This window comes from Vibrio sp. NH-7, assembly GCF_053643215.1.
On record NZ_CM132187.1, the window covers coordinates 230,569 to 691,941 of the forward strand.

The 461,373-nt window shown below is 46.4% G+C and carries 422 protein-coding genes, 17 tRNA genes, 9 rRNA genes, 1 pseudogene and 1 other annotated feature (2 of these 450 cut by a window edge); of the genes and pseudogenes, 264 read left to right on the forward strand and 185 right to left on the reverse strand.

From position 1 onward, the window contains the following. A protein-coding gene (locus ACUALS_RS01155) for a DUF294 nucleotidyltransferase-like domain-containing protein (protein ID WP_454448696.1) crosses the window boundary here: on the reverse strand, nucleotides 1-1,037 show its 5' portion. It extends 790 nt beyond the left edge of the window; the window shows 1,037 of its 1,827 coding nt (coding positions 1-1,037); the start codon lies at nucleotides 1,035-1,037; the stop codon falls past the left edge of the window. 212 nt (nucleotides 1,038-1,249) lie between these two features. Here ACUALS_RS01155 and ACUALS_RS01160 point away from each other — a divergent pair, with 212 nt between their 5' ends. After that, entirely contained in the window at nucleotides 1,250-2,428 is a 1,179-nt protein-coding gene (locus tag ACUALS_RS01160; protein WP_454448697.1) for a 3-phenylpropionate MFS transporter, read from the forward strand. Nucleotides 2,429-2,539: 111 nt separating this feature from the next. Then, nucleotides 2,540-5,968, forward strand: coding sequence for a hybrid sensor histidine kinase/response regulator (locus ACUALS_RS01165; protein WP_454448698.1), 3,429 nt, complete (start codon nucleotides 2,540-2,542; stop codon nucleotides 5,966-5,968). A gap of 83 nt (nucleotides 5,969-6,051) precedes the next feature. On the opposite strand, the gene ACUALS_RS01170 is transcribed toward ACUALS_RS01165, so the two are convergent. The 16 genes from ACUALS_RS01170 to aspA all read right to left on the reverse strand — a co-directional run bounded on the left by ACUALS_RS01170 (nucleotide 6,052) and on the right by aspA (nucleotide 24,781). Next, nucleotides 6,052-6,705 carry an inorganic diphosphatase gene (locus ACUALS_RS01170; RefSeq protein ID WP_005471144.1) on the reverse strand — a complete coding sequence of 218 codons (654 nt, stop codon included), beginning with the start codon at nucleotides 6,703-6,705 and terminating at the stop codon, nucleotides 6,052-6,054. Nucleotides 6,706-6,781: 76 nt separating this feature from the next. Further along, nucleotides 6,782-7,264 (reverse strand): hypothetical protein, encoded by a 483-nt coding sequence (locus ACUALS_RS01175; protein ID WP_038192714.1) that lies wholly within the window; start codon nucleotides 7,262-7,264, stop codon nucleotides 6,782-6,784. A gap of 95 nt (nucleotides 7,265-7,359) precedes the next feature. Beyond that, nucleotides 7,360-9,087 (reverse strand): sodium:solute symporter family protein, encoded by a 1,728-nt coding sequence (locus ACUALS_RS01180; RefSeq protein ID WP_038139211.1) that lies wholly within the window; start codon nucleotides 9,085-9,087, stop codon nucleotides 7,360-7,362. A 12-nt stretch (nucleotides 9,088-9,099) separates the two neighbouring features. Further along, nucleotides 9,100-9,363, reverse strand: coding sequence for a DUF4212 domain-containing protein (locus ACUALS_RS01185; protein ID WP_005470918.1), 264 nt, complete (start codon nucleotides 9,361-9,363; stop codon nucleotides 9,100-9,102). A 217-nt stretch (nucleotides 9,364-9,580) separates the two neighbouring features. Then, the gene (locus tag ACUALS_RS01190; RefSeq protein WP_039473089.1) at nucleotides 9,581-10,210 is read right to left on the reverse strand and encodes a MarC family protein; all 630 of its coding nucleotides are present in this window, start codon (nucleotides 10,208-10,210) and stop codon (nucleotides 9,581-9,583) included. 104 nt (nucleotides 10,211-10,314) lie between these two features. Next, nucleotides 10,315-10,950, reverse strand: coding sequence for a response regulator transcription factor (locus tag ACUALS_RS01195; RefSeq protein WP_005471143.1), 636 nt, complete (start codon nucleotides 10,948-10,950; stop codon nucleotides 10,315-10,317). Between the two features lie 284 nt (nucleotides 10,951-11,234). After that, complete coding sequence (locus ACUALS_RS01200; protein ID WP_454448699.1) at nucleotides 11,235-13,031, reverse strand: protein-disulfide reductase DsbD; 1,797 nt, start codon at nucleotides 13,029-13,031, stop codon at nucleotides 11,235-11,237. 131 nt (nucleotides 13,032-13,162) lie between these two features. Next, the gene (locus tag ACUALS_RS01205; protein WP_005471135.1) at nucleotides 13,163-13,651 is read right to left on the reverse strand and encodes an arginine repressor; all 489 of its coding nucleotides are present in this window, start codon (nucleotides 13,649-13,651) and stop codon (nucleotides 13,163-13,165) included. 292 nt (nucleotides 13,652-13,943) lie between these two features. Continuing rightward, nucleotides 13,944-14,408: an aspartate carbamoyltransferase regulatory subunit gene (pyrI, locus tag ACUALS_RS01210; protein WP_038139221.1), complete on the reverse strand. Its 465-nt coding sequence runs from the start codon at nucleotides 14,406-14,408 to the stop codon at nucleotides 13,944-13,946. Between the two features lie 17 nt (nucleotides 14,409-14,425). Continuing rightward, nucleotides 14,426-15,355 carry an aspartate carbamoyltransferase gene (gene pyrB / locus ACUALS_RS01215; protein WP_005470974.1) on the reverse strand — a complete coding sequence of 310 codons (930 nt, stop codon included), beginning with the start codon at nucleotides 15,353-15,355 and terminating at the stop codon, nucleotides 14,426-14,428. 413 nt (nucleotides 15,356-15,768) lie between these two features. After that, a complete protein-coding gene (locus tag ACUALS_RS01220; RefSeq protein WP_454448700.1) occupies nucleotides 15,769-16,779 on the reverse strand; it encodes an ornithine carbamoyltransferase in 1,011 nt (336 codons plus the stop codon). 182 nt (nucleotides 16,780-16,961) lie between these two features. Then, nucleotides 16,962-17,873 carry a carbamate kinase gene (arcC, locus tag ACUALS_RS01225; RefSeq protein WP_005471046.1) on the reverse strand — a complete coding sequence of 304 codons (912 nt, stop codon included), beginning with the start codon at nucleotides 17,871-17,873 and terminating at the stop codon, nucleotides 16,962-16,964. A 57-nt stretch (nucleotides 17,874-17,930) separates the two neighbouring features. Then, complete coding sequence (arcA, locus tag ACUALS_RS01230; RefSeq protein ID WP_005470929.1) at nucleotides 17,931-19,154, reverse strand: arginine deiminase; 1,224 nt, start codon at nucleotides 19,152-19,154, stop codon at nucleotides 17,931-17,933. A 783-nt stretch (nucleotides 19,155-19,937) separates the two neighbouring features. After that, on the reverse strand, nucleotides 19,938-21,386 hold the full coding sequence (locus ACUALS_RS01235) for a YfcC family protein (RefSeq protein ID WP_038139230.1): 1,449 nt from the start codon (nucleotides 21,384-21,386) through the stop codon (nucleotides 19,938-19,940). Between the two features lie 478 nt (nucleotides 21,387-21,864). After that, nucleotides 21,865-23,172, reverse strand: a complete 1,308-nt coding sequence (locus ACUALS_RS01240; RefSeq protein WP_005471049.1) for an anaerobic C4-dicarboxylate transporter — start codon at nucleotides 23,170-23,172, stop codon at nucleotides 21,865-21,867. Nucleotides 23,173-23,329: 157 nt separating this feature from the next. Next, a complete protein-coding gene (gene aspA, locus ACUALS_RS01245; protein ID WP_005470944.1) occupies nucleotides 23,330-24,781 on the reverse strand; it encodes an aspartate ammonia-lyase in 1,452 nt (483 codons plus the stop codon). Between the two features lie 318 nt (nucleotides 24,782-25,099). Between aspA and ACUALS_RS01250 the strand changes: the two genes are divergently transcribed. The 5 genes from ACUALS_RS01250 (at nucleotide 25,100) to ACUALS_RS01270 (ending at nucleotide 34,519) form a co-directional block, all read left to right on the forward strand. Continuing rightward, on the forward strand, nucleotides 25,100-25,621 hold the full coding sequence (locus ACUALS_RS01250; RefSeq protein WP_454448701.1) for an FxsA family protein: 522 nt from the start codon (nucleotides 25,100-25,102) through the stop codon (nucleotides 25,619-25,621). 483 nt (nucleotides 25,622-26,104) lie between these two features. Next, nucleotides 26,105-27,190 (forward strand): hypothetical protein, encoded by a 1,086-nt coding sequence (locus tag ACUALS_RS01255; protein WP_038192734.1) that lies wholly within the window; start codon nucleotides 26,105-26,107, stop codon nucleotides 27,188-27,190. Nucleotides 27,191-27,210: 20 nt separating this feature from the next. Then, nucleotides 27,211-30,513: an ExeM/NucH family extracellular endonuclease gene (locus tag ACUALS_RS01260; RefSeq protein ID WP_454448702.1), complete on the forward strand. Its 3,303-nt coding sequence runs from the start codon at nucleotides 27,211-27,213 to the stop codon at nucleotides 30,511-30,513. Between the two features lie 116 nt (nucleotides 30,514-30,629). Further along, nucleotides 30,630-33,572: an ExeM/NucH family extracellular endonuclease gene (locus ACUALS_RS01265; RefSeq protein WP_454448703.1), complete on the forward strand. Its 2,943-nt coding sequence runs from the start codon at nucleotides 30,630-30,632 to the stop codon at nucleotides 33,570-33,572. A gap of 50 nt (nucleotides 33,573-33,622) precedes the next feature. Next, the gene (locus ACUALS_RS01270) at nucleotides 33,623-34,519 is read left to right on the forward strand and encodes an endonuclease I family protein (RefSeq protein WP_005471166.1); all 897 of its coding nucleotides are present in this window, start codon (nucleotides 33,623-33,625) and stop codon (nucleotides 34,517-34,519) included. 50 nt (nucleotides 34,520-34,569) lie between these two features. Here ACUALS_RS01270 and ACUALS_RS01275 read toward each other — a convergent pair whose 3' ends face one another. Continuing rightward, a complete protein-coding gene (locus ACUALS_RS01275) occupies nucleotides 34,570-34,935 on the reverse strand; it encodes a hypothetical protein (RefSeq protein WP_005470904.1) in 366 nt (121 codons plus the stop codon). 222 nt (nucleotides 34,936-35,157) lie between these two features. Here ACUALS_RS01275 and ACUALS_RS01280 point away from each other — a divergent pair, with 222 nt between their 5' ends. The 5 genes from ACUALS_RS01280 (at nucleotide 35,158) to ACUALS_RS01300 (ending at nucleotide 40,920) form a co-directional block, all read left to right on the forward strand. Further along, a complete protein-coding gene (locus ACUALS_RS01280) occupies nucleotides 35,158-35,736 on the forward strand; it encodes an aminodeoxychorismate/anthranilate synthase component II (protein ID WP_038192767.1) in 579 nt (192 codons plus the stop codon). 369 nt (nucleotides 35,737-36,105) lie between these two features. After that, entirely contained in the window at nucleotides 36,106-37,320 is a 1,215-nt protein-coding gene (locus ACUALS_RS01285; protein ID WP_454448704.1) for an aspartate aminotransferase family protein, read from the forward strand. Nucleotides 37,321-37,430: 110 nt separating this feature from the next. Further along, nucleotides 37,431-38,450, forward strand: coding sequence for an arginine N-succinyltransferase (astA, locus tag ACUALS_RS01290; protein ID WP_038192749.1), 1,020 nt, complete (start codon nucleotides 37,431-37,433; stop codon nucleotides 38,448-38,450). 34 nt (nucleotides 38,451-38,484) lie between these two features. Next, nucleotides 38,485-39,942: a succinylglutamate-semialdehyde dehydrogenase gene (gene astD / locus ACUALS_RS01295; RefSeq protein ID WP_454448705.1), complete on the forward strand. Its 1,458-nt coding sequence runs from the start codon at nucleotides 38,485-38,487 to the stop codon at nucleotides 39,940-39,942. Nucleotides 39,943-40,128: 186 nt separating this feature from the next. Then, nucleotides 40,129-40,920 (forward strand): 2-oxoadipate dioxygenase/decarboxylase family protein, encoded by a 792-nt coding sequence (locus ACUALS_RS01300; protein WP_454448706.1) that lies wholly within the window; start codon nucleotides 40,129-40,131, stop codon nucleotides 40,918-40,920. An 88-nt stretch (nucleotides 40,921-41,008) separates the two neighbouring features. Here ACUALS_RS01300 and crp read toward each other — a convergent pair whose 3' ends face one another. From crp to ACUALS_RS01330, 6 genes are all read right to left on the reverse strand, one after another. After that, entirely contained in the window at nucleotides 41,009-41,641 is a 633-nt protein-coding gene (gene crp / locus ACUALS_RS01305) for a cAMP-activated global transcriptional regulator CRP (RefSeq protein ID WP_004410522.1), read from the reverse strand. Nucleotides 41,642-41,882: 241 nt separating this feature from the next. Beyond that, nucleotides 41,883-42,752 (reverse strand): phosphoribulokinase, encoded by an 870-nt coding sequence (locus ACUALS_RS01310; protein ID WP_038139261.1) that lies wholly within the window; start codon nucleotides 42,750-42,752, stop codon nucleotides 41,883-41,885. An 82-nt stretch (nucleotides 42,753-42,834) separates the two neighbouring features. Then, nucleotides 42,835-43,047, reverse strand: coding sequence for a YheU family protein (locus tag ACUALS_RS01315; RefSeq protein WP_005471041.1), 213 nt, complete (start codon nucleotides 43,045-43,047; stop codon nucleotides 42,835-42,837). 38 nt (nucleotides 43,048-43,085) lie between these two features. Next, nucleotides 43,086-44,063 carry a hydrolase gene (locus tag ACUALS_RS01320; RefSeq protein WP_005471153.1) on the reverse strand — a complete coding sequence of 326 codons (978 nt, stop codon included), beginning with the start codon at nucleotides 44,061-44,063 and terminating at the stop codon, nucleotides 43,086-43,088. Nucleotides 44,064-44,072: 9 nt separating this feature from the next. Beyond that, on the reverse strand, nucleotides 44,073-44,552 hold the full coding sequence (locus tag ACUALS_RS01325; protein WP_005471127.1) for a TIGR02444 family protein: 480 nt from the start codon (nucleotides 44,550-44,552) through the stop codon (nucleotides 44,073-44,075). Next, entirely contained in the window at nucleotides 44,549-46,471 is a 1,923-nt protein-coding gene (locus tag ACUALS_RS01330) for an ABC transporter ATP-binding protein (protein WP_005470868.1), read from the reverse strand. The genes ACUALS_RS01325 and ACUALS_RS01330 overlap by 4 nt, the downstream gene beginning before the upstream one ends. Nucleotides 46,472-46,628: 157 nt before the next feature. On the opposite strand from ACUALS_RS01330, the gene kefG reads away from it, so the two are divergent. From kefG to rplQ, 37 genes are all read left to right on the forward strand, one after another. Further along, nucleotides 46,629-47,213 (forward strand): glutathione-regulated potassium-efflux system ancillary protein KefG, encoded by a 585-nt coding sequence (gene kefG, locus ACUALS_RS01335; protein WP_038139271.1) that lies wholly within the window; start codon nucleotides 46,629-46,631, stop codon nucleotides 47,211-47,213. Then, nucleotides 47,203-48,999, forward strand: coding sequence for a glutathione-regulated potassium-efflux system protein KefB (gene kefB, locus ACUALS_RS01340; protein WP_038192812.1), 1,797 nt, complete (start codon nucleotides 47,203-47,205; stop codon nucleotides 48,997-48,999). Before kefG ends, kefB begins: the two co-directional genes overlap by 11 nt. A gap of 17 nt (nucleotides 49,000-49,016) precedes the next feature. Beyond that, nucleotides 49,017-49,211 (forward strand): YheV family putative zinc ribbon protein, encoded by a 195-nt coding sequence (locus ACUALS_RS01345; RefSeq protein WP_038139277.1) that lies wholly within the window; start codon nucleotides 49,017-49,019, stop codon nucleotides 49,209-49,211. Between the two features lie 93 nt (nucleotides 49,212-49,304). Further along, nucleotides 49,305-49,886 (forward strand): peptidylprolyl isomerase, encoded by a 582-nt coding sequence (slyD, locus tag ACUALS_RS01350; protein ID WP_454448707.1) that lies wholly within the window; start codon nucleotides 49,305-49,307, stop codon nucleotides 49,884-49,886. Nucleotides 49,887-49,983: 97 nt separating this feature from the next. Then, complete coding sequence (locus tag ACUALS_RS01355; protein ID WP_454448708.1) at nucleotides 49,984-50,925, forward strand: isoaspartyl peptidase/L-asparaginase family protein; 942 nt, start codon at nucleotides 49,984-49,986, stop codon at nucleotides 50,923-50,925. Nucleotides 50,926-51,096: 171 nt separating this feature from the next. Further along, nucleotides 51,097-52,413, forward strand: a complete 1,317-nt coding sequence (locus ACUALS_RS01360) for an adenylosuccinate synthase (protein WP_038139284.1) — start codon at nucleotides 51,097-51,099, stop codon at nucleotides 52,411-52,413. 251 nt (nucleotides 52,414-52,664) lie between these two features. Beyond that, nucleotides 52,665-53,303 carry a flagellar protein MotX gene (gene motX / locus ACUALS_RS01365; protein ID WP_005470916.1) on the forward strand — a complete coding sequence of 213 codons (639 nt, stop codon included), beginning with the start codon at nucleotides 52,665-52,667 and terminating at the stop codon, nucleotides 53,301-53,303. Nucleotides 53,304-53,549: 246 nt separating this feature from the next. Further along, complete coding sequence (gene rnr / locus ACUALS_RS01370; RefSeq protein ID WP_454448709.1) at nucleotides 53,550-56,009, forward strand: ribonuclease R; 2,460 nt, start codon at nucleotides 53,550-53,552, stop codon at nucleotides 56,007-56,009. A 24-nt stretch (nucleotides 56,010-56,033) separates the two neighbouring features. Next, complete coding sequence (gene rlmB, locus ACUALS_RS01375) at nucleotides 56,034-56,771, forward strand: 23S rRNA (guanosine(2251)-2'-O)-methyltransferase RlmB (RefSeq protein WP_038213041.1); 738 nt, start codon at nucleotides 56,034-56,036, stop codon at nucleotides 56,769-56,771. Nucleotides 56,772-57,201: 430 nt separating this feature from the next. Then, complete coding sequence (gene rpsJ, locus ACUALS_RS01380; RefSeq protein WP_004410492.1) at nucleotides 57,202-57,513, forward strand: 30S ribosomal protein S10; 312 nt, start codon at nucleotides 57,202-57,204, stop codon at nucleotides 57,511-57,513. A gap of 14 nt (nucleotides 57,514-57,527) precedes the next feature. Next, nucleotides 57,528-58,157 (forward strand): 50S ribosomal protein L3, encoded by a 630-nt coding sequence (gene rplC, locus ACUALS_RS01385; protein WP_005470867.1) that lies wholly within the window; start codon nucleotides 57,528-57,530, stop codon nucleotides 58,155-58,157. Nucleotides 58,158-58,174: 17 nt separating this feature from the next. After that, complete coding sequence (gene rplD, locus ACUALS_RS01390) at nucleotides 58,175-58,777, forward strand: 50S ribosomal protein L4 (protein ID WP_005435074.1); 603 nt, start codon at nucleotides 58,175-58,177, stop codon at nucleotides 58,775-58,777. Then, nucleotides 58,774-59,076 carry a 50S ribosomal protein L23 gene (gene rplW / locus ACUALS_RS01395; protein WP_004398471.1) on the forward strand — a complete coding sequence of 101 codons (303 nt, stop codon included), beginning with the start codon at nucleotides 58,774-58,776 and terminating at the stop codon, nucleotides 59,074-59,076. The genes rplD and rplW overlap by 4 nt, the downstream gene beginning before the upstream one ends. A gap of 16 nt (nucleotides 59,077-59,092) precedes the next feature. After that, nucleotides 59,093-59,917 carry a 50S ribosomal protein L2 gene (gene rplB / locus ACUALS_RS01400; RefSeq protein WP_038139298.1) on the forward strand — a complete coding sequence of 275 codons (825 nt, stop codon included), beginning with the start codon at nucleotides 59,093-59,095 and terminating at the stop codon, nucleotides 59,915-59,917. A 21-nt stretch (nucleotides 59,918-59,938) separates the two neighbouring features. After that, the gene (gene rpsS / locus ACUALS_RS01405; protein WP_004745876.1) at nucleotides 59,939-60,217 is read left to right on the forward strand and encodes a 30S ribosomal protein S19; all 279 of its coding nucleotides are present in this window, start codon (nucleotides 59,939-59,941) and stop codon (nucleotides 60,215-60,217) included. Nucleotides 60,218-60,227: 10 nt separating this feature from the next. Beyond that, nucleotides 60,228-60,560, forward strand: coding sequence for a 50S ribosomal protein L22 (gene rplV / locus ACUALS_RS01410; RefSeq protein ID WP_004410462.1), 333 nt, complete (start codon nucleotides 60,228-60,230; stop codon nucleotides 60,558-60,560). Between the two features lie 19 nt (nucleotides 60,561-60,579). Next, nucleotides 60,580-61,278: a 30S ribosomal protein S3 gene (gene rpsC / locus ACUALS_RS01415; RefSeq protein ID WP_005471060.1), complete on the forward strand. Its 699-nt coding sequence runs from the start codon at nucleotides 60,580-60,582 to the stop codon at nucleotides 61,276-61,278. 11 nt (nucleotides 61,279-61,289) lie between these two features. Next, on the forward strand, nucleotides 61,290-61,700 hold the full coding sequence (rplP, locus tag ACUALS_RS01420) for a 50S ribosomal protein L16 (RefSeq protein WP_005379577.1): 411 nt from the start codon (nucleotides 61,290-61,292) through the stop codon (nucleotides 61,698-61,700). Then, nucleotides 61,700-61,891, forward strand: a complete 192-nt coding sequence (rpmC, locus tag ACUALS_RS01425) for a 50S ribosomal protein L29 (protein WP_004410456.1) — start codon at nucleotides 61,700-61,702, stop codon at nucleotides 61,889-61,891. The genes rplP and rpmC overlap by 1 nt, the downstream gene beginning before the upstream one ends. Then, a complete protein-coding gene (gene rpsQ / locus ACUALS_RS01430; protein WP_008072333.1) occupies nucleotides 61,891-62,145 on the forward strand; it encodes a 30S ribosomal protein S17 in 255 nt (84 codons plus the stop codon). Before rpmC ends, rpsQ begins: the two co-directional genes overlap by 1 nt. A 166-nt stretch (nucleotides 62,146-62,311) precedes the next feature. Further along, nucleotides 62,312-62,683: a 50S ribosomal protein L14 gene (rplN, locus tag ACUALS_RS01435; protein ID WP_004410450.1), complete on the forward strand. Its 372-nt coding sequence runs from the start codon at nucleotides 62,312-62,314 to the stop codon at nucleotides 62,681-62,683. 12 nt (nucleotides 62,684-62,695) lie between these two features. Then, entirely contained in the window at nucleotides 62,696-63,013 is a 318-nt protein-coding gene (rplX, locus tag ACUALS_RS01440) for a 50S ribosomal protein L24 (RefSeq protein ID WP_005476984.1), read from the forward strand. 24 nt (nucleotides 63,014-63,037) lie between these two features. After that, entirely contained in the window at nucleotides 63,038-63,577 is a 540-nt protein-coding gene (gene rplE / locus ACUALS_RS01445; RefSeq protein WP_038139307.1) for a 50S ribosomal protein L5, read from the forward strand. Nucleotides 63,578-63,594: 17 nt separating this feature from the next. Continuing rightward, nucleotides 63,595-63,900, forward strand: a complete 306-nt coding sequence (rpsN, locus tag ACUALS_RS01450; RefSeq protein ID WP_004410442.1) for a 30S ribosomal protein S14 — start codon at nucleotides 63,595-63,597, stop codon at nucleotides 63,898-63,900. Between the two features lie 29 nt (nucleotides 63,901-63,929). Continuing rightward, the gene (rpsH, locus tag ACUALS_RS01455) at nucleotides 63,930-64,322 is read left to right on the forward strand and encodes a 30S ribosomal protein S8 (RefSeq protein ID WP_005476983.1); all 393 of its coding nucleotides are present in this window, start codon (nucleotides 63,930-63,932) and stop codon (nucleotides 64,320-64,322) included. A 12-nt stretch (nucleotides 64,323-64,334) separates the two neighbouring features. Next, the gene (gene rplF, locus ACUALS_RS01460) at nucleotides 64,335-64,868 is read left to right on the forward strand and encodes a 50S ribosomal protein L6 (RefSeq protein ID WP_005476994.1); all 534 of its coding nucleotides are present in this window, start codon (nucleotides 64,335-64,337) and stop codon (nucleotides 64,866-64,868) included. 9 nt (nucleotides 64,869-64,877) lie between these two features. Beyond that, nucleotides 64,878-65,231: a 50S ribosomal protein L18 gene (gene rplR / locus ACUALS_RS01465; RefSeq protein WP_004410436.1), complete on the forward strand. Its 354-nt coding sequence runs from the start codon at nucleotides 64,878-64,880 to the stop codon at nucleotides 65,229-65,231. A gap of 14 nt (nucleotides 65,232-65,245) precedes the next feature. Then, nucleotides 65,246-65,749 carry a 30S ribosomal protein S5 gene (gene rpsE, locus ACUALS_RS01470; protein ID WP_004745894.1) on the forward strand — a complete coding sequence of 168 codons (504 nt, stop codon included), beginning with the start codon at nucleotides 65,246-65,248 and terminating at the stop codon, nucleotides 65,747-65,749. A 7-nt stretch (nucleotides 65,750-65,756) separates the two neighbouring features. After that, entirely contained in the window at nucleotides 65,757-65,933 is a 177-nt protein-coding gene (rpmD, locus tag ACUALS_RS01475) for a 50S ribosomal protein L30 (RefSeq protein WP_004410429.1), read from the forward strand. A 5-nt stretch (nucleotides 65,934-65,938) separates the two neighbouring features. Then, nucleotides 65,939-66,373, forward strand: coding sequence for a 50S ribosomal protein L15 (gene rplO, locus ACUALS_RS01480; protein WP_004410426.1), 435 nt, complete (start codon nucleotides 65,939-65,941; stop codon nucleotides 66,371-66,373). A 20-nt stretch (nucleotides 66,374-66,393) separates the two neighbouring features. After that, a complete protein-coding gene (gene secY, locus ACUALS_RS01485; RefSeq protein ID WP_008072356.1) occupies nucleotides 66,394-67,728 on the forward strand; it encodes a preprotein translocase subunit SecY in 1,335 nt (444 codons plus the stop codon). Between the two features lie 38 nt (nucleotides 67,729-67,766). Continuing rightward, a complete protein-coding gene (gene rpmJ / locus ACUALS_RS01490) occupies nucleotides 67,767-67,880 on the forward strand; it encodes a 50S ribosomal protein L36 (RefSeq protein ID WP_000868186.1) in 114 nt (37 codons plus the stop codon). A gap of 148 nt (nucleotides 67,881-68,028) precedes the next feature. Next, nucleotides 68,029-68,385, forward strand: coding sequence for a 30S ribosomal protein S13 (rpsM, locus tag ACUALS_RS01495; RefSeq protein ID WP_005435100.1), 357 nt, complete (start codon nucleotides 68,029-68,031; stop codon nucleotides 68,383-68,385). Between the two features lie 18 nt (nucleotides 68,386-68,403). Further along, nucleotides 68,404-68,793, forward strand: a complete 390-nt coding sequence (gene rpsK / locus ACUALS_RS01500) for a 30S ribosomal protein S11 (protein ID WP_001118870.1) — start codon at nucleotides 68,404-68,406, stop codon at nucleotides 68,791-68,793. A 27-nt stretch (nucleotides 68,794-68,820) separates the two neighbouring features. Further along, nucleotides 68,821-69,441 carry a 30S ribosomal protein S4 gene (rpsD, locus tag ACUALS_RS01505; RefSeq protein ID WP_005477001.1) on the forward strand — a complete coding sequence of 207 codons (621 nt, stop codon included), beginning with the start codon at nucleotides 68,821-68,823 and terminating at the stop codon, nucleotides 69,439-69,441. A gap of 24 nt (nucleotides 69,442-69,465) precedes the next feature. After that, nucleotides 69,466-70,458 (forward strand): DNA-directed RNA polymerase subunit alpha, encoded by a 993-nt coding sequence (locus tag ACUALS_RS01510; protein ID WP_004410407.1) that lies wholly within the window; start codon nucleotides 69,466-69,468, stop codon nucleotides 70,456-70,458. Nucleotides 70,459-70,484: 26 nt separating this feature from the next. Beyond that, entirely contained in the window at nucleotides 70,485-70,865 is a 381-nt protein-coding gene (gene rplQ / locus ACUALS_RS01515) for a 50S ribosomal protein L17 (RefSeq protein ID WP_005383141.1), read from the forward strand. 93 nt (nucleotides 70,866-70,958) lie between these two features. Here the strand turns inward: rplQ and ACUALS_RS01520 are convergent, their stop codons facing one another. Together ACUALS_RS01520 and ACUALS_RS01525 are read right to left on the reverse strand one after the other, a co-directional pair. Next, nucleotides 70,959-71,453, reverse strand: a complete 495-nt coding sequence (locus ACUALS_RS01520) for a DUF2780 domain-containing protein (protein ID WP_454448710.1) — start codon at nucleotides 71,451-71,453, stop codon at nucleotides 70,959-70,961. Nucleotides 71,454-71,567: 114 nt separating this feature from the next. After that, entirely contained in the window at nucleotides 71,568-72,188 is a 621-nt protein-coding gene (locus ACUALS_RS01525; RefSeq protein ID WP_454448711.1) for an FKBP-type peptidyl-prolyl cis-trans isomerase, read from the reverse strand. A 235-nt stretch (nucleotides 72,189-72,423) separates the two neighbouring features. Here ACUALS_RS01525 and ACUALS_RS01530 point away from each other — a divergent pair, with 235 nt between their 5' ends. After that, nucleotides 72,424-72,987, forward strand: coding sequence for a LysM-like peptidoglycan-binding domain-containing protein (locus ACUALS_RS01530; protein WP_038139316.1), 564 nt, complete (start codon nucleotides 72,424-72,426; stop codon nucleotides 72,985-72,987). A gap of 5 nt (nucleotides 72,988-72,992) precedes the next feature. On the opposite strand, the gene ACUALS_RS01535 is transcribed toward ACUALS_RS01530, so the two are convergent. The 4 genes from ACUALS_RS01535 to cpdB all read right to left on the reverse strand — a co-directional run bounded on the left by ACUALS_RS01535 (nucleotide 72,993) and on the right by cpdB (nucleotide 77,015). Next, complete coding sequence (locus tag ACUALS_RS01535; RefSeq protein ID WP_331398571.1) at nucleotides 72,993-73,850, reverse strand: DMT family transporter; 858 nt, start codon at nucleotides 73,848-73,850, stop codon at nucleotides 72,993-72,995. After that, complete coding sequence (locus ACUALS_RS01540) at nucleotides 73,851-74,306, reverse strand: GNAT family N-acetyltransferase (RefSeq protein WP_454448712.1); 456 nt, start codon at nucleotides 74,304-74,306, stop codon at nucleotides 73,851-73,853. It abuts the gene before it with no gap. Nucleotides 74,307-74,378: 72 nt separating this feature from the next. Then, nucleotides 74,379-74,942, reverse strand: a complete 564-nt coding sequence (locus ACUALS_RS01545; protein ID WP_454448713.1) for a Crp/Fnr family transcriptional regulator — start codon at nucleotides 74,940-74,942, stop codon at nucleotides 74,379-74,381. Nucleotides 74,943-75,053: 111 nt separating this feature from the next. Further along, nucleotides 75,054-77,015 (reverse strand): 2',3'-cyclic-nucleotide 2'-phosphodiesterase, encoded by a 1,962-nt coding sequence (gene cpdB, locus ACUALS_RS01550; RefSeq protein ID WP_039484487.1) that lies wholly within the window; start codon nucleotides 77,013-77,015, stop codon nucleotides 75,054-75,056. A 260-nt stretch (nucleotides 77,016-77,275) separates the two neighbouring features. On the opposite strand from cpdB, the gene cobA reads away from it, so the two are divergent. From cobA to cysC, 5 genes are read left to right on the forward strand one after another with little or no spacing between them, the layout of a single operon-like run. Next, nucleotides 77,276-78,139: a uroporphyrinogen-III C-methyltransferase gene (gene cobA, locus ACUALS_RS01555; protein WP_038192779.1), complete on the forward strand. Its 864-nt coding sequence runs from the start codon at nucleotides 77,276-77,278 to the stop codon at nucleotides 78,137-78,139. Nucleotides 78,140-78,192: 53 nt separating this feature from the next. Continuing rightward, complete coding sequence (cysD, locus tag ACUALS_RS01560; RefSeq protein ID WP_005475906.1) at nucleotides 78,193-79,101, forward strand: sulfate adenylyltransferase subunit CysD; 909 nt, start codon at nucleotides 78,193-78,195, stop codon at nucleotides 79,099-79,101. Between the two features lie 22 nt (nucleotides 79,102-79,123). Beyond that, complete coding sequence (gene cysN / locus ACUALS_RS01565) at nucleotides 79,124-80,551, forward strand: sulfate adenylyltransferase subunit CysN (RefSeq protein WP_454448714.1); 1,428 nt, start codon at nucleotides 79,124-79,126, stop codon at nucleotides 80,549-80,551. 24 nt (nucleotides 80,552-80,575) lie between these two features. Continuing rightward, nucleotides 80,576-82,300, forward strand: coding sequence for an SLC13 family permease (locus tag ACUALS_RS01570; protein ID WP_038139330.1), 1,725 nt, complete (start codon nucleotides 80,576-80,578; stop codon nucleotides 82,298-82,300). Nucleotides 82,301-82,312: 12 nt separating this feature from the next. After that, a complete protein-coding gene (gene cysC, locus ACUALS_RS01575) occupies nucleotides 82,313-82,930 on the forward strand; it encodes an adenylyl-sulfate kinase (RefSeq protein WP_038192773.1) in 618 nt (205 codons plus the stop codon). A 49-nt stretch (nucleotides 82,931-82,979) separates the two neighbouring features. Here cysC and ACUALS_RS01580 read toward each other — a convergent pair whose 3' ends face one another. Both ACUALS_RS01580 and zur read right to left on the reverse strand, forming a co-directional pair. Then, nucleotides 82,980-83,441, reverse strand: coding sequence for a chemotaxis protein CheX (locus ACUALS_RS01580; RefSeq protein ID WP_005475940.1), 462 nt, complete (start codon nucleotides 83,439-83,441; stop codon nucleotides 82,980-82,982). 26 nt (nucleotides 83,442-83,467) lie between these two features. Beyond that, nucleotides 83,468-83,917 (reverse strand): zinc uptake transcriptional repressor Zur, encoded by a 450-nt coding sequence (gene zur / locus ACUALS_RS01585; protein ID WP_005475957.1) that lies wholly within the window; start codon nucleotides 83,915-83,917, stop codon nucleotides 83,468-83,470. Nucleotides 83,918-84,114: 197 nt separating this feature from the next. Between zur and ACUALS_RS01590 the strand changes: the two genes are divergently transcribed. The 3 genes from ACUALS_RS01590 to ACUALS_RS01600 all read left to right on the forward strand — a co-directional run bounded on the left by ACUALS_RS01590 (nucleotide 84,115) and on the right by ACUALS_RS01600 (nucleotide 85,394). Beyond that, nucleotides 84,115-84,237 (forward strand): hypothetical protein, encoded by a 123-nt coding sequence (locus ACUALS_RS01590; RefSeq protein ID WP_454448715.1) that lies wholly within the window; start codon nucleotides 84,115-84,117, stop codon nucleotides 84,235-84,237. After that, the gene (locus ACUALS_RS01595; protein ID WP_454448716.1) at nucleotides 84,237-84,365 is read left to right on the forward strand and encodes a hypothetical protein; all 129 of its coding nucleotides are present in this window, start codon (nucleotides 84,237-84,239) and stop codon (nucleotides 84,363-84,365) included. The genes ACUALS_RS01590 and ACUALS_RS01595 overlap by 1 nt, the downstream gene beginning before the upstream one ends. A 372-nt stretch (nucleotides 84,366-84,737) precedes the next feature. Further along, a complete protein-coding gene (locus ACUALS_RS01600; protein ID WP_454448717.1) occupies nucleotides 84,738-85,394 on the forward strand; it encodes a hypothetical protein in 657 nt (218 codons plus the stop codon). Between the two features lie 53 nt (nucleotides 85,395-85,447). Here the strand turns inward: ACUALS_RS01600 and ACUALS_RS01605 are convergent. From ACUALS_RS01605 to ACUALS_RS01615, 3 genes and pseudogenes are all read right to left on the reverse strand, one after another. Then, a pseudogene (locus tag ACUALS_RS01605) lies at nucleotides 85,448-86,521 on the reverse strand (site-specific integrase). Between the two features lie 236 nt (nucleotides 86,522-86,757). Beyond that, on the reverse strand, nucleotides 86,758-87,888 hold the full coding sequence (locus tag ACUALS_RS01610) for an HD domain-containing phosphohydrolase (protein ID WP_454448718.1): 1,131 nt from the start codon (nucleotides 87,886-87,888) through the stop codon (nucleotides 86,758-86,760). A 66-nt stretch (nucleotides 87,889-87,954) separates the two neighbouring features. Further along, nucleotides 87,955-88,560 (reverse strand): S24 family peptidase, encoded by a 606-nt coding sequence (locus ACUALS_RS01615; protein ID WP_454448719.1) that lies wholly within the window; start codon nucleotides 88,558-88,560, stop codon nucleotides 87,955-87,957. A 133-nt stretch (nucleotides 88,561-88,693) separates the two neighbouring features. On the opposite strand from ACUALS_RS01615, the gene ACUALS_RS01620 reads away from it, so the two are divergent. The 21 genes from ACUALS_RS01620 to ACUALS_RS01720 all read left to right on the forward strand — a co-directional run bounded on the left by ACUALS_RS01620 (nucleotide 88,694) and on the right by ACUALS_RS01720 (nucleotide 99,700). Then, nucleotides 88,694-88,948, forward strand: a complete 255-nt coding sequence (locus ACUALS_RS01620; protein WP_038215984.1) for a pyocin activator PrtN family protein — start codon at nucleotides 88,694-88,696, stop codon at nucleotides 88,946-88,948. 12 nt (nucleotides 88,949-88,960) lie between these two features. Continuing rightward, on the forward strand, nucleotides 88,961-89,137 hold the full coding sequence (locus ACUALS_RS01625) for a hypothetical protein (RefSeq protein WP_005475975.1): 177 nt from the start codon (nucleotides 88,961-88,963) through the stop codon (nucleotides 89,135-89,137). Between the two features lie 185 nt (nucleotides 89,138-89,322). Then, complete coding sequence (locus tag ACUALS_RS01630; RefSeq protein ID WP_454448720.1) at nucleotides 89,323-91,224, forward strand: hypothetical protein; 1,902 nt, start codon at nucleotides 89,323-89,325, stop codon at nucleotides 91,222-91,224. A gap of 74 nt (nucleotides 91,225-91,298) precedes the next feature. Then, nucleotides 91,299-91,625 (forward strand): hypothetical protein, encoded by a 327-nt coding sequence (locus ACUALS_RS01635; RefSeq protein WP_038215981.1) that lies wholly within the window; start codon nucleotides 91,299-91,301, stop codon nucleotides 91,623-91,625. Continuing rightward, the gene (locus ACUALS_RS01640; RefSeq protein WP_454448721.1) at nucleotides 91,618-92,130 is read left to right on the forward strand and encodes a hypothetical protein; all 513 of its coding nucleotides are present in this window, start codon (nucleotides 91,618-91,620) and stop codon (nucleotides 92,128-92,130) included. The genes ACUALS_RS01635 and ACUALS_RS01640 overlap by 8 nt, the downstream gene beginning before the upstream one ends. Then, entirely contained in the window at nucleotides 92,114-92,572 is a 459-nt protein-coding gene (locus tag ACUALS_RS01645) for a hypothetical protein (RefSeq protein ID WP_454448722.1), read from the forward strand. Before ACUALS_RS01640 ends, ACUALS_RS01645 begins: the two co-directional genes overlap by 17 nt. After that, nucleotides 92,538-93,305, forward strand: coding sequence for a hypothetical protein (locus ACUALS_RS01650; protein ID WP_454448723.1), 768 nt, complete (start codon nucleotides 92,538-92,540; stop codon nucleotides 93,303-93,305). The genes ACUALS_RS01645 and ACUALS_RS01650 overlap by 35 nt, the downstream gene beginning before the upstream one ends. A 121-nt stretch (nucleotides 93,306-93,426) precedes the next feature. Continuing rightward, on the forward strand, nucleotides 93,427-93,555 hold the full coding sequence (locus tag ACUALS_RS01655) for a hypothetical protein (RefSeq protein WP_005475944.1): 129 nt from the start codon (nucleotides 93,427-93,429) through the stop codon (nucleotides 93,553-93,555). Between the two features lie 11 nt (nucleotides 93,556-93,566). Continuing rightward, nucleotides 93,567-94,394, forward strand: coding sequence for a major capsid protein P2 (locus tag ACUALS_RS01660; RefSeq protein WP_005475981.1), 828 nt, complete (start codon nucleotides 93,567-93,569; stop codon nucleotides 94,392-94,394). Nucleotides 94,395-94,402: 8 nt separating this feature from the next. Next, a complete protein-coding gene (locus ACUALS_RS01665) occupies nucleotides 94,403-94,687 on the forward strand; it encodes a hypothetical protein (protein ID WP_005475961.1) in 285 nt (94 codons plus the stop codon). Next, nucleotides 94,687-94,821, forward strand: coding sequence for a hypothetical protein (locus tag ACUALS_RS01670; RefSeq protein WP_263280378.1), 135 nt, complete (start codon nucleotides 94,687-94,689; stop codon nucleotides 94,819-94,821). Before ACUALS_RS01665 ends, ACUALS_RS01670 begins: the two co-directional genes overlap by 1 nt. Next, nucleotides 94,818-95,024: a hypothetical protein gene (locus tag ACUALS_RS01675; protein WP_005475929.1), complete on the forward strand. Its 207-nt coding sequence runs from the start codon at nucleotides 94,818-94,820 to the stop codon at nucleotides 95,022-95,024. Before ACUALS_RS01670 ends, ACUALS_RS01675 begins: the two co-directional genes overlap by 4 nt. Continuing rightward, a complete protein-coding gene (locus ACUALS_RS01680; RefSeq protein ID WP_038192042.1) occupies nucleotides 95,021-95,392 on the forward strand; it encodes a hypothetical protein in 372 nt (123 codons plus the stop codon). Before ACUALS_RS01675 ends, ACUALS_RS01680 begins: the two co-directional genes overlap by 4 nt. 2 nt (nucleotides 95,393-95,394) lie before the next feature. Then, the gene (locus ACUALS_RS01685; RefSeq protein WP_454448724.1) at nucleotides 95,395-95,829 is read left to right on the forward strand and encodes a chemotaxis protein; all 435 of its coding nucleotides are present in this window, start codon (nucleotides 95,395-95,397) and stop codon (nucleotides 95,827-95,829) included. Beyond that, complete coding sequence (locus tag ACUALS_RS01690; protein WP_038192040.1) at nucleotides 95,826-96,374, forward strand: hypothetical protein; 549 nt, start codon at nucleotides 95,826-95,828, stop codon at nucleotides 96,372-96,374. The genes ACUALS_RS01685 and ACUALS_RS01690 overlap by 4 nt, the downstream gene beginning before the upstream one ends. Then, a complete protein-coding gene (locus tag ACUALS_RS01695; protein ID WP_454448725.1) occupies nucleotides 96,371-97,174 on the forward strand; it encodes a hypothetical protein in 804 nt (267 codons plus the stop codon). Before ACUALS_RS01690 ends, ACUALS_RS01695 begins: the two co-directional genes overlap by 4 nt. Before the next feature lie 20 nt (nucleotides 97,175-97,194). Beyond that, nucleotides 97,195-97,704, forward strand: a complete 510-nt coding sequence (locus ACUALS_RS01700; RefSeq protein ID WP_156143328.1) for a structural protein — start codon at nucleotides 97,195-97,197, stop codon at nucleotides 97,702-97,704. A gap of 91 nt (nucleotides 97,705-97,795) precedes the next feature. Next, a complete protein-coding gene (locus ACUALS_RS01705; protein ID WP_454448726.1) occupies nucleotides 97,796-98,005 on the forward strand; it encodes a hypothetical protein in 210 nt (69 codons plus the stop codon). Then, the gene (locus tag ACUALS_RS01710) at nucleotides 98,005-98,157 is read left to right on the forward strand and encodes a hypothetical protein (protein ID WP_454448727.1); all 153 of its coding nucleotides are present in this window, start codon (nucleotides 98,005-98,007) and stop codon (nucleotides 98,155-98,157) included. The genes ACUALS_RS01705 and ACUALS_RS01710 overlap by 1 nt, the downstream gene beginning before the upstream one ends. 230 nt (nucleotides 98,158-98,387) lie before the next feature. Then, nucleotides 98,388-98,756, forward strand: a complete 369-nt coding sequence (locus tag ACUALS_RS01715; RefSeq protein WP_454448728.1) for a hypothetical protein — start codon at nucleotides 98,388-98,390, stop codon at nucleotides 98,754-98,756. A gap of 140 nt (nucleotides 98,757-98,896) precedes the next feature. After that, nucleotides 98,897-99,700 carry a DUF2971 domain-containing protein gene (locus ACUALS_RS01720; RefSeq protein ID WP_454448729.1) on the forward strand — a complete coding sequence of 268 codons (804 nt, stop codon included), beginning with the start codon at nucleotides 98,897-98,899 and terminating at the stop codon, nucleotides 99,698-99,700. 15 nt (nucleotides 99,701-99,715) lie between these two features. Here the strand turns inward: ACUALS_RS01720 and ACUALS_RS01725 are convergent, their stop codons facing one another. Beyond that, nucleotides 99,716-100,783, reverse strand: a complete 1,068-nt coding sequence (locus tag ACUALS_RS01725; protein WP_454448730.1) for a site-specific integrase — start codon at nucleotides 100,781-100,783, stop codon at nucleotides 99,716-99,718. 110 nt (nucleotides 100,784-100,893) lie between these two features. On the opposite strand from ACUALS_RS01725, the gene dusA reads away from it, so the two are divergent. From dusA to ACUALS_RS01810, 17 genes are all read left to right on the forward strand, one after another. Further along, the gene (gene dusA / locus ACUALS_RS01730; protein WP_454448731.1) at nucleotides 100,894-101,895 is read left to right on the forward strand and encodes a tRNA dihydrouridine(20/20a) synthase DusA; all 1,002 of its coding nucleotides are present in this window, start codon (nucleotides 100,894-100,896) and stop codon (nucleotides 101,893-101,895) included. Between the two features lie 159 nt (nucleotides 101,896-102,054). After that, nucleotides 102,055-102,264, forward strand: coding sequence for an envelope stress response protein PspG (gene pspG, locus ACUALS_RS01735; RefSeq protein WP_038139338.1), 210 nt, complete (start codon nucleotides 102,055-102,057; stop codon nucleotides 102,262-102,264). Between the two features lie 131 nt (nucleotides 102,265-102,395). Continuing rightward, on the forward strand, nucleotides 102,396-103,064 hold the full coding sequence (locus tag ACUALS_RS01740) for a TIGR04219 family outer membrane beta-barrel protein (protein ID WP_038139341.1): 669 nt from the start codon (nucleotides 102,396-102,398) through the stop codon (nucleotides 103,062-103,064). A gap of 146 nt (nucleotides 103,065-103,210) precedes the next feature. Then, nucleotides 103,211-103,441, forward strand: coding sequence for a hypothetical protein (locus tag ACUALS_RS01745; RefSeq protein WP_005475948.1), 231 nt, complete (start codon nucleotides 103,211-103,213; stop codon nucleotides 103,439-103,441). Between the two features lie 127 nt (nucleotides 103,442-103,568). Beyond that, nucleotides 103,569-105,434: an assimilatory sulfite reductase (NADPH) flavoprotein subunit gene (locus tag ACUALS_RS01750; RefSeq protein WP_454448732.1), complete on the forward strand. Its 1,866-nt coding sequence runs from the start codon at nucleotides 103,569-103,571 to the stop codon at nucleotides 105,432-105,434. Beyond that, nucleotides 105,434-107,170 carry an assimilatory sulfite reductase (NADPH) hemoprotein subunit gene (gene cysI / locus ACUALS_RS01755; RefSeq protein WP_454448733.1) on the forward strand — a complete coding sequence of 579 codons (1,737 nt, stop codon included), beginning with the start codon at nucleotides 105,434-105,436 and terminating at the stop codon, nucleotides 107,168-107,170. Before ACUALS_RS01750 ends, cysI begins: the two co-directional genes overlap by 1 nt. Next, nucleotides 107,163-107,942: a phosphoadenylyl-sulfate reductase gene (locus ACUALS_RS01760; protein WP_038139347.1), complete on the forward strand. Its 780-nt coding sequence runs from the start codon at nucleotides 107,163-107,165 to the stop codon at nucleotides 107,940-107,942. Before cysI ends, ACUALS_RS01760 begins: the two co-directional genes overlap by 8 nt. Nucleotides 107,943-108,507: 565 nt before the next feature. Beyond that, nucleotides 108,508-110,059 (forward strand): 16S ribosomal RNA (locus ACUALS_RS01765). A 266-nt stretch (nucleotides 110,060-110,325) separates the two neighbouring features. Then, nucleotides 110,326-113,214, forward strand: a 23S ribosomal RNA gene (locus tag ACUALS_RS01770). A 90-nt stretch (nucleotides 113,215-113,304) separates the two neighbouring features. Next, nucleotides 113,305-113,420: ribosomal RNA gene (gene rrf, locus ACUALS_RS01775) — 5S ribosomal RNA — on the forward strand. A 318-nt stretch (nucleotides 113,421-113,738) separates the two neighbouring features. Then, nucleotides 113,739-115,290: ribosomal RNA gene (locus tag ACUALS_RS01780) — 16S ribosomal RNA — on the forward strand. Between the two features lie 95 nt (nucleotides 115,291-115,385). After that, nucleotides 115,386-115,461: transfer RNA gene (locus ACUALS_RS01785), tRNA-Ala, on the forward strand. 20 nt (nucleotides 115,462-115,481) lie between these two features. Then, a tRNA-Glu gene (locus ACUALS_RS01790) sits at nucleotides 115,482-115,557 on the forward strand. A 253-nt stretch (nucleotides 115,558-115,810) separates the two neighbouring features. Beyond that, nucleotides 115,811-118,699, forward strand: a 23S ribosomal RNA gene (locus ACUALS_RS01795). Between the two features lie 90 nt (nucleotides 118,700-118,789). Next, nucleotides 118,790-118,905: ribosomal RNA gene (gene rrf, locus ACUALS_RS01800) — 5S ribosomal RNA — on the forward strand. The 16S, 23S and 5S rRNA genes sit together here with 3 tRNA genes alongside, the layout of an rRNA operon. Nucleotides 118,906-118,980: 75 nt before the next feature. Then, nucleotides 118,981-119,057, forward strand: a tRNA-Asp gene (locus ACUALS_RS01805). A gap of 299 nt (nucleotides 119,058-119,356) precedes the next feature. Next, nucleotides 119,357-120,202: an FIST signal transduction protein gene (locus ACUALS_RS01810; protein WP_454448734.1), complete on the forward strand. Its 846-nt coding sequence runs from the start codon at nucleotides 119,357-119,359 to the stop codon at nucleotides 120,200-120,202. A gap of 91 nt (nucleotides 120,203-120,293) precedes the next feature. On the opposite strand, the gene ACUALS_RS01815 is transcribed toward ACUALS_RS01810, so the two are convergent. Beyond that, a complete protein-coding gene (locus ACUALS_RS01815) occupies nucleotides 120,294-121,679 on the reverse strand; it encodes a cation:proton antiporter (RefSeq protein ID WP_454448735.1) in 1,386 nt (461 codons plus the stop codon). 92 nt (nucleotides 121,680-121,771) lie between these two features. Here ACUALS_RS01815 and metH point away from each other — a divergent pair, with 92 nt between their 5' ends. Beyond that, complete coding sequence (gene metH / locus ACUALS_RS01820; protein ID WP_454448736.1) at nucleotides 121,772-125,452, forward strand: methionine synthase; 3,681 nt, start codon at nucleotides 121,772-121,774, stop codon at nucleotides 125,450-125,452. A gap of 80 nt (nucleotides 125,453-125,532) precedes the next feature. On the opposite strand, the gene mgtE is transcribed toward metH, so the two are convergent. The 12 genes from mgtE to ACUALS_RS01880 all read right to left on the reverse strand — a co-directional run bounded on the left by mgtE (nucleotide 125,533) and on the right by ACUALS_RS01880 (nucleotide 134,703). After that, a complete protein-coding gene (gene mgtE, locus ACUALS_RS01825; protein ID WP_005476239.1) occupies nucleotides 125,533-126,888 on the reverse strand; it encodes a magnesium transporter in 1,356 nt (451 codons plus the stop codon). A gap of 108 nt (nucleotides 126,889-126,996) precedes the next feature. After that, nucleotides 126,997-127,275 carry an HPr family phosphocarrier protein gene (locus ACUALS_RS01830; protein WP_005476226.1) on the reverse strand — a complete coding sequence of 93 codons (279 nt, stop codon included), beginning with the start codon at nucleotides 127,273-127,275 and terminating at the stop codon, nucleotides 126,997-126,999. A 4-nt stretch (nucleotides 127,276-127,279) separates the two neighbouring features. Continuing rightward, the gene (gene rapZ, locus ACUALS_RS01835; RefSeq protein WP_005476229.1) at nucleotides 127,280-128,143 is read right to left on the reverse strand and encodes an RNase adapter RapZ; all 864 of its coding nucleotides are present in this window, start codon (nucleotides 128,141-128,143) and stop codon (nucleotides 127,280-127,282) included. Further along, nucleotides 128,143-128,589 carry a PTS IIA-like nitrogen regulatory protein PtsN gene (gene ptsN / locus ACUALS_RS01840; RefSeq protein WP_038137895.1) on the reverse strand — a complete coding sequence of 149 codons (447 nt, stop codon included), beginning with the start codon at nucleotides 128,587-128,589 and terminating at the stop codon, nucleotides 128,143-128,145. The genes rapZ and ptsN overlap by 1 nt, the downstream gene beginning before the upstream one ends. 5 nt (nucleotides 128,590-128,594) lie before the next feature. Then, entirely contained in the window at nucleotides 128,595-128,882 is a 288-nt protein-coding gene (hpf, locus tag ACUALS_RS01845; RefSeq protein ID WP_005476246.1) for a ribosome hibernation promoting factor, read from the reverse strand. A 25-nt stretch (nucleotides 128,883-128,907) separates the two neighbouring features. After that, nucleotides 128,908-130,368, reverse strand: coding sequence for an RNA polymerase factor sigma-54 (locus ACUALS_RS01850; protein WP_454448737.1), 1,461 nt, complete (start codon nucleotides 130,366-130,368; stop codon nucleotides 128,908-128,910). A gap of 51 nt (nucleotides 130,369-130,419) precedes the next feature. After that, on the reverse strand, nucleotides 130,420-131,145 hold the full coding sequence (gene lptB, locus ACUALS_RS01855) for an LPS export ABC transporter ATP-binding protein (RefSeq protein ID WP_005476256.1): 726 nt from the start codon (nucleotides 131,143-131,145) through the stop codon (nucleotides 130,420-130,422). A 2-nt stretch (nucleotides 131,146-131,147) separates the two neighbouring features. Beyond that, nucleotides 131,148-131,645: a lipopolysaccharide transport periplasmic protein LptA gene (lptA, locus tag ACUALS_RS01860; RefSeq protein WP_038214373.1), complete on the reverse strand. Its 498-nt coding sequence runs from the start codon at nucleotides 131,643-131,645 to the stop codon at nucleotides 131,148-131,150. Continuing rightward, nucleotides 131,626-132,189 carry an LPS export ABC transporter periplasmic protein LptC gene (gene lptC / locus ACUALS_RS01865; RefSeq protein ID WP_454448738.1) on the reverse strand — a complete coding sequence of 188 codons (564 nt, stop codon included), beginning with the start codon at nucleotides 132,187-132,189 and terminating at the stop codon, nucleotides 131,626-131,628. The genes lptA and lptC overlap by 20 nt, the downstream gene beginning before the upstream one ends. After that, entirely contained in the window at nucleotides 132,186-132,743 is a 558-nt protein-coding gene (gene kdsC / locus ACUALS_RS01870; protein ID WP_454448739.1) for a 3-deoxy-manno-octulosonate-8-phosphatase KdsC, read from the reverse strand. The genes lptC and kdsC overlap by 4 nt, the downstream gene beginning before the upstream one ends. Beyond that, on the reverse strand, nucleotides 132,743-133,708 hold the full coding sequence (locus tag ACUALS_RS01875) for a KpsF/GutQ family sugar-phosphate isomerase (RefSeq protein ID WP_334475579.1): 966 nt from the start codon (nucleotides 133,706-133,708) through the stop codon (nucleotides 132,743-132,745). The genes kdsC and ACUALS_RS01875 overlap by 1 nt, the downstream gene beginning before the upstream one ends. 23 nt (nucleotides 133,709-133,731) lie before the next feature. Then, nucleotides 133,732-134,703 (reverse strand): calcium/sodium antiporter, encoded by a 972-nt coding sequence (locus tag ACUALS_RS01880; protein ID WP_454448740.1) that lies wholly within the window; start codon nucleotides 134,701-134,703, stop codon nucleotides 133,732-133,734. Nucleotides 134,704-134,946: 243 nt separating this feature from the next. Here ACUALS_RS01880 and mlaF point away from each other — a divergent pair, with 243 nt between their 5' ends. The 8 genes from mlaF (at nucleotide 134,947) to ACUALS_RS01920 (ending at nucleotide 140,369) form a co-directional block, all read left to right on the forward strand. Further along, complete coding sequence (gene mlaF / locus ACUALS_RS01885) at nucleotides 134,947-135,744, forward strand: phospholipid ABC transporter ATP-binding protein MlaF (RefSeq protein ID WP_005476244.1); 798 nt, start codon at nucleotides 134,947-134,949, stop codon at nucleotides 135,742-135,744. Continuing rightward, a complete protein-coding gene (gene mlaE / locus ACUALS_RS01890; RefSeq protein WP_454448741.1) occupies nucleotides 135,741-136,532 on the forward strand; it encodes a lipid asymmetry maintenance ABC transporter permease subunit MlaE in 792 nt (263 codons plus the stop codon). Before mlaF ends, mlaE begins: the two co-directional genes overlap by 4 nt. 2 nt (nucleotides 136,533-136,534) lie before the next feature. Then, complete coding sequence (gene mlaD / locus ACUALS_RS01895) at nucleotides 136,535-137,017, forward strand: outer membrane lipid asymmetry maintenance protein MlaD (protein WP_454448742.1); 483 nt, start codon at nucleotides 136,535-136,537, stop codon at nucleotides 137,015-137,017. Nucleotides 137,018-137,027: 10 nt separating this feature from the next. After that, a complete protein-coding gene (mlaC, locus tag ACUALS_RS01900) occupies nucleotides 137,028-137,669 on the forward strand; it encodes a phospholipid-binding protein MlaC (RefSeq protein WP_005476235.1) in 642 nt (213 codons plus the stop codon). Next, nucleotides 137,666-137,974: an STAS domain-containing protein gene (locus ACUALS_RS01905; protein ID WP_454448743.1), complete on the forward strand. Its 309-nt coding sequence runs from the start codon at nucleotides 137,666-137,668 to the stop codon at nucleotides 137,972-137,974. Before mlaC ends, ACUALS_RS01905 begins: the two co-directional genes overlap by 4 nt. A 13-nt stretch (nucleotides 137,975-137,987) precedes the next feature. After that, entirely contained in the window at nucleotides 137,988-138,242 is a 255-nt protein-coding gene (gene ibaG, locus ACUALS_RS01910) for a BolA family iron metabolism protein IbaG (RefSeq protein ID WP_005476231.1), read from the forward strand. Between the two features lie 9 nt (nucleotides 138,243-138,251). Next, the gene (gene murA / locus ACUALS_RS01915) at nucleotides 138,252-139,511 is read left to right on the forward strand and encodes a UDP-N-acetylglucosamine 1-carboxyvinyltransferase (protein WP_039478145.1); all 1,260 of its coding nucleotides are present in this window, start codon (nucleotides 138,252-138,254) and stop codon (nucleotides 139,509-139,511) included. Nucleotides 139,512-139,628: 117 nt separating this feature from the next. Next, on the forward strand, nucleotides 139,629-140,369 hold the full coding sequence (locus tag ACUALS_RS01920) for a 1-acylglycerol-3-phosphate O-acyltransferase (RefSeq protein ID WP_038137868.1): 741 nt from the start codon (nucleotides 139,629-139,631) through the stop codon (nucleotides 140,367-140,369). A gap of 306 nt (nucleotides 140,370-140,675) precedes the next feature. Here ACUALS_RS01920 and ACUALS_RS01925 read toward each other — a convergent pair. The 13 genes from ACUALS_RS01925 to mutY all read right to left on the reverse strand — a co-directional run bounded on the left by ACUALS_RS01925 (nucleotide 140,676) and on the right by mutY (nucleotide 146,415). Next, a tRNA-Asn gene (locus tag ACUALS_RS01925) sits at nucleotides 140,676-140,751 on the reverse strand. A 35-nt stretch (nucleotides 140,752-140,786) separates the two neighbouring features. After that, nucleotides 140,787-140,862 (reverse strand) — tRNA-Thr (locus ACUALS_RS01930). A gap of 10 nt (nucleotides 140,863-140,872) precedes the next feature. Then, nucleotides 140,873-140,948: transfer RNA gene (locus ACUALS_RS01935), tRNA-Asn, on the reverse strand. Nucleotides 140,949-140,969: 21 nt separating this feature from the next. Further along, nucleotides 140,970-141,045: transfer RNA gene (locus tag ACUALS_RS01940), tRNA-Thr, on the reverse strand. A gap of 54 nt (nucleotides 141,046-141,099) precedes the next feature. Continuing rightward, nucleotides 141,100-141,175 (reverse strand) — tRNA-Phe (locus tag ACUALS_RS01945). Between the two features lie 222 nt (nucleotides 141,176-141,397). Next, entirely contained in the window at nucleotides 141,398-143,023 is a 1,626-nt protein-coding gene (locus tag ACUALS_RS01950; RefSeq protein ID WP_454448744.1) for a methyl-accepting chemotaxis protein, read from the reverse strand. A gap of 309 nt (nucleotides 143,024-143,332) precedes the next feature. Continuing rightward, nucleotides 143,333-143,408: transfer RNA gene (locus ACUALS_RS01955), tRNA-Asn, on the reverse strand. Between the two features lie 47 nt (nucleotides 143,409-143,455). After that, nucleotides 143,456-143,531: transfer RNA gene (locus ACUALS_RS01960), tRNA-Phe, on the reverse strand. Nucleotides 143,532-143,538: 7 nt separating this feature from the next. Next, nucleotides 143,539-143,614: transfer RNA gene (locus ACUALS_RS01965), tRNA-Thr, on the reverse strand. A 66-nt stretch (nucleotides 143,615-143,680) separates the two neighbouring features. Further along, a tRNA-Phe gene (locus ACUALS_RS01970) sits at nucleotides 143,681-143,756 on the reverse strand. Between the two features lie 103 nt (nucleotides 143,757-143,859). Then, nucleotides 143,860-144,996 carry a membrane-bound lytic murein transglycosylase MltC gene (gene mltC / locus ACUALS_RS01975; RefSeq protein WP_038137863.1) on the reverse strand — a complete coding sequence of 379 codons (1,137 nt, stop codon included), beginning with the start codon at nucleotides 144,994-144,996 and terminating at the stop codon, nucleotides 143,860-143,862. Between the two features lie 72 nt (nucleotides 144,997-145,068). Next, complete coding sequence (locus ACUALS_RS01980) at nucleotides 145,069-145,341, reverse strand: oxidative damage protection protein (protein ID WP_454448745.1); 273 nt, start codon at nucleotides 145,339-145,341, stop codon at nucleotides 145,069-145,071. An 18-nt stretch (nucleotides 145,342-145,359) separates the two neighbouring features. Next, nucleotides 145,360-146,415: an A/G-specific adenine glycosylase gene (gene mutY / locus ACUALS_RS01985; protein ID WP_454448746.1), complete on the reverse strand. Its 1,056-nt coding sequence runs from the start codon at nucleotides 146,413-146,415 to the stop codon at nucleotides 145,360-145,362. A gap of 198 nt (nucleotides 146,416-146,613) precedes the next feature. Here mutY and trmB point away from each other — a divergent pair, with 198 nt between their 5' ends. Together trmB and glsB are read left to right on the forward strand one after the other, a co-directional pair. Beyond that, entirely contained in the window at nucleotides 146,614-147,333 is a 720-nt protein-coding gene (gene trmB / locus ACUALS_RS01990) for a tRNA (guanosine(46)-N7)-methyltransferase TrmB (protein ID WP_454448747.1), read from the forward strand. A 119-nt stretch (nucleotides 147,334-147,452) separates the two neighbouring features. Then, on the forward strand, nucleotides 147,453-148,373 hold the full coding sequence (gene glsB / locus ACUALS_RS01995) for a glutaminase B (protein WP_454448748.1): 921 nt from the start codon (nucleotides 147,453-147,455) through the stop codon (nucleotides 148,371-148,373). A 62-nt stretch (nucleotides 148,374-148,435) separates the two neighbouring features. Here the strand turns inward: glsB and hemW are convergent, their stop codons facing one another. The 7 genes from hemW to ACUALS_RS02030 form a co-directional block, all read right to left on the reverse strand. Next, entirely contained in the window at nucleotides 148,436-149,611 is a 1,176-nt protein-coding gene (gene hemW, locus ACUALS_RS02000) for a radical SAM family heme chaperone HemW (RefSeq protein ID WP_454448749.1), read from the reverse strand. Nucleotides 149,612-149,616: 5 nt separating this feature from the next. Next, nucleotides 149,617-150,216 carry an XTP/dITP diphosphatase gene (locus ACUALS_RS02005; RefSeq protein ID WP_038137848.1) on the reverse strand — a complete coding sequence of 200 codons (600 nt, stop codon included), beginning with the start codon at nucleotides 150,214-150,216 and terminating at the stop codon, nucleotides 149,617-149,619. Nucleotides 150,217-150,319: 103 nt separating this feature from the next. Next, nucleotides 150,320-150,751: a DUF4426 domain-containing protein gene (locus ACUALS_RS02010; protein ID WP_005475132.1), complete on the reverse strand. Its 432-nt coding sequence runs from the start codon at nucleotides 150,749-150,751 to the stop codon at nucleotides 150,320-150,322. Between the two features lie 31 nt (nucleotides 150,752-150,782). Further along, complete coding sequence (yggU, locus tag ACUALS_RS02015; RefSeq protein ID WP_038214408.1) at nucleotides 150,783-151,073, reverse strand: DUF167 family protein YggU; 291 nt, start codon at nucleotides 151,071-151,073, stop codon at nucleotides 150,783-150,785. After that, entirely contained in the window at nucleotides 151,073-151,630 is a 558-nt protein-coding gene (locus ACUALS_RS02020; protein WP_005475177.1) for a YggT family protein, read from the reverse strand. The genes yggU and ACUALS_RS02020 overlap by 1 nt, the downstream gene beginning before the upstream one ends. Before the next feature lie 37 nt (nucleotides 151,631-151,667). After that, on the reverse strand, nucleotides 151,668-152,486 hold the full coding sequence (gene proC, locus ACUALS_RS02025) for a pyrroline-5-carboxylate reductase (RefSeq protein WP_454448750.1): 819 nt from the start codon (nucleotides 152,484-152,486) through the stop codon (nucleotides 151,668-151,670). Between the two features lie 24 nt (nucleotides 152,487-152,510). Beyond that, nucleotides 152,511-153,224 carry a YggS family pyridoxal phosphate-dependent enzyme gene (locus tag ACUALS_RS02030; RefSeq protein WP_038191417.1) on the reverse strand — a complete coding sequence of 238 codons (714 nt, stop codon included), beginning with the start codon at nucleotides 153,222-153,224 and terminating at the stop codon, nucleotides 152,511-152,513. A gap of 25 nt (nucleotides 153,225-153,249) precedes the next feature. Here ACUALS_RS02030 and ACUALS_RS02035 point away from each other — a divergent pair, with 25 nt between their 5' ends. Together ACUALS_RS02035 and ACUALS_RS02040 are read left to right on the forward strand one after the other, a co-directional pair. Then, entirely contained in the window at nucleotides 153,250-154,290 is a 1,041-nt protein-coding gene (locus ACUALS_RS02035; RefSeq protein WP_005475129.1) for a type IV pilus twitching motility protein PilT, read from the forward strand. Nucleotides 154,291-154,301: 11 nt separating this feature from the next. Beyond that, nucleotides 154,302-155,408, forward strand: a complete 1,107-nt coding sequence (locus ACUALS_RS02040) for a PilT/PilU family type 4a pilus ATPase (RefSeq protein WP_454448751.1) — start codon at nucleotides 154,302-154,304, stop codon at nucleotides 155,406-155,408. Between the two features lie 38 nt (nucleotides 155,409-155,446). Here ACUALS_RS02040 and ACUALS_RS02045 read toward each other — a convergent pair whose 3' ends face one another. Genes ACUALS_RS02045 through ACUALS_RS02055 form a run of 3 tightly spaced genes read right to left on the reverse strand, consistent with a single transcriptional unit; the run spans nucleotide 155,447 to nucleotide 158,358 of the window. Further along, complete coding sequence (locus ACUALS_RS02045; protein WP_454448752.1) at nucleotides 155,447-155,605, reverse strand: FeoB-associated Cys-rich membrane protein; 159 nt, start codon at nucleotides 155,603-155,605, stop codon at nucleotides 155,447-155,449. Nucleotide 155,606: 1 nt separating this feature from the next. Further along, nucleotides 155,607-158,108: a ferrous iron transport protein B gene (gene feoB / locus ACUALS_RS02050; RefSeq protein ID WP_454448753.1), complete on the reverse strand. Its 2,502-nt coding sequence runs from the start codon at nucleotides 158,106-158,108 to the stop codon at nucleotides 155,607-155,609. A 10-nt stretch (nucleotides 158,109-158,118) separates the two neighbouring features. Beyond that, nucleotides 158,119-158,358: a FeoA family protein gene (locus ACUALS_RS02055; protein ID WP_005475125.1), complete on the reverse strand. Its 240-nt coding sequence runs from the start codon at nucleotides 158,356-158,358 to the stop codon at nucleotides 158,119-158,121. 213 nt (nucleotides 158,359-158,571) lie between these two features. Between ACUALS_RS02055 and ACUALS_RS02060 the strand changes: the two genes are divergently transcribed. Beyond that, nucleotides 158,572-158,883, forward strand: coding sequence for a hypothetical protein (locus tag ACUALS_RS02060; protein WP_043887285.1), 312 nt, complete (start codon nucleotides 158,572-158,574; stop codon nucleotides 158,881-158,883). A 23-nt stretch (nucleotides 158,884-158,906) separates the two neighbouring features. Then, a complete protein-coding gene (locus ACUALS_RS02065) occupies nucleotides 158,907-159,692 on the forward strand; it encodes a DUF4198 domain-containing protein (protein WP_005475221.1) in 786 nt (261 codons plus the stop codon). Between the two features lie 70 nt (nucleotides 159,693-159,762). On the opposite strand, the gene ruvX is transcribed toward ACUALS_RS02065, so the two are convergent. The 8 genes from ruvX to metK all read right to left on the reverse strand — a co-directional run bounded on the left by ruvX (nucleotide 159,763) and on the right by metK (nucleotide 166,225). Beyond that, a complete protein-coding gene (ruvX, locus tag ACUALS_RS02070; protein ID WP_038137825.1) occupies nucleotides 159,763-160,188 on the reverse strand; it encodes a Holliday junction resolvase RuvX in 426 nt (141 codons plus the stop codon). Between the two features lie 30 nt (nucleotides 160,189-160,218). Next, nucleotides 160,219-160,782 (reverse strand): YqgE/AlgH family protein, encoded by a 564-nt coding sequence (locus ACUALS_RS02075; RefSeq protein WP_038137822.1) that lies wholly within the window; start codon nucleotides 160,780-160,782, stop codon nucleotides 160,219-160,221. Nucleotides 160,783-160,829: 47 nt separating this feature from the next. After that, nucleotides 160,830-161,777, reverse strand: coding sequence for a glutathione synthase (gene gshB / locus ACUALS_RS02080; RefSeq protein WP_454448754.1), 948 nt, complete (start codon nucleotides 161,775-161,777; stop codon nucleotides 160,830-160,832). A 13-nt stretch (nucleotides 161,778-161,790) separates the two neighbouring features. Further along, nucleotides 161,791-162,522: a 16S rRNA (uracil(1498)-N(3))-methyltransferase gene (gene rsmE, locus ACUALS_RS02085; RefSeq protein WP_038191409.1), complete on the reverse strand. Its 732-nt coding sequence runs from the start codon at nucleotides 162,520-162,522 to the stop codon at nucleotides 161,791-161,793. A gap of 129 nt (nucleotides 162,523-162,651) precedes the next feature. After that, entirely contained in the window at nucleotides 162,652-163,353 is a 702-nt protein-coding gene (gene endA / locus ACUALS_RS02090) for a deoxyribonuclease I (protein ID WP_454448755.1), read from the reverse strand. A 76-nt stretch (nucleotides 163,354-163,429) separates the two neighbouring features. Next, complete coding sequence (locus tag ACUALS_RS02095) at nucleotides 163,430-163,927, reverse strand: SprT family zinc-dependent metalloprotease (RefSeq protein ID WP_454448756.1); 498 nt, start codon at nucleotides 163,925-163,927, stop codon at nucleotides 163,430-163,432. Nucleotides 163,928-163,996: 69 nt separating this feature from the next. Next, entirely contained in the window at nucleotides 163,997-164,794 is a 798-nt protein-coding gene (locus tag ACUALS_RS02100; RefSeq protein ID WP_454448757.1) for a DUF2189 domain-containing protein, read from the reverse strand. A gap of 276 nt (nucleotides 164,795-165,070) precedes the next feature. Then, the gene (gene metK, locus ACUALS_RS02105) at nucleotides 165,071-166,225 is read right to left on the reverse strand and encodes a methionine adenosyltransferase (protein ID WP_005475235.1); all 1,155 of its coding nucleotides are present in this window, start codon (nucleotides 166,223-166,225) and stop codon (nucleotides 165,071-165,073) included. Between the two features lie 317 nt (nucleotides 166,226-166,542). On the opposite strand from metK, the gene tkt reads away from it, so the two are divergent. Next, complete coding sequence (gene tkt / locus ACUALS_RS02110; protein WP_454448758.1) at nucleotides 166,543-168,537, forward strand: transketolase; 1,995 nt, start codon at nucleotides 166,543-166,545, stop codon at nucleotides 168,535-168,537. A gap of 81 nt (nucleotides 168,538-168,618) precedes the next feature. Here the strand turns inward: tkt and ACUALS_RS02115 are convergent, their stop codons facing one another. Beyond that, nucleotides 168,619-168,855 (reverse strand): hypothetical protein, encoded by a 237-nt coding sequence (locus tag ACUALS_RS02115; protein WP_005475244.1) that lies wholly within the window; start codon nucleotides 168,853-168,855, stop codon nucleotides 168,619-168,621. Nucleotides 168,856-169,182: 327 nt separating this feature from the next. Here ACUALS_RS02115 and ACUALS_RS02120 point away from each other — a divergent pair, with 327 nt between their 5' ends. The 5 genes from ACUALS_RS02120 (at nucleotide 169,183) to mscS (ending at nucleotide 175,638) form a co-directional block, all read left to right on the forward strand. Beyond that, complete coding sequence (locus ACUALS_RS02120; RefSeq protein ID WP_038137809.1) at nucleotides 169,183-170,706, forward strand: PTS transporter subunit EIIC; 1,524 nt, start codon at nucleotides 169,183-169,185, stop codon at nucleotides 170,704-170,706. A gap of 169 nt (nucleotides 170,707-170,875) precedes the next feature. Beyond that, complete coding sequence (epd, locus tag ACUALS_RS02125; RefSeq protein ID WP_454448759.1) at nucleotides 170,876-171,901, forward strand: erythrose-4-phosphate dehydrogenase; 1,026 nt, start codon at nucleotides 170,876-170,878, stop codon at nucleotides 171,899-171,901. Nucleotides 171,902-172,052: 151 nt separating this feature from the next. After that, nucleotides 172,053-173,213 (forward strand): phosphoglycerate kinase, encoded by a 1,161-nt coding sequence (locus ACUALS_RS02130; protein WP_005475155.1) that lies wholly within the window; start codon nucleotides 172,053-172,055, stop codon nucleotides 173,211-173,213. 153 nt (nucleotides 173,214-173,366) lie between these two features. Beyond that, nucleotides 173,367-174,443 carry a class II fructose-bisphosphate aldolase gene (gene fbaA, locus ACUALS_RS02135; RefSeq protein ID WP_005475220.1) on the forward strand — a complete coding sequence of 359 codons (1,077 nt, stop codon included), beginning with the start codon at nucleotides 173,367-173,369 and terminating at the stop codon, nucleotides 174,441-174,443. 328 nt (nucleotides 174,444-174,771) lie between these two features. Next, nucleotides 174,772-175,638: a small-conductance mechanosensitive channel MscS gene (gene mscS, locus ACUALS_RS02140; RefSeq protein ID WP_269979517.1), complete on the forward strand. Its 867-nt coding sequence runs from the start codon at nucleotides 174,772-174,774 to the stop codon at nucleotides 175,636-175,638. 57 nt (nucleotides 175,639-175,695) lie between these two features. Here the strand turns inward: mscS and ACUALS_RS02145 are convergent, their stop codons facing one another. Both ACUALS_RS02145 and ACUALS_RS02150 read right to left on the reverse strand, forming a co-directional pair. Then, the gene (locus tag ACUALS_RS02145; RefSeq protein ID WP_454448760.1) at nucleotides 175,696-176,178 is read right to left on the reverse strand and encodes a YbaK/EbsC family protein; all 483 of its coding nucleotides are present in this window, start codon (nucleotides 176,176-176,178) and stop codon (nucleotides 175,696-175,698) included. A 7-nt stretch (nucleotides 176,179-176,185) separates the two neighbouring features. Next, nucleotides 176,186-176,812, reverse strand: coding sequence for a LysE/ArgO family amino acid transporter (locus ACUALS_RS02150; protein WP_454448761.1), 627 nt, complete (start codon nucleotides 176,810-176,812; stop codon nucleotides 176,186-176,188). 142 nt (nucleotides 176,813-176,954) lie between these two features. Between ACUALS_RS02150 and ACUALS_RS02155 the strand changes: the two genes are divergently transcribed. From ACUALS_RS02155 to ACUALS_RS02165, 3 genes are all read left to right on the forward strand, one after another. Next, nucleotides 176,955-177,860: a LysR family transcriptional regulator ArgP gene (locus ACUALS_RS02155; protein ID WP_454448762.1), complete on the forward strand. Its 906-nt coding sequence runs from the start codon at nucleotides 176,955-176,957 to the stop codon at nucleotides 177,858-177,860. Between the two features lie 87 nt (nucleotides 177,861-177,947). Then, nucleotides 177,948-178,643, forward strand: a complete 696-nt coding sequence (locus tag ACUALS_RS02160; protein ID WP_454448763.1) for an oxidative stress defense protein — start codon at nucleotides 177,948-177,950, stop codon at nucleotides 178,641-178,643. 98 nt (nucleotides 178,644-178,741) lie between these two features. Continuing rightward, nucleotides 178,742-180,622 carry a diguanylate cyclase gene (locus ACUALS_RS02165; RefSeq protein ID WP_454448764.1) on the forward strand — a complete coding sequence of 627 codons (1,881 nt, stop codon included), beginning with the start codon at nucleotides 178,742-178,744 and terminating at the stop codon, nucleotides 180,620-180,622. Nucleotides 180,623-180,663: 41 nt separating this feature from the next. Here the strand turns inward: ACUALS_RS02165 and ACUALS_RS02170 are convergent, their stop codons facing one another. Next, complete coding sequence (locus tag ACUALS_RS02170; protein WP_038137932.1) at nucleotides 180,664-181,287, reverse strand: GntR family transcriptional regulator; 624 nt, start codon at nucleotides 181,285-181,287, stop codon at nucleotides 180,664-180,666. 211 nt (nucleotides 181,288-181,498) lie between these two features. Further along, complete coding sequence (gene pykF / locus ACUALS_RS02175) at nucleotides 181,499-182,911, reverse strand: pyruvate kinase PykF (RefSeq protein ID WP_038137789.1); 1,413 nt, start codon at nucleotides 182,909-182,911, stop codon at nucleotides 181,499-181,501. A 432-nt stretch (nucleotides 182,912-183,343) separates the two neighbouring features. Between pykF and ACUALS_RS02180 the strand changes: the two genes are divergently transcribed. Beyond that, entirely contained in the window at nucleotides 183,344-184,105 is a 762-nt protein-coding gene (locus ACUALS_RS02180) for a DeoR/GlpR family DNA-binding transcription regulator (protein ID WP_005475142.1), read from the forward strand. 83 nt (nucleotides 184,106-184,188) lie between these two features. Continuing rightward, nucleotides 184,189-186,021 (forward strand): glutamine--fructose-6-phosphate transaminase (isomerizing), encoded by a 1,833-nt coding sequence (gene glmS / locus ACUALS_RS02185; protein WP_454448765.1) that lies wholly within the window; start codon nucleotides 184,189-184,191, stop codon nucleotides 186,019-186,021. Nucleotides 186,022-186,167: 146 nt separating this feature from the next. Here the strand turns inward: glmS and ACUALS_RS02190 are convergent, their stop codons facing one another. The 6 genes from ACUALS_RS02190 to ispB all read right to left on the reverse strand — a co-directional run bounded on the left by ACUALS_RS02190 (nucleotide 186,168) and on the right by ispB (nucleotide 194,932). Then, nucleotides 186,168-186,698 carry an MltR family transcriptional regulator gene (locus ACUALS_RS02190; RefSeq protein ID WP_005475233.1) on the reverse strand — a complete coding sequence of 177 codons (531 nt, stop codon included), beginning with the start codon at nucleotides 186,696-186,698 and terminating at the stop codon, nucleotides 186,168-186,170. 61 nt (nucleotides 186,699-186,759) lie between these two features. Further along, on the reverse strand, nucleotides 186,760-187,908 hold the full coding sequence (locus ACUALS_RS02195; protein WP_331399878.1) for a mannitol-1-phosphate 5-dehydrogenase: 1,149 nt from the start codon (nucleotides 187,906-187,908) through the stop codon (nucleotides 186,760-186,762). 113 nt (nucleotides 187,909-188,021) lie between these two features. Further along, on the reverse strand, nucleotides 188,022-189,974 hold the full coding sequence (locus ACUALS_RS02200) for a PTS mannitol transporter subunit IICBA (protein ID WP_454448766.1): 1,953 nt from the start codon (nucleotides 189,972-189,974) through the stop codon (nucleotides 188,022-188,024). 502 nt (nucleotides 189,975-190,476) lie between these two features. Further along, entirely contained in the window at nucleotides 190,477-191,556 is a 1,080-nt protein-coding gene (locus ACUALS_RS02205) for a TRAP transporter substrate-binding protein (RefSeq protein ID WP_005475213.1), read from the reverse strand. A gap of 252 nt (nucleotides 191,557-191,808) precedes the next feature. After that, entirely contained in the window at nucleotides 191,809-193,560 is a 1,752-nt protein-coding gene (locus tag ACUALS_RS02210) for a lysophospholipid acyltransferase family protein (RefSeq protein WP_454448767.1), read from the reverse strand. Between the two features lie 400 nt (nucleotides 193,561-193,960). Then, nucleotides 193,961-194,932, reverse strand: coding sequence for an octaprenyl diphosphate synthase (ispB, locus tag ACUALS_RS02215; protein ID WP_038137724.1), 972 nt, complete (start codon nucleotides 194,930-194,932; stop codon nucleotides 193,961-193,963). 272 nt (nucleotides 194,933-195,204) lie between these two features. Here ispB and rplU point away from each other — a divergent pair, with 272 nt between their 5' ends. The 6 genes from rplU to folA all read left to right on the forward strand — a co-directional run bounded on the left by rplU (nucleotide 195,205) and on the right by folA (nucleotide 199,116). Then, nucleotides 195,205-195,516 (forward strand): 50S ribosomal protein L21, encoded by a 312-nt coding sequence (rplU, locus tag ACUALS_RS02220; RefSeq protein WP_008072988.1) that lies wholly within the window; start codon nucleotides 195,205-195,207, stop codon nucleotides 195,514-195,516. 20 nt (nucleotides 195,517-195,536) lie between these two features. Continuing rightward, nucleotides 195,537-195,794, forward strand: a complete 258-nt coding sequence (rpmA, locus tag ACUALS_RS02225; protein ID WP_004409945.1) for a 50S ribosomal protein L27 — start codon at nucleotides 195,537-195,539, stop codon at nucleotides 195,792-195,794. 294 nt (nucleotides 195,795-196,088) lie between these two features. Further along, nucleotides 196,089-197,261, forward strand: coding sequence for an Obg family GTPase CgtA (gene cgtA / locus ACUALS_RS02230; RefSeq protein WP_038191352.1), 1,173 nt, complete (start codon nucleotides 196,089-196,091; stop codon nucleotides 197,259-197,261). A 116-nt stretch (nucleotides 197,262-197,377) separates the two neighbouring features. Beyond that, nucleotides 197,378-198,145, forward strand: coding sequence for a threonine/serine exporter family protein (locus tag ACUALS_RS02235; RefSeq protein WP_039478094.1), 768 nt, complete (start codon nucleotides 197,378-197,380; stop codon nucleotides 198,143-198,145). Beyond that, nucleotides 198,142-198,615: a threonine/serine exporter family protein gene (locus ACUALS_RS02240; RefSeq protein ID WP_039478093.1), complete on the forward strand. Its 474-nt coding sequence runs from the start codon at nucleotides 198,142-198,144 to the stop codon at nucleotides 198,613-198,615. The genes ACUALS_RS02235 and ACUALS_RS02240 overlap by 4 nt, the downstream gene beginning before the upstream one ends. Before the next feature lie 15 nt (nucleotides 198,616-198,630). Further along, nucleotides 198,631-199,116 (forward strand): type 3 dihydrofolate reductase, encoded by a 486-nt coding sequence (gene folA, locus ACUALS_RS02245; RefSeq protein ID WP_454448768.1) that lies wholly within the window; start codon nucleotides 198,631-198,633, stop codon nucleotides 199,114-199,116. A gap of 58 nt (nucleotides 199,117-199,174) precedes the next feature. On the opposite strand, the gene apaH is transcribed toward folA, so the two are convergent. The 6 genes from apaH to lptD all read right to left on the reverse strand — a co-directional run bounded on the left by apaH (nucleotide 199,175) and on the right by lptD (nucleotide 205,912). After that, nucleotides 199,175-199,984 (reverse strand): bis(5'-nucleosyl)-tetraphosphatase (symmetrical) ApaH, encoded by an 810-nt coding sequence (gene apaH, locus ACUALS_RS02250; RefSeq protein WP_454448769.1) that lies wholly within the window; start codon nucleotides 199,982-199,984, stop codon nucleotides 199,175-199,177. An 18-nt stretch (nucleotides 199,985-200,002) separates the two neighbouring features. Continuing rightward, nucleotides 200,003-200,380, reverse strand: a complete 378-nt coding sequence (gene apaG / locus ACUALS_RS02255; RefSeq protein ID WP_005476879.1) for a Co2+/Mg2+ efflux protein ApaG — start codon at nucleotides 200,378-200,380, stop codon at nucleotides 200,003-200,005. A gap of 69 nt (nucleotides 200,381-200,449) precedes the next feature. Continuing rightward, on the reverse strand, nucleotides 200,450-201,256 hold the full coding sequence (gene rsmA / locus ACUALS_RS02260; RefSeq protein WP_005476881.1) for a 16S rRNA (adenine(1518)-N(6)/adenine(1519)-N(6))-dimethyltransferase RsmA: 807 nt from the start codon (nucleotides 201,254-201,256) through the stop codon (nucleotides 200,450-200,452). 12 nt (nucleotides 201,257-201,268) lie between these two features. After that, the gene (pdxA, locus tag ACUALS_RS02265) at nucleotides 201,269-202,261 is read right to left on the reverse strand and encodes a 4-hydroxythreonine-4-phosphate dehydrogenase PdxA (protein WP_005476883.1); all 993 of its coding nucleotides are present in this window, start codon (nucleotides 202,259-202,261) and stop codon (nucleotides 201,269-201,271) included. Beyond that, the gene (gene surA / locus ACUALS_RS02270) at nucleotides 202,251-203,546 is read right to left on the reverse strand and encodes a peptidylprolyl isomerase SurA (RefSeq protein ID WP_454448770.1); all 1,296 of its coding nucleotides are present in this window, start codon (nucleotides 203,544-203,546) and stop codon (nucleotides 202,251-202,253) included. Before surA ends, pdxA begins: the two co-directional genes overlap by 11 nt. A 50-nt stretch (nucleotides 203,547-203,596) precedes the next feature. Continuing rightward, a complete protein-coding gene (lptD, locus tag ACUALS_RS02275; RefSeq protein ID WP_454448771.1) occupies nucleotides 203,597-205,912 on the reverse strand; it encodes an LPS assembly protein LptD in 2,316 nt (771 codons plus the stop codon). Between the two features lie 193 nt (nucleotides 205,913-206,105). Between lptD and djlA the strand changes: the two genes are divergently transcribed. Both djlA and ACUALS_RS02285 read left to right on the forward strand, forming a co-directional pair. Then, on the forward strand, nucleotides 206,106-206,957 hold the full coding sequence (gene djlA / locus ACUALS_RS02280; protein WP_334475118.1) for a co-chaperone DjlA: 852 nt from the start codon (nucleotides 206,106-206,108) through the stop codon (nucleotides 206,955-206,957). A 235-nt stretch (nucleotides 206,958-207,192) separates the two neighbouring features. Next, on the forward strand, nucleotides 207,193-208,332 hold the full coding sequence (locus tag ACUALS_RS02285; RefSeq protein ID WP_454448772.1) for an HD domain-containing phosphohydrolase: 1,140 nt from the start codon (nucleotides 207,193-207,195) through the stop codon (nucleotides 208,330-208,332). A gap of 129 nt (nucleotides 208,333-208,461) precedes the next feature. Here the strand turns inward: ACUALS_RS02285 and ACUALS_RS02290 are convergent, their stop codons facing one another. From ACUALS_RS02290 to rpsU, 6 genes are all read right to left on the reverse strand, one after another. Then, a complete protein-coding gene (locus ACUALS_RS02290; RefSeq protein ID WP_454448773.1) occupies nucleotides 208,462-212,016 on the reverse strand; it encodes an FG-GAP repeat domain-containing protein in 3,555 nt (1,184 codons plus the stop codon). A 291-nt stretch (nucleotides 212,017-212,307) separates the two neighbouring features. Further along, a tRNA-Ile gene (locus ACUALS_RS02295) sits at nucleotides 212,308-212,383 on the reverse strand. Nucleotides 212,384-212,532: 149 nt separating this feature from the next. Next, nucleotides 212,533-214,395, reverse strand: coding sequence for an RNA polymerase sigma factor RpoD (rpoD, locus tag ACUALS_RS02300; protein WP_005476849.1), 1,863 nt, complete (start codon nucleotides 214,393-214,395; stop codon nucleotides 212,533-212,535). A 98-nt stretch (nucleotides 214,396-214,493) separates the two neighbouring features. Next, nucleotides 214,494-216,251 (reverse strand): DNA primase, encoded by a 1,758-nt coding sequence (dnaG, locus tag ACUALS_RS02305; RefSeq protein WP_454448774.1) that lies wholly within the window; start codon nucleotides 216,249-216,251, stop codon nucleotides 214,494-214,496. A 100-nt stretch (nucleotides 216,252-216,351) separates the two neighbouring features. Beyond that, entirely contained in the window at nucleotides 216,352-216,795 is a 444-nt protein-coding gene (locus ACUALS_RS02310; protein ID WP_038137687.1) for a GatB/YqeY domain-containing protein, read from the reverse strand. Nucleotides 216,796-216,821: 26 nt separating this feature from the next. Further along, nucleotides 216,822-217,037, reverse strand: a complete 216-nt coding sequence (gene rpsU, locus ACUALS_RS02315; RefSeq protein ID WP_001145625.1) for a 30S ribosomal protein S21 — start codon at nucleotides 217,035-217,037, stop codon at nucleotides 216,822-216,824. Nucleotides 217,038-217,268: 231 nt separating this feature from the next. On the opposite strand from rpsU, the gene tsaD reads away from it, so the two are divergent. Both tsaD and ACUALS_RS02325 read left to right on the forward strand, forming a co-directional pair. After that, on the forward strand, nucleotides 217,269-218,285 hold the full coding sequence (gene tsaD, locus ACUALS_RS02320) for a tRNA (adenosine(37)-N6)-threonylcarbamoyltransferase complex transferase subunit TsaD (protein ID WP_038137685.1): 1,017 nt from the start codon (nucleotides 217,269-217,271) through the stop codon (nucleotides 218,283-218,285). Nucleotides 218,286-218,417: 132 nt separating this feature from the next. After that, on the forward strand, nucleotides 218,418-219,233 hold the full coding sequence (locus ACUALS_RS02325) for an alpha/beta fold hydrolase (protein ID WP_039479054.1): 816 nt from the start codon (nucleotides 218,418-218,420) through the stop codon (nucleotides 219,231-219,233). Between the two features lie 25 nt (nucleotides 219,234-219,258). Here ACUALS_RS02325 and plsY read toward each other — a convergent pair whose 3' ends face one another. Beyond that, a complete protein-coding gene (gene plsY / locus ACUALS_RS02330) occupies nucleotides 219,259-219,873 on the reverse strand; it encodes a glycerol-3-phosphate 1-O-acyltransferase PlsY (RefSeq protein WP_454448775.1) in 615 nt (204 codons plus the stop codon). 146 nt (nucleotides 219,874-220,019) lie between these two features. Here plsY and folB point away from each other — a divergent pair, with 146 nt between their 5' ends. From folB to rpoS, 11 genes are all read left to right on the forward strand, one after another. Then, on the forward strand, nucleotides 220,020-220,373 hold the full coding sequence (gene folB, locus ACUALS_RS02335; protein WP_454448776.1) for a bifunctional dihydroneopterin aldolase/7,8-dihydroneopterin epimerase: 354 nt from the start codon (nucleotides 220,020-220,022) through the stop codon (nucleotides 220,371-220,373). Further along, nucleotides 220,370-220,864: a 2-amino-4-hydroxy-6-hydroxymethyldihydropteridine diphosphokinase gene (gene folK, locus ACUALS_RS02340; RefSeq protein WP_038191336.1), complete on the forward strand. Its 495-nt coding sequence runs from the start codon at nucleotides 220,370-220,372 to the stop codon at nucleotides 220,862-220,864. Before folB ends, folK (ACUALS_RS02340) begins: the two co-directional genes overlap by 4 nt. 9 nt (nucleotides 220,865-220,873) lie before the next feature. Continuing rightward, nucleotides 220,874-221,677 (forward strand): undecaprenyl-diphosphate phosphatase, encoded by an 804-nt coding sequence (locus ACUALS_RS02345; RefSeq protein ID WP_038137674.1) that lies wholly within the window; start codon nucleotides 220,874-220,876, stop codon nucleotides 221,675-221,677. Between the two features lie 113 nt (nucleotides 221,678-221,790). Next, on the forward strand, nucleotides 221,791-222,069 hold the full coding sequence (gene ftsB, locus ACUALS_RS02350) for a cell division protein FtsB (protein ID WP_038137671.1): 279 nt from the start codon (nucleotides 221,791-221,793) through the stop codon (nucleotides 222,067-222,069). Nucleotides 222,070-222,093: 24 nt separating this feature from the next. Beyond that, nucleotides 222,094-222,777 carry a 2-C-methyl-D-erythritol 4-phosphate cytidylyltransferase gene (gene ispD / locus ACUALS_RS02355; protein WP_454449213.1) on the forward strand — a complete coding sequence of 228 codons (684 nt, stop codon included), beginning with the start codon at nucleotides 222,094-222,096 and terminating at the stop codon, nucleotides 222,775-222,777. A 3-nt stretch (nucleotides 222,778-222,780) separates the two neighbouring features. Next, a complete protein-coding gene (gene ispF, locus ACUALS_RS02360; protein WP_005476471.1) occupies nucleotides 222,781-223,257 on the forward strand; it encodes a 2-C-methyl-D-erythritol 2,4-cyclodiphosphate synthase in 477 nt (158 codons plus the stop codon). 56 nt (nucleotides 223,258-223,313) lie between these two features. Continuing rightward, nucleotides 223,314-224,357 (forward strand): tRNA pseudouridine(13) synthase TruD, encoded by a 1,044-nt coding sequence (gene truD / locus ACUALS_RS02365; RefSeq protein ID WP_454448777.1) that lies wholly within the window; start codon nucleotides 223,314-223,316, stop codon nucleotides 224,355-224,357. Continuing rightward, nucleotides 224,357-225,115: a 5'/3'-nucleotidase SurE gene (gene surE, locus ACUALS_RS02370; protein WP_005476467.1), complete on the forward strand. Its 759-nt coding sequence runs from the start codon at nucleotides 224,357-224,359 to the stop codon at nucleotides 225,113-225,115. Before truD ends, surE begins: the two co-directional genes overlap by 1 nt. Before the next feature lie 2 nt (nucleotides 225,116-225,117). Continuing rightward, nucleotides 225,118-225,744: a protein-L-isoaspartate(D-aspartate) O-methyltransferase gene (locus ACUALS_RS02375; protein WP_038137661.1), complete on the forward strand. Its 627-nt coding sequence runs from the start codon at nucleotides 225,118-225,120 to the stop codon at nucleotides 225,742-225,744. A gap of 2 nt (nucleotides 225,745-225,746) precedes the next feature. Next, nucleotides 225,747-226,652: a murein hydrolase activator NlpD gene (gene nlpD, locus ACUALS_RS02380; protein WP_454448778.1), complete on the forward strand. Its 906-nt coding sequence runs from the start codon at nucleotides 225,747-225,749 to the stop codon at nucleotides 226,650-226,652. Between the two features lie 71 nt (nucleotides 226,653-226,723). Then, nucleotides 226,724-227,719: an RNA polymerase sigma factor RpoS gene (gene rpoS, locus ACUALS_RS02385; RefSeq protein WP_269979253.1), complete on the forward strand. Its 996-nt coding sequence runs from the start codon at nucleotides 226,724-226,726 to the stop codon at nucleotides 227,717-227,719. 80 nt (nucleotides 227,720-227,799) lie between these two features. On the opposite strand, the gene ACUALS_RS02390 is transcribed toward rpoS, so the two are convergent. Then, entirely contained in the window at nucleotides 227,800-229,068 is a 1,269-nt protein-coding gene (locus tag ACUALS_RS02390; RefSeq protein WP_005476496.1) for an HlyC/CorC family transporter, read from the reverse strand. 122 nt (nucleotides 229,069-229,190) lie between these two features. Continuing rightward, entirely contained in the window at nucleotides 229,191-229,985 is a 795-nt protein-coding gene (locus ACUALS_RS02395; protein WP_005476452.1) for a cytochrome C assembly family protein, read from the reverse strand. A 208-nt stretch (nucleotides 229,986-230,193) separates the two neighbouring features. Between ACUALS_RS02395 and ffh the strand changes: the two genes are divergently transcribed. From ffh to rplS, 5 genes are all read left to right on the forward strand, one after another. Then, nucleotides 230,194-231,582: a signal recognition particle protein gene (gene ffh, locus ACUALS_RS02400; RefSeq protein WP_005476509.1), complete on the forward strand. Its 1,389-nt coding sequence runs from the start codon at nucleotides 230,194-230,196 to the stop codon at nucleotides 231,580-231,582. A gap of 207 nt (nucleotides 231,583-231,789) precedes the next feature. After that, a complete protein-coding gene (gene rpsP / locus ACUALS_RS02405; RefSeq protein WP_005438039.1) occupies nucleotides 231,790-232,038 on the forward strand; it encodes a 30S ribosomal protein S16 in 249 nt (82 codons plus the stop codon). 27 nt (nucleotides 232,039-232,065) lie between these two features. Then, nucleotides 232,066-232,614, forward strand: a complete 549-nt coding sequence (gene rimM / locus ACUALS_RS02410) for a ribosome maturation factor RimM (protein WP_005476454.1) — start codon at nucleotides 232,066-232,068, stop codon at nucleotides 232,612-232,614. A 27-nt stretch (nucleotides 232,615-232,641) separates the two neighbouring features. Next, a complete protein-coding gene (gene trmD / locus ACUALS_RS02415) occupies nucleotides 232,642-233,391 on the forward strand; it encodes a tRNA (guanosine(37)-N1)-methyltransferase TrmD (protein WP_038137653.1) in 750 nt (249 codons plus the stop codon). A gap of 49 nt (nucleotides 233,392-233,440) precedes the next feature. Beyond that, the gene (gene rplS, locus ACUALS_RS02420; RefSeq protein ID WP_005476458.1) at nucleotides 233,441-233,794 is read left to right on the forward strand and encodes a 50S ribosomal protein L19; all 354 of its coding nucleotides are present in this window, start codon (nucleotides 233,441-233,443) and stop codon (nucleotides 233,792-233,794) included. 283 nt (nucleotides 233,795-234,077) lie between these two features. On the opposite strand, the gene yacG is transcribed toward rplS, so the two are convergent. The 8 genes from yacG to nadC all read right to left on the reverse strand — a co-directional run bounded on the left by yacG (nucleotide 234,078) and on the right by nadC (nucleotide 241,157). Beyond that, on the reverse strand, nucleotides 234,078-234,272 hold the full coding sequence (yacG, locus tag ACUALS_RS02425; RefSeq protein ID WP_038191328.1) for a DNA gyrase inhibitor YacG: 195 nt from the start codon (nucleotides 234,270-234,272) through the stop codon (nucleotides 234,078-234,080). Between the two features lie 51 nt (nucleotides 234,273-234,323). Beyond that, nucleotides 234,324-235,064, reverse strand: a complete 741-nt coding sequence (gene zapD / locus ACUALS_RS02430) for a cell division protein ZapD (RefSeq protein ID WP_005476491.1) — start codon at nucleotides 235,062-235,064, stop codon at nucleotides 234,324-234,326. A 34-nt stretch (nucleotides 235,065-235,098) separates the two neighbouring features. Further along, complete coding sequence (coaE, locus tag ACUALS_RS02435) at nucleotides 235,099-235,707, reverse strand: dephospho-CoA kinase (RefSeq protein WP_454448779.1); 609 nt, start codon at nucleotides 235,705-235,707, stop codon at nucleotides 235,099-235,101. Nucleotide 235,708: 1 nt separating this feature from the next. Then, a complete protein-coding gene (locus ACUALS_RS02440) occupies nucleotides 235,709-236,578 on the reverse strand; it encodes a prepilin peptidase (RefSeq protein ID WP_454449214.1) in 870 nt (289 codons plus the stop codon). A 59-nt stretch (nucleotides 236,579-236,637) separates the two neighbouring features. Continuing rightward, nucleotides 236,638-237,864 carry a type II secretion system F family protein gene (locus ACUALS_RS02445; RefSeq protein WP_454448780.1) on the reverse strand — a complete coding sequence of 409 codons (1,227 nt, stop codon included), beginning with the start codon at nucleotides 237,862-237,864 and terminating at the stop codon, nucleotides 236,638-236,640. Nucleotides 237,865-237,876: 12 nt separating this feature from the next. Further along, nucleotides 237,877-239,565, reverse strand: a complete 1,689-nt coding sequence (gene pilB, locus ACUALS_RS02450) for a type IV-A pilus assembly ATPase PilB (RefSeq protein ID WP_454449215.1) — start codon at nucleotides 239,563-239,565, stop codon at nucleotides 237,877-237,879. 13 nt (nucleotides 239,566-239,578) lie between these two features. Then, nucleotides 239,579-240,013, reverse strand: a complete 435-nt coding sequence (locus ACUALS_RS02455) for a type IV pilin protein (RefSeq protein ID WP_454448781.1) — start codon at nucleotides 240,011-240,013, stop codon at nucleotides 239,579-239,581. Nucleotides 240,014-240,269: 256 nt separating this feature from the next. Further along, nucleotides 240,270-241,157 carry a carboxylating nicotinate-nucleotide diphosphorylase gene (gene nadC, locus ACUALS_RS02460; RefSeq protein WP_454448782.1) on the reverse strand — a complete coding sequence of 296 codons (888 nt, stop codon included), beginning with the start codon at nucleotides 241,155-241,157 and terminating at the stop codon, nucleotides 240,270-240,272. A gap of 141 nt (nucleotides 241,158-241,298) precedes the next feature. Here nadC and ampD point away from each other — a divergent pair, with 141 nt between their 5' ends. Beyond that, the gene (ampD, locus tag ACUALS_RS02465; RefSeq protein WP_454448783.1) at nucleotides 241,299-241,853 is read left to right on the forward strand and encodes a 1,6-anhydro-N-acetylmuramyl-L-alanine amidase AmpD; all 555 of its coding nucleotides are present in this window, start codon (nucleotides 241,299-241,301) and stop codon (nucleotides 241,851-241,853) included. 53 nt (nucleotides 241,854-241,906) lie between these two features. Here ampD and fldB read toward each other — a convergent pair whose 3' ends face one another. Further along, nucleotides 241,907-242,428, reverse strand: coding sequence for a flavodoxin FldB (fldB, locus tag ACUALS_RS02470; protein WP_039477813.1), 522 nt, complete (start codon nucleotides 242,426-242,428; stop codon nucleotides 241,907-241,909). A 163-nt stretch (nucleotides 242,429-242,591) separates the two neighbouring features. On the opposite strand from fldB, the gene xerD reads away from it, so the two are divergent. The 7 genes from xerD (at nucleotide 242,592) to lpdA (ending at nucleotide 253,552) form a co-directional block, all read left to right on the forward strand. Continuing rightward, on the forward strand, nucleotides 242,592-243,488 hold the full coding sequence (gene xerD, locus ACUALS_RS02475; RefSeq protein WP_454449216.1) for a site-specific tyrosine recombinase XerD: 897 nt from the start codon (nucleotides 242,592-242,594) through the stop codon (nucleotides 243,486-243,488). Between the two features lie 28 nt (nucleotides 243,489-243,516). Continuing rightward, a complete protein-coding gene (locus ACUALS_RS02480) occupies nucleotides 243,517-244,260 on the forward strand; it encodes a thioredoxin fold domain-containing protein (protein ID WP_334475107.1) in 744 nt (247 codons plus the stop codon). A gap of 106 nt (nucleotides 244,261-244,366) precedes the next feature. After that, on the forward strand, nucleotides 244,367-246,103 hold the full coding sequence (recJ, locus tag ACUALS_RS02485) for a single-stranded-DNA-specific exonuclease RecJ (RefSeq protein WP_454448784.1): 1,737 nt from the start codon (nucleotides 244,367-244,369) through the stop codon (nucleotides 246,101-246,103). Between the two features lie 356 nt (nucleotides 246,104-246,459). Next, the gene (gene pdhR / locus ACUALS_RS02490) at nucleotides 246,460-247,227 is read left to right on the forward strand and encodes a pyruvate dehydrogenase complex transcriptional repressor PdhR (protein ID WP_005475680.1); all 768 of its coding nucleotides are present in this window, start codon (nucleotides 246,460-246,462) and stop codon (nucleotides 247,225-247,227) included. Nucleotides 247,228-247,275: 48 nt separating this feature from the next. Continuing rightward, entirely contained in the window at nucleotides 247,276-249,939 is a 2,664-nt protein-coding gene (gene aceE, locus ACUALS_RS02495; protein ID WP_005475660.1) for a pyruvate dehydrogenase (acetyl-transferring), homodimeric type, read from the forward strand. 30 nt (nucleotides 249,940-249,969) lie between these two features. Next, nucleotides 249,970-251,856, forward strand: coding sequence for a pyruvate dehydrogenase complex dihydrolipoyllysine-residue acetyltransferase (gene aceF / locus ACUALS_RS02500; RefSeq protein WP_454448785.1), 1,887 nt, complete (start codon nucleotides 249,970-249,972; stop codon nucleotides 251,854-251,856). A 268-nt stretch (nucleotides 251,857-252,124) separates the two neighbouring features. Then, complete coding sequence (lpdA, locus tag ACUALS_RS02505; RefSeq protein WP_005475672.1) at nucleotides 252,125-253,552, forward strand: dihydrolipoyl dehydrogenase; 1,428 nt, start codon at nucleotides 252,125-252,127, stop codon at nucleotides 253,550-253,552. 115 nt (nucleotides 253,553-253,667) lie between these two features. Here the strand turns inward: lpdA and ACUALS_RS02510 are convergent, their stop codons facing one another. After that, entirely contained in the window at nucleotides 253,668-254,282 is a 615-nt protein-coding gene (locus ACUALS_RS02510) for a LuxR/HapR/OpaR family quorum-sensing transcriptional regulator (RefSeq protein ID WP_005475688.1), read from the reverse strand. Nucleotides 254,283-254,583: 301 nt separating this feature from the next. Here ACUALS_RS02510 and hpt point away from each other — a divergent pair, with 301 nt between their 5' ends. Then, entirely contained in the window at nucleotides 254,584-255,114 is a 531-nt protein-coding gene (hpt, locus tag ACUALS_RS02515) for a hypoxanthine phosphoribosyltransferase (protein WP_038137618.1), read from the forward strand. Nucleotides 255,115-255,184: 70 nt separating this feature from the next. Here the strand turns inward: hpt and can are convergent, their stop codons facing one another. Then, on the reverse strand, nucleotides 255,185-255,853 hold the full coding sequence (gene can, locus ACUALS_RS02520) for a carbonate dehydratase (protein WP_005475685.1): 669 nt from the start codon (nucleotides 255,851-255,853) through the stop codon (nucleotides 255,185-255,187). 357 nt (nucleotides 255,854-256,210) lie between these two features. On the opposite strand from can, the gene ACUALS_RS02525 reads away from it, so the two are divergent. The 3 genes from ACUALS_RS02525 (at nucleotide 256,211) to ACUALS_RS02535 (ending at nucleotide 259,730) form a co-directional block, all read left to right on the forward strand. After that, nucleotides 256,211-257,881 (forward strand): SulP family inorganic anion transporter, encoded by a 1,671-nt coding sequence (locus ACUALS_RS02525; RefSeq protein WP_039625215.1) that lies wholly within the window; start codon nucleotides 256,211-256,213, stop codon nucleotides 257,879-257,881. Nucleotides 257,882-258,040: 159 nt separating this feature from the next. Then, nucleotides 258,041-258,958 (forward strand): ABC transporter ATP-binding protein, encoded by a 918-nt coding sequence (locus tag ACUALS_RS02530; RefSeq protein WP_454448786.1) that lies wholly within the window; start codon nucleotides 258,041-258,043, stop codon nucleotides 258,956-258,958. A 1-nt stretch (nucleotide 258,959) separates the two neighbouring features. Continuing rightward, entirely contained in the window at nucleotides 258,960-259,730 is a 771-nt protein-coding gene (locus ACUALS_RS02535; RefSeq protein WP_005475692.1) for an ABC transporter permease, read from the forward strand. Nucleotides 259,731-259,800: 70 nt separating this feature from the next. Here the strand turns inward: ACUALS_RS02535 and panC are convergent, their stop codons facing one another. The 7 genes from panC to sfsA form a co-directional block, all read right to left on the reverse strand. Further along, nucleotides 259,801-260,703: a pantoate--beta-alanine ligase gene (gene panC / locus ACUALS_RS02540; RefSeq protein ID WP_454448787.1), complete on the reverse strand. Its 903-nt coding sequence runs from the start codon at nucleotides 260,701-260,703 to the stop codon at nucleotides 259,801-259,803. Between the two features lie 11 nt (nucleotides 260,704-260,714). Next, nucleotides 260,715-261,509 (reverse strand): 3-methyl-2-oxobutanoate hydroxymethyltransferase, encoded by a 795-nt coding sequence (gene panB, locus ACUALS_RS02545; RefSeq protein WP_005475655.1) that lies wholly within the window; start codon nucleotides 261,507-261,509, stop codon nucleotides 260,715-260,717. A gap of 22 nt (nucleotides 261,510-261,531) precedes the next feature. Then, nucleotides 261,532-262,017: a 2-amino-4-hydroxy-6-hydroxymethyldihydropteridine diphosphokinase gene (folK, locus tag ACUALS_RS02550; RefSeq protein ID WP_039486427.1), complete on the reverse strand. Its 486-nt coding sequence runs from the start codon at nucleotides 262,015-262,017 to the stop codon at nucleotides 261,532-261,534. Beyond that, nucleotides 262,017-263,381, reverse strand: a complete 1,365-nt coding sequence (pcnB, locus tag ACUALS_RS02555; RefSeq protein ID WP_038214584.1) for a polynucleotide adenylyltransferase PcnB — start codon at nucleotides 263,379-263,381, stop codon at nucleotides 262,017-262,019. Before pcnB ends, folK (ACUALS_RS02550) begins: the two co-directional genes overlap by 1 nt. Before the next feature lie 80 nt (nucleotides 263,382-263,461). Further along, nucleotides 263,462-264,352, reverse strand: coding sequence for a tRNA glutamyl-Q(34) synthetase GluQRS (gene gluQRS, locus ACUALS_RS02560; RefSeq protein WP_454448788.1), 891 nt, complete (start codon nucleotides 264,350-264,352; stop codon nucleotides 263,462-263,464). Nucleotides 264,353-264,414: 62 nt separating this feature from the next. After that, complete coding sequence (gene dksA / locus ACUALS_RS02565; RefSeq protein WP_005475686.1) at nucleotides 264,415-264,861, reverse strand: RNA polymerase-binding protein DksA; 447 nt, start codon at nucleotides 264,859-264,861, stop codon at nucleotides 264,415-264,417. A gap of 137 nt (nucleotides 264,862-264,998) precedes the next feature. Continuing rightward, on the reverse strand, nucleotides 264,999-265,712 hold the full coding sequence (sfsA, locus tag ACUALS_RS02570) for a DNA/RNA nuclease SfsA (protein WP_454448789.1): 714 nt from the start codon (nucleotides 265,710-265,712) through the stop codon (nucleotides 264,999-265,001). A 55-nt stretch (nucleotides 265,713-265,767) separates the two neighbouring features. On the opposite strand from sfsA, the gene hrpB reads away from it, so the two are divergent. The 10 genes from hrpB to ACUALS_RS02620 all read left to right on the forward strand — a co-directional run bounded on the left by hrpB (nucleotide 265,768) and on the right by ACUALS_RS02620 (nucleotide 282,167). Next, nucleotides 265,768-268,227 (forward strand): ATP-dependent helicase HrpB, encoded by a 2,460-nt coding sequence (gene hrpB, locus ACUALS_RS02575; protein WP_454448790.1) that lies wholly within the window; start codon nucleotides 265,768-265,770, stop codon nucleotides 268,225-268,227. 2 nt (nucleotides 268,228-268,229) lie between these two features. Further along, the gene (gene mrcB / locus ACUALS_RS02580; protein ID WP_454448791.1) at nucleotides 268,230-270,596 is read left to right on the forward strand and encodes a penicillin-binding protein 1B; all 2,367 of its coding nucleotides are present in this window, start codon (nucleotides 268,230-268,232) and stop codon (nucleotides 270,594-270,596) included. 79 nt (nucleotides 270,597-270,675) lie between these two features. Beyond that, nucleotides 270,676-272,955, forward strand: coding sequence for a patatin-like phospholipase family protein (locus ACUALS_RS02585; RefSeq protein ID WP_052125128.1), 2,280 nt, complete (start codon nucleotides 270,676-270,678; stop codon nucleotides 272,953-272,955). Nucleotides 272,956-273,253: 298 nt separating this feature from the next. After that, on the forward strand, nucleotides 273,254-275,842 hold the full coding sequence (acnB, locus tag ACUALS_RS02590) for a bifunctional aconitate hydratase 2/2-methylisocitrate dehydratase (RefSeq protein WP_454448792.1): 2,589 nt from the start codon (nucleotides 273,254-273,256) through the stop codon (nucleotides 275,840-275,842). Between the two features lie 151 nt (nucleotides 275,843-275,993). Then, on the forward strand, nucleotides 275,994-276,365 hold the full coding sequence (locus ACUALS_RS02595; RefSeq protein WP_038137600.1) for a YacL family protein: 372 nt from the start codon (nucleotides 275,994-275,996) through the stop codon (nucleotides 276,363-276,365). Nucleotides 276,366-276,553: 188 nt separating this feature from the next. Continuing rightward, the gene (gene glnK, locus ACUALS_RS02600; RefSeq protein ID WP_038137591.1) at nucleotides 276,554-276,892 is read left to right on the forward strand and encodes a P-II family nitrogen regulator; all 339 of its coding nucleotides are present in this window, start codon (nucleotides 276,554-276,556) and stop codon (nucleotides 276,890-276,892) included. Between the two features lie 35 nt (nucleotides 276,893-276,927). After that, nucleotides 276,928-278,157, forward strand: coding sequence for an ammonium transporter (locus tag ACUALS_RS02605; protein WP_038137588.1), 1,230 nt, complete (start codon nucleotides 276,928-276,930; stop codon nucleotides 278,155-278,157). 161 nt (nucleotides 278,158-278,318) lie between these two features. Next, nucleotides 278,319-279,335, forward strand: a complete 1,017-nt coding sequence (locus tag ACUALS_RS02610) for a Fe(3+) ABC transporter substrate-binding protein (protein WP_038137585.1) — start codon at nucleotides 278,319-278,321, stop codon at nucleotides 279,333-279,335. Nucleotides 279,336-279,510: 175 nt separating this feature from the next. Beyond that, nucleotides 279,511-281,136 (forward strand): ABC transporter permease, encoded by a 1,626-nt coding sequence (locus tag ACUALS_RS02615; protein WP_454448793.1) that lies wholly within the window; start codon nucleotides 279,511-279,513, stop codon nucleotides 281,134-281,136. Beyond that, a complete protein-coding gene (locus ACUALS_RS02620) occupies nucleotides 281,136-282,167 on the forward strand; it encodes an ABC transporter ATP-binding protein (RefSeq protein WP_454448794.1) in 1,032 nt (343 codons plus the stop codon). Before ACUALS_RS02615 ends, ACUALS_RS02620 begins: the two co-directional genes overlap by 1 nt. A 74-nt stretch (nucleotides 282,168-282,241) precedes the next feature. On the opposite strand, the gene ACUALS_RS02625 is transcribed toward ACUALS_RS02620, so the two are convergent. The 14 genes from ACUALS_RS02625 to hemL form a co-directional block, all read right to left on the reverse strand. Next, on the reverse strand, nucleotides 282,242-283,654 hold the full coding sequence (locus ACUALS_RS02625) for a phosphoglucomutase/phosphomannomutase family protein (protein ID WP_454448795.1): 1,413 nt from the start codon (nucleotides 283,652-283,654) through the stop codon (nucleotides 282,242-282,244). A 126-nt stretch (nucleotides 283,655-283,780) separates the two neighbouring features. Continuing rightward, nucleotides 283,781-286,189, reverse strand: coding sequence for a GH36-type glycosyl hydrolase domain-containing protein (locus tag ACUALS_RS02630; RefSeq protein WP_334475095.1), 2,409 nt, complete (start codon nucleotides 286,187-286,189; stop codon nucleotides 283,781-283,783). 89 nt (nucleotides 286,190-286,278) lie between these two features. Then, nucleotides 286,279-288,189 carry a beta-N-acetylhexosaminidase gene (locus ACUALS_RS02635; RefSeq protein ID WP_454448796.1) on the reverse strand — a complete coding sequence of 637 codons (1,911 nt, stop codon included), beginning with the start codon at nucleotides 288,187-288,189 and terminating at the stop codon, nucleotides 286,279-286,281. Nucleotides 288,190-288,199: 10 nt separating this feature from the next. Then, on the reverse strand, nucleotides 288,200-289,075 hold the full coding sequence (locus tag ACUALS_RS02640; RefSeq protein WP_334475093.1) for an N-acetylglucosamine kinase: 876 nt from the start codon (nucleotides 289,073-289,075) through the stop codon (nucleotides 288,200-288,202). Beyond that, nucleotides 289,076-290,797 carry a glycoside hydrolase family 9 protein gene (locus ACUALS_RS02645; protein ID WP_454448797.1) on the reverse strand — a complete coding sequence of 574 codons (1,722 nt, stop codon included), beginning with the start codon at nucleotides 290,795-290,797 and terminating at the stop codon, nucleotides 289,076-289,078. A 73-nt stretch (nucleotides 290,798-290,870) separates the two neighbouring features. Then, nucleotides 290,871-291,866, reverse strand: a complete 996-nt coding sequence (locus ACUALS_RS02650) for an ABC transporter ATP-binding protein (RefSeq protein ID WP_005474333.1) — start codon at nucleotides 291,864-291,866, stop codon at nucleotides 290,871-290,873. A gap of 42 nt (nucleotides 291,867-291,908) precedes the next feature. Next, entirely contained in the window at nucleotides 291,909-292,892 is a 984-nt protein-coding gene (locus tag ACUALS_RS02655) for an ABC transporter ATP-binding protein (protein WP_005474318.1), read from the reverse strand. 2 nt (nucleotides 292,893-292,894) lie between these two features. Then, nucleotides 292,895-293,920, reverse strand: a complete 1,026-nt coding sequence (locus ACUALS_RS02660) for an ABC transporter permease (RefSeq protein ID WP_454448798.1) — start codon at nucleotides 293,918-293,920, stop codon at nucleotides 292,895-292,897. Between the two features lie 2 nt (nucleotides 293,921-293,922). Continuing rightward, nucleotides 293,923-294,909 carry an ABC transporter permease gene (locus ACUALS_RS02665; RefSeq protein ID WP_005474325.1) on the reverse strand — a complete coding sequence of 329 codons (987 nt, stop codon included), beginning with the start codon at nucleotides 294,907-294,909 and terminating at the stop codon, nucleotides 293,923-293,925. Nucleotides 294,910-295,081: 172 nt separating this feature from the next. Beyond that, on the reverse strand, nucleotides 295,082-296,764 hold the full coding sequence (locus ACUALS_RS02670; protein WP_331398798.1) for an ABC transporter substrate-binding protein: 1,683 nt from the start codon (nucleotides 296,762-296,764) through the stop codon (nucleotides 295,082-295,084). 654 nt (nucleotides 296,765-297,418) lie between these two features. After that, complete coding sequence (locus ACUALS_RS02675; protein ID WP_454448799.1) at nucleotides 297,419-300,805, reverse strand: response regulator; 3,387 nt, start codon at nucleotides 300,803-300,805, stop codon at nucleotides 297,419-297,421. A gap of 234 nt (nucleotides 300,806-301,039) precedes the next feature. After that, on the reverse strand, nucleotides 301,040-302,062 hold the full coding sequence (gene rsmC / locus ACUALS_RS02680) for a 16S rRNA (guanine(1207)-N(2))-methyltransferase RsmC (RefSeq protein ID WP_454448800.1): 1,023 nt from the start codon (nucleotides 302,060-302,062) through the stop codon (nucleotides 301,040-301,042). Between the two features lie 71 nt (nucleotides 302,063-302,133). After that, nucleotides 302,134-303,225, reverse strand: coding sequence for an AI-2E family transporter (locus ACUALS_RS02685; RefSeq protein ID WP_038137559.1), 1,092 nt, complete (start codon nucleotides 303,223-303,225; stop codon nucleotides 302,134-302,136). Between the two features lie 259 nt (nucleotides 303,226-303,484). Then, complete coding sequence (hemL, locus tag ACUALS_RS02690) at nucleotides 303,485-304,777, reverse strand: glutamate-1-semialdehyde 2,1-aminomutase (RefSeq protein ID WP_005474311.1); 1,293 nt, start codon at nucleotides 304,775-304,777, stop codon at nucleotides 303,485-303,487. Nucleotides 304,778-305,037: 260 nt separating this feature from the next. On the opposite strand from hemL, the gene erpA reads away from it, so the two are divergent. From erpA to ACUALS_RS02705, 3 genes are all read left to right on the forward strand, one after another. Continuing rightward, nucleotides 305,038-305,379: an iron-sulfur cluster insertion protein ErpA gene (erpA, locus tag ACUALS_RS02695; protein ID WP_038137912.1), complete on the forward strand. Its 342-nt coding sequence runs from the start codon at nucleotides 305,038-305,040 to the stop codon at nucleotides 305,377-305,379. Between the two features lie 177 nt (nucleotides 305,380-305,556). Beyond that, complete coding sequence (locus ACUALS_RS02700) at nucleotides 305,557-306,639, forward strand: efflux RND transporter periplasmic adaptor subunit (protein WP_454448801.1); 1,083 nt, start codon at nucleotides 305,557-305,559, stop codon at nucleotides 306,637-306,639. A 13-nt stretch (nucleotides 306,640-306,652) separates the two neighbouring features. Next, the gene (locus ACUALS_RS02705; RefSeq protein ID WP_454448802.1) at nucleotides 306,653-309,769 is read left to right on the forward strand and encodes an efflux RND transporter permease subunit; all 3,117 of its coding nucleotides are present in this window, start codon (nucleotides 306,653-306,655) and stop codon (nucleotides 309,767-309,769) included. A 46-nt stretch (nucleotides 309,770-309,815) separates the two neighbouring features. Here ACUALS_RS02705 and ACUALS_RS02710 read toward each other — a convergent pair whose 3' ends face one another. Continuing rightward, the gene (locus ACUALS_RS02710) at nucleotides 309,816-311,102 is read right to left on the reverse strand and encodes a peptidoglycan DD-metalloendopeptidase family protein (protein WP_038191271.1); all 1,287 of its coding nucleotides are present in this window, start codon (nucleotides 311,100-311,102) and stop codon (nucleotides 309,816-309,818) included. Between the two features lie 130 nt (nucleotides 311,103-311,232). Here ACUALS_RS02710 and tyrS point away from each other — a divergent pair, with 130 nt between their 5' ends. Together tyrS and ACUALS_RS02720 are read left to right on the forward strand one after the other, a co-directional pair. Next, nucleotides 311,233-312,420 carry a tyrosine--tRNA ligase gene (tyrS, locus tag ACUALS_RS02715; protein ID WP_005474244.1) on the forward strand — a complete coding sequence of 396 codons (1,188 nt, stop codon included), beginning with the start codon at nucleotides 311,233-311,235 and terminating at the stop codon, nucleotides 312,418-312,420. Nucleotides 312,421-312,850: 430 nt separating this feature from the next. Next, nucleotides 312,851-313,696 (forward strand): magnesium transporter, encoded by an 846-nt coding sequence (locus ACUALS_RS02720; protein WP_005474315.1) that lies wholly within the window; start codon nucleotides 312,851-312,853, stop codon nucleotides 313,694-313,696. Here the strand turns inward: ACUALS_RS02720 and dacB are convergent. Both dacB and ACUALS_RS02730 read right to left on the reverse strand, forming a co-directional pair. Further along, nucleotides 313,675-315,096, reverse strand: a complete 1,422-nt coding sequence (gene dacB / locus ACUALS_RS02725; RefSeq protein WP_454448803.1) for a serine-type D-Ala-D-Ala carboxypeptidase — start codon at nucleotides 315,094-315,096, stop codon at nucleotides 313,675-313,677. The two genes, ACUALS_RS02720 and dacB, sit on opposite strands and share 22 nt — an antisense overlap. A gap of 102 nt (nucleotides 315,097-315,198) precedes the next feature. Continuing rightward, the gene (locus ACUALS_RS02730) at nucleotides 315,199-316,194 is read right to left on the reverse strand and encodes a porin (RefSeq protein ID WP_454448804.1); all 996 of its coding nucleotides are present in this window, start codon (nucleotides 316,192-316,194) and stop codon (nucleotides 315,199-315,201) included. Nucleotides 316,195-316,731: 537 nt separating this feature from the next. Between ACUALS_RS02730 and greA the strand changes: the two genes are divergently transcribed. Then, entirely contained in the window at nucleotides 316,732-317,205 is a 474-nt protein-coding gene (gene greA, locus ACUALS_RS02735) for a transcription elongation factor GreA (protein WP_005474321.1), read from the forward strand. A gap of 70 nt (nucleotides 317,206-317,275) precedes the next feature. Here greA and yhbY read toward each other — a convergent pair whose 3' ends face one another. Continuing rightward, the gene (gene yhbY / locus ACUALS_RS02740; protein WP_005474258.1) at nucleotides 317,276-317,572 is read right to left on the reverse strand and encodes a ribosome assembly RNA-binding protein YhbY; all 297 of its coding nucleotides are present in this window, start codon (nucleotides 317,570-317,572) and stop codon (nucleotides 317,276-317,278) included. A 138-nt stretch (nucleotides 317,573-317,710) separates the two neighbouring features. On the opposite strand from yhbY, the gene rlmE reads away from it, so the two are divergent. From rlmE to rimI, 6 genes are all read left to right on the forward strand, one after another. After that, on the forward strand, nucleotides 317,711-318,340 hold the full coding sequence (gene rlmE / locus ACUALS_RS02745; RefSeq protein WP_005474337.1) for a 23S rRNA (uridine(2552)-2'-O)-methyltransferase RlmE: 630 nt from the start codon (nucleotides 317,711-317,713) through the stop codon (nucleotides 318,338-318,340). Between the two features lie 108 nt (nucleotides 318,341-318,448). After that, nucleotides 318,449-320,416 carry an ATP-dependent zinc metalloprotease FtsH gene (gene ftsH, locus ACUALS_RS02750; RefSeq protein ID WP_038137539.1) on the forward strand — a complete coding sequence of 656 codons (1,968 nt, stop codon included), beginning with the start codon at nucleotides 318,449-318,451 and terminating at the stop codon, nucleotides 320,414-320,416. Nucleotides 320,417-320,467: 51 nt separating this feature from the next. Then, entirely contained in the window at nucleotides 320,468-321,298 is an 831-nt protein-coding gene (gene folP / locus ACUALS_RS02755; RefSeq protein ID WP_005474256.1) for a dihydropteroate synthase, read from the forward strand. A gap of 30 nt (nucleotides 321,299-321,328) precedes the next feature. Further along, nucleotides 321,329-322,669 (forward strand): phosphoglucosamine mutase, encoded by a 1,341-nt coding sequence (gene glmM, locus ACUALS_RS02760; RefSeq protein ID WP_005474251.1) that lies wholly within the window; start codon nucleotides 321,329-321,331, stop codon nucleotides 322,667-322,669. Nucleotides 322,670-322,809: 140 nt separating this feature from the next. Beyond that, the gene (locus ACUALS_RS02765; protein WP_454448805.1) at nucleotides 322,810-323,208 is read left to right on the forward strand and encodes a DNA polymerase III subunit psi; all 399 of its coding nucleotides are present in this window, start codon (nucleotides 322,810-322,812) and stop codon (nucleotides 323,206-323,208) included. Nucleotides 323,209-323,213: 5 nt separating this feature from the next. Then, nucleotides 323,214-323,660, forward strand: coding sequence for a ribosomal protein S18-alanine N-acetyltransferase (gene rimI, locus ACUALS_RS02770; RefSeq protein WP_454448806.1), 447 nt, complete (start codon nucleotides 323,214-323,216; stop codon nucleotides 323,658-323,660). Nucleotides 323,661-323,666: 6 nt separating this feature from the next. On the opposite strand, the gene ACUALS_RS02775 is transcribed toward rimI, so the two are convergent. Continuing rightward, complete coding sequence (locus ACUALS_RS02775) at nucleotides 323,667-325,718, reverse strand: putative bifunctional diguanylate cyclase/phosphodiesterase (RefSeq protein WP_454448807.1); 2,052 nt, start codon at nucleotides 325,716-325,718, stop codon at nucleotides 323,667-323,669. A gap of 220 nt (nucleotides 325,719-325,938) precedes the next feature. Between ACUALS_RS02775 and prfC the strand changes: the two genes are divergently transcribed. Further along, nucleotides 325,939-327,528, forward strand: coding sequence for a peptide chain release factor 3 (prfC, locus tag ACUALS_RS02780; RefSeq protein WP_005474296.1), 1,590 nt, complete (start codon nucleotides 325,939-325,941; stop codon nucleotides 327,526-327,528). A 307-nt stretch (nucleotides 327,529-327,835) separates the two neighbouring features. Here the strand turns inward: prfC and srmB are convergent, their stop codons facing one another. Together srmB and ACUALS_RS02790 are read right to left on the reverse strand one after the other, a co-directional pair. Further along, on the reverse strand, nucleotides 327,836-329,068 hold the full coding sequence (gene srmB, locus ACUALS_RS02785) for an ATP-dependent RNA helicase SrmB (RefSeq protein WP_038191261.1): 1,233 nt from the start codon (nucleotides 329,066-329,068) through the stop codon (nucleotides 327,836-327,838). A 90-nt stretch (nucleotides 329,069-329,158) separates the two neighbouring features. Next, nucleotides 329,159-329,866: a tRNA1(Val) (adenine(37)-N6)-methyltransferase gene (locus ACUALS_RS02790; RefSeq protein ID WP_454448808.1), complete on the reverse strand. Its 708-nt coding sequence runs from the start codon at nucleotides 329,864-329,866 to the stop codon at nucleotides 329,159-329,161. Nucleotides 329,867-330,182: 316 nt separating this feature from the next. Between ACUALS_RS02790 and brnQ the strand changes: the two genes are divergently transcribed. From brnQ to ACUALS_RS02815, 5 genes are all read left to right on the forward strand, one after another. Next, nucleotides 330,183-331,496 carry a branched-chain amino acid transport system II carrier protein gene (brnQ, locus tag ACUALS_RS02795; RefSeq protein WP_454448809.1) on the forward strand — a complete coding sequence of 438 codons (1,314 nt, stop codon included), beginning with the start codon at nucleotides 330,183-330,185 and terminating at the stop codon, nucleotides 331,494-331,496. A gap of 162 nt (nucleotides 331,497-331,658) precedes the next feature. Then, nucleotides 331,659-332,757 (forward strand): peptide chain release factor 2 gene (gene prfB / locus ACUALS_RS02800; protein WP_126575070.1). Its coding sequence is split into 2 segments (ribosomal slippage): nucleotides 331,659-331,733 and nucleotides 331,735-332,757, totalling 1,098 coding nucleotides; the frame shifts between segments, so codons are not numbered across the junction. Nucleotides 332,758-332,795: 38 nt separating this feature from the next. Then, on the forward strand, nucleotides 332,796-334,313 hold the full coding sequence (gene lysS, locus ACUALS_RS02805; protein WP_454448810.1) for a lysine--tRNA ligase: 1,518 nt from the start codon (nucleotides 332,796-332,798) through the stop codon (nucleotides 334,311-334,313). A 380-nt stretch (nucleotides 334,314-334,693) separates the two neighbouring features. Next, nucleotides 334,694-336,028, forward strand: coding sequence for a cyclic-di-GMP-binding transcriptional regulator VpsR (gene vpsR / locus ACUALS_RS02810; RefSeq protein WP_038137515.1), 1,335 nt, complete (start codon nucleotides 334,694-334,696; stop codon nucleotides 336,026-336,028). 503 nt (nucleotides 336,029-336,531) lie between these two features. Continuing rightward, nucleotides 336,532-336,783: a hypothetical protein gene (locus ACUALS_RS02815; RefSeq protein ID WP_038137511.1), complete on the forward strand. Its 252-nt coding sequence runs from the start codon at nucleotides 336,532-336,534 to the stop codon at nucleotides 336,781-336,783. 65 nt (nucleotides 336,784-336,848) lie between these two features. On the opposite strand, the gene ACUALS_RS02820 is transcribed toward ACUALS_RS02815, so the two are convergent. Further along, complete coding sequence (locus tag ACUALS_RS02820) at nucleotides 336,849-337,883, reverse strand: NADP(H)-dependent aldo-keto reductase (protein ID WP_038214643.1); 1,035 nt, start codon at nucleotides 337,881-337,883, stop codon at nucleotides 336,849-336,851. A 127-nt stretch (nucleotides 337,884-338,010) separates the two neighbouring features. Between ACUALS_RS02820 and ACUALS_RS02825 the strand changes: the two genes are divergently transcribed. Continuing rightward, on the forward strand, nucleotides 338,011-338,322 hold the full coding sequence (locus tag ACUALS_RS02825) for a DUF6482 family protein (protein ID WP_038191253.1): 312 nt from the start codon (nucleotides 338,011-338,013) through the stop codon (nucleotides 338,320-338,322). On the opposite strand, the gene mutH is transcribed toward ACUALS_RS02825, so the two are convergent. After that, nucleotides 338,319-338,984: a DNA mismatch repair endonuclease MutH gene (gene mutH / locus ACUALS_RS02830; RefSeq protein ID WP_454448811.1), complete on the reverse strand. Its 666-nt coding sequence runs from the start codon at nucleotides 338,982-338,984 to the stop codon at nucleotides 338,319-338,321. The genes ACUALS_RS02825 and mutH overlap by 4 nt on opposite strands. A gap of 627 nt (nucleotides 338,985-339,611) precedes the next feature. Between mutH and rppH the strand changes: the two genes are divergently transcribed. The 6 genes from rppH to ACUALS_RS02860 all read left to right on the forward strand — a co-directional run bounded on the left by rppH (nucleotide 339,612) and on the right by ACUALS_RS02860 (nucleotide 345,932). Then, nucleotides 339,612-340,130 (forward strand): RNA pyrophosphohydrolase, encoded by a 519-nt coding sequence (rppH, locus tag ACUALS_RS02835; protein ID WP_005476957.1) that lies wholly within the window; start codon nucleotides 339,612-339,614, stop codon nucleotides 340,128-340,130. A 2-nt stretch (nucleotides 340,131-340,132) separates the two neighbouring features. Further along, nucleotides 340,133-342,379, forward strand: a complete 2,247-nt coding sequence (gene ptsP, locus ACUALS_RS02840; protein WP_038137501.1) for a phosphoenolpyruvate--protein phosphotransferase — start codon at nucleotides 340,133-340,135, stop codon at nucleotides 342,377-342,379. 5 nt (nucleotides 342,380-342,384) lie between these two features. Further along, nucleotides 342,385-343,179, forward strand: a complete 795-nt coding sequence (locus tag ACUALS_RS02845) for a sulfite exporter TauE/SafE family protein (RefSeq protein WP_005476959.1) — start codon at nucleotides 342,385-342,387, stop codon at nucleotides 343,177-343,179. A gap of 53 nt (nucleotides 343,180-343,232) precedes the next feature. Beyond that, entirely contained in the window at nucleotides 343,233-344,054 is an 822-nt protein-coding gene (gene lgt, locus ACUALS_RS02850) for a prolipoprotein diacylglyceryl transferase (RefSeq protein WP_038137498.1), read from the forward strand. 9 nt (nucleotides 344,055-344,063) lie between these two features. After that, nucleotides 344,064-344,915 carry a thymidylate synthase gene (locus ACUALS_RS02855; protein ID WP_454448812.1) on the forward strand — a complete coding sequence of 284 codons (852 nt, stop codon included), beginning with the start codon at nucleotides 344,064-344,066 and terminating at the stop codon, nucleotides 344,913-344,915. A gap of 231 nt (nucleotides 344,916-345,146) precedes the next feature. Then, nucleotides 345,147-345,932 carry an EAL domain-containing protein gene (locus ACUALS_RS02860; protein ID WP_039477887.1) on the forward strand — a complete coding sequence of 262 codons (786 nt, stop codon included), beginning with the start codon at nucleotides 345,147-345,149 and terminating at the stop codon, nucleotides 345,930-345,932. A 102-nt stretch (nucleotides 345,933-346,034) separates the two neighbouring features. On the opposite strand, the gene ACUALS_RS02865 is transcribed toward ACUALS_RS02860, so the two are convergent. After that, nucleotides 346,035-347,180 (reverse strand): Na/Pi symporter, encoded by a 1,146-nt coding sequence (locus tag ACUALS_RS02865; protein WP_038137494.1) that lies wholly within the window; start codon nucleotides 347,178-347,180, stop codon nucleotides 346,035-346,037. A gap of 407 nt (nucleotides 347,181-347,587) precedes the next feature. Here ACUALS_RS02865 and nhaR point away from each other — a divergent pair, with 407 nt between their 5' ends. Continuing rightward, nucleotides 347,588-348,478 (forward strand): transcriptional activator NhaR, encoded by an 891-nt coding sequence (gene nhaR / locus ACUALS_RS02870; RefSeq protein ID WP_038137491.1) that lies wholly within the window; start codon nucleotides 347,588-347,590, stop codon nucleotides 348,476-348,478. A gap of 172 nt (nucleotides 348,479-348,650) precedes the next feature. Then, nucleotides 348,651-348,947: an ArsR/SmtB family transcription factor gene (locus ACUALS_RS02875; protein WP_038137489.1), complete on the forward strand. Its 297-nt coding sequence runs from the start codon at nucleotides 348,651-348,653 to the stop codon at nucleotides 348,945-348,947. Nucleotides 348,948-349,052: 105 nt separating this feature from the next. Here ACUALS_RS02875 and rpsT read toward each other — a convergent pair whose 3' ends face one another. Continuing rightward, complete coding sequence (gene rpsT, locus ACUALS_RS02880) at nucleotides 349,053-349,313, reverse strand: 30S ribosomal protein S20 (RefSeq protein ID WP_008077153.1); 261 nt, start codon at nucleotides 349,311-349,313, stop codon at nucleotides 349,053-349,055. A gap of 259 nt (nucleotides 349,314-349,572) precedes the next feature. Between rpsT and murJ the strand changes: the two genes are divergently transcribed. The 6 genes from murJ to ispH all read left to right on the forward strand — a co-directional run bounded on the left by murJ (nucleotide 349,573) and on the right by ispH (nucleotide 357,311). Then, nucleotides 349,573-351,135, forward strand: a complete 1,563-nt coding sequence (gene murJ, locus ACUALS_RS02885; protein ID WP_454448813.1) for a murein biosynthesis integral membrane protein MurJ — start codon at nucleotides 349,573-349,575, stop codon at nucleotides 351,133-351,135. Nucleotides 351,136-351,205: 70 nt separating this feature from the next. Next, nucleotides 351,206-352,150, forward strand: coding sequence for a bifunctional riboflavin kinase/FAD synthetase (gene ribF / locus ACUALS_RS02890; RefSeq protein ID WP_038137483.1), 945 nt, complete (start codon nucleotides 351,206-351,208; stop codon nucleotides 352,148-352,150). 55 nt (nucleotides 352,151-352,205) lie between these two features. After that, nucleotides 352,206-355,034, forward strand: coding sequence for an isoleucine--tRNA ligase (gene ileS / locus ACUALS_RS02895; RefSeq protein WP_038214657.1), 2,829 nt, complete (start codon nucleotides 352,206-352,208; stop codon nucleotides 355,032-355,034). 220 nt (nucleotides 355,035-355,254) lie between these two features. Further along, complete coding sequence (lspA, locus tag ACUALS_RS02900; RefSeq protein WP_005475893.1) at nucleotides 355,255-355,758, forward strand: signal peptidase II; 504 nt, start codon at nucleotides 355,255-355,257, stop codon at nucleotides 355,756-355,758. A 129-nt stretch (nucleotides 355,759-355,887) separates the two neighbouring features. After that, nucleotides 355,888-356,319, forward strand: coding sequence for an FKBP-type peptidyl-prolyl cis-trans isomerase (fkpB, locus tag ACUALS_RS02905; protein WP_038137478.1), 432 nt, complete (start codon nucleotides 355,888-355,890; stop codon nucleotides 356,317-356,319). Between the two features lie 26 nt (nucleotides 356,320-356,345). Then, on the forward strand, nucleotides 356,346-357,311 hold the full coding sequence (gene ispH, locus ACUALS_RS02910) for a 4-hydroxy-3-methylbut-2-enyl diphosphate reductase (RefSeq protein ID WP_038137477.1): 966 nt from the start codon (nucleotides 356,346-356,348) through the stop codon (nucleotides 357,309-357,311). A 112-nt stretch (nucleotides 357,312-357,423) separates the two neighbouring features. Here the strand turns inward: ispH and ACUALS_RS02915 are convergent, their stop codons facing one another. Beyond that, nucleotides 357,424-358,908: a carbon starvation CstA family protein gene (locus ACUALS_RS02915; RefSeq protein ID WP_005475862.1), complete on the reverse strand. Its 1,485-nt coding sequence runs from the start codon at nucleotides 358,906-358,908 to the stop codon at nucleotides 357,424-357,426. 201 nt (nucleotides 358,909-359,109) lie between these two features. Here ACUALS_RS02915 and ACUALS_RS02920 point away from each other — a divergent pair, with 201 nt between their 5' ends. After that, nucleotides 359,110-359,451 carry a DUF2799 domain-containing protein gene (locus ACUALS_RS02920; RefSeq protein ID WP_454448814.1) on the forward strand — a complete coding sequence of 114 codons (342 nt, stop codon included), beginning with the start codon at nucleotides 359,110-359,112 and terminating at the stop codon, nucleotides 359,449-359,451. A 38-nt stretch (nucleotides 359,452-359,489) separates the two neighbouring features. On the opposite strand, the gene murQ is transcribed toward ACUALS_RS02920, so the two are convergent. Next, nucleotides 359,490-360,419 (reverse strand): N-acetylmuramic acid 6-phosphate etherase, encoded by a 930-nt coding sequence (gene murQ, locus ACUALS_RS02925; protein WP_454448815.1) that lies wholly within the window; start codon nucleotides 360,417-360,419, stop codon nucleotides 359,490-359,492. A gap of 8 nt (nucleotides 360,420-360,427) precedes the next feature. Beyond that, complete coding sequence (locus tag ACUALS_RS02930; protein ID WP_454448816.1) at nucleotides 360,428-361,543, reverse strand: anhydro-N-acetylmuramic acid kinase; 1,116 nt, start codon at nucleotides 361,541-361,543, stop codon at nucleotides 360,428-360,430. Nucleotides 361,544-361,643: 100 nt separating this feature from the next. Between ACUALS_RS02930 and nagZ the strand changes: the two genes are divergently transcribed. Beyond that, nucleotides 361,644-362,630, forward strand: a complete 987-nt coding sequence (gene nagZ, locus ACUALS_RS02935; protein WP_454448817.1) for a beta-N-acetylhexosaminidase — start codon at nucleotides 361,644-361,646, stop codon at nucleotides 362,628-362,630. Nucleotides 362,631-362,676: 46 nt separating this feature from the next. Here the strand turns inward: nagZ and btsR are convergent, their stop codons facing one another. Both btsR and ACUALS_RS02945 read right to left on the reverse strand, forming a co-directional pair. Continuing rightward, entirely contained in the window at nucleotides 362,677-363,396 is a 720-nt protein-coding gene (gene btsR / locus ACUALS_RS02940) for a two-component system response regulator BtsR (RefSeq protein WP_005475860.1), read from the reverse strand. 9 nt (nucleotides 363,397-363,405) lie between these two features. Beyond that, nucleotides 363,406-365,082: a sensor histidine kinase gene (locus ACUALS_RS02945; RefSeq protein WP_005475849.1), complete on the reverse strand. Its 1,677-nt coding sequence runs from the start codon at nucleotides 365,080-365,082 to the stop codon at nucleotides 363,406-363,408. Between the two features lie 236 nt (nucleotides 365,083-365,318). Between ACUALS_RS02945 and ACUALS_RS02950 the strand changes: the two genes are divergently transcribed. Both ACUALS_RS02950 and tyrA read left to right on the forward strand, forming a co-directional pair. Next, nucleotides 365,319-366,389 (forward strand): 3-deoxy-7-phosphoheptulonate synthase, encoded by a 1,071-nt coding sequence (locus tag ACUALS_RS02950; RefSeq protein ID WP_038137906.1) that lies wholly within the window; start codon nucleotides 365,319-365,321, stop codon nucleotides 366,387-366,389. Nucleotides 366,390-366,418: 29 nt separating this feature from the next. After that, on the forward strand, nucleotides 366,419-367,546 hold the full coding sequence (gene tyrA, locus ACUALS_RS02955; RefSeq protein WP_005475847.1) for a bifunctional chorismate mutase/prephenate dehydrogenase: 1,128 nt from the start codon (nucleotides 366,419-366,421) through the stop codon (nucleotides 367,544-367,546). A 46-nt stretch (nucleotides 367,547-367,592) separates the two neighbouring features. On the opposite strand, the gene ACUALS_RS02960 is transcribed toward tyrA, so the two are convergent. From ACUALS_RS02960 to ettA, 3 genes are all read right to left on the reverse strand, one after another. Beyond that, nucleotides 367,593-368,606 carry a peptidoglycan DD-metalloendopeptidase family protein gene (locus ACUALS_RS02960; RefSeq protein WP_454448818.1) on the reverse strand — a complete coding sequence of 338 codons (1,014 nt, stop codon included), beginning with the start codon at nucleotides 368,604-368,606 and terminating at the stop codon, nucleotides 367,593-367,595. 10 nt (nucleotides 368,607-368,616) lie between these two features. After that, complete coding sequence (locus ACUALS_RS02965) at nucleotides 368,617-368,988, reverse strand: PilZ domain-containing protein (RefSeq protein WP_454448819.1); 372 nt, start codon at nucleotides 368,986-368,988, stop codon at nucleotides 368,617-368,619. Nucleotides 368,989-369,171: 183 nt separating this feature from the next. Beyond that, entirely contained in the window at nucleotides 369,172-370,839 is a 1,668-nt protein-coding gene (gene ettA / locus ACUALS_RS02970; RefSeq protein ID WP_005475887.1) for an energy-dependent translational throttle protein EttA, read from the reverse strand. Nucleotides 370,840-371,097: 258 nt separating this feature from the next. On the opposite strand from ettA, the gene sltY reads away from it, so the two are divergent. Then, the gene (gene sltY, locus ACUALS_RS02975) at nucleotides 371,098-373,053 is read left to right on the forward strand and encodes a murein transglycosylase (protein WP_454448820.1); all 1,956 of its coding nucleotides are present in this window, start codon (nucleotides 371,098-371,100) and stop codon (nucleotides 373,051-373,053) included. Between the two features lie 16 nt (nucleotides 373,054-373,069). Next, nucleotides 373,070-373,369, forward strand: a complete 300-nt coding sequence (trpR, locus tag ACUALS_RS02980; protein ID WP_005475899.1) for a trp operon repressor — start codon at nucleotides 373,070-373,072, stop codon at nucleotides 373,367-373,369. A 36-nt stretch (nucleotides 373,370-373,405) separates the two neighbouring features. Here trpR and yjjX read toward each other — a convergent pair whose 3' ends face one another. From yjjX to bamD, 7 genes are all read right to left on the reverse strand, one after another. Next, nucleotides 373,406-373,939 carry an inosine/xanthosine triphosphatase gene (gene yjjX, locus ACUALS_RS02985; protein ID WP_454448821.1) on the reverse strand — a complete coding sequence of 178 codons (534 nt, stop codon included), beginning with the start codon at nucleotides 373,937-373,939 and terminating at the stop codon, nucleotides 373,406-373,408. After that, nucleotides 373,905-376,253 (reverse strand): putative bifunctional diguanylate cyclase/phosphodiesterase, encoded by a 2,349-nt coding sequence (locus ACUALS_RS02990; protein ID WP_038137454.1) that lies wholly within the window; start codon nucleotides 376,251-376,253, stop codon nucleotides 373,905-373,907. The genes yjjX and ACUALS_RS02990 overlap by 35 nt, the downstream gene beginning before the upstream one ends. Beyond that, on the reverse strand, nucleotides 376,237-377,280 hold the full coding sequence (locus ACUALS_RS02995; protein WP_038214684.1) for a polyamine ABC transporter substrate-binding protein: 1,044 nt from the start codon (nucleotides 377,278-377,280) through the stop codon (nucleotides 376,237-376,239). Before ACUALS_RS02995 ends, ACUALS_RS02990 begins: the two co-directional genes overlap by 17 nt. A gap of 161 nt (nucleotides 377,281-377,441) precedes the next feature. Further along, nucleotides 377,442-378,620, reverse strand: coding sequence for a prephenate dehydratase (gene pheA / locus ACUALS_RS03000; protein ID WP_454448822.1), 1,179 nt, complete (start codon nucleotides 378,618-378,620; stop codon nucleotides 377,442-377,444). Nucleotides 378,621-378,635: 15 nt separating this feature from the next. Further along, nucleotides 378,636-378,756, reverse strand: a sequence feature (Phe leader region). Nucleotides 378,757-378,872: 116 nt separating this feature from the next. Next, entirely contained in the window at nucleotides 378,873-379,208 is a 336-nt protein-coding gene (gene hpf, locus ACUALS_RS03005; RefSeq protein WP_005475897.1) for a ribosome hibernation-promoting factor, HPF/YfiA family, read from the reverse strand. Between the two features lie 351 nt (nucleotides 379,209-379,559). After that, nucleotides 379,560-380,990, reverse strand: coding sequence for a transglycosylase SLT domain-containing protein (locus tag ACUALS_RS03010; RefSeq protein WP_454448823.1), 1,431 nt, complete (start codon nucleotides 380,988-380,990; stop codon nucleotides 379,560-379,562). A gap of 115 nt (nucleotides 380,991-381,105) precedes the next feature. Further along, entirely contained in the window at nucleotides 381,106-381,831 is a 726-nt protein-coding gene (gene bamD / locus ACUALS_RS03015; protein WP_038137442.1) for an outer membrane protein assembly factor BamD, read from the reverse strand. 171 nt (nucleotides 381,832-382,002) lie between these two features. Between bamD and rluD the strand changes: the two genes are divergently transcribed. The 10 genes from rluD (at nucleotide 382,003) to ACUALS_RS03065 (ending at nucleotide 392,292) form a co-directional block, all read left to right on the forward strand. Beyond that, nucleotides 382,003-382,983, forward strand: coding sequence for a 23S rRNA pseudouridine(1911/1915/1917) synthase RluD (gene rluD / locus ACUALS_RS03020; protein WP_005477020.1), 981 nt, complete (start codon nucleotides 382,003-382,005; stop codon nucleotides 382,981-382,983). A 2-nt stretch (nucleotides 382,984-382,985) separates the two neighbouring features. Then, complete coding sequence (gene pgeF / locus ACUALS_RS03025) at nucleotides 382,986-383,714, forward strand: peptidoglycan editing factor PgeF (protein WP_454448824.1); 729 nt, start codon at nucleotides 382,986-382,988, stop codon at nucleotides 383,712-383,714. Nucleotides 383,715-383,834: 120 nt separating this feature from the next. Then, the gene (gene clpB / locus ACUALS_RS03030) at nucleotides 383,835-386,408 is read left to right on the forward strand and encodes an ATP-dependent chaperone ClpB (RefSeq protein ID WP_038137436.1); all 2,574 of its coding nucleotides are present in this window, start codon (nucleotides 383,835-383,837) and stop codon (nucleotides 386,406-386,408) included. A 468-nt stretch (nucleotides 386,409-386,876) separates the two neighbouring features. Beyond that, nucleotides 386,877-388,428 (forward strand): 16S ribosomal RNA (locus ACUALS_RS03035). A gap of 64 nt (nucleotides 388,429-388,492) precedes the next feature. After that, a tRNA-Ile gene (locus tag ACUALS_RS03040) sits at nucleotides 388,493-388,569 on the forward strand. Between the two features lie 38 nt (nucleotides 388,570-388,607). Beyond that, nucleotides 388,608-388,683 (forward strand) — tRNA-Ala (locus ACUALS_RS03045). A 251-nt stretch (nucleotides 388,684-388,934) separates the two neighbouring features. After that, nucleotides 388,935-391,823, forward strand: a 23S ribosomal RNA gene (locus tag ACUALS_RS03050). Between the two features lie 90 nt (nucleotides 391,824-391,913). Beyond that, nucleotides 391,914-392,029, forward strand: a 5S ribosomal RNA gene (gene rrf, locus ACUALS_RS03055). 75 nt (nucleotides 392,030-392,104) lie between these two features. Then, a tRNA-Asp gene (locus tag ACUALS_RS03060) sits at nucleotides 392,105-392,181 on the forward strand. A 34-nt stretch (nucleotides 392,182-392,215) separates the two neighbouring features. Beyond that, nucleotides 392,216-392,292, forward strand: a tRNA-Trp gene (locus ACUALS_RS03065). A 188-nt stretch (nucleotides 392,293-392,480) separates the two neighbouring features. Here the strand turns inward: ACUALS_RS03065 and ACUALS_RS03070 are convergent. Together ACUALS_RS03070 and suhB are read right to left on the reverse strand one after the other, a co-directional pair. Beyond that, nucleotides 392,481-393,191 (reverse strand): substrate-binding periplasmic protein, encoded by a 711-nt coding sequence (locus ACUALS_RS03070; RefSeq protein WP_454448825.1) that lies wholly within the window; start codon nucleotides 393,189-393,191, stop codon nucleotides 392,481-392,483. 108 nt (nucleotides 393,192-393,299) lie between these two features. Then, the gene (suhB, locus tag ACUALS_RS03075) at nucleotides 393,300-394,103 is read right to left on the reverse strand and encodes an inositol-1-monophosphatase (RefSeq protein ID WP_038139846.1); all 804 of its coding nucleotides are present in this window, start codon (nucleotides 394,101-394,103) and stop codon (nucleotides 393,300-393,302) included. Nucleotides 394,104-394,280: 177 nt separating this feature from the next. Between suhB and trmJ the strand changes: the two genes are divergently transcribed. The 14 genes from trmJ to ACUALS_RS03145 all read left to right on the forward strand — a co-directional run bounded on the left by trmJ (nucleotide 394,281) and on the right by ACUALS_RS03145 (nucleotide 408,521). Next, entirely contained in the window at nucleotides 394,281-395,006 is a 726-nt protein-coding gene (gene trmJ / locus ACUALS_RS03080) for a tRNA (cytosine(32)/uridine(32)-2'-O)-methyltransferase TrmJ (protein ID WP_454448826.1), read from the forward strand. Nucleotides 395,007-395,125: 119 nt separating this feature from the next. Then, nucleotides 395,126-395,632 carry a Fe-S cluster assembly transcriptional regulator IscR gene (gene iscR, locus ACUALS_RS03085; protein ID WP_454448827.1) on the forward strand — a complete coding sequence of 169 codons (507 nt, stop codon included), beginning with the start codon at nucleotides 395,126-395,128 and terminating at the stop codon, nucleotides 395,630-395,632. A 29-nt stretch (nucleotides 395,633-395,661) separates the two neighbouring features. Next, nucleotides 395,662-396,876 (forward strand): IscS subfamily cysteine desulfurase, encoded by a 1,215-nt coding sequence (locus ACUALS_RS03090; RefSeq protein ID WP_454448828.1) that lies wholly within the window; start codon nucleotides 395,662-395,664, stop codon nucleotides 396,874-396,876. A 48-nt stretch (nucleotides 396,877-396,924) separates the two neighbouring features. After that, complete coding sequence (iscU, locus tag ACUALS_RS03095) at nucleotides 396,925-397,308, forward strand: Fe-S cluster assembly scaffold IscU (protein WP_005476795.1); 384 nt, start codon at nucleotides 396,925-396,927, stop codon at nucleotides 397,306-397,308. 68 nt (nucleotides 397,309-397,376) lie between these two features. After that, nucleotides 397,377-397,700, forward strand: a complete 324-nt coding sequence (gene iscA / locus ACUALS_RS03100) for an iron-sulfur cluster assembly protein IscA (RefSeq protein ID WP_005476800.1) — start codon at nucleotides 397,377-397,379, stop codon at nucleotides 397,698-397,700. Between the two features lie 56 nt (nucleotides 397,701-397,756). Next, nucleotides 397,757-398,272, forward strand: a complete 516-nt coding sequence (hscB, locus tag ACUALS_RS03105; protein WP_038189647.1) for a co-chaperone HscB — start codon at nucleotides 397,757-397,759, stop codon at nucleotides 398,270-398,272. Between the two features lie 19 nt (nucleotides 398,273-398,291). Further along, on the forward strand, nucleotides 398,292-400,145 hold the full coding sequence (gene hscA, locus ACUALS_RS03110; RefSeq protein WP_454448829.1) for a Fe-S protein assembly chaperone HscA: 1,854 nt from the start codon (nucleotides 398,292-398,294) through the stop codon (nucleotides 400,143-400,145). Between the two features lie 11 nt (nucleotides 400,146-400,156). Further along, nucleotides 400,157-400,495 (forward strand): ISC system 2Fe-2S type ferredoxin, encoded by a 339-nt coding sequence (fdx, locus tag ACUALS_RS03115; RefSeq protein ID WP_005476776.1) that lies wholly within the window; start codon nucleotides 400,157-400,159, stop codon nucleotides 400,493-400,495. A gap of 57 nt (nucleotides 400,496-400,552) precedes the next feature. Further along, nucleotides 400,553-400,747 carry a Fe-S cluster assembly protein IscX gene (iscX, locus tag ACUALS_RS03120; RefSeq protein WP_005476792.1) on the forward strand — a complete coding sequence of 65 codons (195 nt, stop codon included), beginning with the start codon at nucleotides 400,553-400,555 and terminating at the stop codon, nucleotides 400,745-400,747. Nucleotides 400,748-400,897: 150 nt separating this feature from the next. Further along, the gene (pepB, locus tag ACUALS_RS03125; protein ID WP_454448830.1) at nucleotides 400,898-402,196 is read left to right on the forward strand and encodes an aminopeptidase PepB; all 1,299 of its coding nucleotides are present in this window, start codon (nucleotides 400,898-400,900) and stop codon (nucleotides 402,194-402,196) included. A 66-nt stretch (nucleotides 402,197-402,262) separates the two neighbouring features. Further along, nucleotides 402,263-402,691, forward strand: coding sequence for a nucleoside-diphosphate kinase (ndk, locus tag ACUALS_RS03130; protein ID WP_005476778.1), 429 nt, complete (start codon nucleotides 402,263-402,265; stop codon nucleotides 402,689-402,691). Nucleotides 402,692-402,880: 189 nt separating this feature from the next. Further along, entirely contained in the window at nucleotides 402,881-404,512 is a 1,632-nt protein-coding gene (locus tag ACUALS_RS03135; protein WP_454448831.1) for a diguanylate cyclase domain-containing protein, read from the forward strand. Nucleotides 404,513-405,177: 665 nt separating this feature from the next. After that, nucleotides 405,178-407,265, forward strand: coding sequence for an elongation factor G (gene fusA / locus ACUALS_RS03140; RefSeq protein WP_038139855.1), 2,088 nt, complete (start codon nucleotides 405,178-405,180; stop codon nucleotides 407,263-407,265). Between the two features lie 221 nt (nucleotides 407,266-407,486). After that, nucleotides 407,487-408,521: an ABC transporter substrate-binding protein gene (locus ACUALS_RS03145; RefSeq protein WP_038189662.1), complete on the forward strand. Its 1,035-nt coding sequence runs from the start codon at nucleotides 407,487-407,489 to the stop codon at nucleotides 408,519-408,521. Between the two features lie 40 nt (nucleotides 408,522-408,561). On the opposite strand, the gene ACUALS_RS03150 is transcribed toward ACUALS_RS03145, so the two are convergent. From ACUALS_RS03150 to ACUALS_RS03160, 3 genes are all read right to left on the reverse strand, one after another. Further along, nucleotides 408,562-409,467, reverse strand: coding sequence for a LysR substrate-binding domain-containing protein (locus ACUALS_RS03150; RefSeq protein ID WP_039476038.1), 906 nt, complete (start codon nucleotides 409,465-409,467; stop codon nucleotides 408,562-408,564). A gap of 94 nt (nucleotides 409,468-409,561) precedes the next feature. Beyond that, nucleotides 409,562-411,247, reverse strand: coding sequence for an AMP-binding protein (locus ACUALS_RS03155; protein ID WP_038215219.1), 1,686 nt, complete (start codon nucleotides 411,245-411,247; stop codon nucleotides 409,562-409,564). A gap of 128 nt (nucleotides 411,248-411,375) precedes the next feature. Further along, nucleotides 411,376-412,113 carry a helix-turn-helix domain-containing protein gene (locus ACUALS_RS03160; protein WP_039482807.1) on the reverse strand — a complete coding sequence of 246 codons (738 nt, stop codon included), beginning with the start codon at nucleotides 412,111-412,113 and terminating at the stop codon, nucleotides 411,376-411,378. Nucleotides 412,114-412,583: 470 nt separating this feature from the next. Here ACUALS_RS03160 and ACUALS_RS03165 point away from each other — a divergent pair, with 470 nt between their 5' ends. The 15 genes from ACUALS_RS03165 to ACUALS_RS03235 all read left to right on the forward strand — a co-directional run bounded on the left by ACUALS_RS03165 (nucleotide 412,584) and on the right by ACUALS_RS03235 (nucleotide 425,238). Next, entirely contained in the window at nucleotides 412,584-412,748 is a 165-nt protein-coding gene (locus tag ACUALS_RS03165; protein ID WP_005471504.1) for a Flp family type IVb pilin, read from the forward strand. A 121-nt stretch (nucleotides 412,749-412,869) separates the two neighbouring features. Then, nucleotides 412,870-413,034: a Flp family type IVb pilin gene (locus ACUALS_RS03170; protein ID WP_179944629.1), complete on the forward strand. Its 165-nt coding sequence runs from the start codon at nucleotides 412,870-412,872 to the stop codon at nucleotides 413,032-413,034. A gap of 22 nt (nucleotides 413,035-413,056) precedes the next feature. After that, nucleotides 413,057-413,563 (forward strand): A24 family peptidase, encoded by a 507-nt coding sequence (locus ACUALS_RS03175; protein WP_454448832.1) that lies wholly within the window; start codon nucleotides 413,057-413,059, stop codon nucleotides 413,561-413,563. Nucleotides 413,564-413,588: 25 nt separating this feature from the next. Beyond that, nucleotides 413,589-414,935, forward strand: coding sequence for an ATP-binding protein (locus tag ACUALS_RS03180; RefSeq protein WP_038139864.1), 1,347 nt, complete (start codon nucleotides 413,589-413,591; stop codon nucleotides 414,933-414,935). Further along, nucleotides 414,932-415,675, forward strand: coding sequence for a Flp pilus assembly protein CpaB (cpaB, locus tag ACUALS_RS03185; RefSeq protein ID WP_038189671.1), 744 nt, complete (start codon nucleotides 414,932-414,934; stop codon nucleotides 415,673-415,675). Before ACUALS_RS03180 ends, cpaB begins: the two co-directional genes overlap by 4 nt. 8 nt (nucleotides 415,676-415,683) lie before the next feature. Beyond that, nucleotides 415,684-417,147 carry a type II and III secretion system protein family protein gene (locus tag ACUALS_RS03190; RefSeq protein ID WP_454448833.1) on the forward strand — a complete coding sequence of 488 codons (1,464 nt, stop codon included), beginning with the start codon at nucleotides 415,684-415,686 and terminating at the stop codon, nucleotides 417,145-417,147. Nucleotides 417,148-417,155: 8 nt separating this feature from the next. After that, nucleotides 417,156-417,422 (forward strand): hypothetical protein, encoded by a 267-nt coding sequence (locus ACUALS_RS03195; protein ID WP_331398722.1) that lies wholly within the window; start codon nucleotides 417,156-417,158, stop codon nucleotides 417,420-417,422. Between the two features lie 16 nt (nucleotides 417,423-417,438). Beyond that, the gene (locus ACUALS_RS03200; RefSeq protein ID WP_454448834.1) at nucleotides 417,439-418,656 is read left to right on the forward strand and encodes a Tad domain-containing protein; all 1,218 of its coding nucleotides are present in this window, start codon (nucleotides 417,439-417,441) and stop codon (nucleotides 418,654-418,656) included. Then, on the forward strand, nucleotides 418,653-419,084 hold the full coding sequence (locus tag ACUALS_RS03205) for a TadE/TadG family type IV pilus assembly protein (RefSeq protein ID WP_039482788.1): 432 nt from the start codon (nucleotides 418,653-418,655) through the stop codon (nucleotides 419,082-419,084). The genes ACUALS_RS03200 and ACUALS_RS03205 overlap by 4 nt, the downstream gene beginning before the upstream one ends. Beyond that, the gene (locus ACUALS_RS03210; RefSeq protein ID WP_038215227.1) at nucleotides 419,081-419,566 is read left to right on the forward strand and encodes a TadE/TadG family type IV pilus assembly protein; all 486 of its coding nucleotides are present in this window, start codon (nucleotides 419,081-419,083) and stop codon (nucleotides 419,564-419,566) included. Before ACUALS_RS03205 ends, ACUALS_RS03210 begins: the two co-directional genes overlap by 4 nt. Before the next feature lie 9 nt (nucleotides 419,567-419,575). Continuing rightward, the gene (locus ACUALS_RS03215; RefSeq protein ID WP_454448835.1) at nucleotides 419,576-420,802 is read left to right on the forward strand and encodes an AAA family ATPase; all 1,227 of its coding nucleotides are present in this window, start codon (nucleotides 419,576-419,578) and stop codon (nucleotides 420,800-420,802) included. A 26-nt stretch (nucleotides 420,803-420,828) separates the two neighbouring features. Next, a complete protein-coding gene (locus ACUALS_RS03220) occupies nucleotides 420,829-422,298 on the forward strand; it encodes a CpaF family protein (protein ID WP_005471544.1) in 1,470 nt (489 codons plus the stop codon). Nucleotides 422,299-422,310: 12 nt separating this feature from the next. Further along, a complete protein-coding gene (locus tag ACUALS_RS03225) occupies nucleotides 422,311-423,279 on the forward strand; it encodes a type II secretion system F family protein (protein ID WP_454448836.1) in 969 nt (322 codons plus the stop codon). A gap of 1 nt (nucleotide 423,280) precedes the next feature. Beyond that, the gene (locus tag ACUALS_RS03230) at nucleotides 423,281-424,225 is read left to right on the forward strand and encodes a type II secretion system F family protein (RefSeq protein WP_005471436.1); all 945 of its coding nucleotides are present in this window, start codon (nucleotides 423,281-423,283) and stop codon (nucleotides 424,223-424,225) included. Between the two features lie 2 nt (nucleotides 424,226-424,227). Continuing rightward, on the forward strand, nucleotides 424,228-425,238 hold the full coding sequence (locus ACUALS_RS03235; RefSeq protein ID WP_454448837.1) for a tetratricopeptide repeat protein: 1,011 nt from the start codon (nucleotides 424,228-424,230) through the stop codon (nucleotides 425,236-425,238). A 42-nt stretch (nucleotides 425,239-425,280) separates the two neighbouring features. On the opposite strand, the gene chrA is transcribed toward ACUALS_RS03235, so the two are convergent. Beyond that, on the reverse strand, nucleotides 425,281-426,426 hold the full coding sequence (chrA, locus tag ACUALS_RS03240; RefSeq protein ID WP_454448838.1) for a chromate efflux transporter: 1,146 nt from the start codon (nucleotides 426,424-426,426) through the stop codon (nucleotides 425,281-425,283). 104 nt (nucleotides 426,427-426,530) lie between these two features. On the opposite strand from chrA, the gene ACUALS_RS03245 reads away from it, so the two are divergent. After that, complete coding sequence (locus ACUALS_RS03245; protein ID WP_039476066.1) at nucleotides 426,531-427,439, forward strand: LysR family transcriptional regulator; 909 nt, start codon at nucleotides 426,531-426,533, stop codon at nucleotides 427,437-427,439. On the opposite strand, the gene ACUALS_RS03250 is transcribed toward ACUALS_RS03245, so the two are convergent. From ACUALS_RS03250 to ACUALS_RS03270, 5 genes are all read right to left on the reverse strand, one after another. After that, nucleotides 427,436-428,518, reverse strand: a complete 1,083-nt coding sequence (locus ACUALS_RS03250; protein WP_454448839.1) for a phosphatase PAP2 family protein — start codon at nucleotides 428,516-428,518, stop codon at nucleotides 427,436-427,438. The two genes, ACUALS_RS03245 and ACUALS_RS03250, sit on opposite strands and share 4 nt — an antisense overlap. Before the next feature lie 345 nt (nucleotides 428,519-428,863). Further along, nucleotides 428,864-430,207 carry an MATE family efflux transporter gene (locus ACUALS_RS03255; RefSeq protein WP_039482764.1) on the reverse strand — a complete coding sequence of 448 codons (1,344 nt, stop codon included), beginning with the start codon at nucleotides 430,205-430,207 and terminating at the stop codon, nucleotides 428,864-428,866. Nucleotides 430,208-430,461: 254 nt separating this feature from the next. Continuing rightward, a complete protein-coding gene (locus ACUALS_RS03260; RefSeq protein ID WP_454448840.1) occupies nucleotides 430,462-431,304 on the reverse strand; it encodes an SGNH/GDSL hydrolase family protein in 843 nt (280 codons plus the stop codon). 68 nt (nucleotides 431,305-431,372) lie between these two features. Further along, a complete protein-coding gene (locus tag ACUALS_RS03265) occupies nucleotides 431,373-431,717 on the reverse strand; it encodes a ribosome recycling factor family protein (RefSeq protein ID WP_454448841.1) in 345 nt (114 codons plus the stop codon). A gap of 3 nt (nucleotides 431,718-431,720) precedes the next feature. Further along, entirely contained in the window at nucleotides 431,721-432,659 is a 939-nt protein-coding gene (locus tag ACUALS_RS03270; protein ID WP_454448842.1) for a LysR substrate-binding domain-containing protein, read from the reverse strand. Nucleotides 432,660-432,852: 193 nt separating this feature from the next. Between ACUALS_RS03270 and ACUALS_RS03275 the strand changes: the two genes are divergently transcribed. Next, entirely contained in the window at nucleotides 432,853-433,734 is an 882-nt protein-coding gene (locus ACUALS_RS03275; RefSeq protein ID WP_454448843.1) for an aldo/keto reductase, read from the forward strand. An 88-nt stretch (nucleotides 433,735-433,822) separates the two neighbouring features. On the opposite strand, the gene ACUALS_RS03280 is transcribed toward ACUALS_RS03275, so the two are convergent. Continuing rightward, on the reverse strand, nucleotides 433,823-434,383 hold the full coding sequence (locus tag ACUALS_RS03280) for a gamma-glutamylcyclotransferase family protein (RefSeq protein WP_454448844.1): 561 nt from the start codon (nucleotides 434,381-434,383) through the stop codon (nucleotides 433,823-433,825). Nucleotides 434,384-434,634: 251 nt separating this feature from the next. On the opposite strand from ACUALS_RS03280, the gene ACUALS_RS03285 reads away from it, so the two are divergent. After that, nucleotides 434,635-435,819: an NnrS family protein gene (locus tag ACUALS_RS03285; RefSeq protein ID WP_454448845.1), complete on the forward strand. Its 1,185-nt coding sequence runs from the start codon at nucleotides 434,635-434,637 to the stop codon at nucleotides 435,817-435,819. 69 nt (nucleotides 435,820-435,888) lie between these two features. On the opposite strand, the gene glpD is transcribed toward ACUALS_RS03285, so the two are convergent. The 5 genes from glpD to ACUALS_RS03310 form a co-directional block, all read right to left on the reverse strand. Further along, a complete protein-coding gene (glpD, locus tag ACUALS_RS03290) occupies nucleotides 435,889-437,442 on the reverse strand; it encodes a glycerol-3-phosphate dehydrogenase (RefSeq protein ID WP_454448846.1) in 1,554 nt (517 codons plus the stop codon). Between the two features lie 186 nt (nucleotides 437,443-437,628). After that, nucleotides 437,629-438,396: a DeoR/GlpR family transcriptional regulator gene (locus ACUALS_RS03295; protein ID WP_038139885.1), complete on the reverse strand. Its 768-nt coding sequence runs from the start codon at nucleotides 438,394-438,396 to the stop codon at nucleotides 437,629-437,631. 164 nt (nucleotides 438,397-438,560) lie between these two features. Beyond that, nucleotides 438,561-440,081: a glycerol kinase GlpK gene (gene glpK / locus ACUALS_RS03300; RefSeq protein WP_005471471.1), complete on the reverse strand. Its 1,521-nt coding sequence runs from the start codon at nucleotides 440,079-440,081 to the stop codon at nucleotides 438,561-438,563. A gap of 56 nt (nucleotides 440,082-440,137) precedes the next feature. After that, a complete protein-coding gene (locus tag ACUALS_RS03305; RefSeq protein ID WP_005471468.1) occupies nucleotides 440,138-440,989 on the reverse strand; it encodes an MIP/aquaporin family protein in 852 nt (283 codons plus the stop codon). A 424-nt stretch (nucleotides 440,990-441,413) separates the two neighbouring features. After that, a complete protein-coding gene (locus ACUALS_RS03310) occupies nucleotides 441,414-441,938 on the reverse strand; it encodes a TetR/AcrR family transcriptional regulator (RefSeq protein ID WP_334473434.1) in 525 nt (174 codons plus the stop codon). Between the two features lie 308 nt (nucleotides 441,939-442,246). On the opposite strand from ACUALS_RS03310, the gene ACUALS_RS03315 reads away from it, so the two are divergent. Together ACUALS_RS03315 and glpT are read left to right on the forward strand one after the other, a co-directional pair. Next, nucleotides 442,247-442,756, forward strand: coding sequence for a DUF2867 domain-containing protein (locus ACUALS_RS03315; RefSeq protein WP_454448847.1), 510 nt, complete (start codon nucleotides 442,247-442,249; stop codon nucleotides 442,754-442,756). 358 nt (nucleotides 442,757-443,114) lie between these two features. Beyond that, nucleotides 443,115-444,479: a glycerol-3-phosphate transporter gene (gene glpT, locus ACUALS_RS03320; RefSeq protein WP_005471482.1), complete on the forward strand. Its 1,365-nt coding sequence runs from the start codon at nucleotides 443,115-443,117 to the stop codon at nucleotides 444,477-444,479. Nucleotides 444,480-444,593: 114 nt separating this feature from the next. Here glpT and dapD read toward each other — a convergent pair whose 3' ends face one another. Beyond that, nucleotides 444,594-445,625, reverse strand: a complete 1,032-nt coding sequence (dapD, locus tag ACUALS_RS03325) for a 2,3,4,5-tetrahydropyridine-2,6-dicarboxylate N-succinyltransferase (RefSeq protein WP_005471438.1) — start codon at nucleotides 445,623-445,625, stop codon at nucleotides 444,594-444,596. Between the two features lie 330 nt (nucleotides 445,626-445,955). Then, nucleotides 445,956-446,564: a peroxiredoxin C gene (locus ACUALS_RS03330; protein ID WP_005471449.1), complete on the reverse strand. Its 609-nt coding sequence runs from the start codon at nucleotides 446,562-446,564 to the stop codon at nucleotides 445,956-445,958. Between the two features lie 199 nt (nucleotides 446,565-446,763). On the opposite strand from ACUALS_RS03330, the gene ACUALS_RS03335 reads away from it, so the two are divergent. The 3 genes from ACUALS_RS03335 (at nucleotide 446,764) to aceA (ending at nucleotide 451,370) form a co-directional block, all read left to right on the forward strand. After that, complete coding sequence (locus ACUALS_RS03335) at nucleotides 446,764-447,669, forward strand: hydrogen peroxide-inducible genes activator (RefSeq protein WP_005471575.1); 906 nt, start codon at nucleotides 446,764-446,766, stop codon at nucleotides 447,667-447,669. A gap of 620 nt (nucleotides 447,670-448,289) precedes the next feature. Next, nucleotides 448,290-449,936, forward strand: coding sequence for a malate synthase A (gene aceB, locus ACUALS_RS03340; RefSeq protein WP_454448848.1), 1,647 nt, complete (start codon nucleotides 448,290-448,292; stop codon nucleotides 449,934-449,936). A gap of 120 nt (nucleotides 449,937-450,056) precedes the next feature. After that, complete coding sequence (gene aceA / locus ACUALS_RS03345; protein ID WP_005471528.1) at nucleotides 450,057-451,370, forward strand: isocitrate lyase; 1,314 nt, start codon at nucleotides 450,057-450,059, stop codon at nucleotides 451,368-451,370. Between the two features lie 132 nt (nucleotides 451,371-451,502). Here the strand turns inward: aceA and ACUALS_RS03350 are convergent, their stop codons facing one another. Beyond that, nucleotides 451,503-453,443, reverse strand: a complete 1,941-nt coding sequence (locus tag ACUALS_RS03350; protein WP_454448849.1) for a HAMP domain-containing methyl-accepting chemotaxis protein — start codon at nucleotides 453,441-453,443, stop codon at nucleotides 451,503-451,505. Nucleotides 453,444-453,759: 316 nt separating this feature from the next. Continuing rightward, the gene (locus tag ACUALS_RS03355; RefSeq protein ID WP_005471529.1) at nucleotides 453,760-454,200 is read right to left on the reverse strand and encodes a CBS domain-containing protein; all 441 of its coding nucleotides are present in this window, start codon (nucleotides 454,198-454,200) and stop codon (nucleotides 453,760-453,762) included. Between the two features lie 308 nt (nucleotides 454,201-454,508). Between ACUALS_RS03355 and queA the strand changes: the two genes are divergently transcribed. The 8 genes from queA to mepA all read left to right on the forward strand — a co-directional run. Further along, nucleotides 454,509-455,561, forward strand: a complete 1,053-nt coding sequence (gene queA, locus ACUALS_RS03360; protein ID WP_038139897.1) for a tRNA preQ1(34) S-adenosylmethionine ribosyltransferase-isomerase QueA — start codon at nucleotides 454,509-454,511, stop codon at nucleotides 455,559-455,561. Between the two features lie 166 nt (nucleotides 455,562-455,727). Then, nucleotides 455,728-456,864: a tRNA guanosine(34) transglycosylase Tgt gene (tgt, locus tag ACUALS_RS03365; protein WP_454448850.1), complete on the forward strand. Its 1,137-nt coding sequence runs from the start codon at nucleotides 455,728-455,730 to the stop codon at nucleotides 456,862-456,864. Nucleotides 456,865-457,039: 175 nt separating this feature from the next. Then, a complete protein-coding gene (gene yajC / locus ACUALS_RS03370; protein WP_004747918.1) occupies nucleotides 457,040-457,369 on the forward strand; it encodes a preprotein translocase subunit YajC in 330 nt (109 codons plus the stop codon). A gap of 20 nt (nucleotides 457,370-457,389) precedes the next feature. After that, on the forward strand, nucleotides 457,390-459,246 hold the full coding sequence (gene secD, locus ACUALS_RS03375) for a protein translocase subunit SecD (protein ID WP_454448851.1): 1,857 nt from the start codon (nucleotides 457,390-457,392) through the stop codon (nucleotides 459,244-459,246). 14 nt (nucleotides 459,247-459,260) lie between these two features. Further along, entirely contained in the window at nucleotides 459,261-460,208 is a 948-nt protein-coding gene (secF, locus tag ACUALS_RS03380; RefSeq protein ID WP_005471464.1) for a protein translocase subunit SecF, read from the forward strand. Nucleotides 460,209-460,273: 65 nt separating this feature from the next. Beyond that, nucleotides 460,274-460,765 (forward strand): hypothetical protein, encoded by a 492-nt coding sequence (locus ACUALS_RS03385; RefSeq protein ID WP_454448852.1) that lies wholly within the window; start codon nucleotides 460,274-460,276, stop codon nucleotides 460,763-460,765. 106 nt (nucleotides 460,766-460,871) lie between these two features. Further along, a complete protein-coding gene (locus tag ACUALS_RS03390) occupies nucleotides 460,872-461,204 on the forward strand; it encodes a DUF1904 domain-containing protein (RefSeq protein WP_005471597.1) in 333 nt (110 codons plus the stop codon). A 48-nt stretch (nucleotides 461,205-461,252) separates the two neighbouring features. Then, on the forward strand, nucleotides 461,253-461,373 hold the start of the coding sequence (gene mepA, locus ACUALS_RS03395) for a penicillin-insensitive murein endopeptidase (protein ID WP_005471495.1). The gene runs 737 nt beyond the window's last position; the window shows 121 of its 858 coding nt (coding positions 1-121); its start codon is at nucleotides 461,253-461,255; the stop codon falls past the right edge of the window.

A 461,373-nucleotide genomic window follows, 5' to 3' on the forward strand; every position in this document is an offset into this window, starting at 1 on the left:
TCGTGAAGGGCAGGAGGAACAATCAGTTCAAAGGCTTTTTCGATGATTTGCTCATTGACCGCAGAGATAAGCTCCATAATAAATCGGGTGCGGATACCGTTGCTTAATAGGCTATCGACCAACTGACGCTGGCGGTTTGAGGCCATCGCCAGCTCTTCTACGCTGGATGAGCGAGCAATACTCAACGTCAGGACATGGGAGTGGGTTGAGAACGCACTTAAGATTTGCGTCATGTCCAACATGCCCACCGCTTCTTTTCCGTCAGCGACCATGACTCGCTTCATGCGATTACGCGTCATTTTGATCATGGCGTTGAAGAGAAAGTCACCGTCGTCGATGTGTACCACAGGGAAAGTGGCAATGCGCCCAACGGGGGTATCTAACGGATGATCATCGAGCATCACCGCATGTAGCATGTTAGTGCGTGTGACGATGCCATAAGGCAGATGGTGTGGGTCATCCAATAAGCGAATGTCGTCGTCATGCAGTCTGACCAATGCGGAGTCCAAACCGTTCTCTTTTAAGGTTTTGGTGACTTCATTCAATGGTTGTTCTGGCTGCAAAATCATTGGTGGATGATAAATGCCACGGTCGACTTTGGTCAGGATAAACTCGGCTAAATTTTGTTGCTGCTGCGCCGCTTCAATCAGCTCTTGCCGTTTGGCGAGGTTGGTATCGAAGTAGGCGGCAAACTGGCCGTTTTCATTATAGAGCTCAAGAAAAACCGACTTAGGTAATAAGTAGACGAGGGTATCTTCAAGGGCGACATAATGATGCTTGGCTTGCCCCTCAAACAAGGCGCGCACATCAAATAAGTCGTCATTCGCGTAGTGAGCGAAGATCTCTTGGCCATCCTCGCTGCGCTCTTCAACCGCCCCCTTGATCAAGATATAGAGATGCTGGCTGTCACTGTTTGCCTTCAAAATGACCTCTTTTTCGCGAAAGTAAGCCACATCTAATGAGGCGCGCAGTGAGGTTTGCTGTTTCTCATCTAAGCGATCAAACGGTGGGGATTGCATGTTAAATTTGTCTGGCATGAGCGACCTACAAGTGTGCAAGAGACCATAGAGTAAGTGTGCCTGATCTGGTTGGATTCGCCAGACGACTTTGGTCGAATTGGGTTAAACGCTGTTTTTCAGGGCTAGCCAGTTGGACAATAAGGGAAAAGGTAATAGGAATAATCTTCCCTTTTAACTGGGGTAACAACGTGGATAATAGGGTTTCTGTTCTTTAGCAATCCGAGGTAACGATGCTGACCCCTACCCCCTACGGCTGGATATCCCAGTATTTTGTTGGTTTTTTCTTTGCGTATGGTGTCTATTTGCCGTTTTGGGCCTTGTGGTTTGAAGAGCAAGGCGTTTCTCCGACCGATATTGGTCTTTTGGTAGGTATTGGTTTCGCGACCCGCTGCGTCGCTAACTTAGTGTTGACGCCGCGACTTCATAAAGTCGAACATTTAATGCCAGCATTACGTTGGCTAAGTTTTGCCTCGTTACTCTTTATTGCATTCCATTTTTTCACTGGTGGCAGCTTCTGGATGATGGCGCTGGCGACGGTGCTATTTAATCTCTGCTGTGGTCCGGTTGTCCCGCTGTCCGATGCGATGGCGAATTACTACTCTCGCTTGAAGATGCTTGATTATGGTCGCACTCGTTTGTGGGGCTCGATTGCGTTTATTGCAGGTTCGACCGTGGTGGGCTTTTTAGTGGCTCAATATGGCAGCGATATGATTCTGTTTACCGCATTGGCGGGGATAGCGGCGGCGCTTATCTTCTCGATGCGTCGCATCAACCCAATGCCAGTAACGGAAGTCGAAGAACACACCGAAAGACCCAAGTTGATGGACTTGCTTCGTGAAGGGCCAGTAATCAAGTTTCTTGTCTTGGTGGCGTTGATTCAAGGAAGTCACGCGGCGTATTACAGTTTCAGTTCCATTTATTGGAAAGAAGCGGGCTACTCGGAAGATATTATCGGCTACTTGTGGAGCCTAGGTGTGGTTTCGGAAGTGGCAATCTTCGCGCTGAGTAAGCGTTTGTTCGCTGGGTGGACACTGCGTGCGTTGTTTGTGGTGGCCGCTATTGGCGTTATTGTGCGCTGGGGCTTAACGGCATCAACGACGATGCTGTTGGCGCTGGTGTTGATCCAGTTGTTGCATGGCGTAACGTTTGCGATTGGCCACATTGCCGCCATCCAATATATCCAAGATTCAGAGCCACGCAAAATGGTGGCGTTGCAGGCGCTGTATAACGCGATTCCTTTGGGCGCCTTTATTGCGTTAATGACGACGCTAAGTGGTTGGGGTTACGAGCGCTGGGGGGCGAATGTCTTCTGGGCGATGGCTGCAATGGGTGTACTGGCGTTGTTTATTCGTGTTGAACCTAAGGTGAAATCGCCACGCAAGGTTATGGAGCCTGAACCACAGAATTAACCCTGTCTGATTGAGTTCAGTGGATATCCTTAGTTAAATGAAAGCTCTCCATGATGGAGGGCTTTTTTATTGATGATAAAAAGAGAATCGACGATTCGATAAGGATATCTGATGCAAGGTTGGTTGGTGATCTTAGTGTCGCTGCTGTATCTAGGGCTATTGTTTCTCATTGCCTGGTACGGTGACAAGCAGACGAAGTGGTTGGCAAAATGGCGACCGTGGATTTATAGCTTGTCGATTGCGGTTTATTGTACTTCTTGGACCTTCTATGGCACGGTCGGGCAAGCGAGTAATAACCCTTGGTCTTTTCTGCCCATTTATATCGCCCCGATTATTGTGTTTACCCTGGGATGGCGAATACTTGCGCGTTTGATCATCACCGCAAAACGCGAACACATTACCTCAATCGCCGACTTTATTGCTGCCCGCTATGGTAAGTCGCAAGGGTTGGCGGTGGTCGTCACCTTAATTGCGGTCGCGGGTATCTTGCCGTACATCGCCCTTCAGCTACGCGGCATTACCATGGGGCTCGAGATCATCGCGCCAGACCTTGCGGACAATGTTTCCGGGCAAGGGTTTGATGTCTCTTGGTTTGTTGTCGCCGCATTAGCCATCTTCACTATGCTGTTTGGTACTCGTCATATTGATAACACCGAGCATCATCGCGGTATGATGATGGCCATCGCATTTGAATCTTTGCTTAAGTTAGTCGCTTTCTTAGTGGTGGGCTGCTTTATTCTCTATCTTGCGCTCAATCGCAGTGACATAGAACTGCTCGACATCGCCTCGCAAACCTATCAATCCCCTAACATCCCAACCTTGGTAATTCACACCTTGCTGACCATGATGGCGATCGTCTGTTTGCCGCGTCAGTTTCATACCATGGTGGTGGAGAATGAACGAGCGCAAGACCTGCATACAGCACGTTGGTTGTTCCCGGCTTATTTGGTGTTGATGGGGCTGTTCGTTCTTCCTATTGCTTGGGTGGGGCAGAGCATGCTTTCTGGCGTCAGTGCCGACACTTATGTGATCAGTTTACCGATGGCTGTGGGGGCTCAAGATATTGCCTTACTCGCCTTCTTGGGCGGGACATCAGCGGCGAGTGGTATGGTGATCGTATCAACCATTGCGCTAGCGATTATGGTGTCGAACGATTTGGTAATGCCTCTGTTACTGCGCAGAATGCGATTGTCGCAGCGCAATCATCGTCATTTCTCAGGCTTGTTGCTGGTGATTCGTCGCGCTTTGATTTTACTCTTGTTGCTCGGCGCGTGGGGCTTTTATCAAGCTTTGGGCAATATTCACTCCTTGTCTGCGATTGGCTTTCTCTCTTTTGCTGCCATTACCCAGTTTGCGCCAGCCATTCTCGGCGGGATGTATTGGCGTCAGGGTAACCGAAAAGGCGCCTACGTTGGGCTTGGATTAGGGTTTACCATCTGGTTGATTACCCTGATGAGCCAAACCGACATGCTAGCCGGGGATGCCAGCAGCAACTTCTTATTGTGGGTCGTGACACCACCCGATCTATTAGAAAATGCCGGAATAAAAAGCTCCGATTGGGGCATTGTGCTCAGTGTGACCATCAACGCGATCAGCTATGTGTTGGTCTCTTTGGTTACTCGCTCAAGTTTGAGTGAGCGACTACAGTCTGCCTCCTTTATCGGTACGCCGCTGCCGGAAAGTGAAAACATGAGTCTCTACCAAAGCCGAGTTACGGTCGGCGAATTGGAGATGCTTGCGTCTCGTTTTGTGGGCAGACAGCGGGTGCGCAATGCCTTCAAGCAATATTGGATGCAGCAGCATGAAACCATGTTGCCGAATCAACAAGCGCCTTCCACCCTCATTCGCCATACAGAGCGAGTGTTGGCAGGCGTATTTGGCGCCTCGTCAGCAAAATTGGTACTTACGTCCGCTTTGCAAGGGCGCAATATGCAGTTGGAAGAGGTCGCAACCATTGTCGATGAAGCCTCTGAGCTGTATGACTTTAGTCGTGGGTTGCTGCAAGGGGCGATTGAACACATTGGCCAAGGCATTGCGGTGGTTGATAAGCAGCTCAGGCTGGTGGCTTGGAACCAGCGTTATTTGGAGCTGTTTACCTTTCCGACGGGATTGATTCAGGTTGGTCGGCCGATTGCGGATGTGATTCGACACAATGCACAACAAGGGCTCTGTGGTCCGGGCGATCCGGAAGAGCATGTGCGCCGCCGCGTGTATCACTTGGAGCAAGGCACGCGTCATACCTCATCACGTATCCGTCCTGACGGGCGAGTGATTGAAGTACAAGGTAATCCGATGCCGGGTGGTGGATTCGTAATGAGCTTTACTGATATCACCGTATTTAGAGATGCAGAGCAGGCTCTCAAAGAAGCCAATGAATCCTTGGAGGAGCGTGTACACAAGCGGACTCAAGAACTGGAAAACCTCAATAAACAGCTTGTTGCTGCAACGCAACGTTCAGAGTTAGAGTCTCAATCGAAGTCTCGCTTTTTGGCTGCGGTGAGTCACGACTTAATGCAGCCGCTCAATGCTGCGCGTTTATTTGCATCGTCTTTGTCGGAAGTGGCGCAAGAAGAAGAGACCAAGAAACTCTCGCAACACATAGAAAGTGCGTTAGGCGCGGCGGAAGATTTGATTGGTGACTTGCTGGATATTTCACGTCTTGAATCTGGGAAGCTAGATGTCAACGTGCATGCCTTTGCGATCAATGATGTGCTGGCTAACCTCAATGCGGAATTTAGTGCGCTCGCTAAGCAGCAGGGGATTGATTTCGAAATGGTTCCGAGCCAGTTGATCGTTCAGTCAGACCCGAAACTGCTGCGTCGCGTGGTGCAAAACTTCTTAACCAATGCATTTCGGTATAATCCAAAGGGTAAGGTGGTGCTTGGCGTACGTCGCGTCGATGGCCAAGCTCGGATTGAGGTTTGGGACAACGGTACGGGCATTGAGGAAGAGAAGCAGCAAGAGATCTTTGAAGAGTTTACGCGCGGTAGCCAAGTGCGATCTGATCAAGGGTTGGGCTTAGGTTTAGCGATATCCAAGGGCATTGCACATGTTCTCGGTCATCAGATTTCAATGCGCTCATGGCCGGGGCAAGGCAGTGTTTTTTCGATTACCTTAAAACGAGGATTGGAGGCGCTCGTCCAACCGCAAGCGCAACCTGCGGCCCCCGTTTCTGACTTAAGTCACTTGAAAGTGCTGTGTGTGGATAATGAAACGGACATCTTGGTCGGGATGGAGAATCTGCTCGCGCGTTGGGGCTGTGACGTACGCACTGCAACAGACATTGTAACGAGCTTGAAATCGATCGAAGACAATTGGCTTCCTGATGTGATTTTGTCGGACTATCGACTCGACAATGGTCGAACAGGCCTTGAGGTATTACAGCAGTGCCGATTGCGTCTGGGAGACAGCTTTGAAGGTGTGATCATCAGTGCTGACCGTACCAACGACATGATGGATGGCATTAAGTCGAATGGGTTTGCCTTTATACCCAAACCAGTGAAACCGTTAAAACTAAGAGCAATATTGAATCGAGTCTAAGGCTGGTTTCGGTTCTAGAATGATAAGTGCCGGTGCAGCAGATCAAAGCGCCCGCCATTGTGTGGGCGCTTTAACGCTTTGGTTTAGCCCTTATAGTTCTTTACGGCTTGGCTCAACACTTCATTCGCTACACCAGCGTCTTCTATCCCCTGCAGAACCATACCGCCGTCTTTGCCCTTGTAGTTGCTAAACCAAGTACCGACAATTTTAGATACACCATTAAACTCGCTATCCAATTGCGAAACCGACGTGATATCGGATAGTGGAGAACCTTCAGTCATGACAGCAAGTAGTTTGTCGTCTTGTTCGCCATCATCCAGCATCTTTAGTACGCCGATTAATCGAACTTCGGCGATAGAGCCTCGTGGTAAAGAGTGACCCAAGACGATGACATCAAGTGGATCTCCATCTCCGCCAAGTTCCTTCGGGAGTGCGGTGCTTGGAATCGCACCGTAGTTTGCTGGGTAGCCAAGGTAATTGACAATACGTGGTTTGCCCTTTTTGAATTCCCAAATCACTTGTGAGGTGTCGTCTTTGTTTATTTCCCACTTCTGGTTTGTACCCGTTGGAATCTCGATAATGGCATTGATCGTACCGCCAGAATTGATTGCCGGAATGGACATGAGATCGACGTTTGAAGTCAGGGTGTAAGTGTCAGTTTGAGTAACGGTGTAGTTATCTGCCGCTAGTACGGGGGAAGATGCAATAAGCAAAAAAGAAAGAAGTCGTTTTTTCATTGAATAGTCCTTTTCATAGAGTGTACGTAAATCTACGTCAGGACTATTTCAATTTTATTAACTCAACGAGAGTTCGTTATTCAGTAAATAAGGTCTCGTATTTCACAAAGGCGGTTTGAGTTTCGCCATAGTAGAGCGTGCCTTCGGCTTGAATCGCGACGCGGAGCCAACTTTCCGCTGAGGCAGGTTTGGGTAACGTAATGTACCAGTTTTGACCTGCTTGATCGGCTGAAACCATATCGATAGGTTGACCTGTTTGATCTTGGCTGTCGACCAATGAGAGTTTGATGCCCTCGAGTGGAAATTGAGACTTCAATGAGAGCTGTAGCTCAGATGGGGTGAGCTTTTCTGAACGAAACTGCACTTTAAATTCACCATTTTCCATTCCGCAAAGACCGCTGGTATATCGGCAGTTGGATTTGGCAATCAACTTATAGCTTTGCCCTTCTTTGGCTGCGTGAGGTTTCTCACTGACCGCCATATCAGCACCGAAATAGGCGATGATCGATAGAATTGGGGCGACTAATAGAGCGACTATAAAGTGCTTATTTTTGAACATCTTGGCTTCCTTGCTACAACAGACTTCGAATACGGTAACGCAAAATTTGGAATAAAAAAGCCCCAATAGGGGCTTTTGTGGTTTAGGTATTGTTATTAGTGGTCAACAGCGTCGCCAGCACCTGCAGGTACACGTACGTGTTCAACCAAGTCTTTCACTTCTTGTGGCGTTTCAGCAGTGACTTTCGACACACCGAATGCAACTATGAAGTTAAATAGAGCACCAATTGCACCGAATGCGTTTGGCTCAATGCCTAGGAACCAGTTGCTACCCCAGCTTTCTAGGTAAGTCCAATCAGCAACGAATAGGATGCCTTTGTGTTGGAATACGTAGAATAGCGTGATACTGATACCTGCAATCATACCTGCGATTGCGCCTTCTTTGTTGATGCCTTTGCTGAAGATACCCATCATTAGTGCCGGGAAGATGGACGATGCAGCAAGACCGAAGGCTAACGCTACCGTACCGGCGGCAAAGCCTGGCGGGTTGAGGCCGAGATAACCAGCCACCGCAATCGCCACCGCCATGGAGATCCGACTGGCGAGCAGCTCTTTCTTCTCAGATATATTCGGATTAATAACACCTTTGATTAAGTCGTGGGATATCGCGGACGAGATAGCCAACAATAAACCTGCTGCCGTTGATAGTGCGGCTGCTAGACCACCGGCTGCCACTAGAGCGATTACCCAGTTTGGTAGCTTCGCAATCTCAGGGTTAGCCAGTACCATGATGTCACGGTCAACTTTTAGCTCATTGGTTGCTGCGCTAGAAGTGTATTGGATGTTACCATCGCCGTTCTTATCTTCGAAACCAAGTAGACCTGTTTTCTCCCAGTTCTTGAACCAGTCTGGACGCTCATCGTAAGCAAGGTGCTGACCTGGCGCTGGATTCACTGTATCCATTAGGTTTAGACGAGCCATTGCAGATACCGCTGGAGCAGTTGTGTATAGGATAGCGATAAAGACTAGAGCCCAACCTGCTGATGTACGTGCGTCGCGTACCTTAGGTACCGTGAAGAAACGGATAATTACGTGTGGTAGACCTGCTGTACCGATCATCAGTGACATGGTGTAAACGAACATGTTCAGCGTGTCGCCACGGACTTGCGTGGTGTATTCACTAAAGCCGAGTTCGGTCACCACTTGGTCGAGCCTATCGAGTAGATAAACATCGGTGCCTTGTATGGTACTACCCAAGCCAAGCTGAGGCAGTGGGTTACCCGTCAGTTGCAGAGAGATAAAGATTGCAGGGATAGTGTAAGCTAAAATGAGTACGCAATATTGAGCAATCTGCGTGTAGGTAATGCCCTTCATGCCGCCCATTACTGCGTACATGAATACGATACACATACCGATCAGAAGACCCGTTGAGTAATCCACTTCTAGGAAACGACCGAATGCAACACCTACACCTTTCATCTGACCGATAACGTACGTGACCGATGCGATGATAAGACACACAACCGCAACGATACGTGCCGCGTTTGAGTAGAAACGCTCACCTACGAACTCTGGTACAGTAAACTTGCCGAACTTACGTAGGTAAGGCGCAAGTAGTAGTGCGAGAAGTACGTAACCGCCTGTCCAACCCATTAGGAATACAGAGCCGCCGTAACCCATAAAGGCAATTAGACCTGCCATTGAGATAAACGATGCTGCAGACATCCAGTCAGCTGCGGTTGCCATGCCGTTAGCGATAGGGTTTACACCACCGCCTGCAACATAGAACTCTTTAGTTGAACCAGCACGTGCCCAAATCGCAATACCGATGTAGAGGATAAAGGTCGCACCAACAACGAGGTAAGTGATAGTTTTCAAATCCATCTGAGTTACTCCTTACTCATCTACGCCGAATTCACGGTCAATTTGGCGCATTTTCCACGCGTAGTAGAAAATAATACCTAGGAAGGTATAGATAGAGCCTTGCTGAGCAAACCAGAAGCCTAGCTTGTAACCACCTAGTTGAAATTGATTAAGTACGTCGACAAATAAGATGCCGCAGCCAAAAGAAACGACAAACCAAACCACCATTAGGTTGATCATCAGTTTTACGTTTTTGTCCCAATAGGCTTTGGCTTTATCCTGACTTTCAAACGCCATTGCCGCCTCCTTACGATTGGTTTTGTTGTTAAGAAAATGTTTCAATATCTACATTAGCAAGGGTGGGGCAAGAACTCTTTTCAACTTTAGTCGGGGCGTATAAAACAAAAAGCGCCTAAAAATTAGGCGCTTAAATAGATCTGGTAAGAAACTGTGATGTTAATGTTGTGTTAAATTAGCCAAAAGTCTAATGTTTGCTGGTCTATTCAGCGGAAATTTACCCACCGAGATAGAAATCTTTAATTCCCATCAGCAGATTATTCACCGCTACCGCCGCCAAAATAAGCCCCATCACCCGACTAATAATCGCAGCACCAACATTGCCAATCCATTTCTGAATATGAGTCGCACCCAGTAGCAAAAGCAACGTAATCAGTAGCACCACAATCATCACGGCTGCGGTCAACCCTTGGTCGATCAGCGAATAGCGATGGTTGTCAGTAAGCATCACGATCGCCATCATTGCACCTGGTGATGCAATCGATGGAATAGCGAGTGGGTAAACCGCTAGATCAGCGAGATCGGAATGGCTGATTTCCTCACTGAGTTTTGTCTCTTGTTCAGGTTTGGACTCACCAAAAATCATGGTCAGTGCAAATAGTAACAGTACCAGCCCTCCCGCTGCTTGGAAGGCGGGTAAAGGGATTTGCATGGCTTCAAGTAAAAGCTGACCCACTACAAGGAAAAACAACAGCACCCCAGTGGCGATGCCCACCGCTTTTAACGCAACAAGTCTGCGCTGCTTAGCGGTTAAGTGATGAGTTTGTGATAGGTAGACAGGGACAGAGCCGACCGGATCAATCACGGCCCACAAAACGACGAATTGAGTGATTAAGACACTTAGCAAGAGATGTACTCCCAGAGTTAGTGAACAGAGGGGTAAATCAGATTGTTGCCTGACTCCGAGAGTTTAGCAAAGTTTACTATTAAAAAGTGTCAGGTTGGCGTCAGTTAAGCTTCAGATTCAAGCTGCTGAAGTAGAATGACAGCTTGAGTTCGGTTTTTTACCCCTAACTTCCTAAATATCGCCGTCATATGGGCTTTTATTGTCGCTTCTGAAACATTTAATTCATACGCAATCTGCTTATTGAGCAGGCCATCAGATAGCATTCCGAGGACTTTGTATTGCTGAGGCGTTAAGGTGGCAATTTTCTGAGCCAAATCGTTGCATGCCGCATTGTTGGTGATCGAACCTTCAGGGAAGAAGGGTTCACCATTGAGTACTTGATTCAGTGCGCTAACGAGCTCACGCATGTCACTTGATTTTGGAATAAAGCCAAACGCGCCATGGCTTTTCACTTGGGTGACGACCGACGGCTCTTCACTGGCAGACACCACGACAATAGGCAGATCTGGGTACTCGGCTCTCAGATGAATTAAGCCAGACATGCCATTCGCGCCAGGCATCTTGAGATCAAGCAGCAGAAGATCAGGCTCCTCTTCACGAGCGAGTACGGCAAGCAGAGCATCTAAGGAATCCGCTTCGAGCAAGTTCGCGCCGCTGACCGCCATGTGAACGGATTGAAACAGCGCATTTCGAAATAGCGGGTGATCGTCAGCGATGATGATGTTGTAGGTCGAATCCATGACGTTAAGCACTTATAACAATTTGGTTAACAGAATTATTGTCACCTTTAGCAATGTGGACAATGTTTATGCACTAAAAGTCTGAACTGTATCGGGTTTTATTAGAAAAATTGCATATAGATGAGCGAATTGCGTTTTGGAACTATAGCCGCGTCAACGTTCGCGGCAGGTTATAAGGCTTTTGGCTTATGGGTAACCTAAAGCTCATCTAGCGATAGTAAGGCTGGAAAGAGATGGTATGAGTCGTCGCGCCTTGAGTCTTCAAGGCGCGATATAAATAGCGCTTATAGGTTATGGGTGACCAAATGCGCTAAGAAAGGTTCGGCTCGCATAAAGCCGGTGACGCGTGCATTGCTGATGGCATTTCCGTTTGCGTCCCAAAAATCGATAGTAGGTAGGCCAAGCACCTTCAGTTCTTTGAGCAGCTCAATATCTTGCGGTGTATTCTTGGTGACATCGGCTTGAAGTAGAACAAAACCTTGCAACTTGCTTTCAACATCTGGCTGGTGGAAAGTGTATTTCTCAAACTCTTTACAGGCGACACACCAATCAGCGTAGAAGTCGAGCATCACCGGTTTGCCCGCTTGTTTGGCGAGCGCGAGTTGCTGATTCAACTCGGCGACATTGTTGATTCGCTGAAACTCAATGGTTGACAGCACTTGCTGCTCGCTGTGATTGCCAAACCAATAATTGAGCGCCGGTTGGGCGGACGCAAACAAGCCCAGAACGGCAATAATACCGACAGTACTCTGCTTCCAGCCGCCAAACTCTAAACTGTTCTTAATATGGTAAAGCCAACCGAATGCCGCGATACCCAGTGCCGACCACAAGCCTGTTGCCCATGCTTCCGGCAAGATGCGCTCAAGCAAGAAGATTGGCGCAGCAAGTAACACGAACCCAAATAGCGTTTTCACGCGATCCATCCAGTTGCCTGCTTTTGGTAGCAGTTTATTACCAAACACGGCAACCAACATAAGTGGAATGCCCATCCCGAGCGCAAGTGCGTAGAGCGCCACACCACCGGTGAGCAAATCGCCGCTTTGAGCTACGTAAAGAAGTGCGCCCGACAGTGGGGCGGTGGTGCAAGGTGAACAAACTAGCCCAGAAATCGCCCCCATAGTAAAGACGCCCCAAGAGCTTCCGCCTTGCTGCTTGTTGCTGAGGTTGTTGAGCCAAGTTTGTGCACTACTTGGCAGCTGAATGGTGTATAAGCCAAACATCGACAGCGCCAGCGCGACAAACAATACGCTCAAGCCAATCAAGACATAAGGGTGCTGCATGGCGGCTTGGAACTGCAAGCCTGCGGAGGCGACCACTAAACCGAGCAAGGTGTAGGTCAGCGCCATCCCTTGCACATAAATAAAGGCTAAGCCAAGTGCGCGTCGGTGGCTAAGCTTGCCGCTACCTAACACGATGCTGGTTAAAATAGGGTACATAGGCAAGACACAAGGCGTAAAAGCCAAACCCACACCAAGGGCAAGAAACAGCAGTGGTGTCCACCAACTGTCGCTAAGTTTGGCTGCTAGACTTGTTTCCTTAGACTGTGGTGCGCTTTCTTTGCTTGGAGTATTGATGGCGTCGGCTTTAGTGTCACTTTGCGCAGGGATGACATTAGACGCCGAGTCAAACTCAAAGCTGGTGACATCAATCACTCGCGTCTCTGGTGGGTAACAAAACCCCGCTTTTGCGCAGCCTTGATATTGGACAATCAAACGCGCCCCAGATTGGTAATCGGCTAGGTTAATTTCAGCAAACAGCGGTGTGGTGTAAATGTTTACATCACCGAAAAACTCATCTTTGTAGGGCTCCCCATCACGCATCTCAACCTGGGCGACATTGACATTCTCTCCCGTGACGGAAATACGATGCTGATACAGGTAGTAGTCGGGTTTTACCTGCCAATCGAGGAAGACACGATTACCTTGTTGGTAGAAATTAAACGGAAAGGCTTCATCGACAGGAACAAACGTATTGCTGTTGTTTGCAAAACTCGGACTGGAGTTGGAATTGCCAAAGAGCGCCAATGCAGGTGCAGAAACGACTGTAAAACAGAGAATAAGCAGTGATAAGGCGAAGCGCATAAATTCGTCACTTGAGTAAAATTTGGTTTATTTTAACTCAATAAGACAGGGAAGGGCGGCAATTAGTTTCATCGATAAGAAAATTACTATCAGTGATGATGTTGGGCTAGGTTTTCGCCTAGCCCGAAATCTTATGCGACGCCAAGTCGAGTGCGAACCACGCGCTCACATGCGTCGATGTTGTCGGTGTCTTTCGGGATCACCAATACCGTGTCGTTACCGCCAACGGTACCTAGGATCTCGGTATGCGGATCAATATCGACTAAGCGGGCCACTAACTGGGCGCTGCCTGGGTGTGTCTTGACCACCACCATGGCTTGGTTGTGGGTAATGAACTCTATTTGCGAAGATATCGAAGATTCGACGCGCACGGGGGCGGTCTCTACCGTAATGCAGTAGACTTTTTTGCCACACGCATTTTGCACTTTAACCACACCCAACTGTGACAACAAGCGTGACACAGTCGATTGGCTGATGCCTTCGAAACCAATGTTAATTAAGGCTTCGCGCAGTTCGTTTTGAGTGGCAAAACTCTGTTGTTGTAGCAAGCGCTTACAAGCCGCTGTCAGGGTTTTATCTTCGGTATAATCGATGTTCATAGGGTTTAGAGTTTCACTCATGGGAACTCCTCAGGTGACGTACGGATAAATCGTCCATGTAAACTTAGGCACTCCATTCTCCCTTCTGTGCCCAACGCTTGAGCGGTCACTCTATCGTGGTGACTTAGTTGAATATGGAGCCAGTTTACCACCAAAGATAGTGCGGCTTTGTGAATGGGATCGCCAAATAAAAAACTAAGTAAAATCTTGATTTTTGGTGATTTGTTCTGAATGGATTGGATATTTATCCTATTGGTTGAATAAATATCCAGCGAATCAAAGGGCTACAGGTGGTAGCCCTTGAAAAGTGAGCTTAACGTGCTTCGGCCATGATTTCGCGTGAGAATACTTTTTCACAGTAGTGACATTTCAGGTGCACGTTTTCCTGTTTTTGTTGAACTTTAAAGCGGCTTTCTACCGGTTCACCATGAGAAATACAGTTGCTGTTCGGGCACACAAACACACTTTCAATGCTCTCTGGTAGCGTTAAGTTCAGCTTGCTTACCACCTTGTACTCTTCGATTTGATTAACCGTCGCTTTTGGTGCGTAGAGTGCCAGTTGACTTGCTTGCTCTTTGGTTAAGTAGGTGTTCTCAATCTTGATCAGATCTTTTGCGCCCAACGCTGAAGATGGCAAGTTAAGACCAATCGTAATGCGCTGATTCGCTTTGTGCATTTTGAACAACTTAAGCACTTTGATACCAACGTGCGCAGGAATATGGTCAATCACAGAGCCGTTGCGGATTGCTTCTACTTGTAGTTGAGTTTCTTTCACCATGATGTCTCTCCTGCTGATTAAATGTTTTCGTTAAGAACTAGGGCAAGTAATGCTTCGCGGGCGTAGACGCCGTTTTCTGCTTGTTCGAAGTAGTAAGCATGCTTGGTTTTATCGACATCGACGGTGATCTCGTCAACACGTGGTAGAGGGTGAAGCACTTTTAGATTGTCGCGCGCGCCTTCAAGAGTGGCGGCAGTTAAGATGAACGCAGACTTCATGTGCGCGTACTCAGATTCATCAAAACGCTCTTTTTGTACGCGAGTCATGTATAACACATCCAGCTCTGGCACCACTTCTTCAATGTTGTTGTGCATGCTGAACTTGATGCCTGCTTCTTCAAGCTCTTCACAGATGTATTCTGGCATGGCCAGTGCGTCTGGTGCGATAAAGAAGAAACGTACATTGTCGAATTTCGCTAGCGCTTGAGTAAGAGAGTGTACGGTGCGGCCGTATTTCAAATCACCGACAAAGGCGACATTGAGGTTGTCTAATGTGCCTTGCGTTTCATGGATAGAGAACAGATCGAGCAGCGTTTGAGTAGGGTGTTGGTTTGCACCGTCACCGCCGTTAACAATCGGCACGCCATTAGAAAACTCAGAAGCAAGACGCGCTGCGCCTTCTTGTGGGTGACGCATCACAAACGCATCCACATACGATGAGATAACTTGAACCGAGTCCGCCAATGTCTCGCCTTTTTTCGCCAGAGACGTATTACCACCGTTGTCAAAGCCGATTACGCTGCCACCCAAACGCTCAACTGCCGTTTCAAACGATAGGCGAGTACGCGTTGAAGGCTCAAAGAAGCAGCTGGCTACTACTTTGTTTTTCAGCAATTCAGGATTGGGTTCTGCCTTTAATCTTGCTGCGGTATCGACGATAAGCTCTAGCTCTTTGCGGCTGAGCTCTGGGATGGAGATGATGTGCTTTTTAAACAATGAATGCGCCATAACAGTGTGTCCTTGTCTCAAATCAAACGTAAATTACAGACAAAAAAAAGCCCCCTAAAATAGGAGGCTTTAAAATAGAATCAATGGAGAAAATGAAACAGACAACGATCCCGATGCTGGGCGCGTTTGGTAACAACAATTTGTTGTCAGTGGCTGTGTCATTTTTGCTACTCCTTAGACAAATTGCGGAGGATTATACGCACAAAAAAACGCCTTGCAAGCGTTTGCGAAAAGTATCCAGAAATTGGATTTTTATGCGAATTTCGCATATTTTCGCTTCGTTTTCTCAGTCATTGTGAGAACTTGCTTGAAGGCGTTTGGGTCGCTATTTTGTTTCAATCTGTGTGAAAAAAAATGCGGACTTTATTCATGGAGTGATAACTCTAATCCTGCCGTCCGCATTTCCCTGCAGATTAGTCGCCTAGAGTAGCAACCATTACAGCTTTGATGGTGTGCATGCGGTTTTCTGCTTCGTCGAATACGATAGAGTGTTTAGACTCAACCACTTCGTCTGTTACTTCCACACCGTCTTTCAGTTGTGGGTATTCCGCCGCAAGCTCTTTACCAACTGTTGTGTCTTCACCGTGGAATGCTGGTAGGCAGTGCATGAATTTCACATGTGGGTTGCCTGTTGCTTTTAGCATGTCCATGTTGACTTGGTAAGGCATCATTAGGTTGATACGCTCAGCCCATGCTTCTTTCGCTTCGCCCATCGATACCCATACGTCAGTGTATAGGTAGTCACAGCCTTGAACGCCTTCTTGAACGTCTTCAGTTAGAGTGATCTTCGCACCTGTTTCTTCTGCGATTTCGCGACATGTTGCTACTAGATCTTCTTCTGGCCAGAATGCTTTTGGTGCGACTAGACGGATGTCCATGCCCATTTTCGCTGCGCCAACCATTAGAGAGTTACCCATGTTGTTGCGCGCATCACCTAGGTAAGCAAACTTCATTTCGTGTAGCTGTTTACCACGGCCGTGTTCCATCATAGTTAGGAAGTCAGCTAGGATTTGAGTTGGGTGGAATTCGTCTGTTAGGCCGTTCCATACTGGCACGCCAGCGTAAGCGCCTAGCTCTTCAACGATTTCTTGACCGAAACCACGGTACTCGATGCCGTCATACATGCGGCCAAGAACGCGTGCTGTATCTTTCATTGACTCTTTGTGACCGATTTGAGAACCCGATGGGCCTAAGTAAGAAACTTGAGCGCCTTGGTCAAATGCTGCAACTTCAAATGCACAACGTGTACGAGTTGATGTTTTCTCGAAGATTAGGGCAATGTTTTTGCCTTTTAGACGAGGTTGCTCATAGCCGTTGTATTTTGCTTTTTTTAATTCCGCAGATAGATCCAAGAAGTGTTGGATTTCACGTGGAGTAAAGTCTAGTAGTTTTAGGAAGTTACGGTTGCGTAGGTTGAAAGCCATGATGTTTTCCTTCTTAGGGTTTTAGCGCTCTCTTATTGCAGGGAAAGAGGTAAGAAAACGCAGAAATTAATAGTGTTTGTTGCTTTAAGTGTTTGCCACAGTGGGGAGCGAGGCATGAGTGTCATGATTCAACGAGGGTCGACCTCTCGATGTCTCGCTCCAGCTATGGGGTAATAATTCGTTTAGCCTTTCGTGATATTGGTGCCTGCGGTGCCTTGAAGGATGCGTAAGCCATCTTCCAAAGAGCCGATACCGACCACTTTTCCGCCTTGCTTGATGAACTCGCACGAGGCTTCGATTTTTGGTCCCATGGAACCTGCATCAAACTCGTATTTCGCTAGTTCAGTTGGCGTTGTGCCGCGCAGTGCGTGCTGTGTTGGTTTACCCCAATCTAGGTAAACAGCATCAGCGTCAGTCAGGATAAGCAGTGCATCTGCATCAAGCTGTTTCGCGAGGAACGCAGCAGACATGTCTTTATCGATTACCGCTTCAACACCCACCAGTTTGCCGTTTTCGCGCTTCACTGGGATGCCGCCGCCGCCAGTACAAATCACCAAGTGGCCTTGTTCAATAAGCGCTGTGATCGCTTCGTGCTCGATGATGCCTGTTGGTTGTGGGCTAGGTACCACGCGGCGGAAGTGCTTGCCGTCTGGCTTGATGGTCCAGTGGTATTTCTCAGCCAGTTCACGTGCTTCGGCTTCTTCGTAAATTGGACCAATTGGCTTCGTTGGGTCCGCAAATGCTGGGTCGTTTGGATCCACGGTCATTTGCGTTAGCATGCAAGTTGCGTTGACGTTCGGCATTTGGTTTTTGAACTCTTGCATTAGCATGTAACCGATCATGCCTTGCGTTTCGCTGCCTAGTACATCAAGTGGGTAAGGGGCGACTTTTTTGTATTCCAAACCTTGCAGTGCCAATAAGCCAACTTGTGGGCCGTTACCATGAACAAGTACCACGTTGTACTCTTGGGCGATTTCAGAAATGGTCTTAACCGCGATTTCGATATTGTGGCGTTGTACTTCTGCTTCTAATGGCTCACCGCGACGAAGTAGAGCGTTACCACCTAGTGCTACAACAACTGTTTGTTTTGTCATGTTGAAAATCTCTCTGCAGGGGGCGAGAGCCAGAACTCTCGCCTTTTAATCACTTACTTAGATGCCGTCACGTTCGATTGGGCAGCTCATGCAGCGAGCGCCGCCGCGACCACGACCTAGCTCATCACCTGGGATAGGTAGAACTGTGATGCCTGCTTTGTCGTATTTTTCGTTGGTGTAAGTGTTGCCTTCGTAGCCAATAACAACGCCTGGTTTCACGGTTAGAACGTTGTTTGCATCGTTCCACTGTTCACGTTCTGCGTGGAAGTTGTCACCACCTGTTGTGATTAGGTTTAGCTTGTCTACGCCCAGTGCTTTCTCGATAGCGGTAACGAAGTAGCCTTCTTCTTTCACGTTGACAGCGCCAGACTCATCGCCAGTTAGGCTCCAACATTTCACATCTTTGCGAACCACTTCTGGGTAAACCGAGAAGGTGTCTTCGTTCATGTGTGTCATTACTGTGTCTAAGTGCATGCAAGAGCGGTGTTTTGGTAGCTCCATTGCGATGATTTGTTTTGCTTGACCATGTTTGAATAGGCTAGATGCCAAGTGCTCAACACCTTGAGCCGTTGTACGCTCAGACATACCGATAAGAACAGTGCCACGACCGATAACAAGAACGTCTCCGCCTTCGATGGTTGAGTTGTCGTAGTTAATGCTCTCTTCATCGCCGAAGTACTTAATGAAGTCTTGGCCAGCGAATGTTGGGTGCCAGCGGTAGATTGCGCGAACATGGTTTGTTTCGCGTTGACGAGCTGGTTTCGCCATTGGGTTGATTGATACGCCGCCGTATACCCAGCAAGACGTATCGCGAGTGAATAGGTGGTTTGGTAGAGGTTCAATAATGAAGTCTGTTGGCGCATGTAGGCCTTGCATCATTGAAGAAGACTTCATTGGCATCTCTGCGTAAGAAAGGCCACCCGTTAGAATTTTTGCTAGCTCTAGGTTTGGAAGATCACCTAGGTAGCAACGAACGTCATTGGCGAATGTTTTACCCAAACGGTAGTCTGATACTTGGCGGTTTAGTAACCATTCTTTCGCTTCTGGCACGGCTAGCGTATCGGCTAGTAGGTCAGTAAGAAGAAGAACTTCAACACCTTGATCGCGTAGAGTTTGAGTAAATACGTCATGTTCTTTACCTGCACGCTCTACTGCCAACACGTCATCAAATAGCAGATCGTGACAGTTAGATGGTGTTAGGTGAGTCAGAGCTCGTCTAGGGCGGTGAACAAGAACGCGACGTAATTGACCGATTTCAGAACCTACGTAAAACTTACTCATGATCGTATCTCTCTTATTTTTAATTAGCTTTTAAATAAAGCTAATATTTAATTTGTAGGGAAAAGAAGCGTGAATTTATTTATTCACTTATTTGTTCTGGAATTAATATTACGCCTCTCTGGGGAGGAATCTTAGAGATCGCTCACAATTCATTTTTTATGCTCAAAGCCCCGTATTTAAAGGGTTTTAACAATATCTATGCACTTGTTATTTCGCTGTGAACACCCTAATCACGCATTATTTGGGGAAGTTTATGCATGAAATATTCACCAAGGTTTGTTGTTAGGTGTAGAAAGGGAAATGTATTCAAAAATAATTGCGTGATAAAAAAGTGAATAGGTTAGAAATATGCACTCAAACTTTCTAGATAAGTGTTTTTTAGGTCGAAATTAATCCTCTGGTAACAAATGTTTTGTTGGTAACTTATACATAGATCACAAAACTCAGTTTGCCAGTTCCTAGAAATATTCTGTTTGAAATGAATAAAACTGTGCCATGAAGATAAAATATCTAATATAAAAACGTTCTGTTATTTACTCTTTTTATTTGTTATCGCTATAACCTTGATGGCAACGCTATTTAGCGTGGCTTAGCTGCCAGATGAAGGGATAACTTTAGGTGATTGATTCGTAAAGGGAGAGGCGTGAAAAACGCTGGATTCGCGTCATTGAAGATGTGTTCGACTTTGCGGGCAACGGTGATTAGGCCAAATAAAAAAGCCGCACAAGGCGGCTTTTGAGTAAGGCTCGCTGTTCTGTGAGCCTGGGCAAGGAAAAGTCAGTGTTAGATGATTGCACCGATACTGAGTACTGCGATGCAGAACAGAGCTAGAATCGCAAGCAGTGGCGCTACCCATTTTACGTAACGGACGTAAGGAACTCGGGCAATCGCAAGGCCACCCATGACCACTGCCGACGTTGGAGTCACTAGGTTCACCAGGCCAGAAGCAGATTGGTACGCCGTTACAACCAGGTCGCGACCTACGCCTGCAAAGTCAGCCAATGGCGCCATAATTGGCATGGTCAATACCGCCAGACCTGAGCTTGAAGGCACTAGGAATGACAACAGTACTTCAAGGAAGAACATTACGTTGATGAACACAACAGACGATAGACCAGTCACCATTTGCTCAGCTGAGAACAGAATCGTGTCAGTGATCATACCGCGGTCCATGACCACTACGATACCACGTGCGATACCAATGATTAGCGCAACACCAAGTAGGTCACGAGCGCCGTCAATAAAGCTGTTGGTAAACTCTTCTTCGCTCATACGAGCAACCAGACCAATGATGATGGTTGATGCTAGGAACATCGCTGAGATCTCAGCCATCCACCAACCTGCAACTGATACACCGTAGATCATGACCGCGAACGAAGCACCAAAGATACTTAGGATAAGCTTGCGAGTTCCGGTGAATTCTAAGCGCTCGCCAGTTTGGTTACCTAGGAAGTGAGCTTTGTTTTCTTCGTATTTATCGTAAACCACAGACGTTGTTGGGTCGTTGCGAACCATACGAGCATAACGCATCACGTAAGCGACACAGATAACCCAACCGATTAGCAGAGCGATAACACGTAGCACGATGCCATCTGTAAATGGAATACCTGCTGCGTTTGCCGCGATAACGGTGGCGAATGGGTTGATTGTAGAACCTAGAGTACCAATACCCGCGCCAAGTAAAACAGTAGCTGCAGCAACTAGAGGGTCAAAGCGCGCCGCCATCATGACTGGAACAAGTAGGGTATAGAAAGGCAATGATTCTTCTGCCATACCATAAACGGTACCGCCGGCCGCAAACAGTGCCATCAAGATAGGTATCATCAACTCTTCACGACCTTTTAAGCGATCGGTCACGCGTTCGATACCAGCATCAATGGCCCCTGTTTTGGTTACAAGTCCAAGGAAGCCACCGATGATCAAAATAAATAGTGAAACGTCAATCGCCGCAGCTTCGTAGCTATTGTGGTCATAGAAACCATCAATCGGTGCAAGAAGTACGTCAATCACGCCTTGAGGGTTACCGTCTACCGGTTGATAGGTGCCAGTAACAGGGACTTCTCGACCTAAGTCTTCATTCATTACGCGATCATATTGACCTGCTGGCACTATCCATGTCAGTAGAGCAACCAGTGCAATCAGTACGAAAAGAATTGTATAGGCGGAAGGGAATTTAAAGTTGGCAAAGAAGCCACCTTTTTTTTCTTCAGTAGGTACAGTTTGGGTTGTCATGGTGATCTCCTTACTTTTATTTATGTGTCCACAAATAAAAGTGAATCAGCGACTATTAGATTTAAAAAATAAATAACTTAGGGAATAAGTTATTGGTAAATTTGTTTTTATTTAATTAGGAACTTATTAGCTCTTGTGGGTTATTTTAAAATGTCATTCACTCTGTAACTTTGGTGATCTTCACAAAAATATTCAGTAAAAAATAGGTGGTGTGATGAGTGGTTTTTTTATGTGGTTAATTGGTTAGAAAGAAGGGATTTCTATGCCGAAGGATTGATGTAAACCCTTTTGTCAGGGGCGGTAAACCAGTAAAAAAAAGATAGGTGGGAATTTTATTCAAAGCGGCGGATTTAAATGCACAAAGAACTTTCGAGAACTTTTTTGATTAATATCAAACTTGATTTGTGACCTAGGTTTTTTTACTAAGGATGAAATAAAAAAAGAGGAGCCGAAGCTCCTCTATCAGACATTGGTGAGTCTAAATAAATAGACTGCCGAACGTAAAGCCTAGTGCAACGGCAGAGGCAATCGTCACTACTCCTGGAATAAAGAACGGGTGGTTAAAGACATAGCTACCAATGCGTGTTGAGCCTGTGTCGTCCATCTCAACCGCGGCAAGCAGCGTTGGGTAAGTTGGCAGTACAAACAGTGCACTCACTGCTGCAAAAGAAGCAACGGCTGTCAGCGGGGCAACACCGATTGCGAGTGCTGCTGGCATGAGCGCGACAGTGGTTGCACCTTGTGAGTAAAGCAGCATGGATGCAAAGAATAGAACCAACGCAAGCATCCAAGGGTAGTCTGCCAATAGCGCGCCAGCGACTTCTTTAATGCCGTCAACGTGCGCATTAACGAACGTTGAGCCTAGCCATGCCACACCGAGAACACACACACAAGCTGTCATACCAGAGCGGAATGTTGCAGCCGATGGAATTTTTGCCGCGTCAATTTTAGTGATCATCACGATTGCTGCTGCAGCCGCCAACATTACCGTCATGATGGCTTCGTTACGTCCTAGTGCAGGGTCAACGATCAGCCCTACAGACTTAGAAATGGCGGCTGCGTAGCAAACAACAAAGCCAATTGCCGCAAGGAAGATGTAGGTGGCTGTCTTCGCCGTAGGCAAGATCTCACGTTTTGTTTCCGTCGATAGCTTGATGAGTCCTTTTTCTAGACGATCTTGATAAATCGGATCATCTTTCAACTCACTGCCCATAAAGTTCGCTACAAACGCACCAATCATACAAGCGACAAAAGTGGTTGGAATACAAACCGCAAGCAGCGTTAGGTAGTCAACACCCATTGGCGCAAGCATCGCCGCAAACGCAACTACCGCTGCAGAGATTGGCGAAGCCGTAATCGCGATTTGTGATGCGACAACCGCGATAGAAAGCGGGCGAGACGGACGTACGCCTTGGCCTTTCGCAACTTCTGCGATCACTGGTAAGGTTGAAAACGCAGTGTGGCCAGTGCCTGCCATTAGCGTCATTAGGAAAGTGACAATCGGCGCGTAAAAGGTGATGCGCTCAGGGTGCTTACGCAAAAAGTTTTCTGCCACTTGTACTAACCAGTCCATACCACCAGCAACCTGCATCGCTGCGATTGCGGTAATCACTGACATGATAATTAAGATGACATCGATCGGAATAAACGCTTGGCTAGTAGGAACACCCAAGACCAGTGATAGGGCTATCACACCCGCACCACCTGCTAAACCAATACCGATACCACCAATTCTTGCTCCCAAATAGATGAAGAGCAGAACGACGATGAGTTCGACTGCTACCATATTGTTACCTCATAAAGTGTATTTTGATTTTAATTATCTAAACACTCTGCTCTGCGGTTGAATGTTTAAATAATGAGGCTCGCAAAAACCATGCAATGAATGGGGTTAACCGTATGCAAGCCTAAAAAAGGCCCCGTTTGGGGCCTTATCGATTCGCTTATTCGTAGCGTTTTGCTTTATAGGTTGGGTGCATAAAGTTTTCGACGGAAAGAATGTCGTCCAACTCTTCTGCGGTGAGTAGTCCACGCTCCAATACCACTTCGCGAACGCTCTTACCTGTTTCCGCACAAATCTTACCGACGATGTCACCTTCGTGGTGGCCAATGTATGGGTTTAGGTAAGTGACGATACCGATAGAGTTATAAACGTAGGCTTCACACACTTCTTTGTTGACTGTGATGCCATCGATACACTTATCACGTAGGTTCACACAAGCGTTTTTCAAGATGGTGATTGATTCAAACATGCTTTGAGCAATCACTGGCTCCATCACGTTAAGTTGAAGCTGGCCGCCTTCTGCTGCGAACGAGATAGTGTTGTCGTTGCCAAGCACTTTGAAACACACTTGGTTAACCACTTCTGGCACTACTGGGTTTACTTTTGCTGGCATGATAGAAGAGCCCGCTTGAAGTTCAGGCAGGTTCAGCTCGTTGAGACCCGCACGAGGACCAGAAGAAAGCAGACGTAGGTCGTTACAGATCTTAGACAGCTTAACCGCTAGACGTTTTAGCGCGCCGTGCGTCATTACGTAAGCGCCACAGTCAGAGGTCGCTTCGATAAGATCTTCAGCAGGCACCACTTCAAGCCCCGTTACTTCCGCTAAGTGTTTCACTGCTGCCGCTTGGTAGCCTTGTGCAGCGTTCAAGCCAGTACCGATTGCGGTTGCACCTAGGTTGATTTCCAGTAGCAGTTTTGAAGTGTAATCCAACGCACGAATCTCTTCGTTTAGGGTTACCGCCCATGCGTGGAACTCTTGACCCACTGTCATCGGTACCGCGTCTTGAAGTTGAGTACGACCCATCTTCAATACGTCTTTAAATTCTTGTGCTTTAAGTTCGAAGGCACCTTTTAGGTACTCAATCGCTTCCATTAGCTGGTGAACACTGTTGTAGACCGCAATACGGAACCCCGTTGGGTATGCACAGTTAGTGGATTGGCTCTTGTTGACGTGGTCATTTGGGTTAATGAACTCGTATTGACCTTTCTCTTTGCCCATCAGCTCAAGAGCAACGTTGGCGATCACTTCGTTGGTGTTCATGTTGACAGAAGTACCCGCACCACCTTGGAATACATCTGAAGGGAACTGATCCATGCACTTGCCTGTTTCAAGAATCAAGTCACACGCTTCAAGAATGTAATTCGCAACGTCTTTTGGGATCACGCCTAGCTCTTTGTTGGCAAGAGCGGCTGCTTTCTTCGTCATTACCATACCGCGTACAAACTCAGGTACGTCAGAAATGGTCATGTTAGAAATGTTGAAGTTCTCGATAGCACGTAGAGTATGAATGCCGTAGTAGGCATCAGCCGGTACGTGACGCTCACCTAGTAGGTCTTCTTCGATACGGGTAGCAGGGGCTGCTGTTTTTGGAGCATCGGTTAGGGTAGCCATCACAGGATCCTTAGATAATTATTCTGATAATAAAGTGAATTACTAGCCAATCTGTAGTTTAAGAATCCATTCGTCAGAGTTTTAGGCTGTTAAATCCGTCCTGACTTATGTGGCACATAATACTGCACCTAGCGCATAAAAATAGTAACTGGATCACCTTTTTCGCTTTTGTTTAGTTAAAGTTTTGCAAGATATGAACAGGGTATGAATAGCCCTTTAGAGGTAGGCGTCTATTGAGGGATTTATCACGCTTTTTTACAGCTTCAATTTGAGCTCACACATCAGAGCACGTACACTGACATCAACAAAGGAGGGCGTGTGTTTCCTATCTTATTATTACTGTTTATCTTCGTACCTATTATTGAAATAGGCCTGTTTATACAAGTTGGTGGTTTCCTAGGTTTATGGCCAACCATCGCTTTGGTGCTGATCACTGCGTTTGTTGGCGCATCGCTAGTACGTAGCCAAGGGTTACAGACCTTAATGTCGGTACAAAACCGCCTTAATCAAGGTGAATTGCCAGCACAACAAATCTTTGAAGGTGTCATGCTTGCCATCGCGGGTGTGCTTTTACTTACACCTGGCTTTATGACAGACGCATTGGGCATGTTGGTGCTTTTGCCTGCCCCACGAGCAGCGATTGCGAAGTACCTGATGAGCAAAATGGTGGTAAAAACGGTCGGTGGTCAGGGCTTCCACGGCAGTTTCAATGGCGACCAGTTTGGTCAAAATCCATTTGAAAATGACCCGTTCAATCGCGACCCGTTCCAATCCCAAAAAGGAGATACCTTTGAAGGGGAATATGAACGTAAAGATGACGATGAGCGCCGTCTAAAGTAATCAATCTATTTGTGCGCAACGTTTGTTAACAGTTGTTAATAGCTTGCGCACTATCACAAATTTCATTCCTACCTCTTTCCTCTCTGCCATCTAAGCAACGCTATGTCATTGAGCAATCGTTCTCGTTAGTCCTTTTTAGCGCATTTAGGTCATATTTCTATGTGGTTAAATGCGATCTTTGCCACAGATTTACGTGCTTTTGAACAGTTTTTTTTATGTCTTACTGTATCTGTTGAAAATTTTAGAGTATTCATACTATTGATAATATAAATGTGATTAATTTCTCATTAGCAATGTATGTTCGTTTTTTGTTTACCTAAAAGGTCGACAATCGTCCTGTTATTAATGACTTTCCGGTCAATCTACACCGTTTTAAACACAACAATCTTTGCTTAGTTAGCCGTTAGTACTGCCTCTAGCGATATTAACTATGCCTGTTGGAAGTGTGCAGTTAACCGGCAACTAAATCGAAGGGAAACTCAAATGCTAAAAAGAAATGCAGTGGCAATAGCGATTTCATCGCTATTTTTAGCAGCAAACGCAAGTGCCGTAACCATCTATGAAAATGACCAAGGTGATTTTGCCAAGTTATATGGTGAAGTTGGGGTCGGTGGACATATTGGTGCCAAATACGAATATGGAGAGTTCTACGAAGATAAGAACTTCATTGACGACTCTTTTGCCACCATGGGCGTTAAAGGCCAGCAAGGAAAAATGCATTACCGCCTAGAGCTCGATTATGAGCGTGAAAACTGGAAATACGGTAGTGGAGACATGGTGCTAGCGATCGACAAACTGTTTATCGGCTATGAACTGTGGAAGTCAGAAAATGTGTCTCACTACATTGAGGCCGGTCTCACAGACACTGCATTTGATGATTACGATAAATGGGGCGACTTCACTTTCGATACGACTGTTGAAACGGGTGAAGCTGGTGACCAGGATACGACGATCAAGTATGAAGGCCGTTTCCTTGGTGTCGTTAAAGTCGGGGCTTCATACAGTTATGGAGGTGAGTCTTCCTCTGGTTCTTCTCTTGGCGATGTCGGTAATGGATACGTAGGTTACTTTGGTGACCGTTTCTCAGTTGTGGTTGGTGTAGAAGGTCGTAGAGGATCGGATAGTGAATCTAAATACGGTGAGCAAAGACTAGTAGGTGCAGGTGCGCGACTAGCTGTTACTGACGAGTTCCACTTGGGCGTCAACTTGTTCCGAGAAGAAGAATACATCGGTACTTGTGCCCAGAAGAAACCAAATGAGTTTGGTGTGCCTGAATGTGTGCTTTACAACGATTATAAACCGCAAAATAACGAGGGTTACCTAGCCTCCGCCAAGTATGTATTAAATCCTCAGTGGGAATTCACTGCGTCATACAACTACGAAGAATATGAGCAATGGGCAATCGACAATGAGGCGAATGGTGCCGAAGAGTCAGATTGGGGCGATGAGCGCGTTTGGACAACGTTGGGCGTGAATTACAAGCCGACGCCTTCAAGTGTGATTGCATTTGAAGTTAACGGCGGTGAAGCTGCGCAACAAGCTTACGCGTACGCACGCGTTTACTTCTAATTGGACCGGAGAACAAGAAAATGAATAAGAAAATGACCCTACTTGCTGGTGCAATTAGTACTGTACTTAGCGGCGTCGCTACTGCTGATATTGGAGACATGAGCAAAGTACTTATTACCGAGTATGTTGAAGGCTCCGCACAGAATAAAGCTGTCGAAATCAGTAACACTGGTGCATCCGCTGTAACCTTTGAAGGTAATGATGGTGATTTAGCGCTGTACTTCAGTCGTTATAAAAATATGGTTCATAACAAGGACAAAATAAATGTTCTTAAAGATGTCACCATTGCACCAGGGAAAAGCATTGTCGTCGTTAATGGTGAAGCTGGTGCTGAGATCTTCCAATACATCGAACGCTTGGGTGGAGAAGGTGCAGCGGTTACAGCCGGCACGTATGACCAAGCTAAGTACAATGCATTAACGTTTAATGGTGACGACGCAGTTTGGCTAGGTACCTCTTCAGCACAAAGTGATGTTCACGATATCTTTGGGATCTACAGTGATTCTGATGCAGCTGATGACCCATGGGCAAACATGACCATGAGACGCAAAGCTGGCACAGGGCCTAAAAATACTTACGATGCGAACGATTGGGAAGCGTTTCCTCAGAACGACTTTGGTGGACTAGGTGACCCAGTTGCGGTCAACAATGACCCAATTGCCCCGCCAGTAAATACCCCGTGTGATGACGCAACGGACGTAGAAGAACAAACCATCGGTGCAGTGCAAGGCGAAGGTAAGTTCTCTCCACTTATTACTGAAGGGTATGAGTCTGACAAGCATTACAAAGTAACGGGTATTGTGTCTGCGGTGACGAGTTATCCTGCGAAGGGTTTTTACCTGTATGACAACGATGGTAATGACCTGACATCAGACGGTATTTTTGTACCGACCGCTCAAGCCACTGATAGCATGATCGGTCAAAAAGTGTGTGTAGTAGCCAAAGTTAAAGAAAATTATGGTTTAACCCAGCTTGTTGCCGCTGATGATAAATGGCAAGTGATTGATGAAACGCCAGTTTCTGTCACGCCTGTTGAACTAAAACGCCATGCTGACGATACAACATTTGAATCTACGCTAGAACGTTACGAAGGTATGCTGGTCAAGACTACTGCCGATATGGGTAAGACAGCTCAAGAGTTGGCTACCATTGACGCGCTTGTTGAGAAGGTGACGGTTGAACGTGACGCTAATGAAGACGAGGCTACATATCTAAAGCGTCTAGATGAGGCAAAAGAAGCACGTCGCGATGAATTAATGGCAGTAAAACATGATATGCGAGTGTCACGTAGCTTTAGCTTCGATTACGATGCTTTCCGCAATAACATGGTTCTTGCATACAAGCGTCCAAACCCTCAGCCAAACCAAGACCATGTTGCAGGATCGATTGATTCTTTAGCTCAAGCGGCTGAAAACGATGACTTCCGTGTAATTCTTGAGTCTGACGGTAAAGCGCCAAATGGTGAGATTCCTTATTACCCAGAATTTAAACAAGATCCGCAGAAAAACTACGTTCGCATTAATGATAGCGTAGTGGGTTTAACGGGTGTTGTTGGTTACTCTTACGGTAACTTCAATATCATCGTGCCTAAAGCCCTAGAGTCTTCGCAGAACATTACGTTTGTCCACAATACAGATCGTACCGATGCACCAACCATCAACGAATCATACGGTGAGCATGGTTTCACCATTAAAGTGGCGACTCAGAACGTACTGAACTACTTCAACTCACCATATGGTGGTGCTGACAACAATTTCGGTGACAACCGCGGAGCAGAGTCCCAGCAAGAGTTTGAGCGTCAACAGGCAAAAATCGTTGAAGCGATTTACGGCTTGGATGCGGACATCTTGGGTGTGATGGAAGTTGAGAACAATGGTTTCGGTGACTTCAGTGCAATCAATGAGCTACTTGCTGCCGTCAATGCCAAATACTACGACGAAGATTACGGCGATCGTAATAGACAGAACTCAATCCACAATCGCTATGTGTTTGTTGGGTTCGATAAGAACGGTGACGCGGTTCTTGATGAGCAAGATACAGTGGGTTCGGATGCGATCACGACAGGTGTTATCTACCGTCCTTCTAAAGTCTCAATTATCACTGGTGAAGTGATTCCGATGCCAGAGCAGCATGCGCCAACGATCGTTGATGGCAACGGTGCGCCTATCTTGGATAAAAAAGGTGAAATTCGCGAAAGTGGCGATAACTATCAACGTCACAGTGTCGTAGCGACCTTTAAAGTGAATCATACGGGTAAGAAACTGTCTGTTGCTGTTAACCACTTTAAGTCTAAAGGTTCAACCTGTTACGAAGACTGGAAAGGCTGGGAAACGTGGAAGAATTTCGATCCTGAGAAGGACGATGTACGCAATGATGATTTCCAAGGTTCGTGTGAAAACTTCCGTGTTGCGGCTGCATACCATTTAGGTTCAGAGTTAGAAGATATTGCGGGTGATAAAGTCGTATTGGGTGATATGAACTCATATGCGAATGAAGACCCGATGCTAGTTCTAACGAGCAACCCGACTGGTAAAGCCATCTATGCATCAGAACATACCTACGTAGGCAAGACGCCATTTGAAAAAAATGGTCAGCGTATTGAAAAGACGTTTGGGTATTTGAACGCGGTCGATCTAAAAACGGAAGAAGGTAAAACTTCATGGAGCTATTCGTTCAATGATGAAGTCGGCTCGTTGGATCACATGCTGATTTCTCCTTCTCTACAAGGTCGTTTGGTAGATGCAACAGATTGGCACATCAATGCACCAGAATCGTCGTTGTATGACTATAACCACAAATACAAGGGTGGCGACACCAATGAACCTAACCCGTTCTATGCTGAAACGCCTTTCCGCTCTTCTGACCATGATTCTGCCATCATCAGCCTAGGCTACAAATATGGCGAAGCGGGTGAAGTGCCAGTTTCTATCACTATGAAGAGTGGTCGAGCAGATATTGCATTCCCAGTATCAGCAGAAGCGAAAGCGGGTGATATTGCGGAAATCTCAATCTCGCCTCGCCCAACCGGTGTCACTCTGCCAAAAGTAACACTTGATGCCGATGGCGCTCAGACGGTGATGTTTGATGTGGCTGGCTTGGAAGCAGGTGATTACACCTTAACGATGCAGCTTAAAGGTGACAGAGATGCGGTTTCGCGCTCAACTTCAACGGTGATTGATTCGAAAACAATGACAGTGTCGATTGAAAAACGTGATTCAAGCAATGTGAAACCCGTCGCTCCAGAGTATGACGGCTCGGGTGGTAGCTTTGGTATTGGCGCGCTATTGACCATGTTTGGATTTGGTTTCTTGCGTCGTCGTTAACGGTTCGACATGGGGGCTAGTGTTTTGCACTAGCCCCCTTTTTATTGCTGAAAAACAGAGTATTCGCTCTATTTGGCATGTTGAGTCATTAATTTTGTTACCAGTGAGTGTTAACAATGAAAAAAAGTATTTTAGCAGTCGCTATTAGTCTGGCTGCTGCTCCTGTGGTACAGGCAAATGTTCTGATTACCGAAGTGGTGGAAAACGGCAATGATAAAGCCGTTGAGATCTATAACAATGGTTCTGTATCCGTCGATTTGTCTCAGTATTCTATCGTTCAATATAACAACCAAACGGGCTCTAACCCGCTAACAACAGAGTTCCCACTTGCAGGAAATTTGGGAGCTGGTGAAGTGTATGTTGTGGCCCATAGTCAGTTAGCGGGAAAACTTCCTGCTGTTGTCGATCAAGTTGAAGCTCTCGCTTTCAACGGGAAAGGCGGCGATGCGGTGGCGCTTGCGAAAAATGGGGTAAATATTGACCTTGTTGGGCATCTCGGTACATCTGCAACAGATGTCTTTGAAGATTCTTCTCTACAGCGTATTAGCCCAAGCATGCCATCCATGTCTTTTGAAGCCAGTGAGTGGAAAAATGCCGGTGATGGAAACTACGAGGGGCTAGGAAGCGTGGATGGTGTGACTCCGCCTACTCCAGACCCAGATCCGACACCTGATCCCGACCCTGAGCCTTCTCCAGCTTCTTTAATTGGTGAACTGCAGGGGAGCTCATGGGCATCTCCTTACACGGATCCTCTGAATGGCAAGTTTGTATCAGATGAAGTGTTTACTGTTGTTGGTGTAATCACCGCGATACAGAGCACGGAGATCGCTCAAGGTGAACGTATCGGTTTCTTTATGCAGGATGAGACGCCTGATAACGACGCGCAAACCTCTGACGGAATCTTTGTCGTTGCAGATGTCACCGGGTTAAAAGTTGGCGATAAAGTCGAAGTCATGGGTCCTGTAGAAGAGTACTTTGGTTGGACACAGATTCCAGCGAATGAAGTCAAGACAATTGGAACGGGGTCAATTACTGCCACTGATTTTACCGAGCTATCCAGTGACAAGGAGTTTGATTTCACCCTCGAGCGCCATGAAGGCATGTTAATCAACACAAACTCGATGTTAGATATGCGAGTTTCTCGAAGCTACAGTTTGGATGAAGAGGCTCAGCGCTACAATATGGTACTCAGTCGAGGCCAAGCAAGCATCCACCCTAACCAGAGTTTTTTCCCGGCATCAGATGATGCGGCTAAAGCTGCAGATTGTAATGAAGACTTCCGAGTCGTTGTGGAATCGTTTGACAAAGACACGAGTGGTGCACCCGCTTGGTACCCAGATTTTGCTAAGAGTGATGCTGACCAAAATGGTTCCACGGATGACTATATTCGCGTAGGAGACCGTGCGAATCAGTTGCAAGGCGTCTTGGGGTACTCGTACTCAGACTATCGTCTTTATGTTACTGAGCCTGCTCACAATGGAACGTTTGTGGCTAATGGGAACAGTCGTCAGGATAAACCTAGTCTCAAGAGTGGGGATATTAAACTGGCGACCTTTAATACGGGTGGCTACTTAAATAGCCCCTTTGGTGGAGAAGCCAACTTAGCCAATGATGGAATGTTGATTGAAACGACCGTTGATACAGCGCAGTTTGAAGTTCAGACATCAAAATTGGTTAGTGCTTTGATCGCCTTAGATGCCGATGTCGTTGGCTTAATGGAAGTTGAGAACAATGGTTTGTCTACCTCTTCAGCTATCGGTCAGTTAGTCAGCGAGCTCAACAAAAACCTAGATGAAGCGAATCATTACCACATTGCCAGTGCGCAAGGGCTTGAGCAGTTCGGTGAACTGACATCGGCCAATTATCTGATTTTTAAAGCCAGCAAAGTAGGGCTTGAGTCCTTAAAAGTGGTTGAAATGCCTAAGCAAGTTTCTTCTGAGAAGCTTGCTGCACAAGCCGCCAGTCTTATTGCAACCTTTAATTTGAAAGATCGCGATGAAACGTTAACTGTAGCAGTAAGTGATTTTGTTGATAGACAACAGAGTTGCCTTGAAAACAGTAGCAATGCTAAACAAGGCCAATGCGCAGAATTACGAGTATCGGCCGCTGATTATCTAGGTCAGCAGTTACAAGACGTATTGGGTGAAAAAGTCATTTTGGGTAGTTTCAATGCTTACCTTAATGAAGACCCAATATCGGTCTTGACCAATCGTGATGACGTTCCTGAAACTCATGAAATCAAAGCCGCGTCTTTTACCTTCATAGACGATGAACCGCTTCATGGCGAAAATGGAAAGGTCATCGATACCTTTTATGGTTATGAAAATGTGTTGGCTATTCTCGATTCGAAGGGCTACAACACCGTCAATCGTGATGGACAAGGGAGTTTCGACTACATTCTAACCTCACCGGGTTTGAAGTCTTTGGTGGTTGATGCGAAGCAGTGGAATATCAACGCTGGTGAAGCAAGTGTATTGGCGTATGATCATAGTTTGGGCCAACAGTACCAAGACGTTTATCGCGCCGCGGTTCATGACCCTGTTGTCATTTCTATTGCTTTTGATGGTAAACCTTTAGAGCCAATCGATCCTATTTATCCTATAGACCCAGACCAACCTATTGTTCCTGGAACGCCCGTAAAACTGCCCTTTGAGCCGATCAATGAGCCTAGAATACCTGCGCCTTCAGTGGGTAAGAGCTTTAAATACTTTGTTGATTTGACCCAAGCAAATGGCACCCATCTAAAAGTGGGTGATGAAGTTTCGGTTTCAATTAGTGACGCCATTTCAACTTATGTAGCGACGTCTTCGAGAGTTGCCAAAGATAGCCTGGACGCATATGAGATTGCACTAGGCTGGACTGAAGTGAGCTTCTCCGAAGGGTTAGAGCTCGGGGAATACAGTGTTAGAACAACAATCGCTGGTGAAGTGATTCAGTCTGATCGTATCAATGTCGTAGAAGCAACAAAAGATGATAGTGAAGATGCTGGTAGTTCTGGGGGCGTTGGACTACTCGCTTTATTTGGTCTGGGATTCTTGCGTCGCAAGTTCAAAGCGTAATTGGTTACCATAATTAGGAGAGGGGGGATTGCTCCCCCCGAATCAAAGTCATGAGAAAAACACTATTCACTTTATTAATGATGAGCACCTTTGGTGCCTCTGCCGCTTATGAACAAGCGCATGATCCTCATGTTGTTGGAGGGATTCCGTCAATCACTTGCCAGACTGACATCGTTGAGCCACCCGTACCGCCAGGAGAGATCCATAACCCTAATGGCTATTACGATAGTGCCATTGGTAAAAGCGGGCCAGAACTGAAAGCGGCGCTCAATGCGATTATATCCACAGGGATTACTCAGTTGCCTTACTCTTCAAGCAGCTTTGACGTTTGGGATGCTCTGGATATTACCGATGAAGATCCGAACAACAGTAGCAACGTGATCTTGATGTACACCGGGCGCTCACAAGAGAAAGGACAAAAATCGGGTCAAGGCAGTTTAGGTCAAGACAACTGGAACCGTGAACACACCTATCCTAAGTCAAATGGAGGCTTTAACGATAAGCGCGCGGCGGCATACACGGACATCCATCATTTAAGACCGACGGATGAAAGCGTTAATGGGGCGCGAGGAAACCTAGAGTTTGATGAAGGGGGCACCGAGTTAACAGAAGCGCCAGGTAACAGAAGAGATGGCGACTCATTTGAACCACGTGATGAGGTAAAAGGTGATGTTGCACGTATGATGTTCTACATGGCAACGCGCTATGAAGGAAAAGACAATAGTGATGCGTCTAACCCTGATTTAGAGCTTGTCTCTTCAGTGACTGACAACGGTACAGCTTTGGGTAATGTTTGTATTTTGCTTGAGTGGAACAAACTGGACGGCGTCGATGATTTTGAATTTGAGAGAAATACCAAGATTCAAAACATTCAAGGTAACCGAAATCCATTTGTCGATAATCCACATTGGGCAGATAGCATCTTTGCTAAAGATTGTGTTCAGTAGCGATCTTTATAGTTAGATTTTAAAAGAGCCAACAAACGTTGGCTCTTTTTTTATAGGTATTGGTCTTCTTCTAGGCATCGCTGTTGGTCAAAGTGATCATAGCGACCTTTAGGGCCTTTAAAGTGAATGTTCACCACCATACCTTTGTCTACGAAGTAGCGCAGGTTATCGCAGGAGACTTCACGACCAATTTTCTTAATTGCTGTCGCATTCCACTGGTATCTCGATGGCAGTGTCTGCACTAAAGAGATAACGCCAGACTCATCGACAGTCAAATCATCAACACCTGCGAGTGCAGTGCGAGCTTCTTCAATGGTTTGTTTATCTGCTGTTGGTGTTGGAACATCTGACGTTGATTGACAACCAACCAGTGCGAGCGAAGCCACTAGGCTTGCGACGATTGCATTAAATTTCATTATATTTCTCTGTAACTATTTGTTGTGTATCTGCTTTTATTAGCAGCTCAATCATATGATAGATTTGCGGTGTGTATCTAATGCTTGTTTGTATTTATTTTAATTATCGTTATCTGGAGCAAGTTTAAGAACATATTGCCCGATCGATTATTACTTGCCTTTCTATCTTCTTATTGCACAATACCGCTCCTAACTTCGAAATACTTAGTGCTTGTTTCTGCCATGCTGTTGATTATCGATAATTACGACTCGTTTACTTACAACCTCTATCAGTACTTCTGTGAGTTGGGGGCTGATGTGCAAGTGGTACGTAATGATGAAATTGATATTGCCGGTATTGAAGCGTTAGCGCCTTCGCACTTGGTTATCTCGCCTGGGCCGTGTACCCCTAATGAGGCGGGTATCTCGTTGCAAGCGATAGAACATTTCGCGGGGCAATTACCCATTCTGGGAGTTTGCTTAGGGCATCAAGCCATCGCGCAAGTTTTTGGTGGTGAAGTGGTGCGCGCTCGGCAAGTGATGCACGGTAAAACCTCGCCTATTCGACACAATGGACGAAGTGTATTTACGGGTTTGAACAATCCACTCACCGTGACCCGATACCACTCGTTGGTGGTGAAAAATGGCACTCTGCCAGACTGTTTTGAGTTAACTGCTTGGACTGAGTTTGAAGATGGTTCTATGGATGAGATTATGGGCTATCAACATAAGACCTTACCGATAGATGCGGTCCAGTTTCATCCAGAATCGATCAAAACGGAGCAGGGACATGAACTGCTCGCCAACTTTCTGAAGCGATAAACCCTGACTGGGATCACCTTTCTTAACATTTCTTTCATAATTCAAGCGGCGAATATTCTGTGAAAAACTATTCGCAGCCTATGTCATTGCTACCTTTCAGCCCTTGCTATGCCTATGCTTAATCAGAGCTTATCTTTGTTATAAGAATATATTGCTTCATAAAACGAGTAGCATCGTGCATAAATACTCACACATGATGGGAATTCGGCTTTTTCAGTGTGGATAAAAAGCATAAATCACTATTGAAAAGGTTAATTGTTTGTAAATACAATGCCGTAATTGCTTAAAAGCAAAACAATATCTTATTTCATTGAATGGAAGTAAGGACACCATATTCGCTATGCATGCGGTATCGAGAGGGAATGTGCAATGACTGTAGAAAATAATGTAGAACGCGGTTTGTTTGATGAGGTAATGGTACCTTGTTATAACCCAATGGAAATGATTCCAGTAAAAGGCGAGGGTGCTCGCGTTTGGGATCAGCAAGGTAAAGAGTACATCGACTTTGCTGGTGGTATCGCCGTGAGCTGTCTAGGTCATTGTCACCCAGCAATGGTGAATGCATTAACAGAGCAAGGCCAAAAGCTGTGGCACCTAAGCAACGTGATGACTAACGAGCCAGCGCTGCGTCTAGCTAAAAAGCTGACCGAAGTGAGCTTTGCAGAAAAAGTGTTCTTTGCTAACTCGGGCGCTGAAGCGAACGAAGCTGCTCTTAAGCTGGCGCGTCGTTACGCTGCTGATAAGTTTGGTCCAGAGAAATCTGAAATCATCGCGTTTACACAAGGTTTCCACGGCCGTACCTTCTTTACGGTCACTGTCGGCGGTCAAGCAGCATACTCTGATGGCTTTGGTCCTAAGCCAGGTGACGTGACGCACCTACCTTACAACGATGTTGAAGCGCTGCGTGAGCATATCTCAGATCGCACGTGTGCCATCATGATGGAACCTCTTCAAGGTGAAGGCGGCATCATCTCTCCAACAGACGAATTTGTTCAAACTGTTCGTGAACTGTGTGACAAACACAATGCACTGCTGATTTTTGATGAAGTTCAAACTGGTAATGGTCGTACTGGTCATTTCTATGCTTACCAAGGCCTGGGCGTGACGCCTGACATTCTAAGTACTGCGAAATCTTTAGGCGGCGGTTTCCCGATTGGCGCAATGCTAACGACTACAGAGCTGTCTAAGCACCTAAAAGTGGGTACTCACGGTTCGACTTACGGCGGTAACCCTCTGGCGTGTGCTGTGGCAGAAGCGGTGGTTGACGTCGTGAGCGATCCAGAGACATTGGCTGGCGTTGCTGAGCGTGAAGCGCTGTTCCGTGATGGCTTGGCTAAGCTGAATGATAAATACCAAGTTTTTGCCGAGGTTCGTGGCAAAGGGTTACTACTCGGTGCTGCACTTAATGATGAGTGGCAGGGCCGTGCTCGCGATGTTTTGGTCGCAGCGGGTAAAGAAGGATTAATGGTACTAGTTGCGGGTGCAAACGTAGTGCGTTTCACGCCGTCACTTGTCATTAGTAAAGAAGAAATCGAAGAAGGATTAGCGCGCCTGGATAAAGCATTAGCGTCGCTAACACAATAATTAAAACATCTAACTGAGCTAAGTCATCATGCTTAGCTCGACTACCGAGACCACCAGTTGTTCTTCAAAATAGCTGGTGGTGTTGGTATGAGCATCAGGAGGGAGTATCGATGCTAGTTGTTCGCCCTATCGCAATGTCGGATTACGACGCACTACACACTTGCGCCGTCGAATCGGGTCACGGATTTACATCTCTACCAGTTAACGAAGAATTGTTAACCAACCGAATTACTCATTCAGAGTACAGTTTTACCAAGCCAGATGTTACAGAGCCCGGTGATGAAGGTTACCTAATGGTCGGTTTTGATAGCGAAACTGGCGAAGTAGCGGGTTGTACCGGAATTGAAGCTTCAATTGGCTGGGATGTCCCATTTTACTCTTACCATATCAGTACGATTGTTCACTCATCAGCAAAGCTGGGCGTTAACAATGTCGTTAAGTTGCTGACATTTGGTAACAACTACACCGGATGTAGTGAGATTTGTACACTGTTCCTAAGACCAACATTCCGTGGTGGTTTGAATGGTCGTCTTATGTCGAAGTGTCGCTTCTTAATGATGGCTGAGCACCCACATCGCTTCTCTAAAACGGTGTTCGCTGAGATGCGTGGTGTGTCTGATGCAGAAGGTAATTCGCCTTTCTGGCAGTGGCTGCAAGAGCATTTCTTCTCGATTGATTTCACCATGGCTGACTACCTAACAGGTATCGGTAAGAAAGGCTTTATTGCCGACCTTATGCCTAAGCTGCCCATCTACATCAACCTGCTAAGCAAAGAAGCACAAGCGGTAATTGGTGAAGTGCACGAGAACACACGCCCAGCGCTGCGCTTACTTGAAAAGGAAGGTTTCACTTGCCGTAACTACGTCGATATTTTCGATGGTGGCCCAACGGTTGAATGTGATGTGCGTAATATTGAATCGGTACGTCACTCGTTCCGAGCCAAAGTGACCATCGCGGAGCATTCAAGCGCGAACGATTACTTAATTTCTAATACGTCTTTTGAAAATTTCCGCGCGACAGCGGCAAAAGCGGCCTATGACCGAGAGACCGAATCCGTGATTCTTTCTCCTGAGGTAGCGGATGCACTCAAAGTAAGCGAAGGCGAATTCGTTCGAATGTTGGCTCAGTAAGCCTGAATGTATAAAGAATTTGAAGGAAGAAGTTATGACACATTGGATTGCAGGTGAATGGGTTGCGGGACAAGGCGAGCCGATGAGCTCACAAAGCCCGTACAACAACGAAGTGATTTGGCAAGGCGACAGTGCAACGCCTGAACAAGTCGAGCAAGCGGTATCGGCGGCACGCAGTGCGTTTGTCGGTTGGAAGAAAATGAGCTTTGCTGAGCGCGAGGCGATTGTTTTAGCCTTTGCCGAAAAAGTGAAAGAGAACAGCGAGCAGATTGCGGAAATCATTGCCAAAGAAACGGGCAAGCCAATCTGGGAAACGCGTACAGAAGCGGCAGCAATGGCCGGTAAAATTGCTATTTCGATTCGTGCATACCATGACCGCACCGGTGAAGCGCAGCGCGAAGCAGCAGGCAACCAGATTGTGCTACGTCATCGCCCACTGGGTGTGATGGCGGTATTTGGTCCGTATAACTTCCCTGGTCATTTGCCAAATGGTCACATCGTGCCAGCCCTTTTGGCCGGTAACACCGTGGTATTCAAACCATCTGAGCAAACGCCACTAACCGGTGAGTTTGCGATGAAACTGTGGGATCAAGTTGGTTTACCAAAGGGCGTGATTAACCTAGTTCAAGGTGCCAAAGAGACGGGAATAGCGCTCGCTGATTCGAAAGGTCTTGATGGCGTGCTATTCACGGGTAGTGCAAACACCGGGCATATTCTGCACAAGCAGTTTGCAGGACAACCGGGCAAGATGCTGGCGCTAGAGATGGGCGGCAATAACCCGATGGTGATTTCTGACAACTACGGCGACCTTGATGCCACGGTTTACACCATCATCCAATCGGCATTCATCAGTGCAGGGCAGCGTTGTACCTGTGCCCGCCGCTTGTATGTGCCTGTAGGTGAGAAAGGTGACCTGCTAGTGAGCAAACTGGTGGAAGCAACCAACAGGATCCGTGTCGACCAGCCATTTGCAGAGCCTGCTCCGTTTATGGGGCCTCAAATTTCAAAAGCTGCCGCTGACTTTATCCTTGCTGCGCAAGCGAATCTGCAAAAGCTTGGCGGTGAGAGTCTAATCGAGGCGAAAGCGGGTGAGGCGGCATTTGTTACACCGGGTATCATTGATGTCACTGCGATTGCAGAACTGCCAGATGAAGAGTACTTCGGCCCGTTGCTGCAAGTCGTTCGCTACCGAGGTTTGGAAAAAGCGGTGGAACTGGCTAACGACACACGCTTTGGTTTATCGGCTGGCCTAGTATCTACCGATGACAGTGAGTGGGAATACTTTGTTGACCATATCCGTGCGGGTATCGTAAACCGCAACCGTCAGCTCACTGGCGCGAGTGGTGATGCACCATTTGGCGGTCCAGGCGCATCGGGTAATTTACGTCCAAGCGCTTACTATGCCGCAGACTATTGTGCTTACCCTATGGCTTCGATGGAAGGCAGCGAAACATTGCTGCCTGCTACGTTAAGCCCAGGGTTAGATCTATAACCATAATAAACCACTAAGGTTTCCCTTATTGCCTTTCTTAGCCGAAAGGCACTTTAAACGTCACAGGTTGAAGGCTACCTAATCAGATTTTCTGGACACATTTTGGTTAGGTGGCCTCTTTTATATCGAAAAACAATACTAATAAAGCTCTCTTTAACGTAAACAACCCCGATACAAGGAGGCGTTATGACGCCAGATGTTTTGTTCCAACCGTTATGGAATGACTATATTCAACGCTTATGTCCCTCTGCTGAAAAAGTGCATCAACTTCTGCAAGAAGACGAAGCATTGATCAACGACCATATTGCTTTGCGCACCTTCAATGTTGAGCCGTTAGGCATTGCGACGCTGGCTCAACCATTCCTTGATGCTGGTTACACCCCTTGTGGTGACTATGTGTTTGAGAGCAAAAAGTTAGTCGCCAAGCATTTTGAACATCCAGACCCAACGCAACCGAAAGTATTCATCAGTGAACTCAAAGTCGATGAGTGTTCAGCCGAGTTGCAGGCCATCGTGGCTAAACTGGTTGAGCAGGTGGACGCCTCTCAATTGCAAAGCCCAGAGTTTTTGTATGGCGGACGTTTGTGGAATCTTAGCTACGCTGATTTCCAGACGTTGGCAAAAGAGAGTGAATACGCTTCTTGGTTAGCTGCCCATGGTTATGGTGCAAACCACTTTACGGTGAGCGTGAATCAGTTAAATGCGTTTGGCGAAGTGGTTGATGTGAACAACCATCTGCGTGATGCAGGCTTTACCATCAATGAGTTTGGTGGTGAGGTGAAAGGCTCCCCAGATGTGTTGCTCGAACAGTCATCTACTATGGCAGACAAAGTCCCCGTGCAATTTACTGAAGGCACAGAGATTATTCCGGGTGGTTTCTATGAGTTTGCCAAGCGTTACCCAATGAGCAACGGCGAGCTTTATCCAGGGTTTGTTGCGGCGTCTGCTGATAAGATTTTTGAAAGCACCAATGGGTAAGTTCGAACAGGGATTACCTAGTTTGTATTGCTCACAAACAAAAAAGCCACCCAATGGGTGGCTTTTAAAATTCAGCAGTTAATCGAGATTAACGAGTACCGTAAACAACGATTGTCTTACCGTGAGCAGAGATTAGGTTCTGCTCTTCTAGCATCTTCAAGATACGACCTACTGTCTCACGAGAACAGCCAACGATTTGACCGATTTCTTGACGAGTGATCTTGATTTGCATGCCGTCCGGGTGAGTCATCGCATCTGGTTGCTTCGCTAGGTTTAGTAGCGTTTGCGCGATACGGCCAGTAACGTCTAAGAACGCAAGGTCGCCCACTTTTTGGCTAGTCACTTGAAGGCGGCTTGCCATTTGCGCTGAAAGGCGCATTAGGATATCTGGGTTTACTTGAATTAGCTGACGGAACTTCTTGAATGAAATTTCTGCTACTTCACAAGGAGATTTAGCACGAACCCATGCGGTACGCTCTTGGTCTTCTTCGAATAGACCAAGTTCACCGATAAAGTCACCTTGGTTTAGGTAAGAAAGGATCATTTCCTTACCTTCTTCGTCTTTAATAAGAACCGCAACTGAACCTTTAACGATGTAGTACAACGTCTCAGCTTTCTCGCCCGCGTGAATTAGCGTGCTTTTTGATGGGTACTTATGAATATGACAGTGTGAAAGGAACCACTCTAATGTTGGGTCGGTTTGAGGTTTACCTAGAACCATAATATCTCACTTCCTCTGCAGGGTACGCTTGCCGCTTTCCATGTTTTAGCTAAGCCTTAAATAGGCTTACTAGGATAAGAGCACTTTACAAATGCTGCAAGCCAACTTGTGTTTCGGTTACAAATAGTATCCTTTTTCGAAAACGATTTCTTGATTTTAATCGGGTCCTACTTGGGTTTTGCTACGCAAAACTGTGCACATGATCACGGTATGAAAAGTAATCGTGTTCTAGCCGTGAGTTCTAGCCAATTTTTCCTGTTTCGATGAGTTGCTGAAGGATAGGACGAACGATCAATTCCATCGCAAAACTCATCTTGCCACCAGGCACGACTAAGGTGTTATGTCGCGACATAAATGAACCATCAATCATTGCCAGTAAGTATGGGAAATCGACGTTCTTAATTCCGCGCAAGCGAATGACCACGAAACTCTCATCCAAGCTCGGGATGCCTTTTGCATTTAAAGGATTGGATGTATCGACGGTCGGCACTCGTTGAAAGTTAATGTGGGTGCGCGAAAACTGTGGGGTGATGTAGTTGAGGTAGTCGTCCATCGAACGAACAATCGAATCCATCACCGCTTCACGAGAGTGACCTCGATCGCGAGTGTCTCGAACAAACTTTTGAATCCACTCTAAGTTCACGATTGGAACCATGCCAATCAAGAAGTCCACATGCTGGGCAACGTTAACATCGCCATCGACGACGCCGCCATGCAACCCTTCGTAGAAAAGAACGTCGGAGTTCTCTGGCAAGTCTTGCCAAGGGGTGAAGGTGCCAGGCATTTGGTTGTATGGTACTGCCTCGTCAAAGGTGTGCAGGTAGCGGCGAACTTGCCCTGTACCTTCATGGCCATATTTACGAAAGAACTCTGCTAGCGCAGGAAAGTCGTTAGCTTGTGGGCCAAAGTAACTAATATGGCGGCCTTGCTCGCGCGCCTTACGGATCTCCACATCCATTTCTGGTCGTGTGAAGCGATGGAAGCTGTCGCCTTCAACCCATGCGGGTTTGACGTTCATCATATTGAACATCTTACGGAAAGCTTCTGAAGTAGTGGTAGTACCGGCGCCAGAAGAACCGGTAACGGCAATAATTGGATGTTTTGCTGACATGACAAACCTTGTCGTTGAATACGTTCCTGTAATCGGAGTTCACTATAGCACGCTTTAGTAAACCGTCATTGTATGCAGTTCTCTAAAATTTGTTTTTGAGTTGAATGTCGACGGTTTCATGTAACTCGGAGAAAACCACGACCGCATCACCTGACTCGAGCTGTTTCTTAATTTGATCAATCTTGCTTTGCAGTGACACCTCTACCGCTCCGTAGTCGGTTCCTTCCCTAAGGACAAACTCACGAATCAAGTTTTCTAATGTCTCTGGTGCAATGTCTTGCCAAGGAACAATCATAAATACCTCTAGATTTTATGTTCGCAGATGAGGCGCTATTATGCCGGATCGGTGAGACTTTCATAGTAGGCGGGCAGGGCTTCTTCCAGCCAAAACCGCGGTTTGATGGCGCTGCCGGTAACAAAGCCGACATGACCGCCTTGATCAAACAGCCGGTAATCGATGTTATCGGGCAGCACATACTTGGGGATCACCGCATCAGTCATAAACGGGTCGTCTTTGGCATGAATGATTTGCGTCGGGACTTTGATCTCTTTCAGGCGGTGGATGCCCGAACAGCGCTGGTAGTAATCTTCGGCATCTTTAAATCCATGCAGCGGCGCGGTGATTAAGTCGTCAAACTCGTACAATCGCGTCACCCGTTTGATGCATTGATAAGTTAGCCCTAACTCGCCCTTGAGTAAGTGGTGCTTCTGCAAGGCGCTCTTTTTCAAAGAGGAGAGTAAGTAGTTTTTGTAGAGCTTAGAAAAGCCTTGTTCAATTCGCTCCGAGCAGGCCGAGAGATCCAATGGCGCGGAGACAATCGTTGCGGCATCGAGTAGTGGGTCTTGATTATACTTAGCCAAGTAGTTCGCCAGCATATTTCCGCCAAGTGAAATCCCAACGGCAACCTTCTTTTGAGAAGGAAATAGACTATTGAGGTACTGCAAAAAGAAACGGGCATCTTCGACTTCACCAGAGTGATAAGCGCGCGCTAACTTGTTCGGCTTACCGCTGCAGCCGCGAAAGTGCATCATGACGGAGAGCCAACCTTGTTTGTTAAACGCATCCATCAAGCCATTGGCGTAAGGGCTGTAGAAGCATCCTTCCAGTCCGTGGAACAGAACGAAAATCGGTTTGCTTTTGGCCGCTGTGGTCTGGTTATCTTCACCCCAAGCGATGTCAAGGAAGTCACCATCGGGGGTATCAAGTGTTTGCCAGATAGGCTCAAACAGCGCTTTTTTTCGAATTAAGCGCGGAGCTAGGGTTTGAAGGTGGGGATTGGAAAGCCCTTTGGCGGCGACAAACTGAGTCATAAACAGTCTCTATAGGTTGGCGATGTTATCAATGGGCTCAGCGAAGGCTGAATAGAGGCGCTCGCCACCAAGTTGACGGCAATACCGAAGCGTAAGTGGCTCGCCGAGATTCTTTTCCAATTGAATACTGTTAATGCAATCAACCAGATCAGACTGCTGCTGTTTTTCGAGTTGCAGTTCGAATTGAAGCGATTCTCGATAGACAGTGTCTGGCACTTGGCTTTTTAGCTTTCGCCTTAACTCGCGGAAATTGAGGAGTAGGGCTTCGGAGCGCCCGAGACACTCCTCAACACGATGCCAATCTTGCTCACCAAAACAGACCTGTTGTTCGTCGAGCCATTTGAGCAGCAGTAATAAATTGACGTTACCTTTAAACTGATTTTGCAGAGCTAAGCACGCCTCTTTTACTTCTCGCACACTGTAGTACTGCAAGCTAAATTGCCACAAGCGCTCAAGTGTTAAAGAAATTTGTGCGTGCTCTGAACTCATTGGCTACTGAACTCCTGCTCCATCTGTTCTAGCTCTTCTTGGAGAGCCATCCATTCCATTTCAACATCTTCAAGCTCGGCTTTGCTGTTGGCTTGAATGGCGAGTACTTGATTAAGTTTAGCTTTATTTTCGGCTTCATAAAGTGAGTTATCGGATAATTGCGTTTCCGCTTCCGCTAACGATTCACCCAACTTATCCATTTTTTCTTCTAACTTTGTCAGGTTTTTGCGAATTGGCGCGGTTTGCTTGCGAAATTCAGCTTCACGGCGTTTCTGGTCTTTTTTTGCCGCCGCGCTGTTCGCACTCGTTTTCTCTGGTTGCTGAGCTTGGGCTTCACGTCGCTCCGCTTTTTGTTGCTCTGTTAGCCATTTGTAGTAGTCGTTCAAATCGCCATCAAATGGGGCAACTTGGCGATCATGAACCAGGTAAAGATCATCGGTGGTCGCACGCAGTAGGTAGCGGTCGTGCGAGACAATCACCATCGCCCCCTCAAAGGTTTGCAGAGCCATAGTTAGCGCTTGACGCATATCCAAATCTAGGTGGTTCGTTGGTTCATCGAGCAGCAGCAAGTTCGGTTTTTGCCATACGATTAATGCCAGCACCAGACGTGCTTTCTCGCCACCGGAAAACGGCGCTACTTTTTCTAGCGCTTTATCGCCTTGGAAGCCAAAACTGCCGAGATAATTACGCAGCTCGAGCTCATTCTTGTCAGGCGCGATCTGCATCATGTGCTGCAACGGTGTTTCTTCTGGGTGAAGCGTTTCTAGTTGATGCTGAGCAAAGTAGCCAATCTTCACGCCTTGTGAATAGGTTAAGTCGCCCCCTTGAGGATTGAGTTCACGAGAAAGTAACTTAATCAGCGTTGATTTACCTGCGCCATTGCGACCAAGTAGACCTATGCGACTGCCAGGTACGAGGTTGAGGCGGATTTTTTCTAAGATAAGATTATCGCCATAGCCTGCTGATACCTCATCCATCATGATGATAGGGTTTGGCAGCGCATCTGGATCGCGAAATTGGAAGCTGAATGGGTTATCGAGCTGCGCAGGCAGAACCTTCTCCATTTTCTCTAAGGCTTTAATTCGGCTCTGTGCTTGGCGAGCTTTCGAGGCTTTGTAGCGGAAGCGGTCGATGTAGCTTTGCATGTGCGACATCTGCTTTTGTTGCTTCTCAAATTGCGCTTGTTGCAAGATAAGCTTCTGAGCACGCTGTTCTTCAAATGATGAGTAGTTGCCGGTGTACTCGTTCAGTAACTGATTCTCGACGTGAATGACACGACCGACAATAGGATCGAGAAAGTCTCGGTCGTGCGAGATAAGCACGAGTGTCCCCGGGTAGTTTTGTAGCCAGCGTTCCAGCCACATCACGGCATCTAAGTCCAAGTGGTTGGTTGGTTCATCAAGAAGCAATAAGTCTGAACGGCAAAGCAGAGCTTGAGCTAGGTTCAAGCGCATACGCCAGCCCCCCGAGAACTGAGTTAAGTTCCAACTCATTTGCTCTTGGCTAAAGCCTAAACCATCCAATAATTCCGCCGCACGAGCGCGGATACTGTAACCACCGATGGTTTCAATTTGGCCGTGAATTTCAGCAACGAGCGTCCCTTTGTCTTGTTGCTCCGCCTGTGCAAGATCGGCTTCTAGCTTTCGATATTCACGATCACCATCGATGACGTACTCAATGGCGCTACGCTCGAGAGCAGGAGTTTCTTGAGCGACCCATGCTAGTTCCCAATGAGCAGGTTTGCTGAAGTTACCCGCATCAATAGACAGCTCGTCTTTTATTAATGCAAAAAGCGTCGACTTACCGCAGCCATTTTTTCCGACCAGGCCCACTTTGTCGCCGGGATGAATGGTTGCTGAAGCTTGCTCAAGAAGGGGTTTTCCGCCACGTAGTAGCTGTATGCCAGAGAAGGTGATCATAGTTGTTTGCTTTATCTTTGCTCGTATTGCGTCGAATAGTAGGGGGAATAAGATTAAAAGTCGATTATTGCGTTATTTGCGCTAACCACGTATAACAAACTGATAACCTATAAAAACAATAGAATACATTCGAAACACAAGGATTGCTGTCCAAGGAATGCAGAGTTTAGCCACGCAAAAGCCCAAAGTTTTGGTGCTGTATGCCCACCCTGAGTCACAGTCGTCAGTGGCCAACCAAATGATGCTCAAGAAAATTCAATCACTTGAGCATGTCACCGTGCATGATCTTTACGCGCACTATCCCGATTTTTTTATTGATGTCGCTGCGGAGCACCAACGACTTATCGAACATGATGTGATCGTGTTTCATCACCCTCTTTATATGTACTCTTGCCCAGCATTGCTGAAAGAATGGCTAGACCGAGTCCTCGGGAAAGGATTTGCGTTTGGTAGCGGTGAGGCGTTGAAGGGAAAATATTGGCGCAGTGTGATTACGACGGGAGGCCAAGAGGAAGCATTTAGTAAAGGTGGCTACAACCGCTATCCTTTATCAGAGATACTTCAACCTTTTGAGCTCACTGCAGCATTGTGTCAAATGCACTGGATTGAACCTTTAGTGCTTTACTGGGCAAGAAATGTCTCCGAAATGGAGCGCTACCAACACGCTGAAGCGTATCGACAGTGGTTGAATGACCCCTTGTATGTCTACCCAGAAGAATTAGGAGGCGAGCATGGCGCTTGAAAGTGATTTCCTCCAAAGTAGTGTGATCTTCTTGACTGCAGCGGTAGTGGCGGTGCCCCTTGCTCAACGGATGGGGCTTGGCTCGGTATTGGGTTACCTTCTTGCTGGTGTAGCGATCGGCCCCTGGGGGCTAGGCTTGATCAGCGACGTTGAAGCGATTCTCCACTTCGCTGAGTTTGGTGTCGTCTTGCTGCTCTTTCTGATCGGTTTAGAGCTGAACCCGAAAAAGCTATTACAAATGAAAGGACCGATTCTCGGTTTAGGCGGCGCGCAAGTGGTCATCACAACTTGTGTGATATCCAGCGTTGCTTATTTAGCGGGAACCAGTTGGCAAACCAGTTTAGTAATTGGAATGGGACTGGCGCTTTCCTCGACAGCCATTGCTTTGAAAGTGATTGAAGAGCAAGGGTTGGCAGGCAAAGAAGCGGGTCAATCGGGTTTTGCCGTATTGCTATTCCAAGATATCGCCGTGATTCCCATGTTGGCGATTTTGCCCTTACTTGCCGGAAATACGGCAGGCAATGCGTGGGATGCGCTGTGGATGTTTGCTGGCGTAGGCGGGCTGTTGGTTGGTGGTCACTTCTTGCTGCGACCATTGTTCCGTTATGTCGTGATTAGTGGCGTGCGTGAATTGTTTACTGTCGCGGCACTCTTGCTGGTGATAGGCATTGCTCTAATCATGAAGCAGCTTGGTTTATCTATGGCGCTAGGAACCTTTCTTGCTGGTGTGTTACTTGCGGAAAGCGAGTATCGTCACGAGTTAGAAATCGCGATAGAACCGTTTAAAGGTTTGCTGCTTGGACTCTTCTTTATTGCCGTGGGTATGGCGGTCAACTTGGGGTTGCTTGCGTTAGAACCATTTGCTGTCCTTGTGGCGGTATTCAGCTTGGTTGCGGTGAAAGGGGCGATTCTTTATTTCTTAGCGCGTCTTTATGGTAGTCGTGCAAAATCACGCAGTAAAATGGCGGCGATTTTAAGCCAAGGTGGTGAGTTCGCCTTCGTTATCTTTACCGCTGCGAGTGCCGAAGGGTTACTTAACCAAGAGCAGACGGCTTTCTTGCTTGTTGTGGTCAGCTTATCTATGGTCACCACCCCTCTATTACTGATGGCGCAGAACAAATGGTATGCGAGAGGACTGAACGCAGAAACAGAAGCAACATTGGCTAGTGATGTCATCAATAAGCAGCCGCGAGTCATCATTGCGGGCTTTGGTCGTTTTGGTCAAATCATTGGCCGTCTAATGTACGCCAACAAGATCAAAGTGACGGTGCTGGAAAGTGATGCTAGCCAAATTCAATTGCTGAGAAAGTATGGCTACAAAGTTTACTACGGTGACGCCACTCAGCTCGATTTATTGCGAGCCGCTGGTGCAGACAAAGCCGAAGCCATGGTCATTTGTACCGACTCACCGGATGAGATCATGAAGATCGTAGAACTCTGTCAGACGCATTTTCCTAAGCTACGTTTGCTCGCTCGAGCACGCAGTCGCGTAGAAGCTTATCAGTTGCTGAGTCATGGCGTTGAAAGTTATTCTCGTGAAACCTTCCTCGGTGCACTCGATCTAGGCCGTCAGGCGCTGGTTGAGCTGGGAATGCATCCGTATCAAGCCAAACGAGCGGAAGCCCATTTTAGGAAACTTGATAATGCGATGCTCAAAGAGCTCCTCCCTCAGCATCAAGATGATAAGCAATTGGCCTTAAGAGCCAAAGAAGCCCGTAAAGAACTGGAAGAGATTTTTGGTCGTGAAATGGAAAGCGATCAACAAGCGAAGAACTTCTGGGATTAATCCAATAGAGTCGTAACATGAAAAAAAGATTTATCGCAGGCGCCAACTGCCCGAAGTGTTCAGAACAAGACACATTACGTTGGTGGATAGAAAATAATATCGAACTGGTTGAGTGTGTCGAGTGTGGTCACCAAGATCAAAGAAAACCCGAGTCCATGGAAACGACCAAGCACAGCGGCGAAGAAATGATCGGGATTTTTAAGCCGGATTGATTGAGTTTCTCTGAATCATCCCCATAATAACCCCAGTAGAAAGTTTGCTGACCATAGGGTTAGCTGTGGTCCTTTATCCTCCTTGGAGCCAATATGAAAATCGAAAAGAACGTAGTAGTAAGTCTTGCTTACCAAGTAAAGCTAGAAGACGGTGTTGTTGTTGATCAGTCTACAACTGACGCGCCTCTAGATTACCTACACGGCAACAACAACCTAATCACTGGTCTCGAAACTGCACTAGAAGGTAAGGAAGCGGGCGCGAAGTTCTCTGTTACTGTTTCTCCAGAAGAAGCGTACGGTGAGCATAATGACGCACTAGTACAACGCGTTCCAGCCGATGTTTTCCAAGGTGTTGAGCAAATCGAAGTGGGTATGCGTTTTCTAGCGGATACTGACCAAGGTCCAATCCCTGTTGAAGTTACAGAAGTTGACGGTGACGAAGTTGTGGTTGATGGTAACCACATGCTAGCAGGTCAAACACTGACGTTTGATGTTGAAGTTGTCGCTCTACGCGAAGCAACAGCAGAAGAGATCGAACACGGCCATGTTCATCAAGCTGGTGGCTGTGGTCACGAGCACGATCACGAAGGTGGTTGTTGTGGTGGCGAAGGTCATGACCACGGTGAAGAGAAAAAAGACGGTTGCTGCGGTGGCGGTAGCTGCGGTTCTCACTAATCCATAGATGATTAGCGAGTAACAAGAGGCGTTTCCTGTAAAACGGGGAGCGCCTTTTTTGTCCCAGTAAGGTCGTTAGATTGAAGGAGTCCAACCGATGACAAAGCCTTTCTCAATCGCCGTTCATGGCGGAGCCGGAACCATTCTACGTGAGCAAATGAGCGATGAACTCAAGGCTGCGATCCTCGCTGATCTCGAGCGGTCCGTTCGCGCAGGGCATGAGATTCTTCTTCAATCTGGTGATGCACTTGATGCGGTGGTCGCTGCGGTTAAGGTGCTCGAAGATTCTCCTAACTTTAATGCTGGCAAAGGTTCGGTCCTAACTCATAAAGAAATGGTTGAGATGGATGCCTCCGTCATGCACGGAGCTAAGGCCGAAGCTGGTGCAGTGGCTGGGGTGCGCCATATTAAAAACCCGATTGAGCTTGCTCGTGATGTGATGCAGAAAAGCAACCACGTACTATTGATTGGTGACGGGGCTGAAGAGTTCGCGTTTGAGCAGGGCTACTCATTTACCGAGCAGGATTACTTCTTTACTGATCGCCGTTATGAGCAATTACTTTCGATGAAAGAGAAAGGTCTATTTGCGCTCTCAGAATCTAAATACCCCGATGATAAAAAGTACGGCACGGTCGGCGCCGTGGCTTTGGACCAAAAAGGGAACTTAGCGGCAGCAACCAGTACAGGAGGGGTGACAAATAAGAAGTATGGTCGAGTGGGTGATTCCTCAATTATTGGAGCAGGTACCTTTGCAGAGAACGGCAATGTGGCCGTTTCAACCACTGGTATGGGTGAATTCTTCATTCGTAAAATGGTTGCCGGGGACGTCGCTGCTCGAATGCGCTATCTCAAAGAAGATGTACACACCGCCTGTGAAACCATTATCCAAGGGGAATTGAAACAGATGGGCGGAGAAGGCGGTCTGATAGCGGTGAATGCGCAAGGTAATCTGCATTTTTCAATGAACAGTTCTGGGATGTATCGCGCGGGTATCGATAGAGATGGGAAACTGAGCGTAAAAATATACGCCGATGAGTAACCTCTGGCGGTGGTGTTTCGTCAGGAAAGCACTAACTGATTGATATAAATCGCAGTTGTTTTAAACATGGCTTTGTTTAATCAGTATTACGCATGGATGATTAAAAAATGACTGCAAGAAATGTGATTCAGTGCTAGAATCCATTTTTAACTAGCAACAGATACTGGAAAGATGGGAAATAACGTAGTCGTTCTGGGCACCCAATGGGGTGACGAAGGTAAAGGTAAAATCGTTGACCTTTTAACTGAAGATGCAAAGTATGTGGTTCGCTACCAAGGCGGTCACAATGCTGGTCACACTCTTGTAATTGACGGTGAAAAAACCGTTCTTCACTTAATTCCATCAGGCATCCTACGCGATAACGTAAAATGTGTTATCGGTAACGGCGTTGTACTCTCGCCTGAAGCACTTCTTAAAGAAATGAAGCCTCTAGAAGAGCGCGGCATCCCAGTACGCGAGCGTCTTTTCGTTTCTGAAGCTTGTCCTCTAATTCTTCCTTACCACATCGCTATCGATAACGCGCGTGAACTTGCTCGCGGTAAAAAAGCGATTGGTACAACAGGTCGTGGTATCGGTCCTGCTTACGAAGATAAAGTGGCTCGTCGCGGTCTACGCGTTGGTGATCTTTTCGATAAAGAGATGTTCGCTGAGAAACTAAAAGAAGTCATGGAATTCCATAACTTCCAACTAGAGCACTTCTACAAAGCTGAAACAGTAAGCTACGATGAAGTTCTTGAGCAGTGCATGGGTTACGCAGACCTACTAACCTCAATGGTTATGGATGTAACTGACGAACTAGACGCAGCACGTAAGCGCGGTGACAAGATCATGTTCGAAGGTGCTCAAGGTACGCTACTAGATATCGACCACGGTACTTACCCATACGTAACTTCTTCTAACACGACTGCTGGTGGTGTTGCTGCAGGTTCTGGTTTTGGTCCTCGTCACATCGGTTACATTCTTGGTATTACTAAGGCGTACTGTACTCGCGTTGGTTCAGGTCCATTCCCAACTGAGCTTTACGACGGTCAAGACAAGCAAGACCCAATCGGTAAACACCTAGGTACTGTTGGTCACGAGTTTGGTGCAACAACAGGTCGTCTACGTCGTACAGGTTGGTTTGATGCAGTAGCAATGCGCCGCGCAATCCAAATCAACTCTCTAACGGGTATGTGTCTAACGAAACTAGACGTTCTTGATGGTCTAAAAGAGATCAAGATCTGTACTGGTTACAAGATGAAAGATGGCTCTATCCTAGAAGTTTCGCCAATGGCTGCTGAGTCTTTTGAAGAAGCAACGCCAATCTACGAAACAATGCCAGGTTGGTCTGAAACCACATTCGGTGCTAAGACTCTAGACGCACTGCCTCAAGCGGCTCTAGATTACATCAAGCGTATCGAAGAGCTAACGGGTATCCCAGTTGATATTATTTCTACTGGCCCTGACCGTAATGAAACCATCATTAAGGTTCACCCATACCAAGCTTAATTTCTGATTGCTATCAGTGAATTAAAAAACCAGCACTCCGGTGCTGGTTTTTTATGACCATTTTTCTCTTGATCTATCGGTTGTGAATGGCAACAATTTGCCTGATAGCGGCAATTTTGATTAAAGAGTTAGCACCCATTGCCGATATAACTATCAAGCTTGCCGCATCTATGGCAAAACGGGTGTTATCGTTTTAGCTTCTCGTCGAAGTGAAACCGTAGCACACACGATCGAAGTGAAGAGTGCAGACAATGAAGCTAAGAAAATTAGCGGCTTCGATGGTATTGGCTTTAAGTATCTCGGCAGTTCAGGCGAATGAATTGCCTGAAATTGGTGAGCCGGTACCTATATATACCGAAGCAGAACTGATTAAACTGATAAACAACAATCAACATCTAGAGCGTGTCAAAGCGGATAATTGCCAGTTGGTAGAAGACATCGTCGCGCGAGCAACGCGCATTAGTCTTCCGTCTTACGAGTTTCTTTACGGAGATATGTTGGCATGGGGCGTGTGTGTCGATCAGGATGTTGAGCTTGGCCTTTATTATATGGAAAATGCGGCTCATCAAGGTTTACCTGCCGCGCTTGAGCAGTTAGGTCGTTACTATTCTAGAGGCACTTTAGTGCAACAAGACAAAGAACGTGCGATCCCCTATCTGCGTGAAGCGGCAGCCATGGGCAACTTAAATGCTCGAATTCACCTTGCTGAATTATTGTTGCGTGATTATGGCAGTCCGTTGGACTACGAAGATGCCTATCGTTGGCTGTATAATTCCGTCACTGCAGATCAGCGTACGCACAAGCGCATTTCAATTCTGCGTCAAGGTTTAGAACGTCGCATGCCAGAAAACATTATTGTGAGAGCGAAAAAGCGCGACACCTTCTGGTAACTCTGAACCCTTGAACATTTGGTAGCTGCACTCACCAATGAATTCAAACTAAACGCTCCGCAATGTCGGGGCGTTTTTGTCTCTTTGATAGGCAATACAATCTTCGCGTTGATCCATAAGCTTAGTAGAGGTTGGCTATCTGCTCAGATTTAGTCATTTATTGGGGTGCAGCCAGTTCTTGTGCTGTAGGTAACCGTAAGATTTAGATATACTTAAAGAGTCCTCCAATTGATAGCAGGCCTTCCTATGTCAGACAATACCCATAATGACCCTTTTGCAGCTCGTGAATCGGAGAATTATGAAAATCCGATCCCTAGCCGTGAGTACATTCTTGAATTCTTAAGCCAAGCCGGTGTTCCGATGAATCGCAACGACCTGTTTGAGGCGTTGAAATTGTCTGGTGAAGATCACTATGAAGGTTTGCGTCGTCGTCTTCGCGCAATGGAGCGCGACGGTCAGCTCGTGTTCACGCGTCGTCAATGCTATGCCCTGCCTGAGAAGTTGGAAATGGTAAAAGGCTATGTGATTGGTCACAAAGATGGACACGGTTGGGTCCGTCCAGAAGGCAGTGTTGGCAAAGATAACGACATTGTGCTTCCTCATCACCAGATGAAAAACATTATCCATGGTGACTACGTACTGGTGCAACCGACGGACAACTCTAAGCGAGGACGAAAGGAAGGGCGACTCGTTCGTGTTCTCGAAGAACGAGCAACCCAGATTGTGGGTCGTTTCTTTCTTGAGTATGGCTACTCATACGTTGTCCCTGATGATTCACGTATCAGCCAAGACATCCTAATTCCAAATGATCTCAGAGCGGGTGCTCGCATGGGTAATGTCGTCGTGATTGAGATTACCGATCGCGGCTCCCGTTCTCGCGGCATGATGGGTAAAGTAGTGGAAGTGTTGGGCGAGAACATGGCGCCAGGGATGGAAACGCAGATCGCAATCCGTACTCACCAGATTCCTCATGAGTGGCCAGAAGCTGTTAACAAGCAAATTGAAGGCTTGGGAGAAGAGGTTCCGGAAGAGGCGAAAGTAGGGCGTGTTGATCTTCGTGACTTACCATTAGTCACTATCGATGGTGAAGATGCTCGTGACTTCGATGATGCTGTTTTCTGTGAGAAGAAGAAAAGTGGTGGGTGGCGTTTGTGGGTAGCTATCGCGGATGTCAGCTATTACGTTCGCCCAGACAGCGCACTCGATAAAGAAGCGATCAATCGCGGTAACTCGGTTTACTTCCCATCTCAAGTTGTACCTATGTTACCAGAGGTGCTTTCCAACGGACTATGTTCACTCAACCCGCAAGTTGATCGGCTATGTATGGTCTGTGAGATGACCATCTCTGACACCGGTAAACTCTCAGGCTACAAGCACTACGAAGCGGTGATGAACTCGCACGCGCGTCTGACCTACAACAAGGTGCACGACATCTTGGAAGGGGATGAAGAACTTAGAATGCGCTATCACAAGCTGGTACCGCATCTTGAAGAACTGCATAGCATGTACAAGGTACTCAAGCATGCACGTGACAATCGCGGTGCGATCGAGTTTGAAACGGTCGAGACTAAGTTTATTTTTAATGCTGAACGCAAGATTGACAGCATCGAGCCTGTGATTCGTAACGATGCGCACAAGATCATCGAAGAGTGTATGATTCTGGCCAATATCGCCTCGGCTTCATTAGTTGAGAAAGCGAAAGAGCCAGCACTCTACCGTATTCACGAATCTCCGGGTGAATTACGTTTACAGGGCTTCCGTGATTTCTTAGGTGAGTTAGGTCTGCATCTAAATGGTGGTTTAGAACCGTCACCAACAGACTACGCCGATCTGGTAAGACAGATTTCCGAGCGCCAAGATAAAGAACTGATTCAAACCATGTTGCTACGTTCGATGAAGCAAGCGGTCTATAACGCAGATAACTGCGGCCACTTTGGCTTGGCGTTAAAGCGATATGCGCACTTTACTTCGCCAATTCGTCGTTATCCAGACTTGCTGTTACATCGAGCAATCAAATATCTGATTGCCAAGGAAAACGGCACCCTGAAAGACCGCTGGACGCCAACAGGTGGATACCATTACTCGTTTGATGATATGGATTTCTACGGTGAGCAATGTTCGATGACCGAACGCCGCGCAGACGATGCGACTCGTGAAGTCTCGGATTGGCTCAAGTGTGAATACATGCAAGATCATGTTGGTGAAGAGCTAGATGGCGTGATCGCAAACGTCACAGGATTTGGCTTCTTTGTTCGCCTAAGTGACCTTCATATCGATGGATTGGTTCACATCTCCGCGCTTGCTAACGACTATTATCAATTTGATCCGATTGGTCAAAGACTTATCGGTGAAAGTTTTGGCGCGATTTATCGTTTAGGGGATGCGGTTAAAGTCAAAGTGCTTTCAGTCAATTTAGATGATCGTCAAATTGACTTTGAATTAGTCGAAACAAGTCGTAAGCTACGCGGCGAAGGAAAGACGGCGAAGAAACGCGCGGCAGAGGCAAAACGAAAAGCCAAAGAGAAAAAACGTGCAGCTACCAAAAATGGCACAGGGCGGAAAGCGAGCCCTGATGTAGAGCCGACGAAACGACCAGAGCGTGCGGAATCTAAATCAGGCAAGAAGCCGAAGGTCACCAAGGCTCGTAAGAAAAAGCCAGGTGCTAAGCCGAAGAAAACTAAGCGCACGAAGAAAGCGGCACAGTAAGAAATTAACCCAACAGGTTTTTAAATGAGTAACGAATTTATTTACGGAATTCACGCCGTCAAAGCGGTACTAGAGCGTGAACCTGAGCGCTTTATTGAAGCGTTTGTGCTGAAAGGTCGTCAAGATGACCGCTTGATGCCGATTTTGAATGAACTCCAAGTGTGTGGAGTGTCGATTCAGCAAATGACGCGCAAGACACTCGATGATAAAGCACGTGGTGCAAACCACCAAGGCATTATGGCGCGCGTGAAACCGGCCAAGCAGCTTAACGAAAACGACTTAGACGATATACTTGCCAAACATGAGTCACCACTTTTGTTGGTTCTTGATGGCGTAACAGATCCACATAACCTTGGTGCTTGTTTACGTAATGCGGATGCTGCAGGTGTTGCTGCGGTAATCGTACCAAAAGATAAGTCAGCGAATATTACGGCAACAGTGAGTAAAGTGGCATGTGGTGCGGCTGAAACGGTACCACTAGTTCGCGTGACTAACCTAGCGCGCACCATGCGAGCACTTCAAGAACAGGGCATTTGGTTTGTCGGCACTGCTGGTGAAGCGACTCAGGATATATACCAAGCTAAATTAACAGGCTCTTTGGCTATTGTAATGGGGGCTGAAGGAGATGGTATGCGTCGTCTAACCCGTGAAACCTGTGATGACTTAATCAAGATCCCGATGGCAGGTAGCGTATCTAGCCTTAATGTTTCAGTAGCATCTGGCGTATGTTTATTTGAGGCAGTGCGTCAGCGTTTAGCTTAAGCTATTGGCAACATTCTAAAGAGCAGATTGTTAGTTCAGTCTGCTCTTTTTTTTGATCAATGCGCAGCTAAAACCTCCTTGGCATCTTTCTCGTTTATTTTTCAAACAGGGCTTGCATGTGAAACTGTGATCTGTATAATGCGTCGCACTGGTTAAGCCAGTTGTGAACCAATGAGCGCCGAGGAGCCGATTTATCGGGTAATGTAGACTCAGCTTATGTTCGCGGTTAATACAATTAGCTATCTTTTCTTCGGAAAAACTATCCCCAGAGGTGACTCTGGTATGTAGGGATAGTTAATCGAAAATTAACTGACAATGCGTCCTAATCTTGGATGCTACGGTTTCACATAAATCAATCGGCATTCTCTCGTCTTGACGAGTCTGAGTGGCGATATTGTTTGTGTAATTTTTAATATTGGAGCTCTGTCTCATGCAGAACCAACGTATCCGTATCCGCCTAAAAGCTTTCGATTACAAACTAATCGACGCTTCTACAGCGGAAATCGTTGAAACAGCTAAGCGCACTGGCGCACAGGTTCGTGGTCCAATCCCACTACCTACTCGTAAAGAGCGTTTCACAGTTCTTATCTCTCCACACGTTAACAAGAAAGCACGTGACCAGTACGAAATCCGTACTCACAAGCGTCTAATCGACATCGTTGAGCCAACAGACAAAACTGTTGATGCTCTAATGCGTCTAGACCTTGCTGCGGGCGTTGACGTTCAAATTAGCCTAGGTTAAGGGAGATTAGAAGAATGATTGGTCTAATCGGTCGTAAAGTGGGCATGACCCGCGTATTTACTGAAGAAGGCGTTTCTATCCCAGTAACTGTTGTTGAGGTTGAAGCTAACCGTGTTTCTCAAGTGAAAACTCTTGAGACAGATGGCTACGCAGCAATCCAGGTTACTACTGGTGCTAAGAAAGCTAACCGCGTATCAAAGCCAGAAGCAGGTCACTTTGCTAAAGCTGGTGTTGAAGCTGGTCGTGGTCTTTGGGAATTCCGTTTGGAAAACGGTGAAGAGTTCGCAGTTGGCGCTGAGCTAACAGTTGAACTATTCAACGAAACTAAGAAAGTAGACGTTACTGGTACTTCTAAAGGTAAAGGTTTCCAAGGCGCTGTTAAGCGTTGGAACTTCCGCACTCAAGATGCTACTCACGGTAACTCATTGTCTCACCGTGCTCCTGGTTCTATCGGTCAATGTCAGACTCCAGGTCGCGTATTTAAAGGCAAGAAAATGGCAGGTCACATGGGTGCTGAGCGTGTAACGACTCAAAACCTAGAGATCGTACGTGTTGACGCTGAGCGCAACCTGCTTCTTATCAAAGGTGCAGTCCCAGGCGCAACTGGCGGAAACGTGATCGTTAAACCAGCTGTTAAAGCATAACGTCTCAGGAGTAAGTAATGGAACTAATGGTTAAAGGTGCTGATGCACTAACTGTTTCCGAAACTACTTTCGGACGTGAGTTTAACGAAGCTCTTGTACACCAAGTAGTTGTTGCATTTGCAGCAGGTGCTCGTCAAGGTACACGTGCTCAGAAAACACGTTCAGAAGTATCTGGCGGTGGCGCTAAGCCATGGCGTCAAAAAGGTACTGGTCGCGCACGCGCTGGTACAATCCGTAGCCCAATCTGGCGTACAGGTGGTGTTACTTTTGCTGCGAAACCACAAGATCACAGCCAAAAAGTAAACAAAAAAATGTACCGTGGTGCTATGAAGAGCATTCTTTCTGAGCTAGTTCGTCAAGAGCGTCTAATCGTTGTTGATAACTTCTCAGTTGAAGCGCCAAAGACTAAAGAGCTAGTTGCTAAGCTTAAAGAGCTTGAGCTAACTGACGCTCTAATCGTGACTAGCGAAGTAGATGAGAATCTATTCCTAGCTGCTCGTAACCTATACAAAGTTGACGCACGTGACGTTGCTGGTATCGACCCAGTTTCACTAATCGCGTTCGACAAAGTTGTAATGACTGCTGAAGCAGTTAAGCAAGTTGAGGAGATGCTAGCATGATCACTGAAGAGCGTATCCTAAAAGTTCTACGTGCACCGCACATCTCTGAAAAAGCAACTATGGCAGCTGAGAAAGCGAACACTATCGTTTTCAAAGTAGCAAAAGATGCAACTAAGAAAGAGATCAAAGCTGCTGTAGAGAAGCTTTTTGAAGTTGAAGTTAAGTCTGTAAATACTCTTATCACTAAGGGTAAGACCAAACGTCAAGGTCTACGCCAAGGTCGCCGCAGCGACGTTAAGAAAGCGTACGTTACTTTGAAAGAAGGTCAAGATCTTGACTTTGTTGGCGGCGCGGAATAACAGGAGTAGTTGAACAATGGCTATTGTTAAATGTAAGCCGACTTCCCCTGGTCGTCGTCACGTTGTTAAAGTTGTTAACGCTGACCTACACAAGGGCAAGCCATACGCACCTCTTCTAGAGAAAAACTCTAAGAACGGTGGTCGTAACAACAACGGTCGTATCACAGTACGTCACATCGGCGGTGGTCACAAGCACCACTACCGTGTAATTGACTTCAAACGTACTAAAGACGGTATCCCAGCGAAAGTTGAGCGTCTAGAATACGATCCAAACCGTAGCGCTAACATCGCTCTAGTTCTGTACGCAGACGGTGAGCGTCGTTACATCCTAGCACCTAAAGGTGTTCAAGCTGGTGATGCTATCCAGTCTGGTGTTGATGCACCAATCAAAGCTGGTAACGCTCTACCAATGCGTAACATCCCAGTAGGTTCAACTGTACACAACGTTGAACTAAAACCTGGTAAAGGTGGTCAGCTAGCTCGTTCGGCTGGTGCTTATGCTCAAATCGTTGCTCGCGACGGTGCATACGTAACTATCCGTCTACGTTCTGGTGAAATGCGCAAAGTACTTTCTGAAGGCCGTGCAACAATCGGTGAAGTTGGTAACTCTGAGCACATGCTACGTGAACTTGGTAAAGCTGGTGCTAACCGCTGGCGCGGTGTTCGTCCAACCGTTCGCGGTGTGGTAATGAACCCAGTAGACCACCCACACGGTGGTGGTGAAGGTCGTACTTCTGGTGGCCGTCACCCAGTTTCACCATGGGGTCAGCCAACTAAAGGCTTCAAGACTCGTAAGAACAAACGCACTGACAAGTACATCGTACGTCGTCGTAACAAGTAATCTATATAAAGAGGAATCGCCATGCCACGTTCTCTCAAGAAAGGTCCATTTATTGACCTACACTTGCTGAAGAAGGTAGAGAAAGCGGTGGAAAGCGGAGACAAAAAGCCTATTAAGACTTGGTCCCGTCGTTCAATGATCATCCCTACGATGATCGGTTTGACCATCGCTGTCCATAATGGTCGTCAGCACGTACCAGTTTTCGTTACTGAAGAAATGATCGGTCACAAACTGGGTGAATTTGCACCAACTCGTACTTACCGCGGCCACGTCGTGGATAAGAAAGCGAAGAAGCGTTAAGGAGTAGATGATGGAAGCACTAGCTAAACATAACTTTGCTCGCATTTCGCCTCAGAAAGCTCGCTTAGTTGCTGATCAAATTCGTGGTAAATCTGTAGACCAGGCTCTAGAAATTCTAACGTTCAGCAACAAAAAAGCTGCTGAGCTAATCAAGAAAGTTCTTGAGTCAGCTATCGCTAACGCGGAGCACAACGAAGGCGCAGATATTGACGATCTAAATGTCGCAAAAATCTTCGTAGATGAAGGCCCGATCATGAAGCGTATTATGCCTCGTGCTAAAGGTCGTGCGGATCGTATCTTGAAGCGTTCAAGCCACATCACTGTTGTTGTAGCAGATCGCTAAGAGACTAGGAGAGTAAGCAATGGGTCAAAAAGTACATCCTAATGGTATTCGTCTAGGCATCGTTAAGCCTTGGAATGCTACATGGTTTGCTAACACCAAAGATTTCGCTGACAACCTAGACGGCGACTTCAAGGTACGTCAGTTCCTTACAAGTGAACTGAAAAAAGCGTCACTATCACGCATCGTTATCGAGCGTCCAGCTAAGAGCATCCGTGTGACTATTCACACTGCTCGTCCTGGCGTAGTAATCGGTAAGAAAGGTGAAGACGTAGAAAAACTTCGCGCAGCTGTAGCTAAAATCGCAGGTGTACCAGCGCAAATCAACATCGCTGAAGTACGTAAGCCTGAGCTAGATGCACAGCTTGTAGGTGATAGCATCGCGTCTCAGCTAGAGCGTCGTGTTATGTTCCGTCGTGCTATGAAGCGCGCGGTACAAAACGCAATGCGTCTAGGCGCTAAAGGTATCAAAGTAGAAGTAAGCGGTCGTCTAGGCGGCGCTGAAATTGCACGTTCTGAGTGGTACCGTGAAGGCCGTGTGCCTCTACACACTCTTCGTGCTGACATTGATTACGCAACTTCTTCGGCTCACACTCAATACGGTGTGATCGGCATTAAAGTTTGGATCTTCAAAGGTGAGATTCTAGGCGGTATGCCAGCAGCTAACGCTGTAGAGCCTAAAGGCGACAAGCCTAAGAAGCAGCGTAAAGGCCGTAAGTAAGGAGTCGACAGATGCTACAACCTAAACGTACTAAGTTCCGTAAGGTTCAGACAGGTCGTAACCGTGGTCTAGCTAAGGGTACTGATGTAAGCTTCGGCGAATTCGGTCTTAAAGCTGTTGGCCGTGGTCGTCTAACTGCTCGTCAAATCGAAGCGGCACGTCGTGCAATGACACGTCACGTTAAGCGTCAAGGTAAAATCTGGATTCGTGTATTCCCAGACAAGCCTATCACAGAAAAACCACTAGAAGTTCGTCAAGGTAAGGGTAAAGGTAACGTTGAGTACTGGGTAGCCCAAATCCAACCTGGTAAGGTTATGTACGAAATGGGTGGTGTACCTGAAGAATTGGCACGTGAAGCGTTCCGCCTAGCGGCTCGTAAACTGCCATTCAAGACTACATTTGTAACTAAGCAGGTGATGTGATGAAAGCACAAGATCTACGCGAGAAAAGCGTTGAAGAGCTTAACGCTGAGCTATTGAATTTGCTACGCGAACAGTTCAACTTGCGCATGCAAGCTGCAACTGGTCAGCTACAGCAAACTCATACTCTGAAAGCTGTACGCCGTGATATCGCACGTGTGAAAACTGTTTTGACTGAGAAGGCAGGCGCATAATGAGCGAAGTAAAACGTACTCAACAAGGTCGTGTTGTTAGCGACAAGATGGACAAGTCTATCGTAGTTGCTATCGAGCGCATGGTTAAACACCCAATTTACGGTAAATACGTAAAGCGCACGACTAAAGTACACGCACATGACGAGAACAACGAATGTGGCCTAGGCGACAGCGTTGAAATCGCAGAGTGTCGTCCAATGTCTAAGACTAAGTCTTGGACTTTGGTAAAAGTTCTAGAAAAAGCGAAAGGTTAATCTTTAGCTAATTCTATGAAACTAAACGGCTCCAAAAATATTTTTGGGGCCGTTTATTTTTTGACTACCCAATTGAAAAAAAGGGTGGTACAATTCGCGTCCCTTTTAAAGAGGCAGCCCGACCCGTGAGGGTCTAGTTTTTTTATATATTTAGCGGAGCACTAACATGATCCAAATGCAAAGTATGCTGGACGCAGCTGATAACTCAGGCGCTCGCAGCGTAATGTGTATTAAGGTTCTGGGTGGCTCTCACCGCCGTTATGCACATATCGGTGACGTCATCAAAGTTACTGTTAAGGAAGCAATTCCTCGCGGTAAAGTTAAGAAAGGTGACGTTCTGAAGGCGGTGGTAGTTCGCACCCGTAAAGGCGTACGTCGTCCAGACGGTTCTGTCATTCGCTTCGACCGTAATGCTTGCGTATTGTTGAACGACAACACTGAGCAACCAATCGGTACACGTATCTTTGGTCCTGTGACACGCGAACTTCGTGGCGATAAGTTCATGAAGATCGTTTCACTGGCTCCAGAAGTTCTGTAAGGAGCACGTAAGATGGCAGCTAAAATCCGTCGTAATGACGAAGTAATCGTTCTTGCTGGTAAAGATAAAGGCAAGAAAGGTAAAGTAACTAAGGTTCTAGCAACTGGTAAAGTTATCGTTGAAGGTATCAACCTAGTTAAGAAACACCAAAAACCTGTTCCAGCTCTAGGTATCCAAGGCGGTATTGTTGAGCAGGAAGCAGCTATTGACGTTTCTAACGTGGCGCTTTTCAACGCAGCTACTGGTAAAGCTGACCGTATCGGTTTCCGTTTTGAAGATGGCAAGAAAGTTCGTTTCTTCAAGTCTAACGGCGAAACTGTTTCTAACTAATAGAAAGTAATTTGGAGTTCTACTATGGCGAAACTGCATGATTACTACAAGTCGTCTGTAGTCGCTGAACTGACCAAAGAGTTCAGCTACACAAGCGTCATGCAAGTCCCTAGAATCGAGAAAATCACCCTAAACATGGGTGTTGGTGAAGCAATCAACGATAAGAAACTGCTAGAAAACGCAGCTGCTGATATGGCAACGATCTCTGGTCAAAAGCCACTTATCACTAAAGCTCGCAAATCTGTTGCTGGTTTCAAAATCCGTGAAGGCTACCCTATCGGTTGTAAAGTAACCTTGCGTGGCGAACGTATGTGGGATTTTCTTGAGCGTTTGATTAACATCGCTCTTCCACGAGTACGTGACTTCCGTGGTGTTAGCGCTAAGTCTTTTGACGGACGCGGTAACTACAGCATGGGCGTTCGCGAGCAAATCATCTTCCCGGAAATCGACTTTGATAAAGTTGATAAAGTACGCGGTCTAGACATCACTATTACGACGTCTGCTGGTACTGATGAGGAAGGCCGTGCTCTGCTGGCTGCCTTTAACTTCCCATTCCGTAAGTAAGGTGAAGGGTTACTGTTATGGCTAAAAATTCAATGAAAGCACGTGAAGCAAAACGTGCGAAGCTAGTAGCTAAGTTCGCTGAAAAGCGTGCTGCGCTAAAAGCTATCATCAGCGATGTAAACGCATCTGAAGAAGATCGTTGGAACGCAGTTCTTACACTGCAATCTCTTCCACGTGATTCAAGTGCATCACGTCAGCGCAACCGTTGTAACCAAACTGGTCGTCCACACGGTTACCTACGTAAGTTCGGTCTAAGCCGTATCAAAGTTCGCGAAGCTTGCATGAAAGGCGAGATTCCTGGACTTCGTAAGGCTAGCTGGTAATTGCCACTTAATCATTTGGAGTAAATCATATGAGCATGCAAGATCCGATTTCGGATATGCTGACCCGCGTTCGTAACGGTCAGGCAGCAAACAAAGTTGCTGTTAAAATGCCTTCTTCAAAGCTTAAAGTTGCAATCGCTGCACTACTAAAAGCTGAAGGTTACATCGTTGACTTCGCTGTTGAAGGCGAAGCAAAACCTGAGCTAGAAGTTACTCTTAAGTACTTCCAAGCTAAACCAGTAATCGAGCAACTTAAACGTGTTTCTCGTCCAGGTCTACGTGTTTACAAGAAGAAAGATGAGCTTCCTTCTGTAATGGGTGGTCTTGGTGTTGCTATCGTTTCAACTTCCAAGGGTCTTATGTCAGACCGTGCTGCACGTAAAGCAGGTCTTGGTGGTGAAATCATCGCTTACGTAGCGTAATAGGAGTAGAAAATGTCTCGTGTTGCTAAAGCACCTGTCGCTATTCCAGCTGGCGTAGAGGTGAAACTAAACGGCCAAGAAATCACTGTAAAAGGTGCTAAAGGCGAACTATCTCGCGTTCTTAACGACGCAGTAGTTGTAGCTCAGGAAGAAAACAATCTTACTTTCGGTCCTAAAGAAGGTGTTGTAAACGCATGGGCACAAGCTGGTACAGCTCGCGCTCTAGTTAACAACATGGTTGTTGGCGTTACTGAAGGCTTTACTAAGAAGCTAACTCTTAAAGGTGTTGGTTACCGTGCTGCTATCAAAGGCAACGCTGTAGGTCTAACACTAGGCTTCTCACACCCAGTTGAGCACGAGTTGCCAGCGGGTATTAAAGCTGAGTGTCCAAGCCAAACTGAAATCGTGATCACTGGTTGTGACAAACAACTTGTTGGTCAGGTTGCGGCTGACATTCGTTCTTACCGTGAGCCTGAGCCTTACAAAGGTAAAGGTGTTCGTTACGCAGATGAAAATGTGCGTACTAAAGAAGCTAAGAAGAAGTAAGGTAACACTATGGATAAGAAAGCATCTCGCATCCGTCGTGCTACACGCGCACGTCGTAAGATTGCAGAACTGGGTGCAACTCGCCTAGTAGTACACCGTACTCCTCGTCACGTGTACGCTCAGGTTATTGCAGCTAACGGCTCTGAGGTTATCGCAGCAGCTTCTACTGTAGAAAAAGCGATCCGTGAGCAAGTTAAGAACACTGGTAACATCGATGCAGCTAAAGCAGTAGGTAAAGCTGTTGCTGAGCGCGCTCTTGAAAAAGGCGTAGAATCAGTTGCATTTGATCGTTCTGGTTTCCAATACCACGGTCGAGTAGCGGCGCTAGCAGAATCTGCTCGCGAAGCTGGTCTGAAATTCTAAGGTAGGGTTGGAAGATGGCTAAAGAACAACAAGTTCAAGCGAATGATTTGCAAGAAAAGCTAATCGCAGTTAACCGTGTATCTAAGACGGTTAAAGGTGGTCGAATCATGAGCTTCACTGCACTAACAGTTGTTGGTGACGGTAACGGTCGTGTAGGTTTCGGTTACGGCAAAGCTCGTGAAGTACCTGCAGCGATTCAAAAAGCAATGGAAAAAGCGCGTCGTAACATGACTACGATCGCTCTAAACGAAGGCACTCTTCACCACCCAGTGAAAGGTCGCCACTCGGGCTCTAAAGTTTACATGCAGCCTGCAGCAGAAGGTACGGGTGTTATCGCAGGTGGTGCGATGCGTGCAGTACTAGAAGTTGCTGGTGTACACAACGTACTATCTAAAGCATACGGTTCTACGAACCCTATCAACATCGTTCGTGCAACGATCGATGCACTAGGTAGCATGAAGTCGCCAGAAATGGTTGCTGCTAAACGTGGTCTAACTGTTGAATCTATTTCGGAGTAAGAACACCATGGCAACTATTAAAGTAACTCAAACTAAAAGCTCAATTGGTCGTCTACCTAAGCACAAAGCGTGTCTTAAAGGTCTAGGCCTTCGTAAAATCAACCACACAGTAGAACTTGAAGATACTCCGTGCGTACGCGGTATGATCAACAAGGTTTACTACATGGTTAAAGTTGAGGAGTAATCAGAATGCGTTTGAATACTCTATCTCCAGCTGCTGGTGCTAAGACTACTGCTAAACGCGTAGGTCGTGGTATCGGTTCTGGCCTAGGTAAAACTGGTGGCCGTGGCCACAAAGGTCAAAAGTCACGTTCTGGTGGTTCAGTTCGTCCAGGTTTTGAAGGCGGTCAGATGCCTCTGAAACAACGTCTACCTAAATTCGGCTTCACTTCTCGTAAGAGCCTAGTGTCTGCTGAAGTTCGTCTAGCTGAGCTAGCGAAAGTAACAGGTGACGTAGTAGATCTAAACAGCCTTAAAGCTGCTAACGTTATCACTAAGAACATCGAATTCGTAAAAGTTGTTCTATCTGGTGAGATCAACAAAGCAGTGACTGTTAAAGGTCTACGTGTGACTAAAGGCGCTAAAGCTGCAATCGAAGCTGCAGGCGGTAAAATCGAGGAATAATCTCGAGGAACGAGGTACAGATGGCTAAGAAACCAGGACAAGATTTTCGTAGTGCTCAGAGCGGCTTAAGTGAACTAAAGTCGCGCTTATTATTCGTAATTGGTGCACTTTTAGTATTCCGAGCCGGCTCATTTGTGCCGATTCCTGGTATTGACGCTGCTGTACTTGCCGATTTGTTCGAACAGCAAAAAGGTACCATCGTTGAAATGTTTAACATGTTCTCCGGTGGTGCTCTTGAGCGTGCATCTATATTAGCGTTGGGCATCATGCCGTATATTTCGGCATCTATTGTTGTCCAACTGCTAACTGTAGTTCATCCAGCGTTAGCTGAACTCAAAAAAGAGGGTGAAGCAGGCCGTCGTAAGATCAGCCAATATACACGCTACGGCACGCTTGTACTTGCAACATTCCAAGCTATTGGTATTGCAACAGGCTTACCAAACATGGTCGATAATCTGGTTGTTATCAACCAAACCATGTTTACGCTAATTGCTACCGTAAGTTTAGTAACCGGCACCATGTTCCTAATGTGGTTAGGTGAACAAATTACAGAGCGTGGAATTGGTAACGGTATTTCGTTGCTAATTTTTGCAGGTATTGTTGCTGGATTGCCTTCGGCAATCGGTCAAACAATCGAGCAAGCGCGTCAAGGTGAATTGCATGTACTTCTTCTGCTGTTGATTGCTGTACTAGCATTCGCAGTTATTTACTTTGTTGTTTTCATGGAACGTGGTCAACGTCGTATCGTTGTTAACTACGCGAAGCGTCAACAAGGTCGCAAAGTATTTGCTGCGCAAAGCACTCACTTGCCACTTAAAATTAATATGGCAGGTGTTATTCCGGCAATCTTCGCATCAAGCATTATCCTGTTCCCAGGAACACTGGCTCAGTGGTTTGGTCAGAACGGTGAGAGCAGCGCGTTCGGTTGGTTAACTGACGTGTCTTTGGCTCTTAGCCCAGGTCAACCTCTGTATGTAATGCTTTATGCAGCAGCGATTATTTTCTTCTGTTTCTTCTACACGGCGTTGGTATTCAACCCGCGTGAAACAGCAGATAACCTGAAGAAGTCTGGTGCATTCGTACCCGGTATCCGCCCAGGTGAGCAGACAGCTAAGTACATTGATAAAGTAATGACACGTCTAACCCTTGCTGGTGCACTGTACATTACCTTTATCTGTCTGATTCCAGAGTTTATGATGGTCGCGTGGAACGTACGTTTCTACTTCGGCGGTACATCACTACTAATCGTAGTCGTTGTAATCATGGACTTTATGGCACAGGTACAGACTCATATGATGTCCCAACAATATGATTCTGTGTTGAAGAAAGCGAATCTGAAAGGTTACGGCCGTTAATCCGGCGGTGGCTTCAGTTTCAATTACGGAGTTTAGCAATGAAAGTTCGTGCTTCCGTTAAAAAAATCTGCCGTAACTGTAAAGTTATCAAGCGTAACGGTGTCGTTCGCGTGATTTGCAGTGAGCCAAAGCACAAGCAGCGCCAAGGCTAATCAGCAGAAATTTTTACTTGAAATATAAGGTAGTGTCGAGTATATTCCTCGGCCTACCTTTTGCGTGCAAAAGAAGTAGTATTCCGCAGCGTATCCATAACGGGCTTTGCTGCGGCTAATTCTTTTTAAGAAACACTAGGAGTGAATAATGGCCCGTATAGCAGGCATTAACATTCCTGATCAAAAACATGCTGTGATTGCACTAACGTCAATCTACGGCATCGGTAAAACTCGCTCTCAAGCTATCCTAGCTGAAGTGGGTATTGCTGAAGATGTTAAGATCAGTGAACTAACTGAAGAGCAGATCGATCAACTGCGTGATGGTGTAGCTAAGTACACTGTAGAAGGTGATCTACGTCGTGAAGTATCTATGAACATCAAGCGTCTTATGGACCTTGGCTGTTACCGTGGTCTTCGTCATCGTCGCAGTCTACCACTACGTGGACAGCGTACTAAAACCAATGCTCGCACCCGTAAGGGTCCGCGTAAGCCGATCAAGAAATAATCGGGAAGGTAGAGTACAATGGCTAAACAACCAACTCGCGCTCGTAAGCGCGTACGCAAGCAAGTTGCAGATGGCGTTGCGCACATCCATGCATCTTTCAATAACACAATCGTAACTATTACTGACCGTCAAGGTAACGCTCTAGCATGGGCTACTGCAGGTGGTTCAGGCTTCCGCGGTTCTCGTAAGTCTACTCCGTTCGCTGCACAGGTTGCTGCTGAGCGTTGTGCTGAAATGGCTAAAGAATACGGCCTAAAGAACTTGGAAGTTATGGTTAAGGGTCCTGGTCCAGGTCGTGAATCTACTGTTCGCGCACTGAACGCAGCTGGTTTCCGCATCACAAACATTGTTGATGCTACACCAATCCCTCATAACGGTTGTCGTCCACCTAAGAAACGTCGCGTATAACGTTTTTTAGATTACTGGAGAAAGATCATGGCAAGATATTTGGGTCCTAAGCTGAAGCTTAGCCGTCGCGAAGGTACTGACTTATTCCTTAAGTCTGGTGTACGCGCGATCGATACCAAGTGTAAAATTGATAACGCACCAGGTGTACACGGCGCTCGTCGCGGTCGTCTATCTGAGTATGGCGTTCAGCTTCGCGAGAAGCAAAAAGTTCGTCGTATGTACGGCGTTCTAGAAAAACAATTCCGTAACTACTACAAAGAAGCAGCTCGCCTTAAAGGCAACACTGGTGAAAACCTACTTCAGCTTCTTGAAGGTCGTCTTGATAACGTAGTTTACCGCATGGGCTTTGGTGCAACTCGCGCAGAAGCACGTCAGCTAGTTAGCCACAAAGCTATCCTAGTTAACGGTAAAGTTGTAAACGTTCCTTCTTTCAAAGTTGCGGCTAACGACGTTGTTGCTATCCGCGAGAAAGCTCAAAAGCAATCTCGTATCAAAGCGGCTCTAGAAGTTGCTGAACAACGCGAAAAACCAACTTGGATTGAAGTAGATGGTGGCAAGATGGAAGGTACGTTCAAGCGTCTGCCTGAGCGTTCAGATCTGTCTGCTGACATCAACGAACAACTGATCGTCGAGCTTTACTCTAAGTAAGGTTTAAACTAAAGAGAGGACACAATGCAGGGTTCTGTAACAGAATTTCTTAAGCCACGTCTTGTTGACATTGAACAAGTTAGCACGACACACGCAAAAGTAACTCTTGAGCCATTAGAGCGTGGTTTTGGCCATACTCTTGGTAATGCACTTCGCCGTATTCTTCTATCTTCTATGCCAGGTTGTGCTGTAACAGAAGTAGAAATTGAAGGCGTACTTCATGAGTACAGCACTAAAGAAGGCGTTCAGGAAGATATTCTTGAAATCCTACTTAACCTTAAAGGTTTGGCTGTGCGCGTTGCCGAAGGCAAAGATGAAGTATTCATTACGCTAAACAAATCAGGCTCGGGCCCTGTGGTTGCAGGTGACATCACCCATGATGGTGATGTAGAGATCGCTAACCCAGAACACGTTATTTGTCACCTAACGGATGACAACGCTGAGATCGCTATGCGTATCAAAGTTGAACGTGGTCGCGGTTACGTTCCAGCTTCAGCTCGTATCCATACTGAAGAAGATGAGCGTCCAATTGGTCGCCTACTGGTTGACGCTACGTACAGCCCAGTAGATAAGATTGCTTACTCTGTAGAAGCAGCTCGTGTAGAGCAGCGTACAGATTTAGACAAGCTTGTTATCGACATGGAAACGAACGGTACTCTTGACCCTGAGGAAGCTATCCGTCGCGCAGCTACTATTCTAGCTGAGCAATTGGATGCGTTCGTAGATCTTCGTGATGTACGCGTACCTGAGGAGAAGGAAGAGAAGCCAGAATTCGATCCGATCCTACTGCGTCCTGTAGACGATCTTGAACTAACAGTTCGCTCTGCTAACTGTCTGAAAGCAGAAGCGATTCACTACATCGGTGATCTTGTACAGCGTACTGAGGTTGAGCTACTTAAAACGCCTAACCTTGGTAAAAAATCTCTTACTGAGATTAAAGACGTACTTGCATCACGTGGTCTGTCTCTGGGTATGCGCCTAGAAAACTGGCCACCAGCGTCTATCGCTGAAGATTAATCGATAATAGTTAGAAGGATTAGGTCATGCGCCATCGTAAGAGTGGTCGTCAACTCAACCGCAACAGCTCACATCGTAAAGCGATGTTCAGCAATATGGCTAGCTCTCTAGTACGTCATGAAGTTATCAAGACTACATTGCCAAAAGCAAAAGAGCTACGTCGCGTAGTTGAGCCTTTGATTACACTAGCTAAGACTGACAGTGTTGCTAACCGTCGTCTAGCGTTTGCACGTACTCGTGACAACGAAGTAGTTGCAAAACTATTTAACGAACTAGGTCCACGTTTTGCTGCTCGTCAGGGCGGTTACACTCGTATCCTAAAAGCTGGTTTCCGTGCTGGTGACAAAGCTCCAATGGCTTACATTGAGCTTGTAGATCGCCCAGCTGCTGAAGAAGCTGCTGAGTAATCAGGTTCGTAAGAACGAAAAAGCCGAGCATCAGCTCGGCTTTTTTGCGTTTGGGTGATAATCAACGCTTGGTAAAAGTGTCGAGAATCGGATTTACTTCCAGATTGCCCCTAGGTTGTCGAGTAAGCCAGAGCTTGCACCTTGACTTTGCAGAGCGCTTAGAATGATTGGCGTAAAGGTAGAGATCAGTGAAGGGTCCATCCCTAAAGCTGAAAATGCACTTTTTACTGTTTCGTTGTTTGCAATCATGGCCGTTAGACCACTTGATTGTAGTGAATCAAAACCTGGAACAAGTCCTGCCAGCTCACTTTTCTCTGAGCTACCCAATGAGTTTTGCGCGAGTGCGAGTAAAGAGCCCATACCACCGATAGCTTGTTCCGATGATACGTTAGCGCTGCTCTGGATTGCTGACACTAAATCGGTATCTGCTGCTCCTTGCTTGGACCAAGTTTGCACTGCTCCCATCAATGCGGCACTGGCAAGTTCACTGTAGCCACTGTTGCTTTTCGTTTGGTCTGTCTTTGATGTCGTTTGGCAGCCTATTAGAGCGAGACTTGCCAAAGCGGCTATTGCGATTTTCTTATTCATAACTTCTCCTTATTCAATACAACCGAACGCAGCGGTTCGGTTTGTGGTTCAGTATTATTCAAAAAAAACGGCGACACAATGTGCCGCCGTTATTAGATAAGCTAAAAATCCGAATTATAGGATATCTAATAGCTCAACTTCGAATACTAGAGCCGCGAATGGAGGGATTGCTGCACCAGCGCCACGCTCACCGTATGCTAGATCTTGTGGGATGTATAGTTTCCACTTAGAACCAACAGGCATTAGTTGAAGAGCTTCAACCCAGCCTTTGATCACGCCAGTAACTGGGAACTCAGCAGGTTGACCACGAGAAACAGAGCTGTCGAATACAGTGCCGTCTGTTAGCTCACCGTGGTAGTGTACGCGAACTTGCTTGTCAGACGTTGGAATCTCACCAGTACCTTCAGTAAGGATTTCGTACTGTAGACCTGACTCTAGAACCGTTACTTCTGGGCGCAGAGCGTTGTCTTTTAGGAACGCTTCACCGTCAGCTGCTGCTGCTTTTGCCGCTTCTTGACGAGCTGCTTCAGCGCGTTGATGCAGTTCTTGAAGTGCACCGTTGATCTCATCAATTTCCATAGCTGGCATGTCACCCACTAGTGCTGTAGCGATACCTGCAGCGATTGCATCAACGTTAAGACCTTCAAGACCAGAACCTGCTAGTTGCTGACCCATCTGTAGACCGATACCGTAGCTTGCTTTTTGCTCTACAGTCTCAAATTTTACTTCAGACATAGTGTCTCTCTTTGTATGGTTTGTGTTGAAGGGGTTAGGATACCAGGTATAGCGGTATGATGAAATGTTCCCCTTGAGATACTCTTCACCCAGCGAGAATGTGCGATTTAGATCGACTTTCACTCAATGCACTGCAAAATTTGACTTGTTGATAACTCAGAAGAGTGAAATTTCCTATACTCATGTACGGTTGGTTTTTATACTTGGAATGAAGCCCGCTTGGAGATGTGACGCGATGAATCGCAGAAAGAAAAAGAAACAACCCTCTGTGAATTATATTGAGCTAATGAAGCAAAAATGGTCATCGATAGATGGGCAGGCGATGAAAGACAAAGTAGCGGCGAGCTGGGCTCTGTTACCCAAGTTGCACCAACGCGCGCTTATGGTTCTTCTACCAATCGTATTACTCTTAATTCTGATACCGTTCCCTGAATCTCAGCCTGAAGTTACCCAAGGCGAACCTCAACGAGTTGAGATAGACATCAATACAACGGGTCTGAGTGAGCAAAAGAATGCTCGTCAGCAGCAACTTGCTTCCAGCGATTGGAAAGAATACCAAGTGAAAAGTGGCGACACATTAGCTCAGGTTTTTCGGAGTAACAATTTAGCCATGTCTGACCTCAATGCATTGGTGAAAGTGGAAGGTTCGGATAAGCCACTCAGTTACATCAAGCAAGGGCAGCTCGTGCGCTTTAAGTTGACGGAAGAAGGGCAATTAGACATCCTCCAACTGGAGAAAAAAGATCAGTCGGTGATGTTTTTCCGCCTCTCTGATGGAGGCTTTGGACGCAGTAAATAAGGCAATTATGCTCCTTTTGCCGCTGGCCTGAATCTGAGAGACCTCCAAGGGATCAGCGGCACAACGATCATCAATATTCCGACTAGGGTTAACCAATCGGGTACTTCCGAAAACCACACCACACCGAACAAAGTCACAAATACCAATCCTGAGTTTTCTGCTATCGCAATATTGCCCGCCGGCGCTCGTTTGTAGGCTGCAACAGCCAGTCCATTGTAAGAGAGTATTAACCCTGCACTTGCCAATATTAGCAGCAAGGAAGTGTTGCTGATGGGTTGCCAGTAGATCGCGCAAAGAATGGCTGACATTGGTAGTGACAGCAATGATGTCCAATATAGTGTCGTGACGACTGTTTGCTCTTTTGGTAATCGCCTCGCGGTGATGTTGAACAACGCCAGCGTCATTGCGGTCCCAAGAGCGAAGAGCGCAGCCCAGTGAAATTCCGAGGGGCGCAACACGACCAATACACCGACGAAACCGAATAAGCTTGCGAGAACTTTTCCCAGAGATGGGGTCTCCTTTAGTAACATCACTGAAAGAGGCAGCATCAAAAGAGGCGCGGCGTAGAAAACCGCATTTGCGGTTGCAAGGGGGAGATGAGTAATTGCGATGACCATACACCCACTGCCCATTAAGATTAAGTGGGCTCGCAGCAACTGAAGCTTCCAAGAGATAAGTGCTCTTTCTTTTTTAGGTTGGCGATGCCATAAAGGCCATATCAGTAGCAATGAAAATAGTTGACGAATAAAGACATACTGGAAGGTGGGGACGTCACCATCAAGCAGTTTTACGGCGATATCAGACACTGAGGCTGCAAAGTTGCCCAGTACGAGTAACAAGATGGCAAGGTGATGCGCGGACATCTATTCCTTGCTCAATTTCATATCGATATGAGGAATGTCGTCTTCCAAATACATGGGAGACGTTTGAACAAATCCATGTTTCTCGTAAAACTTAGCTAAGTGCTCTTGGGCGCCAATCTCAATAGACTGCTCTGGCCACAGTTGTTGGCAGGCGGAAAGTGCTTGCTGCAACAATTGATGGCCAAGCCCACTTCCTCGCTCATTTTCTTTCGTTGCGACACGACCAATACTCGCTGATGGGTAACTGATTCCGGGAGGGAGCAATCGAGCGCACGCAACTAACTGGTCATTGCGGTAGCCCAATAGATGATGTACACCTCTTTGATGATCTTTGTCGTCTAGTTCAGGGTAAGGGCATGTTTGTTCCACGACAAACACGTCAACGCGTAGCTTGAGTAGTTGATAAAGCTGAGTGGTTGAAAGCTGTTCAAAAGTGAGTTGTTGCCAGGTAATCATAGTTGTCCTTTTCACTAAGTGCTGAATCTTGACGACACTAACGGTCTTGCTCTATTGCGGCATTAACCATTGTTAATTTTGCATACGTTTTTTAATGCGGCTGAGGCTAATGGAGGTAATACCTAAGTATGCAGCCACTTGATAGTCGTTAAGGCGCTCATGCAAGTTTGGAAAGTGCTCACAGAACAGGGTATATCGCTCTTCTGGCGAGTAGAGCAGCATAAATCGTTCTTTGTTTTCCTTATGCATGAGTTGCGTTTCAAGCAGTTTGAGATAGATACCGTGTTTTTGCTCTCGCCAATTTCGCAGTGTCTCTATCGGTAGTGAAACGAGGGAGCAAGGTGTCAGAGACTCGAGAAGGTAAGGTGAAGGTTGTTGCTTGATTAGGCCCTCGAACCCAATGATCCAGTCGTTCTCCCAGTAAAACTCTTTGCTGAACTCTTTACCTTTCTCTGTGAGATAGGCGGAGTGGCAAATACCCTCTAGCAAAAAGTGAATCTCCTGAGCCACTTCTCCTTGATGAAGCAGAATGTGGCGTGTTGGTAGTTCTATCCATTTTGCAGACTGGCACAGCTGCTCTGTTTCGTCTGTGTTAAAGCCATGAGAGATGAGTTGCTTTTTAAAAACGTCGATCATAGAGCTGGGTATAGGTGGTTAACAGTGTCAAAGAGTGTAACTGATTTCACGCAAATGCCGAGCAACAAAAAAGCCGCGAACTTGGTCGCGGCTAGAATTGTGATAACTGAGTTACTTCTGCAGGTCGATTTGGTAAACCGCAAAGCCAACATCGTCGGTTGCGACACGCTTCATTGGGTATTGGCCTTTTTCTTCAATGAATTTCGCCGCTTTTTCACTTGGAGATGTTTCGAAGCGAATATCCAGCTGCTTGTCTGATTTGATTGGTGCAAATGACCAGTTGTTGTCTGCGCTCGGAGTGAACTGGCCTTTCTCATTGCTCACGCGAGTAATGTAAGACGCAATGACAGAGCGGTTTTCGTCTGGAGAATCAAATGCAACAAACTCAGAACCCGTACCTGGGAACTTATTGCTGTATGCACGGTAGTTATTGGTAGCGATGATGAAGTCCTGCTTCATATCAATCGGCTTACCTTGGTAGGTTAGGTTAACGATACGCTCGGCACCGTCATTCACTAGCTTACAATCACCGTCGTACTTAGCTGGTGTTGTCACATCAATTTGATAGTTCAGACCGTCAATGACATCAAAGTTGTAAGTACGGAAACCATCCCAGTCGATAAGACTTTGTGGAGCAGTACTGTTAACGTCAATTTGCTTGAACTGACCAGCTGTACATTCCAGCCACTCTTTGACTTCTTTACCCGTCACTTTCATTGCGACGAGCGTGTTCGGGTATAAGTAAAGATCGGCGGCATTACGGAAAGTCAGCTGACCGGATTCAACTTCAGTAAAGTTAGCAGGGTCGTTTTTACGGCCGCCCGCTTTAAATGGTGCGGCTGCAGAAAGGACTGGAATATCCGCAAGATCAGGGTCACCTTGGATAAAGCGCTCGACGTAATCTTTTTGCGCTAGGTTGACGATCTGTACCGTTGGGTCATCTTGGACAAGCGCCAAGAAGCTGTACATAACGTCGTTTGCTTTACCAATTGGTTGATTCACGAAATCACGCGTACCTTTGTGGTCTGCTTCAAGCGCTTTCACCATCTCAGCGTCCGCTTCAGCTAAAGATTTCTTCGCTTTCTTGTCGTAGATAGGGCGAGCTTCAGTTTGCCCTTTCACTACCGTCCACTTGCCATCTTTTTCTTTTAGCTCAAGGTCAATAACACCAACGTGGCTACCCCAACGACCTGGCATTACAGCCGCAACGCCGTTAATGGTGCCATTTTGGTTGTCTACGCCAGGGATATTGTCGAACCCTTTTCCTGGGAATACCGCGTGTGAGTGACCAAAGGCAATCGCATCAATGCCTTCTACCTGAGATAAGTAGTAGGTCGAGTTTTCTGCACCCACTTTATGTGGGTCGGAAGAGACACCAGAGTGAGGGATAGCAACGATAACGTCAGCGCCTTCCGCTTTCATTTGAGGAACGAGCTCTTCAGCCGTCTCTTTGATGTCTTTGGCGAACACTTTACCTTCTAGGTTTTTCTTGTCCCAGACCATGATTTGTGGCGGAACAAAGCCGATATAACCGACTTTAATTTCGTGTTCTACACCTTCTACATCTTTAAAGCTGTGCGATTTGATGATGTATGGCTTGAAGTAGTGTTTACCGGTTTTCTTGTCAAAAACGTTGGCGCTAACGTAAGGGAAGTCGGCGTCATTGATGGTTTCTGCTAAGAACTCCAAACCATAGTTGAACTCATGGTTACCAATGTTGCCCACATCATAGTTGAGTTGGTTCATGGCTTTGTATACCGGGTGGACTTCGCCTGCTTCAATACCTTTAGAGGCCATGTAGTCACCCATTGGGCTACCTTGGATCAGGTCCCCGTTGTCGACTAAAACACTGTTTTCCACTTCTGCACGGGCTTGTTTAACCAAAGTAGCAGTACGCGTTAAACCAATTTTTTGTGATGGTTTGTCTTTGTAGTAGTCGTAGTCCATGACATTGGTATGAATATCCGTGGTTTCTACGATGCGTAATTTGATTGTTTCTGCCATAGCTGGACCTGCCATGGTCAGCATTCCACCTAAAACAGCAATTGAAAGGGGTTTCACTGCTACTTTCATTTTTAAGCTCCGATAGCGTTAGTTGGGATCGTGCTTAATGTAACAAAATGAAATGAAACAATGATTTCAAACTCTAGTAATTTGTGATGTTACGCGGGCGCTTTATGGTGTTCTGCTGACAATCTCTCAAAATTGCTCAAACAACAACCGATGTTGGAACCCTCCTTATCAGTTATTGATATAAAAAATGAAATTTTAGAATTTCAGGTAATATGTATTGGCGGCCATAATGCCATCATCAATTAGGAAAGGATGTCACGATGGCGAGCAAGGATACAGTTTCTCAATTTCCGCGAAGTAACCGACAGACGTCGCGAACAGAACAAGCAAACCTCAATACGATTGGCCAGAGTGTTCTTGCTCAAGGAGAGGTGGCGTTAGTGGGATCTGGGCCTGGTGATGTCGAGTTACTGACTCTGAAAGCCATTCGTTTCCTGCAGCAAGCTGATGTCGTTTTATATGACTACCTTGTCTCGGATGAGATCATGGCATTGGTGCCAAGCGATACGATTTTGGTCTGTGTCGGTAAGCGCGCCGGTCATCACAGTGTTCCGCAAGAAAAAACCAACCAGCTGCTCGTCGATTTCGCTAAGCAAGGTCATCGCGTAGTTCGCATTAAAGGTGGCGATCCATTCATCTTTGGTCGCGGAGGAGAAGAGTTGGAAGTGCTTGCTGATGCGGGCATCTCTTTCCAAGTTATCCCAGGTATTACTGCCGCAGCAGGTGCGACCGCTTATGCCGGTATTCCATTGACTCATCGAGACTACGCTCAGTCAGCGATGTTTATTACTGGTCACCTAAAAGCAGAAAGCGATCAGATGGATTGGTCGACCCTTGCACGAGGTAATCAAACCTTGGTGATTTACATGGGGTTAATGAAGTCTGACTACATTGAAAGTCAGCTGATTGAACACGGTCGCTCCCCTGAAACGCCCATCGCCATCATTGAACGTGGCACTCAGGCAACCCAAAAAATATTCAAAGGTCAGCTAGCTCAACTGGCTGAACTTGCGAAAGACGCGCAATCACCGTCTCTCATCGTCATTGGTGAAGTGGTGTCTCTGTCAGACAAACTGGCGTGGTTCAATCCACAGCCTCTCGCACAGCAACGCCAATTCGCATAACTCATTATTTGATTAGTCAGAAGCTCATAGAGAGCCGCAAAGGAAGCACTAACATGGACCAAGAACGTTTAACCCACCTCAAGCAGCTCGAAGCGGAGAGTATTCATATCATCCGTGAAGTGGCGGCTGAATTTGATAACCCGGTGATGATGTACTCAATCGGTAAAGACTCATCGGTGATGCTGCATCTAGCTCGTAAAGCATTTTACCCAGGTAAAATTCCTTTTCCGCTGCTGCATGTCGACACTGACTGGAAATTCAAAGAGATGATTGAGTTTCGTGATCGCACTGCAGAGAAGTATGGCTTCGAGCTTTTGGTACATAAGAACCCAGAAGGTCTGGCGATGGGATGTAGCCCATTTGTGCATGGCTCTTCTAAGCATACCGACATCATGAAAACTCAGGGTTTGAAACAGGCTCTGAACAAGTATGGGTTTGATGCGGCATTTGGTGGTGCTCGTCGTGACGAAGAGAAATCTCGCGCAAAAGAGCGTGTCTACTCATTCCGAGACAAGAACCACACTTGGGATCCAAAAAACCAGCGTCCTGAGCTTTGGCGTACATACAACGGTCAAATCAACAAGGGTGAAAGCATCCGCGTCTTCCCATTGTCGAACTGGACTGAGCTAGATATCTGGCAATACATCTACCTAGAGAACATTGAAATTGTTCCTCTGTATTTGGCTGACAAACGTCCGGTCGTTGAGCGTGATGGCATGCTGATCATGGTTGATGATGATCGCATGAAGCTAGAGCCAGGCGAGAAAATTGAAGAGAAGAGTGTACGTTTCCGTACGCTTGGCTGCTACCCGTTGACTGGCGCAATTGAATCTGAAGCCAATACGTTAACGGGCATTATCGAAGAGATGTTGGTAGCGACCTCGAGTGAACGTCAAGGCCGCGCGATCGACCATGATCAGTCTGGATCGATGGAACTGAAAAAACGCCAAGGTTACTTCTAATTAAGGATCTAAGGAAAGAAACATGAATAGCGCAGTAGAAGCTCAATTAGAAGAGCTAGGTATCGAAGGTTACCTGACACAGCATCAATACAAATCACTACTTAGATTCCTGACTTGTGGATCAGTAGATGACGGCAAAAGTACTTTAATCGGTCGTTTGCTCCATGACTCGAAGCAAATTTATGAAGATCAGCTAGCGGCAGTGCACAACGACAGCCAACGTGTCGGCACAACGGGCGAGCGCCCAGACTTAGCCTTGCTGGTTGATGGCTTGCAAGCAGAGCGTGAGCAAGGGATCACCATCGATGTCGCTTACCGTTATTTTTCGACTCAAAAACGCAAGTTCATTATAGCCGACACTCCTGGACATGAGCAGTACACACGCAACATGGCGACAGGTGCGTCAACGTGTGATCTAGCAGTGATCTTAATTGATGCCCGTAAAGGGGTGCTCGATCAAACGCGCCGTCACTCGTTCATTTCGAACCTGCTTGGCTTGAAGCACTTTATTGTCGCCGTGAACAAAATGGATCTTGTCGATTATTCTCAAGAGCGTTTTGAAGAAATTCGTGATGAATATCTTGAGTTTTCCAAGAACCTTCAGGGCGAAACCGACATTCAAATCATTCCACTATCTGCTTTAGAAGGGGATAACGTTGTGGAAGCAAGCCCACGAATGAGTTGGTTTGAAGGCCCGTCACTGCTTGAGTTACTCGAAAACGTCGATGTTGACCAAGATAAGACGTCTGGTGATTTTCGCTTCCCAGTTCAATACGTGAACCGCCCTAATCTCGATTTTCGAGGTTTTGCCGGCACGATTGCTTCAGGTAGCGTAAACGTTGGCGACAGCATTAAAGCGCTGCCGTCGGGCAAAACATCTAAAGTGGCACGCATTGTCACCTTTGATGGTGACTTAGAGCAAGCTCAAGCGGGTTTAGCAGTCACCCTGACATTGGAAGATGAGATTGATATCAGCCGTGGTGACTTGATTGTGCTGGAGAAGGCACAAGTCGAGTCAAGCAACCATCTGTTGGCAGACATCGTTTGGATGACTGAGCAGCCGCTGCAGCCGGGTCGCGAGTACGACATTAAGATTGCGGGTAAGAAAACCGTTGGTCGTGTGGAAGGAATTCGCCATCAATACGACATTAACAACCTGTCAACGCATAGCGCCGTAGAACTTCCGCTCAATGGTATTGGTCTGTGTGAACTAACGTTGACAGAGTCTGTGGCGCTTGATGCCTACCAATCATGTGCAGACACAGGTGGTTTTATCATCATTGACCGTCTTACTAATGTGACTGTTGGTGCTGGTCTTGTTCGTGAGAGCTTGACTCAAGTAGAAGCGAAAGCGGGTGATATTTCAGCTTTTGAAGTGGAACTCAATGCGCTTGTTCGTAAGCACTTCCCTCATTGGGAAGCAAAAGACATCAGCCAGTTATTGAAGTAGTCACTAGGCTGACAAGGAAGTGTTATGTGGCAACAAGGATTGGTATTGGCATTGTTATTGGGCATTGTTACATGCCTACTAACAACGCGGATTAAACCGAGCTTCATTTTTGCTGGCGCAGCCTTTATTGCGTTTCTTGCTGGCATGATTGAGGTAGGCGAGGTTGCCACAAACTTTACTAACTCTTCTTTGGTGACTCTTGTGCTGTTGATCTTAGCGTCGGCAGCACTAGAGAAGACTCGCTTGATCAGTTGGGTGAGTCGATCGCTATCAACAGGGCGGTTAGGTACCGTAGTGGCGAAACTGGGTGTCTCGACTGCTCTGCTCTCTTCTTTCACGAATAACACAGCAGTGGTTGTGTCGCTGATTGGTGCGATTAAGCGCAATCAACAGCATGCACCTTCAAAGCTGTTGATCCCTCTCTCATATGCCGCGATCTTAGGGGGCACCTTAACGTTGATCGGAACGTCAACGAATTTGATCATCAACAGCTTTGTGGAAGACGCAGGGCTCCCGAGTCTAGGGTTTTTCACGCCGACTATGATCGGCCTTTCTGTTCTGGTTGGTGGACTCTTGATCTTGGTGCCATTAAGTTACCTGCTTCCCAACCATGATGATCACAATCAAGATGATCTTCCTTACTTTTTGGAAGCTCGCGTAGAGCCAGGATCGCCACTGGTTGGGCGCAGCATTAGTGAGAATAATCTTCGCGCACTGAGAAAACTGTTCCTAGCGGAAGTGATTCGCGATGGTCAAACGATGCCTTCCGTCGACCCTGACTTTGTTCTCCAAGCTCGCGACCGTCTTCTGTTTTGTGGTGATATTGAAAGTGTTGCCACATTGCAAGAAATCCAAGGTTTGACGCTGTTTGGTCAGCATCACTTGAATGGACAAAACTTTGTGGAAGTGGTGGTGAGTTCATCGGCAAGCTTTTGCAATAAGACTCTGAAATCGAGCCATTTCCGAGATCGGTTTGATGCTGTGGTGGTTGCCATTCGTCGAGGCCATGAGCGTCTTCAAGGTGGACTTGGGAACATTACGCTCAATGCGGGTGATACCCTAGTGTTGGTGCCAGGTAAACGATTTGAACAAGAGCGACAAGCGCATCGCAAAGAATTCGTCCTAATGAATGATCTTGATTCGAGCGCACGTCTTGATGCCAACAAGTCTGCGATCGTTTTGATCGGTTTTGCCAGTGTCATAGGGCTTGCGCTTCTTAATGTTGTGCCGTTAATTAAAGGGCTCTCGGTCTTCCTCTCTTTAACTTTGTTTACTGGCATTGTTCAACTTAGTGAGCTGCGCCGCCGCTTTCCTATCGATATTGTGGTGATTGTTGGCTCTGCGCTTTCTATCGCTCAGCTTATGCTTTCGTCTGGATTATCGATGGCATTGGGCCAAATGTTTATTGAAGCATTCAACGGCTGGGGAGTGTTTGGCGCTATCGTTGCGACTTACTTGTTGACTCTGATTTTAACCGAACTGGTAACCAACAATGCAGCCGCAGCCTTGGCCTTTCCAATTGGTTACAGCATGGCCATTGGTTATGGGGTTGACCCAATGCCGTTTGTAATGGCGGTGTTGTTTGGTGCGAGCGCGAGTTTTATCTCTCCTTACGGATATCAAACTAACTTATTGGTTTACACCGTAGGGAACTACAAATTGACCGACTATATTCGTGTGGGAATACCGTTATCAATCGTATATTCAGTGCTGGTATTGGCGCTTATTCCCCAGTTTTTCCCGTATTAAAAGGACACAGTTATGACAACGGAAACGCCAACTAAGGATGAAAATATCGTTTGGCATAAGCATGCTATCGATAAGCAGTTTCGTGCTAACTTAAAGCAGCAAAAACCAGCTGTGCTTTGGTTTACAGGTCTTTCAGGTGCAGGAAAATCCACTGTGGCTGGAGCGTTAGAAAACAAGCTAGCAGAACTGGGCTACCACACCTATTTGCTTGATGGTGACAATGTTCGACATGGTTTGTGTAGTGATTTGGGCTTTTCTGAGCAAGATCGCCGAGAAAACATACGTCGCATCGGTGAGCTATCTAAACTCATGGCTGACGCAGGTTTAATCGTTCTCTCGGCTTTTATTTCCCCTCACCGAACAGAGCGTCAGCTTGTCCGAGACCTGCTTCCGGAAGGGGAGTTTATTGAAGTCTTCGTCAATGCATCTCTTGAGGTATGTGAGCAACGCGACCCTAAAGGGCTGTATAAAAAAGCGCGAGCAGGAGAAATCCCTAATTTTACAGGAATCGACTCTGAATATGAGGCTCCCATCAATCCAGAGATCGATTTGTTAGCGGGAGAAAAATCAATTGATGAGCTGGTGGATGACTGTTTGCAAGCTCTAAAGGCGCGCAACATTATTGCATGACCTAATAAAAAAGCTTCCCGAGGGAAGCTTTTTTGGTCTCGCTGAGCGGTTACTCGAAGCAGATCTCAATGAAGGCATTACCCCATTGAGATGAAAAAGGCATGATGATGATTGAGCCTTCACATTTATGACGAATCGTATGGCCTTTACCAGACACGACAACAGGCGTTGCCATATCAAAGTCGAAACCGCTATCTGCTAGAATACGTTTTGCGCCACCTGTTACCATGTTGGTGATTTCACCCACCATATCGGTTACTTCGTCGTTTAGACCATTCGGGCGCTCACCTAGCATGTTTTGCATGATTTCTAATGCAAGACTCTCATCAAAGGTAATAGACATAGAACCGCGGCTTTGCGGACCAACCATCCCTATTAAACCTGATACATCCCCACGTGCGATTTCATCTTTCTTAACACGAGGTTTTTGTGGCTTCAGCTCCAGTGAAGCCATCGTCTTTAGAACGTTCATTAAAGAAGCTAAAAACGGGTTTACAAATTCAGCGCGCATAACTTTCTTCTATATCTTTATTTCGCTTATTCGGATGAGCAGTTTTTACAAACACCGTGAGATTCAATCACATGGTTGGTGATGGTAAATCCATGCTTTTCCGCATTGTTAACTAACAAGGCTACCAAACTATCATCTAGCAGTTCAATAACATTACTGCATTTATCACAGATCAGCATGTGTGAATAATGCGTGTGGGCGTTACAAGAGCCACATTGGATATAGCTGTTGGTTGACTCGACTCGATGAATAAACCCCTGTTCTAACAAAAACTCCAAGGCTCTATAGACCGTTGGCGGCTTTGCTTGAGGTTCAGTCTGTTTCAAATCCTCTAACAGCTCATAAGCGCTTGATGCTTTGGGGCTCGCACAGATTAACTCAAATACACGCTTACGCTGTGAAGTGAGTCGTACGCCGCGAGCAGCGCATATTTCTTCAATTTGTGTGACTAGCTGTTGATCCAAACTGTTCACCATTCCTCATGGACATTTTTAATAATATACCATTTATTGAGGTTTATCGTTGATCTATGGGTAATTTATGATTGCTTGTTCAGTTAGTTACCCCAATGAACCTTAATGGCTTATGCCGCCTAAGTTACTCTAAGTTGATGGAAAACGAAACAAGATCAGTAATAGTTAGCACCGTTTTGCTGTCTTGGTGACAGTATGGTATGTGCTTAGAGGTAGATTCTATTGTTGATAGACAAGGGCGTGGCGAGCAAATGAAACTGGTGGCCTCGTTAGTACCGATGGCGCTTGGTCTATGGGAAACATTACGTAACGAGAGCAAGTAATGGCAGAGTACCAAACCCTAATCATAGCTGCGGTGAGCGCAATCTCTAGTGGTATTGGTGTTGGCGTTGGCGTGGCGATTAAAACCGACCTCAAGTGGGTCCGTCGGACGATGGAAAAAATGGAATAGCGGATTGTTCGCCTAGAATTAGCCCCCCGCAAAACTAATTGTGTTATGAAGACGGAAGTTCGCTAATAAACTCTATGTTTTTGATTGTGCTTGGTTATTTATTGGCCTTGTGAATATTGACTTGGTTGTATATTCATTGCTCTAATTGGCGAGTAGTGAAGATTTAAGGTATTGGAACGGGAGTTGTACAAAAAAGGCAAGAATAAATTCACGCTCAGTTTCGGACACGATCGTTTGAATTACTGTTATGAATAATCGCTGGGTAAAGGTGATACAGAAAGAGTCCTTAACTTGTCATAAACCTAACCATTTGTTTAATAATGATTCACAACGCTTGGCTTTTTGCATTTAAGAAGAAGTAAGGATAATTAATTGAAAAAACTTATATTTATAGTTTTATTAAGTTTGTCGGGTACCGCCTTTTCAGAATCGAGCGTAAAGCCATTGTCTGAAAAACTAGAAAAAGAAATAAGTGAAAATATGAGTGAGAGCTCTTATTTTCCAATATTAAAACCAGGTGATTGGGTGGGTATTTCCCATGGTGCGGTACGTCAAACGTTGATTGGAGAACCTGAAAAACCTGACTTGGTTATTGGTTTTGGAATGGATACTTCTGAAAACTTCGTCTTTCTAATGCACAGTGATGAAAATAAGCTCAATATACAAAATGTTGTAAATAATGCCTACTCTAATCTAGAGAATATGGATGTTGTGTTTACACCTTCTCTGGCTCTTGATGGCAAAGTTCTTACAGCTAGCGGTAAACCATTTAGTAGTGAAGCTATTCTGTCAAAGAAGCATATGTTAAAGGCCCATGAACTTTTAGACGCGAAACAAATGCTCGTGTCTATTCCTAGGAGAACTGGCTTAATGGCCGTTTCACGTGACGCACCGGAAGAAATATTAAACCAGTTCATTTATCTTCACTCTCATGCATGGAACGATGCAAGCTACGGTAATGCTCCCATAGCTAATGCTCTTTTTTTGCTAGAAGAGGGAGATATTGTCGGAATTATCCCAATGGATTAAATCTATTACCTATTGATCTTTTAATAGTTATTTATTGGTATGACACAAAAGGCTCATTTATGAGCCTTTTTGTGTAACTGTTGAGGAAACAATTGCGTATAAACCTGCCAAAGCACATTCAAACTTCTATGCCCTGTGACTTGGGCGACTTCCTCAATCGAGTATCCTTTTTCAAACAAGCGGCTTGCCCCATCTCTTCTCAAGTCGTGATACCTCAAATCTTCAATGCCCAGTTCGTTGCGTACTCTTTGGAATCCTGCGCTTACGCTTCGCGGGTTGTAGGGAAAGATGCGATCGCTTTTCTTTGGTTGTTTGAGGGCAATATCGAATGACTCCCCAAGCAAAGGAACAAGCATGTGGTTGCCGGTCTTTTTGCGCGGGTCTTTTCTGTCTCTTACCACTACAGTTTTGTTTTCTTGGTCGAGATCTTCCCATCGAATCGAACAGATTTCACCAATGCGCATACAGGTAAGGATGCTGAACTCAAGAATGTCGGTAAATGGGATTCGTGTTTTCCCATTCGGTCTAAAGGACTCCCTTTTCTCCAAACCTTCTTTCAATAATTTCAATTCTTCGGAAGTAGGGCGGCGAGTGCGCTTCTGACTTTTTCCTATTAAGCCCATATCAGTCAGAACTGGAACCGCTTCATCAAATATCTGAAAATTGGCTGCAATGTTGAAAACGGGTTTGGCTTTCTTCATCACTGAACGTAGGTAAGCAATATCGTGATAGATGGTAGCGCCGCCAGCTCCCGCGCCCTTGCGGTTTTTGCAGTGTTGGATCAGGTCACTGGTTTTCAGTTCATTGCTCTCAACTTTTGCAATGTCACAATCTCTAAGTCACTTAATCACATAGCGCTTAGTTCGTCCGGTTCTGTTCCACAATTCGGGTTCGGCCATGAAAGAATCAAGGAGTACCGCGAGGGGGACTGACTTGGGCCTGTTCAGTACCCCTTCTGACTCCAGTTCAGCCACTCTGCGCATCCCATATGATTTAGCGAGTGCTTTCTTTTTTAGAGTTTTGCTTTCCCTGTGTATAATGCGCGAATCTTTTTTTACGACTACTGTTACCTTGAACCTAAGTTCACCGCTTTTTAGCTTACGAGTTTCTATGCTGTAGCTTGCCATTTGTCCTACTCCTTGAGGGGGACTATAGGGGGACTGGAAGAGGATTTTCCATCAGATTCTAGGTAATTTACTGTATATGTGTACAGTGTTAATTTGAGACTAAATCATGCAAAACACTGATAAAGCCAATAAATACGCCGCGAATCGTTTTTCTATAGCACCCATGCTCGATTGGACTCACTTTTAAACTATTGCTAGTCTCGCTAGTAAGTCATACGTACTAAATGCGTACCAGACTATTGAAAACCACTTATTGGCGTATAAAGCCCTCCTAACGTTTCATCTTCTTCATAGCAAACTAGAAAAGCATCTACCACGTAGGGGTCATACAGTTTATTCCTGCCTTGTTTTAAGGTTTCTAAGGCTTTTAATGCCCCTACAGCCTTTCTATAGGGCCTATCACTTGCCATGGCGTCAAACGTGTCAGCTACTGCAATGATGCGAGCCTCAAGCACTATTTTGTTCCCTTTTATTCCATGTGGGTAACCTGAACCGTCAAGTCTTTCATGGTGTTGTTCGATCATTTCTTTGATTGGCCAAGGAAAACAAACCTCGCTAAAAATTTTTGCTCCAACTTCTGAGTGGCTTTGGAGTAACGTGTATTCTGCGGGAATAAGCCTCCCCAACTTATTTAATATCTGAGAAGGAATCGCAATTTTACCGATATCATGCACTAGTGCTCCTATGATTAATCCTTCCTTTACCTCTTCTTTGAGAGATAGCTTTTTTGCTATCAGAGCACATATATGTGAGACGTTTCTTTGGTGAGATGAGGTGTACTCATCACGAATCTCAAGGGCGCGAGATATTGCCCCGAGCATATCGGTCATGATCTCTAAAGGACTATGAGATTCAAATGCGAGCTGATTCTTTGAATGAACAGAGTCTATTCTATTAGCCTTCGATTGAACCTCTGGCCAGAAATCGTTGACTCTTCTGAAGAAATCAGAGACGAACTCTTTAGTATATGGGTCTTTGCTGTTACCTATCCCAATGACGGCAACCACATCATGATCTTGTATCAATGGAACACTGAAGTGATGGGTTAGTTTAATATGACCTTCAGGCAAAGAGTCAATTGTCGAGTAATTCGCGTCATAGTGGTTATGTATGACTGGCTTTTGGGCTCGTATGCTGTCCGCCCATATTCCGGCAGACGATAGTGGATAGTGAGTTTCATGAATTGAGTGGCAGTGTTCCAAAACTGAAGTTGACCAAACATTTAGAGTAATTTCATCACTAGAGCGGGAATAAAAATGGAAGTAGCCAATATCACTTTGAGTTTCTTGCACTAAGAAATCGATGAGATCTCTATAGAAATCATGACTCGTCAAATATTCCCTTTGTGTAAGTAAATTGATATCCATATAGCTTATAGACTCACATCGTTTTTTTCTTTTAAATTATGCTAATAGTTTAGTATATTTTGTTAGCTACATTCTTTGCCCTGACCAAACCACTTCACCAATGATTTCAAAGTCTGCGCTTTGAATATCTTTCTTCGATAGCTCCCAAGGTTCGTAATCTGGGTTATCACTCACAACTTTGATTCCGTGTGGCAAAAACTGAATACGTTTCACCATCAAGCGGCCATCAAAGCGGAAAACGTAGATACCGTCATTTGAGAATCCATCAACACGATTAACCATCACAATGCTCTGGTTCTTGAGCGTTGGGCTCATGCTGTCACCACGGACAGGCATTAGGAAAATATTGTTTGGGTTGAAACCAAGCTCTTGTCTAATGAACTTCTCACTAAACACCATGGCACTCGATTCTTCTTCTTTTTCAACCAGTGCCCCATGACCCGCACTTACCTCAACGTCATAGAATTTGAGTTCTAGGTAGCCACGGGGAGCAAGTGAGCCATTTTGTGACAGCTCTCTAGCTTTGATGAAAATATCCTCAGGGATGTGGTTTCGGTGTTTCCAGTTGGAAATTGTCTTTGGAGACTTACCAAGAGCCTTTGCTAAATCAACGTTCTTAGCGGTGTTGGTTAATCGCTTAAGCTCTTTTAGTTGTTCCTCAAAACTTCCCATAAAAATATCTCCGTGTACTTTTGGGGTTGATTTAAGAAATTAGATCCTCAATAATTCCCTTTGTTGAGTTTGGGGATGTTAAGGGGAACTAGAATTTCCTTTAACTCCCTCTAGTGTACTACACGGAGGAAGTATGAATACAAGTTTTGCCCTATTAGCTCGTTTTGAAAGTCCAACTGTTGAGCTAAAACAAATTAGCCAAGAATTTTTTGGCATCACACCTAAGACAGCGGAGCAGCGAGCGAAAGCCTGTGATTTCCCTGTTCCTACCTTCAAGTTGCGTGATTCTGAGCGCAGCCCCTCTCTAATTAAAGTCGAAGACTTGGCCGCTTATATCGACAAGCGACACAAAGAAGCAAAGCAAGATTGGCTATCAGTTAACGGTTAGGGAGAGAAGACAATGAATACACCCATTCACGCAATCAACATTGATTTTACTCACTCAAGCGAAGCCAAAGCACTGCTTGAGGCTATTGGCTCACGAATCGCACCCGTACCCAATGCAGAAGCCTATTTGGATCAGGTTTGTTGCCAACTCCAAGAGGCCATTGAGCTGCTAGAGAGTTTGGAGGTGTAACTGTGCAGGTATCTGACCCCATTCATTTGCCCTGTCCTGATATGGCGGGAATGGTGAACCCAGACCCTAAAAAGCGACAGCGCTCTATCAGAATTTTGCAAAAGCTCCGCGAGGAACACGGCTTAAACCAAAAGAATCCGAAAGGCTTGAACGTAAATCCGCTTACGTGGCGACGAACTTAAGCAATGAAAAAAGAAGATCTACTGTATGTGGGCGGAGCTGTTCGCCCACTCGATAAAATCTTGAAAACCAATGCCTGCTATGAAGCGGGTTTTTTAGGTTCTGATTTTCAGCAATGGGCTGAGAGTGAGAACCAAAAACTCCGTGTCTATGAACAACTGCATTTTTTGCGCACCAAACACATCCGCGAAGCGGCTCGCGATAGCGAGGAAACAATAGGCTTGTCCAAGGGCGCAAAAGTCGGACACGACAAAAAACGCCAGAAAATCGCTCGAATTGATAAGCGTCTGCGAGTGCTCAAGCATCCTCGCGGCGTTAAAACGGAGCTTGATAGCAGGAAAGGGCATGACAGCTTTGAAAGCCTGTACGCGACTACAGGGCGAACGAGTGCGGCTGTGTTACCGCTTGCGCATGAGAAAACAACGTTTACCCCAGAATCATCCCCTGTTTCCTTGCATCTACAAAAACGAGATTGGTCAGGTCAGCATCGTGCGCAGATAGTCACTCAACCGCCAGCGGGAAGCGCACCGGATGCCAATGTGGGAGAACGCTTCACTGAAAAGCTCACTAAGCGAAGTGTGTCGAAAATCTTTGAGTCGGGCGCTTATGTTGCGCAGTGCCATGATGGATTTACTACGTTCCTCACTCTGACCTTTTCGCATGAGCAGCGCATGGCGTTATTCGGGGCAATGGCTGAAGCCGAAGGGCGACCTTACACGCCGATTCGATTTGAGCGAGACAAAGGCACGTTGGTTCACGGCAAAGACGGGCAATACACCTTATTACCCGAGAAACCGTTCAAGGTGATCAAAGTGCTTGAGACTACGATGGGGCGAGAGGTCTCTCGCTTCTTGGGTGGCTGCAAGAAAATGTATCAGCGCGGTTGGGAAACTGAGACAGGAAGAAAAATTGAACCTCACTACAAAGCGAAGCCAACCGAGTTCGGCCCAGACCGAGACAAAGCGGATTTTCATTACATTTGGGTGGCAGAGTGTCCACCAAGCAAAGATGAAAACGGCGAAATTATCGGTGAGCCAAACCCTCACATTCATTTGGTGATGCGTTGGTCGGTAGATAAATCGGTTTTTGCTGATTGGGCGAAACGACTTGAAGCACTTTGGGGGCAGGGGATGGCGCACCTTGAATGGATTAAGCAACCCAAAGCGGCAAGCTCCTATCTGATTAAAGCGCTCGGTTATGCCGCGAAAGGTGAGAACGCAGACCAAGGCTTGATTCGTGGCAATCGCTATAACATTGCGCGTTGTTCTCGCGCTCCGGCATGGGAAACATTAGCCACGTTCGAAGCTGACAACATTACTGCTGTGATTAAAGAGCTTGGCTACAAGTTAGAGCAATGGAAGAAACCGCTACAGCGTTCACTTTCTCGCATCAACAAGATGAAGGCTCAAACCATTAAAGCGTCCGGCATTGCGAAGAAACAAGATCAGCCCCAAGCGTATTTAGACAAACTGCAAAGTCGCATCATTCGTTTAGAGCGAGCGGCCAAGAAAGTCACTCAAGATATGAAGCAAAAAGAAATGCACGTTTCGAGCATGAATCGTTTTTCTATCACCTTTGATGGTGATAAATCGCGTGAACGATTAGACAGCTTCTTGCATTGGGCGTGTGGGGCGCGTGGTTGGTCAATGGAGCTGCTAGGCGCAACGGGCCAATATAGTGAAGTGTTGGAGCGAGAGGTTTATGGCACTCGGCATCATATCGACTTAAGTGATATTCGAGAGCAAGCAAGAGAGCAGTATCAAGCTCAATATGAACATTTTTTAGAAAGGCGAGCGTATTGGCAGAGTGTTTTAAAAGAGCCTGTACCTAATGAGCCGACCGAAGAAGAAATTAACTATTGGCAGAGCGTTAAATCTGACTACCTAGAAGGCAGGTTAGCCGCTTAGCCAACAATCAAACACGCCAACGATGGGAATCAGGGGCACCTTATTAACTAACGTCGTGAGACAGAGGAAAACCAATGAAATCACTCTCTATTCAAGAATGTCAGCGTGACCTTGCCGCGTTAGATGCGGCAGACCAATTAACGGCCAACGTTGAGAACGAAGTGAAAAAGCTCAAAGAGATGGACATGAGCAAGCTAATGAGCAAAGCCACCAAGATGTTAATGACGGGCTCTTTTTCACTAGAAGCGCTAGGGCTTGCGCCTAACTTCTTTGAGCAAATTGAACAGTTAACCAAGCTCAACAATGTGGCGCGTAAGAAATACCGTGCTCATGTGACCGCTAACCTCAACCAGTTGGATGGTATTGAAGAAGCGCAAGTGGTGGAGGGTAGCCATGAGTAAACATCCGAATCCGGTTCGCGGTTATGTGCCTTGTCCGGTGTGCTCAAGTGAAGCAACCGTACATCAAGTAGGTGAAGGGCGCTTGATTGCCGAAGGCGAGCCACCGAAGAACAGTCGCAACCTTGGTTTGAAGTATTACAAGTGTCCAAACTGCGGTAATAGCTCCATGAGTAAAAGCGTTGATAAGTACATCGAAGAACGCTTTTCAACGGAAAGGATCATGGTAGGCCAAAAGCTCGAAGCGCTCGATTCAACCGAAGCCAACGCACTAGAAACCGTTGAAAGTGTTGAGCCTGATACTATCTCTGAGCCCAGTGATAGCAAGGTTGAAAGCACTGAGTTAACCGAAAGCGAAACCGAAGAGAAAGCGCCCGTCTCAAAGTCGTTCTTTTCGTTCAAGCGTGTATTGACCGCACTTGGTGTACTGATTGTCCTACTGTGGGCTTTTCGCTTATTGATGCCAAAACCACAATCTGAGGAGGTCGCCAATGCAGCAACCGAATGAAACCTTGGAGCCATTGACTGAGAGCGATGATTGGGGCGATTTTGGCGGGTTTATCAAGCAGCTTGAAACCGAAGAGTCACCCACTGAACTAACCGAAGAAACCGCACCAGAAACCGAAGGGCTGAACGATGAAGCGCTGCAAGGTTTTATGGGAGTGATGTTCACCTTGTGCGAGCAAGCCACCTGCATTATTTCCGGTGTGGAATTTAGTTTTGATGAGAAAGGCAAAACCGAAGTGATCAATGCTGCGGTGCCTGTGCTCAATAAACACGGCGGCAGCATTATGGCCGTGTTTGGGGATTACATCGAAGAGGCCACGCTGCTGATTGCGGTGCTTGGTCTGATTTATACCTCAAAGCGCACCATCAAAGAGTTAGCGATGCAAAAAGCGGAGGAGGAGAAACGCAATGTCGAAAAAGCCAAAGCCGCTCAACCTGCCTAATCCGGTGAACTCCAACCCGTCACACGATGCAGAGCATGTGATTTATGTGGCGGGAACGGGCGGGGGTAAAACCTCGGCAGTGAAGCATTTGGGACTCGTGCCGAAAGCCTCGCAAGCGGTGTTCTTTGACCCGTACCGAAATTATGCAGGGGCGAAGTTTCAAGGACAGATGTGTCATGGCACTGAATCTCGCGCCGCGTTCGTCAAATCGTTAGTGATGGCTCGTCGCTCCGGTCAGTCGTTTAAGCTCGCGTACATTCCCAAGGGCGGGGCAACGGCTGATGAATTGGAGTTCTTTAGCGCGGTGGTGTGGGCGATGGGTAACGGCCATGCGCCCAAGCTGCATACCGTTATCGAAGAGTTGGCGAGCTGCGTTGAGACCTCCGGCAAACTCAAGGGCAAAGCGGGGGAGCTGCTTCGCGGTGGTCGTCAGTATGGCTTAGTGATTCACACCGTGTTTCAGCGTGGTCAGGAAGTGCCAAAAACCGTGACTGAACAATCCTCGACTTGGTGGATTGGTGCGGTCAACTCGATGTCCGATGCCAAATGGTTGGCTGACAAAAAAGGCTTAGAGATTAGCGAGATTGCCTCGCTGGTTTCGGCCAAGGTCAACAAGCAGAAAATCAACAAGCCGATTGCTGAATACATGCTCGTGCGTGATGGGATTGGTAACGTTGAAAAGCGCGCATTTAACTGCCAAACAGGGGCGAAAACCTCCCTAAATTATCGGTGATGCCCTTCACACTCTAACCTATAGGTTAACCACTTAACCTATAGGTTGCCCTTCATTGTCCTTTGTTTCGTTTCCTTTCTTAATCAAGGCTCTTTTCAACCTGTGACGAATTGGAAACAACATGAAAGCACAACACAAAAACATGTTAATCACGGCTTTGCTGACCATCATCATCTTGGCGGCGATTAACAACATTGCGGCCATGAAAACTCTGAAAGAAACCATCAACGGCAAAACTGGCTGGTTCTAAGGAGAACGGTAATGGAAGCACTTCAAACACTATTTAACCCGCGTCCAAAAGAGCTCGACCCTGTTGAGGGTGTGGCATGGGGCAACCAAGCTACGCTGCGTTTGGTGTCGGGGCCAACCTACCAAAACCTTGAGCTAGTGACGAACATCTTTAACCCGTCTGATATTGAGCGCGTGCGCATCACTCACAACGGTAAAGAGATTGTCTCGCTCTCTGGTCAAGACATGGTGGATTTACAAGAGCACCGCTCGAACTACACGCAGCAAGGCCGCTACGTGATCTCGTTTAGCGACATGACCATGCGCACCAAGATTGGCGTTCGCCAAGGTGAGCTCGTGACGTTGCCAGGCGAAATCTGGTTTGTGTACATCCAACTGAAAGCGAAAAGCGGTGTCGAGGCGCCAAGCATTCGCGCCCGCGCTCATATTACGGAAGCGCAAACGCAGCGCATCTTTATGCCGCGCATCTTCTCGCTGACGTGGTTCGCGTCTGCCTCTGGTCGTACACCGTTTGATTGGGCTGAGCGCTCGCCATACCTGAACATTAACCGTGTTCACTTCAAAGACGACACGATTGAGCGTGTTCGCGTCATTCGTGACGACCGTGAAGAAATGAACGTCAACAAAGCGGACAACGCTTTCGACTTGGCGGCGATGGGCCTTGAGCAAAACGATGGTTGGTTCTCGCTCGACTTCATTCGTACTGGTTTTGGTACGGAAGGCAAGCTGAAAACCCAAGCGGTGCGCTCACTGCAATTTGAGCTTGAGAAATCCTCGTCCGGCAGTGTGCCGCTTATCGTGGAAGCCATCGAGCAAGTGGCTGTGGTTAACGCGCAATAGGAGTGGCTATGAGTTGGTTAGATGCAATCAGTGAGGCAGGCGGCGAGCTCGTCGATGCGGTCTCTGATGCGGGCAGCACTTGGATCAAAGGTGTGGCTCAAAACGACATCGACAACAAGCAGACCGCAAGCAACCCAGACGAAGCACGACCGCATCAAGTAGAGGGGCAGACCGCCGATGGTCGCCCTCTGGTTAGCCATCAAGGGGGCATGAATACGACTTACATCGTCATGGGTGTGGGCGCGCTTATTGTTCTCTTGCTTGTCGTGATGCTGATGAAAGGGGGTAAGTAATGCCTTTTCTACTCCCTGTGGTGTTTTTGGGTGGCGGCATTGTTGGCTTTCAGCTCTCTGAGGGCTCAAGCAAGCTTGTGATGATGTTGGTGCTCTTGGTCGTGGGCTACGCGCTTCTTAAGGGGGGCTTATGATTCCGATGCTAGGCGGTGGCCTCACCAATAGCGGCACCATGCCTATTAGTGGCGGTCAAGCTGGCCCCTCTACGGCTACGAGTACCAATAACAGCGGCCAAAGCATTGGCTCCATCAACATGGGAAGCCCTCAAGGGGTGAGCCCTTGGTTGATTGGCGCGGTGGTGGTCATTTTGGCTTTTCTGGTGCTGCGTAAGAAATGATTGTCTGTGTCACTGAGAACCCCGAAGCGCTTGCCCGATTGAAGGTGGCCTTTCGCGCTTGTCCGCAGGACTTTGAGGAGCTGAAAGCCGAAGTCCAGACAGGGCGCGTAAGCCTCTATCAACTAACGGGTGAGGGCTACGACATCACAGTGGCCGGAGAAATCCTCGGTGAGAGCTATTACCTATGGGGCGTATCCGGCTATGGGGTGATTCAAGGCATTCGAGAGCTTCAAACCTATGTGAAGAATGCAGGGTTAACCAGTATTTCCGCTGAGACCTATTTCCCCGCGTTGGCGCGTTTGGTTCGCCGCTTGAACACCACGGAAAAGCCTCTGACCGACACCACGCACCTAACAATGAGAGTGTAATTATGGGTGGTAAATCCAGCTCTAAGAACATCACCTCGACCAGTAACGTCAGCGGTCAAAATGCCATTTCTGGCAACAACCTCGGAACGGCCATTAGTGGCGTGTCGGATTCGACCATTACGGTCACGGCCACGGACCACGGCGCCATCGAGAAAAGCCTGTTATTTGCCGAAAGCGCAATGAATGGCTCGCTGTCGTTTGCGGGTGATGCCTTAGACGATATGAGCGCGGCGAACTCGGAGAACTTGCAACTGTTGGCAGGGCTCGCGGGTAACCAAGCCGAGCAAAACAAACAAAGCCTAGATTCCATTATGGAGCTGGCGAAATTCAAACAAGACAACGGCCAAAGTGAGACGCGCAAAGAGCAAATCATCATGTTGGTTGTGATTGCCTTGATTCTAGGAGCGGTGGCCATGATGGCACTGAAGAAACGATGAAATTTACGCTGCAAGAAAATCAGCCGTATCCAGTGACCATTTCCGGCTCTTGGCTGTGGCTGCGTTACGCAAGCGCGCCGATTGTGATGGAAACCGTCACGGGTGAGCGCGTGACAATCCCGCAAGGCTCGGTGATTAAAAACAACGAGCTGCTTGGTCGAGTGCTGCTGCATTCGAGCGAGTCTCAAACCATTGATGTGGAATTTGGTAAAGGCGACTTCCAACCGCCCTCGGACGGTCAGCGTGTGGTCATTGAGTTAATGCCACCAATGGAGATTGCGCCGAATCAGCAAGTGAAAACCAAGGTGCAGCCCAAGAGCAGCGCCATTGATGCGCAAGAGCTCACGATGCCCGCAAGCCTTGAAGAGAATCTGACTCGACAAAAAATCACCATTCGCACCCCAAGCGATAACGCCGAGCAGATTTTGATTAACGGGAGCTATCCGCTACTGGCGGGTGAGCTCATTGAGATTGAATCGACCGCCGCCATCGAACTGACAGGAGCAGAAACCGATCGCGTGTTTATCTTGGAGTGTCACTCATGAACGAACAACTTTTTGACCGTATTCGCCAAATCATCGGTGAGGGCAGCTCAGTCAACAAGGTGGAGCGCCTCGCCCAATACGTCTTGTCGCAAGGCTCCGGCGGTCACCTTGGGATTGTGGCTCAGACGATTAAACCGACCTTGGACTTGCGTCCGGTGCGCTACCCGCAACAAGCCTACGCCGATTACATCCGTAAAGACTGCTTTTCCATTGTGGACCAAAACGGCCAAACGGTGACGGTGAGTGACTTTGTGCCCCAAACCATGCGCGATTCGATTCTGGAAGACATCGACGGCCATCAAAACAAAGAGCTTGAGTTCACGCTGAGCATCAACATTCGCTATCAAATCGGCCTGAACGCGGACGGGTTTTCGGATGTGAACCTGTGGGACGGGTTAGCGCTCGATATTGGCTTTGATATTGATAAAACGCCTGAAATTGTCGAGCCCTTGGTTCGTATTCCGGTCAATGTGAACCGAGACAGTCACGACGTTTTGGTACTAACGGCCAACTACACCAAGGTGGCGCGTTTGCCGCTTGGCCCAACCGAAGGCAACAACACGGGACTGACGGCGGAGGCATTGAACTTTACGTTCAACAATCTGCATCTAGCGTGTCAGCTCGTGTGGGAGTACACCGAGATTCCGTGGGAGGAATACTCTGAAAAAATCCTCTGGACGGAAAACGTCATTGAGCTGAATCCGCTCAGCATGTACGTCTCTTACGCCGAGCCGTTCTCTATCAGCGTGTTGGACGTGAATGTCGTGGATAAGGTTGATAACAACGTGGTGCCTGTGTGAGAGCGCCCGTTATTGCCTTCATGCTTCTGCTTGTGGGTGGTGTGGTTTACGTCACCCGCTCACAACGTGGGAGCGATGTTATTGAAACCATCACTCAAGAGGTAACCAACGTGGTGAATACCATTCGCAAGCCTCGCGGCGTTCGAGCGAATAACCCGCTCAACATCGAGAGCAATGTAAATAACAACTGGCTCGGCAAGGTCACGCCATCGGTGGATAGCCGTTTTGAAACCTTCCAAGCGCCGGAATATGGCTTCCGAGCAGGAGCTAAATTGCTGCGTGATACCTACCAAGGGCGCTACGGCCTAGAGAGTATCCGTGAGCTTATCCATAAGTTTGCGCCAAGCCATGAAAATAACTCAGACCATTACGCCGAGTTTGTGGCGAAGCGTGTCGGCGTGAGCCCTGATGCGCCGATTGACCTACGCAGCGACAACACGCTGGCGCGTCTGATCCATTCGATGTCGATTATGGAAGTCGGTCGCCATTACACCCTAGAGCAAGCACAGCAAGGGGTACAAATGGCATGACCAAACAAGACGCCAAGAAAATCATCGTGATGGTGATAGGGGCCATCTTGAGTGCCTACGCCATCAAGTTTCTGAAAGGGAATAAATTGCTATGAAAAAGTATCTAGAAAGTCTTATCAAACAGCCGTCCACGTACAAAGGAGCGGCGCTCATTGCGGCGGGTGTGGCTGCTGCGTCAGGGCGTCCTGAGCTACTGACGGTCTCGGTAAGCGAGTCCGGCGCAAGCTACGGTGGCCTTATTGGTACGCTTGTGCCGATGGCGCTTGGTCTATGGGAAACCCTACGTAACGAGAGCAAATAATGGCGGAATACCAAGCCCTAATCATAGCTGCGGTGAGCGCAATCTCTAGTGGTATTGGTGTTGGCGTGGCGATTAAAACCGACCTCAAGTGGATCCGTCGAACGATGGAAAAAATGGAAGAGCGGATTGTTCGCCTAGAAGAACGTCACTAAAAACGTCATCGTAAACGTCATTGTCTTCGTCATATGACGTTTGACTATGTTAGCCCACTCTTTGGAGTGGGCTTTTTTGCGAGTGATGTTGGGAAAGCGTACTGATTAATGACATAGAACACAGTTTGCATAATGATTTTTAGTTTGAATATTCAACTGATTGATAATCCGATGCTATTGTTACTTGGCTGCATTAGTCATGCGTGGAGTTAGCGTACAGGAGGAGTAGTATGCTTCCGAGATATAAAGATATTGCGGAATTAGTAAAAAAGGGAGCAACAGTTGAAGCTCAGGAAAAAATCATGGAGCTGAGGGAGGCTGCGTTGTCTCTGCAAGAGGAAAACCTTGATCTCAAGGAGAAAGTTGTTCAATTAGAGAAAGAACTAAATAGAAAGAATAACCTTGATTATGAGGCTCCTTTCTATTGGAGAGTTCAAGATAACGTTAAAGATGGACCTTTTTGCCAACAGTGCCAAGACAATGCCGACAAACAGATTAGACTTCAAACAGATGGTGAAGACTTATGGAAGTGCCTAACGTGCAATCGTAGTTACCGTGGTCCCAACTATATAGAACGAAACTACGATTACCTCATATAATTATCATTCGAGTAAAATCAGGTGCTAACGTGAAGGATTCCTACTTCGCGTTGGTTTAATTGAGTTAAGTGATTTGTAACGATGAAGGTATAGCGTCGCACCCTCGAACATCAGTGTTTTACTTGTGGAGTTAACAAGAAGTGCCAATCTTTAAATATATGGGAGTTGTAGGGGCCAAAAAATTTCTTACAGAGCTATCTATTAGAATATCCCCTCCTAATGACTATAATGATCCATTTGAACTATCCCCTGAGTTCTTAGCCAAAGAGCATGTGTCAGACGATAAAAAATTCAGAAATATTTCATTTAACTTAAATGGTGGTGTTTCTTTAATTGAAAAATATGAAATACCAGATAGTAAAATAGATGAATATGACAAGGCTGTAGAAGTAAACATTGTTGATGAAATAAGTAAAAAAATTGGAGTAGCATGCTTTTCTTTTTCTCAAAAAAAAGTTCCAGCTAACATTCTGATGTGGGCACACTACTCAGAATCTCATAAGGGAATTGCAGTAAAGTTTAAAGACAATTCTAAAGTTGTAAACAGACTTACTCCTGTTGTGTATAAAGATTATCGTCCAAGAGTCGATGGTGATTTTTTGCTAAATAATGACTTATTGTCCCTCAGTGATTTTTATATCAAATCTAAGCATTGGAAGTATGAAAACGAGTACCGTCTCTCTTATAGTTTTGAAGATTGTACAAATGTTGGTGGAGGTATTTATGTCAATTATGTTGATGTGGATAGCATTGAAAGTGTATTCGTTGGAGTTAATGCGTCTGGAGACCTTAAAGAATCAGCTCGTAAGTTTCACGAAATCTATGGGATACCGGTTGTTTTCACCGCAGTATCAAATGCTGACTTTTGTTTTATAATTCGTGATACGCTTGGCTTGACAGAAGTACAAGCTCTAGAGCTAGAAAAATTGTACTTCAGCCAATAAATACAAAAAGGCTCACTATTGAGCCTTTTTATGCAGTTTTTGAGGAAACAATTGCGTATAAACCTGCCAAAGCACATTCAAACTTCTATGCCCTGTGACTTGAGCCACCTCTTCAATCGAGTAGCCTTTTTCAAACAAGCGGCTTGCCCCTTCTCGTCGCAAATCGTGATACCTCAAATCTTCAATGCCTAATTCGTTACGCACTCTTTGGAATCCTGCGCTCACGCTTCGCGGGTTGTAGGGAAAAATGCGATCACCTTTCTTTGGTTGTCTGAGGGCAATATCGAATGATTCCCCAAGCAAAGGAACAAGCATGTGGTTGCCGGTCTTTTTGCGTGGGTCTTTTCTGTCTCTTACCACTACGGTTTTGTTTTCTTGGTCAAGGTCTTCCCATCGAATCGAGCAGACTTCACCAATGCGCATACAGGTAAGGATGCTGAACTCAAGAATATCGGTAAATGGGATTCGTGTTTTCCCATTCGGCCTAAAGGATTCCCTTTTCTCCAAGCCTTCTTTCAATAATTTCAATTCTTTGGAAGTAGGGCGGCGAGTGCGCTTCTGGCTTTTACCAATTAAGCCCATATCAGTCAGAACGGGAACCGCTTCATCGAATATCTGAAAATTGGCTGCAATATTGAAAACGGGTTTGGCTTTCTTCATCACTGAACGAAGATAAGCAATGTCATGGTAGATAGTCGCGCCGCCAGCTCCTGCACCCTTGCGATTTTTGCAGTGTTGGATCAGGTCACTTGTTCTCAATTTGTCGCTTTCAATATTGGCAATATCACAGTCACGAAGTAGCTTGATGACATACTGCTTTGTCCGTCCGGTTTTTTCCCACAAATCAGGCTCTTCCATAAACTTATCGAACAGTACGTATAGCGGTACGGATTTTTGTCCGGATGCGTCCGGATTTTCTAACTCTAGAACCCGTTTGTTTGCATAGGTTCGAGCGAGTTCTTTTTTCCTGAATGTTTTCGATTCTCTGTGTATAATCGCCGAATTCTTTTTGACTACGATGTCCACTGTGAAGCGCAATTCGCCGCTTTTTAGTGTTCGTTTTTTAATGCTGAATGATGCCATTTGTCCTACTCCTTCGATGCGTACTATATGCGTACTGAGTCGGTAAATTTGGGGCAATTCTAGCAAGTTGCTGTATGTATATACAGTGGTAAGATTTCGAGTAACACCTTATGAAACCTGACAATACTAGTAAATACGCGGCTAACCGCTTTTCCATTGCACCCATGCTCGATTGGACAGATCGTCATTGCCGCTACTTCCATCGCTTGCTGACAAACGAGACTCTGCTTTATACAGAGATGGTTACGACTGGCGCGATCATTCATGGTAAAGGTGATTTTTTAGCGTATAACGAAGAAGAACATCCGGTGGCACTGCAGTTAGGTGGCTCGAACCCTCAAGATCTCGCGACTTGCGCTAAGCTCGCAGCAGAACGCGGCTATGATGAGATCAACCTTAATGTAGGGTGCCCATCAGATCGTGTGCAAAATGGCCGTTTCGGTGCTTGTTTGATGGCGGAGCCTCAGTTGGTGGCGGATTGTGTAGCTGCAATGCGTGATGTGGTGGATATTCCAGTCACGGTGAAAACACGTATCGGTATTGATGACCAAGATTCTTATGAGTTTTTGACAGATTTTGTTTCGATTGTTTCAGAGAAAGGCGGTTGTGACCAGTTTACTATTCATGCGCGTAAGGCTTGGTTGTCAGGGTTAAGCCCGAAAGAAAACCGAGAGATTCCACCGTTGGATTACCCTCGTGCGTATCAACTAAAGAAAGATTTTGCTCATCTAAACATTGCCGTAAACGGTGGGGTAAAGACACTGGGCGATTCTCTGTCTCACTTAGAGCATGTAGATGGTGTGATGGTCGGTCGCGAAGCTTACCAGAACCCGTATCTACTAGCGGAAGTGGATCAGCAGATCTTTGGTTTAGACAAGCCGATCAAGAAACGCTCTCAAGTCGTAAAGGAAATGTACCCATACATTGAAGCTCAGCTTTCGAAAGGCGCTTATCTTGGCCACATTACTCGTCATATGATTGGTTTGTTCCAAGCGATGCCAGGTGCCCGTCAGTGGCGTCGATACATTAGCGAGAATGCGCACAAACCAGGCGCGGGTATCGAGGTGGTTGAAGCGGCTTTAGCGAAAATTCCGCAAGAGTTGGATGTGTAAAAAATACCAACAGAGTGGTGAAATATACCAAATCTAATTATTAAGAAGGCGCTCATTGTGAGCGCTTTTTTTATTTTGTCTCATAAAATCAGTGCCTTATTTGATTTTATGAAGTTGGCACATAATCTGAAAGAGTCAGTTCAAACAAAGGAGAAGCGTATGTTTGAACTGATTTTTATTTTGGTATTTACCGCGACACTACTCGTTACGGGAGTCACTATGCTGACGGTATTTGCTGCGGTAGCGTTTTCTATTGTTGTCATGGTTCTGCTTGGAATGTTAGGTGCAGTACTTAAAATATTACCTTGGCTCATCGTGATTGCGATCGGTATATGGTTCTTTAAATCTCATGTAGCGCAGGCTCGTTAATTCTCATCCAGAGATAAATAGTTGCTGGGATGGCGGGTGTGTATGGTAGAATTCGCGCATATCGTATACACCTCCATTGACGATTACTCGTCTTGGGAGGAGCAAGCACCATTACTGGGAGAAACAAGTTCATGGGTTTTAAAACTGCAGCCTTACTCGCTGCTGCTGTCATGTCAGTGCCAGCTGTCGCTGAAGAGTCATCATTGACGACGAAGATTGGTGCTGAAATGTGGTTGTCGGAGACAAAGGTTAATGAAGTAAACCGTGATAGCGACACTTCCCCAAGCTTTTATGCAGCCATAGAGCATAATGTTAAGTACGTACCTGATGCTCGAATTCGTTACTCTAGTGTCGATGCTGATTACATGGCATTCGATAAATTAGACTTAACACTTTACTACCGTATTTTTGAGCATGATTTAATGCACTTTGATGCGGGTGTGACTTTAAGTGACTTGTCTAATACCAAATACATTAATGCAGAAGACGCGACACGAAATACAGAATTCGATGGAATGATTTGGGCGTGGTACGGCTATGCAGAGTTGACTGTTCCTGATACGTCCATTGATATTATTGGTGAAATGAACTTCGGTGATAGCAATGGCATCAAGAGTACTGACTTAATGGCTGGTGCTCAGTACCGAATGGATTTGAATGGCAACCAACTCGCATTGAAAGGCGGTTATCGAGTCATCGATTTAGAGTCTGAAGATTTCCGTGTTGCTGGTGGCTCAGATTTAGGTAAGCCGTTTATTTTTGCCAATGGTTGGTTTGTTGGGGCTGAGTTTAGCTTCTAAAAAAGAAATCATTGAGAAACGCCGCTATTTATATAGCGGCGTTTTTTTATATCTATTGATTATATTGAACGTTATTTGTTCGCACTTTCGACGCTTTCTACCATTCTTACTCTAGGAGTTTTGTGTCCGATAGAGAAAGGAACCTCATGACGATTACTGAGCTAAGGAATCTATACAGGGAAAACAAATTGGTGGAGGCCATCATTGAACCTTCGGCTCAAGAGGGCGCTTGGATTGTGGAGTTTCGTCACGCCCGGGGCGGCTTTGTGCTGTTGACCGACTCTCACGGAGAGGAGTGTCAGTACATCGACCTCGATTTGGCGTCTAAATCTGCCATGGCGGTGGGTTTTCAACAAGTAAGAATCGAAGCCAAATAAAGATACAAACGCCTCTCTGCTTTAATCCTTTAATTCCAAAAGTTATAAAACATTCACTTCTATTCTTTCTTGTTATTAAAGAGAGTGGTTAATCTATCATCACGCAATGAATAGGGATGTCGTGACCATGTCTTTAAATAAGAAAGAGTCCTCTACTAACAACGGGCCTTCTCAGCAAGAATTACCTGCCATCGCTGCTCCACTCAATGACCAGCAGCTTGGCTCTCTTCAACAAACCGTATCCGGTCTTTCCTCACAGCAGCTTGCATGGGTAAGCGGGTATTTTTGGGGATTATCGCAGGCTCAGCCTCAAACAACGGGTGCAGCTGCTCCAATTAATCAAGCCGCGGCAGCTGTAGCAGCGAAACCGGCTGGCAAACTGACCATCATTTTTGCTTCTCAAACGGGGAATGCTAAGGGTGTTGCTGAGCAGTTAGAGCAAGAAGCGAAGGCTCAAGGTATTGACGTCGCGCTGTTTGACGCCAGTGATTACAAAGGTAAGAACTTAGCGAAAGAAACGCACGTTATTATCGTGGCATCAACCAATGGTGAGGGCGAAGCGCCTGATAATGCCATAGAGCTGCATGAGTTTTTGCAATCCAAGAAAGCGCCTAAGCTGCCAAATCTGAAATATGGTGTTATTGGTTTAGGTGATTCGAGTTACGAATTTTTCTGTCAAACGGGCAAAGACTTTGACGCCTATCTGGCGAAGCAGGGCGCTAGTGCATTTATTGATCGTATTGATTGTGATGTGGACTACGACGTGCCAGCAGCAGAGTGGCGTGCGAAAGCTCTTGAAACCGTCAAAGACGATCTCGCCTCTGGTCAAGAAGCGGATGTGGTTCAACTACCTGTTGGTCAAGCGGCTGCGGGGCACTCTCAGTACAATAAGCAAAATCCATATACTGCGACCTTGTTAACTAGCCAAAAAATTACAGGCCGTGACTCAGGTAAGGATGTTCGCCACGTAGAAATCGACCTGACGGATTCAGGTCTGACGTACCAACCGGGTGATGCATTAGGGGTTTGGTTTGACAACAGCTCTGAGCTTGCCAATGCCATTCTCGGTAAGGTTGGTTTATCTGGCGTTGAAAGTGTCGAAGTTGACGGTGAAAGCCTCTCTATTCACAGCGCGTTGGTGAGTAAGTTCGAAATCACCGCGGCGAACCCACAATTGGTGGCTAAGTTTGCTGAGCTATCGGGTAGCAAGAAGCTAGAAAAGCTGGTGGAAGACAAAGACAAACTGCGTGAGTACGCAAGTAATACTCAGGTAGTAGATGTCCTTTCTGAAAAGAAAACCAAACTCTCTGCGGATGAACTCATAGGTTTGTTGCGCCGTTTAACTCCTCGCCTGTACTCCATTGCATCGAGCCAGACAGAAGTTGATGAAGAAGTCCATCTGACCGTTGGCTTGGTTGAATACGATAAGGGTGATGAAAAACGCTATGGTGGCGCTTCAAGCTTTTTAGCTCAGCGCTTGGAAGAAGGTGGCGAAGTGAAAGTGTTTGTTGAAAACAACAATAACTTTAAGCTACCGCAAGATGATAACACTCCAGTCATCATGATTGGTCCAGGTACTGGTATTGCTCCTTTCCGCAGCTTTATTCAAGAGCGCGACAATCGTGAAGCAGAAGGCAAGAACTGGTTGTTCTTTGGTGACCGTACCTTTACGCAAGATTTCTTGTATCAAGTTGAGTGGCAAAAGTATCTGAAATCAGGTTTGTTAAATCGCCTAGATGTAGCCTTTAGCCGCGACCAAGCAGAGAAAGTCTATGTCCAACATCGTATCTTAGAAAATGCTGAGCAAGTGTGGCAGTGGCTTCAAGATGGTGCCTATATCTATGTCTGTGGCGATGCTACACGTATGGCGAAAGACGTTCATGAAGCTTTGATTCATGTTGTCGAGCAGCACGGCAAGTTATCACGTGATGATGCAGAAGAATTTATCAATGAATTACGTAAAGCGAAACGTTATCAAAGGGATGTGTACTAATGACTTTTTCTACTGAAAATAATAAGCAAGTCGTACTCGGTGAAGAGTTAGGAAAGCTATCGGATAACGAACGTCTTAAAACGCAGAGCAACTTTTTGCGCGGAACCATAGAGCAAGATCTGCAAGACAAGATCACTGGTGGTTTTACTACGGATAACTTCCAGCTCATTCGTTTCCACGGAATGTATCAGCAAGACGATCGCGATATTCGTAACGAGCGCGCTAAGCAAAAGCTAGAGCCACTGCATAACGTGATGCTTCGTGCACGTATGCCGGGCGGTATTATTAAACCTGAACAGTGGTTGGCGATTGATAAGTTTGCAACCGAACATTCGCTTTATGGCAGTATCCGTCTAACAACGCGCCAAACGTTTCAATTCCATGGTGTACTTAAGCCAAATATCAAGCTAATGCACCAAACGCTAAACAGCATTGGCATTGACTCAATTGCGACTGCTGGCGACGTAAACCGTAACGTACTGTGTACGACTAACCCGATTGAGTCAGAGTTGCACCAAGAAGCTTACGAATGGGCGAAGAAAATCAGTGAGCATCTACTACCTAAAACCAAAGCGTATGCGGAAATCTGGCTAGACGGCGAGAAAGTAGAAACCACCGACGATGATGAGCCGATCTTAGGTAAAACTTATCTTCCTCGTAAGTTCAAAACGACGGTGGTGATTCCTCCGCAAAATGATGTGGATGTACATGCGAACGACCTTAACTTTGTCGCGATTGGTGAGAACGGTAAGCTGGTGGGCTTCAATGTCTTAGTGGGTGGCGGATTGGCGATGACTCATGGTGACACATCAACTTACGCTCGTCGTGCTGACGACTTTGGTTTTGTCCCACTAGATAAAACACTCGATGTGGCTGCGGCGGTTGTGACGACTCAGCGTGATTGGGGCAACCGATCAAATCGTAAGAACGCTAAAACTAAGTACACTCTAGACCGTGTTGGTATTGATGTATTTAAGGCGGAAGTAGAGAAGCGTGCAGGCGTGAAGTTTGGCGAGAGTCGCCCATACGAGTTTACCGATCGTGGTGATCGAATTGGTTGGGTAGAAGGCATCGACGGTAAACACCACTTAGCGTTGTTTATCGAAAATGGTCGACTGTTAGATTTCCCGGGTAAACCACTCAAAACAGGTGTCGCTGAAATTGCCAAAATCCATAAAGGTGATTTCCGTATGACGGCAAACCAGAACTTAATTGTTGCTGGTGTGGCTAAGAGCCAAAAAGCCAAGATTGAGAAAATTGCTCGCGAGCATGGCTTAATAGATGACACTGTAAGTGAGCAGCGCAAAAACTCGATGGCATGTGTGGCATTTCCTACTTGTCCACTCGCGATGGCAGAAGCTGAGCGTTTCCTTCCTCAGTTTGTGACTGATGTAGAAGGCATCCTTGAGAAGCACGGGTTACCTAAAGAAGACAACATTATCTTGCGTGTTACTGGCTGTCCAAATGGCTGTGGCCGTGCGATGTTAGCTGAGATCGGTTTAGTAGGTAAAGCGCCTGGTCGTTACAACCTTCATTTAGGAGGTAACCGTGCCGGTACGCGTATTCCGAAGATGTATAAAGAGAACATCACAGATAAACAGATACTAGAAGAGATTGATCAACTCGTAGGTCGTTGGGCCAAAGAGCGTGAAGCTGGCGAAGGATTTGGTGATTTTGCTATCCGTGCTGGCATCATTCAAGAAGTCAAAGTATCTAAGAGGGATTTGCATGCTTGATTCAATCGCTTCAAAACCAAAGTTAGCAGAGCTTCTCTCATTAACTAAGACAGAGCAAATACTGCAGCTTGGTCAAATTAATGCAGAGTTAGAGCAGCTAACCGCGCAGCAACGAGTAGCTTGGGCGTTAGAAAATCTTGAAGGTCGGTTTGCTGTATCGTCGAGTTTTGGTATTCAAGCAGCGGTTATGCTGCATCTGGTCACTCAGCAAAAACCTGATATCCCCGTGATTCTGACAGATACGGGTTACCTGTTTCCAGAAACATATCGCTTTATCGATCTACTGAGTGAGCAACTCACGCTCAACCTAAAAGTTTATCGAGCAAAAGAGAGTGCGAATTGGCAAGAAGCGAGATATGGCCAGTTGTGGGAACAAGGTATAGAGGGAATTGAAAAATACAACAAGCTCAATAAAGTAGAGCCAATGAGGCGGGCTTTAGATGAGCTAGAAGTCGGGACTTGGTTTTCGGGTCTACGTAGAGAGCAATCTAAATCTAGAGCCAGCTTGCCAATCCTATCGATTCAAAATGGTGTATTTAAATTCCTTCCTGTAATCGACTGGACGAATAAAGATGTTCACTACTACCTAGAGGAGCATGGATTGCCTTACCACCCACTGCGTGATGAAGGTTATCTGTCGGTAGGTGATACGCATACAACCAAGAAGTGGGAGCCAGGAATGAGTGAAGAGGAAACTCGCTTCTTTGGTTTAAAGCGTGAGTGTGGACTTCATGAGGATGATGGCAACGAGCAAGACGGTTCGGGTATCTAGTTTATTCTCTTCTATATATATGAAGAAAGGCCGCAATGCGGCCTTTTCTTTTTGCTAAAAATGGTGATATGTGGATAACTCTGTGGGTATTGTGTTTGCTTTCTAGGGGTAAAGTTGGGTAAATAAGGCTTTGAGCGAAAAATCGGCGTTTAAGCGTTATTTCTGCAATTTTTTCAAAATAACGCTTGCCAATGTGAGCGCGATCTCTATAATGCCTCCTCGTCGACAGGGCAAGAGCTCATAAGGGTTCAAGCGAAGTCGGCGCGGTTTACTAGCCAAGCGGTAACGCTTGAAAAAAAGTTTGAAAAAAGTGGTTGACACTAAACTTTATCTCGCTAGAATGACCGCCTCTTCTGAAGTGATGCGAATCACAAAGAAGAAAGCTCTTTGACAATATAAACCTATCAATCTGTGTGGGCACTCGTTGATGATAATCCAATTAGAAGCTTTAGCTTCAAATTAGGTTTCAATGAAACGAAGTGACCATTGAATCTTCGGATTCAGCACAGTCAATTCAAACATTACTTATGTAATGTTCAGTATTCATTGAGCCGAACAAAATCTTAAATTGAAGAGTTTGATCATGGCTCAGATTGAACGCTGGCGGCAGGCCTAACACATGCAAGTCGAGCGGAAACGAGTTATCTGAACCTTCGGGGGACGATAACGGCGTCGAGCGGCGGACGGGTGAGTAATGCCTGGGAAATTGCCCTGATGTGGGGGATAACCATTGGAAACGATGGCTAATACCGCATAATAGCTTCGGCTCAAAGAGGGGGACCTTCGGGCCTCTCGCGTCAGGATATGCCCAGGTGGGATTAGCTAGTTGGTGAGGTAAGGGCTCACCAAGGCGACGATCCCTAGCTGGTCTGAGAGGATGATCAGCCACACTGGAACTGAGACACGGTCCAGACTCCTACGGGAGGCAGCAGTGGGGAATATTGCACAATGGGCGCAAGCCTGATGCAGCCATGCCGCGTGTATGAAGAAGGCCTTAGGGTTGTAAAGTACTTTCAGCAGTGAGGAAGATGTTGTCGTTAATAGCGGCATCATTTGACGTTAGCTGCAGAAGAAGCACCGGCTAACTCCGTGCCAGCAGCCGCGGTAATACGGAGGGTGCGAGCGTTAATCGGAATTACTGGGCGTAAAGCGCATGCAGGTGGTTTGTTAAGTCAGATGTGAAAGCCCGGGGCTCAACCTCGGAATTGCATTTGAAACTGGCAGACTAGAGTACTGTAGAGGGGGGTAGAATTTCAGGTGTAGCGGTGAAATGCGTAGAGATCTGAAGGAATACCGGTGGCGAAGGCGGCCCCCTGGACAGATACTGACACTCAGATGCGAAAGCGTGGGGAGCAAACAGGATTAGATACCCTGGTAGTCCACGCCGTAAACGATGTCTACTTGGAGGTTGTGGCCTTGAGCCGTGGCTTTCGGAGCTAACGCGTTAAGTAGACCGCCTGGGGAGTACGGTCGCAAGATTAAAACTCAAATGAATTGACGGGGGCCCGCACAAGCGGTGGAGCATGTGGTTTAATTCGATGCAACGCGAAGAACCTTACCTACTCTTGACATCCTCAGAAGCTTGTAGAGATACGAGTGTGCCTTCGGGAACTGAGAGACAGGTGCTGCATGGCTGTCGTCAGCTCGTGTTGTGAAATGTTGGGTTAAGTCCCGCAACGAGCGCAACCCTTATCCTTGTTTGCCAGCACTTCGGGTGGGAACTCCAGGGAGACTGCCGGTGATAAACCGGAGGAAGGTGGGGACGACGTCAAGTCATCATGGCCCTTACGAGTAGGGCTACACACGTGCTACAATGGCGCATACAGAGGGCGGCCAACTTGCGAGAGTGAGCGAATCCCAAAAAGTGCGTCGTAGTCCGGATTGGAGTCTGCAACTCGACTCCATGAAGTCGGAATCGCTAGTAATCGTGGATCAGAATGCCACGGTGAATACGTTCCCGGGCCTTGTACACACCGCCCGTCACACCATGGGAGTGGGCTGCAAAAGAAGTGGGTAGTTTAACCTTCGGGGGGACGCTCACCACTTTGTGGTTCATGACTGGGGTGAAGTCGTAACAAGGTAGCGCTAGGGGAACCTGGCGCTGGATCACCTCCTTATACGATGATTATTGCGATGAGTGTTCACACAGATTGATGGTTTTGAAGCGTAAGCTTCGAGCTATTATTGCTCTTTAACAATTTGGAAAGCTGACAAATCAACAAATTATTGTTGATTGTAAAGTTCTCAATGTTTGTCTTTATGACAAACACCAATACAACACATTCAAGTGTTCTTGGAATTTGAGTCCGGCAAAATCGTGTCTGCACATGTATAAAAATTGCAGACAACTTTGGTTACTAACAAAGACCCTTTGGGGTTGTATGGTTAAGTGACTAAGCGTACACGGTGGATGCCTTGGCAGTCAGAGGCGATGAAGGACGTATTAACTTGCGATAAGCCCAGATTAGGTAGTAAAAACCATTTGAGTCTGGGATTTCCGAATGGGGAAACCCACTTACATAAGTAAGTATCCTGTTGTGAATACATAGCAGCAGGAGGCGAACCGGGGGAACTGAAACATCTAAGTACCCCGAGGAAAAGAAATCAACCGAGATTCCGAAAGTAGCGGCGAGCGAAATTGGACTAGCCCTTAAGCTTTACACGCGTTAGACGAACGGTCTGGAAAGTCCGACGATACAGGGTGATAGTCCCGTAGTTGACGATGTGTGTTCAGTGAAATCGAGTAGGGCGGGACACGTGATATCCTGTCTGAATATGGGGGGACCATCCTCCAAGGCTAAATACTACTGACTGACCGATAGTGAACCAGTACCGTGAGGGAAAGGCGAAAAGAACCCCTGTGAGGGGAGTGAAATAGAACCTGAAACCGTGTACGTACAAGCAGTAGGAGCACCTTCGTGGTGTGACTGCGTACCTTTTGTATAATGGGTCAGCGACTTATATTCAGTAGCAAGGTTAACCATCTAGGGGAGCCGTAGGGAAACCGAGTCTTAACTGGGCGTCGAGTTGCTGGATATAGACCCGAAACCAGGTGATCTAGCCATGGGCAGGTTGAAGGTTGAGTAACATCAACTGGAGGACCGAACCGACTAATGTTGAAAAATTAGCGGATGACTTGTGGCTAGGGGTGAAAGGCCAATCAAACCTGGAGATAGCTGGTTCTCCCCGAAATCTATTTAGGTAGAGCCTCGGACGAATACTACTGGGGGTAGAGCACTGTTAAGGCTAGGGGGTCATCCCGACTTACCAACCCTTTGCAAACTCCGAATACCAGTAAGTACTATCCGGGAGACACACGGCGGGTGCTAACGTCCGTCGTGGAGAGGGAAACAACCCAGACCGCCAGCTAAGGTCCCAAATTATAGCTAAGTGGGAAACGATGTGGGAAGGCTTAGACAGCTAGGATGTTGGCTTAGAAGCAGCCATCATTTAAAGAAAGCGTAATAGCTCACTAGTCGAGTCGGCCTGCGCGGAAGATGTAACGGGGCTAAGCTATAAACCGAAGCTGCGGCAATGACTTTTAGTCATTGGGTAGGGGAGCGTTCTGTAAGCCGTTGAAGGTGAGTTGTAAAGCTTGCTGGAGGTATCAGAAGTGCGAATGCTGACATGAGTAACGATAAAGGGGGTGAAAAACCTCCTCGCCGGAAGACCAAGGGTTCCTGTCCAACGTTAATCGGGGCAGGGTAAGTCGACCCCTAAGGCGAGGCCGAAAGGCGTAGTCGATGGGAAACGGGTTAATATTCCCGTACTTCTTACAATTGCGATGGGGGGACGGAGAAGGCTAGGTGGGCCTGGCGACGGTTGTCCAGGTTCAAGTGCGTAGGCTTGAGAGTTAGGTAAATCCGGCTCTCTCTAAGGCTGAGACACGACGTCGAGCTACTACGGTAGTGAAGTCATTGATGCCATGCTTCCAGGAAAAGCCTCTAAGCTTCAGATTGTAAGGAATCGTACCCCAAACCGACACAGGTGGTCGGGTAGAGAATACCAAGGCGCTTGAGAGAACTCGGGTGAAGGAACTAGGCAAAATGGTACCGTAACTTCGGGAGAAGGTACGCTCTTGACGGTGAAGTCCCTCGCGGATGGAGCTATTGAGAGTCGCAGATACCAGGTGGCTGCAACTGTTTATTAAAAACACAGCACTGTGCAAAATCGTAAGATGACGTATACGGTGTGACGCCTGCCCGGTGCCGGAAGGTTAATTGATGGGGTTAGTGCTTGCACGAAGCTCTTGATCGAAGCCCCGGTAAACGGCGGCCGTAACTATAACGGTCCTAAGGTAGCGAAATTCCTTGTCGGGTAAGTTCCGACCTGCACGAATGGCGTAATGATGGCCACGCTGTCTCCACCCGAGACTCAGTGAAATTGAAATCGCTGTGAAGATGCAGTGTACCCGCGGCTAGACGGAAAGACCCCGTGAACCTTTACTACAGCTTGGCACTGAACATTGACCCTACATGTGTAGGATAGGTGGGAGGCTTTGAACCCGGTACGCCAGTATCGGTGGAGCCGTCCTTGAAATACCACCCTTGTAGTGTTGATGTTCTAACGTTGACCCCTTATCGGGGTTGCGGACAGTGCCTGGTGGGTAGTTTGACTGGGGCGGTCTCCTCCCAAAGAGTAACGGAGGAGCACGAAGGTGGGCTAATCACGGTTGGACATCGTGAGGTTAGTGCAATGGCATAAGCCCGCTTGACTGCGAGAATGACAATTCGAGCAGGTGCGAAAGCAGGTCATAGTGATCCGGTGGTTCTGAATGGAAGGGCCATCGCTCAACGGATAAAAGGTACTCCGGGGATAACAGGCTGATACCGCCCAAGAGTTCATATCGACGGCGGTGTTTGGCACCTCGATGTCGGCTCATCACATCCTGGGGCTGAAGTCGGTCCCAAGGGTATGGCTGTTCGCCATTTAAAGTGGTACGCGAGCTGGGTTTAGAACGTCGTGAGACAGTTCGGTCCCTATCTGCCGTGGGCGTTGGAAGATTGAAGGGGGCTGCTCCTAGTACGAGAGGACCGGAGTGGACGAACCTCTGGTGTTCGGGTTGTGTCGCCAGACGCATTGCCCGGTAGCTAAGTTCGGAATCGATAACCGCTGAAAGCATCTAAGCGGGAAGCGAGCCCTGAGATGAGTCTTCCCTGACCCCTTGAGGGTCCTAAAGGGTTGTTCGAGACTAGAACGTTGATAGGCAGGGTGTGTAAGTGCTGTGAGGCATTGAGCTAACCTGTACTAATTGCCCGTGAGGCTTAACCATACAACACCCAAAGGGTTTTGATGGACTCAATAGAAGAATTACTTGATTGTGTTTTGAGAGCACAAACAGCTTTCCGAATTAAAGAATTTGCTTGGCGACCATAGCGATTTGGACCCACCTGATTCCATGCCGAACTCAGAAGTGAAACGAATTAGCGCCGATGGTAGTGTGGGGCTTCCCCATGTGAGAGTAGGACATCGCCAGGCTTTAATTTTGACTTTGCTTATTTACTAAGCAAGTCACCATAAAGTTCTAAATTATTTTAGAGTTTTATGTTGACTTCAACAGTCAATCGCGTAATATACGCGTCCTGCTTAAGTGCTAAGGCACTGAAAGCAAAGCTCTTTAACAATATAAACCTATCAATCTGTGTGGGCACTCGTTGATGATAATCCAATTAGATACTTCGGTATCAAATTAGGTTTCAATGAAACGAAGTGACCATTGAATCTTCGGATTCAGCACAGTCAATTCAAACATTACTTTATGTAATGTTCAGTATTCATTGAGCCGAACAAAATCTTAAATTGAAGAGTTTGATCATGGCTCAGATTGAACGCTGGCGGCAGGCCTAACACATGCAAGTCGAGCGGAAACGAGTTAACTGAACCTTCGGGGAACGATAACGGCGTCGAGCGGCGGACGGGTGAGTAATGCCTGGGAAATTGCCCTGATGTGGGGGATAACCATTGGAAACGATGGCTAATACCGCATAATAGCTTCGGCTCAAAGAGGGGGACCTTCGGGCCTCTCGCGTCAGGATATGCCCAGGTGGGATTAGCTAGTTGGTGAGGTAAGGGCTCACCAAGGCGACGATCCCTAGCTGGTCTGAGAGGATGATCAGCCACACTGGAACTGAGACACGGTCCAGACTCCTACGGGAGGCAGCAGTGGGGAATATTGCACAATGGGCGCAAGCCTGATGCAGCCATGCCGCGTGTATGAAGAAGGCCTTCGGGTTGTAAAGTACTTTCAGCAGTGAGGAAGGCGGGTACGTTAATAGCGTGCTCGTTTGACGTTAGCTGCAGAAGAAGCACCGGCTAACTCCGTGCCAGCAGCCGCGGTAATACGGAGGGTGCGAGCGTTAATCGGAATTACTGGGCGTAAAGCGCATGCAGGTGGTTTGTTAAGTCAGATGTGAAAGCCCGGGGCTCAACCTCGGAATTGCATTTGAAACTGGCAGACTAGAGTACTGTAGAGGGGGGTAGAATTTCAGGTGTAGCGGTGAAATGCGTAGAGATCTGAAGGAATACCGGTGGCGAAGGCGGCCCCCTGGACAGATACTGACACTCAGATGCGAAAGCGTGGGGAGCAAACAGGATTAGATACCCTGGTAGTCCACGCCGTAAACGATGTCTACTTGGAGGTTGTGGCCTTGAGCCGTGGCTTTCGGAGCTAACGCGTTAAGTAGACCGCCTGGGGAGTACGGTCGCAAGATTAAAACTCAAATGAATTGACGGGGGCCCGCACAAGCGGTGGAGCATGTGGTTTAATTCGATGCAACGCGAAGAACCTTACCTACTCTTGACATCCTCAGAAGCTTGTAGAGATACGAGTGTGCCTTCGGGAACTGAGAGACAGGTGCTGCATGGCTGTCGTCAGCTCGTGTTGTGAAATGTTGGGTTAAGTCCCGCAACGAGCGCAACCCTTATCCTTGTTTGCCAGCACTTCGGGTGGGAACTCCAGGGAGACTGCCGGTGATAAACCGGAGGAAGGTGGGGACGACGTCAAGTCATCATGGCCCTTACGAGTAGGGCTACACACGTGCTACAATGGCGCATACAGAGGGCGGCCAACTTGCGAGAGTGAGCGAATCCCAAAAAGTGCGTCGTAGTCCGGATCGGAGTCTGCAACTCGACTCCGTGAAGTCGGAATCGCTAGTAATCGTGGATCAGAATGCCACGGTGAATACGTTCCCGGGCCTTGTACACACCGCCCGTCACACCATGGGAGTGGGCTGCAAAAGAAGTGGGTAGTTTAACCTTCGGGGGGACGCTCACCACTTTGTGGTTCATGACTGGGGTGAAGTCGTAACAAGGTAGCGCTAGGGGAACCTGGCGCTGGATCACCTCCTTATACGATGATTATTGCGATGAGTGTTCACACAGATTGACATGGTTTAGTTCAGAGCAAAGGATTGGTTCTGCATAGAATGCTGAAGCAATTTATGTGGGGCTATAGCTCAGCTGGGAGAGCGCTTCGCTGGCAGCGAAGAGGTCATCGGTTCGATCCCGATTAGCTCCACCACTAGTTTTACATCCTACTGTGTCCCGTTCGTCTAGAGGCCTAGGACACCGCCCTTTCACGGCGGTAACAGGGGTTCGACTCCCCTACGGGATACCATTTTTAAGTGCATTTTTAATAGTGCTTTTAAAAATGGTTACTTCTTAGAAGTGATTAGCTCTTTAACAATTTGGAAAGCTGACAAATCAACAAATTATTGTTGATTGTAAAGTTCTCAATGTTTGTCTTTATGACAAACACCAATAAACACATTCAAGTGTTCTTGGAATTTGAGTCCGGCAAAATCGTGTCTGCACATGTATAAAAATTGCAGACAACTTTGGTTACTAACAAAGACCCTTTGGGGTTGTATGGTTAAGTGACTAAGCGTACACGGTGGATGCCTTGGCAGTCAGAGGCGATGAAGGACGTATTAACTTGCGATAAGCCCAGATTAGGTAGTAAAAACCATTTGAGTCTGGGATTTCCGAATGGGGAAACCCACTTACATAAGTAAGTATCCTGTTGTGAATACATAGCAGCAGGAGGCGAACCGGGGGAACTGAAACATCTAAGTACCCCGAGGAAAAGAAATCAACCGAGATTCCGAAAGTAGCGGCGAGCGAAATTGGACTAGCCCTTAAGCTTTACACGCGTTAGACGAACGGTCTGGAAAGTCCGACGATACAGGGTGATAGTCCCGTAGTTGACGATGTGTGTTCAGTGAAATCGAGTAGGGCGGGACACGTGATATCCTGTCTGAATATGGGGGGACCATCCTCCAAGGCTAAATACTACTGACTGACCGATAGTGAACCAGTACCGTGAGGGAAAGGCGAAAAGAACCCCTGTGAGGGGAGTGAAATAGAACCTGAAACCGTGTACGTACAAGCAGTAGGAGCACCTTCGTGGTGTGACTGCGTACCTTTTGTATAATGGGTCAGCGACTTATATTCAGTAGCAAGGTTAACCATCTAGGGGAGCCGTAGGGAAACCGAGTCTTAACTGGGCGTCGAGTTGCTGGATATAGACCCGAAACCAGGTGATCTAGCCATGGGCAGGTTGAAGGTTGAGTAACATCAACTGGAGGACCGAACCGACTAATGTTGAAAAATTAGCGGATGACTTGTGGCTAGGGGTGAAAGGCCAATCAAACCTGGAGATAGCTGGTTCTCCCCGAAATCTATTTAGGTAGAGCCTCGGACGAATACTACTGGGGGTAGAGCACTGTTAAGGCTAGGGGGTCATCCCGACTTACCAACCCTTTGCAAACTCCGAATACCAGTAAGTACTATCCGGGAGACACACGGCGGGTGCTAACGTCCGTCGTGGAGAGGGAAACAACCCAGACCGCCAGCTAAGGTCCCAAATTATAGCTAAGTGGGAAACGATGTGGGAAGGCTTAGACAGCTAGGATGTTGGCTTAGAAGCAGCCATCATTTAAAGAAAGCGTAATAGCTCACTAGTCGAGTCGGCCTGCGCGGAAGATGTAACGGGGCTAAGCTATAAACCGAAGCTGCGGCAATGACTTTTAGTCATTGGGTAGGGGAGCGTTCTGTAAGCCGTTGAAGGTGTGTTGTAAAGCATGCTGGAGGTATCAGAAGTGCGAATGCTGACATGAGTAACGATAAAGGGGGTGAAAAACCTCCTCGCCGGAAGACCAAGGGTTCCTGTCCAACGTTAATCGGGGCAGGGTAAGTCGACCCCTAAGGCGAGGCCGAAAGGCGTAGTCGATGGGAAACGGGTTAATATTCCCGTACTTCTTACAATTGCGATGGGGGGACGGAGAAGGCTAGGTGGGCCTGGCGACGGTTGTCCAGGTTCAAGTGCGTAGGCTTGAGAGTTAGGTAAATCCGGCTCTCTCTAAGGCTGAGACACGACGTCGAGCTACTACGGTAGTGAAGTCATTGATGCCATGCTTCCAGGAAAAGCCTCTAAGCTTCAGATTGTAAGGAATCGTACCCCAAACCGACACAGGTGGTCGGGTAGAGAATACCAAGGCGCTTGAGAGAACTCGGGTGAAGGAACTAGGCAAAATGGTACCGTAACTTCGGGAGAAGGTACGCTCTTGACGGTGAAGTCCCTCGCGGATGGAGCTATTGAGAGTCGCAGATACCAGGTGGCTGCAACTGTTTATTAAAAACACAGCACTGTGCAAAATCGTAAGATGACGTATACGGTGTGACGCCTGCCCGGTGCCGGAAGGTTAATTGATGGGGTTAGTGCTTGCACGAAGCTCTTGATCGAAGCCCCGGTAAACGGCGGCCGTAACTATAACGGTCCTAAGGTAGCGAAATTCCTTGTCGGGTAAGTTCCGACCTGCACGAATGGCGTAATGATGGCCACGCTGTCTCCACCCGAGACTCAGTGAAATTGAAATCGCTGTGAAGATGCAGTGTACCCGCGGCTAGACGGAAAGACCCCGTGAACCTTTACTACAGCTTGGCACTGAACATTGACCCTACATGTGTAGGATAGGTGGGAGGCTTTGAACCCGGTACGCCAGTATCGGTGGAGCCGTCCTTGAAATACCACCCTTGTAGTGTTGATGTTCTAACGTTGACCCCTTATCGGGGTTGCGGACAGTGCCTGGTGGGTAGTTTGACTGGGGCGGTCTCCTCCCAAAGAGTAACGGAGGAGCACGAAGGTGGGCTAATCACGGTTGGACATCGTGAGGTTAGTGCAATGGCATAAGCCCGCTTGACTGCGAGAATGACAATTCGAGCAGGTGCGAAAGCAGGTCATAGTGATCCGGTGGTTCTGAATGGAAGGGCCATCGCTCAACGGATAAAAGGTACTCCGGGGATAACAGGCTGATACCGCCCAAGAGTTCATATCGACGGCGGTGTTTGGCACCTCGATGTCGGCTCATCACATCCTGGGGCTGAAGTCGGTCCCAAGGGTATGGCTGTTCGCCATTTAAAGTGGTACGCGAGCTGGGTTTAGAACGTCGTGAGACAGTTCGGTCCCTATCTGCCGTGGGCGTTGGAAGATTGAAGGGGGCTGCTCCTAGTACGAGAGGACCGGAGTGGACGAACCTCTGGTGTTCGGGTTGTGTCGCCAGACGCATTGCCCGGTAGCTAAGTTCGGAATCGATAACCGCTGAAAGCATCTAAGCGGGAAGCGAGCCCTGAGATGAGTCTTCCCTGACCCCTTGAGGGTCCTAAAGGGTTGTTCGAGACTAGAACGTTGATAGGCAGGGTGTGTAAGTGCTGTGAGGCATTGAGCTAACCTGTACTAATTGCCCGTGAGGCTTAACCATACAACACCCAAAGGGTTTTGATGGACTCAATAGAAGAATTACTTGATTGTGTTTTGAGAGCACAAACAGCTTTCCGAATTAAAGAATTTGCTTGGCGACCATAGCGATTTGGACCCACCTGATTCCATGCCGAACTCAGAAGTGAAACGAATTAGCGCCGATGGTAGTGTGGGGCTTCCCCATGTGAGAGTAGGACATCGCCAGGCTTCCAATTTATTTTCACTTTTTTAAAAAGTGAAGACAAAAGATGGACACTTGCTTGATAGCAAGTACGCCACTGCGGAGTGGTAGTTCAGTTGGTTAGAATACCGGCCTGTCACGCCGGGGGTCGCGGGTTCGAGTCCCGTCCACTCCGCCACTTATTTAACCCGATGCGAAAGTGTCGGGTTTTTTAATGCCTGTAACAAATATCCTTTTTTGGGAATCAAATACCTCAAAGGGGTTGGCCGAAATTTTTAACCTTAGTCACTTTTAGAAGCCCTGCTAGAAATAGCAGGGCTTTCGTCGTTTTTGGACACAAATAAAACCTTTGTACTTATCTTGCTTGTGGTTTTTACTCTGCTTCATTTGCGCTCTAAATGACCCACCCTTATCAACAATTCTATGTGGAAAGATAGGTAAAAAGAGCTAACTTTAGTTTATAGACTGGAGGTCAGTATGAAGACAGAGCAACTAGTATGGAATGGTCAAGAATCATTGGATCTCTCGTCTGTTTCGATCATCGATACTCCCAATACGTTATTAATGATCTATGGCTTACTTAATGAACATGTATCGACACTGTTAAAACAACATTTTCCTCAATCACACATGATAGGTTGCTCCACGTCTGGAGAGGTAAGTAACGGTGGCGTTATGGATAATTCTCTAATCATTACCTTTGTTCAGTTTGAGAAAACCGCGATTAGAAAATCGGCTCGATACTTAATTGATTTTCAGGGTTCGTGTAAAGCACTTGGAAGTGCATTAGCTAGCGATTTGTTGTCTGAAGATTTACGACACATATTTGTTCTGAGTGATGGCCTTCAGGTCGATGGAACATATCTTGTAGATGGATTTAAAAGTGTATTACCCGACCATATAAAAGTGACCGGAGGTTTAGCCGGAGATTGTGTAAATTTTGCAGAAACTCAAGTTTATACAGAAAATACCAGAGGCTCAGGGCTAGTTGCTGCGATTGGTTTATATGGGAATGACCTAGAAATTAGCTATGGTTCTCGTGGTGGGTGGTGCTCGTTTGGGATGGAGCGTAAGGTTACTCGTTCGGAGGGGAATGTTCTTTTTGAACTGGATAATCAAAATGCACTTGAGGTTTATCACAGCTATTTGGGTGACTTAACTAAGGAGCTCCCATCTAGCGGATTAAGGTTTCCATTAGAACAGAGAAAGACACAAAACTTGTTAGGACTTTATGGGCCACGGACGACAGTAATGGCTCAATTGTCTCCGCCCGTCATACCCCACATCTTCTGTCGCCCCAGGCATAGGGAAGTCGTGTTTTAGAAAGGTTTTTGGCAACGTGTTTATTGATCAAATTGAAACAAAAGGCAGCGCTAATAGGCTGCCTTCTGGTCATTCAAACTTGCGCGGTGCTCTACTTTTGTGTCTCTTCAATAGAATCTTTGTCTATCTCTTTCTGAGCGAGCTTCGCTTTTTCAATCATAGGAGTAATGGTTGAACCTTGAATCAATATAGAGAATACGACAACCGAATATGTCATTACCAAGATGATTTCTTTTACATCAATAAGCTTATCTTGAATCACCCAAATGCCAGAAGGAATCGATAGTGCCATTGCAAGTGCGAGACCACCTCTGAGGCCGCCCCAAGTTAAGATGTTTATAGAATACGGGTTATATTGACGGTAGCGCTTAAAGCCAATGTAAGACAAGAATACGCTTATGTAACGCGCCGAGAGAACGAGCGGCACAGAGAAAGCCATCAAAATCCAGTCTTCTTTGTGGAACTCAAACAGCAGCATCGACATGCCGATCAACAAGAAAAGTACACCGTTGAGGAATTCATCAATTAGCTCCCAAAAATGATCGAGGTGATCTTCACTCTCTTTGGAAAAGCCAATAAAGCGTGTCCAGTTGCCAATCATAATACCCGAGACGACCATGGCTAAAGGACCAGAGACGTGCAGCACTTCAGCAAATGCGTATCCAGCGGTTGGAATACCAATCGTCAATAAGAGCTCCATTGAGTGATCATCAGTTGCGCTAATCAAGTAGTGAAACAGTAAACCTAGGGCGAAGCCATAAGCGATGCCGCCAATGGCTTCTTGAACAAACAGCATGCTGACACTGCCAACGGTCGGTGCTTCGCTTCCAAAAGCGATGGTATATAGAGTGACAAAAATCACTAACCCAAAGCCATCATTAAACAGCGACTCTCCTTCGATTTGGGTAGAAATTCGTTTTGGTGCATTGAGCTTTTTAACGATGGCCAGTACTGCAATCGGGTCTGTTGGAGAAATCAATGCACCGAACAATAAGCAGTAGACCAAATTAAATTGGATCCCGATGAGTTGGCAGAATCCATATAACGCAAAACCAATAAAGAAGGTAGAGAACAAGGTTGCCCCTAAAGCAAGTACGGTGATTTCCCACTTTTGATCTTTCAAGTTCGGCAGTTTGATGCCTAGTCCGCCAGCAAACAACAGGAAACCTAAGATCCCTTTGAGCAAAAAATCTTCGAAGTTAATGCTCGACATTGTCTTCGAAGCAATTTCTGTTAAGTGGAACCAATCATTTTGACCTGCGACCAAGATGAGTAACGATAAAATCATTGAGCCAGCAGTGATGGCGATTGTCGTTTGCATTTTTCCTATCTTGCTGTTTATGAAAGCAATCATCATCGCAGCAGCGGATAGAAAACATAGGGTGTAGTAGACCGACATAAAACTCTCTACATGTAACAAAGTGTGAATAAGAATTTTGTTCCTAGCATGCTTAAATAGCAAACACTTTTTTGTCATGGAAGAGTGATAAATTTAGTTGTTTTAGACGTCTAGACTCCTTTAATTTGTGTGATAGGATGGAGAGATAATTAAAGGAATGAGGCTGTACTGTGGGAAGTAATGTAAGACAACAGATTGAAGCTCAATTAAAGCAACGTATCTTGCTGATTGATGGTGGTATGGGCACCATGATTCAGGGATACAAACTTGAAGAGCAAGACTATCGAGGAGAGCGCTTTGCGGATTGGCATTGTGATCTAAAAGGCAACAACGATTTGTTGGTGCTCACTCAGCCTCAATTGATTAAGGAAATTCACAGCGCTTACTTAGAAGCAGGCGCTGATATTCTTGAAACCAACACCTTTAACGCGACGACGATTGCGATGGCTGACTATGAGATGGAAAGCCTGAGTGAGGAAATTAACTTTGCCGCAGCAAAGCTTGCGCGTGAAGCTGCTGATGAGTGGACGGCAAAAACGCCAGAGCGCCCACGTTATGTCGCGGGTGTGCTTGGTCCAACAAACCGTACTTGTTCTATCTCCCCTGACGTAAACGATCCGGGCTATCGTAATGTCAGCTTCGATGAGCTTGTTGAAGCTTATTCAGAATCAACTCGAGCGCTGATCAAAGGTGGCTCTGATCTTATTCTGATCGAGACTATCTTCGATACACTTAATGCTAAAGCTTGTGCCTTCGCGGTTGATAGCGTCTTCGAAGAATTAGGTATTGAGTTACCAGTGATGATCTCCGGTACCATTACCGATGCTTCTGGACGTACGCTTTCTGGTCAAACAACGGAAGCCTTCTATAACTCTCTTCGTCATGTTAACCCTATTTCATTTGGTTTGAACTGTGCGCTTGGTCCTGACGAACTGCGCCCGTACGTAGAAGAGCTTTCTCGTATTTCGGAATCTTTTGTTTCTACTCACCCAAATGCGGGTCTACCGAACGCTTTTGGCGAGTATGACCTTTCGCCAGAAGATATGGCAGAACACGTTAAAGAGTGGGCGGAGAGCGGTTTCCTCAACCTAATTGGTGGTTGTTGTGGCACCACGCCAGAGCATATTCGCCATATGGCAATGGCCGTTGACGGCGTGAAACCTCGAGATTTGCCTGAGCTTACGGTTGCGTGTCGTTTATCCGGTCTTGAGCCTCTTACGATTGAAAAAGAGACGCTGTTTATCAACGTGGGTGAGCGCACTAACGTTACTGGTTCTGCTCGCTTTAAACGTCTGATCAAAGAAGAGCTCTACGATGAAGCGCTGGAAGTTGCTCGCCAGCAAGTTGAGAACGGCGCTCAGATCATCGATATCAACATGGATGAAGGCATGTTGGATGCAGAAGCGTGTATGGTGCGCTTTCTAAATCTATGTGCCTCTGAGCCAGAGATCTCCAAAGTGCCAATCATGGTCGACTCTTCTAAATGGGAGGTCATCGAGGCGGGGCTGAAGTGTATTCAGGGCAAGGGCATCGTGAACTCCATCTCTTTGAAAGAAGGTAAAGAGAAGTTTGTTGAGCAAGCAAAACTGATTCGTCGATATGGTGCTGCTGTGATCGTAATGGCATTCGATGAAGTTGGTCAGGCAGAAACACGTGAGCGTAAGTTAGAAATCTGTACTAACGCTTATCGTATTTTGGTTGATGAAGTCGGCTTCCCACCAGAAGATATCATCTTTGACCCGAACATCTTTGCGGTTGCGACGGGTATCGAAGAGCACAACAACTATGCCGTGGATTTCATCGAAGCGGTTGCCGACATTAAGCGCGACTTGCCTCACGCGATGATCTCTGGTGGTGTGTCTAACGTTTCCTTCTCATTCCGCGGTAATAACTACGTCCGTGAAGCGATTCACGCGGTATTCCTATACCACTGCTTTAAAAATGGTATGGACATGGGCATCGTGAACGCGGGTCAATTAGAGATCTACGATAACGTTCCTGACAAACTGCGTGAAGCGGTAGAAGACGTGGTTCTTAACCGCCGTGATGATTCGACCGAGAGGCTACTTGATATCGCGGCAGAATACGCAGGTAAAGGCGTCGGCAAAGAAGAAGATGCTTCTGCATTAGAGTGGCGTACTTGGACGGTAGAGAAGCGTCTTGAACATGCGTTGGTTAAAGGCATTACGGAGTTCATTGTCGAAGATACCGAAGAAGCTCGCCTTAATGCCTCTAAGCCACTGGAAGTAATCGAAGGTCCATTGATGGACGGCATGAACGTGGTGGGTGACTTATTTGGTGAAGGTAAGATGTTCCTTCCTCAGGTAGTGAAATCAGCGCGTGTTATGAAGCAAGCTGTAGCACACTTAGAGCCCTTTATTAATAAAGAGAAGCAAGTGGGCTCTTCCAACGGTAAGATTTTGTTGGCTACGGTAAAAGGTGACGTTCACGATATCGGTAAGAACATTGTTGGCGTGGTTCTGCAATGTAACAACTACGAGATCATCGATCTTGGCGTAATGGTGCCATGTGAGAAGATCCTCAAGGTAGCCAAAGAAGAAAACGTCGACATCATTGGTCTTTCTGGATTGATCACTCCGTCCCTTGATGAAATGGTGCATGTCGCCAAAGAAATGGAGCGTCTTGATTTTGATCTCCCTCTTCTGATTGGTGGTGCAACAACATCCAAAGCGCATACGGCGGTCAAGATTGAGCAGAACTACAAACATCCTGTGGTTTACGTCAATAACGCTTCTCGTGCGGTTGGTGTATGTACTTCATTACTTTCAGACGAACTTCGTCCTGGCTTTGTTGAGAAACTGGACGTGGACTATGAACGCGTACGTGATCAGCATAACCGCAAGAAGCCGCGCACCAAGCCTGTTACTTTAGAAGAAGCGAGAGCGAACAAAGTCGCGATTGATTGGGATAAGTATACGCCTCCTGCTCCTGCGAAGCCGGGCATCCACATTTTTGATGACTTTGAAGTGTCTACTTTGCGTAAGTACATCGACTGGACACCTTTCTTTATAACTTGGTCATTAGTCGGTAAATACCCAACAATCTTTGACCATGAAGAAGTGGGTGAAGAGGCGCAGCGCCTGTACAAAGATGCTAACGAACTATTAGATCGTGTTGAGCGTGAAGGCTTACTCAAAGCACGAGGTATGTGTGGTCTGTTCCCTGCTGCAAGCGTGGGTGATGATATTGAAGTTTACACTGATGAATCTCGAACAGAAGTGGCGAAAGTGCTGCATAACTTGCGCCAGCAGACGGAGAAACCAAAAGGCTTCAACTACTGTCTGTCTGATTATGTTGCCCCGAAAGAGTCTGGTAAGCGCGATTGGGTTGGTGCTTTTGCAGTAACTGGTGGTATCGGTGAGCGTGAACTTGCCGACGAATACAAAGCACAGGGTGATGATTACAATGCCATCATGATTCAAGCGGTAGCGGACCGTCTGGCGGAAGCATTTGCTGAGTATCTACATGAGCGCGTGCGTAAAGAGATTTGGGGTTACGCTGCGGATGAAGCTCTGTCGAATGAAGACCTGATTCGTGAGAAATACCAAGGTATTCGTCCTGCTCCTGGCTACCCAGCATGTCCAGAGCATACTGAGAAAGGACCGCTTTGGGAGCTTATGAATGTTGAAGAAAACATTGGAATGTCACTGACATCGAGCTATGCAATGTACCCAGGTGCATCCGTTTCGGGTTGGTACTTCTCGCATCCTGACTCTCGTTACTTTGCGATCGCTCAGATCCAAGAGGATCAAGTGGAAAGCTACGCAGCTCGCAAAGGTTGGGATATGCTAGAAGCTGAGAAGTGGTTGGGACCAAACATTAACAGCTAACTATCTATTGGCTAGATGTCGATAAAAACAAAAGCGCAGTATCATTGATACTGCGCTTTTTCGTTTCTGCTATTTCGCCCTTAAATTAGGATCGTTGCGAGGCCTAAGAAAACCGATAGACCAATCACATCGGTGACGGTGGTTAGTGCCATACCGCCTGCTAGGGCAGGGTCGATATTCATCTTCTTCAACAGAATCGGAATAGTTACCCCAGCAATGCCCGCGACCAGTAGATTGGTTAACATCGCGGCTGAGATAATACCTCCCAACATCCAGTTACCCTTCCAAGCAACGACGATACCACCAATAATCAGCGCCCACATAATGCCGTTAAGGAGGCCGATCGCAGCTTCTTTAATAAGCAGTTCTCGTTTGTTTGAGTCACCGATATGCCCAAGAGCAAGACCACGGATGACCAGTGCGACAGTCTGGTTTCCTGCAACACCTCCCATTGATGGAACGATAGTCATTAGAACGGCGATAGCTGCCATTTGATCTAAGGTTGCCTCAAACATATTGGAGACCGACGCCGCAGCGAGGGCTGCGAGTACGTTGGCGCCCAGCCAAATACTTCGCTTCCGTGCTGATTTTACGACTGGTGCGAAAGTATCTTCGTCATCATCCATACCCGCCATACTCATCATTGAGTGTTCCGCATCTTCACGAATGACATCGACTACGTCATCGATGGTAATACGACCGACTAGATGCTGGTTTTCATCTATGACAGGTGCTGAAACCCAGTTACGGCGCTCGAATAGACTTGCGATATCAGAATCACTCATGGTGACGTCAATCGCTTCATCAGCGTCTTCCATCACATCACTGATTTTTACATCGGGCTGGGTTGTGATGAGCGTGGTAATCGGAAGCTCACCAATCAGTCGGCTCTCTTCGTCAATGACATACAAAGCATCTGTTGCTTCTGGTAGTTCGCCTTTCATACGTAGGTAACGCAGGACAACATCGACATCGACATCACCACGAATGGTGATGACGTCGGTATTCATCAAACTACCAGCGGTATCTTCAGGATAGGAGAGGGCGGTTTCGACCAATAGACGCTCTGCCGCATCCATTTGCGATAAGACTTCTCTGGAAACGTCGTCAGGTAAGCTACGCAGTACATAGGCTACGTCATCCGTTTCCATCCCTTCCGTTGCTTCCGCGAGCATTTCTGGTGCCATCTTAGACACCAAGTCATCTTTGACATCCTCGTTGAGCTCGTCGAGGATTTCACCATAATCTTCTGGATCGGTAAGTTGCCAAAGAACTTCACGGCTTTTACGCGGAGAGGCCTCTAATAGATGGGCAATGTCTTCAGGTTCCATGTCCTGTAATTGACGACGAACATGAACAAAGCGGCCATTTTCTAGAGCTTCTGTAACTTCTTGGAGGGCTTGGTGAGCTTGGTCAAATTCAATTTGCTCTGCCATTGATTCCCCCTGACTCTATTTATCTACAATGCGGTGAATAGTAACTTAATTTTACAATCTATTTAATAAGTTAATGTGAAGGAGAGGAAATTTGTCAATGAAGAGGTATTAATCGTCTTCTTCGAACTTTGCTTCGATAAGTTGGCAAACGGCTTCAAGAGCTGGGTGGGCGTCTGCACCTTCAGCGCTAATGGTGACATGTTCGCCTTGAGCTGATTCAAGTAGTAGCAATCCCATCACGCTATCTGCAGTGGCTTCTTTCCCTTCATGGTTTTGAATGGTTAGCACGGAGTCAAAAGATTGAGCCAATTCAACAAGCTTTACAGCAGCACGAGCGTGAAGGCCTAAACGGTTTTGGATTAGAACGGTTCGACTCTGTTGCTGCATGATGTTATTCCTTGTGGTTTTGCTCTAACGACGCATGACGGATCTGCACTTGGTGGCCCATCTCAGCAAAGTATTCGCCAATTTGTTGGGTTAAATATACAGAGCGGTGTTTTCCGCCAGTGCAGCCAATCGCTACGGTTAGGTAGCTGCGGTTATTTTTCTCGAGGAGTGGTAGCCAGTGTTCAATGAACTTTTGAATCTGTTGTTTTAGCTCCATCACATCAGAGTGACTTTCCAAAAATGACTTGATTGGCGCATCTAAGCCCGTCAATGGTCTTAGGTCTGGCTCCCAATGTGGGTTTGGCAAGAATCGAACGTCAAACACATAGTCCGCATCATTGGGTAGCCCGTATTTGAAGCCGAATGATTGAAAGACCATAACGAGGTCTTTACGCTCTCGCCCCTCTACACGCATACGAACGGTTTCACTCAGTTCATGCAGAGATTGATTACTGCTGTTGATCACTAGATCAGCATGCTCTTTTAACGGAGAGAGGATCGCGCGCTCTTTCTCAATCGCTTGTTCGAGTGATGTGTTTTCTAGGCTGAGTGTCAAAGGGTGGATGCGACGTGTTTCGCTGTAGCGTTTCAGCAAGGTTTCTTTGTTCGCATCTAGGAACAACACACTGACATCAGAGCTTTGTTTTAGCTGAGTTAAAACATCCTCAACTAAATTTGGTTCGGCAGGTAGGTTGCGGATATCAATGCTTACCGCGACATTTTGTTTGCTTGATTGAACCGATTGAACAAACGCATCCAACATATCGACGGGTAAGTTGTCGACACAGTAGTAGCCAAGATCTTCTAGAACACGAAGCGCGACGCTTTTACCCGCGCCTGAGTAACCACTTACTACAATCAGACGCATTATTGGCTAACCATAATGTCGTAAAGCTCTTGATCTGATTGAGCCTTGCGAAGTTGTTTGAGGACCTGTTTGTCGTTTAATCGTTCGGCCATGCTAGAAAGGGTTTTTAAATGCTCTTTACATTGAGCGTCTGGGACGAGGAGAGCAAAAAGTAGGTCAACAGGTCGATTGTCGATGGAGTCGAACTCAACAGGAGATTCGCATTGAATTAATACCGCCACGGCTTTGTCACTCGACTGCATACGAGCATGGGGAATGGCTATTCCATTTCCAATGCCAGTACTGCCCATCTTCTCTCGGCTGAGCATGCATTCAAATAGTTCGGTGGAGTTTTGGCCTGTTTTTTCAGCGACAAGTTCACTGATCATTTCTAGGGCTCGTTTTTTACTGGTGCACTGAACTGCACTTTTCGTGCAGTCCAGTGTAAGGATTTCGCTTAATTGCATGGTGGTTAGTGAGCGTTTAGCTTCTCTTTGTGCTTGTTTAGCTGTCGAACAAGTTTGTCGACTAGGGAATCAATAGCGGCATACATGTTTTCATCATCTGAAGAGGCATGAATCTCACCTTGATTTACGTGAAGGGTAGCTTCTGCGATTTGACGGACTTTTTCAACTTTTAAAACAACATGAACGCTGTTGATATGGTCAAAAAAGCGCTCCAGCTTTTGAAACTTTTCATTAACATAGTCTTGCATTGAATCTGTTAGATCAACGTGGTGGCCATTAATATTGATTTGCATAGACTTTCCTTCTCGGTTAAATGCCTTAAAGCAGGCGTTTGCGCTGACTTGAAGGGGCAATGCCGAGTGATTCACGATATTTCGCTATTGTTCGTCTAGCGACCTGAATCCCTTGGTCAGCGAGTAGAGCTGCAATCTTGCTGTCACTCAGTGGCTTGGCACTGTTTTCGGCAGCAACCAGCTTTTTAATCAAAGCGCGAATTGCAGTGGATGAACATTCTCCGCCGTTGTCAGTACTAACATGACTGGAGAAAAAGTACTTCAATTCAAAAATACCACGCGGGGTGTGCATGAATTTCTGCGTTGTTACCCGTGAAATGGTTGACTCATGCATGTCGACATCAAGTGCAACATCATTGAGCACCATTGGCTTCATGGCTTCTTCTCCATACTCGAAGAAATCCCGTTGATGTTCAACAATACACTTAGCAACTTTGAGCAACGTCTCGTTTCTGCTTTCTAGGCTCTTAATTAGCCATTTCGCCTCTTGCAAATTGCTGCGGATGTACTGGCTATCGGCACTATTGCCTTTGCCTAGCGCTGCATATTGCTGATTTACCTTCAGTTTTGGTACCGAATCTGGATTAATTGTGACTACCCATTTACCGTGATCTTTAAAGACTGAGACATCGGGAATAACATACTCTGCATGTTCGGTGGTGATGCGACTTCCTGGTCTCGGGTCCAATTGTTGGATTAGCTTGAGGGTTTCTCTGAGCTCTGCTTCTTTAAGCTTAGTTTCCTTAATGATCAGTTTGTAGTCACGATTGCCAAGTTGATCTATATGGTTAGTCAGGACTAACTTTGCTTCTGATAGCCAAGGTGTATCTTCTGGGAAAGTGGCAAGTTGAAGTAGCAGGCAATCTTGTAGGTTTAGTGAAGCGACACCTAATGGGTCAAACTGCTGAATGCGCTTACGAACGGCTTCGATTTCTTCAATTTCAATTTCTTCGTTATCAAAGCTTTCGAGAATATCTTGGCTAGAGACTGTTAGATAACCGTAATCATCTACAGCATCGATAATGGCCATGGCAATGGTACGGTCCGTATCACTGAATGGAGTTAGGTCAAGCTGCCAAGTTAAGTAATCATGCAGCGACTCTGTTGTCTCACCTTGATAAACGGGAGCGTCATCATCTAAGGCGATGCCTGTGCTTCCGGTGTTGGCGCTGTAGACATCTTCCCATGTTGTATCGATTTCAAGTTCAGAGCTGATTTCCGATTTCTCGATGAGCTCTGAACTGTCTTTTACGTCTGGTTCTGCGACATCAACGATGGGTTCTTTGTCCTCATTACTGCCTTTATCCTCGGCAATTGTAGCGTCATCCCCTGACTCCTCGACTTCGAGAAGAGGATTGGAATCGAGCGCTTCTTGAATCTCTTGTTGAAGGTCTAGCGTTGACAACTGCAACAAACGAATCGCTTGCTGTAGCTGAGGTGTCATCGCTAACTGCTGTCCTAGCTTGAGTTGTAATGAGGGTTTCATTCAGTATTATTTGCCTTAAATGCTATAGAATCTTGCCGTTCTTCACTTTAATCATAGACGGAATTGTTCGCCGAGATAAACTTGTTTTACTTGTTCATTATTGAGAACTTCATCCGGTGACCCTTCGGCAATTAAGTGTCCTTGGCTAACGATGTAAGCTTTTTCACAAACATCTAGCGTCTCGCGAACGTTATGGTCAGTGATTAACACTCCGAGTCCGCGATCGCGAAGATGTTCAATGATCTTCTTGATATCGATAACCGAAATCGGGTCGACGCCTGCAAAGGGTTCATCAAGCAATATAAATTTTGGGTTTGCGGCCAGTGCTCGAGCAATTTCAACTCGGCGACGTTCGCCCCCTGATAATGCCATACCTGCACTTTGACGAATGTGCTGGATGTGGAATTCTTCTAGTAGGTCTTCCAATTTATCTTGGCGCTCTTCTCGAGTAAGCTCTTTGCGGGTCTCTAGAACAGCCATGATGTTGTCTTGAACTGACAGCTTACGGAATATAGAGGCTTCTTGCGGAAGGTAGCCAATCCCCATACGGGAACGGCTATGCATAGGCAAAACGCTGATATCTTGATCATCGATGTAAATGGCACCTTCATCACGCGCAACTAAGCCGACAATCATGTAAAACGAAGTGGTTTTTCCCGCGCCATTTGGGCCAAGTAAACCGACAATCTGCCCGGATTTGACCTGCAAGCTAACGTCTGAGACGACCTTTCTGTTCTTGTAGCTTTTCGCTAAGTGCTCTGCTTTGAGTAACGCCATAACTATTCTTGTACTGCTTGAGGTTGTAGGACAGTGGAGACGCGATCGCCTTTTGACTGGCCATCCGCAATGAGTTTCTGTGAAGAAATATGGTAGCGAATCTGATTACCGCGAATGGTACTGTCATCTTGAGACAGCATGGCTTTTTTACGCATGGTTAACTGATCTTTGGCTAAGCTGTACTCTAGCTCTTCGGCTTCACCATACAGGGTTTTTCCGTCGTCAGTAAGCTGCGAAAATGTCGCGAGTTTGCCAAAACCATCAATACTTTCAATCGACCCATCGTTTGGATTACGGGTAACAACGATCTTGTCAGCGTTGATGTTAATGCTGCCTTGCTTGAGCTTTACGTCACCGAGAAAGGTGACTTTGTTGCTCTGCATGTCTAGCTGCTGGCTGTCTGAGTCAATATAAACCGGCTGCTGTTGGTCAGTCGACAGCGCCATTGCTGGGCCTGATAAGACTAAGCAAGAAATAAGACTAAGGTGTGAGAGTTTCATATCTACCTTGTACGCTCTTATAAAGGGTTGCATCATGATCGGCAAAATTGCCTTTCATTGCTTGCCCTACGGTTTCAAACTGAGGGCCATTGATGATGATTTGATCATCTGCCCAAAAATCTCTGTTGTCGAGTTGGATGTTCATACTGTTGGTAGACAGTGTATCGAATCCCGATTCAGGAAGTAGGTTTTTTACAACGACATCGGTCGAAAGTGTCAGAATATGTTTTTTATTCAAAACGCCTGTCTGAGCGGTGATTTCCCACTCTTGGAACAAACCTTCTTTATACACCTTGAGTACAGGCTTCTCAAAAACGGTATCGCCAGTTTTGGCGTAATGATCCAAGCTTTGTGAGGTAATCACGTAGCTTCGTACGCCGCTTTCAGTATAAGACGTATTGGTTAACGACTGACCACTGAACATTGGCTGTTCTAAATCAGGACTAACTTGAGGTGCTTGTTGGCTTTGTCGGTCAAAGTAGTAATAGGCCGACCAACAGAGAGCAAAACCAAGAATCAGGTAGCTGATACGAGATAGACTCATATACTTAAACCTTTGTGCACATCCAACTCGTCACGCGCTTGCAAAATCAGGTCACACACTTCGCGCACGGCACCGTGCCCACCTTTGATCGCCGTGACGTAATTGGCTCGTTTTCTAAGTAATGGGTGACCATCTGCGACGCAGACTTTTAACGCCACCTTTTCCATTACTGGCCAATCAATAAGATCATCGCCGATATAACCGGTTTGGTCCGGAGAAATATTCAGCTTGTCACAAATATCTTGATACGCTTGCACTTTATCGTCTTGACCTTGATAGATCAGGGAAACGCCAAGGGCTTTCATGCGGTTCTCGACAATTTGCGACTGACGCCCTGTGATGATAGCAATCTCAATACCTGCATTCATTAGCGATTTTACCCCATAGCCATCGCGGGTATGGAAGGTCTTGAGTTCTTCTCCGTCGTTACCCATGTAGATGAGGCCATCAGAGAAAACACCGTCAACATCACAAATCAGCAGTTTGATCTGTTTGGCAATCGTTAGAATGTTTTGTTCCACAGGTTGATACAGAGTTTCTACCCATTGTGTCATTACATCACTCCTGCTTTTAACATGTCGTGCATATTGAGTGCGCCGACGACTTTGCCTTGGTCGCAGAGAATCAGGCCATTGATGCTTTTTGCTTGCATTAAGTTTAACCCTTCTGCTGCCAACATATTAGGAGAAGCGACAGTTGGATTTGCTGTCATAACATCGCCAATCGATGCAGTATGAATGTCAACGCGTTTGTCTAAGATTCGGCGCAAGTCGCCATCGGTAAAGATACCTAGCAATTGCTGGTGGTCATCGACGACCGCAGTCATGCCTAAGCCTTTTTGGCTGATCTCAAGCAGTGCTTCCCTTACGAGAGCTGTAGGCCTAACTAGAGGTAGGTTCTCACCTGAGTGCATGATATCGGCGAGCTTCAACAATAGCTTGCGACCTAACGCGCCACCAGGGTGGGAGAGTGCAAAATCTTCTGCGGTAAAACCACGCGCTTGCATCAGTGCCATCGCAAGTGCATCGCCCATCACTATAGTCGCTGTTGTGCTTGATGTTGGTGCGAGCTGAATTGGGCAGGCTTCTTTCGGAACGGTAATCTGAAGATGGAGATCCGAAAGCTTTGCCATATTTGATTGTGGCTTGCCAGTCATACTGATGATTTTGATGTTCAATCTTTTTAAGACTGGGAATAACCCCAAGATTTCTGATGACTCCCCCGAGTTTGAGATTGCCAACACGATGTCACCCGGCTTAATCATACCTAGGTCGCCATGGGCTGCTTCGCCAGGATGAACAAAGAAAGAGGGCGTCCCTGTACTTGCTAGGGTAGCAGCGATCTTATTGCCAACGTGGCCAGATTTCCCCATCCCCATGACGACCACTTTGCCCTCTTTGTTGGACAAAATCAGTTCACACGCTTGGATAAACTCATCGTTGAAATATTGGTCAAGTTGCTCTAAGGCCTCTATCTCAGTTTTTAATACATCTAAAGCAGCAGAACGGTAATCAAACATCGCAAACTCCAAGGAAACGGTCATTAAGCGGTCATATTAAGAATCAAATAAGCTTGGTAGGCGATAAAGGTACAGAACAATACGCCACCTTCAATGCGATTAATGCTTCGCGATTTGCCCAGCGCCATGACAACGAGTAATAGAGAAACGCCGAGCATAACCCAGAAATCGCGTCCCATCGCGTAATCACTTAAGATGGATGGGTTTAAAATACCAGGGATGCCCATTACGGCGAGAATATTAAACACGTTGGAGCCAATAATGTTACCAACCGCCATATCGTCTTCCCCTTTCATCACTCCAGCAAGAGAAGCTGCAAGCTCTGGCAGGCTGGTGCCGACGGCGATAATGGTTAAGCCAATCACCAGATCGCTCATGCCAAAGTACTGAGCAATGATAACGGCGTTGTCGACTAGTACGTCTGCCGCTAGAGGAAGAATAATTAGACCGATGACTACCCACATGGCCGCTTTCCCGTTACTCACACCATCAGGCACTTCTGACTCTTGTTCTTCGAGTAGCGCGTCCGACGTGCCAGCGGCTTTTTCTTTTTGGCTGATGCGAAGCATTGTAATAATAAAAGCGGCAAATAGAACAAATAACAGAATGCCTTCGTAAAAACCTAGGTGGCTATCCCAAAGTAAAATACCGGAAAGAATGGTCACTCCGATCATTAAAGGAAGTTCTCGGCGCAGCACGGCAGAGCTGATCGAAAGAGGTTTGATGAGCGCAGTAATACCCAGAATCAACGCTATATTCGCGATGTTTGAACCCAGTACATTCCCAACAGCCGTATCTGTTTTGCCATCGAGTGCGGCGGTAGCAGAAACCATCATTTCTGGAGCAGATGAGCCCATCGCAAGGATTGTCATACCAATCACCAAAGGTGAAATGCCGACGTTACGCGCTAGTGCTGCGGCGCCAAATACCAGTTTGTCTGCACTCCAGACTAAAAACACTAATCCTATGATGAGAAACGCGACCGCTTCAAACATGATGCTTCCTAATTAATATACAAACGAGAGAATTTAACCGTTAATTTTGACGGTTTGGTTTATAAAAGGGAAGCAGTTCATTCAATTAATTGTTAAGCAATGATTCACATTTCGTGCTTAAGTTAGATTGACGTCTAAACCGATGCCTCGGTTTGAATCAATGACTTTTAATTGAACAGTGCTTTTAATTCAATTTGAATGTGCTTATGATTGCCCATTCTAGCGACTTAATATGAGTATGTGATGACATCAGAAGACTTGGTAACGGTCAATAAAATTACGTTTACCCGAGGTAATCGTAAGATATTTGATGACGTTAGCCTTCGAGTACCAAAGGGAAAAGTGACGGCGATTATGGGGCCTTCCGGTATCGGTAAGACTACCTTGTTGCGTCTGATTGGCGGCCAAATATCCCCTGAGAGTGGCGAGATTTGGTTTGATGGCGATAACATTCCATCATTAAGTCGTAAGCAGCTTTACTCCGCTCGAAAAAAAATGAGCATGCTATTTCAATCAGGTGCTTTGTTCACCGATCTGACGGTCTTTGACAATGTCGCTTTTCCACTGCGCGAACACACGCAACTTTCTGAAGAACTGATTCGAACATTAGTGCTTTTAAAGCTAGAAGCGGTGGGGTTGCGAGGTGCTGCTCAGCTAATGCCGAGCGAGCTTTCTGGAGGGATGGCTCGAAGAGCGGCGTTAGCCAGAGCCATCGCCCTTGACCCCGATTTAATCATGTTTGATGAGCCTTTTGTTGGCCAAGACCCGATTACCATGGGCGTCTTAGTTGAGCTTATTCGTAATCTGAACCAAGCACTAGGAGTCACATCGATTGTCGTTTCGCATGATGTTCCAGAAGTCATGAGTATCGCTGATTGGGTCTACATTCTTGCTAACGGTAAAGTGATTGCCAAGGGGACGCCACAGGAGTTGCGTGACAACCCTGATCCTCAAGTGCAACAGTTTTTGCAAGGCGACGCTGATGGACCTGTTCCATTTCGTTATCCCGCTGAGCCAATCATGCAGGAGCTATTTCAATGATGGCACATCTTACTGATTTTGTTGCTTCCACTGGCCGCAGAGCGCTCTCTGTCATTGCTTCGTTTGGCCGAGCCAGTTTAATGCTATTTGGCGCCTTGGCGTCCCGTCCTCAACCGATAGCAAATCTCCCTCTATTGATTAAGCAGCTTTACAGTGTTGGCGTACAATCGCTGCTGATTATTGTCCTCTCTGGTTTGTTTATCGGTATGGTCTTGAGCCTTCAGGGCTACGTTATTTTGATTGATTTCGGCGCTGAAGGGGCATTAGGGCAAATGGTCGCGCTCTCATTACTGCGAGAGCTAGGACCGGTTGTGACAGCACTGTTGTTTGCTGGACGCGCAGGTTCCGCTTTGACCGCTGAAATTGGTCTTATGAAAGCCACAGAGCAACTTTCGAGTATGGAAATGATGGCGGTTGACCCACTGAAACGGGTGATTGCACCACGTTTTTGGGCGGGTGTCATTTCGATGCCTTTGCTTGCGATGATCTTTATGGCAGTAGGGATCTGGGGTGGACAGTTGGTTGGTGTTGACTGGAAAGGGATCGATCACGGCAGCTTTTGGGCTGCGATGCAATCATCGGTTGAACTTGGACAAGACATTGGCAACAGCATGATCAAGAGCCTAGTATTTGCGATTACGGTGACTTGGATTGCTCTATTTAACGGATACGATGCGATTCCGACCTCGGAAGGTATAAGCCGAGCGACAACTCGCACAGTGGTACACTCTTCACTTGCAGTACTGGGATTAGACTTTGTACTGACAGCATTGATGTTTGGGAACTAAACATGCAGCAAACACGAAAAACTGAATTATGGGTTGGTAGTTTTGTCCTTGCCGGAATTTGCGCAATTCTGGTAATGATTTTTCAAGTCGCTGACGTTAAGGGATTTGGCTCCAGCGATACTTACACGCTCAAGGCTGAGTTTGACAATATCGGCAGCTTAAAAGTTCGCTCGCCAGTTAAAGTCGGCGGCGTTGTTGTTGGGCGAGTAACGGACATTGGCTTGAATACGGATTCATTGCTCCCTGTGGTAAGCATGGCGATTAACGCGAAATACGATCAGTTTTCAGAAACGTCCAGCGTAAAGATTTTGACCTCAGGTCTGATTGGTGAGCAGTACATTGGATTGACTCCGGGTTTTGTCTTTGAAGATGAACAGATGCTGGTGGATGGCGATTTCATCGAGGACACCAAGTCCGCTATTGTACTCGAAGATTTGATTGGCCAAGTGCTGTATAGCGTTGGCGGTGACTCAGCAAGCGAATAGGGAACCAGTTATGTTGAAAAAGTTAGTACTCACTTTTATTGGTATTGTTTTCGCGTCCAATGTCATGGCAGCTGAAATCGATAAAACGCAGCCATACCAAATGATGAAGCAAGTGGCTGAAGTAGCATTCGCGCGCTTGAAAGCAGAGCAGCCGAAAGTTCAGCAAGACCCAGACTATCTAAAGGTGATCGTTGAAGAAGAGATGATGCCTTACGTCAATGAGCAATACGCTGCATTGAAGTTGCTAGGTCCCAACTTGAAAGGGGCGAAGCGAGAGGATGTTGCGACATTTATCCACTCTTTCCGCGCTTATCTGGTGACGTCTTACGCGCAAGTCTTGACGCAATATACCGATCAAGAGGTTGCCTTTGAACCAGAGCCTAAGCTTGATGCAAGTAAAAGTATTACTGGTATTAAAGTAGAGATCATCGACTCGCCTCGCCCGAACATCAAATTGGAGTTCAAACTTCGAAAGGATAAGAAAACCGGTGAGTGGAAAGCATTCGATATGATTGCTGAGGGTATTAGCTTGCTCTCAAGTAAGCAATCGGAGTGGAGCAGCAAGTTGCGTCAAGATGGCATTCTAGTGGTGGCTGAAGAACTCGAGCAATTGGCGAAGCAACCTATTCGTTTTGAGAGCCAGCAGCAATGAGCCAGCAGCAATGGCGATGTATCGCGGAAGACAGCTATGTGCTATCAGGCGCACTTGATAGAGAGTCTGTGCCACTGCTCTGGGAACAGTTGAAACAGTGGGATGTCACGGCAAATGAAATTGAGCTCTCATTGGAGCAAGTAAAACGTGTCGATTCTGCTGGAATGGTGATGTTAATTCACCTATTAGAGCATGCAAAAAAACAAAACTGTCATATAATGCTCAGCTTCGTGCCAAAACAACTGAAAACCTTATTTCAGTTAAGTAATGTCGAACAACATCTCGACGGGCATTTAAAGAATTAAACAGGGGTGAATTGTGGATAGCGCAAAAGTACAACAGATTTTAGAACAAGCTCTAAACCTAGAAGAGATCATGGTTAAAGGTGAAGGAAGCCATTACGAAGTGATTGCTGTTGATGCTAGTTTCGATGGAATGAGCCGCGTTAAGAAACAACAACTCATTTATGCACCGCTGATGGAATATATCCAAAGAAACGACATTCACGCAGTCTCTATTAAAGCTTTCACTCCTGATGAGTGGGCTCGTGATAAGAAGTTGATGTCACTGTAAGGTTTAGTAATGGAAAAGTTTCGTGTAACGGGGTCTAAACAGCCTCTCGTCGGTGAAGTCACCATTTCAGGTGCAAAAAACGCAGCACTGCCGATTTTATTTGCTTCGATTTTGGCGGAAGAGCCAGTTGAAGTGGCAAACGTACCTCACCTTCGTGATATTGATACCACGATGGAACTGCTTAAGCGTTTAGGTGCCAAAGTTGAGCGTAACGGCTCTGTGCATGTCGATGCGGGCAGTATCAATGAGTACTGCGCGCCTTATGACCTAGTAAAAACCATGCGTGCATCCATTTGGGCGCTTGGACCTCTAGTCGCTCGTTTTGGCCAAGGTCAGGTTTCTCTACCTGGCGGTTGTGCGATTGGAGCACGTCCGGTTGATCTTCATATCCATGGGTTAGAGCAGCTTGGTGCCACCATTACACTTGAAGATGGCTATGTGAAGGCGAATGTTGATGGTCGCTTAAAAGGCGCTCACATCGTGATGGATAAAGTCAGCGTGGGTGCGACGATTACCATTATGTGTGCAGCAACGCTTGCTGAGGGTAAGACAACGCTGGACAACGCCGCTCGCGAGCCTGAAATCGTCGATACCGCTGACTTTTTGAATAAACTTGGGGCAAAGATCTCTGGTGCTGGCACTGATACGATTACGATTGAAGGCGTTGAGAAACTTGGTGGCGGCAAGCATGCTGTGGTTGCTGACCGCATCGAAACGGGTACGTTCCTTGTTGCTGCCGCTGTATCTGGCGGTAAAGTGGTATGTCGCAACACCAGTGCGCACCTTCTAGAAGCGGCACTTGCTAAGCTAGAAGAGGCTGGAGCTCTTGTCGAAACAGGTGAAGACTGGATCTCTGTCGACATGACAGGTCGAGAACTCAAAGCTGTGACGATTCGTACGGCGCCACACCCAGGTTTCCCAACGGACATGCAGGCGCAATTTACGCTATTGAACATGATGGCTAAAGGTGGCGGTGTCATTACCGAGACTATCTTCGAGAACCGCTTTATGCACGTCCCTGAGCTGATGCGCATGGGCGCGAAAGCTGAAATTGAAGGCAACACCGTGATTTGTGGCGATGTTGAAGAGCTGAGCGGTGCACAAGTGATGGCGACAGACCTACGTGCATCTGCAAGCTTAGTGATTGCAGGTTGTATCGCAAGCGGCGAAACCATTGTTGATCGTATTTACCACATTGATCGTGGCTACGACAAAATTGAAGATAAGTTGTCTGCGTTGGGAGCGAAGATTGAGAGATTTCGTGATTAATCCTCTCTTCAGCTAACATTTGTAAGCCGAAACGTCAGTTTCGGCTTTTTTATGAGCCATAGATCAGTTAGAGTCTGTTCAAATTATTTTGATTCACTGTGTTCTTGGAGAACCACAATGATTGCACTACTACGTGTATTAGCTGTTGCGATTTTTGCAGTCGTAATGTTTGTGTTTGGTTGCGGCTACTGCTTACTTAGCCCTCGCAATCCTAAGCATGTTTTCACTTTTGGTCGCCTTTTCGGCAAGATGTCTCGTATCTTTGGTATCAAGTTGGAGCTTCGATTGCCAGAAGACGCTTATCAGCGTGGTCAGCATATTTACATTGCCAACCACCAAAATAACTGGGACCTCTTTACAGTTTCCTCAGCGGTTACTCCTAAAGTGGTCACCGTTGGTAAAAAGAGTCTCGCTTGGATGCCTTTGTTTGGTCAGCTGTACTGGTTGACGGGGAATATTCTGATTGACCGTGCTAATCGCTCGAAGGCGAAAGGGACGATTGATCAAGTTGTTGACCAAATGAAACAAAGTGACGTGTCAGTATGGATGTTCCCTGAAGGCACGCGTTCACGCGGTCGTGGGTTACTGCCGTTCAAAACAGGCGCTTTCCACGCAGCCATCGGTGCTCAATTGCCAATTATTCCTATTGTATGTAGTTCAACGGGTGGCATTAAGTTAAACCGTTGGAACAATGGCCACGTGATTGTAGAAATGCTTCCACCGGTTTCGGTTGAATCGCATGGTAAGGAGAGTGTTCGTGACCTCGCCAATACATGCCGTGAACAGATGAAGGCCAAGCTAGAAGAGCTCGACAATGAAGTGGCGATGCTTAATCAGCAAGAAGGTGTAAAAGCTTAATAGAGAGCACTCAGAGCGTTAGAATTGAGCCAGTTGTGGTAACACAGCTGGCTTTTTTGTATCTGTGCATAAAGGCTTCTTGAGCGCGTATGACAAGGCTTATTAATTAGCGTCATACTCGCGGGAAAGGTTTGATGGCGCAGAGACGATGGAATTTGCAACCACAATGGTATTTGTGTGGCATCTCAACTTGTTGATACTCGAATTGATAAATTGGAGATAGGGTAGTGGATGGCGATCTTAGGCAAAAGGAGGTGAGATTGTGGCAATAAAAAAAGCCAAGTCTTTCGACTTGGCTTTAAAAAGTGGCTCCTCCTGCTGGGCTCGAACCAGCGACCTGCGGATTAACAGTCCGTCGCTCTACCAACTGAGCTAAGGAGGAATTATTCTTTTTATAATCTTTCTAAAGAGAAAGAATGGTGCCGACTACCGGAATCGAACTGGTGACCTACTGATTACAAGTCAGTTGCTCTACCTACTGAGCTAAGTCGGCACACTAAATGTGGCTCCTCCTGCTGGGCTCGAACCAGCGACCTGCGGATTAACAGTCCGTCGCTCTACCAACTGAGCTAAGGAGGAATTATTCATTGTGAAAAGAAATGGTGCCGACTACCGGAATCGAACTGGTGACCTACTGATTACAAGTCAGTTGCTCTACCTACTGAGCTAAGTCGGCGCATTTATTTCTTTTCACTGCTGTTGTCTAGCTAAGACACCAACAAGTAAATTGTGGTGCCCGGAGGCGGAATCGAACCACCGACACGAGGATTTTCAATCCTCTGCTCTACCGACTGAGCTATCCGGGCGACGAGGTGTATTAAAAGGCTTTTCGTGTTTCAGGTCAACATTAAAATGCAAAAAAAATATCGTTTGTTGTTTTTCTATACTTAATGGGCTGTTTTTGTCCATTTTGGATAAGAAATGTATAGAAGGCCAGTACGCTTAGGCTATGTCTTATCTGCGTTTGGGGGATTTAGAAAGTAAAAAAGCACGCATTTGAGCGTGCTTTTGTAGGATTGGGCCGATAACTAGTGCTTAACAGTAAATTTGCTGAGCCAGTTTTCAAGCTCATTGGCCAGTTTCGCTAAGCTTTGAGTGCTGTTGTGACTCTCTGTTACCACACCACTTAATTGCGTGCCGCTCTCTTCGATCATGTTAATACGTTGAGAGATATCGTCACTCACTTGGGTTTGCTCTGCTGCTGCTGTCGCAATTTGGTGGCTCATTTGAGAAATCGATTCTAATGCAACCACGATTTGCTGTAGTGCTTCTGAGGCATTTTGAGACTCTTCAACCGTACTCTCACTGGTTTCCGCACACACTTCCATTGTTTGGATGGCATTTCGTGAGCCTTCCTGCAAGTTGGTGATCATCTGTTGAATCTCTTTGGTGCTATCTTGAGTGCGTCCTGCGAGATTACGTACTTCGTCTGCAACAACGGCAAAACCTCGGCCTTGTTCGCCAGCTCGAGCTGCTTCGATGGCTGCATTCAAAGCAAGAAGGTTGGTTTGCTCAGCAATATCACCGATCACGTCGAGAACTTTCACTATATTATTGACGTCGTTATCTAGGTCGGCGACGGCACGACTTGCAGCGCCCAACTGACCTGCTAACCCTTGAATATTGTCGACAGTGTTGTGAATCAATTGCTGCGTATGCTGAGACTGTTTATCTGCTTCATCGGTGTTTTTCGCTGTGTCGCTTGCAGAGTCTGCAACATTGTTAGCGGATGATGCCATCTCCGTCATTGCTGTGGCGATCATCTCTGTTGACTGCTGCTGAGAGTCCGTGAGCTGAGCGATGCTTGCCGCTCGTTCTTCCACATTCGCCAGCTCACCACGAAGAGCGTGCATTGAGCCGTCTAGATTTTCGACCAACTGCGCCAGCGATTGACTCATTTGCTGCACTGCTTCATAGATACTGCCTGATGGTGCTTTTTCGTTGAATGACGTCTGAATGTGTCCATTAGCCACATCTTGAACTGCTTTACGGACATCTTGAGGCTCACCACCAAGCAGAGCAAGCATTCGGCGAATGGAAACGATCAGTGCGGCTAAGATTGAACCCGCAATCAAAAGACATAGCATGAGCTGCCATTGCGCCGTTGACCAGAAGCGAGCGTTTACTTCGTTGAAACCAATACCCGTACCAACAACCCAGCCCCAATGAGGTGTTCGCTCGGCAATCGAGAGTTTTTCTTCAATCGAGCCATCAGCCAATTTTTGTGTCCAAGTATATTCAACGATCTTGCCAGAGCTGCGCCCTAAAACATCAAGGATTAATTGGCCAACACTGTTGCCGTTGCCATCCTTGAAGTCATGGAAACTTGTGCCATGAAGTTGCGGATCTAGCGGCGTCGCAACGAAAGTCATTTTATCATCGGCAACATACACGTACTCGTTGTCTTTGTAGATGTTGTTGCGCAGCAGTCTAGTGGCAAGCGCTTTGGCTTCATCTTCTGCCAAGGTGCCTTCGACTGCCATTTTCTCCACTTCAGTAAGGATGCTGTACGCACTTTTGAACAGCTCCGTTACACGCGCTTTGTTATCCAGATTACTGGCGACACGTAACGTCCATAAACCCGTTGCAGTTAAAGCGAGTAAAGCGATCAAGATAATTCCTGATAATAAATAAGCTTGTGTCTTTAGTTTCATAAAATCAGCTCACAAATAAGTCATTTTTATATTTATTACAGTTACACGTCGACCTGTAACACAACCTTCATATTAGTGTAGAAGATAAGAAGCTAATAGCAGACAGGGTTCAAACTATGATTGAGATTAAATTTTAAGTGTAAAATAAGTTCTTTTTAAGAAAGCTAGTGCATAGCAATCCAATTGTTTAAGTTAACGCAAGTGCCATTACGCTCGAAGGCGATAGAGGTAAGGTTTTTTTAAAGAGACCAGAGAACTGAGGACATCAGAAATGAAAAAAGCCAAGTCTTTCGACTTGGCTTCTTAAAGTGGCTCCTCCTGCTGGGCTCGAACCAGCGACCTGCGGATTAACAGTCCGTCGCTCTACCAACTGAGCTAAGGAGGAACTATTCTGTTTGTGTCTTGCTATTACTAAGCAAGCGCACCAAATAATGGTGCCTCGAGGCGGAATCGAACCACCGACACGAGGATTTTCAATCCTCTGCTCTACCGACTGAGCTATCGAGGCAAAAGAATGGTGCCGACTACCGGAATCGAACTGGTGACCTACTGATTACAAGTCAGTTGCTCTACCTACTGAGCTAAGTCGGCACACTGTATTCTTTGTGCTTTTGTCCGTGTTATAACGTTTTATTAAGACACCAACAAATCAAATTGTGGTGCCCGGAGGCGGAATCGAACCACCGACACGAGGATTTTCAATCCTCTGCTCTACCGACTGAGCTATCCGGGCGACGGAGCGCTATTAAACGGATTTTCGGTCTTGCCGTCAACAGGTTTTTAGAAAAAAAATCAAAAAAGTGCTTAAGTGTCGATTATTTAGTCGTTTTGACTGGTTATGTTTTCCCTGAGTTAAAATCTTTTTTGAATTTGGTGACTTTTTCTAAGTATCGGCGCGCTTCGGCATTTGGGTGCTTTTTCGTGAGCGCCCAATAGACCTGATTGGGTTGCAATGAGTTCAAGTCCCGCATTGCTCGTTTTCTATCACTGCGATTAAAGGTGTTTAGCACGCCCCCCGTCCCCCCGTTGTACGCTGAGATCATGCTGTACTCGAGTGAAAGTGGGTGATTGACGTCTTTCAAATAGCGGTTTTTCAAAATGTAGAAGTAAGCGGTACCAGTATCTATGTTGTTTTCAGGGTTAAATAAATACTCTGGAGTTGGCTCCCCCGACTTTTTCTTTACGAGCTTAAACACATCTTTACCCGCTGTCTTAGGGACAACTTGCATCAAGCCATAGGCATTGGCCCAACTGACCGCGTAAGGGTTAAAGCTGCTCTCAGTTTTAATGATGGCGTAAATTAGATCTTCGGGGATGTCGTACTTACGAGAAGCGCGCTGAACAATGTCTGCGTATTTATAACTGCGAATCTCGAACTGTTCTTCCACCATAGGAATTTCGACATAGTAGGCTTTCTTAAAGTCGACATCTTTGACCTTGAGATGATTGGCGATCAGATAATCGGCAAATCGATTGGCTCGCCAAGACCACTGAATGGGTTGTTTATCTTGATCAACCACTTGTCGATAAAGAAAGGGCTGGCCCTCGAGGGTGATCTCTTTAGAAGAGAACAGATCAACGTTGGCTGGGTCGTCTGGTGTTAGGAGTGTGGTGATGATGGCATTTTTTAAATGCCCTTTTGGGTCGGTCGGAGAGACGGTCTCTACCGTGATCAACCCTTTATCGAAGTTCACCTCTGAGCGGCTCAAATAATTGTCGATGTACTTAACGTAGTTACTTTTGCCCGCAAACTTGATTTCATTCCGTCCCCAGCGTTTTTCAATGTTGCCTGAAAAACTATTGATTAGGGCGTCAAGGGCATCGGTATCTTTCGCGAATTGACCAGGTAGCCCCGCTAGGTTTTTTGCAAAACGGTTGGTCGGTTCGTAATTGACGTCATACATGCTTTCGACAAATTCTCGGCTGCAGCCGGTCAAGGTCATTGCCAGAGCAAAGTAGGCTAACTTCTTCATAATTCTCCTAAAAAAAGACATCAATGCAATGCAGTGATGTCTTTTCGTTGATCGTTACGCTTCGGTGAGTTTTTACTCACTCGGTGGCGTATAACCCTCGATGTGAACCTCTTTGCCTTCAAATAAGAAGCTGACCATCTCTGCTTCAAGCAGTTTACGATGCTCAGGATCCATCATGTTGAGTTTCTTTTCATTGATCAGCATGGTCTGTTTGTGTTGCCACTCAGCCCAAGCTTCTCTTGAAATGTTGTCGAAAATACGTTTGCCCAGTTCACCTGGATAAAGTTGAAAGTCTAGACCGTCAGCTTCTTTCTGCAGTCGAGCACAAAATACGGTGCGGCTCATAACGATTCCTTAAATAGATTAATGTTGAAGCTCAAAGGGTAAGCTTTCCAGCAATTGTTTGACTGGTGCGGCTAAACCGATCTCTTCAGGTTGGGATAAGTTATACCAAAGACCTTTGCCTGCTTCCATTACCAGATTAGGTTGGTTTGATAAGTCTACCAAAATTGGGGTGATGTCGAGGTGGTAGTGACTGAAGGTATGACGAAAAGCGATCAGTTGGCTGGTTTGCTTGATGCTAGTTTCTAAGATGCCGCGAAGGTCCAACTGATGCTGAATATCGGCGTCACTGTGTTCTGGAAAGCAGAATAGTCCGCCCCAGATACCAGACTGCGGGCGTTGCTCTAGCCAGACTTTGCCATCGAAGTGAAGCATTACAAACCATGCCTCTTTCACGGGCTTCTCTTTTTTCGGCTTTTTACCTGGATAATCAAGCGGATTACCTTGCTGTTTGGCAACGCACATTGATTCGACTGGGCACAAGGTACACTTGGGCTTGCTGCGCGTGCACACCATTGCGCCCATGTCCATCATGGCTTGATTGTATTTATCGACGTCCACATCGGGCGTGTGCGCCTCTGCGTAGTGCCACAATTGATTTTCAACTTTCTTTTGTCCGGGCCAACCTTTTACAGCAAAGCTGCGCGCTAAGGTTCGCTTAACGTTTCCATCTAATATGGCGTGTGGTTGTTTATAGACTGAGGAAAGAATCGCTGCGGCTGTGGAACGTCCAATACCGGGTAGCGCATTCATCTCTTCTATGTTGAGCGGAAACTCTCCTCCATATTGTTCCGCGACCACTCTCGCGGCTTTATGTAGGTTACGAGCTCGCGCGTAATAGCCCAGTCCCGTCCAAAGATGGAGAACTTCATCTTGCTCAGCGTTGGCTAAATCGATAACCGTTGGGAATCGCTCTAGAAAACGTTGGTAATAGGGGATGACGGTAGCAACTTGAGTTTGTTGCAACATGATTTCAGACAGCCAAACGCTATATGCGGTTTTATCTTGCTGCCAAGGTAGGCTTTTACGGCCATAGTTTTCATACCACTCTAGGATGGCACTAGCGAATGGAGTCACGACTTGCTCTGTTTATTTTGTTATCGAATCTGACAAAATTGCATCATAGTTTGTAGGTAAAGTACAACCGACAAACAGTAAGGGTATACTTTCCAGCAGGGATAAGAGTGGAATTCGCTAAAAAACTTGCACCAGTGGCAATTCTTTGGATAATCACAATCCCTTTGAGTCGAGACCAAATTTTAAACAGGCAAAATCATGAGTGAAGTGACCACTAACGAGTACAACGAAGACGGTAAACTGATACGCAAAATTCGCAGCTTTGTTCGCCGCGAAGGTCGTTTGACCAAAGGTCAAGAAAACGCGATGAATGAGTGTTGGCCAACCATGGGTATTGATTACCAAGAAAAGCTTCTTGATTGGAAAGAAGTGTTTGGCAACGATAATCCTGTCGTTCTCGAGATTGGTTTTGGTATGGGCGCTTCGCTGGTTGAAATGGCGAAGAATGCACCAGAAAAGAACTTTATCGGCATCGAAGTACACAGCCCTGGCGTGGGCGCGTGTCTGTCTGACGCTCGCGAGGCAGGTATAACTAACCTACGCGTTATGTGTCACGATGCGGTAGAAGTGTTTGAGCACATGATCCCTGATAGCAGCCTAGCAACGCTGCAACTCTTCTTCCCTGACCCATGGCACAAGAAGCGCCACCACAAGCGTCGTATTGTTCAGCTCGACTTCGCTGAAATGGTTCGCCAAAAACTGATTAATGGTGAAGGTATTTTCCATATGGCGACAGACTGGGAAAACTACGCAGAGCACATGATCGAAGTGATGAATCAAGCGCCTGGTTTTGAGAACATCGCGGAGGATGGTGATTACATTCCTCGCCCTGATGAGCGCCCGCTAACAAAATTTGAAGCGCGCGGTCACCGTTTGGGGCACGGTGTTTGGGATATTAAATACAAGCGCGTAAAATAGCCTCGCGCAGGTTACTCTGCTAACCGCTCAACAAACAACGAGAAAGCCAACATTCCACGATGTTGGCTTTTTTGACCCTACAAGAAAATAATAATAACTAATTGATTTTTAAGGTTGCCATGAAACCGACAAAAGAAATTCTCACTGAAATCCTAGAAGAGGTTCGTCCTCTGATTGGGAGAGGTAAAGTTGCTGATTACATTCCGGCTCTCGCGAAAGTGCCGGCAAACAAACTGGGGATTGCGGTATTTACCAACGATGGTCAAGTGATCAAAGCTGGAGATGCTGATGAGTCTTTTTCCATTCAATCCATCTCTAAAGCGCTGAGCCTAACGCTTGCCATGTGCTTGTATAAACCGGACGAGATTTGGAGTCGAGTTGGTAAAGAACCATCGGGTCAGGCGTTTAACTCACTGATTCAGCTCGAGATGGAACAAGGCATTCCACGTAACCCGTTTATTAATGCGGGTGCGATTGTGGTGGCTGACTTGCTCAACAGCCGTTTGTCGGCGCCGCGCCAACGACTGCTTGAATTCGTTCGTCAGCTATCGGGCGATACCCATATTTGTTATGACAAAGTGGTGGCAGCTTCGGAGATGATGCACAGCGATCGCAATGCAGCGATCGCGTATCTGATGCGCTCGTTTGGTAACTTTGAAAACGATGTGATTCCGGTACTGAACAACTATTTCCACGCCTGTGCGCTCAAAATGAGCTGCGTCGATTTAGCAAAGACCTTCAGCTACTTGGCCAACAAAGGGACATCAGTGCAAACGGGTAAACCCGTAATTACGCCAATTCAAACGAAGCAGCTCAATGCATTACTGGCAACGTGTGGCCTCTATGACGGAGCGGGCGAGTTTGCGTATCGCGTGGGTATGCCGGGTAAATCAGGGGTTGGTGGGGGCATCATTGCAGTAGTTCCCGGAGAAATGACAATTGCGGTTTGGTCGCCTGAACTTGATCCTTCAGGTAACTCATTGGCAGGAACCAAAGCGTTAGAGTTGCTTGCTGAGCGAATCGGTCGTTCTATCTTCTAACCTGACACGCCTTATAAACAACGGGTTGAGGTTTGCACCTCAACCCTTTTTTGTTTTCGGGGTTATTCTTCTGCCATAAAGGCTTCGAGCAGATCGTTTAGGAACAGCTTACCTTTCTCGGTGATTTGCCAATGAGTATCGCTCTCGTCGATGTAGCCCATCTCAATTGCCCAGTTCATGGTTGCTTGAATTGCTTCAAAGCCTAAGCCTGTTGTATCAAGAAAGTCTTGCTTAGGGCAGGCTTCAAGAAGTCGGAAGCGGTTCATAAAGAACTCGAAAGGGCGATCGTCTGCTGCAACTTCCTCTTCGTTGTTCAAGTACGGTTTGACCATATTGTCGTACGCGGCGAGGTAGCCTTTAGGGTGTTTAATTTTGGTGGTGCGAACAATGCGACCATCACGAAAACTGATCTTACCGTGAGCGCCACAGCCTATGCCAAGGTAATCACCAAAGCGCCAGTAGTTGAGGTTGTGTTGGCATTGGAATCCTGGCTTGCTGTAACCGGAGATTTCGTATTGGACGTAGCCAGCGTCAGCGAGCTTTTTATGCCCAAGTTCGAAGATATCCCACAGGTCATCGTCGTCAGGCAGCGTTGGCTGTTTGTAGTAGAACAGAGTATTGGGCTCAATGGTCAGCTGATACCAAGATAGATGCGGAGGATCGAGCGCGATCGCTTTCTCAAGATCCGCAAGAGCTTGATCGACAGATTGATCCGGTAAGCCGTGCATAAGATCGAGGTTAAAGCTGTTTAAGCCAATCTGATGAGCAAGTTTGGCGGCGTTAACGGCTTCATCTTGACCGTGGATGCGTCCAAGTCGTTCTAACTTTTGTTGCTCGAAGCTCTGCACGCCCACCGAAATCCGAGTGACTCCTGCTTTTTGGTAACCAGCAAAACGTTCTGCTTCAATGGTGCCTGGGTTGGCTTCCATAGTGATCTCAATATTTGGCTTAAATGGCAGCCTTGCCTCAATACCAGAGAGCAGATCGGCAATGCCTTGTGCTGAGATTAAACTTGGCGTACCGCCGCCAATAAATATGGAATGCAGTAGACGTGGGTTGCTCTCGAGTTGATAGCGTTCAATATCGGCCTCTAAATCTTGAAGCAGAGCGGCAATGTATTCCTTCTCGGGAATCTCTGCCTTTTGAGCATGCGAGTTAAAGTCGCAATATGGGCATTTTTGTACACACCATGGGATGTGTACATAAAGGCTTAACGCTGGTGGAATTAGTTGGCTCATTACGATTACAAAGGCTGCTCAGAAAGCGTTGCAAACAGTGTTTTGAGCGCTTTACCACGATGAGAAAGTTGCTTCTTGCGTGCTGGCTCTAGTTCAGCTGAAGCGCAGTTATCTTCAGGGACAAAGAAGATTGGGTCGTAACCAAAGCCGTTATCTCCGTGAGCTTCCGTCAGAATGCGGCCTTCCCATTTACCGTGACAAACGATCGGTGTTGGATCGTTTTCATGGCGCATTAGCACCAGTACACAGTGGAAACGTGCAGTGCGTTCTGCTTCCGGTACGTCTTTCATTGCTTCAAGTAGCTTTTCTAAATTCTGTTGGTCAGTCGCACCAACACCTGCATAACGGGCAGAATAGATACCTGGTGCGCCTTTAAGGGCATCCACTTCAAGGCCAGAGTCATCCGCAATAGCGGCAAGACCGGTTTCTTTTGCTGCGTGGCGCGCTTTGATGATGGCATTTTCGATAAAGGTTGTGCCAGTCTCGGCGACTTCCGATACATTGAACTCGCTTTGAGCAACAACATTGAAGCCGAAGTCAGACAGTAGGTCAGCCATTTCACGAACTTTGCCTTGGTTGCCAGTTGCTAGCACTATCTTTTTCATGGTGGTCTCTTTCGGTTTTATCAGTGGGGAGAGTGACGCCTCTTCCCGTTAAATAGGTTTCGGTCTTAGGGTGTCCAAAAGCATTTAGATCATCACAGCCTAATTACTCTTCGACATAAAATTTTTGGGTGAACTTTAATGTGCCCGTGCCTTTATTGCCAGCATTAACATCAATTGTGAAGGTTAAGTTTTCTTCGTCGCTGATGGGAAACTCTGCTAAGTAATAAATGGCGTTCGCCTCTTTAACTTCACGGAAGGTCAGCTGACGAGTTTGACCAAGCAGGTTTTTCGCCGAGCCACTGATTTTCGCTGTAATAGCAGGCTTACCTGGTTGGTAGTTGTCGAGCACACTGATGTTGAGAAGCGCGGAGTAGCCATTGCGTTTTAGCTTATAGCTGCGCGCGACTTGCGGTGTAAGAAAGGTTGAGTTAAAAGCAGAGTAGTGCACTTCCACCTCTTTAATGGTTTTAAACTGACCTGCCCATGTCGGTAGGGCAAGCAAGCTTGCACACAGTAGGGTAATCCATTTTTTCATAGCTGCTTCTTCCTTTGTAAACAAAAAGCCATCATAAGATGGCTTTAATTTCTGCGGGGATTTGAGTGGGCGAGTTTACTCTGAGCTGTTTGTGCCGGCCGAGTTCGCCTTTTTCTATCTTGATGAATCCCTTCGCGACTTTAAATTGTTTTGCGAGGTATTTGCTCAAATGCGCATTGGCCTTGCCATCTACGGGTGGGGCAGTAATGGCGACTTTCAGTTCGTCGCCATGCAACCCGACTAACTTGTCTCTACTCGCTTTTGGTTGAATATAGAGGCGAAGAACTAAATCTTCGCCATCAAACCAAGCAACGTTAGACATTATAGTTGGAACCAGATTGGACCGATCAAATCGCCCATTAGGAAGTTTGCGAATTGAAGAGCGATGAACAGCACCAGCACGCTGAGGTCGAAACCACCCATCGCCGGAATAATGCGACGAATTGGTGCCAGCATTGGTTCAGTGAGCTGGTGGAACACGTATTCAATCGGGCTGCGACCTTGACTCACCCAGCTTAAGATGGCGCGGATCAATAGCACCCAGAACAACAGACTGCCGGCCGCTTTTAGAAGTGACAAGAAGCCCAAGAATAGAAAATCAGCACTGAATGATACTGAGCCGTTGGATGCAATAAGAATCAACGCGACAAACTTGAGTACACACAATACGTAGGCAAACAAGACGGTTGCCATATCCAAGCTTCCGATAGATGGAATGACTCGGCGCAGTGGGCCAATCACAGGTTGAGTGGCTTTGACGATAAACTGCGAAAACGGATTGTAGAAATCGGCACGGGCGGCTTGCAGCCAAATGCGTAAGATCACCACCATGATGTACAAATCAAATAGGGTGGAAATCAGAAAACTCATCGAATTCATAGGTGACCCTTAGTTAGTGAGCCTGAGGCTCAAATAGTTAAAATAGTGCTTCCATCTCTTCAGCGCGCGCGACCGCCGCTTGCATGGCTTTGGCTACTATATCTGAAAGTTGGTGTTCATTGAATGTGCGCAGCGCCTCTGCGGTTGTTCCACCTTTAGAGGTGACATTCTCTCTTAGTGTGGACAGCTCGGTTTCTGGGTTGTTCACCACCATACTGGCCGCGCCAAGTGCTGATTGTTGAACCAACAAACGCGCAGTTTCTTTATCGAAGCCTTGCGTGATGGCCTCGGTTTGCATCGCTTCCATAAACAGGAAGAAATAGGCTGGCGCACTGCCTGCGGCGGCAATGATGTTGTTGATACCAGATTCTCGCTCAACCCAGCAGATCTTTCCACATGATTCCATCAGCTGAGCTGCAAACACTCTGTCTTGCTCAGAAACATGCTTCGGTGCAAACAAGCCGCTCATGCCCAAGCCTAACTGCGAAGGTGTATTAGGCATCACTCGAACCAAGTTGAGCTCACTGTTTAGCATTTCATTGAAGCGCGCACTTTGAATACCCGCGGCAATCGAGATAACCAATTTGCCTGACCAATCTAGCTGTTGGAGAGGCTTGCATACCTCTTCCATCATTTGTGGCTTCACAGACAACACAACCACATCGGCTTCTTGTACGGCGTCGCTATTATTGTTGGTGGTATTAATACCAAACTCTTGCTCTAGCGGCAGGCGTCTTGTTTCTGAAGGTGCAGTCGCCGTAATCAAAGATGAAGGATACCCACCTGCAATTAATCCAGAAACAATGGCTTTGACCATGTTGCCCGCGCCAATGAAGGCAATTTTCTTGTGTTCCATTGGTTATCTTGTCCTTCTGTTTGTTTACGACTTGCTGTAGTCACGTGCGCCGAAAATGGCGGTCCCGATACGAACCATAGTGCTTCCCGCTTCGATGGCCGCTTCCATATCGCCGCTCATTCCCATCGATAGAGTATCAAGCTGCTCATCTGGAAAACGCTTTGCCAGCGCATCTTTTAACTCGGCCAATTGCTTAAATGCTGACAGCTGTGATGCGTAGTCAGACACGTTGGCAGGAATTGACATCAATCCTCTTAACGTGAGGTTGGGCAGCGAAGAAATCAACTCTGCCAGAGCAAAGATTTCATTTTCATTCAGGCCAGATTTTGAAGCTTCACCACTGGTGTTGACTTGCATTAGGACTTGAAGCGGAGGCATGCCTGCTGGACGTTGGTCATTGAGGCGCTGAGCTATCTTGGCGCGGTCAACCGTATGTACCCAAGCAAAGTTCTCTGCCACGTGACGAGACTTGTTGGATTGGATCGGACCAATGAAATGCCACTCAAGCTCAAGTTCTGGATGGTGTTCGTTAAAATATGCTACTTTATCGGCCCCTTCTTGCACGTAGTTTTCACCAAATGCAACTTGGCCTGCGTGGGCAGCTTCGAGAATTGCGTCTACAGGTTTCGTTTTACTCACCGCCAGAAGTTGCACTGACTCTCGAGGTCGTCCACACTTTTGTTGTGCGCTCTCAATCTGTGAGGTGATCTGTTCAATATTTTGTTGAATACTGTTCATAGCCGATTTTACTTAAGGAAAATAAATGGATATCGCTGAATTACTGGATTTTAGTGTAAAGCATAATGCATCAGATCTACATCTTTCTGCGGGTGTTTCACCCATGGTACGTATAGATGGAGAAGTAAGAAAGCTTGGTGTTCCTGCTTTTAGTCATTCTGATGTGCACCGTTTGATTTTTGAGATCATGAACGATGCTCAGCGAAGTGAGTTTGAAGAGCGGCTTGAAGTCGATTTTTCATTTGAGTTACCTAACGTCGGTCGATTCCGTGTCAACGCGTTCAACCAGTCTCGCGGTAGCTCTGCGGTGTTTCGTACCATTCCAACCGATATTCCAACCTTAGAGCAATTGGAAGCGCCGCAAATTTTCGAAAAGATCGCCAATATGGAGAAGGGCTTGGTCTTGGTTACTGGACCAACCGGCTCGGGTAAGTCGACAACGCTTGCTGCCATGGTAGATCACATTAACCGCCACCAGAATAAACACATCCTTACCATCGAAGATCCTATCGAATTTGTTCACACCAACAACAAGTGCCTGATAAACCAACGCGAAGTGCACCGTGATACCCACAGCTTTAGTAATGCGCTGCGTAGTGCGTTGCGTGAAGATCCCGATGTCATTTTGGTGGGTGAGCTGCGTGACCAAGAGACGATCAGCTTGGCGCTGACAGCGGCGGAAACAGGCCATTTAGTGTTTGGTACGCTGCATACCAGTAGTGCCGCTAAGACCATTGACCGTATTATCGATGTGTTCCCTGGTAGCGATAAAGACATGGTGCGATCCATGTTGTCGGAGTCACTGCGTGCTGTTATCGCGCAGAAACTGCTGAAGCGGATTGGTGGAGGGCGCACCGCCTGCCATGAGATCATGATGGCGACTCCAGCGATTCGAAACTTGGTTCGTGAAGACAAAGTGGCACAGATGTATTCAGTGATCCAAACAGGTGCAGCGCACGGCATGCAGACTATGGAGCAGCACGCCAAGCAGTTGATTGCTCAAGGTCAGGTGGATCCTGATGAAGTGGCGAAGAAGATCGAAACTGAATCCAATAGTTTGTTCTGATGGGTGAGAATATGGATATTAATGCTTACCTTCAGGGAATGAACAGCCAAAAGTCGTCGGATCTATACATTACCGTAGGCGCTCCGATCCTTTATCGAGTAGACGGGGAACTGCGTGCGCATGGTGAGAAGCTGTCGCTGAATGATGTGGATATGCTACTCAGAAGTATGATGGATCAAGATCGGCAGCGAGAATTCCATTCAAGCAAAGAGGCGAACTTTGCGATTGTAAGAGACTTTGGGCGTTATCGGGTTTCGGCGTTCTATCAACGAGAATTGCCCGGCGCGGTGATCCGCCGCATTGAAACTACGATTCCTAGCTTTGCAGATTTGCGCTTGCCTGATGTGCTGCAAGATCTGTCGATCGCCAAGCGAGGGCTCGTGTTGGTCGTCGGTGCTACAGGGTCGGGGAAATCCACCACCATGGCGGCAATGACGGGCTATCGAAATACCCACCGAACTGGTCATATTCTTACCGTGGAAGATCCGATCGAGTTTGTGCATGAGCATAAGCGTTGTATCGTCACTCAGCGTGAGGTAGGGCTAGATACTGAAAGCTATGAAGTCGCGCTTAAAAACTCGCTGCGCCAAGCGCCGGATATGATCTTAATTGGTGAAATTCGTTCTCGTGAAACCATGGAATACGCGATGACGTTTGCTGAAACGGGTCACCTGTGTATGGCGACGCTCCACGCGAATAACGCAAACCAAGCGCTTGAGCGTATCTTGCATTTGGTGCCAAAAGAGCAAAAAGAGCAGTTCTTGTTTGATTTGTCGATGAACCTACGCGGCGTGATAGGCCAACAGTTGATTCGTGACAAGAATGGTCAAGGGCGTCACGGTGTATTTGAAATACTACTCAATAGCCCACGCGTGTCAGACCTGATTCGCCGAGGTGAGCTGCATGAGTTGAAATCGACCATGGCTAAGTCAAAAGAAATAGGCATGCAGACCTTTGACCAAGCTTTATATCAGTTGGTTATCGATGGAAAAATCAATGAAAAAGATGCTTTGCACAGTGCGGACTCCGCGAATGACTTGCGCATTATGCTAAAAACAAGGCGAGGTGACGGCTTCGCTGGTGGCTCTTTGAGTAATGTGAAAATTGATATGGATTGAACCATGCCCTGCTAGTCTGCAGGGCATTTTTTTACTGGCTAGATTTTCTCTTTCGATTTATCTGAGCAGCAGCCATCACAACCATTTCCACAACTGGCTTTTTTTCTCACCAAGCGAACGTAAAGATAGACAATGGCGATTGCCACAACCGCGATTAACCCAAGTGTATCCAAGACGGTATAGTTTTGTTCGAACATGCTATTTCTCAACAACTTTTATAGGAATAGGTTGCCCCTGTTTTTTCTGCTGCTTTCTATCGTGTAGACCGACCAGCAGCAAAGAGAGTAAGGCTGAAAAGTAGGTGAGTGACATCACTTGGATTCCACTTAGAGCAAAGCGGGTACCGATCGTATAAACAAGCGTTGCAACAGTAAAACCGAGCAAGGTAGGTAATACGATGGAGAGGAGCATCCATTTATACTCTCCCGTCTGCACTTTTATCATCATTACGGTGGCGAGACAGGGTGGGTACAAAATGAAGAACAAGATCAGCGCAACAGCAGCGACTTCGCCGTGATCGGCAAGTTCATCTGATTGGGCCATCCGCTGCTCCAGTTTTTGGTTATTGTCTTCTTCGGGTTGAAATAGCACGCCGAGTGTCGCCACACTGCTTTCGCGAGCGGCAAACGAAGAAAATAGCGCAACGTTGATCTTCCAATCAAACCCTGCATATCGGGTGACCGGTTCCAAAGCTCGGCCAAAACTACCTAACAGTGAAGCTTCAAGGCGCCTCTCTTTCATTTCTCGGCGAATTTTCTTTCTTTCCGAAGCCAATTTTCTTAATGCTTTGTTGAGTTTAGCGGCATCTTTTCCTCCCTTTCTCGCAGTAATGGCGAAGTAAAGTTCATTGCGAGATTGGAAAGCGGTGTTCACTGATTGAGATGCGTCAGCGCCTTTCGCATTCAGTTTTGCTGCGCGGTAATCCGTATAGAAGTTTACGAGGTCTGTTAACGACTGTTCATCAAATGAGTCGGCATACTGAGTTTTTTGCGCTGCTTTTTGAAAGCGAGCGACAGCTTTTTCTGCTCGGGCTTGGAACGCTTGTTGTTCTTGCTCTGGAACGCCGGGAAATTGCAGCAAGACGAAAATGACCGTAGAGACCGCAAGCACAATGGTGCCCACTTTGCGTACGTACATCCAGGTTCTCTCTAGAGAACGAGTCACCACACTGCGTGCCGTTGGCAGGTTGTAGCGCGGTAGTTCCATGACAAAAGGGGCTTGCTCGGTACGGCGCAAGACAGATTGGGTTAACAGCTTTGCCACAAGTAGCGCCGCGATGATTGAAATTGTCGAAATGTAAAATGTCATCAAAGACTTGTCTTCAACAAAGAAAATACCCAGAAGCAGGGTGTACAGAGGGACTTTCGCTAAACAGTTCATATACGGCACCGTTAGGATCGTCGCAATGCGAGCGCGATTGTCTGGAATCCCTTTGGTTGCCATGACGCCCGGTACGGCGCATCCTCCGGCAAAAACGCCTGCGAGAATCATCGGCAATGTACTTTGTCCATGTAAGCCAAAGCGATTGAGTACCCGATCTGAAATAAATGCGATCCTTGCCATGTAGCCTGAATCTTCAATGATCGCGATAAGCGCAAACAGAATCAGAAAAATGGGGATATAGTTGAGTAGCGTGTTGGCTGAGTCGACAATCCATAGGCCGAGCGATCGAACGTAAGGATCGTGGAGAAAACCCGCGTCGGGTAAGACCCCGGCAATGAGCTCTCTAAGCCCTGCGAGATAAGGCCACCAGTAGTTGGTTAGCTCGTATCCATAGACAATGGAGCTTTGATAGATGACAAATACGGTCGCGATAAGAAACAGCGGCGCGCCAAATTTATTGAGGACAACCTTGTCAATTTTATCGCTCACAGAGAGTTTTTCGATTTGGCGCTGAGATTGACTGCTGCACGCTTCAACAAGCATCGAGACACGCAGGTGTCGCTGCGCAACAATGTAATCACTGACTGTGCTGCTTAACCTTGTTTCAATGCCGTTTAAATAGAGCTCGACTTTGGCACTCAACTGCTGAGCTTGCTTGTCAGACAGCAACTCACCTAGCCATTCATCGATATGACTATCGCGTTCTAACAGTCGCAGTGCAAGCCAGCGGAACGAGTAGCTTTGCGGCGCAATCGCGCTATCGAGCCACTCGGTGAGTGAAGAAAGCTCGGGCTCTAATTGCGGATAATCGATTGGCGCTTGCTGCTTTTTAGCATTGAGCAGAGCAGCGTTGATCTGATCTTCACCTTTTCCTTTCCTGCCAATACATTCTGCGACAGGCACACCGATTTTCTGACTCAACGCACTCGAGTCGATAGCGATACCTTCTGACTGAGCAACGTCCATCATGTTAAGTACCAAGGCGATTGGCAGACCCATTTCAATCAGTTGTATTGTGAGGTGCAAAGAGCGGTTGAGGTTGGCGGCATCGACTACGTTGAGAACCACGTCAGCCGACTCTTGCCTAAGGGCATCGCGAGCAACCCTTTCCTCCAGCGAATAGCAGCTCAAACTGTATGTACCGGGTAAATCGATGAGTTGGTAGGCGTCGCCGGCTACCGAGAAATAGCCTGTTTTTTTGTCTACAGTAACGCCTGGGTAGTTAGCAACATGCTGTCTTGCTCCCGTCAGCATATTAAAAATCGTCGACTTGCCCGCGTTTTGTTGGCCTGCCAGTAGTACTTTTTTCCGTTGCATAACGATTTCCTTACGACAACGTTACGAGTTGCACGATAACGGTCTCGGCTTCTGTTTTTCTGATCACGACGCTGGTTGCGCCCACTCTAAACTCGAAAGGATCACGCAGCGGCGCTTTGCGAATCAGCTTGATTTGAGACTGTGGAATGAGCCCTAAATCAAGCAGGCGTTGGCGAACGGCTCCGTTCGATTGATGAGAAACAATCGTTGCGCTTTGTCCAATGGATAGCTGGCTTAAGGTAGTTTGCATGTAATAACAGTGAGTAGTTTTTCCTTTCGAGATTGTAAACAATGCGCCGAAAATTAATTAAACAATAACCATTGTATAAATGATTTATATCAATGAAGATGTATTTAATAATCATTCTCACTTTCATTTATTGAGTTCAGTCGTTAATCTCTCGGCATAAAATTGGGATTCATTCTCAATATCTTTTTAAAAATGCTAGAAATGGACGAAAGAATGAAACAAAAAACTCTGCTCTTACTAATGAGTGCAGTGCTTCCTAGTGCAGCACTGGCTCACACCCCGTTATTTTCATGTTATGACTTCGGCGACAATACCATTTTGTGTGAAGGTGGCTTTTCCGATGGCTCTTCAGCATCCGGCGTAGAAGTGTTGGTAACTGATGGCTCGGGCAAGACGTTAATTACCAGTGAAATTAACGAAGATGGTGAAATTGAATTTGAGAAACCTGCAGGTGAGTACAAAGTTCAGTTCAATGCTGGGCCGGGACATTCCATAGAAGTTGATGGCAAGAATATTGTTGAATAACCAAAGAAATTTAGGATGAAAAAATGAAAAAGTTATCTCTAGCGGTTGGTGTGGCTGCACTCTCTTTGTCGGCCGCTTCTCAGGCTCACTTCCTATTAATGCATACGCCAACTTCTCAGCTTGACGCTCCAACGACCGTGGACATGAAGGTTGTGTTTGGCCACCCGATGGACAACGGCCATGTGATGGACATTGAAAAGCCAGAGGCCCTAACGGTTACATTCAAAGGCAAGAAAACGGATCTGTTGGATACGTTGCAACCTATTGAGTGGACTGGCCCTGACAACAAGGCGAAGGCGTTTAAGTTAGAGTATAAAATCCGTCGCAACGGTGATTACATTTTTGCCGCAACACCAGCGCCTTATTATGAAGGCGGTGAGGACATCTACATTCAACAAATCACCAAGCGTTACATCAATAAAGGTGGACTGCCAACTGGGTGGGAGAAGCCACTGGGTTTGAAGACGGAAATTGTGCCGAAGAACAAGCCTTATCAAGTGCTTGCTGGTAGTACATTCACTGGCCAGCTTCTCTCTGAAGGTAAGCCAGCGGCAGGTGTAGAGTGTGAGATTGAATTTCTAAACACTGACATTGATAGTAAAGCGAATGCTTTTGGTAAAGGTACGCATCGCAGCACGCCTGCGTCTGCGATTGTTGCCATCACGGATGACAATGGCATGTTTACTTTCGGTGTGCCAACAGCAGGCAAGTGGGGATTTGCGTGCCTAGGGTCAGGTCCTGATAAAGAGTTTAAAGGCAAAGAGCTATCGCAAGACGCCGTGCTTTGGATTGAAGCGCAAGACTTATAAACGCTATTCGATCAAAAAAGCTGGCGCTTAATCGCCAGCTTTTTTCGTTTAGTTTCTGCGATGGGAGAGCTTATTCACCCCATTGCGCTTCAAACCAACTTTCCAGAATTACAACGGCGGATTGGCAATCCACATTGCCCTTGCTTAGCGCCTTGTATCCTCCCATGTTGAAGAGGTCTGCTCGCGCTTCGGTGGTTGAGAGTCTCTCATCATGCAATTCGACAGGTAAGCCATAGCGACCGTGCAGTCGGTTGGCAAACTTTTTCGCCCGAGGTGTGATGGTTTCTAAGTCGCGACCATGGAGGTCGGTCGGTAAACCAACAACCAATAAATCGGGTTGCCACTCTTTGATTAATTTTTCGATGTCATCCCAATTAGGGATTCCGTCATTGGCTTTAAATGCACGAAGAGGAGAGGCGGTACCCGTGACCTCTTGGCCAATCGCACTACCAATGCTTTTGGTACCAAAGTCAAAGGACATGATAGTTCTAGACATGAGAATCCTGTTTTTAGTCTTTATTGCCGATTACGCGTGGCCAATCTCACTTGAGAGCTGAGCAACGTTAATGCCCAACATTTGCACGGCTTTTTGCCAACGCTCAGCAATGGGCGTGTTAAAAATGACGTCTGGGTCCGCTTCGATGGTCAGCCATGAGTTGTCTGAGAGTTCACTTTCAAGCTGGCCAGGCTCCCAGCCGGAATAGCCCAATGCCACCAAGTATTCGTTTGGTTCTGCTTCGGTGCCTAGCACGGTGAGAATATCTCGCGAGGTGGTGACAGAAATGCTGTCTGTCATCTGAATACTCGACTCATACTCATCTTTGGGCTGGTGCAAGATGAAGCCTCGATCGCTTGAGACGGGCCCACCTTTTAAGACGGGTTTGTCGAGGCTGTCGGTGAACAGCTGCGGATGAACCGATTGGACATCCACTTGTTTGAGCATTTTGCCGACGGTGACGTCGATTGGAGCATTAATCATTAGACCCATGGCGCCCTCATCATTGTGTTCGCACACGTAGATGACGCTGCGCTCAAAGTAGGGATCTTTCATCCCGGGCATCGCCACTAAAAAATGGTTAGTTAAATTCATAGACACTCCAACAGATTATTAGGGGCAGAGGTTCCGCCCCCTTGTTATTATTTGTTGATGCGGCGTTCAATCGCATCCATAAGCTTGCCTGTGATCGAAACATCAAATGCAGCCTCGATTTCACGAATGCACGTTGGGCTTGTTACGTTAATTTCAGTTAGCTTGTCGCCGATGACATCCAAACCAACAAAAATCAGTCCTTTTTCCTTAAGTGTAGGCGCTACAGCTTCAGCGATCTTTTTATCTGTTTCACTTAATGGTCTTGCTTCACCAGTCCCGCCAGCGGCTAAGTTGCCGCGGGTTTCACCTTTAGCTGGAATACGAGCTAAGCAGTAACCAATCGGCTCACCATCGACCACTAGGATGCGCTTGTCACCATTGCTGATGTCTGGGACGAAGGTTTGCGCCATTGCGTAGTTTTGACCGTGGTTGGTCAGGGTTTCAATGATCACTGAAACGTTTGGATCACCCTCTTTCACGCGGAAGATAGATGCGCCACCCATGCCATCAAGTGGCTTAAGGATCACATCTCCATGCTTTTCACGGAACTGTTTAATCTTCTCGGCTTTGCGCGTTACGATGGTGGTCGGGGTAAGTTCTGGGAACCAAGCAGTGAACAGCTTCTCGTTGCAATCACGTAGGCTTTGCGGCTTGTTTACAATCAGAGTGCCTTGCTCTTCAGCGCGCTCTAGGATGTAAGTCGCGTAGATGTATTCGGTATCAAACGGAGGATCCTTACGCATCAGAACGGCATCAAGCTCAGACAGTTCAATGGTTTGCTCCGATTTAAACTCATACCAACCCGTTGGATCTTCTTTTAGTTCAACCACTTTGGTATCAGCAACCGCAACACCTTGGTCTAGGTGTAAGTCGTTCATCTCCATGTAGTGGATTTCGTAGCCGCGGCGCTGCGCTTCAAGCATCATGGCAAAGCTAGAGTCTTTTTTGATGTTAATGGACGAGATAGGGTCCATTACGATACCTAATTTGATCATTGTTGTTCTCCGTTTAACCAAGATCGCCGAAACGAACTTGCAAGGCTGTAATTGCAGTGAGAGCCGCTGTTTCCGTGCGCAGTACGCGTGGGCCAAGCAGTGTCTCTTCAAATTTATACTCTTCTGTCATGCCGATTTCTTCCGCTGACAAGCCACCTTCTGGACCAATCAATAGACGAACCTTCTCTACCGGTGTTGGCAGGGTATTGATAGAGTATTTTGCACGTGGATGAAGGTTGAGCTTTAAGCCGTCATAGTCTTCGGCGCACCACTCTTCAAGCTGCATGATTGGGCGGATTTCTGGAACGGTATTACGACCACATTGCTCACAGGCACTGATAGCGATTTTCTGCCATTGCGCGAGCTTCTTTTCGAAGCGCTTTTGATCCAGTTTCACACCACAGCGCTCTGAAATCAGAGGAGTAATGGTATTTACACCAAGCTCAACCGATTTTTGGATGGTGAATTCCATCTTGTCACCACGTGAGATAACCTGACCTAGGTGCAAATCAAGCGGTGATTCCGCGCTGCGTTCAATGCGTTCGGTGACATCCACTTCGACGTGTTTTTTTGTCACACTTGAAATGGTTGCTGGAAATTCAGCACCACTGCCATCAAACAGCAGGACATCTTGCCCCTCTTTCATTCGCAATACACGGCCAATGTGGCCGGCAGCGTCGTCACTCAACATGAGAGTGCCTAGCTGTGAGATGGTTTCTGGATGATAGATTCGTGGGATTCGCATTGGTTTCGATTTCCAGCAAGAGATTTAGAGATAACCTCTAACATGGATGCTTTTAAGGGAAAAAACAAGGGGCGCAAAGCGTTTCCAGCTAAGAACTGGAAACTCTTTGTTGGTTGAAGGATAGATAACTTAAAGGGCTTGGCACGCTTGATAAACAAACGGGTTGTGATTGCCCTGAATTTTGAAAATTCGCTCTTCTCGCTCACATTCCCATGAATCAACCGGAAACTGCTTGTTCCATGCATTCATCAGTTGGGTTTGCTGTTTAGATAGCCTAAATCCATACTCTTTGCTCATATAAAGGTACGTACGCGCGATAGAGCCTTTTGCTCGATCGGGTGGCATCACTTTGCGCTGCTTAAAGTTGACCTGCATTTCACAGCGGCCATAGCTGACGCCGTCGAGGCCATTCCACTGGCTAAAGTTATAGTTGGAGCGATCGCCATTCACTTCACCAATCGCAGGAGTCAGGTTGTGAAGATCGGCTTCCATCATGCGGAAGGTTTTATCTTTCTTCGCGCAGTTTTTGCGTCCACCCTCTTGCCAACATTGACGCTGGTGGCCAAATTGCCACGCAGGGACCACATGTTCCCATTCGATACGTGACGCGCGTTTGAGCTGTTTTCGAACTTGGTAGCCACAAGATTCTAAATCAGGGATACCTTTTCTTCCTTGCCACTGAATATCACAACCACAATAAAAACTGGTTGGGTGATCGGCGTATATTTTGACCGCCTCTTTCTTTGCTTTCGAGAAAGAAGAAGGTGGAGCGGCGACTGCCACAGATGACAGGAGCGCAATGGTGAATGCAAGCAAGCGTTGTGTTTTCATATCTTGGTATTAGAAAAGTATGAGTGCTTACAGTCTAGCACGCATTGCTGGCTTGTATTACTGAGAAAACAATTAACTAGGAGAGTTGTTTACCACTGAAAGCGAGTGTTTGTTGGCACTGCTGACAGCGGTAACTGGCTTGCTTTCGCTGTACTTTATTGTGTCGGCGAATCGACAAAGGGTAGGTGGTACAGGCACAAAGGTACTCAAAGGTCTTCCCTTGCACTGAAGTGATTTCAAAGCTGTGCGTCGTTTTTGCAGGGACCTTAAATACGGCTTCCATCACCCCTTGCCACTCTTTACCGTGTGGTCTTACTCGGCCATAGACTTGGAAGGTAACAAGGTGGGCCACTTCATGGGGGATCACCTCGTTTAAGAAGGCTTGCTGGTTCTCTTTAAACAGAGTTGGATTGAGGCGGATTTCATTGAGCTGTAGATAAGCTTTACCCGCTGCTTTACCGCGCAGCTTAAAGCTAAGCTGGGGAACAGAAAATGAGCGTTGGAAAGCCTGTGAAGCCGCTTGAATGCACTCGGTCATCACTCTCTTTGCACGATACTCTAGCTCTAAGTTCAACGTCGACCCCAATAAAAACGCCCCTACAGTGAGGGGCGAATCATATACTGGTTTAGCGTTTTGTGCGACTTATGGGTGGTGCTTTTTCTTGATGACTTCATGGTAGGCGTGCCAAGTACCGTAACCAAGAATAGGCATAGTAAATAACATTCCGATGCCGTAGGTAGCAAAACCAACCAAGATACCGCCACAAATCAGTGCAGCCCAAACAATCATTGCTGGAATGTTTGATTTAACTGCGTTGAAGCTTGAGAAGACGGCAGTCATCATATCTACTCGACGTTCCATCATCAGCGGAATTGAAAATGCAGAGATGCTGAACACGACACAAGCGAGGATAAAGCCAACTAGCGAGCCTATCACGAGGAAAGGCATAAATTCGGTGAGCGGAGCACCTTGCACGGAAGGGTATAAGGCGTGAAGCAACGCAGCGATGCGCATCCAGAAAATCATACATACTGCCAGCAAGACCGCGAATGCCCATTGAGAGGTCGAATTGCGTCCGATCGCTTTCATTGAGTGAAGCAGGCTGGCGCTGTGTCCTTTCTCTCTTTCCCAACTCGCATCGTATAGACCGAGAGCGAGGAAAGGGCCGATTAGCATGTAAACAACGAGGCTAGGCATCACGACGAGGTGAGTTCCTTGCCATTGAACGAGCAATACAATACCAATCGCGGCGGCCATAAAGCATAAACCGTAGAATGCGCTGATAAGAGGCATTCTGATAAAGTCGTGTAAGCCCAACGAGAGCCAATGAAATGGCGCTGAAACGCTTACCTGATTACACGGAATGGTGCGAGCATATTCCGCGTCTGGGACTTCTTTATGTTTCTCTTTGAAGTCGTGTGGATTCACCGTACGAGGCATACATCCTCCTTGATCGATTCTCTGTTCTCACTGGGCGGTTTGGCAGCCCGAATGTGTTGGAAACTCGATGCCCGGATCGTTGACTTCTTGGTTGGGGCAAGAGTTTATCTTGTGTTACGAGATGAAATTCAATATAGACTCATCCCATTAACATAATTTTAACTATTGACCCGATGGCAAAAAAATACAACTTTCATCGTTACTTTTATCGGTAAAGAAAAAGGGCTTTTGGTGTCCCAAAAGCCCTTTTAAATTCGATTATGTCTTATGTTCTAATTACTTAAGACCTGCGAAGTCTGCAAGAATCGCTGCTTTATCTGTCGCTTCCCATGGGAACTCTTCACGACCGAAGTGACCGTAAGCCGCTGTCTTCTTGTAGATAGGCTGAAGTAGGTTCAGCATCTCTTGTAGACCGTATGGACGTAGATCGAAGTTTTGGCGAACTGCTTCTACGATAATGTCGTGAGAGACTTTCTCAGTGCCGAACGTTTCCACCATGATAGAGGTTGGATCCGCAACACCGATTGCGTAAGAAAGTTGGATCTCACAACGATCAGCCATGCCAGCTGCTACGATGTTTTTCGCTACGTAACGTGCAGCGTATGCTGCAGAGCGGTCTACTTTTGATGGATCTTTACCAGAGAATGCACCGCCACCGTGACGCGCTGCGCCGCCGTAGGTATCAACGATGATCTTACGACCAGTTAGACCACAGTCACCCATTGGGCCACCGATTACGAAACGACCTGTTGGGTTGATGAAAAAGTTAGTTTCTTTGTTGATCCACTCAGACGGCAATACTGGCTTGATGATCTCTTCCATTACCGCTTCACGTAGGTCAGGAGTTGATACTGAGTCACAGTGCTGAGTTGAAAGAACAACCGCATCGATACCCACAATCTTACCTTGATCGTATTGGAACGTTACCTGAGATTTCGCATCTGGACGTAGGAAGTTTAGTTTGCCGCTCTTACGTACTTCTGCTTGTTTTTCAACTAAGCGGTGTGCGTAAGTGATAGGTGCTGGCATTAGGATTTCTGTTTCGTTGGTTGCGTAACCAAACATAATGCCTTGGTCCCCTGCGCCTTGCTCTTTAGGGTCGGCTTTGTCAACACCTTGGTTGATGTCTGGTGACTGCTTACCGATAGTGTTTAGAACGGCGCAAGAATCCGCGTCAAAACCCATATCAGAGTGAACGTAGCCAATCTCACGCACGGTTTGACGCGTTAGCTCTTCGATATCTACCCATGCTGAAGTCGTGATCTCACCACCAACCATGACCATACCGGTTTTAACGTAAGTTTCACACGCGACACGTGCTTTTGGGTCTTGTTCTAGAATTGCATCAAGAACAGCATCAGAAATTTGGTCTGCAATTTTATCTGGATGACCTTCTGATACCGACTCAGAAGTGAATAGGTGCTTAGCCATGTTAGCTCCACTATATCTGGTTAATGTTGGAGGTTTGGTAACACTCCAGCATTCAATAATATTAAAAACTGTAGGTGTATCTACATCTAGACGTCTATTCTAGTTTTGAATGCTCGAATTACAAGCTCTTTTTTATTATTAGATAAAACCAAACGTTTGCCTTAAATTGGCTTCAAATGAGTAACTGCGAGCGATTTGCTGCGAAAGGTCGGAAATTTGTGAACAAATGGCTTGGAAAACGTTTGCACAGCTAGATTCGCTTTGAGAGAATTATCGCCCACATTTATATGATTCGCTTAATGCACTCAGGAGCTGACATGTCTTCTCGTCAACATCTCGCTAATGCTATCCGCGCTCTAAGCATGGATGGTGTACAACAGGCTAACTCTGGCCACCCAGGCGCCCCTATGGGTATGGCTGATATCGCTGAAGTTCTTTGGCGCGCTCACCTAAACCACAACCCAGCAAACCCAGAATGGGCTGACCGCGACCGTTTCGTTCTTTCAAATGGCCACGGCTCTATGCTGATTTACTCTTTGCTACACCTTTCGGGTTACGAGTTATCGATTGACGATCTGAAAAACTTCCGTCAGTTGCACTCTAAAACGCCGGGTCACCCAGAGTACGGTTACGCACCAGGTGTTGAGACAACGACAGGTCCTCTAGGTCAAGGTATCACCAACGCTGTAGGTATGGCGTTAGCTGAGAAGACGTTGGCAGCACAGTTCAACAAAGAAGGCCACGACATCGTTGACCACTTCACTTATGCATTCATGGGTGACGGCTGTCTGATGGAAGGTATCTCTCACGAAGCATGCTCTCTAGCAGGTACACTAGGGCTTGGCAAGCTGATTGCTTTCTGGGATGACAACGGCATCTCTATCGATGGTCACGTTGAAGGCTGGTTCTCTGATGACACACCTAAGCGTTTTGAAGCTTACGGCTGGCATGTAATTCCAGCGGTAGACGGTCACGATCCTGAAGCGATCAACGCAGCAATCATCGCCGCTAAAGCGGATCCTCGTCCAACTCTGATTTGTACTAAAACAGTGATCGGTTTTGGTTCGCCTAACAAGTCTGGTTCTCACGATTGTCACGGTGCACCACTAGGCGCAGAAGAAATTGCAGCGACTCGCAAGCAACTTGGTTGGGAGCACGGTCCATTTGAAATTCCTGCTGATGTTTATGCACAGTGGGATGCAAAACAAGCGGGTGCTGAAAAAGAAGCAGCATGGAATGCTAAGTTCGATGCTTATGCCGCGGCATACCCTGCAGAAGCAGCTGAGCTTAAGCGTCGCCTAAACGGTGAACTACCAGCGCAGTGGGAAGAGAAAGCAAATGCAATCATTGCTGACCTTCAAGCGAACCCAGCAAACATTGCATCACGTAAAGCGTCTCAAAACGCGTTAGAAGCGTTCGGTGCGATGCTACCAGAATTCCTAGGCGGCTCTGCTGACCTTGCGCCATCTAACCTAACCATGTGGTCTGGCTCTAAGTCTGTTTCTGCTGACGATGCATCGGGTAACTACATTCACTACGGTGTCCGTGAATTCGGTATGACAGCAATCATGAACGGTATTGCGCTACATGGTGGTTTCGTACCATACGGCGCGACCTTCCTAATGTTCATGGAATACGCGCGTAACGCAATGCGTATGGCTGCTCTGATGAAAGTTCAGAATATCCAAGTGTACACGCACGACTCTATCGGTCTAGGCGAAGATGGCCCAACGCACCAACCCGTTGAGCAAATGGCTTCTCTACGTCTAACGCCAAACATGAGCACATGGCGTCCATGTGACCAAGTGGAATCTGCAGTCGCTTGGAAACTGGCTATCGAGCGTAAAGACGGTCCAACGTCGCTAATCTTCTCTCGTCAAAACCTTGCACAGCAAGAGCGTGATGCAGAGCAACTAGCGAACATTGCTAAAGGTGCTTACATCCTGAAAGATTGTGCTGGCAAACCAGAGCTAATCCTTATCGCAACAGGTTCAGAAGTTGAGCTAGCAGTAGAAGCAGCAGCACAGCTAACAGCTGAAGGTAAACAAGTACGCGTTGTTTCAATGCCATCTACAGATGCATTCGACAAGCAAGACGCAGCTTACCGTGAAGCAGTACTGCCATCAGACGTAACTGCGCGTATCGCTATCGAAGCAGGTATCGCTGACTTCTGGTACAAGTACGTTGGCTTCGGCGGCAAGATCATCGGTATGACAACGTTCGGTGAATCTGCTCCAGCAGGCGAACTGTTCAAAATGTTCGGTTTCACCACTGAAAACGTAGTGAATACAGCGAAAGAACTACTTTCTTAATTTAGTTCGTATTAACGATAAAGAGAAAACCGAGCCATTTGGCTCGGTTTTTTATGCGTTCAAGTAAAGTCTGCGCAGCGGTTACTCAAACTCTTTACCCCAGTTGTCTTTCTCTTTATGGCCACACACTTTACACGTCACGTATCTGTCCATGTCATAGTAATGACCACCATTGATAAAGGTATGAGCCATCAATTTGATTCGACCTAAAAGAGAAGTGTCCGTGTCGTAGCTGCTGTTTTTTCTGACAAGCACTTCACTATGGGGCGTTTCTTGTTCGCATTGTTTACAAAAGTGAGTGGCTGGGTATCCAGACATAGTCATTTCCTTCGGTTGATAAAACTAGAATAGAAACAGCCAATAGAAAAACGACATACTCCGCCTCACTATGCATAAGAAAAATGTATCAATCAAGTTGAATAAACTCACATTGCGGTCTAGGTAACTTCTCCTTGGTTTTTGTCTAAGGATGGACTGCAATCGGCCGTCTGTGATTAATCAGTCATTCCGTTTAGCTGAGCATTTGTTAGCCGTGGCAAGAAGATTGTAAGGGATGAGTTACAAACTGCTTTCTATTTGTAACCTTAGGCTTCGTCGTTGTTGGTAGTGTTCTTTGGTAATCCATCGATACTAAAGGACTGTATTATGCTAGATAGTTTAAAAACAGGCTTATCTAAGCTTTCCTTGATAGGGAAGGCATTGATGCTGCCTATATCCATCTTACCAGCAGCAGGTCTACTGCTCGCCTTTGGCGCTAAGCTTGATATCCCGCTTATGATGCGTGCAGGGGGCGTCATATTTGATAACTTGGCCTTGCTGTTTGCCGTGGGGGCTGCCGTTGGTTTGACTAAGGAATCTGGGATCGCCGCCTTAGCTGCGATTGTTGCGATGGTTGTCATGAATGCAACCATGGGGGTCGCGTTAGGTATTACGCCTGAGATGGCGATAGGAGGTGGTCGTTATGCGATGGTGATGGGCATTCCGTCATTGCAAACGGGTGTCTTCGGTGGACTTATCGCTGGTATTCTCGCTGCCGTTATGTACCAACGCTTTTATGATACTAAGCTGCCTGACTTCCTTGGCTTCTTTGCCGGTAAACGTTTTGTCCCTATTGTTACTGCATTTTCTGCGTTTCTCATCGGGTTAGTATTGCCTTATATTTGGTCATATATTCAGTCAGGGATTGATGCGCTGTCGCACATGGCGAATGGCGGCAACATGTATGTCTCAACGTTCATCTACGGATTTATGGAACGAGCTTTAATTCCAGTTGGTCTCCATCATATCTTTTATAGCCCTTATTGGTTCTCTTTCGGAGAGTACACCACCGCAGCTGGAACCATTGTAAACGGCGATCATACGATTTGGTTTAAAATGCTCGAAGATGGCGTCAAAACATTCTCAACCAGCGAATACCAAGAAGCAGGTAAATTCCTATCGGGCAACTTTGCAATTTACATGTTTGCTTTTCCTGCGGCGTGTTTAGCGATGTATCACGAAGCGAATGACAAAAACAAAAAAATAGCAGCGGGTATTTTGGGTTCAGCTGCACTTACCTCTTTTGTTACCGGTATTACAGAGCCAGTGGAATTCGCGTTTATCTTTGTCGCGCCTGTACTTTATGTGTTCTCTGCAATTATGGCTGGGGTGTCTTATGCGGTGACGTATGCGCTGGATGTTCACATAGGAAAAACCTTCTCTGCAGGTATCATTGATTTTGTTTCATTTGGGGTTCTTCCAGCGATGGATGGCTTTAAAACAAACTGGTTCAATGTGATTCTTTGGGGCTCAGCGATGGCTGCGATTTACTACACGGTTTTCCGCTTTGCAATTCGAAAACTCAACTTGAAAACGGTTGGGCGTGAGGATACGCAAAGTAAGGCCATCACCCTAGAAAATGAAGAGCTAGCGAGTGAAATTACAACCTTGATTGGTGGTGCCGCGAACATTACTTCTATAGGGGCATGTATTACCAGGTTGCGTCTACAGATTAAAGATCAGTCACTTGTGAATGAGGAGGGAATCAAAGACCTCGGCGCGATGGGAGTCATAAAAGTGGGTTCAAGTGGCTTGCAAATCATTCTAGGCGCGAGAGCTCAATTTGTGGCTGAAATTATGAGTGATAGCCTCAGCGATACTTCGGCTTCACTGTCAGTAAGCCCTAGCTAATCATCTACAACTAACGATCTTCAACAATTACGCTATCAATCGAGAGGTTGGTAGCGTTGCCTTGCATTTAATTTTCAAACTTATAGATCGCTTTAGCATTCTACTAATGCGCTTCGAGTGGCTATCGGTTACTATTTGTGACACGAAAATCATGTAAGGCGATGGAATCATGCTAAGAGTTGCGATCAATGGATTTGGACGTATCGGTCGTAATGTACTGCGGGCAGTATATGAAAGTGGCAAAAGCCAGCAGATTAAAGTGGTAGCAGTGAATGAGCTTGCTCAGCCAGATGCCATGGCGCACCTACTGCAATACGATACGAGCCACGGTCGATTCGGCAAGAAGGTGACCAACGACCAAGAGCATATCTATATTCATCATGACAGCGGAGAATTTGATTCTATCCGCATTCTACACCTCAGTGATATTGAGCTGCTGCCGTGGCGCGATCTAGATGTCGATCTGGTCTTAGATTGTACAGGTGTTTTTGGCTCTCAAGCGGATGGTCAAGAGCATATCAAAGCGGGCGCAAAGAAAGTCTTATTTTCACACCCTGGGGCTAACGATCTCGACAATACCATTATCTATGGCGTGAACCACGATACGCTAAAAGCCGAACACAAAGTTGTCTCCAATGGTTCGTGTACCACTAACTGTATCGTTCCTATCATTAAAGCCCTTGATGACGCTTTTGAAATTGAGTCTGGCACCATTACTACGATTCACTCATCGATGAACGACCAACAAGTCATTGATGCGTACCACTCCGATTTGCGTCGAACACGTGCCGCCAGCCAGTCGATCATTCCTGTGGACACTAAGTTGCATAAAGGTATTGAAAGAATCTTCCCGAAATTTTCTAACAAATTTGAAGCTATTTCCGTGCGAGTACCAACGGTAAACGTCACGGCGATGGATTTAAGTGTCACAATTAATACAAATGTGAAAGTTAATGACGTAAATCAAACCATTGTTAACGCATCTCAGTGTACATTACAGGGCATTGTTGACTATACTGAAGCGCCGCTCGTTTCTATCGACTTTAATCATGATCCCCATAGCGCGATTGTCGATGGTACACAGACTCGAGTGAGCAATGGGCATTTAGTGAAAATGCTTGTTTGGTGTGATAACGAATGGGGCTTTGCGAACCGCATGCTGGATACTGCGCTCGCAATGCAAGCTGCAAAGTAAGCCGTAGTGCAGCGAGGAGAATTATTTATTTTTACCCTTGAAATAAATGAATGATGGCTCCATATCTGAACCAGTTTAAAGAATTAATAGGCTTGGCAGGGTTGCCGGGCTACTGAAAACTTTACTTATTGAATATTTGAGAGGACACATCATGTCTGTAATCAAGATGACTGACCTGGATCTAGCAGGTAAACGTGTATTTATCCGTGCGGACCTAAACGTACCTGTAAAAGAAGGCAAAGTGACTTCTGATGCACGTATCCTAGCATCTCTACCAACGATCAAGCACTGTCTAGAAGCTGGCGCTAAAGTTATGGTTACTTCTCACCTAGGTCGTCCAACTGAAGGTGAATACGCAGAAGAGTTCTCTCTACAACCTGTTGTTAACTACCTAAACGACGCACTAGATTGCGACGTTAAACTAGCTAAAGATTACCTAGATGGCCTAGAGCTAAACACAGGTGAGCTAGTTGTTCTTGAAAACGTTCGCTTTAACAAAGGCGAGAAGAAGAACGAAGAAGAGCTATCTAAGAAATACGCAGCACTTTGTGACATCTTCGTAATGGATGCATTTGGTACGGCTCACCGTGCTCAAGCGTCTACTCACGGTGTTGGTATGAACGCGCCTGTTGCGTGTGCTGGTCCTCTTCTTGCTGCTGAACTAGAAGCACTAGGTAAAGCAATGGACAACCCAGAGCGTCCACTTGTTGCTATCGTTGGTGGTTCTAAAGTTTCTACTAAACTAACCGTTCTAGAGTCTCTATCTAAAGTCGCTGACCAGCTAGTTGTTGGTGGTGGTATCGCGAACACATTTATCGCTGCAGCAGGCCACAACGTAGGTAAGTCTCTATACGAAGCTGACCTAGTTGAAACCGCTCAAAAACTAATGAAAGAGTGTTCTATCCCAGTTGCGACTGACGTTGCATGTGCGAAAGCATTCGACGAGAACGCAGAAGCTGAAATCAAGAACGTTGCTGACGTCGCTGACGACGACATGATCTTCGACCTAGGTCCAGACTCAACGGCAGCTCTAGCTGAAATCATCGCTAACGCTAAGACAATCCTATGGAACGGTCCTGTAGGCGTATTCGAATTCAAGAACTTCGAAGCGGGTACCAAAGGTATCTCTGAAGCGATCGCTAAGTCAGCAGGTTTCTCTGTAGCAGGTGGTGGTGACACGCTAGCGGCTATCGACCAATTCGGTATCAAAGCTGACGTTTCTTACATCTCTACTGGTGGTGGTGCATTCCTTGAATTCGTTGAAGGTAAAGTACTTCCAGCAGTTGCTATGCTTGAAGAGCGCGCTAAGTAATTAAGTGAAAGCGGGAGAGTGATTCTCCCGCTTTCTTGTTTGCTGCACATCACAGTTTTTTGCTAGAATAGCGCGAGTTGTGAGCAAACGTTTGCAAGAATTTAAACTTAACAAGTTTTATTTTTAAAACGACAGATAAATAGGATTAAATCCATGTCTAAGATCTTCGATTTCGTAAAACCAGGTGTTATCTCTGGCGACGACGTACAGAAAGTTTTTGAAGTTGCTAAAGAAAACAACTTCGCTCTACCAGCAGTTAACGTTGTAGGTACTGACTCTGTAAACGCAGTACTAGAAGCAGCAGCTAAAGTTAAAGCTCCAGTTGTTGTTCAGTTCTCTAACGGCGGTGCAGCTTTCTTCGCTGGTAAAGGCGTTAAACTTGAAGGTCAAGGTGCTCAAATCCTTGGTGCTGTAGCGGGTGCTAAATACGTTCACGCTGTAGCTGAAGCTTACGGTGTGCCAGTAATCCTACACACTGACCACGCAGCTAAGAAACTTCTTCCATGGATCGACGGTCTACTAGACGCTGGTGAAGAGTTCTTCGCTCAAACTGGTAAGCCTCTATTCTCTTCTCACATGCTAGACCTTTCTGAAGAGTCTCTAGAAGAGAACATCGAAACATGTGCTAAGTACCTAGAGCGCATGGCTAAGATGAACATGACAATCGAGATCGAACTTGGTTGTACTGGTGGTGAAGAAGACGGCGTAGATAACTCTCACATGGACGCATCTGAGCTTTACACTTCTCCTGAAGACGTTGCTTACGCATACGAGAAACTAAGCGCTGTTTCACACCGCTTCACTATCGCAGCATCTTTCGGTAACGTTCACGGCGTTTACAAGCCAGGTAACGTTGTTCTAACTCCAACTATCCTACGTGATTCTCAAGCATACTGTGCAGAGAAGTTCGGTATCGCACCAAACGCTCTAAACTTCGTATTCCACGGTGGTTCTGGTTCTACTCAAGAAGAGATCCAAGAGTCTATCGGTTACGGTGTTATCAAGATGAACATCGATACTGATACACAGTGGGCAACTTGGGATGGTATCCGTAAGTACGAAGCGGAAAACCACGATTACCTACAAGGTCAAATCGGTAACCCAACTGGCGAAGACGCACCAAACAAGAAGTACTACGACCCACGCGTATGGCTACGTGCTGGTCAAGCTTCAATGGTTGCTCGTCTGGAGCAAGCTTTTGCTGACCTAAACGCAGTAGACGTACTATAAGTTAGTCGCTATTATGAATGATAAAAACCCGCTCATTGAGCGGGTTTTTTTATATCTGATACTTGGCTCGTTTATCTGAGTGAGTGATGTGAAAAATCTGGCTAAATGTAAATGCTTTGCGTAATCTGTAACAAGCCGATTTCAACATGTTTTGATAAACGTCTGTTTTTATTCTCTTTGCAAAAACTTGACTTTGAGAATGGTCAAAATTGAGATATTGTGCCAAAAAAATGGCATTGCTTGACCGCATGGATAAGCAAGCCGTGGTTAATTACTAATATAAAGCAGTTTGATTCATAGAATTATTACATTTTGAGAGGATACAAATATGGCAGGCGAATCAGCGGGAATTGAAGCTCCCCTAGTTGATGGATTAAGTCACGCAGAAAAATGGTTAACGACGAACTCTGATCTATTGGTTCAATACGGCGTAAACATCATTTCTGCCGTTCTGATTCTATTTATCGGTAACATGATCGTGAAAGCCGTAGCAAACAGTGTTGCTAAGGTTTTAGAAAAGAAAAATATGGATAAGGCGGTTGTCGAGTTTATCCATGGTCTTGTACGTTACTTGCTGTTTGTGATTGTTCTAATTGCAGCGCTGGGTCGCTTAGGTGTTCAAACCGCATCTGTTGTAGCAGTAATCGGTGCCGCCGGTCTTGCTGTTGGTCTTGCACTTCAAGGCTCTCTATCTAACTTTGCGGCGGGCGTGCTTATTGTTGGCTTCCGTCCCTTTAAGTCAGGTGACTACGTGGAAATCGGTGGTGTAGCAGGCAGTGTTGAAGCGATTCAGATTTTCCAAACTGTATTGAAAACACCTGACAACAAAATGGTAGTTGTACCAAATGGCAGCGTGATTGGCAGTCCTATCACGAACTACTCTCGTCACGAAACACGACGTGTTGATTTAATGATTGGGGTTTCTTACAACGCTGATCTACAGAAGACCAAAGAGCTTCTGACTAAGATTTGTCAGTCAGATGAGCGCGTATTGAAAGAGCCTGGCGTGCAAGTTGGTGTTCATACTCTTGCGGATTCTTCAGTTAACTTCGTTGTGCGCCCTTGGGTGAAAACGGCGGACTACTGGAATGTTTACTTTGATCTGATGCAAGCGATTAAAGAAGGCCTAGACAAAGAAGGCATCGAAATTCCGTTCCCGCAAATGGATGTTCACTTGAACAAAGTTGAAGCTTAATCACCGCTTAACACGATACAAAGCGAAGCCACTGGCTTCGCTTTTTTTGTACGTTTTTTACAGCTCGAAAATTGGGTTGTTCAAGGCTGATAAAACAATGTGGAGATCGCTAGCAGCAATACCAAATGTGCATTCCGGGTGACCTGGTGTGTAGAGAAGCTGTTCGAGTCCATACAGTCGACGGTCAACCACGATTGGGATCTCTACGGGCAAACCGAAGGGACAGACGGCACCAGCAACACAACCTGTCACTTCACTCATTGCCTCATTACTTACTATCGATGGGCGTTTACCTAGTAATGCTTTGATGCCCTTACTGTCCAATCGACTGTCTTTGTCCGTCAAGAACAAAGCGAAGCCAGCTCCTTTGAGTTGCAAGAACAGGCTTTTGGTGTGTGTACCTGTCCATCCTAGCTCTTTAGCGACTCTCTCGTCTGTGGTGAAATCAAGAATTGGCTCGTGATGCCACTCTTGGTATTCAACGTTTAGCTTTCCCAGCAATGTCTTATTAAACAAGTAAATTTCTTCGAGTTTATTCATGATCCACCTAACCAAACATAGTGACCAGTTCGAGCGCCAACATCAGCGCAATCGCATACATCATAATAGCAACCGCGATATCAATACCTTGCTTGACTCGAGGTTGTGATAACACTGGGCCTAATTTAGCTGCACCAATAGACAGCGAGTAGAACCAAACGAGTGAAGCCATCATCGTTCCTAGAGCAAAGTAAATGCGATCTTGGCCTTCAAACTGACCACCAATCGAACCCAGAATGACAACGGTGTCGAGATATAAGTGAGGGTTTAATACCGTCACGGCGAGTGCACCGAGAATCACGGCACGCTTTCCCCGAAGTGTCTGATTTTCTTTTGTTTCATTAGACTGAGTGCTAAAAGCACTTTTCAATGATAGGGAGCCATAAAGGGTTAAAAAAGCGATACCCCCCAGTGTAACTAGCATCAGTAGCGTCTCGTTTTTGGACAACAGTGCGCCGCCACCAAAAATGCCTAACGAGATAAAAACGATATCAAGCAAACTGCAAATACTTGCTGTTGTTAAATGATGTTGTCGTTTTATTCCTTGGTTAAGCACGTAGGCATTTTGTGCGCCAATAGGAATGATCATGCTTGCACCCAGTCCAAACCCTTGCAAAATCAACCAAACATTCACCGCTATTACTCCATATTAATTGTGTCTATCAACTAATGGGTAAAGTATTCAAACTTGAAAAATTAGTAAAATTAATGATTTTAATTTTACATAAGTACTGCTAATAATTATGTTTTGAACGCTTGCCAAGTAAGGGAAAGTTTTGCGAGGTTTAGATTACAAATGGATTGAAGCGTTAGAAATGGTGGCCAGTCGTGGCAGTTTCGAGCGCGCAGCGAGTGAGCTATACATCTCTCAATCAGCGGTTTCGCAGCGTATTAAACAGTTGGAGAAGTTTCTTGCAAAGCCAGTGCTGATTCGTGAGAAGCCGTTGAGATTGACCACAACGGGTAAGAAACTGCTGGGTTTTTATCATCGTGTTCAAGTGCTTGAACGTGAGCTGTTGCCTGAGTTGACTAACCAAGATAGCGAACGCCCAATTCAAGTCTCCATCGCGACCAATGCTGACAGCCTAGCGACTTGGCTGCTTCCCGCGTTAACGCCCATCATGAAACAGCGGAAAGTCGAGTTTAACCTGTCCGTGGATCTTGAAGATCGCACCTTAGAGAAGGTAAGGAAAGGGGAAGTAACAGGAGCGATAAGTTGGGAAGAAAGCGCGCTCAAAGGGTGCGAAAGTCATTATTTGGGCAGAATGGATTACGTTTGTGTCGCCAACCCTGCGTTTGCGCAGCAGTACTTTCGAGATGGCGTCACCCGAAAGGCTTTAGAATGCGCTCCAGCAGTGTCGTATGATCAATACGATCAAATGCATCGCCAGTTTCTTCAACAGCACTTTAATCTTTCTCCAGAAGCTATTGTTCATCACCGTGTAGCCAGCTCTGAAGCTTTTGTGAATCTTGCTTTACTCGGGGTTGCCTATTGTTTAATCCCGCGTCTGCAAATCAGCGACGAGTTAGCGCAAGGGCGGTTGGTAGACTTAATGCCAGGGTTCCAGCTGAGCTTTAAAATTTATTGGCACCACTGGCAATTAGAGAGTGGGGTTTTACAACAAGTGACCCAAGCCATTCTCGAATACTGCCATGGCAAGCTGCCAAAAAGTTTGGGTTAAATCTTTGTCAGAACGGAGCTGTTCGCTTGGTCAAACCTTGTTCCTTACCTATGATGTAGTCAGTTAATCCGATAGGGCAATTTTAGTATGAAAGTGATTCCTTCCGTTGTTGCGCTTCTTTCATTGGCAACGTTAAGCACAAGCGTGTTAGCGAATACGCCAGATTTTCCTCATCTTGTGACCACAGGTTACGGTGAGGTCGTTGCTAAACCCGATATGGCTCAGTTCACTACTAGAGTAGTGGAAACCACTATGACGGCTGAGCAGTCCAAACAAGCCGTTGATAAAGTGGTTTCCGACTTTCTTACGGCACTCAAAGCACAAGGCGTGGAAGGAGAGAGTATCACCAGCTCCAACCTCTATATTTCTCCCCAATACCACTACCCCAAAAATGGTAAACCCGAGTTGGTCGGTTACCGCGCGAGTCGCACGATCAATGTGACAGTGAATGATCTGGATAAGTTGAATCAGTACTTAGATACGGCTCTAAATGCAGGTATTAATCAGGTCGACAATATCCAACTTCAAGTCAAAGACCCGGGTAAATATCAAGATCAAGCCAGAATGGCAGCGATCAAAGATGCCAACAATAAGGCAGATTTTCTCGCTGAAGGGTTTGATAAAGAGATCAAAGGTGTCTGGCGTGTTGATTACAACATGCCAAGCTCTCAGCCAGTATTAATGCGATCGATGGCGATGGACGCAAAAACGGAGTCCAATACCTATCAAGACTCAACCATTGTGATTCGCGATAGAGTCGATGTTACCTATCAGTTGGACTGATTAAGCCGATATTTGTTGGTGAAACTTGGTGCAAACTTTAATCCACTCTCTGGTAAGTGGTATACTGATCAGCCAGAAGATGAGGAGTAGTGGTTGCAATGCGTCGTAAATATGTTTTCTCGTATTTATTAGCCACTACGCTTACATTTACGTTGATAGTAACCACTTACTACTTCCAAAAGTTCCATCAGCTAAAAGATCAAGTTATTGATCAAACTGCAAGGCAAGCGGCTCATCAGCTCGCATACAGTGAGCGTGAATATCTCTCTTTCCGCAGTCAATTCCTTTCCATTATTGAGCTTCTTTCTCACAGTCGAAACCTCTACGACTATGTGCAGGATCCTTCCGATGAAAACAAACGCGTAGTGGAAGAAGTGTGGCGCTCTGTTGCCTTGAATCAGCGCTGGTACACTCAGATTCGCTATGTCGATTTGCAGGGCAACGAGCAAGTACAAATTAACTACTACCAAGGAAATGAACAGGTAGAAGTCGCTGAAACACTGTATAACGTATCGCAGCGGGACTATTTTCAGTTTGCTTCGCAGCTAAAAGAGAACCAAGTTGGGGCATCAGAAATCGATCTGCAACGTGAAGGCGGCAACATCAGCGTGCCTTATCAACCGACGTTGAGGTTGTTCACTCCTGTATTTGTCGATGGGGTGAAATATGGCTATTTGGTGGTCAATATTGATGTTTGGTATCTGGCTTCGCGGCTTAACTACTCACCTGATGAAATTTTCAGACCTGAACTGATTGGAGAGAACGGCTTTTATCTTGCTAGTGGGAATCAGAGCAAGCTGTTTGGGGATTTAATAGAAAGCAGGCAACACTACAATTTAGCTAAAGAGCTGCCAACGGCTTGGAGTGCCATGAAGGACGAATCTTCGGGTTATTTGATTGAGAATGGTACCTTAGTGGTTTACAACGGTATTTCATTGACCCCGCACCAGAAGCTCTACTTAGTGATCCAAATGGGGCCTGAACAGCTCGAAGCCTTGGCTAATCGTGACGTCAGTGAACTTGTTCAGCAAGCCATCTTGGTTATCCTTTTGATGCTGGCTTTTGTTGTGCCTGCGACTTGGTTGGTGATGCACTACCGAAAACGCAGTATTGAAAGTCAACTCGCGAGAGCCGCACTCAGTGGGATGTCTGCTGTGATCATCTCTGACAGAAATCACCGTACCATAATGGTTAACGATGAGTTTGTGCAATTGACAGGATTAACTCACTCTTCGGTTACCTCAAAAAATACGTTGGCTAAACTACTCGGCGATAAACAACTCGAGTTGATGCTAGAGATATTTGAACACGTTGCTCGTGACCATTACTGGCAAGGCGAAGTGCTCTTTTCAAAACCCAATAGCGATGAAGAGGTGACCGCAATACTCAGAATTCAGAGCGTGTTGTCGAAGTCTGGTCGCGTGAGTTACTACATTAGCTCATTGGTTGATATTACCGAGCGTAAGAAGCTTGAAGAGCGGCTGCGAATTCTGAGTGAAAAAGATGAACTCACCCAGCTTTGGAACCGACGCAAATTTGAATCTGAGCTGAGTAAATATGCGAAGTTGGTTGACCGCTATCCTCGCCAGACGACATGTTTAGCACTGCTGGATATCGACCACTTCAAGCGTGTTAATGATCAGCAAGGTCATGACGAAGGCGATCGCGTAATCAAACGCGTCGGCGTAATATTGCAAGATACGCTGCGAGATACTGACTTCGTTGCGCGAATTGGTGGCGAGGAGTTTGCGGTGATCTTACCGCATACCAGTCTTGCTGAAGCCGAAATGGCATTGAATCGACTGCGTGTTGCCGTTGAGATTGCGGCGGACCTTTCTGTCACGATCAGTGCAGGGGTGACGGATTTGCTTGCGGACAGAACGCGCAGTTATAAGTGTGCCGATATCGCGCTGTACGAATCTAAGACATTGGGGCGCAATTTAGTCTCTGTTTGTAGCTCTTCAGAAGAAGTGGCATAAAAAATCGAGCTTAAGTGCTCGATTTTTTATAGTTGATTTGATTACGCAGCTTGCTCAATCGCGCCTTGAATATGTGACATTGAGCGATTTAGATGATGCTCAAACACTTCCGTTGCTTTTTGAGTTTCTTTAGAAAGTACTAGCTTCATGATGCTTTCGTATTCATCGATGTTGAACATCTCTGAGCTTGAACCATTGGCCAACGCAAAATAGCGATAGCGTTTGATTTGATTGATTAGATCAGTGAAAAAGTTCAGCATTTGCTTCGAAGTCGCCCCTTCAAGTAACGAAACATGGAATTGATGCTGACGTTCCTCCCATTCAGACCAATCAAAGGTTTCTTGCACGTTTTTGATGCGAGAAAGTTTATGGAAAGAGGTCAAGACTTGCAGCTCCCAGTTCTCATCACCATGTTCAATCGCCTGCTTTAATAGCGCCGCCGCGACAAAACGTAGGCTTTGGTAGAGGTCGGTTAGCTCTTCGACGGTCACGGCCGCAACCCAACAACCTTTTTGAGGTTCAAGGTTGACGTAGTTACTCCAAGATAACTGAACTAAGGCTTCACGGATAGGAGATGCGCCAACGTTGTATTTGGCTTTGAGGTCTGCAACGACGAGTTTTTGTCCAGGTTTAAGTTCACCGCTTAAAATATCCAGATAAATCATCTTGGCGACTTTATCTGTCAATGTTGGGCTAGGCACAATCCAATCCTCACTCACTGATAATACTGATATACAACTAATTCCATTTAACGGTATGAAGTACCGCTAGTTGAATTTGATAATACAGCGTACCGAATATTGGAGCAAGCAGAATATATAAAAAAAAGAGGGCGTTAGCCCTCTTTTTATCAAATGGTAAGAAAGTACTAGATTCTTATAGAACGTGTACTGACGCTGTGTTTGTTGTGCCTGAAGCAACTAGAGCACCAGAAACCATAACCACGATATCGCCTTTTTTACCTAAACCAGATTCTAGAGCAAGCTCTTTACCTGCTACGTAGAATGCGTCAGTGCTGTCGATTGACTCAACAACTACTGGAGTAACACCTTTAGTTAGAACTAGCTGTGCAGCAGTCTTAGTGTTAGTTGTTAGTGCTAGGATGTTTGCTGTTGGGAAGTACTTACGTACTGAACGTGCAGACTTACCACCTTCAGTTGCAACAACGATAAGTGGAGCAGCTAGTTTCTCAGCTGTGTCTACTGCGCCTTTACACACTGCTTCAGTGATGCGTAGACGTGGGCTGTCTAGACGAGAACCTAGCTCAGCTTTTAGAGCTGAATCAGTACGGTTCGCGATTTGAGCCATGATAGTTACTGCTTCAACTGGGTACTTACCTTTAGCAGTTTCACCAGAAAGCATTACTGCGTCAGTACCGTCCATTACAGCGTTAGCAACGTCGCCTGCTTCCGCACGAGTAGGGCGTGGGTTGTTGATCATAGAATCAAGCATTTGAGTTGCAGTGATAACCATCTTACGTGCACGGTTACACTTCTCGATCATCATCTTCTGAGCAAAGATTACTTCTTCAGCTGGGATTTCAACACCTAGGTCACCACGAGCAACCATGATGCCGTCAGAAAGCTCTAGGATCTCGTCGAAGTTATCAACACCTTCTTGGTTTTCGATCTTAGAGATGATGTGGATGTTCTCGCCGCCGTTTGCAGCAAGTACTTCACGGATTTCTTGAACGTCAGAAGCTTTACGGATGAAAGAAGCTGCTACGAAGTCAACGCCTTGCTCACAACCGAATTTAAGGTCGTTCTTATCTTTTTCAGATAGTGCAGGTAGGTTTACAGAAACGCCAGGAAGGTTAACACCTTTGTTTTCGCCTAGAGCACCGTTGTTAAGAACTTTACATTTAACTTCAGTGTCAGTTGTTGCGATCACTTCCATTTCGATTAGACCGTCGTCTACTAGGATAGTGTTACCAACGTTTAGGTCAGCCGCAAAGCCAGCGTAAGTCACAGCAACTTTGTCTTTGTTACCCACAACTGAGATGTCAGTTGTGAATGTGAATTCTTGACCAGCTACTAGATCAACGTCGTCGCCGTTTTCTAGTTTGATCGTACGGATTTCAGGACCTTTAGTGTCTAGAAGGATTGCAAGTTGCTTACCAGACTCTTCCATCACTTTGCGGAAGTTCGCGATACGAGTGCCGTGCTCTTCGTAGTCACCGTGAGAGAAGTTCAGGCGCATTACGTTCATGCCTGCGTTTACTAGCTCAGTTAGCTTCTCTACAGATTCAGTTTTAGGGCCAATCGTACATACGATTTTGGTCTTTTTCATGGAAGATACTCTCCGGTCAATAATAGTTACAATTTGAAAGTTGTTAATCTTGTGGAAGTCTCAACAGTTTACCGAGCATTTTGTGCCTGCTTTTTACAGGTAAACCGACAAAATTCATGTGACTTCAAAACTGAAAGTCTTTCACCAAGTTTAGTCATTTTCTGACCAATCTGGTGCGCTATTATTCAGCATTTATGTGACTAACCTAGGATATACGCAGTTAGTTGCAAAAAAATAACGTTCAATTCTGTAATTTTTTTTCTTTTAGGTGGCGCATTCTACCACCGAATGATTTCAATATCACTGCTTAAGAATTGTCTTAGGACAAGGTTTTATCGCTATTTATTAATTTTTTGGATCGAAATAAATGGACTTAAATCTTTCGACTTGACTATAATAACTTTCACTTCGAAACCTTAAAGTAATCAATAAATGTCGAAACGAAACACTCAGCTAAGAAGACACGCGATTTCCAATTTGGTGAATGAGAAAGGTGAGGTCAGTGTTGAAGAGCTATCGGTTCAGTTTTCAACTTCTGAAGTCACGATACGAAAGGATCTTGCTTCTCTTGAAAAAAATGGTCAGTTACTGCGTCGTTACGGTGGCGCGATTGCATTACCAAAAGAAGTGGTCAACGACGAATTGAGCCAACATGTTTCGATTCGTAAGAATGAACTTGCTGAAGCAGCCGCTAAATTGATCCGTGAACACAATCGCATAGTAATCGATAGTGGCAGCACGACGGGGGCATTGATTAAGCAACTCGATGGAATGCGTGGCCTTGTGGTGATGACCAATTCGCTTACCGTGGCAAATGCGCTGAATGAACTCGAGAGTGAACCCACTTTGCTGATGACTGGCGGAACATGGGATGCGCACTCGGAGTCGTTTCAGGGGCAAGTCGCCGAATCTGTTCTAAGATCGTATGACTTCGACCAACTCTTTATTGGGGCTGATGGCGTTGACTTGGAGCGCGGTACTACGACTTTTAATGAGTTAGTCGGCTTAAGCAAAGTGATGGCAGAAGTGTCACGAGAAGTCATTGTTATGGTCGAATCTGAAAAGATCGGCCGAAAGATCCCCAACTTGGAACTGGCTTGGGACAGCGTCGATATTTTAATTACTAACAAAGATTTAGAACCAGAATCTAAGCAAGTTATTGAGTCGCATGGCGTCACAGTGATTTGCGCTTAAAGCAAAAATTATCAACAAATATTAACCGATCCGCTTTTGGCTTTGCTTGTTGCCACTCGGAAAATTAAATTGGAGTTACCATTATGTGTGGAATCGTCGGTGCTGTTGCACAACGAGATGTCGCTGAAATTTTAGTAGAAGGATTACGTCGCTTAGAGTACCGCGGTTATGATTCGGCAGGGGTTGCGATCGTTGATAACGAATCGAGCCTGACGCGTATTCGTCGCCTTGGTAAAGTACAAGAGCTCGCGGATGCCGTCGATTCAGCGCAAGTTGTGGGTGGAACAGGTATTGCTCACACTCGCTGGGCAACACACGGCGAACCTTCAGAAGTGAACGCACACCCACACATGTCAGGTGACATCGCAGTGGTACATAACGGCATCATCGAAAACCACGAAGAGCTACGTGAATTGCTGCAATCTCGCGGTTACGTATTTGAATCTCAAACCGATACGGAAGTTATCGCTCACATGGTTGAGTGGGAACTTCGCACGTCAGAAACACTGCTTGAAGCGGTACAAAAAACAGCAAAACAACTGGAAGGTGCATACGGCACGGTAGCGCTGGATCGTAACGATCCTTCCCGCATTGTTGTTGCTCGTTCTGGTAGCCCAATCGTGATTGGTTTTGGTGTGGGTGAAAATTTCCTGGCATCTGACCAACTTGCGCTACTGAACGTAACACGCCGTTTCATGTACCTCGAAGAAGGTGATGTTGCTGAGATCACTCGTCGTGAAGTAACAGTATTTGATGCAACAGGTGAGCGTGTAGAACGTGAAATCACGGAATCAAACGCTGAGCACGATGCGGGTGACAAAGGTCAGTACCGTCACTTCATGCAGAAAGAGATCTACGAGCAACCAACGGCGCTGATCAACACCATGGAAGGTCGCCTTACTGCGGATTCTGTTGTTACAGAAGCTATTGGTGTGAACGCGACAGAAATTCTAAGCAAAGTTGAGCATGTGCAGATCGTGGCATGTGGTACGTCTTACAATGCAGGTATGACAGCGCGTTACTGGTTTGAAGACATTGCTGGCGTGAGCTGTGACGTAGAAATCGCGTCTGAATTCCGTTACCGCAAGTTTGTGACGCGTCCAAACAGCCTATTGATCACGCTTTCTCAATCTGGTGAAACCGCCGATACGTTAGCAGCGCTTCGCCTAGCAAAAGAGAAAGGTTACATGGCGGCAATGACCATCTGTAACGTAGCGGGCTCTTCTTTGGTTCGTGAGTCTGACTTTGCATTTATGACTCGCGCGGGTGTGGAAATCGGTGTGGCATCAACCAAAGCCTTCACCACTCAGCTTTCTGCACTACTGATGCTGGTAACTGCTCTTGGTAAGCAACAAAACCGCATCAGCAAAGAGAAAGAAAAAGAGATCGTAGAAGCGCTTCACGCTCTACCGAAGCAAATCAATGCAGCGCTCTCTTTCGAAAAAGAGATCGAAGCACTCGCACCGGACTTTGCTGATAAGCACCACACACTATTCCTAGGTCGTGGCGAGTTCTACCCAATCGCGATGGAAGCGTCTCTAAAACTGAAAGAGATCTCTTACATTCACGCTGAAGCGTACGCAGCGGGTGAACTGAAACACGGTCCTTTAGCGTTGATCGATGCAGATATGCCAGTAGTGGTTGTTGCACCAAGCAACGATCTTCTAGAGAAGCTGAAATCAAACGTTGAAGAAGTACGTGCTCGCGGTGGTCTGCTATATGTATTTGCCGATGTGGACGCAGGCTTCGAAGGTGATGAAACGATGAAGATCATCACTATGCCACACGTGAGTGAGATCACAGCAGCGATCTACTACACCATCCCAATGCAGCTACTGTCTTACTACGTAGCATTGATCAAAGGTACGGATGTAGACCAACCTCGTAACCTAGCGAAAGCGGTAACGGTTGAGTAATCGCGATATAACTCGATTTAGCCGAGGCTTTGTCCTCGGCTTTTTTGTCTCTGGGGAAAATGAATCAAGTGCTTAGGAGATATGTTTGAGGTTATTGACTGCTGTGATTTATCGGTTTGCTAGAGGCGTTGCGATAGGAATTGGCGTTAGAATGGGCTCTCTTTGTTGAGTTCGTTACAAATCTCAACAATCGCAAGTGAGAGCCCTGATTTTATGATCTGCTGCTGTCGTTGCAGTTGAAGTTGATAAAACTCGAGGTCAATGTCGTCGTCAGGTTCGGTCACTTCCAACTGAACCATTCCCATTTTACTTGCCAAGTTGAGCTTCTTAATCGGTTCTAACACGTTTGGATCGGTGAATTCATAATCGGAGGTATCACTGTTTAACGTGTTCTTTATTTTGATTATGTCTTCGATGTCGTGATAAACCTGGTTGGGAAGTACCCCTAAACCAAAAAGTAGTTTTAGGCGGACAGAAAGATCACCAAGTGGACCTGTGTCATGGAGTAATGGACCAACCACAGATTGCACAGCGAAGTTATCTTTTTGGAAAATTCTCTGCATTAATGCGTCGATCGACTCATTAAATACGTCAACGGTAGCGATAAAAAAACCGCGTACCGAAGGGGCGCTATTTAATCGTTCGATAATCTCGGTTTCATTAATAGTGTCTACCATATACTGAACTAAATTGCTGTTAGTGAGGGAGGAGTCCGCAAACCCCTCCTTGAATGTTTTATTATAATGTTTCGAAAATGGATTCGATGTTTGCCACTTCGAGACTCTCTTCCGCTAGCCCAGTGTATTTTGCTAGCGTCTGCTTCACACCCACTTCTTTTAATGAGGTTTGCAGTTCTACTGCTTGTGGGTCGGTGTCGTTAGTGTACTTCAACGCAGCGGCAATGCCTTTCAAAAGTGTTTGATTTTCAGTGCCATACTCAATTGTACCGAGTAACGGCTTCACTAATCTATCGTTAGCACCCAATTTACGAATTGGTTGACGGCCGACACGGTCAACTTCATCGACTAAGAATGGGTTGGCGAAACGACCTAGGATCTTTTCGATGTACGCATTGTGCATGTCGCGATCAAAGCCGTAGCGTTTGATCAGTACTTCTCCACTTTCTTGCATCGCCTGTTTCACTTCAGCGTGAATGCTTGGATCTTCAATCGCTTCACGAATGGTGCGATGGCCTTTCAAGCAACCTAGGTAAGCGGTAATGCAGTGACCTGTATTGAGTGTGAACAGCTTACGCTCTACAAACGCCATTAGGTTGTTGGTTTTTTCCATGCCTGCGATGTCAGGGATTTCGCCCTTGAATTGCTGTTCATCCACAATCCATTCGCTAAAGCTTTCTACCGTCACTTCTAGTGGATCATCGTTCGCCGCTTCTGCTGGTGGCACGATGCGGTCTACCGCTGAATCGACAAAGCCAACGAGCTCGTCTGCTTTTGCGTGCAATGATTCATCCAAGTGTTTGTACACTTCACCTTTTAGGTGTGTGGTGCCACGAACCATGTTTTCACACGCGATGATGTTCAATGGTTTATCGTTACCTGCTGCAAAGCGCTTAGCAATGCCGGTCGCGATGGTTTTTGCAATGATGTCCAGTACGTTAGGGCCCACTGCTGTTGTTACCAACTCGGTTTTTACAATGCGGTCGATGACATCTTCACTGGCTGAGTTAACTGCGGTGACGTGAGTTACTGTGTCGATTTGGCACTCAGTACCGACCACTTTTACTTTGTATTCTTGCTTGTGGCTCAGCTGATCGACGAGTGGTGCATCAACGTCTGCAAATGTCACCTCGACTTCTGCGTCTGCTAATAGTTTACCGATGAAGCCACGACCAATGTTACCTGCGCCAAAATGAACTGCGTTTTTCATAGTTCTTACCTACCAATGTCTGAAATGTTGACTAAACGAATTTAGGGTGAGGCCAACCGCATAGGGGGTGACAGCTGACCTCGGTTTGCTCAGGAGCAAATTAAAGGGAGTGATTAAGCCGCTTGCTGGCCGCCAAGGATGTTTAGAATCTCTTCCACATCGTTGGTGCTGGTTAGCTTTTCAATCGACTCCGGCTCATCGAGCGCGTTGGTAATGGTGGTAATCACCTGGATGTGCTCATCGTTCTTAGCGGCAATGCCGATAACCAGTTTCGCTACATCATCGTCGTCTTCAGTAAATTGGATACCCGATGGGTATTGGCAGATTACAATGCCGGTTTTCTTCACGCGGTCTTTCGCTTCTACCGTGCCGTGAGGTACTGCTATAGATTCGCCTAGGTAAGTGGGAACCAATGCTTCACGTTCAAACATCGCGTCTACGTATTCTGGTTCTGCGTAGCCAAGTTCAACCAATTTGTTGCCTGCAAAGCGAATGGCTTCTTCTTTATTGGCTGCTTTCAAACCTAGGTGAATGTTCTCACGCTGGATTTGGAATACCGATGGTTGTTGTGGCTCAAAGCTGTCGTCGTTCGCCGCCATGACGGACACTTTTACCATCTGGTCGTCATTGGCTGCGGATTGGTTTTGTGCTGCTAGTAGTTTGGTGACTAGCTGGTTGTACATTTCGCTGTCTAGGAAGTTCGTCAATGAAATGTGGTGTGCGTTTGGAGCATGCTTACGTGCACGATCCGTTAAGTCTTTATGAGTAATCACGATATCTGCACTCTCTGGTAAGCTGTTAATGGCAAGGTTGGTTACGTGGATGTTCAGACCTGCGTCTTGAACCTTTTTGCGTAGCATACTCGCGCCCATTGCACTCGAGCCCATGCCCGCATCACAAGCGACAATGATGCTTTGTACTGTCGCGAGATCTACGTCACCTTTGCTTTGGCTGTTTACCACCGCATCGTTTTTAGATGCAGATTTCATGTCTTTCATTTGTGATGTTGCTTTCTCTAGTGCAGCTTCATCACCGTCTTCTTCTGTTGACGTTTGCGTCTTCATTAGTAGTGCTGCTACGGCGAATGACACACCTGTTGCTGCTGCGATAGATGCGAGTACACCTACGATTGAGCCTTTCTGAGTCATCAACAAGATTGCAAAGATTGAACCTGGTGATGCTGGAGAAACGATACCTGCGTTAAAGATAGTTAGAACGAATACGCCAGTCATACCACCAGCAATAGCTGCAAGGATTAGACGAGGGTTCATTAGGATGTATGGGAAGTAAATTTCGTGGATCCCGCCGAAGAAGTGGATGATTGATGCACCACCTGCTGTTTGACGAGCTGTACCCTTACCAAACACCATGTACGTTAGAAGGATACCTAGACCAGGACCTGGGTTTGCTTCGATTAGGAAGAAGATCGATTGACCAGCTTCAGAAGCTTGTTGAATACCCAGTGGAGAGAAAATTCCGTGGTTGATCGCGTTATTTAGGAACAGGATCTTTGCTGGTTCAACAAAAATAGAGGTTAAAGGCAGTAAGTGCGCTGACACCAGGAAGTTTACGCCAGCAGCCAAGCCGCCAGATAACACTTTGACAAATGGCCCGATAAAGAAGAAAGCGAGGATCGCACACGCCATGCCGATGATGCCGGCAGAGAAGTTGTTGACCAACATTTCAAAGCCGCTTTTTACTTTACCGTCGATGTAGTTATCGAATTTCTTGATAGCCCAGCCGCCCATCGGGCCAACCATCATCGCACCCATAAACATTGGGATGTCGGTACCGACAATGACACCCATTGTTGTGATTGCGCCGACGACCGCACCGCGATCGCCGCCAACTAATTTACCACCGGTGTAACCGATAAGTAGTGGCAGCAAGTAGGTAATCATAGGACCAACCATAGAGGCTAACGTTTCGTTAGGTAGCCATCCAGTTGGGATAAATAGAGCAGTGATAAAGCCCCACGCGATAAACGCGCCGATGTTAGGCATTACCATGTTAGATAGAAAACGACCAAAATTTTGTATCTTGATCTTAGCATCTGGTGATATCATAACAGTTCCCCGTTCGATGTTCTGATGAATATTGTAGTAGTACGGTTCGCCAAAACCGCTTGATTGCTTAGTTCTCAATCAATTTACCACACAAATTCATTCTGGAACTGACGACGGGTTTTTTGTGATCACCACCTCGTAAACACCTACCTCCAACGTATTTCTTCGTGATTTTCGTCTCGTTTTTACAACGTAATTTTAATACAAATTTTAAACTTTAAATTTGTCAATAAAAATTAAATAACTAAGATCTCATTTTAAAAATTTGAAAATTTAAATATATGGTGATCTAAATCACCTTTATTGTTTTTGTTTTTATCGAATAAACTTAAAGTGAGATTTTTATCACGTTTCACCGTGGTGCTATCTAAATGTGCATTGTGATCTACGTCTTATTTTGCTGTTTTGTGAAATTTAGCAACATAAATGGGTGACGTAAGTGAGGTTGGATAATCTGATGTGCTGGTTGAAAAATGGCAAGGTTGCCCTTGCCATTTATTCGCTAGTTAGCCTCAAGATACGCTTTTGAAGAAATATCGGTCCAAGCGCGTACTTTCGTTAGGTATTGCTTTTGCGACTCAATAATCTCTTTGGCGAGAGCGTCACTGTTCGCTTGCTCTTCGAGTAACTCAGCGGTGGCTGTTTGCATCGCTTTGAGTACTTCTGGTGGGAAGTCTCGAACCTTGATGTCAGGGTATTCAGCGCTCATGGTTGCCCAGCTGTTTGCATTGGCATCGACGGCTTGAGTGTACATATCAAATGCAGCGACGCGGAACGCGGTTTCTAAGATCGTTTGCAGATCTTTTGGTAAGGAATCCCATTTGTTTTTGTTTACTAGGAATTGGGTTTCCGAACCAGGCTCATGCCATGCGGTGTAGTAGTACGGAGCGATTTTTTGAAAGCCCATACGTAAATCGAATGCAGGACCTACCCACTCTAGAGCGTCAATGGTCCCACGTTCTAATGAGGTATACAGCTCACCAGGGGCAATATTCGTTGGCGCAGCGCCGACTTTTGCCATCACTTCTCCTGCAAACCCTGGAATGCGGATTTTTAGCCCTTTCAGATCGTCGACTGAGTTGATCTCTTTTTTAAACCATCCACCCATTTGAATATCGGAGTTACCCCCAGGGAAAGAGAGCAAGTTATGCGGAGCGTAGACTTTTTCCATCAATTCCATACCGCCTCCGCGGTAGAACCAAGCGTACTGCTCTGTTGAAATCATGCCAAATGGCATAGAAGAGAAGTATAGGGTGTTGGGTACTTTGCCCTTCCAGTAATAAGAGCTGGAATGCCCCAAGTCGTATTGGCCAGATTTAACCATGTCAAAAATACCCAGAGGGGCTTTGTGTTTATTGGCAGAATCGATGCGAATTTGCAGGCGTCCATTGGACATCTCTTCTGCCAGCTTCGCCATATTTTTTGTCGCATCGCCCAAGATAGGGGTGTTTGGTCCCCATGTTTCGGCAAGTTTTAGGCGGTAGACTTTATCGGCGGCAAAACTGACAAATGAGGCGGACGCTAAAGAGAGCGTGGCGGCGCCTATTAGCAACGGACGGAGGAATTTTTGTTTTGGCAGCATGACTTTACGACTTCCTTGTTGTTGTGTTTATCATCAAAGGCTAGCTTTTCCTTTGGTGAATTTTTCGTCAATCTAATTTTGTTCTACTGAGCCGCTGCTTTATAAGATAAGGTGCCACGTTGGAAACACTTCATGGTGAGAGTGCATAGTGGTAAGTGATAGTTGTGCAATATATGAGCACAAATAGAGGCACTAAAAGAAGATTATCTTGATAGTAAAAGTGCTGCATAGGTCACGCAGCACTGAGCATGGTTAGCGATCGGCGTGATAAGAGAGATATTGCTGAGCGTGTTGCACTCCCATGTACCGTGCTAAGGTTTTTACTGGAACATCTCTAAGATCGACCATGATCAAACCGTCTAGCGCGTTGTTGAAGGCGGGATCGACGTTGAAAGCGATCAGCTTTCCATTCAATCCAAGATATTGGCGCAGTAAAACCGGCACGCCTTTACCCTCATCCATACGTGAAATAACTTTCGAGAGTAGTTGAATATCACCTAAAGCAGTCAGCATGGAAGTATTCCAGTGATGACTCTTTGTCGGGAGTGGATTTGAAGGCGTAACAAATTCGGCAACGTCAGAGTTGTAATAATGCAGCGTCATGGTTTCTGCTAGCAGTTGCCTTGCTTGTTCACTGTAGTCGTTGCTGATGCTGACTGGACCAAATAGGTGAGTGTAGTGAGGGTTGCGCTGAACAAAAGTGGCGATGCCTTTCCAGAGCAACAATAGGGGAGCCATGGTTTTTTGGTAGTGTTCATCGATTACAGAGCGCCCCATTTCAATAGCCGAGCCCATACTGTCAATAAAGGGTTGGTCAAACCGGAAGAGTGTTTTCGAATACAGTGTTGATAACCCACCTTTTTCAATGAGTTTATCGACTAGTCCGAGTCTGTATGCCCCAACCAGGCGTTGGTGTTGTTTATCCCAAATAAACAGCTGTAAGTAGTCTCGATCAAATTCATCAAGATCAATGCTGCGGCCTGTGCCTTCTCCAACTTTCCTGAAATTGGTTTCACGTAAACGGCCAATTTCATGCATCAGCTCAGGGATTTCGTCAGATCGGCAGCAATATACATCAAAGTCGCCACTAGACAGTAAATGGTGATCTTCATGCAGACGTGCAAGATCATTTAATCGATCCACTAAAGGCAGTGGTTGGGCTATGGGTTCAATCGGCGTTTGTTGCCGATGTCGGGCGGAGGTCGTTGGGCTTTGAAGCACATAGGTATTAAGACGCAAATATTGAGTCATCTGATCATCGCTGAGCCCTTTGAGTTCTCTATATTGAATCGCATTGCCCAGCGAGATGTGGATGCATTGCTCCCGTTTGTTGAGCAGCTCACGCCCTAACATCAAAGTTCTTAGTAGTGGGTGAACTTTGCCAGCGAAATAAAAGCGTTTCGAGTTTTGACCATCGATAAAAACCGGAACGGCGGTGGCTGAGGACTTTCGAATCAGGCGACTGACCGACCGGCTCCATTGCTTGTCTTCTAAATACGCTTCTTTGCTGTCGATGAGTTGAGAAACTTCGCCTGCTGGGAATAACAAGAGGAGTCCACCTTGTTCTAGGTGTTGGTGAGCATGGCGAAGCGCCTTTAAATTGGCCTGTTTAGCGGTATTGCTCTCAAACACATCGACGCCAATGAATAATTCGTCTAGCTCAGGTACGGTTTTAAGATGGTGGTTGGCGAGAATTTGAACATCAGGTCGCACTTGCAACAAAAGCTCTGCAAGGATCACGCCTTCCACACAACCAAGTGGGTGGTTAGCGACCACGACGGTTGCGCCCGATGATGGAATGTTTCCAAGCCCACCTTTTATGACTTGGTAGTCGATCCCTAGCACTTCTAAAGTAAAGCGGAGAAATGCTTGAGTGGAGCAGCCTGCTGGGCGTTGGGCATAAAACTTATCTAACTGAGACAGGCCAGTGGCCCACTCGGTAAACTGTTCGCCTAAGCGGAATGGTGTTTTTTGAGGGAGACGAAAAGGGCTCGAAACTTCCATATATCCTCACAGATGATTGAGTTCTGTAGAAGAGGGTATGAGGAAGTTGTGACAGGGAAGCTTCAACTTAGTGAGTTCTGAATGACATTCAGGTGACAGTTGAATGACACTTAACTCTATTGCGGTAATGTTGGTGAGCGAAAATGTAACGATGATTATTTAATTTTATTAAAAAATATATCGCTCACAAAATATACTAATTTTGCATCTAAACCAAAGTTTCATTGCTAATGTGTTTAGGCGGGTAGGGTTATCGAACCGAGATGAGCGATAGACTCCTATGGAAGATAGCCAGTCAATTTACCTTCGCAATTGCTGATCTGGAATACCTCACCTAAAGAGGTAAAACGGGAACCTAAGGTTCCCGTTGTTGTATCTGCTGTTTTTAGGCACTGCACGCTTAACTGGTTCGGTGAACCGCCATATGTGCGAGTGTGACTAGCGCTTGCTTATACTCAGACTCTTCAAGCACGCTAAGCTCTGCAATGGCTTTGTCCGCTTCTTGGTAAGCTTTTTGGCGTGTGTACTCTAACGAGCCAGTTTCTTCCATGGCCGCTAGAATCTCAGTGAGTTTTTCCATGCCATTCGCTTTTTCAATTGCTTCACGAATCATGGCAACTTGCGCTTCATTGCCATGACGCATCGCGTATAGCAGAGGCAGAGTCGGTTTACCTTCTGCAAGATCATCGCCGACATTTTTCCCCATTTCTTCTCCGTCTGACGTGTAGTCCATAACATCGTCAATGAGCTGGAATGCCGTGCCTAAATATTTGCCGTAGTTTTGTAGGGCAGTTTCCACGTCTTCAGGCGCGTCATTAAGAATCGCACCGATCTGTGTCGCGGCTTCAAACAGACGTGCCGTTTTTGAATAGATCACGTCCATATAGATCTCTTCAGTTGTGTCAGGATCGTTGCAGTTCATTAACTGCTGAACTTCACCTTCTGCAATCACGTTAACCGCATCACTCATGAGCTTAAGGATCTTCATGGATCCTAGCTCTGTCATCATCTGAAAAGAGCGTGTGTAGATAAAGTCACCAACTAATACGCTAGCAGCATTACCAAATGCCGCATTTGCGGTCGCTTTGCCGCGGCGCATGTCAGATTCATCAACGACGTCATCGTGCAATAGCGTCGCCGTATGAATGAACTCAATAAAGGCTGCTGCCGTTGTATGAGCGTTTCCTTGATAACCCAAAGCGCGAGCAGATAATACTGCTAACAATGGACGTATGCGCTTACCACCACCACTAATGATGTAAAAACCTAATTGGTTGATTAAAGATACGTCTGAGTTGAGTTGGGCGTGAATTGTTTCATTCACTTTTGCCATGTCATCGGCAGTTAGCGCTTGGATAGCTTTAAAATCCATGGTAAATCCGGCTGAAGTTAGAACTTGTAAGGTCTTCTTATCTGCTTTAATCGCTGAATAATACACTAAAAAACGTTGATTAATACATGCTTAACGGGCATGATTGCCGCACTTTTAATTGGCGAACAGCTTTTCGCCAATTTTTTCAAAATATGGCTTGTCATAGGGAGATCTCTTCTGTAGAATCTGCGCCCTATTGATGATTAGTTTAGCGCACACCCAAGATGCTCATTTAATATGCATATGGCTGTGCGGAAAAAGCGGAGTAAGATATGTACGCTGTTTTCCAATCTGGTGGTAAACAACACCGTGTAAGCGAAGGTCAAACTCTTCGTTTAGAGAAATTAGACGTTGAAACTGGTGCAACTGTAGAATTTGATAAAGTTCTTCTTGTTGCTAACGGCGAAGATGTTAAAGTTGGTGCTCCTCTAGTAGAGGGCGGTAAAGTAGTTGCTGAAGTTGTACAACACGGTCGTGGCGATAAAGTTAAAATCGTTAAGTTCCGTCGTCGTAAGCACTCTCGTAAGCAACAAGGTCACCGTCAGTGGTTCACGGAAGTGAAAATCACTGGTATCAACGCTTAATCGATTAGGAGAGTTTAACAATGGCACACAAAAAAGCTGGTGGTTCTACTCGTAACGGCCGCGATTCAGAAAGCAAACGTCTAGGTGTTAAGCGTTTCGGTGGTGAGTCTGTTCTTGCAGGTAACATCATCGTTCGTCAACGTGGTACTAAGTTCCACGCTGGTACTAACGTTGGTATCGGTAAAGACCACACTCTATTCGCTCTTACTGAAGGTAAAGTGAAGTTCGAAGTGAAAGGTCCTAAAAACCGTAAATTCGTTAGCATCGAAGCTGAGTAATTAAACCCAGTTTAATTTATTCATTAGCTTTCAAGCTGAATTCAAAAGCCCTGCCGATTCGGCGGGGTTTTTTATTTATGGCGACTTGAGTTTGCCAGCATTGCGGAATGAATACTAAGGCACTCTGGTAAAGAGTCCCTTCATATTTGTTCCAGTAGCAGAACATTACAGATCTAAGGTGATCAGTCTGAGATTGGAATCTGCTAGAATTTGTATCATTCACTTCACCTTGGTGGAGTTTGAGATGATATTTGCAACGCAGCTATGACACATAGCAAAAGGGCGGAGTAAGAGATGAAATTCGTTGATGAAGCGGTAGTAAAAGTTCAAGCCGGTGATGGCGGTAACGGTGTAGTGAGTTTCTGGCGAGAGAAATTCGTTGCGAAAGGTGGCCCTGATGGTGGTGATGGTGGCGATGGCGGCGATGTATACATCCAAGCTGACGAAAACCTAAATACCTTGATCGATTACCGTTTCCAACGCTTCTATGAAGCAGAACGTGGTGAAAACGGTCGCGGTGGTAACTGTACAGGTAAGCGCGGCAAAGACAATGTATTGCGTGTTCCAGTTGGTACACGTGCAGTTGATATCCATACCAATGAAATCGTTGCGGAAGTGGCGGAGCATGGTAAGAAAGTGATGATTGCGAAAGGCGGTTGGCATGGTCTGGGTAACACGCGTTTTAAATCGTCAGTAAACCGAGCGCCACGTCAAAAGACGCTAGGTACTAAAGGTGAAATCCGTGAGATTCGCTTAGAGCTACTGCTACTTGCGGATGTGGGCATGCTAGGCCTACCGAATGCGGGTAAGTCGACATTTATTCGAGCGGTGTCTGCGGCGAAACCAAAAGTTGCAGATTACCCGTTTACAACACTTATCCCGAGCCTAGGGGTAGTGAGTGTGGTCCCTGAGAAGAGCTTTGTCGTTGCTGATATTCCAGGCTTGATTGAAGGCGCTGCGGACGGTGCTGGACTTGGCATTCGCTTCTTGAAGCACCTAGAGCGTTGTCGAGTGCTTCTGCACATGATCGACATTATGCCGATTGATCAATCTGATCCTGTTCAGAATGCATTGACGATCATTGATGAGCTTGAGCAGTACAGTGAAAAACTGGCTGATAAACCACGTTGGTTGATCTTCAATAAAGTCGATCTGATGCCAGAAGAAGAAGCTAACGAAGTAATCCAAAATATTCTTGATGCACTTGGTTGGGAAGAGGATTACTACAAGATTTCAGCGGTGAATCGTCAAGGCACTAAAGAGCTTTGTTATAAGCTGGCTGACTTTATGGAAAATCTACCTCGTGAAGAAGAAGAGCTTTCGGAAGAAGAGAAAGTTGACTTCATGTGGGATGATTACCACAAAGATGCGATGGCTGGTAAAGACGTGATCACTGAAGATGATGACGACTGGGATGATTGGGACGACGAAGAAGATGACGGCCACGTTGTCTACGTTCGTGACTAATCAGTGAAACTATATCTAAGCCGCAATGACTATTGCGGCTTTTTTGTGTCTAAATCAAATCATGATGTTTCAATTCCGAGGACAATAGCCGGATTCTAAAGGAGTAGGATTGTTATATGGCATCTAAGCAACGCGCCGTTTCCCGCATGATCGCCCAGGCAGGGCAAATGCTGTTGGCTCACGGCGCTGAAAGTACATTAGTTGGTGACTTGATGCGCCGTTTTGGTATGGCATCAGGCATGGATGAAGTTGAGGTTTCTCTGTCTGCCAGTTCTTTGGTGGTAACGACTGTCTATCAAGAACACTGCATCACGACCGCTCGCCGATGTCCTGACAGAGGGATCAACATGCGGGCGATCACTCAAGTTCAGCGCATCTGTATTATGTTAGAGCGTGGCATCATTGACTCAACAATGGCTCAGAAGAAACTCAACCAGATCAGCCCTGAACGTTATAACCGCTGGTTAGTGGTATTCATGATCGGTTTGTCGTGCGCGGCGTTCAGTCGTCTAGCTGGGGGAGATTGGGCGGTGTTTGTGATGACGTTTATTGCGTCTGCGACGGGTATGGTTGTTCGACAAGAAATTGGTCATCGTCACTTTAATCCACTTTTGAACTTTGCCGCGACCGCTTTTGTCACTACCGCTGTTTCTGCTCAGGCAGTGATCTACGAAATCGGAAATTCCCCTTCGATTGTTATGGCGTCATCCGTTTTGATGCTCGTCCCTGGTTTCCCTTTGATTAACTCTGTAGCGGATATGCTCAAGGGCTATATCAATATGGGCATTGCTCGCTTTGTTATGGCAAGCCTTCTCACCTTAGCAACCAGCTTAGGAATCGTAGCCGCCATGAGCTTAGTCGGTGTTTGGGGGTGGGTAGCATGATCTCAATAGAACTGCTGTTCGGTTTGCTCAACGACATGTTGTTTGCTGCAATCCCCGCTGTTGGGTTTGCTTTGGTTTTCAACGTGCCGCAAAAAGCCCTGATGTATTGTGCGTTAGGGGGAGCGATAGGTCATGGTTCACGTTACTTGATGATGCACTTTGGCATTCCGATAGAGTGGGCAACCTTCTTTGCAGCCATGATCGTGAGTATGGTTGGCATTCATTGGTCACACCGCTTTCTTGCTCACCCAAAAGTATTTACCGTTGCCGCTTTGATTCCAATGGTCCCTGGGGTATTTGCTTTTAAAGCGATGATCGCTTTAGTTGAATTGAACCACCGAGGCTACAGCCCTGAATTGGTGGCGATGTTGATGGAGAACTTCTTAAAGGCAATGTTTATTATCGCTGGATTAGCAGTTGGTCTTGCTATGCCTGGCTTGCTATTCTATCGCCGTAAGCCCATTGTCTAACTCAGGAGTAAGTGAATGATCATTAGCATGATCGCTGCCATGGCAAACGATCGAATTATCGGTAAAGACAATCAAATGCCTTGGCATTTACCTGCAGATTTTGCCTGGTTCAAGCGCTGTACTACGGGAAAGCCCGTCGTGATGGGGCGCAAGACCTATGACTCGATTGGTCGACCTCTACCTGGTCGCGAGAACATTGTCATTAGCCGAGATGCTAGCCTGACGATTGAAGGGGTGACTACGGTTACGTCGATTGATGATGCTTTGAAGGCGGCAGGTGATGTGGAAGAGGTCATGATCATTGGTGGTGGAGCGATTTATGCCGCTTGTTTGCCTTTGGCCAATAAGTTGTACGTGACCCATATTGACGCTTGTGTTGACGGTGATACACAGTTTCCAGATTGGGGGACTGAGTTCGAAGAGTGTTACTCAGAGACGTTTACCGCAGATGAGAAGAATGCCTATAATATGCGTTTTGTCGTGTTGGAAAAGAGCAGCTAGCAATTGACTGACTTTTCAAATTAAAAACGGTTGATGTTATCGCATCAACCGTTTTTGTTTATCGCTCTAACGCATCCTGTGTGAAGTACGTTTTATCTTCCCAACGCAGCATCGTTAAACTGCCACCCCAAACACATCCGGTATCTAAACCGATCACGTCTTTACCGTCATAACCTTCCAGTGCAGCCCAGTGACCAAACAGGACGGGCTTGCTGAGAGGAATCCTTTCTTTAAGGTTAAACCAAGGAACAAACTTATCGCCGCTCACTTCTCGTGGTGGTAATTTACACCCCATATCCAGTCGCCCATCAGGAAGGCAAAAGCGCATGCGCGTAAATGCATTGATAATATAACGGTAGCGCTCGATACCTTGTAGAGTCTCCTGCCAAAAGTCAGGTTGATTGTCGTACATGTTTTCGATCAGCCACGTCCAATCATCACCTCGTAGGCAGGCTTCGACTTCGTTCGCGTACTGGCGAGCTTGTTCAAGTGTCCACTGTGGCGAGACACCCGCGTGACACATCACAAACTCAGGGTGCTCAGCAAGTAATGGCTGTTTTCTTAGCCAATGGAGTAATTCATCGCGGTCTTCTGCATCAAAAATTGGTGCTGTTTTATCTTTGTTTTTGAGTTTGTGGATGCCCAGAGCAACCGCGAGAAGGTGTAAATCATGATTACCTAACACGACTTTAGCGCTGTCACCAAGGCTACGTACAAATCTTAGTGTCTCTAAAGATTTAGGACCTCTAGCTACCAGATCTCCCGCAAGCCATAGGGTGTCTTTTTTGGGGTTGAAGCTTACGGCTTTGAGAAGGAGTTGTAGCTCGTCAAAGCAACCTTGAATATCGCCAACAATATATGTAGCCAAAATCGCCCCTGTCGTTTATTAGTTGAGAATATTAGGAATCGCGAGTCGAAATGGATCAATTTCCGCGATGAACTGATTGCCTTTTTCATCCAACATCATGTATTGACCTTGCATGACGCCAACAGGTGTTTCAATAGCGGTACCGCTGCTGTAGGTGTACTCATCATTGCTGGGAATAAAAGGCTGTTGACCCACAACTCCATCGCCTTCTATGGTCAGTTGCTTGCCATTCGCATCTGTAATCAACCAGCGTCGGCTCTGAAGCTGAACCGTTTGGTTGCTTAGGTTTTTAATCGTGATCATATAAGCGAAGAGGTAGCGATTGGCATCTGGTTGAGATTGCTCAGGAATGTACTTGCTGTGAACTTGGACTTTTATACAAGGGACTGCTTCCATGTAAACTCCTTTATAAAGTCGAAAAAGGGCGATAAACCAATGTTTATCACCCTTTGATTTTAACTGAAACTACTTGCGATTGGCATCTAACCAGTTCGCCAAGTCAACAAACTGTTTCAAGGTGAGGTTCTCCGGACGCATCCCTGGGTTGATATCTAAACTTTCCAAGGTTTCCGCATCAACCAAGCCTTTGTAACAGTTACGGACTGTTTTGCGGCGTTGGTTAAAGCCTTCACGACAGACGCGATCAAGCCAGTTTAGGTTTGTCGCCGGATAAGGAAGCTCCTCGTATGGAACTAGGCGTACTACCGCTGAATCCACTTTTGGTGGTGGAACGAAGGCTGTCGGTGGCACTTCGAGAACAGGGACCACTTTACAGTAGTATTGTGCCATCACGGTTAGACGACCATACGCTTTGGTACCAGGTCCTGCCGCTAAGCGGTTAACCACTTCTTTTTGCAGCATAAAGTGCATGTCTTGCACATCTTTATGGTACTCAAACAAGTGGAACATCAATGGCGTGGATATGTTGTAAGGAAGGTTACCGAAGATGCGTAGCTTGTTGTTTGGCTTCACTAGTTGTGTGAAGTCAAAGCGCATCGCATCGCCTTCATGAATCGTGAGTTTATCCGCCAATTCAGGGTGGTTACGTAAACGTTCGGCTAGATCTCGGTCAAGCTCAATAACTGTGAACTTATCAACTTCACGGCCAACAGGCTCCGTGATTGCGCCAAGGCCCGGGCCAATCTCTACAAGATTCTGCCCAGGTCTAGGATTAATCGCAGATACGATCCCATCAATAATGTAAGGATCGTTCAGGAAGTTTTGACCAAAGCGTTTACGTGCTTTGTGCCCTAAGTGGACATCATTTCTCATAATTTTCTCAAGTTAACTGGTTTTCTTTTCGACTAGCTCAATCGCATGAGCGAGTGCAGTTCTAAAGCTTCCTGTGTCTGCATTGCCTGAACCTGCCAAGTCTAATGCAGTGCCGTGATCAACGGAGGTCCTGATAAAAGGTAGGCCCAAAGTAATGTTCACTGAGCGACCAAAGCCTTTGTATTTTAGTACAGGAAGTACCTGATCGTGATACATCCCTAACACTGCATCGGCTTCCTCAAGGTACTTCTCGTTGAAGATAGTATCTGCCGGAAGTGGGCCGACTAAGTCAAGGCCATCGCGTTGACGCAGCATTTCAAGTGTTGGTGTGATGGTCTCTATCTCTTCATTGCCGAGACAACCATCTTCACCGGCATGTGGATTTAGGCCACATACGTAGATCTTAGGCGATGGAATCGCAAACTTCTCAACCAAATCAGTATGAAGAATGTTAATGATGCTTTCCAAGCGCTCTGCGGTGACCGCTTTCGAGACATACGCAAGCGGTATATGGGTTGTGACCAACGCTACACGCAGTCCTTCTGTAGCCAACATCATCACCACCAGAGGGGTGTTGGATTTCTCTGCGAAAAATTCAGTATGGCCGCTGAAGGCGACTCCCGCTCTATTGATGACTCCTTTGTGCACAGGGCCGGTGACAATAGCATCAAACTCACCACTCATACAGCCCAAAGCGGCTCTTTCCAGTGTTTTTAATACATAATGTCCGTTCGCCTCGTTGAGTTCCCCAGCAACCGCTGGGCTATCGAGCGCAATATGATCGACAATGAGAGAGCCAGCTTGCTGAGCGGTTACTGGACTATCCATTTGATAATCCAGTAGTTCAACGTCAATTCCAAGTTGCTGCGCTCGCTGCTGGAGCAACTGCTTGTCAGCGCAGACGACAATTTGATGGGCCCAACTCTCTTTAGACAGTGCCAATACGAGATCGGGGCCGATTCCAGCGGGCTCTCCTGCAGTTACGATGATGCGCTTAACTGTCATCTTCGTCGTCCTCAAGAATTTCAACAAAGGCACTCGCTCTTAGCTCTTGAAGCCAAGCGCTTGCTTCTTCATTGAACTTACGGTTAAACAAAATGCGGTAAGCTTTGTTCTTCATCGCAGAATCGGTGCGATCTACCTGACGGCGGTCAAGTACTTCGACAATGTGCCAGCCATGTACGGTTTTGAAAGGTTCACTGATTTGACCTTCTGGCAGCGTATCCACTTGGTGCTTAAACTCAGGCACATAAAGATCAGACGTTTGATAGCCTAACTCACCATTTTGCGCAGCAGAACCTGGGTCTTGGCTATATTGACGAGCCAACTCACCAAAGGTCGCTTCACCAGCCTGGATACGCTCAATAATCTCATTTAACTCTTTTTGAACGCCTTCATCACTCAGAATAACGGTTGGTCGAATCAGAATATGGCGTGCATTCACTTCTGTAACGGCGACGGTTTCAAGACCCTTTACGTCATCAATTTTTAGAATATGGAAGCCAACACCGCTTCGAAACGGGCCAATAACGCTGCCCTTGTTTTCTAAGTTGATGTTGTCCGCGAAGATGGTTGGCATCTCTTCTTTGAGCATCCAGCCCCAATCACCACCTTGAAGTGCTTTTGGACCTTTAGAGTAGGTGTAAGCCATAGTTGCGAAGTCGGCACCCTCTTTGAGTTTAGCGACAATATCCTTGGCTTGTTTTTCTAGCGCTGATGCATCGTCGCCATCGTTGACACGCAGTTGAATATGACTGATTTTGTACTGAACAGTTGCGTTGGTCTCTTGGGCTAAGATGTTGGCTAAGTTATCCACTTCTGCCGGTAAGATATTGATGCGACGACGAACTAAGGCATTGCGTGCCTCAGTGGCTGCGATTTCCTTACGCACTTGCTCGCGAAACTCAGAGTACTCTAGGCCTTCAGCGGCAATGGAGTCGCTCAATTGCTCAATGGTTTGGTTGTTATTTTTAGCGATCTCTTCGATGGCCTGATTGAGTCGACTGTCATCGATACGCACACCGATTCGCTCTGCTTCTTGCTGCTGTAGAGTGTCAATAATCAGCTTCTCGGTCACTTGCTGACGTAGAACCTCTTGCTCTGGTAAGCCTTGACCATTTTTGCGTGCATTAGCCTTTAGAGTTTTAATTGAAGTGTCAATATCACTCTCAAGAATGACTCCGCTGTTTACAATGACATTAATTTTATCAAGTGCGACTGGCTGAGCGTATGCCAAGGTAAACTGGCTTGCCGCAAACAGTGCTAACAACGACTTTTTCCAAAATTTCATTTGTAGTCCTATCCATTCATCGCTTGCTTGTTAGACAGCAAGCGGTCAAATTAGTTGTTTAAGAAGAATGGGCGACCGTAGCCCAATGAGTTATCACTGCTTCCTGAACCACCACCTAGGTTGGTACCAAAGCCTATAATGCCGAAGTTAACACTGAAGTTGCTTTCATATTTAGGCTCTGAATTCGGGTAACTGTTGAAATCAGGTTTCCAGTTACGCAGTTGGTTGCTGTATGAGAAACCTACATACCAACAATCCGAGGTGTAGTTAATACGGCCTAGCCATTCAATGGTTTGCTCAGTGGTAAAATCATAAAAGTACTGCAAGCTGGTATCCCAGTGGCGAGTCAATTGATAACTGGCCAGTAATCCACCTTGCGAAATGCCGTCTTCAGTAATTGCATCGAGGTCACCTAGGCTATCTCCTAAGGTATTTTCGATGTAGCTACGGGTAACGTAACGATAGTTACCTTGTAGGTAACCTTTATCGAAACGATATTCTAACGTGCTGTTTCCTAGCTGAACCTCGCTTGAGTCAACATCGTACTGAATACCACCGTGGTAGAACAAGTAATCGCCATAGTTGAAATCCATTTCAACCGCCCACGCGGAGTAATTTGATGGTTTTTCTGCGGTGCTATCAAGGCGATTGGTTCTGTCTAGATAAATTATTTGACCGAAGGAGACACTCAGGCGCTCTTTATAGTCACTATCGTAAAAACGCGAGCTCGCACCGTAGCTAAACTGATTGGCACCTTGGATTTTATCGACACCACTGTATTTGCGGCTACGGAACAAGCCGTAATAGTCGGTTTGAAGCAAGGTCGTATCGTAGTTGGCGATGTTATTTTGTTCGACTTCTGGAATATACAGATACTGAATCTGAGGTTCGAGCGTTTGAGTGTAATCGTCCATTACCACGGTATCGCGCTCTAGAACAACACCAGCGAGCGAGCGCACTTCTGGCATGATTCGATTAACTTGCTCTTCTAGTTCGCTGTCCACCACTCCATTGAGGTCTTGTTGATAGTAGGTGCTGAGTAAGCGCGCTTCTGTCACCCATGAACCCCAAGTTGTACCGAGCGGTACCGTTAGGCCCGGCTCAATATGAACGCGTGTTGCAGAGGGCTTACCTTTTGCCTCTGTGTCAAAACGCGTGATGTGGCTAATGACATCGAAATCTAAATAGCGTAGTAATTCTGGCGCGTAGTAGTTAAGTTTCAACTGCGGCAAAATATGATAAGGCAGGTTGTCACTTTCGGTTAGTACTTGGAAATCACGAGTGAGGAGTGTTGCATCCCAATTATGCGCGCGGTACTGAACTTGTCCTTCTTGGACGAGTTGGCCATCTTCTCGGCTACCAATACTTGAATCAACATCGGTAAAGTAGTCAACATCACTGACTTGTGAGTAATCGATGTTAAATTTCCAAGCCTGCTCGTAGATGCCTTCATGCTTATATTGGAAACCCCAGCGATCACCTTTCTCTTCAAATTTGCGATCACTAGGCAAATATTCGGCGTCTATCTCACCTTCACCGAAGGTAGTGAGATATCGGAATTTGCTGTTCAGTTGCGTGCCGCGCAGTTGCATGTGCTTGATGGTGGTCTCAAGATCGTAGTTCGGTGCAATATTCCAATAAAATGGAACTTCAACTTCTAGACCATCACTCGAACCATAAGACGCTGTGGGGTATAGAAAACCGGTCTTACGAGTGTCACCGATAGGAACAGTAAGATAAGGCACGTAGAAAACAGGCACGTCCAGCACTTCGAAACGCGGATGATAGAAAGTGGCCACTTCTTCATTTTGGTCGACTTCAATACCTGATGCTTTCATCGTCCAAGCGTTGTCGCCTTCTGGACAAGAGGTAATGCTTCCATCGTCTATCTCGTAAACCGCTTTACCAGTGCGAGCGATGTAGGCTGCGTTACCACGGCCCGGTTCGCATAGAAACTTATATTGGGTGTTTTCAAGCGTGATGTTTTCCGACGATAGACTATTGGTCACTCTGTCTGACGTTGACTTGACTGTTCCGTCACTAAACTCGACGTTACCCTCTGCAACAATGATGTTTTCGCTTTGGTGCAGAGTGACTTGATCAGCTTCAAAACGCTTGTTGCCCTGCACAACAACAACATCGCCTTGATAAGTTGCCTTATCGCCATTGATTGCTTCTAAGCGGTCAGCTTCAACAGTGACGGGTTGCTGATTTGGGTTTTCTGGCTCTGGGACGTTGATCAAACATTGATCTATAGCGGGCAGTTCCTGCACACTATCGTCTACCATAGCTTCTGCTTGAGTTTGAGGCACAAAAAGAGCAGCGCTGATTGAAGCGGCTAACAAGGTGCGGGAAGAACGTGGCATCGAGTTTTACTATCCTGTTTAACTTGATATATCCGGAGGCTGCGTTGACGAACCTCTGTAAATGGAGGATTGGTGTTCGCCATCTATAAACGACCGAATGTAAAATAAACGGTCCTTATGATAAAGGAATTTGTGGCTAACAGCACTATCAGACCGCGGAACGGTGAAAAAATTCAGAGATTGAGAGCACATAATGCATATTTTCGGCAAAATTTTAGGTTCGTTTTTTGGCTTTTTATTCGGTGGCGTATTTGGTGCGCTATTCGGACTATTCATTGGCCACCAGTTTGATAAAGCACGCCGATTAAGACAGGCTGGCTTTAGTAGTAGCTTTGGCAATGGACCTAGCCAAGCAGAGCGACAAGAGGAATTCTTTAAAGCGGCATTTGCTGTCATGGGGCATGTTGCGAAGGCCAAAGGTCAGGTTACTCGAGAAGAGATTCAACTCGCGACAGCCATGATGGATAGAATGAACTTGCACGGCGCTCAGAGAAAAGCCGCTCAGGAAGCGTTTCGTGAAGGCAAGGAGAGTGATTTTCCTCTAGAAACTGTGCTTGAACGAGTCAGAATTTCTGCTGGTGGACGTTTTGATTTGATGCAGTTTTTCCTAGAGTTACAGATTTCAGCGGCCTTTGCTGATGGTGATATTCACCCTAGTGAGCGCAGTGTGCTCCACAAGGTTGCGCGCGGGCTTGGATTTTCTGCCGATCAACTTGAGCAGCGTTTGAAGATGCAAGAAGCTGCGTTTCGTTTTCAGCGTGGCGGATTTGGTGGCCAAAGTAGCGGGCAATCTCAACACTCTGGTGGTGCTTGGCAACAAACATCAAGCGCAGACCAACTTAGCGACGCCTACAAGCTATTGGGTGTCGATAGCAGCGCCGATGCCAAAGCAGTGAAGCGAGCGTATCGAAAACTGATGAATGAACACCACCCTGATAAATTGATGGCAAAGGGTCTGCCCCCAGAGATGATGAATGTCGCCAAGGAAAAGGCGCAAGAGATTCAAAACGCATACGATCTAATCAAAAAGTCGAAAGGGTTTTAACACCGTAACTGTTTTTCAATCTGAACACATCATGGGGCGCTAATTTGCGCCCCTTTTCGTGCTTGTAAGCCTAATCTTATCGGATGTGCAAAATAAGTCGTAGAGCGCTTCACGTGAAGAGAATCTGCTCCAGATCAATTTAGTGTTTAAATTGTCATTAAAGTGGAATTTTCTGGCTACGACTTTAGTAATCACATCTACACTTATCAAAAAGGATGTAAGGGTGTGATTCGAGATGGAAGTGTTAACAACGAACATAGGAGCATTAGAGGCATACCAATGTGGTCTCAGTCATCAATTATCTGAGATCCAAAAGCGAATGAAAGTTCACCAACCCAAGCTAGCTAAAGTCTGCTTCGCCCTTTATGACAGTCGAGATCATTTACTCAGAAGTTACGCTGATAGTTCGTCACTTTCTCTGCGTATGGCGCATTACGAAGCACCTCTGAGCACTTTACCTTACCTCAAATCGTGTTTAGAGAGCCGCACCGAAGCCTATCTATCTGAGCTTAGTGACCTTCATCCTTCTCCGCACGTTAGAGCCTTGTTGGGGGAGGGTTTTCACTCTTCTGTGGCGATGCCTATTTTCGCTGAGCAGAGGTTTTGCGGATTCTTGTTTCTTAATTCTCACTACCCTGAAGCTTTTACTCCGAGCGACATAAAGGCACTCAAGCCTTATCTGAAAATGCTGGAAGTCGCTATTTTCTCTGAGTACCAACTCGTCCATTTATTGGTGGAGAAATTGAGTAAATTGATTGCACGCTCTCCTGTTTATCAAAGGGAGTCTTTTAGCCACAAGCAACGGGTAGCCGCCTATACCAACATGATCGCGTTGGCACTGGCGGACCACTATGACGTGGATGACGAGTTTGTTGAGCACCTTACTCTGTTTGCTCAATATCATGACATTGGCAAAATTCGACTATCGCCTGAATTACTCTGCAAACAGCAGGTTCTCACCCAAGATGAGGTGAACCAATTGCGTCAACATATTATTTTTGGTGAAGAGATCGTTGAGCAGCTCATTGCTGAGTTAAATGCGCTTGACCACCCAAGCGCAATACTGTTGCATGACGTGATTTCTTACCATTACGAGTTCTTAGATGGCAGCGGTTATCCACGACAATTACAAGCTGATGAGATTCCTCTGGGCGCTCGCATCGTTTGTGTTGCGAACATCTTCGATGCGATGACCACACATAAACCATACAAGCAAGGCTGTTCTGTGCCTTATGCGTTGTTAGAGCTCGAAAAAATGGTCGCTATGAACAAGCTCGATGCTCGCTGTGTCGATGCCTTGAGAAATCATCAGCATCAGTTGAAATCGATTATTGAGCGTTACCCAGAAAGGGACCCGATGGAAGGCTTGTATTAAGTCATTGGCTTTCATTGAGTATTGATTTGTCCCCTTTAGGGGGGCACGTTATGTTACTAAACTGGAGTAGTAAAGAAAGGGGCAGCCGCCAATACGCAGCTACCCCCTTTGTTTGAAAAGAACAGTTCTTTAATGAACGGTTTCTCTACCTAGCCAATACATTGCTTGGTTTGTTGCAAGCAACACCTCAAGTTCACCGTGAAACGAGCGACGAGCATGCATAGAGTGGCTTTGAGGGGAGCCGACTAGCGGAGGGCTAGACCATATACTGTTACCGTCACTTGTAATACTTTTCATCACCAAGTCATCATTAGTGGACGTGTAATGGTTTGAACTATTCGGTATTGTAACTAAGAGAGTCTGTTGATCGTTACTCATAGGGTTCACAATCATATCGACGATCTGGTAATCCAGTGTCGTTTTGCTCACTTCTACAAGGTTTGTACTCGAGACATTGAAAAGGTGTAAACTTCTCACGTTATCGTTATAGCAAGCCAATTCTTTGTTGCTGTCTTTATCTGCATTAATAAAGGCTAGGCGTTGGCATGCAGTTCCGTTACTTGATATGACTTTGAACCTAGAGCCTTCATACTCAAGCAGCGAGGTTTGGTTAAAGCTATATGACGAGTTAAACAGGGCGATAAAAATTTTGCCATCCACATTAACTATGTCAAAGTCTTTGATTCTAGACGTCGCAGTAAAAGTAGCGAGTAAGCGTTGATTCTGTATATCGACCGCTTTCAATGTGTTTGAGTCGAGATAAACCGCATCTTCATACCCATCCTCGTTGACATCGAATGCCTTGATTACATGAATATCATTGTCGTAGTCACCAGTAATTTCATACTGGATAGTTGAGTCGTGCAATTGCATAACTCCAAACGAACCATCGTAAGTCTCTGAGGTTGGGATAAATATATCTCCCGCGCCATCTTGGTTAAAGTCGGCGGTGACTGCAATCCTCGAACTGTCCCAATTGGAAGAGATTTCATCGCTTGCGTCAATTTCGCCATCAAGTGTCATTGTTACTACTTTTGAACCGTCATAGCCACTTCCTGTTTGAGGTACGAAAAATACTGCCCTTTCGTCGTTTTGCAGCATGTTGGCCCAGCCCGCAGCACTAAAACTGTCAAACTGGTGAGTAGTTAATCCTTTATTTACGCTAATGGAGGAGTAAGTGATATCAGCAGTAATTAGACTATCCTCTCCAGAACTTGTTATACCAGTACCCCAGATTAGTTCTTGTTGGCCATCGTTGTCTGCATCACCTGGAATTAGGGATACGGACCCGTGTCCCTGAGCCGAAACTGTCCATAGCTCTACTAGATAGTTGTTTTCTAGGCTAAACGCAGTGACGTTTCCCCGCTGACAGTCTCCAACCAAAAGCGCTGATTTCTTTTCATTAGGGAAAGAGGCCGAACTTAAGTCACATGTATTGAATCGATCTAGTGTGGCGAGCTGTGTCTTGTCAGTTGCTGAGTAGACATAAATGCTACCCCAAAGATCGGCACCAATAATTTCCTCAATGTGGTCATTGTTTATGTCAGCGACTTGTACGTAATGATCACCAAAACCCATGCCTAAATACCACTCATTGAGGCCTGTAGATAGGTCATAGACTAGACCGGTATTCGTTACTAGCTCGGATTGAGGATCAGTATCAATGTTGCCAAAAGCGATATCTTTGACTGAGTGGACATCAAAAATAAACGTTGGTGTGAGAGGTCTATTATACTCAACAACAGTAATCGTTTGATTGCTTCCTAGGCTGAGATAGACCAACTCATCTATGTCATCGTTATCTATGTCACCCACGAATGCACTTTGAATAACATTTTCGGTTGTGAGCAATGGTTTCGGTAACGCATTGAGATCGGAAATGGACCAGATGTGATGAGATGTCACCACCAAAATATCTTTGGAGCCATCATTATCAACATCGCTTCCTAAAACTTGAACCACACTTTCATCTTGACCAAATGAATATGGATACATCCATGATTGCTGATAGCCGTTCTCAGTATGTTTCAGCAAAAACACTCGACTGTGGCCATCTGTGGAAAGAATTTCGTTTTTTCCATCGTTGTCAAAGTCAGCGATAGCCATCGAATGGTTGATTTTAGGGACTTCTATGCCTGACCGTGCCAGCACTGCCACATCAGCCGAATGAACTTCAACCTGCTCGGAAAACACCGTGCTTCCGGTAGAAGGTGAGGAAAACGTAAAGGTATAGTTCTGAGTATGGAAAAGAGGGTTACTAGGGACTTGCCAAGTCATCGTGCCATTTTCACCAACACTTACGCCATCTGGTCCGGAGATAAGGGAAGCGCTGACCCCTGATGTGTGTTGAAGATCAGGATCGTAAATAACAGCATTGAACTCAATGTAGTCGCCAGCGTTCACGGTGTCAGGTAAGTTTTCTATCTTTGCTTGTGCAGGAGCGTCTTCTATATTGATACTTAATCGTTCAGATTCGGCATAGTTACTTCCATCAAAAACCACCATTGAAACTTCGAGTGTATCTTTGAACACAGCCTTATACGCAGGGAAAACATTACCGCTTACGTCAGGGACTATTTTATCGTTTATGTACCAGCGATAGCTGACCACGAGATCTTCAGTTGGTGTATCTAAATCTGAGTAATGGCCTGGCTGAACCTCAATAGGCGTTGTTGTATCGACATAAGACGCATACATTTTCGGAGGATTAGCTGAAGGAGGTATTGTTAATTGGTCCAGTTCAACTAATTGATACTCGTTGAGTGTGCTGGTTGTAAACACTTCAAGATCACTTAACCAGACCCCTTTTTCGTAATTTCCATCTTTGTTGTTATCTTCAGCGTATCGAATGGCTCCACGGTAATAGGTGAGCAATCCATTTTTGTCAGCTGAAATTGTTACAGAGTCATTTGACGAGGCGAGTGGGTAGAAGTGATCACCGTCATAGGCTAGAGAGAGTTTCCCAATGGAGTCAATAAACACATTGCTACGAGCAGAGTAGTCTGGGTTAGTCGTGTTTGGAGCATAGAGGTGTTCACTCTCAAGCTTATATTGCTCTCCATTGACTGAAACGGTGACAAACTGAGTGATATTATATCCGGATTGGTTGCTATCGCCCGTGCTTGATATCATCCCGGAAATAAGGAATGTTACTTGTTCAGAAGTAGAGCTTAGTTTGTCAAAAAAGATCGAATATTCGTTCGAGTGCGTACTGAAGTTGTTTGCAGATATAACGGTTGTACCATTAATCTCTGACGAAGAATGGTTAGCTTTACACGCTTCATATGTGATTGAAGCGACTTCAGATGAACTCTCCGAGGTCCCTTGATTGTATGTTACATACCCACTAAAACCGCAAGGGTATTTACCATTGCTAAGATTGTTCTCTACATTGGATTTTGCCTCCCTAACTAGAACCGCTGCTAGATCGGGCAATGAGTCATCAAAGCTAATATTGAACGCTTTTTGGGCAGACGTCAGTTCCAAGTTAGCTGTGGATGTGCGACCTACATAGCTTTTGTTCGCCAGTGTTTTTGATGCAGTCTCAAGCTCTGATAGTGAATAGCGAGTTGCATTGTTAATAACGTTCGAAGCTTCTGATGAATCACTACCTCCACCTCCGCCACACCCAGCCAATAACAGAATCGCCGATAGAGGAAGTAATACCGATCTTCCCTGATGCATGATGTGAATCCTTTTTATTATATGACGTTGTTGTTTATGGCTTGAATCATATATAAAACGAATTGAATGAGCACATGATTGGGTGGTTGATTGTGATGCTTGTATCGTTATGTATTTGTTTAATAGGTACAAATCAGTGTAGATACTGTTGTTGACTCATTAGTAATGTAATTAGCACAGAGAGCGCGAATACACTTTATGGTATGTGGGAATGTGAGGGTAGATCGTTATTCACAAAAAAAGCCTGATGAATTTCTTCATCAGGCTTTCTAATTCTTTACCACAAAAAAGTGGTGGCCCCTCGCAGACTTGAACTGCGGACCAATCGATTATGAGTCGACTGCTCTAACCACTGAGCTAAGGGGCCGTATAGGGCAATGATTATAGGGGAAGCCGATCTCGCTGTCTAGCCAGTGGGGTGGCTAAATGCGCTTAGTTTTTATTCACTTAAATCGGTTCAATACAAAAAAGGTGAGCTATTGCTCACCTTTTAATCATTAACGGTTTGTTCCGCAATTATTCGTCTAGGAAGCTGCGCAGAGTTTCTGAGCGGCTAGGGTGACGAAGTTTACGTAGTGCTTTCGCTTCGATCTGACGGATACGTTCACGTGTAACGTCAAACTGCTTGCCCACTTCTTCAAGAGTGTGGTCAGTATTCATATCAATACCGAAACGCATACGAAGAACTTTCGCTTCACGCGGAGTAAGGCCAGCAAGAACGTCTTTAGTCGCTACTTTTAGGCTGCCTGCAGTCGCAGAGTCTAGTGGTAGCTCAAGCGTTGTATCTTCGATGAAATCACCTAGATGCGAATCTTCGTCGTCACCGATTGGTGTCTCCATTGAGATTGGCTCTTTCGCGATCTTCAGTACTTTACGGATCTTGTCTTCTGGCATTTGCATGCGCTCAGCCAATTCTTCCGGTAGCGGTTCACGCCCCATCTCTTGTAGCATTTGACGAGAGATACGGTTTAGCTTGTTGATCGTTTCGATCATGTGTACCGGAATACGAATCGTACGTGCTTGGTCTGCAATCGAGCGTGTGATTGCCTGACGGATCCACCACGTTGCGTAAGTTGAGAACTTGTAACCACGACGGTATTCAAACTTATCAACCGCTTTCATCAGACCGATGTTACCTTCTTGGATTAGATCCAAGAACTGCAAGCCACGGTTGGTGTATTTCTTCGCGATAGAGATTACAAGACGCAAGTTCGCTTCTACCATCTCTTTCTTCGCGCGGCGAGCTTTCGCTTCACCAATCGACATACGACGGCTGATATCTTTGATGTTTTGAACTGTCAGTGACGTCTCTTCTTCAATGATCTTCAGCTTAGCGATTGAGCGACGAATGTCGTCTTCGCTACGACGGATTTTATCTGCGTACGGCTTGTCTGATGCAAGAATTTCATCTAACCAAGCGTCACTTGATTCGTTGCCACTAAATAGGGCAATGAACGATTTTTTAGGCATTTTGCCGTATTCAACCGAAGCCTTCATGATTAGACGTTCTTGAGTGCGTACACGTTCCATTGAGGTGCGTAGTTCGTCAACAAGGTAGTCAAACTGCTTTGGTGTTAGACGGAATTCTTTGAATACGTCAATGACCATTTCGTGAGCAACGGTTGCTTTCGGGCTTTCACTGCCGTACTCGTTGCACGCAAGTTGGTAATTTTGGAACGTATTACGAAGTGCTGTGAATTTCTCTAGAGCAAATTCAGGGTCGATGCCTGTATCTTCTTCTTCGGACTCTTCGTCTTCAGACTCTTCGTCTTCTTCATCCGCATCTTCAGCGTCTTCATCTTCGAGATCAGATTCGGCGAGCTCAGAACCGATGTGCGTTGCAGTAGGGGCTGCGGTTTCATCGGCATCTGGGTCAACGAAGCCTGTGATCAGGTCAGTCAGACGAAGTTCTTCTGCCTGAACTTTGTCAAACTGCTCGAGAATGTACGGGATAGTGCCAGGATATTCTGCGACAGCGTTTTGAACTTGGTTAATACCATCTTCAATGCGCTTCGCGATATCGATCTCACCTTCACGAGTAAGAAGCTCCACAGTACCCATTTCACGCATGTACATACGTACTGGGTCTGTAGTGCGGCCAATCTCGTTTTCAACGCTTGAAAGTGCCGCTGCTGCAGCTTCTGCTGCATCTTCATCGGTGATGGTTTCATCGTCATTCAGCGCAAGATCATCCGCATCAGGCGCGGTCTCAACAACACGGATACCCATGTCATTGATCATCTGAATGATATCTTCTACCTGCTCAGAATCTACGATTTCTGCTGGTAGGTGGTCGTTTACTTCTGCGTAGGTCAGATAGCCTTGTTCCTTGCCTTTAATGACAAGTTGCTTTAGCTGTGACTGCGGATTTTGATCCATAGACGGTATCCAACTTAGTATCTGGTGAAGGAATTAGTATGCGAGTTGCAAACCACACATAATAACAAATTAATTGATTGCTGACTATTCGAACAGGGTTACGCTTTTAAATCTAGCATGAGCGCTAGCAGCTCCCTTCTTTCTTCGGTTGATAAACCGACACTTCTTTCTTTGGCCTGCAGGTTTTCAATTTGTTTTTCAACGCACTGGGCAAGAATTTTGTCCAATGAGTCTAAAAATATATCTTGTTCGTTGTCATCGTCGAGGGGGATTTCCCACCCTGCGAGACGAGACAGTAGAGCCTCATGGCTGCTGTTGCGCCAATGTTCTATCAACTGGCCCGTTGTTATATTGGGATGCGAGTGACAATATTCAAGCACCTCCACAAATAAACTTAGCCCTGGTACTGTTAACTCTCTCACAGTTGAGAGATCAGGTACCATTTGAGCATAGCTCGGATTTTGGATAAGCAAAGCGATCACTTCGCGCATTGGTGTGCGCTTGATCTCTTTGTGAGGCTGAGGTCGACTTTCTACTTGTTTTTTACGAGGTTGACGAAGTCGGTTGTCAAAACCGGTGCGCTCATCGAGTAATTTTTCTAGTAACTCTTGGAAATACGGGTCTGGGATCTTATCGATCAGTGCGCTGGCGTGAGCCCTCAACGCTGATTTACCCTCATTGGTTCCTAAGTTTAATCGGTGGATCTCGATTAAGTTGTCAAATAGGTAGCTAGAGAGCGGTGTTGCCTGTTCTATTTGTTGCTCGAAAGCTTGTTTACCAAACTTTCTTACATAGCTGTCCGGATCTTCACCATCGGGTAAAAATAGGAACTTGAGCGTATTGCCTGTTTTCAAATACTGAAGAGCATTTTCCAGCGCGCGCCATGCCGCTTCTTTCCCCGCTCGGTCACCATCGTAACAACACACCACAGTGTTCGTTTGCCGGAATAGCAGCTGAATATGATCGCCCGTTGTTGATGTGCCCAGTGATGCGACCGAGTAGTCCACCCCATATTGGGCCAAAGCAACCACATCCATATAGCCTTCAACCACCAAGATCTGACTTGGCTCGCGATGGACCTGCATCACTTCATATAGGCCGTAGAGCTCTTTGCCTTTATGGAAAATAGGGGTTTCTGGTGAGTTTAAGTACTTTGGCGTGCCATCACCAATTACTCGGCCACCAAAACCGATCACTCGACCACGTCGATCTCGAATGGGGAACATGACTCGACCACGAAAACGATCATAGCGATTGCCCTTGTCGTTTTCGATCAACATACCGCCAGAAACGAGCATTTCCTGTGTTTGTCGCTGTTGTCCAAAATTCTTACGGACCAGATCCCATTCGTCAGCCACGTAACCGATACCGAATTTTTGGACGATCTCGCCAGATAGGCCACGATCTTTTAGGTATTCGATGGCGATCTTACTTGATGATTGCTTAAGTTGATCGCGATAGAACTGAGCAATACTGCCCATAAGATCATAAAGAGTACGTTTTTGTGCTGTACTCGCTTGGGGCTGATTGGACTGAAAACCGCCACCTTGGCGCTGCTCTCTTGGAACATCTAAACCAAGAAATGAAGCGAGTTCTTCAATCGCTTCAACAAACTCTAGGCGTTCATATTCCATCAAAAAATCGATGGCATTGCCGTGCACGCCACAACCAAAACAGTGATAAAACTGTTTCTCTTGGCTTACGCTGAACGACGGGGTTTTCTCGTTGTGGAATGGGCAACAGGCACTGTAGTTTTTGCCTTTTTTCTTAAGTTTTACTCGTGCGTCAATGATGTCGACAATATCAAGTCGAGCAAGTAGATCATCAATAAAGCTGCGAGGGATGTGTCCTGCCATAAAACCTTAGAAAAACGCGATAACCATGGAAAAGGGCTAGATACAAACAAGCCGTGCGTTCCAGAGGATAGCACGGCTTGCTGCAATTTGGGTTGGGTAATTAAGCCAGCTTAGCGCGAACTAAACCACTTACTTTACCCATGTCTGCACGCCCTTGAATTTGTGGCTTAAGAACACCCATTACTTTACCCATGTCTTGCATGCCCGCAGCACCTGACTCAGCAATTGCACTTTCGACTAGTGCAGCGACTTCATCTTCAGTCAGCGGTTGAGGCATAAAGTCCTCAAGTACGGTAATTTCAGCTTTCTCAGCATCTGCTAAATCTTGACGACCAGCAGCTTCAAATTGCGTAACAGAGTCGCGACGTTGTTTAACCATTTTTGTCAGCACAGCAAGAATGTCGTCGTCATTCAGAGTAATCTGTTCGTCGACTTCACGTTGCTTAATAGCAGACAGAGCTAAACGGATAGTGCCAAGGCGCAATTTGTCCTTGGCTTTCATCGCTAATTTTTGCTCTTCTTTGAGCGTGTCAATAAGAGCCATAACTATAATCCTTTAGGACTTAGTTATTAGTACAGGCGAACGCGACGAGCGTTTTCGCGAGCTAGCTTCTTAGCGTGACGCTTTTGAGCTGCTGCTTTAGCGCGTTTGCGAACTGTAGTTGGTTTTTCGTAGTGCTCACGACGACGCACTTCAGAAAGGATACCTGCTTTTTCGCAAGAGCGTTTGAAACGACGTAGAGCAACGTCGAACGGTTCGTTTTCACGTACTTTAACTACTGGCATATGCCTTTCACCTCAGGGGTTAATTCGTTAATGCTGGAACGTTAGTGAGCCAAACACTGATGTTCGGTCTCAAACCAGCTTGATCAAAAATGGTGCGGAATTTTAATCCGATCACATAGCCTTTGTAAAGCGTTTTGTTGAGTACAGTTTGCACAAAATTTGTTTGCAAGCCAAAGGCGCGGTAATATTGCGCCAATTTTGAATTTTAGACAAATACATCCTAGGTAACCCATGCGTATTATCGGTATCGAAACCTCTTGTGATGAGACAGGTATTGCAATTTATGATGATGAGAAAGGATTGCTTTCCCATCAACTATATAGCCAGGTAAAACTGCACGCAGACTATGGCGGTGTGGTGCCTGAGTTGGCTTCTCGTGACCACGTTAAGAAGACCATTCCTCTGATTAAAGCGGCGATGGCAGAGGCCAATCTTACACCGAAGGATATTGATGGTATCGCTTATACAGCTGGCCCGGGTCTAGTCGGTGCTCTGCTCGTTGGTGCCACGATCGGTCGTAGTATTGCGTATGCATGGGATATTCCGGCCGTTCCTGTTCATCATATGGAAGGTCATTTGCTGGCGCCAATGCTAGAAGACAACCCTCCGCCATTCCCATTTGTCGCGGTGCTTGTTTCTGGTGGGCACTCGATGATGGTGGAAGTGAAAGGGATTGGCGAATACACCATCCTAGGTGAGTCAATTGATGATGCGGCGGGTGAAGCGTTTGATAAAACGGCGAAACTAATGGGTTTGGATTACCCTGGTGGACCGCTCCTTTCTAAACTGGCTGAAAAAGGCACGCCAGGCCGATTTAAGTTTCCTCGTCCAATGACAGATCGTCCTGGACTTGATATGAGCTTTTCTGGTTTGAAGACGTTCACTGCCAATACTATCGCTGCCAATGGTGATGATGAGCAAACTCGAGCCGATATTGCTCTTGCGTTTGAAGAAGCGGTGTGTGCGACGCTAACCATTAAGTGTAAGCGCGCATTAGAGCAAACGGGCTTTAAACGTATTGTTATCGCGGGTGGCGTGAGTGCAAACCGTCGCTTACGTGCAGATTTAGAGCAGTTGGCCAAGAAAATTGGTGGGGAAGTTTATTATCCTCGTACAGAATTCTGCACCGACAATGGTGCCATGATCGCTTACGCAGGCATGCAGCGTTTGAAAAACGGTGAAGTCGCGGATCTTTCTGTACAAGCCAAGCCTCGTTGGCCCATTGATCAATTAGATCCGATCAACTAACGATCTCTAACAATCAATAAGGTCGCTCATTATGGCGGCCTTTTTGTTTTTTGACAGTCTAAGTGTTCCGAGCTGTTAATAGAATTACTGATGGTAAGCTCGGGCTGAATAAAAATAGTAGTGGATAACACCATGGAAAGATTTTCGATAGATGGCCGAGAAATGGCGTATCTGGATGTGGGCACTGGCCCTGTTGTTGTTTTTGGTCACAGCTACCTTTGGGATAGTGCCATGTGGGCCCCTCAAGTCGAAGCGCTGAGTCAACATTACCGTTGTATTGTGCCCGAGCTTTGGGCTCACGGTGAATCGGATGCCGCACCAGAGCAGACTCGTTCACTCGGCGATTACGCGAAGCAAATTGTCGCTCTGATGGATCATCTGGATGTAGAGCAGTTTTCTCTTGTGGGACTGTCGGTTGGTGGCATGTGGGGCTGTGAAGTGGTTTCACTTGTGCCATCACGTGTGACGTCTTTGGTATTAATGGATACCTTTGTAGGTTTAGAGCCTGAAGTTACGCACGCTAAGTACTTTGGTATGTTAGATGCGATTAGCACTGCGAAAATGATTCCAGAACCGATTGTTGAAGCCGTCACTCCGCTGTTTTTTGCCCGTAATGTTGAGCAAGATAATCCTGAGTTAGTACGTCTGTTTCGTTCTAAGCTGACGGGTTTAACGGGTGAAGCTGCGGTCGAAACCGCTCGAGTGGGCCGAATGGTATTTGGTCGCCGAGACCAGATGGAAGATATCGAGAAGTTTGCGTTGCCAGTATTAGTGGCTGTGGGGCAAGAAGATATACCTAGACCAGTGCTTGAGTCATACCTTATGCATGACACTATCTCAGGGTCGCAATTGGTTGAAATACCACAAGCCGGTCATATCTCCAACCTAGAACAAGCGGAGTTTGTCACGGATATGCTTAAGGTCTTTTTAGATAAGCATGCCAAATAGCGAACAGTATCAAATCAATAAGGCCTCATTGCGAGGCCTTATTTAATTCTTGTTTCTTCTCGCCAATTTTGGGTTCGGCACCATCTAGCAACCGACGGATGTTTTGGTGATGTCTAAATACAATCAGACAACACAACATCGCCACGGGTAAGGTGTATTGGGGCTTAATCATCCAAGTGTAGAGAGGAGCGAGTAACACGGTGACAATGGCCGCGAGCGACGAGTAGCGAAAAACCAGTGCGACCGCTAACCAAGTGGCGATTACCATAGCGGTAAAATCTAAACCTATTGGCGCGATAGCTCCGAGCGCTGTCGCAACCCCTTTTCCACCTTTAAAATGAAAGAAAAGCGGGTACATGTGACCTAAACAAGCCGCAATCGCAATGACACCTAAAATCACAGGGTCGATACCCAAGAAAAAACCACTCCAGACAGGAATGGTTCCCTTTAACATGTCACAAAGCAGAACTGCTGCGGCGGCTTTTTTCCCCCCGATGCGCAATACATTTGTCGCTCCAGGATTGTTGGAGCCCATTTTACGAGGATCAGGAAGACGAAGCATTCGGCAGATCAAAACGGCACTCGATATCGAGCCTAATAAGTAGGCAATGATGATCATAACAAGTGCTAGTGGTGTCATATCAAGTTAACTCGTCTTTTGAGGTGTTTGTCAGGCAACTAATTGATATTATATCGACCTTGCCAACCTCAACAATAATGGTTTGGGCACAGGAATAGTAATTCTTTTTGTCAAAATTGGGTATCCGACCTCTAAAGGAAAAACGCATGGATAAGGTATTTATCGAGCAGCTAGAAGTAATTACCACAATTGGTGTTTACGATTGGGAACAAGAAATAAAGCAAAAATTGGTGCTTGATATCGAGATGGCTCACGACAATCGCCCGGCAGGGAAAAGTGACGATGTGGTCGATGCTTTGGATTATGCCGAGGTGAGCGGCGCTGTATTAGCCCACATAGAAGGCGGGCGATTCCTTTTAGTTGAGCGAGTAGCAGAAGAGATTGCCGACTTAATCATGACCCGATTTAACGTGCCGTGGATTAAAGTTCGTTTAACCAAGCCAGGTGCCGTCCCTCAAGCAAAAGGTGTGGGTGTTATCATCGAGCGAGGCGCTGCATGATAACGGCTTACGTTGGCATTGGCTCTAATATTGAAAGACGTAAGCACATTCAAGCTGCTATTGATGAGCTTAGCGCGTTAGGCAGTGAACTGCGTCTCTCGACCATTTTTGAATGCGAAGCCGTCGACTTTGAAAGCCATCCGTTTTACAACCTTGTCGTAGAAATGAAAACAACGTTAGATTTGGCGGAATTCTCGCGACAACTTCGCCAAATTGAGCTCAAATGGGGCCGAGCTGAAAACGCGGCAAAATATGAACCGCGCACGTTGGATCTCGATATCATTTTATTTGGTGATGTGGTGTCTGACGCTCAACCTGAGCTACCTCGTAGCGACATATTTAAGTATGCTTTTGTCCTTAAGCCCCTTGTCGAGCTATGCCCCGCACGAGTGGTTCCCCAAGATGGTCGAAGCATCAAACAAATTTGGCAACAGTCGACGTTTGACACAGCACTGGTGCCGGTTCCTCTATGGTTTAACCACAAATTTTAAGAGATTCTAATGAGTTATATTGAAGCCTTCTTACTCGCGTTGATTCAAGGCCTGACTGAGTTTTTGCCTATTTCTAGCTCTGCCCACCTTATCTTGCCTTCGGCAGTGTTGGGTTGGGAAGACCAAGGGCTTGCGTTCGATGTTGCGGTACATGTGGGTACCTTGGCCGCTGTTATGATCTACTTCCGTAAAGAAGTCGTGACGTTACTGGGCGCGTTTTTTGGCTCTATCTTTAAAGGTGACCGAAGCAAAGAAGCCAAGTTTGCGTGGATGATTGTTATCGCAACTATCCCAGCCTGTTTACTGGGTTTGTTCCTAAAAGATTTCATTGAACTGTATTTACGCAGTGCTTGGGTGATAGCGACGACGACCATCATTTTTGGTCTGCTGCTTTGGTACGTCGATAGAAACGCGAAACTTGTCGCGGATGAATATCAAGCAGATTGGAAGAAAGCGTTGTTTGTCGGTTTAGCGCAAGCAATGGCGCTTATCCCAGGGACGTCACGCTCTGGAGCAACGATTACTGCCGCGCTGTATCTTGGTTTTACCCGTGAAGCAGCCGCACGGTTCTCGTTTTTAATGTCGATTCCAATCATCTTACTCGCGGGTGGTTACTTAGGTTTAAAACTGGTAACGAGCGGAGAGCCGATTCATTTTGGTTTCTTGATGACGGGGATCATCACCTCATTTGTTAGTGCGTACCTATGTATTCATTTCTTCTTGAAGCTGATTTCTCGTATGGGGATGACACCGTTTGTCATTTATCGATTGATTCTAGGCGTTGGCTTGTTCGGCTTTTTAATGATGTCGTAGTGTAGAGCCCAAATCTCAATTCAATAAGGACCACATCGCCCAATCTCGCGCACCGTGTGACATTGTGGTATATATGTGGTCTTTCTTTATCCCTCTTCTTTGAATCATTGTTTATGCGAATTTTTGCACTCACACTTCTTATCATTTTAGGCTGGCTGCAATTCGAACTGTGGTTTGGTAAGAATGGCATTTCTGATTTCCAACTGGTGAACGCCGACATTGAAGTTCAACATCAAGTGAACGGAAACTTGCAGACTCGCAACAATGAAATGTTTGCTGAAATCGACGACTTGCGCCAAGGTTTAGATGCCATTGAAGAGCGTGCTCGACATGAACTGGGCATGATTAAAGAAGGGGAGACTTTCTATCGTATTATAGGAGAGGATGACTAAGTGTCCGATCTCGCCCCTACGGCCATGGTTGCCATCGTCCCTGCCGCTGGCGTCGGTAGCCGAATGCAAGCTGACCGCCCTAAGCAGTATCTCACGATTCATGGCAAAACCGTATTAGAACATACTGTTGAAAAGCTTCTGTCTCACCCTTTGATTACCCGCGTTATTGTCTCCATTAGTGAGGGTGACCCATACTACCCGAAATTGGCGCTTAGCCAGCGACAAGACGTGATTACCGTCGCGGGAGGGAAAGAGCGGGCAGACTCGGTACTGTCTGGTTTGAACTATGTCTGTGAGCACCGGCTTTCAACATGGGTGATGGTGCACGATGCGGCGCGCCCTTGTGTCAGCTTGACGGATATTGATCAACTCATAGAACAGTCACTCCATCATGGTTGCGGCGCGATACTTGCCGCGCCAGTGAGAGATACGATGAAACGAGCGAATGCTCAGCAATCCATTGAACACACTGTAGAAAGAGAAGCTTTGTGGCATGCTTTAACTCCACAAATGTTTAAAACTGAGCAATTGACTCATGCCCTCACTTCAGCTTTATCTGAAGGAGTAGCGATTACTGACGAAGCCTCAGCACTGGAATGGTTAGGAGAATCTCCTGCGCTAGTGAAGGGGAGTGCCGATAATATAAAAATAACCCAACCAGAAGATTTGGCACTTGCAGAGTTTTATCTAACGCGAAATAAAGGATAACGTATGATTCGAATTGGTCATGGCTTTGACGTACACAAGTTTGGTGGTGAAGGGCCCGTCATTATTGGTGGCGTAGCACTTCCTTATGAACAAGGTCTTATCGCTCACTCAGACGGTGACGTTGCATTGCATGCACTTTCTGACGCACTACTCGGTGCCATTGCGGAAGGGGATATTGGTCGTCATTTCCCTGATACTGATGATAAATGGAAGGGCGCAGATAGCCGAGCTTTGCTGCGAGACGTGTATCGTCGAGTGAAAGAAAAAGGCTACGTGCTGGGGAATGCGGATATCACAATAATGGCTCAAGCGCCGAAAATGGCACCACATATTGAAGCAATGTGCCAAGTGATCGCTCAGGACTTAGAAACCGACATTGGTAACGTCAATGTAAAAGCCACCACTACGGAGCGTCTTGGTTTTACAGGACGCAAAGAAGGCATCGCGACAGAAGCGGTCGTATTACTTATTAAAAAATAACTCAGTTACACGCCGTCTATTCTTAAGTGAATAGGCGGCGTGTAATGGAAAACATTATGTCAGATATCTTATCTTCACTGGCTTACCTCAATGGTAAACCGACAGCTACGGCAAAAATTAAAGCGCAACCAGAGCACTTCCAGGTTAACGAAGTGCTGGGTTATGAGTTTACAGGCAGTGGTGAGCACCTCATGGTACGGGTTCGTAAAACCGGTGAGAACACCAGTTTTGTGGCGAATGAGCTTGCGAAGGCATGCGGCGTGAAATCGAAAGACGTAAGCTGGGCTGGGTTGAAAGATCGCCATGCCGTGACGGAGCAGTGGTTAAGTATCCATCTACCTAAAGGCGACACGCCAGACTTCAGTGCTTTCCTCGCGCAATACCCAAGTATCGAAATTCTCGAGACGACAAGACACAACAAAAAGCTGCGTCCGGGGGAGTTAGCGGGCAACCAGTTCGTGGTTACATTATCGGAAGTGAGTGATGTCGACGATGTTGTGAAGCGTCTAGAATCGATAGCCCAAACCGGCGTTCCTAACTATTTTGGTAGCCAACGTTTTGGTAACCAAGGCAATAATATTGAAGAAGCAAGACGCTGGGGCAAAGAAAACGTCCGCACTCGCAACCAAAACAAACGCAGTATGTTGTTATCTGCAGCGCGCTCGTGGATTTTCAACCGAATTGTTTCTGCGCGTATTGAGCAAGGCGTCTTCAACCAAGCCATCATCGGCGATTTGGTCCAGACTCCAACGTCTCTGGTTCAAGTTGAGGAAAATGCTCTTGATGAGGTAAACCGTACATTGCTTGCAGGCAACGCTGAGCTTACCGCAGCAATGGCAGGTGACAACGCACTTCCAACGCAAGCTCAGGCTCTTGAATTGGAGCGGCCTCACTTGGATGCAGAACCGGATCTTATGGCGCTGATTCGAGGCAACCGCATGCGTCACGATCGCCGAGCCATATCGTTAAAAGCGCAAGATTTCTCTTGGCAAACGGAAAATGACTGCGTCACCCTACAATTCTCTTTGGATGCAGGGTGTTTTGCGACTTCCATTGTTCGTGAGTTAGTTAATGAGATAGAAGTTGAACGAGTTTACTAATGGGTGAGAAAAAACTGAAAGTTCTTCTCAGTAATGACGATGGCGTGCATGCCCAAGGCATTCACGCTTTGGCTGAGAGCTTAAATGATATCGCTGATGTGACGATTGTCGCGCCAGACCGAAATCGTTCGGGCGCGTCCAATTCACTGACGTTAGAGCAACCGCTGCGCGTGAATGAAATTGCGGATGGTGTGTTCTCTGTTCAGGGAACGCCGACCGATTGCGTGCACTTTGCGTTGAATGAGCTAATGAAAGACGATTTGCCGGACTTGGTGTTGTCCGGTATCAACCATGGCGCAAATCTTGGCGATGATGTTCTCTATTCGGGTACCGTCGCGGCGGCAATGGAAGGCCATTTTCTCGGTGTTCAAGCTGTTGCTTTCTCATTGGTGGGTAAGCAGAACTTCGCAAGTGCTGGCAAGATTGCACGGCATATTGTGGAACAACACCTAGCAAAACCGATCCCGACCAATCGACTGCTCAATATTAATGTGCCAGACCTTCCTTTTGATGAATTAAAAGGTATCGCTGTTACTCGTTTAGGTGCTCGACATCACGCGGAAGCGATGATTAAGCAGCAAGACCCTCGAGGTCATGATATATACTGGCTTGGTCCTCCTGGAAAAGAGCAAGATGCCGGTGAAGGAACGGATTTTTACGCGGTCGATCAAGGATTTGTGTCTGTCACACCTTTGCAGGTAGATCTTACTGCGCATGAATCACTAATGAGCATGGAAAACTGGTTGAAGGATCAATAAGCATGGCAAACCCACAAGCAGATAGATTGATCGACTTTCTAGTAGCAAGTGGTATTCATAACTCTGATGTACTAGAAGCGATAAGACGCTTACCTCGAGAGCAGTTTGTTTCTCAAGCGATGATGCATCAAGCCTATGACAACAATGCTTTACCTATTGGGCAAGGGCAAACTATCTCTCAGCCGTATATTGTGGCGAAAATGACTGAAATTCTGGAACTTAGCCGCAAGAGCAAAGTCCTAGAAGTGGGGACGGGTTCTGGTTATCAAACCGCGGTTTTAGCGCAGTTGGTCGACCATGTCTTTTCGGTTGAGCGAATCAAATCGTTACAATGGGAAGCGAAACGTCGCTTGAAGCAGTTGGATATCTACAATGTGTCAACGAAACATGGTGATGGTTGGCAAGGTTGGGCTGCGAAAGCGCCGTTTGATGCGATTATCGTTACCGCGGCGGCAGAATCTGTTCCAGAAGCTCTGCTGACTCAGTTGTCGGAAGGTGGGATTTTGGTCATCCCTGTTGGAACCGATGAGCAGCAGTTGCTCAAGATAACGCGCTGTGCTGACTCATTCACATCAGAAGTTATAGAAGTTGTACGTTTTGTTCCTTTGGTTGCTGGTGATCTCGCCTAGATATGTCGCTTAAGTCTCTTTCATTCATTATTGGTGTTTGCAGTGTGCTCCTCGGGTGCGCTGCGCAATCCTCTGCGCCAGTTTCAGGATTAAAGAAAGACTATGATTCAGTCTCTCGAGGTAGCTATAGAGGCAGTTACTACGAAGTCGAGAAAGGCGATACGCTCTATTTTATAGCTTACATCACAGATAAAGATGTAAATGAGATCATTGCTTACAACAAGTTGACAGCGCCATACACCATATATCCAGGTCAGAAACTCAGGCTATGGAAACCTGCATATACCCCGCCAGCCTATGGTGGTACAGGCGCAGGCGCTCCAGTTGTTGCAGTTGCGGCAGTGCCAGCGACGCCGAGTGTAAATTCGAGCAAAAACTCAAATCAAAAGGTTACGCAACACAGTTCACAAAGCGCACCAAAATCGACCAAAAAAGAACCAGTAAAGAAGGTTGAACAATCTAAACCAAAGGAGTATGTTAACTCTACAGGTAAACAAAATGTTAATAAGGCAGTCAGTAACGACAAACCTAAAAACACAAAAGTTTCCAAATGGTTATGGCCAACAAAAGGGAGAGTGATTAAAAACTTCTCTGCTGGAGACCAAGGGAATAAAGGCATCGACATTGCAGGACAGCGAGGTCAGCCGATTGTCTCTACAGCAGGTGGCACCGTCGTCTATTCAGGCAACGCATTGCGAGGTTACGGCAATCTTGTGATTGTAAAACATAACGACAACTACCTCAGCGCGTATGCACATAATGACCGGTTGCTAGTACACGAAGGACAGAGTGTAAAAGCAGGCCAGAAAATAGCAACAATGGGAAGTTCTGGAGCAAATAGTGTTCGATTACACTTTGAAATTCGCTATCAAGGTAAGTCGGTGAACCCAAAACGCTACTTACCGTAAAAATTACTGACAAGGTAAAATAGCGACATTAGACGTAGTAATGTCTTGCTAGCTCGCCAGGGGGAGGCGCTATGAGTATCAGCAATGCAGCAACGAAAGTCGAAGAATTCGAAGTAGGACAACAAAACGTTACGGCGTTTGAATCTGAACAAGAATCACCATCCACAAAATCTACACCTGCTGAAGAAGCTAAAGGAAAGGAAGAATTTGACGCTTCAGCAAAAAGTCTCGATGCCACTCAGCTCTATTTGGGGGAAATTGGCTTTTCTCCACTATTAACCGCAGAAGAAGAAGTGCTGTACGCCCGCAGAGCCTTAAGAGGTGATGAGGCTGCAAGAAAGCGCATGATAGAAAGTAACTTGCGTTTAGTGGTGAAAATTTCTCGTCGATACAGCAATCGAGGACTCGCACTTTTAGATCTTATTGAAGAAGGTAACCTAGGTCTTATTCGAGCTGTTGAAAAGTTCGATCCTGAGCGTGGTTTCCGTTTTTCTACCTATGCCACTTGGTGGATTCGTCAGACCATTGAACGAGCCCTAATGAACCAGACTCGCACGATTCGTTTGCCAATCCATGTTGTGAAAGAGCTGAACATCTATTTACGTACCGCGCGCGAACTTTCTCAAAAGCTAGACCATGAACCGACCGCTGAAGAGATTGCGACCCAACTAGATAAGCCGGTAGATGATGTCAGCAAAATGCTTCGTCTCAATGAACGAATCAGCTCGGTTGATACACCAATTGGTGGGGATGGCGAAAAAGCGTTGTTGGATATCATTCCAGACGTTAATAACTCAGACCCTGAAGTATCGACGCAAGATGACGATATTAAAAGCTCGCTTGTGCATTGGTTAGATGAACTTAACCCGAAACAAAAAGAGGTATTAGCTCGTCGCTTTGGTCTGCTGGGTTATGAACCATCGACACTTGAAGAAGTAGGACGTGAAATCAATTTAACTCGAGAGCGAGTACGCCAAATTCAAGTAGAAGGTCTACGCCGTTTAAGAGAGATTTTGATTAAACAAGGCTTGAGTATGGAAAGTTTGTTTAGCGTTACCGAAGATTAGGAGCAAAAAGCCTTGGCAGTGCCAAGGCTTTTTTCATTTGCTTAGTTGCGGCCCTGAAATGTGCCTACATAGGTAAAATATTATGCCCTACGCTTAGGAAAGACACGAACTGACTTAATTCGATTCTCTTCTAGTTCAACAATTTCCATTGGGTGACCAGAGACTTGAACGCTCAAGTGACTCTCTGGGATATCCTCTAAATGTTCTAAGATAAGCCCGTTTAATGTTCTAGGGCCATCAGTTGGCAGTTTCCATTTTAACCCTTTGTTGATATCGCGAATGTTGGCGCTACCATCGATTAGGAAGCTACCATCGCCTTGAGGCGAAATTTCTTCCGAAAGGCTTGGTGTAATTGATGTGGTGAACTCGCCAACAATCTCTTCTAGAATATCTTCCAAAGTAATTAGGCCGATAATGTCACCATACTCATCAACGATCAGACCAATGCGCTGCTTATTGCGCTGGAATTTTAGCAGTTGAACGTTGAGTGGCGTACTCTCTGGAATGAAGTAGACTTCATCAGCTGCTCTTAATAAGGTCTCTTTAGTGAACTCATTCTTCTCTAACATCAATCGGTACGATTCTCGTAGGCGCAGCATCCCAACCACTTCGTCGATTTGGTCGCGATACAACACTACTCGACCATGAGGCGAGTGTGTCAGCTGTCGAACAATAGATTTCCAATCATCATTGATGTCGATGCCCGTAATCTCATTTCGCGGCACCATGATGTCATTCACCGTCACGTGTTCAAGATCCAAAATGGAAATCAACATATCTTGGTGGCGTCTAGGAATAAGACTGCCAGCTTCATTCACTACGGTTCTTAACTCTTCAGAGCTTAGGTGGTCGTCTCCGCCATGATCTGCTTTTATTCCGAGTAAGCGGATAAAGCCATTAGTAATGAAGTTCACCAACATGACGAGTGGAGAGAGCAGTTTCATCAAGATGGTGAGAACAATACTGCTCGCGTAAGACACGCGCTCTGGATAAAGCGAGGCAAGGGTCTTCGGGGTGACTTCGGCAAACACGAGCACGACCATAGTGAGAGCCCCCGTTGCAATTGCGACACCTAGATCTCCATATAAACGCATACCCAGAATTGTCGCGATAGCTGAAGCAAGAATATTGACAAGGTTGTTGCCGATGAGAATAAGACCAATTAAGCGGTCTGGGCGGTCGAGTAGTTTCTCGACGCGTTTTGCACCTTTATGCCCGTGGTTTGCTAGGTGCTTGAGGCGGTATCGGTTCAAGGACATCATCCCTGTCTCTGAACCCGAAAAATATCCTGAAATTACGATAAGACACGCGAGTAGCGCAAATAAGATACCCGTTGATATGTCGTCCAAAGCTTATCTTTTCCTTGTTGGGTTTGGTTAATTTATGACCTAATTATCAAAGTAAGTCAATTTAGATTAGGGTGGGCTGTATTGTAAAAGAAAGGTGCAATTGGTGCACCTTTGACTCGTTATTAACCCAGAATTATCTCGCGAACAAATCGACTGCCAAAATAGGCTAGAGTGAGCAAGGTTGCACCAGCAACCGCAAACCATGTAATTTTGCGTCCGCGCCACCCTTTTTGATAATGCCCCCACAATAAAGTGGTGTATATCAGCCATGCAATAAAGGAAAGAATGCCTTTATGTGCTTTCCCCTGAGCAAACATATCTTGTACAAACACAAAACCCGTTATTAGCGTGCCGGTCAGCAGCAAGGTGCCAAGCAGGATGATGTTAAACAATTGACGTTCAACCATCAGCAAAGGCGGTAAGTTTGGGTTTATCGCCAGTGCTTTTTTGGCTTTCAATTTATGATCGAGCCAAGCAAGTTGCAGCGCGTACAGCGCTCCAATCGTCAGTGTTGAGTATGAAAACAACGCTAGCGAGATATGAATCAGCAGCTTAGGGTCTTGTTCAAGGTGAGTAATAAAGGTACTCGGAAGAAATGCGGCAGCGGAGAGGTTAATCGCAGCAAAGCTATAGACAACTGGCAGTAAAAACCACAACCGAGTTTTGAGCATGGCAATGCTCATCACCAATGAAATGATAAAACTAATTAACGAAGCCACATTGAGAATACTCAGGTTTTGCCCTGAGGCTTCTATGATCAAATCACTGAGCAACCAAGCATGAAAAGCCAATGCTAAAAAGGCACTGACTAAGACGGTTTTAGCTCTGATACCGGTCTGATTTACAAGCCCAGGTATGATTGTCGCGATTGCTAAAAAATAGAGTATTGCAGCAACAACGGCGATTAAGTTGTCCATGGTTCTCTATAAGCTGGTGGATTTTTAACAAATTATACCCTGCATCAACGACTTGAGCTATGACTTATCTCCCTCATTTACGTGACATGAGATATCAAATGTTGTTAATGCTGTGTCCACACTCGGTTGGCTAAGGTATAATCACAGTAATTGTCGCTAAATTTAACGGGTGAGATGTATTCATGCTCGCTCAAAAAAGAGACTTAAGATGTTTGAGAATTTAACGGATCGATTGTCCAAAACGCTGAAAAATATCAGCGGAAAAGGTCGCCTGACCGAAGACAACATAAAAGATACCTTACGTGAAGTACGTATGGCGCTTTTGGAGGCGGATGTCGCGCTTCCAGTGGTACGCGATTTTATTAAACGCGTAAAAGAAGCAGCCGTTGGTGTTGAGGTTTCCAAATCCCTAACACCTGGCCAAGAGTTCATTAAGATTGTTCAAGGTGAACTTGAAGCCGTAATGGGTGAGTCAAATGAAGCTCTAAATCTTGCTGCGCAGCCACCTGCTGTTATCTTGATGGCAGGTCTACAAGGTGCGGGTAAAACCACATCGGTCGGTAAGCTATCTAAGCTTTTAAAAGAGCGTGATAAGAAGAAGGTACTGGTTGTTTCTGCTGACGTTTATCGCCCAGCCGCGATCAAACAGCTTGAAACGTTAGCGTCAGATATTGGTGTCGATTTCTTCCCCTCTAGTGCGGATCAAAAGCCAATTGATATCGCTAATGCTGCTATCGATCATGCGAAGAAGAAATTCTACGACGTTTTGGTTGTCGATACCGCAGGTCGCTTAGCCATCGATGAGCAAATGATGGGAGAAATCAAAGAGCTTCACTCTGCGATTGATCCTGTTGAGACGCTATTCGTCGTCGATGCGATGACAGGTCAAGACGCGGCAAACACTGCGAAAGCATTTGGTGATACGCTGCCACTTACAGGCGTAATCTTAACCAAAGTAGATGGTGATGCTCGTGGTGGTGCCGCGCTTTCTGTTCGCCATATCACGGGTAAACCGATCAAATTCTTAGGTGTTGGTGAAAAGACGGATGCACTTGAACCTTTCCACCCAGATCGTGTGGCATCACGTATCTTGGGCATGGGTGACGTCCTATCTCTAATCGAAGACCTGCAACGTAATGTTGACCAGGAAAAAGCAGAGAAACTGGCGAAAAAGTTCAAAGAGAAGAAAGGTTTTGACCTTGAAGACTTCCGTGAGCAGCTAGGTCAGATGCAAAACATGGGCGGCATGATGGGCATGATGGATAAGCTGCCGGGGATGAGCAACTTGCCTGACAATGTGAAAGACAAAGTCGACGACAAGATGTTCAAGCAGATGGAAGCGATCATCAACTCGATGACCATGAAAGAGCGTCAACGCCCAGAACTGATTAAAGGTTCACGTAAAAAGCGTATCGCTGCAGGTTCTGGCACCCAGGTGCAAGATGTTAACCGTCTACTCAAGCAGTTCACCCAGATGCAGAAAATGATGAAGAAAATGCAGAAAGGTGGCATGAAAGGCATGATGCGCAACATGCAAGGCATGATGGGCGGCATGGGAGGAATGGGCGGTGGCGGTTTCAATCCGTTTGGCCGTTAAATCAGACCTGCAATAAAAATTTCAAGGTGTTAGCTGAGTCACAAACTTAAGTTTCGTTTTATGTTGGTGAAAAAGTAGCTAAAGACCTTGCATTGCTCCGGAATAAGAGTAAAATTCCGGAGCTTTATTTTGGCACGAGCCCCAAATCATTTAGCGATAAATGGTTTCTGGGGTTAATTTTATTTTTGAGAAAGCAAAGAGGACGACATGGTAACCATTCGTTTGGCACGTCACGGCGCTAAGAAGCGTCCATTTTATCAAATCGTAGTAGCGGACAGCCGCAATGCAGCAACTGGCCGTTTCATCGAGAAAGTTGGTTTCTTCAACCCAACTGCTAAAGGTCAAGAAGAAGGTCTACGTCTAGACCTAGATCGCGTTAACCACTGGGTTGGTCAAGGCGCATCTCTATCTGACCGCGTTGCTAAGCTAGTAAAAGACGCTCAAAAAGCGGCTTAATTCTTACTTGAAAGAAGAAATTAGCTTATGTCGATGAAAGGTAAAGAAACAATGAGTGAAGACAAGATTGTTGTAGGTAAGTTAGGTGCTTCTTACGGCATTCGCGGCTGGCTTAAAGTTTTTTCCTACACAGACAATGCTGAAAGCATGTTTGATTACACCCCATGGTTTATTAACCAAGGTGGTAAGTGGGTTGAGTACAAGGTTGAGAGTTGGAAGCGCCATAACAAAGGTTTGGTGGTGAAACTCGAAGGTCTGGATGTGCGCGAAGATGCGCAATTACTGACAAACTTTGAAATCTCTATTGACCCTGCTGTTCTTCCAGAATTGCCATCAGATGAATTCTATTGGCGTGATTTGATTGGGATGCACGTAGTAACCGACAAAGGTTACGATCTAGGTACTGTCTCTGACATGCTAGAAACGGGTTCCAACGATGTTTTGGTTGTAAAAGCAAATCTAAAAGATGCTTTCGGGCAAAAGGAACGATTAATTCCGTTCCTTGAAGAGCAAGTGATCAAACATATTGATCGCGAAGCTCAACGGATCGAAGTTGACTGGGATCCTGGATTCTAAACTCCAAAATTTCAGAGCGAGATAAACATGTGGGTTGGCGTAATAAGCCTTTTTCCTGAAATGTTCCGTTCTGTTACTGATTATGGAGTAACAGGTCAAGCGGTTAAAAAAGGTCTTTTGTCGATTGAGACTTGGAATCCTCGCGATTTCACGCACGACAAACATCGCACTGTTGATGATAGACCTTACGGTGGCGGCCCTGGCATGCTCATGATGGTTCAGCCTTTGCGCGATGCTATTCATGCAGCCAAGCAAGCTTCACCGGGTAAGACGAAAGTCATTTACCTTTCTCCTCAAGGTCGAAAGCTCGACCAAAAAGGAGTCGAAGAGCTGGCAACAAATGAGAACTTGCTTTTGATTTGTGGCCGCTATGAAGGGGTAGATGAGCGTATCATCCAATCTGAAGTTGACGAAGAATGGTCAATTGGGGATTTCGTGATGACGGGTGGTGAGATTCCAGCCATGACGTTGATTGATTCAGTGTCTCGGTTTGTGCCGGGAGTGCTAGGAGATTTTGCGTCAGCAGAGGAAGACTCCTTTGCTAATGGCTTGTTAGATTGCCCTCACTATACGCGTCCTGAGGTGTTAGATGACAAAGAAGTACCATCGGTGCTGATGTCAGGTAACCACAAGGAAATTCGTCGCTGGCGACTTAAACAGTCGTTAGGCCGTACTTGGCTAAGAAGACCAGAACTCCTGGAAAACCTAGCTCTGACTGACGAACAGGAACAATTACTGGCCGAATTTATTAAAGAGCACCGCTCTGGTAAAAAGTAAGCAGTAACCTATTAAATTTAGTATCAGTTTATTCTAGGAATTTATTAAAATGAGTAACATCATCAAGGCTCTTGAAGAAGAGCAACTAAAATCAGACCTACCTAAATTTGCACCAGGTGACACTGTTGTAGTTCAAGTTAAGGTAAAAGAAGGTGACCGTGAGCGTCTACAGGCTTTCGAAGGCGTTGTAATCGCAATCCGTAACCGTGGTCTACACTCTGCTTTCACTGTACGTAAGATCTCTAACGGTGAAGGTGTTGAGCGTACGTTCCAAACACACTCTCCAATCGTTGATAGCATCGAAGTTAAACGCCGTGGTGCAGTACGTCGTGCCAAGTTGTACTACCTACGTGAGCGTTCTGGTAAGTCTGCTCGTATTAAAGAGAAACTTGCTAAGAAGTAATGCTATAACTAGCGTTCTCATAGTATTAGCGGAGCCCTGTGGCTCCGCTTTTTTATTCTTTGCTTATAACTTGCCACTTCTCTCTACCGTTGTCATCGGTACTCATTTACTGGCCCTATTTGTTCAAAGAAAGTTCCGCGATTCTTCCTAGGTAGAAAGAAAAATATCTACGTCCTAAGTTAAAAATTGTATTTGATATAACAACCTAAGTAATACGCTGGATACAAAAAGAGCCGATGTTTTCACATCAGCCCTCTAGTCAGCTTAAATCACATTGTCTCAATCAATATTGGTCTTCTGACCAGCCATCTGAATCAGACATATCCGGTGCGCCCGGAATGGTATTTTCTTCATCTGCCCACTCACCAAAATCGATCATTTGGCATTGCTTGCTGCAAAACGGACGATAAGGGCTTTGTTCCCCCCAAGTCACGTCTGTACCACACTGTGGGCAGGGAACGATAGTAATCTTAGTCATAATCAACTCATTGTCGAAGATCGGGTTTAGAGATGAGTTTAGCGGAAAGACTTAACAACACACCGCTAATTTAAACTCTATGTTTGCAGTCGATGCCTGCCCAGAAGCAAATTCGATAAATTTGATCGCAAATCTATTCTTGTGCCCTGAGATCATTGGGTAGACACCAAACTCCATCGGAATCTCCAAGCGTAAAATATTGGCTTCATCGGCATCACTCTGATAGAAACCAGCCGGCGCATTATACGCGCGGAAGTGACCAGTTTCACGAGTCAGTCTTAGCCATAGCTTCAACGCTTGTGCTAGGGGCAATAAACTACCGAGCCATTTGTTAGCGTCGGCTTGTTTTTGATTGATAGGTAAGTGCAGCCAATGATGTAGGGCGGGCAAGTCAAAGCAACATGAGCCACCAGGCAAGTTAAAACGCTGGCGAATTGCACTTAGGAATCGGTCCTCTTTTAAGCTCTGGCCAAATCGCTCAGCGGCCATGAGATGGCTATGCGCTTCGTCGACTTCACGCAAAATACCGAGGAGCATTTCCTGATCGACGCCATCAACATTCAGCCAGTTGCGATAGGTTAAACGTTGCTTCTCAATATCCTTAGCGAGCTCACTTTTTAGCTGTATTTGCTCAAAAATCTCTAGCAGGTCAAATAGAGAACGATAAAAAACCAAATGCTGCATATCGTCACTGAATTCTGCAGCCAAACGCAACTGATTGAGCAGTGCTTCGACTCTCAAGTAGATGCGGGTTTTTTCGTTCAATGGATGTTCGAAGTAGTGAGTGGTCATTAAAATGCAGTCGTGAATGGTTCTACCTTTATTCTCACCGATTTGCCCTACCGATTTCTAGGAACTTTTGATGCAATTCTGTGATTTGAGGCAAAAGTTTTTGGTTTTCTGTATCATTTTTAATCACGAAGTCCGCAATGGCTAATCGTTGCTCTCTGCTTGCTTGAGCTGCAACAATGGCTTGTGCTTGCTCAAGCGCTACGTTGTCTCGTGCCACCGTTCTTTCTAACTGAGTTGCCTCATCGACATCGACGACAACAACTTTGTCCGCTAGATGTTGTAAGTGATTTTCAACCATCAAAGGAATGACTAAAAGCGCATATTCTGAGGTAGTATTCGCTAACTCAGTGAGCATGTTTGCGCGAATCATCGGGTGAAGTAATTGGTCTAGCCAGGCCTTTTGGCTTGGGTCTGAGAAGATGATCTCTCGCAGTTTACTTCTGTCGAGATTGCCGTCTTCTAGTAAAACAGAGGAGCCAAATTTGCCCTCTATGGCTTTTAATCCTTCACTGCCAGGTGCCACTACCTCACGAGCGATGACGTCAGCGTCCACAATTTCGATGCCAAAGTGCTGATGAAAAAGGTTTGCGACGGTCGTTTTACCACTGGCAATCCCACCGGTTAACCCCACAACAAAGGTCATATTAGAGTCCTAAAAAATGAGTCAGATAAAAGCCCCAAATCTGAGAGCCCCACATCATGCTTATCCAACCAGCTATCGCCAAGTAAGGGCCAAATGGAAAGGCTTTATCGATACCTTGGCGTTTTAGTCGCAGCTGAATAAGGCCAAATACCAGTCCGACTAAAGAAGAGAATAGGATAAGCATGGGAAGTTGTTGCCATCCGAGCCAAGCGCCTAGAGCCGCCAGCAGTTTAAAGTCACCGTAACCCATACCCTCTTTACCAGTAGCCAGTTTAAACAGCCAATAAACTGACCAAAGGGATAGATAACCTGCCATCGCGCCAATGACCGAGTCTTGCAGTGAGATAGGGCTTATTTGAAACAGGGCCAACGCGATACCCGCCCAAGTGAGGGGCAATGTCAGGGAGTCTGGCAGCAGCATGGTATCGAGGTCGATAAAGGTTGCAGCAATCAGTACGAACGTAAAAATCAGTAGGGCGAGTGTGAAGTAACTAAAGCCAAGCTGATACGATACAACAAAGCTTAAGCCGCCACTGAGCAGCTCAACCAGAGGGTAGCGGGCGCTGATTGGATTACCACACTGTCGACACTTCCCTCTTAGTAGCAACCAACTTACCACAGGAATATTATCTATAATGCGGATTGGGGTGTGGCATTTAGGGCAAGTTGAACGAGGAACACTGAGGTTATAAGTTCCCTTTGGTGCTTCTATGTTGTACTCGGGAAAGCTTTCGGCGCATTCTTGTCGCCACTCTCGCTCCATTATTTTTGGTAGACGATGTATGACCACGTTGAGAAAACTACCAATGATGAGGCCAAAAATGGTCGCCATGGTTGGAAACAACCAAGGGTAGTAATGAAATTGCTCGATCAAACCAATATCGCCCTAGATGAAAGAAAGTGCCAAGCACAAAATAGTAAAGGCTAATACTATCCTAATACACTCATTAAGTTAAAGATCGGCAAGTACATAGCGACCACTAAGCCTCCCACAACCACCCCAAGGAAAATAATAATCATAGGTTCTAGGACTTTTCCTAGATTATCGACGGTGTTATCAATTTCAAACTCATAGATGGTGGCGACTTTATTGAGCATGTCATCTAAGCTTCCTGATTCTTCGCCAATCATTACCATTTGTAGCACCATTTCAGGAAAGGTTTGTGAGTTTCGCATCGCAATGTACATCGGCATGCCTGCTGCGGTATCGGCATAAACTTGTTCGATCGCGTTTTGATAGTGAATATTATTGGCGGTTTTCGCTGATGTTTTTAAGCATGAAAGTATCGGGATACCAGCACTAAAACTCGTTGCCAACGTTCGGCTAAACTTCGCAATGGAAGCTTTGCTAATGATGGTACCAATTATTGGGATGTTTAAGCTTGCTCGACTTGTTGCCAATTGAATGCGGAAGGATTTTTTTCGTCCGAGTTTTAACAGTAAAAACGCGATGGCAAGCGCCATAAACACCATGCCTGAATAAGATTGAACCCAGTGAGAGAGGATAAGAACCTGAGCGGTAAACCAAGGTAGGTCAGCGCCAAATCCAGAAAACATTGATTCAAATTCCGGTATGACGACGGTTAACATTAAATAAGTGACCGATAATGCGGTAATCACAACCATGGATGGGTAGATCAGAGCTTTGATTACTTTTGCTTTCAGTTGTTCTGACTTTTCTCGATAAGTTGCAATTCGTTCAAACACTTCGGCTAGGTTACCAGATTGTTCACCGGTTGCGACAAGGTCTACGTATAAGGTGTCAAAATGCGTGCTCGCTGTTCGCAGCGTTTTTGATAGTGGTGTGCCAGATTCAACCCCTTTCACTATTTGGGACAAAATCGATTTCATCTCGGCTTTACGGTGATTATCTGCGACCAACTTAAGAGCCTGAATCAACGGCACGCCCGTCATCAGCATCGTCGCTAACTGCCTCGTTAAAATCGTAATGTCTTTGCGTTTCACGCGCTGCGTTATGCGTTTGTATAAGGAAAGATTGCGCTTTTTCAGCTTTTTGACTTGGATATGTTGTTCTTTCAGTTTGTCTCGCACCTCGTTTTCGGTCAGCGCTAATAATTGACCTGAAACTGGTTTACCGATGCTATTGAGACCTCGCCAATGGAAGCTTTTTAATTGGTTCTTGTATCGATTTTTCACATGAACTTCCCGCTATAAGTAGAGTACGCGTTGCAGCTCAGAGACACTGGTAATGCCCAAACGCAACTTTTCTAAGCCAGATTCTTTTAATGTCGCCATCCCTTCACTGCGAGCAAGTTGCTCGAGGCTTTGGATTGAAGAGCCCTGCGCGATGGCTTGAGATAAGGTAGGGGTAAAGGACATGACTTCGTAGATGCCAACACGTCCTACGTAGCCGTTATTACATTCTGAACACCCATCGCTAGATGCACGATAAAGAGTTTCACCTAAGGTTAGGTCGAGTCCTATCGCTTGAGTGTGATCGACTTGATAAGCGATTTTGCAATGACTACACAAACGTCGAGCAAGCCGTTGGGCGATAATCAAACTGAGTGAAGAGGCGATATTAAAGGGCTCGACGCCCATGTTGCTGAGTCTAGCGACACTTTCCGCGGCAGAGTTTGTGTGTAAGGTCGAGAGCACGAGGTGGCCTGTTTGGGCGGCTTTAACGGCAATCTCTGCGGTCTCAATATCTCGGATTTCACCCACCATGACGATGTCTGGGTCTTGGCGGAGAAACGCGCGTAAGGCTTGCGCAAAACCAAAGCCAATTTGAGGTTGGACTTGGACTTGGTTGATACCAGAGAGGTTGATTTCTACGGGATCTTCCGCTGTCGCGATGTTCACTTCCGCTGTGTTTAATAGTTTTAATCCGGTATAGAGTGAGACGGTTTTACCACTGCCCGTTGGTCCCGTCATAAGGATTAGCCCTTGTGGGCGGCGTAATGCATTCAGGTATTGCTGTTTTTGTGTGTCATTATATCCGAGGGCATCAATGTTAAGACTCGCCTCACTGCTATCTAGCAAACGGAGGACGATTTTTTCACCCCACAAGGTGGGTAATGTTGAAACGCGCATATCAATTGCGGTGTTGGTGCCGATTTTTAGTTTAATACGCCCATCTTGCGGAAGCCGCCGTTCTGCGATGTCGAGTTTGGAGAGAATTTTCAATCGGGCGGCTAAACGTCGGCTTAAATGATGTGCAGGTTGCTGGATTTCGACCAAAATACCGTCACAGCGAAGCCTGACGCGATAGGAATCTTCATAGGGCTCGAAGTGAATGTCGGATGCCCCTTTTCGCACAGCATCAAGCAGAATTTGATTGATGTAACGACTCACCGGAGCGGTGTCTAAACTGAGATCTTCAATAGTACCGATTTCATCATCGGAAACATCGACCAGCTGTTCGAGGTCTTGCTCATTGAGCTCTTTTTTGGCTGATAGTCCCGTCTCTATTGTTCGGCCATAGAGTTTACGAATTGCACTATGAAGCGCTTTTATATCGGCAAGAACTAGCTCAATTTGCCGACCTGTCGCAAAGCGAAACTCATCTTCTAGTTCAAGGTTTGTCGGATCGGCAATGGCAATAGTGAGTTGCTGAGCACTTTCATAGAGTGGCAAGGCTTGGTGGCGGGTGATGAGTTCCCTCAGCCCTAACTTTTGACACATCGCAGCGTAGTCAAATTGCTCAATCTCTACTTTCGGCAGGCCAAAGATGTGTGCGAGTTGCTCGGTCAGTTGCTGGTGTTCAATGAGGTTGAGAGTGAGCAACGCCTCCGGCACGGATTGACCGGAGGCTTGACACTGTTCGATAACGCTCGCTTCTTGCGCCGCATCCAAAAGGTGGGCTTGGCGCAAGATAGCTGGGAGGTTGGTTAGCACAGTTTCGTGACTTCTATAGACAACCATCGAGACTTGGAACGGTACCAGCTTTTGCACAGCTCCAACCTGTGGAAGCGTCTCGCGAAAAAGTAATGGTATCAGTGCTGCTCATTGAGCTATTTGCACCGAATTCAAACTTCAAAGTTGGAATCGCTGATGAGCCAGAACCAGTCACAGAAGAAATAATCGTTCCCAAGTTATTTGCTCCGCTCGCTGTGCCTAAGTTAGCTAAAGTTGCAGCTGAGGCTGTTCCGTTTTCTTGATAATAGAGCTCTGCCGGCGTAATTAGCGCTTTGACTGTTGCCAGTGCTGAAGCTGCCTCAGATTTTTTTACGTAGTCCTGATAAGCAGGTATTGCTACTGCTGCCAAGACACCAATTATCGCCACTACTATCATCAATTCAATCAGCGTAAAACCCTTTGCTTTACGGTTATTCGTTTGTTTCATTTGTACTCTCCAAAGTGAAAAAGATTATGTGCCTGAGAGCATAAAAGGGTTAAGTGGAGTGGGGTATGTGGGAAAAGGCGCTTTCCGAGTTGATTAGGGAAAGTTAATGTTTGGTTGCAGTGTGGCGGCAAAAGTTTTCGAGATATCGCACGGTTTAATGTGGTGTTTCTTATGATTGAAACAAAAACAGAGGCTTTGATACCTCTGCTTAATAATTGAAAAATATGATTTTTATTCCAGAATCAATGACTGCTATTTATTTAAATCGCATTGAAAGGTCGAGCGCTTTCAGGTGCTTGGTGAGTGCGCCAACTGAAATGTAATCTACACCAGTCTCAGCATATTCACGCAGTGTTGCTAACGTCACGTTTCCGGAGTTTTCTAGTGCGGCACGACCAGCATTGATTTTTACCGCTTCTCGCATCATCTCTGTCGTAAAGTTATCGAGCATGATGATATCAGCGCCGGCATCAATCGCTTCTTGCAGCTCTTCTAAGCTTTCTGTTTCAACTTCAACAGGCTTACCTGGGTTGAGCTCTTTGGCCGTTTTGATGGTTTGAGAAATGCCACCATTAGCAATAATGTGATTTTCTTTAATTAAGTAAGCATCAAACACGCCAATGCGATGGTTAAAACCACCACCACAGGCAACGGCATACTTCAAAGCGCTGCGTAAACCTGGAATGGTTTTGCGTGTGTCGAGAAGGCGACAGTTTGTCCCCTCAAGCTCGGCTGCGTATTGGGCGGTGATGGTTGCACAGCCGGAGAGTGTTTGAATGAAGTTCATCGCATTGCGTTCGCCTGTCAATAACGCGCGCGAAGGGCCCTCTAGGGTACACAATACTTGGTTTGGCTCGACTTTGTCGCCATCTTGGACATGCCAAGTAATCGTGACTTGACCACCGAGTTGCTTAAACACTTCATCAGCCCATGCTTGGCCACAAAATACACCGTGTTCGCGAGTGATAATAGTGGCTTCATTACGAGCGTCAGCAGGAATTAGACTTGCGGTGATGTCTGCGGCTGGATCGAGAGTCCCACCTAAATCTTCTTTTATGGTGTCAGCGACAGCACGTGAGATTTCTAAAGGAAGTTGCTGCTTCAAATATTCGAGGCGTTCTTGGCTGTTGTGTGTGTTTTTCATCGCAAATCTAATACGCAGTTGGACAAGAGGTGGGCATGATACGCTGACTGTGGATGAAATTCAGCCTTTAATCTCGCATTTCATTGCTAAAGGGATAAAATCACAGAAAACTCAAAGAGTAACTTTAGAAAGAGCTCAGCTATGATTGATGATAGAGGTTGGTATCGACCTGCACGCCATGTTCCCTCGCCATTTTTTGATCAAAGAAGTGATGAGACGGATATTTCGCTATTGGTCGTACACAATATTAGTCTGCCACCGGGGCAGTTTGGCGGGCCATATATCGAGCAGTTCTTCACTGGCAAGCTCGATCCTAACGCGCATCCCTTCTTTAGGGTGATTCACAACATGGGCGTATCGGCACATTGCCTTATTCGCCGTGATGGAGAGATCATTCAATTCGTGCCTTTTAATGCCAGAGCTTGGCACGCGGGCGTATCGAGTTTTGCTGGCCGAGAAAAATGCAACGATTACTCGATTGGCATTGAGCTAGAAGGCTGTGATTACGTGGCTTATACCGATGCGCAATATCAATCGCTGACAGAGCTGACTCAACAGTTGCAATTGCGTTACCCGCAGATCACTTCCTCCAGAATCACTGGCCATCAGTATATCGCGCCGCTTCGCAAGAGTGATCCGGGCTTAGTCTTTGATTGGCGACGTTTTCATGATGCACTGAAACGTTGTGAGGGCTGAGTTCAAGCTGATTAGAAAAGGGTTGGCTCTATAACCAACCCCTAAAGCAATTGTTAAAGCGTCTCTTGATACTCAATCAGAACTTGTTCAACCCAAGTCGCGATGCGTTCGTCGCTGAGCTCGTATTGAGAGTCTTCATCCAGAGCTAAGCCAACAAACTTGCTCTGGTCTTCAGTTAAGGCTTTTGATGCTTCAAACTCATAACTGTCGTCGTTTGGCCAGTATCCGATAAAATTCACTCCCGTTGCTTTGAGCTCATCGTGCAGCATGCCCATCGCATCAAGATACCATTCTCCGTAACCTTCTTGGTCACCCAGACCAAACAGTGCGACGGTTTTGCCAGCAAGAGACAGACCGCTGACCTGATCCCAAAGCTCATTCCAGTCTTCTTGAATTTCACCGAAGTCCCATGTAGAGATGCCAAGGAGCAGAAGATCGTAGTCAGCCATTAGGCTAAGAGGAGATTCTTTTACGTTGTGGATGTCGACAAGATCGTCACCGATGATCGCGCGAATTTTTTCTGCTGCCATCTCGGTATAGCAGGTGGTTGAGCCGTAAAATAGACCGATTTTCATAGCTTTTTGTTCTTTACTCGGGAGTTGATAGCGAATTCTAACCACAAATTGGCGAGGTTTGCAGCGAATATCGAAGGGAAAGGACAAATTTTATGGCTTTATTGCTTAGCCACACTTACATTGGAGCCATGTCGAAGAATTGAGGAATACCGTGTCTGAGGTAATGTCTCCTGAACAAGGACTTGTTGAACAGTTTTTAGATGCGATGTGGATGGAACGCGGGTTATCCGAAAACACATTAGCGTCTTACCGCAACGATTTAACTAAACTGCTTCGATGGATGAGTAAGCATAACTATCGTCTAGATTTCATTAGCTTATCAGGTTTGCAGGAATATCAAACTTGGTTGGTAGACGAAGGCTACAAGCAAACTTCTCGTGCTAGAATGCTGTCGGCAATTCGTCGGTTATTTCAGTATTTGCATCGAGAGAAAATCCGCGCGGATGATCCCAGCGCCTTACTCGTAAGCCCTAAATTGCCTAAGCGTTTACCCAAAGATCTCAGTGAAGCGCAGGTAGACGCGTTGCTTGATGCCCCCGATCCTAATGATCCCATGGAGCTTCGTGATAAAGCGATGCTGGAACTTTTGTACGCTACCGGGCTACGTGTAACCGAGTTAGTGACCCTTACGATGGAAAACATTAGCCTACGTCAGGGGGTGGTTCGTGTTACGGGTAAAGGGGGCAAGGAACGCCTTGTTCCGATGGGAGAAAACGCAGTCGATTGGATTGAAACTTTTCTTGAGCAGGGGCGGTCTGAGTTACTAGGTGAAAATACTTCCGATGTGGTCTTTCCAAGCAAACGGGCTCGGCAGATGACTCGCCAGACGTTTTGGCACCGGATAAAACATTACGCCGTGATAGCGGGTATTGATAGCGAAAAGTTGTCACCTCACGTATTACGGCATGCGTTCGCGACGCACTTACTCAATTATGGTGCTGACTTACGGGTTGTGCAGATGTTACTCGGACATAGTGACTTGTCGACCACGCAAATTTATACTCATGTCGCCACAGAGCGATTGAAACAATTACACAGCGAGCACCACCCAAGGGCGTAGGCTCTCGCACAAAATGAAGGTGAACTTAATGAGCGTATTACGCCGTATGACTCTACTGACTCTGCCGTTGCTCCTTGCTGCCCAGAGTGTTTCTGCAAACGAAGTGACATTTGACAAGGCTCAGCTTGAAGCGCGCTTTGCAAAACTGGGTTTGGAAGTGAAGCAAGTGGTTCCTGCTGATATTGACGGTCTCGTGGAAGTACAAACAACCGGTGGGGTGTTATTCGCTTCACCAACGGGTGATTACTTTCTTGCCGGGACCTTGTACAAGTTAGATGGGAATGGTCAGTACGAAGATGTACTTGCCAAGCGCCAGGCGCCTATTAATGCGGCCAAGATTGAATCGTTCAAGGACAGCATGATCGAATTCAAAGCCGACAACGAAAAGTACGTAGTGACGGTATTTACTGACATCACGTGTGGTTACTGTGTTCGCCTACATAATCAGATGCAAGGCTACAATGATCTGGGTATTACTGTTCGTTACATGGCTTACCCACGTCAAGGTGGAACGGGTTCCGTCGCGGATCAAATGGCGGCCATTTGGGGAGCGGAGAATCCTCAGTCTGCGATGCATGACGGAAAAGTAAACCGCAAGTTCCCAGAACAGAGCAAAGACTTTGCCAAGTATCAAGACATCATCAAACAGCATTATGCGCTAGGTCGAGAACTTGGTATTAGTGGAACGCCTGCTATCTTCCTTCCTAACGGCGAAATGGTGGGTGGTTACTTACCGCCAGCACAGCTTTTACAGCGCCTTGAGCAGATTTAATAACCTGCTAACTTGATTGAACAAGATTGGGAGCGTCGTATTGCTCCCTTTTTGTTTATACTCAGACCACGTACCTTAGGTTCCCCAACAAGACCTCACGATATTTATGATAGAAATTCAACGACGACCGGAAGTCGATCTCTCTCTGCTCCCTGACACCATTGCGCCTCTGTTAAAACGCGTTTACATCAGCCGCGGAATTACATCGCCTGAGCAACTCGAGACAACGGCAAGAGCGCTGCACTCTTATCAAAAACTGCACGGGATAGAGGCTGCTGTTGAGCTGCTTTTCAACGCAATTGCGGAGCAAAAGCGAATTATTGTGGTGGGTGATTTTGATGCTGATGGTGCAACCAGCTCTGCGCTTTCTGTGCTTGCGCTGCGCATGCTGGGATCGAACAACGTTGATTATCTTGTGCCAAATCGTTTTGAAGATGGTTATGGGCTGAGTCCTGAAGTTGTCGATCAGGCGATAGAAATTGGCGCCGAAGTTATCATGACCGTTGATAATGGCGTTTCATCGATTGATGGTGTGCGTTATGCCAAAGAGCAAGGGCTAAAGGTATTGGTGACTGACCACCATTTACCTGGTCATGAACTGCCAAATGTTGATGCTATGGTGAACCCTAACTTGCAAGAATGTGCGTTTCCATCAAAAGCATTAGCAGGTGTAGGCGTCGCGTTTTATCTGATGATGGCGCTTTGCGTCCATATGCGTAAAAACGGTTGGTTTGCCCAGCAAGGAATGGCAGAACCGAAATTGATGGAGCTGATTGACCTAGTGGCGCTAGGTACGGTGGCTGACGTTGTGCCGCTGGATGAAAACAACCGTATTTTAGTCCATCAGGGATTGCAGCGAATTCGCGCAGGTAAAGCGCGCCCGGGAATTCAAGCTTTGATTGAAGTCGCTAAGCGTGATGCAAGGCGATTGGTGGCGTCTGACTTTGGCTTTGCTTTAGGTCCGCGCATTAATGCCGCGGGGCGCTTGGATGATATGTCGTTTGGGGTGGAGCTTTTGATGGCGAGTAACATCCATGCAGCTCGTCGAATGGCAAGTGAGTTGGATGGACTAAACCAGACGCGCAAAGAAATTGAAGAAGGCATGAAGCAAGAAGCGATGGCTTTTTGTGAGCGCCTACAGTTTGGTGATAGCGATATGCCCCATGGTTTGGTCTTGTTCCAACGCGATTGGCACCAAGGCGTGATTGGGATCTTAGCATCGCGAATCAAAGAGAAGTTTCATCGCCCTGTAATAGCGTTTGCTGATGGAGGTGAGGGTAGCATTAAAGGCTCATGTCGTTCGATTCCTGGCCTGCATATGCGTGATGTGCTCGATCGCATCGATACTCAAAATCCAAGTTTGATTGTGAAGTTTGGTGGTCATGCGATGGCGGCAGGCTTGACGATTATGGAAAGCAACTTTGAGCGTTTTGCTAAGCTGTTTGATGAGGCGGTGAAACAGGACTTAGACGAGGCTGCGCTCAAAGGTGTGATTCTTTCTGATGGTGAGCTAAAGCCGGAGGAATTCTCTATGCACACGGCTGAAATGCTTCGTGCTGGTGGCCCTTGGGGACAGGCGTTTCCGGAGCCTTTGTTCGATGGCGAGTTTAAAGTCTTACATCAGAAGTTGGTGGGAGAGAAACATCTCAAATTAATGCTTGAGCCTCTACACAAAGGCCACCCAACCAATATCATGATCGATGGGATTGCCTTTAACGTTGATTTGCGACGTTGGCCGGACGCGTCAGTCAAGACTGTTCACTTAGCTTATAAGCTAGATATCAATGAGTTTCGTGGCAATCAGTCATTGCAGTTGATGATTGACCATCTGGAAGCCCGCTAACACTTTGCGCTTGGTAGGTTAAAGATAGGGTTGATGCGTTCCATCAACCCTTTTTGATTTCCTAAGGCTGCGCATCTTTCTTCTCATTCCCTAATAACCTTTCATATTTATTTAAAACTCGCCTATCAAACTGTGATAGCTAGCACGCTTTCTTCCCATCTGTTTATAAATTGTAATTGGTCAGACCAATTTGATTGATGTTTTAATCCACTATTGTTATCAAGATGTTGAAGCGTGACCTGTTCTATGATTTAGGTCAACTTTTGTCTGGAACTTGCGTTTTAATTATGTTAATTTCCTCGCCAACATAAAATTGGTATTACCAATTGACTGCAAAGAGTAGAAGAATAACAACTATGGCTTATCAAAGGATTCGTCAGCCAAAACTTTCTGATGTCATTGAACAAGAGTTAGAAAGGCTGATTGTGGAAGGAACATTGTCTCCGGGGCAACAATTGCCGCCAGAGCGCGAGCTGGCTAAACAGTTTGATGTGTCTCGTCCTTCAATCCGTGAGGCAATTCAACGCCTTGAAGCGAAGCGTCTTCTTACTCGTCGACAGGGTGGTGGCACATTCGTTAGCGAAAACATCTGGACCAGCTTTTCAGATCCTCTGCTAAATTTATTGTCTAGCCACTCAGAGACTCAGCTTGATCTACTGGAAACGCGTCATGCGATGGAAGGTATCTCAGCGTACTTTGCAGCCGTTCGTGGTACTGAAGAAGATTTCGCTCGTATCGAGGCAAGCCTCGAAAAAATCAGTGAGCAACAAACTGAGAAAAACATTGAAGCGGAAGCCGCTGCAGTTATGCAGTTTCTGATCGCTTTAACGGAAGCGGCGCACAACGTAGTGCTGCTGCATATTGTTCGCAGTTTAGCGCCATTGCTTGAGCAGAATATCTTACAGAATTTAAAGCTCTTACACCGCCGCGATGAAGTGGTCGAAAAAGTAAGTAAACACAGAGCTAATATCGTGGAAGCGATCGTTTCAGGTAAGCCAGAAAAGGCGCGTGAAATGTGTCATTCACACTTAGCTTATATTGAAGAAACATTGTTGGATTTGACTCGTGAAGAGTCGCGCAGAGAGCGCTCTTTGCGTCGAATTCAACAAGGTAACGACTCTTAAAGTCGTTGCGTAAATAACTAGATCCAACCAACAGAAGGATAGATCGCCATGTCTGACATGAAGCATGACGTAGACGCACTGGAAACTCAAGATTGGCTGCAAGCCCTAGAGTCAGTAGTACGTGAAGAAGGTGTAGAACGTGCACAGTTCCTACTAGAAACTGTTCTAGAGAAAGCACGTCTAGACGGCGTTGATATGCCAACTGGTATCAACACGAACTACATCAACACGATTCCGGCAGCACAAGAGCCAGCATACCCAGGTGATGTGACTCTTGAACGTCGTATTCGCTCAATCATTCGCTGGAACGCAATCATGATCGTATTGCGTGCATCTAAGAAAGACCTAGACCTTGGTGGTCACATGGCTTCTTACCAATCAGCGGCTGCATTCTACGAAGTCTGTTTCAACCACTTCTTCCGCGCTCCAAATGAGACGGACGGTGGCGATCTAGTTTACTACCAAGGTCATATCTCACCGGGTATCTACTCTCGTGCATTCGTTGAAGGTCGTCTAACTGAAGAGCAGCTAGATAACTTCCGTCAAGAAGTAGATGGCAAAGGTATCCCATCATACCCGCACCCTAAACTAATGCCTGAATTCTGGCAGTTCCCAACCGTATCTATGGGTCTTGGTCCAATCTCTGCGATCTACCAAGCTCGTTTCCTTAAGTACCTAGAAGGTCGTGGTCTTAAAGATACTTCTGCTCAACGTGTATACGCTTTCCTAGGCGACGGTGAGATGGATGAGCCAGAATCACGTGGTTCTCTATCTTTCGCTGCGCGTGAGAAACTAGACAACCTTTGTTTCCTAATCAACTGTAACCTACAGCGTCTAGATGGCCCTGTAATGGGTAACGGTAGCATCATCCAAGAGCTAGAAGGTCTGTTCAAAGGCGCTGGCTGGAATGTTGTTAAGGTTATCTGGGGCAACAACTGGGATGCTCTACTGGCGAAAGACACGTCAGGTAAACTTCTACAGCTAATGAACGAAACTGTAGATGGCGACTACCAAACATTTAAATCTAAAGATGGCGCGTACGTACGTGAGCACTTCTTTGGTAAGTACCCAGAGACAGCTGCATTGGTTGCAGACATGACTGATGACGAAATCTTCGCACTTAAGCGTGGTGGTCACGACTCTTCTAAACTGTACGCAGCTTACAAGAACGCAGCAGAAACGAAAGGTCGTCCAACAGTAATCCTAGCGAAGACTGTTAAAGGTTACGGCATGGGTGAAGCGGCGGAAGGTAAGAACATCGCGCACCAAGTTAAGAAGATGGACATGACTCACGTACTACACCTACGTGATCGCTTAGGTCTTCAAGACATCCTAACTGACGAAGCGGTTAAAGAACTTCCATACCTGAAACTTGAAGAAGGTTCAGCGGAATACGAATACCTACACGCTCGTCGTAAAGAACTAAAAGGTTACACGCCACAGCGTCTACCTAAGTTCACTCAAGAATTCAAAGTGCCTGAGCTAGAAGAATTCGCTCCGCTACTAAGCGAGCAGAAGCGTGATATCTCTACAACAATGGCTTACGTTCGTACTCTTAACATCCTGCTTAAGAACAAGAACATTGGTAAGAACATCGTTCCTATCATCTGTGACGAAGCTCGTACGTTCGGTATGGAAGGTCTGTTCCGTCAGATCGGTATTTACAACCCGCACGGTCAGAACTACACACCTCAAGATCGCGACATCGTTTCTTACTACAAAGAAGCGACATCAGGTCAGGTACTACAAGAAGGTATCAACGAACTAGGTTCAATGGCATCTTGGGTTGCTGCTGCTACTTCTTACAGCACAAACGATCTGCCAATGATCCCGTTCTACATCTACTACTCAATGTTCGGTTTCCAACGTGTTGGCGACATGGCGTGGATGGCTGGTGACCAACAAGCTCGTGGTTTCCTACTCGGTGCTACTGCTGGTCGTACAACGCTAAACGGTGAAGGTCTACAGCACGAAGACGGTCACTCGCACATCATGGCGAACACGGTTCCTAACTGTATTTCTTACGACCCAACATTCGCTTACGAAGTTGCAGTCATCATGCAAGACGGTATCCGTCGTATGTACGGTGAGAACCAAGAGAACGTGTTCTACTACCTAACGGTAATGAACGAAAACTACGCAATGCCAGCAATGCCAGAAGGCGCTGAAGAAGGTATCCGTAAGGGTATCTACAAGCTTGAGTCTTACGCAGGTGATAAGTCTAAAGTTCAGCTAATGGGCTCTGGTACTATCATGAACGAAGTACGTAAAGCAGCGACTATCCTGAGCGAAGAGTACGGCATTGCATCTGACGTGTTCTCTGTAACATCGTTCAACGAGCTAACTCGTGACGGTCAAGACGCAGAGCGTTACAACATGCTTCACCCAGAAGCGGAAGCGAAAGTACCTTACATTGCACAAGTAATGGGCAGCGAGCCAGCTATCGCGGCGACTGACTACATGAAGAACTACTGTGAGCAAGTTCGCGCGTTTATGCCTTCTGAGTCTTACAAAGTACTTGGTACTGATGGTTACGGCCGTTCTGACAGCCGCGAGAACCTACGTCGTCACTTCGAAGTTAATGCGGGCTACGTAGTTGTTGCAGCTCTTACTGAGCTAGCGAAACGTGGTGATGTTGAGAAGTCAGTCGTTGTTGAAGCGATTGCTAAGTTCAACATCGACACTGAAAAAACAAACCCACTTTACGCTTAATACAGCGCTTAACTAGAAGGTAAATAAGCAATGGCAATCGAAATTAATGTACCTGACATCGGTGCGGATGAGGTTGAAGTTACTGAGATTCTTGTAAGCGTTGGCGACAAGGTTGAAGAAGAACAGTCTTTGATCACTGTTGAAGGCGACAAAGCTTCTATGGAAGTTCCAGCGTCTCAAGCAGGTATTGTTAAAGAAATCAAAGTAACTGAAGGCGATTCTGTTACGACTGGTTCTCTTATCATGATTTTCGAAGCTGAAGGTGCCGCTGTAGAAGCGGCTCCTGCGGCAGCTCCAGCAGTTGAAGCAGCACCAGTTGCAGCTCCTGCAGCAGCAGAACTTAAAGAAGTTCATGTTCCAGATATCGGTGGCGACGAAGTAGAAGTGACTGAAATCATGGTTGCAGTGGGCGACAGCATCGAAGAAGAGCAATCTCTTCTGACTGTTGAAGGCGACAAAGCATCAATGGAAGTTCCAGCCCCCTTCGCTGGTACGGTTAAAGAGATCAAAGTTGCTGCTGGCGATAAAGTAACAACTGGTACTCTAATCATGGTATTCGAAACTGCAGGTTCAGGCGCAGCAGCGGCTCCAGCAGCAGTAGAGGCTCCAGCGGCACCTGCGGCGGCAGCAGCTGAGAAAGAAGTGAATGTTCCTGATATCGGCGGTGACGAAGTTGAAGTTACTGAGATCATGGTAGCGGTTGGCGACACAGTGGAAGAAGAGCAATCTCTAATCACTGTTGAAGGCGACAAAGCTTCAATGGAAGTTCCTGCACCATTCGCTGGTACAGTAAAAGAAATCAAGATTGCAGCTGGCGATAAAGTAACGACTGGCTCTCTAATCATGACGTTCGTTGTAGAGGGCGCAGCGCCTGCTCCTGTTGCAGCACCTGCACAAGCAGCAGTTCCAGCACCTGCGGCGGCTCCTGCTCCAGCAGCAAAAGCTGAAGCGGCACCTGCAGCGAACGACTTCCAAGAAAACAACGATTACGCACACGCGTCTCCTGTTGTTCGTCGTCTTGCTCGTGAATTTGGCGTTAACCTATCTAAGGTTAAAGGTACTGGTCGTAAGAGCCGTATCCTTAAAGAAGACGTTCAGTCTTACGTTAAAGAAGCACTTAAGCGTCTTGAGTCTGGTGCTGCGGCATCTGGCAAAGGCGGTGACGGCTCTGCTCTTGGTCTTCTACCTTGGCCAAAAGTTGACTTCAGCAAGTTCGGCGAAACTGAAGTTCAGAAGCTTTCTAAGATCAAGAAGATCTCTGGTGCAAACCTACACCGCAACTGGGTAATGATCCCTCACGTTACACAGTGGGACAACGCAGACATCACTGAGCTAGAAGCATTCCGTAAAGAGCAGAACGCTATCGAAGCGAAGAAAGACACTGGCATGAAGATCACGCCACTTGTGTTCATCATGAAAGCAGCAGCGAAAGCACTTGAAGCGTTCCCAGCGTTTAACTCTTCTCTATCTGAAGATGGCGAAAGCATCATTCTGAAGAAATACGTGAACATCGGTATCGCAGTAGATACGCCTAACGGTCTAGTTGTTCCAGTATTCAAAGATGTGAACAAGAAAGGCATTTACGAGCTATCTGAAGAGCTAATGGCTGTGTCTAAGAAAGCACGTGCTGGTAAGCTAACGGCGGCTGACATGCAAGGCGGTTGTTTCACAATCTCTAGCCTTGGCGGCATCGGCGGTACGGCATTTACACCAATCGTAAATGCACCAGAAGTTGGTATCCTGGGTGTGTCTAAGTCTGAAATGAAGCCAGTGTGGAACGGTAAAGAATTCGAACCACGTCTACAGCTTCCACTGTCTCTATCATACGACCACCGTGTGATTGATGGCGCGGAAGGTGCTCGCTTCATCACGTTCTTGAACGCAGCGCTATCAGACATTCGTCGTCTAGTTCTTTAATAGAAGTCAGATGATTGAGAGGCGGCACATTTAGCCGCCTCTACTAATAATAATTACCAAACAATTTGATTGCAGACCTTAGACTCAATAAGGTTTTCTCAAGCGAATTGTTGTCTAGCTCACAGGCTAAATTGATTTACTTTTCACACCATTAACATCTCTGTAAACTGATGTCGGTCTGAAAATAACTGTTTAAAACAAACTGACTTGAACATAGTGAATCAATACCCACTCAGCCTGTTAGGGATTATGACTACAAGAGGTCAAAATGAGCAAAGAAATTAAAGCCCAAGTAGTAGTACTTGGTGCAGGTCCTGCTGGTTACTCTGCCGCATTCCGTTGTGCAGACTTAGGTCTAGAAACTGTTCTTATTGAACGTTACAGCACTCTTGGTGGTGTTTGTTTGAACGTGGGTTGTATCCCATCGAAAGCACTACTACACGTATCTAAAGTTATCGAAGAAGCGAAAGCACTTGCTGAGCACGGCATCGTGTTTGGTGAGCCGCAAACTGATATCGACAAGATCCGTAAGTGGAAAGAAAAAGTTATCAACCAACTAACTGGCGGTCTTGGCGGTATGGCTAAGATGCGTAAAGTTAACGTGGTTAACGGTTTTGGTAAATTTACTGGTCCTAACACGATTGAAGTGGATGGTGAAGAAGGCAAAACAGTCGTTAACTTTGACAACGCGATCGTTGCAGCGGGCTCTCGTCCAATCAAACTGCCATTTATCCCACATGAAGACCCACGTATTTGGGACTCAACTGACGCACTTGAACTGAAAGAAGTTCCTGGAAAACTGCTTATCATGGGCGGTGGTATCATCGGTCTAGAAATGGGTACGGTTTACCACTCTCTAGGTTCTCAAATCGACGTTGTTGAAATGTTCGACCAAGTTATCCCAGCTGCGGATAAAGATATCGTGAAAGTTTACACTAAGCGTATCAAGAACAAGTTCAACCTAATGCTTGAAACCAAAGTAACAGCAGTTGAAGCGAAAGAAGACGGTATCTACGTTTCAATGGAAGGCAAAAAAGCACCAGCAGAAGCTGAGCGCTACGATGCTGTTCTAGTTGCTATCGGTCGTGTACCTAACGGTCAACTTCTTGATGCAGAAAAAGCTGGTCTAGAAGTCGATGAGCGCGGTTTCATCAACGTTGATAAGCAGATGCGTACTAACGTTCCTCACATCTTTGCTATCGGTGATATCGTTGGTCAACCAATGCTTGCGCACAAAGGCGTGCATGAAGGTCACGTTGCTGCTGAAGTTATTGCTGGTAAGAAGCACTACTTCGACCCTAAAGTTATTCCTTCAATTGCTTACACAGAGCCAGAAGTGGCGTGGGTTGGTAAGACTGAGAAAGAAGCGAAAGCTGAAGGCATCAACTACGAAACAGCGACATTCCCATGGGCTGCTTCAGGCCGTGCAATCGCATCTGATTGTGCAGATGGTATGACTAAGCTTATCTTCGACAAAGAGACTCACCGCGTGATTGGTGGTGCTATCGTTGGTACTAACGGTGGTGAACTACTAGGTGAAATCGGTCTTGCAATCGAGATGGGTTGTGATGCAGAAGATATCGCACTAACTATCCACGCTCACCCAACTCTACATGAATCTGTTGGTCTGGCGGCGGAAGTGTTTGAAGGGACGATCACTGACCTTCCAAACCCGAAAGCGAAAAAGAAAAAGTAATTTTTCTTGAAGATTGATAGTAAAAAACCGCTGATGATTCAGCGGTTTTTTTATACCTGACAGAAATAAAAAAAGCTGATACCTGAGTATCAGCTTTACCCGTAGTGAGCTTTGATCAGTGATCACGTTTGTAGATGCACAGCATATCCAAGTAACTTTGGGTTAGCTTAGACAGTGCATCTGTGTTTTGTACGCGATTGGCTTGTACAAACAGCGAGTAACAAATGCCGTGGAACAGTGTTGCAAGATCGGCTGGATCATGCTGGTCACAGACTTCACCACGTTCAATCGCTTTGATAAACATGTTCTGTACTAGAAGCTGATTTGTGCGGTTAGTGGTGACAAACAGTGGCCATACTTCATCGCGCGTTGATGCACTCCACTCAAACCACACTTTTAGCCAGTGGCAATCATTGGCAACTAGGTTCACCATTGCCGATGTGAGGTTCTCTAGGTTGTCTTTCGCGTGCAGATCTAAATCAATATTGTCCGATAGAAAATTCGAGAACTGACGCACGACATAGTTTAGTACGTCATCAACGAGATCTTCACGAGTCGGGAAGTAGTTAAATACGGTTGCGACTGAAACCTGAGCGATTTCAGCAATATCTGCGTGACCTCCACGTCCGATACCACGACGAGCAAATACCTCTAGAGAAATCTCCATCAGTTGCTGTTTACGTTTTTGCGGAGACAGACGCGTGCGCGGTCTTTTCGCTATTGAGTCCATATCAATATCCTTGCCAATTGAGTTGTTTGTATTGGGCTTTGCCCTATTTAGTATTTTATTATTTGCTTAGAAGCATAATGAGTGTAATGGTGCATATAAAGAAGGTCAACGTTTTCAGTACACTTTATAACCACAATTGTTAATATACGTGCGGAACGTCATAGGGTTTAGTTGATGTGTGTGGCTTTTCTGATGCATGAGACTCTTTCTTTGTTGTTCCGCAATCGTTAAACTAGGCGCTTGAATACATCAGCTACTATTTCAGAAATGAATGTTAGCCCACGCGATAAATGAGATTGGTATGAAACATACAGTAGAAGTAATGATTTCTGAGCAAGAAGTCAGCGAACGAGTGAAAGAGTTAGGCAAACAAATCAGTGAACACTACAAAGGCAGCGAGGATCTTGTTCTTGTTGGTCTTCTACGTGGTTCATTTGTGTTTATGGCTGATTTGGCTCGTGCGATTGATCTGACTCACCAAGTCGATTTCATGACAGCATCGAGCTACGGTAATACCATGGAAAGTTCACGCGATGTTCGTATTCTTAAAGATCTTGATGATGACATCAAAGGCAAAGACGTTTTACTTGTTGAAGACATTATCGATACAGGTAATACCTTGAACAAAGTGAAAGAGATCCTGACACTGCGTGAGCCAAAGTCAGTTGAGATATGTACTCTTTTGGATAAACCATCTCGTAGAGAAGTGGATGTCGATGTTAAGTGGATTGGCTTCGAAATTCCTGATGAGTTTGTTGTCGGTGTGGGTATCGACTACGCGCAGAAATACCGCCATCTACCATACATCGGTAAAGTTGTGCCTCAAGAGTAAATCAGTTCAGTAAGACAGATGCAAAAACGCCCGTGAAAGGTTCACGGGCGTTCTTTTTCAGGCTTGGTAGTTATCGGCAAAGAAGCTGCTGATCTGGATTGAGAATAGACTCCATCGCTTTTTGATATGAGGTTTCGACACTTTCCCTTGAGCTAGAACGCACCCCCAAGTACTGCAACTTACCATCGCCAATGCCGTAGACAACGCCATGAATCTCGACGTCTTGGCCGCGCTCCCAAGCATTTTGCATAATCGTTGAGTTCCCCAAGTTATACACTTGCTCTGCGACGTTGATCTCTCCGAGCTTATCAGCTTTATCTTCCGGTGCCATGCGATCTAGGTAGTCCCTATGCTTGAAGTACAAATCGCGAATGTGCAACAGCCAGTTATTGATCAGCCCCAGTTGTGGGTTATCTATGGCCGCATTGACCCCGCCGCAGCCATAGTGTCCGCAGACGATGATGTGTTTGACCTTGAGTACGTCAACCGCGTATTGAACAACAGATAAACAGTTAAGGTCGGTATGGATTACCTGATTCGCAACGTTGCGGTGGACGAACAATTCACCAGAATAAAGCCCCGTTAAACGTTCAGCAGGTACTCGGCTATCAGAACAACCAATCCAGAGGAATCCGGGGTTTTGACCTTCTTCAAGTTTCGTGAAGTATTCTGGTCGCTCAGCTTTAATTGACTCAGACCATTTCGAGTTATTTTCAAATAGCTGTTTAATTTCCGGCATCTCGTTCGCAATCCTTAAAAAATTCTTGCACCACTATACACAATGTTACAATTTCGTTCCTATGATAATTGCTCGAAAAGGCACTCATCTGACGTGTTTGAGCGCTAAAAATCATAAACTTAGCACTCATCCTAACCAAAGGTTATAAAGTATGAGTTATGAGATGTAATTAACACTTATCTCTACTAGATAACATTTGGTAAAGTGATGAAAATAGCGACATTTCGCAGCAAATCGCTAATATTTCTCGTTATGTTTCGCTACAAAAAGAGTGGTTATTGGGCTTATTTTTTGAGCCTGTATAGGATAACCCAGAAGTAAGGTGTCGTAGCCAAATTTTAAGCATGGAGCTGAGTTGTGTTTGGAAGTCGTTTTGAAGATATCAATCTCAAAGGAGATCTGTTTGGTGGTGTGACTACCGCCATCATCTCCTTACCATTAGCACTGGCATTTGGTGTCGCCTCAGGAGCTGGCGCTGAAGCCGGGCTTTGGGGAGCCATAATGGTGGGGCTGTTTGCCTCACTTTTTGGTGGCTCGAATACGTTAATATCCGAGCCTACTGGCCCTATGACGGTGATCATGACTGCCGTTTTAACCAGTATGATGGCGAAGTACCCTGAGACGGGGATGGCAATGACGTTCACTGTCGTGATGATGGCAGGTGCGTTTCAGATCTTGCTGGGTACGCTAAAGTTAGGAAAGTACGTAACTTTGATGCCATATAGCGTCATCTCCGGGTTTATGTCGGGGATTGGCGTGATTCTGATTATTCTCCAATTATCCCCCCTCCTGGGTCACGCTGCCCCTGCTGGCGGTGTGATTGGCACCTTATCTGCGTTACCTGATACGGTCGCCAATATGAAATTCAGTGAGCTATTTCTTGGCTTGCTGACTCTCGGGATCTTGTTTTTCTTTCCTAAGCGTTATCGTAAGTACGTTCCAGCTCAACTGGTCGCGCTTGTCGCTGTCACACTGCTTTCCGTCATTCTATTTGATACAGACTCGATTCGTCGTATTGGTGAAATTCCTGCAGGACTGCCTTCTTTAGTGATACCGCACATCGATGCGTCTATGTTTACAGAAATGGTCATTGATGCTTTGGTGCTCGGTACTCTTGGTTGTATTGATACCTTGTTGACCGCGGTTATCGGTGACTCATTAACACGGAAAGAACACGATTCAGACAAAGAGCTTCGTGGCCAAGGCTTAGCGAACATGATTTCCGGTTTGTTTGGTGCATTGCCAGGTGCTGGTGCGACTATGGGGACAGTCACAAACATTCAAGTTGGTGCTCGTTCGCCTCTGTCTGGCGTAATTCGTGCGCTAATGCTTGCATTAGTTGTACTGGTAGCCGGAGGCCTAACTGAGCCGATTCCGATGGCGGTTCTGGCGGGTATTGCGGTTTATGTTGGTTTCAACATCCTTGATTGGAGTTTTATCCAGCGTGCTCACCGAGTCAGTTTTGCCGGTATGGCGATTATGTACGGCGTGATGCTGCTGACTGTGTTTGTCGATTTGATTGTGGCCGTTGGTTTGGGGGTATTTATCTCAAACATCATCATTATCGAGCGTTTGAGTCGTGAACAAGCGCGTCAAGTGAAAGCGATCAGTGATGCGGATGAAGATGACGTACCGCTGTCTGACAGTGAACGCGGCTTGTTAGATATGGCCAATGGTAAAGTATTGTTCTTCTACTTGTCAGGGCCGATGATATTTAGTGTGTCGAAAGCGATTTCACGTCAGCACACCAGTATTTCTGATTATGAGGTGATGATCCTCGATTTGACCGACGTTCCGATGATCGACGTTACCGTGGGACTTGCCTTGGAAAATGCAATTAAAGATGCGCAAGATGCTAACTGTGAAGTGTATTTATTGTGTCCTAATGAAAAAACGCGCCAGCAACTGGAGAAGTTCCATGTGCTTGATTTGGTACCTGCTGCCAACACTTATAAATTCCGCTATGAAGCGCTTAAAGCGGCTATTCGTCATGTAGATACAGATGAAGGTCAGCCAGAGCGAGTTTAGCCACTAATTTTTAGAGAATGTCACTCCACGCCGCAGACGTTTCTGCGGCGTTTTTTTTGAATAATTTTTATATTTCTAAAATATTCGAAAGGTTTAATTGTAATCATCGTTACTCAACGATAAACTAATTTGGTTAATTCAAAGAAACGATAGTTTGTTATGTATGCATTAGAGATTGAACAGCTGCGTAAGACCTACGCAGGTGGGTTTGAAGCACTGAAAGGCGTCAGCCTAAATGTGGAAAAAGGGGACTTTTACGCACTGCTTGGTCCCAATGGCGCGGGTAAATCGACCACCATTGGCGTCATCTCCTCTTTGGTCAACAAGACATCAGGTAACGTTAAGGTATTCGGTTTTGATATTGATAGCGATTTAGAACTCGCAAAGCAAAACCTAGGCTTGGTGCCGCAAGAATTTAATTTCAACCAATTTGAAACGGTGAAACAGATCGTCATGCAGCAAGCGGGCTACTACGGGGTATCTAAATCACTGGCGGAAGAAAGGGCTGAAAAGTACTTAACTAAACTCGATTTGTGGGGAAAGCGTAACGAACGTGCAAGAAATCTATCTGGCGGAATGAAGCGCCGTTTGATGATTGCTCGAGCGCTGATGCATGAGCCGCAACTACTGATTTTGGATGAGCCGACCGCAGGGGTGGATATCGAGCTGCGTCGTTCAATGTGGGAGTTTCTTAAAGAAATTAACTCTGAGCAAGGGATTACCATCATACTCACCACTCACTATTTAGAAGAGGCGGAGATGTTGTGTCGCAACATCGGCATCATCAACAAAGGTGAGTTGATTGAAAACACCACCATGAAAAGTCTGCTTAACAAACTGCAGGTGGAGACCTTTATTCTTGATTTGGAAGATGGTGCGCCTGAACCAAGACTCGAGGGTGTCAACAAGCAGCAGTTTAGCGCGGGCTCGTTAGAGATTGAAATTGAGAAAACACAAGGGCTTAACGGTATTTTTACTCAGTTGACCGAACAAGGGGTGAAGGTGTTATCAATGCGCAATAAGGCCAACCGATTGGAAGAGCTGTTCGTTAGTATTGTGAGAGAGGGGAGCGAATAACATGTATCAGTTGTATTGGACCGCTTTTCGCAGTTTATTAGCCAAAGAGATCAATCGCTTTACCCGTATTTGGGTGCAAACCTTGGTTCCACCGGCGATCACCATGACGCTATACTTCATCATTTTTGGCAGCTTGATCGGCTCTAGAATTGGCGAGATGAACGGTTTTAGCTACATGGAGTACATTGTTCCTGGCTTGATTATGATGTCGGTGATTACTAACTCATACTCGAATGTAGCATCATCATTTTTCAGTGCTAAGTTCCAAAAAAACATTGAAGAGTTGCTGGTTGCGCCTGTACCCAACTATGTGATCATATTAGGGTTTGTGATGGGCGGGGTAGTGCGAGGTTTGCTCGTCGGCACCATCGTTACGGTTGTCTCACTACTGTTTGTTGATCTTCAAGTTGAGCACTGGGGGATTATCATCGCGACTGTATTTATGACCTCTGTCGTGTTTGCTTTGGGGGGCTTGATCAATGCGGTGTTCGCGAAGACGTTTGATGATATCTCGATCATCCCGACTTTTGTCTTAACACCTTTGACCTATCTTGGTGGCGTGTTTTACTCCATCAGCTTGTTACCTGAGTTTTGGCAGGGTGTGTCGAAAATCAATCCGATCGTCTACATGGTTAACGCATTCCGCTACGGCTTTTTGGGGGTATCTGATGTTGGAATCGTCACCTCATTTGGAGTGTTGAGTATTTTCGTTGTTGTGTTGTACGCGATCGCGCACTACTTAGTGACTAAGGGGATCGGCTTAAGAAGCTAGTTGACGAGTTCATTTGAATCAAAAAAGGCTTGGTGCGCAGCACCAAGCCTTTTTAAACGATAGTAGGCGATTACTCGCTCTTTTCATCAGAGGTTGACTTTTCTTCCTCTTCTTTTGTTTCCACTGTCATCTCAACCACTTGGTTATCGATAAGACGTGCCTTGCCTAAGAATGCAGACATCAGAATCACGGCTTGAGTGGTTTCGGCTGTAATCGCTTGGAGCGTGCGAGCATCGCGGATAAAGATTTCATCAGGCTGGAGACCTGCGGCACGCAGCTGATCGCTGGCATCTTCAATCACAGAGGCGTAGTCATCACGACCACCGCGGATTGCGCTGCTGATCCAACGCATGGTACGAGCCAATACTGGTGCGCGCTGACGCTCATCTAAAGTCAACAGACCGTTGCGAGAGCTCATTGCAAGACCATCCATTTCACGAACTGTTGGCACACCAATGATCTCGATATCGAGCGCTAAGTCTTCAGTCATTTTTCTAATGACGGCTAACTGTTGAAAATCTTTTTCGCCAAAGCAAGCCACATCGGGCTGAACAATGTTGAACAGCTTGGTGACTATTGTTGATACGCCACGGAAATGACCTGGGCGTGATGCACCTTCTAGAATGGTCGATAAACCTGGAACATCAACCGATGTCTGTTTATCTAGCCCTTCTGGGTAGATGATTTCAGGCGTTGGGGTGAAGACCAATTCTACCGCCTCACCGCTTAGCTTGGTGAGGTCATCTTCTAATGTGCGAGGGTAGTTATTGAGATCGTCAGCACGTTCAAACTGCATAGGGTTAACGAAAATACTCACCACAACCACATCAGCGTTCTCGCGAGCTTTGCGTACTAACGTTAAGTGACCTTCGTGTAGGTTGCCCATTGTTGGTACAAACGCGATTGTTCGGCCATCTCTTTTATACTGTTTAATTTGCTCACGAAGAGCAGCAATTTCAGCAAAAGTTTGCATGAACATTATCCTCAGGCAATAGTGTGTGCGTCGTCAGGGAACGCACCGCTCTCAACGTCTTGTTTGTATTTGGCAACAGCTTTACGCATGTCTCCGGTTTCAGCAAGGAAGTTTTTCGAGAACTTTGGCATGTAGTTAGCGGCAATACCAAACATGTCGTGCATCACTAAGATTTGACCGTCTGTCACGTTACCCGCACCAATACCAATCACCGGCACATCACACACTTCTGTGATGCGAGCTGCCAGCTCTTTAGGTACACATTCCAGTAGGATGATTTGCGCGCCTGCCTCTTGGAGCGCTAGGGCATCGCGAACCATGCGATCCGCTTTTTCTTGGTCGCGGCCTTGTACCTTGAAGCCACCAAAAATGTTGACTGACTGAGGCGTTAAGCCAAGATGAGCACAAACTGGTACGGCACGCTCTGTCAGCATTTTTACGGTCTCGACTAACCAGTCGCCACCTTCGATTTTCACCATATTTGCACCCGCACGCATTAGCTTTCCTGCGTTCTCACACGCTTGCTCAGGCGTTGCGTAACTCATAAATGGCATATCAGCCATTAGAAGGCAGTTTGGGCTTCCTGCGCGTACACAGCGCGTGTGGTAGGCTAACTCTTCTACTGTGACTGGCAGCGTTGACGATTCTCCTTGAAGAACCATGCCAAGTGAATCACCGACGAGTAGCACGGGCATTTCTTGGCTTTCAAACAGCTGCGCAAAACTTGCGTCATAAGCGGTAGAAGTGGCAAATTTACGACCTTCCTGCTTCCATTTCATCAGATCGCTAATGGTTATTTTTTTCATGATTTTTCCTTATAGGAGTTGGCTATGATTGCCAAATACGCAGACCGTTTTGCTCAACGACTTTAAGTAAGTCTTCCAGTCTGGTCCCACATGGGAGGGTTAAATTTGGTGCGATTTCGGCAAGCGGGTAGAGCACAAACTCGCGCTCTTTCATTCCATAGTGGGGAACGACGAGACGCTCCGAATCAATCACCTCATTGCCGTAAAGAATGATGTCGAGATCTAAGGTTCTTGGGCCCCAGCGCTCTTCTTTACGGACGCGCCCTTGTTCTAGTTCAATGGCTTGTGTGCAATCGAGTAGCTCAAGTGGCGTTAATTCTGTTTTTATTTCAACAACGGCATTAATGTAGTCAGGCTGATCCTGCGGCCCCATGGGCGTACTGCTGTATAAGCTAGAGGCTCGTACAAACTCTGAGCGAGGCAGGCTTTTGAGCGCTTGAATGGCTTCATTCGCTTGAGTGACAGGATCGGCAAGATTACTACCAACCGCAATAAAGACGGTGTTCATCATGACGCTTTCGACTTTTTCTTGCGATACGTTTTACGGCGACGCTGTCTTGGCTTTTCATCGCTGCTGGCATCTAAATCTGCCACCATGGCTTGACGCATGTTGCGACCCGCATTTTGGAAGGTTTCCCACCATTTGGCGAGTTGCTGGGTTTCGCCTTGCTCAATTTCACCGCGCATTTCTAAGAAATCGAAGCCTGCACGGAACTTATTGAGCTCCATTAGGCGGAACGCTCGTTTACCATTGCGGCGAGGCATGCGAAGCTGCAGTTGCCAAATTTCGCGGATGGTCGCGGTGTGGCGACGAGGAATGGCGATGGAACGAACTTGATCATCGAGAACTTGGTTGCTCGCTTCCATGATTGCATCGTAGTAAGCGAGTTTACGTTTCTCCATCAACTGCTGCGCTTTTGCTTGTAGTGGATACCACAGCATGGCGGCGAACATAAACGCAGGGTTGATACGTTTACCTTCTTCGATACGTTGATCGGTCGAATCGAGAACCAAATCTAGCATCTGCTCAGTTGGTGAGTCGTACTCTTCAGTGAAGAACTCGGCGATGGTTGGGAACAGTTGCTGAAACAAGTTGTATTCACGCATCAGGTGGTAGGTTTCTAGACCGTGGCCTGATTGCAGCATCTTGAGTGATTCTTCGTAGAGTCGTGCTGGTGGAATATCGCGCAGTAAGACTGCCATATCTTCGATTGGCGCTGCGGTATCTTCCTCGATGTCGAAGTCTAATTTTACCGCGAATCGAATTGCGCGCAGCATACGGACTGGATCTTCGCGATAACGCGTTTCAGGATCGCCAATCAGACGAACCAATTTGTCCTCAAGATCTTCGACGCCGCCTGCATAATCGTGAATTGAGTAGTCGGCAATGCTGTAGTACATCGCATTGATGGTAAAGTCGCGACGCTCGGCGTCTTCATCAATCGTGCCGTACACATTGTCACGGAGCAGCATCCCTTCTTTGGATTGCTGAGAAACGTTCTTGCTCGGTTCTTGGTGGTGACCGCGGAATGTGGCGACTTCAATGATATCGCGACCAAACATAATGTGCGCGAGACGGAATCGGCGTCCGATTAGGCGACAGTTTTTAAATAACTGGCGAATTTGCTCTGGCGTTGCGTTGGTCGCAATGTCAAAGTCTTTTGGTTGTTGGCCGAGTAGAAGGTCTCGAACTCCGCCCCCAACAAGATATGCGTCAAAGCCTGCTCCATGAAGTCTGTACAGCACTTTCAGTGCATTATCACTGATCTTCTTACGAGAGACGTTGTGCTCTTGGCGAGTGATGATATTCAGAGAAAGCTCTGGGTATATGTTCTTTTCGCTTGGTGTATCGTCGTTTTTGTTCATGTGCATCTGGCAATAATATGGTGAAAACCAACCTTGCTACAGGCTTAATTTGTGCCTAATAAGGCGAATTTGCGGCTAATAATAGCTTACGGCGAGCGGTTTGAGAATCTTGGTGTGATCTCGATCGATGCTGGCAACTGCTGCAAGTGCCAATTTTTAACGCCCCAATCAATGATCTCACCCACGCTCAGCTGTTTGATATCTTGTGGTATTTCAAAGCCTAAAAAGCGCATTGCGTCTAACAGAGCGGGCTTTGGATTGCGATTATCAATGGCTGGCGCATGATTCTGCTTGGACAACTTCTGACCATTGTCTCCTAGCGCCAGTGGAAGATGAAGATAGCTCACAGGCTCTTTGCCTAACATATGATACAAGCTAATTTGGCGTCCTGTAGGTTCAATCAGGTCGGCGCCACGAACCACTTCCGTGATGCCTTGGTCAATGTCATCCAATACTACCGCAAGGTTGTAAGCAAATAACCCATCGCGGCGTTTTATAATGAAATCTTCATCTGCTAGGGCGGTTGGAATCGTCAGTTGACCGTGCTTCTCATCTTCAAACTGATAGATAGGATGTGTCATTTTTAGGCGAATGGCACAATTATCTGGCTCATTGAGCGTTAAATCACGGCAAGTGCCTTGATAAAAGCCACCCGTTGCTTTGATTTGTTTGCGTGTACATTGGCAGTAGTACGCTTGACCTGATTGCAGCCAGTGTTCGATTTGGTTCTGGTATAAGTCATGGCGTTGGCTTTGATAAACGACTTCGCCATCCCACTGTAGTTGGTACGCTTCCAGTGTCTCAAGGATTAAGCTAGCCGCCCCGGGCATCTCTCTAGGAGGGTCAAGATCTTCAATTCGAACCAACCATTGACCTTGCTGTGACTTGGCTTGGAAGTAACTGCCTAACGCGGCAACTAAAGAGCCAAAGTGCAAAGGTCCAGAAGGTGATGGGGCAAAACGGCCAATGTAACTCATAGCAATTCACTAAACCAAAAAGGGAGCGAATGCTCCCTTTATAATTAACAGAATGGAGGTGATTAACCTTGCATTTGTTTCTCTTTGATCTCTGCAAGTGTTTTACAGTCGATACAAAGGTCTGCAGTTGGACGGGCTTCCAAACGACGGATGCCAATCTCAATGCCACAAGAATCACAGAAACCAAACTCATCTTCTTCGATTTTGTTTAGTGTCTTTTCAATCTTCTTGATTAGACGGCGCTCACGGTCACGGTTTCGCAGTTCAAGGCTGAACTCTTCTTCTTGAGACGCGCGGTCAACTGGATCTGGGAAATTCGCTGCTTCATCCTGCATGTGGTGAACAGTGCGATCAACTTCTTCCCTGAGCTGGTTGCGCCAAGCTGTCAAAATTTTTGTAAAATGAGCCATTTGCTCTGGTGACATGTATTCTTCACCAGCCTTCTCTTGATATGGCTCAACCCCTGCAATGGCTAGGATGCCTAGCGCTTTTTTCTTTGATTCTGGCATGCAGCATCTCCTACTAACACCTAGTCAACTGCGCTCGCAGTTAATTTAAGGCGGGTATCTATAGCAAAAAGAACTTATAGAGGCAAACTCTGAATCGTAAAGTTGTTGTCAATGTGAAGGTGACACCACTTTTTCTGTCAATTGATAAATTCAATTGCGTTGACCAGTTTCATCTCTGAGTTGGAAAGTTCGGCCTTGTAGCACAGGACTTCCACCCCTTGTTCTTGCGCAGTTTTCAGTAATTGTGAATATTTGGCGTCTATATGGTGTGCGGCAGACACTTTTTCAATACCCGAATGTAAAACAGTGAACAAAAGTACCGCTCTATGTCCACTTTGTGCCATTTCTGAGAGTTCTCTCAGATGCTTTTGGCCTCTTGTCGTGACAGCATCGGGGAAATAACCTTGCCCAGCAAGTTTTTCGTCCAGTAAGGTGACACTCTTAACTTCTATATAGCATTTTGGTTTATTTTCTGAATTGAGCAAGATATCGATTCGACTATTTTCATTGCCATATTTTACTTCTGTTTGAAGTTGATCATAGCCTTGCAACTCTCCGATGGTACCTGATTGGATCGCTTCTACTGCCAATTGGTTCGCGCGTGCGGTGTTTATACAAATGCGATGCCCTTGTGCTGTTTCGCTCAACTCCCAGCTGTTGGGGTACTTACGTTTAGGGTTGTCGGAAGTGGAATACCACACGGCATTGCCGGGCGTAGCACACCCCGTCATCGCTCCGGTGTTGGCGCAATGAATGGTGCGCTCACTGCCATCAGGCAAGGTAATGTCAGCGAGAAAGCGCTTGTATCGTTGAATAAGTGTGGCAGGTTCTAATGCGGGCTCGAACTTCATTTGGCACTGTTTTTATGTACAATAGTTGCCAACATTACACCACAAGGCTTTCCCATTGTCACAACTGCCTATTGAAGTCGTGATGCCTGAGTTACTCTCGGGTGTTCGCGACTGCGCTCAACTGATCCTCAAAGCGGCCCCCGGTGCGGGTAAATCGACCCATTTCCCCTTACAGCTCGTCAAACAAGGGGTGATCGCGGGCAAAATCATCATGCTGGAACCCAGAAGGCTGGCGGCGCGTAATATTGCGCGTTATTTGGCTCAGCAGTTGGGCGAGAGTGTTGGCCAGCGAATAGGATATCGAGTTCGTGGCGAAACTAAAGTGAGTGCCACAACCCAACTAGAAATAGTGACAGAAGGGATCCTAACTCGCATGATTCAGTCGGATCCTGAGTTGAACGGAGTGGATCTCATTCTGTTTGATGAGTTTCATGAACGCAGCATCCATGCCGATACGGCACTTGCGTTTTGTTTAGAGATTCAAGAAGCGCTGCGTGATGATCTTAAGCTAGTGGTGATGTCGGCAACGCTCGATCAAGCGGCGCTGTGTCGATTGCTTCCTGAGGCGCGTTATATCGAATCTCAAGGTCGAAGCTATCCAGTTGAGTTTCGCTATCAGCCTGGGAAAGCCAATGATCGCCTTGAAGAGCTAATGAGCAAGCAAATCGCTAGCTTAATGAATCAAGAGAACGGCTCTCTGCTTGCATTTTTGCCTGGTGTGGCTGCCATTAAACGCGTGGAAGAAAGGCTGGTGGGCTTGCCTAAAGACATTCAAATTTGCCCCCTTTATGGCCAGTTAAACTTTGCTCAGCAGCAGATGGCGATTCAACCCGCGGAGCCTGGCAAAAGAAAAGTGGTGTTGGCAACCAATATTGCGGAGACCTCGTTGACCATTGAAGGCATACGTTTGGTGGTAGATTCGGGGCTTGAGCGGGTGGCCAAGTTCGACCTAAAAAGTGGCGTAACACGCCTAGAGCAAGTTCGTATTGCCAAATCTTCAGCCGAGCAACGTGCCGGTCGAGCAGGGCGTTTGGAAGCGGGCATTTGTGTGCGCTTATATAGTGAGAGCCAACTCAATCAACAGCCGGATGTGCCCCCTGCTGAAATTCTTCATTCTGATTTGGCAAACCTAGCGCTTGAGCTCACCCAGTGGGGAGCGCAGGATGTGAATGATTTGCTCTGGCTCGATACCCCGCCAAAAAGTGCCATTGTGCAGGCGCGCTCCCTGTTGAGATCGTTGCATCTGCTCGATGAGAAGGGGCAACTGACCCAAGCGGGATCGCTCGCGGTGACGCTTGGCGTAGAGCCGCGTATTGCCGCGATGCTCTCGACGGCGAAGGCTCACCAATGTATTGATACTGGAGTGATGGTTGCGGCGCTGCTTGAAGAGCCCGAGCGTAATCAAGTCGATTTTTCTCACAGCGTCCATCGCTTTAAGCAAGGGAAACACGCCAAGCAACATCTGGTTGAACAGCGTGCGCGCGCTTTGGCGAAAAAATTATCGGCAGACTTTTCGTTGTCGCGCTGTGATGAATCCTTGGTTGCAGTGCTGTTATCCAGTGCTTTTCCTGATCGCATTGCCAAGGCTCGAGACAATCAAGTCGGACGCTTTCTACTTGCCAATGGCCATGGCGGGGAAATGCGCATGGAAGAAGGGCTATCAAGTTGCGACTATATTGTGGCGATTGAACTGATGCGCAGCCACTCTGATTCTTCAACTATTTTCTCGGCGATCGAACTCAACATTCATCAACTTGAACAGATGTGCCCAGATGCGTTTATCGATCTGGATGTCGTTGATTGGGATGAACAAAAGGGACGCTTAGTCGCTGAGCGCCAGCAAAAGTTAGGTAAGCTCATTGTTTCAAAAGTGGGCCTTCCAGAGCCATCAAACGAAAAAATGACGCAAGCTTTACTCAATTTTATTCGTCGTAAAGGCTTATCAGTATTAAATTGGACGCCAAAAAGTGTTGCGGAGCTAGAGCGATTTCGCTGTGCGGCGGACTGGCTGTCGGAACACAATTGGCCTCAATTGTCGGATGTCGCTTTGCTTGAGCAACTCGATGTTTGGTTAGAGCCTTATTTGACGGGAGTGAGCTCGGTCAAAGCTCTTGGGAAAGTGGATGTTCTGGCTGCATTGACGGCGTTTCTCGGTTGGCCGCTTAATCAAGAGATCGAAGAGTGGCTACCCACACATTACACATTACCGACAGGCACGAAGAAAGCGATTCGCTATCAACAAGGCCAAGAGCCTGTGCTCTCGGTAAGGATGCAAGAAGTCTTTGGTGAGCAAACTTCACCTCAAATTGCTCTTGGTCGAAAGACCATTGTGTTAGAGCTGCTGTCTCCAGCTCAGCGTCCTTTGCAAGTGACGCGGGATCTCGCCAGTTTTTGGCAAGGTGCCTATAAAGAGGTGCAAAAAGAGATGAAAGGGCGTTACCCGAAGCATGTCTGGCCTGACGACCCAGCAACTCATATCGCGACAACTAAGACCAAAAGACAGTTAAATCAGTAATCATGACCAAGAAAAACACCACCACGAGCAGCAAAGCGAAAACGACCAAAAAGCCTGCTCGCAAGCGTGCCAGTACGACAAAAAAACGCACGCCAAAAGCCAAAGCTCAGCGAACATGGTTGAAAACCTTGTGGGGAATCAGTTGGAAGTTGGGGTTAGCAGGATTGGCCGTTTTCCTGTTTGTCGGTATTTATCTAGATAGTGTGGTCAAGCAGCGTTTTGAAGGGCAACTGTTTGATTTACCGACAGTGGTTTACGCGCGTATTCTGCACCTAACACCCGGAGACGCGATTTCCATTCAAGAAGTGCGTAATGAGTTGGATGTGCTGAATTATCGAAAAGTGCGTCAACCTCGTTATCCCGGTGAGTACTCTTCCTCTTCGACCAAGATAGAGTTAATCCGTCGTCCGTTTGAGTTTACGGATGGACCAGAGCCAGATCGCCATGTGATGCTGCATTTCAATCAAGGCGAGTTAACGCGTATTGAGTCCCTCGAGCAAAAAGGTGACATGGGGTACCTTCGTATTGAGCCGAAAATGCTCGGTATGCTAGAGAAAAATCATGATGAGCAACGACTGTTTTTGCGTCGTGACCAGTTCCCTGAAGTGATGGTCGATGCGCTTCTTGTGACAGAAGATCGAAACTTCTACCAACATGATGGCGTATCACCTTTAGCGATTGCGCGAGCGTTAGTGGCCAACGTAAAAGCGGGGCGCACAGTACAAGGCGGCTCGACGTTAACGCAACAGCTAGCGAAAAACATCTTCCTTTCTAGCGACCGAACCTTATGGCGTAAAGTTCGTGAAGCCTACATTGCGCTGATTCTCGATTATCGATACAGCAAAGATCGTATTCTTGAAGCTTATTTGAACGAAGTGTATTTAGGTCAGAGCCGTGGTGAGGCCATCCACGGGTTTGGTTTGGCATCGCGTCTGTATTTTGGTCAGCCGATCCAAGAGCTTCGTATTGACCAGCTTGCGCTGCTAGTCGGTATGGTTAAAGGACCGTCGTATTACAATCCAGTGCGCTTTCCTGAACGAGCGAAAGAACGACGCGATCTCGTCCTTCGCTTGATGATGCAGCAAGGTATCTTGAGTGCCAATCAGTTTGAAATGGCTGCGGATAGACCGCTTGATATCCAAGACAATCCACGTATCGCGAGCCGGCAGCCTGCGTATTTCCAGCAACTTAAAATCGAACTCAACCAAAAAGTCGGTGATGCGTTTCAATCGGATGTCGGTCTGAGAGTGTTTACGTCGCTCGACCCTGTGTCGCAACAAGAGTTAGAAGCCGCCATTGCCAAGAAAGTCCCCGAGCTAGGTATAGTCGCGGGTAAATCGCTGGAGGGCGCGGCGGTTGCAGTGGATCGTCATACCGGTGAAATCCGTGCGATGGTAGGTGGTAAACGGACCGGTTATGATGGATTTAACCGAGCGCTAAATGCCAGTCGACAAATCGGCTCACTGGCCAAACCGGCGGTCTACTTAACGGCCTTAGAGCAACCGGATAAGTATAATCTCGCGACCACTTTGAATGATAAACCGCTGAGCTTAAAAGGCAGCAAAGGCTCCGTTTGGTCCCCTCGCAACTACGATCGAAAATTCCGTGGCGATGTTCCACTCTACATGGCGTTGGCGAAGTCACTCAATGTGCCGACGGTTCAGTTGGGTATGCAGCTTGGTATTCCGAGCGTCGTCGATACGCTAGAAAAACTCGGTGTGGACAGAAACGAAGTGCGTCCGGTGCCCTCGATGTTTTTGGGCTCGTTTACCCTGACGCCGTTCCAGGTGGCGCAGATGTATCAAACGCTGACTAACTCAGGGCGTCGCGCTGAGCTTTCGGCACTTCGCTCTGTGGTTGATCTTGATGGTCAGGTGCTATTCCAATCTCTGCCGCGATCGTCGCAAACGGTCGATCAACAAGCCGCTTGGCTCACCACCTACGCGATGAAGCGTGGAGTTTTGGAAGGCACGGGGCGTTATCTCAATAGTCAATTTGGCTGGGCGGCTTTAGCTGGCAAAACAGGGACCAGTAACGATACTCGCGACAGTTGGTTTGTCGGTGTTGATGGTCGCGAAGTGACGACGATTTGGCTTGGCCGAGACGATAACAAACCAACCAAATTGACAGGCTCAAGTGGCGCGTTGCGAGTGTATGCCGAATACCTGAAGCACCGCATTCCCGAGAAGCTAACACTACCTTGGCCGCAGAATGTTAGCACGGTAGGGTTCGCCAAATCTGCCCAAGGGAACTTGCAACTCGATTGTCAAAACTCGTTTAAATTGCCTATCTGGGATGCAAATGGAAAATTCAAACAACAGTGCGATGATCAACCTGTGCAATGGATAAAAAAACTATTCACATGGTAATCAGTGGGTTATAAGAATAGACTCGATTAACGCTCCATCACTTCATTAGCAAAAGGATTTTAGTGTGAAAAAACTGGCTATGTTGTTATTGGCTGGCTTGTGGTCAGTGTCTGCTTTGGCGCAGTCCGAATATCAAGAAAGCGAACACTCTGAACCACGCACAAAAGTCGCGGTGGTGTTGGCGGGTGGTGGAGCAAAAGGTGCTGCGCATATTGGTGTCTTAAAGGCTCTGGAAGAGATGCGAGTGCCGGTTGATTTTATTACTGGTACCAGTATGGGCGCATACGTAGGTGGTTTGTACGCTACGGGGATGAGCGCTGATGAAATTGAAAGTTTCATCGATACGGTTGACTGGAACACTGGTTATCGCGACCGCGTGAATCGCAGTGAACGACGGGTGCGAGATAAAGAGTATGAAGACCGCTACCAACTGACCACCGATCTTGGTTTGCGTTGGGGAGAAATGCGGGCTCCGCGTGGTATTGTGCAAGGTCAGGGGATGCTCAAGATTTTGCGCGAAACAACGGGAAACTTACCGCCTTTCGTCTCTTTTGATGATTTAGCCATTCCTTATCGCTCTGTCGCAACCGATATTATCGAGCTGGAACCGGTCATTATCGGCAATGGTTATTTGGTTGATGCCATGATGGCGAGTATGTCGGTCCCAGGAGCACTCCCTCCGTATGAAGTGAATGGTCGCATGTTGGTCGATGGCGGAGTGACCAACAATATGCCTGTAGACGTTGCGCGTGAACTTGGCGCAGACGTTGTGATCGCGGTTGATATCAGCACCGACTACAAAGAAGAAGATGACTTCACTACTTTTCTGACTGTGGCGGATCAATTGTCCAACTATCTGGTTCGTAGCACGACCAACCGTCAAGCCGAAACCCTCACTGACGAGGATGTGTTTTTACGACCGGATGTGGGTGACATGGAGACCACCGAGTTCGATAAAATGCCCGAAGCCTTTCGCAAAGGCTACCAAGCCGCCATGCAAAATCGTGACTTGATTAAGCGCTACAGTTTATCTTCAGCAGACTATCAAAAATATGTGGATGACAAAGAAGATGCGCGCAGAAATCTTCGTTATGGCGATGAAATAGCCGTCGAAGATATCGTCATTAATAACAACAGTCACTACAGCAAAAAGTTATTGGAAAACCGCTTGGCATTGGAGCCAGGCAACACTTATTCAACGAAAGAGATTGAGCAAAGTGTGCAGGATTTGTATGCGCTCGATCGCTTTGAACTTGTCTCGTATCGTTATGATGAGGTAGACGGTAACGACACTCTGGTCATTGATGTGGATGAAAAATCCTGGGGACCAAACTACGTCAACTTCCGCTTTTTCCTTGAAGATGATTTCAGTACCGACAGTCAGTACTCAATTGGTATGTCGACTAATTTTACCGATTTGAATGTGCATGGGGCCGAGCTTCGAACCAACCTTGAAATGGGTACTGACAAGATGATCGAGGGAGAGCTGTACAGCCCGTTTCTCTCTGGACAGAAGACGTTTACCACATTTAAGTTGGCCTACACCAAAGAAAAGCGCAATGCCCCTTTCACAGGGTTTGAGGACACCTCGTTAGAAGCAACTGAAAACTATTTGCCCGTTTCTTACACCGAATGGGTAGCAGAAGCAGCCATCGGCTATCAGCAAACGCTATGGCGAGAACTAAAGTTTGGTGTCCGATACACCGATGGTGACGGTGAGCTGTCCAGTTTACCTTTATTAGGAGATGTAGAGTTTAAGCGGTTGGGGGCATTTGCCAATTATCGAATAGACACCTTAGACAGCTTTAGTTTGCCCACAGAAGGGATCTATTTAGATCTCAATTATCTGATATCTCGCGATAAAAGTGTTGGAACAACAGAGTTGGTGACGGATCAAAGAGTCGAAGACACATCGTATGAGATGAGTGGTGTGTTGAAGGCGGCGCACAGCTTTTCAAGACATACTTTGGTCGCAAATTTGGACATCGGTGTTGTCACCAGTAAAAACTCATCAGTACCGATTGATCCGCGAGAAATCGGCGGTTTCCTGCATTTGTCTGGTATTCCTCGTAATAGTTTGATCGGTCAAAACAAAGCCTTTGGTAGCGTGGTCTATCGATATCGATGGTTTGACAACGATTTTGGCTTGTTTACCTCACCGTTTTATATTGGCGCTTCCGCCGAATACGGTGGTGTCTGGTCTGATCCAGACTTGGACTACAATGATCTGCCTTTGTATATGGCTGGGTCTGTCTTTGCTGGTGTTGACTCACCCGTAGGACCCATTATGTTTGGCTATGGTCGAACTGAAAGAAACTATGATTCTTTCTACCTAATAATTGGCACAACATTTAAGTAAACACGGGATAAAGAGATGCACAATTGCGATTCTTAACTTGTGAGAATCAAAGGATTTAGTGCATAAAAATCATAAAACTTTAGTCTTAAGTTGCTATGTTGGTCAAAATGATGAGATTTTAATTTAACGTTAAATTTGCTATTCTACCGCCCACAGTTTGGCCTCTCTGGCGCTGTTTCTCACTCAGAACTGAATGAAAAATATGGCAAGGAGAGCCAAGTTTCCAAGGATGTTCACTCCCTTATATTTTTGAATAAATAGTAATAAGAGGGAGGAACCGCAATGAGAGGAAAAAGTCGTGCTTGAAGCCTACCGTAAACACGTCGCAGAGCGTGCTGCCGAAGGAGTTGTTCCTAAACCACTAGATGCCGAGCAAGTTGCAGGCCTTGTGGAACTTCTTAAAAATCCCCCACAAGGTGAAGAAGCGTTCATTCTTGACCTACTTGAGAATCGCATCCCACCAGGTGTAGACGAAGCGGCTTACGTAAAAGCCGGCTTTCTGACTGCAATTACAAAAGGTGAGGTGTCGTCACCACTTGTGAGCAAAGAGAAAGCAGCCGAACTATTAGGCACAATGCAAGGTGGTTACAACATTGAGCCACTCATCGCTCTGTTGGACAATGCAGCCCTAGCGCCTATCGCTGTGAAAGCACTATCTCACACGCTACTGATGTTTGATGCCTTCTATGACGTAGAAGAAAAAGCCAAAGCAGGTAATGAATTTGCTCAGCAAGTCCTACAATCTTGGGCGGACGCTGAGTGGTTTACCGCGAAAGAGAAAGTTGCCGAAAAGATCACGGTTAAAGTATTCAAGGTGACTGGTGAAACGAACACCGATGACCTATCGCCTGCACCAGATGCGTGGTCTCGCCCTGATATTCCAGTACACGCGAAAGCAATGCTGAAGATGGAGCGTGAGGGTATTAACCCAGACCAACCAGGCAGTGTTGGCCCAATTAAACAAATCGAAGAACTACAAAAAGACGGCATTCCATTGGCTTACGTTGGCGACGTTGTAGGTACAGGTTCTTCTCGTAAGTCTGCGACGAACTCAGTGCTTTGGTTTATGGGTGAAGATATCCCATTCGTACCAAACAAACGTACTGGTGGTATCTGTCTCGGCGGTAAAATTGCTCCTATCTTCTACAACACAATGGAAGATTCAGGTGCGTTACCTATTGAACTGAACGTTCAAGAGATGAACATGGGTGACGTGATCGACATCTACCCATATGAAGGTGTTGTCCGTAAAAATGGCGAAGAAATCTCTAGCTTTGAACTGAGCAAAGTACTGCTTGATGAAGTTCGTGCTGGTGGCCGTATTCCACTGATCATTGGTCGTGGTCTAACAAGTCGTGCGCGTGCATCTCTTGGTCTAGGTGAAACAGACCTATTCGCTAAGCCGATTGATCCTACAGCATCTGACAAAGGTTACACGCTTGCTCAGAAAATGGTGGGTAAAGCATGTGGCGTTGAAGGTGTGCGTGCAGGTCAGTACTGTGAGCCTAAGATGACCACAGTAGGTTCTCAAGATACAACCGGTCCTATGACTCGTGATGAGCTTAAAGACCTTGCGTGTCTGGGCTTCTCCGCTGATCTTGTGATGCAGTCTTTCTGTCACACGTCTGCGTATCCAAAGCCAGTTGATGTAAACACACACCACACATTACCTGATTTCATTATGAACCGTGGCGGTGTATCGCTTCGCCCAGGTGATGGTGTAATTCACTCATGGCTAAACCGCATGCTTCTACCGGATACGGTAGGTACGGGTGGTGACTCTCATACTCGTTTCCCTCTCGGTATTTCGTTCCCAGCAGGCTCTGGCTTGGTTGCATTCGCAGCGGCGACAGGTGTGATGCCATTGGATATGCCTGAGTCAATTTTGGTGCGCTTTAAAGGTGAAATGCAGCCGGGTATCACGCTACGTGACCTTGTGCATGCGATTCCTTACTACGCAATCCAACAAGGTCTATTGACGGTTGAGAAAGCAGGTAAGATCAACGAATTCTCTGGTCGCGTACTAGAAATCGAAGGTGTTGAGCACCTAACCGTTGAGCAAGCATTCGAGCTGTCTGATGCATCAGCAGAGCGTTCTGCGGCAGGCTGTACAGTGAAACTGTCTCAAGAGTCTATCGAAGAATACCTAAACTCAAACATCACTATGCTTAAGTGGATGATCTCGGAAGGTTACGGTGACCGTCGTACTATCGAGCGTCGTATCACGGCGATGGAAGAGTGGTTGGCAAACCCAGAGTTGATGGAAGCGGATGCGGATGCAGAATATGCACACATCATTGAAATCGACTTGGCAGAGATTGATCAACCTATCCTATGTGCGCCAAACGATCCAGATGATGCTCGTCTTCTGTCTGAGGTTCAAGGCACACAAATTGATGAAGTCTTCATCGGTTCTTGTATGACTAACATTGGTCACTTCCGTGCCGCGGGTAAGTTGCTAGAGCAGTGGGGTGGTTCACTCGATACACGTCTATGGGTCGCACCACCAACGAAGATGGACCGCGATCAATTGACAGAAGAAGGTTACTACGGGATTTACGGCCGCGCTGGTGTTCGTATCGAAACTCCTGGGTGTTCGCTATGTATGGGTAACCAAGCTCGCGTGGCAGACAAAGCAACTGTAATGTCGACATCAACGCGTAACTTCCCGAACCGTTTAGGTACAGGGGCGAATGTTTACCTAGCATCCGCTGAGCTGTCAGCAGTAGGTGCAATTCTAGGTAAGATTCCAACGAAGGAAGAGTACTTGGAATACGCGAAGCAAATCGATGCGACAGCAGCCGACACATACCGCTACTTAAACTTCCACAAAATGGAACAGTACACTAAGAAAGCAGCACAAGTGATCTTCCAAGAGCCAGCATAAATTGCGTTAGCCTTGTAAGTGATTGATAAAAAGCGCTCACCTATCGGTGGGCGCTTTTTTATGTTGGGTTCAGTTGCGTCTCTATCGCGTCATCGTTCAGTAGTCTGTATACTGCCGCCCATTATGCAGGCTAGAAGGCAAAAGGCGTGTTATGGAGTTTGAATTCATTCGTAATACATTAATGGGAGAGTATTACGTCAAGTCGAGCATGGGGCATGAAATTGTCGGGCGTTGGTTGCAAGAAGAAGTTGGCAAGGATTGGGACAAGATAGCTCAAGTTGAACAGTTAACGGACCAAGCTCGGATGGAACCGCAAAAAGAACATCTACTTCTTGGTACTGAGATAAGCGTCAACATTCAGGGAGACGAGGTGATCGTTCAAGAGAATGTACTGACTCATGGTGATGAGATGGAGTCGGGGAGTGAGTTCGATTTTTATGACAGCGAAAGCACAGCAAGTTGTGGTTTGGAAGACTTTGAAGCACTCATCGAACAATGGAAAGAGTTTCTAACCACAAAGTAAATGCACAGCATTGGTGAGGTTTGACCACCTTGCTTTAATATTGGGAAAAGGGCGCACCATATCGGTGCGCCCTTTTTGCATTTTAGCAGCTGATTAAAGTGAAATTTTATAATAATCAATAAGTTAAAAAGTTGGCACATACCTTGGATTGTATAAGACAAAAGGAAGACAGCTTCAGAGAGGATGCGATGAAACTTATAAATGCGATTATCAAACCGTTCAAATTAGACGATGTACGTGAGGCATTGGCCGATGTTGGCATCGAAGGGATGACAGTATCAGAGGTTAAAGGCTTTGGTCGTCAAAAAGGGCATACAGAGCTCTACCGAGGTGCAGAATATCAAGTGGATTTCTTACCAAAAGTAAAACTAGAGATAGCAACTCAAGCAGAGAATGTCGATCGCGTTATCGAAGCGATATCTAAAGCGGCGCACACTGGAAAAATCGGTGATGGAAAAATCTTTGTATACGACTTGAGCCAAGCGGTACGAATTCGTACTGGCGAAATGGATGCAGAAGCGCTTTAACAGCGATAAGAATTCGAAGGACTGGAGACAATAAGATGGAATTAACGACAACAGTAACGGAACTGCGTTACGCACTAGACACTTTTTTCTTCCTCATTTCAGGTGCGTTGGTCATGTGGATGGCCGCTGGCTTTGCCATGTTAGAAGCAGGTTTAGTACGTTCAAAAAACACCACAGAAATTTTAACTAAGAACATCTGCTTATACGCGATTGCTTGTACCATGTTCTTGCTCGTTGGCTACAACATTATGTACGTTGACAATGGTGAAGGCGGCTGGTTGCCATCATTTGGTGCATTAATTGGTACTCAAGGCGAAGGGGCGGATCACTCACTAGAATCTGACTTCTTCTTCCAAGTGGTATTCGTTGCGACAGCCATGTCAGTTGTGTCAGGTGCGGTTGCCGAGCGCATGAAGCTTTGGTCATTCCTTATCTTTTCGGCAGTGCTAACGGCATTTATTTACCCAATGGAAGGTTACTGGACTTGGGGCGGTGGTTTCCTATCAGAAGCTGGCTTTAGTGACTTTGCTGGTTCAGGTATTGTTCATATGGCAGGTGCAGCAGCAGCGCTAGCCGGTGTTCTGCTACTGGGTGCTCGTAAAGGTAAATACGGTAAAAATGGCGAAATCTACCCAATTCCTGGCTCAAACATGCCGCTTGCAACTTTGGGTACCTTCATCCTTTGGTTCGGTTGGTTTGGTTTCAACGGCGGCTCTCAGCTGATGGTGTCAGACTTCGAGAACGCAACAGCAGTCGGTCAAATCTTCTTGAACACTAACGCAGCCGCAGCAGCCGGTGCCATTGCTGCACTACTTGTTTGTAAAACGACTTGGGGCAAAGCCGACCTAACCATGATTCTCAACGGTGCTTTGGCAGGTCTTGTGGCTATCACAGCAGACCCTCTATCGCCTTCGCCGCTGTACGCTGTGGCAATTGGTGCGGTATCTGGTGCACTCGTGGTGTTTAGCATCATCGCTCTTGATAAGCTTAAGATTGACGATCCAGTAGGTGCGATCTCTGTGCACGGTGTCTGCGGTTTCTTCGGCTTAATGGTTGTTCCACTAAGCAACAGCGATGCTACTTTCGGTGCTCAACTATTCGGTGCGGCAGTTATCTTTGCTTGGGTGTTCGGTGCGAGCCTAGCGGTTTGGGCGGTACTAAAAGCGACCATCGGTATTCGTGTTTCGGAAGATGAAGAGATGGAAGGTATGGATATGCATGACTGTGGTGTTGGTGCTTACCCAGAATTTGTCACGGTTAAGTAAGAACTCTAAATGTGACGTAACAAATACTTACAAATAAAACTATCAAAAACCTGCTCTGATGAGCAGGTTTTTTTGTTTCGCATCATTGTTTTCTAAACTATGATGAATATAATAACGCAACTGATAAACGTTATCATTACGAATACTAAAGGATTGAACCAATGAAAAAACTGCTAACTCTTTCAGCATTAGCATGTGCAACAATTGCACCTTCAGCAGCAATGGCAGCAGAAGAAGTGAACGTATACTCTTACCGCCAGCCGTTCCTAGTTGAGCCAATGTTCAACGAGTTCACGAAAGAGACTGGTATCAAAGTAAACGTGAAGTTTGCGAAGAAAGGTCTAGCAGAGAAGTTGGCTCAAGAGGGCGAGTACAGCCCTGCTGATGTTATTCTTACGGTTGATATCAGCCGCCTAGCAGAGCTAACTAACAAAGATCTTGTTCAAGCAGTACAAAGTGACGTTCTAGAAAAGAACATTCCTGCACAATACCAAGACACTGAAAACGAGTGGTTTGCTCTAACAACTCGTACGCGCAGCGTCTACTCTTCACGTGACCGTGTTGGTCGCCTAGGTGAAGAGTTCAACTATGCAGATCTAGCTAAGCCAGAATTCAAAGGTAAAATCTGTACTCGTAGCGGTAAGCACCCATACAACGTATCTCTAGTGTCTTCAATGATTGCTCACAAAGGTGAAGCGGAGACAAAAGAGTGGCTAGAAGGCGTTAAAGCAAACCTAGCACGTAAGCCTCAAGGTAATGACCGTGCACAAGTTAAAGCTATCAAAGAAGGTCTATGTGACGTTTCTCTTGGTAACAGCTACTACCTAGGTAAGATGGTGAATGACGCTGAGCAAAAAGCGTGGGCAGATGCAGTTTACATCAACTTCCCGAACCAGAAGACAACAGGCACTCACGTAAACATCTCTGGTATGGCGATGGCTAAGTACTCTCCAAATAAAGAGAACGCAGTGAAGCTGATGGAATTCCTATCTGGTGACAAAGCGCAAAGCATGTACGCAGAAGTAAACTACGAGTACCCAGTTAAAGAAGGTGTTAAGCGCTCTGAGCTAGTAGCATCTTGGGGTGATTTCAAAGCAGATACAATTTCTCTAGACGAGATCGCTGATCATCACGAAGCAGCAATCAAACTTCTAGACGAAGTTAAATTCGACCTTTAATAGTCATTTAGCGGGTCAATAAACCTCGCTAGAATACAGCCTCAAGTCGCTCTTTTATCAGGGTTACTTGAGGTTGTTTGTTTTTATGGGTATAACTACCCCTAAACTATTAAAGGGATATGAGATGTATTTGCAACTGCATTTATGTTTCATACGGCCTCGTTGTAATTAGGCGATGAAAGAAAAAAATTACCTATGGAAAACCAGTAGTGGAGTGCTTGCTTTGCTACTGGTTTTGCCGATCTTGGCAATATTCACAACCGCAGTCGGTGAGACAAACGAACTGTTTTCTCACTTGATGTCGACGGTGATGCCCACTTATGCCTTTAACACGATTGTATTAGTGTTAGGGACGATGACATTGTCTTTGTTACTTGGCATTCCTTCTGCTTGGTTTATGGCAATGTGTCGCCTACCGAGCGAACGAGTTCTCCAGTGGGCACTGGTCCTACCGCTGGCGATGCCCGGCTACATCGTTGGTTATATATTTACCGATTGGTTTGATTTTGCTGGCCCCGTCCAGATCCTATTGCGTGACTTAACAGGATGGGGGCCAGGAGAGTATTGGTTTCCAGATATTCGAACTCTAACTGGCGCTATTATCGTCCTTTCGCTAGTTCTTTATCCCTACGTCTATTTGTTGTGCCGAGCGGCATTTATGGAACAAAACGTTTCACTACTCCAATCAGCACGTCTATTGAAATGTTCACCTTGGGAGAGCTTTCGTCGTATATCGCTGCCACTCGTTAGACCATCAATTGCGGTCGGTCTCTCTTTGGTCGCCATGGAAACGATTGGTGACTTTGGCACCGTAAGCTACTTTGCGGTAAATACCCTGACGACGGCGGTGTATGATACTTGGCTTGGCTACTCTAGCTTGACCGCGGCAGCGAAAATCTCTGCCATTATGCTGGTGGTTGTCATCTTACTTCTTAGTGCAGAGCGCTACAGTCGTCGCAAGCAAAAGTTATTTCAAAATCAATTTAGTAGTCGAGAGGACTTCCGCTACCAGCTCTCTGGTTGGAAAAAATGGTTTGCGTTGACATGGTGCTGGGGCTTGGTCTCTATCGCGTTTATATTCCCACTTGGTCAGTTGATTATCTATGCCTACAAGTACTTCGCACAAAGTTGGACCGCTGAGTTTCGTGAGTATGCGTTGAACAGCTTATATGTCTCTTTGACCGCAGCGTTTTTTGGTGTTCTCATCGCATTGATTGTGAACTTCTGTCAGCGTGTTAGCCCAGGAAGAAAAAGTCTTGCTTTCATGCGTTTGTCCTCGATGGGCTACGCGGTGCCGGGTACGGTGCTAGCTATTGGGGTAATGGTTCCCGTGCTATTTATGGATCATTTTGTCAACGATGTGGCTAAAATGATGGATTGGGGACGTCCTGGGCTCATATTCTCAGGCTCAATGTTTGCGATTATCTTTGCTATGGTGGTGCGCTTTTCTGCGGTGGCGATTGGTAGCGTCGAGAGTAGCTTGAGTAAAGTCTCCCCATCGCTGGATATGGCATCGAGAACCATGGGGTGCAATGCCAACACCATGTTATGGCGCGTGCATTTCCCACTCGTGCGCCGTGGCGCCTTGATTGCGGCATTACTGGTGTTTATTGAATCCATGAAAGAGCTAAACGCTGCACTGTTGTTACGTCCCTTCAATTTTGAAACACTCGCCACCTATGTTTATAACTTTGCCTCTGATGAGCATTTAGAGCTAGCGGCGTTGCCGGCTGTGCTGCTCGTTTTGGTGGGTTTAGTCCCGTTAGTTATAGTTAACCGTTCACTGGAGCATTCACACTGATGAGCTGCGCATTATCGATTCGAAACCTCACGTGCAAATATGACGAACAAACCACAGTGTTGGAGTCCTTGTCGCTGGAAGTGGAGCAAGGCGAAATCGTCTGTTTGTTGGGTGCCAGTGGTTGCGGGAAGACAACATTATTGAAAGCCATCGCGGGTTTGTTGCCATTAAGCTCGGGAACCATGAGCTTAAACTGCATGCTGATTGATGATGGCAAAAACTGGCTTCCACCAGAGCAGCGTAACATTGGCATGATCTTTCAAGATTACGCGCTGTTTCCCCATTTAACGGTATCGCAAAATGTTGCCTTTGGTCTGCGTGATTTGCCGCATGATCAGCAACAGTCAAAAGTGAATGAGATGCTAGAGCTGGTTCATCTTGATGGTTATGCTGAACGCTACCCACATCAACTTTCCGGCGGCCAGCAACAGCGTGTGGCTATCGCTCGTTCGCTAGCGTACAAGCCCGATCTGCTCTTACTCGATGAGCCATTTTCAAACATTGATACCCAAGTGCGTCATGAGCTGATTAGCGAGATCCGCAAAATCTTCAAAAAGCAGGGCGTGACGGCCATTTTTGTGACTCACAGTCGTGAGGAGGCGTTTGCCTTTGCTGACAAGATGGCGGTAATGAATCACGGTGTGATCGAGCAATATGGCACAGCGAGTGAGCTCTACTATCAACCCTCTAGCAAATTCGTTGCTGATTTCTTGGGTGGTGGAAGCTACCTATCTGCGACTCGTGCATCAGAGTCTGAGTACGAAACGCAGTTGGGTTTGGTAGAAGCAATGGCGCAACAAGACATCTCTATCGGTGAGCATTGCGAACTATTACTTCGTCCGCAACATGTACAAATCAGTGCAGCAGAAGAGAGCAGTGTCACAGTGCTTGAGCAGCAATTTATGGGTGATCATTGTCGTTATGTGATTGATGCAAGCGGCCAGAAATTGATCGCCAGCTCTGCAGAACCGCTCACTATCGGTCAACAGGTCTCAGTGAAGGTTGAAACGCAGGGTGTCCTTGCTTTTTAGTTACCCAGATAAAAAAGCCCAGCTCGAAAGCTGGGCAAGTGTTCTTCACCTATAGGGACGGAGTCTACACTCCGTTAAAGTTGCAAGAAGTTTTTCACTTGCTGAAGAACACATTCTGCAGTTTCTTTATCTTCCATTTCGGCAAAGATTCGCAGTAAAGGCTCTGTGCCTGAGAAGCGAGCAATGACCCAACCGCCATTCTTGAAGTAGACTTTTGCACCGTCTTCATAGCTGACTTTGTCGATCTCAAAGTCAAACTCAGGCAGCTGTTTCTCAACGTAGATTTTGTTGTACAGTGCCTCTTTCTCCGCTGGTTTGAATTTACAGTCTCCTTCTGCGGTATAGGCATAGCCGTACTTGCCGTAAATTTCATCAAGCAATTCAGACAGTTTCTTGCCTGTGACAGAAATCATTTCGACCAATAAGCTCGATGCAAATACGCCATCTTTGCCCTTGATATGCCCACGAATGGTTAAACCGCCCGAGCTTTCGCCACCAATCAGTGAATCATCAGCTTCCATTTGTGAACTGATGTGTTTAAACCCAACGGGAACTTCGAACGATTTTTCACCGTGATCTGCAGCGATTTTATCTAAAATATGCGTCGTAGCGATGTTACGAACCACCGAGCCCGTCCAGCCTTTGTACTCTAACAAGTAGTAGTACAACAGAATGAGCACTTCATTTGGGTGAATAAAGTTGCCCTTTTCATCAATGATTCCGAGTCGGTCAGCATCACCATCGGTGCCGATACCAATATCGTAGCCTTCGGCGGCGACAAGATGTTTGAGACGATAAAGCGTTGCTGCACTTGGTGACGGCATTAAGCCACCGAAGTCTGGGTTTTTACCGTCATTGATTACATCAACATCACAGCGGCCATTGATCAGTACCGTCTGCAGCGCGTTTTTCGCAACGCCGAACATAGGATCGATAAGAACGCGTAAGTTGGCCTTCTTGATCGCTTCAATGTCGATAAAGTCGATGATCGAGTCTACAAACTCGTTCATTGGGTTGATGATTTGAATCAGTTTGTCTTCAACTGCCTGTTCAAAATCAACGCTTTTTACCTCTTGCGCAGTTAGCGTAGCGATTTGTGACTCGATTTTTTGGGTGATGATTTCATCTGCGTCACGACCGCCTTCAATGAAGACTTTAATGCCGTTGTAATCGGCAGGGTTGTGCGATGCGGTAATACATGCCGAGTACGCGCAGCCCATTTCCTTCGCTTTAAACATTACGATAGGCGTTGGGACAAATTTGTCGATAAAGCTAACGACAATGTCGTTTGCTGCTAGAACTTCAGCAAACCAACGACCAGCTTTATCAGAAAGAAAGCGTCGGTCATAGCCAATCACAAAGCCGCGATCAGCAACTGATTCATTATTCGTGATGTTTGCGACTGCTTGAGCCACCAAACGTACATTATCTTTGGTGAACTCCTCACCAATAAATGCACGCCAGCCGCCTGTACCAAATTTGATCATGATTCGATCCTCGATAAGAGCGGCATCCCACCGCTTCTTAAATCTTTGCTAGCGAACCGATGCACTTATCAAACTCAAGTGCATCGGATAAATCACAAGGGGAGAAGCTCTCCCCCTAAAAGATGATTAACCTAGAGTAACGATAACTTCGTTTACTGAACCTTCCGCTTGAACTGGCACAGACGCCCCATTTACTGCTTCACCATTCACGGTAATCGACTTAACACCTTTGCTTACTGAATCAGGGTTAACCACTTTGATGTTGTACGTTGCACCTAGCCATTGACGAGTCACTTCGAAACCAGGCCAGTTCGTTGGAATACAAGGATCGATAGTCAGACCATCGAAGCCTGTACGCACACCAAGGATAAAGTTGGTTACCGCGAAGTAAGCCCAGCCAGATGTGCCTGTTAACCATGGGTGGTTTGCACGACCGTGGTCTTGGTGGTCACGACCCATAATGAACTGAACATATGAGTATGGTTCTGCAATACGTTTTTCGATGATGTCGTTCTGGTTGTATGGGTTTAGTGCATCATAGAACTTCATTGCACGGTCACCACGGCCTAACTTCGCTTCTGCTACCCATGCCCATGGGTTTGGATGTGAGAAGATAGCGCCGTTCTCTTTTACGCCTTGGTAAACGCGAGTTACGAAGCCGATATCATCGTTTGGCGTTGCGAATGATGGTGAGTTTAGGTGTAGGCCGTATTCAGAGAATAGGTTCTCGTCTACTGCGTCCATCGCTTTCTCACCGCGCTCTTGAGATACCGCACCAGAAAGTACCGCAAGTGTGTTTGACTCTAGGTGTACACGGCCTTCTGCTTGTTGCGCTGTACCGATCTTGTCACCATTTTTTGTCAGACCACGGATGTACCAACCGCCTTCGTCGTCCCAAAGATGTGTTTCACACGCTTCACGAACGTTTGCTGCCATTTCCGTGTATTTCTCAACGTCTGCATCTTTACCCAAGTATTGCGCTAGGTCGATGAACTCTTGTAGTGCCCAGAAGTGTAGGAAAGACACCATTGAAGATTCACCACCACCTAGGTTTAGACAGTCGTTCCAGTCTGCGCGCAGACCTTTACAAATACCAGTTTGACCGACGTATTCAGCTGAGAAGTCTAGCGCGGCTTTCATGTGGTCATAAACCGTTGCATCGCCACCGTCAGCGTAAGGGATCACTTCGTCAAAGAAGCTGTGCTCACCCGTTTCCATCACGTACTTACAGATGGTTGGAACTAGCCATAGATGATCATCAGAACATGTGTCTTCGATACCGTGGATCTTGTCTTCGTCAGAAGGTGTTGGAACTACGGTTGGTGATTTCGATGGTTTAACGTCAGCTTTCTCTGGATCGAACCAATCTGGATCGAATAGGTGTAGGCCGTAACCCGCTTTTACCTGACCGCGTAGCAGGTCAACGATACGTTTACGCGTCATTGCTGGGTTAGCGTGAGGAACTGAGATTGCATCTTGCGCTGTATCGCGGTAACCAAGACCAGTACGACCACCCACCTCGATGAACGAAGCAAAACGAGACCACACCACACAAGTCTCTGCTTGGTATAAGGTCCAAGCGTTGATCATGGTATCTAGACCTTCGTTTGGTGATTTCACTTGGAACTTGCCGCAACGCTCATCCCAGTGTGCTTTGATACCCGCAAACGCATTATCAACTTCAGCAAGGTCTTGGTATTTCGCACGCAGACGCTCACCGTTGCCTTTACCGATACCTAGAATGTAAGCAAAGCGAACTTCTTCACCCGGCTGGATAGTAAATTGCTTGTGCAGAGAGCCACAGTGGTTGTAACAAGTTTGCGCTGTATTGAAACACTTACCTTGTTCTACCGCGAGTGGGTTTGCCTCGTCACGGTATAGACCTAGGAAGCTATCACGCTGACCGTCGTATGAATCTGGGTCAAATGTTGAAGCTAGATAGTAGAAGCCTTCGAAATCGTTGGTGTTGTAGTACAGGTCGTACTCAATCACGCCTTCGTTGTATGAGGTGCCCGCAGAGTAGAGAGACATCTGATGGTTTTGGTTATCAGATTGAATGTGGCTGAATGAGAACTCAACAAATGAGAATGCGCTGATCGTACGTGGTTTATCTGAGGTGTTTTTAATCACTACATCCCAGATTTCTGCGTCTTCGCCTTTTGGTACGAACAGCGTTTTTTCAGCTTCAATACCGTTGTATTCACACTTAAATTTAGAGTAAGACAAGCCATGGCGAACTTCGTAGCTTGCTTCGTCTAGGCTTTTCGCTACTGGTTGCCAAGAGATTGACCAGTAGTCACCTGTCTCATCATCACGCAGGTAAACGTAGTGTCCTGGGCGATCGAATGTCGCGTTAGGACGGAATTTAGTAACACGGTTATACTCAGGTGAATTGTAGAAAGAGTATCCCCCAGCATTGTGAGAGATGACTGTACAGAACTTCTCTGTGCCCAAGTAGTTTGTCCATGGCGCAGGTACGTCTGGTCGAGTGATGACGTATTCACGATTGTCGTTATCGAAATAGCCGTATTTCATGTTAATTTCCTTTTTACCAAGCTACCACTTTGGTAGCCAAAACTTTAAAGCTAGTGAAAACTGTTAATGACGAGTCATTAATCCAGATGTTATTTCCAAGGTTGGCGATACTGGACGCCTTGCCGCTCCAAAAGTGGCAAGTGTCCTTTTAGTCGGGATAAATAATCTTCCCAATTACGTTGAGGCTTGTTTGTCCAACAGGCTTCTGCCATGGCCGTCAAACGAGGGAAGACCATGTAGTCCATGCGTTGTTGTGTGTTAATGATTTCGCACCAAAGCGCACATTGAATACCGAGAATGCGTTTTCTTACCGGATCGCTATCAGGGATTTCTGCGAGAGGTTCATATCGATACGCATTTTCTAGAGGGATGACGGCAGCCCAATCGACGCCAGGCTCTTCAGGAGAGTAATCTTGGGTCATATCGAGATACGTTGACTGACCTGGTTGGAGAATCACATCGAAGCCCTGTTTCGCACAATTCAGTGCGGCTTCTTCGCTCAACCAAGAGTAAATGACGGTATCTTTGCTCACCTTGTTGCCATGTTGAGCTTCTTCCCAGCCCACCATTCGTTTACCTAGAGTGCGAAGTTTTTTCTCTGCATAACGCAGGAGATGACCTTGCAACTCTTTCGCGCTCTGATAGTCGTTATCAAACATGAGCTTCTGACATGCAGGGCTTTCAAGCCACACGCCATCAGGTACCTCATCTGCACCGATATGGATCCATTGAGAAGGGAATAGCTCCGCGACCTCTTCCAGAACAGTATCTAAAAACTCATAGGTACCCGGTAAACCTGGGTTTAGCACATTGTCTGTGTAGTGCTGTATGCTGCGAAACTGAGAGCGGTCTTCGTTATCTTGCAGTAGATGCGGTAAAGACTTAATCGCGGCGCGACAGTGGCCAGGAATATCTATCTCAGGGATCACCGTGATGCCTCGCTCTGCAGCGTAAGCAATCACTTCTTTCACTTGTTGTTGTGAATAGTACCCGCCATACACACTGTTTAAGTGGCTGTATTGAGGGACGATTGGTGTGCCAGTCCCACGGTAAGCACCAATTTCGGTTAATTGAGGGTAGGCTTTGATTTCTAGTCGCCAGCCTTCATCGTCCGTTAGGTGCCAATGGAAAGTGTTGAACTTGTAGTGTGCAAGATGATTGATGAGACGCTTCACTCGCTCTATCGGATGGAAATGGCGAGCGCAATCGAGCATCATACCGCGGTACTTAAAGCGCGGTGTGTCGCAAATCTTGATATAAGGAATTGATAAAGTTTGGTTCTGATTCACTTGAATCAGCTGCAGCAAGGTCGCGCTTGCGTGGACAAAACCGATACTTGAGCCTGCTTCTAGGCGAACACCAGAACCTGAGACAGTCAGCTGATATTCTCCCTCATCCAGCGTTGGGTTATTACGATATAAAATGTCACTCTGACCAATGGTTTGAACCTCAAAGTTAAACAGCTGGGAGAGTTCTTGTTGTAGCCAAGTCGCCGCCGTTTCGGCTAAAGAGGCTTGCAGCGTGATTTGGCTAGAGGCCGATAAATGGAAATGGCCATCATGCTGCTCTATATGATTTGGTTTTGGGATCAAGGCTAGATCGGAGGCAACGGTGTCCGGCAGTTCACTACGCTCCCGGTACGGAGAGGCCAATACGATAGGCGTTAGAGTCGCCGGGTAGGTAACTGTGCCTTCATCTGTAGTAATGAGCGCATCTTTAAGTCCATCAGTGTAAAAACGCAGTGGCGCAGTCCCAATGCTAAACTCGCAGTAGTAGTGTTGGTTAGCCGTCAAGATAGGCGTGTCGGGAGTAACGCGACAGAAACTGCCGACTTGTTCAACCGAACCATGAGTAAAGCTATCTGGCTGGATATAGCGATCGATGATGAACTGGAGCTGCCAGTTTGTCAGATCTTGATCGGTTAAATTGTGTACCGTTAAGCCAAAGCGGCAGAATTGTTTCTGCTCAGACAAAACGGCGAGTTCGACACGAAAGCTCATAGTTTCGCCCTTAATACAGGTTATGTTCGGGTTTCCCCGCAAACATGAGAGCACCCTCAATCGCATCAAACTGAGGTTCGACAATCCAGCTTTGAACAGGAGGGGAGAGCCACGCTTTAATTCGCTGTGCAATACTTCCCATTAGACAGATTCGCGTTGCACCCTTGCGATTAAGCGCGATGAGAAACATCTCTACATCGGCGGCTGTCTGCTTCAACATGCTGATTCCTAGCGAATCGCCTTGGTAGGCGTGTTCAAAAATTGCAGGTGAGAATTGACCGTAATCTCTAGGTAGAGCGCCTTTTGACCATTCAACGATTTGATCGATATCTTGATTGAAGTGATTCAGGACATGTTCTGCCAGCGGTGTTTTCTCGACGATGCCATCGGCTGCAAGCAAGACTTGTTGAATAAGACGTAAGCCCATGACAGCGCCTCCGCCTTGATCGGAAATGGGAAACTCTCGGCCGCCCACAACATGTTGCTCGCCTTGTGCGAGGTAGATACCGCATGATCCCGTGCCAGCGATCATAATAGCGCCTTCATCGCCGTTGTGTGCACCAACACATGCGCCGTAAGCGTCGGTATTTAATACTAATGAAGCGAATGGATGATTGAGGGACATAAAGGCTTGCCAAGCTGATTTTTGTTCTGCACCTGCTAAGGCTAAACCAACGTGCATACGAGCAAAGTGAGATTCATCTAACCCGCTTTGTTTTGCCGCTTGAGTAATTGCATCGACAATAGATGTCATTGCAACGTCAATCCCCAGTAGAATATTGGCGCTGCCACTTTTGGCTTCACCAATACAGTTTCCGTTTTCGTCTCGAATTCGAGCTCGGCAAGAGGTGCCTCCGCCATCAATACCAACATAGTAAAGTGTCATCTATTTTTTCTCCTGTTGGCTGAAATGGTTGTACTGGGCGATGATGGCCAACAAGTACCAAGCGCCATGAGGAATCCACTGTTCGCCCCAGCGCCAGTTTTGCAGCATGTCGTCTTTCTGTCCTGGAGGGTTGAATGCGATATCTTCTTCATCCTCAAAGCCGCCAGTAATACCGTTGCAAACTCCACCCTTGGCGTTAAAGAAACCATATTGCGGTAAGTAGTCTGGGTTATTGTGGCCGTGTCCATCCAGCATGCACATGTGATAAGGGTTTAGACCGAGCACCCAGTTGATAGAGTCTTGTGAGAAACGAAGCAATTGTTGGCGTGTCTGGATGTCATCGATGTAAGGTAATGCAAACAGGGCCATGGTTGAGAGTGAACCTAAACGAGCGTTTTCGCCTTGCCACCAGTAGCCCGTCTCGTTGTTGTGAGCGACAAAGAAAGCGTCTCGTTTCGACTCGTTGACCCCTTTGACATATTGGCGCGGATAGCCAAATGGATTTGCCGTCAAATGAGTAATGTTTAGTTCAAATTGAATACTTTGCGAGATGGTTGTTTGAACCTGTTGTTTAAGCGCATTATCGGTTTCAACCGCGAGGTAAGCGCAAAGAGCAATAACAGGCAGTCCTGCTTCTGCCGCATGGTAGTAAGGTCGAGCCCCATCTTGATTGGCAGACCAGTAGTGAGCGAAGTTTTCATCTGACTGTTGACGCAGCTGAAGTTTCGCTGCCCAGTCTCGACATTCAGTCAGGTACTCTGACTTGTTCGTTGTTTTGTAAAGTTCTACAGCTGCGAGCAGCGCGCAGTATTCATCGATGATGTTTTCTTCACCATCGTTGAGGTATTGAAGGTTAAACTCGCGTAAGTGCCAGTAGCCTTTTTCGGCTGCTGTAAGGTAGTCTTGCGTCGAAAATTCGCCACTTTCTTCTAAACGAGCCGCCGCCGCCAGCGCTGCGATAGATGCCCCACCACCTTGTCTAAATGCCGCTTGGTAATCTTCAGATTTGTGTCCTTCCTGAGTGGCATACGCACATATCTCGCGTTGTTTGATGTCTTTTGACCATTTATCAAACACAGTCATGTAGAAGAAACCTTGCTCATTTTGCATTCGTACAAGAAAGTCAGCGCCAAACAGGGCTTCTTCCATCATTCGTACTTTGGTAAATAGGGCTACATTCTCATCATGAGCGACCAATTCGAGGCCTTTGAGTAAGTTCCAAACAACGATAGGAGTCTGCTGAGGGTTCAGGTAATTGGCATAAGATAAATGGCTCAGGTACTTACTGACATCGCCTGATGCGTCGTACCAACCTCCGTGGACGTCTACATGGGTGTTGCTACCAAGAAGTGGAATGGTGTGATCTTGCTTGTCAAAACTCCCACCACAACGTTGGGACTTAAAGTAGTGCAGAACATCCGATAGCGTGGTGTCGAAAAGAACGCCTGTCTCAATTTTAAAGATCTCAGAACGGAGATTATCGACACGCAGGTAGTAGCGTCCTGCCTGAGTAAACTGGGAGAAATCAATGCGAAAAAAATTCCCTTGGTGCCAACGAGCAACCTGCGTTCCGTTCTCAATGCTAAAGTTAGCAACTGTTTGATGGCTGTCAGCACACACCAATAGCGCAGTGGTAGTCGATAGGCGCGGCTTTCTGGTCATCAGTACAGCTTGCTTTGGACCAAGGGCTTCATAACCAATATGGTTAGTAAGTAGCAGCATTAAAATCTCCGAGTGGTGAATGAGTTATTATGATGTTATCGAGCCAAGACCTTTCGGGCTTGGCTCGTGGTCTTTAGTTTTCGTATAAGTAACAGCGAACAAAGTGGTTGTCTGATAGCTGAGTGACTTCAGGTAATTTCTCTTTACACTTGTCTGTCGCATGTTGGCATCGACCTGCAAATGGACAACCAAGGGATTGCGGAGTCCAGAGTGGAATCTCGCCTTTGTTGCCTTTCAATTTCTCGTGAATTGATTTGCTTGGATCGGGTACCGCAGAAACCAATAGCTGTGTATAAGGATGCTGTGGATCGTGGATGATCTCTTCGGTATCACCCCATTCCACCATATGTCCAACATACATAACCGCTAGGTCTTCGGCGATGTAGCGTGCCGTCGCAATATCATGAGTGATGTAGAGTAGAGACATCTCTTTCTCAAACTTCATCTCTTCCATTAGGTTAAGTACACCCGCACGAATCGACACATCAAGCATTGAGGTAGGCTCATCGGCCAACACAACTTCTGCACCTACCGCAATGTTGCGAGCTAAGTTGACGCGCTGACGTTGACCACCAGATAGCTGGTGAGGGAACTTTTGCGCTGTCTCTTTTGGCGGAATAAGACCCACTTGCTCGAGTAAGTCATAGACACGCTCTTCCTGCTCCTTTTTGTTGCGAGGATCGACTTTTTTGTGGATCAGCAACGGACGCAAGATATGGTGGAAGATGTTATGTGTTGGGTTTAATGAGCCAAACGGGTCTTGCCATACCATCTGGACACCTTCGCGGTACGCCATTAGGTCTGAGCGAGAGTCAATCGTTTGGATGTCACGACCCTTGTACTCAATGATGCCGTCAGTGGGTGCGTACATTTTCGCGATCATTTTGGCTGTCGTGGATTTGCCAGAGCCTGACTCGCCAACGACGGATAGACCGCGGCTTTTGTACATTTTGAATGACACATCGTTAATGGCACGCATCATTGGTTGGTTTAAGGAGTTACTGTTGATAGGAAAATCCTTAACTAGGTTTTTTCCTTCCACTAGTAGCTGGCCAAATTCTTTGCTCATAATTGTCTCCAGTAATCTTTTTTATTATTTCTCAGTGAGTTGCTAGAGCTTAGTCTGAGCAATTGGGTCACCGTAAAGATGACAATTAGAGAAACGATTTGGCTCAATCTGTCTAAGTTGAGTAGGAACGCGTGTACATGCTTCATGGACGCGGTCACAACGTGCTTGGAATCGGCAACCTTGAGGGACTTCTAATAAGTTCAAAGGGTTACCTGGGATACCGGTCAACTTCGTTTTAGGGCCAGTTAATGGAGGGAAAGAACTACCCAACCCTTTCGTGTAAGGGTGGTAAGGGCTTTCCAATATCTCTTTTGATGGGGCAACTTCAATCAGTTCGCCTGAGTACATGATGCCGATACGATCAGAGAACTCGACCATCAAAGAAATATCGTGCGTAATAAACAAGATAGAGAAACCAAACTCTTCTTTAAGCGCATAGATTTTTTGCAGGATTTCGCGTTGAACAACCACATCCAGAGCCGTGGTTGGTTCATCCATAATGATCATCTTAGGGTTCAGTGCGAGCGCAATTGCGATCACTAAACGCTGGCGCATACCACCAGAGAACTGGTGTGGGTAATCATTTAGACGGCTCGGGTGAATGTCTACGATCTCCAGCAGACCTTCTGCACGTTTTAGTGCTTGTTCGCGGGTCATGTTCGTGTGACGCATGATTACGTCACAGAACTGATCTGCCATTGTAAGTACTGGGTTTAATGCATTCATGGCACTTTGGAATACCATCGACATTTCACTCCAGCGGAACGCTTGCATGCGTTCATCGCTGTATTTGAGGATATCTTCACCATTGAAGATAACCTCACCACCAGTGATAAACGCGGGCGGCTTATGAAGACGCATCAGTGAGAAGGCAACGGTTGATTTACCACAGCCAGACTCACCAGCTAGGCCAAACACTTCACCAGGGGCGATATCAAAGCTGACATTGTTACAAGCTCGTACATCGCCAGCATCAGTAATGTAATCCACGCAAAGGTTGCGGATAGAAATAAGTGGTGCAGTCATAATTATTTATCTCCGCTCCAAAGTGCATTTTGAGGTGGTAGGTCTGGCGTACGTTCTTTCTTGTCTTGTGCAGCTAGCTTCTTCCAACGCTTCATACCTTTGTGTGAACGAAGTTGCGGGTTAGCAATTTCATCAACTGCGAAGTTAAGCAGAGCTAGACCAGTTACAAGAACAGTAAGAGCCAAACATGGAGCAAGTACTTCCCACCAAGCGCCGATTAGCATTGCTGACGATGTTTGTACGTTGTACAGCATGATGCCCCAGCTGATGGTACTTGGGTCACCAAGACCTAAGAATGAGATAATGGATTCCATACCAATTGCGTACATAACAGAGCCGATGAAGCTTGCACCAACGATAGGGATAAGGTTTGGCAGAATCTCAACAAAGATGATACGGAAAGACGATTCGCCCAACACTTCTGCTGCTTTAACAAACTCTTTCTCTCGTAAGGCGAGAGTTTGCGAGCGTATTACCCTCGCTCCCCATGCCCAGGAGGTACAGCCGATGATAATGGCAATGGTCAGTGGCCCTGCCTCACCGATAAAGGCTGCGAGAACAAATAGGAGTGGGTACTGAGGGATAACCAGCATGATGTTCATTGCTGCAGTGAGCACATCGTCAACACGGCCGCCGAAATAACCTGCTGAAATACCGATTACCGTGGCTAGGAAACAAACCGTAATACCTGCGCCGAAGCCAACACCTAGAGAAATACGCGCGCCGTGAACAAGTTGCGACCAAATATCGCGACCCATACGGCTAGTACCCAAAACATGGTCTGCTTTTTTAGACATGATCATGGTACGACGGTCTGTAGCTAGATTTTGTGCGACCCAACCATCAGGGTTCGCTTGTGCTGATTTGACAACAAAGCCTGGGTATTCATGTGGATTACCTGTTCTCTTATCTGGAGCATGCTTTGAAAGCACTGGCGCAAAAATGGCCATCAGTAAGAAAAGAGAAACAATTATTAGACCGATACGAGCGTAGGCATTGCTTAGAATTAGCTGAAATAGTTGTTTCATAATTATTTACCTCCCTTGCGTAGGCGAGGGTCTAGAACGACATAAGCCATATCTGCAATTAAGTTAAATGACAGCATGAACAGCGTCATAATGATTAATTGGCCTTGAAGCACCTGGTAGTCACGAGCATGTATCGCGTTCAGTAGTACGGTACCTAAACCTGGGTAGTTGAAGATAATTTCAACGATAAGTTGACCACCAATTGCCATACCTAGCGACATAGAAAGTGCAGTGACACTTGGAAGCAGTGCGTTGCGTGCTGCGTAGTTGAAGACTACGCGGTTTTCACTGAGGCCCTTACCTTTTGCCATCGTGATGTAGTCTTCAGCGAGAAGGTTGATCATGTTGTTACGCATGTTAACCAAGAAGCCACCAATCTGAACGATAGACGCACAGAACAAAGGAAGAACGGCGTGGTAAGCGACATCTTTAATAAATGCCCAACTTGTCCAATCTGGCACTGTACCTGCGGTGTATGCATAACCGGTCGGGAACCATTTCAAGCCAATTGCAAAAATGAATAGCGCTAGCATTGCAATAACAACTTGAGGAACTGCCTGAATAATCAGCATGCCCGGTGTAACAAATGCATCGTATTTGCTACCACGTTTCCATGCAGCGAAGATACCTAGGATAGAGCCTAACGAGAATGAAAGAATTACCGCTGTACCAGCTAGGAATAGTGACCAACCAAAGGCACCACCAAGCAGTTTGTTTACTGAAAGCGGGTAAAACTGAATTGACGTACCTAGCTCCCAGCTAAGCACATTTTTCATGTAGGCAATGTACTGAACGAAAAGGCCGCCATCGACAAAACCTAGAAGTTCTTTCATTGCAGCAATACGTTCTGGTGTTACTTGAACTGAAGCGTTCGCAAACATCATGGTGACTGGGTCACCTGGCATTGCTCGAGGAATAATAAAGTTTAATGTCGCAGCAACTAATAATGCGACCAAATAGAACGACAAACGTCTTAAAAAATAACCCATAACTCACACCTTACTCACCCAGATTTTCCCTGTTTCTGGTTTCAGGTCGCTCTAGCGAAAACAAATTTTAGAGCGAACAATCCCCTGACGACTGGCGCCATTTGACAAACTTATGAAAGAGTGGGGGATTTTGCGGCATACGGAATGTATGCCGCATAGTTAGAACAACTACTTATTTAACTGGTTTTAGGTCCAGTACGTGTAGTAGACGCTCTGGGATACCAGCCCAAATGTTTGGACGGCCTTTTGGATTTTCTTCATTCCACCAACCAGTGAATCGAGTTGTATTGTATTGGTACATGTAAGCACCAGACATTACAGGGATTGTCACTTGGTCAGAAGCAATGATTTGCTGGATGCCGTGAGCGATATCTAACTGCTCTTGCTTGTCAGCTGTCTTGTAGAAGCTGTTTAGAAGACCATCTAGCTTATCGTTCTTGTAGAAGTGCATCGCGAAACGAGGCATACCATCACCAGACTGAAGTGCTGAGTTGTAAGCACTGTTCCAGTAAGTGTGTGGATCTGCACCGTGGAAGTAGTTTGTGTAAGCTACGTCGTACGTACCTTCAAGCATTGCCTGGTTGTACACAGAGAAGTCTGGAGTACGAGCTTTTGCTTTGATGCCTACTTCTGCAAGTTGCTCAACAGCAAGTTGAACCGTGTTGTTGAAGTCTGTCCAGCCGTTTGGCGATTGGATTAGAAGTTCGAATGACTTACCTGATGGAGTGTCAACGAAGCCGTCTTTGTTGACGTCTTTGAAGCCAGCTTTCTTAAGTAGCTCTTTAGCGCCCTCAGCGTTGTACGTGTTGAAGCCTTTGTACTTGCTGTGAGTTTTTTCATCAGACCAAGTTTCGAATGCGTAACCTAGACCAGAAGCGAAGTCATTCACTGTACCGCCACCGTAGAACGCGATGTCGATGATAGTTTGACGGTCAAGAGCCATAGAGAACGCGCGACGGAAGTCTACGTTAGTTAGCGCTTCGTTCTTCGCTGCATCTGGGTTCTTGAAGTTAACAACGAACGCTTGAGTACCTGCTGGCGGGTACCAGTATTGGTGGTTAGGGCTAGCTGCTGCGTAAGTACGGTCGATGTCAGGAATGAATGATGAAGTCCAGTCCATTTCACCGTTAACAACTTTACCTAGGAATTGGTCGTTGTTCGCGATTTGTGGAACGCGTAGACAGTCAACATCTAGGTTGTCTGCATCCCAGTAGTTCGGGTTTGCACACTGGATGTAAAGTTGTGCTGTAAATGTGTCGATCTCTGTGAAAGGACCAGAACCTACAGGGTTTTCGTTAGTGAATGATGCAGGATCTTTGATGTCTTTCCATACGTGCTCAGGTACTACAGGTACTTTTGCAATTTCGTAAGGAACATTAGAGTTCGCTTCAGTCAGACGGAATTTAACTTGGTAGTCGTTTACTTTTTCTACGCCAGTTACCCAAGAGTTGATACCACTTTGGTCAAGTTCTGGTTTTTCCTTAACAAGGTTGAAAGAGAACACTACGTCATTTGCATCAAACGTTTGACCATCAGACCATTTCACGCCTTTACGAATATCGAAAGTTACGCTCATTAGGTCATCAGACATCTTGAAGTTTTCAGCAAGACGGAATACAGGCGTGTTACCGTGCATTTCGTTGAAAACAACAAGCGGCTCGTAGATGAAGTCCGTTGTAGTATGTAGGTTCGTTGCACCCAAGAATGGGTTAAAGTTACGAACGAAGGTTGTAAACTCTTTAGGGTGTACAGTCAGTTCGCTGCGCTCAGCTGCAGTCGCTACTGAAGCGAATCCAGTTGTTGCTGTTGCAATAATTGCTGTTGCTAGTGCTGTTTTTTTAATGTTGGCAAGCATAGCTGTTCCTTACTATTTGCTTTCATTTCACTTATGGAATGGAATGTCATCAATTGATAAACACTCTCTAAGGCCTACCTCTACTTTGGATTGCACTCCGGAGGAGACGCACAATCTTTAGAGTGGCCTGTAGGCCTTAGGCACAGTAAGAAAACACTTTAACGTCAATTTTCGCAATTGGATTTCCCGTTAAAAACGTAAAAAGTGCCATGTTTCTCGTCAATAACGTTAATAGTGCTCAAACTAGAAGCATCTTGTACAAATTTTGTTGCGTGATCTGACTCGCAGTGACTTTCCGTATTGTATTTGTATGTTAGTGCTTACTTAGGCTTTGGTTGTTGTAATTTATGGCTGTTCTACGAAGTGTGGCGATGTGAGATCTTAATCACTTATGGTTTGTAGTGTTAATTAATTGGATTAAATAAAATCTGCCGTATTGTTGTGACTGGCTTCTCAATATAGATTGTTTTTACGTCAATTGGGCTTTGAACGCGATAATTTTTATAGGAAACATAAAATTATCAGCATCAAAATCGTAGAGAACCTGGCTTGTTTTACGGGGCGTAAAAAGAGATTTTTGTGTGTAGGGGTAACGGCTACTAGCAACAAAAAAGCCTGCTAAGTGCAGGCTTTAATCTTATGTGTATCGCTAGGTTAACTTGTCAGTAAGTGTTGTAGCTTATTGCGCAGCCCTTCAATATGAGCGCGTTGTGGGCTTTGTTCGTTACAGTGCTCCAGAATGTAATCTAGAGAGCTCAATACCGTTCTCCAACGAGGGGTTTTAGGTAGGGTTTCGATACGCAAGTATTTATCAAGCGTTCGGGTCTGAAGTGTGCTTCGGTCAAGATAAACGCGCCACAAACCGCTCTTCTCTGCAAAGGCAAATTTGGTTTCTCCTGTAACGCTTTCCCAGTACTCCAACGCGTTAGTCATTGCATCGACCAATATTTCACGCATCACCTCTTGTTTGGGTTTGCTGTCTGAAGAAACCTTATCCGCGAGACGAGTGAACTCGCCACCGAGCTCTTTGAGCTCTTGCAGCTTGGCTTTATCACCATCGAAAGCATAGCTTGATAGGGCTTCAATCGCCGTTTCAAGATTATTGATTCGACTGGCATTGATGCTTCCACCGACATTGAATATATAAATGGAGCGCAGTCCAGAGCCTTCTGGCAGTTTGAGAATGTCTGTAGAAAGGTGCTGTCTAACATCTTCAACATACACGTCTATCGTTCCGCAGTAGTGATCCTGAGTGATATTGAGGAATTTCGGTGCGATAAGCTCTTCGGCCGATGAACGCTTAAGTTGCTCCGTCGAGCGCTTGAACAGCTTTGAAGCTGCCTCGTTGGCAAAACGTATTTTGTTGTCCTCACGAACACAAATAATGGCTTCAGGCGCGGTTTCAAGCTGCTCGAGAAGTCGCCCTTGCGTTTCAAGCAGACTCGCTTCGACTAAAGCGCGTTGTTTGAGCTCTAGCTGTAACTGTTGGTTTTCAATTCTGCGCTGTTCGGCTTTACTCGCGGTTAGGTGCGCGCGAATACGAGCGGCTAGCTCCTGTTTATTGAACGGCTTAGACAAATAGTCGTTCGCGCCCGCCTCGAAGCCACGAAGACGGTCGTCGGCCTGATTTAGCGCGGTTAGCATAATGACAGGCAGCTGCGCGTGATCGTAATCTTGGCGGAGTTTCTCACACACTTGATAGCCACTCATGCCTGGCATCATAATATCGAGTAATACCAGCTCCGGCTTCTCTGCTTCCAGTTTTTCGAAGGCTTCTAGGCCATCTTTGGCTGTCTGAACGCGGTAACCTTCTAATCTGAGGAAGCTATCCAAGACCCGTAAGTTGACAGGTTCATCGTCCACAACCAGCAACAGCGGCCCATCAGGGTTCACAGGCACGTTGGTCACCTCGGCTAGTTCAATGTCTGTGCTTTCTGGTGCTTGGAAATGTGGGCTGTCGAATTGACTCGCTGAAGCAATTTGTTCTTCTGTTGCTATCGGAAGCGTAAAGCTAAACGTGGTTCCAACCATTGGTTGACTGCTGACATACAAAGAGCCTTTCATTAGCTCAATGAGTTGTCGGCTAATCGATAGCCCAAGGCCAGCACCTTGTCGGTAGCGACTGGCATCGTTGCCTGCTTGAATCAGCGGCTCAAAGATGTGGTCGAGCTGGTCTGCAGGAATACCCTGGCCAGTATCGACGACTTGAACGCGAATGTTGTTGTCAACCACAGTCGCGGAAATAACAATTTTCCCTTCTGAAGTGTATTTGATCGCATTGCCAATCAGGTTGTACAGGACTTGCTCAAGACGCTGAGGGTCCGCACTCACCCAAACCGGCTCTTCTGGCACTTGATTGATAATGCGCAGTGGCTTGTTGCCCAGCAGATGAGAAGAGAGCTCAAGTACCAAGCGGGTTGAGCCAGATAAATCGACCGCGCTGGTTTCTATATCTAAGTTGCCATAACGCATTTTATGATAGTCGAGTAAGTCATCGACGAGGGTCGCCAAGCGTTGTCCGCTGCTGATGATGATATCGAGCTGGTACTTGTGATCGGCGGTAATAGGGCCATTAGCGCCTGAAATGAGTGCTTCAGCGATCCCCACCATACCGTGCAGTGGTGTACGCAGCTCATGAGAGGTTGTGGCGAGAAACTCATCTTTCAGTTTGTTGGCTAACTGCAACTCATCATTCTGTTTTTGGATAAGCTGTAAGTTGCTCTCTAGCTCTTCATTTTGCTGTTTGATCAATTGAATTTTTTCACGAATGGAACGCTGCATCCGTTCAAAGCTTACAGCCAAACGTCCAATTTCATCTTTTCTTTCCATGTTGATCATGTCTGCATCCATGTCTCCAGCTGAGACTTTTTCTGCAGCCCACGTCAATTTGAGCAATGGGGAAGTAATAAAGTTGGATAGGTAGTGAGACGCCATGACCACGAGTACAATCGCAATCAGCATGGCGGCAACAAACAGTTTTTCGAGCTGGTGAACACGCGCGAAGGCGACACTTTCTGGCACTTCAACAACCAACGCCCAATCGATGCCTTTTAGCGATACTGGGCTGTATGCTGCGATGGTTTCTTCGCCGGCAGTGTTGGTATAAGTCCCGACGTTGGTTAAGCCGTTCAGTGCGAGAGTGACAACTTCGTTACTTAATTCGATATCTTCTTTTTGATAAGCCAATGTTCGTGACTGGTAATCAGGTCCCACCAATAACGTCTTCATTGAGGCAATATTGTTGGTGTCTGAAATCAGTTTGGTGATGCCATTGTTTGGCAAGCGGAACATCGCGTAGCTGTGCAAATATCCTTGCTGAATAATCGGTGCTCCCAACCAAGCAACCGACTTTCCTTGTTCTTGAGTGAAGTCGGAAATCAATACTGGGGTGAAGTCTTCATTCGCTTTGCGTTTTTCTGTAACCAAATCGCGCAACTTCTTAAATGATTGACCTAAATTGGCGTCCTTATAGCGCCCAGTAAGTAGGTTAGTACCGAAATTGTCATACTTGAAGATTGAATAGGTGACATTACCATCTCTATCGACCAACAGAATATCGTCAAAATCGGAGCGCTTCAAAAGCTCTAGATACGCCCAGTGGTAGCGTTTGTGCAGTAGACGATAACGTTCTGTTCCGTTGAAAATGTTTGATTGAGGCAGGATAGACGTTTTGATTTGATCGCCAGATCCTTGAATGTAACGCTTTTGTGCATATTCGCGCGCGCTTTCAATATCTAGCCCCAAGCTTTGGAAAGCATTGACTAAGCCATAAAAACGTCCGCCACTGGCATACGCGAGCTCGGAGCGGACAAAACCCATCACCTCGGATTCTTTAGCATACAGGTAATCCACCACTTGTTGCTGCTTGCTATCGCGCACAGAGACAAGGTGCGACGTGCTCTGCTCTTGTAGATCGGTGGTGTGAGATTGTAAGAAAAAGATAGCTGTAATAGTCAGCGGCGTAATGCTTAGCGCAAGAAACGCGAACATCAGCGTATTCTGAAGACGCTTGAATCTTTGTTTGCGATACAACTTAAACATGATGAAAATAGACTTTCCGTGGCAATGCGGCTCTCAAGCAGAGAAGGGTCTAGGTGTGCAGGGACCATGCTGCCTGAAGAGCAAAGTGAAAAACGTTGATTCCTAATCTGACAAAATTAACGAGTTTTTTTACTTTGACAAGTAAGTCGCATTTAAAGCGTGGAGAAAGGCGCAAATTTATCGGTAATTATTTATAAAAGCCCCAGTTATGGTCGAGTAACTGGGGCTTAGAGACTATTTTTGGGCGTGGTAAATGGTGAACTTGTTGGTCTTATTTAGCGTCTCGCAATTACCATACGCTTGTTCAATAATGGGCGGGTATTTCAAGAAGCTGTTGGCAACGATAAAAAGCTCACCTTGTTTCGTTTGTTGTTTAGGCGCTGTGGCGAGTAAGGTTTCGGTTGCACTGTAGCTAGTGTCCAGACCTGCATGAAAGGGCGGATTACTAACGATAAACTGATAGTCATCACTGGTGTCAGAATACACGTCCGAGGCAAACACCTTACCTGATAGTTGGTTTGCCGCTAAGGTCGCTTTACTCGACTCAACTGCGAGCGCGCTGATGTCACACATTTCGAGCTCGATCTCTGGGTTAAGTGTCGCCATTACTGATCCAATCACACCGGCGCCACAACCGAAATCTAGCACTTTTCCTGTCAATGCTGGCAAAGTATCCAAGAGCAACTGACTGCCCACATCAAACTGGCCATGACTGAATACACCAGGTAGGCTTTTTATGGTTAAGTTGTGCGCTTTGTAGCTGACTTGGTAGCTCTTGAACCAGTCAGACATCACAAACGGTTTTACCTGCTCAGTGCATTTTCCCCAATAGAATGAGCATCGACGCGCGGAATCAAACTTGGTTATCGGCCCATAAGGCTTAAACATCTTTTCAATGCTTTTTATTCCAGAGCGGTTTTCTCCGACTACGACGATTTCTGTCTCAGTGCCAAGTTTAGCCATCAGCATTGCGAGTAGGTAATCTGCTTCTGCTTTTGCTTTTGGCCAATAAAGCAGCACCATGTCGGCTTGAGTCTCTTGAGTAAACTCTGCACCAAATACACGAGTAATATGATCGTATGGTTCGAGCTGGCGGTAGTAACCATAGTTGGTGGTGAACACACTCACGGATTCACAATGTTTGGCCAGTTCGACAGGAAACAGATCTTCGGCTTCGCCAGCGACAAGCACGTGCTTTCCTGCAAAGTATGCAAGTTGACGCTCTGCGATTTGACTCGGTGCGATATAAGCAGACATAGAGGGACTCTACCAAGAATTAAAGACGGGGGATTTTCGCATAATCCCCCGTTGATACCAACTGGTAGCGGTTAGTTTTGATCTTGTCGGTCGAGGAAGTCTTTGAACTCTTCCTCGTAGATATTGAACAAAACCATGGTGACAGCGAAGATCAAAGGGCCATAGATAAGGCCGATTAAGCCAAATAAATGTAAGCCGCCCAACAGTGAGAAGAAGATCATTAGGGTGCTCATGCCAGCGTTACCGCTGCCCTGCATCAGTAGCGGGCGAAGTAGATTATCGATTGAGCCAACGATGGCAATGCTCCAAATGGCAAGGAAGATGGCCCAAGTGCTATCACCGGTTAAATAGAGGTAGACAGTTGCAGGGATCCAAATTAGAGCGGTCCCGACCACAGGGATGAAAGACGCAAAGCCCATCATGGTGCCCCAGAACAGTCCAGGGAAACCGGCTAGCCACATCCCAATTCCCCCCGCAATACCCTGCGCGATAGCGGTTAAAAATGAACCCATCACGGCAGACTTTGACACTTGCTCTACTTCATCAAGCAGCTTGTCTTCTTGGCTTCGAGAGAGTGGCAAGATATGACGAATGGCGCTGATGATCTTATCGTGATCGCGGAGCAAGAAGAAAAGAACGAACAACATCAGGAAAAAATCCATCAAGAAGTTGGTTGCATCGCCCAAAATCTTTGCACTGATACCGACGAGATTACTGCCGAATGTCGTGGCGAATTGGCCAACTTTTTGGGCAATTTCTTGTGGTTCAACGGTATCAAATGGCAAGTAGGTGTTAACCAACGATAAACCCTTCACCACCCAAGGGTGTTCAAAGAGGGTTTGGATCCCACCATGCGTAACCCATTGGTACACATTTTGCGAAAAAGCCGAGCCTTGCTGCACGATTGCAGCAAACACAAACAAAAGTGGCACAACAATAATGAAGGTTAAAACCACACATGAGAGTAAGGACGAGATATTAGGATGGTTTGGTAGCTTCTTTTCGATCCACTCATGAATAGGAAACATGAGTAGAGAGATAATGAATGCCATAACGATAGAGTTGATATACGGTTCGACCAATAGAAAACAGGCAAAACCAGCAGCCAAAAGAGCGGTAATGAGAACCCAATGGCTGGAGGTGATTTTCACTTTATCTGACACGATTTTGTCCAAAGGTTTGACGTTGTATCAGTATAATGGCTTTAAAACAGGCAGTTATCAACGAAGAATCAAATGAGTATCAGAGGTGAGTCAAACTATGGGGTGCTGTAATAATGATAAAGGTTGTGAAAAGCAGCAAAAAACGAGGCGCGTGATTCCTTGGTTTCGCATCGTTTTACTCGGCTTAATTGTGTTGGTTGTTATTCATTGGCAATAAAAAAGGCTGCAAAAGGCAGCCTTCATAATTTGCTTATTGCGATTACGCTTCTTTAGCTAGGATGGCAAAACAGCGATCTGCGGCTTCCAATGTCGCTTCAATCTCTTTGCTGCCATGAGCAAGAGACGTAAAACTTGCTTCGAAAGCAGAAGGTGCCAGATAAACACCGTGGTCTAGCATCAGATGGAAGAAGCGCTTGAAGCGTTCGATATCACACTTAGTCACGTCTTCGTAACTGGTAATGGTTTCTTGGTCGGTAAAGAAGAAACCGAACATGCCACCAACTTGGTTAACCACCAGTGGAATACCATGGTTATCGGCTAGCTCTTTAAAGCCATCAGCCAACTGTTTCGTTTTAGAAGCAAGACGTTTTTCGTTGCCTTCTTCTTTTAGAAGGTTCAGACAAGCAAAACCAGCAGCCATAGCGACCGGGTTACCTGATAGTGTACCTGCTTGGTAAACTGGACCAGTTGGTGCAATGTACTGCATCACTTCTTTACGTCCGCCAAACGCACCCACTGGCATACCGCCACCAATGACCTTACCGAGTGTTGTTAGGTCTGGCTTGATGTTGTAGTAACCTTGAGCGCCACCTAGTGCAACGCGAAAGCCCGTCATGACTTCATCAAAGATCAGTAGTGCACCTTCTTCATCACAGATTTGACGTAAACCTTCATGAAAGCCTTCTACAGGAGGGATGCAGTTCATGTTGCCTGCAACCGGTTCAACGATGATACATGCGATCTCGCCTTTGTTAGCCGCAAACAGCTCACGCACCGAATCTAGGTCGTTGAAAGTAGCGGTAAGTGTGTGTTTAGCAAAATCAGCAGGCACACCCGGAGAGCTTGGTTGACCCAGTGTTAGGGCTCCAGATCCCGCTTTTACTAGCAAGCTGTCTGCATGGCCGTGGTAACAGCCTTCAAATTTCATGATTTTGTCACGACCAGTGAAGCCGCGAGCAAGACGAATCGCACTCATGGTCGCTTCTGTACCAGAGCTCACCATGCGGATTTGCTCCATTGACGGTACTAGCTCAGACACAAGCTCAGCCATCGCAATTTCCATTTCAGTCGGTGCACCAAAGCTAAGGCCACGCTGAGCGGCATCGATCACGGCTTCACGGATGACCGCATGGTTATGACCGAGAATCATTGGTCCCCAAGAACCAACGTAGTCGATATACGCTTTACCATCAGCATCAAAAATAAGAGGGCCATCTGCGCGCTCGACAAAAATTGGAGCGCCGCCAACGCCGTTAAAAGCACGCACTGGAGAGTTGACACCGCCAGGAATGGTTTGCTGTGCTTTCTCGAATAAGTCTGCTGATTTGGTCATGGGATATCCTCTTTTGATTGCTCGGACCAATTTGGCTCGCATTGTACCTGTCGATTCCCGTTCAATAAAACGCTTTGCAGCACATTCTGAGTACTTTGGCACCAAATAGCAGGTAATTTGGCTAAAAAAACGCTTCCCATGTGGCGAATACTTGAACGCTTCACTCAGGTATTAGATAATCCCGGTATTAATACTAAAGATGATGTTCCAGATAGTGGCAGAAGATGCGCTCTGGAAATTCACCACTGAGAGAGGTCATCGTGAGCGAAGTAAACATACCACTAACATTTTCAGATGCCGCCGCTAAGCGTGTGGGGGCGTTGATTGCTGAAGAAGAAAACCCAAACTTAAAACTGCGAGTTTATATTACTGGTGGCGGCTGTAGTGGTTTTCAGTACGGTTTTACATTTGATGAGAGTGTCAATGAAGGTGACACCACGATCGTTAATAGCGGCGTTACCCTAGTGGTTGATCCGATGAGCCTGCAATACTTAGTTGGCGGTCAAGTTGATTACACCGAAGGGCTAGAGGGTTCCCGCTTCTTTGTTAATAATCCAAATGCGACAACCACTTGTGGTTGTGGAGCTTCATTCAGCGTTTAAGCTGTTATTGACTAGCGTTTTCTAAAGGCTGCATCTGCAGCCTTTTTTAATTGAGTTATTAATCCAGAAACTGAGATCTAAGCTAAATTACTGTCCAAGTGTAATTTATTTTTAACTGGTTACTTTATATCCTGATTTGAACGCCCCTGATGGTGAAAATAAAAACAAAGGATTGTTATGGCTAGTTTCTCATTTACCCGCTTTATTGCTGCTCGTCCCTACATCGTCTCAATAATCATCGTTCTGATCCTTTCGTTTTGGCTTGGCTTAGGCGCGATAAAGGCCGAAGAATCAGGTCCAGAGAAATCATCACAAGAAGTGCCGCTTGCCAAAGTCGCTTTTCAAACCTTCAATGCTCAAAAAACGTATAAATCTATCGAATTGTATGGGCGCACTGCACCGAATAAAGAGGCTAAGTTGGGGGCTGAAATTGCCGGTAAAATCATCCAGCTAAAAGTGGAAAAAGGGCAAAGTGTAGAACAAGGCCAAGTGATTGCATTGATAGACAAAGGCGATCTTGATATTCAACTAGAGCGCGCTAGAGCAATGCTCAAAGTGCGCGAGAAAGAGTTTAACGCGGCCAAATCTTTAAAAGACAGAGGGTTACAAGGTGAGGTTGCCTATACCAATGCTCAAGCGGCACTCGTAGAAGCCAAAGCAATGGTAAGTAATGCAAAAATTGCGTTGCGAAACACCTCAGTAACCGCTCCTTTTTCCGGAATTGTCGAACACTTATTTATTGAGCGTGGTGACTTTGTTGGCGTGGGCGATCCTGTTGCATCGTTGATCGACTTGAGTCAAATCATCATTGAAGCGGATGTCAGTGAGCGACATATTCAAGATTTAACGCTTGGGCAAAGCGCTCGGATTCGCTTTATTGCGGGTGAGAATACGGCAGGTCAAGTGCGTTACATTTCTCGAGTCTCTTCACCATCGACCAATACGTTTCCGATTGAAATTGTGCTCGGCAATCCTGAGCAGCGTATCCCAGCCGGGATTAGTGCGGAAGTAGAACTGAATCTCAAAGAAAAGCTAGCGATTAAACTCACGCCTGCCATGTTAGCGCTGGACGATTCTGGCAATCTAGGCGTGAAAACTCTTGTTGAAGAAACCGTCCATTTTGTCCCTATCCAACTCGTGAAGGCAGAACAGGATGGGGTTTGGCTCACTGGACTCGGTGAGCAGGTGAAGATCATCACCACAGGACAAGGTTTTGTTCGCGAAGGTGATCGCGTCATTGCCGTTGAACAATCGTTGTAACTAGGAGGTCGTTATGTTTGCATTAATTGATGCGGCCTTGTCGCGCACGCGGACTATGTTGGTGTTACTCGTCTTTGTTCTGATCGCCGGCGTGTTAACCTATATTACGATTCCCAAAGAATCGAGCCCAGACATTACCATTCCGATTATCTACGTATCGGTTGGTCACCAAGGTATTTCCCCAACGGATGCTGAGAGATTACTGGTTCGCCCCATTGAACAAGAGCTAAGATCGATTGAAGGTGTCAAAGAGATGACCTCAACAGCATCTGAAGGACACGCGTCTGTAATGCTTGAGTTTAGTGTTGGTGTTGATCTTAACAAAGCGATGGCCGATGTCCGTGAGGCGGTTGATCTCGCTAAACCTAAATTGCCTGCGGATAGTGATGAGCCTACCGTTAATGAAGTCACTCTTGCATCGGAAGAGCCCGCGTTAACCGTTGTTCTATACGGTACGGTCCCAGAGCGAACCATAGTTCAAATTGCACGAGAACTGCGTGATAAGCTTGAGGGCTATCGTCAGGTCTTAGAAGTGGATATCGCTGGGGATCGAGAAGATATTGTAGAGATCATTGTCGATCCATTGCTCATGGAGAGCTACGGTCTTGATCAAGCTGATATCTATAACTTAATTGCCCTTAATAACCGTGTTGTCGCAGCGGGTTTTGTGGATACCGGTTATGGACGTTTTTCTGTCAAAGTCCCATCTGTCTTCGATTCGTTAAAAGATGTCTTAGAGTTGCCCGTCAAAGTGGACGGCAAACAAGTCATTACGTTTGGCGATGTGGCCACGGTGCGCCGAGCGTTTCGAGACCCAGAGAGCTTTGCCCGTTTAGATGGTAAGTCGGCGGTAGTGCTGGATGTTAAAAAGCGGTCCGGTGAAAATATCATCGAGACGGTGGAGCTTATTAAAGCTGTTATGCAGGGGGCTCAGGAGCGAGAAGATTGGCCAAGTAACTTATTGGTTAAATACACCTGGGATCAATCTGATGACGTTAAGATGATGCTTAACGATCTGCAAAACAATATCCTGTCTGCGATCATTTTGGTTGTGATCGTCATTATCGCGATATTGGGTGTCCGCACGGCGCTTTTGGTGGGTATCTCCATTCCAGGCTCATTCTTGACGGGGCTTTTAGTGCTGTCGGTGTTTGGTTTGACGGTCAATATTATCGTGCTTTTCTCGCTGATTATGGCTGTTGGTATGCTGGTGGATGGTGCGATTGTTGTGACGGAGTTTGCCGATAGGCGAATGCAAGAAGGCACGCCAAGGCGAGAGGCGTACCGAGACGCGGCGAAACGAATGGCTTGGCCGATCACCGCTTCCACTGCGACAACACTAGCGGCTTTTGCGCCCTTGCTCTTTTGGCCGGACATCACGGGCGAATTTATGAAGTATTTGCCGCTGACGCTGATTGCTACATTGGCCGCATCCCTTGCGATGGCGTTGTTGTTTGTCCCTGTTCTAGGCAGCTTGATTGGTAAACCGCAAAATGTCACGCGTCAACAACGCGAAAAAATGCTCGCACTGCATGATGGCGACTACACCAAAGCGACTGGGATAACGAAACTTTACTTCCATACCCTAGATATCGCGATACGACATCCGTTCAAAATTTTGTTGAGTGCAATATTGCTCGCCATCGCGGTTGGCTTTACTTATGCAAAAGCGGGGTTAGGCGCGGAGTTTTTCCCAGAGGTAGATCCGCCATTCTTCACGGTAAAAGTGCGTTCTTATGGCGATCTCTCTATCCATGAGAAAGACGTCATCATGCGTGATATTGAGTCGGTAATGCTTGGTCACGATGAATTTGAAAGCGTCTACACTCGCACCGGAGGGGATGATCAAATTGGTCAAATACAGATCACTCCTGTGGATTGGCAATATAGACGTAAAGTCAAAACCATCATTGACGAGTTGAAGCTGACAACCGACCAATACGCAGGTGTCGAAATAGAATACAAGTTCCCAGATGCAGGGCCGCCAGTTGAACATGATCTCGTGATTGAGATGTCGACGCGCGTTCCTGGTGAGCTAGATAGTGCCGCGAAACTGGTGCGTCACTGGGCAGACTCTTATGCCGCATTTACCAATATTAGTGATAATTCGAGTAAAGCGGGGATCGATTGGCAAATCGACATTCGTCGTGATGATGCTGCTCGTTTTGCTGCGGACGCGACGTTAGTGGGCAACACGGTCCAGTTTGTCACCAATGGTTTGAAGTTAGGGGATTACTTGCCAGATGACTCAACCGAAGAGGTAGATATCTTGGTGCGTTACCCAGAAGACAAGCGTGACATTGGCCGTTTCGATCAGCTTAAAGTCAAAACAGCCGCAGGCATGGTACCCATCACCAACTTTGCCAGTATTGTGCCTGACCATAAGCAAGATACAATTCGCCGTATTGATGGTCATCGCGTGCTCAACATTTTTGCTGATATCAAAGAAGGGTATAACTTGGCACTTGAGCTGCCGAAGGTCGAGCAAGAGCTTGCCAAGTTAGATCTGCCTGATGGCGTCGAGTTTAAGATTCGAGGTCAGAATGAAGAGCAAGAAAACTCGTCGGCGTTTCTGCAAAATGCGTTCTTGGTTGCTTTAGTGGTTATGGCGCTTATTCTGATTACTCAGTTTAATAGCTTTTATCAAGCGTTTCTTATTCTTTCTGCCGTTCTGTTTTCGACAGTTGGGGTGTTTGTTGGTTTATTGGTATTCCAAAAACCGTTTGGCATTATTATGTCGGGCATCGGTGTGATTGCTCTTGCGGGGATTGTGGTCAACAACAACATTGTCTTAATTGATACCTATAACCAATTGCGTCGCCGAGGGCTAGACAAGCGAGATGCGATTTTGAGAACTGGCGTGCAGCGTTTACGACCTGTGATGCTAACTACGGTGACGACCATTCTTGGCCTGTTACCTATGGTACTTGAGATGAATATTGACCTGGTTAACCAAAAGATAGAATTTGGTGCGCCAAGTACCCAATGGTGGTCCCAACTCGCGACGGCTGTAGCGGGAGGCTTGGCATTTGCGACGGTACTAACCCTAGTTTTAACGCCATGTCTATTGATGTTAGGGCGTGAGCACAAGGTGGAAGATGAGGCCAATACGGTAACTGAAGCGAAATAAGCAAGATAAAAACAAAGCCCCGCGAGTATGCGGGGCTTTGTTATTTTTACTCAGTTGCCAGTAGCTTACTGTAACGCTCTAGTTTCGCCAACCTTAACTCGGCATTGGCGATGAAGGTTGTTTTTGCTTTACCCGTCAATGATTTGGATTGCGGTAGCTTCACCGTTCTAGGGTTTTTATGCACCCCATTGACCAAGAACTCATAGTGTAGGTGCGGACCGGTTACACGACCTGTGCCACCCAAGGTACCTATGGTTTGCCCTTGCTTGACCCTTTGACCTGTTTTTACCGTTCGTTTGGTCAAATGAAGGTATTTGGTAATGTATGTATTACTGTGTTTGATAAACACGTAGTTACCGTTGAACTGATTGTAGCTAGATTTTAAAACGGTACCATCGCCAGCCGCCCAAATAGGCGTACCAACAGGCGCTGCATAGTCGGTGCCTCTATGAGCACGAACCTTACCTGTCACTGGATGACGACGTGTCGGGTTAAAGTTGGATGTTACGCGGCGAAAATCGAGTGGTGAGCGCAAAAAGGCTTTCTTCATTGCTCGACCGTTTTCGTCGTAGTAGTTGCCCGTTTTGTCATCTAAGATGGCTTTAAAAGTGTCGCCTTGGTTGGTAAAAATAGCGGCCATGATCTTGCCTCGGCCAACGACTTCACCCTCGACCACTTTCTCTTGATAAAGGATTTCAAACGAATCATTTTTACGAATATCTAACGCAAAATCGATATCCCAGCCAAAAATCCCCGCCAGTTCCATGATTTGATTTGCCGTTAGCCCTGCACCAACCCCAGCGTTCCAAAAGTTGGAAGTAATGACATTGCTCGCGTAGTTATATTGGTAGTGAACTTCCTTCTTATCAATGCTTGAGGTGAATCCATCACTTGATTTGGTTATTAAGAAGGTTTCGTATGCGCTAAGCTGGCGTTTGATTTGAACAAGTTCATTATCGCCGTCAAACCCAAACAAAAATGAATCTCCAGGACGAACCTTAGTTAACTGATTGGCGATTTCTTTGCTGGTTGATGTGAGTTGGTACAGTAGGCGAGACGACAAACCTGCGCGTTGGAATAGCAATGCCATACTGTCTCCTGACCCGACAGTATGTTTATCCCAACGCAGCACTGCGAGATTGGAGCGGCGCGTTTCTAACGTGAGTGCCGTTGGGTCGATTGAGAGTGGGTACGCTTTGCCAATTTGATATTGGCGCTCATCTTGGCGTAAGTCTTCAGGCTCGGGCAAAAACAAGGCGATGACGATAATAGCGCTAAAAAGAGCGATAAGGGCACGGTGCATCCATGGAAGCCGAGCGAAAATAGACAACATTTTATTGTTCGTTCTAAAAAATTAAGTAAAAAAGCCTAGCTGTTTAGTCTAACTGGTTTCAAAAAGCATCGCTATTCAAGTAATATGGCAAACTATTAAATTTTTGCCAAATCTGTGGGAGTGAACAAGAATGGCGAGCATTGAAGCTGCACTAGCCGAGATTAAGCGCGGTGTTGACGAACTAATTCCAGAAGAAGAACTGATTGCCAAATTGAAAGAGGGGCGTCCTCTTCGCATCAAATTAGGTGCCGATCCAACCGCACCGGACATCCATCTAGGCCACACAGTTATCCTAAACAAACTGCGTGCTTTCCAAGAGCTAGGTCATGATGTGACATTCCTAATCGGTGACTTCACTGGCATGGTTGGTGACCCAACGGGTAAAAACACAACTCGTCCACCATTGACTCGTGAAGACGTACTGCGTAACGCAGAAACGTATAAAGAGCAGGTGTTTAAGATTCTTGACCCAGCAAAGACTAAGATTCAATTCAACTCTGAGTGGCTTTCTGAGTTAGGTGCAGAGGGCATGATTCGTCTTGCTGCCAACCAGACTGTTGCTCGTATGCTTGAGCGTGATGACTTCAAAAAGCGTTACTCAGGCGGCCAGCCGATTGCTATCCACGAGTTTATGTATCCACTCCTACAAGGCTATGACTCGGTGGCAATGGAAACGGACGTTGAGCTTGGTGGTACGGACCAAAAGTTCAACCTGCTAATGGGCCGTGAACTGCAAAAAGCACATGGTCAGAAGCCACAAGTTGTTCTGACGATGCCACTTCTTGTTGGTCTAGATGGCGAGAAGAAAATGTCTAAGTCAGCGCACAACTACATTGGTATTAGTGAAGCGCCTAGCGAAATGTTCGGTAAGATCATGTCGATCTCTGATGACCTAATGTGGAATTACTATGAGTTGCTTTCATTCCGCCCACTAGAGGAAATTGCCGAGCTCAAAGCTGGTGTAGAATCTGGCAAGAACCCACGAGATGTGAAAGTTGCCTTAGCGAAAGAGATCATCGCGCGTTTCCACAGTGAAGCCGATGCTGATGCGGCAGAGCAAGAGTTCGTTAACCGTTTTGCTAAAAACCAGATCCCTGATGAAATGCCAGAATTTGCATTTGATGCGGGTCTTCCAGTCAGCAACCTACTGAAGGAAGCGGGCTTATGTGCCTCGACTTCAGAAGCGATGCGCATGGTTAAGCAAGGTGCTGCGAAGATTGATGGTGAAAAAGTGGCAGACTCTAAGTTTGCCCCAGAAGCGGGCACTTATGTGTTCCAAGTTGGTAAACGCAAGTTTGCACGTATTACCATCAACTAATTGATAATACTTTGAATTGAAGCGCCTTTTAGGCGCTTTTTTTTATATTTAAATGCAGAGTTATAACCATCTCAAATGTTAGGCTTTTTGACTTCAAATTGACTGTTTTTTTGCCTAGGTTTTGTTACTATGCTCGCGCTGTCAGTATGGCAGTTTATTTGGAGACTTTTATGAACAATATCGACCATCCTCCTAGTAGCAAGGGAGAAAAATAAACCACGCCGGTATTGTCGTTTCCGCCTCTACCTGTTTGGTAGAGCAATCCTCTTTTCTTTGATTCCTCATGTTTTTCTCCTCGAAAACTAGAAACTAAATACAGAACATATTTACCTTTCAATACGTTTAGGTTGCTTTTCGTGTCTAAACGTCACCGTTTGTTTACCATTCTGTATTTGATGGTCGTTACCTATTGCCAATCGGGAGATTCGCCATGACGGTAATGAGCAATACGTATATCGAAAACAACACACACTTTTCTCAAGAAGAGATTGGTGCGGCTCGTAATGCATTTTTGCAGTACGAACAAAATCAACAAGTGCATCTGCTAACCGTGATGCCAATAGAAGAGGCGGTGGCGATACTGCATCACTGCTCTGTTGGCTATGTTCAGCAATTACTATCTCTGTTGGAAAATGAAGGGCATGACAAGCGCGCTCGCCATTACGCTCATCAACTCGGGTTTATTCATTCAGAAGTTGAGACGGCTAACGGTTATTTGAGTACCTCTGTCGTAGAGCATGTGAAGCAACGAATTGGTTGGATCATCGCTCTAGCGCTGTTGGGGATTGTCTCAGGACTTATCATTGCTCAATATGAAGATACACTTAGTCAGCTTGTTTTATTGGCGATCTATATGCCCGTGATCGCCGCAGCTGGTGGTAACACTGGAACGCAAGCGGCAACCTTGGTGATTCGCGCGCTAGCGACGGGAGAGCTCAAGAAACGGCAGTGGGTCAAGGTTTTTTGGAAAGAGAGCCGAGTGGCGCTGTGCTTGGCGTTTGCCATCTCTTTGGTAATGGTTGGTCGCATTCTAATGTTTAGCGATGGATCCACTGCGGGAGGCTTTGAGCTCAACACCATTGCAATCGCGATTGCAGTCGCGCTGTTTATTCAAGTGACCATGTCGACAACGTTAGGAGGGCTATTACCTATCCTTGCGAGAGCGTTCAAACTGGACCCTGCGGTGCTTGTGAGTCCAGTGTTGGCGTCTATCGTCGATATTTCGGGTATGTGGATTTACTTCACCGTGGTGAACTATTTCTTGGGTATTGCCTGACTAAATGAGATCACATCCTTGTAAAACAAGGTCTCGAACTGAGTTATTGGAGCGACGGTAGGTTTACCCTCGCTCTTTTCTTTTGCTTGATGGTAATCCGTAATGAATTGGACAAATAGCGTCTTGGGCTCTCCACTGGCATCGGTACCAAAGCCTGCCATATTATAGCTACCATAGAGTGAGCCACTTTTACCGACAATCGCTCCTTTTACAGGACTTTTTCGCATACTTCGACGATATTTCAACGTTCCGCTTTCACCAGACTTAGGCAGCAATGCAATCAAATTGAGCTGCTCATCATTTTGCCAAATGTAGCGCAGTATTTTCGCCATGTCCTCGCTGCTAAAACGGTTATTGCGTGATAATCCCGAGCCGTCTGCGAGCGGAGTGTTAGATAAGTCGACTCCGGTATGAGCGAAGATGATCTGTTTGATCGCTTTCGTTCCGTTGGAAAAGCTCCCGGGCTGAATAAAGAACTGGCTGCCTATCGTTTTGGTTAGGTTGTCTGCAATCAAGTTGTCGGATCGTTTTAGCATCTCATCCAACATAGGGAGCAGCGACACTGAATGGTGTTCAGCGAGGATTTGGTTATCAAGTTTTGGCTTGCCAACACGAATATTACCCTCAATCTCGAGATTGAGCTGAGTGAGCAAGGTGTGAAGCATTCGCTGAGTATACAATTCAGGATTTTGTACCGCGAACTTAAGTGGTAGAGGTTTGCTCCGTTCGACCAAGCAGCCTTGTAATTGGTAGTGATTATCTGGCGATGAAATAAGACCTAAATCGCATTGGGTTGCCTCTTGCTCAGTTTTAGTGACGCTGATGGCAGAGGTTGAGGCATAAATAGGAAAATGCTCAGGTACGTAAACGCGAGTCTTTTGATTTGCCTCTGTGTAAATAGAGGCTTGAACGCAGTTTTCATCCAAGGTTATAGCACTCGCTGGCGCACTGTAGCAAACCCCCAGTATGTCCCAAGGCCAGCCCACAGCGCGGTCGTAACCAGTAAACGCACTATTGTCGAGCCACAGATCGCCTTCGATCTTTTTAAGTCCTTGCTGCTGAGCTGAGATCAATAGTTGTTTGAGATCGTCGGTGGTCAAGGTTGGATCGCCAGAAAACCGAATCACGATATCTTTATCCGCTTTACCTATTGTGGTCGTGAAGCGAAAGTTGTCGCCCAGCTCGAGTTTCGCCGCGAGCGCCGTGACGATTTTTAACGTGCTCGCAGGAGGAAAGTACTGAGTTTTGTTGTTTGTGGTCAATAGCACTTGTGGTTTGTCTAACCGCTCGACCAGTAAGCCTGCCCTATGTCCTTTCGGTAGTGACTCTAGTGGAGAGTAGGCTAGGCAGGAAAAAGTCGTACAGACGGAAAGTAGAGTGGTAATACACAAGGTTTTCATGATTCAGTTGTCGGCTATTGGATGGGCATGAGTCAGTATAACCAGTAAAAAAAACGCCCGCTATAGAGCGGGCGTCTTAGATTCATGACTGTTAGTCACAAATTAGAAGTCGTAACGTAGACCGATTGCTAGTTCGTCTTCTGCATCCATAGAAGATGCTGTACCGTTGCTACCAACTTTACCTAGCTTGTCGCCTTTGTCGATAAGGTTGAAGTTGTAAGATACATAGCCACGGAAGTTAGGCTTGAAGTAGTAAGTCGCGTCAATTGCAACGTTGTCAGCTGATGTTTCGCCATTAGTTTCAGCGTTGTTGTACGTAGTGCTGAACACAGTTTGGTTTAGCGTGTACGCAGCTGCGAATTCGTAACCAGTGTAGTCCGCGTCTTTCTTGTCTAGCTCACCGTTAGTGTATACCGTTGCAAGGTACAGATCTTGGATTGAGTAAGACGCTGCAAGCATGTATTCATTTTGGTCAGCTTGGTCTGCGTAACCTGCACCTAGATTTAGGCCAGTATCAGCAACAGCGTAGATAGCAGATAGAGAGTAACCATCCTCACCGTTGTCACCGTATGCACCTGGGTTAGATGTTGTACCCTCTGTGCGGTCAGCGAAGCGGTAGCTTGCTTTTAGGCTTAGGTCGTTGAATTGGCCTTTGTAAGAAATCATGTTGTCTACACGGTCAGCAGCAGCGATTTTGTGCGCTGCAGAGTTACCGTGGTAAGCCATGATATCTGTGAAATCTGTAATCACGCCCAGAGCACCGTCGTTTTTACCGTAAGTTACTTCACCAAATTTGCCGCCTAGACCTGCGTAGATGTATCGGTGATCGATATCATCTTCGTCTTTGTTGTCTGCAGTGGTGAATTCACCTTCGTAGAAACCAACGCCGTATAGACCGTCAGTGATTTGAGTTGTACCTAGGAAGTTTAGACGTACGCGAGAGTTGTCTTGCGCTTTACCGTCTTTTAGTGAAAGACGTGCTTCAGCACGGCCGCCCATTTCCAGAGTAGTGCCGTCTTGGTTGTAGATTTCTGCCGCGTTTGCGCCAGTAGCCACTGCTGCAGCTGAAACTGCAAGAGCAATCAGAGTTTTGTTCATCTTATAAGTCCTAATTTACTGTCCATAAATAGTTATATGCGAGCGATAACACAGTTTGCATGAGTTATCCTCTAATTATTGCTCCTGTGAATCAATACTCATATTCAAGATTCATGTTAGAAATCTGAAGAAAGTCTTCACTCGATGAGAGCAATCGGTGAGCAATGTTTTAACGTGTAAGTTCCCTGATGGGTTAGTAAAATGATATAAATTCGAATTATGAACACTGTTTTATTTGGTGTTAAAAAACATCAAGTTTATGATTTGTATGGTTTTTCATGCATGTTTGACATTGCTCTGACACGGCTGTTTTTTACGTTTTTTTAGTTGAATAAGGACGTTTTTACATTTCATTGAAGGTGCTGATTTAAAAATTATCAGTACCAATGTGAGCAACCTTTTGATGTGTGGGATTTATGGTGATTTAGTTGCCAAGTTTGTTTACACTAGAATAAATTGATTAGTTAACTCACTACCTAATCCCTGCGGTTAGGTAGTTTTGTTTTGTCCAAAGATAGCTTTGGAATGAGGTAAACAATGGAAAAAGTCCCTATGACGGTACGTGGCGAAAAGCAGCTACGTGAAGAACTCGACCGCCTATTAAAACTTCGCCCACAAATTTCTGAAGCAATTGCTGAAGCTCGTGAGCTAGGTGATCTGAAAGAAAACGCGGAATATCATGCTGCACGTGAAGAGCAAGGTATTTGTGAAGCTCAAATCCGTGATATTGAGTACAAGCTTTCAGTGGCGCAAGTTATCGACGTAACCAAAATGGATAATTCAGGTAAAGTTATCTTTGGTTCGACGGTGACATTGATTGACGTCGATACAGATGAAGAGAAGAGATACCAAATCGTTGGTGATGACGAAGCGGATATCAAATCAGGTCGAATCTCGGTAAGTTCGCCAATTGCGCGTGGTCTTATCGGTAAGATGGAAGGTGATGAGGTTGCAATCTCTACACCTGGTGGCGATCGCGACTTTGAGATCGACCGCGTAGAGTACATCTAAGCGTTAGCGTAAACACCAATACTAAAAAAGGTCGCATAGGCGACCTTTTTTGTTGCTAACGTAACTAGAGTTATTTACGTGGTAGCTCGATTTTGCGCTCATCCGTTTGACGGAAAAGAACTAGCGTTTTACCGATTACTTGTACTTTTTCCGCTTCAGTTTCGCGGATAATTGCATCGATAATCAGGTTTTTAGTCTCACGGTCTTCCGATGCGACTTTTACTTTGATTAGCTCGTGGTGGTTTAGAGCAATTTCAATTTCCGCTAGAACAGCTTCAGTGAGTCCGTTTGCGCCCATAAGCACGACAGGTTTTAGACTGTGCGCTAGGCCTTTTAGATGCTGCTTTTGTTTAGTGCTTAGGTTCATTTCGCGGCCAATTTTCTTTAAAATAAGGGTTGAAAAAAGCTATTTTAACGCCATCTATTGCTGAAGACTATAATTTATTGAGTAATAGGTTCAGCCTATTAAAACAATAGCTCCTATTTGTGCCTTATTGGGATTAAAATGAGTAAACAGAAACATTCAGCTAGCTCAGGCCGCTGGTTGAAAGAACACTTTGATGATAAATACGCGAATGAAGCTCGTAAAAAAGGCTACCGTTCTCGTGCTTATTTCAAGATGGAAGAGATCCAAACTAAAGACAAACTACTAAAACCTGGTATGACGGTTGTCGACTTAGGTGCTGCTCCCGGTGGTTGGTCTCAATATGCTGCTAAGATAATAGGAGACAGTGGTCAGATCATTGCCTGTGACTTACTTCCAATGGATCCGATTGCAGGAGTTAGTTTCCTTCAAGGTGACTTTCGTGACGATGCCGTCTTAGAAGCGCTGCTTGACCGAATCCAACCTTCAATGGTGGATGTGGTCATGTCAGATATGGCACCTAACATCGCGGGTAATAATTCGGTTGATCAGCCGAGAGCAATGTATTTGGTTGAATTGGCTCTAGATATGTGTCGACAAGTTCTAGCCCCTAATGGTAGCTTTGTTGTAAAGGTTTTCCAGGGGGAAGGCTTCGATCAGTTTGTGAAAGAAGTCCGAGACATGTTTAAAGTCGTAAAAATTAGAAAACCTGACTCTTCGCGAGCTCGCTCCCGAGAAGTCTTCGTTGTAGCCACTGGTTACAAAGGTTAACTATTTTGCCTTCTGGGAGGCAAGTTAACACTATAGCTACAGGTTATAAACTGTAGTACCCTACCTTTAATTACAATTAGTTATCGAGAGGCTTACACCTTGAGTGACATGGCAAAAAATTTAATTCTGTGGCTTGTTATCGCTGTCGTATTGATGTCGGTATTCCAGAGCTTTGGCCCTGGAGAGAGCAATGGCAGAGCGGTGGATTACACCACGTTTGTACAGGAAGTTGGCCAAGGCCAGATTCAGGAAGCAACTTTTAAAGACGGTGAGATTACTTTCACTCGTCGTGGCGGCGGCGCGCGTTATGTTACTTACATGCCAGTCTACGACCAGAAGCTCCTTGATGACCTAATTAACCAAAATGTAAAAGTACAAGGCACGCCTCCTGAAGAGCAAAGCTTGCTAGGTACTATCTTCATCTCTTGGTTCCCGATGATTTTGCTAATTGGTGTGTGGATTTTCTTCATGCGTCAAATGCAAGGTGGCGGCGGTAAAGGCGCTATGTCTTTCGGTAAGAGCAAAGCTCGTATGATGAGCGAAGAGCAAATCAAAACAACGTTTGCTGATGTTGCTGGCTGTGATGAAGCAAAAGAAGACGTAAAAGAGTTGGTGGACTACCTACGTGATCCAAGCCGCTTCCAAAAACTGGGCGGTAAGATCCCTACGGGTGTTCTGATGGTTGGTCCTCCTGGTACTGGTAAAACGCTACTTGCGAAAGCGATTGCCGGTGAAGCGAAAGTACCATTCTTTACTATCTCTGGTTCTGATTTTGTAGAAATGTTCGTTGGTGTCGGTGCATCCCGTGTACGTGACATGTTTGAACAAGCGAAGAAAGCAGCACCTTGTATTATCTTTATCGATGAAATCGATGCAGTAGGTCGTCAGCGTGGTGCTGGTGTTGGTGGTGGCCACGATGAGCGTGAGCAAACACTGAACCAAATGCTGGTAGAAATGGATGGCTTTGAAGGTAACGAAGGTATCATCGTTATCGCTGCGACTAACCGTCCAGACGTACTTGACCCAGCGCTTCTACGTCCTGGTCGCTTTGACCGTCAAGTGGTGGTTGGTCTACCAGATGTACGTGGTCGTGAGCAGATTCTTAAAGTACACATGCGTAAAGTGCCTCTAGCAGGTGACGTAGAGCCTTCTCTAATCGCACGTGGTACTCCAGGCTTCTCAGGTGCTGACCTTGCTAACCTAGTGAACGAAGCGGCACTATTTGCGGCTCGCGGTAACAAGCGCAACGTTTCTATGGTTGAGTTCGAGCTGGCGAAAGACAAGATCATGATGGGTGCAGAGCGCCGCTCTATGGTGATGTCTGAAGAGACTAAAGAGTCAACAGCGTACCACGAAGCAGGTCACGCAATTGTTGGTCGTCTAGTGCCAGAACACGATCCAGTGTACAAGGTATCTATCATTCCACGTGGCCGTGCGCTAGGTGTGACGATGTATCTTCCTGAGCAAGATCGTGTAAGCATGTCTCGTCAACACCTAGAGTCTATGGTTTCAAGCCTTTACGGTGGTCGTTTAGCTGAAGAGCTTATTTACGGTGCAGATAAAGTCTCGACTGGTGCTTCGAACGATATCGAACGTGCGACTGACATTGCTCGTAAGATGGTGACGCAATGGGGCTTCTCTGAAAAACTGGGTCCTCTGCTATACGCTGAAGAAGAAGGCGAAGTGTTCCTAGGCCGCAGCGTGACGCAGACTAAACATATGTCTGATGACACTGCGAAGCTTATCGATACTGAAATTCGTCAAATCATTGATCGCAACTACGCTCGTGCAAAACAGATCCTAGAAGACAACATGGATATCATGCACGCGATGAAAGACGCGTTGATGAAGTACGAGACGATTGATGCCGGTCAGATTGACGATCTAATGGCACGTAAATCTGAAATTCGCGAACCAGCGGGCTGGGGTGATAACCAAAACAACAAGCCGGAAGCGAAAGAAGAAAAAGTAGACGAAAAGCCTGAAGAGACAACCTCTGAAGCAAAAGCTGAAGAGCAACCAGCGTCTCAGGAAAGTTCTTCTACTGAAGCGACAGAGAAAAAAGACTCTGAGTAATTGAGTTTGATTAGATAAACCCCGAGGCAACTCGGGGTTTTTGTATTTATTATGATAATCACTGCAAATAACAAAGTCTTAGACTTATCCACTCCTCAAGTCATGGGGATACTTAACGTCACACCAGATTCCTTCTCGGATGGCGGAAAATACAACTCCTTAGACAATGCGCTCCAACAAGCTCAACGTATGATTGATGCCGGCGTCACTATTATTGATATTGGTGGTGAATCTACACGTCCTGGCGCGCCAGACGTTGAACTGACTGAAGAACTCAATCGTGTTATCCCGGTCATTAAAGCGATTCGAGAAAAGCATGATGTTTGGATTTCTGTCGATACGAGCAAAGCTGAAGTGATGCGCCAAGCCGCGCAAGCTGGAGCAGACATCATTAATGATGTTAGAGCATTGCAAGAGCCCGGAGCGCTGCACGTTGCGGCAGAAACGGGTTTACCAGTGTGTTTGATGCACATGCAAGGGCAACCAAGAACGATGCAAGCAAATCCGCATTATGATGATTTACTTATTGAAGTTGGCCAGTTTCTGGAGGAGCGAGTTGAGGCTTGTGAGGGCGTTGGGATCAAGCGTGAGCAGCTTATATTAGACCCCGGCTTTGGCTTTGGTAAAACGATAGAGCATAACTATCATATGCTGGCCCACTTAGAGCAGTTTCATCAGTTTGGTTTGCCGATTTTAGCGGGCATGTCCCGTAAATCTATGGTGTTCAAACTCTTGGATAAGACGCCAGCAGAGTGTGTTGCTGCGAGTGTCAGTTGCGCTACAATCGCAGCGATGAAAGGCGCGCAAATTATACGCGTGCATGATTTTGAGCAAACGCTTGATGCGATGAAAATAGTTTCAATGGTTAGGCAAAACCGTTAAACGCAAAAACGATTATAAAAAGGATTCATTATGTCTGACAAAAGACGTTATTTTGGTACAGATGGTGTTCGTGGCAAAGTTGGGCAATACCCAATTACACCGGATTTTGTACTAAAGCTTGGCTGGGCTGCTGGTCGCGTACTGGCAAAACAGGGAACAAAGAAAGTCATTATTGGTAAAGATACCCGTATTTCTGGCTATATGCTGGAATCTGCTCTCGAAGCTGGTCTTGCCGCTGCGGGACTAAAAGCAACGTTTACCGGTCCAATGCCAACGCCTGCTGTAGCTTACTTGACGCAAACTTTCCGTGCCGAAGCGGGCATTGTTATCTCTGCTTCACACAACCCATACTATGACAACGGCATTAAGTTCTTCTCATCTGAGGGCACTAAACTTCCTGATGATATTGAGCTGGCGATTGAAGCGGAACTGGACAAAGAGATCGAGTGTGTTGAATCGGCGGAACTCGGTAAAGCGACGCGCTTAAATGATGCAGCAGGTCGTTACATTGAGTTTTGTAAGAGTACTTTCCCATCTGAGCTTAGCCTTGCCAATCTTAAGATTGTTGTCGATTGTGCTCATGGTGCGACTTACCACATTGCGCCTAACGTATTTAAAGAACTTGGTGCAGAAGTGGTCGCAATGGGCGTAGAGCCTAACGGCACAAACATTAACCACGAAGTGGGTGCGACTGATGTGCGTGCACTGCAAAAACGCGTGGTTGAAGAGCAGGCACACCTTGGTCTTGCCTTTGATGGTGATGGTGATCGTATCATCATGGTTGACCATTTGGGCAACAAGATTGACGGTGACCAAATTGCTTACATCATCGCACGCGACGCGCTTCGCCGTGGTGAGCTAAAAGGTGGTGTCGTTGGTACGCTAATGACTAACCTTGGTATGGAAAATGGCCTTAAGCAACTTGGTATTCCTTTTGTTCGTGCGGCAGTAGGCGATCGCTACGTAATGGAACAACTGCTTGAAAAAGGCTGGAAGATCGGTGCTGAAAACTCGGGTCACGTGATCCTACTGGACAAAGTCACAACAGGTGATGCGATTGTTGCTGCGCTGCAAGTGATTGCTTCGGTTGTGGGGAGCGACATGACACTTCATGACCTATCACAAGGAATGAAACTATACCCTCAAGTGCTTGAAAATGTCCGTTTCTCTGGCGATTCTAACCCACTTGAAGCGGCTGCGGTGATTACTGCAACCAAAGAAGTGGAAGCAGAGCTTGGTGAAAAGGGACGCGTGCTACTGCGTAAGTCTGGTACTGAGCCGTTGATTCGAGTGATGGTTGAGGGTGAAGATGCAGAGCTAGTTCAATCGTCGGCACTTAAGATTGCAGAAGCAGTGAAAGCTAGCTTCTAAGCCTCTCTTTCCGAGCTCAAAGCGCTACCATCGAGTGGCGCTTTTGTTTTTCTGGAATGCTGAAAGTCACACTGAAATGGTTGATTCTGTCCGCTTGATTTGTGGTAGCATGGGCGCGTTTTAAATGGTGGTGGGTCGGTATGACGCAACAAGAGCAACAGTTTTTACATGAGATGGGTATTCAGAGTTATGAGATCGCGCACCCTGAACGATTACTTGGCTACTCGACTCCGAAGTGGGTATTGCCCGAGTCATGCCAACTATTGCTAGTCTCTCCTCAGTTACCTCAAGGGGCGACAGCTGTGATGTTTGAGCGCGTTTTAAAAAGCATCAACTTGTCACTTGAGCAGGCATTGCACATCTATCCAGAGCAACTTGGCTTACTTAGCCAACATTCTTTAGAGTGGGTGTGGTTTGCAGGCTGCGATAAGAATAAGGAAGTGACAGCCAAAACGCTAACCTCTCCGTTGCTTGAAGAGATCGATGGTAATACCCAACACCGCCGCTCGTTGTGGCAGCAAATTTGTACCTACCAATAAACATTATGACTTTACATTGTATTCCACTCGCGCCTGAACACTTAGGCGATGTCTATCGTATCGAATGCTTGGCTCACACTCACCCTTGGTCGGAAACTTTAATCCGCGATATTGATAGTCGAGGTGCTTGCCATCACGTGATGTTCGATGGCGATAAACTTGTTGGCTATTTTTACGCACAGAATATTGTTGGAGAAGTGACGCTACTCAATATTGCTGTCGATCCCATTTTGCAAGGGAAAGGGTACGGCAAAGCGCTTATTGAGCATCTAATCTCGATATGCCAAGAAGGTGGTGCTGAGAGTATTTGGCTTGAAGTTCGAGAAAGCAACGCGCGCGCCTTTAGCCTATATGAAGCTGTCGGATTTAACGAGGTAGATAGAAGACTCAACTACTATCCAACAGACAAAGGAAAAGAAGATGCACTCATTATGAGTTACATCTTCTTTTAAGATGGGCTATTTCTGGATCGCTTTAATGGGCGAACCGTCTTCAATCGCGTAGTAATTTCTCGTAAAGCGCTCCGTGAGCTCACTCGCTGGTAGAGGCTTGTCGAATAAGTAACCTTGGAACTGATCGCAGCCTAACTCTTTGAGGGTATTGAGTTCATTGCAGTCCTCTACGCCCTCGGCAATGACCTCTAAGTTAAGTCGTTTCGCGGTCATGATGATGGTATCAACAATGGCTTGGTCACTTTCATCGAGGTGCAGTTGGGTGACAAACGAGCGGTCGATCTTCAACACATCGACAGCCAGATGTTTGAGGTATTTAAGCGAAGAGTAGCCTGTACCGAAGTCATCAATCGATGTCTTCAAATTGTACTCTTTTAACTTCACCATCTTTTGGATGGCACTTTCTACATTTTCTAGCAGTAGATTTTCTGTAATTTCCAGCTCGATTTGATCGCCACTGATGTTGGCTTGTGTCAAAGCGTCATGGATGTGTTCGACAAACGAGTCCTGAGAGAACTGCAAAGGACTAATGTTGATGGCTAAACGGCGGAAGGTCTCCGGCAGTACGCCGTCTTTTTGCCAAGTGGCATATTGATAACACGCCTTCTCGATAATCCAATTACCGATCTGAAGAATCTGTCCTGTCTCCTCTGCGATGGGCATAAATACCCCGGGTGGCAACAACCCTTTTTCTGGGTGGTTCCAGCGAATGAGCGCTTCTACGCCAATGATTTGATGCTCACTGTTTACTTGAGGCTGGTAGTAAAGTTCAAGGTGACCTTTGTTCAGTGCTTCGTGTAGCCCTTTTTCTATTTCAAGGAAGGACTCAACTTGAGCCTGCATTTCAGGTTCATAGAAGGTGTATTTATTGCGACCGCTCACCTTGGCTCTGTATAGCGCAGTATCCGCTTGGCGCAATACATCAATGTTGGTGTTACCCACAGAAGGGAACAGTGCAATGCCGACGCTCATGGAGCAATAGAGCTGGTGATCGTCAATGGAATAGGGGTTCGATATCAAAGCTAAAAGTTGCTGCGCCAGTTCATGCGCTTTTTCAGCATTTGTGTTGGGTAACAAGATCGCGAACTCATCACCACCAATGCGCGCGGCGGTGTAATCGTCTTTTAACCACGCCTCAATCCTCATCGAAATTGCTTTTAGTAAGTGATCGCCAATGGTGTGGCCGAGCGAGTCATTAATGGTTTTGAAGCGATCCAAGTCGAGGTAGAAGAGTGCACCAGTTTCACTTCTAACGTTGGAGTCATCAATTGCTTTTCCCAATAACTGGAGTAGCAAACTGCGATTGGCGAGCCCAGTTAATGAATCGTAGTAGGCAAGCTGGTTCAACTTAACTTCAGCGGCTTCTCTGTCTTTCCAAAGGCTGTGAAAGGTTTTTGCAAGATGGCCAAGTTCGTCATCTCGATACAGCGTCGGTGGTGGAATGTCGCTTTTGTTGTTCTGCAGTGAACGCACCCAGTCGATAAGCGTGACCAAAGGCTTAGACAGTTTTTGATAGAAAAAGAACAGCAAAATAGACGTAAGAAGTATGTTCCTGAATAAATCAAACAGTAAAATTTTACTGGTTTTGGAAATAAACTCTTTGGCGATATTGGCGCCGTTGACTGAAAAGGCCAGCGTGCCCACCACGACATGTGAATTGGGCTGGTGTAACTCTGTGGTGTAGACTGGCGTTGTCGGCGTCAAGTAGTTGGAGAGGGCTTCTGTAAAGCCTCCTTGCAGGGATACGCTATTTTCCTTCCGCGTTAGAACATCACCGAAATCATCAATGATCTCCACTCGATAGATTGCATTATCCATCATTAAACTGGACGCGACTTGTTCTGCAAGTAATTGATTTAAATGATACGCAGCTTGGCTAGCATTGGAGTAGTTTTGCAACAGCTTGAACTGATAGTGTTCTTCGATGCGCTTTTGCTCCTGATGAAGATCCACCAAAATATGATATAAGCTGAAACAGATTCCTAGCAGCACAGAAACTAGAAAGACGGTTTTGGCTTGTCTGAAGGCTAATGAATTTATCTTTTGGCTTTTCGGCATAGTCGTATCAAGTTCCCTCTACTCCTTTAGTTATAGCCTATATTTATTGATATTTTAATTTGTCCCTTCAATGACTCTGTTATTGAGCCATTTTCGTCCTTGAAGTTGCCCCTCAAGAGAATATGAGAGAGAATACCGCGCAAAATTGAATCTAACGGCCGCAACAGTCAGAGTAACTGATTTTTAGGCTTCTGGTAACCAGACAAAAGAAGATCTTTTGATGTCAAATACAGCTTTTCTTGGTGAAGTTTCTAAGCGCAGAACGTTCGCCATTATCTCGCACCCAGATGCGGGTAAAACCACCATTACTGAAAAAGTACTACTTTTCGGACGCGCTATTCAAACTGCTGGTACGGTAAAAGGTCGTGGCTCTGCTCAACACGCTAAGTCAGACTGGATGGAAATGGAAAAAGAGCGTGGTATTTCGGTAACGACGTCGGTCATGCAGTTTCCATACAATGATTGTCTGGTCAATCTACTTGATACTCCTGGACACGAAGACTTTTCGGAAGATACCTACCGTACTCTGACGGCCGTTGACTCTTGCCTGATGGTGATTGACGCGGCGAAAGGTGTCGAGGATCGTACCCGCAAGCTAATGGAAGTAACACGTCTGCGTGACACGCCAATAGTCACCTTCATGAACAAATTGGACCGTGATGTACGTGACCCAATGGAAGTGCTTGATGAAGTTGAAAGCGAATTGGGTATGATGTGTGCCCCGATCTCTTGGCCAATTGGTTGTGGTAAAGAGTTCAAGGGTGTCTACCATATCCACCGTGATGAAACGATCCTGTATGAATCTGGTCATGGTCATGAAATTCAAGAAGTACGCACAATTAAAGGGTTGGATAACCCAGAACTTGATGAAGCAGTAGGCGCTGATCTTGCTGAGAGTGTTCGTGAGGAACTTGAGCTGGTAATGGGTGCATGTCCTGAATTTGATTTGGAGCTGTTCCTGAAAGGTGAGTTGACCCCGGTTTACTTCGGTACGGCACTAGGTAACTTCGGTGTTGACCACATGCTAGACGGTCTAACCAAGTGGGCTCCTGCACCTCAAACACGTGAAGCGAATGAACGCTCAGTTGAAGCGACTGAAGAAAACTTCTCAGGATTCGTGTTTAAGATCCAAGCTAACATGGATCCGAAGCACCGCGACCGCATTGCTTTCATGCGCATTGTGTCGGGTACTTATAAGCAAGGCATGAAGATGAACCATGTGCGTATCGGTAAGCAAATCAACATTTCAGATGCGGTTACCTTTATGGCAGGCGATCGTTCGCGAGCTGAAAATGCGTATGCTGGTGACATCATTGGTCTTCACAACCACGGTACAATCCAAATCGGTGATACCTTCACTCAAGGTGAATCTCTGAAATTCTCAGGTATTCCTAACTTTGCACCTGAATTGTTCCGTCGTATTCGCTTGCGTGACCCACTGAAGCAGAAACAATTGCTTAAAGGCCTAGTTCAGCTTTCTGAAGAGGGCGCTGTACAGGTGTTCCGTCCACTACAAAACAATGATTTGATTGTTGGTGCTGTGGGTGTGCTGCAGTTTGATGTGGTTGTTGCGCGCCTTAAAGCCGAATACAACGTAGAAGCCATCTACGAGAGTGTTAACGTCGCAACGGCTCGTTGGGTTGAGTGCTCTGATGGTAAAAAACTGGATGAGTTCCAGCGTAAGAATCAAACCAACCTAGCATTGGATGGTGGTGATAACCTAACGTACATCGCCCCAACGATGGTAAATCTAAATCTGGCAAAAGAGCGTTTTCCAGAAGTGGAGTTCCGCGCGACTCGCGAACATTAATCTTCGTCGTATTTGGGGTGATAACTGCGTTAACTTCGCAAATTCACCCCAATCACATAGTGGACTATGCTCATGGGGCTGAATTTGCTTGTTGCCTTGTTCTAACCCCAACTACTTAGAATCATATTGAAAATCTAAGCTTAAAAGATACCGCTTTAGCAAGGCGGTATTTTTTGTGTGTCATTCCATGGAGCGACGAAGGATTGAGCAAGGAATCTTTCAACGCGCTCTGTAAACCAATTGTTCTGCGCATAAAAAAGGATTGATGCTTTCACATCAACCCTTGCAGTATTATTGAATCAAGACGTTACTTTTTCTTCTTAGCGACTTTCTTCTTACCTTTCGCGGCTGTTTTCTTTTTGTCGTCTTTTTTCTTCTTCTTAAATACAGGTTTTTTATGTTTAGGGCGCATCTCTTTGATGAAACGCTCTTTGATGTCTTCTTTTACGTAGCGAGCAACGCGATCTAGCATTGGTTGGTCGTGCGCTTCAACAAGAGATACCGCATTACCTTTCTTCCCTGCGCGAGCAGTACGACCAATACGGTGTAGGTACACATCCGCACTGCGTGGCATGTCATAGTTAATGACATGGCTTACATCAGGAAGATCGATACCACGAGCCGCAACGTCGGTTGCCAGAAGTACATTCACCGTACCGTCTCGAAAACGCGCGATGGCATTGTTACGACGATCTTGTGGCATTTCACCTTGAATCCATGCACAAGGGATTTGCGCTTTTTCGAGTTCAGTACGCAGCTCGCCAAGACGCTCACGAGTTTTTAAGAACACGATTGAACGCTCAGCTTGATCCGTGATGATCTTCTTCAGCAGTTCAAGTTTGTGGTTCATATCGTCAGCACGATGGTACCACTGGGCGATTTTTTTGCGCTCACGACGAGATGGTTCCGCATCAATATCTGCTGGATCTTTAAGTAGATCTGCAGTGAAGCCTTCAACGCCTTTACCTTCCAGTGTTGCCGAGAACAATAGTGTTTGTTTACGCCAACGACACTCGTTAGACAAACGATCCACTGTTGGGCCAAAGCCCATATCTAGCATGCGATCCGCTTCATCAAGGACCAGCCATTCAATCGCACGACAGTCGAAGCGCTCTGCGTTGATGTACTCCATCAAGCGTCCTGGTGTTGCTACTACGATATCTTGGGTTTTACCTAAGATGTCCGCGTGCTCTTGGTACTGAACACCGCCGGTAATGGTGAAGATATTCAGCTTAGTATGCTTAGCCAGTGCGCGAGCTTGGTCTGCGACCTGCATTGCTAACTCACGTGTCGGAGTCAGGATCAGAATACGAGCAGGCCCCGGTTTACGACGAGGAAAGTCTTGTAAATATTGCAGCGCAGGCAAAACAAAAGCGGCTGTTTTCCCCGTACCAGTCGGGGCTGAAGCCAAGATATCTCGGCCATCTAACGCTTGCGGAATGGCTTCAGCCTGAATTTGTGTTGGGCGGTCATAACCCATTTCTTCAATGGCGAGGAGTAGGTTAGGGTCTAGCTCCAATTCAGCGAAATTTCTGATCACTATAAGGTCTCCACAAGCGAGTTGATGTGAGCATTAAATTTAAGGGGTCGTATTATAGAGTGTTCGGTGACAAGGATCACACCTTATTTTCTACATCTTTAGATAAAACGCCTTTGTTAGTTGGATAAACGCGTCACTGTAGCCATCTGTGGTACGAATCGTGAGTTCGGATGTTTCACTACCTATGGGCTCTTTTCCTATTTGAATCAAAAGCCTACTTACTGCTTTCATTTCTGTGGTTTTGACTCGGCACAAGCGCTGCACATGCCAACCTTGAGCGATGGCAAGTGAGATAAAGGCCTCTCCTTCAGTGGCAGGGAGGACAAAACTGGCTTTGCCTTGAGCTGTGAGTCGTTCCCAACAGCGAGTAAGTAACGAAGAGTGATTGAGTGTGTCGGTGTGGCGAGCGATTGCTCGGCTAGTGTCTTGTGCCTTTTCTCCGCTATTGAAGTAAGGCGGGTTGCAAATGATGGCATCAAAGCGATGGCTAAACTCTGCGTTTAGTATGTCACCTTGATGAAGCGTGAGTCTGTCCTGCCAAGGGGAGTTGGAAAAATTACTTATCGCTGCATTACATGCGTTCTGGTCGATATCAATCGCATCGATGGTTAGAGTGGGTTTTCTCTGCGCGCACATTAATGCCAGTAACCCTGTTCCTGTACCTATATCGAGTAAGAAATCTACTTGGCTAAGGTTAGCCCAGGCGCCAAGCAAAACGCCATCGGTACTGACTGGCATGCCAGAGAGGCCGCCGGTGATTTTGAACTGCTTAAACTCAAAGCTTTTTGTCTTTTTCATGAAGTTTTATGTTTGTCGGTATTGGTATTGTTTTTGAGTTATTTGAACTGTTGTTAATGGTTTGTTTGGTTTTTTGTTCTATTTGTGTGCCGATTGTTTTTGAAAATGATTGGTTAATCTTGCTGCGTTAGTTTTTTAATATAGTGATATGTGCTGCAAATTTGCTGTTTTTATAAATTTATATGGTGTTTTTGGCCTTTCGGTTGCGGATAGATGAGTATTTCGTCATTATGCGCGCCTTAATTTATCGATTGAAAGGCATATTCGACCTTTCAACAAACACAACATCATATTAATAGAAATGTAAGGGTTAGCTGTGAAGCAGACTTTAAAAATATCAGACATTATTGCGGTTGGCTTTATGCTTTTCGCATTCTTTTTAGGTGCAGGTAACATCATCTTTCCACCACTCGCCGGTCAATTAGCTGGTGAAAACTTAATTCCAGCCATGACTGGTTTCCTTTTGACAGCAGTAGGTCTACCTCTTATTACCATCGTTGCTATCGCTGTCGCTGGTGGCTCTTGGGATCACCTGACAAAAGATTTACCGAAGCGCGCTGCGATGACCATCGCTGTACTGATCTTCATTATCATCGGCCCTGCATTTGCAGCACCTCGTACTGGTCTAGTAGCCTATGAAATGGCGATTAAGCCGTTTTTTGCTGACGCAGCTCAGCTACACTTAACGATTTTCTCAATCTTGTTCTTTGTGGTAGCGATGTCTTTCGCATGGTCTCAAGGTAAATTGATTGACGTTATCGGTAAGGTATTAACGCCAGTCCTTTTCATCGGTTTGATTATTCTTGCTGCAGCTGTATTTATCGATCCGCAAGGTGAGATGATTGCCGCGCAAGGTGAATACCTAACGCACCCACTGCAAAAAGGTTTCCTTGAAGGTTACAACACCATGGATACCTTCGCGTCTTTGATGTTTGGTGGTCTTATCGTTGATGCCCTTCGTAAAAAAGGCATCCAAGATCAAAGTGCGACCGCCAAATATCTGATCAGCGCAGCACTTGTTGCAGCTGCGGGCTTGGCATTTGTTTACGTTTCACTGTTCTACCTTGGTGCGACCAGTGCAGCTGTTGCCGTAGGTGCTGATAACGGTGGTGCCATTCTTAGCATGTATGTGCAGTCTCTGTTTGGTCCATATGGCCAAATTGTACTGTCAGTGATTGTGCTTCTTGCGTGTTTAACAACGGCGATCGGTATCATTTCTGCGTGTTCTGACTACTTCAGCTCGATCACTCCAATTGCTTACAAAGCGTGGGTTGTCATTATTGGTGTTGCGTGTGCCACGGTGGCAAATGTTGGTTTGTCGCAGCTTATTTCACTTTCCGTGCCAGTTCTGTTCGCTCTTTACCCTGTCGCGATTGCACTGGTTGCATTGACGTTTATTCGCCAAAAGCTACCAAACCCGAAAGTGGCGTACCGTGTGGTTATTCTTGTCTCTTTGATGTTCGCGCTTATTGATGCGGCAAAAGTAGCGGGTGTTGATGTTTCTGCACTAAGCATGCTGCCTCTCTTTGAGGTGGGCATGGGGTGGCTAATGCCGACTGTTGCTGCGATGGTTTGCATGTTGTTCATCGGTAAATCTGAGCAAGTCGAATTAGCGGAAGAAACCGCATAATCACGCAATAAATTTGAATCAAAGATCCCCTGTTACGTAAGGCGTAGCGGGGGATTTTTTATTGCATCGGATTTTTATTCGCTGATAAAAAATTCCTGTATCTTCGTCACACTTTTGAGTACAATTCTTCGGTTAAATTCTATTCATAAATGTTGAGCAAACATGTTTGAAATCAATCCTATTAAAAACCGCCTAAAGGACGTGTCTGAGCGCACCAATGTCCTGAGGGGGTATCTTTGACTATGACGCTAAGCAAGAGCGTCTAGAAGAAGTCAACGCAGAATTAGAACAGCCGGATGTGTGGAACGAACCAGAGCGAGCACAAGCTTTGGGTAAAGAGCGTTCTGCACTCGAAGCGGTTGTTGAAACCATTGATCAACTTGAGCAAGGTGTTGAAGACGTTGATGGTCTTTTAGAGCTTGCCGTTGAAGAAGAAGATCAAGAAACGTTTGACGAAATCGAACCGGAACTGGCAGAGCTAGAAGCGAAGCTAGAGAAGCTTGAATTCCGCCGTATGTTCTCAGGCGACCATGACGCATCAGACTGCTACATCGATTTGCAGTCAGGTTCAGGTGGTACTGAAGCGCAAGACTGGACTTCAATGATGCTACGTATGTACCTTCGTTGGGCTGAAGCGAAAGGTTTCAAGACCGAGGTTATCGAAGTATCAGAAGGTGAAGTGGCAGGCCTTAAAGGTGCAACGGTTAAGATTTCTGGCGAATACGCTTACGGTTGGTTACGCACTGAGACTGGTGTTCACCGTCTAGTTCGTAAATCGCCATTTGACTCGAGCGGTCGTCGCCATACTTCGTTTGCTTCTGCGTTTATCTACCCAGAGATTGATGACAACATCGACATCGACATTAACCCTTCTGACCTACGCATTGACGTATACCGTGCATCAGGTGCGGGTGGTCAGCACGTTAACACCACGGAATCGGCGGTACGTATTACTCACGTACCAACAAATACTGTGGTTCAATGTCAGAATGACCGTTCTCAGCATAAGAACAAAGACCAAGCGATGAAGCAGCTTCGCGCAAAACTGTTTGAATTAGAGATTCAAAAGCAGAATGCAGAGAAGCAAGCCAATGAAGATGCAAAATCTGACATCGGTTGGGGTAGCCAAATCCGCTCTTACGTACTTGATGACTCGCGCATCAAAGATCTACGTACAGGCGTTGAAAACCGCAATACTCAAGCGGTACTGGATGGCGATCTAGACAAATTTATTGAAGCTAGCCTGAAATCAGGCCTGTAAGCTTTTCACCGACACTTAAGAAACAGGATACATCGAAAATGACTGATGCTGTTCAAAACGAAAACACACAAGAAGAGAATAAGCTGATTGCTGAGCGTCGCGCTAAGCTGGACCATATCCGCCAGTCGTGCAAAGCAAATGGCCACCCAAATGATTTCCGTCGTGAGCACCTAGCAGGTGACTTGCAAGCGGAGTTCGGTGATAAGACTAAAGAAGAGCTTGAAGAGCTAAACCACGTAGTAGCAATCGCTGGTCGTGTAATGGCGAAACGTGGTCCATTCCTAGCGATTCAAGAAACATCTGGCCGCATCCAAGCATACGCTGCAAAAGATGTGCAAAAAGAGCTTAAAGAGAAATACCAAGGCCTAGATATCGGTGACATCATCGGTGTGAAAGGCGCGCTTCACAAGTCAGGTAAGGGCGACCTTTACGTGAACATGGAGTCTTACGAGCTGCTAACGAAAGCACTTCGTCCACTTCCAGAGAAGTTCCACGGTCTGACTGACCAAGAAATGCGTTACCGTCAGCGTTACGTTGACCTAATCGTCAACGAAGACTCTCGTCAAGCGTTTATCATCCGTTCTAAGCTTGTATCGGCTATCCGTAACTTCATGAGCTCAAAAGGCTACCTAGAAGTTGAAACGCCAATGATGCACGTGATCCCAGGTGGTGCAACGGCTCGTCCATTCATCACTCACCACAATGCACTAGACATCGACATGTACCTACGTGTTGCACCAGAGCTTTACCTGAAGCGTCTAGTGGTAGGTGGATTTGACCGTGTATTCGAGATCAACCGTAACTTCCGTAACGAAGGTCTTTCTCCACGTCACAACCCTGAATTCACCATGATGGAATTCTACCAAGCGTACGCTGACTACAAAGACCTAATGGATCTGACTGAAGAGATGCTAAGCACAGTAGCGATGGACGTTCTAGGTTCAACGTCTATGCCTTACGGTGAAGAGACGGTTGAGTTTGGTGGTAAGTACGCTCGCATGAGCATGTTTGAAGCGATCAAACACTACAACCCAGACCACGCTGAAATCCAAGCACTAACAGAAGCGGATCTTACTGACCGTGAAAAGATGGTTGCGATTGCGAAGTCTGTGCATATTGAAGTGGAGTCTTTCTGGACATGCGGTCAGCTTCTTGAAGAGATCTTTGGTGAAACGGCTGAGCCTCAGCTAATCCAACCAACGTTCATCACTGGCTACCCAGCGGATATCTCGCCACTAGCGCGTCGTAGCGATGACAACCCATTCTTCACTGACCGTTTTGAGTTCTTTATCGGTGGTCGTGAAGTAGCAAACGGCTTCTCAGAGCTAAACGATGCAGAAGACCAAGATGCACGCTTTAAAGCGCAGGTTGACGCGAAAGACGCCGGTGATGATGAAGCAATGTACTACGATGCAGATTACATCACAGCACTAGAGCACGGCCTACCGCCAACAGCGGGTCAAGGTATCGGTATCGACCGTCTAGCGATGTTGTTCACAAACACGCACACAATCCGTGACGTAATCCTATTCCCAGCGATGCGTCCACAAGCGTAATGTAAGCAAAACGTTTACCAAGAAAAGTCACCTTCGGGTGACTTTTTTATTGTCTTGTCTCCAAAATAAGACGGTTCATTGTGTTGCTGATTCAGCGAAAAACGAAAAAATGACCTCTTATTAATCGTTTAGAGTTAAATAAAAGCAAAGTCTGATTCATTTATATCGTACTTGTGTTGATATAAATAGATGCCGTTTCCCCATGTAACACGAATATATTCTTTGAAATCACTCCCACAACGGGTGGAAAAAACGCTAACCAACCTATAGTCTTATTAGTGAGACAGATTCTCTGCCTGAGTCTCTATAATGTAACCATCTAAATTGATGTGCCTTCTATGGCACTGCATTGGTGTTATCAATAATAAGGATTAAGCCGTATGGGTAGTCAGTTCCGAATGGATTCCGTTCCTGGGTCTCTTATTGTCGTTGGAGGTACCTACGAACCATGGCTTTCAGTATTAGAACAAGTTGGTTGGAGATGTACACAATGCGCAGACTTGCGTAAAGCAGATGCGTTGTTCGCTGAAACAGGGCCGTGTATTGGTATCGTAGACCTCAGTCACGATGAGTTTAGTCTCAATGGCATTGCCAACCTTGTAAGCAATCACAAACAGGTTCGTTGGTTAGCATTTATCCGTGAATCCCAGCTGAGCTCCGATACGATTTGCCAGTTTATCGTTAACTTCTGTATCGACTTCTTTACCGCTCCGATTCCTGATGCGCAGTTGCTAAGCACAATTGGCCATCAGTTGGGAATGCTCAAATTAGAGAAGAAAGTATGGCCACATTACGGCAACAACAGTGATATGGGGCTCATCGGTGACTCGATTCCGATGAAGCGATTAAGAGACCAAATTAAACGAATTGGTCCAACAGACGTCAGCATTCTTATTTACGGTGAAAGTGGTACTGGCAAGGAAACGGTGGCTCGCGCGGTTCACAAAACGTCTTCTCGAGTGAACAAAGAGTTTATCTCTGTGAACTGTCGTGCGATGTCAGAGCGTCGTATTGAAAGTGATCTGTTTGGTATCAACCGTGAAGACCCTGCGGAGCCCTCTATTTTAGAAAAAGCAGACGGTGGCACCATCCTACTCAATGATATTTTGACGCTTCCTAAGTCTCAGCAGGTCAATTTGCTTCGCTTTTTACAAGAAGGCACCGTTGATACGGTGAATGGTCGCCAAGAGGTGGATGTTCGTATTCTTGCTGCTAACTCAGCGGATATCGAAAAAGCCCTCATTGATGGTGACTTCAATGAAGAGCTGTACCACTATATCAATGTGCTGCGTATTAATGTTCCGAGCTTGAAAGAGCGAGCAGGAGACATCGCTATTTTGGCACGTCACTTCCTGCAGGAGTACTCAAAAGAGTACAACGCGCAAGCACGCAGTTTTACTGAAGATGCAGCACGCGCTTTAACTCGTTACCATTGGCCAGGTAATGTTCGTGAACTGATGAACCAGATCAAACGTGTTGTGTTGATGTCTGATACGGTAATGCTTGACGATCAGCACCTCGATTTGCCTAAACGTAGTGATGGCAAACGCAGCCTGAAGAGTATCCGTGAGCGCAGTGAGCGGGATGCATTATTGCTGGTGTTAGAATCTCATTCAGGCCAAGTCTCGATGGCTGCTAAAGAGCTAGGTGTATCGCGTGCAACGATGTACCGTTTGTTAAACAAACACAATCTGATCAGTGATGCCACTGTATAACTGATTGTTTTATAAATTAAAGCCGCGCGTTTAAGTGCGGCTTTTTTGTTAAAGCAGTAAAATTATCCACCGTCATTATGTTATCGACACGATTAATATTTCAAATGATGGCTGTTCACATAGTGTTTATAGCTGAAAAGTTTTAATTAAAACTTTTGGTTATAAATTAGTTGAATTAATAATCATGATGTTTAGAATTTAACCATGAGCTAGAGCTCATACCCACTTCACTTTATCGGATTAATACATAGCTAGGAGGCGCACCATGAAACATTTCAATGTTACCCAAATGAACTGTGCGTCTTTCGAACTCGGTGCATTTGCATCTGCGGCTGATCATGCTCGAAAAGCCTCAAACGATCGCAAAGATACACCCAAAATGTAATTAGTCCGTATCCAAATTATCTTTAATTGGCTGCGGGAAAGCAGCGAATTAGAGTACATCCAACATTTTTTTGGATTCGTTGACTTTTCCCCAGCTACAACTCAACTGGAGAAAACTCATGAGTCATTCTGTATACCTAAAATTAGCCACAGTGTTGGTAAAAGCTGATCTACGTCGTGAAGAGCGAGAGTGGAAGCGTCGAGTTAGACGCAGTAGCTTTGATATTCCGTGGGAAAATGCACACTTGTTGCGAGACATTGGTTTAGAGAAAGATGGTCGTCCTGTTGGCCTTCGTGAACCTGAAAGTGTTACAGCAGAACGCCGCGTTCGTCACCTTCGTCGTGTTCTAAGTGCGCGAATACCTACGTAATCTATTGGGCTGGCTTGCTTCGCCAGCCCAAAGATATCTTAGCCAGCTACCTAAGTAGCTGGCAATTATGGGCAAGGATTGGAGTATGTCGTCCCAATCTCTTGCAGCCCCTGAAGCAACTCATCTGTCAGTACGACATCAAGACTGTTTATATTCGATTCTAGCTGCTCGATGGTTGTTGCTCCGATAATGTTGGATGCGACAAAAGGACGTTGATTCACAAAGGCGAGTGCCATTTGAGCGGGATCTAATCCATGTTCTCGAGCCAAGTTAACATAAGCGGCTGTAGCTTCAATTCCTTGTGGTGTGAAGTAGCGGACAAAACGTTCGAATAGCGAGCATCGAGCGCCTTCAGGGCGTTGACCGTCCAAGTACTTGCCACTCAATGTACCAAAGGCAAGCGGTGAATATGCGAGTAGCTGAACGCCTTCATAGTGACTAATCTCCGATAGTCCTACTTCAAAGCTACGATTAAGTAAGTTGTATGGGTTCTGAATCGAGACAATTCTTGGTAGCTCATGCTTTTCGGCTAATCTCAGTAACGTCATCACGCCCCAAGGTGTTTCGTTAGACACGCCGATATAGCGAACTTTGCCCGCTTTAATCAGCTCAGCCAACGCTTCCAGCGTCTCAACTAATGTGACTTCTTCTTGCTCTGTTGGATAAGGGTAGTTTAGTTGACCAAAGCAGTTCGTTTGGCGCTGGGGCCAATGAATTTGATAAAGATCGACATAGTCAGTTTGTAGCCTGCGTAAGCTATCATCGATTGCGAGGTGGATGTTGCGCCTGTCTAGCTTCATATTGTCGCGAATGTGCGGCATGTTTCTTGGCCCTGCTACTTTGGTCGCCAAGACAACTTTTTCTCTTTTGCCTGAGTGCTTTAGCCAATTTCCGATATGTTGTTCTGTCGCACCTTGAGTCTGTGGGCTTGGAGGTACTGGGTACATCTCTGCGGTGTCGATAAAGTTCACACCTCTTTCAAGTGCAAAATCGAGCTGACGAAATGCATCTTGCTCAGAGTTCTGCACCCCAAACGTCATTGTGCCAAGACATATTTGACTCACTTCTAACGTTGAGTGAGGTAACTTGTTGTATTGCATGGGCCTTCCTCAGTTTCATTATTTTTATCCATCCAATATAGGGGATTCCGTTGTGGGAAGGAATTGGCGTTGTTAACAATTTCGCAAAATTATTGGCTTTGGCTAATATGAATAATGGAGGTGAATTATGAACATGACTCAGTTAGATAAGTGGATACATGGTTACCACAAAGATTCTTATCAGCCGCCAAAAGTGTTTGTGATCAGTTGCTCGGACCTTTCTCAATATTTGTTAGCAGTAGAGTATAAGCACAAGTTGGAGCCACTAAAGGTCAATGACGAGCCGATTCACTTTGAATCGTTAGAGCGAGTCAAAGAGGAATTAACTCGTCTGGGGGTTGAGCGTGCTTATTTGCGCTTGCACAACGCTTACGATGAGTGTGGATCGACTGATGGTCCGTTATATCACGATATAGAGTTGTCACTAGTCACACACTAAGCGTAGTTGCTTTCTAGAAGCGCAGCCGTGAACTGGGTTCGCAGATAGAACCCTCTTGGGCGTGTCTTGATGATTCTTCCGCTGGCGCCATACGCTTCGGTCAGTGCTCTTCCATTGGCCGCTTTTGGCCGCAGTTGTAGGACTTCACCATGCCTTGCGGTGATTTGTTCAACATGGCCTGTGACGATGAGGTCCATCAGCTCTTCCCAATCAGTTTTCAGCTGAAGCTCTTCTTCTTGAGTCGGTGACCAGATAAGAGGGGAGCCGACACGTCTTTCTGCCAGTGGGATTTCTCGCTCACCTTCAACGGGTACCCACAGGACTCGAGACAGTTTGTTCCGGACATGGCTGTTTTCCCAACTCAGCCCATGTATGCCAACAAGTGGAGCGACACAAACAAAGGTGGTCTCTAGCGGTTTGCCTGTGTAGCTAATGGGGATGGTTTTAAGCTCAATACCCAGCTTTTCAAAGTCCTGCTGAGGTTTACTGCCTGCCGTAGCGCCTAGGTGCCATTCGAGTAGTTGTCCAACCCATCCTTTATCTCGACGTAAATCAGGTGGAACCGTCATTTCGGCTTCTTGGGCAAGCTCTGCAAATGAAAGTCCGGCAACACTCCATGCGCGCTCTAACAGTTCAGATTCGGATTGTGGTTCTGGTTTCATACTATTCGCTGTTCAATAATTCTGTCTTTATTGTAACGGAAGCGCACCGGGTTGGCTGTGCTTGGCTGTGCGAAGTTTGATCATTTCGCGTGAAAGATCGTCTATCAAGTAGTTATCCACAGGAAGAAGGGGATCCTGTTGCCGTTTTCTTGGATGTGTATGAATAAACAGGGGTTTTAGAGTGATTATTTGCTTGCAGTTTCCCTTAAAACTTGCATTTGCCAATGTGGAGTGTGGATAAAACTATTGGTGGTGGATCTTTGACCGATCTGGTATTTGCTGAACATTACTAGAGTAGGTTGGCTTATTATCTGTAGGTTTGATGTTTAAGTTATTGATTTTAATTATTTTGTTTTTGGGGTTCAGTAGGGGGTTTGTGCTTAAGTGGCCTTGTTGTCGATAAAATGATCACTTTGATGTGGATTTTTCACATAGTTATACACAGAAAAGGTGAATAAATGTGGTCTATGTCTCATTGTATTGTGCATAAGAGGTGTTCTGCTCAAAAGTTATTCATGTTGTGTTTGGTGAGCGATATTTTCCGCCTTAGTCACACTAGTAAGTTTGCTCCAATTGGGGATATGTGGAAAAATCACTGTAATTAAAGATTTTATTAGAGGTTGGCCAGTGATAGATGGCGATGGTTACCGCTTAAATGTGGGAATTGTAATTTGTAACAACCATGGTCAGGTCTTCTGGGCTAAACGATACGGACAACACTCTTGGCAGTTTCCTCAAGGGGGAATTGATGAAGGTGAAACCCCTGAGCAAGCGATGTACCGCGAGCTCTATGAAGAGGTTGGTCTAACGAAGAAGGATGTAAAAATCGTAGCAACAAGTCGTCATTGGTTAAGATATAAGTTACCCAAACGACTGGTTCGCTGGGATTCCAAACCTGTTTGTATCGGTCAAAAACAGAAATGGTTTCTGCTGCGTTTAGATTGTGATGAGTCACGAATCAATATGCTGCGCGGCAGTTCCCCTGAATTCGATGGTTGGCGTTGGGTGAGTTATTGGTATCCTGTACGACAAGTCGTTTCTTTCAAGCGCGATGTGTATCGCCGAGCGATGAAAGAGTTTGCCTCCATGGCAATGCCGTTTAAAGAGCGTAGAAGCAAGAACAAGCGCAAACATAGAAGAGGATAGACATGCTTTCTCAACTAAGGGAAATAGTTGAACAGGTTTCCAAAGTCGAAGATGTACATCAGGCTTTGGATATCTTGGTTAAGCAGACATGCAGTGCCATGAGCACCGAATGTTGTACTATCTATCTCGCTAATGAAGAAATGCAGCGCCTTGAGTTGATGGCGACGCAAGGTTTACGTTTCAAAGGCGACAAAATTCGCATTGGATTTAATGAGGGCTTGGTCGGTCTGGTAAAGCGCACGGCTGAGCCTCTCAATATTGCAGAAGCTTCTAAGCATCCAAACTTCAAATACTTCTCTGAGCTAGGTGAAGAAATTTACCACAGCTTTCTTGGTACGCCGATTATCCACCGCAAACAGGTGTTAGGGGTCTTGGTCGTTCAGCAAAAGACGCCCCGCCAGTTTGACGAGATGGAAGAGTCTTTTTTAGTCACCTTAGCGGCGCAGCTTGCGGTGATCATCGCGCATGCTCAAACGCAAGGTCAATGGCGTTTAGAAAAGAAACAGCTTGCGATGAAAGGGGTCCCTGCGTCGAGTGGTGTGGCGATTGGAGAGTTTTGGCTAGACGATACTCAACCAGAGCTCACGGATGTGTACCCTGCCTCAACACTAGACATCGAACGCGAGCAGGAAATCTTACTATTGGCGGTTGAAGCGGCATTGAGTGACTTTCGGCGTATGCGCAAGAAGCTCGATAGTGAGATCAACAAAGATGCGCTGGCCATTTTTGACTTGTTTACGCATTTACTCAATGATCCGATGTTGCGTAAAGATCTTAAAGCGCAAATTCAAAAAGGCGATCGTGCTGACTGGGCATTACGTCAAGTGGTTGAGAGCTATTCGAATCGATTCGCTCGAATGTCAGATGTCTACCTGAGAGAGCGAGCTCAAGATATTCGAGAGTTAGGCCAACGACTACTTTACTTCCTTCATAACACTGAAAAAGAGCAACCAGCTTTAGAAAAACCAGTGATTTTAGTCGTCAGAGAGCTTACGGCGACAATTCTAGCCTCTATTCCCAAAGATATGTTGTTGGCCGTGGTGTCGATTGAAGGTGCAGCCAACTCACACGCTGCGATTCTCTCCCGTGCGCTCGGGATCCCCGCCGTGATGGGGGCAAACGTCAATTTAAAGAACATCAATGGCAAACAAGGGGTCGTAGATGGCTACAGCGGTAAGATATTAGTCTCGCCGAGCCGTCAGTTACTCCGAGCCTACACGTCGCTGGTCAATGAAGAGCGAGAGCTCGCGACCATGGTCAATCAGCGAATCTTAGAGCCTGCGTGTACTCGAGACGGTCAGCGAATTGAGGTTATGCTTAATGCTGGTTTAAGCGCAGATGCCAATATCGCTGTTAACCAAGGGGTTGATGGGGTCGGGTTATATCGAACGGAAATTTCCTTTTTGCTCCAGCATCGTTTTCCATCAGAAGAAGAACAAACTCAACAATATCAAGCGGTACTCAATACCTATCCGGATAAGCGGGTGGTGATGCGCACCCTCGATGTGGGCGGAGACAAAGCGCTTCCTTACCTTCCTATTGAAGAGGACAATCCATTTTTGGGGTGGCGTGGTATTCGTTTTACACTGGATCATCCAGACATTTTCCTCATGCAAATCCGTGCCATGATGAAGGCAAGTGCAAATAGCCAAAACCTGAGTATCTTGTTGCCAATGGTGTCTGGAGCACAGGAACTAGATGATGCTATTGACCTGATCGAGCGTGCCTATCGAGAGGTTGTTGAGCTCGATTCTCGAATCCAAATGCCCGACATTGGCGTGATGATTGAAGTGCCTTCGATGATCTATCTGTTGCCTCTGATTGCCGAAAAAGTGGACTTTGTTTCCATTGGTACCAACGACTTAACGCAGTATTTGTTGGCGGTTGATCGAAATAATGCACGTGTATCGGATGTGTACGAATCGATGCATCCCGCGGTGGTGATGGCGCTCAATCACATTCAGCAGATGTGCCAACAGCTCAAGCTGCCTGTTTGTATCTGTGGGGAGCTAGCGGGCGATCCGATTGGGGCGCTGTTAATGGTCGGGTTAGGTTATCGAAGCTTAAGCATGAACACCTCCAATGTGGCGAAAGTAAAATACTTATTGCGGCATACTGACAGCCAAGAGCTGAAGCAACTTGCTGACAAAGCTCTGATGCAACCTTATGGCAATGATATTTATAATATGATGCAAACTTTCTTTGAAGATAAAGGCTTTGCGGGCTTTATCCGTGCAGGTAAACGATAGAAATCATGGTAAATATCGAGTTTTTTGCCCTATTGCTGCTTTTAGGCAGTGTGGTTGGCATCATGGCTGGTCTATTGGGGATCGGCGGCGGGCTGATTGTGGTACCAGCTTTGATGTTCCTCTTACCCATGGCGGGCATTGACGCGAACATTGCGATGCAGATGGCGCTGGCAACCTCTCTGGCGTCAATCATTGTCACATCGGGATCGTCGGCATATAACCACTTTAAGCTGGGCAACGTGGACATGTTTGTCGTTAAGTGGCTAATGCCGGGAGTTGTCATCGGCGGTTTTCTAGGGGCCAACGTGGCGGAATGGGTTCCTTCGCAGTATTTACCTAAGGTGTTTGGTGTCATTGTGCTGTGCCTATCCATCCAAATGCTGTTCTCAATTCGGGGGAAAACTCAACGCTCCATGCCAAACAGCAGTGTGACGATGGCGATCGGCGCGGGGATCGGCATGGTCTCGAGTCTTGCTGGGATTGGAGGTGGCTCATTGTCGGTTCCGTTTTTGAATCGTCATGGCATTGAGATGCGCAAAGCAGTGGGATCTTCCTCGGTTTGCGGATGTTTTATAGCCTTATCTGGAATGTTGGGGTTTATTCTTCATGGTTATAAAGCAGAGGTACTTCCAGCCTACAGTTTAGGTTATGTCTATTTGCCGGCATTAGTTGGCATCACCGCGACCTCTATGTTAACGACTCGATTTGGCGCTCGCCTTGCCTCGAGTATGCCGACGGTGCGGTTGAAGAAAATCTTTGCCCTATTTTTAATCTTTGTCGCAGGAACTATGTTACTGTGATGCACTCTCATCTATACCTATCGTAATTTTGAACATCTAAGAGTAATAATCCTATGTCTCAGGGATATCTTGAATTTCCTAATATAGATCCTGTATTGGTCTCTATTGGTCCTTTATCTATTCGTTGGTACGGACTCATGTACCTCGTTGGTTTTGCTTTTGCGCTTTGGCTTGCGAATCGCCGAGCGGATAAACCTGGTAGCGGTTGGACACGTGAGCAAGTGTCAGATTTGTTGTTTGCGGGCTTTTTAGGCGTCGTTGTTGGTGGTCGAGTAGGGTATGTATTGTTCTACAACTTTGACCTATTTCTACAAGACCCGCTTTACTTGTTCAAAGTATGGACGGGAGGCATGTCATTTCACGGTGGATTGTTAGGTGTGATCACCGCGATGTTCTGGTACGCCAAGAAAAACGGTCGAACTTTCTTTGGCGTTGCAGACTTTATTGCACCGTTAGTGCCATTTGGCCTTGGTATGGGTCGACTTGGTAACTTCATGAACAGTGAGCTTTGGGGGCGTGTAACCGATGTCCCTTGGGCGTTTGTCTTCCCGAATGGTGGTCCATTGCCGCGTCACCCTTCACAGCTCTATGAAATGTTCCTAGAAGGGATCGTTCTATTCTTCATCTTGAACTGGTTTATTAAAAAGCCTCGTCCACTGGGCGCTGTTTCAGGGCTATTTTTGGCGGGATATGGTACATTCCGTTTCCTCGTTGAATACGTTCGTGAGCCTGATGCGCATTTAGGTTTGTTCGGTGGTTTTATCTCTATGGGACAAATTCTATCGTTGCCGATGGTGATCATTGGTGGCCTTCTGGTCGCTTGGGCGTATAAACGCGGCTATTACAAAGACGAACTCCCGCAACAAACGAAGTAAGGAATTGGTGTGAAACAGTATTTAGAACTCTGTCAGCGAATTGTCGAACATGGTGAGTGGATTGAAAATGAGCGTACCGGTAAACGCTGTTTGACCGTCATCAACGCTGACTTAACCTATGATGTTGCCAACAACCAGTTTCCCCTCGTCACCACGCGCAAGAGCTTTTGGAAAGCAGCGGTTGCCGAGCTACTAGGTTATATCCGAGGTTATGATAACGCGGAAGACTTCCGTAAGCTTGGAACCAAAACTTGGGATGCAAATGCGAACCTGAATGAAGCATGGTTAAATAATCCGTACCGCAAAGGTGAGGATGATATGGGGCGTGTTTACGGCGTACAAGGGCGTGCTTGGGCTAAGCCTGATGGTGGCCATATTGACCAATTACGCAAGATTGTCGACGACCTCACTCGTGGTGTTGATGACCGTGGTGAGATCCTAAACTTCTACAACCCTGGTGAGTTCCATATGGGCTGCTTACGCCCGTGTATGTACAGCCATCATTTCTCGTTACTTGGTGATACCTTACACCTCAACAGCACGCAGCGCTCTTGTGATGTACCTCTTGGCCTCAACTTTAATATGGTTCAAGTGTATGTGTTTCTGGCGATCATGGCCCAGATTACGGGGAAAAAACCGGGACAGGCCTACCATAAAATCGTCAACGCTCATATTTATGAAGACCAGCTTGAGTTGATGCGTGATGTGCAGCTTAAGCGCGAGCCACTAAAAGCGCCGACCTTCCACATCAACCCAAATATTAAGTCTCTTGAAGATCTGGAAACCTGGGTAACATTGGATGATTTTTGGGTCGAAGGCTACGAACATCATGATGCAATTAAATATCCGTTTTCTGTTTAATTGACTTACGAAGTGAATCAGTGGCTTGGTTGTTATGATCATACGACCAAGCCATTTTTTATCCCCCCCCCCCCAACCGCTTGCCCCTTTTTTCCTCGCTACGTCTCATTTCTCTTATAAAGCAGCATGTTATCAATAATGCGACAAGGTTATCCGTCCATTGCTGAGTAATTTGTATGTTAACATGACTCAAAAAATTAACATGCTGTGTTGTATAAGGTTGTGTGATTGATGGAATGTGATTATCGAAAGCTGAGAGATACCGTCGCCAAGCAGATTCAATGGGATGAATTTGGGTGCGCCTATATTCAACACAATGGGCTGATGTTTCACAGTTTTTTTCAGCCGATTTACGACCGCAGCATGGAGATTTTTGGTGTAGAGGCGTTGGCTCGTATCTATGACAACAACGGCGACCTTGTCCGGACGGATCACTACTTTAAATCGCTTGAGCAAGATGATGACGCGTTGCTCTACAGCACCTATATGTGCGCAGCCATTCACGTGATTAACTTCGCGCGCTCTATTTACCGATCTAAGTGTATTTTTATTAACGTTGCTCCTGTTGTATTTGAGCTGATCTCTAATGATTCTTTTGCCATCGAGAGTTTGTTGCAGAAGTTGGATGCATTACAGCTAAAACCAGAACAGATCATTTATGAGTTGATAGAACTTCAAAGTCACGATTATCAACTGGCGGTGAGCGGGGTAAAGGCGTTAGAGAGTGTGAATATTCGAGTAGCGGTTGACGACTTCGGTGTAAAGAGCTCTACAGAACACAGAGTAAAAATAGTGCAGCCGAGCTTTTTGAAGTTGGACAGAAGTTTAGTTGTGAATGCTGTGGAGAGCGGATGCCATGGTATCGAACAGGCGATAAGTCTTGGCCGCTCGACCCGTTCCTTGATTATCGCGGAAGGAATAGAGAATCAAGCAATGTTGTCCCATTGTCAGTCTTGTGATGTCGATTTTTTTCAAGGGTACTATTTAGCTCGCCCACATAAAACTCCTCTTGCCTAAGTCGTTTTGTCCCTCTACCCCTTTAAGTTTCTAATTTAAAACATCAGGAACAAAAAAGCCCACGATATTTCGTGGGCTCTAAAGGGAATCGGTGACGCTTACTTAAGTGGTTAGCGCTAGGATTGTTCCTGGCAGTACAACGAAGACTGCTAGAAGGTAACCCGCGACAACTGCTTTGTTCTTCACTGCCATATCAGAGATGAAGTCTGCGCCTTTCACTGGTAGTTCGCGTAGGAACGGAATACCGAAGATGAATACCGTTGCCATGATGTTAAACACTAGGTGAACAAGTGCAATTTGTAATGCGAACACTGCAAACTCACCTGATACCGCTGTCGCAGCTAGAAGTGCTGTAATACATGTACCGATGTTTGCACCTAGAGTGAATGGGTAAACATCACGTACTTTTAGAACACCTGAGCCGACCAGTGGTACCATCAAACTTGTTGTCGTTGAAGATGACTGAACCAGCACAGTAACGATTGAACCTGACACGATACCGTGAATTGGACCACGACCGATCGCATTCTTTAGAATCTCGCGAGCACGACCAACCATTAGGCTCTTCATCAGTTTGCCCATCACTGTAATCGCAACGAAGATTGTCGCGATACCCAAAACGATAAGCAGTACACCACCGACTTGGTCGCCAAATGTTGATAGCGGCTCTTTTACAGCGCTAACGACAGGTTTAGTAATTGGCTTAATGAAGTTAAGTCCTTTGATGCTCATGTCACCTGTTGCTAGGAATGGAGAGACTAGCCAGTGTGAGATCTTATCAAGGATGCCAAACATCATTTCTAGAGGTAGGAAGATGATTACCGCAAGAAGGTTAAAGAAGTCATGGATCGTTGCACTTGCAAATGCGCGTTTAAACTCTTCTTTGCAACGCACGTGACCAAGAGATACCAGAGTATTGGTTACTGTTGTACCGATGTTTGCACCCATCACCATAGGGATGGCTGTTTCGACCGGAAGACCGCCGGCAACAAGGCCCACGATAATTGAAGTAACTGTACTTGAAGATTGGATAAGTGCTGTTGCCACTAGACCGATCATCAAACCTGCTACTGGGTGAGACGCGAATTCAAATAAAACCTTGGCTTGATCACCTGTCGCCCATTTAAAACCGCTGCCTACCATTGATACTGCTAAAAGTAGTAGGTACAACATGAATGCCAAGTTAGCCCAGCGTAACCAGCGAGCCGTGCTCGAGATTGGTGCTGCTGTAGTAGTAGCTTGGTTCATAATTTTTCTCCGTGGACCGTTTAAATCTTGTTTGGTCTGTTGTTGAAACTGAGGGCGATGTTAGAGGGGAAATATTTCAGTAATATTACAGTTGTGTGTAATAACACTTTTTTTGCGGCCATGGTCGTTTTTGGGGTGTAGTTAATGTTTTACATTGGATTTAAGGTGTTGATTTTACTGTTTTATTTTTACATTTGTTTTGCTCGGGTTTTATTGACTTTTTATCAATGGTTTTGTCATTTAGCACTTGTTTATCACTGCTTTATGACAGTTGTAAGACAAAAATGAAGAGCTATTGTTCGGTAAAATCATAATATAATGACGATGCCTTCGTTTTTGCCGAATCGTTGTTGTCATTGAGTGGATTTGCTATAACCTAAGCATTCACTTTATCTTGAGTTAACACTATGTCCCACCTCAATTATAACCACCTTTATTACTTCTGGATGGTGTGTAAACAAGGCTCTGTTACGAAAGCGGCGGACGCTCTGTTTCTTACCCCACAAACCGTAACGGGTCAGATTAAAGCGTTAGAAGAGCGCATGGATGGAAAGTTGACCAAACGAAATGGTCGTAGTGTCGAGCCAACAGAGCTAGGTCAGCTTGTGTTTAAGTATGCTGATCGAATGTTTGGTCTTAGCTATGAGATGCTGGATATTGTGAACTACAGTCAGCGCTCCAATATCTTGTTTGATGTTGGTGTTGCAGATGCGCTCTCTAAACGGTTAGTGAGTAAAATTCTCATGACAACGGTACCGCCTGATAGCAGTATTCACCTTCGCTGTTTTGAATCGACCCACGAAATGTTGCTTGAGCAGTTATCGCAGCACAAGCTGGATATGATTCTGTCTGATTGTCCTGTGGATTCGAGCCAAAGCCCAGGTTTGTACAGTAAGAAGCTTGGAGAGTGTAATATGAGCTTCTTCTGTTCTGGTAATGTGGATGATGTGCAGTTCCCAGCAGTACTTGAACAGAGAAAGCTACTGATTCCTGGCAGCCGAACGGCAATGGGGCGAAAGGTATTGCAGTGGTTTGACAGGCAAGGGCTTAAGCCAAACATTTTAGGTGAGTTTGATGATGTTGCCTTGATGAAGGCCTTTGCGCGATACCATCATGATGTCATTTTCTTAGCGCCTTCGCTTTATATGACAGAAGTTGAAAGCGATCTTCCTCTACAACTGATCGGTCATATCGATGAGTTAAAAGAAGAGTATTATGTCATCTTTGCTGAGCGTATGATCCAGCATCCAGCGGTAAAAAATGTGTGTGACGCGGACTTCATCTCACTGTTTAAATGATGATTTCATTTATAACAAATAGATTACTTGTTACAAATCGATTAATATTGTCAATATTAAATTTTAGTGTGATCCACCAAAGCAAGTCATATGTGCTAATCGTGCCACATTACGTCGTGGTCATACGCGCGTTATCAGCGACTCCTAGTTTGGCTTCAAGAGATACTGGCCGATGAATTTACAAGAGATGGAACAAAATTCTGCCAAAGCAGTTGTGCTACTGAAAGCAATGGCGAATGAAAGAAGGCTCCAAATATTATGTTTGCTACATAACAATGAGCTTTCGGTCGGTGAACTGTGCAACAAACTAGAACTGAGTCAGTCAGCATTGTCTCAGCACCTAGCATGGTTAAGACGTGATGGCTTGGTTCACACTCGAAAAGAAGCGCAAACGGTGTATTACACATTGAGCAGTGAAGAGGTCAAGTCGATGATCCAACTACTGCATAGTTTGTATTGCAGCCAATAAAACGAAAGAGGAGGCGATAGCCTCTTTTTATTTACATGCGTAAATTGCAGACATAAAAAAACCGGCGTTAGCCGGTTTTTTTCTTCACTGGAAATCAGAGTTCTATTAAAGAGCTTTGATTGCAGCAGAGAAGCGAGACTTGTGACGAGCTGCTTTATTCTTGTGAATAAGGCCTTTAGTCGCCATGCGGTCTAGGATTGGTGTAACTGCAGCGAATGCAGCAGTTGCAGCTTCTTTGTCGCCTGCTTCGATAGCAGCAACAGTTTTCTTCATGTAAGTACGCATCATTGAGCGACGGCTAGCGTTGTGCTGACGACGTTTCTCAGCCTGGATAGCGCGCTTCTTAGCAGATTTACTATTTGCCAAGGGTCTAACTCCCAAAAACTTAGTTCGGTGACAATTTAAGGGCGAGGACTATCCCTCATTTGCGCTTAAATGTCAAATAATTTGTGCAAAAACCAATCGAAGCCAAACAAATTTTGGATTAGAAGGGTCTTCACGGTTAAGATGGCGGGGATTCTATCAGTATTTTTTTTTCAATGCTAATACTAATCTGCTCTCGACGAGTTATTCGTGAATAAGATAGGCACATTATTATTAGTATTCGCGATTTTCTGAGGTAACTGTGAGTAAACGTCTTCTAAAGTCAGGCATGATTGTCAGTGCTATGACTTTGATTTCACGCGTGTTGGGTTTAGTGCGTGATGTGGTTGTCGCAAATTTAATGGGAGCGGGTGCTAGCGCTGACGTCTTCTTCTTTGCAAACAAAATCCCCAACTTTCTGCGTCGACTTTTTGCTGAAGGTGCTTTTTCACAGGCCTTTGTTCCCGTTTTAACGGAATATCACGCCAGTGGTGATATGGATAAAACGCGCCAATTGATCGCTCGAGCGGCAGGGACACTCGGAGTTATTGTCTCAATAGTCACGCTTCTGGGTGTTTTTGGCTCAGGTGTTGTTACCGCGCTGTTTGGTTTTGGTTGGTTTTTGGACTGGATGAATGGCGGTCCATCGGCGGAGAAGTTTGAGCTCGCGAGTTTTATGCTCAAAATTACCTTCCCATATCTTTGGTTTATTACTTTCGTTGCGCTTTCAGGTGCCATTCTCAATACCATGGGTAAGTTTGCGGTCTCTTCTTTTACCCCAGTGTTCCTCAATGTGATGATTATTCTCTCTGCGTGGTTTATCGCTCCGCAGTTACCACAACCTGAAATCGGATTGGCCATCGGGGTATTTCTTGGCGGGTTAGTCCAATTTTTGTTCCAGTTGCCGTTTTTAATCAAAGCGGGTGTTATGGTTAAACCCCAATGGGGCTGGCGAGACCCTGGGGTGGTAAAAATTCGCACCTTGATGATCCCTGCGTTGTTTGGGGTATCCGTTAGCCAAATCAACCTACTGTTTGACACTTTTATTGCCAGTTTTCTGCAAACGGGGTCGATCAGTTGGCTTTACTACTCTGACCGTTTACTCGAATTTCCGCTTGGATTGTTTGGCATTGCGATTGCGACGGTCATCTTGCCAGCTCTGTCTCGTAAACATGTCGATGCACAGAGCCACGGTTTTGCCCACACTATGGACTGGGGGGTGCGGATGGTGACTTTGCTTGGTATTCCAGCCATGTTAGGGCTGATGGTGTTGGCCAAGCCGATGCTGATGGTGTTGTTTATGCGAGGTGAGTTTAGCCCGCAAGATGTGCAGTTTGCGTCGATGTCTTTGGTCGCTTACGCGTCAGGCTTGCTTAACTTTATGTTGATAAAGGTTCTCGCTCCAGGCTACTACTCGCGTCAAGACACCAAAACCCCCGTTAAATACGGAATTATTGCAATGGCAACGAACATGGTCTTCAACGCCATTTTTGCTTGGTTTTATGGCTATGTTGGTTTGGCGATTGCTACTGCGCTTTCTGCGTTCGTAAATATGTCTCTTCTATATAGAGGTTTGCACCTTGCTGGTGTGTACCAGTTGACTCGTAAAACCTTGCTGTTCATTACCAAGCTGGTGATTGCTGGTGGACTGATGGTCGCTGCTATCTTGTGGCAACTTGAAGAGATGCAAGTGTGGCTAGAGTGGCATTTTGCCGAGCGTGTTATGTGGCTGACTGCTTTGATCGCTTTAGGTGCCAGTGTCTACCTTGTGACTCTCATGGTTTTGGGAGTACGTTTAAAAGACTTAAAAGCAGCGACAGACTGAGGTTGATTAGTATATAATCCGTCGGTTTCACGCAACATAAATATCAAATACAGGTTTTTAGCAGCTTCCAATGGAATTGATTCGAGGCATTCACAACATAAAGTCACATCATTCAGGGTGTGTTTTGACGATCGGAAACTTCGATGGTGTGCATCTAGGGCATCAAGCGGTTTTACGCCAAGTATCCGAAAAGGCAAGAGAATTAGGCTTGCCTGCGACGGTGATGACCTTTGACCCACAACCCCTGGAGTTGTTTGCTAAAGAGAATGCGCCAGCTAGGCTGACTCGACTTCGTGACAAGTTTGTCCAACTGAGCAAGTTAGATATTGCGAGATTGCTGTGTGTAAACTTTAATCACCAGTTTGCCAACCAAACCGCTGACGAGTTTATTAGTGACTTGTTGGTAACGCGTTTGGGTGTTAAGTTTCTGGTCGTTGGCGACGATTTTTGTTTCGGGCGTGGAAGAGAAGGCAACTTTGCCATGCTTAAAGAAGCGGGCAAAAAGTTTGGCTTTGAAGTCGTCAGTACCCACAGTTTTTGTCTTCAGAAACTGCGCGTGAGTAGCACGGCGATCCGAGAAGCGCTTGCACAAGATAAGCTTGACGCAGCTGCGCGAATGCTAGGGCGTGATTACAGTATTAGTGGGCGTGTATCTCATGGTCGTAAGCTAGGTCGAACGATTGGCTTCCCTACGGCAAATATCCCCCTGAAACGCAGTGTCTCACCTGTATCAGGCGTGTATGTGGTTCAAGCGCTAGGCTTGGGAGATAGACCTGTCGGCGGCGTGGCAAACATTGGTAATCGACCGACTGTGAATGGCGTGCGCCAACAACTCGAAGTACATTTATTCGACTTTCATGCCAATTTATACGGCAAACAGCTTGAAATAGTGCTTTTACATAAGCTGCGAGATGAGCATAAATTTGACTCTTTCGACGCTTTAAAACAACAAATTGAATTGGATGCTGAGGCAGCAAGGGTGTGGCTGCGTCAGCGTGAAGACCAAGTGGTTTAGTTCGCTGCTTGGCATAATGTCTAACTGTCACCCAACACAACGGAATTAAGAATCGATGAGTGAGTATAAAGATACCCTGAACCTTCCTGAAACAGGGTTTCCGATGCGCGGCAATCTGGCGAATCGCGAGCCAGAAATGCTTAAGCGTTGGTACAAAGAAGATCTTTACGGCGCAATCCGTGAAGCGAAGAAAGGCAAAAAATCTTTCGTTCTACATGATGGCCCTCCATACGCGAATGGCGACATTCACATTGGTCACGCACTAAACAAGATTCTTAAAGACATTATTATTAAATCCAAAACACTTTCTGGTTTTGATGCACCGTACATTCCTGGTTGGGACTGTCACGGCCTACCAATTGAACTAATGGTAGAAAAGAAAAAAGGCAAACCAGGCCAAAAAATCTCTGCGGCTGAATTCCGTGAAGAGTGTCGTAAGTACGCGGCAGGTCAGGTTGAAGGTCAAAAAGAGAGCTTCAAGCGCCTTGGTATCATGGGTGAGTGGGACAAGCCTTACCGCACTATGGATTTTGCTACAGAAGCAAACATCATCCGTGCTCTAGGTAAGATTGCTGATAACGGCCACCTACTAAAAGGCTTTAAACCTGTTCACTGGTGTACTGACTGTGGCTCAGCGCTTGCTGAAGCAGAAGTTGAGTACAAAGATAAAGTTTCTCCATCTATCGACGTACGCTTTAAAGCAGCTGATGAAGCCGCGCTTCTATCTAAGTTCTCATTGAACGAAGGTCATGAAGGCGAAGGCGATATCTCGATCGTAATCTGGACGACCACACCGTGGACTCTGCCAGCAAACCGAGCAGTATGTCTACGTGATGATCTAGAGTATGTCTTGATCCAAGTAGAAGGTGAGTCGAAGGAACGTATCATCGTTGCTTCTGAGCTAGCGAAAGACGTGATGGATCGTGCGGGTATCGAGCACTTCCATAACCTTGGTTTTGCAAAAGGTAGTGACCTTGAGCTATCTCAGTTTAATCACCCATTCTACGACTTTACGGTTCCTGCGATCCTTGGCGATCACGTAACCACTGAATCTGGTACGGGTGTGGTTCACACAGCTCCTGGTCACGGTCAAGAAGACTTCGCGGTAGGTAACAAGTACGGTCTAGAAGTAGCTAACCCAGTCGGCTCAAACGGCGTTTACTTGCCAGATACTGAGCTATTTGCTGGTCAGCACGTATTTAAAGCCAATGATGCAGTGGTTGAAACGCTAAAAGAGAAAGGCGCGCTTCTACATCACCACGCTTACGAGCACAGCTACCCGCATTGTTGGAGACACAAAACGCCAATTATCTTCCGTGCGACGCCACAATGGTTCGTCTCTATGGACCAAGCGGGCCTACGTGCAAAAGCACTAGAGTCAATCAAAGGTGTTGAGTGGATGCCTGAGTGGGGCCAAAGCCGAATCGAAGGTATGATTGAAGGTCGCCCAGAATGGTGTATCTCTCGTCAACGTACTTGGGGCGTGCCAATTGCTCTGTTCGTTCACAAAGAGACGGCAGAACTGCATCCAAACACACTAGAGCTTATCGAGAAGGTTGCTCAGTTAGTAGAACAAAAAGGCATTCAAGCTTGGTGGGATCTGGAAATCTCTGACCTACTAGGCGAAGAAGCAGACAACTACGAGAAGGTGCTTGATACGCTAGACGTATGGTTCGACTCTGGTGTGACTCACTACTCAGTGGTTGATGCTCGTGAAGAGTACAACGGCGCGTCGGCAGATCTATACCTAGAAGGTTCTGACCAACACCGTGGTTGGTTCCAATCTTCTCTGATCTCGTCTATTGCGATGAAAGATGAAGCACCATACAAGCAAGTGCTAACTCACGGCTTCGTGGTTGATGGTCAAGGCCGTAAGATGTCTAAATCTATCGGTAACGTCGTTGCACCAAAAGATGTAACGAACAAGCTAGGTGCAGATATCCTGCGTCTATGGGTTGCTTCAACTGACTACACAGGTGAAGTTGCGGTTTCTGATGAAATCCTAAAACGCTCGGCAGATGCGTACCGTCGTATCCGTAACACAGCGCGTTTCTTCCTAGCCAACCTAAGCGGCTTCAACCCAGCAACGGATCTTGTTCCTGCTGAAGAAATGGTTGCTCTAGACCGCTGGGCAGTAGGTCGCGCCCTAGCTGCGCAAGAAGAGATTGTAAAAGCGTACGGTGAGTACAACACGCACGCTGTAACTCAGCGTCTAATGCAGTTCTGTTCTATCGAAATGGGCTCATTCTACCTAGATGTTATCAAAGACCGTCAATACACAGCGAAACGTGGCGGCCACGCTCAACGTAGCTGTCAGACTGCGCTTTACTACATCGTAGAAGCATTAGTTCGTTGGATGGCGCCAATCATGTCATTCACTGCAGATGAAATCTGGAACGAGATGCCGGGCGAGCGTGATAAGTTCGTATTCACTGGCGAGTGGTTCGAAGGCCTATTCGGTCTTGCTGAAGGCGAAGAACTGAACAACGAGTTCTGGTCGGACGTTCAATCAGTTCGTGGTAGCGTGAACAAGCTACTGGAAGATGCTCGTAAAGAGAAGATAATTGGTGGTTCGCTACAGGCAGAAGTAACGCTTTACGCTGATGACGCTCTAGTGGCGAAACTAAGCAAGCTTGAAGATGAGCTACGCTTTGCACTACTGACTTCAGCGGCGGTTGTTAAGCCTCTAAGTGAGAAATCTGAAGCAGCACAAGCGACTGACGTTGAAGGTCTGTTTGTTGAAGTTAAAGCGACTGAAAACGAGAAATGTGACCGTTGCTGGCACCATACACCAGACGTAGGCACAATTGCAGGTCATGAGAAGATCTGTGGTCGTTGTGTGTCGAACGTTGATGGTGAAGGTGAAGTTCGCAAATTTGCATAATTGCTTGTCATTCTTGGCGCTGTAGCGGCGTTGACTGCATTTACTCCGGAATGCCGGACCAACTCCATCACATAGGACAACTATGCTCAGGAGTCTCGTAAATTTGTCGCCTTGCTACAACACCAATAATTTAGAGCAATCCGAAGTGGAACTTTATTGTTAATTTATAGCCCCAGTATCTACTGGGGTTATTTTTAGGCTTAATGCTTTAAGGGATAAGATGTCGAACATTCCATTAAAACAATCAGGTGTACGTTGGCTGTGGTTAGCCATTGTTATCTTCTTTGCTGATATAGGTATCAAGTTGTTTGTGATGGACAACATGGGGTATGGCTGGGCAAACCGTATTGAGGTATTGCCTTTCTTTAACCTGTTGTATGTTCACAACTACGGTGCGGCATTCAGCTTTCTGAGTGACCAAGCTGGCTGGCAACGTTGGTTGTTTACCGGTATTGCGTTTGTTGTAACCGGTATGCTGACCTATTGGATGAGCAAGCTACCAAGCAAAGAGAAGTGGAACAACATAGCGTATGCGATGATTATTGGCGGAGCTGTGGGTAACGTGTTTGATCGTGTTGTGCATGGTTTTGTCGTGGACTACCTGGATTTCTTCTGGGGAGACTATCATTGGCCAGCTTTCAATTTGGCAGATACGACCATTTGTATTGGTGCTGCAATGATTATTCTCGATGGCTTTCGTAACAAAGAAGAAGCCAAAGCATAATTCGTGATTGAGCGAATAACCTTAAGCGCTGTCGGTTGATTCGGGCAGCGCTTTTCTTTATGTTGAAGCGCTAATCGGTGTGCCTTTCTAGCATCGATAAAATAACAACAACGCCAAGGAAGCAGTAACGTGACGACAATTGCCCAAGACTCCGCAGTAACTCTGCATTTTACTATCAAGATGAATGACGGCGCAGTGGCTGATAGCACTCATAATATGGGTAAGCCCGCTAAATTAGTTATCGGTGATGGCAGCCTCAGTGAAAACTTTGAACAATGTTTAATTGGCTTGAAGGCCGGTGACCAGAAAGTGATTGAGCTTAAAGCCGCAGACGCATTTGGTATGCCAAACCCAGATAATATTCATTATATGGATCGTGCAAAGTTTGTTGGTGATGCCGAAGTGGAAGTCGGTACGATCATGGCCTTCTCAGGCCGTGATGGTATGGAAATTCCTGGAATCATTACAGAAATCGCGGGAGACTCGGTGACGGTTGATTTCAACCACCCTCTTGCAGGGCAAGATGTGACTTTTGAAGTCGAGATTTTGTCAGTAGAATAGCGAGCCAGAGCGAAAACATAAACATCATGAGCAATGAAATGAAAATCCTTTTAGCAAACCCACGCGGTTTTTGTGCCGGTGTTGATCGAGCGATCAGTATCGTTGAGCGTGCGTTAGAAATGTATCAGCCACCGATTTATGTACGCCACGAAGTCGTGCATAACCGCTTCGTTGTCGAGGGGCTTAAACAGCGTGGGGCAATCTTTGTCGAAGAACTGCATGAAGTGCCGGACGATAACATTGTCATTTTCTCTGCTCATGGTGTGTCTCAAGCTGTACGCAAAGAAGCGAAAGAGCGTGACTTAACCGTCTTTGATGCGACTTGTCCTCTTGTGACCAAAGTTCATATGGAAGTGGCTCGCGCGAGTCGTAAGCATATGGAGGTTGTATTGATTGGTCACGCAGGGCACCCAGAAGTTGAAGGAACGATGGGGCAGTATGCTAGTGACCAAGGTGGCATGTATCTGGTTGAGACACCCGCTGACGTCGTAGGGTTGAAAGACAAAGTGAAAGACCCAAGCAACCTTCATTATGTAAGTCAAACCACACTATCTGTAGATGAAACGGCGGATGTGATTGAAGAGCTACGCCGAGTATTTCCAGAGATTCAAGGGCCGCGTAAAGACGACATTTGTTACGCGACACAAAACCGTCAAGATGCGGTGCGTGAAATGGCGACAGATGTTGACGTAGTGATTGTTGTTGGCTCGAAAAACTCATCAAACTCAACACGTTTGAAAGAGCTAGCAGAAAAGCTGGGAACACCGGGTTACTTAACTGATTGCCCAGAAGATATCAAACCTGAGTGGTTCGAAGGTAAAGTGAAAGTTGGCGTAACCGCCGGCGCATCTGCACCAGAAGAGCTTGTGAATCAAATCCTTGAACGCATCAAAGAGTTGGTTGGCACCCGTTCTGTTGAAGAAATCCAAGGCCGTGAAGAAAATATGTTCTTTGAAGTGCCTAAAGAGCTACAAATTAAGCAAGTCGACTAGGTTTGCATTAAAACCCAATAAGCCAGCGTTTATCGCTGGCTTTTTTGATTTTGTCTCTAAAGAAAAAGGCTCCCGAAGGAGCCTTAAATGTTTGCAAGCGAAGTGCATTAGCTTAGGCAGTTTCTGTGACTGCTTGTGGTTTCTCTTCATCAGCTAAGTCAGTTTCACCTTTACCTTTCGAGGTTTTGATGACGTATGCTGCGATAGCGATGGCGAAGAGGATACCAGAGACTGTGGACACCTGAATTGGTAGACCAAAGCCTAGTGTGCTGTTGTTAAGGATGAACGTTGCACATACCGTTGTCATGAATAGAGCCGGAACGGTTGTAATCCAGTGCATTTTGTTATGACGAAGCAAGTAAGCAGAAGCGGTCCAAAGCATCATAACGGCCGTTGATTGGTTTGCGAAGCCGAAGTAGCGCCAGATAATACCGAAATCAACTTGAGTCAAAATACCACCAATGACAAACAGTGGAACGGCCATCATTAGGCGATTACGCAGCGCTTTTTGGTCGACGTTAAAGTACTCAGCTAGGATTAATCGGCTAGAGCGGAACGCAGTGTCACCTGATGTAATAGGAAGAATCACCACACCTAGGAAAGCAATCACACCACCAAAAACACCCAGTAAGCCAAAGGAAGCGCTGTAGACGACATTACCAGGGCCACCATTTTTCACGGCTTCAGATAGCGCATCTAAGTTGCCGAAGAACGATAGGGCAATCGCACACCAGATAAGAGCAATCACGCCTTCACCAATCATTGCGCCATAGAATACGAAGCGACCGTTCTTCTCATTTTCCATACAGCGAGCCATCAGTGGCGATTGCGTCGCATGGAAGCCAGAAATCGCGCCACAAGCAATGGTGATAAATAGTGCTGGCCACAGAGGCATATCGTTCGGGTTAAGGTTTGTAAACATATCGCTGACTTGGAAGTCGCCCATCACAGTATGCTCGCTCGAGAAAGCGACTGCAGTCATCAAGCCAACAGACATGAAGATGAGAAGTGCACCAAACAGTGGGTAGAAGCGGCCAATGATTTTGTCGACAGGAACAATCGTCGCGATGATGTAGTAAGCAAAGATGGCAACAACCATAGTCGTCATGCTAACGCTTAGGCTAGTTTGATCATTGATAAGGTTTGTGATCATACCCGCCGGAGCAGACACGAAAACAACACCAACAAGCAGTAGGAGGACAATGGCAAAAATGTTCATAAAGTGTTTTGCGCCATTACCTAAGTAGCGACCGGTGATAGTTGGGACTGAAGCACCGCCATTACGCACGGACAACATCCCTGAGAAGTAGTCATGAACTGCGCCAGCGAAAATACAGCCAATCACAATCCAAAGCATGGCAGCAGGGCCGTATAGTGCGCCCATGATAGGACCAAAGATTGGACCAACCCCTGCGATGTTCAGCAACTGGACAAGGTAAACCTTTTTGGTCGACATTGGTACATAGTCGACACCATCCGTTTTCGTATGAGCGGGTGTCTGGCGTTTTTCGTTGATGCCAAACACTTTCTCAACGAAAGCTCCGTAAATAAAGTAGCCGCCAATCAATGCCGCCACACAGGTCAAAAACCACAACATAACACTTGCTCCTTAGTATTTAAGCTCACGATGCATATTACGGAAGGATAAAGAAAGAAACATTCGCTTATGAAGTGAGTGGTCGTATCCAGAATTGAACGGTATCGACGTCAGTTAAGTGGTTTTCATCGATCGTAAGTGGCAATTTGGGGTGTTTAGTGGTTTAGTTAAATAAGAACCCAAGAAAATGAAGAAAAAACAATGAGAAAACTGATCATCGGCTTACTCTCCATCCTACTGGCAGCGTGCTCGGCCTCTCCAGAAGAGCTTGCCCAACAAGGGGATTGGTATCAAATTGGTTATCAAGATGGTGTGGCAGGTCACATTCAGCGCTCCGTCAAGAACCTCTCCCGTCTTGGTTCTGCCAAATATGGGGAATATGAACAAGGGTATATGGATGGAGTGAACGAATACTGTAACCCTAATTTTGCTTATCAGATTGGCTTATCTGGTCAATACTACGAAGGGGTCTGCGAAGGGACTCAATATGGGCAGAAATTCCGTATGGAATGGCAACGGGGTTGGAACGACTTCAACCAATAGATGGGATTAAGGGAGAGAGGCTCTCCCTTTCGACTGAACTAGGATTGATTGTGATGATGCTGCACCGCTTTTCGTAGAAAGCCATCTTGGTAATGCAACTGCTCACGAGCAGAGGGAAGATCCATACCTGTTAAAATCATGAGAATCGCCAGTTTTACATCGTAGTCGGTCTGTTCGAGTGTGCTGGTGGCCTGATTTTTATCGCAGTCAGTGGCTTGCATCACGATTCGAGCAGCACGCGCAACCAACTTCTTATTGGTCGCTTTCACATCGACCATGAGGTTTTGGTAACTTTTGCCCAAACGAATCATACTTGCTGTGGTAAGCATATTAAGCACTAACTTTTGCGCGGTACCGGATTTTAATCGTGTTGAGCCGGTGAGCGCTTCTGGGCCAACCACCGGGCTTATCGCAATGTCGGCGATATCCGCAATGGTGGAATCGGGATTACACGAAAGGGCAATGGTCGTTGCCCCCATCTCATTTGCGTACTCCAATGCACCAATCACATAAGGCGTTCGTCCACTCGCTGCGATGCCGACGACCACATCTTTCTGACTAAACTGGATTGATTTAAGGTCATCGACGCCTAAGGTGAGTGAGTCTTCCGCGCCTTCTTTGGCTTTCAAAATTGCATCTGGCCCCCCTGCGATTAAGCCTACGACCATTTGATCGGAGACGCCAAACGTTGGTGGACATTCAGACGCATCCAAAACGCCCAAGCGCCCACTGGTGCCTGCACCCATGTAGATAAGCCGACCGCCCACTTTGAAGGCTTCGGTGATTTTGTCTACAGCCAGTGCAATTTCGGGAAGCACCTTTTCTACCGCGAGTGGTACCAATTGATCTTGTTGATTAATTCTTTGCACAATCTCAAAGGAAGGAAGAAGGTCGATGTCCATGGTTTCAGGATTTCGACCTTCTGAGACAAGGTGAGAAAGTGCAGCGATCAGTGCATCGTTAGTCATGTTAGGTCCTAATTGTCAGCAAAATACATCACACCAAGAGAAACCGCTTTTGAGGCTCCGGTGACTTCGGGAAGATTACTTGGCAGATTATGCATGCGGCGATAGGCAAGCCAAGCAAAGGCCATTGCTTCCATATTGTCGCCGTCGATACCTCGGCTGTCCGTTGTTGCCACCTTCCATTGTGGTAACAAGGCTTGTAAGCGATCCATAAGGAGTGGATTACGTGCGCCGCCACCGCAGACGAGTAGTTCTGGTAACAGGCCAGAGGCAAACGCTTCGACCTGCTGAGCAATGGTTAGTGCGCTAAACTCGCATAAAGTGCGTTGGACATCTTCAGCAGATACAGAGTGCTCTGCCAGCTTGCTGTTTAGCCACTCAAGATTGAATAACTCTCTTCCGGTACTTTTCGGCGCAGGTAGCGCAAAATAGGGCTCACTTAGAAGATCATTCAGTAGAGGCTGGTGAATGTCTCCTTGTAAAGCGAATTGCGCGCCGCGATCAAACGCTAGGCCCAACTGTTTTTGACACCAAGCGTCCATGAGCATGTTCCCAGGCCCAGTGTCGTAACCTAAGACGGCTTTGCCTGGTTGAAGAACTGAAATATTAGCGATTCCCCCAATATTGAGGATGACCGTGGTGGCGTCTTTAGGTTCAAAGAGCGCTTGGTGAAAAGCGGGCACTAAAGGGGCGCCTTGTCCTCCTAACGCCATATCTTTGCGTCTAAAATCAGCAATCGTCGTGATTCCTGTGCGAGCGGCAATGATATTGGCATCACCCAACTGGCTCGTAAATGGGAGTGGGGCACTAGGGTTGTGGTAGACCGTTTGCCCGTGATTGCCGATGGCGCAAATTTGATCGGCTTGATAGCCACTTTTATCGAGCAAGGCTTGAATGGCGTTGGCGTAGAGAAGACCAAGCTCATGATCTAGTTGACCAATGTCGACTAAATTGGTGGCTTGACCGGTACAGACGTTAAGGACGCGCTGCTTAAGTTGTTCGGGGTAAGGGTAGTCATTGGCAGCCAATAGCTTAGGCTGCCCAGCGTCCATTTCAATAATAACAGTATCGACACCATCTAGACTGGTGCCGGACATCACTCCGATATATCGCTCTTTTGTCGTCATACCCAAATTTTACTACGCCTGACAGAGATTCCATTGTAAACAGAGAATAATCCTAATACTCTCGGCAGCATAGCGAAAATTCAGTTTGGCTGGAGCAATTATGGGACCATTATGGCTGGATGTGGAAGGCTGTGAGCTAACCGCAGAAGATAAAGAAATTCTAGAGCACCCGACGGTTGGTGGCGTGATCCTTTTTTCACGTAATTATCATGATAATCAACAACTCTTGGCACTCAATCAGTCCATTCGCCGAGCGGCAAAACGTCCTATCTTAATCGGTGTTGATCAAGAAGGGGGCCGTGTACAACGTTTTCGTGAGGGCTTTACGATCATTCCTGCAGCGCAAGAGTTTGCAAAGCGAGCCGATGGAGAGGTGCTCGCCCGACAAGCTGGCTGGCTGATGGCGGCAGAACTGATTGCTCACGATATTGACCTGAGCTTCGCGCCTGTATTGGACAAAGGACATCAATGTAAGGCGATCGGTAACCGAGCGTTTGGCGATGATGTTGAGTCGATAGTACGTCATAGCACCGCGTATATGCAGGGGATGAAGTCAGTTGGAATGGCAACCACGGGTAAACATTTTCCGGGTCATGGTGGTGTGGTGGCAGATTCTCATTTGGAGACACCGTACGATCAACGTGACACAATTTTTCATGTCGATATGCAGGTATTTAAGGCTCAAATCGACAGTGGCATCTTAGATGCAATGATGCCCGCGCATGTGATTTACCCTCATTATGACGATCAACCTGCTAGCGGCTCTGCGTATTGGTTGCAGCAAGTACTGCGAGAGCAACTTGGCTTTAAGGGCATTGTTTTTTCTGATGATCTCTCTATGGAAGGCGCTGCGATCATGGGCGGTCCAGCCGAGCGAGCTCACCAAGCGATGGTGGCTGGGTGCGATATGATTCTGGTGTGCAACAATCGAGATGCGCAGGTAGAGGTATTAGATAACCTGCCGATTATGGAAACGCCGGGAGCCGAAGTACTGCTCAAGCAGCAAAGTTTTACCTTGTCGCAGGTTCAATCCAGTGACGAGTGGAAGCAAGCATCAGAAGCCATGAAACGCATTACTGAGCAATAAAAAAACAGCCACATTGAGTGGCTGTTTTTTTTAAGAAGTTCATAGCTTAATGGAAGCCCAATAATTCTTTGAGACTTTTGAGGTATCGGCGACTCACGGGCAACGGGTGATCGCTGGTGGTGACAATCTCAGCAAGTCCATTTTCTAACAGTTTTATCTCTTTAATCGCTTGGACATTGATTAAGAATTGTCGATGGCAGCGCACTAAGTTGGTTTTTTCTTCCAGTACTTTTAGTGTCAGCTGAGAGGTTGCCTTTTGCTGCGCCGTTTGCACATGTACGCCACTAATATCGCTGTAGGCGAACTCGACTTCTTTGGTCGGGATGATCACGATACGATTCAAACCAATACACGGGATTTGATCCAAACATTGTGGAGAGACGGCGCTGATTTGCTCTAACGTATTTTGCTGAGATTTGAGCAAGCGACGCACCGTTTTGTCTAGGCGTTGGGTATCCACAGGTTTGAGCAGGTAGTCAAAGGCGTTATCTTCGAAAGCTTGAATAGCGAATTCGTCATACGCAGTGACAAACACCACTTTGGGCATGGTGTCTGGATCTAGCATTCCAAGCAGTTCAATGCCCGTAATTTGCGGCATCTGAATATCAAGGAACACCACATCTGGCTTGAGTTGATTGATAAACTTTAGCCCTTCAATGGCATTGCTGGCTTGGGCTATGACTTCAATTTTTCCGGTCTCTTCCAAGAGTTCTGTTAACTCTTCACGAGCAAACAATTCGTCATCAATGACTACTGCAGATAGCATGCGTGTACCTTAATACGTGTTTTCATCGGGAATGATAAAGCTCATTCGGGTCGATTGGTTCGCTTCAACTTCAATTGTGAGAGCCGCCGCACGTCCAAATTTATTGGTAAGACGTTTATCAACAATTTGCATCCCTAGCCCAACGTGCTCGTCATGGGGAGGACGATAGCTCCCCGCATTATCCTCGACCGTGATCTGCACGCCGTGTTCTTTCTGCTGGCTATAAATTTTGATTTGACCACCTTCAAGTAGATGGGAAATACCATGTTTAATGGCATTTTCGACCAGAGGCTGCAGTGTGAAGGTGGGCAGTTTACGTTGCAGCAGGTTTTTATCAATATCGATTTCAACTTCTAGTCGATCGGTGAAGCGTGCTTTTTCTATCGTCAGGTATGCATTCACATGCGCCAACTCTTCTTCCAGCGTTACCGTCTCGATGCTTTGTTTCAAATTACTGCGAAAGAACTGAGACAAATGTTGGATGAGCTCACGTGCTTTGTTGGGATCCCGCCTGACGACGGCACTGATGGTGTTCAATGCATTAAATAAGAAATGTGGGTTGACCTGAGCATGCAACAACTTAATTTCGGCTTGAGCAAGTAAGGTTCGTTTTTGTTGATAGTCACCAAACAAGATCTGGCTCGAGAGGAGTTGGGCGATACCTTCAGCCATCGACATATTGATGGTCGAGAACAGTTTACGTTTAGGTTCATAAAGCTTAATCGTGCCGATGACTTTGTCACCCGCTCGCAGCGGAATAATCAATGCAGAGCCGAGTTTGCAGTCTGGATTGAGTGAACATTGGTAAGGCTTTTCTTTTCCATCCAGGTAGATAATGTCATTTTGGCCAATTGCATCTAAAGTGCTTTGTGATGAGATGGGAGTTTCGGGTTTGTGGTGATCATCGCCAATGCCGACAAAAGCCAGAATTTTTTGGTCATCAGTGATTGAGACGGCGCCGACATTGGTCTCTTCATAAATGATTCGAGCGATTTTTTCGGCGTTTTGACTGTTGAACCCAGAAGCGAGTATACCGACGGAGCGCTCTGCAATATTTAATGCTCGGCGTGAGAAGGTGGCGGAGTATTCTTCAAAAATGGTTTTTCGATCCAGAAGGATACTCATAAACAGCGCTGCACCAACGGAGTTGGCAATGATCATTGGCGCTGCAATGGCGGAGACCAAGTCATAGGCTTGGATAAAAGGTTTGGCGACGATCAAGATGATCACCATTTGTACGATCTCGGCCACTAGAGTTACAGCAAACACGACGCTGGGGTTAAACAGTTGGTCGCTTTTTCCTTTGCGCACAAAGTAGGTATGGAGTAATCCGCCAATCAGGCCTTCAGCTGTCGTCGATATGGTGCACGCCAAGTCGGTGAAGCCACCGAGCGTGTAACGATGGATACCTCCGGTTAAGCCGACAAAAAATCCCACCACTGGACCGCCGAATAATCCGCCCATCACGGCACCGATCGCCCTTGTATTGGCGATCGCGTCGTTGATCTGCAATCCAAAGTAAGTGCCCATCACGCAAAATAGTGAAAACAACACATAAACCGTGACTTTGTGCGACAGTCGGTTGGAAATGGTAAACAGTGGCAGAAAAATGGGTGTCTTACTCAGCATGTAGGCAAGAACAAGGTAGACACACATCTGCTGAAGCAGGGAGAGAATTAAGTCCATAACTTTTTCAGTTGTTGGTTTTCAACTATTTTAGAGAACTTTCCCTACAGAAAGTATGCTTGACTCGCGATTTTTGTCTTTAGATGTAAAAAACACCGTGTGTAAATTAAAGTTTACATGTAGTGTTTTTTTAAGTTTACGGTTGAAATCTAAATTTAGCCTGTTATTGTGTCGTTATTCCTCGCTCAATATGAAAGGATAATTGAGTGTAAAGTTAAATGTACAGGTTTAAAGTTATGCAGAAAAGTGAACTCAGCAACATCAATATCAGTGAAGAACAAGTTCTTATCACACCGGAAGAGCTAAAAGCCAAAATCCCTCTGAGTGATAATGCACGTCGCTCGATTCAAGAATCACGTCAAACCGTTGCCGATATCATTCATAAAAAAGATCATCGCTTACTTGTGGTATGCGGCCCTTGCTCAATTCATGATATAGACGCAGCAAAGGATTACGCGCGTCGTCTTAAAGCACTTTCTGCAGAGCTAAATGACCAGCTGTACATTGTTATGCGTGTTTACTTTGAAAAACCACGTACCACTGTAGGGTGGAAAGGTCTGATTAATGACCCACACCTCGATGGTTCATTTGATATTGAGCATGGCCTTCATGTCGGCCGTGAGCTTCTAGTGGATCTGGCAGAGATGGAGATACCACTTGCGACCGAAGCGCTGGATCCAATCAGTCCTCAATACTTGGCAGATACCTTTAGCTGGGCAGCGATCGGCGCGCGTACGACGGAATCGCAAACGCACCGTGAAATGGCGAGTGGTCTATCTATGCCAATCGGATTCAAAAATGGTACGGACGGTAGCCTTGCTACGGCGATCAATGCGATGCAAGCCGCCTCTTCGAGCCATCGTTTCATGGGGATCAACCGAGAGGGTCAAGTTGCGTTATTAACCACCCAAGGAAACCCTAATGGTCATGTGATTTTACGTGGTGGTAAGCAAACTAACTACGATTCTGTGTCTGTTACTGAGTGCGAGCAAGACATGGCGAAGTCTGGCTTAGATGCGTCTTTGATGGTGGATTGCAGTCACGCTAACTCACGTAAAGATTTTCGTCGTCAGCCTTTAGTTGCAGAGGATGTGATTCACCAAATTCGTGAAGGTAACAAGTCGATTATTGGCTTGATGATTGAAAGCCATATCAATGAAGGTAACCAGTCATCTGATATTCCGTTAAGTGAAATGCAATACGGTGTTTCTATTACCGACGCATGTATCAATTGGGATACAACTGAGGCACTATTACGTCATGCACACAAAGAGCTTGTGCCGTTTTTAGAAGATCGTCTGAAGTAATCATCGCCGATAAGAGATAAGGAAAGTGAATGGCTGTTGAACTGAACGAGTTGCGTGATCAAATTGACGCAGTAGATAAGCAGATTTTAGATTTATTGGCTCAGCGACTTTCGCTGGTGGAAAAGGTCGGTGAAGTTAAGAGTGAACATGGCTTACCTATATATGCTCCGGACAGAGAAGCAGCTATGCTGGCCTCACGCAGAGAAGAAGCCGAGAAGAAAGGGGTGCCGCCTCAACTTATCGAAGACATTCTGCGTCGCACAATGCGTGAATCTTACGCCAGTGAAAAAGATTCGGGCTTTAAGTGTCTCAATCCAGAATTGCGTTCAGTGGTCATTGTCGGTGGTAATGGCCAATTAGGTGGTTTATTCGGACGAATGTTTAAACTGTCTGGCTATGATGTAAAGGTGTTGGGCAGTCAAGATTGGCACCGTGCTGATGAGATTCTCGAAAACGCAGGTATGGTTGTCGTAACTGTGCCTATTCACCTGACAGAGGGGGTGATTGAAAAGCTATCCCAACTTCCTGATGACTGCATCCTATGTGATTTGACCTCGATTAAATCCAAGCCTCTGCAAGCGATGCTAAACGTCCACTCGGGGCCAGTTGTGGGTTTGCACCCAATGTTTGGTCCAGATGTCCCAAGTTTGGCTAAGCAAGTGATTGTCTACTGTGATGGTCGTGGTGAAGAGCATTACCAGTGGTTGTTGAAGCAGTTCTCTATTTGGGGAGCAAGTTTGTGTCAGATTGATGCTAGTGAGCACGATCATGGTATGACGCTGATTCAGGCGCTGCGACACTTTACCTCGTTTGCCTATGGCTTACATTTGAGCCGTGAAAACCCAAGCATCGATAAGCTGCTGAAGTTAAGTTCGCCAATCTACCGTTTGGAACTGGCAATGGTAGGAAGGCTGTTCGGTCAAGATCCGAATCTTTACGGCGATATTATCCTCTCTTCGGATGAGAACATTGCCATGATCAAGCGCTTCCACCAATGTTTTGGTGAGGCATTACAAGTACTCGATAGCAAAGATAAACAGGCATTTGTCACCAGTTTTAATAAGGTAAGTGACTGGTTTGGCGATTATTCTCAGCAGTTTATGAACGAGAGCCAGAATTTGCTCAAACAAGCCAACGATTCTATCCATCGAGGGTAAATAGCAAAAGAGCGACCATTTGGTCGCTCTTTTTTGTTGGAATAATCTATTGGACGGTTACGTTCTTTATTGCTTGCTCTGGCTCGTTTTTTACCGTGCTGACCGAGCTATCTTGATAAGGTTTATTGGTCAAGTTGACTTGAAGCCTAACCGTGTTATCAATTAACTGAACGAGCGGTCCCCATTTTACTTTTTTCTCTTTCTCAAAGAGGTAGTTAAAGTTCTCAGGGCTCCAGTCCATCGTGTATTGCGGGTTGAGCGCTCGACCTAAGAAGCGTACCTCGTAGTGCAGGTGCGGCCCTGTTGAGTTGCCAGAGTTACCACAGGTAGCAATCAAATCCCCTTTGCTGACAAACTGACCGCTGCGTACTTTAAATCGGGACAAATGCGCGTATGAGCTCATGAATCCGAAAGAGTGACGCAAGGTGAGATAATTGCCGTAGCCTTTTGAGCTTGGGCGTACTGTCTCAACCACACCATCTGCTGGAGCGTAAATTTCTTCTCCGCGCTTGCAGGTCAAATCGATCCCCGTGTGCGTGTGGCGCTTGCCGGTGATGGGGTTGGTGCGGCGGCCGTAAGAAGATGAAATACGCAAGTACTCCATTGGCGTATCATTTGGAATCATACGAAACATGGTTGCTCTAACCGCGGAGTCAACGGCTGCGGCGTCCAAACGATCTTCTAAGTTTTGTTCACCCAGACTTTCTTCATTGGCGAGTCCTAGTACCGATTCCACATCGAATACGCGCTTACCGAGTATCTGGATTTCGTTTTTCTTGTCTTCGAGCTCTTGAGTGACCGCATGAGTTTCGTTGACCTGCTCTTCATAGAGTTGCTCGAGTTCGCTTCGCTCTTGCTCTGAGTAGGTTAGCTGAGTCATCAAGAGGCTGTAGTTATGCTGGGCGGCGCGTTTCTCTTGCCAAGTCTGGTAAAAAAATGTGCCGCAGGCCACAACTGCAATCAAGAGTGTGGATAGGAGTATTATTAAGCTCTTTCTAGAGACATGAAAATGTTGTACCCCAGAAGCATCTGGGATAAAGATGGTAATTTTATTGGACATACTGCTTTCGTTAGGTGTATTCACCTAGGTCAGACAAGTGCTCGATATCACGATGCAATAACTCATCATCACCTACATTGAGTTCAATTAGTCGCTTGAGATGCCCGATACTTTCAATATCAATATGATCAATGCTGAGACGGATCATATTGTTATTAACCCCAACAATGTTCCCTACGAGTTGGATCGTTACATCACTTCCTGGAAGCGAAAATTCTACATCGATTTGTTCATTCGCATTGAGCAGGGCGGCTTGTTCACTGCTAATCAATAAGCCATGTAACGACAAGTCACTGATTGAAGCTTCAACAGCATTCATTGCTTGCTTCAGCACTGCTGGGGCGCGATAAACAATACGCGAAAAACGACGGCGTTCTATCATAGTTTTCTCTCTTAATTTGAACTCTCAGAGTAACAAAATTAAAAATACAGCTATGCGGAGTCGTTCGCATTATTTAGCATCATCAATCAGAATAATTATCCGTATTGTGAGCTATATAATAAAGGCCGCTAATTTAAGCGGCCTTTGAACAAATTTCAAGCGTTAACGTCTGAGAGAGTAAAATTACTTCGCAATACGCTTGTACTTGATGCGATGCGGCTCTGCTGCTTCTGGACCTAAGGTCTTCTTCAGCCACTCCATGTACTCAGTATAGTTACCTTCGTAGAAGTTCACCTGACCTTCATCGCGGTAATCGATGATGTGTGTTGCGATACGGTCTAGGAACCAACGGTCGTGCGAGATAACCATGGCACAGCCAGGGAACTCGAGTAGCGCTTCTTCTAGAGCACGTAGCGTTTCAACGTCAAGGTCGTTGGTTGGCTCATCGAGTAGCAGAACGTTACCGCCCGCTTTAAGTAGCTTAGCAAGGTGTACACGGTTACGCTCACCACCAGAAAGCTCGCCGATGATCTTCTGTTGGTCTGAACCTTTAAAGTTAAAGCGAGAACAGTATGCACGAGCAGGGATTTCGAAGTTGTTGATCTTGATGATGTCCGCGCCTTCAGAAATCTCTTGGTAAACCGTTTTTGAGTCATCCATTGAATCACGGAACTGATCCACAGACGCGAGCTTAACCGTGTCACCCATTTCGATTGTGCCCGCGTCAGGTTGCTCTGTACCGCTTAGCATCTTGAATAGTGTCGACTTACCCGCACCGTTGGCACCAATGATACCTACGATGGCACCTTTAGGAATGCTGAATGATAGATCATCAATCAGTACTCGGCCGTCAAATGACTTAGTGAGGTTATTCACTTCGATAACCTTATCACCTAGACGCTCACCTGGTGGAATGAACAGTTCGTTAGTCTCGTTACGTTTTTGACGATCACCGCTTTGCAGTTCTTCGAAGCGAGCCATACGCGCTTTAGACTTAGACTGACGACCTTTCGGGTTTTGACGAACCCATTCAAGCTCTTTCTCGATCGTTTTTTGACGAGCTTTCTCTTGAGACGCTTCTTGTTGTAGACGCGCATCTTTTTGCTCTAGCCAAGAGGTGTAGTTACCTTGCCATGGTATACCTTCACCACGGTCAAGTTCGAGAATCCAACCCGCAGCGTTGTCTAGGAAGTAACGGTCGTGGGTGATTGCTACAACGGTACCTGTGTAATCCACTAGGAAGCGTTCTAGCCAAGCGACAGATTCTGCATCCAAGTGGTTGGTTGGTTCGTCTAGAAGTAGCATGTCTGGCTTCGAAAGCAGTAGACGACAGATCGCAACACGGCGACGCTCACCACCGGATAGGTGCTCGATCTTTTGATCCCATTCTGGAAGACGGAGTGCGTCAGCAGCGCGCTCTAGTGCGTTTTCAAGGTTGTGACCTTCTTTCGCTTGGATAAGCGCTTCTAGTTCACCTTGTTCTTTCGCAAGCGCGTCGAAGTCAGCATCTGGTTCAGCGTATGCTGCGTATACTTCGTCAAGACGCTTCATTGCACCCGCAACGTCAGAAACCGCTTCTTCAACGATTTCACGAACAGTCTTAGATTCATCCAGTACTGGCTCCTGAGGTAGGTAACCTACATTTAGACCTGGTTGTGGACGTGCTTCACCATCAATATCGGTATCAATACCTGCCATGATGCGCAGTAGGGTAGATTTACCTGCACCGTTCAGACCCAAAACACCGATTTTAGCGCCAGGGAAGAAGCTCAGAGAGATGTCTTTAAGAATTTGTCGCTTTGGTGGCACAATTTTGCTCACACGCGACATGGTATATACGTATTCAGCCATTGCCGATCGTTCCTAACATTCAATTCACGTAAATGGCTATTTTATACCAAGATGAAGCGCTTTGTTACTCCCTGTGAGGTATCCCATCAAAATCCACTTTTCCTATTGATGCTTTGCTGACCAAATAGGCGTATAAAGCTAGGAAAAAGTCACAGTTGTGTGAATTTATTATTATTTACATCTGCGCCCTTTACAGGACTACGTAGAATAAGCATTAATTAAGAACTTAATTGACTATTCTCAACAGGAAGAGAATCTATGATGCTGACGTTTTCTAAGTCGCTGCATCGCATTCCTTCATCGTTACTTGCTCTAGTTTCGATGGTTTGCAGCGCAAGTTATGCCACTTCAGCACTGGCCACTGATTTAATAAAGCAGCGTGAGATATACGATCAGGCGCAACAAGCGTTAGACAAAAAAGATGTCGCTCACTACCAGAAACTTCGTCGAAAAATTACAGATTACCCACTCACACCTTACGTCGACTACCGTGCCTTTCTTATAGACCTTGGTGAGCGCTCACCTCAAGAGGTCAACAAGTTTATCGATGATTACCATGCCCTGCCATTCTCGGGGCGAATTCGGGCACCTTATATAGAACGTTTAGCGGCGCAAAAAGATTGGCGAAGGTTGCTTGAGTTTCAAGCGGTAGAGCCGCGAGGAGAAACTTACCAGTGCCACTATTACAATGCGCTTTATCAACAAGGGCAGTTTGATAAAGCGTACTCAGGTGCAGAAAAGCTGTGGCTCTCAGGGCACTCTATTTCAGACGCGTGCGATCCCCTATTTGAAGGTTGGAACAACGCCGGACTGAGAACTGACGAGCAGATATTGCAGCGCATGCAACTTGCATTTGAAGCGCAAAATGGGGCGATTCTGAACTACTTGAGTAAGCTGGTCACTGGGGCCGAAAAGAAGCAACAAGCGAAAGCAATGACGGAGTTGTTCCGTAAACCAGAAAATGTCGTTGAGTTTGCGCGCAGTAATCCTGCTGAGAGCTTTTACCAACAGCAAACCATTCAAGCATTGAAAAAAGTCGCTAGAAAAGACATCGAGCTTGCTCAATCCATGTTTGATGATGTGGTCAAGGCGCAAAAGCTATCCGATGAACAGGCGCAAACGCTGGCGGATTACATGGCGTTTCGTTTGATTAATACGGATTCTGATGACTTAGCGCAGTGGCGAGATGGTCAGATTTCGGCATCAAAAAGCACGGTATTAATTGAACGACGAGTTCGGTTAGCGATTCAGCACCTTGACTGGCAAGGTGTCCAACGTTGGATTGATTTACTGCCGATCGCGAAGCAGCAGAGTTTACGTTGGCAGTATTGGCTCGGTCGCAGTGAGATCGCGCTGGGGGAGCAATCTAAAGGCATGAATCGATTGGAACAACTGGTTGGTCAGCGAAACTTTTACAGCGTTGCTGCTGCGAAAGAAATTAAACGTTCCATTGATTACCCAGTTTCTACCGTCACGTTGGATAAGAGCCTGATTTCCCCCTTTGATGCTTCACTGGTGCGGATTGCCGAGTTGATTGAACGCGATAAAATTGCCGCGGCCAAAAGCGAGTGGCGTTGGCTGTTAAGACGAGCGAGCGAGCCGCAAAAAGAGATGCTGGCGGCTTATGCGTCTTACAAACGATGGCACCATTTAACGGTCACAGCGAGCATTGAAGCCAAAATGTGGGACAACGTTAAGATACGTTTCCCAATTGCTCATCGCTGGTGGTTTAATTTTTACGGCGAGAAACATAGTATCGACCCCATTACCTTGATGTCACTGGCTCGCCAAGAAAGTGGTATGGATGTCGAAGCTCGTTCTCCGGTGGGGGCTCGCGGTATCATGCAAATTATGCCTTCGACGGCAAAGTACACAGCTCGGAAGTATCAATTGAGCTATGGTGGTACGCAAGATTTGTACGAAGTTGGCAAGAACATCGAGATTGGCAGCCACTATTTGAAAGGCTTACTCGAACAGTACGATAACAATCGAATTTTTGCGCTCGCTGCGTATAATGCAGGACCACACAGAGTAAAAACTTGGCGAGAGCGTACTCAGGGCAAGCTTGATGCTTATGCCTTCATTGAAGCGATTCCATTCAAGGAAACACGCGGGTATGTGCAAAATATTTTGATGTTTGAAACCTACTATCGAGACTTGTTAGGTGAAGATGGTGCGTTCCTAAACCGAAATGAGATGACCGCTAAGTATTGATAGGTAACAAGAACAGATGGCAACTGAACCTGAGTATACAGATTGGCAGCAGATTCTAGATCTGGTCAAAAGCAGCAGTGAAGCGGAGCAGCATGAGATGTTGCTCACCATGCTATTAACGCCCGACGAGCGAGAGTCGCTGGTCGCTCGAGTCAATATTTTTCGCGAGCTACTAAAAGGGGAGTTGTCTCAACGCCAAATCAGTCAAATGCTAGGAGTAGGGATTGCAACGATTACTCGCGGTTCCAATGAGTTAAAGTCCAAGTCCGAAGAGGACAAACAGTTGTTAAGCCAACTACTCAAGCAAAAGTCTTAAAAAAAGGTGCCACGAGGCACCTTTTTCTATTTAGTGTCACAGGTTACTTGGAAAGTGTGTCGGGTTGGTAAAAGGAATCAGCGCTAAAATCAGTGCTTGGTGATAAACACTGCTGCGAGTTAACAGATCTTGTGTCAGCAGGCTGATCGCTCCGCCTTTTTGCTTGATGTTTTCCGTAGCAAAAACTTCATCCATCACATCACCCAGTTCATTGGCGTGGGCCAACTTTTCAAGCACGAGCGGAGGAAGCATAAGACTTGCGGAGCGAGATTCGCCGCGGTGAGTGCTGGATTCTATCACCATCCATGCAAAGGTCATGTTGCATTCAATCCCAGCTTCAAGCCCGACGTAGAAATCGCCACCAGGAAGCACTCTTTTGGCGTTCCTCACACGATTGCGCGCGCCTTCATAGGTTTCGTCGTTGCTCATCGGCTGGTCAGCAACCTCGCTAGGCACTTTTACTCCTGAGAATTCGAAGGTTTGTTGCGGGAAGGCGGCTTGAAATGCACTTTGTACGGCGTTGATTTTTGCTGGGTTAAGCGAAGCGACAATAACTTTCTTCACTGACATCTGTGTTTCCTTTCGACTTTTTGTTGTGCTGTCTCAGTTGCTCAATGGAGATTGGTGGAGACAGATAGTAGCCTTGCATGTAATCACATTGATTGTTCGCCAGCCACTGATGCATCTCTTTTGACTCAATCCCTTCGGCGGTCACAAGCATAGATTGAGAATGACAAAGGTCAACCAGTGGCTTCACCACTGTTTGGTTATTTGTCTTGGTCAGTGCTTCTAGGAACTCACGATCAAACTTAATTTTTTGTACTGGGTATTCAACCAGTTGGGTAATGGACGTGTAGCCAGAGCCAAAGTCATCAATAGTCAATTTAAAGCCCATCTGAGACAGCTCATACAACAAGAGATAACTTTGAGAGTCTGATGCGAACGTCTCTGTTATTTCAAAGTCGATAAGATCCGGACGTACTGAGTACCGTTCGGCCATGGTTTGAATATATTGCGCGAGCTGTAATGAATCTAGTTCAGCGGAGGACAAGTTAATCGATAGTTGGACGGGCCAGTCGAAACAATTCTGAATGGCTGAAAAGTCTTCAAAGGCTTGTTTTACTACCCAGCGGTCAATCGTGCCAAACAAACCAATTTGCTCGGAGATAGGAATAAATTCACTCGGATTGACCGTGCCTAGTTTGGGGGACTCCCAGCGAAGTAGCGCCTCTAGCCCGCGCACTTCTAAACCACTTCGATCAAAATAGGGTTGATAGAGCAATTGGAATTCCTGATCTAGGTTGCTTGAACGCAAAGCTCGCTCAACTTGAGAGCGGCGGCGGACGATCTGATCCAGTTCTTTAGAGTAGTGTGCGATTTGATTTTTACCCGCTCGTTTCGCTTGATACATCGCAGTATCAGCATGAGAGAGCAAGCTAGTAAGGTCTCGTCCATCTTCAGGGTATGAAGCGATGCCGATACTGGCGGTAATCGGAAAGTTGCCAAGTGGAGAGTTCGCGCTATTTTGAATCGGCTCTAACACCGCTCTCGCAATCTCAGGAGCGTAACTAGAATGCTGGTTTACTGACGAAATAAAGACAGCAAACTCATCGCCTGACAGCCTTGCAGCAAGGCATTTTACACTGTACTTTAATTCAAATTCGTTACAGCGCTGACGAATGTGCTCTGCGAAATTGACCAGCAGTGAGTCGCCAATATGATGACCGTATTTGTCGTTGACGTATTTGAAGTTGTCTAGGTCAATGTAGAGTATCCAAGCGCGAGTATCGATTAACTTGTTAGCTATCGTCCTCTCAACAAACATTTGGAACTGATACCGATTGGCGAGTTGCGTGAGGTGATCGTTCTCTGCCATCGCTTTGGTTTTTTGATAACTCGAGTTGAGCTCTTTATACATGTCGTAAAAGCGGACTGACAGGCGTCCAATTTCATTGTCTGCAGAGAGTTTTTCGATGTTTGAGCGTTTTTGCAATTCGACTTCTTGGAGTTGATGATCGAGTCTTGTTATCGGCTTAATTACGTGGCGATAGAGTAAAAACAACAAGATAAGAACGGTAGAAACGGCTGAAGCCCCAAAAGCAAGTAAGAGCTTGTTTTCAATCTTGTTTAACTGCTCATTGAGTAAGTACTGAGCAGGATCCAACACCGCGTATAAGTTGGGTTTCAACTCAACCGATTGAGTGAGTCCCGATTTTTTGACGGGTTCTTGAGCAAAGAAGATACTGCTGTCGTTATCAAACTCTAAAATGTGCTTGAGCTGGTCAAAGTTATCGAGAGATAAAGAGACAACAACGAAAAATACTTGCTCTTTGTTATAGCTCAGTGGCGAGGTGAATGTGTCGTTGTCGAGCACATCATAACGAATCAGTATGCTTTGTCCCTGATAATTGTTGGCAAACCCGGTATGGGAGAGTTGCCCAGTTTGCTTGTATATGTGACGAATGTATTTGAGGACATTCTCATCAAGGGTGGCAAAGGGATCGGTTTGGTTGTCGGCGTAAAAACGAACGTGTTGGTCACTGTCTACGATGGCGACAGCAATGTTGTCTTGTTTGTTAGGTTGTAGGTTATCAATGGTTGTTTGCAGGTTTTCGATCAACCGCATCTCTCGGTAAGGGTTCTCCGGTTGACTAAAGTAGTGGCGAATAATATCGCTTTTAATCAATGTCAGTGAGTAGCTGTTAATTAGGGAGACCGATTGGCGAAAATGGCCAGCAAGTTTCTCCATCGTGAGCTGCAAGTAACTGTTTTCACGCTTAATGAGCGTGTCTTTCTGGTTTACGTAAATACTATAGCTCGACATTGCTGCGCTGAGCATAACAACAGGGGCAACCAAAAGCAGAACTCTAGTACTGAGCTTCATGATTCTTAACTATTTGATTAATGATTTTCGTTCTTAGGCTTATGTTTTCTGCAGAAAGCATACTGTCTATGTAACTGTTTTTAAGTTGTTCTGGGCTTGGGAACAATGATGCATCATTTTTGTACCAATCAGGCATCAGTTTTAATGCACTTAAATTGGGCGTTGCAGCTTTAATATCTGTTGCATTCATTGCAGCAATTGTGGGATCAGACAAATAGTTAAGAAAGGCTTTTGCTGCCTTTTTATTACTCGAGTGACTGCTTATCGCTAAACAGTCTAGCCATATATAAATTTCCCCTTCCGGCAGAACAAACTCCCACGCGTCACGACCAAATGAACGATTGAGTGAATACTGATCGCCGCTGTAGGCAAGGGCCAACTGAAGCTTGTCAGAGTTTTCTTGGCTTCGGATGTAGCTCAGTATGTATTCAAACGTGAGGACTTGCTGACTGAATGTTTTGAGGGCAGGGTAGGCTTGTCTGATTTCTTCGCGGCTTTCAGTTGTTGGTGATAAACCTAAGCTGTAAAACAAGGGTAAGAATGATTCAACGGTATCGTTGATCATCCCTATTCGACCTTTGAGTTCCTCGCTGGGCTCGACAAACTCCTTCCAAGTAGTGGGTGGGTTCTCGATGCGATCTTTTCGGTAAGCAATACCCACAGTGCCCCAAAAATAGGGAACTGCATAATCACCACACGCTTGGTTCCACTTATTGTCGTTATGGGCTCGATTGGGAAGGTCACTGATGCGCTCGAAACTGCCTAAGTTGCCATAGATGTTTGCTGAAACGTTGTCTAGAACCACAATATCAAATGGCAACTGAATGCTTTTCATCATTAATAGACTGCGTTCATCGTCATTATCAAAGTGGGATAACTGCAGCGGCGTTTCATGTGTTTCTTGCCAGTCATTAATGACTTTGGGGGATAGGGTATCCTCCCATAAATAGATATTGAGTGGTGTTGGCGTCGCGATGGCACTATTGGTCCAACATGCGAGGAGAAATATAGAGATGAGCGCTCTCATACTAACGAGTAAATAGCCTTACATTGAGGGTTGGTTGTTTGCTATGGCGTCAGTATGTAGTGCTGACACTGTATAAATATGCAACTTAGCTTCTGAATACTAAGAAGTTTTATAAACAGTGTCAGCTTAGATATGAAATAATTTGAGCTAGGTAGAGATATTTACTGCAACTTAACTTGTGTCGGTTTCACATTTTCCGATGGGTAACAACCCAGAACTTTCAGGTGTTTTGTGATCTTAGTCAGTTCGTTGAGGGCGCTCTGCATTTCATCGGAGTCTAAATGTGAAGCGAGATCAACATAAAACATCTCTTCCCAAGGATTGCCCATGATTGGGCGGGACTCGAGTTTCGTCATGTTGATGCCGTAGCGTTGCAGCACCAGTAAAGTCTCGACTAAGGAGCCTGCTTCTTGTGATGTTGACATTATTAGTGTCGTCTTGGCTGGAATTTGTGCCGAGACTTCCACAGGCTTGCGAGCGACAACAATGAATCGGGTATGATTTTCAGTTTGATTGGCGATATTACTTTGAATCGGTTGAAGACCATAGAGCTTGCCACTTGAGGCGTTACCAATCGCGGCAACGTCGCTACGGTTCATCTCTTGCACTTTCTGCATTGCATCTGCTGTGCTGGCACAAGACTCCAATTGCACGCCTTTTAGTTTACCCAAAAATTCACTGCATTGCTGGTGGGGCTGTGGGTGAGAGTAAAGTGTTTTGAGTTCTTCCAAACGAATATCTGATGTGGCTACCAAGCAATGTTCAATGGGAAGCGTCAACTCGCCAACAATGTAGAGTGTGGTGTGTTGAAGTAGATCATAGACTTCATTAATTGAACCTGAGCTGGTGTTCTCAATAGGTAGCACACCGTAGTCCGCATGACCTGACTCCACGGTATTGGCGACTTCTTTAAAGTGATCGCAGTTGAGCTCAATGAGTTCCGTATTTTTCCGGCTGAAATACTCACGACTTGCAAGGTGCGAGTATGAGCCTTTGGCGCCGAGGAAAGCGACTCGAGCAAGAGGTTTTCGGCTAAGTTCAGGGTTAGCAAGATTTTGTAGATACGACTGTTGAAGTAGTACGGAGTCTTCAATGATGGTGTGGAAAAGTTTCGTGATGTATTGAGCATCTAGCTCATACTTGTCTTTGCCTGCATTAATGAGTTTGACAAGAAGCTGTTGCTCTCGGCTAGCATCGCGCACGGGCTTAGATGTTTGAACTTTACTCTTCGCGACTTCAATACTCATTTTTCTACGCTCAGATAGTAGATGCAGTAATTGATCGTCAAGCTCATTTAGTCTTAATCGGATCTCTTCGAGCGAGTATTTTTGTTCAGTCATCCTGTATTCCTTAAAAATAAAAAAGCCTCCCAGTGGGAGGCTTCCTGTTCGTTTTTGACTTATCTTCCGCAAACGAGGCTGCCTCCAAATTTAGTGGAGAAAAAAGAAGTCAAAAAAGAACAGGTTGTTTGTTTGCATAAATCACTACTAATCGTGGGAACCGTAAACACAATAAGCAACCACCAGTGGAGCGTCAAGCAAAAAAATAGCGCCTTTCGGCGCTATTTTTTGAATCCTCTTAGTGCAGTAAACCTATTCCGCTTCTAGCTCAGTTTCTTCTAGCTCTGGCTTCTCAGTGCGGCGAGCTTCTGGTTTGTGGCGTAGTTTGTTTAGCTGTCGTTCTAGTTTCTGTTCTACCTCATTAACGGCAGCGTATAAATCTTCGTGTGTTGCAGATGCAACCAGTTGGCCTTTTGGTACCGTGATGACAGCTTCAAACTTCATCTGTTTGTTCGGCTCCTCACTGAAGCTTGTTTGGCAACCAATAATGTCTACTTGCCATTTTTCCAACTTTTTAAATTTGCTCTCAATATGAGTGCGGATTGCAGAGGTGATGTCGATATTTTTACCAGTGATGTTTACTTTCATAGATGTTTTCCTCTGTGTCATCCCTCATGGGTTGAGTTCAGATTACCGCTCATGGATAAAAATAATGTGACATAGATCATTATTTGATTGCTGTTTTTCAACACCCAAAACAAACGTGATCCATCTCAAAGAGTGCATCGATATCACTACGAAAAAGCTTGTGTAAGAATGAAATCTCATTAGATTGGGAGAGGTAAAGCACTAAAAATCATTCGTTTTTTAGCGCATTCTTTCGATTCAAAAAAAGCCTTGGTTAAACTTTAACCCAACCAAAAGTGTGAATGTTCTTCCACTTTTTCTCACGTTCTATCCCAATGCCTTCTTAGTGGCTCCCTGAACTCTTGTATTCGGCTATCGCCAAAAATCTATTTTGATGGCGTTTGACGCAGATTGACTCTCGCGTAGCGTTTTTAATGCTTCTAATTGCTTATAAATAACGAAGTAGCGGTTGATGTTAGCAACGTAGTGCACAGGCTCTCTACCAATGTGCCGTCTGGCCATGATTTCGACATTCTTAAACCACTTGTTTGGGTCGTAGCCTTGCTGGGAAGCCAGTCGGCGAACGCGTCTAATGTTAGCAGGGCCGGCGTTATATGCGGCGAGTGCAAAGTAAACCTGGTTGTCTGGGCTTATTTTGTCATCACTAAAGTATCGGTCTTTTAGGAAGCGCATATATTTCACGCCAGCGTGGATATTATTGTCGACCTTGTAAATGTCGGGAATATTCACGTTAGGGTCTTTTGCCGTGCTTGGAAGGACTTGCATAACGCCCACTGCGCCTTTGTGTGACACTTTACTTTGGTCTAACCCTGATTCTTGGAATCCTTGGGCTGAAATCATCATGGGATCAAAATCATATTGGTCCGAGTAGAGAGAAAAAATCCCCGACAGCGCTTCTAATCGGTTGATATGGTTTGGGTTAAGGATTTTTCTCAGCCACTGAGTATTGTCTAGATACTTGCTGTAAATAACGTTGCCGAGCAAAGTGCCTGATCGGGAAGTCTTCAAATATTGATTTACAAAGGTTTGCAGCTGTGGGCTGTTTTTTCTCATTGCCCAAGCAATTTCTCCATTTATTCTTAGGGGGACTAAGTCATGTACCTGAATATTGTCCATGACTTTGAGCCAGAGCTCTGTTTTGTGGCTGTCTAAGATAGTCGCGCTGATAAGGCCTTGATTGACGAGTTCGACCAACTCAAGATCCTGCAGTGTTTCTTCGACAAACCGAACAATCACGGGAGGGAGGCCGAGACTATCTAGCTGGTGGTTCAGTTGCTGAAGACTTTCAAAGTAGCTGGAACTTGCGCGAACCCAAACCTCTTTACCGCTAAGTTGTTCGATGTTTTCTATCGAAGCAACGGATTGGTCAGTGACGAGCAGTTCTTTGACCCCCTTTAATACGGGTAAGCTGAAATCGATAGAATTAAGGCGTGCGGGCGTTATCGTTAGGTTGGCCACAATCAGATCGCCGTACCCTTGTACTAATGAAGGAATCAGCTCATCACGATGTACGGGAATGATTTGTAGATTGAAATAGGAAGAGCGTTGTTTGAGCTGTTTTTCGAAATGGTAGAGGAGTTCAGCGAGGATGCCTTTCGGTCTGCCATCTTCGATGTAGTAAAAACCTAGATCGGCAGCGACCAGAACACGAATGACGCCTTTTTTCTCTAGAGTTGGCAAGTCTCCCAAGTAAGGCTCTTTTTGCAAAGGAGAGAGAGAAAGAGCAAAACAGCGGGATATAGAGAGTGACAAAATAATAAGACTTAATACAACTTTGAACATTCATTAACCTCTTAACTTCATTGGTTAAAAATAGGTCCAAGGATTGATTTGAGCCAAGAAAGTGCATAAAAAAACCGCTCCAAATGTGAAACGGTTCTGATTAATTAATCACCAATTAAATTGGGTTGAGCTTTATCAACTCTTCCGTACGTTTAATCGCATCTTCTAAACCAAGCTGTTTGTAGGCTTCCAGTTGTATCTTCAGTGACTTGCGAGCCGCTACCGTATCTGGATAGGTTTTTTGTAGTTCTTGCGTACGGTTGATTGCCGCAATCCAAGCCTCTCGGCGAAGATAAAAATCTGCGGTAGCCAAATCGTATTCAGCTAGACGGTTCTTTAGCGCGAGCATTCGTTTTTGCGAATCTTCTGCGTATAGGCTAGTCGGGTAGCGTTCAAGTAGGCGCTTGAAATCAGCAAACGCTTTTTTCACCGGTTCAGGGTCGCGGTCGCTACGATCAACATTGAACAAATCGTGCATAAAGTTACGATCTTGTGCCATGTGTGTCAGCCCGCGCATATACAAAACCCAGTCGAGCTTTTCATGGGTTGGGTTTAGGCGGGTAAAGCGTTCAATGGTTGCCAGCCCCAAAGCTAAGTCGTCATTTTTGTAGTAGGCGTAAATCAAATCCAGCTGAACTTGCTCTGAGTACGCGCCAAATGGGTAACGAGAGTCCAAGGCTTCAAGCTGACTGATGGCCGAAAGCCAGTTACCACTTTGAAGCGAAACCTGGGCTTCTGAATACAGCTCAGATGGTGGCACGTCTGGCACGATCTCTTCGCTGCTTGAGCAGCCAACCAGTACAGATAGTGCCAACAAGCCAGATAAAGTATGCTTTTTCATATCAGGATTCGATTCCTTGAGATAAATATTTCTGCTCTTCCGTTACTTTCTGGGCAGTAACGGATACAATGTCCAATTATACCCGATCAACTCGAGTGAATGAGTTGTGGTGAGTAGTCTATTTTTCCACAGTAGTGACAATTAGTCTCACAGTTTTTAAAAAAGTTCGATATGGCTCAGCAGATTGAATTAACCAATACAGTAAAAGATAGCCAACTGGGTCAACGCCTGGATCAAGCTATCGCCGAATTATTCGCCGATTTTTCGCGCTCTCGACTAAAAGAATGGTTGTTGGCGGGGAAAGTCCAAGTCAACGGTGAAGTTGTAACCAAACCTCGCACCAAAGTGATGGGCGGGGAGGAAATCATTCTGCAAGCGGAACTTGAAGATGAAGAGCGCTGGGAAGCGCAAGATATTCCTCTTGATATCGTCTATGAAGATGACGATATTTTGGTGATTAACAAACCGCGTGGTTTTGTTGTTCATCCAGGTGCGGGCACGCCAGATGGCACCGTCCTTAATGCGTTGTTGCATCATTACCCAAACATAGCCGAAGTGCCTCGCGCAGGTATCGTCCATCGTTTAGATAAAGATACTACCGGCTTAATGGTTGTAGCGAAAACCGTCCCTGCGCAAACTCGTCTAGTACGTGCTTTGCAGAAAAAACGCAATTTTGTCCGTGAGTATGAAGCCATCGCGATTGGCCGCATGACAGCGGGTGGTCGAATTGAACAGCCGATCGGTCGTCATTCGACTAAACGTACTTTGATGGCGGTTAGCCCAATGGGTAAACCAGCGGTGACGCATTACCGTGTTGCGGAGCACTTCCGCGAACATACGCGCATCCGCCTTCGCTTGGAAACGGGTCGTACTCACCAAATTCGTGTTCACATGTCCTATCTTCAGCATCCTCTATTAGGGGATAGTGCGTATGGTGGTCGAGCGCGTATTCCTAGTGGCGCAACTGAAGAACTGGCGGAAAAAATCCGTAGCTTTGACCGTCAAGCGCTGCACGCGGTGATGCTGAAATTTGAACACCCTATTACCGGTGAAGAAGTCGAATTCCATGCCCCTGTTCCTGATGATATGGTCGAAATGGCGGAAGCGCTGCGTCAAGATACTCAAGAACACGGTTTACAAGACGAGTTCTAGCTATGGAAATGATTATCCCCAACTGGCCTGCGCCCAAAAATATCAAAGCGTTTGCTTCAACTCGAACTGGAGGCTGCTCACAGGCACCTTATAACGGCTTGAACCTCGGGGCTCACGTTGGGGATGATGACAAAACAGTTCAGCAAAATAGAGCATTGCTGGCAGAGTTTACCAAAATGCCATCGGCGCCTGTTTGGCTTAACCAGACACACTCGACAGTGGTCACTAAAGCGAACCAACCCACAGATGAAGTGTTAAATGCTGATGGCCTGTTTACCCAAAACTCAGGCATTGTCTGTTCTGCGATGACCGCGGATTGCTTGCCCGTTTTATTGGCCAATACAGATGGCACTCAAGTCGCGGCGGTTCATGCTGGTTGGCGTGGTTTGGCTAACGGTATTGTCGAAAATGCGCTGCTTCATTTTGAGGGGGAAGTCATGGCTTGGATTGGGCCTGCTATTGGTAAAGGTGCATTTGAAGTTGGCGAAGATGTGTTGAATGCGTTTTGCTCTTTTGATCCTCAAGCTAAACTCGCTTTTCAAGACAAAGGTAGCTCAGGTAAATATCTGGCTGATATGAACCTTCTTGTTACACAGAGGCTTAATAAATCAGGCGTTACGCAAGTCTATTACAGTGACCTGTGTACCTATCAAAACCCAGAGCAGTTTTACTCATATCGCCGTGATGGTGTGACCGGACGCCAAGCGACGTTTATTTGGATTGAATCCTAATTCATTTCCACATCAGATAAGGTGATTTTATCTTATCTCCTCCCTTGAAAATCTGACATCGCGTAGCCATCTTTCATACTGATTATAGAATTCTTCTCAGTTGAGGTTAGGAAGGTAGATATGCGTCTTGACAGATTCACAAGTAAATTTCAAATCGCGATATCTGACGCTCAATCGTTGGCGTTGGGCCGCGATCATCAATACATAGAGCCAGTTCATTTAATGGTGGCACTGATGGATCAGGATGGTAGTCCGATTCGCCCGCTGTTAACAATGCTCAATGTAGACATCACGCAGCTACGCTCAAAGCTTAGCGAGATCTTAGATCGATTGCCTAAAGTCAGTGGCATTGGGGGAGACGTTCAACTCTCTAGTGCGATGGGGACCATGTTCAACTTATGTGACAAGGTTGCCCAAAAGCGTCAAGACGCCTACATCTCTTCTGAAATTTTCCTACTTGCGGCAATTGAAGATCGCGGTCCGTTAGGTGCATTGCTAAAAGAGCAAGGTCTAACGGAAGATAAAATCAGCGAAGCGATTGATAAAGTGCGCGGAGGTCAAAAGGTTAATGACCAAAACGCAGAAGAGCTACGTCAAGCGTTAGAGAAGTTTACGATTGACCTGACTGAACGGGCTGAACAAGGCAAACTGGATCCGGTGATTGGTCGTGATGATGAAATTCGCAGAACTATCCAAGTACTGCAGCGTCGCACCAAAAATAATCCAGTAATCATCGGTGAGCCTGGGGTTGGTAAAACAGCCATTGTAGAGGGTTTAGCGCAGCGTATCGTGAACAATGAAGTGCCAGAAGGGCTTCGCGGACGTCGAGTACTCTCATTAGATATGGGCGCGCTGGTGGCTGGTGCTAAGTACCGTGGTGAGTTTGAGGAGCGCTTAAAATCGGTCTTGAACGAACTGTCTAAAGAGGAGGGCAATATTATCCTCTTTATTGATGAGATTCATACCATGGTCGGCGCGGGTAAAGGCGAAGGCTCTATGGATGCCGGCAATATGTTGAAGCCCGCTTTGGCGCGCGGAGAACTGCATTGCGTTGGTGCAACAACTTTGGATGAATACCGTCAGTACATAGAGAAAGATCCGGCGTTAGAGCGCCGCTTTCAAAAAGTAATTGTCGATGAGCCAACCGTTGAAGATACGGTCGCAATCTTACGTGGTCTCAAGGAGCGTTATGAACTGCATCATCATGTTGAAATAACCGATCCGGCCATCGTAGCTGCGGCAAGTTTGTCACATCGCTATGTGTCAGATAGACAGTTACCTGATAAAGCCATCGACCTGATCGATGAGGCGGCTTCGAGTATTCGTATGCAAATTGACTCCAAGCCTGAAGCGCTAGACAAACTCGAACGGAAAATCATCCAACTTAAGATTGAGCAGCAAGCGTTAACGAATGAGCATGACGACGCGAGTGAAAAACGCCTCAACATACTCAATGAAGAACTTGCAGAGAAAGAACGCGAGTTCGCGGAGTTAGATGAGGTCTGGAATGCAGAGAAAGCTGCGTTGTCAGGGACTCAACATATCAAGTCTGAGTTAGAACAAGCTCGCTTAGATATGGAGTTCGCTCGCCGTGCAGGTGATCTCAATCGAATGTCTGAACTTCAATATGGGCGTATTCCCGAACTGGAAAAGCAACTCGATCTGGCAACACAGGCTGAGATGCAAGAAATGACCTTGCTCCGTAACAAGGTAACAGACAACGAGATTGCTGAAGTACTATCAAAGCAAACGGGTATTCCTGTTTCAAAAATGCTCGAAGCGGAAAAAGAGAAACTGCTTCAGATGGAGGAAGTTCTCCATAAGCGTGTTATTGGTCAAACGGAAGCCGTAGAAGTGGTTTCCGATGCCATCCGCCGTAGTCGAGCTGGCTTGTCGGATCCCAATAAGCCAATTGGTTCGTTCCTATTCCTAGGGCCAACTGGCGTGGGTAAAACAGAGCTTTGCAAAACACTGGCTCACTTTATGTTTGACAGTGAAGATGCGATGGTTCGTATCGACATGTCTGAGTTTATGGAAAAGCATTCCGTCGCGAGACTCGTTGGTGCGCCTCCGGGCTATGTGGGTTATGAGGAAGGTGGTTACCTCACAGAGGCCGTTCGCCGGAAACCTTATTCGGTGATATTGCTTGATGAAGTAGAGAAGGCACATCCAGATGTTTTCAATATTTTACTGCAGGTGCTTGATGATGGTCGACTAACCGATGGTCAAGGGCGAACTGTTGATTTTCGAAATACGGTTGTGATCATGACATCAAATCTCGGGTCTGCACGTATCCAAGAAAACTTTGGAGCGGTTGATTATGAGGGAATGAAAGAACAAGTGATGGAGGTGGTAAGCAAGCACTTCAGACCTGAGTTTCTAAACCGCGTCGATGAAAGTGTTGTCTTCCACCCATTGGCTCAAGAGCATATTAAATCGATAGCGTCCATCCAGTTGAAACGTTTGTCGGATAGGATGGAAGACAAAGGTTACGTACTTGAAGTCTCGGATAAGGCGCTTGATCTGATTGCGCAAGTTGGGTTTGATCCTGTGTTTGGAGCACGACCTTTAAAACGTGCAATTCAACAGAGTGTAGAAAACCCACTTGCTAAAGCGATATTAGCGGGCAGAGTTATCCCTGAGAAACCGGTAAAACTCTTGGTTAACAATGACCAGATCATCGCGCATCAGTAGTTATGTTTTATTTAAAGGGCCTTTATAAGGCCCTTTTTGTTTGAGTTTTGCGCGCTTTGTGTGAAATGTATGCGAACGATTCAATGAACGGTGTTTTTTTGCATTTAGGGCTTGTGCTTGCCAGATAACTCCCTATAATGCGCCTCCGTTGTCACGGGAAACCTGATTAACAAACGGCTTGAAAGTGAAGTTAGTAACTTTTAGAGAAGTAGCGAAAAAGTGTTTGACACTTAAAGTTATATCGATAGAATGGCCGTCCGCTTTGAGAGAAAGCTCAAAGCAACGCTCTTTAACAATATAAACCTATCAATCTGTGTGGGCACTCGTTGATGATAATCCAATTAGAAGCTTTAGCTTCAAATTAGGTTTCAATGAAACGAAGTGACCATTGAATCTTCGGATTCAGCACAGTCAATTCAAACATTACTTTATGTAATGTTCAGTATTCATTGAGCCGAACAAAATCTTAAATTGAAGAGTTTGATCATGGCTCAGATTGAACGCTGGCGGCAGGCCTAACACATGCAAGTCGAGCGGAAACGAGTTAACTGAACCTTCGGGGAACGTTAACGGCGTCGAGCGGCGGACGGGTGAGTAATGCCTGGGAAATTGCCCTGATGTGGGGGATAACCATTGGAAACGATGGCTAATACCGCATAATAGCTTCGGCTCAAAGAGGGGGACCTTCGGGCCTCTCGCGTCAGGATATGCCCAGGTGGGATTAGCTAGTTGGTGAGGTAAGGGCTCACCAAGGCGACGATCCCTAGCTGGTCTGAGAGGATGATCAGCCACACTGGAACTGAGACACGGTCCAGACTCCTACGGGAGGCAGCAGTGGGGAATATTGCACAATGGGCGCAAGCCTGATGCAGCCATGCCGCGTGTATGAAGAAGGCCTTCGGGTTGTAAAGTACTTTCAGCAGTGAGGAAGGTGGTTCAGTTAATAGCTGTATCATTTGACGTTAGCTGCAGAAGAAGCACCGGCTAACTCCGTGCCAGCAGCCGCGGTAATACGGAGGGTGCGAGCGTTAATCGGAATTACTGGGCGTAAAGCGCATGCAGGTGGTTTGTTAAGTCAGATGTGAAAGCCCGGGGCTCAACCTCGGAATTGCATTTGAAACTGGCAGACTAGAGTACTGTAGAGGGGGGTAGAATTTCAGGTGTAGCGGTGAAATGCGTAGAGATCTGAAGGAATACCGGTGGCGAAGGCGGCCCCCTGGACAGATACTGACACTCAGATGCGAAAGCGTGGGGAGCAAACAGGATTAGATACCCTGGTAGTCCACGCCGTAAACGATGTCTACTTGGAGGTTGTGGCCTTGAGCCGTGGCTTTCGGAGCTAACGCGTTAAGTAGACCGCCTGGGGAGTACGGTCGCAAGATTAAAACTCAAATGAATTGACGGGGGCCCGCACAAGCGGTGGAGCATGTGGTTTAATTCGATGCAACGCGAAGAACCTTACCTACTCTTGACATCCAGAGAACTTTTCAGAGATGAATTGGTGCCTTCGGGAACTCTGAGACAGGTGCTGCATGGCTGTCGTCAGCTCGTGTTGTGAAATGTTGGGTTAAGTCCCGCAACGAGCGCAACCCTTATCCTTGTTTGCCAGCACTTCGGGTGGGAACTCCAGGGAGACTGCCGGTGATAAACCGGAGGAAGGTGGGGACGACGTCAAGTCATCATGGCCCTTACGAGTAGGGCTACACACGTGCTACAATGGCGCATACAGAGGGCAGCCAACTTGCGAGAGTGAGCGAATCCCAAAAAGTGCGTCGTAGTCCGGATTGGAGTCTGCAACTCGACTCCATGAAGTCGGAATCGCTAGTAATCGTGGATCAGAATGCCACGGTGAATACGTTCCCGGGCCTTGTACACACCGCCCGTCACACCATGGGAGTGGGCTGCAAAAGAAGTGGGTAGTTTAACCTTCGGGGGGACGCTCACCACTTTGTGGTTCATGACTGGGGTGAAGTCGTAACAAGGTAGCGCTAGGGGAACCTGGCGCTGGATCACCTCCTTATACGATGATTATTGCGATGAGTGTTCACACAGATTGATGGTTTATACGTTTTAGAGACGATACTGGGTCTGTAGCTCAGGTGGTTAGAGCGTTCGCCTGATAAGCGAGAGGTCGGTGGTTCAAGTCCACTCAGACCCACCAATTTCCTTGAAATTGGCATACAGTATCGACACCTTGATGGGGCTATAGCTCAGCTGGGAGAGCGCCTGCCTTGCACGCAGGAGGTCTGCGGTTCGATCCCGCATAGCTCCACCATCTTTAAGTGTTCTTTCACAAGAATCTTTAAACATGGTTTTCATCAGAAAATCTAGCTCTTTAACAATTTGGAAAGCTGACAAATCAACAAATTATTGTTGATTGTAAAGTTCTCAATGTTTGTCTTTAAGACAAACACCAATACAACACATTCAAGTGTTCTTGGAATTTGAGTCCGGCAAAATCGTGTCTGCACATGTATAAAAATGCAGACAACTTTGGTTACTAACAAAGACCCTTTGGGGTTGTATGGTTAAGTGACTAAGCGTACACGGTGGATGCCTTGGCAGTCAGAGGCGATGAAGGACGTATTAACTTGCGATAAGCCCAGATTAGGTAGTAAAAACCATTTGAGTCTGGGATTTCCGAATGGGGAAACCCACTTACATAAGTAAGTATCCTGTTGTGAATACATAGCAGCAGGAGGCGAACCGGGGGAACTGAAACATCTAAGTACCCCGAGGAAAAGAAATCAACCGAGATTCCGAAAGTAGCGGCGAGCGAAATTGGACTAGCCCTTAAGCTTTACACGCGTTAGACGAACGGTCTGGAAAGTCCGACGATACAGGGTGATAGTCCCGTAGTTGACGATGTGTGTTCAGTGAAATCGAGTAGGGCGGGACACGTGATATCCTGTCTGAATATGGGGGGACCATCCTCCAAGGCTAAATACTACTGACTGACCGATAGTGAACCAGTACCGTGAGGGAAAGGCGAAAAGAACCCCTGTGAGGGGAGTGAAATAGAACCTGAAACCGTGTACGTACAAGCAGTAGGAGCACCTTCGTGGTGTGACTGCGTACCTTTTGTATAATGGGTCAGCGACTTATATTCAGTAGCAAGGTTAACCATCTAGGGGAGCCGTAGAGAAATCGAGTCTTAACTGGGCGTCGAGTTGCTGGATATAGACCCGAAACCAGGTGATCTAGCCATGGGCAGGTTGAAGGTTGAGTAACATCAACTGGAGGACCGAACCGACTAATGTTGAAAAATTAGCGGATGACTTGTGGCTAGGGGTGAAAGGCCAATCAAACCTGGAGATAGCTGGTTCTCCCCGAAATCTATTTAGGTAGAGCCTCGGACGAATACTACTGGGGGTAGAGCACTGTTAAGGCTAGGGGGTCATCCCGACTTACCAACCCTTTGCAAACTCCGAATACCAGTAAGTACTATCCGGGAGACACACGGCGGGTGCTAACGTCCGTCGTGGAGAGGGAAACAACCCAGACCGCCAGCTAAGGTCCCAAATTATAGCTAAGTGGGAAACGATGTGGGAAGGCTTAGACAGCTAGGATGTTGGCTTAGAAGCAGCCATCATTTAAAGAAAGCGTAATAGCTCACTAGTCGAGTCGGCCTGCGCGGAAGATGTAACGGGGCTAAGCTATAAACCGAAGCTGCGGCAATGACTTTTAGTCATTGGGTAGGGGAGCGTTCTGTAAGCCGTTGAAGGTGAGTTGTAAAGCTTGCTGGAGGTATCAGAAGTGCGAATGCTGACATGAGTAACGATAAAGGGGGTGAAAAACCTCCTCGCCGGAAGACCAAGGGTTCCTGTCCAACGTTAATCGGGGCAGGGTAAGTCGACCCCTAAGGCGAGGCCGAAAGGCGTAGTCGATGGGAAACGGGTTAATATTCCCGTACTTCTTACAATTGCGATGGGGGGACGGAGAAGGCTAGGTGGGCCTGGCGACGGTTGTCCAGGTTCAAGTGCGTAGGCTTGAGAGTTAGGTAAATCCGGCTCTCTCTAAGGCTGAGACACGACGTCGAGCTACTACGGTAGTGAAGTCATTGATGCCATGCTTCCAGGAAAAGCCTCTAAGCTTCAGATTGTAAGGAATCGTACCCCAAACCGACACAGGTGGTCGGGTAGAGAATACCAAGGCGCTTGAGAGAACTCGGGTGAAGGAACTAGGCAAAATGGTACCGTAACTTCGGGAGAAGGTACGCTCTTGACGGTGAAGTCCCTCGCGGATGGAGCTATTGAGAGTCGCAGATACCAGGTGGCTGCAACTGTTTATTAAAAACACAGCACTGTGCAAAATCGTAAGATGACGTATACGGTGTGACGCCTGCCCGGTGCCGGAAGGTTAATTGATGGGGTTAGTGCTTGCACGAAGCTCTTGATCGAAGCCCCGGTAAACGGCGGCCGTAACTATAACGGTCCTAAGGTAGCGAAATTCCTTGTCGGGTAAGTTCCGACCTGCACGAATGGCGTAATGATGGCCACGCTGTCTCCACCCGAGACTCAGTGAAATTGAAATCGCTGTGAAGATGCAGTGTACCCGCGGCTAGACGGAAAGACCCCGTGAACCTTTACTACAGCTTGGCACTGAACATTGACCCTACATGTGTAGGATAGGTGGGAGGCTTTGAACCCGGTACGCCAGTATCGGTGGAGCCGTCCTTGAAATACCACCCTTGTAGTGTTGATGTTCTAACGTTGACCCCTTATCGGGGTTGCGGACAGTGCCTGGTGGGTAGTTTGACTGGGGCGGTCTCCTCCCAAAGAGTAACGGAGGAGCACGAAGGTGGGCTAATCACGGTTGGACATCGTGAGGTTAGTGCAATGGCATAAGCCCGCTTGACTGCGAGAATGACAATTCGAGCAGGTGCGAAAGCAGGTCATAGTGATCCGGTGGTTCTGAATGGAAGGGCCATCGCTCAACGGATAAAAGGTACTCCGGGGATAACAGGCTGATACCGCCCAAGAGTTCATATCGACGGCGGTGTTTGGCACCTCGATGTCGGCTCATCACATCCTGGGGCTGAAGTCGGTCCCAAGGGTATGGCTGTTCGCCATTTAAAGTGGTACGCGAGCTGGGTTTAGAACGTCGTGAGACAGTTCGGTCCCTATCTGCCGTGGGCGTTGGAAGATTGAAGGGGGCTGCTCCTAGTACGAGAGGACCGGAGTGGACGAACCTCTGGTGTTCGGGTTGTGTCGCCAGACGCATTGCCCGGTAGCTAAGTTCGGAATCGATAACCGCTGAAAGCATCTAAGCGGGAAGCGAGCCCTGAGATGAGTCTTCCCTGACCCCTTGAGGGTCCTAAAGGGTTGTTCGAGACTAGAACGTTGATAGGCAGGGTGTGTAAGTGCTGTGAGGCATTGAGCTAACCTGTACTAATTGCCCGTGAGGCTTAACCATACAACACCCAAAGGGTTTTGATGGACTCAATAGAAGAATTACTTGATTGTGTTTTGAGAGCACAAACAGCTTTCCGAATTAAAGAATTTGCTTGGCGACCATAGCGATTTGGACCCACCTGATTCCATGCCGAACTCAGAAGTGAAACGAATTAGCGCCGATGGTAGTGTGGGGCTTCCCCATGTGAGAGTAGGACATCGCCAGGCTTCCAATTTATTTTCACTTTTTTAAAAAGTGAAGACAAAAGATGGACACTTGCTTGATAGCGAGTACGCCACTGCGGAGTGGTAGTTCAGTTGGTTAGAATACCGGCCTGTCACGCCGGGGGTCGCGGGTTCGAGTCCCGTCCACTCCGCCACTTATTTGAGAGTCGTCTCAATAAACACGAAGATAGGGGTGTAGCTCCAATTGGCAGAGCAGCGGATTCCAAATCCGCGTGTTGGGAGTTCGAATCTCTCCACCCCTGCCATATCTAAGGCTCTAGTCGAAAGACTAGAGCCTTTTTGCTTTTTGGTATTGAAGTATTCAATTGGCAGAGCAGCGTATTCCCAGTCTTGCCAAAAGAACAAGGCCTACTTGTTGAATCCTAATTGTCTATAGGCAAGTGACGTGACTTTTATTACTGAGCTGCAACCATTAATACATCTGCCCCAAACTCTATTTCTCGAGCGGCTTTTCGCTTCTTAGATAATCATTCCACTTCTGATTGAACTTCTTAGGTAGAGCAGAGTCTTTAAACTTCTCTTTAGAAAAAAGTAAATACATATCTTGTTCGAACAGTGGTTTGTTATGATAGGTTAACTCTTCAGCCGCCTCTTTTGGGAGTACTTGATCAATTCTCATCTGCCCAGTTTCAATCGTAGCAGGATAGGCATCTATTCGCCCTTTGAACAGCAATTGAAATACATAGCTATCAGTGTTTCCAGTGAATGGCTTTAGTCCCATCTCAATGAGCACATCCCGCGCTGTGTAATCGACCACAGATCCCAACGTATATGAAGCAAGGTCTTCGTCGGTTTGCCAATCAAATCCATTATCCTTGCGATGAAAGAACACGACTTTTTGTGTCATTAATTTATCTGAAAGTATGAAATGATCTCGTCGATCTTTATTTTCAAACCAAGGGAATGTGGCATCAAACTTCCCAGATCTTACCCCTTTCAATGCTCTTGCCCATGAGGTGTATTCATAGACAACTTGGTAGCCTAGCGACTGAAATATTTTGGTCACTGGATCTTGCAGCAATCTATGCTCAGCGTTGGAACTGGACGTATGGGGAGGGTAGTCCTCAATTGCAATAACAATAGATTTCGCTTGCAGCACCGCTGGACACATTAGTAAGCAAGCGAAAGAAAGTTGGTAATTCATAAGGCGAACAATCCACGATGGAGGTGCAATATTGATTATAGATGCTTTAGACAATAAAAAAGCCCGCTCAAAGAGCGGGCTTCATAATCAGCTGTGACGGAGCTTGATTTATTTAAGTAGTGCTTCGTTACCGTGTTCACGGATATGCTTAAGCATGCCTTTAACACCGCGTGCGCTTGACGCTACAACATTACCTGACTTCATGTAGTCAGTGCCACCTGCGAAATCGGTGATGATAGCACCAGCCTCTCGAGCGATCAGTTCGCCCGCTGCGATGTCCCAAGGCTTAAGACCTAGCTCGAAGAAACCATCAACACGGCCTGCAGCAACATAACATAGGTCTAGAGCGGCAGAGCCAGTACGACGGAAGTCAGCGCAGTCTACAAATAGCGCCGACATGATCTTGAAGTAAGATTCAGAGTGCTGTTTTTGCTTGTATGGGAAACCAGTCGCTAGAATAGTGCCTTGAAGGTCTTTTAGCTGTTTTACGCGGATACGTGCGTTGTTTAGCTGAGCACCAGCACCGCGTTGAGCTGTGAATAGCTCATTGAGCATCGGGTCGTAAACACAAGCAACTTCTGTTTTACCTTTAAAGCGAACAGCGATAGAGACAGAGAAATGTGGTAAACCTTTTACAAAGTTTGAAGTGCCATCCAGTGGGTCGATGATCCATTGTACTTCTTTATCTTTACCTTCAATAACGCCATTTTCTTCTGCGACGATGCAGTGCTCTGGGTACGACGCTTTAATCGTATCGATAATGATAGCTTCTGCTTCTTTGTCTACGTTAGTAACAAAGTCGTTCGTGCCTTTCTGAGTTGATTCGATCTTCTCAGCATTTTCTAAAGATTTAGCAATATGATTGCCTGCTTTTCGTGCAGCACGAATAGCGATATTAAGCATTGGATGCATACTAATTTCCCAACGGATGTTAAAGAACAGAAAAACGGGCGGCAGTATACCAGATAAATGACCAAATGGAAGCGGTTAATTTTTGTCCTCTTGGTTTTTAATCAGAAAGGACCTGACCATTTTAGTCAGGTATATGCTATTATCTTGCCGCTTTATTAATAGCTTTAGGATTCATCGATGCTTCACAACGTAAAAGTTGTCCTTGTGGGGACTTCGCACTCTGGAAATATTGGCTCCGCCGCTCGTGCTATGAAAGTCATGGGTTTGAGTAATTTAGTGCTAGTTGATCCTCAATGCCGCGTCGATGAACAGGCCCTCGCTTTAGCTGCGGGGGCGAGTGATATCGCTGAGAATGCTAAGATAGTCTCGTCGTTAACTGAAGCTGTCTCTGACTGCGCTCTTGTTGTGGGATCGAGCGCTCGCTCTCGCACATTGGAGTGGCCAATGCTTGAACCGCGAGAATGTGGGGTTAAGTTTGTCGAAGAAGGACAAAGCGCCCCAGTGGCTTTGGTATTTGGTCGAGAGCGCACGGGGTTAACCAACGATGAATTGCAAACCTGCCATTACCACGTTTGTATCCCTGCAAACCCTGAATATAGCTCTCTCAATTTGGCGATGGCTGTTCAGACTCTAAGCTATGAAGTGCGTATGGCCTTCCTTGAAAAAGAGCAAAGCCAGTACGCGACTACCGAATTGGTTGAATATCCAAGACACAAAGAGCTGGAAATGTTCTTTGAGCACCTTGAAAAAGTGGCTCAAAAGACCCAGTTTATCAGTGAAGACCAACCAGGTAAGGTGATGAATAAACTGCGTCGTTTGTTTAATCGCGCGAGACCAGAAGCTCAAGAGCTGAACATTTTACGTGGTGTTCTTACTGCGATAGAAAAGCGTATAAACGAGTGATTTTGTCCATATAAGCAAAGTGGTTAAATACCTGACTAAAATAGTCAATTAAATACTTGACCAAAATAGTCAGGTATGGAAGAATTCCTACCATATTAACGGTGTGGATATGGTGTTATATGAGACTTACATCTAAAGGAAGATACGCAGTGACAGCCATGTTAGATGTGGCTCTGCATTCGCAACAAAACCCTGTACCTCTGGCTGATATTTCAGAGCGTCAAGGGATCTCTCTATCTTACCTAGAGCAGCTTTTCTCTAAACTACGTAAAGCGGGTTTGGTTGCAAGCGTTCGTGGTCCTGGCGGTGGTTACCGACTTGGTGAAGACGCTCAGTCTATCTCTATTGGTACGGTCATTGCTGCGGTAGACGAATCTGTAGATGCGACTAAATGCAATGGTAAAGGAGACTGCCAAGGTGGCACTCGTTGCCTAACTCACACACTGTGGCGTGACTTGAGTTCACGTATTAGCGACTTCTTGAACAGCATCACCTTAGGTGAGTTAATGCATGATAATGAAGTCCTAGAAATTTCTGACCGCCAAGACATTGATCTTGCCGTCAACCATGGGTTTGCTACAAAAAATACAAACACCGCACCCATCGGTGTAAATGTCCGCTCATAAGCGATTTGCCTGTTACATTGGAGTAGAAAATGAAACTGCCTATTTATCTTGATTATTCAGCGACTTGTCCTGTTGATCCTCGTGTGGCTGAAAAAATGGTTCAGTACATGACTATTGACGGCACGTTTGGCAACCCAGCTTCGCGTTCACATCGTTATGGCTGGCAGGCAGAAGAAGCGGTAGATACTGCACGCGAGCAAATTGCAGATTTATTGAATGCGGACCCACGTGAAATCGTATTTACATCGGGTGCGACTGAATCCGACAACCTAGCTATCAAAGGTGCTGCGCATTTCTACTCTAAGAAAGGCAAGCACGTCATCACTTGTAAGACTGAGCACAAAGCTGTTTTAGACCCATGTCGTCAGCTTGAGCGTGAAGGTTTCGAAGTGACTTACCTTGAACCAGAAGCAAACGGCATTATTGATCTTAAGAAGCTTGAAGCTGCAATGAGAGATGACACTGTGCTTGTTTCAATCATGCACGTGAACAACGAAATTGGTGTAATCCAAGATATCGCATCTATCGGTGAACTATGCCGTGAGCGTAAGATCGTTTTCCATGTCGACGCCGCTCAATCTGCAGGTAAATTACCTATCGATGTTCAAGAAATGAAAGTCGATTTGATCTCCCTTTCTGCTCATAAAATCTACGGCCCTAAAGGTATTGGCGCGCTTTACGTTCGTCGCAAACCACGTATTCGCCTAGAGGCACAAATGCACGGTGGCGGTCATGAGCGTGGCTTCCGTTCAGGTACGCTTCCAACTCACCAAATTGTGGGGATGGGTGAAGCATTCCGCGTGGCGAAAGAAGACATGCAAAAAGATTTCGACCACGCTTTGGCATTGCGTAACCGCCTACTTAACGGTGTTAAAGATCTTGAAGCGGTAAGCGTGAACGGTGACCTTGAACAACGTGTTCCTCATAACCTAAACGTGAGCTTTGCATTTGTTGAAGGTGAATCACTTCTCATGTCTCTTAAAGACTTAGCGGTATCATCAGGTAGCGCATGTACATCAGCAAGCTTAGAGCCATCATACGTACTTCGAGCTCTTGGTCTAAACGATGAACTCGCACACAGCTCAGTTCGTTTCTCTTTCGGACGTTTCACTACAGAAGAAGAAATCGACTACGCAATTGAACAGATTCGTACAGCAGTGACTAAACTGCGCGACATGTCTCCTCTATGGGATATGTACAAGGAAGGAATTGACCTAGACACAGTTGAGTGGGCACACCACTAAAACGCAGGTTATTCCCAAAGATTAATAGAGGATTCGAGGTAAATTATCATGGCATATAGCGAAAAAGTAATCGATCACTACGAGAACCCACGTAACGTTGGTTCATTTGATAAAGAAGATCCAAATGTGGGTAGCGGCATGGTTGGTGCTCCTGCGTGTGGTGATGTTATGAAACTGCAAATCAAAGTAACGCCAGAAGGCATTATTGAGGATGCAAAGTTCAAAACTTACGGTTGTGGTAGCGCGATCGCGTCAAGCTCACTCGTCACTGAATGGGTTAAAGGTAAGAGCATTGATGAAGCTGCAGCAATCAAAAACGCAGAAATTGCTGAAGAACTTGAGCTACCACCGGTAAAAGTTCACTGTTCTATTCTTGCGGAAGATGCAATTAAAGCAGCGGTTGCTGATTACAAGAAAAAACACCAAGAATAAGTATTCTGTATATAATGGGAGGTCAATCCTCCCGTTTCATTCGCTACATAGACAAACTAAGGTGCAGTATGGCCATCACAATGACAGAAACCGCGGCAAGTCGCGTTAAGACATTCCTAGATAACCGAGGCAAAGGTATCGGTTTACGTTTGGGTGTAAAAACGACCGGCTGTTCTGGTATGGCGTATGTACTTGAGTTTGTGGATGAGCTTAACGAAGAAGACTCAGTATTCGAACATGATGGTGTTAAGGTCATTATCGATCAAAAAAGCCTCGTGTATTTGGACGGTACAGAGTTGGATTACGTTAAAGAAGGCCTGAATGAAGGGTTTGAGTTCAACAACCCTAATGCCAAAAGCGAATGTGGTTGTGGTGAAAGCTTCAACGTTTAATTGACAGCGCCTGTGGGTGAATCGCCCACAGATGTTTACCAAGGACCGAATTCTAAATGAATTACTTTGAATTATTTGGGCTACCAAGTCAGTTTAAGCTGGATGGTAGCCTTCTTTCTTCACAGTTCCGTGAACTTCAAAAGCAGTTTCATCCTGATAACTTTGCAACCGCCTCTGAGCGTGATCGCCTGATGGCTGTCCAGAAAGCGGCGGAAATCAATGATGCTTATCAAGTATTAAAGAGCCCAATATCTCGAGCTGAGTACTTACTTGCGGAAAATGGTGTAGAGATACGCGGAGAGCAGCAAACGATGCAAGATCCTATGTTCCTGATGGAGCAGATGGAGTTGCGAGAAGAGCTAGAAGAGATTGCAAGTCACTCGGATTCGGAAGAGGCACTGTTCAATTTTGACGCCAAAGTGAGCAAGATGTTTAAGCAGCATTTATCTCTCGTCGAGCAAGAGTTGAATGATGCGTTATGGCTCAAAGCTGCGGAACGTGTACGTAAGCTTAAATTTATTGCCAAATTAAAGAACGAAATCGAACTAGTGGAAGATAAACTCCTCGGCTAGTTAGCAACAAGGACCAATCATGGCACTACTTCAAATAGCAGAACCGGGTCAAAGCTCGGCACCCCATGAGCACAAACTGGCAGCAGGCATTGATTTAGGTACGACTAACTCACTGGTTGCGTCGGTACGTAGTGGTGATGCTGCTACGCTAAAAGATGAAAATGGCCACAGTATTCTCCCTTCTGTGGTGAATTACTCTGGTGAGCTCCCGCTTGTTGGTCAGGCTGCGAAAGCGTTGGCGGAACAAGACCCAGCAAATACCATTATTTCGGTGAAGCGCTTGTTGGGCCGTTCACTTGACGACATCAAGCAGCGTTACCCGAACTTACCTTATCAATTTAAAACGAGCGACAACGGATTACCTGTGCTTTCTACAAAAGCAGGGGACAAGAATCCGATAGAAGTGTCTGCTGACATTTTAAAGTCTCTTGGGAAACGCGCGGAACAAACACTTGGCGGCGAGCTTGCTGGCGTGGTTATCACGGTACCGGCTTATTTTGATGATGCACAACGTGCAGGTACAAAAGACGCAGCTAAGCTGGCAGGAATGCATGTTTTACGTCTTTTGAATGAGCCGACAGCAGCCGCAATTGCCTATGGTTTAGATTCAGGGCAAGAAGGCGTGATTGCTGTCTACGACCTTGGTGGTGGTACATTTGACATCTCTATTCTTCGCTTGTCGAAAGGTGTCTTTGAAGTACTTGCCACTGGCGGTGATTCCGCGTTAGGTGGTGATGATTTCGACCACTTGTTGGCGGAATACCTGATGCAACAAGCGGGTATTGAAGGGGCATTGTCTCCTGAAAAGACTCGTGCACTACTTAATATTGCAACCGATACCAAAATTGCTTTCTCTGAGAACGAGATCGTTGACGTGGATGTTTTCGGCTGGAAAGGCAGTGTAAGCCGTGAAGAGTTTGAAGATCTGATTCGTCCTCTAGTTAAGAAAACACTGATGTCCTGTCGCCGTGCACTGAAAGATGCGGATGTCGATGCAGAAGATGTTCTTGAAGTCGTTATGGTTGGCGGTTCAACACGTACGCTATTAGTGCGTGAGATGGTTGGAGAATTTTTTGGTCGAACGCCTCTGACAAGCATTAACCCTGACGAAGTCGTTGCAATCGGTGCCGGTATCCAGGCTGACATTTTGGCTGGCAACAAGCCAGATTCAGAGATGCTATTGCTTGATGTGATTCCGTTGTCACTTGGTATCGAAACCATGGGCGGTCTCGTTGAGAAAATTGTCCCACGCAACACAACGATTCCTGTCGCTCGAGCTCAAGAGTTCACCACGTTTAAAGATGGCCAGACGGCAATGAGCGTGCATATTGTTCAAGGTGAACGAGAGATGGTTGATGACTGCCGTTCCTTAGCTCGATTTTCGCTGAAAGGTATCCCTCCGATGGCTGCAGGTGCTGCACATATTCGTGTAACTTACCAAGTTGATGCCGATGGTCTGCTTTCAGTTACTGCAATGGAAAAGAGCACAGGTGTTCAATCCGAAATACAAGTGAAACCTTCTTATGGTTTGAGTGATGATGAGGTAGCAAACATGCTGCGCGACTCCATGACCCATGCCAAAGAGGACATGCAAGCTCGCGCGTTGGCAGAACAGCGTGTCGAAGCGGATCGTGTTATCGAAGGCTTGATTGCGGCGATGCAAGCGGATGGTGATGAACTTCTTTCTGAGCAAGAGCGCCAAGCATTGTTGAAGGCCATTGAAGCTCTCATCGAGCTACGCAATGGAGACAATGCCGACGCAATTGAACAGGGCATCAAAGACACGGACAAAGCGAGCCAAGACTTCGCCTCCCGTCGTATGGATAAATCAATTCGAGCTGCGCTGTCTGGACAGTCAGTTAATGATATTTAAGAGATTAAGTTATGCCTAAAATTATTGTATTACCCCATGAAGACTTATGCCCAGAAGGTGCAGTGCTTGAGGCAAATACGGGTGACACGGTGTTGGATGTTGCGCTAAAAAATGGCATCGGTATTGAGCATGCGTGTGAAAAATCGTGTGCTTGCACAACTTGTCACGTCGTCATTCGTGAAGGATTCGATTCTCTTGAAGAGAGTGATGAGCTTGAAGATGACATGCTTGATAAAGCGTGGGGTCTAGAGCCTGAATCTCGTCTTGGTTGCCAAGCAAAAGTGGCGGATGAAGATCTGGTGGTTGAGATTCCAAAGTACACGTTGAATCACGCATCAGAAGATCATTAATCTGCAATTTACGTTAAGACGATAATAACAACTCATCATCGAGTAGGAAGGTAAGCAATGAAATGGACAGATTCACGCGATATTGCGATCGAGCTATGCGATAAGTTTCCGGACGTTGATCCAAAAACGGTACGTTTTACCGATCTTCACCAATGGATTCTAGAATTGGAAGAGTTTGAGGATGAGCCAAATCGATCAAATGAAAAGATTTTAGAAGCGGTGATCCTTTGCTGGATGGATGAAATGGATTAACTTGTTCGGGAAATCCCTCGCAGTTAACAAAATTTACTAAAAATAACGGGCCTTTGGGTCCGTTTTTTTATCAATTTAACATTAAAGTGTTAACATCTCATCGTGAATAGAAAAAGGCGTAGGCAGCGCCAATACAGACAAGGAGAAACCATGTCTACACAGATGTCAGTATTTCTAAGCCAAGATCCTGCAGCCCCTCATTGGGGAGACAACGCATTAATTTCGTTTTCCGACAAGGGAGCGACGATTCACCTTGGAGAAGGTCACGATCTTGGTGCCATTCAAAAGGCCGCGCGCAAGCTAGATGGACAAGGGATCGCCTCAGTGTCTCTTGTTGGTGACGGTTGGGATTTGGAAAGTGTTTGGGCATTTCACCAGGGTTACCGTGGACCTAAAAAAGAGAATCACTGCCAATGGCAAGAGTTAGCAGAAGCGGATCAAGCTGAGCTGACCGCGCGAATTAAAGCGACCGACTTCACTCGCGATATCATCAACAAAACCGCAGAAGAAGTTGCCCCTCGTCAATTGGCAACCATGGCGGCCGAGTTTATTAAGTCAGTAGCCCCAGAAGGTACCGTTAAAGCACGCATCGTAAAAGATAAAGATCTGTTGGCGGAAGGTTGGCAAGGCATCTATGCCGTGGGTCGTGGTTCAGACCGCACTTCGGCAATGCTACAACTGGACTTTAACCCGACAGGTGATGAAAACGCACCAGTGTTTGCCTGCCTAGTGGGTAAAGGCATTACTTTTGATTCAGGTGGTTACAGCATTAAACCGTCTGGATTTATGACCGCGATGAAAGCGGACATGGGCGGCTCTGGTACGATTACCGGCGGTCTTGGTCTTGCGATCATGCGTGGTTTGAATAAGCGTGTGAAGTTGATCCTATGTTGTGCGGAGAACATGATCTCAGGTCGAGCTTTGAAGTTGGGCGATATCATTACCTACAAGAATGGCAAAACCGTTGAGATCATGAATACCGATGCGGAAGGGCGTTTGGTACTTGCTGATGGCCTGATTTACGCGAGCGAACAAAATCCAGAGCTGATTATTGATTGTGCGACTCTAACGGGTGCTGCGAAGAACGCATTGGGTAATGACTACCATGCGCTAATGAGCTTTGATGATGAGCTTTCTCACCAAGCATTGACAGCAGCGCGTGAAGAGAAAGAAGGTCTATGGTCTTTGCCTTTGGCTGATTTCCATAGAGGAATGTTGCCATCGAACTTTGCGGATCTGTCAAACATCAGCAGTGGTGATTACTCTCCGGGTGCAAGCACTGCCGCAGCCTTCTTATCTTACTTTGTTGAAGATTACAAAAAAGGTTGGCTGCATTTTGACTGCGCCGCGACGTACCGAAAAGCTGCGACAGATAAATGGGCGGCCGGTGCAACTGGTGTTGGCGTTCGAAGCCTAGCGGGCCTATTGGTTCAGCAAGCAAACAAATAATATCAATGATTAAGAGGCCGTAGAGCCTCTTCTTTATCTAAACAAGAGAAAACGAAAGGATACCTTATGGCTCTAGAAAGAACTTTTTCTATCGTTAAGCCCGATGCAGTTAAGCGCAACCTAATTGGTGAGATTTATCATCGTATTGAAAAAGCGGGTCTACAAATTGTTGCCGCGAAGATGGTGCATCTAACAGAAGAGCAAGCGAGTGGCTTTTACGCAGAACATGAAGGCAAAGAGTTTTTCCCTGCATTGAAAGAATTCATGACGTCTGGGCCAATTATGGTTCAAGTACTCGAAGGTGAAAATGCGATTGCGCGTTACCGTGAGTTGATGGGTAAAACTAACCCAGAAGAAGCAGCGTGCGGCACAATCCGAGCGGACTACGCACTAAGCATGCGTTACAACTCCGTTCATGGTTCTGATAGCCCAACGTCGGCGGCAAGAGAAATCGAGTTTTTCTTCCCTCAGTCTGAAATCTGCCCAAGACCTTAATCATCAATTAGACGTTTATTGATAACTTTTACAAACCAACGCGCTGAATGCCGTTGGTTTTTTCTTTCAAGTGACGTATTGATGAGCGTCACATATTGCAATGATGTTAGTTTGAAAGTTGTTTTTTATGACACAGGGTATTGCATAATCGGTGGTTGAAGACTTATCAATTGGAATGATATTTTGGTCATGGATACCCTTAGAAAACAGTGTGCTTTGCTCTTCATCTTAGCGCTTGGCTTTGTCCAATACTCGTTCGCAGAAGATAACTTTAGTACTATTTTTCAGAATGAAGTGACGTGGGTAGCCGACAAGCGTTGGTCTTCTGACGCCCCATTTAACGACATTAATGAGTTTTTCAACGGTTCATTCGATAGCTTTGGTTTAACTGGTGGAACCTACACCAGTTTACTCGAGTTTAAGGTAAGCCATCCCAAAAGCTACGTTATTGATTTTCGTAATTCAGCCTTGATCGGCAAATTTGACCACTGGTTATTTGATGTAGAAGGGCGATTAGTTGCTCATTTTGCTGGTGGCTTGCTGTCTAATGAGCCAAACCCTTACTTTTTGCGTAATGGTAGGGAGGCTATGTTGACGCCTGGTCACTATTACCTCATTACCTCTCAGGCTTCTCAGTTCAATATCGCTCCTCCCACTCCTTTTGTTATGGCGGAAGAAGAGTACATTCGGGAAATTAACCTTGGTAACACCATTACTCTTTTAGGCTTAGGAGTGTTTGTTGGTCTGTTCTTCTATTACCTCGTCTTGTCGGTGACGCGCCTAAGTCTGGTTGATTTAAGCTACGCGCTGTTCATTGCTGGCAACTTAGTCTTTAATGCCACTACGTTACACGTTCTGCCTCAGCTGATGGGAGTACAATGGTATGGCGGGGCGAGTTGGCCTATTCTGTTTTCTAATATCGCTTACATTGTGTTTGTTATGTCCCTGTTACAAATCTCGCGACAGGCTGACAAGTACATGTGGTGGATTGGGGCAACGGTGATTGCGTTATTTAGTAGCTTCGTTCTGCTCTCATTTTTCATGCCTCACTGGCAGAACGAATTTAACCGTTTTTCTGTCGGCTTATTCTTACTATTTGGTGTCATCGCTGGCATATATAAGAGTCTGAAACGAAGCATCGTGGCTCGTTGGTATTTAGTGGCAAACGCAGGGTTCGTTGTACTCGGGTCAATAGCCATTTCGCAAGAGCAAATTGCGGACCTCAAAACCATCTACATGTCGCACATTGGGTTGATTGCTGTGACTTGGGAAGTACTCTTCCTTTCATGCGTCATCGCCTACCAAATGACACGACTTCAACATGAAAAAACGCGCGCCTTAAAGCAAGCGAAAGATATGCTGGAAATAGCACATACCGATGCACTCACTCAATTACCCAACCGTTATGCTATGGAAAAGAAACTCAAAACAGCCGCGTCAGGTGAAGGGTTTATCTATATTGACTTGGATGGTCTGAAGTCGTGCAATGACAATTACGGTCACGAAATGGGCGACCAGCTACTGGTGACATTCAGTGAACGCTTAATGGCCGCACTGCCTAACAATGCCGAGCTTTATCGAATATCCGGCGATGAGTTTGGCTTGGTATTTAGTGAGAGTAATGTCTCTCGCATTAAGGCTGCATTAGATGAGCTTGACCAAACATTAAGAACTCAATTCTTACCAAGTGTTGGTGTGAGTTACGGAGCAGCCCATTTCCAAACCAATGGCGACTATGAAGCCGTGGTGAGAGAGGCAGACAAAAATATGTTCAACAATAAGAAAAGAAAGTACCAGCAACTCACCGAATACGAAATTTAAGATAATCATTCCAATACTCGACCTCTAACACATGCCACCGTTTTTGATTGTGAGCGACGCTTACACCGCTAAGTTGCTACTCCTTACAAATTCTTGAGAATTCTCATTGAGTTATTGCTTTGCAGCCGATTTATTAAATACTCCTTACTGAATTATCTCGCCTAGAGGGAGGTCGCGTTTGATTGTATGTGTCTCAGTGAGTAACCCACAGCTGATGATTGCTAGCTCCATACGCTGTCGAAGTGCTATCCGTAATGTTACTGGTAAGTGCTTTGGTGAATGTCGCGTCGGGATTAAAGCAGATAGAGAACTTTGTGAACCTACAGCATTTGAATGACACAGACAGGGAGTTCGTCACCCCTTTTTGTTCATTATTGAGGTTGGAACTCGAAAATGGGCGTATAAACAGCTATATTGTTTCCATGAAGCGTCACTGGGGTTCGATTTTTGAAGGTTGAACAGGTAGGACGTACACTTCATCGAAAGCGATCAAAAGGGGTGGTTGATTGGTTCTAGCGTTAGGCAGAAACAGGCTTTATTACCTATCCTACATGTGAGGGCAGCAGCCCAAACTTTTTTTAAATACAGCGCACGCAAGGGTATCAGTCTTGACAGATTGTGATATACTCTGCGCGCAATTTATACCTTATAAACAGAGTAAGACAATGGCAGATTTATCAAAGTACAGAAACATTGGTATTTTCGCGCACGTTGATGCGGGTAAAACTACCACCACTGAGCGTATCCTTAAGCTTACTGGTAAAATCCACAAAACTGGTGAAGTACACGACGGTGAGTCTACAACTGACTTCATGGAGCAGGAAGCTGAGCGTGGTATCACAATCCAGTCTGCTGCCGTAACTTGTGAGTGGAATGGCCACCGCCTAAACGTTATCGATACTCCGGGACACGTTGACTTTACAGTAGAAGTATACCGTTCACTTAAAGTTCTTGACGGTGGTATCGGTGTATTCTGTGGTTCTGGTGGTGTTGAGCCTCAGTCAGAAACAAACTGGCGCTACGCGAACGATTCAGAAGTTGCTCGTCTGATCTTCGTAAACAAACTAGACCGTATGGGTGCAGACTTCTTCAACGTTGTTGACCAAGTGAAGAACGTACTAGGCGCTAACCCACTAGTTATGACTCTGCCAATCGGTCGTGAAGACGATTTCGTTGGTGTTGTAGACGTACTAAACCGTAAAGCTTACGTTTGGGACGAAACTGGTCTACCAGAAAACTACGAAATTCAAGATGTTCCAGCGGACATGCTTGATGACCTAGAAGCGTACCGTGAAGAGCTAGTTGAGACTGCTGTAGAGCAAGACGACGACCTAATGGAAGCTTACATGGAAGGCGAAGAGCCAACTATCGAGCAGCTAAAAGCTTGTATCCGTAAAGGTACACGTGATCTAGCGTTCTTCCCAACGTTCTGTGGTTCTGCATTCAAGAACAAAGGCATGCAACTTATCCTTGACGCTGTTGTAGATTACCTACCAGCTCCAAACGAAGTTGATCCTCAGCCTCTAACAGATCCAGAAACTGGTGAGCCAACTGGCGAAGTTGCAACTGTATCTGCAGATGAGCCACTAAAAGCGCTAGCATTCAAAATCATGGATGACCGTTTTGGTGCCCTAACATTCGTACGTATCTACTCTGGTCGTCTGAAGAAGGGTGACACTATCCTTAACTCAGCGACTGGTAAAACAGAGCGTATCGGCCGTATGTGTGAGATGCAAGCGGACGAGCGTAACGAGCTAACTGAAGCTCAAGCTGGTGACATCATCGCTATCGTAGGTATGAAGAACGTTCAAACTGGTCACACTCTATGTGATCCTAAGCACGAATGTACTCTAGAAGCTATGATCTTCCCAGAACCAGTAATCTCTATTGCTGTTTCTCCAAAAGACAAAGGTTCTACAGAGAAAATGGGTATCGCGATTGGTAAGATGGTTGCAGAAGATCCATCATTCCAAGTTGAGACTGACGAAGACTCAGGCGAAACTATCCTGAAAGGTATGGGTGAACTTCACCTAGACATCAAGGTAGATATCCTTAAGCGTACTTACGGCGTTGAGCTTGAAGTAGGTGCTCCACAGGTAGCTTACCGTGAAACTATCACTCAAGCAGTTGAAGATAGCTACACGCACAAGAAGCAGTCTGGTGGTTCTGGTCAGTTCGGTAAGATCGACTACCGTATCCGCCCAGGTGAGCCAAACTCTGGCTTCACGTTCTCTTCAACCGTTGTTGGTGGTAACGTACCTAAAGAATTCTGGCCTGCAGTAGAGAAAGGCTTCGCATCTATGATGGACACTGGTGTTCTAGCTGGTTTCCCAACTCTAGACGTAGAAGTTGAACTATTCGACGGTGGTTTCCACGCAGTTGACTCTTCAGCAATCGCTTACGAAATCGCTGCGAAAGGCGCATTCCGTCAGTCTATGCCTAAAGCAGGTGCGCAACTTCTTGAGCCAATCATGAAAGTTGACGTGTTCACTCCAGAAGACAACGTTGGTGACGTAATCGGTGACCTTAACCGTCGTCGTGGTATGATCAAAGACCAACAAGCTGGTACTACAGGCGTTCGTATTAAAGCAGACGTTCCTCTATCAGAAATGTTTGGCTACATCGGTCACCTACGTACTATCACTTCTGGTCGTGGTCAGTTCTCTATGGAGTTCGGTCAATACGCACCTTGTCCAGCAAACGTTGCTGAGCAAGTTATCGCAGAAGTTAAAGAGCGCGAAGCTAAGAAGTAATTCTTGCTTTAGCTAGATAGCTTTAAAAGCCCCTGAAGTGAAAGCTTCAGGGGCTTTTTGTTGTCTACTATTTGCACTTTAATGTATTGGTTTGAGTTATTGGTGGTCTGATAACAATTAACGCTCGAAACGATAAAATTAATTGCCTTTCAATTAAGTAACATTTAGATAACTATGCGTGCGAATCCCAGCGCGTTGCTGGATAAGTTGGATCGCATACTATGAAAGCAATTTCCAAAGCTGTCGGACTGAGCGCTTTGTTGTTTAGTCTCTCTACACTGGCCAATGAAAACGTTCTTAATGTCTACGCTTGGGGAGGCTACCTGCCAGAAGCATCACTGAAAGCATTTGAAAAACAGCATGGTGTCACAGTTAACTACTCAACCTTTGAAAACAATGAGTCTATGTACACTAAGTTGAAGCTCGTGAAAGGCAAGGGGTATGACGTGGTTTTTGCTTCTGCTTACTTTATCGAGAAAATGAGCAGAGAAGGCTTACTTTCAGAGATTGACCACTCGCAAATCCCGAACTTGTCTGATGCGATGGAAGGCTTACTTGGTCAAGCTCACGACCCTAACAACCGCTACTCACTGCCGTATATTTGGGGAGTGACTGGTATTAGCTACAATGAGAGTTTGGTTGAAGAGCCTATTACAAAGTGGGCCCAGCTTTGGGATGCCAAATACGCACAGCAAGTCATGTTGATTGATGATATTCGAGACGTGTTTGGAATGGCGTTAAAACTCAATGGGCATAGCATTAACAGCAACAATGAGCAGGAAATTAAGCAAGCTTACGAATCATTGGTAGCACTAAAAGACAATGTGCTGCTTTACAATTCAGACGCGCCTCAAATGCCTTACGTTGCTGGTGAAGCTGCACTGGGCATGCAGTGGAATGGGAATGCGTATCAAGGGCAAGCTGAAATGGCGGAGCTGAAGTTTGTGATGCCTGAAGAGGGCGCCGTGTTGTGGATGGACAACTTTACCATTCCATCGGGAAGTCAAAACAAGGCACTTGCCCACCAGTTTATTCGCTTTATGTACCAGCCGCAGCAACAGGCTGAGATTGTAAACAGCTTGGGCTATGCCTCTGTCACTCAGTCGGGTCGAGCTCTGCTGGTGGATGAGTTAAAAAACAATGCCACCATTTTCCCATCAGTGGAAGATATCCAAAAAGGTGAGTTTATCAATGATGTTGGCAGTGAGACCCTAGCGATTTACGAAAAGTACTGGCAACGCCTAAGAGCTCAATAGTATCCAAAGTTCAGATTGCCCCTTATCGATGAGGGGCAATTTAGTCTGATGTTGAAATCTCACTATGTAACCAGTTCGCGAATGCTGAGATGCGTTGGCGACGCGGCGATTTGTCGTCATAGAAGAGATTAAACTGAATGCCCGGAGTCATTCCAATATCGAAAGGTTTAAATAATAATCCCCGTTCGACGTAGTCACTAGCTAACGAATCAGAAGCCAGACAAGCCCCATGACCTGCCATAACGGCATTCATAGCGTGATCAAAGGTACTGACGTCCATCCACTGAACCGATTCTTTGTTCATTGTCACTCCTGCTTGGGCAAACCAGCTTTGCCAAGGGTAGCCGCCGGACTCGTAGTGAATCAGCCAAGTATTGAGTAGCTGTTCGGGGTTGGAAAGGTCAATGCTATTGGCCAGATGAGGGGAGCAGAACGGGTAAATGGTCTCTTCAAACAGAAATTCTTTGTGCAGTTTACTGTCGCTATTGATGTCCAATTCGTCTCCTTGCCAAATTGCTAAGTCGGCATCCCCTTGTTTTAAATTGGGAGCATCGCAACTGGTCAAAATACGAATTGGGATATTCGGATGTTGAGTTGAAAATTTCCATAGCCTTGGAAGCAGCCAGCGAGACGCAAAAGACGGTGTAGAGCTGACGCAAAGCAATCCTTCTACAGGTTCGCTTTGGATTTGATTGAGACCACTGACGATGATCTCAAGCCCCTGAGATACATGCCGATATAGAACTTTCCCTGCTTCAGTTAGGCGCATTTCCCGTCCATCACGGACAAAAAGTTTGCAACCAAGTCCATCTTCTAACTGGCGAATCTTCTGGCTGACAGCTGCTTGGCTGATGAACAGCTCTTCTGCGGCGCGACTGTAACTGTTTAGCCGTGCAGCGACTTCAAAGTAGCGCAGTCCTGGTAGGTGATGCAGCCTAGCATCCATAAATACATCCTGTATAAACTAGAAGGGGAGTGCAATCATAATGGCTTTGATTAAAAAGCAAAAGGAGAGCGGGTGCTCTCCTTTGATGTGTTAACTACTCTTCCCACACGACCAACTGACCTTTTGGCCAGTTTTGCCCCATATCGTGGTACTTCTGTTCAAGCACATGGCGCTTTATCTTCAACGTTGGCGTTAAGATACCATTCTCAATACTCCAAGGGTCTTTGATCATCAACACCCCTTTAATCTGCTCGTGTGACTCCAGTTCCTGGTTCATCCGAGTGATAACTTTCTTGGTGGTACGTTCATAACGAGCACGATCAAAGTTCGGAAAATCATGAGGAACAACCAGTAAGATAGGGGCAGGTAATCCGAGCCCAATCAGGCACATCATCTCGACACGGCTGTATTCAAAGAGTTTCTTCTCTATAGGAACTGGTGCAACGAATTTGCCTTTTGCCGTCTTGAAGTTGTCCTTCTTACGCCCTTGAATGGTTAAGTAACCATCACTATCGAGAGAGCCGATATCGCCGGTGTGCAACCAGCCTTCAGCATCAAACGACTCTTGTGTGGCGATGTCATTTTTGTAGTAACCCGAGAAAAGCCCTTTACCGCGAACCATGATCTCGTCATCGTCAGCGATTTTGAGTTCAATTCCAGGGCCTGCGTTACCCACACTACCAATCTTGTCTGCGCGGAATGGGTAGTTCAATGTGCTGTACGCGAACGACTCGGTCATCCCCCATGCTTCGGTAATATTGAGGCCAACGCTACGATACCATTCGAGTAATGCGGGTGACACTGGGGCTGAGCCACAACCTAGCACACGCGCTTGATCTAAACCTAGGCCATCTGCGAGCTTCTTCTTAATTAAGGAGTTTACAAACGGAATCTTAAGTAAGATGTTGAGTTTTTTCTGTGGCAGCTTGTCTTGAATGCGTTGCTGGAACAGGGTCCATAAACGAGGGACTGAGATGAACAACGTCGGGCGCTGCATTTTTACATCTTCAATAAAGGTGTCTAGAGATTCTGGGAAGGCTGTTTGAACGCCTCCTTGAATAGAAGAACCGAAGATATAAACGCGCTCGGTGATATGAGCCAGCGGTAAATAGGAGAATAACCGATCGTTCTCTTGAATTCCGATATGATTGATCAACTGTTGTACTGACCAGCTAAATGCGCCGTAAGTGAGCATCGCTCCTTTTGGCAAGCCAGAGGTTCCAGAGGTGTACACCAGTGACATCAGTTTATCATCATGGTGTTGAGGTCTGTCTTGGCTGGGCTCGAACTTCTCAATCAGATCATTGAAGCTGTGCTGACATTTTGGCGCACTGTCATAAGGTAATGACACCGTGATCAGATTTTCCTGAGAATCAATGACCTGCTGCGTTGCCGCGGCATCATCGAGTTTACCACCAATCAGCACTTTACTTTCACTGTGGGTGACACAGTATTCGATGGTGTCGGCACCTGCAGTGGGAAAGATCGGCACACTGACAAAATCACCAAGCATCATGGCTAAGTCACAAATAAACCATTCCGCACAGTTTTTGGATACAAGCGCGACTTTATCGCCGGGTTGTAAGCCAAATTCTTTTAACGCTGTTGCCAGCCTTAGGGCTTTATCGGCAACCTCTGCGTATGTGTATTCGACAAACTGACGATTAATAATCTGTTTTAGGTAGATCTCATTGGGACGTTCCTCGGCCCATTTCAAGATCATTTCGTTCGGTGGTGGGAGAGCACAAGTTGGTTTGCTTAACTCGTTAGGCTGAATCATTCTCTAACTCCATGTTATTGGCAAAATAATGATTTATTTTTATTGTTAACAGCTTGTTAACTTTAGCATGGAAGAAGAAAGAGAGTGAAGCATTGCGATAAGAATATACCCAAGGTGTGACGCTGATATTAGTGTAGCTGACGGTACACTGCGGGACTTAACCCTGTTTTCTTTTTAAAGATACGCGAAAAGTACGAAACGTCATGGTAGCCACACTGAAAAGCGATGAACGAAATCTTCTCTTTCCTTTCTTTTACAAGCAATTGTTTTGCAAGATTAATTCTCTTCAGTACCAAGTAGTCTCGAAAGCTGACACCGATGTTTTTGTGAAAGAATTTTGAAAAGTAAGTCACTGAATAGTGGCAGTATTCTGCAATATCTTCCTCTCGAATGGTGCGTGATAGGTTCTTATCGATGTAGCGTAAGATTTCGATAAGATCTTTACTCACATTCTGCTTTTTGATCATTGAAGTCAGTTTATGAATTTCGAGTATTTCTTGGTGTTTAGTAAATTGATAGTGGATTTGTTGGCTGAGGTTTTTAGCCCATTGGTTTTCAAGGGAAGCTGATACATCGTACGTTTTTATCACCACGTCAAGGGATGCGATCTCGTCACTTAAGGGGCCGTTGTGCAATACCACTAAGCTTTTGTCGAGGTTTTGGCATAGCTTGGCTGCTGTCACGAACAAGGCATCGAAAGAAGGTTGGTAGTGGAAAAAGCAAAAGTGAATGTTGGGCTCACTCAATACAGATACGTCGTAGCCGTAATCTTTTATATCAAAAAATTCGCCTAGATCACGAAGAATGTCTTTGGGAATAAACGAGGTCGATTGACCAAGCCAGTAACCACTGTGGAGTACATTCAAATAAGTTAACCCTAATTTAGTTTTAATTTGTATACATAAGGTTAGGTTAGGCTTCTGTGAACCTCAACTTTTGTCTGAGTGCTCGCGGACTTGTTTTTGATATTACTGTTGATTGTTAGATTAATTTTTGGGAGTAAGATCTGTTTTTATTTGATTTTTAATCTTGTCAAGTATCAAAAGTGATACAGGTGCTTATCTCTATTTTATGTCAAATTTGCATTTTTTGTTCGGGAAGTATAATTCAAATTAATCAATCTCTTATGTGGTCTGTTGTCACATTTTCTTGTTTTTATAGCGCTTGGTAAGACTCAAATAAATGGCTTTCAGGCTCAAAAATAAACAAAAGTGCTAGTTTTGTTGTGGCAAAAAAGTACCAACAATAGCCAAGAAAGTCCTAACTAGTAGCGATGGAAAACTCCTAACTTATAAGTAAGCAAGACGCAGGGTACTTGTTAGAAAGGAGACAAATTATGAGCAAGGTACTAAATAACATCAAAGCATTTCTAAAGGACGAAGAAGGTTTGACAGTGGTTGAATACGTAGTAGGTGCAGGTCTTCTGGTACTTGGTTTGTCCGGTATTTTCGGGGCATTCAGCTCAGTATTGGAAGCAGAACTAAATAGCGTGTTTAGCTAGTCGAACAGGCGTAATTTATACCCTTATAGAAAACAGGCATTATTCCCAATTCCTACTAATATAGTTGTATAGGTTTGATTCAACGAAAGAACCAAGCCTATGCAACAAGTAGGAGTTAACCATGTCACTACATCATAAAGCACGAAACTTTTTTTTAGATGAATCAGGCTTGACCGTCGTTGAATACGTGGTTGGGGCGAGCGTAATGTTAGTTGGACTTTCGGGTCTTTTTGCTGCTTTTAGAGACGTACTTTCCGAAGAGTTTGATTCGTTGTTCAGCGACTAAAATGAACATGAGGTAGGCTACTGTGGAGTATGTTATCTGGTTCATTCTGTTTATCGTAGCGGTCTCAGATGCTAAAGAGCATCGGATTCCTAATGCACTACTTCTTCTCACCATAATCGCTTGTGTTGCAAGAATGATCGTTGAACCGGATCTCACGCCGAGTTGGAGTGCGGCTGCGACAGGATTTGCGGTTATGTTCGCAGGATCTCTCATGCTCCATTTGCTGAGAGTGATGGCGCCGGGTGACGTTAAGTTGTTAGCGGTTATCGGCTTTTGGCTTGGTTGGGGGCAACTTTTTGAAGCCACCCTATGGATTGCGGCAACCAGCATTATGGTCGGACTCACTTACGCGTTGGTCCGTGTCGCAGGAAAAGAACACAAGATGAGAGAGCAACTCTCACGCTACAAATTATTGTTTGCATATGGCCGGGCAGGCACTAAGGCTTTAGAAGAGAATTCAACCGAAAAATTGAGAATGCCTTTCGCTCCCATAGTCGTAATCGGCGTGGCATTACATCACTACTTCTAGTGATGACGTAAACAAAGGAGTGTTTATGGTGCAATCAAACAATGCAGTGAAACACAGAGTCGAACTCACCCCTCAAGCAGACGCCCCTCCGGTGCCCACCTCTTTTGATGCTTTAAAAATCCCAAGAGCCGTCCTTGAAAACTTATTGCTTAAGCATCTCGCGGCTTATCCAAAATCTGACATATTAAAGCTAACCGAACTTATGTGCATCAATAGCCACATGATTGAGGATATGCTCGCCGATCTCAGGGCTAAATCACACGTCGAGGTGTTTCAAGCGCCGGCGTCGGGGTTTGGCTCTGTGTCGACCGGGAATGTGCGTTACGGCTTATCAGAAATGGGAATGCAAGAAGCGGATGATGCGTTTGCGAAAGATGCTTACCTAGGTCCGGCACCTGTCTCATTACCCGACTATGAAAGCATGGTAAAAGCGCAGGACGTTCGAGCACACATGGTGAACCGTCGAGATGTAAGTTTTGCGCTTTCCGAAGTATTGGGCGCCGAAAGAATGATCTCTGTACTTGGCCCTGCCATCAACTCTGGACGAGCGCTATTGTTGTATGGAGATGCGGGTACGGGTAAAACCTTCGTCGCAACGCGGCTTCTTAATTCTCTCAATACATCGGTCTACATTCCGTATGCGGTTTATGCTGCGGGTAACATCATTAAAGTGTTTTCACCTCAGCACCACAAAAAAGTGGCCAGCTCAGAAATTAAGTCCATCACATTTAAAGAGCAGTTTGACCGCCGTTGGGCGTTGTGTGAGCGCCCGAGTATTCAAGTGGGCGGCGAACTCACGATGGAAATGCTAGAGGTCAATCACTCTGAGCACAACCGAGTATGGATGGCTCCTCTGCAAATGATGGCCAATAACGGTATCTTCATCATTGACGATTTGGGCAGACAACCCATGCCCGTCGATACCTTGCTCAATCGCTGGATTGTGCCCATGGAGTACTTCTACGACTATCTCAACTTGCCGAATGGCCAACAGATCACGATTCCCTTTATTTTGACTCTGGCCTTTTCTACGAACTTAGATCCGGAAAAGATCAGTGACCCCGCATTTTTGCGTCGCTTGGGCTACAAGATTCAATTTGGCCCACTACTAAAAGAAGAGTACCACTCACTTTGGGACACCTTCGCCCAGTCTAAAAACCTAACGGTGAGTGCAGAAAGTTATCAACAACTGTTCGATTTGCATAGTCAGCATAGCGTTGGTTTTTATCCTTGTATTCCGAAGGATATTGTCGGTATCAGCCGAGATATCATTGTTTTTGAAGAAGTAGAGCCAGTTATCTCCCCTGAAATAGTCACCCGCGCCTGGGAAGTGTATTTCACCGCTGACGGAAAAGGAGGAGGAGAACGATGAGCCGAAATCAAGTCATATTACTATTCTTGTTATCCATAGTGTTTGGCTTAGGAGCTGTGTTTTTTGCTAAGCAGTGGATGGATAGACAACTGCAACCCCAAACCGAGCTGGAGGTTGTTGAGCGTGAGCCAGTGATTATCGCCAGCCAAGAAATTCCCGCGGGTACGCCCATTGAAGAGCAGCACATCACTACCAAATTACTGGAAGTTGAGTGGCGCAACGAGGGGCAGTTTACCGATCAAAATGCCATTCTTGGGCAAGTTGTCGCGACCACCATATTCCCCGGTGAAGTCTTGCATCAAAACAGACTGACTGTTCCGGGAGAAGGGTCGACGCTGGCGTCATTAATTCCTGAAAACAAACGCGCAGTCACCATTCGCGTCAATGATGTGATTGGTGTGGCAGGCTTCCTATTGCCAGGAAACCGAGTCGATGTTCTCAATACCATTAAATACAGCGCGACCTCTGCCAATACGGTCACCGTACTTAAAGACATCAAAGTACTGGCGGTTGATCAAACGGCAAGAACCAAAGAAAACAAACCGATCATTGTTCGTGCGGTGACCCTTGAAGTCTCGCCAAAAGATGCGGAAAAGCTGTTAACCGCAAGGAGTAAAGGGGAGATTCAATTAACACTTCGAAACCCTCATGAAGAAGAAAAAGTGGTCAAAAAATACGTCGCACCAAGTGTCACGATTTTGAAAGGCACCGAGTCGAGCAATATCAGAGTCAGGGATTGAGGTGAGCTATGTTGAAACGGATTTTAGTTATATTAGTCAGTCTAAGTTTTGCGTGGAGCGCCACGGCCGCCACTCAATCTGGAAAAATTGTCAAAGTACCCCATCACAAATCTACCCATGTCACATTGGCAGGGAAAGCGAAACGGGTCTCGCTTGGCGATCCTGAAGTGCTTGATATTGTGATGTTGAAATCGGATGAAGTGTTTCTGATTGGTAAGAAACTCGGCTCGACAAATTTGATGGCTTGGGACCGTCGAGGGCAGTTAATCGAATCGATCAATATCGAGGTGACCCACGATCTCAACAGCTTGAAAGCGAAGTTGTATGAGTTTTTGCCCAATGAAGAGATCAAGGTTCATAGCGCGCAGAATCGTCTGATTTTGAGTGGCCAGATTAGCAGCCAATCGGCAATGAATATTGCGTTGCGAGTGGCTGAAACCTACTCCGCAGGGCAAGAGATAGACAAAGAAAACAAATCGCTCAGTGAACAAGTGCAAAAAACGGGCGTGATCAATTTGATGACCATCGGCGGCGCCCAACAAGTGATGCTTGAAGTCACGGTGGCGGAAGTGCAGCGCAGTTTAGTCAGAAAATTTGACTCGAACTTTCACTTCTTTGAGAGCAACGGAAGTTTCTCATGGGGCGGTACTTCGGCAGGGGCAATTATTGATGACGTTGGCGGCGGTATTGGGCCAATTTTCAATACGCCAGGCATCGACAGCACGGGCTTGCTAGGCACCTTTATTGATGGCGATACCTTATTCACGTTTGCTCTCGATATCGCGAAACAAAACGGCACAGCGAAAGTCTTGGCCGAGCCAAATCTCACCGCATTGAGCGGAGCGAAAGCTGAGTTTTTGGCGGGTGGTGAATTTCCTATTCCTGTGCCCGATGAAAACGGCATTACCATCGAGTACAAAGAATATGGTGTCGGACTTAAGTTCATTCCTACCGTATTGAGCGATAAAAACATCAACCTCAATCTGGCGGTGGATGTCAGTGAAATTGCCAATACATCCTCGTTAACTTTATCTCCTGGTGGTACCAACAGCACCTATGTGATTCCACCCATTACGCGTCGCAGCGCCTCATCTACTTTAGAGCTAGCGGATGGGCAAACCATCGGTATTGCGGGGCTATTGAGTGAAAACGTGCGCGATGTAGTGAGTGGTATGCCCGGGTTTAGTGATATTCCAGTCCTTGGCCAGATGTTCAACAGCCAAGAGTACATTTCCGGTGAAACTGAGCTGGTGATTTTAGTGACGCCAAGGTTGGCTAAGCCGATTGACCGAAATCGAGTGTCACTGCCTACCGACTCGTTCGTTGAGCCGAATGACTTTGAATACTACTTACTCGGCCGCGGCGCTTATATCGCGCCCTCAAACCAATCTCGACCTCAAGATGTGCAAGACACCAACTTTGTGGATTACTCCAAAGGTGGCACCGAAGGCACGTTCGGGCACAGCTTATAGGGGGCAATATGGAAAACAAACGAATCATAGTCGCGCTGATGTGTACACAAGCTCTACTGCTTGGCTGCGTCAACAACGCTGAGCGTTTAGGCCAGCATGTGGCGAAACTAAAAACAGAACAGGTCTACAACCCGAATGCTACAAGTGAAAATTTGGGGGTAGTGCCTGAAGGTAGTGGTGAACGAATGGAAGGTGCCTACCAAGTCTATACCGGTAAACAAGATACCGATTTGGGCGGCATTGACAGTCAATTCTTGGAAGGCTTTTCGAAGTAGCCTTAAGGACAACACTATGACAAAGGGTAATCAGCTTAAACAACGCGGCATGACGTTGGTATTAGTCACCGCAGCCATGCTGGCTTTGATCGGCGTCGCGGCGCTCTCGATAGATGTGAACCACGCGATGTTGAACAAAACCCGACTGCAAAATAGTGTTGATGCCGCGGCACTGGCTGCTGCGATCGTGCTCGATAATGGCGGTAGCGAAGCCCAAGCCACCGCTGCCGCCAAAACGACATTGACCAATGTTGCCAATGCCACTGGCAATACAGAGATGGACTTCACATCGGCGCAAGTTGTGGTGCAGTTCTCTAACGATCCGGCCACGTTTCCATTTTCTGGTTTTGACCCAGACGAAGACAGCTACGCGCGAGTTGCGGTGAGCAACTTTGCGTTGAGTAACTTTTTCGCGCATGTGTTCAGTGTCGATAAAAACCTAGCATCAACGGCCGTTGCTGGGCCAAGTCCGAGTGTTATTGATAGTAATAACATTGTTCCAATGGCGGTTTGCGAAGGTGATTCTTCGGGAAGTGCAGGATATGTACCGGGCGATCTTTATGCGTTAAAAATTGCCGATCAAAAACTGGGTAGCATGGGATCTGGCAACTATCAATTACTCGATTTTGGTTCTGGTGCTAGCACCGTTAGGACGGCACTTGCGGGTGATTATGCAATCTCTGTGGGGGTGGGCGATCAGGTAACAACGAAGCCCGGCAATACAGTTGGTCCTGTTGGGCAGGGGCTGAATACTCGATTTGGCGTGTACAAAGGAGGCGGTCTTTCCTCTACTGACTATGCGCCGGACATTTACGTCAAAGAGCCTAATAAATCACCTTCAATCGATAGTAGCGGCAACATTACGTACTCAGATACAAGTGGGGCGGGTGGTCAACCATGGTCCTACTCAGATTACCTTGCAGCCCTTCCTGACTGTACAGGGGATAGTGATTGCAATATCGGTTCAGGGGGGCAACAAAATAGGCGAGTACTGATTGTCCCAATTGTTGATTGCTCGGGGGCTTCTGGGGGGACATCTTCTTTTACAGTCACTGCTCTTGGTTGTTTTTTCTTACTGCAGCAAGCGCCAACAAATAACAGCAGTAAAGATCCTGTGTATGGTGAGTTCATCGAAGATTGCTCTTCTCTAAGTGGAACGCCAGGTCAAGATTCAGATAATGACGGACCTTACCGAATTGTGTTGTATCGGGACCCACACGGAGAAGAATCATGAAAACTTGTCGTAAGCAGAAAGGGCTAGCGGCGGTAGAGATGATCATCACTATCCCCGTTTTGCTATTGATTTTAATGGCCATTACGGAAGTGGGAAACGCGTTTATCCGTTACAACACGCTCAATAAAATGGCTCAAAATGGTATTCGCTATGCCACGACAGAAATTACCGGCACCGCGAGCTACGATCAAATCGCGGATGTAAATGCGATTAAGAACATCGTTGTTTATGGCTCTTCAACCGTTGGTGATGGGGCTAAAGCTATGGTGGATGGGCTGACAACGTCGGATGTGAATGTGAATCACGCTGGTGGTTATGTGACGGTGACGATCAATCATACTTACACTCCCATGATGGGGTCGTTTCGAAGTGGGATGAACTTCAGTTTCCCACTGAATGCCTCTGCGATGATGAGGACGGCGCCATGAAAAAGCAAAGCGGTGTGTCTGTGATTGAATTTACCATCATCTCAACGGCCTTGTTGCTGGTGATTTTCTCGGTGATCGAAGTCGGAAGGTATGTTTATTCCTTGCAGGTCATCAATGACATTACACGTGTCGCGGCACGTTTAGCGGTTGTGTGCCGTGTCGAAGATAGAAATGATATTCCCGCATTGGCGATGCCTGATTACGCTCCGGGCGGGCTAACTACGGCCAATTTGGTCGTGGACTATCTTGATGAATCTGGGAATGTCATAACAGGAACTCTGACAGATGACGATGTGTTTTCTACAATTAGATATGTAAGGGCGAGAGTGGTGAACTTTAGCTATCAATTCACAGGGTTATTGACCTTTGTGAACTTAACTGGGCTCTTACAAGTCCCCGAGTTTGAAACGATTCGACCGAGGGAAAATTTGGGGCACCATCGCTGGACGGACACAAGCGGTGATAACAGCACTGACTGCTAGGAGGAATGAATGGGCGAAGCTGTGCAAATTGCACCAGGGGGCAGTAGCCCTCCAATTCGACTAAAAACAAATTTAAGCGTTTGGGTGTTTTACTCGTCGGACGCTTTCCATTTGCACATTAGCCATGAGTTGTCGAAATGTCAGAGCATCAGCTACGAGATGATCTCATTTCATGGACTGGTGATTGCCAATCTCGCTCAATTTACGCCGCCTGATCTTATCTTTGTGGAAACTGGCCCCAATTGGGCACAGAAAATCGTCGAACTGCAGCAATTTGAATCTCCCCATGAAACTAATGATGGTCATGAAGCGTCACTGATTGTGTTTGGTAACGAGCATGACAGTGGGGCGCTTAAGATCGCCCTACGCATTGGGGCGGCGGATTTTGTTTCCGACAAAGCTGAAATTCAAGAGCTCGCTCCTCTGTTAAACAACATGGCAGAAGAGAAAGTCGCGAACCGAAACCTTGGTGAATTGCTGGTATTTATGAACTCCAAAGGCGGGTGTGGCGCCTCTATGTTAGCGCTCAACACTGCGATCAAGATGGCGCAATCTCACCCAGATCAAGTGATGCTGCTTGATCTCGATATTCAGTTTGGGGTGATTAATGATTATCTAAACATCCAACCGACGTACAGCCTAGTGGATGCGCTGGCAAACGTCTCTGACTTGGATGAAGTGTCATTAGGGAGCTTAGTGACCAAGCATGCCTCAGGTTTGCATATCCTCGCCTTTAAACGCGAGAACAGCCATGAAAACTATGAAAAAGCGATTTATCTCAATAAGCTGCTGCCATTTCTGCGAGAGCAGTATCCGTACGTGATTGTTGATTTGTCGCGAGGGTTGGATCGCATGTTCGCTCCGGTTATATCGCCTGCGACTAAGCTTTACATGGTGACGCAGCAAAGCCTTGTTTCGATTAAAAGCTGCAATCAAATCATCAAAACCTTGTCGTTTGAGTTTGGCATTAATCGCGATCAGGTTGAGATCATCGTCAATCGCTACGAGAAACGTCAGTCAATCAAACTTAAAGATATCAAAGAAGCAGTGGGAGATGTGGCGGTTCATACCGTTCCCAATGATTTCAAAGTCGCGCTCGAAAGTGCCAATTTAGGGCGTCCGTTTGTGGAATCGCGCAAAGGCAGTGCTCTCTCTAAATCGGTCGGTAAATTTGCAACCGCGCTGCTACCAGAAAAGAAAAAGAAACAAAGCTGGCTAAGTAAGCTTTTCTCCTAGCTAGGTGAACTGATAGGGATATTGCTATGTTTTTTAAACGAAAAAATATCAATCCTGAGCTGCAAAAAAAGGTGATGGAGGCGGACAAGCATCAACAGCACGCCGAAGAAAGTGGTCAATCTGACGCCAAATCTTCTGGTGAAGAGTCTGCTAGCTTGTTGAAAGAGCAGAAGAAAAAAGAACAGGCAGCCAACGACAAAGCGGTGGGTGACGCCAGAAAGCAGCTTGAGCAAGAACAAGAAGTGAAGCACTACTACCATCAGCGCTTGTTAGAAACTCTCGACTTAGGACTTTTGGCGAGCTTAGAGCCCGAAAGAGCCAAAAATGATCTGCACGATGCCATTGTCCAACTGATGGCAGACGACCAAACGCACGCCTTGAGCGCGGAAGGGCGCAAGCGGGTGATACAACAAATCGAAGACGAAGTGTTTGGTCTTGGGCCATTAGAACCTTTGCTGCACGATGCAACCGTCTCGGATATTTTGGTCAATGGTCCAAAGCATGTGTTTGTAGAGCGACGCGGTAAGTTGCAGCAAACGCCCTACACCTTTCTTGATGAGCGCCATTTAAGAAATATCATTGACCGAATTGTGAGTCAGGTCGGTCGCCGTATTGATGAGGCGTCCCCGATGGTGGATGCGCGTTTGGCAGACGGTTCACGTGTTAACGCAATCATTCCACCACTTGCGCTTGATGGCTCCTCGGTGTCGATTCGTCGATTCGCGGTCGAAAAGCTCAATATGGACAATTTACTCGCCTTTAACTCACTCTCTCCGCAGATGGCTCAATTTGTTGAAGCGGCAGTACAAGGGGCGCTCAACGTTTTGATTTCTGGTGGTACTGGTTCAGGCAAAACCACCACACTGAATATCTTCTCCAACTTTATTCCTCACGATGATCGTATTGTCACCATTGAAGACTCGGCGGAGCTGCAACTGCAACAAACCCATGTCGTTCGCTTGGAAACCCGTCCTGCTAACTTGGAAGGGAAAGGGGAAATTACTCAGCGAGATCTGGTGAAAAACTCACTGCGGATGCGCCCTGATCGCATTGTTCTTGGGGAGGTGCGTGGTGCCGAGGCGGTCGATATGTTGGCGGCAATGAACACAGGTCACGATGGCTCACTTGCCACCATTCACGCCAACACTCCCCGAGATGCACTGTCGAGGGTTGAGAACATGTTTGCCATGGCGGGGTGGAACATGAGTGCTAAAAATCTTCGCTCGCAAATTGCTTCGGCGATACACCTTGTGGTGCAAATGGAGCGCCAAGAGGATGGTAAGCGTCGTATGGTGAGTATTTGCGAAATCAACGGCATGGAAGGGGAAATCATCACCATGTCGGAAATCTTTAAGTTCCATCGTCAAGGGATGGACGAAGAAGGGAATGTGCTGGGTTACTACACGGCAACGGGGGTAGTCCCACAATGTCACGACCAATTGTCTAAAAAAGGTCTGCACCTTCCTTTCGATATATTTAACGAATCTTATTCGTAGAAGGGGGATGTCATGCAACAGGATGCGACGCTTTTCTATCTTTTACTTTTTTTCGCTGTGGTGTTTATTTCACAAGCGTTGATTTTGCCTGCGGCGGGTAGCAAGGCGAAGCACAAGCAACTGTCGCAACGACTGAAAGAATCTCAAGCCAAGCTCGATGACGAGGCTCGTTCACTCCTTCAAGAGCACTACATGAAAAGTTTGACGCCGATGGATAGGCGTTTGGTGAAAGTCCCTCTCTTCTCTTCGCTAAAGAAAACCATCGAGCTTTCAGGTTACGACTGGAGTCTTGGTCAAACGCTGGCGGTGACGCTGATTTTATCTGTGTGTGCTTTTCTTATTGTGCTGCTGTTAGGGCAACCTTTCTATATCGGATTAGCCGCGTCGGTGGGGATTTGGTTCATTCTGTACTTTTGGCTCAATAAGCGTATTTCTGATCGTTTAGCGAGTTTTGAAGAGCAATTGCCTGAGGCGCTGGACATTATGCGTCGTATGCTCCAAGCCGGACAACCCGTCACGCAGGCGTTCAATGAGGTTGGCAATGAGATGCCCGATCCCATCGGCACCGAGTTTAAAAACACCTTTAACCTACTCAACTTTGGTTACGACATGCGCATGGCCATCATGCAAATGGCAGAGCGGACCCCAACGGTATCAATGTTAGCGTTTTCCAGTGCGGTGCTGCTGCAAAAAGAGACCGGGGGAAACCTGTCTGAGAACTTAGAGAAAGTGAGTAAAGTTCTGCGATCAAGATTTAAATTGCAGCGAAAAATCAAAACTTTGTCTGCAGAGAGCCGCTTATCTGCGTGGATCTTGGTATTGTCGCCGTTTCTATTGTTTCTATTCCTCACCTTTATCAATCCCAGCTACGTTGAGCCGCTCTATACCGATCCAAGAGGGATGACGCTCGTAAGTGGGGGCATTATCAGTCTGTTTATTGGCTCGATATGGATCCGAAACATCATCAACTTCGAGGTGTAATATGGAGACCTTATTGCAGTTCTTAGACAGCTTTCAAATCAATGAGCAGACATTCTTTCTCAGTGTCATTCTGATTGCGACGGTGTTGGTGATGTTTACTCTGTTCTTGGTGGTGTTGGGGACGCGGGCGCCTATGAAGGTTCGACTCGAAGAGCTGAAGAAAACAGCGCCCGGGGAAAAACTCAAAAAAGGCCGTCGGCTTGGCAATACCCTTGATTCGATTGCGCCGACGTTAACGCCGTCAAACTCAAAAGAGAGCCAGAGTTTGCGTCAACAATTGATGCATGCTGGCTACCATGATGCCAATGCTCTCACCGTATTTTACGCCATTAAAGGGATGGCTATTTTGGTTGGCGTTGGTATTGCAGCAATGCTCTACTTCTTTGTCCCTGATATGTCGAATCTTAAGTTGGCGATGGTCGCCAGTGTTGCGGTGGGGCTTTACACGCCCAATATCGGTTTGAACTATTTTGTGAATAAACGTCAGTCTCGAATTCGTGGCGGTGTGCCAGATGCGCTCGATCTTTTGGTGGTGTGTACCGAATCGGGGTTGGGCTTCAGTGCCGCGCTGCGCCGAGTCGCTGATGAGTTGATGATCTCTCACCCCGACTTTGCTGACGAACTGGACACCGTGTGCGTAAAAATTAAAGCAGGGGTAGAGATGTCGGATGCGTTCGATGATTTGGTGGAACGAACCGGTATCAAGGAGCTTGCTGGGTTGGTGACCATGTTGTCCCACGCCTCGCGAATTGGTGGCAGTTTATCTCAAACATTGCGTGAGTATACGGAAGATTTCCGAGATAAGCGCAACCAAGAGATCGAAGAGATTGCTGCGAAAATTCCGACCAAAATGATCTTTCCATTGCTGTTATTTATCTGGCCGTGCTTCTTTATTGTGGCGATCGGGCCATCAATGCTTTCCATTACCTCGACGCTGGGGAACTAACTATGAACAAACAACAACTCGCCGTCTGGTTATTGCCGCTTTCATTGCTGGTGGGCTGCGCCACGAGTGATGACAATACCTTTGATGCTTCTCTTTATGATGGTAAACCCATCGATACTCTCTCCTTAGAAGAGCCACCCAAGACGGAAAAAGAGGCCATCACGCGGGGCGATATGGCATTGAGTCAAGGCAATGTCGATCTCGCTCTTTATGAGTACATACGCTCGCTTTCGTTTGAAAATGGTCAATACCAAGATCGCTCTTTGTACAATATTGGCCGTATTCACCAAAGCCGTAGCAACTTAGCATTGGCCGAGCGAGCTTACACCTTGTCGGTTGACCGCAACCCAAACAACATTCAATCCCTAGAACAGCTAGGCATTCTTTACAGTCGTTCTGGGGATCCCAAGCAGGGGGAGAGCTACTTCTTGAAGGCGATCAACGCCGATCAACTTCGTTTTGGCAGCAAGAAGCCATTGTCTGATAAAGATTTGCTGACCGTCGAAGCCATAGCTGCGCTCAAAACGGATGTCAGTTCACCAGACTATGCGTACATGGGGATGGGCGTTCTAGCGGATCTTGAGGCAAAACATGAGCAAGCTCAGGCTTACTATCAGCATGCTTTACGTATTAAGCCAGATTCGGTCAAAACGCTGACGAACAGCGGCTATTCATACTACATGTCTGGGGACTACCTTCAGGCTCAGAGACTTAGCTTGCAGGCGTTGGATCAAGATCCAAACGATGAAAAGGCACTCAATAATCTCGCGCTTATCTACTTGGGAAAAGGTGAAATTAACCGCGCGCTGAATGTGTTTACGCGTCATATGGAGAAGCCGGAAGCGCTGAATAACGTCGGTTACTTCTTGATATTACAAGGTAAGCCAGACAAGGCAATCCCGTATCTTCAACAGGCGATAGACAGTAAACCTACCTATTACAAAGTCGCCAATGAGAACCTAGAGCGCGCACTGGCTTTGGTCAGAGAAGAAGAAAGTCAATCGGAGCAGTGATAATCAACAAGGAGAGCCTCGGCTCTCCTTCGAGTTTGTCGCTTAGACGATGTAACCGGAGACAAGCCCTGCGCTCATAAAGAAGGCGACCATCCAGACAATCGGTAGCGATAACTGTTTAAGCAGATAGAAGCCAACTAGCACCAGCGATAGGTCGATAGGGCTCAATACCGCGCTAGTAAATACGGGTTGGTAGAGTGCCGCCAACAGTAAGCCGACAACAGAGGCGTTCACGCCATTAACCGCGCCAGAGACTTTGCTGTTTTGTGCCAGCGATTGCCAGTTTTTCAACACACCCAGTAACAGCAAGAACCCCGGTAAGAAAACCCCAAGTGTGGCAATCAGCGCCCCAGAGATTGGCGCTTGTGGCATCAACTCATAGCCAATGTAGGTGGCAAAGGTAAACATGGGGCCAGGAACAGCTTGTGCGGCTGCATAACCGGTTAAGAAGGCATCTTGAGTCAGTTGGTCGCCAACAATGTTCTGCAAAAGAGGAAGAACCACATGACCACCACCAAACACCAAGCTCCCCGCTTGGAAAAAGTCATTAAATAGACCAAGCGCAGGTATCACGTTGGCGGCAACAGGTAAGCCGACGAGTAGCACGACGAACAGCACCAAAGGCAGCACTGAGGGTTTAAACGAGGTTGGTTCGCTTGGTGATTGCACGCCCAAAAAGCGCATCCCGATGAGACCAGCAAGTATGAGCACCAACATCTGTGTGGCAATTCCGGGGAACACCAAGAGCGCAATAGCCGTCGCTAAACACAAAGCGACAGAAAGCTTGCCTTTGCAGAAGTTTTTGTACATGCCCCAAGTGGCATCTGCAACCACGACGACCGCGAGTAGCTTGAGTCCATGAACAATGTTTTGAAACGCGCTTGTTTCAGTCAGTTGGCTACTTAACACCGCCAAAACCAACATGATCAGCACAGATGGCAAGGTAAAACCAAGAAACGCCATACAGGCGCCGCCCAATCCACCACGCTTATAACCGAGCGCAAAACCGACTTGGCTTGACCCTGGGCCAGGCAAGAACTGGCTTAAGGCGACGATCTGGCCATACTCTTTGTCATCTAGCCATTTGAGTTTCTCAACAAAGGTATTTCGGAAGTAGCCGATATGAGCCGCGGGGCCACCAAAGCTAATCCAGCCTAACCAGAAAAAGGTTTTAAAAATCGACAGCATGACAAATACTCGTTGGGTAAATAGTGCCGATAATGTACAAAATCGACTAAAATGACTCAAATTGATAGTTTTAATAGAGGTTATGAATCAAACAGGATGAGGCGATGAAAGAGTTTAACTGGAAAGAGGTCGATCTCAATTTGCTGGTGGCGTTTCAAGCGGTGTACCAAACCAAAAGTGTCAGTTTAGCTGCAGAGCAATGCTTTGTGAGCCAGTCAGCAATGAGCCATACCCTACAAAGGATGCGTGGGCTGTTTGAGGATCCTCTATTTGAACGCGTCGGGATTCGAATGGAGCCGACACTTCGGGCTCATGAGGTTGCCCCTTTGATCGATAAGCTGCTTGCCAGCATCAAAAACGATCTACTCAGTAAAAAGCATTTTTCTGCGCAAGACTACCAAGGAGCGTGGCGTATCGGGTTGACGGATTACGCAGAGCAACTCTTTGCCCCACAACTTTACGATGCACTCAAAGCGGTGTCGCCTCAATCTCAGGTCAGTTTTTACAACGTCAATCGCAGTAATTATCTCGATATCGCGGACAGTGAAGACCTGGATGTAGTCATCGGCAGTATTGAAAATCTCAATCGCCGTTTTCTGTCCCAGCATCTTTATACTGAGCAGCACTTGTGTATGTATGACCCACAGAGCGTTGATGTCGATCTGCCTTTGACGCTAGAGCAGTTTGTCTCACTGGAACACGCATTGGTGAGTCCAGATGGCAGCTTGCACACCCAAGTTGATAAGCGCTTAACCAAACTCGGTTATGAGCGGCGAGTCGGTGTCGCATCGCGTCACTTCCTTACCATACGTCGTTTATTGCTTGGTCGAGAGCTGGTTTGTATTGTGCCCAAGCGTTTTGCTGAAATGGAAAGCGTGAGTCACGGTTTGATGGCCGCTCCTCCTCCCATTGACGTGCCTGATTTTGATATACGTTTGATTTACTTAAAAGCCAACCAGTACGAAGAGAAGAACATCTGTATTCGTAATGTGGTGAGCGAAGTTGTGAATTAATGTTCGGGGTGCAGCTTGCGTACAATAAGACCACTTAGCTTCCAAAGTAGTAGCGTTAAGAACGTGCTTAAGTACCCGTCAATAGCGTAGTGCCACGCAAGGTGCACCGAGCCAATTTGAATCGCGACCATATATCCCCACATCAGATACCCGAGTCGCTTGTTCAATCGATAAGCGCCCAATGCCATCAACACGGCAATGGAGACATGCATGCTAGGCATTGCCGAGATCCCCGTGCCAATGCCGCTTTCTCTGCCCAGGTATTTTAACCACAGAAGATCTTGAACATCGAGCGCCCACAGCGGGGGGAGTCCCAGTTTCTCTAATGCTAGGCTTTGGGTAGTAAGCCTGTCCATTAATGGCAGATATTGGGTTTGATTGACGTCTACCAAGTGGGCGTAACAGGGCCCTGCGGACGACATTAGAGTTGCGGTTACTCCGCCAATCACCAACCAGCTAGCCATAAAGGTAATCAAATACTGATTACGCAAAATGGCCATATCCCGGCGGACAATAAAGAATAAGACGCTGCCCCACATCAATAAAAACCACAGATTGTAGAGAAAGTTGATCACAAAAGAGCTGTAGATGGAAGAGAACCATTGATGGGTGAGTCGCCAAGGATCATTGCCAAAGTGGAGCCACTGATCGAGCTGATAGAAGAGCAAATCATATTGAAATGGGTTGATATCCGGAATGATCGATTTGAGATAGGTGTAGCAAGAAAACGTCAAGTTGAGCGATAAGACCAGCAATACAAAGCTGATCGGCTTAGCGATGGGGTGGAAGAAGCCGGTAATGGTTTTTAAATAGACCAACAAAGGGTGAGGCGTTTTGTGATAGGCCAAGTAGAGGTAATAGCCCGAGCTCCAAGCAAGAAACGTAATGTAGCAAATGGTAAACAGTGCCCGCAGGTAGGTTGTGAGGTCATACTTGAGTTGTGACTGCTCAACAAACCATTGTGAGGCGAGATAAAGCAAAGCGCTCGTCACAATGACATAGCCATACAAAAGCCTGTCATCAAAGATATCTTGCTTTACTCGTTGCCACTGCGTTGGTGAGGCGCTTGGGGTATCCATAGCCAGCTTGGTCTTCTCCATACTTTTTAAAAGTGTAGAACATTAGGGTCTGTTGATCTTTCGAGCTGATTTTTGCAGCAGTTTGTGGGAAATTTCTACAAGGCAGAGGCTTTGAAGTGTAGCTAGCCTACATGAAAAGCCGATAACGCAGTAGAAATGAACCACAAACGCTGCCCGAAGGGTTCGGCTAAAATCGTTTTATGCTTTGTTAAGGGGTATTTACTTAGAATGACTAGGCTACACACCCCTTGCCGCGCCTAAAACGATTTCATCTCGAACAAAATTTAACCGCGAAAGGTCAACAGACCCTAAACGGTTCTTAGGGGATTTATGATTTTGAATCAGCTAGTTGAGTGTGTATCGAGTCCAAACTTTTGAGCGCCAACGGTGAGCCATAATCAGACCGCGAAACCACTCATCGAGGGCGATGGCCATCCAAGCGCCTAATACGCCAGCCCCCCAGTGAACGCCGAATAGGTAACTCATTCCAACGCCCCATCCCCACATGCTGAGAATCCCCATTTTGACAGGGAATTGGATGTCTCCAGCCGCTTTCAGGGCGGAGATAAAAATCAAGTTGAAGACCCGTCCCGCTTCCAAAATGATGGAACCTGCGATCAAACTTGCAGTTAACGCCGCAATTTCTGGTTGCGTGGTAAAAATCGCGATGATGCTGTCTCGGAGCAAGTAGATGGAAACGGTCACTATGGTGGAGACGATAAAACCGATCACAAAGTATTTTTGAACCAGTTGCAGAATGGAGTCAATCCAGCCGCGTCCGATGTAGTAGCCTGCTTGAATCTGGCTGCCTTGCCCAAGTGCGAGCGCAAAAGCAAACGAGAGGCGAGCAATGTTTTGCGCATAGGTAAACGCTGCGAGAGAGGCCGTCCCCATTTGGACAATAAAAAAGGTAATGCAAATTTGCGCCATGTTATACGAGAGCACTTCTCCCGCATTCATCACGCCAATTTTCACAATACGTGAGTAGATGAGTTTCGGAATTTGACCAAATTCGGCGAATGGAAGGGCGATATCGGAACGTTTGACGACGACGCAAAGAATCAGCGTGCCGATGACTTGGCTAATTACGGTTGCGATCGCGACGCCTTCAACACCGTAAACGGGCAGACCGAAAGGCTGGTAGAGCGCAATGTAATTACCGACGATATTGATCACGCCGCTGATTAGGTTGACCACCATCGGAGAGCGAGAGTAGCCGTTGCTGCGTAAAATGGTGGTTAAGACGATGCCCATGGTGACATTAAAGGTGAGGGCGCCACTGATCACTAAATATTCATGCGCATATTGCTCGACCTGTGCTTCCAAACCATAGAGTGGTAAGAACTGATATGCACCAACGAGCGCGATAACGCTCAGCGCTAAGCCAACCACAAACGACAGCGCAATACTGGCCACGCCCACATAGGCAGAATCTTGATGTCGATTGGCGCCATTGTACTGAGCGATAAGTATGCCAGTGCCACTGCTGACCATTGAAGAGACAATGATCAGAAAGAACGACAACTGAGAAATCACCCCAACCGCAGATACCGCTTTATCGGAGTAGCCGCTTAGCATGAATACATCGCTGGTATTGAGTGCGGTTCGCAGCAAGATCTCGACAAATAGAGGCCAAGTCAGCGCGACAATGCTCATTCTTTTGTCGATGGAAGAAGTTGGGTTTGGCATAGCGAATGAAAAAAGAGAGAGATAAGTGAGTAATTATATAAGCGCACCAAAAGTAAGGGTAAAGGTATTCTTATTGAGTGAGAAAAAAGGCGACAAGATCTCAGTTTGTAGGGCTAGTTGTTAAGTTATTGAGTGAGCAACTTAACGTCGCTGCTGCGCGTGACGCAGTGAGCTCAGTCATTTTAGGATAAGGTGAAAACTTGCAAAGATGGCAGCCTAGTATTGTATCTAAAGGCTGCCAAATAGAGGTGGGATCAATCTTGATGCTGGAAGAACGCGTCCAGTTGTGGGGCTAATGTGTCTATCCAGAGTCGATAGGCGTTCGAGTTCAGATGCAGGTCATCGCAACTGTGGGTTAGCGGCAGAAATCCTTCTGGTGAAAGTGGCGTGTTTAAGTCGATGAAGCGCATGTTCTTCTCGCCGCAGAGTTGCTCTAGCTTTTGGTTGAGTTCTGTCACCTGTGGATTGAGTGACGCGATTCGCTCACCGACGTAGAGCGTAGACTGAACCCAGACTTCAATATTGTGGCTTTCCCAGTGTTCGAGCATTTGACGATAGTTATCCAAAACCTCTTGAACTGAGTAGCCTTGCGAGAGATCGTTGATCCCCGCCATGACACAGACCAGTTTTGGTTGGCAGGCGGTGGTTGTACTCAGGCGACGAACCATGCCTGATGTGGTGTCACCTGCAAGGCCGCGATTGGCCAGTTTTATGTTGGAGAGAGCGTCATGCCACGGGCCCCATTCCGTGATTGAATCACCAAACATCACAAGATCGACTGTTGTCGCAAACGCGGAGTGATTGTCTTGGGTCAGGATGAATCGGCTCATTTTGTGTGCTCGTTGATTTAGGTCTAGGTTTCGGCAGATTTGTGCGAATTGCTCAGGGGTTATGGATTCTGTGTTTAGGTGCTCGGTGAGCGCTTCAATTTCTGAACGCAATGCAGAGATGCGAGTAGAAAGGCCGTGTTCATCGCGCAATTGGTAGAGATCGTCAACCAACTGGTAGAAAGAGCGGTGCTGATTGGCGTAGTACAGCTCGAATAAGTCGAGGCATTGATTCTCTTTGAGAGCTTGCAGGAGTTGTTCTTGGGTCATCGAATGTGTTCTCTATCGTATTCTGGTGGTGTGGATTGGCTTTCTGAGTTCGCTGGTGGTCAACATGTCTAGAACCCTTCAAATTTATCAATGGCTTCACGTGCTTGAGCTAACGAACAACCGCTCTCGCTCACCAATTGACTGACGCTCATGGTTGGATTGTTTTCCAATAGCTGCTCTGGCGTGATGCTCGGAGCCGGAAGCTGTTTTTCAATCGCTTTGATAATCCAAAGGTTTGCCTCTGAGTCGAGCAGGGTCATCAGTGTGCGTAACGCGTCTTCTTCACCCGTCAGTTGCCAGTGTCGAGAGCGCCGAATGCGTTTGAGTTGGCAGTTGAGCTGACAGGCGAGTGCAAGCACTGCGGGTTTGTCGCCGACTCGATGGACAAAACTGTTCAGAGTAATAGAAAGCATGGCTTAGGCAATCCCTTGATTTAAGGCACCAACAGAGGAGCGTTCGTTAGTGTGCTTGCGGCTAAACCAATGCACGACAAACTCAGTAAAGGCAGAGAGTTTGGTGCTGCCACGAAGCTCTGGTGGGTAGATTAAATAGATCCCACTCTCGACAATAAAATAGTCATCAAGGATGCGAATCAGCTCGCCATTATCAATCGCCGGCTGAACCAAATAGTCCGGCATTTTTATGATCCCTTTGCCTTGTTTGGCCGCTTCAAGCAATAACAAATTATCGTTGATAAACATATCACCATCAGTGTCGATGACGAAGGTGTTATTGCCGTTGGAAAACGACCAGTGAGTCAAATGTGGATCAGACAAGCAGTTGTGTTGCTTAAGATCTTCGGGATGTTGCGGGCGGCCATTTTGCTCAAGGTAAGCGGGAGAAGCGCAGCAAATGTGCTGATAAGACATCAACCTTTTCGCCACCATGTTTTCGGGAGGTGAGTTGGTTGCGCGAATGGCGAGGTCAAAGTTACTTTTGGTCAGATCTTCACGGGTGTAACCGATGTCGAGATCAAACTCAATTTGCGGATGAAGCGCTTGAAACTCTCGGCAAATATTGATCAAAAATCGATGGCTAAAAATCGTTGGGGCAGTGATCCTCAAAGCGCCAGTGACTTCACTTTTGGTGTGGTCGAGCTCTTTTTCTAACTGCAAGATTGATTCGTTGACGCCTTGCATCTTGGTGAGGATTTTTTCTCCCGCAGAGGTCAAACGCACGCTGCGAGTGGAGCGAATCAGTAAGCTGGTTTCTAACTCTTGCTCGAGCTCTTGGATCTGGGAGGAGAGGTAACTTCGTGAAATACCGAGCTGGTCGGCGGCTTTAGAAAAGCTGAGCTGCTTAGCAACCTCACTAAACAGGGCGTAGCGCTCAAATCTTTTATGCATTTTGTGCATGGTTCATTACCCAATCGTCATCCTAGAGCACGAATTATAATTCAATATAGAAAATTAAAACTTGATGATTGTTTGCTATATCGAATTATATTTTCTCAAAGTTGGGGTTAATCAGGCCATAGGTCGGGCGTATAGTGAAGGCAGTGAAATTATTGGCCAACGCACCAAGGCCTTTTGAAATAGGAAATTAACCATGCAAAACGATCACCCTGTGTTTTCGCCGCTGATCCAAGGCTATTGGCGAATGGCTGAGTGGGGAATGACCACTCAAGAGCAACACGCTTTTGTTAAACAGCATGTTGAATTAGGAATTACCACGGTAGATCACGCCCCTGTTTACGGACCAGATTCAGCGTGTGAACGACTGTTTGGTGAAGTCTTGGCGTTGGATAGCCAGTTACGTGAGCAAATCCAGATTGTCTCCAAGTGTGGTATTTATCGTGGGTATGGCAACCAAGTTAATCACTACGACAGCGGCAAGGCAGCGATCGTAAAATCGGTGGATGAATCACTTACGCGTCTAAACACTGATCACTTGGATGTACTTTTACTTCACCGTCCAGACTTATTGATGGATGCGGATGAGGCGGCAGAAGCGTTTGCCGATCTAAAAGCGGCGGGCAAAGTGAAGCATTTTGGCGTGTCGAACTTTACCCCAGCTCAGTTTGCGCTGTTGCAGTCTCGTTTGGATACACCGCTGATCACCAACCAAGTTGAAATTAACCCAGTGAACTTGCATGTGACAGAAGATGGCACGCTCGAACAGCTTCAACAGGCGCGTGTTCGCCCAATGGCGTGGTCTTGTTTGGCGCAAGGAGAGCTGTTTAGTGGGCAGAGTGAGCAGTTGACGCGTCTACGTGCCACTCTTGATGAAGTTGCACAAGAGGTGGGAGCAAGCTCGATTGATCAAGTGGTCTACGCTTGGGTTATGCGCTTACCATCGAGACCCGTGCCGATTATAGGCAGTGGCAAAATTGAGCGTGTCAAAACCGCCGTTGCGGCAATGGATCTCACCCTAACCAAAGAGCAGTGGTATCGCATCTGGACTGCCTCTAAAGGTCATGATGTCGCGTAATCGATGCAAAAAAGGCGAGCTGTGAGTCTCGCCTTTTCTATTTGAACACTCCAACGTGGAAATGTTGGTCTATCTTCGGCTGGGCTTCTCAGGCTCTCGCTTCAGCCACCAGAGCATCAATCGTGTTGTGGTGCTCTGGCTTTACTCCCGCCAAATTGCCGTATTTCGGCTGGTGGCGATCATTCTCTAATGGGAAATGCCATCCAACCGTTTGTTCAACAAACTGCTTGGCAAATTGTTCAGAAATTTCTAAGCAGCCGGCGAGTACGGTATCGACATAAGTTTGCATGATTGGGCTGAGTGAACATGGTGGTTCGGGCGCATCTTTGATGTAGACCCACACCGTATCTTGCGAGGTGAATGTCTGCTCACAGTCCAGTTTCTCAGGGGCGATACTCACGCGGTGGTAGCCTCTCTCTCTGCGATCAAATTCTGCCAACCCGGAATCGCTGACTTGAAGAACAACGCCGTTGACGCTGCCTTCACCACGGTCGACCACCAGTGGCGACAAGATGTAGCTGTCATCCACTTTTCCCCAATAGCGTTTAAATCCATGGGCAGCCGCAGGGAGCGCCGCTGATGTCTGGCCCGTTAATTGACGTGAAGCCGAGTTCATTAAGCTGCCATAGCCGAAAATGTAGTGGGTCATCCGTCTCTCCTCTGTTTGGCTCTTGAGTGTATGGCCATTTTTATTCTTCTAAAACTACCGAGTTTCAACCGCAATTGAAAGATAAATAAATGACTCCAGTGAGTCGAAATGACATTTTTAATCTGTGTCTTTTTGACGTTCTTTTGTCGCGAGAATTACTTGAAAACAAGCGATGACGGGGTTTTACAACTTGGAATGTTTCTTGCGATGTCTTGGGGGTATTTCAATGTGAATGATTTAGGAGTCACTCTTTGCTCAATATTACCGACAAAAAAGTCGAAGAGGCGATTGTGCCTTTGTTGCGACTAGGGTTTAGACCTTTCTTTTTGCTTGGCGCACTGTACGCCGTTGTTTCAATTGTTGTCTGGGTATGGATGTTTCAAGCGGGTCAACCTTCAGCGCTGCAAGTGCCTGCGTTGTGGTGGCACGTTCACGAAATGTTGTTTGGCTTTGCGATGGCGATTGTGGTGGGGTTTGTGCTGACGGCGGTACAAAACTGGACGGGCATCAACGGTACCAAGCACTATCGCCTTGGGCTGCTGGTCTTGCTGTGGTTGCTACCAAGAGTGTTGTTTTGGACACCGACACCACTGTGGCTCATTTCGAGCATTGAGGCGCTGTTTCTCCTGATGACAACTTACGAAGTAGGCTCTCGAGTGGTTAAAGCGAAGGGATGGCGAAATCTATTTTTTGTCCCTCTATTTGTTCTCGCGGTCGTGGCCAACTTTGCCAGCTATGCGGCGATTAAAGGAATGCCTCCTTTTCCGGCTTCTGCTGTTTGGCAAGCGATGCTTTGGTGGTTCACCTTGCTGTTGTCGATCATGGGGAGTCGGGTGATCCCCTTCTTTACGGCGCGTCGCTTTCAGTTCGACAAGCCGCAACCTATTGTTTGGCTTGATTGGGCGGCAAACCTTCCATTGGTTGGATTGTTCATTTTAAGTTTCTTTCCTATGACATTTGCTCAGCTCGGTGCGCCTCTTATGGTGATTTCGGGTATGGCGCACTTGATAAGAGTAATGCGCTGGAAACCTTGGAAAACCTTGAGTGAACCGCTTGTTTGGTCTCTACATGCGACGTACTTATGTATTCCCATTAGCCTGCTCCTTCGTGGCTTGATTGATAATCCATTTGCGACTCATAACATGCTGCATCTGTTTGCCATTGGGGCGATAGGTGGGGTGATTCTTGCGATGATTGCTCGTGTGACTATGGGCCACACTGGGCGTGCAATCTACCAAGGACCCAACATGGTTGTAGCGTTTGTTGCCATCATTGGTGCTGCGCTGGTACGCAGTCTTGGGGTCGCATTTGACCCTGCGAACATGTTGCTTTGGATTAATGTGAGTGCAGCGCTCTGGACGTTGGCGTTTGGCTTATTCGTCTTTAAATTTGGCGCGATGCTGACAAAAGCCAGAGTTGACGGGCATCCGGGGTAGAGGGAAAGTAAAGGCTTGGCATATTCGCCAAGCCTTTTGGTTGGGTAGGAAAATGGGGGATAACCTACCTTAGCTTGCTCTAGAAAGGGTCACCACTTCAGAAGGCTGTTGACGCTTTAGATAATCACTTAGCGCCGACTGTTCTTCGCTATTTAGATAGAGCCCGAGCTTGGTTCTACGCCACAGGATATCTTCTTCGGTGACCGACATCTCCTGCTGAATCAAATAATCGATTTCACGTTGATAGACACCTTCCGCAGCCTCAGAAAATTGCATGCCGAGATCTTCGATGCTTTCTACACCATCAAGCAGCTTCCAAGTGTAGGTACCAAACTGAGTGACGTAACGCAGTAGCAAAGACTCACGGATCCATGGACACGCAGCGTGGATTTTGCGCGCGAGTTGCTCCCGTGAGCAGCTAAAGTTACCACCTGGCAACGCATGATTGGCTGTCCAACCTGTGCCCATCTCTGGCAAGTAGGGTTTTAATTTTTCGAGCGCGGCTTCACCCAGTTTGCGGTAAGTGGTGAGTTTGCCGCCAAACACTGAAAGCAGTGGCGCTTGGTCGTATTCAGCGTCGAGTTCCAACGTGTAGTCGCGAGTGATCGCTTGTGGAGAGTCTGATTCATCATCACACAATGGACGAACGCCACTGTAGGTCCAAACGACGTCATCACGTGTTAATTGATGAACGAAATGCTGATTAACAATATCGATGAGGTAATCGACTTCATCTTCAGAGATCGCCACTTCACGCGGATCGCCTTTGTATTCGACATCTGTTGTGCCAATGATCGAGAACTTATCTAAATAAGGGATCATAAACACAATGCGATTGTCTTTGTTTTGTAGGATGTAGGCTTGAGGTTCATCATGGATTCTTGGAACCACAATATGCGAGCCTTTGATCAAACGAATGTTTCTTGGAGAGACTTGCTCTAACCCATCATCAAAGAACTGTTTCACCCAAGGACCTGCGGCATTGACCAAGGCTTTCGATTTACGCTCGAAGGTTTGCCCTGTTAATTCGTCGCGAATGGTGACGTTCCACATTGTCCCTTCACGCTGCGCGCTTTCAACTCGGCAATAATTACGGATTTCCGCTTGGTTTTCTTTTGCAGCCAGAACATTGAGTAGCACTAAACGCGCATCATCGACCCAGCAATCTGAGTACTCGAAGCCTTTTTTCATTTCAGGCTTGAGGATCCCTGATTTGGCTAAATCGACACCTTTACTTGCAGGCAAAGTGGTACGCTTTCCTAAGTTGTCGTACAAAAACAGACCGCAGCGGATCATCCAAGCTGGACGCAGGAAAGGGCGATGAGGAAGACGGAAACGCATCGGCTGAGCGATATGTGGTGCTTTGTTCAGAATCACCTCGCGTTCTGCGAGCGCTTCCGAAACTAATCGAAACTCATAGTGCTCGAGGTAACGTAGCCCGCCGTGAATGAGTTTTGAGCTCGCTGAAGAAGTGGCTGAAGCAAAGTCGTTTGCTTCATACAGACCAACAGATAAACCACGTCCTGCTGCATCAGCTGCAATACCAGCGCCATTGATACCACCACCAATAACGATCAAATCTAAAATGTTTTGCGAATTAGCCGCATTCGAATTGTTACTCATAAATATGACCTTATGTTGAGCGAACGAGCATTTTTGAATCTAAACGAATCTTAGCTTAGCTTTCGTTTTTGATCATCTTTTATTTTCGTTTATGTTCGTTTGTGTGATTTAAACACAAAAAAAACCTTCGTCTGCCGACAAAGGTTTCAATAAGGTTAAAAAGTAATGAGTCTGTGTGAAATGTGCTTACTCGCTGATCACTTCAAGCGGGATTGCGTTTTCCTGCAGTATTGTGAGGATCTCTTTTGGCGGTTGCTTGTTAGTAAAGAGCATATGCAGCTGAGAAATATTGCCCAGTTTGACCATTGCGTTGCGGCCAAATTTGGTGTGATCGACCGCAAGAAATACGCTGCGACTGTTTTCGATGATCGCCTGCTTGACGCGCACTTCGTGGTAGTCGAAATCGAGCAGTGACCCATCGAAATCAATACCACTGATGCCGAGAATGCCGAAATCAAGTCGAAACTGCTTAATGAAGTCGAGTGTCGCTTCACCGACGATGCCACCGTCACGGTTACGAACCTCGCCACCGGCAAGGATGACTTTAAATTCTGGGTTAGGCAGTAGGATGGTCGCGACGTTAAGGTTATTGGTCACGATACGCAGCTGTTTGTGGCTTTTGCTCAGTGCACGCGCGATGGCTTCAGGTGTGGTACCGATATCGATAAACAGCGTTGCGCCATCTGGAATGTGCTTAACCACTTCTTCGGCGATCACGTCCTTTTCATTGAAGTTCATGTTCTTACGCGCGGAATAAGAGGTGTTTTCTGAACTCAAAGGAATGGTCGCACCGCCATGATAGCGGCGGATTTTGTTCTCATCGGCAAGTTCGTTGAGATCTCGCCTAATGGTTTGCGGACTGACATTGAACTTTTCCACGAGTTCATCAGTGCTCACGTAGCCTTGTTTTTGAACTAGGGCAATTATTTGTTGATGCCTGGGTATTTGCTTCACTCGTCGCTCCCTGTGTTCGAGCTTGATTCGAAAATAATAACTCGCGCTATTGTGCGCGAATTCTTTCGTTCTGAGAAGCGAAGCATGAGTGGAATCGGGGGGAGGACGCAAAAAAGGGCACCCTTAAGGTACCCAATGTCGCTGTTGCTGAATGAAAAGGAGGGTTATTCGTCGTCTTCGCTATGCATTTCTGACCATACTTGCGCACATTTCACAGCACGCTTCCAACCTTTATAGCGGCGGTTTCGCTTCTCTTCATCGTGGTGTGGGATAAAGGTGCGATCTAACACCGCTTTGTTTTTAAGCTCATCAATGTTGTTCCAGTAGCCCACTGCTAAGCCCGCTAGATAAGCAGCGCCCAGTGCGGTGACTTCGGTGACTTCAGGTCGGTGTACTTCGGTATCTAACACGTCGGATTGGAACTGCATTAGGAAGTTGTTGGCCACTGCGCCGCCATCAACGCGAAGGTTCGCTAGCTTGATACCAGAGTCTGCTTGCATCGCATCTAGTACGTCGCGGGTTTGGTAGGCAATGCCTTCTAGCGTCGCACGAATGATGTGATTAGAGCTTACTCCACGAGTTAGGCCAACAATGGTTCCGCGAGCATACGCGTCCCAGTATGGTGCGCCTAGTCCTGTAAACGCAGGTACCACATACACGCCGTTAGAAGAGTCTACTTTTGTCGCGAAATACTCGGAGTCTTTCGCATCGGCAAGCAGCTTCATTTCATCTCGTAGCCACTGGATGGATGCACCACCCATAAATACCGCGCCTTCTAATGCATAAGCCGGTTCACCAGCTGGGCCACAAGCTAGGGTGGTAAGGAGTCCATTGCTGGATGTGACTTTTTCTTGGCCTGTATTCATTAACAAGAAGCAACCTGTTCCGTAGGTGTTTTTCGCTTGGCCAGCTTCAACACACATTTGGCCATACAAGGCAGCTTGTTGGTCACCTGCAATACCGGCGATAGGGATACGTGTTCCTCCTTTACCACCGATGTTGGTTTGACCGTAAATTTCCGACGAGCGTTTAACTTCTGGCATCATCGACATTGGAATGTCCAGCTCGTCGAGCATTTTCTGATCCCAACACAAGTCATTGATGTTGAACAGCATAGTACGCGATGCGTTAGTGTAGTCGGTTACGTGCACGCGGCCTTGGGTCATTTTCCAGACAAGCCAAGTATCGACAGTACCAAACAGAAGTTTGCCTGCTTGCGCATCTTCACGTGCGCCTTCAACGTTATCAAGAATCCATTTCACTTTAGTGCCAGAGAAGTACGGGTCGAGCACCAAGCCCGTGTTGTCTCGAACGTAGCTTTCTAGCCCTTTCTCTTTGAGCGACTCACAGATATCTGCTGTGCGTCGACATTGCCATACGATGGCGTTGTAAACCGGTTTGCCTGTCTCTTTGTTCCAGACAATGGTGGTTTCGCGTTGGTTAGTAATACCAATACCTGCGAGTTGATCTGAGCGGATACCCGTTTTAGCCAGTGCTTCGACTAAGGTAGAGCTTTGGGTTGCCCAAATCTCAAGAGGGTCATGTTCTACCCAGCCTGCTTTTGGGTAGATCTGTGTGAATTCACGCTGCGCGACGCTGACGATGTTCGCATCGTGATCTAGGATTACGGCGCGAGAGCTTGTTGTGCCTTGGTCTAGGGCGACAATGTACTTTTGCTCGGTCATGGTAAGAATCCTTTTTGTTTCATTATTTCTATTTTAGTTAATACAGGGCAGATAGGTTACGCGCGAGCTTCTTGTGCGTCTTCTTCTGTGTCACATTGGTTTGGAATGGTACAGCCATGGCCTTCTTGAGGAAGGTATGCCGCGATTGCTTTTGGATACAACCAACCACCAAAACAGGCACCCGCGATAGGAGCAAGGATAGGGACAATAAAGTATGGAATGTCCTTCGCACCTGATAGTGCGTAATCCCAACCAGCGAAGTAGGCAAATAACTTAGGAGCAAAGTCACGAGCTGGGTTCATGGCGAAGCCAGTCAGTGGACCAAGCGAGCCGCCAATAACCGCGATGAGGATACCAATCAGTAACGGGTTCATCGCACCACGTGAAGCACCATTGCTTTCGTCGCCCAACGCAAGAATCACGAACATAAGAACAGCAGTGATGACAAATTCCACAGCAAAAGCGCCAAAGAAAGAGAGTGAAGCGTGTGGGTATGTCGAGAAAATGCCTGCGGTAGAGAGCGCTTCTTGGCTGCTTCGTGCGAAGCCGTGCGCTACTTCATAGTCGGTGAACAGGTTGCTGTAGAGAGCGTAGACCAATGCCGCTGAGCAAAATGCGCCTAGCAGTTGTGAAATGATATAAGGCACGACTTTCGCCTTATCAAAGCCATGAAAGGCAGCAAGTGCGATGGTGACCGCTGGGTTGATATGAGCCCCAGAGACGCCCGCTGTACAGTAAATCGCAATGGCAACACCAAAGCCCCATACAATGCTTATTTCCCATTGACCGAATTGTGCGCCGGTTAGAACCAGAGCAGCAACACAGCCAACGCCAAAAAAGATCAGTAATCCTGTGCCGATAAACTCGGACAGGCACTCTCCAAGTAGAGAGGGTTGTTTATTATTCATAGTAAGAGTCCTTTTGTTCCATTTGTGTGCGTAATCGTTTGGCACAACGCACATTCTGCACATTTAGAACAATTCGAAAATAAACAATCTTCAAAAATGAGCGTTCGAACATCATTTTGATAAATTAAAGTGGTTTTTTTGTTAATGAAGTTGGTGTTTTCGAACATTTTACTTTCGGGCAGGAAATTGACCGGTAAGTCAATGCGGTTAGGCTTTGGCTTGGGTGTGCTTAACGAGTAGTTAAGATGTAACATGCTGTATATGTTACATTTTTCTAACCTTGAATGGGAATAACTGTTGCTTGCTTGTGACCTTGGTTACAAGAACAAAAGCCGTTTGGAAAAAGTTTGACCAGAAAATGGTGGTAACTGGTCATACCAAAGAGAGTGCAATCGAGCGTAATGGAAAGCGAAGGGGAGGAGGCTTAGCGATAATCAATCAACTGCTGATATTTAGTGCGAAGTTCGTTGAGTGCCATCTCCACATTTGGTGCTGGCTTACTCAAGTGTTTTATCAAGGTCATAAAATAACAATCGAGGATAAGTGGGATCTTACTTTGGACAGATTCAGGAAGCTCTGCTTGGTCAAACAGCGCTTGATTAAATGATTGATAGTAGTCCATGTCCCAAATCACTTCTTTGAGCAGTGCTTTGCTGAGATTAATGTTGGCAAAATAGTAGCTGTAATAGGCTTTCGCAAACTGCATTCCTAACTCAATCGGATCTTGACTCGGCAAAGGTTGCGCTTGGTGCGATAGGGCAGCAAGTTGATTGACCATCCCTTCACGTAAAATCGCCAATTTGGTCTCAAAGTGGCTGAACACAGTGCCATCTGCCACCCCTGCGTGCCGAGCAATTTGTCGGGTAGATGTCTCCTGATAGCCTTGCTGCTCAAACAGTTGCCATGCTGATGTAAGAATTTTTTGTCTCGTTTGCTCGCGTTTGCTCATCGTGATCTCAGGATTAATTCGTTTGATCGAATCATACGCTTTGTGCTGGTTATTGACAAACTGAGCGTGCTCATTTATAAAATTGAGCGTGCTCATTTTTTGTTGAGGTGATTCATGGAAAGTATGCTTCGAACGTTTGCCATTTTGTTGTGTCGGTGGCTGATCTTTATCCCTGGGCTTTTTTGTTTTTCTTATCTTTTACGTCCGTTGCTTATGTTGGTGCTGATCCCTGGCGCGCTGATGTTCTTGGCCATTATTGGTGGCCCAGAAGTACGATCTGCGATCATGAAAATGGTTAAGGAAAGCGTATGAGTTGTATCGTTTCAGGAGATATTCCAAGTAAAAGTCGCCTCTTCGGGCGGCAGGAAAAACATGGCTTTAGCGATAGTTTGAGTTTTACGCTCACCGACCAAGATCGCAGCCCTGCCGAGGTTTATGTCGATATTTTTGGTCGTCTTCCTCAATTTGTTGGAACCTTGATGGCGTTAAGAAACCGCTTGGTCAAGCCGTTGGGTTTTGCGGTTTCACCACGCTTAGAGGCGCTCACTGTCGAGATGCTTGAGCAGCAATGTACGAATGGCTTACACCGCGTTGAGTGGTTGTCTGAAGAGGAGGTGATTTGCACCAGTGAAGACAAACATATGCAGGTGAGTCTATCGCTGCTGAAAACTGATGCTGGGCACTTCACCCTAACTACATTAGTCAACACGAACAGTTTGGTTGGTCGCGTCTACTTAATGGCGATCATTCCCTTTCATAAGGTGATAGCGCTAGCCAGTGTGAGAGGAGCGCTTTCACGTTTAGAATCGATAGATTAGCGCCCAATAGAGCGAATCAAACCGAAAGCTGCGAGTGAAAGGTCTCAATATCATGAGGCCTTTTTGCTTTCTTACGTGTGCGCTTTGGATGCGCATTATTGATGATGATTCGCAGAGAAAGGATTCGTTTGCTCGATTTCGATGAGTAAAGATAGTAACGAATTCTGTTAGAAGTGGAATGCTGCCCTTAAAAGAGGTACTTAACATTCTGTTTTTACTTAAATTTAATTGTTATGCAACATTTGTCACAGAAAGCGATTGATTTTCAAATAGAATGCGCATGTTTTCGAACGAAAGTTGTTTTTGCTCGTTCGAGTTTTAATCTCCTACCATCGCTCAAAATTATAATGAGGCCTTTATGTTTGGAATCTTTAAACCTAAGGCGCATATCGATCGCTTGCCCGCTGACAAGATCGATAGCGCCTACTCGCGCCTACGTTGGCAACTGTTTATCGGCATTTTTGTCGGTTATGCAGGCTATTATCTAGTAAGGAAGAACTTCAGCTTGGCGATGCCGTATCTCATTGAACAAGGGTTTAGCCGCGGTGATCTTGGTGTGGCTCTGGCGGCCGTTTCTATTGCTTATGGCTTGTCAAAATTCTTAATGGGCAGCGTGTCTGATCGCTCGAATCCGCGTTACTTCTTGAGTGGTGGCTTGTTAATGTCGGCCTTGGTTATGTTCTGCTTTGGCTTTATGCCATGGGCGACGGGCAGCATTACTGCGATGTTCATTTTGCTTTTTATCAACGGCTGGGTGCAAGGCATGGGGTGGCCTGCATGTGGACGAACCATGGTTCACTGGTGGTCACGCAAAGAGCGGGGCGAGATTGTATCGGTTTGGAACGTTGCTCATAACGTCGGTGGTGGTTTAATTGGTCCACTGTTTATTCTTGGTCTTTGGGCCTTCAACGATGATTGGCGTACTGCTTTCTATGTTCCCGCCTTCTTTGCCACTCTCGTTGCCGTCTTTATCTGGCTCACGGTTCGCGATACACCTCAGTCTTGCGGACTTCCTCCTATTGAAGAGCATAAAAATGATTATCCAGATGACTACGATAAGTCACATGAGACGGAGATGACGGCAAAAGAGATCTTCTTCAAATACGTATTCTCTAACAAATTACTGTGGTCGATCGCGATTGCCAATGCGTTTGTCTATTTGATTCGCTACGGTGTCTTGGACTGGGCGCCTGTTTACCTAAAAGAGGCGAAAGATTTCTCGGTCGATAAATCATCTTGGGCCTACTTCCTGTACGAATGGGCGGGTATTCCTGGCACACTTCTTTGTGGTTGGATCTCAGACAAACTATTCAAAGGCCGTCGTGCACCTGCAGGTATTTTGTTTATGGTGTTAGTGACGTTTGCTGTCTTGGTTTACTGGTTTAACCCAGCAGGCAACCCGACTGTTGATATGATGGCATTGGTGGCGATTGGTTTCTTAATTTATGGACCAGTGATGCTGATTGGTCTTTATGCGCTTGAGCTTGCACCGAAAAAAGCAGCAGGGACAGCGGCAGGTTTAACGGGGCTGTTTGGTTATCTTGGTGGTGCGGTAGCGGCGAACGCCATTTTGGGTTACACGGTTGATCACTTTGGTTGGGATGGTGGGTTTATCATTCTAGTCGGCTCTTGCATTACCTCGATTGTGTGTCTGACGTATGCGTTTTTAGGCGAGCGTGCTCACCATGAGCAAAAAGCTCGCGAGAAAGCGGCATTAGCCTAATGGAAGATAAAACAACGTCATCGGCAATTGCGCTTATCGTCATAGCGTGAGGCTTAAGCAAAAAATCCCCCAACAGATCACTGAAGGGGGATTTTTTAGAGCAGATATGCTGAATTAGTTGTTGCTGTGAAGCTCACTGTTCAGTTCAACTGCTGATTTGTTTGCAAGACATTCAATTTGACCCGTCACAGAGTTGCGGCGGAATAGAAGATCAGACACGCCAGCAAGATCACGCGCTTTAACCACTTCTACTTCTTGGCCAGAAGAGTCTAGCATGCGCACTTTTGAACCTGCAGTTACGTATAGACCAGATTCAACCGTACAACGGTCGCCTAGAGGGAAACCAAGACCTGCGTTTGCGCCTAGCAGTGAGTTTTCACCGATAGACACAACCACGGTACCACCGCCAGATAGTGTGCCCATGATAGATGCGCCGCCACCGATATCTGAGCCGTTACCAACCACAACACCCGCAGAAATACGACCTTCAACCATGCTTACGCCAGTGGTACCCGCGTTGAAGTTGATGAAGCCTTCGTGCATTACCGTTGTACCTTCACCCACATGTGCGCCAAGACGAACGCGAGACGTGTCCGCAATACGAACACCTGCTGGTACCACGTAATCAACCATTTTAGGGAACTTGTCGACACAGTCTACAGACAGTGCGCGACCCGCTAGGCGAGCTTCGATTTGACGATCAGCAAGTTCAGGTAAGTCGATTGGGCCTTCGTTTGTCCACGCGATATTGTGCAGTAGGCCAAAGATACCATCCAGTACTGTGCCGTGTGGCTGCACTAGACGGTTAGAGATAAGTTGTAGTTTTAAGAAGCCTTCAGCAACCGATGCTGGCTTTTCATCAGTTGCAAGAACAACAAGCACAAGTGGTTGAGCCGATTCTGCGGCTTTCGCTGCGAATGACGCGTTGGCGCTATCACCATTTGCTTCAAACGCTGCGGCAAGTTCAGCACTTTGCGCTGCAGAGATTTCGATCGCCTGGTTGCCTTGCTCGTAACCTGCCACTTTTGCTACTGCGTCAACAAGTGCATCTGCAGGGTTTAGTACTGGGTTTGGGAAAAATGCTTCAATGATTTTGCCGTCGCGGTTTTTAGTCGCGGTACCAAAAGCAAGAGAAAAGTAAGCCATGTTGAATCTCCGTGTTTGTATTTGCTTAGAGGGCGTCGTTGCTCTCTCAAATTAAGTTAGAGTCATCATAAAGAGAGCTATCGGGACTTTAAAGGGCTGAAATCGAGAAAGTCTGTAAGCCGATATTTTTTGTCTCTTTAGCGATATGTTGTCTTTCTGCCTATATAGGGATAGGCCCATAAAGGGGTATAAAAAAACCCGAAGCATGGCTTCGGGTTTTTGATTAAGACTTTACTTATAACTGATTGGCGTTGCGCTTTTCGCGCTTAGTGCTTATAGCTTTATATCGTCCAACCATCACACCCTTTGAGCTTAGGTGTGTTTAAGCAATTACTTGCTTAGGTCTGATGCGTGCTCAGATAGGAACGCTGCAACACCTTTTGGCGATGCGTCCATACCTGCTTTACCTTCTTCCCATTGTGCAGGACATACTTCGCCGTGCTTCTGGTGGAAGTTAAGTGCGTCTACCATGCGTAGCATTTCGTCGATGTTACGGCCTAGTGGTAGGTCGTTAACTACTTGGTGACGTACTAGACCGTCTTCGTCGATTAGGAAAGAACCACGGAAAGCAACGCCTGCTTCTGGGTGCTCAACGTCGTATGCTTTACAGATTTCGTGCTTAACGTCAGCAACTAGTGGGTACTTAACTTGACCGATACCGCCATCTTCGATAGCAGTGTTACGCCATGCGTTGTGAGAGAATTGAGAATCGATAGAAACACCGATTACTTCAACGCCTTTAGCTTGGAAATCAGCAAGACGGTTGTCAAAAGCGATTAGCTCTGATGGGCAAACGAAAGTGAAGTCTAGTGGGTAGAAGAAAACAACTGCTTTCTTACCTTTAGTGAACTCTGCGAAGTTGAAGTTATCAACGATCTCACCGTTACCTAGAACAGCTGCAGCAGTAAAATCTGGGGCTTGACGACCTACTAGTACCATTTTTTTGCTCCTAAAAAGTATGGTTAGTTCCGAATTGATGTCAGTTTTATCAACTCAGTCCGTGTTTGTACGCGACAAACTATAGTACAGATTGTAGTATGGGAAAAAGCGAATTAAATAGATTAAGTTAATCGAAAAAAGCGATAAGTTCGAATTCATTAACTTGGTCAACTTCTACCTGTTAGTTATAAATAGTTCTATGAATAAGTGGCCTAGTCTTAAACAGTTACATTACCTGATCACCCTGCATGAAACGCGTCATTTTAGCGAAGCGGCGGAAAAGTGCTTCGTGAGTCAATCGACCTTAAGTAAAGGCATTCAAAATCTAGAAGAACTGATTGGCTGTCCTCTCTATGAGAAAAAAGACAAGAAAAGCCCACTGGTGTTTACTCAAGCTGGCGAGCTCGTTGTCCAAAGCGGTCGCGATTTATTGGCCAAAGGTCAAGACTTAGTTGAACTTGGCCGTTTGTGCCAAGGCGGCGAGATGGAAGGCCAACTGCGAGTGGGTTGTATACCGACCATTGCACCTTTCTTACTCTGTGACCTCGTACAAGAGGTGAATCAGCGCTTTCCTCAATTAAACCTACTACTAAGAGAAGACACGACAACGAATCTTCTTGAAGCGCTGCGTCATGGCGAACTGGATGTTCTTATCTTGGCATTGCCGGTTGATATCGATGGCATGGACAGTCGCATTGTGGGTAATGACCCGTTTCGAATGATCATCAGTCAAAATCAAGCTGACGCGATTCAAACTCCCATAAAGTATGCAGACTTGCCGAATGAATTTGTTTTCTTATTAGAGAAAGAGCACTGTTTGACTGAACATGCCGTCTCTGCCTGTCAATTGACTGATAAAGAGAAGATCAATCCGTTTTCAGCGACGAGCCTTCATACCTTAGTGCAAATGGTGGCGAACGGGATGGGCACCACCTTTATTCCGCAAATGGCGATCGATCATGGTTTGATTGATAACCAAAACTTAGTGGTTGTTGATGCACCTGGGCAGCAAGCCCATCGACATATTGGCTTGGTTTGGCGTCCGAGTTCTTCCCGAGTCAGTACCTTTAATCAGCTTGCAGATGTCGTTTCTGAACTGCTTTGATATTTATTTCATCCGGTTTTAGCGCTTAGTATTAGCTGAGCGCCCCAATATCACCTCAAAAAGCACACTAGTTTTAGTGTGCTTTTTAGCATTTTATTCTGTTGGTAAACTTTGACTTGTAAAATTTCACAACGAAATTTTGATGAAGATTTCATTAAATTGTGAAATTTCACAATGTGAATTTTACAGCTGTAAAAAAACAGCCTGTTTAACCCAATGGTTGCATATCGCCCTTCAGCCTTGCTCAACAAGGCTTACTCCTCTCCTCTTTAAAGTTAAACACTTGTTTGAAACGATTTTACATTGCCAATTTTACTGTAATTAAATTACGTAACTGGTTACGGTTTGGTGATCAAAATCAACAACTTGCATTGAGCGGAACAAAACTTTGAATTTAACGTTTTGTTTACTTTAGGTCTTTTACTCTAACGCATGTTGGTATAGCTTAAATGCAGGCCTAGTAAGACTTATGTCTAGATTGCAAACCTATCCAAGGTTGGCGAAAGTAGAGCCACAAAACAGAAAAATCGGAATCAAATAGCAAAGAGTGAGGATGTGGTCTTGTTGTTTGATAGTTACAAATGTAATCCGGATAAAACGAGCTTTGGAAGGAACGAATTATGCTTGCCAATACACCAGATAGAGAACAAACAACAGCAGAAGCCCAAGAAACCCTACGTAAAGAAGGCATGCTTGATGTGATTGGTACCCTTTCACCAGACCATCAAGCGATTTTCCCTGTTGAAGCCCAAACCTTTTTATCTCTGCTGTGTGACAAATTCGCTAGTCAGGTCGATGAGTTGCTTGCTGCTCGAGAAGAGAAGCAAGCGCGCATCGATGCTGGTGAGTTGCCGGATTTCCTAGAGGATACGCAAGATATTCGTGAAGGGAGCTGGAAGATCCAAGGGATACCGCACGACCTACAAGATCGCCGCGTTGAGATTACCGGTCCAACTGACCGAAAAATGGTTATCAACGCATTGAATGCCAATGTAAAAGTATTCATGGCGGATTTTGAAGATTCGATGGCGCCCGCTTGGGATAAAGTGCTCGATGGACAAATCAACTTGCGCGATGCGGTTGAAGGTACCATCAGTTACACCAATCCGGTCAATGGCAAGCACTATGCGCTGGATGATGACCCAGCCGTTTTGATCTGCCGCGTGCGTGGCTTACATCTAAAAGAAAAACACGTAACTTTCAATGGACAGATCATTCCAGGGGCGCTGTTTGACTTTGCGCTTTACTTTTACAACAACCACAAATCGTTGTTGAAAAAAGGCAGCGGCCCTTACTTTTATATTCCAAAGCTGCAATCGCACAAAGAAGCGCAGTGGTGGAGCCAGGTATTCCACTTCACCGAAGACTATTTCGGCTTGGATACTGGCACCATCAAAGCCACTGTATTAATTGAAACCTTGCCTGCAGTGTTTGAGATGGATGAGATTTTGTTCTCACTCAAAGAGCACATCGTTGGTCTTAACTGTGGCCGCTGGGATTACATCTTTAGCTACATTAAAACCTTGAAAAAACACCCCGATCGCGTGCTGCCGGACCGCCAGGTGGTGACAATGGACAAGCCGTTCCTAAATGCTTATTCGCGTTTACTTGTTCGTACTTGTCACAAGCGAGGCGCTTTCGCAATGGGAGGGATGGCCGCCTTTATCCCAGCGAAAGACCCGCAAACCAATCAACAGGTGCTTGATAAGGTTTACAACGACAAATCACTCGAAGCGAGCAACGGCCATGACGGCACTTGGGTCGCGCATCCAGGACTTGCCGATACGGCACTGGCTGTGTTTGACCAAGCGTTAGGTCAGCGAAGCAACCAGCTGAATGTTTCTCGTGAGCAAGATGCGCCTGTGACGGCAGAAGACCTGCTCGCCCCGTGTGATGGAGGCATCACAGAGCAGGGGATGCGCCACAACATTCGAGTTGCGCTGCAATACATCGAGGCTTGGATCTCAGGCAATGGCTGTGTGCCTATTTATGGCCTGATGGAAGACGCGGCGACCGCTGAAATCTCTCGCGCTTCGATTTGGCAATGGATTCAACATGGCAAATCTTTAGACAACGGACAAACCGTGACTAAAGCGCTATTTGAACAATATCTGACAGAAGAGATCGAGGTTGTGAAGCAAGAAGTGGGCAATGAACGTTATCAATCAGGGCGCTTTGAAGAAGCCGCTGACTTAATGGCGAAGCTGACCACCAGTGATGAACTCACCAATTTCCTTACTATTCCAGGTTATGACTACTTGGACTAGAACAAACAACGAAACAATAACGTGAATGTCTGCGGCGGAGCAGGAAGTACCGCCAACGAAAAGCAATAACAGCGCTCGTGTTGATACAAATAGAAGCGCTCATCAAAGAGGGATAGACCGATGACTAACTTAACTCGCCGCCAACAAATTGAAGCTCTGGAAAAAGACTGGGCAACCAACCCACGTTGGAAACAGGTAAAGCGTCCATATACTGCTGAAGAAGTTGTTGAACTTCGTGGTTCAATGGTTCCTGCTAACACGATTGCACAGCGTGGTGCGGATAAATTGTGGTCACTAGTCAACGGTGATGCAAAAAAAGGCTACGTAAACTGTCTGGGCGCACTGACGGGTGGACAAGCAGTGCAGCAGGCAAAAGCAGGCATTGAAGCGATTTACCTTTCAGGTTGGCAAGTTGCTGCTGATAACAACACAGCGTCAACCATGTACCCTGACCAATCGCTATACCCAGTAGACTCAGTACCGTCTGTGGTTAAGCGTATCAACAACTCATTCCGTCGTGCCGACCAAATTCAATGGTCAGCAGGTAAGTCTCCAGCGGATGAAGGCGGTATTGATTACTTCCTACCTATCGTTGCGGATGCGGAAGCAGGCTTTGGTGGTGTACTTAATGCTTACGAGCTAATGAAGTCGATGATTGATGCGGGCGCAGCGGGTGTTCACTTCGAAGACCAACTTGCCTCAGTGAAAAAATGTGGTCACATGGGCGGTAAAGTACTGGTTCCGACGCAAGAAGCGGTGCAAAAATTGGTTGCTGCGCGCCTAGCAGCAGACGTTGCAGGCACGACAACGCTGGTAATTGCTCGTACGGATGCAAACGCCGCTGACCTACTAACATCAGACTGTGACCCATACGATAAAGACTTCATCGTTGGTGAGCGTACTCAAGAAGGTTTCTACCGTGTACGTGCTGGTATTGACCAAGCAATCTCTCGCGGTCTGGCTTACGCACCATACGCTGACTTAATTTGGTGTGAGACGGCAACGCCTTGTCTAGAGGAAGCGCGTAAATTCGCAGAAGCGATTCACGCGGAATACCCAGACCAACTGCTTGCTTACAACTGTTCTCCATCGTTCAACTGGGAGAAGAACCTAGACGCAGAAACCATTGCGAAGTTCCAACAAGAGCTTTCTGACATGGGTTACAAGTACCAGTTCATCACTTTGGCGGGTATCCACAACATGTGGTTCAACATGTTTGAGCTTGCGCATGACTATGCGAAAGGTGAGGGTATGCGTCACTACGTTGAGAAAGTACAACGTCCTGAGTTCCAAGCGGCAGAGAAAGGCTACACATTCGTTGCACACCAACAAGAAGTGGGTACCGGTTACTTCGATAAGATGACTAACACCATTCAAGGTGGTAACTCTTCAGTGACGGCACTGACTGGCTCTACCGAAGAGGACCAATTTTAATCCCTTAGCCATTCGTACCGCTCGAGAGAGTTAATAGTCAGGCGTTAACTCTCTCGATTTTAGGTACAGATATTCTGTTTAGGCATAAACTTTGACATGCTTTGAGCGGCGCAGGCCGCTCTTTTTTATGCCTTAAAGTTTGAAAAAGCTTAACAGATCTTTTTGTTTAACCGCCAAAGAGGCAAGCTCTTCACTGGCGCTCTTACTTTGCTGAATACCGGAGACGTTTTGGTTGACCAGATCGAAGGTAAGAGAGACGTTTTGTGAAATGTCTTGTGTCACGCCAGACTGCTCTTCAGATGCGGTCGCAACCTGAGTGTTCATATCAGAAATCAAACCAACCGACTCAGTAATCGAGGTAAATGCCGATCTGAGTTCGTCACTGTATTTACGTGACTCTTCAGCGAGCGCTAAGTTAGATTGCATAAACTGATTGGCATCTTTTGCTTGAGCCTGTAAGCGCGAGATGATTTCTTGAATATCGACGGTTGATTGCTGAGTTTTCGCTGCAAGAGAGCGGACTTCATCGGCAACAACAGCAAATCCACGCCCTTGCTCCCCAGCACGAGCGGCCTCGATGGCTGCGTTCAATGCCAGCAAATTAGTTTGCTCTGAAATAGAGTTAATCACTTCCACGACCGTGCCAATCTCGACAGAGTACTCTTGCAGTTGGTTAACAATTTTCGACGTTTCGCCAATCGAGCTGTCCACTTTACTTGCAATTTGGTCTGAGGAGTCGAGAGAGTTACCGCCATTTTGCACATTGGTAGACGCTTCAGATGCTGCGTTTTCAGCGTTCGCGGCGTTTTGGCTCACTTCACTTGCGGTGCTTGAAAGTTCATTGATCGCCGTTGCAATTTGCTCCATTTGACTCAGCTCTTGGCGAGCATTGTTTTCCGTTTCGCCCATGACGGCGGTTAGCTCAACTGAAGCGGATGAAACGTTGTCTGAGATCTGGTGGAAGCCATCAATGATTCGGCGAAGCTCAGTGCGCATTTGCAATATGTTGGCGTAGATCCCGGTTTCGTTGCCTGTCGTTTGGATATGGTTAGATAAGTCACCCTTGGATACGTCTGCGACAATTTTTTCAATATCACTTGGTTCGCCACCGACCACTTTTAGCACGCTACGATAAATAGCAATGGCAATGCCCAGCGCAATAATGATCACGATTGCAGAAAGTACAAAAATGGTCCACTGAGCATTTGAGAAGCGATCGACCATTTCAGGACCAACGCTGTCTTGGTTTTCTTTTGTCGCGAGTTTTATCTCTTCAATGGTTGCCGCCGCAGAGGCGCCCATGACATCTAGCGTGCCAGAGATAACTTGGTTGCGGGAATTGATCGTCGTTACTACGTTATTGAACGTTTCACGGTACTGCTTAAATGACGCTTGAAATGCATTGAGATGGGAAATTTGCTCTGACGTCATCAACTGAGATTCAACTTGCTCAGCGATTTGTGCCACTTTGGCAAACTCTTCGTTGGCGCGCTCTGCATCATTTTGTGCATTACTGGTAAGGAATTTAGAAGCATAAAGGCGCGACAACAACAAATGTTGCTGAAGTGTGCCCGCGCTGACTGCCACATCTAAATCATCCTCAGTCGCAGCCTGGTTCATAATATTAGTGACTGACACACGCATATTTAAGCCAGCAGGATCCAATTGCTCTTTGACCAACTGATTACGCTGATTGACCAGTTGTATCACTTGGTTGAAGCCTTGCTTATACTGTTTTAACTGATTTTCAATCGAGACAAACTCTGACTTGTGACCATCATCAATATGCGAGTTGAGAACCTCTTCTATCAAAGAGATAGCGGTGTTGATGCGCTCATTTAGCGCAGCGATGTTTTCTGGATTATGGTTCTGAATGTACTTTAAGGCGGCTAAACGCGCCTCAAGAATATTGGCTTGAATACGCCCCGTAGAGACACTGGTTAATGCCAGCGCACGGTAGGTATTGAACCCACCACTGGATTGATAGAATCGAAATGAAGCGACAACGGAGATGACCAAAATTAGGCCTAAGATTACCCCAAAACCAAGGGTTAATAATTTTTTAAGGCTCATACCAATGTTCCTGTTAAGCTGACTTTTTCAATTGGTGTGGACTGACGTGGGTATGTATCTATGTTTATAGTTTTGTAACTAAATTATAATGACAGATTGGCGTTTTTTCAGAGAAATAATCTGATGGAGTGACCTTTAGGCAAAAATGCCTTGTTGCTGGTGGCTTTGTAGAGGGAAATCGGTATATACCCGACGGTGAGAGTAATATTCTCTAGCCGCGACAATAGCTTGTCGGTGTTATGGCAAATTACGATGTCGAGGGTGATGGAAGCGCTAGCGATATCGTGCGCTTCCATTGCTATGTAGACGTTCGCATCTACTCCATTTCTTCTGGTTCGGCTTCTTCTTGCAGTTCAAGTAAATTGATGGCGATTGAAACAAAGTCGCTGTCGGTAATAATGCCAACCAAATGGCCTTTATCTACCACAGGTAAACAGCCCACTTTGTGTTTCTGCATGTAGATTGCGCTCTCTTTCAACCCTGCTTGTGGCGCGACGGACATAATGCTGGTTTTCATCACTTCATAAAGCGGAGTATTGAGAGTATAGGACTGACTTTCGGGAAGTTTTTGTAGGCTTGATTCTTGTGCGGCGAGTACATCACGCTGTGAGACGACGCCCAATAACTTTCTATCCGCATCGATGATAGGAACATGACGGATGTCGAGCGCTTCCATCATGTTTTTGGCATCGGCGAGATTGTGGGAGCGAAGAAGCGTATGCGGGTTACGCGTCATCATATCTTCTACCTTAATCATGGCTGCCTCCTGATTTATTCTTTTTTGCTCTTTAAATATAGTGATTTTCTTCACTTGAGTTTGAGAGCTGAACGCGTTTTTGTCCCGATAACCGCAACTTTTTTGCGGTAAATCAATGGTGAGTTCACTCGGCGAGAGCGGGAGGCAAATGAAGGGTTAAATGGGGCAAATGATTACAATAATTCACATCTCTTTCCTTGATATTGCGAGCACGCAGAATATACTAGTCGGCTGCGAAAAACTCGTCGTCTGTTTGTGACAGAATCAGTTCGACTCACATGAAAAACCACGACAAAAGATTTAGTAACATGCAAGTATCTGATTTCCATTTTGACTTACCGGATGAGCTTATTGCTCGTTACCCACAGCCAGAACGCACTGCGAGCCGTTTATTGCAAATGGATGGCAATACCGGCGAACTGGTTGATGGCACATTTACCGATGTTTTAGAGCAAGTCCAGCCAGGCGACTTGGTGGTGTTTAACAACACGCGAGTGATTCCTGCACGTATGTTCGGTCGAAAAGAGTCGGGCGGTAAGCTGGAAGTGCTTGTAGAACGCGTGCTGGATGAGAAAAGCATTCTTGCGCATGTTCGCTGCTCTAAATCTCCAAAGCCGGGAACGACGATTTTCATTGGTGAAAACGATGAATACTCAGCGGAAATGGTGGCGCGTCATGATGCACTGTTTGAGCTGAAGTTTAACGCAGAACAAAATGTACTGGCGGTATTGGAAGAAATCGGCCACATGCCACTTCCTCCGTATATTGACCGCCCTGATGAAGATTCAGATAAAGAGCGCTACCAAACGGTTTACAATGAAAAACCGGGTGCGGTTGCGGCGCCAACGGCAGGTCTTCACTTTGATGAACCTTTGCTTGAAAAGATCAAAGCAAAAGGCGTTGAGTTTGCCTACGTTACCTTGCATGTGGGTGCAGGTACGTTCCAACCTGTGAAAGTCGACAATATCAATGAACACCACATGCATGCTGAGTATGTTGAAGTACCACAAGAAGTGGTGGATGCAATTAACGCCACCAAAGCACGTGGCGGCCGTATTATTGCCGTGGGGACTACGTCTGTACGCTCTCTAGAAAGTGCCGCGCAAGATGCGATCAAAAAGGGCACTGAGTTGGCTCCTTTCTTCGGTGATACCGAGATCTTCATCTTCCCAGGTTACGAATACCAGTTAGTGGATTGTCTAATCACTAACTTCCACCTGCCAGAATCGACACTGATCATGTTGGTCAGCGCATTCGCAGGTTATGAAAATACGATGAACGCATACAAACACGCTGTAGAGAACAAGTACCGTTTCTTCTCTTATGGTGACTCGATGTTCATCAAGAAAAAAACTGACTAGCCTTGTGCTAGTTAGCTTTTTCACCATTTATGATTTACGAGTGCTAGCAGTATGCTAGGAGGCTGACCAGAAGGCTGGTTGGTATCTCGCACGGAAGGCGACCGCTCCTACAATGGGATAATCCCGAAAATATCGTCAGACTGTTTCTCTGACAACCGGAGGCTTCGTGAAGTTAAAATTCGATCTTAAGAAAAAAGACGGTGTTGCACGTCGTGGTCAACTGACCTTCGAACGTGGCACAGTTCAAACGCCAGCATTCATGCCAGTAGGTACTTACGGTACCGTTAAAGGTATGACTCCTGAAGAAGTAAAAGGCACAGGCGCTGAAATCCTGCTTGGTAACACATTCCACCTATGGCTACGCCCTGGTCAAGAAATCATGAAAATGCACGGCGACCTGCACGATTTCATGAACTGGCACGGTCCTATTCTTACGGATTCAGGCGGTTTCCAAGTATTCAGCCTAGGTAAAATGCGCACAATCACTGAAGAAGGCGTACATTTCCGCAACCCTGTAAACGGTGACAAGATCTTCATGGACGCTGAAAAGTCGATGGAAATCCAGAAGGACCTAGGTTCGGATATCGTAATGATCTTCGACGAGTGTACGCCATACCCAGCGACACACGATGAAGCGAAGAAGTCGATGGAAATGTCACTGCGTTGGGCACAGCGTTCTCGCGATCACTTCGATAAGCTAGAAAACCCGAACAACCTTTTTGGTATTGTTCAAGGTGGTGTTTACGAAGACCTGCGTGATGTGTCTGTAAAAGGCCTAACTGAAATCGGTTTTGATGGCTACGCTGTCGGTGGTCTTGCAGTTGGTGAACCTAAAGAAGACATGCACCGCATCCTAGAGCACACATGTCCTCAGCTACCAGAAGACAAGCCTCGCTACCTAATGGGTGTAGGTAAACCTGAAGACTTGGTTGAAGGCGTTCGCCGTGGTATCGACATGTTTGACTGTGTAATGCCAACGCGTAATGCTCGTAATGGTCACCTATTTGTGACTGGCGGTGTGATCAAGATCCGTAATGCGAAACATAAAACAGATACAACGCCATTGGATCCACACTGTGACTGTTACACTTGTCAAAACTACTCGAAGTCGTACTTGCACCACTTAGAGCGTTGTAACGAAATCTTGGGTGCGCGTCTAAATACGATCCACAATCTTCGTTACTACCAACGCCTAATGGAAAGTATCCGTACAGCGATTGATGAAGATCGATTCGATGAGTTCGTGAAAGAGTTCTATGAGCGTCGTGGCCGTGAAGTGCCGCCACTATCGAAAGAGCAGTAATCGACACGATATAAAGATTCAAAGCCTTTGGCACTTTGCCAGAGGCTTTTGCTAATAAAGTAGGCGAACGCAAGCTATTTTTGAGAGAGCGATCTCTATTAGTCACTCTCAGACTTGAAACTAAATTGCGAAAGCCCAACTTGGACATTAATAAAAAATACTAGAGGATGTTTTAATGTTTATTTCTCAAGCTCACGCAGCAGCAGAAGGTGCACCAGCAGGCGGCGGTTTCGAAATGCTAATCATGTTAGGTATGTTCGCGGTGATCTTCTACTTCATGATCTACCGTCCACAAGCTAAGCGTGTAAAAGAGCATAAGAGTCTAATGAGCTCGATGGGTAAAGGTGATGAAGTGCTAACAAGCGGTGGTCTAGTGGGTAAAATCACTAAAATCGCAGAAGACAACGACTACATCTCAATCGAGCTAAACACAAATAACGAAGTTGTAATCAAGAAAGATTTCGTTACTGCAGTGCTACCAAAAGGTACGCTTAAGTCTCTATAAACAGCTAAAGGATCTCCGCTGTGCTAAACCGCTATCCATTATGGAAGTATCTGATGGTGGTGTTAACCATCGCCGTTGCGGCCTTGTACGCACTTCCAAATATTTACGGTGAAGATCCGGCTATTCAAGTTACAGGGGCGCGTGGCGCCTCTGTTGATATGTCAACGCTGGATTCTGTCACACAAGCTCTTGATAAAGAGGGCTTATCTCATAAATCCATTGCCTTAGAAAATGGATCTATTCTCGTACGTTTTAACGACACTGATACGCAAATTAGTGCTCGTGACGTGATCAATGAAGCGCTTGGCAAAGACAAGATTGTTGCTCTGAACCTTGCTCCTGCAACCCCTGACTGGCTTGAGTCTATTGGTGCAAATCCAATGAAGCTTGGTCTTGACCTACGTGGTGGTGTTCACTTCCTGATGGAAGTCGACATGGACGCTGCAATGGAGAAGTTGGTTGGTCAACAGGAAGAAGCTTTCCGTAGTGAGCTACGTGAAGCGAAACTTCGTTACCGTGCCATTCGCCCTGCAGGGAAAGACGGCGTAGAAGTTTTACTTCGCAACGCCGAGCAACTTGCTGAAGCCGAAGCACTACTTGAGAAAAACCATCCGGATATGATCTTTGTTGATTCAGATTCGAATGGTCGCTTTGCATTGACCGCAACCTTTACTGAGCAACGTCTAACTGAAATTCGCAACTATGCGGTAGAGCAGAACATTACGATTCTGCGTAACCGTGTAAACGAACTGGGTGTTGCTGAGCCTCTTGTTCAGCGTCAAGGTGCAAGCCGAATTGTAGTTGAGTTACCTGGTGTTCAAGACACCGCTCGCGCGAAAGAAATTCTTGGTGCAACCGCTACGCTTGAGTTCCGTGAAGTGGACTCTCAAGCGGATCTTGCTGCAGCTGCTAATGGCCGCGCGCCAGCTGGCAGCGAAATCAAGCAAGACCGTGATGGTCGCCCAGTTGTGCTTAAGAAGCGTGTCATTCTAGGCGGTCAAAGCATTACTGACGCAAGTTCAAGTGTTGATGAATATGGTCGCCCTCAAGTTAACATCTCGCTAGACAGCGAAGGTGGTAACAAGATGGCTGCGTTCTCACGCCAGAATATCGGTAAGCTAATGGCAACGGTGTTCGCTGAATACAAAGACAGCGGTCGCCGAACTCCTGAAGGCCGTGTGATTCTGAACAAGCACGAAGAAGTGATCAACCAAGCAACGATTCAATCTGCGCTAGGTCGTAACTTCCGTATCACAGGTATTGATTCTGCGGCAGAAGCCCACAACCTAGCACTTCTACTTCGTGCAGGTGCTTTGATTGCACCGATCTCGATTGTTGAAGAGCGTACCATTGGTCCATCTATGGGTCAGCAAAACATCGATATGGGCATCCAAGCGATGATTTGGGGTATGGTTGCGGTAATGCTGTTTACCTTGGTTTACTACCGCAAGTTTGGCTTGATTGCTAACGTCGCGCTAATGGCGAACCTAGTGTTGATCATTGGTGTGATGTCGATGATTCCTGGTGCAACCATGACCCTACCGGGTATTGCGGGTATCGTTCTTACCGTCGGTATGGCCGTCGATGCGAACGTATTGATCTTTGAGCGTATTCGTGAAGAGCTTCGTGATGGCCGCAGCCCTCAGCAAGCAATTCACCAAGGCTATGCAAATGCATTCAGTACCATTGCCGATGCGAACATCACGACCCTAATCACAGCGATCATCCTGTTTGCAGTGGGTACGGGCGCGATCAAAGGTTTCGCGGTCACGCTATCTATCGGTATCTTAACGTCTATGTTTACAGCCATTGTGGGTACACGTTGTATCGTGAACCTTGCATACGGTGGTAAGCGAATCAACAAACTGTCGATCTAAGGCTAGGAATTAGTATGTTTCAGATTCTAAAAGCAGAAAATACGATCGACTTTATGCGTTGGTCGAAGCTGGCATTCGTGTTCTCAATCCTCATGATTGGTGCGTCTATCTTTACTCTCTCAACCAAGTGGTTGAACTGGGGGCTAGATTTTACAGGCGGTACGCTAATCGAAGTGGGTTTCGAGCAGCCAGCAAACCTTGAAGACATTCGTAGCGCGCTTGAAGCAAAAGGCTTTGGTGATGCAACGGTACAGAACTTTGGTAGTGCTCGTGACGTGATGGTACGTCTTCGTCCACGTGATGATGTTGCGGGTGAAACGCTGGGCAACCAGATCCTAAACGCTATCAAAGATGGTACAGGTGAAAGCGTAGAAATGCGTCGAATCGAGTTCGTAGGCCCTAACGTGGGTGACGAACTAACTGAAGCGGGTGGTCTTGCGATCCTTGTTTCGCTTATCTGTATCTTGATCTACGTATCGGTGCGATTCGAATGGCGTTTGGCAGCGGGTGCGGTATTGGCGCTTGCTCACGACGTTATTATTACGCTTGGTATCTTCTCTTTGATGCAAATTGAAGTGGACCTGACTATCGTAGCGGCGTTATTGACGGTGGTCGGTTACTCGCTCAACGATACCATTGTTGTCTTCGACCGTATCCGTGAGAACTTCCGTAAGATGCGTAAAGGCGAACCTGCAGACATCATGAACAGCTCAATTACTCAAACATTGAGCCGTACCTTGATTACTTCTGGTACTACCTTGTTCGTAGTTATTGCTCTGTTTACGCAGGGTGGGGCTATGATTCATGGCTTCGCAACCGCACTTCTACTGGGTATTACGGTTGGTACTTACTCATCAATCTACGTAGCATCAGCGCTAGCATTGAAACTGGGTATTACCAAAGAACACCTAATGCCACCTCAAGTAGAAAAAGAGGGTGCAGAGTTCGACGAGATGCCATAATCATCTCGAATAAGAGTGTAAAGCCGCTGCTTGTCAGCGGCTTTGTTGTTTTTGGAGGGCAGAGAATGCGCATACTCGTCTTATGGCTTGGTTTACTGTCATGTCACGCATCGGCGACGACTTTGCTGCTCACAACACCTATCCAAGAGTTTGTCTCTGACGTGCAATCGTCTTGGGTGCAATGTGAGGAGCAAGTCTGGTGTCAGGACGTGTTAACTTATTATCGCCATGACTACTATGGGCAAGCTGAACGCATTCATGAGCAGTGGGTGCTGGAGTTGTTCAGTGAGTATTCGAACCATCGATTCTCAGATCTACAATTGAATCTGCGTAGTGATGGTTTTTTCTTGATCTACGTTGATATCGCTGGGGAACAGTTTGATGTGAACCAGCAGTTAATCGTTAAAGGGGCTGAAGAGGCCGATAAAGCGCTCATTGAGTTCATTAATGCTTTTCCGGCTGCGCAGCCAAGAGTTTTAACTTGGCAAAGCCGATTATGGAAAGCCAAGTTGGTGAGTGATGGCGAGCTCATTTCGCTGAGTTTAATTCCGCGGTGAAACGCAAAAATAAACTTCTCTAGATGCCGCACACTTTTCTTATTGGCTACAAACTTTAAGTCATAACTTGTTATGATGGTTGAAAATAATAAATAGGAAGCAAGTCATGCCACATTTACGTTTTCGTGCAGTCGAACCACAAACGGTTCAAACTCTTTCTCAATCTCTCATTGACGGGTTGCAGCCTCATATGGATTGCCCAAGAGAGGATTTTACCTTTGAGTATATCTACAGTACCTTTTTCCATGAGGGGGAAGTTAGCGCTGCATACCCATTTGTCGAAGTGCTTTGGTTTGACCGCGGCCAAGAGACGCAAGATGCTGTGGCTAAGATCATTACTTCTCAAGTTCGTGGGATTATCGGTGAAGATGTCGATGTTGCGGTTATCTTTACGGCGTTGAATGCGCAAGGTTATTACGACAACGGATCACACTACTAGAGCCGATAAGAGCGGTTTCAATCGGCGCAAGCAAGGGAGCTCAAGGGAATGAAAATCACGTTCGGTTATCGAAAAGGCTTTTGGGCTCTGTTGCTTATTTTAGTGTTCTCACCAGCACACGCCAGTCCTTGGGAGCAAGTCACACAGCCTTCATCACAAGCGCCTCAGT

What these genes read in the sequence shown, in the direction of transcription:
- ACUALS_RS01160 (WP_454448697.1), top strand. Translation starts at nt 1,250, where the DNA reads ATGCTGACCCCTACCCCCTACGGCTGGATATCCCAGTATTTTGTTGGT.
- ACUALS_RS01165 (WP_454448698.1), top strand. Translation starts at nt 2,540, where the DNA reads ATGCAAGGTTGGTTGGTGATCTTAGTGTCGCTGCTGTATCTAGGGCTA.
- ACUALS_RS01170 (WP_005471144.1), bottom strand. Translation starts at nt 6,705, where the DNA reads ATGAAAAAACGACTTCTTTCTTTTTTGCTTATTGCATCTTCCCCCGTA.
- ACUALS_RS01175 (WP_038192714.1), bottom strand. Translation starts at nt 7,264, where the DNA reads ATGTTCAAAAATAAGCACTTTATAGTCGCTCTATTAGTCGCCCCAATT.
- ACUALS_RS01180 (WP_038139211.1), bottom strand. Translation starts at nt 9,087, where the DNA reads ATGGATTTGAAAACTATCACTTACCTCGTTGTTGGTGCGACCTTTATC.
- ACUALS_RS01185 (WP_005470918.1), bottom strand. Translation starts at nt 9,363, where the DNA reads ATGGCGTTTGAAAGTCAGGATAAAGCCAAAGCCTATTGGGACAAAAAC.
- ACUALS_RS01195 (WP_005471143.1), bottom strand. Translation starts at nt 10,950, where the DNA reads ATGGATTCGACCTACAACATCATCATCGCTGACGATCACCCGCTATTT.
- ACUALS_RS01200 (WP_454448699.1), bottom strand. Translation starts at nt 13,031, where the DNA reads ATGCGCTTCGCCTTATCACTGCTTATTCTCTGTTTTACAGTCGTTTCT.
- ACUALS_RS01205 (WP_005471135.1), bottom strand. Translation starts at nt 13,651, where the DNA reads ATGAGTGAAACTCTAAACCCTATGAACATCGATTATACCGAAGATAAA.
- pyrI (WP_038139221.1), bottom strand. Translation starts at nt 14,408, where the DNA reads ATGGTGAAAGAAACTCAACTACAAGTAGAAGCAATCCGCAACGGCTCT.
- pyrB (WP_005470974.1), bottom strand. Translation starts at nt 15,355, where the DNA reads ATGGCGCATTCATTGTTTAAAAAGCACATCATCTCCATCCCAGAGCTC.
- ACUALS_RS01220 (WP_454448700.1), bottom strand. Translation starts at nt 16,779, where the DNA reads ATGGCTTTCAACCTACGCAACCGTAACTTCCTAAAACTACTAGACTTT.
- arcC (WP_005471046.1), bottom strand. Translation starts at nt 17,873, where the DNA reads ATGACAAAACAAACAGTTGTTGTAGCACTAGGTGGTAACGCTCTACTT.
- arcA (WP_005470929.1), bottom strand. Translation starts at nt 19,154, where the DNA reads ATGAGTAAGTTTTACGTAGGTTCTGAAATCGGTCAATTACGTCGCGTT.
- ACUALS_RS01235 (WP_038139230.1), bottom strand. Translation starts at nt 21,386, where the DNA reads ATGACAACCCAAACTGTACCTACTGAAGAAAAAAAAGGTGGCTTCTTT.
- ACUALS_RS01240 (WP_005471049.1), bottom strand. Translation starts at nt 23,172, where the DNA reads ATGGTAGCAGTCGAACTCATCGTCGTTCTGCTCTTCATCTATTTGGGA.
- aspA (WP_005470944.1), bottom strand. Translation starts at nt 24,781, where the DNA reads ATGGCTACCCTAACCGATGCTCCAAAAACAGCAGCCCCTGCTACCCGT.
- ACUALS_RS01255 (WP_038192734.1), top strand. Translation starts at nt 26,105, where the DNA reads ATGCTAAAAAGAAATGCAGTGGCAATAGCGATTTCATCGCTATTTTTA.
- ACUALS_RS01260 (WP_454448702.1), top strand. Translation starts at nt 27,211, where the DNA reads ATGAATAAGAAAATGACCCTACTTGCTGGTGCAATTAGTACTGTACTT.
- ACUALS_RS01265 (WP_454448703.1), top strand. Translation starts at nt 30,630, where the DNA reads ATGAAAAAAAGTATTTTAGCAGTCGCTATTAGTCTGGCTGCTGCTCCT.
- ACUALS_RS01270 (WP_005471166.1), top strand. Translation starts at nt 33,623, where the DNA reads ATGAGAAAAACACTATTCACTTTATTAATGATGAGCACCTTTGGTGCC.
- ACUALS_RS01275 (WP_005470904.1), bottom strand. Translation starts at nt 34,935, where the DNA reads ATGAAATTTAATGCAATCGTCGCAAGCCTAGTGGCTTCGCTCGCACTG.
- ACUALS_RS01280 (WP_038192767.1), top strand. Translation starts at nt 35,158, where the DNA reads ATGCTGTTGATTATCGATAATTACGACTCGTTTACTTACAACCTCTAT.
- ACUALS_RS01285 (WP_454448704.1), top strand. Translation starts at nt 36,106, where the DNA reads ATGACTGTAGAAAATAATGTAGAACGCGGTTTGTTTGATGAGGTAATG.
- astA (WP_038192749.1), top strand. Translation starts at nt 37,431, where the DNA reads ATGCTAGTTGTTCGCCCTATCGCAATGTCGGATTACGACGCACTACAC.
- astD (WP_454448705.1), top strand. Translation starts at nt 38,485, where the DNA reads ATGACACATTGGATTGCAGGTGAATGGGTTGCGGGACAAGGCGAGCCG.
- ACUALS_RS01300 (WP_454448706.1), top strand. Translation starts at nt 40,129, where the DNA reads ATGACGCCAGATGTTTTGTTCCAACCGTTATGGAATGACTATATTCAA.
- crp (WP_004410522.1), bottom strand. Translation starts at nt 41,641, where the DNA reads ATGGTTCTAGGTAAACCTCAAACCGACCCAACATTAGAGTGGTTCCTT.
- ACUALS_RS01310 (WP_038139261.1), bottom strand. Translation starts at nt 42,752, where the DNA reads ATGTCAGCAAAACATCCAATTATTGCCGTTACCGGTTCTTCTGGCGCC.
- ACUALS_RS01315 (WP_005471041.1), bottom strand. Translation starts at nt 43,047, where the DNA reads ATGATTGTTCCTTGGCAAGACATTGCACCAGAGACATTAGAAAACTTG.
- ACUALS_RS01320 (WP_005471153.1), bottom strand. Translation starts at nt 44,063, where the DNA reads ATGACTCAGTTTGTCGCCGCCAAAGGGCTTTCCAATCCCCACCTTCAA.
- ACUALS_RS01325 (WP_005471127.1), bottom strand. Translation starts at nt 44,552, where the DNA reads ATGAGTTCAGAGCACGCACAAATTTCTTTAACACTTGAGCGCTTGTGG.
- ACUALS_RS01330 (WP_005470868.1), bottom strand. Translation starts at nt 46,471, where the DNA reads ATGATCACCTTCTCTGGCATACAGCTACTACGTGGCGGAAAACCCCTT.
- kefG (WP_038139271.1), top strand. Translation starts at nt 46,629, where the DNA reads ATGCAGAGTTTAGCCACGCAAAAGCCCAAAGTTTTGGTGCTGTATGCC.
- kefB (WP_038192812.1), top strand. Translation starts at nt 47,203, where the DNA reads ATGGCGCTTGAAAGTGATTTCCTCCAAAGTAGTGTGATCTTCTTGACT.
- ACUALS_RS01345 (WP_038139277.1), top strand. Translation starts at nt 49,017, where the DNA reads ATGAAAAAAAGATTTATCGCAGGCGCCAACTGCCCGAAGTGTTCAGAA.
- slyD (WP_454448707.1), top strand. Translation starts at nt 49,305, where the DNA reads ATGAAAATCGAAAAGAACGTAGTAGTAAGTCTTGCTTACCAAGTAAAG.
- ACUALS_RS01355 (WP_454448708.1), top strand. Translation starts at nt 49,984, where the DNA reads ATGACAAAGCCTTTCTCAATCGCCGTTCATGGCGGAGCCGGAACCATT.
- ACUALS_RS01360 (WP_038139284.1), top strand. Translation starts at nt 51,097, where the DNA reads ATGGGAAATAACGTAGTCGTTCTGGGCACCCAATGGGGTGACGAAGGT.
- motX (WP_005470916.1), top strand. Translation starts at nt 52,665, where the DNA reads ATGAAGCTAAGAAAATTAGCGGCTTCGATGGTATTGGCTTTAAGTATC.
- rnr (WP_454448709.1), top strand. Translation starts at nt 53,550, where the DNA reads ATGTCAGACAATACCCATAATGACCCTTTTGCAGCTCGTGAATCGGAG.
- rlmB (WP_038213041.1), top strand. Translation starts at nt 56,034, where the DNA reads ATGAGTAACGAATTTATTTACGGAATTCACGCCGTCAAAGCGGTACTA.
- rpsJ (WP_004410492.1), top strand. Translation starts at nt 57,202, where the DNA reads ATGCAGAACCAACGTATCCGTATCCGCCTAAAAGCTTTCGATTACAAA.
- rplC (WP_005470867.1), top strand. Translation starts at nt 57,528, where the DNA reads ATGATTGGTCTAATCGGTCGTAAAGTGGGCATGACCCGCGTATTTACT.
- rplD (WP_005435074.1), top strand. Translation starts at nt 58,175, where the DNA reads ATGGAACTAATGGTTAAAGGTGCTGATGCACTAACTGTTTCCGAAACT.
- rplW (WP_004398471.1), top strand. Translation starts at nt 58,774, where the DNA reads ATGATCACTGAAGAGCGTATCCTAAAAGTTCTACGTGCACCGCACATC.
- rplB (WP_038139298.1), top strand. Translation starts at nt 59,093, where the DNA reads ATGGCTATTGTTAAATGTAAGCCGACTTCCCCTGGTCGTCGTCACGTT.
- rpsS (WP_004745876.1), top strand. Translation starts at nt 59,939, where the DNA reads ATGCCACGTTCTCTCAAGAAAGGTCCATTTATTGACCTACACTTGCTG.
- rplV (WP_004410462.1), top strand. Translation starts at nt 60,228, where the DNA reads ATGGAAGCACTAGCTAAACATAACTTTGCTCGCATTTCGCCTCAGAAA.
- rpsC (WP_005471060.1), top strand. Translation starts at nt 60,580, where the DNA reads ATGGGTCAAAAAGTACATCCTAATGGTATTCGTCTAGGCATCGTTAAG.
- rplP (WP_005379577.1), top strand. Translation starts at nt 61,290, where the DNA reads ATGCTACAACCTAAACGTACTAAGTTCCGTAAGGTTCAGACAGGTCGT.
- rpmC (WP_004410456.1), top strand. Translation starts at nt 61,700, where the DNA reads ATGAAAGCACAAGATCTACGCGAGAAAAGCGTTGAAGAGCTTAACGCT.
- rpsQ (WP_008072333.1), top strand. Translation starts at nt 61,891, where the DNA reads ATGAGCGAAGTAAAACGTACTCAACAAGGTCGTGTTGTTAGCGACAAG.
- rplN (WP_004410450.1), top strand. Translation starts at nt 62,312, where the DNA reads ATGATCCAAATGCAAAGTATGCTGGACGCAGCTGATAACTCAGGCGCT.
- rplX (WP_005476984.1), top strand. Translation starts at nt 62,696, where the DNA reads ATGGCAGCTAAAATCCGTCGTAATGACGAAGTAATCGTTCTTGCTGGT.
- rplE (WP_038139307.1), top strand. Translation starts at nt 63,038, where the DNA reads ATGGCGAAACTGCATGATTACTACAAGTCGTCTGTAGTCGCTGAACTG.
- rpsN (WP_004410442.1), top strand. Translation starts at nt 63,595, where the DNA reads ATGGCTAAAAATTCAATGAAAGCACGTGAAGCAAAACGTGCGAAGCTA.
- rpsH (WP_005476983.1), top strand. Translation starts at nt 63,930, where the DNA reads ATGAGCATGCAAGATCCGATTTCGGATATGCTGACCCGCGTTCGTAAC.
- rplF (WP_005476994.1), top strand. Translation starts at nt 64,335, where the DNA reads ATGTCTCGTGTTGCTAAAGCACCTGTCGCTATTCCAGCTGGCGTAGAG.
- rplR (WP_004410436.1), top strand. Translation starts at nt 64,878, where the DNA reads ATGGATAAGAAAGCATCTCGCATCCGTCGTGCTACACGCGCACGTCGT.
- rpsE (WP_004745894.1), top strand. Translation starts at nt 65,246, where the DNA reads ATGGCTAAAGAACAACAAGTTCAAGCGAATGATTTGCAAGAAAAGCTA.
- rpmD (WP_004410429.1), top strand. Translation starts at nt 65,757, where the DNA reads ATGGCAACTATTAAAGTAACTCAAACTAAAAGCTCAATTGGTCGTCTA.
- rplO (WP_004410426.1), top strand. Translation starts at nt 65,939, where the DNA reads ATGCGTTTGAATACTCTATCTCCAGCTGCTGGTGCTAAGACTACTGCT.
- secY (WP_008072356.1), top strand. Translation starts at nt 66,394, where the DNA reads ATGGCTAAGAAACCAGGACAAGATTTTCGTAGTGCTCAGAGCGGCTTA.
- rpmJ (WP_000868186.1), top strand. Translation starts at nt 67,767, where the DNA reads ATGAAAGTTCGTGCTTCCGTTAAAAAAATCTGCCGTAACTGTAAAGTT.
- rpsM (WP_005435100.1), top strand. Translation starts at nt 68,029, where the DNA reads ATGGCCCGTATAGCAGGCATTAACATTCCTGATCAAAAACATGCTGTG.
- rpsK (WP_001118870.1), top strand. Translation starts at nt 68,404, where the DNA reads ATGGCTAAACAACCAACTCGCGCTCGTAAGCGCGTACGCAAGCAAGTT.
- rpsD (WP_005477001.1), top strand. Translation starts at nt 68,821, where the DNA reads ATGGCAAGATATTTGGGTCCTAAGCTGAAGCTTAGCCGTCGCGAAGGT.
- ACUALS_RS01510 (WP_004410407.1), top strand. Translation starts at nt 69,466, where the DNA reads ATGCAGGGTTCTGTAACAGAATTTCTTAAGCCACGTCTTGTTGACATT.
- rplQ (WP_005383141.1), top strand. Translation starts at nt 70,485, where the DNA reads ATGCGCCATCGTAAGAGTGGTCGTCAACTCAACCGCAACAGCTCACAT.
- ACUALS_RS01520 (WP_454448710.1), bottom strand. Translation starts at nt 71,453, where the DNA reads ATGAATAAGAAAATCGCAATAGCCGCTTTGGCAAGTCTCGCTCTAATA.
- ACUALS_RS01525 (WP_454448711.1), bottom strand. Translation starts at nt 72,188, where the DNA reads ATGTCTGAAGTAAAATTTGAGACTGTAGAGCAAAAAGCAAGCTACGGT.
- ACUALS_RS01530 (WP_038139316.1), top strand. Translation starts at nt 72,424, where the DNA reads ATGAATCGCAGAAAGAAAAAGAAACAACCCTCTGTGAATTATATTGAG.
- ACUALS_RS01535 (WP_331398571.1), bottom strand. Translation starts at nt 73,850, where the DNA reads ATGTCCGCGCATCACCTTGCCATCTTGTTACTCGTACTGGGCAACTTT.
- ACUALS_RS01540 (WP_454448712.1), bottom strand. Translation starts at nt 74,306, where the DNA reads ATGATTACCTGGCAACAACTCACTTTTGAACAGCTTTCAACCACTCAG.
- ACUALS_RS01545 (WP_454448713.1), bottom strand. Translation starts at nt 74,942, where the DNA reads ATGATCGACGTTTTTAAAAAGCAACTCATCTCTCATGGCTTTAACACA.
- cpdB (WP_039484487.1), bottom strand. Translation starts at nt 77,015, where the DNA reads ATGAAAGTAGCAGTGAAACCCCTTTCAATTGCTGTTTTAGGTGGAATG.
- cobA (WP_038192779.1), top strand. Translation starts at nt 77,276, where the DNA reads ATGGCGAGCAAGGATACAGTTTCTCAATTTCCGCGAAGTAACCGACAG.
- cysD (WP_005475906.1), top strand. Translation starts at nt 78,193, where the DNA reads ATGGACCAAGAACGTTTAACCCACCTCAAGCAGCTCGAAGCGGAGAGT.
- cysN (WP_454448714.1), top strand. Translation starts at nt 79,124, where the DNA reads ATGAATAGCGCAGTAGAAGCTCAATTAGAAGAGCTAGGTATCGAAGGT.
- ACUALS_RS01570 (WP_038139330.1), top strand. Translation starts at nt 80,576, where the DNA reads ATGTGGCAACAAGGATTGGTATTGGCATTGTTATTGGGCATTGTTACA.
- cysC (WP_038192773.1), top strand. Translation starts at nt 82,313, where the DNA reads ATGACAACGGAAACGCCAACTAAGGATGAAAATATCGTTTGGCATAAG.
- ACUALS_RS01580 (WP_005475940.1), bottom strand. Translation starts at nt 83,441, where the DNA reads ATGCGCGCTGAATTTGTAAACCCGTTTTTAGCTTCTTTAATGAACGTT.
- zur (WP_005475957.1), bottom strand. Translation starts at nt 83,917, where the DNA reads ATGGTGAACAGTTTGGATCAACAGCTAGTCACACAAATTGAAGAAATA.
- ACUALS_RS01590 (WP_454448715.1), top strand. Translation starts at nt 84,115, where the DNA reads ATGTGCTTAGAGGTAGATTCTATTGTTGATAGACAAGGGCGTGGCGAG.
- ACUALS_RS01595 (WP_454448716.1), top strand. Translation starts at nt 84,237, where the DNA reads ATGGCAGAGTACCAAACCCTAATCATAGCTGCGGTGAGCGCAATCTCT.
- ACUALS_RS01610 (WP_454448718.1), bottom strand. Translation starts at nt 87,888, where the DNA reads ATGGATATCAATTTACTTACACAAAGGGAATATTTGACGAGTCATGAT.
- ACUALS_RS01615 (WP_454448719.1), bottom strand. Translation starts at nt 88,560, where the DNA reads ATGGGAAGTTTTGAGGAACAACTAAAAGAGCTTAAGCGATTAACCAAC.
- ACUALS_RS01620 (WP_038215984.1), top strand. Translation starts at nt 88,694, where the DNA reads ATGAATACAAGTTTTGCCCTATTAGCTCGTTTTGAAAGTCCAACTGTT.
- ACUALS_RS01625 (WP_005475975.1), top strand. Translation starts at nt 88,961, where the DNA reads ATGAATACACCCATTCACGCAATCAACATTGATTTTACTCACTCAAGC.
- ACUALS_RS01630 (WP_454448720.1), top strand. Translation starts at nt 89,323, where the DNA reads ATGAAAAAAGAAGATCTACTGTATGTGGGCGGAGCTGTTCGCCCACTC.
- ACUALS_RS01635 (WP_038215981.1), top strand. Translation starts at nt 91,299, where the DNA reads ATGAAATCACTCTCTATTCAAGAATGTCAGCGTGACCTTGCCGCGTTA.
- ACUALS_RS01640 (WP_454448721.1), top strand. Translation starts at nt 91,618, where the DNA reads ATGAGTAAACATCCGAATCCGGTTCGCGGTTATGTGCCTTGTCCGGTG.
- ACUALS_RS01645 (WP_454448722.1), top strand. Translation starts at nt 92,114, where the DNA reads ATGCAGCAACCGAATGAAACCTTGGAGCCATTGACTGAGAGCGATGAT.
- ACUALS_RS01650 (WP_454448723.1), top strand. Translation starts at nt 92,538, where the DNA reads ATGTCGAAAAAGCCAAAGCCGCTCAACCTGCCTAATCCGGTGAACTCC.
- ACUALS_RS01655 (WP_005475944.1), top strand. Translation starts at nt 93,427, where the DNA reads ATGAAAGCACAACACAAAAACATGTTAATCACGGCTTTGCTGACCATC.
- ACUALS_RS01660 (WP_005475981.1), top strand. Translation starts at nt 93,567, where the DNA reads ATGGAAGCACTTCAAACACTATTTAACCCGCGTCCAAAAGAGCTCGAC.
- ACUALS_RS01665 (WP_005475961.1), top strand. Translation starts at nt 94,403, where the DNA reads ATGAGTTGGTTAGATGCAATCAGTGAGGCAGGCGGCGAGCTCGTCGAT.
- ACUALS_RS01670 (WP_263280378.1), top strand. Translation starts at nt 94,687, where the DNA reads ATGCCTTTTCTACTCCCTGTGGTGTTTTTGGGTGGCGGCATTGTTGGC.
- ACUALS_RS01675 (WP_005475929.1), top strand. Translation starts at nt 94,818, where the DNA reads ATGATTCCGATGCTAGGCGGTGGCCTCACCAATAGCGGCACCATGCCT.
- ACUALS_RS01680 (WP_038192042.1), top strand. Translation starts at nt 95,021, where the DNA reads ATGATTGTCTGTGTCACTGAGAACCCCGAAGCGCTTGCCCGATTGAAG.
- ACUALS_RS01685 (WP_454448724.1), top strand. Translation starts at nt 95,395, where the DNA reads ATGGGTGGTAAATCCAGCTCTAAGAACATCACCTCGACCAGTAACGTC.
- ACUALS_RS01690 (WP_038192040.1), top strand. Translation starts at nt 95,826, where the DNA reads ATGAAATTTACGCTGCAAGAAAATCAGCCGTATCCAGTGACCATTTCC.
- ACUALS_RS01695 (WP_454448725.1), top strand. Translation starts at nt 96,371, where the DNA reads ATGAACGAACAACTTTTTGACCGTATTCGCCAAATCATCGGTGAGGGC.
- ACUALS_RS01700 (WP_156143328.1), top strand. Translation starts at nt 97,195, where the DNA reads ATGCTTCTGCTTGTGGGTGGTGTGGTTTACGTCACCCGCTCACAACGT.
- ACUALS_RS01705 (WP_454448726.1), top strand. Translation starts at nt 97,796, where the DNA reads ATGAAAAAGTATCTAGAAAGTCTTATCAAACAGCCGTCCACGTACAAA.
- ACUALS_RS01710 (WP_454448727.1), top strand. Translation starts at nt 98,005, where the DNA reads ATGGCGGAATACCAAGCCCTAATCATAGCTGCGGTGAGCGCAATCTCT.
- ACUALS_RS01715 (WP_454448728.1), top strand. Translation starts at nt 98,388, where the DNA reads ATGCTTCCGAGATATAAAGATATTGCGGAATTAGTAAAAAAGGGAGCA.
- ACUALS_RS01725 (WP_454448730.1), bottom strand. Translation starts at nt 100,783, where the DNA reads ATGGCATCATTCAGCATTAAAAAACGAACACTAAAAAGCGGCGAATTG.
- dusA (WP_454448731.1), top strand. Translation starts at nt 100,894, where the DNA reads ATGAAACCTGACAATACTAGTAAATACGCGGCTAACCGCTTTTCCATT.
- pspG (WP_038139338.1), top strand. Translation starts at nt 102,055, where the DNA reads ATGTTTGAACTGATTTTTATTTTGGTATTTACCGCGACACTACTCGTT.
- ACUALS_RS01740 (WP_038139341.1), top strand. Translation starts at nt 102,396, where the DNA reads ATGGGTTTTAAAACTGCAGCCTTACTCGCTGCTGCTGTCATGTCAGTG.
- ACUALS_RS01745 (WP_005475948.1), top strand. Translation starts at nt 103,211, where the DNA reads ATGACGATTACTGAGCTAAGGAATCTATACAGGGAAAACAAATTGGTG.
- ACUALS_RS01750 (WP_454448732.1), top strand. Translation starts at nt 103,569, where the DNA reads ATGTCTTTAAATAAGAAAGAGTCCTCTACTAACAACGGGCCTTCTCAG.
- cysI (WP_454448733.1), top strand. Translation starts at nt 105,434, where the DNA reads ATGACTTTTTCTACTGAAAATAATAAGCAAGTCGTACTCGGTGAAGAG.
- ACUALS_RS01760 (WP_038139347.1), top strand. Translation starts at nt 107,163, where the DNA reads ATGCTTGATTCAATCGCTTCAAAACCAAAGTTAGCAGAGCTTCTCTCA.
- ACUALS_RS01810 (WP_454448734.1), top strand. Translation starts at nt 119,357, where the DNA reads ATGAAGACAGAGCAACTAGTATGGAATGGTCAAGAATCATTGGATCTC.
- ACUALS_RS01815 (WP_454448735.1), bottom strand. Translation starts at nt 121,679, where the DNA reads ATGACAAAAAAGTGTTTGCTATTTAAGCATGCTAGGAACAAAATTCTT.
- mgtE (WP_005476239.1), bottom strand. Translation starts at nt 126,888, where the DNA reads ATGGCAGAGCAAATTGAATTTGACCAAGCTCACCAAGCCCTCCAAGAA.
- ACUALS_RS01830 (WP_005476226.1), bottom strand. Translation starts at nt 127,275, where the DNA reads ATGCAGCAACAGAGTCGAACCGTTCTAATCCAAAACCGTTTAGGCCTT.
- rapZ (WP_005476229.1), bottom strand. Translation starts at nt 128,143, where the DNA reads ATGCGTCTGATTGTAGTAAGTGGTTACTCAGGCGCGGGTAAAAGCGTC.
- ptsN (WP_038137895.1), bottom strand. Translation starts at nt 128,589, where the DNA reads ATGCAATTAAGCGAAATCCTTACACTGGACTGCACGAAAAGTGCAGTT.
- hpf (WP_005476246.1), bottom strand. Translation starts at nt 128,882, where the DNA reads ATGCAAATCAATATTAATGGCCACCACGTTGATCTAACAGATTCAATG.
- ACUALS_RS01850 (WP_454448737.1), bottom strand. Translation starts at nt 130,368, where the DNA reads ATGAAACCCTCATTACAACTCAAGCTAGGACAGCAGTTAGCGATGACA.
- lptB (WP_005476256.1), bottom strand. Translation starts at nt 131,145, where the DNA reads ATGGCGTTACTCAAAGCAGAGCACTTAGCGAAAAGCTACAAGAACAGA.
- lptA (WP_038214373.1), bottom strand. Translation starts at nt 131,645, where the DNA reads ATGAAACTCTCACACCTTAGTCTTATTTCTTGCTTAGTCTTATCAGGC.
- lptC (WP_454448738.1), bottom strand. Translation starts at nt 132,189, where the DNA reads ATGAGTCTATCTCGTATCAGCTACCTGATTCTTGGTTTTGCTCTCTGT.
- kdsC (WP_454448739.1), bottom strand. Translation starts at nt 132,743, where the DNA reads ATGACACAATGGGTAGAAACTCTGTATCAACCTGTGGAACAAAACATT.
- ACUALS_RS01875 (WP_334475579.1), bottom strand. Translation starts at nt 133,708, where the DNA reads ATGTTTGATTACCGTTCTGCTGCTTTAGATGTATTAAAAACTGAGATA.
- ACUALS_RS01880 (WP_454448740.1), bottom strand. Translation starts at nt 134,703, where the DNA reads ATGTTTGAAGCGGTCGCGTTTCTCATCATAGGATTAGTGTTTTTAGTC.
- mlaF (WP_005476244.1), top strand. Translation starts at nt 134,947, where the DNA reads ATGACATCAGAAGACTTGGTAACGGTCAATAAAATTACGTTTACCCGA.
- mlaE (WP_454448741.1), top strand. Translation starts at nt 135,741, where the DNA reads ATGATGGCACATCTTACTGATTTTGTTGCTTCCACTGGCCGCAGAGCG.
- mlaD (WP_454448742.1), top strand. Translation starts at nt 136,535, where the DNA reads ATGCAGCAAACACGAAAAACTGAATTATGGGTTGGTAGTTTTGTCCTT.
- mlaC (WP_005476235.1), top strand. Translation starts at nt 137,028, where the DNA reads ATGTTGAAAAAGTTAGTACTCACTTTTATTGGTATTGTTTTCGCGTCC.
- ACUALS_RS01905 (WP_454448743.1), top strand. Translation starts at nt 137,666, where the DNA reads ATGAGCCAGCAGCAATGGCGATGTATCGCGGAAGACAGCTATGTGCTA.
- murA (WP_039478145.1), top strand. Translation starts at nt 138,252, where the DNA reads ATGGAAAAGTTTCGTGTAACGGGGTCTAAACAGCCTCTCGTCGGTGAA.
- ACUALS_RS01920 (WP_038137868.1), top strand. Translation starts at nt 139,629, where the DNA reads ATGATTGCACTACTACGTGTATTAGCTGTTGCGATTTTTGCAGTCGTA.
- ACUALS_RS01950 (WP_454448744.1), bottom strand. Translation starts at nt 143,023, where the DNA reads ATGAAACTAAAGACACAAGCTTATTTATTATCAGGAATTATCTTGATC.
- mltC (WP_038137863.1), bottom strand. Translation starts at nt 144,996, where the DNA reads ATGAAGAAGTTAGCCTACTTTGCTCTGGCAATGACCTTGACCGGCTGC.
- ACUALS_RS01980 (WP_454448745.1), bottom strand. Translation starts at nt 145,341, where the DNA reads ATGAGCCGCACCGTATTTTGTGCTCGACTGCAGAAAGAAGCTGACGGT.
- trmB (WP_454448747.1), top strand. Translation starts at nt 146,614, where the DNA reads ATGAGTGAAGTGACCACTAACGAGTACAACGAAGACGGTAAACTGATA.
- glsB (WP_454448748.1), top strand. Translation starts at nt 147,453, where the DNA reads ATGAAACCGACAAAAGAAATTCTCACTGAAATCCTAGAAGAGGTTCGT.
- hemW (WP_454448749.1), bottom strand. Translation starts at nt 149,611, where the DNA reads ATGAGCCAACTAATTCCACCAGCGTTAAGCCTTTATGTACACATCCCA.
- ACUALS_RS02005 (WP_038137848.1), bottom strand. Translation starts at nt 150,216, where the DNA reads ATGAAAAAGATAGTGCTAGCAACTGGCAACCAAGGCAAAGTTCGTGAA.
- ACUALS_RS02010 (WP_005475132.1), bottom strand. Translation starts at nt 150,751, where the DNA reads ATGAAAAAATGGATTACCCTACTGTGTGCAAGCTTGCTTGCCCTACCG.
- yggU (WP_038214408.1), bottom strand. Translation starts at nt 151,073, where the DNA reads ATGTCTAACGTTGCTTGGTTTGATGGCGAAGATTTAGTTCTTCGCCTC.
- ACUALS_RS02020 (WP_005475177.1), bottom strand. Translation starts at nt 151,630, where the DNA reads ATGAATTCGATGAGTTTTCTGATTTCCACCCTATTTGATTTGTACATC.
- proC (WP_454448750.1), bottom strand. Translation starts at nt 152,486, where the DNA reads ATGGAACACAAGAAAATTGCCTTCATTGGCGCGGGCAACATGGTCAAA.
- ACUALS_RS02030 (WP_038191417.1), bottom strand. Translation starts at nt 153,224, where the DNA reads ATGAACAGTATTCAACAAAATATTGAACAGATCACCTCACAGATTGAG.
- ACUALS_RS02035 (WP_005475129.1), top strand. Translation starts at nt 153,250, where the DNA reads ATGGATATCGCTGAATTACTGGATTTTAGTGTAAAGCATAATGCATCA.
- ACUALS_RS02040 (WP_454448751.1), top strand. Translation starts at nt 154,302, where the DNA reads ATGGATATTAATGCTTACCTTCAGGGAATGAACAGCCAAAAGTCGTCG.
- ACUALS_RS02045 (WP_454448752.1), bottom strand. Translation starts at nt 155,605, where the DNA reads ATGTTCGAACAAAACTATACCGTCTTGGATACACTTGGGTTAATCGCG.
- feoB (WP_454448753.1), bottom strand. Translation starts at nt 158,108, where the DNA reads ATGCAACGGAAAAAAGTACTACTGGCAGGCCAACAAAACGCGGGCAAG.
- ACUALS_RS02055 (WP_005475125.1), bottom strand. Translation starts at nt 158,358, where the DNA reads ATGCAAACTACCTTAAGCCAGCTATCCATTGGACAAAGCGCAACGATT.
- ACUALS_RS02060 (WP_043887285.1), top strand. Translation starts at nt 158,572, where the DNA reads ATGAAACAAAAAACTCTGCTCTTACTAATGAGTGCAGTGCTTCCTAGT.
- ACUALS_RS02065 (WP_005475221.1), top strand. Translation starts at nt 158,907, where the DNA reads ATGAAAAAGTTATCTCTAGCGGTTGGTGTGGCTGCACTCTCTTTGTCG.
- ruvX (WP_038137825.1), bottom strand. Translation starts at nt 160,188, where the DNA reads ATGTCTAGAACTATCATGTCCTTTGACTTTGGTACCAAAAGCATTGGT.
- ACUALS_RS02075 (WP_038137822.1), bottom strand. Translation starts at nt 160,782, where the DNA reads ATGAATTTAACTAACCATTTTTTAGTGGCGATGCCCGGGATGAAAGAT.
- gshB (WP_454448754.1), bottom strand. Translation starts at nt 161,777, where the DNA reads ATGATCAAATTAGGTATCGTAATGGACCCTATCTCGTCCATTAACATC.
- rsmE (WP_038191409.1), bottom strand. Translation starts at nt 162,522, where the DNA reads ATGCGAATCCCACGAATCTATCATCCAGAAACCATCTCACAGCTAGGC.
- endA (WP_454448755.1), bottom strand. Translation starts at nt 163,353, where the DNA reads ATGAAAACACAACGCTTGCTTGCATTCACCATTGCGCTCCTGTCATCT.
- ACUALS_RS02100 (WP_454448757.1), bottom strand. Translation starts at nt 164,794, where the DNA reads ATGCCTCGTACGGTGAATCCACACGACTTCAAAGAGAAACATAAAGAA.
- metK (WP_005475235.1), bottom strand. Translation starts at nt 166,225, where the DNA reads ATGGCTAAGCACCTATTCACTTCTGAGTCGGTATCAGAAGGTCATCCA.
- tkt (WP_454448758.1), top strand. Translation starts at nt 166,543, where the DNA reads ATGTCTTCTCGTCAACATCTCGCTAATGCTATCCGCGCTCTAAGCATG.
- ACUALS_RS02115 (WP_005475244.1), bottom strand. Translation starts at nt 168,855, where the DNA reads ATGTCTGGATACCCAGCCACTCACTTTTGTAAACAATGCGAACAAGAA.
- ACUALS_RS02120 (WP_038137809.1), top strand. Translation starts at nt 169,183, where the DNA reads ATGCTAGATAGTTTAAAAACAGGCTTATCTAAGCTTTCCTTGATAGGG.
- epd (WP_454448759.1), top strand. Translation starts at nt 170,876, where the DNA reads ATGCTAAGAGTTGCGATCAATGGATTTGGACGTATCGGTCGTAATGTA.
- ACUALS_RS02130 (WP_005475155.1), top strand. Translation starts at nt 172,053, where the DNA reads ATGTCTGTAATCAAGATGACTGACCTGGATCTAGCAGGTAAACGTGTA.
- fbaA (WP_005475220.1), top strand. Translation starts at nt 173,367, where the DNA reads ATGTCTAAGATCTTCGATTTCGTAAAACCAGGTGTTATCTCTGGCGAC.
- mscS (WP_269979517.1), top strand. Translation starts at nt 174,772, where the DNA reads ATGGCAGGCGAATCAGCGGGAATTGAAGCTCCCCTAGTTGATGGATTA.
- ACUALS_RS02145 (WP_454448760.1), bottom strand. Translation starts at nt 176,178, where the DNA reads ATGAATAAACTCGAAGAAATTTACTTGTTTAATAAGACATTGCTGGGA.
- ACUALS_RS02160 (WP_454448763.1), top strand. Translation starts at nt 177,948, where the DNA reads ATGAAAGTGATTCCTTCCGTTGTTGCGCTTCTTTCATTGGCAACGTTA.
- ACUALS_RS02165 (WP_454448764.1), top strand. Translation starts at nt 178,742, where the DNA reads ATGCGTCGTAAATATGTTTTCTCGTATTTATTAGCCACTACGCTTACA.
- ACUALS_RS02170 (WP_038137932.1), bottom strand. Translation starts at nt 181,287, where the DNA reads ATGATTTATCTGGATATTTTAAGCGGTGAACTTAAACCTGGACAAAAA.
- pykF (WP_038137789.1), bottom strand. Translation starts at nt 182,911, where the DNA reads ATGAAAAAGACCAAAATCGTATGTACGATTGGCCCTAAAACTGAATCT.
- ACUALS_RS02180 (WP_005475142.1), top strand. Translation starts at nt 183,344, where the DNA reads ATGTCGAAACGAAACACTCAGCTAAGAAGACACGCGATTTCCAATTTG.
- glmS (WP_454448765.1), top strand. Translation starts at nt 184,189, where the DNA reads ATGTGTGGAATCGTCGGTGCTGTTGCACAACGAGATGTCGCTGAAATT.
- ACUALS_RS02190 (WP_005475233.1), bottom strand. Translation starts at nt 186,698, where the DNA reads ATGGTAGACACTATTAATGAAACCGAGATTATCGAACGATTAAATAGC.
- ACUALS_RS02195 (WP_331399878.1), bottom strand. Translation starts at nt 187,908, where the DNA reads ATGAAAAACGCAGTTCATTTTGGCGCAGGTAACATTGGTCGTGGCTTC.
- ACUALS_RS02200 (WP_454448766.1), bottom strand. Translation starts at nt 189,974, where the DNA reads ATGATATCACCAGATGCTAAGATCAAGATACAAAATTTTGGTCGTTTT.
- ACUALS_RS02205 (WP_005475213.1), bottom strand. Translation starts at nt 191,556, where the DNA reads ATGCTGCCAAAACAAAAATTCCTCCGTCCGTTGCTAATAGGCGCCGCC.
- ACUALS_RS02210 (WP_454448767.1), bottom strand. Translation starts at nt 193,560, where the DNA reads ATGGAAGTTTCGAGCCCTTTTCGTCTCCCTCAAAAAACACCATTCCGC.
- ispB (WP_038137724.1), bottom strand. Translation starts at nt 194,932, where the DNA reads ATGGATTTTAAAGCTATCCAAGCGCTAACTGCCGATGACATGGCAAAA.
- rplU (WP_008072988.1), top strand. Translation starts at nt 195,205, where the DNA reads ATGTACGCTGTTTTCCAATCTGGTGGTAAACAACACCGTGTAAGCGAA.
- rpmA (WP_004409945.1), top strand. Translation starts at nt 195,537, where the DNA reads ATGGCACACAAAAAAGCTGGTGGTTCTACTCGTAACGGCCGCGATTCA.
- cgtA (WP_038191352.1), top strand. Translation starts at nt 196,089, where the DNA reads ATGAAATTCGTTGATGAAGCGGTAGTAAAAGTTCAAGCCGGTGATGGC.
- ACUALS_RS02235 (WP_039478094.1), top strand. Translation starts at nt 197,378, where the DNA reads ATGGCATCTAAGCAACGCGCCGTTTCCCGCATGATCGCCCAGGCAGGG.
- ACUALS_RS02240 (WP_039478093.1), top strand. Translation starts at nt 198,142, where the DNA reads ATGATCTCAATAGAACTGCTGTTCGGTTTGCTCAACGACATGTTGTTT.
- folA (WP_454448768.1), top strand. Translation starts at nt 198,631, where the DNA reads ATGATCATTAGCATGATCGCTGCCATGGCAAACGATCGAATTATCGGT.
- apaG (WP_005476879.1), bottom strand. Translation starts at nt 200,380, where the DNA reads ATGGAAGCAGTCCCTTGTATAAAAGTCCAAGTTCACAGCAAGTACATT.
- rsmA (WP_005476881.1), bottom strand. Translation starts at nt 201,256, where the DNA reads ATGAGAAATGATGTCCACTTAGGGCACAAAGCACGTAAACGCTTTGGT.
- pdxA (WP_005476883.1), bottom strand. Translation starts at nt 202,261, where the DNA reads ATGACAGTTAAGCGCATCATCGTAACTGCAGGAGAGCCCGCTGGAATC.
- surA (WP_454448770.1), bottom strand. Translation starts at nt 203,546, where the DNA reads ATGAAATTTTGGAAAAAGTCGTTGTTAGCACTGTTTGCGGCAAGCCAG.
- lptD (WP_454448771.1), bottom strand. Translation starts at nt 205,912, where the DNA reads ATGCCACGTTCTTCCCGCACCTTGTTAGCCGCTTCAATCAGCGCTGCT.
- djlA (WP_334475118.1), top strand. Translation starts at nt 206,106, where the DNA reads ATGCATATTTTCGGCAAAATTTTAGGTTCGTTTTTTGGCTTTTTATTC.
- ACUALS_RS02285 (WP_454448772.1), top strand. Translation starts at nt 207,193, where the DNA reads ATGGAAGTGTTAACAACGAACATAGGAGCATTAGAGGCATACCAATGT.
- ACUALS_RS02290 (WP_454448773.1), bottom strand. Translation starts at nt 212,016, where the DNA reads ATGCATCAGGGAAGATCGGTATTACTTCCTCTATCGGCGATTCTGTTA.
- rpoD (WP_005476849.1), bottom strand. Translation starts at nt 214,395, where the DNA reads ATGGATCAAAATCCGCAGTCACAGCTAAAGCAACTTGTCATTAAAGGC.
- dnaG (WP_454448774.1), bottom strand. Translation starts at nt 216,251, where the DNA reads ATGGCAGGACACATCCCTCGCAGCTTTATTGATGATCTACTTGCTCGA.
- ACUALS_RS02310 (WP_038137687.1), bottom strand. Translation starts at nt 216,795, where the DNA reads ATGGCTCTTATTGACACGCTCAAAGAAGAGCAAAAATTAGCGATGAAA.
- rpsU (WP_001145625.1), bottom strand. Translation starts at nt 217,037, where the DNA reads ATGCCAGTAGTTAAAGTACGTGAAAACGAACCGTTCGACGTTGCTCTA.
- tsaD (WP_038137685.1), top strand. Translation starts at nt 217,269, where the DNA reads ATGCGTATTATCGGTATCGAAACCTCTTGTGATGAGACAGGTATTGCA.
- ACUALS_RS02325 (WP_039479054.1), top strand. Translation starts at nt 218,418, where the DNA reads ATGGAAAGATTTTCGATAGATGGCCGAGAAATGGCGTATCTGGATGTG.
- plsY (WP_454448775.1), bottom strand. Translation starts at nt 219,873, where the DNA reads ATGACACCACTAGCACTTGTTATGATCATCATTGCCTACTTATTAGGC.
- folB (WP_454448776.1), top strand. Translation starts at nt 220,020, where the DNA reads ATGGATAAGGTATTTATCGAGCAGCTAGAAGTAATTACCACAATTGGT.
- folK (WP_038191336.1), top strand. Translation starts at nt 220,370, where the DNA reads ATGATAACGGCTTACGTTGGCATTGGCTCTAATATTGAAAGACGTAAG.
- ACUALS_RS02345 (WP_038137674.1), top strand. Translation starts at nt 220,874, where the DNA reads ATGAGTTATATTGAAGCCTTCTTACTCGCGTTGATTCAAGGCCTGACT.
- ftsB (WP_038137671.1), top strand. Translation starts at nt 221,791, where the DNA reads ATGCGAATTTTTGCACTCACACTTCTTATCATTTTAGGCTGGCTGCAA.
- ispD (WP_454449213.1), top strand. Translation starts at nt 222,094, where the DNA reads ATGGTTGCCATCGTCCCTGCCGCTGGCGTCGGTAGCCGAATGCAAGCT.
- ispF (WP_005476471.1), top strand. Translation starts at nt 222,781, where the DNA reads ATGATTCGAATTGGTCATGGCTTTGACGTACACAAGTTTGGTGGTGAA.
- truD (WP_454448777.1), top strand. Translation starts at nt 223,314, where the DNA reads ATGTCAGATATCTTATCTTCACTGGCTTACCTCAATGGTAAACCGACA.
- surE (WP_005476467.1), top strand. Translation starts at nt 224,357, where the DNA reads ATGGGTGAGAAAAAACTGAAAGTTCTTCTCAGTAATGACGATGGCGTG.
- ACUALS_RS02375 (WP_038137661.1), top strand. Translation starts at nt 225,118, where the DNA reads ATGGCAAACCCACAAGCAGATAGATTGATCGACTTTCTAGTAGCAAGT.
- nlpD (WP_454448778.1), top strand. Translation starts at nt 225,747, where the DNA reads ATGTCGCTTAAGTCTCTTTCATTCATTATTGGTGTTTGCAGTGTGCTC.
- rpoS (WP_269979253.1), top strand. Translation starts at nt 226,724, where the DNA reads ATGAGTATCAGCAATGCAGCAACGAAAGTCGAAGAATTCGAAGTAGGA.
- ACUALS_RS02395 (WP_005476452.1), bottom strand. Translation starts at nt 229,985, where the DNA reads ATGGACAACTTAATCGCCGTTGTTGCTGCAATACTCTATTTTTTAGCA.
- ffh (WP_005476509.1), top strand. Translation starts at nt 230,194, where the DNA reads ATGTTTGAGAATTTAACGGATCGATTGTCCAAAACGCTGAAAAATATC.
- rpsP (WP_005438039.1), top strand. Translation starts at nt 231,790, where the DNA reads ATGGTAACCATTCGTTTGGCACGTCACGGCGCTAAGAAGCGTCCATTT.
- rimM (WP_005476454.1), top strand. Translation starts at nt 232,066, where the DNA reads ATGTCGATGAAAGGTAAAGAAACAATGAGTGAAGACAAGATTGTTGTA.
- trmD (WP_038137653.1), top strand. Translation starts at nt 232,642, where the DNA reads ATGTGGGTTGGCGTAATAAGCCTTTTTCCTGAAATGTTCCGTTCTGTT.
- rplS (WP_005476458.1), top strand. Translation starts at nt 233,441, where the DNA reads ATGAGTAACATCATCAAGGCTCTTGAAGAAGAGCAACTAAAATCAGAC.
- yacG (WP_038191328.1), bottom strand. Translation starts at nt 234,272, where the DNA reads ATGACTAAGATTACTATCGTTCCCTGCCCACAGTGTGGTACAGACGTG.
- zapD (WP_005476491.1), bottom strand. Translation starts at nt 235,064, where the DNA reads ATGACCACTCACTACTTCGAACATCCATTGAACGAAAAAACCCGCATC.
- coaE (WP_454448779.1), bottom strand. Translation starts at nt 235,707, where the DNA reads ATGACCTTTGTTGTGGGGTTAACCGGTGGGATTGCCAGTGGTAAAACG.
- ACUALS_RS02455 (WP_454448781.1), bottom strand. Translation starts at nt 240,013, where the DNA reads ATGAAACAAACGAATAACCGTAAAGCAAAGGGTTTTACGCTGATTGAA.
- nadC (WP_454448782.1), bottom strand. Translation starts at nt 241,157, where the DNA reads ATGAAAAACACACACAACAGCCAAGAACGCCTCGAATATTTGAAGCAG.
- ampD (WP_454448783.1), top strand. Translation starts at nt 241,299, where the DNA reads ATGATTGATGATAGAGGTTGGTATCGACCTGCACGCCATGTTCCCTCG.
- fldB (WP_039477813.1), bottom strand. Translation starts at nt 242,428, where the DNA reads ATGAAAATCGGTCTATTTTACGGCTCAACCACCTGCTATACCGAGATG.
- xerD (WP_454449216.1), top strand. Translation starts at nt 242,592, where the DNA reads ATGTCTCCTGAACAAGGACTTGTTGAACAGTTTTTAGATGCGATGTGG.
- ACUALS_RS02480 (WP_334475107.1), top strand. Translation starts at nt 243,517, where the DNA reads ATGAGCGTATTACGCCGTATGACTCTACTGACTCTGCCGTTGCTCCTT.
- recJ (WP_454448784.1), top strand. Translation starts at nt 244,367, where the DNA reads ATGATAGAAATTCAACGACGACCGGAAGTCGATCTCTCTCTGCTCCCT.
- pdhR (WP_005475680.1), top strand. Translation starts at nt 246,460, where the DNA reads ATGGCTTATCAAAGGATTCGTCAGCCAAAACTTTCTGATGTCATTGAA.
- aceE (WP_005475660.1), top strand. Translation starts at nt 247,276, where the DNA reads ATGTCTGACATGAAGCATGACGTAGACGCACTGGAAACTCAAGATTGG.
- aceF (WP_454448785.1), top strand. Translation starts at nt 249,970, where the DNA reads ATGGCAATCGAAATTAATGTACCTGACATCGGTGCGGATGAGGTTGAA.
- lpdA (WP_005475672.1), top strand. Translation starts at nt 252,125, where the DNA reads ATGAGCAAAGAAATTAAAGCCCAAGTAGTAGTACTTGGTGCAGGTCCT.
- ACUALS_RS02510 (WP_005475688.1), bottom strand. Translation starts at nt 254,282, where the DNA reads ATGGACTCAATAGCGAAAAGACCGCGCACGCGTCTGTCTCCGCAAAAA.
- hpt (WP_038137618.1), top strand. Translation starts at nt 254,584, where the DNA reads ATGAAACATACAGTAGAAGTAATGATTTCTGAGCAAGAAGTCAGCGAA.
- can (WP_005475685.1), bottom strand. Translation starts at nt 255,853, where the DNA reads ATGCCGGAAATTAAACAGCTATTTGAAAATAACTCGAAATGGTCTGAG.
- ACUALS_RS02530 (WP_454448786.1), top strand. Translation starts at nt 258,041, where the DNA reads ATGTATGCATTAGAGATTGAACAGCTGCGTAAGACCTACGCAGGTGGG.
- ACUALS_RS02535 (WP_005475692.1), top strand. Translation starts at nt 258,960, where the DNA reads ATGTATCAGTTGTATTGGACCGCTTTTCGCAGTTTATTAGCCAAAGAG.
- panC (WP_454448787.1), bottom strand. Translation starts at nt 260,703, where the DNA reads ATGCAAACTTTTGCTGAAATTGCTGCTCTTCGTGAGCAAATTAAACAG.
- panB (WP_005475655.1), bottom strand. Translation starts at nt 261,509, where the DNA reads ATGAAAAAAATAACCATTAGCGATCTGATGAAATGGAAGCAGGAAGGT.
- folK (WP_039486427.1), bottom strand. Translation starts at nt 262,017, where the DNA reads ATGAACACCGTCTTTATTGCGGTTGGTAGTAATCTTGCCGATCCTGTC.
- pcnB (WP_038214584.1), bottom strand. Translation starts at nt 263,381, where the DNA reads ATGCACATGAACAAAAACGACGATACACCAAGCGAAAAGAACATATAC.
- gluQRS (WP_454448788.1), bottom strand. Translation starts at nt 264,352, where the DNA reads ATGAGTTACATTGGCCGTTTTGCCCCATCACCTTCTGGACCTTTGCAC.
- dksA (WP_005475686.1), bottom strand. Translation starts at nt 264,861, where the DNA reads ATGCCAGAATCAAAGAAAAAAGCGCTAGGCATCCTAGCCATTGCAGGG.
- sfsA (WP_454448789.1), bottom strand. Translation starts at nt 265,712, where the DNA reads ATGAAGTTCGAGCCCGCATTAGAACCTGCCACACTTATTCAACGATAC.
- mrcB (WP_454448791.1), top strand. Translation starts at nt 268,230, where the DNA reads ATGACCAAGAAAAACACCACCACGAGCAGCAAAGCGAAAACGACCAAA.
- ACUALS_RS02585 (WP_052125128.1), top strand. Translation starts at nt 270,676, where the DNA reads ATGTTGTTATTGGCTGGCTTGTGGTCAGTGTCTGCTTTGGCGCAGTCC.
- ACUALS_RS02595 (WP_038137600.1), top strand. Translation starts at nt 275,994, where the DNA reads ATGGAGTTTGAATTCATTCGTAATACATTAATGGGAGAGTATTACGTC.
- glnK (WP_038137591.1), top strand. Translation starts at nt 276,554, where the DNA reads ATGAAACTTATAAATGCGATTATCAAACCGTTCAAATTAGACGATGTA.
- ACUALS_RS02605 (WP_038137588.1), top strand. Translation starts at nt 276,928, where the DNA reads ATGGAATTAACGACAACAGTAACGGAACTGCGTTACGCACTAGACACT.
- ACUALS_RS02610 (WP_038137585.1), top strand. Translation starts at nt 278,319, where the DNA reads ATGAAAAAACTGCTAACTCTTTCAGCATTAGCATGTGCAACAATTGCA.
- ACUALS_RS02615 (WP_454448793.1), top strand. Translation starts at nt 279,511, where the DNA reads ATGAAAGAAAAAAATTACCTATGGAAAACCAGTAGTGGAGTGCTTGCT.
- ACUALS_RS02620 (WP_454448794.1), top strand. Translation starts at nt 281,136, where the DNA reads ATGAGCTGCGCATTATCGATTCGAAACCTCACGTGCAAATATGACGAA.
- ACUALS_RS02625 (WP_454448795.1), bottom strand. Translation starts at nt 283,654, where the DNA reads ATGATCAAATTTGGTACAGGCGGCTGGCGTGCATTTATTGGTGAGGAG.
- ACUALS_RS02630 (WP_334475095.1), bottom strand. Translation starts at nt 286,189, where the DNA reads ATGAAATACGGCTATTTCGATAACGACAATCGTGAATACGTCATCACT.
- ACUALS_RS02635 (WP_454448796.1), bottom strand. Translation starts at nt 288,189, where the DNA reads ATGAGCTTTCGTGTCGAACTCGCCGTTTTGTCTGAGCAGAAACAATTC.
- ACUALS_RS02640 (WP_334475093.1), bottom strand. Translation starts at nt 289,075, where the DNA reads ATGACACTTTACTATGTTGGTATTGATGGCGGAGGCACCTCTTGCCGA.
- ACUALS_RS02645 (WP_454448797.1), bottom strand. Translation starts at nt 290,797, where the DNA reads ATGCTGCTACTTACTAACCATATTGGTTATGAAGCCCTTGGTCCAAAG.
- ACUALS_RS02650 (WP_005474333.1), bottom strand. Translation starts at nt 291,866, where the DNA reads ATGAGCAAAGAATTTGGCCAGCTACTAGTGGAAGGAAAAAACCTAGTT.
- ACUALS_RS02655 (WP_005474318.1), bottom strand. Translation starts at nt 292,892, where the DNA reads ATGACTGCACCACTTATTTCTATCCGCAACCTTTGCGTGGATTACATT.
- ACUALS_RS02660 (WP_454448798.1), bottom strand. Translation starts at nt 293,920, where the DNA reads ATGAAACAACTATTTCAGCTAATTCTAAGCAATGCCTACGCTCGTATC.
- ACUALS_RS02665 (WP_005474325.1), bottom strand. Translation starts at nt 294,909, where the DNA reads ATGGGTTATTTTTTAAGACGTTTGTCGTTCTATTTGGTCGCATTATTA.
- ACUALS_RS02670 (WP_331398798.1), bottom strand. Translation starts at nt 296,764, where the DNA reads ATGCTTGCCAACATTAAAAAAACAGCACTAGCAACAGCAATTATTGCA.
- ACUALS_RS02675 (WP_454448799.1), bottom strand. Translation starts at nt 300,805, where the DNA reads ATGTTTAAGTTGTATCGCAAACAAAGATTCAAGCGTCTTCAGAATACG.
- rsmC (WP_454448800.1), bottom strand. Translation starts at nt 302,062, where the DNA reads ATGTCTGCTTATATCGCACCGAGTCAAATCGCAGAGCGTCAACTTGCA.
- hemL (WP_005474311.1), bottom strand. Translation starts at nt 304,777, where the DNA reads ATGACCAAATCAGCAGACTTATTCGAGAAAGCACAGCAAACCATTCCT.
- ACUALS_RS02700 (WP_454448801.1), top strand. Translation starts at nt 305,557, where the DNA reads ATGGCTAGTTTCTCATTTACCCGCTTTATTGCTGCTCGTCCCTACATC.
- ACUALS_RS02705 (WP_454448802.1), top strand. Translation starts at nt 306,653, where the DNA reads ATGTTTGCATTAATTGATGCGGCCTTGTCGCGCACGCGGACTATGTTG.
- ACUALS_RS02710 (WP_038191271.1), bottom strand. Translation starts at nt 311,102, where the DNA reads ATGTTGTCTATTTTCGCTCGGCTTCCATGGATGCACCGTGCCCTTATC.
- tyrS (WP_005474244.1), top strand. Translation starts at nt 311,233, where the DNA reads ATGGCGAGCATTGAAGCTGCACTAGCCGAGATTAAGCGCGGTGTTGAC.
- ACUALS_RS02720 (WP_005474315.1), top strand. Translation starts at nt 312,851, where the DNA reads ATGACGGTAATGAGCAATACGTATATCGAAAACAACACACACTTTTCT.
- dacB (WP_454448803.1), bottom strand. Translation starts at nt 315,096, where the DNA reads ATGAAAACCTTGTGTATTACCACTCTACTTTCCGTCTGTACGACTTTT.
- ACUALS_RS02730 (WP_454448804.1), bottom strand. Translation starts at nt 316,194, where the DNA reads ATGAACAAAACTCTGATTGCTCTTGCAGTTTCAGCTGCAGCAGTGGCT.
- greA (WP_005474321.1), top strand. Translation starts at nt 316,732, where the DNA reads ATGGAAAAAGTCCCTATGACGGTACGTGGCGAAAAGCAGCTACGTGAA.
- yhbY (WP_005474258.1), bottom strand. Translation starts at nt 317,572, where the DNA reads ATGAACCTAAGCACTAAACAAAAGCAGCATCTAAAAGGCCTAGCGCAC.
- rlmE (WP_005474337.1), top strand. Translation starts at nt 317,711, where the DNA reads ATGAGTAAACAGAAACATTCAGCTAGCTCAGGCCGCTGGTTGAAAGAA.
- ftsH (WP_038137539.1), top strand. Translation starts at nt 318,449, where the DNA reads ATGGCAAAAAATTTAATTCTGTGGCTTGTTATCGCTGTCGTATTGATG.
- folP (WP_005474256.1), top strand. Translation starts at nt 320,468, where the DNA reads ATGATAATCACTGCAAATAACAAAGTCTTAGACTTATCCACTCCTCAA.
- glmM (WP_005474251.1), top strand. Translation starts at nt 321,329, where the DNA reads ATGTCTGACAAAAGACGTTATTTTGGTACAGATGGTGTTCGTGGCAAA.
- ACUALS_RS02765 (WP_454448805.1), top strand. Translation starts at nt 322,810, where the DNA reads ATGACGCAACAAGAGCAACAGTTTTTACATGAGATGGGTATTCAGAGT.
- rimI (WP_454448806.1), top strand. Translation starts at nt 323,214, where the DNA reads ATGACTTTACATTGTATTCCACTCGCGCCTGAACACTTAGGCGATGTC.
- ACUALS_RS02775 (WP_454448807.1), bottom strand. Translation starts at nt 325,718, where the DNA reads ATGCCGAAAAGCCAAAAGATAAATTCATTAGCCTTCAGACAAGCCAAA.
- prfC (WP_005474296.1), top strand. Translation starts at nt 325,939, where the DNA reads ATGTCAAATACAGCTTTTCTTGGTGAAGTTTCTAAGCGCAGAACGTTC.
- ACUALS_RS02790 (WP_454448808.1), bottom strand. Translation starts at nt 329,866, where the DNA reads ATGAAAAAGACAAAAAGCTTTGAGTTTAAGCAGTTCAAAATCACCGGC.
- lysS (WP_454448810.1), top strand. Translation starts at nt 332,796, where the DNA reads ATGACTGATGCTGTTCAAAACGAAAACACACAAGAAGAGAATAAGCTG.
- vpsR (WP_038137515.1), top strand. Translation starts at nt 334,694, where the DNA reads ATGGGTAGTCAGTTCCGAATGGATTCCGTTCCTGGGTCTCTTATTGTC.
- ACUALS_RS02815 (WP_038137511.1), top strand. Translation starts at nt 336,532, where the DNA reads ATGAGTCATTCTGTATACCTAAAATTAGCCACAGTGTTGGTAAAAGCT.
- ACUALS_RS02820 (WP_038214643.1), bottom strand. Translation starts at nt 337,883, where the DNA reads ATGCAATACAACAAGTTACCTCACTCAACGTTAGAAGTGAGTCAAATA.
- ACUALS_RS02825 (WP_038191253.1), top strand. Translation starts at nt 338,011, where the DNA reads ATGAACATGACTCAGTTAGATAAGTGGATACATGGTTACCACAAAGAT.
- mutH (WP_454448811.1), bottom strand. Translation starts at nt 338,984, where the DNA reads ATGAAACCAGAACCACAATCCGAATCTGAACTGTTAGAGCGCGCATGG.
- ptsP (WP_038137501.1), top strand. Translation starts at nt 340,133, where the DNA reads ATGCTTTCTCAACTAAGGGAAATAGTTGAACAGGTTTCCAAAGTCGAA.
- ACUALS_RS02845 (WP_005476959.1), top strand. Translation starts at nt 342,385, where the DNA reads ATGGTAAATATCGAGTTTTTTGCCCTATTGCTGCTTTTAGGCAGTGTG.
- lgt (WP_038137498.1), top strand. Translation starts at nt 343,233, where the DNA reads ATGTCTCAGGGATATCTTGAATTTCCTAATATAGATCCTGTATTGGTC.
- ACUALS_RS02860 (WP_039477887.1), top strand. Translation starts at nt 345,147, where the DNA reads ATGGAATGTGATTATCGAAAGCTGAGAGATACCGTCGCCAAGCAGATT.
- ACUALS_RS02865 (WP_038137494.1), bottom strand. Translation starts at nt 347,180, where the DNA reads ATGAACCAAGCTACTACTACAGCAGCACCAATCTCGAGCACGGCTCGC.
- nhaR (WP_038137491.1), top strand. Translation starts at nt 347,588, where the DNA reads ATGTCCCACCTCAATTATAACCACCTTTATTACTTCTGGATGGTGTGT.
- ACUALS_RS02875 (WP_038137489.1), top strand. Translation starts at nt 348,651, where the DNA reads ATGAATTTACAAGAGATGGAACAAAATTCTGCCAAAGCAGTTGTGCTA.
- ribF (WP_038137483.1), top strand. Translation starts at nt 351,206, where the DNA reads ATGGAATTGATTCGAGGCATTCACAACATAAAGTCACATCATTCAGGG.
- ileS (WP_038214657.1), top strand. Translation starts at nt 352,206, where the DNA reads ATGAGTGAGTATAAAGATACCCTGAACCTTCCTGAAACAGGGTTTCCG.
- lspA (WP_005475893.1), top strand. Translation starts at nt 355,255, where the DNA reads ATGTCGAACATTCCATTAAAACAATCAGGTGTACGTTGGCTGTGGTTA.
- ispH (WP_038137477.1), top strand. Translation starts at nt 356,346, where the DNA reads ATGAGCAATGAAATGAAAATCCTTTTAGCAAACCCACGCGGTTTTTGT.
- ACUALS_RS02915 (WP_005475862.1), bottom strand. Translation starts at nt 358,908, where the DNA reads ATGTTGTGGTTTTTGACCTGTGTGGCGGCATTGATTGGCGGCTACTTT.
- ACUALS_RS02920 (WP_454448814.1), top strand. Translation starts at nt 359,110, where the DNA reads ATGAGAAAACTGATCATCGGCTTACTCTCCATCCTACTGGCAGCGTGC.
- murQ (WP_454448815.1), bottom strand. Translation starts at nt 360,419, where the DNA reads ATGACTAACGATGCACTGATCGCTGCACTTTCTCACCTTGTCTCAGAA.
- ACUALS_RS02930 (WP_454448816.1), bottom strand. Translation starts at nt 361,543, where the DNA reads ATGACGACAAAAGAGCGATATATCGGAGTGATGTCCGGCACCAGTCTA.
- nagZ (WP_454448817.1), top strand. Translation starts at nt 361,644, where the DNA reads ATGGGACCATTATGGCTGGATGTGGAAGGCTGTGAGCTAACCGCAGAA.
- btsR (WP_005475860.1), bottom strand. Translation starts at nt 363,396, where the DNA reads ATGCTATCTGCAGTAGTCATTGATGACGAATTGTTTGCTCGTGAAGAG.
- ACUALS_RS02945 (WP_005475849.1), bottom strand. Translation starts at nt 365,082, where the DNA reads ATGGACTTAATTCTCTCCCTGCTTCAGCAGATGTGTGTCTACCTTGTT.
- ACUALS_RS02950 (WP_038137906.1), top strand. Translation starts at nt 365,319, where the DNA reads ATGCAGAAAAGTGAACTCAGCAACATCAATATCAGTGAAGAACAAGTT.
- tyrA (WP_005475847.1), top strand. Translation starts at nt 366,419, where the DNA reads ATGGCTGTTGAACTGAACGAGTTGCGTGATCAAATTGACGCAGTAGAT.
- ACUALS_RS02960 (WP_454448818.1), bottom strand. Translation starts at nt 368,606, where the DNA reads ATGTCCAATAAAATTACCATCTTTATCCCAGATGCTTCTGGGGTACAA.
- ACUALS_RS02965 (WP_454448819.1), bottom strand. Translation starts at nt 368,988, where the DNA reads ATGATAGAACGCCGTCGTTTTTCGCGTATTGTTTATCGCGCCCCAGCA.
- ettA (WP_005475887.1), bottom strand. Translation starts at nt 370,839, where the DNA reads ATGGCTGAATACGTATATACCATGTCGCGTGTGAGCAAAATTGTGCCA.
- sltY (WP_454448820.1), top strand. Translation starts at nt 371,098, where the DNA reads ATGATGCTGACGTTTTCTAAGTCGCTGCATCGCATTCCTTCATCGTTA.
- trpR (WP_005475899.1), top strand. Translation starts at nt 373,070, where the DNA reads ATGGCAACTGAACCTGAGTATACAGATTGGCAGCAGATTCTAGATCTG.
- yjjX (WP_454448821.1), bottom strand. Translation starts at nt 373,939, where the DNA reads ATGTCAGTGAAGAAAGTTATTGTCGCTTCGCTTAACCCAGCAAAAATC.
- ACUALS_RS02990 (WP_038137454.1), bottom strand. Translation starts at nt 376,253, where the DNA reads ATGAAGCTCAGTACTAGAGTTCTGCTTTTGGTTGCCCCTGTTGTTATG.
- ACUALS_RS02995 (WP_038214684.1), bottom strand. Translation starts at nt 377,280, where the DNA reads ATGAGAGCGCTCATCTCTATATTTCTCCTCGCATGTTGGACCAATAGT.
- pheA (WP_454448822.1), bottom strand. Translation starts at nt 378,620, where the DNA reads ATGACTGAACAAAAATACTCGCTCGAAGAGATCCGATTAAGACTAAAT.
- hpf (WP_005475897.1), bottom strand. Translation starts at nt 379,208, where the DNA reads ATGAAAGTAAACATCACTGGTAAAAATATCGACATCACCTCTGCAATC.
- ACUALS_RS03010 (WP_454448823.1), bottom strand. Translation starts at nt 380,990, where the DNA reads ATGTTCAAAGTTGTATTAAGTCTTATTATTTTGTCACTCTCTATATCC.
- bamD (WP_038137442.1), bottom strand. Translation starts at nt 381,831, where the DNA reads ATGAAAAAGCATACTTTATCTGGCTTGTTGGCACTATCTGTACTGGTT.
- rluD (WP_005477020.1), top strand. Translation starts at nt 382,003, where the DNA reads ATGGCTCAGCAGATTGAATTAACCAATACAGTAAAAGATAGCCAACTG.
- pgeF (WP_454448824.1), top strand. Translation starts at nt 382,986, where the DNA reads ATGGAAATGATTATCCCCAACTGGCCTGCGCCCAAAAATATCAAAGCG.
- clpB (WP_038137436.1), top strand. Translation starts at nt 383,835, where the DNA reads ATGCGTCTTGACAGATTCACAAGTAAATTTCAAATCGCGATATCTGAC.
- ACUALS_RS03070 (WP_454448825.1), bottom strand. Translation starts at nt 393,191, where the DNA reads ATGAATTACCAACTTTCTTTCGCTTGCTTACTAATGTGTCCAGCGGTG.
- suhB (WP_038139846.1), bottom strand. Translation starts at nt 394,103, where the DNA reads ATGCATCCAATGCTTAATATCGCTATTCGTGCTGCACGAAAAGCAGGC.
- trmJ (WP_454448826.1), top strand. Translation starts at nt 394,281, where the DNA reads ATGCTTCACAACGTAAAAGTTGTCCTTGTGGGGACTTCGCACTCTGGA.
- iscR (WP_454448827.1), top strand. Translation starts at nt 395,126, where the DNA reads ATGAGACTTACATCTAAAGGAAGATACGCAGTGACAGCCATGTTAGAT.
- ACUALS_RS03090 (WP_454448828.1), top strand. Translation starts at nt 395,662, where the DNA reads ATGAAACTGCCTATTTATCTTGATTATTCAGCGACTTGTCCTGTTGAT.
- iscU (WP_005476795.1), top strand. Translation starts at nt 396,925, where the DNA reads ATGGCATATAGCGAAAAAGTAATCGATCACTACGAGAACCCACGTAAC.
- iscA (WP_005476800.1), top strand. Translation starts at nt 397,377, where the DNA reads ATGGCCATCACAATGACAGAAACCGCGGCAAGTCGCGTTAAGACATTC.
- hscB (WP_038189647.1), top strand. Translation starts at nt 397,757, where the DNA reads ATGAATTACTTTGAATTATTTGGGCTACCAAGTCAGTTTAAGCTGGAT.
- hscA (WP_454448829.1), top strand. Translation starts at nt 398,292, where the DNA reads ATGGCACTACTTCAAATAGCAGAACCGGGTCAAAGCTCGGCACCCCAT.
- fdx (WP_005476776.1), top strand. Translation starts at nt 400,157, where the DNA reads ATGCCTAAAATTATTGTATTACCCCATGAAGACTTATGCCCAGAAGGT.
- iscX (WP_005476792.1), top strand. Translation starts at nt 400,553, where the DNA reads ATGAAATGGACAGATTCACGCGATATTGCGATCGAGCTATGCGATAAG.
- pepB (WP_454448830.1), top strand. Translation starts at nt 400,898, where the DNA reads ATGTCTACACAGATGTCAGTATTTCTAAGCCAAGATCCTGCAGCCCCT.
- ndk (WP_005476778.1), top strand. Translation starts at nt 402,263, where the DNA reads ATGGCTCTAGAAAGAACTTTTTCTATCGTTAAGCCCGATGCAGTTAAG.
- ACUALS_RS03135 (WP_454448831.1), top strand. Translation starts at nt 402,881, where the DNA reads ATGGATACCCTTAGAAAACAGTGTGCTTTGCTCTTCATCTTAGCGCTT.
- fusA (WP_038139855.1), top strand. Translation starts at nt 405,178, where the DNA reads ATGGCAGATTTATCAAAGTACAGAAACATTGGTATTTTCGCGCACGTT.
- ACUALS_RS03145 (WP_038189662.1), top strand. Translation starts at nt 407,487, where the DNA reads ATGAAAGCAATTTCCAAAGCTGTCGGACTGAGCGCTTTGTTGTTTAGT.
- ACUALS_RS03150 (WP_039476038.1), bottom strand. Translation starts at nt 409,467, where the DNA reads ATGGATGCTAGGCTGCATCACCTACCAGGACTGCGCTACTTTGAAGTC.
- ACUALS_RS03155 (WP_038215219.1), bottom strand. Translation starts at nt 411,247, where the DNA reads ATGATTCAGCCTAACGAGTTAAGCAAACCAACTTGTGCTCTCCCACCA.
- ACUALS_RS03165 (WP_005471504.1), top strand. Translation starts at nt 412,584, where the DNA reads ATGAGCAAGGTACTAAATAACATCAAAGCATTTCTAAAGGACGAAGAA.
- ACUALS_RS03170 (WP_179944629.1), top strand. Translation starts at nt 412,870, where the DNA reads ATGTCACTACATCATAAAGCACGAAACTTTTTTTTAGATGAATCAGGC.
- ACUALS_RS03180 (WP_038139864.1), top strand. Translation starts at nt 413,589, where the DNA reads ATGGTGCAATCAAACAATGCAGTGAAACACAGAGTCGAACTCACCCCT.
- cpaB (WP_038189671.1), top strand. Translation starts at nt 414,932, where the DNA reads ATGAGCCGAAATCAAGTCATATTACTATTCTTGTTATCCATAGTGTTT.
- ACUALS_RS03190 (WP_454448833.1), top strand. Translation starts at nt 415,684, where the DNA reads ATGTTGAAACGGATTTTAGTTATATTAGTCAGTCTAAGTTTTGCGTGG.
- ACUALS_RS03195 (WP_331398722.1), top strand. Translation starts at nt 417,156, where the DNA reads ATGGAAAACAAACGAATCATAGTCGCGCTGATGTGTACACAAGCTCTA.
- ACUALS_RS03200 (WP_454448834.1), top strand. Translation starts at nt 417,439, where the DNA reads ATGACAAAGGGTAATCAGCTTAAACAACGCGGCATGACGTTGGTATTA.
- ACUALS_RS03205 (WP_039482788.1), top strand. Translation starts at nt 418,653, where the DNA reads ATGAAAACTTGTCGTAAGCAGAAAGGGCTAGCGGCGGTAGAGATGATC.
- ACUALS_RS03210 (WP_038215227.1), top strand. Translation starts at nt 419,081, where the DNA reads ATGAAAAAGCAAAGCGGTGTGTCTGTGATTGAATTTACCATCATCTCA.
- ACUALS_RS03215 (WP_454448835.1), top strand. Translation starts at nt 419,576, where the DNA reads ATGGGCGAAGCTGTGCAAATTGCACCAGGGGGCAGTAGCCCTCCAATT.
- ACUALS_RS03220 (WP_005471544.1), top strand. Translation starts at nt 420,829, where the DNA reads ATGTTTTTTAAACGAAAAAATATCAATCCTGAGCTGCAAAAAAAGGTG.
- ACUALS_RS03225 (WP_454448836.1), top strand. Translation starts at nt 422,311, where the DNA reads ATGCAACAGGATGCGACGCTTTTCTATCTTTTACTTTTTTTCGCTGTG.
- ACUALS_RS03230 (WP_005471436.1), top strand. Translation starts at nt 423,281, where the DNA reads ATGGAGACCTTATTGCAGTTCTTAGACAGCTTTCAAATCAATGAGCAG.
- ACUALS_RS03235 (WP_454448837.1), top strand. Translation starts at nt 424,228, where the DNA reads ATGAACAAACAACAACTCGCCGTCTGGTTATTGCCGCTTTCATTGCTG.
- chrA (WP_454448838.1), bottom strand. Translation starts at nt 426,426, where the DNA reads ATGCTGTCGATTTTTAAAACCTTTTTCTGGTTAGGCTGGATTAGCTTT.
- ACUALS_RS03245 (WP_039476066.1), top strand. Translation starts at nt 426,531, where the DNA reads ATGAAAGAGTTTAACTGGAAAGAGGTCGATCTCAATTTGCTGGTGGCG.
- ACUALS_RS03250 (WP_454448839.1), bottom strand. Translation starts at nt 428,518, where the DNA reads ATGGATACCCCAAGCGCCTCACCAACGCAGTGGCAACGAGTAAAGCAA.
- ACUALS_RS03255 (WP_039482764.1), bottom strand. Translation starts at nt 430,207, where the DNA reads ATGCCAAACCCAACTTCTTCCATCGACAAAAGAATGAGCATTGTCGCG.
- ACUALS_RS03260 (WP_454448840.1), bottom strand. Translation starts at nt 431,304, where the DNA reads ATGACCCAAGAACAACTCCTGCAAGCTCTCAAAGAGAATCAATGCCTC.
- ACUALS_RS03265 (WP_454448841.1), bottom strand. Translation starts at nt 431,717, where the DNA reads ATGCTTTCTATTACTCTGAACAGTTTTGTCCATCGAGTCGGCGACAAA.
- ACUALS_RS03270 (WP_454448842.1), bottom strand. Translation starts at nt 432,659, where the DNA reads ATGCACAAAATGCATAAAAGATTTGAGCGCTACGCCCTGTTTAGTGAG.
- ACUALS_RS03275 (WP_454448843.1), top strand. Translation starts at nt 432,853, where the DNA reads ATGCAAAACGATCACCCTGTGTTTTCGCCGCTGATCCAAGGCTATTGG.
- ACUALS_RS03280 (WP_454448844.1), bottom strand. Translation starts at nt 434,383, where the DNA reads ATGACCCACTACATTTTCGGCTATGGCAGCTTAATGAACTCGGCTTCA.
- glpD (WP_454448846.1), bottom strand. Translation starts at nt 437,442, where the DNA reads ATGAGTAACAATTCGAATGCGGCTAATTCGCAAAACATTTTAGATTTG.
- glpK (WP_005471471.1), bottom strand. Translation starts at nt 440,081, where the DNA reads ATGACCGAGCAAAAGTACATTGTCGCCCTAGACCAAGGCACAACAAGC.
- ACUALS_RS03305 (WP_005471468.1), bottom strand. Translation starts at nt 440,989, where the DNA reads ATGAATAATAAACAACCCTCTCTACTTGGAGAGTGCCTGTCCGAGTTT.
- ACUALS_RS03310 (WP_334473434.1), bottom strand. Translation starts at nt 441,938, where the DNA reads ATGAGCAAACGCGAGCAAACGAGACAAAAAATTCTTACATCAGCATGG.
- ACUALS_RS03315 (WP_454448847.1), top strand. Translation starts at nt 442,247, where the DNA reads ATGAGTTGTATCGTTTCAGGAGATATTCCAAGTAAAAGTCGCCTCTTC.
- glpT (WP_005471482.1), top strand. Translation starts at nt 443,115, where the DNA reads ATGTTTGGAATCTTTAAACCTAAGGCGCATATCGATCGCTTGCCCGCT.
- dapD (WP_005471438.1), bottom strand. Translation starts at nt 445,625, where the DNA reads ATGGCTTACTTTTCTCTTGCTTTTGGTACCGCGACTAAAAACCGCGAC.
- ACUALS_RS03330 (WP_005471449.1), bottom strand. Translation starts at nt 446,564, where the DNA reads ATGGTACTAGTAGGTCGTCAAGCCCCAGATTTTACTGCTGCAGCTGTT.
- ACUALS_RS03335 (WP_005471575.1), top strand. Translation starts at nt 446,764, where the DNA reads ATGAATAAGTGGCCTAGTCTTAAACAGTTACATTACCTGATCACCCTG.
- aceB (WP_454448848.1), top strand. Translation starts at nt 448,290, where the DNA reads ATGCTTGCCAATACACCAGATAGAGAACAAACAACAGCAGAAGCCCAA.
- aceA (WP_005471528.1), top strand. Translation starts at nt 450,057, where the DNA reads ATGACTAACTTAACTCGCCGCCAACAAATTGAAGCTCTGGAAAAAGAC.
- ACUALS_RS03350 (WP_454448849.1), bottom strand. Translation starts at nt 453,443, where the DNA reads ATGAGCCTTAAAAAATTATTAACCCTTGGTTTTGGGGTAATCTTAGGC.
- ACUALS_RS03355 (WP_005471529.1), bottom strand. Translation starts at nt 454,200, where the DNA reads ATGATTAAGGTAGAAGATATGATGACGCGTAACCCGCATACGCTTCTT.
- queA (WP_038139897.1), top strand. Translation starts at nt 454,509, where the DNA reads ATGCAAGTATCTGATTTCCATTTTGACTTACCGGATGAGCTTATTGCT.
- yajC (WP_004747918.1), top strand. Translation starts at nt 457,040, where the DNA reads ATGTTTATTTCTCAAGCTCACGCAGCAGCAGAAGGTGCACCAGCAGGC.
- secF (WP_005471464.1), top strand. Translation starts at nt 459,261, where the DNA reads ATGTTTCAGATTCTAAAAGCAGAAAATACGATCGACTTTATGCGTTGG.
- ACUALS_RS03385 (WP_454448852.1), top strand. Translation starts at nt 460,274, where the DNA reads ATGCGCATACTCGTCTTATGGCTTGGTTTACTGTCATGTCACGCATCG.
- ACUALS_RS03390 (WP_005471597.1), top strand. Translation starts at nt 460,872, where the DNA reads ATGCCACATTTACGTTTTCGTGCAGTCGAACCACAAACGGTTCAAACT.